At 68.3% G+C, this 452854-nt stretch carries 416 protein-coding genes, 5 tRNA genes, 2 other RNA genes, 6 pseudogenes and 4 riboswitches (2 of these 433 only partly in view); of the genes and pseudogenes, 228 read left to right on the plus strand and 201 right to left on the minus strand.

Going from position 1 to position 452854, the window contains the following annotated elements; all coding sequences use genetic code 11:
* The 16 genes from Tchl_RS04295 to Tchl_RS04370 form a co-directional block, all read left to right on the plus strand.
* Nucleotides 1–881 carry the 3' portion of a UDP-N-acetylmuramoyl-tripeptide--D-alanyl-D-alanine ligase gene (locus tag Tchl_RS04295; RefSeq protein ID WP_075147307.1) on the plus strand. Its footprint begins 520 nt before the window's first position, so 881 of the gene's 1401 nt are visible here — the last part of the coding sequence; its start codon lies off the left edge, out of view; it ends in the stop codon at nt 879–881.
* Between the two features lie 15 nt (nt 882–896).
* Nucleotides 897–1985, plus strand: a complete 1089-nt coding sequence (mraY, locus tag Tchl_RS04300) for a phospho-N-acetylmuramoyl-pentapeptide-transferase (protein ID WP_075147308.1) — start codon at nt 897–899, stop codon at nt 1983–1985.
* Nucleotides 1982–3379: a UDP-N-acetylmuramoyl-L-alanine--D-glutamate ligase gene (murD, locus tag Tchl_RS04305; RefSeq protein WP_075147309.1), complete on the plus strand. Its 1398-nt coding sequence runs from the start codon at nt 1982–1984 to the stop codon at nt 3377–3379. Before mraY ends, murD begins: the two co-directional genes overlap by 4 nt.
* On the plus strand, nt 3376–4611 hold the full coding sequence (ftsW, locus tag Tchl_RS04310) for a putative lipid II flippase FtsW (protein WP_075147310.1): 1236 nt from the start codon (nt 3376–3378) through the stop codon (nt 4609–4611). The genes murD and ftsW overlap by 4 nt, the downstream gene beginning before the upstream one ends.
* Nucleotides 4608–5678 (plus strand): undecaprenyldiphospho-muramoylpentapeptide beta-N-acetylglucosaminyltransferase, encoded by a 1071-nt coding sequence (murG, locus tag Tchl_RS04315; protein WP_075147311.1) that lies wholly within the window; start codon nt 4608–4610, stop codon nt 5676–5678. The genes ftsW and murG overlap by 4 nt, the downstream gene beginning before the upstream one ends.
* Nucleotides 5675–7090, plus strand: a complete 1416-nt coding sequence (gene murC, locus Tchl_RS04320) for a UDP-N-acetylmuramate--L-alanine ligase (protein WP_075147312.1) — start codon at nt 5675–5677, stop codon at nt 7088–7090. Before murG ends, murC begins: the two co-directional genes overlap by 4 nt.
* Complete coding sequence (locus Tchl_RS04325; protein ID WP_075147313.1) at nt 7087–8001, plus strand: D-alanine--D-alanine ligase; 915 nt, start codon at nt 7087–7089, stop codon at nt 7999–8001. The genes murC and Tchl_RS04325 overlap by 4 nt, the downstream gene beginning before the upstream one ends.
* Nucleotides 7994–8851, plus strand: coding sequence for a cell division protein FtsQ/DivIB (locus Tchl_RS04330; protein WP_075147314.1), 858 nt, complete (start codon nt 7994–7996; stop codon nt 8849–8851). The genes Tchl_RS04325 and Tchl_RS04330 overlap by 8 nt, the downstream gene beginning before the upstream one ends.
* On the plus strand, nt 8848–10077 hold the full coding sequence (gene ftsA / locus Tchl_RS04335; protein WP_075147315.1) for a cell division protein FtsA: 1230 nt from the start codon (nt 8848–8850) through the stop codon (nt 10075–10077). Before Tchl_RS04330 ends, ftsA begins: the two co-directional genes overlap by 4 nt.
* 123 nt (nt 10078–10200) lie before the next feature.
* Complete coding sequence (ftsZ, locus tag Tchl_RS04340) at nt 10201–11346, plus strand: cell division protein FtsZ (protein WP_075147316.1); 1146 nt, start codon at nt 10201–10203, stop codon at nt 11344–11346.
* Nucleotides 11347–11567: 221 nt separating this feature from the next.
* On the plus strand, nt 11568–12491 hold the full coding sequence (gene lpxC, locus Tchl_RS04345) for a UDP-3-O-acyl-N-acetylglucosamine deacetylase (protein ID WP_075147317.1): 924 nt from the start codon (nt 11568–11570) through the stop codon (nt 12489–12491).
* A gap of 97 nt (nt 12492–12588) precedes the next feature.
* Nucleotides 12589–12777, plus strand: coding sequence for a hypothetical protein (locus Tchl_RS04350; RefSeq protein ID WP_075147318.1), 189 nt, complete (start codon nt 12589–12591; stop codon nt 12775–12777).
* Between the two features lie 87 nt (nt 12778–12864).
* Nucleotides 12865–14799, plus strand: coding sequence for a glycosyltransferase (locus tag Tchl_RS04355; RefSeq protein WP_232311653.1), 1935 nt, complete (start codon nt 12865–12867; stop codon nt 14797–14799).
* Nucleotides 14796–15134 carry a DUF2304 domain-containing protein gene (locus tag Tchl_RS04360; protein ID WP_075147320.1) on the plus strand — a complete coding sequence of 113 codons (339 nt, stop codon included), beginning with the start codon at nt 14796–14798 and terminating at the stop codon, nt 15132–15134. The genes Tchl_RS04355 and Tchl_RS04360 overlap by 4 nt, the downstream gene beginning before the upstream one ends.
* 43 nt (nt 15135–15177) lie before the next feature.
* Complete coding sequence (locus Tchl_RS04365) at nt 15178–16632, plus strand: mannose-1-phosphate guanylyltransferase/mannose-6-phosphate isomerase (protein ID WP_075149569.1); 1455 nt, start codon at nt 15178–15180, stop codon at nt 16630–16632.
* An 18-nt stretch (nt 16633–16650) separates the two neighbouring features.
* Entirely contained in the window at nt 16651–17397 is a 747-nt protein-coding gene (locus Tchl_RS04370; protein WP_075147321.1) for a YdcF family protein, read from the plus strand.
* 43 nt (nt 17398–17440) lie between these two features.
* Here the strand turns inward: Tchl_RS04370 and Tchl_RS04375 are convergent, their stop codons facing one another.
* The 32 genes from Tchl_RS04375 to Tchl_RS04525 form a co-directional block, all read right to left on the minus strand.
* The gene (locus Tchl_RS04375) at nt 17441–18868 is read right to left on the minus strand and encodes an undecaprenyl-phosphate glucose phosphotransferase (protein ID WP_075147322.1); all 1428 of its coding nucleotides are present in this window, start codon (nt 18866–18868) and stop codon (nt 17441–17443) included.
* Between the two features lie 119 nt (nt 18869–18987).
* The gene (locus Tchl_RS04380) at nt 18988–20088 is read right to left on the minus strand and encodes a glycosyltransferase (protein ID WP_075147323.1); all 1101 of its coding nucleotides are present in this window, start codon (nt 20086–20088) and stop codon (nt 18988–18990) included.
* Nucleotides 20081–21508: a hypothetical protein gene (locus Tchl_RS04385; protein ID WP_075147324.1), complete on the minus strand. Its 1428-nt coding sequence runs from the start codon at nt 21506–21508 to the stop codon at nt 20081–20083. The genes Tchl_RS04380 and Tchl_RS04385 overlap by 8 nt, the downstream gene beginning before the upstream one ends.
* Nucleotides 21509–21624: 116 nt before the next feature.
* Nucleotides 21625–22032: a type II toxin-antitoxin system VapC family toxin gene (locus Tchl_RS04390; protein ID WP_075147325.1), complete on the minus strand. Its 408-nt coding sequence runs from the start codon at nt 22030–22032 to the stop codon at nt 21625–21627.
* An 18-nt stretch (nt 22033–22050) separates the two neighbouring features.
* Nucleotides 22051–22302 carry an antitoxin gene (locus Tchl_RS04395; protein ID WP_075147326.1) on the minus strand — a complete coding sequence of 84 codons (252 nt, stop codon included), beginning with the start codon at nt 22300–22302 and terminating at the stop codon, nt 22051–22053.
* A 161-nt stretch (nt 22303–22463) separates the two neighbouring features.
* Nucleotides 22464–22958 (minus strand): GNAT family N-acetyltransferase, encoded by a 495-nt coding sequence (locus tag Tchl_RS04400; RefSeq protein ID WP_075147327.1) that lies wholly within the window; start codon nt 22956–22958, stop codon nt 22464–22466.
* Nucleotides 22955–23227, minus strand: coding sequence for a type II toxin-antitoxin system TacA family antitoxin (locus Tchl_RS04405; protein ID WP_075147328.1), 273 nt, complete (start codon nt 23225–23227; stop codon nt 22955–22957). Before Tchl_RS04405 ends, Tchl_RS04400 begins: the two co-directional genes overlap by 4 nt.
* 148 nt (nt 23228–23375) lie before the next feature.
* A complete protein-coding gene (gene fcl, locus Tchl_RS04410; protein WP_075147329.1) occupies nt 23376–24347 on the minus strand; it encodes a GDP-L-fucose synthase in 972 nt (323 codons plus the stop codon).
* 46 nt (nt 24348–24393) lie between these two features.
* The gene (locus Tchl_RS04415) at nt 24394–24687 is read right to left on the minus strand and encodes a type II toxin-antitoxin system RelE/ParE family toxin (RefSeq protein ID WP_075147330.1); all 294 of its coding nucleotides are present in this window, start codon (nt 24685–24687) and stop codon (nt 24394–24396) included.
* Nucleotides 24688–24921, minus strand: a complete 234-nt coding sequence (locus Tchl_RS04420; protein ID WP_075147331.1) for an addiction module protein — start codon at nt 24919–24921, stop codon at nt 24688–24690.
* Nucleotides 24922–24953: 32 nt separating this feature from the next.
* The gene (gene gmd, locus Tchl_RS04425; RefSeq protein WP_075147332.1) at nt 24954–26078 is read right to left on the minus strand and encodes a GDP-mannose 4,6-dehydratase; all 1125 of its coding nucleotides are present in this window, start codon (nt 26076–26078) and stop codon (nt 24954–24956) included.
* 50 nt (nt 26079–26128) lie between these two features.
* The gene (locus Tchl_RS04430; RefSeq protein WP_075149571.1) at nt 26129–26854 is read right to left on the minus strand and encodes a WecB/TagA/CpsF family glycosyltransferase; all 726 of its coding nucleotides are present in this window, start codon (nt 26852–26854) and stop codon (nt 26129–26131) included.
* Nucleotides 26855–26888: 34 nt separating this feature from the next.
* Complete coding sequence (locus Tchl_RS04435; RefSeq protein WP_198158985.1) at nt 26889–28085, minus strand: glycosyltransferase family 4 protein; 1197 nt, start codon at nt 28083–28085, stop codon at nt 26889–26891.
* Entirely contained in the window at nt 28060–29259 is a 1200-nt protein-coding gene (locus tag Tchl_RS04440; RefSeq protein ID WP_146060747.1) for an O-antigen ligase family protein, read from the minus strand. The genes Tchl_RS04435 and Tchl_RS04440 overlap by 26 nt, the downstream gene beginning before the upstream one ends.
* 27 nt (nt 29260–29286) lie before the next feature.
* Nucleotides 29287–30174: a polysialyltransferase family glycosyltransferase gene (locus Tchl_RS17680; protein ID WP_146060748.1), complete on the minus strand. Its 888-nt coding sequence runs from the start codon at nt 30172–30174 to the stop codon at nt 29287–29289.
* A 246-nt stretch (nt 30175–30420) separates the two neighbouring features.
* On the minus strand, nt 30421–30939 hold the full coding sequence (locus Tchl_RS04445) for a DUF6680 family protein (RefSeq protein WP_075147334.1): 519 nt from the start codon (nt 30937–30939) through the stop codon (nt 30421–30423).
* A gap of 74 nt (nt 30940–31013) precedes the next feature.
* Complete coding sequence (pseI, locus tag Tchl_RS04450) at nt 31014–32069, minus strand: pseudaminic acid synthase (protein WP_075147335.1); 1056 nt, start codon at nt 32067–32069, stop codon at nt 31014–31016.
* 11 nt (nt 32070–32080) lie between these two features.
* The gene (gene pseH, locus Tchl_RS04455; RefSeq protein WP_198158986.1) at nt 32081–32596 is read right to left on the minus strand and encodes a UDP-4-amino-4,6-dideoxy-N-acetyl-beta-L-altrosamine N-acetyltransferase; all 516 of its coding nucleotides are present in this window, start codon (nt 32594–32596) and stop codon (nt 32081–32083) included.
* The gene (gene pseG / locus Tchl_RS04460) at nt 32589–33713 is read right to left on the minus strand and encodes a UDP-2,4-diacetamido-2,4,6-trideoxy-beta-L-altropyranose hydrolase (protein ID WP_198158987.1); all 1125 of its coding nucleotides are present in this window, start codon (nt 33711–33713) and stop codon (nt 32589–32591) included. Before pseG ends, pseH begins: the two co-directional genes overlap by 8 nt.
* Nucleotides 33710–35395, minus strand: a complete 1686-nt coding sequence (locus Tchl_RS04465) for an AIPR family protein (RefSeq protein ID WP_075147337.1) — start codon at nt 35393–35395, stop codon at nt 33710–33712. The genes pseG and Tchl_RS04465 overlap by 4 nt, the downstream gene beginning before the upstream one ends.
* Nucleotides 35396–35549: 154 nt before the next feature.
* Nucleotides 35550–35801, minus strand: a complete 252-nt coding sequence (locus tag Tchl_RS04470; protein ID WP_075147338.1) for a UPF0175 family protein — start codon at nt 35799–35801, stop codon at nt 35550–35552.
* A gap of 13 nt (nt 35802–35814) precedes the next feature.
* Nucleotides 35815–36513: a pseudaminic acid cytidylyltransferase gene (gene pseF, locus Tchl_RS04475; protein WP_075147339.1), complete on the minus strand. Its 699-nt coding sequence runs from the start codon at nt 36511–36513 to the stop codon at nt 35815–35817.
* Between the two features lie 19 nt (nt 36514–36532).
* Nucleotides 36533–36892 (minus strand): HepT-like ribonuclease domain-containing protein, encoded by a 360-nt coding sequence (locus tag Tchl_RS04480; RefSeq protein WP_075147340.1) that lies wholly within the window; start codon nt 36890–36892, stop codon nt 36533–36535.
* A complete protein-coding gene (locus Tchl_RS04485; RefSeq protein WP_075147341.1) occupies nt 36889–37179 on the minus strand; it encodes a nucleotidyltransferase family protein in 291 nt (96 codons plus the stop codon). The genes Tchl_RS04480 and Tchl_RS04485 overlap by 4 nt, the downstream gene beginning before the upstream one ends.
* A gap of 32 nt (nt 37180–37211) precedes the next feature.
* Nucleotides 37212–38372 (minus strand): UDP-4-amino-4,6-dideoxy-N-acetyl-beta-L-altrosamine transaminase, encoded by a 1161-nt coding sequence (gene pseC / locus Tchl_RS04490; protein WP_075147342.1) that lies wholly within the window; start codon nt 38370–38372, stop codon nt 37212–37214.
* A 2-nt stretch (nt 38373–38374) separates the two neighbouring features.
* The gene (gene pseB / locus Tchl_RS04495; RefSeq protein ID WP_075147343.1) at nt 38375–39373 is read right to left on the minus strand and encodes a UDP-N-acetylglucosamine 4,6-dehydratase (inverting); all 999 of its coding nucleotides are present in this window, start codon (nt 39371–39373) and stop codon (nt 38375–38377) included.
* A gap of 31 nt (nt 39374–39404) precedes the next feature.
* Nucleotides 39405–40649 carry a lipopolysaccharide biosynthesis protein gene (locus Tchl_RS04500; protein WP_198158988.1) on the minus strand — a complete coding sequence of 415 codons (1245 nt, stop codon included), beginning with the start codon at nt 40647–40649 and terminating at the stop codon, nt 39405–39407.
* Nucleotides 40650–40771: 122 nt separating this feature from the next.
* Nucleotides 40772–42118: an ImmA/IrrE family metallo-endopeptidase gene (locus Tchl_RS04505; protein WP_041645738.1), complete on the minus strand. Its 1347-nt coding sequence runs from the start codon at nt 42116–42118 to the stop codon at nt 40772–40774.
* A complete protein-coding gene (locus Tchl_RS18105; RefSeq protein ID WP_232311654.1) occupies nt 42111–42266 on the minus strand; it encodes a hypothetical protein in 156 nt (51 codons plus the stop codon). The genes Tchl_RS04505 and Tchl_RS18105 overlap by 8 nt, the downstream gene beginning before the upstream one ends.
* A 346-nt stretch (nt 42267–42612) precedes the next feature.
* Nucleotides 42613–43812 (minus strand): ATP-binding protein, encoded by a 1200-nt coding sequence (locus Tchl_RS04515; RefSeq protein ID WP_075147345.1) that lies wholly within the window; start codon nt 43810–43812, stop codon nt 42613–42615.
* Nucleotides 43813–43839: 27 nt separating this feature from the next.
* A complete protein-coding gene (locus Tchl_RS04520) occupies nt 43840–45339 on the minus strand; it encodes an ATP-binding protein (protein WP_075147346.1) in 1500 nt (499 codons plus the stop codon).
* Between the two features lie 166 nt (nt 45340–45505).
* Nucleotides 45506–46696, minus strand: coding sequence for a Wzz/FepE/Etk N-terminal domain-containing protein (locus tag Tchl_RS04525; RefSeq protein ID WP_075147347.1), 1191 nt, complete (start codon nt 46694–46696; stop codon nt 45506–45508).
* 73 nt (nt 46697–46769) lie between these two features.
* On the opposite strand from Tchl_RS04525, the gene Tchl_RS04530 reads away from it, so the two are divergent.
* The 4 genes from Tchl_RS04530 to Tchl_RS04540 all read left to right on the plus strand — a co-directional run bounded on the left by Tchl_RS04530 (nt 46770) and on the right by Tchl_RS04540 (nt 49859).
* The gene (locus Tchl_RS04530; protein ID WP_075147348.1) at nt 46770–48032 is read left to right on the plus strand and encodes a lipopolysaccharide biosynthesis protein; all 1263 of its coding nucleotides are present in this window, start codon (nt 46770–46772) and stop codon (nt 48030–48032) included.
* A 40-nt stretch (nt 48033–48072) separates the two neighbouring features.
* A complete protein-coding gene (locus Tchl_RS17685; RefSeq protein WP_157110109.1) occupies nt 48073–48222 on the plus strand; it encodes a hypothetical protein in 150 nt (49 codons plus the stop codon).
* A gap of 153 nt (nt 48223–48375) precedes the next feature.
* Nucleotides 48376–48627 carry a helix-turn-helix domain-containing protein gene (locus Tchl_RS04535; protein WP_041645734.1) on the plus strand — a complete coding sequence of 84 codons (252 nt, stop codon included), beginning with the start codon at nt 48376–48378 and terminating at the stop codon, nt 48625–48627.
* A complete protein-coding gene (locus Tchl_RS04540; RefSeq protein ID WP_075147349.1) occupies nt 48627–49859 on the plus strand; it encodes a type II toxin-antitoxin system HipA family toxin in 1233 nt (410 codons plus the stop codon). Before Tchl_RS04535 ends, Tchl_RS04540 begins: the two co-directional genes overlap by 1 nt.
* Here the strand turns inward: Tchl_RS04540 and Tchl_RS04545 are convergent.
* From Tchl_RS04545 to Tchl_RS04555, 3 genes are all read right to left on the minus strand, one after another.
* Nucleotides 49856–50782, minus strand: a complete 927-nt coding sequence (locus Tchl_RS04545; RefSeq protein WP_075147350.1) for a VanZ family protein — start codon at nt 50780–50782, stop codon at nt 49856–49858. The two genes, Tchl_RS04540 and Tchl_RS04545, sit on opposite strands and share 4 nt — an antisense overlap.
* Nucleotides 50783–50869: 87 nt before the next feature.
* Nucleotides 50870–52840, minus strand: coding sequence for a hypothetical protein (locus tag Tchl_RS04550; RefSeq protein ID WP_146060750.1), 1971 nt, complete (start codon nt 52838–52840; stop codon nt 50870–50872).
* On the minus strand, nt 52837–53274 hold the full coding sequence (locus tag Tchl_RS04555; protein ID WP_075147352.1) for a DUF721 domain-containing protein: 438 nt from the start codon (nt 53272–53274) through the stop codon (nt 52837–52839). The genes Tchl_RS04550 and Tchl_RS04555 overlap by 4 nt, the downstream gene beginning before the upstream one ends.
* Before the next feature lie 89 nt (nt 53275–53363).
* Here Tchl_RS04555 and secA point away from each other — a divergent pair, with 89 nt between their 5' ends.
* The 7 genes from secA (at nt 53364) to Tchl_RS04590 (ending at nt 63879) form a co-directional block, all read left to right on the plus strand.
* On the plus strand, nt 53364–56090 hold the full coding sequence (gene secA, locus Tchl_RS04560; RefSeq protein WP_075147353.1) for a preprotein translocase subunit SecA: 2727 nt from the start codon (nt 53364–53366) through the stop codon (nt 56088–56090).
* A 108-nt stretch (nt 56091–56198) separates the two neighbouring features.
* Complete coding sequence (gene argJ / locus Tchl_RS04565) at nt 56199–57437, plus strand: bifunctional glutamate N-acetyltransferase/amino-acid acetyltransferase ArgJ (RefSeq protein WP_075147354.1); 1239 nt, start codon at nt 56199–56201, stop codon at nt 57435–57437.
* Between the two features lie 144 nt (nt 57438–57581).
* A complete protein-coding gene (locus Tchl_RS04570; RefSeq protein ID WP_075147355.1) occupies nt 57582–58499 on the plus strand; it encodes an ABC transporter substrate-binding protein in 918 nt (305 codons plus the stop codon).
* Between the two features lie 14 nt (nt 58500–58513).
* Complete coding sequence (locus tag Tchl_RS04575; RefSeq protein WP_232311655.1) at nt 58514–59797, plus strand: GGDEF domain-containing protein; 1284 nt, start codon at nt 58514–58516, stop codon at nt 59795–59797.
* Nucleotides 59798–59915: 118 nt separating this feature from the next.
* Nucleotides 59916–61991 carry a TonB-dependent receptor plug domain-containing protein gene (locus tag Tchl_RS04580; RefSeq protein ID WP_146060751.1) on the plus strand — a complete coding sequence of 692 codons (2076 nt, stop codon included), beginning with the start codon at nt 59916–59918 and terminating at the stop codon, nt 61989–61991.
* 106 nt (nt 61992–62097) lie between these two features.
* The gene (purB, locus tag Tchl_RS04585) at nt 62098–63474 is read left to right on the plus strand and encodes an adenylosuccinate lyase (RefSeq protein ID WP_075147358.1); all 1377 of its coding nucleotides are present in this window, start codon (nt 62098–62100) and stop codon (nt 63472–63474) included.
* Between the two features lie 87 nt (nt 63475–63561).
* Nucleotides 63562–63879: a DUF2322 family protein gene (locus tag Tchl_RS04590; protein ID WP_075147359.1), complete on the plus strand. Its 318-nt coding sequence runs from the start codon at nt 63562–63564 to the stop codon at nt 63877–63879.
* A gap of 353 nt (nt 63880–64232) precedes the next feature.
* Here the strand turns inward: Tchl_RS04590 and secF are convergent, their stop codons facing one another.
* The 5 genes from secF to queA form a co-directional block, all read right to left on the minus strand.
* Nucleotides 64233–65165: a protein translocase subunit SecF gene (gene secF, locus Tchl_RS04595; protein ID WP_075147360.1), complete on the minus strand. Its 933-nt coding sequence runs from the start codon at nt 65163–65165 to the stop codon at nt 64233–64235.
* 27 nt (nt 65166–65192) lie between these two features.
* Nucleotides 65193–67073 (minus strand): protein translocase subunit SecD, encoded by a 1881-nt coding sequence (gene secD, locus Tchl_RS04600; RefSeq protein WP_075147361.1) that lies wholly within the window; start codon nt 67071–67073, stop codon nt 65193–65195.
* Between the two features lie 108 nt (nt 67074–67181).
* Nucleotides 67182–67505 carry a preprotein translocase subunit YajC gene (gene yajC / locus Tchl_RS04605; protein WP_075147362.1) on the minus strand — a complete coding sequence of 108 codons (324 nt, stop codon included), beginning with the start codon at nt 67503–67505 and terminating at the stop codon, nt 67182–67184.
* A gap of 76 nt (nt 67506–67581) precedes the next feature.
* Entirely contained in the window at nt 67582–68706 is a 1125-nt protein-coding gene (gene tgt, locus Tchl_RS04610; protein ID WP_075147363.1) for a tRNA guanosine(34) transglycosylase Tgt, read from the minus strand.
* Entirely contained in the window at nt 68696–69760 is a 1065-nt protein-coding gene (gene queA / locus Tchl_RS04615) for a tRNA preQ1(34) S-adenosylmethionine ribosyltransferase-isomerase QueA (protein WP_075147364.1), read from the minus strand. Before queA ends, tgt begins: the two co-directional genes overlap by 11 nt.
* Nucleotides 69761–69869: 109 nt before the next feature.
* On the opposite strand from queA, the gene Tchl_RS04620 reads away from it, so the two are divergent.
* The 16 genes from Tchl_RS04620 (at nt 69870) to Tchl_RS17705 (ending at nt 79762) form a co-directional block, all read left to right on the plus strand.
* A tRNA-Leu gene (locus Tchl_RS04620) sits at nt 69870–69954 on the plus strand.
* Between the two features lie 153 nt (nt 69955–70107).
* A complete protein-coding gene (locus Tchl_RS04625) occupies nt 70108–71175 on the plus strand; it encodes a tyrosine-type recombinase/integrase (RefSeq protein WP_075147365.1) in 1068 nt (355 codons plus the stop codon).
* Between the two features lie 83 nt (nt 71176–71258).
* Nucleotides 71259–71975 (plus strand): hypothetical protein, encoded by a 717-nt coding sequence (locus Tchl_RS04630; RefSeq protein WP_075147366.1) that lies wholly within the window; start codon nt 71259–71261, stop codon nt 71973–71975.
* A 175-nt stretch (nt 71976–72150) separates the two neighbouring features.
* Nucleotides 72151–72654: a hypothetical protein gene (locus tag Tchl_RS04635; RefSeq protein ID WP_146060752.1), complete on the plus strand. Its 504-nt coding sequence runs from the start codon at nt 72151–72153 to the stop codon at nt 72652–72654.
* A gap of 84 nt (nt 72655–72738) precedes the next feature.
* Nucleotides 72739–73017, plus strand: coding sequence for a hypothetical protein (locus Tchl_RS04640; RefSeq protein ID WP_075147368.1), 279 nt, complete (start codon nt 72739–72741; stop codon nt 73015–73017).
* Between the two features lie 14 nt (nt 73018–73031).
* Nucleotides 73032–73373, plus strand: a complete 342-nt coding sequence (locus Tchl_RS04645) for a hypothetical protein (RefSeq protein WP_075147369.1) — start codon at nt 73032–73034, stop codon at nt 73371–73373.
* The gene (locus Tchl_RS17690; RefSeq protein WP_103893819.1) at nt 73370–73594 is read left to right on the plus strand and encodes a hypothetical protein; all 225 of its coding nucleotides are present in this window, start codon (nt 73370–73372) and stop codon (nt 73592–73594) included. Before Tchl_RS04645 ends, Tchl_RS17690 begins: the two co-directional genes overlap by 4 nt.
* On the plus strand, nt 73591–73764 hold the full coding sequence (locus Tchl_RS17695; protein WP_157110110.1) for a hypothetical protein: 174 nt from the start codon (nt 73591–73593) through the stop codon (nt 73762–73764). Before Tchl_RS17690 ends, Tchl_RS17695 begins: the two co-directional genes overlap by 4 nt.
* The gene (locus Tchl_RS17930; RefSeq protein WP_198158989.1) at nt 73761–76115 is read left to right on the plus strand and encodes a DNA primase family protein; all 2355 of its coding nucleotides are present in this window, start codon (nt 73761–73763) and stop codon (nt 76113–76115) included. Before Tchl_RS17695 ends, Tchl_RS17930 begins: the two co-directional genes overlap by 4 nt.
* Nucleotides 76112–76483: a hypothetical protein gene (locus tag Tchl_RS17700; RefSeq protein WP_146060753.1), complete on the plus strand. Its 372-nt coding sequence runs from the start codon at nt 76112–76114 to the stop codon at nt 76481–76483. Before Tchl_RS17930 ends, Tchl_RS17700 begins: the two co-directional genes overlap by 4 nt.
* Nucleotides 76480–76674, plus strand: coding sequence for a hypothetical protein (locus Tchl_RS04655; RefSeq protein ID WP_075147370.1), 195 nt, complete (start codon nt 76480–76482; stop codon nt 76672–76674). The genes Tchl_RS17700 and Tchl_RS04655 overlap by 4 nt, the downstream gene beginning before the upstream one ends.
* A gap of 184 nt (nt 76675–76858) precedes the next feature.
* Entirely contained in the window at nt 76859–77161 is a 303-nt protein-coding gene (locus Tchl_RS04665) for a hypothetical protein (protein WP_075147372.1), read from the plus strand.
* A 78-nt stretch (nt 77162–77239) separates the two neighbouring features.
* Nucleotides 77240–78376 carry a phage major capsid protein gene (locus Tchl_RS04670; protein WP_083945153.1) on the plus strand — a complete coding sequence of 379 codons (1137 nt, stop codon included), beginning with the start codon at nt 77240–77242 and terminating at the stop codon, nt 78374–78376.
* Between the two features lie 112 nt (nt 78377–78488).
* The gene (locus Tchl_RS04675) at nt 78489–78887 is read left to right on the plus strand and encodes a hypothetical protein (protein WP_075147373.1); all 399 of its coding nucleotides are present in this window, start codon (nt 78489–78491) and stop codon (nt 78885–78887) included.
* 26 nt (nt 78888–78913) lie between these two features.
* Nucleotides 78914–79276, plus strand: a complete 363-nt coding sequence (locus tag Tchl_RS04680) for an HNH endonuclease (protein ID WP_075147374.1) — start codon at nt 78914–78916, stop codon at nt 79274–79276.
* A gap of 99 nt (nt 79277–79375) precedes the next feature.
* On the plus strand, nt 79376–79762 hold the full coding sequence (locus tag Tchl_RS17705; protein ID WP_146060754.1) for a hypothetical protein: 387 nt from the start codon (nt 79376–79378) through the stop codon (nt 79760–79762).
* A gap of 242 nt (nt 79763–80004) precedes the next feature.
* On the opposite strand, the gene Tchl_RS04685 is transcribed toward Tchl_RS17705, so the two are convergent.
* Nucleotides 80005–80916, minus strand: a complete 912-nt coding sequence (locus Tchl_RS04685; RefSeq protein ID WP_075147375.1) for a LysR family transcriptional regulator — start codon at nt 80914–80916, stop codon at nt 80005–80007.
* 160 nt (nt 80917–81076) lie between these two features.
* On the opposite strand from Tchl_RS04685, the gene Tchl_RS04690 reads away from it, so the two are divergent.
* From Tchl_RS04690 to tilS, 4 genes are all read left to right on the plus strand, one after another.
* Nucleotides 81077–81412 (plus strand): HPF/RaiA family ribosome-associated protein, encoded by a 336-nt coding sequence (locus tag Tchl_RS04690; RefSeq protein WP_075147376.1) that lies wholly within the window; start codon nt 81077–81079, stop codon nt 81410–81412.
* Nucleotides 81413–81502: 90 nt separating this feature from the next.
* Entirely contained in the window at nt 81503–82168 is a 666-nt protein-coding gene (locus tag Tchl_RS04695) for a Bax inhibitor-1/YccA family protein (protein ID WP_075147377.1), read from the plus strand.
* 168 nt (nt 82169–82336) lie between these two features.
* Entirely contained in the window at nt 82337–83302 is a 966-nt protein-coding gene (locus Tchl_RS04700) for an acetyl-CoA carboxylase carboxyltransferase subunit alpha (RefSeq protein ID WP_075147378.1), read from the plus strand.
* A gap of 60 nt (nt 83303–83362) precedes the next feature.
* Nucleotides 83363–84721 carry a tRNA lysidine(34) synthetase TilS gene (gene tilS / locus Tchl_RS04705; RefSeq protein ID WP_075149574.1) on the plus strand — a complete coding sequence of 453 codons (1359 nt, stop codon included), beginning with the start codon at nt 83363–83365 and terminating at the stop codon, nt 84719–84721.
* Between the two features lie 44 nt (nt 84722–84765).
* On the opposite strand, the gene Tchl_RS04710 is transcribed toward tilS, so the two are convergent.
* Entirely contained in the window at nt 84766–85371 is a 606-nt protein-coding gene (locus tag Tchl_RS04710) for a response regulator transcription factor (protein ID WP_075147379.1), read from the minus strand.
* Nucleotides 85368–87350, minus strand: coding sequence for a sensor histidine kinase (locus Tchl_RS04715; RefSeq protein ID WP_075147380.1), 1983 nt, complete (start codon nt 87348–87350; stop codon nt 85368–85370). The genes Tchl_RS04710 and Tchl_RS04715 overlap by 4 nt, the downstream gene beginning before the upstream one ends.
* 185 nt (nt 87351–87535) lie before the next feature.
* Here Tchl_RS04715 and Tchl_RS04720 point away from each other — a divergent pair, with 185 nt between their 5' ends.
* The 19 genes from Tchl_RS04720 to Tchl_RS04810 all read left to right on the plus strand — a co-directional run bounded on the left by Tchl_RS04720 (nt 87536) and on the right by Tchl_RS04810 (nt 106544).
* Complete coding sequence (locus Tchl_RS04720; RefSeq protein WP_075147381.1) at nt 87536–88540, plus strand: TRAP transporter substrate-binding protein; 1005 nt, start codon at nt 87536–87538, stop codon at nt 88538–88540.
* A 76-nt stretch (nt 88541–88616) separates the two neighbouring features.
* Nucleotides 88617–89336, plus strand: coding sequence for a TRAP transporter small permease (locus Tchl_RS04725; RefSeq protein ID WP_075147382.1), 720 nt, complete (start codon nt 88617–88619; stop codon nt 89334–89336).
* Between the two features lie 15 nt (nt 89337–89351).
* Nucleotides 89352–90638 (plus strand): TRAP transporter large permease, encoded by a 1287-nt coding sequence (locus tag Tchl_RS04730; protein WP_075147383.1) that lies wholly within the window; start codon nt 89352–89354, stop codon nt 90636–90638.
* Between the two features lie 218 nt (nt 90639–90856).
* Nucleotides 90857–91282, plus strand: a complete 426-nt coding sequence (gene ndk / locus Tchl_RS04735) for a nucleoside-diphosphate kinase (RefSeq protein ID WP_075147384.1) — start codon at nt 90857–90859, stop codon at nt 91280–91282.
* 114 nt (nt 91283–91396) lie between these two features.
* Nucleotides 91397–92554 (plus strand): 23S rRNA (adenine(2503)-C(2))-methyltransferase RlmN, encoded by a 1158-nt coding sequence (gene rlmN / locus Tchl_RS04740; protein WP_075147385.1) that lies wholly within the window; start codon nt 91397–91399, stop codon nt 92552–92554.
* Nucleotides 92551–93351, plus strand: a complete 801-nt coding sequence (gene pilW, locus Tchl_RS04745; RefSeq protein ID WP_075147386.1) for a type IV pilus biogenesis/stability protein PilW — start codon at nt 92551–92553, stop codon at nt 93349–93351. Before rlmN ends, pilW begins: the two co-directional genes overlap by 4 nt.
* A complete protein-coding gene (locus Tchl_RS04750; RefSeq protein WP_075147387.1) occupies nt 93348–94343 on the plus strand; it encodes a RodZ domain-containing protein in 996 nt (331 codons plus the stop codon). Before pilW ends, Tchl_RS04750 begins: the two co-directional genes overlap by 4 nt.
* Nucleotides 94344–94352: 9 nt before the next feature.
* Complete coding sequence (gene ispG, locus Tchl_RS04755) at nt 94353–95612, plus strand: flavodoxin-dependent (E)-4-hydroxy-3-methylbut-2-enyl-diphosphate synthase (protein WP_075147388.1); 1260 nt, start codon at nt 94353–94355, stop codon at nt 95610–95612.
* Nucleotides 95613–95687: 75 nt separating this feature from the next.
* Nucleotides 95688–96983, plus strand: coding sequence for a histidine--tRNA ligase (hisS, locus tag Tchl_RS04760; RefSeq protein ID WP_075147389.1), 1296 nt, complete (start codon nt 95688–95690; stop codon nt 96981–96983).
* 2 nt (nt 96984–96985) lie between these two features.
* Nucleotides 96986–97630, plus strand: coding sequence for a tetratricopeptide repeat protein (locus tag Tchl_RS04765; RefSeq protein ID WP_198159014.1), 645 nt, complete (start codon nt 96986–96988; stop codon nt 97628–97630).
* 3 nt (nt 97631–97633) lie between these two features.
* Nucleotides 97634–98776, plus strand: a complete 1143-nt coding sequence (gene bamB, locus Tchl_RS04770) for an outer membrane protein assembly factor BamB (RefSeq protein WP_075147391.1) — start codon at nt 97634–97636, stop codon at nt 98774–98776.
* 13 nt (nt 98777–98789) lie between these two features.
* Nucleotides 98790–100118: a ribosome biogenesis GTPase Der gene (gene der, locus Tchl_RS04775; RefSeq protein ID WP_075147392.1), complete on the plus strand. Its 1329-nt coding sequence runs from the start codon at nt 98790–98792 to the stop codon at nt 100116–100118.
* Nucleotides 100119–100229: 111 nt separating this feature from the next.
* Entirely contained in the window at nt 100230–100466 is a 237-nt protein-coding gene (gene hfq / locus Tchl_RS04780) for an RNA chaperone Hfq (protein ID WP_002924769.1), read from the plus strand.
* A 51-nt stretch (nt 100467–100517) separates the two neighbouring features.
* Nucleotides 100518–101663, plus strand: coding sequence for a ribosome rescue GTPase HflX (hflX, locus tag Tchl_RS04785; protein WP_075147393.1), 1146 nt, complete (start codon nt 100518–100520; stop codon nt 101661–101663).
* Between the two features lie 14 nt (nt 101664–101677).
* Complete coding sequence (hflK, locus tag Tchl_RS04790; protein ID WP_075147394.1) at nt 101678–102979, plus strand: FtsH protease activity modulator HflK; 1302 nt, start codon at nt 101678–101680, stop codon at nt 102977–102979.
* Nucleotides 102979–103860, plus strand: a complete 882-nt coding sequence (gene hflC / locus Tchl_RS04795; RefSeq protein WP_075147395.1) for a protease modulator HflC — start codon at nt 102979–102981, stop codon at nt 103858–103860. Before hflK ends, hflC begins: the two co-directional genes overlap by 1 nt.
* Before the next feature lie 7 nt (nt 103861–103867).
* Nucleotides 103868–104053, plus strand: coding sequence for a DUF2065 domain-containing protein (locus Tchl_RS04800; RefSeq protein WP_075147396.1), 186 nt, complete (start codon nt 103868–103870; stop codon nt 104051–104053).
* Between the two features lie 18 nt (nt 104054–104071).
* Nucleotides 104072–105229, plus strand: a complete 1158-nt coding sequence (locus tag Tchl_RS04805; RefSeq protein ID WP_075147397.1) for an ATP phosphoribosyltransferase regulatory subunit — start codon at nt 104072–104074, stop codon at nt 105227–105229.
* A gap of 4 nt (nt 105230–105233) precedes the next feature.
* A complete protein-coding gene (locus tag Tchl_RS04810) occupies nt 105234–106544 on the plus strand; it encodes an adenylosuccinate synthase (protein ID WP_075147398.1) in 1311 nt (436 codons plus the stop codon).
* A 218-nt stretch (nt 106545–106762) separates the two neighbouring features.
* On the opposite strand, the gene Tchl_RS04815 is transcribed toward Tchl_RS04810, so the two are convergent.
* A tRNA-Leu gene (locus Tchl_RS04815) sits at nt 106763–106847 on the minus strand.
* A 173-nt stretch (nt 106848–107020) separates the two neighbouring features.
* Nucleotides 107021–107105 (minus strand) — tRNA-Leu (locus tag Tchl_RS04820).
* A gap of 39 nt (nt 107106–107144) precedes the next feature.
* Here Tchl_RS04820 and rnr point away from each other — a divergent pair.
* From rnr to Tchl_RS04900, 16 genes are all read left to right on the plus strand, one after another.
* A complete protein-coding gene (gene rnr / locus Tchl_RS04825) occupies nt 107145–110273 on the plus strand; it encodes a ribonuclease R (protein ID WP_232311656.1) in 3129 nt (1042 codons plus the stop codon).
* Nucleotides 110266–111018, plus strand: a complete 753-nt coding sequence (gene rlmB, locus Tchl_RS04830) for a 23S rRNA (guanosine(2251)-2'-O)-methyltransferase RlmB (protein ID WP_075147400.1) — start codon at nt 110266–110268, stop codon at nt 111016–111018. The genes rnr and rlmB overlap by 8 nt, the downstream gene beginning before the upstream one ends.
* 12 nt (nt 111019–111030) lie before the next feature.
* A riboswitch (cobalamin riboswitch) is annotated at nt 111031–111225 on the plus strand.
* Between the two features lie 49 nt (nt 111226–111274).
* Nucleotides 111275–112015: a 5,6-dimethylbenzimidazole synthase gene (bluB, locus tag Tchl_RS04835; RefSeq protein ID WP_075147401.1), complete on the plus strand. Its 741-nt coding sequence runs from the start codon at nt 111275–111277 to the stop codon at nt 112013–112015.
* A 284-nt stretch (nt 112016–112299) separates the two neighbouring features.
* Nucleotides 112300–114798, plus strand: coding sequence for a nitrite reductase large subunit NirB (gene nirB, locus Tchl_RS04840; RefSeq protein ID WP_075147402.1), 2499 nt, complete (start codon nt 112300–112302; stop codon nt 114796–114798).
* 10 nt (nt 114799–114808) lie between these two features.
* Nucleotides 114809–115162 carry a nitrite reductase small subunit NirD gene (nirD, locus tag Tchl_RS04845; protein ID WP_075147403.1) on the plus strand — a complete coding sequence of 118 codons (354 nt, stop codon included), beginning with the start codon at nt 114809–114811 and terminating at the stop codon, nt 115160–115162.
* Nucleotides 115163–115308: 146 nt separating this feature from the next.
* Nucleotides 115309–116523 carry a nitrate/nitrite transporter gene (locus Tchl_RS04850; RefSeq protein WP_075147404.1) on the plus strand — a complete coding sequence of 405 codons (1215 nt, stop codon included), beginning with the start codon at nt 115309–115311 and terminating at the stop codon, nt 116521–116523.
* A 7-nt stretch (nt 116524–116530) separates the two neighbouring features.
* Nucleotides 116531–118213 carry a bifunctional protein-serine/threonine kinase/phosphatase gene (locus tag Tchl_RS04855; RefSeq protein ID WP_075147405.1) on the plus strand — a complete coding sequence of 561 codons (1683 nt, stop codon included), beginning with the start codon at nt 116531–116533 and terminating at the stop codon, nt 118211–118213.
* Between the two features lie 53 nt (nt 118214–118266).
* Nucleotides 118267–121050, plus strand: a complete 2784-nt coding sequence (locus tag Tchl_RS04860) for a nitrate reductase (protein ID WP_075147406.1) — start codon at nt 118267–118269, stop codon at nt 121048–121050.
* A 110-nt stretch (nt 121051–121160) separates the two neighbouring features.
* Complete coding sequence (locus Tchl_RS04865; protein ID WP_075147407.1) at nt 121161–122843, plus strand: methyl-accepting chemotaxis protein; 1683 nt, start codon at nt 121161–121163, stop codon at nt 122841–122843.
* Nucleotides 122840–123913, plus strand: a complete 1074-nt coding sequence (gene cheB, locus Tchl_RS04870) for a chemotaxis-specific protein-glutamate methyltransferase CheB (protein WP_075147408.1) — start codon at nt 122840–122842, stop codon at nt 123911–123913. Before Tchl_RS04865 ends, cheB begins: the two co-directional genes overlap by 4 nt.
* A complete protein-coding gene (locus tag Tchl_RS04875; protein ID WP_075147409.1) occupies nt 123910–125457 on the plus strand; it encodes a CheR family methyltransferase in 1548 nt (515 codons plus the stop codon). The genes cheB and Tchl_RS04875 overlap by 4 nt, the downstream gene beginning before the upstream one ends.
* 5 nt (nt 125458–125462) lie before the next feature.
* Entirely contained in the window at nt 125463–127622 is a 2160-nt protein-coding gene (locus Tchl_RS04880; protein WP_075147410.1) for a hybrid sensor histidine kinase/response regulator, read from the plus strand.
* 24 nt (nt 127623–127646) lie between these two features.
* Nucleotides 127647–128012 (plus strand): response regulator, encoded by a 366-nt coding sequence (locus Tchl_RS04885; RefSeq protein ID WP_075147411.1) that lies wholly within the window; start codon nt 127647–127649, stop codon nt 128010–128012.
* A gap of 13 nt (nt 128013–128025) precedes the next feature.
* On the plus strand, nt 128026–129708 hold the full coding sequence (locus tag Tchl_RS04890) for a diguanylate cyclase (protein WP_075147412.1): 1683 nt from the start codon (nt 128026–128028) through the stop codon (nt 129706–129708).
* Complete coding sequence (locus Tchl_RS04895; RefSeq protein ID WP_075147413.1) at nt 129705–130220, plus strand: chemotaxis protein CheW; 516 nt, start codon at nt 129705–129707, stop codon at nt 130218–130220. Before Tchl_RS04890 ends, Tchl_RS04895 begins: the two co-directional genes overlap by 4 nt.
* A 1-nt stretch (nt 130221) precedes the next feature.
* Nucleotides 130222–130608, plus strand: coding sequence for a hypothetical protein (locus Tchl_RS04900; RefSeq protein ID WP_075147414.1), 387 nt, complete (start codon nt 130222–130224; stop codon nt 130606–130608).
* A gap of 129 nt (nt 130609–130737) precedes the next feature.
* On the opposite strand, the gene Tchl_RS04905 is transcribed toward Tchl_RS04900, so the two are convergent.
* From Tchl_RS04905 to Tchl_RS04920, 4 genes are all read right to left on the minus strand, one after another.
* Nucleotides 130738–133461, minus strand: a complete 2724-nt coding sequence (locus Tchl_RS04905) for a diguanylate cyclase (RefSeq protein WP_075147415.1) — start codon at nt 133459–133461, stop codon at nt 130738–130740.
* 186 nt (nt 133462–133647) lie between these two features.
* Complete coding sequence (dksA, locus tag Tchl_RS04910) at nt 133648–134082, minus strand: RNA polymerase-binding protein DksA (protein WP_075147416.1); 435 nt, start codon at nt 134080–134082, stop codon at nt 133648–133650.
* A 172-nt stretch (nt 134083–134254) separates the two neighbouring features.
* Nucleotides 134255–136114, minus strand: coding sequence for an SLC13 family permease (locus Tchl_RS04915; protein ID WP_075147417.1), 1860 nt, complete (start codon nt 136112–136114; stop codon nt 134255–134257).
* A 47-nt stretch (nt 136115–136161) separates the two neighbouring features.
* Nucleotides 136162–136977, minus strand: coding sequence for a nitroreductase family protein (locus Tchl_RS04920; protein ID WP_075147418.1), 816 nt, complete (start codon nt 136975–136977; stop codon nt 136162–136164).
* A gap of 99 nt (nt 136978–137076) precedes the next feature.
* Between Tchl_RS04920 and ffs the strand changes: the two genes are divergently transcribed.
* Nucleotides 137077–137175: signal recognition particle sRNA small type (ffs, locus tag Tchl_RS04925), an RNA gene on the plus strand.
* A gap of 114 nt (nt 137176–137289) precedes the next feature.
* Here the strand turns inward: ffs and cfa are convergent.
* A complete protein-coding gene (gene cfa, locus Tchl_RS04930) occupies nt 137290–138486 on the minus strand; it encodes a cyclopropane fatty acyl phospholipid synthase (RefSeq protein ID WP_083945156.1) in 1197 nt (398 codons plus the stop codon).
* 182 nt (nt 138487–138668) lie between these two features.
* Between cfa and dnaX the strand changes: the two genes are divergently transcribed.
* The 9 genes from dnaX (at nt 138669) to Tchl_RS04975 (ending at nt 146225) form a co-directional block, all read left to right on the plus strand.
* Complete coding sequence (gene dnaX, locus Tchl_RS04935) at nt 138669–140675, plus strand: DNA polymerase III subunit gamma/tau (protein WP_075147419.1); 2007 nt, start codon at nt 138669–138671, stop codon at nt 140673–140675.
* Between the two features lie 107 nt (nt 140676–140782).
* On the plus strand, nt 140783–141106 hold the full coding sequence (locus tag Tchl_RS04940) for a YbaB/EbfC family nucleoid-associated protein (protein WP_075149576.1): 324 nt from the start codon (nt 140783–140785) through the stop codon (nt 141104–141106).
* A 13-nt stretch (nt 141107–141119) separates the two neighbouring features.
* Nucleotides 141120–141713, plus strand: a complete 594-nt coding sequence (recR, locus tag Tchl_RS04945) for a recombination mediator RecR (RefSeq protein WP_075147420.1) — start codon at nt 141120–141122, stop codon at nt 141711–141713.
* Between the two features lie 189 nt (nt 141714–141902).
* Nucleotides 141903–142496, plus strand: a complete 594-nt coding sequence (gene petA, locus Tchl_RS04950) for a ubiquinol-cytochrome c reductase iron-sulfur subunit (RefSeq protein WP_075147421.1) — start codon at nt 141903–141905, stop codon at nt 142494–142496.
* A gap of 3 nt (nt 142497–142499) precedes the next feature.
* A complete protein-coding gene (locus Tchl_RS04955; RefSeq protein ID WP_075147422.1) occupies nt 142500–143768 on the plus strand; it encodes a cytochrome b in 1269 nt (422 codons plus the stop codon).
* The gene (locus Tchl_RS04960) at nt 143765–144520 is read left to right on the plus strand and encodes a cytochrome c1 (protein ID WP_075147423.1); all 756 of its coding nucleotides are present in this window, start codon (nt 143765–143767) and stop codon (nt 144518–144520) included. The genes Tchl_RS04955 and Tchl_RS04960 overlap by 4 nt, the downstream gene beginning before the upstream one ends.
* 107 nt (nt 144521–144627) lie before the next feature.
* On the plus strand, nt 144628–145224 hold the full coding sequence (locus tag Tchl_RS04965; RefSeq protein ID WP_075147424.1) for a glutathione S-transferase N-terminal domain-containing protein: 597 nt from the start codon (nt 144628–144630) through the stop codon (nt 145222–145224).
* A gap of 64 nt (nt 145225–145288) precedes the next feature.
* Entirely contained in the window at nt 145289–145732 is a 444-nt protein-coding gene (locus Tchl_RS04970) for a ClpXP protease specificity-enhancing factor (RefSeq protein ID WP_075147425.1), read from the plus strand.
* A gap of 10 nt (nt 145733–145742) precedes the next feature.
* Nucleotides 145743–146225, plus strand: coding sequence for a hemerythrin domain-containing protein (locus Tchl_RS04975; RefSeq protein WP_075147426.1), 483 nt, complete (start codon nt 145743–145745; stop codon nt 146223–146225).
* On the opposite strand, the gene Tchl_RS04980 is transcribed toward Tchl_RS04975, so the two are convergent.
* On the minus strand, nt 146197–147459 hold the full coding sequence (locus Tchl_RS04980; RefSeq protein WP_075147427.1) for a D-amino acid dehydrogenase: 1263 nt from the start codon (nt 147457–147459) through the stop codon (nt 146197–146199). The genes Tchl_RS04975 and Tchl_RS04980 overlap by 29 nt on opposite strands.
* A 250-nt stretch (nt 147460–147709) precedes the next feature.
* On the opposite strand from Tchl_RS04980, the gene Tchl_RS04985 reads away from it, so the two are divergent.
* The 3 genes from Tchl_RS04985 to Tchl_RS04995 all read left to right on the plus strand — a co-directional run bounded on the left by Tchl_RS04985 (nt 147710) and on the right by Tchl_RS04995 (nt 151973).
* Nucleotides 147710–148711, plus strand: a complete 1002-nt coding sequence (locus Tchl_RS04985; protein WP_075147428.1) for a class 1 fructose-bisphosphatase — start codon at nt 147710–147712, stop codon at nt 148709–148711.
* Nucleotides 148712–148731: 20 nt separating this feature from the next.
* Nucleotides 148732–150486 (plus strand): autotransporter assembly complex protein TamA, encoded by a 1755-nt coding sequence (locus Tchl_RS04990; protein ID WP_198158990.1) that lies wholly within the window; start codon nt 148732–148734, stop codon nt 150484–150486.
* Between the two features lie 164 nt (nt 150487–150650).
* Nucleotides 150651–151973, plus strand: coding sequence for an ISL3 family transposase (locus tag Tchl_RS04995; RefSeq protein ID WP_075147430.1), 1323 nt, complete (start codon nt 150651–150653; stop codon nt 151971–151973).
* Nucleotides 151974–152024: 51 nt separating this feature from the next.
* On the opposite strand, the gene Tchl_RS05000 is transcribed toward Tchl_RS04995, so the two are convergent.
* Together Tchl_RS05000 and Tchl_RS05005 are read right to left on the minus strand one after the other, a co-directional pair.
* On the minus strand, nt 152025–153371 hold the full coding sequence (locus tag Tchl_RS05000; protein ID WP_075147431.1) for a nicotinate phosphoribosyltransferase: 1347 nt from the start codon (nt 153369–153371) through the stop codon (nt 152025–152027).
* Nucleotides 153368–153997: a nicotinamidase gene (locus Tchl_RS05005; RefSeq protein WP_075149577.1), complete on the minus strand. Its 630-nt coding sequence runs from the start codon at nt 153995–153997 to the stop codon at nt 153368–153370. Before Tchl_RS05005 ends, Tchl_RS05000 begins: the two co-directional genes overlap by 4 nt.
* A gap of 167 nt (nt 153998–154164) precedes the next feature.
* On the opposite strand from Tchl_RS05005, the gene Tchl_RS05010 reads away from it, so the two are divergent.
* From Tchl_RS05010 to Tchl_RS05055, 10 genes are all read left to right on the plus strand, one after another.
* Nucleotides 154165–154731 carry a phosphoribosyltransferase domain-containing protein gene (locus Tchl_RS05010; protein WP_075147432.1) on the plus strand — a complete coding sequence of 189 codons (567 nt, stop codon included), beginning with the start codon at nt 154165–154167 and terminating at the stop codon, nt 154729–154731.
* 111 nt (nt 154732–154842) lie between these two features.
* Nucleotides 154843–155511: a phosphoribosyltransferase gene (locus tag Tchl_RS05015; RefSeq protein ID WP_075147433.1), complete on the plus strand. Its 669-nt coding sequence runs from the start codon at nt 154843–154845 to the stop codon at nt 155509–155511.
* 91 nt (nt 155512–155602) lie between these two features.
* Nucleotides 155603–157192 carry a chaperonin GroEL gene (gene groL / locus Tchl_RS05020; protein ID WP_075147434.1) on the plus strand — a complete coding sequence of 530 codons (1590 nt, stop codon included), beginning with the start codon at nt 155603–155605 and terminating at the stop codon, nt 157190–157192.
* A gap of 73 nt (nt 157193–157265) precedes the next feature.
* The gene (acsA, locus tag Tchl_RS05025; protein ID WP_075147435.1) at nt 157266–159041 is read left to right on the plus strand and encodes an acetate--CoA ligase; all 1776 of its coding nucleotides are present in this window, start codon (nt 157266–157268) and stop codon (nt 159039–159041) included.
* Nucleotides 159038–160057: a pyruvate dehydrogenase (acetyl-transferring) E1 component subunit alpha gene (gene pdhA, locus Tchl_RS05030; RefSeq protein ID WP_083945157.1), complete on the plus strand. Its 1020-nt coding sequence runs from the start codon at nt 159038–159040 to the stop codon at nt 160055–160057. The genes acsA and pdhA overlap by 4 nt, the downstream gene beginning before the upstream one ends.
* A complete protein-coding gene (locus Tchl_RS05035; RefSeq protein WP_075147436.1) occupies nt 160054–161028 on the plus strand; it encodes an alpha-ketoacid dehydrogenase subunit beta in 975 nt (324 codons plus the stop codon). Before pdhA ends, Tchl_RS05035 begins: the two co-directional genes overlap by 4 nt.
* Nucleotides 161021–162226, plus strand: a complete 1206-nt coding sequence (locus Tchl_RS05040) for a dihydrolipoamide acetyltransferase family protein (protein ID WP_075147437.1) — start codon at nt 161021–161023, stop codon at nt 162224–162226. Before Tchl_RS05035 ends, Tchl_RS05040 begins: the two co-directional genes overlap by 8 nt.
* Nucleotides 162226–162513 (plus strand): acyl carrier protein, encoded by a 288-nt coding sequence (locus Tchl_RS05045; protein ID WP_075147438.1) that lies wholly within the window; start codon nt 162226–162228, stop codon nt 162511–162513. The genes Tchl_RS05040 and Tchl_RS05045 overlap by 1 nt, the downstream gene beginning before the upstream one ends.
* Before the next feature lie 184 nt (nt 162514–162697).
* Entirely contained in the window at nt 162698–163807 is a 1110-nt protein-coding gene (locus Tchl_RS05050; RefSeq protein WP_075147439.1) for an alkene reductase, read from the plus strand.
* Nucleotides 163804–164484, plus strand: a complete 681-nt coding sequence (locus tag Tchl_RS05055) for a transglutaminase-like domain-containing protein (protein WP_075147440.1) — start codon at nt 163804–163806, stop codon at nt 164482–164484. Before Tchl_RS05050 ends, Tchl_RS05055 begins: the two co-directional genes overlap by 4 nt.
* A gap of 90 nt (nt 164485–164574) precedes the next feature.
* Here the strand turns inward: Tchl_RS05055 and Tchl_RS05060 are convergent, their stop codons facing one another.
* On the minus strand, nt 164575–167061 hold the full coding sequence (locus Tchl_RS05060) for a Lon protease family protein (protein ID WP_075147441.1): 2487 nt from the start codon (nt 167059–167061) through the stop codon (nt 164575–164577).
* Nucleotides 167062–167312: 251 nt separating this feature from the next.
* Between Tchl_RS05060 and groES the strand changes: the two genes are divergently transcribed.
* The 9 genes from groES to prmC all read left to right on the plus strand — a co-directional run bounded on the left by groES (nt 167313) and on the right by prmC (nt 176692).
* Nucleotides 167313–167603 (plus strand): co-chaperone GroES, encoded by a 291-nt coding sequence (gene groES / locus Tchl_RS05065; protein ID WP_002926786.1) that lies wholly within the window; start codon nt 167313–167315, stop codon nt 167601–167603.
* 81 nt (nt 167604–167684) lie between these two features.
* Nucleotides 167685–169328 (plus strand): chaperonin GroEL, encoded by a 1644-nt coding sequence (groL, locus tag Tchl_RS05070; protein ID WP_075147442.1) that lies wholly within the window; start codon nt 167685–167687, stop codon nt 169326–169328.
* 166 nt (nt 169329–169494) lie between these two features.
* On the plus strand, nt 169495–170181 hold the full coding sequence (locus tag Tchl_RS05075) for a response regulator transcription factor (RefSeq protein ID WP_075147443.1): 687 nt from the start codon (nt 169495–169497) through the stop codon (nt 170179–170181).
* Nucleotides 170156–171628: a sensor histidine kinase N-terminal domain-containing protein gene (locus tag Tchl_RS05080; RefSeq protein WP_075147444.1), complete on the plus strand. Its 1473-nt coding sequence runs from the start codon at nt 170156–170158 to the stop codon at nt 171626–171628. Before Tchl_RS05075 ends, Tchl_RS05080 begins: the two co-directional genes overlap by 26 nt.
* Nucleotides 171629–171767: 139 nt before the next feature.
* Nucleotides 171768–171843 (plus strand) — tRNA-Phe (locus Tchl_RS05085).
* A gap of 122 nt (nt 171844–171965) precedes the next feature.
* Nucleotides 171966–173174, plus strand: a complete 1209-nt coding sequence (locus Tchl_RS05090; RefSeq protein WP_075147445.1) for a Bcr/CflA family efflux MFS transporter — start codon at nt 171966–171968, stop codon at nt 173172–173174.
* Nucleotides 173175–173432: 258 nt separating this feature from the next.
* Nucleotides 173433–174686, plus strand: a complete 1254-nt coding sequence (hemA, locus tag Tchl_RS05095) for a glutamyl-tRNA reductase (protein WP_075147446.1) — start codon at nt 173433–173435, stop codon at nt 174684–174686.
* 60 nt (nt 174687–174746) lie between these two features.
* On the plus strand, nt 174747–175832 hold the full coding sequence (gene prfA / locus Tchl_RS05100) for a peptide chain release factor 1 (RefSeq protein ID WP_075147447.1): 1086 nt from the start codon (nt 174747–174749) through the stop codon (nt 175830–175832).
* A complete protein-coding gene (gene prmC / locus Tchl_RS05105) occupies nt 175829–176692 on the plus strand; it encodes a peptide chain release factor N(5)-glutamine methyltransferase (protein ID WP_075147448.1) in 864 nt (287 codons plus the stop codon). The genes prfA and prmC overlap by 4 nt, the downstream gene beginning before the upstream one ends.
* A 62-nt stretch (nt 176693–176754) precedes the next feature.
* On the opposite strand, the gene aspS is transcribed toward prmC, so the two are convergent.
* From aspS to Tchl_RS05145, 8 genes are all read right to left on the minus strand, one after another.
* On the minus strand, nt 176755–178566 hold the full coding sequence (aspS, locus tag Tchl_RS05110) for an aspartate--tRNA ligase (RefSeq protein ID WP_075147449.1): 1812 nt from the start codon (nt 178564–178566) through the stop codon (nt 176755–176757).
* Between the two features lie 101 nt (nt 178567–178667).
* A complete protein-coding gene (locus Tchl_RS05115; protein WP_075147450.1) occupies nt 178668–179294 on the minus strand; it encodes a DUF502 domain-containing protein in 627 nt (208 codons plus the stop codon).
* 49 nt (nt 179295–179343) lie between these two features.
* The gene (locus Tchl_RS05120) at nt 179344–179601 is read right to left on the minus strand and encodes an FmdB family zinc ribbon protein (protein WP_075147451.1); all 258 of its coding nucleotides are present in this window, start codon (nt 179599–179601) and stop codon (nt 179344–179346) included.
* A gap of 166 nt (nt 179602–179767) precedes the next feature.
* On the minus strand, nt 179768–180619 hold the full coding sequence (locus tag Tchl_RS05125) for a prepilin peptidase (protein WP_075147452.1): 852 nt from the start codon (nt 180617–180619) through the stop codon (nt 179768–179770).
* A 3-nt stretch (nt 180620–180622) separates the two neighbouring features.
* The gene (locus Tchl_RS05130) at nt 180623–181852 is read right to left on the minus strand and encodes a type II secretion system F family protein (RefSeq protein ID WP_075147453.1); all 1230 of its coding nucleotides are present in this window, start codon (nt 181850–181852) and stop codon (nt 180623–180625) included.
* Between the two features lie 14 nt (nt 181853–181866).
* The gene (gene pilB, locus Tchl_RS05135) at nt 181867–183582 is read right to left on the minus strand and encodes a type IV-A pilus assembly ATPase PilB (protein ID WP_075147454.1); all 1716 of its coding nucleotides are present in this window, start codon (nt 183580–183582) and stop codon (nt 181867–181869) included.
* Nucleotides 183583–183670: 88 nt separating this feature from the next.
* On the minus strand, nt 183671–184951 hold the full coding sequence (locus Tchl_RS05140) for an HlyC/CorC family transporter (RefSeq protein ID WP_075147455.1): 1281 nt from the start codon (nt 184949–184951) through the stop codon (nt 183671–183673).
* A 196-nt stretch (nt 184952–185147) separates the two neighbouring features.
* Nucleotides 185148–185978, minus strand: coding sequence for a cytochrome C assembly family protein (locus tag Tchl_RS05145; RefSeq protein WP_075147456.1), 831 nt, complete (start codon nt 185976–185978; stop codon nt 185148–185150).
* Nucleotides 185979–186027: 49 nt separating this feature from the next.
* On the opposite strand from Tchl_RS05145, the gene ffh reads away from it, so the two are divergent.
* The 5 genes from ffh to gloA are packed head-to-tail and all read left to right on the plus strand — an operon-like array spanning nt 186028 to nt 190140.
* Nucleotides 186028–187398: a signal recognition particle protein gene (gene ffh / locus Tchl_RS05150; RefSeq protein WP_075147457.1), complete on the plus strand. Its 1371-nt coding sequence runs from the start codon at nt 186028–186030 to the stop codon at nt 187396–187398.
* Nucleotides 187399–187414: 16 nt separating this feature from the next.
* The gene (locus tag Tchl_RS05155; RefSeq protein ID WP_075147458.1) at nt 187415–188191 is read left to right on the plus strand and encodes an EI24 domain-containing protein; all 777 of its coding nucleotides are present in this window, start codon (nt 187415–187417) and stop codon (nt 188189–188191) included.
* Nucleotides 188188–188937, plus strand: coding sequence for a competence/damage-inducible protein A (locus Tchl_RS05160; RefSeq protein WP_075147459.1), 750 nt, complete (start codon nt 188188–188190; stop codon nt 188935–188937). The genes Tchl_RS05155 and Tchl_RS05160 overlap by 4 nt, the downstream gene beginning before the upstream one ends.
* Before the next feature lie 47 nt (nt 188938–188984).
* Nucleotides 188985–189701, plus strand: coding sequence for a M48 family metallopeptidase (locus Tchl_RS05165; RefSeq protein ID WP_075149579.1), 717 nt, complete (start codon nt 188985–188987; stop codon nt 189699–189701).
* 52 nt (nt 189702–189753) lie between these two features.
* Nucleotides 189754–190140: a lactoylglutathione lyase gene (gloA, locus tag Tchl_RS05170; RefSeq protein WP_075147460.1), complete on the plus strand. Its 387-nt coding sequence runs from the start codon at nt 189754–189756 to the stop codon at nt 190138–190140.
* A gap of 24 nt (nt 190141–190164) precedes the next feature.
* Here gloA and Tchl_RS05175 read toward each other — a convergent pair whose 3' ends face one another.
* Complete coding sequence (locus Tchl_RS05175; RefSeq protein ID WP_075147461.1) at nt 190165–191241, minus strand: HD domain-containing phosphohydrolase; 1077 nt, start codon at nt 191239–191241, stop codon at nt 190165–190167.
* A gap of 118 nt (nt 191242–191359) precedes the next feature.
* On the minus strand, nt 191360–192604 hold the full coding sequence (locus Tchl_RS05180) for a nitronate monooxygenase (protein WP_075147462.1): 1245 nt from the start codon (nt 192602–192604) through the stop codon (nt 191360–191362).
* 210 nt (nt 192605–192814) lie between these two features.
* On the opposite strand from Tchl_RS05180, the gene ssrA reads away from it, so the two are divergent.
* The 3 genes from ssrA (at nt 192815) to Tchl_RS05195 (ending at nt 197419) form a co-directional block, all read left to right on the plus strand.
* Nucleotides 192815–193142, plus strand: a transfer-messenger RNA (tmRNA) gene (gene ssrA / locus Tchl_RS05185).
* Nucleotides 193143–193239: 97 nt separating this feature from the next.
* Nucleotides 193240–194328, plus strand: a complete 1089-nt coding sequence (locus Tchl_RS05190) for an efflux RND transporter periplasmic adaptor subunit (RefSeq protein WP_075147463.1) — start codon at nt 193240–193242, stop codon at nt 194326–194328.
* A 10-nt stretch (nt 194329–194338) separates the two neighbouring features.
* A complete protein-coding gene (locus tag Tchl_RS05195; RefSeq protein WP_075147464.1) occupies nt 194339–197419 on the plus strand; it encodes an efflux RND transporter permease subunit in 3081 nt (1026 codons plus the stop codon).
* A gap of 45 nt (nt 197420–197464) precedes the next feature.
* On the opposite strand, the gene Tchl_RS05200 is transcribed toward Tchl_RS05195, so the two are convergent.
* Complete coding sequence (locus Tchl_RS05200) at nt 197465–198010, minus strand: DUF1415 domain-containing protein (RefSeq protein WP_075147465.1); 546 nt, start codon at nt 198008–198010, stop codon at nt 197465–197467.
* Between the two features lie 44 nt (nt 198011–198054).
* Nucleotides 198055–199020, minus strand: coding sequence for a tRNA (adenosine(37)-N6)-dimethylallyltransferase MiaA (gene miaA, locus Tchl_RS05205; protein ID WP_232311659.1), 966 nt, complete (start codon nt 199018–199020; stop codon nt 198055–198057).
* A gap of 290 nt (nt 199021–199310) precedes the next feature.
* On the opposite strand from miaA, the gene Tchl_RS05210 reads away from it, so the two are divergent.
* On the plus strand, nt 199311–199895 hold the full coding sequence (locus Tchl_RS05210; protein WP_232311660.1) for a YqaA family protein: 585 nt from the start codon (nt 199311–199313) through the stop codon (nt 199893–199895).
* Nucleotides 199896–199933: 38 nt separating this feature from the next.
* Here Tchl_RS05210 and mutL read toward each other — a convergent pair whose 3' ends face one another.
* Nucleotides 199934–201823, minus strand: coding sequence for a DNA mismatch repair endonuclease MutL (mutL, locus tag Tchl_RS05215; protein WP_075147467.1), 1890 nt, complete (start codon nt 201821–201823; stop codon nt 199934–199936).
* A 152-nt stretch (nt 201824–201975) separates the two neighbouring features.
* Here mutL and purN point away from each other — a divergent pair, with 152 nt between their 5' ends.
* From purN to Tchl_RS05235, 4 genes are read left to right on the plus strand one after another with little or no spacing between them, the layout of a single operon-like run.
* A complete protein-coding gene (gene purN, locus Tchl_RS05220) occupies nt 201976–202632 on the plus strand; it encodes a phosphoribosylglycinamide formyltransferase (protein ID WP_075147468.1) in 657 nt (218 codons plus the stop codon).
* Nucleotides 202632–203393, plus strand: a complete 762-nt coding sequence (locus Tchl_RS05225; RefSeq protein ID WP_075147469.1) for a DUF3108 domain-containing protein — start codon at nt 202632–202634, stop codon at nt 203391–203393. The genes purN and Tchl_RS05225 overlap by 1 nt, the downstream gene beginning before the upstream one ends.
* Nucleotides 203394–203403: 10 nt before the next feature.
* Nucleotides 203404–204702 (plus strand): RsmB/NOP family class I SAM-dependent RNA methyltransferase, encoded by a 1299-nt coding sequence (locus tag Tchl_RS05230; protein ID WP_083945158.1) that lies wholly within the window; start codon nt 203404–203406, stop codon nt 204700–204702.
* Nucleotides 204695–205294, plus strand: a complete 600-nt coding sequence (locus Tchl_RS05235; RefSeq protein WP_408646119.1) for a phospholipase D family nuclease — start codon at nt 204695–204697, stop codon at nt 205292–205294. Before Tchl_RS05230 ends, Tchl_RS05235 begins: the two co-directional genes overlap by 8 nt.
* Nucleotides 205295–205358: 64 nt before the next feature.
* Here Tchl_RS05235 and queD read toward each other — a convergent pair whose 3' ends face one another.
* A complete protein-coding gene (gene queD / locus Tchl_RS05240; protein WP_075147470.1) occupies nt 205359–205802 on the minus strand; it encodes a 6-carboxytetrahydropterin synthase QueD in 444 nt (147 codons plus the stop codon).
* Nucleotides 205803–205889: 87 nt separating this feature from the next.
* On the opposite strand from queD, the gene Tchl_RS05245 reads away from it, so the two are divergent.
* Complete coding sequence (locus Tchl_RS05245; RefSeq protein WP_075147471.1) at nt 205890–206768, plus strand: radical SAM protein; 879 nt, start codon at nt 205890–205892, stop codon at nt 206766–206768.
* A 15-nt stretch (nt 206769–206783) separates the two neighbouring features.
* Here the strand turns inward: Tchl_RS05245 and Tchl_RS05250 are convergent, their stop codons facing one another.
* Complete coding sequence (locus Tchl_RS05250) at nt 206784–207077, minus strand: helix-turn-helix domain-containing protein (RefSeq protein WP_075149583.1); 294 nt, start codon at nt 207075–207077, stop codon at nt 206784–206786.
* Between the two features lie 259 nt (nt 207078–207336).
* Between Tchl_RS05250 and Tchl_RS05255 the strand changes: the two genes are divergently transcribed.
* The 3 genes from Tchl_RS05255 to Tchl_RS17560 all read left to right on the plus strand — a co-directional run bounded on the left by Tchl_RS05255 (nt 207337) and on the right by Tchl_RS17560 (nt 209238).
* Complete coding sequence (locus Tchl_RS05255; protein ID WP_075147472.1) at nt 207337–208563, plus strand: aspartate kinase; 1227 nt, start codon at nt 207337–207339, stop codon at nt 208561–208563.
* A gap of 62 nt (nt 208564–208625) precedes the next feature.
* A tRNA-Ser gene (locus tag Tchl_RS05260) sits at nt 208626–208719 on the plus strand.
* A 288-nt stretch (nt 208720–209007) separates the two neighbouring features.
* Nucleotides 209008–209238 carry a hypothetical protein gene (locus Tchl_RS17560; RefSeq protein ID WP_083945159.1) on the plus strand — a complete coding sequence of 77 codons (231 nt, stop codon included), beginning with the start codon at nt 209008–209010 and terminating at the stop codon, nt 209236–209238.
* 106 nt (nt 209239–209344) lie between these two features.
* On the opposite strand, the gene Tchl_RS05265 is transcribed toward Tchl_RS17560, so the two are convergent.
* Both Tchl_RS05265 and Tchl_RS05270 read right to left on the minus strand, forming a co-directional pair.
* Nucleotides 209345–210160 (minus strand): DODA-type extradiol aromatic ring-opening family dioxygenase, encoded by an 816-nt coding sequence (locus tag Tchl_RS05265; RefSeq protein ID WP_075147473.1) that lies wholly within the window; start codon nt 210158–210160, stop codon nt 209345–209347.
* A gap of 122 nt (nt 210161–210282) precedes the next feature.
* Nucleotides 210283–211182, minus strand: coding sequence for a LysR substrate-binding domain-containing protein (locus Tchl_RS05270; protein WP_075147474.1), 900 nt, complete (start codon nt 211180–211182; stop codon nt 210283–210285).
* 185 nt (nt 211183–211367) lie between these two features.
* Here Tchl_RS05270 and Tchl_RS05275 point away from each other — a divergent pair, with 185 nt between their 5' ends.
* The 12 genes from Tchl_RS05275 to Tchl_RS05330 all read left to right on the plus strand — a co-directional run bounded on the left by Tchl_RS05275 (nt 211368) and on the right by Tchl_RS05330 (nt 223209).
* Entirely contained in the window at nt 211368–212480 is a 1113-nt protein-coding gene (locus tag Tchl_RS05275) for a 4-oxalomesaconate tautomerase (RefSeq protein ID WP_232311661.1), read from the plus strand.
* Complete coding sequence (locus Tchl_RS05280) at nt 212477–213502, plus strand: amidohydrolase family protein (RefSeq protein WP_075147475.1); 1026 nt, start codon at nt 212477–212479, stop codon at nt 213500–213502. The genes Tchl_RS05275 and Tchl_RS05280 overlap by 4 nt, the downstream gene beginning before the upstream one ends.
* A gap of 14 nt (nt 213503–213516) precedes the next feature.
* Nucleotides 213517–214206 (plus strand): 4-carboxy-4-hydroxy-2-oxoadipate aldolase/oxaloacetate decarboxylase, encoded by a 690-nt coding sequence (gene ligK / locus Tchl_RS05285; protein WP_198158991.1) that lies wholly within the window; start codon nt 213517–213519, stop codon nt 214204–214206.
* A 109-nt stretch (nt 214207–214315) separates the two neighbouring features.
* On the plus strand, nt 214316–215230 hold the full coding sequence (locus tag Tchl_RS05290; RefSeq protein ID WP_075147476.1) for an amidohydrolase family protein: 915 nt from the start codon (nt 214316–214318) through the stop codon (nt 215228–215230).
* 2 nt (nt 215231–215232) lie between these two features.
* On the plus strand, nt 215233–215676 hold the full coding sequence (gene ligA, locus Tchl_RS05295; protein ID WP_075147477.1) for a protocatechuate 4,5-dioxygenase subunit alpha: 444 nt from the start codon (nt 215233–215235) through the stop codon (nt 215674–215676).
* Nucleotides 215677–215678: 2 nt separating this feature from the next.
* Entirely contained in the window at nt 215679–216533 is an 855-nt protein-coding gene (locus tag Tchl_RS05300) for a class III extradiol dioxygenase subunit beta (protein WP_075147478.1), read from the plus strand.
* Nucleotides 216533–217492: a Gfo/Idh/MocA family oxidoreductase gene (locus Tchl_RS05305; RefSeq protein ID WP_198158992.1), complete on the plus strand. Its 960-nt coding sequence runs from the start codon at nt 216533–216535 to the stop codon at nt 217490–217492. The genes Tchl_RS05300 and Tchl_RS05305 overlap by 1 nt, the downstream gene beginning before the upstream one ends.
* Before the next feature lie 117 nt (nt 217493–217609).
* Nucleotides 217610–218605, plus strand: coding sequence for an aldo/keto reductase (locus tag Tchl_RS05310; RefSeq protein ID WP_075147479.1), 996 nt, complete (start codon nt 217610–217612; stop codon nt 218603–218605).
* Nucleotides 218606–218753: 148 nt separating this feature from the next.
* Nucleotides 218754–219776: a TRAP transporter substrate-binding protein gene (locus tag Tchl_RS05315; RefSeq protein WP_075147480.1), complete on the plus strand. Its 1023-nt coding sequence runs from the start codon at nt 218754–218756 to the stop codon at nt 219774–219776.
* 486 nt (nt 219777–220262) lie between these two features.
* On the plus strand, nt 220263–221288 hold the full coding sequence (locus Tchl_RS05320) for a TRAP transporter substrate-binding protein (protein ID WP_075147481.1): 1026 nt from the start codon (nt 220263–220265) through the stop codon (nt 221286–221288).
* Between the two features lie 74 nt (nt 221289–221362).
* Nucleotides 221363–221887, plus strand: coding sequence for a TRAP transporter small permease (locus Tchl_RS05325; protein ID WP_075147482.1), 525 nt, complete (start codon nt 221363–221365; stop codon nt 221885–221887).
* Complete coding sequence (locus Tchl_RS05330) at nt 221884–223209, plus strand: TRAP transporter large permease (RefSeq protein WP_075147483.1); 1326 nt, start codon at nt 221884–221886, stop codon at nt 223207–223209. The genes Tchl_RS05325 and Tchl_RS05330 overlap by 4 nt, the downstream gene beginning before the upstream one ends.
* A gap of 106 nt (nt 223210–223315) precedes the next feature.
* Here the strand turns inward: Tchl_RS05330 and Tchl_RS05335 are convergent, their stop codons facing one another.
* From Tchl_RS05335 to Tchl_RS05375, 9 genes are all read right to left on the minus strand, one after another.
* Nucleotides 223316–224341, minus strand: coding sequence for a TRAP transporter substrate-binding protein (locus Tchl_RS05335; RefSeq protein WP_075147484.1), 1026 nt, complete (start codon nt 224339–224341; stop codon nt 223316–223318).
* A gap of 123 nt (nt 224342–224464) precedes the next feature.
* Complete coding sequence (locus Tchl_RS05340) at nt 224465–225010, minus strand: hemerythrin domain-containing protein (protein ID WP_075147485.1); 546 nt, start codon at nt 225008–225010, stop codon at nt 224465–224467.
* Nucleotides 225011–225064: 54 nt separating this feature from the next.
* Nucleotides 225065–226342, minus strand: coding sequence for a TRAP transporter large permease (locus tag Tchl_RS05345; protein ID WP_083945160.1), 1278 nt, complete (start codon nt 226340–226342; stop codon nt 225065–225067).
* Nucleotides 226339–226836 carry a TRAP transporter small permease gene (locus tag Tchl_RS05350; RefSeq protein ID WP_075147486.1) on the minus strand — a complete coding sequence of 166 codons (498 nt, stop codon included), beginning with the start codon at nt 226834–226836 and terminating at the stop codon, nt 226339–226341. The genes Tchl_RS05345 and Tchl_RS05350 overlap by 4 nt, the downstream gene beginning before the upstream one ends.
* An 80-nt stretch (nt 226837–226916) precedes the next feature.
* Nucleotides 226917–227900 (minus strand): TRAP transporter substrate-binding protein, encoded by a 984-nt coding sequence (locus tag Tchl_RS05355; RefSeq protein ID WP_075147487.1) that lies wholly within the window; start codon nt 227898–227900, stop codon nt 226917–226919.
* Nucleotides 227901–227957: 57 nt separating this feature from the next.
* Nucleotides 227958–228596: a maleylacetoacetate isomerase gene (gene maiA / locus Tchl_RS05360; protein ID WP_075147488.1), complete on the minus strand. Its 639-nt coding sequence runs from the start codon at nt 228594–228596 to the stop codon at nt 227958–227960.
* 14 nt (nt 228597–228610) lie between these two features.
* On the minus strand, nt 228611–229819 hold the full coding sequence (locus Tchl_RS05365) for a 3-hydroxybenzoate 6-monooxygenase (protein ID WP_075147489.1): 1209 nt from the start codon (nt 229817–229819) through the stop codon (nt 228611–228613).
* 26 nt (nt 229820–229845) lie between these two features.
* Nucleotides 229846–230556, minus strand: a complete 711-nt coding sequence (locus Tchl_RS05370) for a fumarylacetoacetate hydrolase family protein (protein ID WP_075147490.1) — start codon at nt 230554–230556, stop codon at nt 229846–229848.
* Nucleotides 230557–230603: 47 nt separating this feature from the next.
* Nucleotides 230604–231644, minus strand: a complete 1041-nt coding sequence (locus Tchl_RS05375) for a cupin domain-containing protein (RefSeq protein ID WP_075147491.1) — start codon at nt 231642–231644, stop codon at nt 230604–230606.
* Nucleotides 231645–231797: 153 nt separating this feature from the next.
* On the opposite strand from Tchl_RS05375, the gene Tchl_RS05380 reads away from it, so the two are divergent.
* Complete coding sequence (locus tag Tchl_RS05380) at nt 231798–232757, plus strand: LysR family transcriptional regulator (RefSeq protein WP_232311662.1); 960 nt, start codon at nt 231798–231800, stop codon at nt 232755–232757.
* Here the strand turns inward: Tchl_RS05380 and Tchl_RS05385 are convergent.
* Nucleotides 232754–233668 carry a TetR/AcrR family transcriptional regulator gene (locus tag Tchl_RS05385; protein WP_075147492.1) on the minus strand — a complete coding sequence of 305 codons (915 nt, stop codon included), beginning with the start codon at nt 233666–233668 and terminating at the stop codon, nt 232754–232756. The genes Tchl_RS05380 and Tchl_RS05385 overlap by 4 nt on opposite strands.
* Nucleotides 233669–234006: 338 nt before the next feature.
* Between Tchl_RS05385 and Tchl_RS05390 the strand changes: the two genes are divergently transcribed.
* The 9 genes and pseudogenes from Tchl_RS05390 to Tchl_RS05430 all read left to right on the plus strand — a co-directional run bounded on the left by Tchl_RS05390 (nt 234007) and on the right by Tchl_RS05430 (nt 246729).
* Nucleotides 234007–235143 (plus strand): ABC transporter substrate-binding protein, encoded by a 1137-nt coding sequence (locus Tchl_RS05390; protein WP_198159015.1) that lies wholly within the window; start codon nt 234007–234009, stop codon nt 235141–235143.
* A 29-nt stretch (nt 235144–235172) separates the two neighbouring features.
* Nucleotides 235173–237038 carry a feruloyl-CoA synthase gene (locus Tchl_RS05395; RefSeq protein ID WP_075147494.1) on the plus strand — a complete coding sequence of 622 codons (1866 nt, stop codon included), beginning with the start codon at nt 235173–235175 and terminating at the stop codon, nt 237036–237038.
* Nucleotides 237039–237061: 23 nt separating this feature from the next.
* Nucleotides 237062–237832, plus strand: a complete 771-nt coding sequence (locus tag Tchl_RS05400; RefSeq protein WP_075147495.1) for a crotonase/enoyl-CoA hydratase family protein — start codon at nt 237062–237064, stop codon at nt 237830–237832.
* On the plus strand, nt 237829–239088 hold the full coding sequence (locus Tchl_RS05405) for a thiolase family protein (RefSeq protein ID WP_075147496.1): 1260 nt from the start codon (nt 237829–237831) through the stop codon (nt 239086–239088). Before Tchl_RS05400 ends, Tchl_RS05405 begins: the two co-directional genes overlap by 4 nt.
* Before the next feature lie 21 nt (nt 239089–239109).
* A complete protein-coding gene (locus Tchl_RS05410; RefSeq protein ID WP_075147497.1) occupies nt 239110–239877 on the plus strand; it encodes an SDR family NAD(P)-dependent oxidoreductase in 768 nt (255 codons plus the stop codon).
* A 29-nt stretch (nt 239878–239906) separates the two neighbouring features.
* A pseudogene (locus Tchl_RS05415) lies at nt 239907–241714 on the plus strand (acyl-CoA dehydrogenase).
* A 185-nt stretch (nt 241715–241899) separates the two neighbouring features.
* The gene (locus Tchl_RS05420; protein WP_075147498.1) at nt 241900–243672 is read left to right on the plus strand and encodes an N-acetylglutaminylglutamine amidotransferase; all 1773 of its coding nucleotides are present in this window, start codon (nt 241900–241902) and stop codon (nt 243670–243672) included.
* Between the two features lie 10 nt (nt 243673–243682).
* A complete protein-coding gene (gene ngg, locus Tchl_RS05425; RefSeq protein ID WP_075147499.1) occupies nt 243683–245443 on the plus strand; it encodes an N-acetylglutaminylglutamine synthetase in 1761 nt (586 codons plus the stop codon).
* Nucleotides 245444–245508: 65 nt separating this feature from the next.
* On the plus strand, nt 245509–246729 hold the full coding sequence (locus Tchl_RS05430; protein WP_075147500.1) for an osmoprotectant NAGGN system M42 family peptidase: 1221 nt from the start codon (nt 245509–245511) through the stop codon (nt 246727–246729).
* Here Tchl_RS05430 and Tchl_RS05435 read toward each other — a convergent pair.
* On the minus strand, nt 246717–248045 hold the full coding sequence (locus Tchl_RS05435; RefSeq protein WP_160113133.1) for a porin: 1329 nt from the start codon (nt 248043–248045) through the stop codon (nt 246717–246719). The two genes, Tchl_RS05430 and Tchl_RS05435, sit on opposite strands and share 13 nt — an antisense overlap.
* A gap of 212 nt (nt 248046–248257) precedes the next feature.
* Nucleotides 248258–249289, minus strand: coding sequence for a TRAP transporter substrate-binding protein (locus Tchl_RS05440; protein ID WP_075147501.1), 1032 nt, complete (start codon nt 249287–249289; stop codon nt 248258–248260).
* 289 nt (nt 249290–249578) lie between these two features.
* Between Tchl_RS05440 and Tchl_RS05445 the strand changes: the two genes are divergently transcribed.
* The gene (locus tag Tchl_RS05445; RefSeq protein WP_075147502.1) at nt 249579–250127 is read left to right on the plus strand and encodes a MarR family winged helix-turn-helix transcriptional regulator; all 549 of its coding nucleotides are present in this window, start codon (nt 249579–249581) and stop codon (nt 250125–250127) included.
* 74 nt (nt 250128–250201) lie between these two features.
* Here Tchl_RS05445 and Tchl_RS05450 read toward each other — a convergent pair whose 3' ends face one another.
* The 3 genes from Tchl_RS05450 to Tchl_RS17715 all read right to left on the minus strand — a co-directional run bounded on the left by Tchl_RS05450 (nt 250202) and on the right by Tchl_RS17715 (nt 253549).
* Nucleotides 250202–251620, minus strand: a complete 1419-nt coding sequence (locus tag Tchl_RS05450; protein WP_075147503.1) for an FAD-binding oxidoreductase — start codon at nt 251618–251620, stop codon at nt 250202–250204.
* 133 nt (nt 251621–251753) lie between these two features.
* Complete coding sequence (locus Tchl_RS05455) at nt 251754–253397, minus strand: thiamine pyrophosphate-dependent enzyme (protein WP_075147504.1); 1644 nt, start codon at nt 253395–253397, stop codon at nt 251754–251756.
* Nucleotides 253394–253549, minus strand: a complete 156-nt coding sequence (locus Tchl_RS17715; protein ID WP_198158993.1) for a hypothetical protein — start codon at nt 253547–253549, stop codon at nt 253394–253396. The genes Tchl_RS05455 and Tchl_RS17715 overlap by 4 nt, the downstream gene beginning before the upstream one ends.
* Before the next feature lie 193 nt (nt 253550–253742).
* Here Tchl_RS17715 and Tchl_RS05460 point away from each other — a divergent pair, with 193 nt between their 5' ends.
* Nucleotides 253743–253967, plus strand: coding sequence for an NAD(P)-dependent oxidoreductase (locus Tchl_RS05460; RefSeq protein ID WP_232311663.1), 225 nt, complete (start codon nt 253743–253745; stop codon nt 253965–253967).
* Between the two features lie 122 nt (nt 253968–254089).
* Here Tchl_RS05460 and Tchl_RS05465 read toward each other — a convergent pair whose 3' ends face one another.
* The 6 genes from Tchl_RS05465 to Tchl_RS05495 all read right to left on the minus strand — a co-directional run bounded on the left by Tchl_RS05465 (nt 254090) and on the right by Tchl_RS05495 (nt 261234).
* Complete coding sequence (locus Tchl_RS05465) at nt 254090–256450, minus strand: TonB-dependent receptor (RefSeq protein WP_083945162.1); 2361 nt, start codon at nt 256448–256450, stop codon at nt 254090–254092.
* A 319-nt stretch (nt 256451–256769) separates the two neighbouring features.
* Nucleotides 256770–257759: a FecR domain-containing protein gene (locus Tchl_RS05475; RefSeq protein WP_075147505.1), complete on the minus strand. Its 990-nt coding sequence runs from the start codon at nt 257757–257759 to the stop codon at nt 256770–256772.
* Nucleotides 257756–258277 carry a sigma-70 family RNA polymerase sigma factor gene (locus Tchl_RS05480; RefSeq protein WP_075147506.1) on the minus strand — a complete coding sequence of 174 codons (522 nt, stop codon included), beginning with the start codon at nt 258275–258277 and terminating at the stop codon, nt 257756–257758. Before Tchl_RS05480 ends, Tchl_RS05475 begins: the two co-directional genes overlap by 4 nt.
* A gap of 176 nt (nt 258278–258453) precedes the next feature.
* On the minus strand, nt 258454–259461 hold the full coding sequence (locus Tchl_RS05485; RefSeq protein ID WP_075149591.1) for an AraC family transcriptional regulator: 1008 nt from the start codon (nt 259459–259461) through the stop codon (nt 258454–258456).
* A gap of 220 nt (nt 259462–259681) precedes the next feature.
* Nucleotides 259682–260290, minus strand: a complete 609-nt coding sequence (locus Tchl_RS05490) for a hemerythrin domain-containing protein (protein WP_075147507.1) — start codon at nt 260288–260290, stop codon at nt 259682–259684.
* Between the two features lie 32 nt (nt 260291–260322).
* Complete coding sequence (locus tag Tchl_RS05495; RefSeq protein WP_075147508.1) at nt 260323–261234, minus strand: helix-turn-helix transcriptional regulator; 912 nt, start codon at nt 261232–261234, stop codon at nt 260323–260325.
* Between the two features lie 287 nt (nt 261235–261521).
* Between Tchl_RS05495 and bclA the strand changes: the two genes are divergently transcribed.
* Nucleotides 261522–263105 (plus strand): benzoate--CoA ligase, encoded by a 1584-nt coding sequence (gene bclA / locus Tchl_RS05500; protein ID WP_075147509.1) that lies wholly within the window; start codon nt 261522–261524, stop codon nt 263103–263105.
* Between the two features lie 18 nt (nt 263106–263123).
* Here the strand turns inward: bclA and boxA are convergent, their stop codons facing one another.
* The 3 genes from boxA to boxC all read right to left on the minus strand — a co-directional run bounded on the left by boxA (nt 263124) and on the right by boxC (nt 267641).
* Nucleotides 263124–264374 carry a benzoyl-CoA 2,3-epoxidase subunit BoxA gene (gene boxA, locus Tchl_RS05505; RefSeq protein WP_075147510.1) on the minus strand — a complete coding sequence of 417 codons (1251 nt, stop codon included), beginning with the start codon at nt 264372–264374 and terminating at the stop codon, nt 263124–263126.
* Between the two features lie 109 nt (nt 264375–264483).
* Nucleotides 264484–265905, minus strand: a complete 1422-nt coding sequence (gene boxB / locus Tchl_RS05510) for a benzoyl-CoA 2,3-epoxidase subunit BoxB (RefSeq protein ID WP_075147511.1) — start codon at nt 265903–265905, stop codon at nt 264484–264486.
* Nucleotides 265906–265982: 77 nt separating this feature from the next.
* Nucleotides 265983–267641 (minus strand): 2,3-epoxybenzoyl-CoA dihydrolase, encoded by a 1659-nt coding sequence (gene boxC / locus Tchl_RS05515; protein WP_075147512.1) that lies wholly within the window; start codon nt 267639–267641, stop codon nt 265983–265985.
* 400 nt (nt 267642–268041) lie between these two features.
* On the opposite strand from boxC, the gene Tchl_RS05520 reads away from it, so the two are divergent.
* The 11 genes from Tchl_RS05520 (at nt 268042) to Tchl_RS05570 (ending at nt 279541) form a co-directional block, all read left to right on the plus strand.
* Entirely contained in the window at nt 268042–269619 is a 1578-nt protein-coding gene (locus tag Tchl_RS05520; protein WP_075147513.1) for a 3,4-dehydroadipyl-CoA semialdehyde dehydrogenase, read from the plus strand.
* Between the two features lie 30 nt (nt 269620–269649).
* On the plus strand, nt 269650–270117 hold the full coding sequence (locus Tchl_RS05525) for a DUF4863 family protein (protein ID WP_075147514.1): 468 nt from the start codon (nt 269650–269652) through the stop codon (nt 270115–270117).
* Nucleotides 270118–270357: 240 nt separating this feature from the next.
* A complete protein-coding gene (locus tag Tchl_RS05530) occupies nt 270358–271956 on the plus strand; it encodes a benzoate-CoA ligase family protein (RefSeq protein ID WP_075147515.1) in 1599 nt (532 codons plus the stop codon).
* Between the two features lie 163 nt (nt 271957–272119).
* Nucleotides 272120–273301, plus strand: a complete 1182-nt coding sequence (locus Tchl_RS05535) for an ABC transporter substrate-binding protein (protein WP_103893745.1) — start codon at nt 272120–272122, stop codon at nt 273299–273301.
* 117 nt (nt 273302–273418) lie between these two features.
* Entirely contained in the window at nt 273419–274285 is an 867-nt protein-coding gene (locus tag Tchl_RS05540; protein ID WP_075147516.1) for a branched-chain amino acid ABC transporter permease, read from the plus strand.
* A 3-nt stretch (nt 274286–274288) separates the two neighbouring features.
* Entirely contained in the window at nt 274289–275260 is a 972-nt protein-coding gene (locus tag Tchl_RS05545) for a branched-chain amino acid ABC transporter permease (RefSeq protein ID WP_075147517.1), read from the plus strand.
* The gene (locus Tchl_RS05550) at nt 275253–276008 is read left to right on the plus strand and encodes an ABC transporter ATP-binding protein (protein WP_075147518.1); all 756 of its coding nucleotides are present in this window, start codon (nt 275253–275255) and stop codon (nt 276006–276008) included. Before Tchl_RS05545 ends, Tchl_RS05550 begins: the two co-directional genes overlap by 8 nt.
* Complete coding sequence (locus Tchl_RS05555) at nt 276001–276714, plus strand: ABC transporter ATP-binding protein (protein ID WP_075147519.1); 714 nt, start codon at nt 276001–276003, stop codon at nt 276712–276714. The genes Tchl_RS05550 and Tchl_RS05555 overlap by 8 nt, the downstream gene beginning before the upstream one ends.
* A 350-nt stretch (nt 276715–277064) precedes the next feature.
* Nucleotides 277065–277409, plus strand: coding sequence for a PepSY domain-containing protein (locus Tchl_RS05560; RefSeq protein ID WP_075147520.1), 345 nt, complete (start codon nt 277065–277067; stop codon nt 277407–277409).
* Between the two features lie 48 nt (nt 277410–277457).
* Complete coding sequence (locus Tchl_RS05565) at nt 277458–278120, plus strand: response regulator transcription factor (RefSeq protein ID WP_075147521.1); 663 nt, start codon at nt 277458–277460, stop codon at nt 278118–278120.
* Nucleotides 278108–279541, plus strand: coding sequence for a sensor histidine kinase (locus tag Tchl_RS05570; RefSeq protein WP_075147522.1), 1434 nt, complete (start codon nt 278108–278110; stop codon nt 279539–279541). Before Tchl_RS05565 ends, Tchl_RS05570 begins: the two co-directional genes overlap by 13 nt.
* A 67-nt stretch (nt 279542–279608) precedes the next feature.
* Here the strand turns inward: Tchl_RS05570 and Tchl_RS05575 are convergent, their stop codons facing one another.
* Nucleotides 279609–280601, minus strand: coding sequence for a radical SAM protein (locus Tchl_RS05575; protein ID WP_075147523.1), 993 nt, complete (start codon nt 280599–280601; stop codon nt 279609–279611).
* Nucleotides 280598–281092, minus strand: a complete 495-nt coding sequence (locus Tchl_RS05580; RefSeq protein ID WP_103893764.1) for a pyridoxamine 5'-phosphate oxidase family protein — start codon at nt 281090–281092, stop codon at nt 280598–280600. Before Tchl_RS05580 ends, Tchl_RS05575 begins: the two co-directional genes overlap by 4 nt.
* 296 nt (nt 281093–281388) lie before the next feature.
* Between Tchl_RS05580 and Tchl_RS05585 the strand changes: the two genes are divergently transcribed.
* The 11 genes from Tchl_RS05585 to Tchl_RS05635 all read left to right on the plus strand — a co-directional run bounded on the left by Tchl_RS05585 (nt 281389) and on the right by Tchl_RS05635 (nt 293142).
* Nucleotides 281389–282093, plus strand: coding sequence for a thermostable hemolysin (locus tag Tchl_RS05585; RefSeq protein ID WP_075147525.1), 705 nt, complete (start codon nt 281389–281391; stop codon nt 282091–282093).
* A complete protein-coding gene (locus Tchl_RS05590) occupies nt 282077–283549 on the plus strand; it encodes an AMP-binding protein (RefSeq protein ID WP_075147526.1) in 1473 nt (490 codons plus the stop codon). The genes Tchl_RS05585 and Tchl_RS05590 overlap by 17 nt, the downstream gene beginning before the upstream one ends.
* Nucleotides 283546–284199: a TenA family transcriptional regulator gene (locus Tchl_RS05595; RefSeq protein ID WP_075147527.1), complete on the plus strand. Its 654-nt coding sequence runs from the start codon at nt 283546–283548 to the stop codon at nt 284197–284199. Before Tchl_RS05590 ends, Tchl_RS05595 begins: the two co-directional genes overlap by 4 nt.
* 10 nt (nt 284200–284209) lie before the next feature.
* A complete protein-coding gene (locus Tchl_RS05600; protein WP_075147528.1) occupies nt 284210–285031 on the plus strand; it encodes an SDR family oxidoreductase in 822 nt (273 codons plus the stop codon).
* A gap of 11 nt (nt 285032–285042) precedes the next feature.
* Entirely contained in the window at nt 285043–285693 is a 651-nt protein-coding gene (locus tag Tchl_RS05605) for a tetratricopeptide repeat protein (RefSeq protein WP_075147529.1), read from the plus strand.
* 123 nt (nt 285694–285816) lie between these two features.
* Nucleotides 285817–286476, plus strand: a complete 660-nt coding sequence (locus tag Tchl_RS05610; RefSeq protein ID WP_075147530.1) for a response regulator — start codon at nt 285817–285819, stop codon at nt 286474–286476.
* On the plus strand, nt 286476–287954 hold the full coding sequence (locus tag Tchl_RS05615) for an ATP-binding protein (protein ID WP_075147531.1): 1479 nt from the start codon (nt 286476–286478) through the stop codon (nt 287952–287954). The genes Tchl_RS05610 and Tchl_RS05615 overlap by 1 nt, the downstream gene beginning before the upstream one ends.
* 264 nt (nt 287955–288218) lie before the next feature.
* Complete coding sequence (locus Tchl_RS05620) at nt 288219–289907, plus strand: ATP-binding protein (RefSeq protein ID WP_075147532.1); 1689 nt, start codon at nt 288219–288221, stop codon at nt 289905–289907.
* A 228-nt stretch (nt 289908–290135) separates the two neighbouring features.
* The gene (locus Tchl_RS05625) at nt 290136–290738 is read left to right on the plus strand and encodes a TetR/AcrR family transcriptional regulator (protein WP_075147533.1); all 603 of its coding nucleotides are present in this window, start codon (nt 290136–290138) and stop codon (nt 290736–290738) included.
* Entirely contained in the window at nt 290735–291934 is a 1200-nt protein-coding gene (locus Tchl_RS05630) for an efflux RND transporter periplasmic adaptor subunit (RefSeq protein ID WP_075147534.1), read from the plus strand. Before Tchl_RS05625 ends, Tchl_RS05630 begins: the two co-directional genes overlap by 4 nt.
* Nucleotides 291931–293142, plus strand: coding sequence for an ABC transporter permease (locus Tchl_RS05635; RefSeq protein ID WP_075147535.1), 1212 nt, complete (start codon nt 291931–291933; stop codon nt 293140–293142). The genes Tchl_RS05630 and Tchl_RS05635 overlap by 4 nt, the downstream gene beginning before the upstream one ends.
* Nucleotides 293143–293325: 183 nt before the next feature.
* Here the strand turns inward: Tchl_RS05635 and Tchl_RS05640 are convergent, their stop codons facing one another.
* Both Tchl_RS05640 and Tchl_RS05645 read right to left on the minus strand, forming a co-directional pair.
* A complete protein-coding gene (locus tag Tchl_RS05640) occupies nt 293326–293553 on the minus strand; it encodes a ribbon-helix-helix protein, CopG family (protein WP_075147536.1) in 228 nt (75 codons plus the stop codon).
* Entirely contained in the window at nt 293550–293816 is a 267-nt protein-coding gene (locus Tchl_RS05645; protein WP_075147537.1) for a PIN domain-containing protein, read from the minus strand. The genes Tchl_RS05640 and Tchl_RS05645 overlap by 4 nt, the downstream gene beginning before the upstream one ends.
* Before the next feature lie 104 nt (nt 293817–293920).
* Here Tchl_RS05645 and Tchl_RS05650 point away from each other — a divergent pair, with 104 nt between their 5' ends.
* The gene (locus Tchl_RS05650) at nt 293921–294625 is read left to right on the plus strand and encodes an ABC transporter ATP-binding protein (protein WP_075147538.1); all 705 of its coding nucleotides are present in this window, start codon (nt 293921–293923) and stop codon (nt 294623–294625) included.
* 12 nt (nt 294626–294637) lie between these two features.
* Here Tchl_RS05650 and Tchl_RS05655 read toward each other — a convergent pair whose 3' ends face one another.
* Entirely contained in the window at nt 294638–295360 is a 723-nt protein-coding gene (locus tag Tchl_RS05655) for a uracil-DNA glycosylase family protein (protein ID WP_075147539.1), read from the minus strand.
* 137 nt (nt 295361–295497) lie between these two features.
* Entirely contained in the window at nt 295498–296853 is a 1356-nt protein-coding gene (locus tag Tchl_RS05660) for an AmpG family muropeptide MFS transporter (RefSeq protein ID WP_327359736.1), read from the minus strand.
* Between the two features lie 120 nt (nt 296854–296973).
* Between Tchl_RS05660 and Tchl_RS05665 the strand changes: the two genes are divergently transcribed.
* On the plus strand, nt 296974–297291 hold the full coding sequence (locus Tchl_RS05665; RefSeq protein ID WP_075147541.1) for a hypothetical protein: 318 nt from the start codon (nt 296974–296976) through the stop codon (nt 297289–297291).
* Between the two features lie 102 nt (nt 297292–297393).
* Here Tchl_RS05665 and metW read toward each other — a convergent pair whose 3' ends face one another.
* Both metW and metX read right to left on the minus strand, forming a co-directional pair.
* Complete coding sequence (gene metW / locus Tchl_RS05670) at nt 297394–297984, minus strand: methionine biosynthesis protein MetW (RefSeq protein ID WP_075147542.1); 591 nt, start codon at nt 297982–297984, stop codon at nt 297394–297396.
* Nucleotides 297985–298067: 83 nt separating this feature from the next.
* On the minus strand, nt 298068–299195 hold the full coding sequence (metX, locus tag Tchl_RS05675; protein WP_075147543.1) for a homoserine O-succinyltransferase MetX: 1128 nt from the start codon (nt 299193–299195) through the stop codon (nt 298068–298070).
* Between the two features lie 198 nt (nt 299196–299393).
* On the opposite strand from metX, the gene thiS reads away from it, so the two are divergent.
* From thiS to Tchl_RS05700, 5 genes are all read left to right on the plus strand, one after another.
* Nucleotides 299394–299597, plus strand: a complete 204-nt coding sequence (thiS, locus tag Tchl_RS05680; protein ID WP_075147544.1) for a sulfur carrier protein ThiS — start codon at nt 299394–299396, stop codon at nt 299595–299597.
* A 108-nt stretch (nt 299598–299705) separates the two neighbouring features.
* Nucleotides 299706–300491 (plus strand): thiazole synthase, encoded by a 786-nt coding sequence (locus Tchl_RS05685; protein ID WP_075147545.1) that lies wholly within the window; start codon nt 299706–299708, stop codon nt 300489–300491.
* Between the two features lie 5 nt (nt 300492–300496).
* On the plus strand, nt 300497–301237 hold the full coding sequence (gene trmB / locus Tchl_RS05690) for a tRNA (guanosine(46)-N7)-methyltransferase TrmB (protein ID WP_075149593.1): 741 nt from the start codon (nt 300497–300499) through the stop codon (nt 301235–301237).
* Between the two features lie 28 nt (nt 301238–301265).
* Nucleotides 301266–303113, plus strand: a complete 1848-nt coding sequence (sppA, locus tag Tchl_RS05695; RefSeq protein ID WP_075147546.1) for a signal peptide peptidase SppA — start codon at nt 301266–301268, stop codon at nt 303111–303113.
* A 106-nt stretch (nt 303114–303219) separates the two neighbouring features.
* The gene (locus tag Tchl_RS05700) at nt 303220–303849 is read left to right on the plus strand and encodes a YbhB/YbcL family Raf kinase inhibitor-like protein (RefSeq protein ID WP_075147547.1); all 630 of its coding nucleotides are present in this window, start codon (nt 303220–303222) and stop codon (nt 303847–303849) included.
* Between the two features lie 67 nt (nt 303850–303916).
* On the opposite strand, the gene ppk2 is transcribed toward Tchl_RS05700, so the two are convergent.
* The 12 genes and pseudogenes from ppk2 to Tchl_RS05760 form a co-directional block, all read right to left on the minus strand.
* A complete protein-coding gene (ppk2, locus tag Tchl_RS05705; RefSeq protein ID WP_083945165.1) occupies nt 303917–305098 on the minus strand; it encodes a polyphosphate kinase 2 in 1182 nt (393 codons plus the stop codon).
* Nucleotides 305099–305291: 193 nt separating this feature from the next.
* Nucleotides 305292–305585: a DUF3325 domain-containing protein gene (locus Tchl_RS05710; RefSeq protein ID WP_146060733.1), complete on the minus strand. Its 294-nt coding sequence runs from the start codon at nt 305583–305585 to the stop codon at nt 305292–305294.
* Nucleotides 305582–307096, minus strand: a complete 1515-nt coding sequence (locus tag Tchl_RS05715; RefSeq protein ID WP_075147549.1) for a PepSY-associated TM helix domain-containing protein — start codon at nt 307094–307096, stop codon at nt 305582–305584. Before Tchl_RS05715 ends, Tchl_RS05710 begins: the two co-directional genes overlap by 4 nt.
* A complete protein-coding gene (locus Tchl_RS05720; RefSeq protein ID WP_075147550.1) occupies nt 307093–307389 on the minus strand; it encodes a hypothetical protein in 297 nt (98 codons plus the stop codon). The genes Tchl_RS05715 and Tchl_RS05720 overlap by 4 nt, the downstream gene beginning before the upstream one ends.
* Nucleotides 307390–307456: 67 nt before the next feature.
* Complete coding sequence (locus Tchl_RS05725; RefSeq protein WP_075147551.1) at nt 307457–309829, minus strand: TonB-dependent receptor; 2373 nt, start codon at nt 309827–309829, stop codon at nt 307457–307459.
* Between the two features lie 297 nt (nt 309830–310126).
* A complete protein-coding gene (locus Tchl_RS05730; protein WP_075147552.1) occupies nt 310127–311149 on the minus strand; it encodes a FecR domain-containing protein in 1023 nt (340 codons plus the stop codon).
* 27 nt (nt 311150–311176) lie between these two features.
* Entirely contained in the window at nt 311177–311719 is a 543-nt protein-coding gene (locus tag Tchl_RS05735; RefSeq protein ID WP_083945166.1) for a sigma-70 family RNA polymerase sigma factor, read from the minus strand.
* 112 nt (nt 311720–311831) lie between these two features.
* A pseudogene (locus tag Tchl_RS05740) lies at nt 311832–312097 on the minus strand (ATP-binding protein); the annotation flags it as partial.
* A 77-nt stretch (nt 312098–312174) separates the two neighbouring features.
* Nucleotides 312175–313392, minus strand: a complete 1218-nt coding sequence (gene hemW / locus Tchl_RS05745; RefSeq protein WP_075147554.1) for a radical SAM family heme chaperone HemW — start codon at nt 313390–313392, stop codon at nt 312175–312177.
* Nucleotides 313393–313474: 82 nt separating this feature from the next.
* Nucleotides 313475–314080, minus strand: a complete 606-nt coding sequence (gene rdgB, locus Tchl_RS05750; RefSeq protein ID WP_075147555.1) for an RdgB/HAM1 family non-canonical purine NTP pyrophosphatase — start codon at nt 314078–314080, stop codon at nt 313475–313477.
* A gap of 97 nt (nt 314081–314177) precedes the next feature.
* Nucleotides 314178–314897: a ribonuclease PH gene (gene rph / locus Tchl_RS05755; RefSeq protein ID WP_075147556.1), complete on the minus strand. Its 720-nt coding sequence runs from the start codon at nt 314895–314897 to the stop codon at nt 314178–314180.
* Between the two features lie 107 nt (nt 314898–315004).
* On the minus strand, nt 315005–315976 hold the full coding sequence (locus tag Tchl_RS05760; protein ID WP_232311664.1) for a serine/threonine-protein kinase: 972 nt from the start codon (nt 315974–315976) through the stop codon (nt 315005–315007).
* A gap of 62 nt (nt 315977–316038) precedes the next feature.
* On the opposite strand from Tchl_RS05760, the gene Tchl_RS05765 reads away from it, so the two are divergent.
* The 5 genes from Tchl_RS05765 to Tchl_RS05785 all read left to right on the plus strand — a co-directional run bounded on the left by Tchl_RS05765 (nt 316039) and on the right by Tchl_RS05785 (nt 321583).
* Nucleotides 316039–316905 carry a YicC/YloC family endoribonuclease gene (locus Tchl_RS05765; protein WP_075147557.1) on the plus strand — a complete coding sequence of 289 codons (867 nt, stop codon included), beginning with the start codon at nt 316039–316041 and terminating at the stop codon, nt 316903–316905.
* A 97-nt stretch (nt 316906–317002) separates the two neighbouring features.
* On the plus strand, nt 317003–317383 hold the full coding sequence (locus Tchl_RS05770) for a DUF2946 domain-containing protein (RefSeq protein ID WP_075147558.1): 381 nt from the start codon (nt 317003–317005) through the stop codon (nt 317381–317383).
* Nucleotides 317384–317554: 171 nt separating this feature from the next.
* Entirely contained in the window at nt 317555–319687 is a 2133-nt protein-coding gene (locus Tchl_RS05775) for a TonB-dependent receptor (RefSeq protein WP_075147559.1), read from the plus strand.
* A 31-nt stretch (nt 319688–319718) separates the two neighbouring features.
* Nucleotides 319719–320951 (plus strand): exo-alpha-sialidase, encoded by a 1233-nt coding sequence (locus Tchl_RS05780; protein WP_232311665.1) that lies wholly within the window; start codon nt 319719–319721, stop codon nt 320949–320951.
* Entirely contained in the window at nt 320948–321583 is a 636-nt protein-coding gene (locus Tchl_RS05785) for a TlpA family protein disulfide reductase (protein WP_232311666.1), read from the plus strand. Before Tchl_RS05780 ends, Tchl_RS05785 begins: the two co-directional genes overlap by 4 nt.
* Here the strand turns inward: Tchl_RS05785 and Tchl_RS05790 are convergent.
* The 4 genes from Tchl_RS05790 to Tchl_RS05805 all read right to left on the minus strand — a co-directional run bounded on the left by Tchl_RS05790 (nt 321514) and on the right by Tchl_RS05805 (nt 325400).
* Complete coding sequence (locus tag Tchl_RS05790; RefSeq protein WP_075147561.1) at nt 321514–322332, minus strand: EcsC family protein; 819 nt, start codon at nt 322330–322332, stop codon at nt 321514–321516. The two genes, Tchl_RS05785 and Tchl_RS05790, sit on opposite strands and share 70 nt — an antisense overlap.
* A gap of 157 nt (nt 322333–322489) precedes the next feature.
* On the minus strand, nt 322490–323158 hold the full coding sequence (locus tag Tchl_RS05795) for a DsbA family oxidoreductase (protein ID WP_075147562.1): 669 nt from the start codon (nt 323156–323158) through the stop codon (nt 322490–322492).
* A 72-nt stretch (nt 323159–323230) separates the two neighbouring features.
* Complete coding sequence (gene trhP, locus Tchl_RS05800) at nt 323231–324637, minus strand: prephenate-dependent tRNA uridine(34) hydroxylase TrhP (protein WP_075147563.1); 1407 nt, start codon at nt 324635–324637, stop codon at nt 323231–323233.
* Nucleotides 324638–324827: 190 nt separating this feature from the next.
* The gene (locus Tchl_RS05805) at nt 324828–325400 is read right to left on the minus strand and encodes an NADPH-dependent FMN reductase (RefSeq protein WP_075147564.1); all 573 of its coding nucleotides are present in this window, start codon (nt 325398–325400) and stop codon (nt 324828–324830) included.
* A 307-nt stretch (nt 325401–325707) separates the two neighbouring features.
* Between Tchl_RS05805 and Tchl_RS05810 the strand changes: the two genes are divergently transcribed.
* Complete coding sequence (locus tag Tchl_RS05810; protein WP_075147565.1) at nt 325708–326910, plus strand: ammonium transporter; 1203 nt, start codon at nt 325708–325710, stop codon at nt 326908–326910.
* 23 nt (nt 326911–326933) lie between these two features.
* Here the strand turns inward: Tchl_RS05810 and Tchl_RS05815 are convergent, their stop codons facing one another.
* Nucleotides 326934–327833, minus strand: coding sequence for a LysR family transcriptional regulator (locus Tchl_RS05815; protein ID WP_075147566.1), 900 nt, complete (start codon nt 327831–327833; stop codon nt 326934–326936).
* Between the two features lie 101 nt (nt 327834–327934).
* On the opposite strand from Tchl_RS05815, the gene Tchl_RS05820 reads away from it, so the two are divergent.
* Nucleotides 327935–329179, plus strand: coding sequence for an MFS transporter (locus tag Tchl_RS05820; protein ID WP_408646120.1), 1245 nt, complete (start codon nt 327935–327937; stop codon nt 329177–329179).
* A gap of 101 nt (nt 329180–329280) precedes the next feature.
* On the opposite strand, the gene Tchl_RS05825 is transcribed toward Tchl_RS05820, so the two are convergent.
* On the minus strand, nt 329281–330567 hold the full coding sequence (locus Tchl_RS05825; protein ID WP_075147567.1) for a TIGR03862 family flavoprotein: 1287 nt from the start codon (nt 330565–330567) through the stop codon (nt 329281–329283).
* Nucleotides 330568–330658: 91 nt separating this feature from the next.
* Complete coding sequence (locus Tchl_RS05830) at nt 330659–331087, minus strand: acyl-CoA thioesterase (RefSeq protein ID WP_075147568.1); 429 nt, start codon at nt 331085–331087, stop codon at nt 330659–330661.
* Nucleotides 331088–331359: 272 nt separating this feature from the next.
* On the opposite strand from Tchl_RS05830, the gene gdhA reads away from it, so the two are divergent.
* The 3 genes from gdhA to Tchl_RS05845 all read left to right on the plus strand — a co-directional run bounded on the left by gdhA (nt 331360) and on the right by Tchl_RS05845 (nt 335749).
* A complete protein-coding gene (gene gdhA / locus Tchl_RS05835; RefSeq protein WP_075147569.1) occupies nt 331360–332703 on the plus strand; it encodes an NADP-specific glutamate dehydrogenase in 1344 nt (447 codons plus the stop codon).
* A 148-nt stretch (nt 332704–332851) separates the two neighbouring features.
* The gene (locus tag Tchl_RS05840; RefSeq protein WP_075147570.1) at nt 332852–333496 is read left to right on the plus strand and encodes an MBL fold metallo-hydrolase; all 645 of its coding nucleotides are present in this window, start codon (nt 332852–332854) and stop codon (nt 333494–333496) included.
* 84 nt (nt 333497–333580) lie between these two features.
* Nucleotides 333581–335749 carry a hypothetical protein gene (locus Tchl_RS05845; protein WP_408646121.1) on the plus strand — a complete coding sequence of 723 codons (2169 nt, stop codon included), beginning with the start codon at nt 333581–333583 and terminating at the stop codon, nt 335747–335749.
* Nucleotides 335750–335788: 39 nt separating this feature from the next.
* Here the strand turns inward: Tchl_RS05845 and Tchl_RS05850 are convergent, their stop codons facing one another.
* Nucleotides 335789–336421: a trimeric intracellular cation channel family protein gene (locus Tchl_RS05850; protein WP_232311667.1), complete on the minus strand. Its 633-nt coding sequence runs from the start codon at nt 336419–336421 to the stop codon at nt 335789–335791.
* Nucleotides 336422–336568: 147 nt separating this feature from the next.
* Between Tchl_RS05850 and Tchl_RS05855 the strand changes: the two genes are divergently transcribed.
* The gene (locus Tchl_RS05855) at nt 336569–337543 is read left to right on the plus strand and encodes an NAD(P)H-dependent flavin oxidoreductase (protein ID WP_075147571.1); all 975 of its coding nucleotides are present in this window, start codon (nt 336569–336571) and stop codon (nt 337541–337543) included.
* Nucleotides 337544–337547: 4 nt separating this feature from the next.
* Here the strand turns inward: Tchl_RS05855 and Tchl_RS05860 are convergent, their stop codons facing one another.
* Complete coding sequence (locus Tchl_RS05860; protein WP_075147572.1) at nt 337548–339437, minus strand: sigma-54-dependent Fis family transcriptional regulator; 1890 nt, start codon at nt 339435–339437, stop codon at nt 337548–337550.
* 263 nt (nt 339438–339700) lie between these two features.
* Between Tchl_RS05860 and adh the strand changes: the two genes are divergently transcribed.
* The 3 genes from adh to Tchl_RS05875 all read left to right on the plus strand — a co-directional run bounded on the left by adh (nt 339701) and on the right by Tchl_RS05875 (nt 342918).
* Nucleotides 339701–341215, plus strand: a complete 1515-nt coding sequence (gene adh / locus Tchl_RS05865) for an aldehyde dehydrogenase (protein ID WP_198159017.1) — start codon at nt 339701–339703, stop codon at nt 341213–341215.
* A 138-nt stretch (nt 341216–341353) separates the two neighbouring features.
* Nucleotides 341354–342505, plus strand: coding sequence for an L-threonine dehydrogenase (gene yiaY / locus Tchl_RS05870; RefSeq protein WP_075147573.1), 1152 nt, complete (start codon nt 341354–341356; stop codon nt 342503–342505).
* Between the two features lie 188 nt (nt 342506–342693).
* The gene (locus tag Tchl_RS05875; RefSeq protein WP_075147574.1) at nt 342694–342918 is read left to right on the plus strand and encodes a hypothetical protein; all 225 of its coding nucleotides are present in this window, start codon (nt 342694–342696) and stop codon (nt 342916–342918) included.
* 20 nt (nt 342919–342938) lie between these two features.
* Here Tchl_RS05875 and mutY read toward each other — a convergent pair whose 3' ends face one another.
* A complete protein-coding gene (gene mutY, locus Tchl_RS05880) occupies nt 342939–344027 on the minus strand; it encodes an A/G-specific adenine glycosylase (RefSeq protein ID WP_075147575.1) in 1089 nt (362 codons plus the stop codon).
* 182 nt (nt 344028–344209) lie between these two features.
* Here mutY and Tchl_RS05885 point away from each other — a divergent pair, with 182 nt between their 5' ends.
* On the plus strand, nt 344210–344707 hold the full coding sequence (locus Tchl_RS05885; protein ID WP_075147576.1) for a flavin reductase family protein: 498 nt from the start codon (nt 344210–344212) through the stop codon (nt 344705–344707).
* Here Tchl_RS05885 and Tchl_RS05890 read toward each other — a convergent pair.
* Complete coding sequence (locus tag Tchl_RS05890) at nt 344676–345878, minus strand: hypothetical protein (RefSeq protein WP_075147577.1); 1203 nt, start codon at nt 345876–345878, stop codon at nt 344676–344678. The two genes, Tchl_RS05885 and Tchl_RS05890, sit on opposite strands and share 32 nt — an antisense overlap.
* Before the next feature lie 210 nt (nt 345879–346088).
* Between Tchl_RS05890 and Tchl_RS05895 the strand changes: the two genes are divergently transcribed.
* Both Tchl_RS05895 and Tchl_RS05900 read left to right on the plus strand, forming a co-directional pair.
* Entirely contained in the window at nt 346089–346397 is a 309-nt protein-coding gene (locus Tchl_RS05895; RefSeq protein WP_268810514.1) for an HU family DNA-binding protein, read from the plus strand.
* A 501-nt stretch (nt 346398–346898) separates the two neighbouring features.
* Nucleotides 346899–348236, plus strand: coding sequence for a DEAD/DEAH box helicase (locus Tchl_RS05900; RefSeq protein WP_075147579.1), 1338 nt, complete (start codon nt 346899–346901; stop codon nt 348234–348236).
* Between the two features lie 71 nt (nt 348237–348307).
* On the opposite strand, the gene cbpB is transcribed toward Tchl_RS05900, so the two are convergent.
* Nucleotides 348308–349696, minus strand: a complete 1389-nt coding sequence (cbpB, locus tag Tchl_RS05905; protein WP_075147580.1) for a peptide-modifying radical SAM enzyme CbpB — start codon at nt 349694–349696, stop codon at nt 348308–348310.
* A complete protein-coding gene (gene cbpA, locus Tchl_RS18110) occupies nt 349693–349857 on the minus strand; it encodes a modified peptide precursor CbpA (protein WP_232311668.1) in 165 nt (54 codons plus the stop codon). The genes cbpB and cbpA overlap by 4 nt, the downstream gene beginning before the upstream one ends.
* Nucleotides 349858–349939: 82 nt before the next feature.
* Nucleotides 349940–350128: riboswitch (cobalamin riboswitch) on the minus strand.
* Between the two features lie 152 nt (nt 350129–350280).
* Here cbpA and amaB point away from each other — a divergent pair.
* Nucleotides 350281–351798 (plus strand): L-piperidine-6-carboxylate dehydrogenase, encoded by a 1518-nt coding sequence (amaB, locus tag Tchl_RS05915; RefSeq protein WP_075147582.1) that lies wholly within the window; start codon nt 350281–350283, stop codon nt 351796–351798.
* A gap of 220 nt (nt 351799–352018) precedes the next feature.
* Here the strand turns inward: amaB and Tchl_RS05920 are convergent, their stop codons facing one another.
* The 14 genes and pseudogenes from Tchl_RS05920 to cutA all read right to left on the minus strand — a co-directional run bounded on the left by Tchl_RS05920 (nt 352019) and on the right by cutA (nt 363464).
* Entirely contained in the window at nt 352019–352705 is a 687-nt protein-coding gene (locus Tchl_RS05920) for a YXWGXW repeat-containing protein (protein ID WP_075147583.1), read from the minus strand.
* Nucleotides 352706–352765: 60 nt separating this feature from the next.
* On the minus strand, nt 352766–353062 hold the full coding sequence (locus tag Tchl_RS05925; protein ID WP_075147584.1) for a hypothetical protein: 297 nt from the start codon (nt 353060–353062) through the stop codon (nt 352766–352768).
* 151 nt (nt 353063–353213) lie between these two features.
* Nucleotides 353214–354275 carry a hydrogenase expression/formation protein HypE gene (hypE, locus tag Tchl_RS05930; protein ID WP_075147585.1) on the minus strand — a complete coding sequence of 354 codons (1062 nt, stop codon included), beginning with the start codon at nt 354273–354275 and terminating at the stop codon, nt 353214–353216.
* Nucleotides 354276–354360: 85 nt separating this feature from the next.
* Complete coding sequence (gene hypD, locus Tchl_RS05935) at nt 354361–355503, minus strand: hydrogenase formation protein HypD (RefSeq protein WP_075147586.1); 1143 nt, start codon at nt 355501–355503, stop codon at nt 354361–354363.
* Nucleotides 355500–355766 carry a HypC/HybG/HupF family hydrogenase formation chaperone gene (locus tag Tchl_RS05940; protein ID WP_075147587.1) on the minus strand — a complete coding sequence of 89 codons (267 nt, stop codon included), beginning with the start codon at nt 355764–355766 and terminating at the stop codon, nt 355500–355502. Before Tchl_RS05940 ends, hypD begins: the two co-directional genes overlap by 4 nt.
* 2 nt (nt 355767–355768) lie before the next feature.
* Nucleotides 355769–357070, minus strand: a complete 1302-nt coding sequence (locus Tchl_RS05945) for a Kae1-like domain-containing protein (RefSeq protein WP_075147588.1) — start codon at nt 357068–357070, stop codon at nt 355769–355771.
* Nucleotides 357067–357990: a hydrogenase nickel incorporation protein HypB gene (hypB, locus tag Tchl_RS05950; RefSeq protein WP_075147589.1), complete on the minus strand. Its 924-nt coding sequence runs from the start codon at nt 357988–357990 to the stop codon at nt 357067–357069. Before hypB ends, Tchl_RS05945 begins: the two co-directional genes overlap by 4 nt.
* 24 nt (nt 357991–358014) lie before the next feature.
* The gene (locus tag Tchl_RS05955) at nt 358015–358356 is read right to left on the minus strand and encodes a hydrogenase maturation nickel metallochaperone HypA/HybF (protein ID WP_075147590.1); all 342 of its coding nucleotides are present in this window, start codon (nt 358354–358356) and stop codon (nt 358015–358017) included.
* 46 nt (nt 358357–358402) lie between these two features.
* The gene (gene nusB / locus Tchl_RS05960) at nt 358403–358906 is read right to left on the minus strand and encodes a transcription antitermination factor NusB (RefSeq protein ID WP_075147591.1); all 504 of its coding nucleotides are present in this window, start codon (nt 358904–358906) and stop codon (nt 358403–358405) included.
* Nucleotides 358903–359406 (minus strand): 6,7-dimethyl-8-ribityllumazine synthase, encoded by a 504-nt coding sequence (ribH, locus tag Tchl_RS05965; RefSeq protein WP_075147592.1) that lies wholly within the window; start codon nt 359404–359406, stop codon nt 358903–358905. Before ribH ends, nusB begins: the two co-directional genes overlap by 4 nt.
* 21 nt (nt 359407–359427) lie before the next feature.
* Nucleotides 359428–360519 (minus strand): bifunctional 3,4-dihydroxy-2-butanone-4-phosphate synthase/GTP cyclohydrolase II, encoded by a 1092-nt coding sequence (gene ribBA, locus Tchl_RS05970; RefSeq protein ID WP_075149600.1) that lies wholly within the window; start codon nt 360517–360519, stop codon nt 359428–359430.
* Between the two features lie 45 nt (nt 360520–360564).
* Complete coding sequence (locus Tchl_RS05975; protein WP_075147593.1) at nt 360565–361179, minus strand: riboflavin synthase; 615 nt, start codon at nt 361177–361179, stop codon at nt 360565–360567.
* 55 nt (nt 361180–361234) lie between these two features.
* Nucleotides 361235–363069: pseudogene (dsbD, locus tag Tchl_RS05980) on the minus strand (protein-disulfide reductase DsbD).
* Nucleotides 363070–363089: 20 nt separating this feature from the next.
* A complete protein-coding gene (gene cutA, locus Tchl_RS05985) occupies nt 363090–363464 on the minus strand; it encodes a divalent-cation tolerance protein CutA (protein WP_075147594.1) in 375 nt (124 codons plus the stop codon).
* A 178-nt stretch (nt 363465–363642) separates the two neighbouring features.
* On the opposite strand from cutA, the gene rfaE2 reads away from it, so the two are divergent.
* The gene (gene rfaE2, locus Tchl_RS05990; RefSeq protein ID WP_075147595.1) at nt 363643–364695 is read left to right on the plus strand and encodes a D-glycero-beta-D-manno-heptose 1-phosphate adenylyltransferase; all 1053 of its coding nucleotides are present in this window, start codon (nt 363643–363645) and stop codon (nt 364693–364695) included.
* Nucleotides 364696–364720: 25 nt separating this feature from the next.
* On the opposite strand, the gene Tchl_RS05995 is transcribed toward rfaE2, so the two are convergent.
* The 4 genes from Tchl_RS05995 to Tchl_RS06010 all read right to left on the minus strand — a co-directional run bounded on the left by Tchl_RS05995 (nt 364721) and on the right by Tchl_RS06010 (nt 370688).
* Nucleotides 364721–366649, minus strand: a complete 1929-nt coding sequence (locus tag Tchl_RS05995; protein ID WP_075147596.1) for a polysaccharide biosynthesis protein — start codon at nt 366647–366649, stop codon at nt 364721–364723.
* Between the two features lie 111 nt (nt 366650–366760).
* Nucleotides 366761–367786 carry an MraY family glycosyltransferase gene (locus tag Tchl_RS06000; RefSeq protein WP_075147597.1) on the minus strand — a complete coding sequence of 342 codons (1026 nt, stop codon included), beginning with the start codon at nt 367784–367786 and terminating at the stop codon, nt 366761–366763.
* On the minus strand, nt 367787–368734 hold the full coding sequence (locus tag Tchl_RS06005; RefSeq protein WP_075147598.1) for a UDP-glucose 4-epimerase family protein: 948 nt from the start codon (nt 368732–368734) through the stop codon (nt 367787–367789). It lies immediately after the preceding gene.
* Between the two features lie 13 nt (nt 368735–368747).
* Nucleotides 368748–370688, minus strand: a complete 1941-nt coding sequence (locus tag Tchl_RS06010) for an acyltransferase family protein (protein ID WP_075147599.1) — start codon at nt 370686–370688, stop codon at nt 368748–368750.
* 225 nt (nt 370689–370913) lie between these two features.
* Between Tchl_RS06010 and Tchl_RS06015 the strand changes: the two genes are divergently transcribed.
* On the plus strand, nt 370914–372665 hold the full coding sequence (locus Tchl_RS06015; RefSeq protein ID WP_075147600.1) for a carbamoyltransferase family protein: 1752 nt from the start codon (nt 370914–370916) through the stop codon (nt 372663–372665).
* Nucleotides 372652–374160 carry a hypothetical protein gene (locus Tchl_RS06020; protein ID WP_075147601.1) on the plus strand — a complete coding sequence of 503 codons (1509 nt, stop codon included), beginning with the start codon at nt 372652–372654 and terminating at the stop codon, nt 374158–374160. The genes Tchl_RS06015 and Tchl_RS06020 overlap by 14 nt, the downstream gene beginning before the upstream one ends.
* 42 nt (nt 374161–374202) lie before the next feature.
* Here the strand turns inward: Tchl_RS06020 and Tchl_RS06025 are convergent, their stop codons facing one another.
* From Tchl_RS06025 to Tchl_RS06040, 4 genes are read right to left on the minus strand one after another with little or no spacing between them, the layout of a single operon-like run.
* Entirely contained in the window at nt 374203–375177 is a 975-nt protein-coding gene (locus tag Tchl_RS06025; RefSeq protein WP_075147602.1) for a glycosyltransferase family 4 protein, read from the minus strand.
* On the minus strand, nt 375174–375788 hold the full coding sequence (locus tag Tchl_RS18260) for a CatB-related O-acetyltransferase (RefSeq protein WP_269745443.1): 615 nt from the start codon (nt 375786–375788) through the stop codon (nt 375174–375176). Before Tchl_RS18260 ends, Tchl_RS06025 begins: the two co-directional genes overlap by 4 nt.
* 11 nt (nt 375789–375799) lie before the next feature.
* Nucleotides 375800–376813: a class I SAM-dependent methyltransferase gene (locus tag Tchl_RS06035; protein ID WP_075147603.1), complete on the minus strand. Its 1014-nt coding sequence runs from the start codon at nt 376811–376813 to the stop codon at nt 375800–375802.
* Between the two features lie 21 nt (nt 376814–376834).
* The gene (locus Tchl_RS06040; RefSeq protein ID WP_075147604.1) at nt 376835–377470 is read right to left on the minus strand and encodes a BUD32 family EKC/KEOPS complex subunit; all 636 of its coding nucleotides are present in this window, start codon (nt 377468–377470) and stop codon (nt 376835–376837) included.
* Nucleotides 377471–377575: 105 nt separating this feature from the next.
* Between Tchl_RS06040 and msbA the strand changes: the two genes are divergently transcribed.
* Nucleotides 377576–379369 (plus strand): lipid A export permease/ATP-binding protein MsbA, encoded by a 1794-nt coding sequence (msbA, locus tag Tchl_RS06045; RefSeq protein WP_075147605.1) that lies wholly within the window; start codon nt 377576–377578, stop codon nt 379367–379369.
* Between the two features lie 27 nt (nt 379370–379396).
* On the opposite strand, the gene Tchl_RS06050 is transcribed toward msbA, so the two are convergent.
* The 8 genes from Tchl_RS06050 to Tchl_RS06085 all read right to left on the minus strand — a co-directional run bounded on the left by Tchl_RS06050 (nt 379397) and on the right by Tchl_RS06085 (nt 388194).
* Nucleotides 379397–380077 carry a lipopolysaccharide kinase InaA family protein gene (locus Tchl_RS06050; protein ID WP_075147606.1) on the minus strand — a complete coding sequence of 227 codons (681 nt, stop codon included), beginning with the start codon at nt 380075–380077 and terminating at the stop codon, nt 379397–379399.
* Entirely contained in the window at nt 380068–380772 is a 705-nt protein-coding gene (locus tag Tchl_RS06055; RefSeq protein ID WP_075147607.1) for a class I SAM-dependent methyltransferase, read from the minus strand. The genes Tchl_RS06050 and Tchl_RS06055 overlap by 10 nt, the downstream gene beginning before the upstream one ends.
* A 148-nt stretch (nt 380773–380920) precedes the next feature.
* Nucleotides 380921–383011, minus strand: coding sequence for an LTA synthase family protein (locus Tchl_RS06060; RefSeq protein ID WP_075147608.1), 2091 nt, complete (start codon nt 383009–383011; stop codon nt 380921–380923).
* Nucleotides 383008–383736 (minus strand): phosphatase PAP2 family protein, encoded by a 729-nt coding sequence (locus Tchl_RS06065; RefSeq protein ID WP_075147609.1) that lies wholly within the window; start codon nt 383734–383736, stop codon nt 383008–383010. Before Tchl_RS06065 ends, Tchl_RS06060 begins: the two co-directional genes overlap by 4 nt.
* A 31-nt stretch (nt 383737–383767) precedes the next feature.
* Nucleotides 383768–385516 carry a phosphoethanolamine transferase gene (locus Tchl_RS06070; protein WP_075147610.1) on the minus strand — a complete coding sequence of 583 codons (1749 nt, stop codon included), beginning with the start codon at nt 385514–385516 and terminating at the stop codon, nt 383768–383770.
* Between the two features lie 112 nt (nt 385517–385628).
* A complete protein-coding gene (locus Tchl_RS06075) occupies nt 385629–386948 on the minus strand; it encodes a sensor histidine kinase (RefSeq protein WP_232311669.1) in 1320 nt (439 codons plus the stop codon).
* Nucleotides 386917–387585: a response regulator transcription factor gene (locus Tchl_RS06080; RefSeq protein WP_075147612.1), complete on the minus strand. Its 669-nt coding sequence runs from the start codon at nt 387583–387585 to the stop codon at nt 386917–386919. The genes Tchl_RS06075 and Tchl_RS06080 overlap by 32 nt, the downstream gene beginning before the upstream one ends.
* A 156-nt stretch (nt 387586–387741) precedes the next feature.
* Nucleotides 387742–388194 carry a hypothetical protein gene (locus Tchl_RS06085; protein WP_075147613.1) on the minus strand — a complete coding sequence of 151 codons (453 nt, stop codon included), beginning with the start codon at nt 388192–388194 and terminating at the stop codon, nt 387742–387744.
* Here Tchl_RS06085 and Tchl_RS18120 point away from each other — a divergent pair.
* From Tchl_RS18120 to Tchl_RS06100, 3 genes are read left to right on the plus strand one after another with little or no spacing between them, the layout of a single operon-like run.
* The gene (locus Tchl_RS18120; protein ID WP_232311670.1) at nt 388193–388834 is read left to right on the plus strand and encodes a DUF1924 domain-containing protein; all 642 of its coding nucleotides are present in this window, start codon (nt 388193–388195) and stop codon (nt 388832–388834) included. The genes Tchl_RS06085 and Tchl_RS18120 overlap by 2 nt on opposite strands.
* 23 nt (nt 388835–388857) lie before the next feature.
* Nucleotides 388858–389349: a diheme cytochrome c gene (locus tag Tchl_RS06095; protein WP_075147615.1), complete on the plus strand. Its 492-nt coding sequence runs from the start codon at nt 388858–388860 to the stop codon at nt 389347–389349.
* An 11-nt stretch (nt 389350–389360) separates the two neighbouring features.
* The gene (locus tag Tchl_RS06100; RefSeq protein ID WP_075147616.1) at nt 389361–390704 is read left to right on the plus strand and encodes a ferredoxin reductase family protein; all 1344 of its coding nucleotides are present in this window, start codon (nt 389361–389363) and stop codon (nt 390702–390704) included.
* Between the two features lie 51 nt (nt 390705–390755).
* Here the strand turns inward: Tchl_RS06100 and Tchl_RS06105 are convergent, their stop codons facing one another.
* From Tchl_RS06105 to cobC, 8 genes are all read right to left on the minus strand, one after another.
* A complete protein-coding gene (locus tag Tchl_RS06105) occupies nt 390756–392204 on the minus strand; it encodes a lipopolysaccharide kinase InaA family protein (protein ID WP_083945167.1) in 1449 nt (482 codons plus the stop codon).
* Nucleotides 392201–393055 carry a lipopolysaccharide core heptose(I) kinase RfaP gene (gene rfaP / locus Tchl_RS06110; RefSeq protein ID WP_075147617.1) on the minus strand — a complete coding sequence of 285 codons (855 nt, stop codon included), beginning with the start codon at nt 393053–393055 and terminating at the stop codon, nt 392201–392203. The genes Tchl_RS06105 and rfaP overlap by 4 nt, the downstream gene beginning before the upstream one ends.
* Nucleotides 393052–394191: a glycosyltransferase family 4 protein gene (locus tag Tchl_RS06115; RefSeq protein ID WP_075147618.1), complete on the minus strand. Its 1140-nt coding sequence runs from the start codon at nt 394189–394191 to the stop codon at nt 393052–393054. Before Tchl_RS06115 ends, rfaP begins: the two co-directional genes overlap by 4 nt.
* Nucleotides 394191–395279, minus strand: coding sequence for a lipopolysaccharide heptosyltransferase I (waaC, locus tag Tchl_RS06120; protein WP_075147619.1), 1089 nt, complete (start codon nt 395277–395279; stop codon nt 394191–394193). Before waaC ends, Tchl_RS06115 begins: the two co-directional genes overlap by 1 nt.
* Before the next feature lie 7 nt (nt 395280–395286).
* On the minus strand, nt 395287–396396 hold the full coding sequence (gene waaF, locus Tchl_RS06125; protein ID WP_075147620.1) for a lipopolysaccharide heptosyltransferase II: 1110 nt from the start codon (nt 396394–396396) through the stop codon (nt 395287–395289).
* A 36-nt stretch (nt 396397–396432) separates the two neighbouring features.
* On the minus strand, nt 396433–397395 hold the full coding sequence (gene rfaD / locus Tchl_RS06130; protein WP_075147621.1) for an ADP-glyceromanno-heptose 6-epimerase: 963 nt from the start codon (nt 397393–397395) through the stop codon (nt 396433–396435).
* An 18-nt stretch (nt 397396–397413) separates the two neighbouring features.
* Complete coding sequence (rfaE1, locus tag Tchl_RS06135) at nt 397414–398382, minus strand: D-glycero-beta-D-manno-heptose-7-phosphate kinase (protein ID WP_075149603.1); 969 nt, start codon at nt 398380–398382, stop codon at nt 397414–397416.
* Between the two features lie 121 nt (nt 398383–398503).
* On the minus strand, nt 398504–399055 hold the full coding sequence (cobC, locus tag Tchl_RS06140) for an alpha-ribazole phosphatase family protein (RefSeq protein ID WP_075147622.1): 552 nt from the start codon (nt 399053–399055) through the stop codon (nt 398504–398506).
* Nucleotides 399056–399319: 264 nt separating this feature from the next.
* Here cobC and Tchl_RS06145 point away from each other — a divergent pair, with 264 nt between their 5' ends.
* The 3 genes and pseudogenes from Tchl_RS06145 to Tchl_RS06150 form a co-directional block, all read left to right on the plus strand.
* Nucleotides 399320–400723, plus strand: a complete 1404-nt coding sequence (locus Tchl_RS06145) for a Fic family protein (protein ID WP_075147623.1) — start codon at nt 399320–399322, stop codon at nt 400721–400723.
* Nucleotides 400724–400762: 39 nt separating this feature from the next.
* Nucleotides 400763–400888 (plus strand): annotated as a pseudogene (locus tag Tchl_RS17720) (IS91 family transposase); the annotation flags it as partial.
* Between the two features lie 20 nt (nt 400889–400908).
* Nucleotides 400909–401470, plus strand: a pseudogene (locus Tchl_RS06150) (IS3 family transposase); the annotation flags it as partial.
* 89 nt (nt 401471–401559) lie between these two features.
* On the opposite strand, the gene vapC reads toward Tchl_RS06150, so the two are convergent.
* The 7 genes from vapC to cobU all read right to left on the minus strand — a co-directional run bounded on the left by vapC (nt 401560) and on the right by cobU (nt 407410).
* The gene (gene vapC / locus Tchl_RS06155; RefSeq protein ID WP_075147624.1) at nt 401560–401961 is read right to left on the minus strand and encodes a type II toxin-antitoxin system VapC family toxin; all 402 of its coding nucleotides are present in this window, start codon (nt 401959–401961) and stop codon (nt 401560–401562) included.
* Entirely contained in the window at nt 401958–402152 is a 195-nt protein-coding gene (locus tag Tchl_RS06160) for a type II toxin-antitoxin system VapB family antitoxin (protein ID WP_075147625.1), read from the minus strand. The genes vapC and Tchl_RS06160 overlap by 4 nt, the downstream gene beginning before the upstream one ends.
* Before the next feature lie 275 nt (nt 402153–402427).
* A complete protein-coding gene (locus Tchl_RS06165; RefSeq protein WP_075149604.1) occupies nt 402428–403207 on the minus strand; it encodes an adenosylcobinamide-GDP ribazoletransferase in 780 nt (259 codons plus the stop codon).
* A 220-nt stretch (nt 403208–403427) separates the two neighbouring features.
* A complete protein-coding gene (locus Tchl_RS06170; RefSeq protein WP_198158994.1) occupies nt 403428–405152 on the minus strand; it encodes an RNA-binding domain-containing protein in 1725 nt (574 codons plus the stop codon).
* Nucleotides 405153–405191: 39 nt separating this feature from the next.
* Nucleotides 405192–406238 (minus strand): nicotinate-nucleotide--dimethylbenzimidazole phosphoribosyltransferase, encoded by a 1047-nt coding sequence (cobT, locus tag Tchl_RS06175; protein ID WP_075147626.1) that lies wholly within the window; start codon nt 406236–406238, stop codon nt 405192–405194.
* Nucleotides 406235–406828, minus strand: coding sequence for a Uma2 family endonuclease (locus Tchl_RS06180; protein WP_075147627.1), 594 nt, complete (start codon nt 406826–406828; stop codon nt 406235–406237). The genes cobT and Tchl_RS06180 overlap by 4 nt, the downstream gene beginning before the upstream one ends.
* 33 nt (nt 406829–406861) lie before the next feature.
* Nucleotides 406862–407410 carry a bifunctional adenosylcobinamide kinase/adenosylcobinamide-phosphate guanylyltransferase gene (cobU, locus tag Tchl_RS06185; RefSeq protein WP_075147628.1) on the minus strand — a complete coding sequence of 183 codons (549 nt, stop codon included), beginning with the start codon at nt 407408–407410 and terminating at the stop codon, nt 406862–406864.
* A 143-nt stretch (nt 407411–407553) separates the two neighbouring features.
* Nucleotides 407554–407782, plus strand: a riboswitch (cobalamin riboswitch).
* Between the two features lie 133 nt (nt 407783–407915).
* Between cobU and Tchl_RS06190 the strand changes: the two genes are divergently transcribed.
* From Tchl_RS06190 to Tchl_RS06215, 6 genes are all read left to right on the plus strand, one after another.
* Complete coding sequence (locus Tchl_RS06190; protein ID WP_075147629.1) at nt 407916–409745, plus strand: TonB-dependent receptor domain-containing protein; 1830 nt, start codon at nt 407916–407918, stop codon at nt 409743–409745.
* Between the two features lie 72 nt (nt 409746–409817).
* On the plus strand, nt 409818–410768 hold the full coding sequence (locus Tchl_RS06195) for a FecCD family ABC transporter permease (RefSeq protein ID WP_408646130.1): 951 nt from the start codon (nt 409818–409820) through the stop codon (nt 410766–410768).
* On the plus strand, nt 410765–411568 hold the full coding sequence (locus Tchl_RS06200; RefSeq protein ID WP_075147630.1) for an ABC transporter ATP-binding protein: 804 nt from the start codon (nt 410765–410767) through the stop codon (nt 411566–411568). The genes Tchl_RS06195 and Tchl_RS06200 overlap by 4 nt, the downstream gene beginning before the upstream one ends.
* A gap of 77 nt (nt 411569–411645) precedes the next feature.
* Nucleotides 411646–412254 (plus strand): cob(I)yrinic acid a,c-diamide adenosyltransferase, encoded by a 609-nt coding sequence (gene cobO / locus Tchl_RS06205; protein ID WP_075147631.1) that lies wholly within the window; start codon nt 411646–411648, stop codon nt 412252–412254.
* A 2-nt stretch (nt 412255–412256) separates the two neighbouring features.
* Nucleotides 412257–413105: a uroporphyrinogen-III C-methyltransferase gene (gene cobA / locus Tchl_RS06210; protein WP_075147632.1), complete on the plus strand. Its 849-nt coding sequence runs from the start codon at nt 412257–412259 to the stop codon at nt 413103–413105.
* Nucleotides 413106–413110: 5 nt separating this feature from the next.
* The gene (locus Tchl_RS06215) at nt 413111–414505 is read left to right on the plus strand and encodes a cobyrinate a,c-diamide synthase (protein ID WP_232311713.1); all 1395 of its coding nucleotides are present in this window, start codon (nt 413111–413113) and stop codon (nt 414503–414505) included.
* On the opposite strand, the gene cobJ is transcribed toward Tchl_RS06215, so the two are convergent.
* From cobJ to metK, 12 genes and pseudogenes are all read right to left on the minus strand, one after another.
* Nucleotides 414457–415443: a precorrin-3B C(17)-methyltransferase gene (cobJ, locus tag Tchl_RS06220; protein WP_075147633.1), complete on the minus strand. Its 987-nt coding sequence runs from the start codon at nt 415441–415443 to the stop codon at nt 414457–414459. The two genes, Tchl_RS06215 and cobJ, sit on opposite strands and share 49 nt — an antisense overlap.
* Nucleotides 415444–415567: 124 nt before the next feature.
* A pseudogene (locus Tchl_RS06225) lies at nt 415568–415990 on the minus strand (cobalamin biosynthesis protein); the annotation flags it as partial.
* Nucleotides 415900–416676: a cobalamin biosynthesis central domain-containing protein gene (locus Tchl_RS06230; RefSeq protein WP_075147634.1), complete on the minus strand. Its 777-nt coding sequence runs from the start codon at nt 416674–416676 to the stop codon at nt 415900–415902. The gene Tchl_RS06230 and the pseudogene Tchl_RS06225, both read right to left, overlap by 91 nt.
* A gap of 29 nt (nt 416677–416705) precedes the next feature.
* The gene (gene cobI, locus Tchl_RS06235; RefSeq protein WP_075147635.1) at nt 416706–417530 is read right to left on the minus strand and encodes a precorrin-2 C(20)-methyltransferase; all 825 of its coding nucleotides are present in this window, start codon (nt 417528–417530) and stop codon (nt 416706–416708) included.
* On the minus strand, nt 417527–418909 hold the full coding sequence (gene cbiE, locus Tchl_RS06240; RefSeq protein ID WP_075147636.1) for a precorrin-6y C5,15-methyltransferase (decarboxylating) subunit CbiE: 1383 nt from the start codon (nt 418907–418909) through the stop codon (nt 417527–417529). Before cbiE ends, cobI begins: the two co-directional genes overlap by 4 nt.
* An 80-nt stretch (nt 418910–418989) precedes the next feature.
* Nucleotides 418990–420150 carry a cobalt-precorrin-5B (C(1))-methyltransferase gene (locus Tchl_RS06245; RefSeq protein WP_075147637.1) on the minus strand — a complete coding sequence of 387 codons (1161 nt, stop codon included), beginning with the start codon at nt 420148–420150 and terminating at the stop codon, nt 418990–418992.
* A gap of 59 nt (nt 420151–420209) precedes the next feature.
* Nucleotides 420210–420905: a precorrin-8X methylmutase gene (locus Tchl_RS06250; RefSeq protein WP_075147638.1), complete on the minus strand. Its 696-nt coding sequence runs from the start codon at nt 420903–420905 to the stop codon at nt 420210–420212.
* Between the two features lie 18 nt (nt 420906–420923).
* Nucleotides 420924–421874, minus strand: a complete 951-nt coding sequence (locus Tchl_RS06255) for a sirohydrochlorin chelatase (RefSeq protein ID WP_075147639.1) — start codon at nt 421872–421874, stop codon at nt 420924–420926.
* The gene (cobM, locus tag Tchl_RS06260; protein WP_075147640.1) at nt 421871–422695 is read right to left on the minus strand and encodes a precorrin-4 C(11)-methyltransferase; all 825 of its coding nucleotides are present in this window, start codon (nt 422693–422695) and stop codon (nt 421871–421873) included. The genes Tchl_RS06255 and cobM overlap by 4 nt, the downstream gene beginning before the upstream one ends.
* Nucleotides 422695–423333 (minus strand): energy-coupling factor ABC transporter permease, encoded by a 639-nt coding sequence (locus Tchl_RS06265; RefSeq protein ID WP_075147641.1) that lies wholly within the window; start codon nt 423331–423333, stop codon nt 422695–422697. The genes cobM and Tchl_RS06265 overlap by 1 nt, the downstream gene beginning before the upstream one ends.
* A 181-nt stretch (nt 423334–423514) precedes the next feature.
* Nucleotides 423515–423736: riboswitch (cobalamin riboswitch) on the minus strand.
* A gap of 78 nt (nt 423737–423814) precedes the next feature.
* Nucleotides 423815–424888, minus strand: a complete 1074-nt coding sequence (locus Tchl_RS06270; RefSeq protein ID WP_075147642.1) for a calcium/sodium antiporter — start codon at nt 424886–424888, stop codon at nt 423815–423817.
* 129 nt (nt 424889–425017) lie between these two features.
* Complete coding sequence (gene metK / locus Tchl_RS06275; RefSeq protein WP_075147643.1) at nt 425018–426181, minus strand: methionine adenosyltransferase; 1164 nt, start codon at nt 426179–426181, stop codon at nt 425018–425020.
* 233 nt (nt 426182–426414) lie between these two features.
* Here metK and Tchl_RS06280 point away from each other — a divergent pair, with 233 nt between their 5' ends.
* The 5 genes from Tchl_RS06280 to Tchl_RS06300 all read left to right on the plus strand — a co-directional run bounded on the left by Tchl_RS06280 (nt 426415) and on the right by Tchl_RS06300 (nt 430887).
* Nucleotides 426415–427299 carry a lysophospholipid acyltransferase family protein gene (locus Tchl_RS06280; protein WP_075147644.1) on the plus strand — a complete coding sequence of 295 codons (885 nt, stop codon included), beginning with the start codon at nt 426415–426417 and terminating at the stop codon, nt 427297–427299.
* Complete coding sequence (locus Tchl_RS06285) at nt 427296–428168, plus strand: lysophospholipid acyltransferase family protein (protein WP_075147645.1); 873 nt, start codon at nt 427296–427298, stop codon at nt 428166–428168. Before Tchl_RS06280 ends, Tchl_RS06285 begins: the two co-directional genes overlap by 4 nt.
* Nucleotides 428169–428206: 38 nt before the next feature.
* Nucleotides 428207–429040 carry a diaminopimelate epimerase gene (dapF, locus tag Tchl_RS06290; RefSeq protein ID WP_075147646.1) on the plus strand — a complete coding sequence of 278 codons (834 nt, stop codon included), beginning with the start codon at nt 428207–428209 and terminating at the stop codon, nt 429038–429040.
* Between the two features lie 172 nt (nt 429041–429212).
* On the plus strand, nt 429213–429854 hold the full coding sequence (locus tag Tchl_RS06295; protein ID WP_075147647.1) for a DUF484 family protein: 642 nt from the start codon (nt 429213–429215) through the stop codon (nt 429852–429854).
* A gap of 67 nt (nt 429855–429921) precedes the next feature.
* On the plus strand, nt 429922–430887 hold the full coding sequence (locus tag Tchl_RS06300) for a tyrosine recombinase XerC (RefSeq protein WP_075147648.1): 966 nt from the start codon (nt 429922–429924) through the stop codon (nt 430885–430887).
* Nucleotides 430888–430955: 68 nt separating this feature from the next.
* On the opposite strand, the gene ruvB is transcribed toward Tchl_RS06300, so the two are convergent.
* The 15 genes from ruvB to Tchl_RS06375 form a co-directional block, all read right to left on the minus strand.
* Complete coding sequence (gene ruvB / locus Tchl_RS06305) at nt 430956–432017, minus strand: Holliday junction branch migration DNA helicase RuvB (RefSeq protein ID WP_075147649.1); 1062 nt, start codon at nt 432015–432017, stop codon at nt 430956–430958.
* A gap of 55 nt (nt 432018–432072) precedes the next feature.
* Nucleotides 432073–432672 (minus strand): Holliday junction branch migration protein RuvA, encoded by a 600-nt coding sequence (gene ruvA / locus Tchl_RS06310; RefSeq protein ID WP_075147650.1) that lies wholly within the window; start codon nt 432670–432672, stop codon nt 432073–432075.
* A gap of 68 nt (nt 432673–432740) precedes the next feature.
* Nucleotides 432741–433691, minus strand: coding sequence for a prenyltransferase (locus Tchl_RS06315; protein ID WP_075147651.1), 951 nt, complete (start codon nt 433689–433691; stop codon nt 432741–432743).
* Nucleotides 433692–433815: 124 nt separating this feature from the next.
* Nucleotides 433816–435594: a methyl-accepting chemotaxis protein gene (locus Tchl_RS06320; RefSeq protein WP_083945169.1), complete on the minus strand. Its 1779-nt coding sequence runs from the start codon at nt 435592–435594 to the stop codon at nt 433816–433818.
* 250 nt (nt 435595–435844) lie between these two features.
* Nucleotides 435845–437299, minus strand: a complete 1455-nt coding sequence (gene rng, locus Tchl_RS06325; RefSeq protein WP_075147652.1) for a ribonuclease G — start codon at nt 437297–437299, stop codon at nt 435845–435847.
* A 68-nt stretch (nt 437300–437367) separates the two neighbouring features.
* Nucleotides 437368–438006: a Maf family protein gene (locus Tchl_RS06330; protein ID WP_075147653.1), complete on the minus strand. Its 639-nt coding sequence runs from the start codon at nt 438004–438006 to the stop codon at nt 437368–437370.
* Between the two features lie 10 nt (nt 438007–438016).
* Complete coding sequence (gene rlmH / locus Tchl_RS06335; RefSeq protein WP_075147654.1) at nt 438017–438487, minus strand: 23S rRNA (pseudouridine(1915)-N(3))-methyltransferase RlmH; 471 nt, start codon at nt 438485–438487, stop codon at nt 438017–438019.
* 1 nt (nt 438488) lies between these two features.
* Entirely contained in the window at nt 438489–438845 is a 357-nt protein-coding gene (rsfS, locus tag Tchl_RS06340; RefSeq protein WP_075147655.1) for a ribosome silencing factor, read from the minus strand.
* Between the two features lie 138 nt (nt 438846–438983).
* Nucleotides 438984–439673 (minus strand): nicotinate-nucleotide adenylyltransferase, encoded by a 690-nt coding sequence (gene nadD / locus Tchl_RS06345; RefSeq protein ID WP_075147656.1) that lies wholly within the window; start codon nt 439671–439673, stop codon nt 438984–438986.
* Nucleotides 439663–440466, minus strand: a complete 804-nt coding sequence (locus Tchl_RS06350; RefSeq protein WP_232311671.1) for a BPSS1780 family membrane protein — start codon at nt 440464–440466, stop codon at nt 439663–439665. Before Tchl_RS06350 ends, nadD begins: the two co-directional genes overlap by 11 nt.
* An 8-nt stretch (nt 440467–440474) precedes the next feature.
* Complete coding sequence (locus Tchl_RS06355) at nt 440475–441278, minus strand: BPSS1780 family membrane protein (protein ID WP_075147657.1); 804 nt, start codon at nt 441276–441278, stop codon at nt 440475–440477.
* Complete coding sequence (locus tag Tchl_RS06360) at nt 441275–442231, minus strand: homoserine kinase (RefSeq protein ID WP_075147658.1); 957 nt, start codon at nt 442229–442231, stop codon at nt 441275–441277. Before Tchl_RS06360 ends, Tchl_RS06355 begins: the two co-directional genes overlap by 4 nt.
* Before the next feature lie 28 nt (nt 442232–442259).
* Nucleotides 442260–442832, minus strand: a complete 573-nt coding sequence (locus tag Tchl_RS06365) for a DNA-deoxyinosine glycosylase (RefSeq protein ID WP_075147659.1) — start codon at nt 442830–442832, stop codon at nt 442260–442262.
* Nucleotides 442833–442879: 47 nt separating this feature from the next.
* Nucleotides 442880–443203: a DUF2782 domain-containing protein gene (locus tag Tchl_RS06370; protein WP_075147660.1), complete on the minus strand. Its 324-nt coding sequence runs from the start codon at nt 443201–443203 to the stop codon at nt 442880–442882.
* Nucleotides 443204–443307: 104 nt separating this feature from the next.
* Complete coding sequence (locus Tchl_RS06375) at nt 443308–444033, minus strand: LOG family protein (protein WP_075147661.1); 726 nt, start codon at nt 444031–444033, stop codon at nt 443308–443310.
* Nucleotides 444034–444209: 176 nt separating this feature from the next.
* On the opposite strand from Tchl_RS06375, the gene polA reads away from it, so the two are divergent.
* Nucleotides 444210–446999 (plus strand): DNA polymerase I, encoded by a 2790-nt coding sequence (gene polA, locus Tchl_RS06380; protein WP_075147662.1) that lies wholly within the window; start codon nt 444210–444212, stop codon nt 446997–446999.
* A gap of 97 nt (nt 447000–447096) precedes the next feature.
* Here polA and Tchl_RS06385 read toward each other — a convergent pair whose 3' ends face one another.
* Nucleotides 447097–447714, minus strand: a complete 618-nt coding sequence (locus tag Tchl_RS06385) for a TetR/AcrR family transcriptional regulator (protein WP_075147663.1) — start codon at nt 447712–447714, stop codon at nt 447097–447099.
* A gap of 164 nt (nt 447715–447878) precedes the next feature.
* Between Tchl_RS06385 and Tchl_RS06390 the strand changes: the two genes are divergently transcribed.
* The 3 genes from Tchl_RS06390 to adeC form a co-directional block, all read left to right on the plus strand.
* A complete protein-coding gene (locus Tchl_RS06390; RefSeq protein ID WP_075147664.1) occupies nt 447879–449057 on the plus strand; it encodes an efflux RND transporter periplasmic adaptor subunit in 1179 nt (392 codons plus the stop codon).
* Between the two features lie 10 nt (nt 449058–449067).
* Nucleotides 449068–452223, plus strand: coding sequence for an efflux RND transporter permease subunit (locus Tchl_RS06395; protein WP_075147665.1), 3156 nt, complete (start codon nt 449068–449070; stop codon nt 452221–452223).
* Nucleotides 452224–452323: 100 nt separating this feature from the next.
* On the plus strand, nt 452324–452854 hold the beginning of the coding sequence (adeC, locus tag Tchl_RS06400) for an AdeC/AdeK/OprM family multidrug efflux complex outer membrane factor (protein ID WP_232311715.1). The gene runs 828 nt beyond the window's last position; 531 of the gene's 1359 nt are visible here — the first part of the coding sequence; its start codon is at nt 452324–452326; the stop codon falls past the right edge of the window.

The raw sequence follows: 452854 nt of genomic DNA on the forward strand, positions 1-452854 counted from the left end.
TGAACCGTCCCGGCGAAATCGCCTACCTGAGTACGCTCGCGCAGCCCACCGTGGCGATCGTCACCAACGCCCAGCGTGCCCACCTGCAGGGCCTTGGCTCGGTCGAGGAGGTCGCCCGCGAAAAGGGGGCGATCTATCAGGGCCTGGGGGCGACCGGGGTCGCCGTAATCAACGCCGACGACCCGCACGCCGGCGAGTGGGGCGCGGTCAACGCCGGGCGCCGGATTGTGACATTCGGTATCGAGCAGGCGGCCGATGTGCGCGGGCAGTGTACCCTGCGCGGCCTCGGCTCCAGCCTCGAACTCGACACCCCCGCCGGGCGGCTCGGTTTCGCCCTGCAGGTGCCGGGCGTGCATAACGCGCGCAACGCTGTCGGGGCGGCCGCCGTCTGCCTCGCCGCGGGCGTTTCGCCCGAAGCGGTGGCCGACGGGCTGGCCGGGTTCACCGGCGCGCGCGGTCGCCTGCAGCAGCGCAGTGGCCCGTGCGGCGCCCTGATCCTGGACGACACCTACAACGCCAACCCGGATTCGGTGCGTGCCGCCATCGACGTCCTCGCGTCGCTTCCCGGCCATACCTGGCTGGTGCTCGGCGACATGGGGGAAGTCGGTGGGATCAGCGCCCAGGTGCATGACGAGATCGGCGGCTACGCCAAGAGCAAGGGCGTCGACGGCCTGTTCGCGCTGGGCGAGATGAGCGCGATCGCGGTGCGCAATTTCGGCGACGGCGGGCATCACTTCGCCTCTGCCGAAGCGCTCGTCAAGGCGCTCGTTGCGCGCCTCGACGCAGATTCGGTGGTACTGGTGAAAGGCTCGAGGTTCATGCGCATGGAAAGAGTGGCGGATGCGCTTGCGGCAATGCACAATTCCGCCCCTTCAACGTAACCGGCTCCTGACTATATGTTGTTGGAACTCGCTCTCTGGCTCGGCCAGGACATCCGCGGCTTCAACGTCTTCGGCTACATCACGCTGCGGACGGTGCTGGCCGCGCTGACCGCGCTGGCGATCTCGCTCGTCGCCGGCCCGGGCGTGATCCGCTGGCTCGCAGCGAAGAAGATCGGCCAGGCGGTGCGCGACGACGGCCCCAAGTCGCACCTCACCAAGGCCGGCACGCCGACCATGGGCGGGGCGCTGATCCTGATCGCGATCGGCGTCACCATGCTGCTGTGGGGCGACCTCGCGAACGACTACCTCTGGGTCACTCTGCTGGTGACGCTCGGCTTCGGTGCGGTGGGCTGGGTCGACGACTGGCGCAAGGTCGTGCACCGCGATCCGAAGGGGCTGGCGAGCCGCTGGAAATACCTGTGGACTTCGGCCATCGCCCTGGCGGCGGCGCTGTACCTCGGTGCGACCGCGAACACGCCGGCCGAAACCGAGCTGATCGTGCCGTTCTTCAAGGCCATCGCCTATCCGCTGGGGATCGTCGGCTTCGTCGCCCTGAGCTATTTCGTGATCAACGGCACCAGCCACGCGGTCAACCTCACCGACGGCCTCGACGGCCTCGCGATCATGCCCACGGTGATGGTGGCCGGGGCACTGGCGATCTTCGCCTACGTCGCCGGCCATGCCGGCTTCGCCAAATACCTGGGCGTGCCCTACGTCGCCGGCGCTGGCGAACTGGCGGTGTTCTGCGGCGCGATCTGCGGCGCCGGCCTCGGTTTCCTGTGGTTCAACGCCTATCCGGCGGAAGTCTTCATGGGCGACGTCGGCGCGCTCGCGCTCGGCGCTGCGCTCGGCACGATCGCGGTCATCGTGCGTCAGGAGATCGTGCTCTTCATCATGGGCGGGCTGTTCGTCGCCGAAACCCTGTCGGTGATGCTGCAGGTGCTGTACTTCAAGGCCACCGGCGGCAAGCGCATCTTCCGCATGGCGCCGCTGCACCACCATTACGAGCTCGGCGGCTGGAAGGAAACCCAGGTCGTGGTCCGCTTCTGGATCATCACCATCATGCTGGTGCTGTTCGGTCTGTCGACGCTGAAACTCAGATGAGCATCCTCACCGGAAAACACGTTCTCGTCCTCGGACTCGGCGAATCGGGCCTGGCGATGGCGCGCTGGTGCGCACTGCGCGGCGCGCGCCTGCGCGTGGCGGACAGCCGCGTGGCGCCGCCGGGGCTGGAGGCGCTGCGCGCCGAGGCGCCGCTGGCCGAGCTCGTCACCGGCGCGTTCGGCGAGGAAGTGCTCGACGGCATCGACCTGGTGGCGCTGAGCCCCGGGCTCGACCCGCGCGCCGGCGTCGCCGCCGCCGCGCGCCGCCGCGGCCTGCCGCTGACCGGCGAGATGAGCCTGCTGGCGCAGGCCCTGGACGAACTCGGCGTGCGCGCGCAGACCCGCGTCCTCGCCGTCACCGGGACCAACGGCAAGACCACCACCACCGCGCTCACCGCAGCGCTGGCGCAGTCTGTGGGCATCGATGCGGTGGCGGCCGGCAACATCAGCCCGGCTGCGCTCGATGTGCTGATGGAACGGCTGGAAGCCGGCGCGGCGCTGCCGCAGTGCTGGGTGCTGGAACTGTCGAGCTTCCAGCTCGAGACGATGCGCGGCCTCGACCCGGACGCGGCGACGGTGCTCAATGTCAGCGACGACCACCTCGACCGTTACCCCGGGATCGCAGAGTACGCCGCGACCAAGGCGGCGATCTTCCAGGGCGCCGGCGTGCAGGTGCTCAACCGCGACGATGCGCGGGTGGCGGCGATGGCCCTGCCCGGCCGCCGCGTGATCCGCTTCGGCTCCACGGCCGCAGCGGGGGACGACTACGGCATCGCTGCGGGCGCGGGCGGTGACGGGCTGGTGCGCGGCGGCGAGCGCCTGCTCGCGCTCGCCGATCTGGCGCTCGCCGGGCGCCACAACGCCGCCAACGCGCTCGCCGCGCTGGCGCTGTGCGAAGGCGGGCTGGGGGTCGCGCCGCAGCGCCTGCTCCCGGGGCTGATCGCCTTCCGCGGCCTGCCGCACCGGGTCGAGCTGGTCGCCGAGCGCGCCGACGGCGTGCGCTTCTACGACGACTCCAAGGGCACCAACGTCGGCGCCACGGTGGCGGCGCTCGAAGGCATGGGCCGCCCGGTGGTGCTGATCGCCGGGGGCGACGGCAAGGGCCAGGACTTCGCTCCGCTGGGGCCGGCGCTGGCGCGCCGCGCGCGCGCCGCGGTGCTCTTCGGTCGTGATGCCGGGCGCATCGCCGGGGCGGTCGCCGGGTGCGCCGTCGCGCTCGAGCACGCGTCCGACCTCGATGCTGCCGTGCTGCGTGCCGCGGCGCTGGCGCAGGCCGGCGATGCGGTGCTGCTGTCGCCGGCCTGCGCCAGCCTCGACATGTTCCGCAACTACGCCCACCGCGCCGAAGTCTTCGTCGCCGCGGTGCGCCGGCTGCCGGGGGTGGGCGCACGATGAAGTTCGCCGGCAGGCTCCCCGGGCGTCTTTCCGGCGCGACCAGGCGCACCGGAGCCGATGCCCGCGCACGCCCGGGCGCCCGTTTCGCACCGGGCGGGACGCCGGCGCAGGAACTCGACCTGCTGCTGATCTGGTCGGCGCTCGGCCTGCTCCTGATCGGGCTGGTGATGGTCTATTCGGCCTCGATCGCCACCGCCGAGGGCAGCCGTTTCACCGGCTACCAGTCGCATTACTTCCTCATGCGCCACGCCGTGTTCCTGGCGATCGGCATCGGCCTCGGCCTGGTCAGCTTCCGCCTGCCGATGGCGCGCTGGCAGCAGCTCGCGCCGGCGCTGTTCGTGGCCGGGGTGGTGCTGCTGATCGTGGTCCTGATTCCGGGGGTGGGGCGCGAGGTCAACGGCGCGCAGCGCTGGCTGTCGCTCGGCCCGGTCAACCTGCAGCCGTCCGAGCTGATGAAGATCTTCGCCGCGCTCTACGCCGCCGACTACACCGTGCGCAAGCTCGACGTGATGGGCAGCTTCATCCGCGGCTTCCTGCCGATGATGGTGGTGATCCTGTTCGTCGGCTTCCTGCTGCTGAGCGAACCCGACTTCGGCGCCTTTGTCGTCATTACCGTGGTTGCCTTCGGTGTGCTCTTTCTTGGCGGGGTCAATGTCAAGGTGTTCGTGCTGCTGGCGGTGGCGGCGGTGATCGGCTTCATGATCCTGATCTGGACCTCGCCCTACCGGCGCGACCGCATCTTCGGCTTCATGGATCCGTGGCAGGACGCGTTCGGCAAGGGCTACCAGCTGTCCCATTCGCTGATCGCCTTCGGCCGCGGCGAATGGTTCGGCGTCGGCCTCGGCGGCAGCGTGGAGAAGCTGTTCTACCTGCCCGAGGCGCATACCGACTTCCTCCTCGCAGTGATCGCCGAGGAGCTCGGCTTCGTCGGGGTGATGGTGGTGGTGGCGCTGTTCGCCGTGCTCGTCCATCGCGCCTTCATCGTCGGGCGCGAGGCGATCCGGCTCGAGCACTATTTTTCCGGACTGGTCGCGCAGGGCATCGGCCTGTGGATCGGCGTCCAGTCCTTCATCAACATGGGGGTCAACATGGGCTTGTTGCCCACCAAAGGCCTCACCTTGCCGCTGATGAGCTTCGGCGGCTCGGGCATCGTCGCCAACTGCGTCGGGCTCGGCATCCTGCTGCGGGTCGACTGGGAAAACCGGCAACTCATGCGCGGGGGACGGGGATGAAGACGCTGCTGGTCATGGCCGGTGGCACCGGCGGCCACATCTTTCCCGGCATCGCCGTCGCCGAGGCGCTGCGCGCCCGCGGCTGGCGCATCGTCTGGCTGGGCAACCCGGACGGGATGGAAGCGCGGATCGTGCCGGCGCACGGCTACGAGACCGTGTGGGTGCGCTTCGGCGCGCTGCGCGGGAAGGGCCTGGTGCGCAAGCTGATGCTGCCGGTGAACCTGCTGTCCGGGTTCTGGCAGGCCGTGCGCGCGCTGCGCCGGGTGAGGCCCGACGTCGTCCTCGGGATGGGCGGCTACATTACCTTCCCCGGCGGCATGATGGCGGCGCTGCTCGGCCGGCCGCTGGTGCTGCACGAGCAGAACTCGGTCGCCGGGCTGGCCAACCGCGTCCTCGCGCGCGTCGCCGACCGCGTGCTGAGCGGCTTTCCCGCGGTGCTCGAGCGGGCGGAGTGGATCGGCAATCCGGTGCGCGCCGACATCGCTGCGCTGCCGGAGCCGGCCGAGCGCTATGCCGGGCGCAGCGGCCCGCTGCGGGTGCTGGTGGTGGGCGGCAGCCTGGGGGCGGCGGCACTTAACGCCGCGGTGCCGCAGGCGCTTGCCCGCCTTGCCCCGGAGCAGCGCCCGGTGGTGGTCCATCAGGCCGGCGAGCGCCAGCTCGACGCCTTGCGCGAAGCGTACGCGAAGGCCGGGGTGGAGGCCGAGCAGCGCGCCTTCATCGACGACATGGCCGCCGCCTATGGCGCGGCCGATCTGGTGATCTGCCGTGCCGGGGCGTTGACCGTGGCCGAGCTCGCCGCGGCCGGCGTGGCCAGCCTGCTGGTGCCCTTCCCGCATGCGGTGGACGACCACCAGACCGGCAACGCGCGCTTTCTCGCCGCGCGCGGCGCAGCCTACCTGCTGCCGCAGACCGAACTCACCCCCGAACGCCTGGCCGGCATCCTCGCCAGCCTCGACCGCGGCCGCCTGCTGCAGATGGCCGGGCATGCGCGCGCGCTGGCGCGGCCGCAGGCCGCGGCGCAGGCCGCGGAGGTCTGCGTGGCGCTGGCTGGGGGAGACCGGACATGAAGCACAAAGTCAGGAACATCCATTTCGTCGGCATCGGCGGTGCGGGCATGAGCGGCATCGCCGAAGTGCTGGTCAACCAGGGGTTTCGCGTCAGCGGCTCCGACCTCGGCGACAACGCCGCCACCCGCAGGCTGCAGAGCATGGGCGCGCGCGTCGTCCGCGGCCACGATGCGGCCAACGTCGCCGATGCCGACGTGCTGGTGGTGTCGACCGCGGTGAAGGACGACAACCCGGAAGTCGCCGCCGCGCGCGCGCGGCGCATCCCGGTGGTGCCGCGCGCGCAGATGCTCGCCGAGCTGATGCGGTTCAAGAGCGGCATCGCCATCGCCGGCACCCACGGCAAGACCACCACCACCTCGCTGGTGGCGAGCATCCTCGCCGAAGGCGGCATCGACCCGACCTTCGTCATCGGCGGCCGGCTCAATGCCGCCGGGGCCAACGCGCGCCTGGGCAAGGGCGACTTCCTGGTGGCCGAGGCCGACGAGTCGGACGCCTCCTTCCTGCTGCTCAACCCGGTGCTCTCGGTGGTCACCAACATCGACGCCGATCACATGGACACCTACGGCCACGACTTCGGCCGGGTCAAGCAGGCCTTCGTCGATTTCCTCCAGCGCCTGCCGTTCTACGGTGTCGCGGTGCTGTGCGAGGACGATCCCAACGTGCGCGAGATCATCCCCCGGGTGTCGAAGCAGATCGTGCGCTACGGCCTGTCGCCGGGCGCCAACATCCGCGCCGAGAACGTCCGCGCCGACGGCGGACGGATGCTGTTCGACTGCGTGCGGGTGAACGGCACGACCTCACGCCTGGCGATCGAGCTCAACCTGCCGGGCCTGCACAACGTGCTCAACGCGCTGGCGGCGATCGCGGTGGCGACCGAGGTGCAGGTGCCCGATGCCGCGATCGTCAAGGCGCTGGCCGAGTTCAACGGCGTCGGCCGGCGCTTCCAGCGCTACGGTGAAGTGCCGCTGGCGGGCGCGGACGGCGCCGAGGCCGGCAGCTTCACCCTGATCGACGACTACGGCCACCACCCGGTGGAGATGGCGGCGACGATCGCCGCCGCGCGCGGCGCGTTTCCCGGGCGTCGCCTGATGCTGGCCTTCCAGCCGCATCGCTTCAGCCGCACCCGCGACTGCTTCGACGACTTCGTCAAGGTCTTGTCGACGGCTGACGCGCTGCTGCTGGCCGAAGTCTATGCCGCCGGCGAGGCGCCGATCGTCGCCGCCGACAGCCGCGCGCTGGCACGCGCGCTGCGGGTGGCGGGGGCGGTCGAGCCGGTGTTCGTCGAGGACATCGCCGACCTGCCGAAAATGATTCTTTCTGCCGCGCGCGCGGGCGACGTGGTGATCACCATGGGGGCAGGTAGCATCGGCACGGTGCCGGGCAAGCTCGCCCGAATCGAGGACGCAGTGTGAACAAGGGCTTGGGCAAGGTTGCGGTGTTGTTCGGCGGCGACTCCGCCGAGCGCGAGGTGTCGCTGATGTCGGGGCGGGCGGTGCTGGCCGCGCTGCAGGGGGCCGGCGTCGATGCCCACGGCTTCGATCCCGCCGAGCGCGATCTGCACATCCTGAAGGAAGAGGGCTTCGCGCGCGTGTTCATCGCGCTGCACGGCCGCGGTGGCGAGGACGGCACGGTGCAGGGCGCGCTCGAGCTGATGGGCATCCCCTACACCGGCAGCGGGGTGATGGCCTCGGCGTTGTCGATGGACAAGTGGCGCACCAAGATGGTGTGGCTGGCGAGCGGACTGCCCACGCCGCGCTACGCGATCCTCGACGCCGACACCGACTGGGCGGCGGTGGTCGCCGAGCTGGGCCTGCCGATCTTCGTCAAGCCGGTGCACGAAGGTTCGAGCATGGGCGCGACCAAGGTGACCGCGCCGGGCGAGCTGAAGGCGGCGTGGGAACTGGCCGCACGCTACGACCGCCTGGTGATCGCCGAGGAGTTCATTACCGGCGAGGAGCTCACCGCGCCCTTCCTCGAAGACCGCGCACTGCCGCTGGTGCGCATCGTCGCCCCCGGCGGCAACTACGACTACCAGCACAAGTATTTCGCCGACGATACCCGCTACGACTGCCCCTGCGGCCTGCCCGCGGACGAGGAGGCGGCGCTGCAGGCGCTGGTGATGAAATCGGCACGCGTGCTCGGCTGCCGCGGCTGGGGCCGGGCGGACCTGATCCTGACCGCCGACGGCCGGCCCTATCTGCTCGAGATGAACACTTCGCCGGGGATGACCGGACACTCGCTGGTGCCGATGTCGGCTCGCGTCGCCGGGCTGGAGTTCGCCGCGCTGTGCCTGAAGATCCTGGAGGGGGCCCGCCTTGGCTGAAGCGCGCGCCCATCCCGCGGCGATCCGTTCCGCCCGCCAGCGCGGCGCGGGCGCGCGACCGAGTGCCGAGAAAGGCGTGTGGCACCGGCCGGCGCTGCTCGATCTGTTCTCCGATCTGCTCACCCTGGGCGCGGCCGTGGCGCTGGGCTGGGCGCTGGTGGCCTGGTTCGTGTCGCGTCCGTTGTTCCCGCTGCGCGAACTGGTGGTGCTGACGCCGCCCGCCCACGTCACCGAGGCCCAGCTCGGATATGCGGCGCGTCTGGCGGTGCAGGGCAATTTTTTCATGGTCGACCTCGACGCCGTCCGCGCCACGTTCGAGAAGCTGCCCTGGGTGCGCAAGGCGGAAGTGCGCCGGCGCTGGCCCGATGCGCTCGAACTGCGGATCGAGGAGCACGAGGCGGTGGCCTACTGGACCGTGTCCGAAAGTGGCGATGCGCGCCTGGTGAACCGCCATGGCGAAGTGTTCACCGCGGCGAGCAATGCCGATCTGCCCCAGTTCGACGGTCCGCAAGGTTCCGCCCGTGCGCTCCTGACGCGTTACGCCGAGTTCGCCGCGCTGCTCCAGCCGCTGGGGCTGCGCCTGGTCGGCCTCGCCCTGTCGGCGCGCCAGGCATGGCAGCTTCACCTCGACAACGGGATGACCGTGATCGTCGGGCGTGACCAGGACAAATCCCCGCTCGTCGAGCGGCTGCAGCGCTTCATCGCGGTGTGGCCCCGGGTGCAGGACACTATCGAGATCGACATCAAGGTCGCGGACCTGCGCTATCCAGGCGGTTTCGCGCTGACGCCGGCGGACGCTTCGGTGCTGTCGCCAGCCGCGTCGCCTGCTGGCAGAAAGGGCAAGAAATGAACAAGGACTACAAGGAACTGGTCGTCGGCCTGGACATCGGCACGGCCAAGGTCACCTGCCTGGTGGCGGAAGTGAGGCCGGACGGACGCCTCAACGTGGTCGGCCTGGGCACGCAGCCGGCGAGCGGGCTCAAGCGCGGCGTGGTGGTCAATATCGAAGCCACGGTGGATGCGATCTCGCGGGTGGTGCAGGAGGTCGAGCTGATGGCCGAGTGCAAGGTCTACGAGGTCTATACCGGCATCGCCGGCAGCCACATCAAGAGCTTCAATTCCAACGGCACGGTGGCGATCAAGGAAAAGGAAGTGTCGCCGCTCGATGTCGAGCGCGTCATCGAAGTCGCGCGTGCGATGCCGATCCCGGCCGAGCAGCAGATCCTGCACACCCTGACCCAGGAGTTCATCATCGACGGCCAGGGCGGCGTGCGCGAACCGATCGGGATGAGCGGGGTGCGCCTCGAGGTGAAGGTGCATATCGTCACCGGTGCGGTGTCGGCGGCGCAGAACGTGATCAAGTGCGTGCGCCGCTGCGGCCTCGAAGTCCTCGACCTGAGCCTGCAGCCGCTCGCCTCCAGCCACGCGGTGCTGACCGAGGACGAGAAGGAACTCGGCGTGTGCATGATCGACATCGGCGGCGGCACTACCGACATCGCCGTGTTCACCCAGGGCGCGATCCGCCATACCGCGGTGATCCCGGTCGCCGGCGACCAGGTCACCAACGATATCGCGATGGCGCTGCGCACCCCGACCGCGGAGGCCGAGGAGATCAAGATCCGCCACGGCGTGGCGATGCATCAGCTCGCCGACCCCGAGGACATGATCGAGGTGCCCGGGGTGGGCGACCGGCCGCCGCGCAAGCTGTCGTGCCAAGCCCTTGCCGACGTCATCGAGCCGCGCGTGTCCGAGCTGTTCGAGCTGGTCCAGGCCGAGCTGCGGCGCAGCGGCTACGAGGAGCTGCTGTCTTCCGGAATCGTGCTCACCGGCGGTTCGGCGGTGATGCGCGGCATGGTCGAGCTCGGCGAAGAGGTGTTCCACATGCCGGTGAGGGTCGGTGCGCCGCAGTACGACGGCGGCCTGGCCGACGTGGTGTGTCAGCCGCGCTATGCGACCGCGATGGGGCTGGTGATGGAAGGGATGGCCCAGCGCCGCCGCGGCCTGCAGACGCGCGACACGCGCAGTGTCAGGCAGGTGTTCGGGCGGATGAAGGCGTGGTTCGAACGGAATTTTTGACCGGGTTACAGATCCCGGCCGGGTTGCATGGGTCTATTTAGTAGTAGACTGAAAAAGACATACTAAATAGAAGCCGGCCGGGTTTGGTGTCGAGCAGGATCGTCAATTCAGGAGGCGAGGCAAATGTTTGAAATCGTTGAGAAGGAACCGTGCGGTACCGTCATCAAGGTCATCGGTGTCGGTGGCGCGGGCGGCAACGCGGTCGATCACATGCTGCGCGAGGGCGTCAAGGGCGTGCACTTCATCTCGGCCAACACCGATGCGCAGGCGCTCAAGCGCTGCCTCGCGCCGGTCAAGCTGCAGCTCGGCAAAAGCGGCCTGGGGGCCGGCTCCAAGCCCGAGGCCGGCCGCGCCGCCGCGCAGGAGTCGCGCGACGAGGTTGCCGCCGCGCTCGAAGGCGCGCACATGGTGTTCATCACCGGCGGCATGGGCGGTGGCACCGGCACCGGCGCGGCGCCGGTGGTGGCCGAGATCGCCAAGGAAATGGGCATCCTGACCGTCGCCGTGGTGACCAAGCCGTTCGATTTCGAGAACCGCATCCGCGTCGCCGAAAGTGGCGTCGAAGAACTCACCCGCCACGTCGATTCGCTGATCGTGGTGCTCAACGACAAGCTGCTCGACGTCTTCGGAGACGATGCCGGCTTCGAGGAGTGCTTCCGCTCGGCCGACAACGTCCTGCGCTCGGCGGTCGGCGGCATCGCCGAGATCATCAACGTCCCTGGGCTGGTGAACGTCGACTTCCAGGACGTGCGCACCGCGATGGCGGAAATGGGCCGCGCGATGATGGGCTCGGCCGAAGCGGCCGGCATGGACCGCGCGCGCATCGCCGCCGAGCAGGCCGCGGTGTCGCCGCTGCTCGAAGGCACCGAGCTTTCCGGCGCGCGCTGCGTGCTGATCAACATCACCGCGAGCAAGTCGCTGAAGATGTCCGAAGTGCGCGACGCAGTGAAGACGGTGCAGGCTTTTGCCGCACCCGAAGCCTTCGTCAAGTACGGCACGGTGTTCGACGACGCGATGGAGGACCGCATCCGCATCACCGTGGTCGCCACCGGCCTGGGGGCACCGCGCACTGCGCGCCAGCCGGTGATGCAGGTGGTGCAGGGCACCGGCACTTACGGCCCGGCGATGAGCGGCACCGCAGGAGACATGAACGGTCTCGATGTGCCGGCGGTGATGCGCAGCGGCCGCCGCACCACGGTCGAAGCGATGAGCACCAGCGGCGTCGGCACTTACGACATTCCCGCCTTCCTGCGTCGCCAGGCCGACTGACGCGTTGCCGGCGGCCGCTTCCTGCGCCGCCCCTCCTGCTTGCCGCCGCCTGCGGACAGCGGGTGCGAGCCGCCGCCTCCGGTTCGTGACCGCTGCCTTTGCCATGCGGCGGCGTGCGTCTGCAACATCCGCTTGCGCAACGGCCTGGCGCGCGCGGCGCAGGGGTCCGGGCGGCAACGGGGGCACATGCTAAAATTCATGATCGAAAAAGGAAAACGGTCATGATCAGGCAGCGCACCCTCAAATCCGTCGTCAAGGCCACCGGCGTCGGTCTGCATGGCGGGCGCAAGGTGACCCTGGTCCTGCGTCCGGCCGCGCCTGACACCGGCGTCGTCTTCCACCGCGTCGATCTCGATCCGCCGCTGGCCCTGCCCGCCGACCCTTATGCGGTGTGCGACACGCGCATGTGTTCCGGCCTGGAAAAGGACGGGCACAAGGTCGGCACCGTCGAGCACCTGATGTCGGCGCTCGCCGGGCTGGGCATCGACAACCTCCATGTTGACGTCGATGCGCCGGAAATGCCGATCCTCGACGGCAGCTCCGCGCCCTTCGTGTTCCTGCTCCAGTCCGCGGGCATCGAAGAGCAGCCGGCGGCGAAGAAATTCCTCCGCGTCAGGAAAACGGTGGAGTACATCGAAGGCGACAAGTGGGTCCGCCTCGAGCCCTACGACGGCTTCCGCCTGAGCTTTTCGATCGTGTTCAACCACCCTGCGATCGACAGCACCTCGACCCAGGTCACGATCGACTTCGCCGAGCAGTCCTATGTGCGCGACGTCGCCCGCGCGCGCACCTTCGGCTTCATGCAGGACGTCGAGTTCATGCGTGCCAACGGCCTCGCCCTCGGCGGCAGCCTGGAAAACGCGATCGTGATGGACGAGTACCGCGTGCTCAACGCCGAGGGCCTGCGCTACGCCGACGAGTTCGTCAAGCACAAGGTGCTCGATGCGATCGGCGACCTCTACCTGTGCGGCCATCCGCTGCTCGCCGCCTATTCCGCGCACAAGGCCGGGCATGCGCTCAACAACCAGATCCTGCGCGTGCTGCTGGAAGACCGCGAAGCCTGGGAAATCGTCAGCTTCGACCAGAGCGCAGCCACCCCGCCCGCGGTCGCGCATCAGTTCGCCCCCTTCCCGGCTTTCGCCTGACGCACGTGAACCGCCCCGGCTTCGCACCCGCCGTGTTCCCCGCCCCTCCCCGGCAGCCTGCGCCGCCCGGGCTCCGCCTGCCGGGGAGGGCCGCCGCGTGCTGATCATGCGTTTCCTGCTGCTGCTGGCGGTGCTCGCCATCGGCGGATCGGTGATCCTGTGGCTGCTGACCGGCAACCCGCGCTACAAGTCCTGGGCATGGAAGGCGTTCCGTGGCGCAGTGGTCGTGCTGTTCGTGTTCCTTGCCTTGTTCGCGATCGAGCGCGTGCTGACACCGCTGGGCTGAGGACACCTCCACTGGCGCGCTATTTGCCCGGTCGAAAAGATATCTTTTGCCTTTTCTCAAAGGGTTCGAAGCGGCGGATCAATCGATGTGCATATTGCGTTGCATTGCCCGAAAAGTGTCTCGCGGTTAAACTCTCCGCCTTTGCGGCACCCCTTGTCCATCACCCGACCGGTGCTTTTCGCGCCAGGCACTGCGAGCATGCGCATACTGCACATCGGCAAATACTTCCCGCCCGACCACGGCGGCATGGAAAGCTTTCTCGCCGATCTCGTTGCAGCGCAACGTGCACAGGGGCTGGAGGTGGCGGCACTGGTGCATGGCGAACCGCGTGGCGACGACCCCGATTGGCTGGTGCGCGTGCCGGTGGCGGCGACGCTGATTTATGCCCCGCTCGCGTCCGGCTTTCGCGCCGCGCTGGCATGCCTCATCCGCCGCTTCCGGCCGGATGTGCTGCATCTTCACTTGCCCAACAATTCCGCCTTGTGGGCGCTTACATTGGGCGCCGCACGCGACATTCCATGGGTCGTGCACTGGCATGCGGACGTCGTCGTTTCGCAGATCCGCGGTGCCGTGGCACTGGCCTACCGGCTGTACCGCCCGTTCGAGCAGGCCGTGCTCGAACGGGCCGAGCGCATTGTCGTCACCTCGCCGGACTATCTCGGCGCCTCCGAGCCGCTGTCGCGCTGGCACGACAAGTGCGCGGTGATTCCCCTCGGCCTGAATATCGCTGCCCAGTCGGGCACGGTTCCTGCAAGCGACGCTTGGCCACCGGGGGTTACCCGCCTGCTGTCGATCGGTCGTCTGGCCTATTACAAGGGTTTCGACACCTTGATCCGGGCGGTGGCGGAGCAGCCCCATGCCCATCTCGTGATCATCGGTAGCGGCGAGCTGCGCGACGAACTCGCCCGCCTCGTCGCCCGCCTGACTCCCGCTGGCAGCCCGCCGCGCGTCACCCTGGCCGGTGCGGTCGATGATGCGCGCAAGCACGCACTGCTTGCCGCCTGCGACGCTTTCTGCCTGGCCTCCTGCGAGCGTACCGAAGCCTTTGGTGTCGCTGTCATGGAGGCGATGCAGCATGCCAAGCCCTGCCTGGTCAGTGAACTGCCCGGCTCCGGTCTGCCCTGGCTGGTGCGTAGCAGTGGGGCCGGGCGCACGCTGGCGGTGGGCGACGTTGGCGCCTGGCAGGGCGCCATCGGCGAACTACGTGCCGATCCCGCGCAAGCCGCAGGCTGGGGCAGGGCGGGGCGAACCGCATTGCTCGAGCGATTCGACATCCAGGCCTGCAGCCACGCCATTCGCGGTGTGTATGACGAAATCGTGACGCCGCCGGTGTTTCCTGCGCAGCAGCCGCTGATCGTGATCCCAGCCCGCGACGAAGCCGCCACCATCGCCGCCGTCATTGTCGCCTTGCGCGCGCAGGGATGGACGGACATCGTCGTGGTCAATGACCAGAGCACCGACGACACCGCTACCGTCGCCCGCACCGCCGGCGCCACTGTGCTCAATCCGGTGCTGCCGCTCGGCGCCTGGGGGGCGATGCAGACCGGTATCCGCTATGCCCTTCGCCATGGCCACCAACAGGTCGTCACCATCGATGCCGATGGTCAGCACGAGCCGGCGTACATCCCCGCATTGCTCGACGCCGCTCGTCATAGCGATGTCGTGATCGGCGCCTATACCGAGCGCGGCAGCCCGACACGCCGGTTTGCCTGGCGTTATTTCCGCCTCATCACCGGCTTTGCCATCGAGGACCTGACGTCCGGATTCCGTTGTTATAACCGTGCCGCCTGCGAAATCCTCGCCGATGAAGAGGCCACCCTGCTTGATTACCAGGATCTGGGGGTGCTGCTGCTGTTGCGGCGCGCAGGGTTGAGCATCTCCGAAGTGCCGGTGGAAATGTATCCGCGCCTCACCGGTCCTTCGCGCATTTTCGCCAGTTGGTCGCGCGTGGCGCGCTACATGCTCGAAAGCACCCTGCTGTGCCTCGCGCGCTGGAACCCCAAACACCACTTTCGCCGATGACCTCATTTACGCTCACCACCGCATTGTTGGGCCTCGGCCTGGCTACCATCATCCTTGTCCTGGTACGGCGCGGCCACCTGCACCTGAGGCACGGCGTGTTCTGGATCATCGTTGCTGCCCTGGCCGCGTTGTTCGGTGCCTGGCCGATGCTGATCGACCGTATCGGCGCCATCAGCGGCATCCGCTACCCACCCGCGCTGCTGCTGCTCGCCGCGGTCGTCGTGTTGCTGATCAAATCCCTACTTGCCGACATGGCCAACTCCCGTCTCGAACGCCAGGTTCGCCGTCTGAACCAGCGCCTGGCCATGTTCGAGGCCGATCATGAACGACAATGACCGATTTCCGCTGCAATCCGATACCGGTATGAACCCTACTGCGATAACGCTGCTCCCGATCATCCTTTCCGGCGGCTCCGGCACCCGGCTATGGCCGCTGTCGCGCGAAACCTACCCCAAGCAGTTGCTGGCTTTGACCGGCACGGCAACCCTGCTACAGGAAACCGCCTTGCGCCTGGGTGGGCTCGAGGGGGCGCTGCAGGTCAGCAGCCCCGGGGTTGTCTGCAATGTTGAATGCCGCTTCATTACCGCCGAGCAGCTTCAGACTGTAGGCAAGCCGGCCTCCTTCATTCTGCTCGAACCGTTCGGGCGCAATACCGCGCCGGCGCTCACGCTCGCCGCCCTGCAGGCACACCGGGACGGAAGCGACCCGGTCATGCTGGTGATGCCGGCCGATCACGTCATCGGCGACGTACCGGCCTTCCATGCCGCGGTGCAACGCGGGCTTGCCGCTGCCGCAGACGGGGCGATGCTCACCTTCGGCATCGTCCCAACCCGGGCGGAAACCGGCTATGGCTACCTGCGTTACGGCGATGAACAAGCCGACGGCAGCCGCCAGCTGGCCGCCTTCGTCGAAAAACCCGACCTTGAAACCGCTCGACGCTACCTCGACAGCGGCGAATATCTGTGGAACAGCGGCCTGTTCATGATGCGCGCCTCGGTTTGGCTGAAAGCCATTGCCCATTTCGACCCCGCGATGGCCACCGCTTGCACCGCCGCTTTTGAAGCTGCCAGTCGTGATATCGATTTCATTCGCATCGACCCCATCGCCTTTGCCGCCTGCCCGTCCGATTCGATCGACTATGCGGTCATGGAAAAACTTGCCGCCGCGCCGGAACTCGGCATTCCGGCGCGTATCGTGCCGCTCGATGCCAACTGGTCCGATGTCGGCGCATGGGATGCGTTGTGGGACGTGCTCGACAAAGACGCCGCCGGCAATGCCACTCGCGGTCACACCCTGCTCGAGGGTTCCACCGGCTCCCTCGTTTTTGCCGGCAGCCGCTTGGTCGCTGGCGTCGGGCTGGACAACATCATCGTCGTCGAAACTGCCGACGCCGTGCTCGTCGCCGACAAGAGCCGTACCCAGGATGTCAAGAAAATCGTCGCCCGCCTGAAGGCCGAAGGTCATACCCTGACCGATACCCACCGCAAGGTGCATCGCCCCTGGGGCTGGTACGACTCGATCGATGCCGGTGATCGCTTCCAGGTCAAGCGCATCGTCGTCAAGCCCGGTGCCAGCCTCAGCCTGCAGATGCATCACCACCGGGCCGAGCATTGGGTCGTCGTCAGCGGTACCGCCGAAATCACTAATGGCGACAAGGTGCTGCTATTGTCGGAAAACGAATCCACCTATATCCCGCTCGGCCACGTCCATCGCCTCTCCAACCCCGGAAAGATGCCGCTGGAAATCATCGAAGTCCAGTCCGGCAGCTACCTGGGCGAAGACGACATCGTGCGCTTCGAAGACACCTACGGCCGTGCTCCTGCGGACGGATGACGAGCCAGTGCTTGTAGCATGGACCATTTAATCATTCGCATCATCAGCGAACTGCTCCTGCCGCCCTTTAGCCCTTTTGGCCTGTTATTGCTGGGCTTTGTGTTGTACGCCAAAAACTGGAAACGGACTGGTTCCAGCCTGGCTGTCGTTGCCTGCGGTGGGATGATCGCGTTTTCTTTGGTCGGGTTTGACAATTTCGCGCGCTCGCCCTGGCCACAAGTTCCCGAACGGATTGCGCTTCCGTATCCGCAGGCGGAAGCCATTGTGGTGCTGGGTGCGGGGCGATATCTTCAGGCGCCTGAATATGACGGAGATACCGCCGCCGCAGGCTCGCTCGAACGTGTGCGCTATGCGGCCAAGCTCTATCGCGAGACCGGTCTTCCCATTTTGGTCAGTGGAGGTCGCCCAGGTGACATCGGCACGCGCTCCGAAGCCGAGATCATGCAGGATATCCTTGAGCAGGAATTCCACGTCCCCGTGCGCTGGGTCGAACCTGATTCCGAGGATACACAGCAGAACGCTGAACGCTCGGCCGCGCTATTGCGCGCTGAGGGCGTAACGTGCATCTACCTTGTCACCCATGGCTTCCATATCGATCGTGCCGCGGCAGAGTTCCACAAGCACGGGCTGGAGGTGGTGCCGATGGCCACGGGCTTCGTCCGGCCGCAGCCGGACACCGTGCTGTCCTGGTTGCCCAGCTTCGAAGGCGTGGCCCGTAACCGTGGCTGGATCTACGAGACGCTTGCCGGACTCAAGCCTTTCTGAAAGTCGCCGAGCCTGGCGGTAAGCGCCGTAGACAGACCGCACATCAGTACGCACTGCGGTCGAAGAACATTTTCAATGCGGTCTGCGCGATGATGCGCAGGTCGAACCATACCGACCAGTGTTCGATGTAGTACAGGTCGTACTCAACGCGGGCGCGCATTTTGTCCAGCGTGTCGGTCTCCCCGCGAAGGCCGTTGACCTGCGCCCAACCTGTGATGCCGGGTTTCATCCGGTGGCGTTGTAAGTAATGTGGAATCAGCTGCTTGTATTGCTCATTATGCGCAACCGCATGCGGACGGGGGCCCACGATGGACATCCGCCCTTGCAGCACATTGAAGAACTGCGGCAACTCGTCAAGACTGGTCTTGCGCAAGAATGCACCGAGACGCGTGATTCGATTATCGCCCCGCTTTGCCTGCGTAACCTGGCCGAGTGCCTCATCGTGCGTTTTCATGCTACGAAATTTCCACACCTCGATCCTGCGCCCATCCCATCCATGGCGCACTTGCTTGAACAATACTGGTCCCGGGCTGGATAATTTTACGCCGATGGCAACTATCAGCAGGATCGGACTGATCATCGCCAGGATCAGGCTGGCGAGCACTTTATCTTCAACTTCCTTGACGAGCCAGTTGATACCTGAAATCGGTGTTACCGATAAATCGAGCATCGGCATCCCCGCCAGCTCGGTCACGCCATGGTTAATCAGGCGGAACGAGAAAATATCCGGTATCCAGCGGATGTTCACCACGCTGTCGCTTAGCAACTGGGTGGCCGTGCGAATGTGCGCCTCTTCTCGCATGGGCCAGGTCAGCCAGATCTCATCGATACGTTGCGCTTCGACGGATGCTGACAAGGTTTTAAGATCGGGTACATGGGGGAGTGCCCCTGAATTATCCACGTCGGGAACTGAATCGGGCGTACAGAGCGCCACCACCTGAAAGCCGACCCACGGCAAGCTCGATACTCGCTGCCTTACCGACTCGACCGCATCGGCGGGCCCCACGATTGCAACGCGCCGCACGCCCAGTCCGTATTGGTGCAGCGCTTGAAGCAAGGTGCGGCCTAGCAGGCGAACCGCAACCAGGCCGACCAAGCCGATTCCTGCCCAGTAAGCGAACCAGAGCCGCGAAAAATCTTCCCCCGTCTTGCTCAGGTAGCTGATTGATGCAAGCACTCCGAGCACAACCCCCCAGCCCAGGAACAAGCGGCCATACATGGCACTGCGGGAACCCGCACGCCAGGTCCGATACACGCCGAGCTCGGAAAACACCGCCAGAGTCAGCAAAACGCCGGCCAGCATGGCGTAGAGGTAGCGTGTCGGCCCCAGCACCTCTGTGCCGCCAAAGCGCAGCATATGAGCCAGGGTGCCCGCGGTACCCACAACCAGGACATCAGCTGCCTTTAACCCATATACGGAGAGCGCATGCCCATCCCGTAGCAGGCTTCGATTTGGATTCTGTCGATTCATGTGCTCAACCGCCTGTGTTGAGCCAGGGGCTCAGGGGAAAAGCGGCTTCCAAGCCGAGAGCGATAGGGTGCAGAAGAAAACATCTGTGTTGGGGATCATGCAAACGGGAAAGAGGCATTTTAACCGCAGTGCAGCACAGCCCCGATTTCTTTCAGGAATCGCGTGCTTGAAAAGCGTTCTGCCCGATGTATGCATGCAGCTCTCATCGAAGCTGCGCGGTTTGAGTCCAGCGCCAATACGGCCGCGACGACGTCTTCCTCGCCGAACTGCGGAGACAGCAGGATGCCGGTCTCCCCATCTGCCACCGTCTCGAGCAGACCGCCTTCGGCGACGCCGATCACCGGCTTACCGGCGGCCATGGATTCGACCGGCGACATGCCAAAGTCCTCGTCCACCGGCACGTAGATGGAGGCCCGGGCGCGGCCCATGAGCGCCCTCAGTTGCGCGTCATCGAGCCAGCCCGAGAACTGGATGTTCGGCGCATCCGCGGCCAGCGCCTTGAGCCTGGCCAGTTCGCTGCCGCCCGAGCTGACCACCAGCCGTTTCGACGGCATGCGTTTAAAGGCGCGGACCAGCATGTCCACGCGTTTGAGCGGTTCGAGTCGCGCCGTGGACAAGAAGTAGCCGTCATCCGCCAGCCACCGGAAACGGTCGGTGTCCACCGGCGGATAGACAACGCGTGACGCCACCCCAAGGTAGTCCTGCAGCCGACGCTGCACGTTGCGTGAGTTGGCGAGCACCACGTCCATGCCACGCACTGCCGCCTCGTAGCGGGGCTGCAGCCAACGGCGCAGTGCCGCCAGCAGGGGCCGCTGCCAGGGGGGAAAGCGCGTCTGGTAGTGGTCGCGCAGGTCGTACAGGAATCGCGGTGGGGTGTGGCAGTAGTAGATCGAGCGCCCATAACCGATGCCACGGTTTGCAAGCGGGGCGTAGCTCCCCGAGAAGATTCGCGTTTGGTATGACGCGGCCACGCGGGCGCCGCGCCCATTGAAGGCATGCAGCACGCGGGCAATGGCCAGCGCCGGAAGCTTGCTGCCCGCACCGAGGTCGATCAGGTCATCGGTGGCAAACAGTTTGCCGAATGACGCCTCCTCCACAAAACCCACGCAAACCGGTGCCGCTAAATGGGCATGCAAACAGTGCAGCACACGCTCCGCCCCTCCGCACGTCTGCAGAAAGTCGTAGAGCAGCAGCAGGTTTCTCCGTGTGGCTTCAGCCATGCGAATGGGCGTTCGGCGCAGGGGCAGGGCGCACCGCCGGCGGACAGAACAGGAACGCCAGGAAGATGAAGATCCAATACACCGGCAGGTTCAGGTCGGGGATGGCGAGGCCCATGGCCAGCGTGGCGGTGGCGAGCGCGACGGCCACGAAACGCTGCGCGTCGGAGAGCACCGTTGCACGCGCATACCGCAAAAGCAGGCTCGCCAGCATCGCCACGAAGAGCAGGGCGCCCGGTATGCCCGTGTTACTGACCAGGCTGGCGAAGAAGCTCGATGCGCGGTTGCTGCCGAGGCCGACGCCCAATCCGCGGGTAGCTTCTACGACCTGCAGGGCATGGTCGTTCGATCGATTGCGAACTCTCGCGCTGCCGCCGTCCAGCTTCTTCAGCAACAAGTTATCCACGACCTTTGCAGCCTGCGGCGCAGCGGGCGAGGCTTTCCAGACCCATGTGCAGGTGGCCCCGATCAGCAAGACAGCCATCCACGCGGAAATCGCGCGAGGACGCAAGCGTGGCGCTGCGGAGCCACGCATGGCGGAGGCGCTCAGCCAGAGCACGATTGCCGCACAGCTGACCCCCGCAGCTGCCCAGCCGGTGGAGCCGAGCGTGTTGATCAGCACCAGGGCCAAAAGGAGTGTGCTCACGAGCATCGCGCCCCAATGGGGTGCAGATCGACGTGGGCCGAAAAACATCACGGCGAGCAGGCCGGTCATCAGCGCTGCGACAAATGTGCTGGCGTACGACGCTTCGGACATCGGCGCCGCAATGCGGAGGAAGCCGGCGATTTTCGCCCCGTGGTACTGCACGTAACCGGGGTTGTTCATCCAGAACTTCACCGCCGAGGGCCAGCCGTACAGCGGGGCCAGCCGTTCATACACCCCGATCCCCAGCATCAATGCGGCTGCCAGGGCAAGCGCCCAAAGCAGTCTCGAGCCCCGCCAGTCACTACGTGCTGCCGCCTGCAGCAGAAACAGCAGGACCACCGCATGCACGCACAGGTTAACGGCCTGCACCGCATTAGCGAGCGTGAAGGCCAGCGGCACCGGCGCACGATCCATGCCGTGGCGCTCGATCAGGAGGTTGACCAGCGTGCCATCGAAGAGGTGCGGCAGCAGCAGCGCGCCGACGAGCGCGATCACCACATAGCCCGTGAGCGATACCGAGGCGATGCGTGGCGCCGAGCGCAGGAAGCTCAGCGATCGCTCGCGCATGAGGCGGGCCAACAGCACGATCCCCGCCAGCAATGCGACAAGGTTGTAGGGCGAGACGCCAAAGGCGCCCTTGCCCACCGGGACGTCGAGCACCGAGGTCGCCTGAAACACCGCCGAGAACACCACCAGCGCCGGTAGCCAGGCACGGGCGAACAGTGCCACGAACAGCGCAAGCGGAACAAAGCCCAAGCCAAAGATCGTCAACTGCATCGTGCGTGAATGGGCTTAGCCCGCATCGATGAGGAACTCGTCCTGCAGCGCTTCGATCTGCGCCATCAATTCGACATAGGTCGGCATGTGGTTCCCTTTAAAAATTTACCAGGCTATTACGGCGATTCGATCGCCCATTCTTCCACTGCAAGCCCAGGCACGCGGAGGAACTCACGGGCGTTGTTCGTGATGACAACGCTATCCTCCGCCATCGCGTGCGCCGCAATCATCAGATCCATGCCGCCGATGGGTTTGCCGGCACGTTCCAACCGGGATCGGATATCTGCGTAATGGTGCGTCGCGTCGAGCGGCCAGGGTCGTACGTCAAAACCGGCCAGCCAGGCCTCCACCGCAGCCTTGAATCGGGGTGCCGCCAGCTTGGCCGCTCCAAAACGCAGCTCGGCCGCCACAATTGCCGAGAGCCACAGGTCGTCGCGGTTCAGACTCGTGAAGCGTTCGATCATGTTCGCCGGGTGGCGACGCAGGATGTAGCTGCAGATGTTGGTATCCAGGGTGCGCAACATGCTTGGCGTTCGCCTCGGTCAGGTCCAGTCACGTTCCTGGGGCGGCAGATCAATCCGTTCGCCCAGAAAGTCAGCGGGCAAGGACTCATTGTTTGCGTAGAACTGCTGCAGCCAAAGACCCATGTCCTGCTCGGGCGGCGTTTCGGGATGCAGCCACAGATCGTTGCCAATCTGCTCGACGCGGACGGTTTTTGCCTGCAGGCGCAGCTTTGCGGGCAGCCGCAATGCCTGGCTACGGCCGTTCATGAAGACGCGTGCGATGATGCTCATGGTGTTTCTCTGGCGTGGTCATACTGCGCTGTAGTATCACCCCTCGGGGCTGACCTGTCACGCAAGTTCACGCAACTTCGCGTTCTTCCAGATCGAGCGCCAGCACGGGATCCGGTTGGGAAGAACGTTGCTGTCTTGTTCCGGCTGCCTTCCGTGCCGCATCAAACCTTGGCGGCGTTCAGGCGCAGCATCAATGTCATGGGATGCTGCGGGGACGCCTGAAAGCCGTAATGCTCGTAAAACTGTTTGGCACGGTCGTGAAGAGCATGGACGAGCAAGGCTCGGACGCCGGCGTTCTGCGACACGGCTACAGCCCGATTGACAGCGTCTTGAAGCAGGGCGGCGCCGAGTTTGATTCCCTGGGCACGGTGGTCAACGGCGAGTCTGGCCAGAACCATCACCGGCACCGGGTCGGGCATATTGCGTAGCACCCTGCTGGTTGCCGCTTGGTGTGCAACCGCACCTGCGGCCATTGCGTAGTAACCATGGACACGACCGTCCTGATCCGTGACGACAAAGGTGCGGCTCGCGCCGCTAACCTGGTTGGTCCGTGCCCGGCGCTTGAGCCATTCATCGAGGCTGGCTTCCCCACAAGTGAATTCGTCCAGGATGTGACTGGCAGCGAGTGGTTGCGGTACGCTCAGATGCAAGCTCATGCTGCATCGGTGCGCCAGGGGGCCTTGACGGCCATGAGGCGTTCAAGCCCAAGATTAGGACAGGGGGGCGCATCGAGCATGGCAGTGAACTGCTTGAACTTGTCACCGTCCAGGCTGAAAAAGACCTGATCCAACACCACAGCCTGAGCGCGCTCGCATGCCGCTTCGAGCATGAAGTCCGAACGGTTTTTGCCGAGCAGGCTGGCGGCGTGATCGATCAGGTCGCGCTGTTCGGGCAGGGCCCGCAGATTGATGGCGGCGTCGCGCATCGGTCTCTCCTACTTGTGCATACACAAAAGATATACAGACTGTCGCTGGATGTATAGCATTTGTCAACTGGATCGCACGACAGGATCAGCAAGAAATGGCAGCATGAAGACGACCGATTGGAAGACGGAAAACGTAGGGCACCTCAGATCAACCCGCGCGAACTCCTTCGACGTTCTGGATGTACCAGCGATAAGTGTCTATCAGTCCGCTTTCGAGGCCAGTGCTAGCGGTCCAGCCGAGCCGCGCCAGCCGGCTCACATCCATCAGCTTGCGCGGTGTGCCGTCCGGCTTGGTCGTGTCGAAGACGAGTTTGCCCTCATAGCCAATGACCTGGACCAGCGCCTCGGCCAGCGTGCGAATGGTCACATCGGTGCCAGTGCCGACGTTGATGTGCGAGCGCATCGGCTCGGTCTCGCGGGCGTAGCGTTCCTGCGGGAGGTTCTGCAGATGCACCACTGCCTCGGCGAGGTCGTCCACATGCAGGAACTCGCGCATCGGTGTGCCGCTGCCCCAGATCACCACCTCGGGCGCATGCGCCAGCTTGGCCTCGTGGATGCGCCGCATCAGCGCGGGGATGACGTGGCTGTTTTCGGGGTGGAAATTGTCGCCCGGACCGTAGAGGTTGGTGGGCATGGCGCTGCGGTAGTCGCGGCCGTACTGGCGGTTGTAGCTCTCGCACAGCTTGATGCCGGCGATCTTGGCGATGGCGTAGGGCTCGTTGGTGGGCTCGAGCAGGCCGGTGAGCAGCGCCTCCTCTTTCATCGGCTGCTCGGCGAGCTTGGGGTAGATGCAGGATGAGCCGAGGAACATCAGCTTGTGCACGCCGTGGGTGTGGGCGGCGTGAATGATGTTGGCCTCGATCATCAGGTTCTGGTGGATGAACTCGGCCGGATAGGTGTTGTTGGCATGGATGCCGCCGACCTTGGCTGCCGCCAGATAGACCTGGTCGATGCGATGGGTGGCGAAGAAGGCGTTGACGGCATGCTGGTCTGTGAGATCGAGCGCGGCGCGATCGGCGGTGACGATGTTGCTGCAGCCCAGCGCCTGCAGCCGGCGCACGATGGCCGAGCCGACCATGCCGCGATGGCCGGCGACGAAGATGGTGTCGGTGAGGTTCATGAGCGTTATCGATATGAGGGTTTCAAGCGATGGCGGCTGACGCGGCTTAATTACGTTGCTTCCACATCGCAGGGCTGCGCGCGGTGTGGAAGACAGCGAGCACCACAACGGCATCGCCGCGCAGCTTGAAATAGATGCAGTAGGGAAAGCGCCTCAGTGCGGCCTTGCGGATGTCACGGTAAACCGCTGGGTAGAGGAGCGGGTTGGTTGCGATCCGCGAGAGTTGTTCGTCGACGGCCTCGAGGAAGTTACCGCCGAGACCGGGCCGCTCTCGTTCGTACCACTCGCCCGCGGCTTCAAACTCGTCGCGCGCTTGCGGCCGGAAGAGAACTCGACGCATTCAGTTCTGCGACCATCTTTTCTGAACTGCGGACCGAATCTGCTGCCAGTCGATTGCGACCTCCGGGGCATTAAGGTCTTCCGCCAATCGGCGGTCGAGCTCGACAGCTTCGTCAGCGCTGGGGGTGCTGCGCTGAACCGTGTCGGCGATCGAGTCCCAGATCTCCTGCGCCAGTGCAATTCTGTCGGCTACGCTGAGGCGGTCGATGCCGAGTTCCTGAATGGAGCGGTGCATGTGCTTTCTCCTCTAATTGCCCGAATCTTAGTTCAGTTCTCCGTAGCGACCGGGACGTCGTGCCCGTGCGCCCTCAGTAACGCATGTCGCTGCGCCACCTTTAGGTCCTCGGCGACCATCTCGGCGCACATCTCCTGCACGGTGATCTCCGGCGTCCAGCCGAGCTTCTCCTTGGCTTTGGTCGGATCGCCCAGCAGGGTCTCGACCTCGGCGGGGCGGAAGTAGCGCGGATCGACGCGCACGATGACATCGCCCACCTTCAGCGCGGGAGCGTTTTCCCCCTCGATGTGCTCGACCACCGCGTGCTCTTCCACACCCGTGCCCTCGAAGCGCAACGTGATGCCCACCTCCGCCGCCGACCAGCGGATGAACTCGCGCACTGAATACTGCACCCCGGTCGCGATCACGAAGTCTTCCGGCTGGTCCTGCTGCAGCATCATCCACTGCATGCGCACGTAGTCTTTGGCGTGGCCCCAGTCGCGCAGCGCGTCCATGTTGCCCATGTACAGGCAGGCTTCCAGCCCCTGCGCCATATTGGCGAGGCCGCGGGTGATCTTGCGGGTGACGAAGGTTTCGCCGCGGCGGGGGCTCTCGTGGTTGAAGAGGATGCCATTGCAGGCGTACATGCCGTAGGCCTCGCGGTAGTTCACCGTGATCCAGTAGGCGTAGAGCTTGGCCACCGCATAGGGGCTGCGCGGGTAGAAGGGGGTGGTTTCCTTCTGCGGGATCTCCTGCACTAGGCCGTAGAGCTCGGAGGTGGAGGCTTGGTAGAAGCGCGTCTTCTTGTCCAGGCCGAGCAGGCGGATGGCCTCGAGCAGGCGCAGCGTGCCCATGGCGTCAACGTCGGCGGTGTATTCGGGCGACTCGAAGCTCACCGCCACGTGCGACTGCGCGCCGAGGTTATAGACCTCGTCGGGCTGTACCTGTTGCAGGATGCGGGTGAGGTTGGACGAGTCGGTAAGGTCGCCGTAGTGCAGAACCATGCGCGGGTTGGGTGTGTGCGGGTCCTGGTAGATGTGGTCGATGCGCTGGGTGTTGAAACTCGAGGCGCGGCGCTTGATGCCGTGGACTTCGTAGCCTTTGGCGAGCAGGAATTCGGCGAGGTAGGAGCCGTCCTGGCCCGTGATGCCGGTGATGAGGGCTTTCTTGTTTTTCATCGATAGGTACTCGTTCAATCAGTAAGTATTAAGGGCAATAGGCTCAGGGGCTACTTTGAAAACAATTGCCGCCCGGCGTAATAAATGAATAGGGTATTGGTGACCAGATAACGCTTCCACAGGCGGCGCGGCTCGCTACATAGGCGGTGCAGCCACTCCAGTCCGTTGCGCTGCATCCAGCGTGGCGCACGCTGGATAGTGCCGGCGTGGTAATCGAAGGCCGCCCCGACCCCGATCATCACTGCGTTGATTCGACCGCGATGCTCGGCCATCCATTTCTCCTGCTTCGGGCAGCCCAGACTGACCCAGACGGTTCCTGCGCCCGAGGCATTGATAGCTTCTACGACCGCAGTGTCCTCTTCAGGCGCTAGGGCGCGGAAGGGCGGCGAATATGCGCCCGCGATCTTCAGCCCCGGAAAATGGGCCAAGAGTGTGCGCTGAAGGATATCCAGGGTGCTCTGCTGGCCGCCGTAAAGATAGATCGATTCATCGCGCCGGGCGGCCTCGGCGCAGTAGCGCCACATCAGATCAGGTCCGTTGATCCGCTCTTGACCGAGGCTGCCGAGTCGGCGCATGAGCCAAGCCACTGGTGCGCCGTCTGGAGTGGCCATATCGGCTTCACGGATCACCTTGGCAAATACTCCATCCTGGCGAGCGGTGACCACCGAATGCACATTGCAGATGCACACATAGCGGCTTTGTCCCGCTGCAGCCCAGCCTGAAAGACGCTCCAGTGCTTGCGACCAAGTTACTGTGTCGATCGGCGAACCGATCACTTCGCGCAATGTCCGCGGCCCGGTTTGACTTTGTCTATCCACTGCGAGAAACCTCGATAGCCTTTTGATAAATCTCGATCAACGCCGCGTAGTTTGCTTCTTCGGTGTACTTGGTCTCGAACTCAGTGCGCGCCCCTCGGCCTAGACGCTCAAGCAGTCCTGGCGTCTCCCAGGCGGCCCGTACTTCCCGCAGCATCGATTCGGGATTCGCGGGCTGGAAGACAATGCCGCTTTTCCCATCCTGCACGATGGAGGGCAGTGGGCCAAGATCCGAGACCGCAGCAGGTGTGCCGAATGCAAAAGCCTCACGCACCACCATGGGGAAACCTTCAAAGCACTCCGAGGGGAGGATCTGCAGGCGTGCATTGGCGATCTCGGCTTGCGCTTGGTCCGCAGGGAGCTGACCAAGGAAGCGAACGGGGATGCCCGCAGCCATGCGCTCCAACTCCGCGCGCAATTCGCCATCGCCCACGAGGCGCAATTCAGGAGCGTCTGTTCCCCACGCCTGCCAACAACGCAACAAGCTGACGACCCCCTTCTCTCCTGACAGACGCCCTGCAAATACCACGTAGGGCTTGCGTTCGCTCCACGTGACAACGGAAGGCCTACCCGGATAGAAGTTGGGTTTGACGTGCACCTTCTCTCGGGGGAGCCCCGCATCCACCATGAGCTCACGCTGAAATTCCGAAAGGCAAATGAATGCGTCCACGTGCTTTGTCCAGGTTCCAATGGCGCGATGTAGCCCCACGCTGATGGCCAGCGGCAAGGTGGCCGCTCTGCTGGCGCGATAACACCCGTGAATCATGGCTGGTACGGGGGACTGTTGATCCAGACACTCCGTACAAACCTCGCCGCTTCGCATCGGGATGGCTGCCGGACAGTACAGCCGATAGTTGTGCAGGGTGAGCACCCGCGCCGCCTGTCGGCCCACCGCCCAGAAAACTGCTGGCGAAAGGAGCGGGAAGGTGTTGTGCACGTGAACCACGTCCGGGTGGCTTGTCGCAAGCTTTTGGCGGATTGCCTTGGCTGCCAACGGGTTCCACGGCGTACCGAGCGCAGCCTGGATCACACCGAGCTTCCCTCGCCGCGCGATCTCGTCACTGTTGCGGAGGAAGGTCTCTACCGAGTGCCCCCGTGCTGCCAGTAACCGCTGTTCGGCTTCAAGAACGGCATTTTCGCCGGATGGAGCGTCTGACCGGTAAAGATTATGAGTGAGTAGAACTTTCAACACGACGTAAGATTGCCATTTTCTTGAGGGTCAAGTTTCGCTGAACGACAATTCCTGCCAAGTAGAAAACCAAAGCCATAAGCTGCGCCCGAATGATAATCTCGGTAGTCAGGGAGGTCCAAAGAAAAATCAGAATCAGGGTGGCGAATAAAATCCCTGCAATCATCGATTGTCTGTCGCCGTGTAGTATTAGGGCGGGCACTCGGCGGAAGATGGAAATTAAAAGGCTTGCAAACAGGGCGCTGCCAAGAATTCCCGTACAGATTAATAAGTAGAGGTAACTGTTATGGGCTCGAACTCCTTCAAGCTGTGCGCTTGCTGAGTACATCGAGGTTGCCGCCGCATCTGCACCCAAACCGAGGCCAATAAGCTTTCTTAGCGGATCTGCCTGTAAGTAGGCCTCCAGAAGGGCCGCCCAGATCACCGTGCGACCTTGAGTGTTGGCCGCAGAAAATGGGTCTGAAAAATCAAAAGGCAGTAACCCGAGAGCGCGAAAATCAATCAGCATGAAGAGGCTCATGCCGATGCCAGCGATCAAGCAGAAGTAGCCAAGTGCCTTGGCGTTGAGCCTCTGAATGTATCCAGAGCGCACCAATATTGCGAAAGCTGGAATGGCTATGGTAAGGGGAAGGGCAATGCGTGCGTTGGTTTTGAAAACGATGTAGGTGGCAAAAAAAGCTGCGATAATTGCTGCGAGGCGAGATGTCAGTGTTGAGGAAACAATCGCGAGCAGGATCAAGGCGGATATCGCCATGTCGGTCTTGAAGAAGTAACCGCCGGAAAACGTTGCTACGCTGCCCCAGTATTGGTATCCGATATCCGCGAACGCGGCTGCGGAAAAGGCAGCGAGGGCAGTGAGGCAGATGAAGCCAAGGCCATTGGGCTTATGGAAATTTGTAGGGCCGATGCGGCCGGCGAGATAAATAAAAAAATAAGCTATAAACTTCATTAACTCAACCATCGAGCTATTGGTTGGGTTTGTGATTTCTGCAGTTAGTGCTACAAGAAGGAATGAGGCGAATAGCAGGTCTGTGCCGACAGGTCTAAATTTATTGTTCTTATATGTAAAAAAAACGAGTGCAGTGGCAATAAAGATGACTGCGCTTGCGGCCCCGATCGCCTTGGACTCCCAGAAATAGTCTGAAATTAGGCGAATCGTAATTAGTGTTTCTATCAATTTAAGTTCTCTGCGATTGATGACGTTCTATTTTTTTATTTCAATCATGTTGGCCAGGTTTTTCATGTAATGAACTGCAGAGCTGTTGTTGTGGTTGATGATTACGTGGTTGTATATTTTTGAAAGTAGCTCGATGATTATTTCGGCGGGAATGCTTCCTGGTACCCAGTGCATATCAGGAGAGTTTTTGGTGCGCATTTCTATTTCATCTTTTGAAATATGTGGATGTGGCTTGATGAAAATATCGCAGTTTATAGGGGGGTGTGAAGGGGGGGATAGTTTCCAGTCACTCAGATAAATGTATGCATCGTCATTCTCCTTTTCGGGAAAGGAGAAGCCGGGGGAAAATAAATTTAAAAGATCTGTTTGATGTCGTCGTATGAAGTTGCTGAGCGGATTTTCTATTGTTCTGACTTTTCTTTGAAGATGAGGATTGCTTTCTAGGTAAGCTTCCTTTGAAAAAACAAATATTTTGTCAGTAAGGACTGATTCTCCGAAGCGGCACGCTGTTCCGGTGGCTCTGTATATCGCTTTTTTTAGTTTTGATTTTATGAGATCTGTTCGATAGGTTCCGATGCCTTCTTCATAGACAAAGATGCTGCAAGTTGGAGCCCTAAGTTTTAGGTGGGCGAGGGCGAGTTGTGTCTTTAGTCCGATGTCTGAGTCTATAAAAATTGATCTAGGATTAGCGTGGCGTGCCGCTTTTATGGCGTCGGCTCGAGTTAAAAAATGTTTGGTTAGGGTGAAGTATTTGCGAAGCTCGGTAGATTTAGAAATTTCTAATGAATCGCTAAAGCTTTCAACTATAAAAAGCTGTGCGGGACTGAATTCCGACGAAAGGATCATCGCAACTAATATCTGCAATGGTTTTGTGCATACAAAAACGTTTGGAGTGCTGGGTAAGGGGGGGGGCATGATAATGGCTCAGAAGATGCACTCTTCATCGCTCGGCGATTATTTGTTCAAGTTACGGTTGAGGAGGCTGATGGTTTGAGTTGCAGGCGGGGTCGCAAGTGAGATAGGGCGAACACATAGCCGGTCTTTTCTTTTTGTCAAAATTTCGACCGTAGATTATTAAATTAGAATGAAATTTAGGGCTCGTTATGCCATAAAATTGAAAGAAAAAATGGGTTTGCGCCCAAAGCCTGGATGATTGCTTCTTTATTTTTTGTCTGCATGCGTGAGGTTGGCAACCCAGACCGGTAGGGGGTGCTGACCTGTCAGAATTTCGCGAAGGGCGTGACGAATTACTTCCTGCTCGCTCTCGACCGTCCCGTAACCCTCCGGGTAGTAACACTGATTTTTAATATGCGTCTTGTCGAAATCCAGCCCGAGATGCGTTGCCATTGCATAGAGCAACTCGACGAGTAGCTCTACGCGGCGCGATCCCCAAAGTTCCTTGGGGTAGCTTTTGTCGCTGAGATGATCCAGATAGTGTTTCCAGTGTCGTCGAATCTCCACCTGTGGCTTCGAGTCGGCGTGGAAAACGACGTCGATCATGTTCAGAGCTTCAACGTGCCTCGGGTCAAGGTTGGCGGCACGGGTTGCCATTAGTGTCTTGAATATACTCAGTTGATCTTGTCTGTCCTGCCGCTTGCGGTCGAGGAATCTGGTGGCTTGGACAGCAAACAGGGGCGCAACTAAAGTGGAAAGGACAAATAGCCAGTCTTTTATTTCCATCAACTTTCAGTTGTAAGCCCCTAATTTGAGGCGGTGAGTGTTTTTCATTGCAATAGCGGTCTGCGAGATCTGAGTCACAGTAGGAAGCTTTGGCTCACTGGTGTGTTGCGGGGAATATCGATCGAAACCCGCTTTCCAACCACGGCCTCCAGATACTTCGGCGCCACCCCAAACCCCGGCCTCACGCTCCTCACAGCATCGGCCGTAATCACATCCCCCGCCTTCAAATCCTTCACAAAGTACAGCGACCGCCGGAATTTCACGTTCCCATGTTCACTCGACTTGCGCCCGTAATCAACCTGCCCAAGCGCCGCCCACGCCGTCTTGCTGTCGCGACACAGCGCGGCCAATTCCGCCGGTTCCAGCGAGAAGCTGTCATCCGGCCCGCCGCCGCTGCGGTCGAGGGTGAAGTGCTTCTCGATGATCGAGGCGCCCATGACGACGCTGGCGATCGCGGTGGTGTTGTCGAGGGTGTGGTCGGACAGTCCGGTGACCAGGCCAAAGCGCTCGATCATGTCGGGGATGGTGCGCAGGTTGTAGTCCTCCGCCGGCGCGGGGTAGCCGCTGACGCAGTGGAGGATGGCGAGCTCCTTGCAGCCGCCTTCGCGCGCGGCGTCGATGGCCTCCTGGATCTCCTCGGCGTCGGCCATGCCGGTGGAGATGATCATCGGCTTGCCGGTGCCGGCGACGTACTTGATCAGCGGCAGGTCGACCGCCTCGAAGGAGGCGATCTTGTAGGTCGGGGCGTTGAGGTCTTCGAGCAGGTCGACGGCGGTGTTGTCGAAGGGCGAGCTGAAGATGGTGATGCCGAGCTTGCGGGCGTGCTCGAACAGCGGTTTGTGCCACTCCCAGGGCATGTGCGCTTCCTGGTAGAGCTGGTAGAGCGTCTTGCCGTCCCACAGGCCGCCGTGGATCTGGAACTCTTCGGCGTCGCTGTTCAGGGTGATCGTGTCGGCGGTGTAGGTCTGGAGCTTGACCGCGTCGGCGCCAGCCTTCTTGGCTTCCTCGATGATCTTCATCGCGATGTCGAGCTTGCCATTGTGATTGGCGGAGAGTTCGGCGATGACGTAGGGCGGCGCATCTGCGGCGATCCGACGCCCGGCGATGGAAATAGCTGGAATGTTCGACATCCGTTTCTCTCTCAATTTGCGTGGTGCCATTCGTTGGCGAGTAGGCCAAAGCACACCACGTCGTGGTATTGCCGGCCATCGAAGTGTTGGTGACGCAGAACACCTTCGCGCTGGAAACCCAGGTTCAGATGGAAGCGGATGGAGCGCTCGTTGAAGGCCAATGCCTGGCCACACAGTTTGTGCAGCCCCGCCGGCTCGAAGGCATACCGTAAAGCGGCCTGTCCAAGTGCATGACCCGTTCCCTTGGGCGCATCCGGCGCGGCGTAGAACCCCCAGTCGGCGATACCGCCACTCGCGATCTGATGGATGTTGATGAAGCCCAGCGGCGTGGTGTCGATCTCGAACACGAGGAGATGCCTTTCCGGATCCTGCGACGCCCGGGCAAACCAACGGGCGTGCTCGTCGATCGAGATCTCATGCTGTGTGTACATGTAGCGGCGAACTTCAGGATGGTTCCGCCAGGACAGAACCCGCTCAAGATCGCCTTCGTTCATTGGCCGGACGCCGGCTACGGTAGCTTCACTCATCGTGGACCTCCATTTGCCGCATGACAGCATTCACACCTGATCCATCGACGACGCTCGCGGCGCAGTCACTCATGTTCAGAAGTTGCGCGGGATCGTCGATCACTGGAAGAAGCAGTTCCCTGAGCTGTCTCGTTGCGCTTTGGCCAAGGTTGATGAGCTTTGCCGCGCCCCACTGTTCGAGACCCTGCGCAACCTTGCGTTGATTGTCGGCTAAGACAAGCATGATCGTGGGCATGCCTAGGCAGCACCGCTCCCACGATGTCGCCCCCGCCGCCCCGATAGCAATATCGCTGTCGGCCATCAGTTGCGCCATGTCGCTGACGCCCACCAGCACGCGGGTTGGCCAAGGCATGCCCTGCGCCTGCGTGCGGACCTCTTCCAGCCACGGCGCCGTCGCGCCCATGACCACGGTGATCCGGCAGTCCGCAGGCAATGGGCAGGTGCGCAGCGCCTGCAGCACCTGACCGGTCGCGTTGTCCTTGTCGACGCCGCCCATGGTGATCAGCAACTCGCGCAAGGCCGGTTGGGCGCGGCGCTGCAGGCTGTAGGGGCGCAGGGCGGCGAACTCGGGGCGCAGCAGGGCGTATTGCGAGCCGCACAGCAGGCGGCAGTCGGCTGGCACGTGGGGGCGGTAGTCCGCCGCCTCGCGGCCGAAGGTTTGGTCGAGGAGCAGGTCGCAGGCGTGAGGCCGGTCCGCGAGGTCGTCGATGACCATCAGCTTGCAGTAGTGCGGCGCCAGGGCGCGCTCCCAACGGGCGTCGAGCGCGTAGTGGTCGACGATCAACCAGTCGGGGCGGTGTGCGGCCAGGATGGGGGCGCAGGCCTCGGCGTCCTGTGCTTGCGTGGCGCCGAGCCAGTGGGCGTGGGCGAGGTCGAGGGTGGATGCCGCGGGGCCGGGCGCGGTCGAGGCTACGCTTGCCTCGTGGGGAATGGGTAATGCGTGGGCGACGTAGCCCTTGCTGCGGATGAACTCGATCAGGTTGCCTTCGTGTGCGCCGCAGATGAACTGGCAGTCCGCGCCGCGGGCCGCGAGCGCGTCGGCCAGCGTCAGGCAGCGCATGACGTGGCCGGTGCCGATTTGCAGCGAGGCATCGGTGCGGAAGGCGACTTTCATCATGACTGGATATTTTCTTCGAGCACTTCCAGCAGGTCACCCCGACGGAAGGTGGCCGACAACTGCTGCAGGGAGATGTCGCGTTCGCCATACAGGGCAGTTAGCGCGTTGTCGATTCGTTTGATGGCGTCTGCCAAGTAAGTCGTCCCGTGCGTATGCAGTTGCGTCTGTAGCGCCTGATAGCGGGTGTGGGTGACCTCATCGAGGCGCAGGCCCGACTCCTGCAACAAACGCGCACCGATCAACATGGCGGCATAGTGTGCCGAATACGGCAAGAAGGGGTGTTCGACATTGCCCGGTGAGCGTTTGCGGGCGTTCTCAACCAAGCGGAAAATCTGTACGGCTAGCAGGGTCTGGGCGGCGTTTACGGTGGCGAAGATATCGTAGTACAGCTTGCCGAAGTGTTCGCGGCGCATGAATTTGGCCTGGTGCGGCTTGCGACGCCAGATGGCCAGGACGGCTTCGGCGGCAACGCTGCTGGCGATCACCTGACTGCCGCTGCTGCCTTCCTCGCGCTGTCGCTTGTAGGTGTAGCCGAAGCCGGCCAGGGCGGTTTCGAGTTGGCGCTGGTAGTCGTCGTTGGAGCGCAGGTCGCGCAGGTCCACGGGGTTCTGACTGTTGGTGGCGTAGGTGATTTCGCGCACGAAGTCGCGGTCGTCGTCGGCCAGTTCATACAGGCGGATCAACACATAGGTGTCTGCGGCCTGGCTATCCAGCTCGCCATGGCTGTTGAAGGTCTGCTCGATGGTCTTGCAGGTCTGCCCACCGTTGATGATCTGGATGTTTTCCAGGCGCAACTGATAGTTGTCGCCCTGCAGCGCGTTGTGAGCGAACTTGCGGCAGATCATGGTGATGCCGTTATTGTAGAAATAGAAGTTCTGGCGTTTGTGCGGGTCGAGCAGGGTGTCATGGATGGCGCTGTTGACTCGGTTGGCGTGCATGCCCAGGTAACGGCGGATGTTGCGCTCCAGCAGCAGGTCACCGTGGCGATTGAACAGCTCGGCGATTTCGCGCACGGAAACCTTGCCAATCAACACTCGACGGTAGTTGAATTCTTCGATGACCGCCTTGCCGTGCAGTTGGAGACGATCATCGACAGCCTTGCGGCGCTGTAGCACGGCCACGATGTTGTCGTGGTTGTAGTGAATCCATTGCACCTGGTCGCCACTCAGGCCGGATTGTTCGATCCAGTCCTGTGCCTGCCCATTCCAGCGAGTGCCGTTGTTGCAAAGCAGCAGTCGCACGCTGGGGATGTAGCCGTCACGGATGAGTGAACGGACTTCCTCGATTCTCGGTTCGAGTCGCGGGTTCAGCGCGACCTTCTTGCCGGGGTCGAACAGAGTGGCGAGCATGTTGAGCGCATTCTTCACACCGTTTTCCGGGAAGTGTGCAGTGCCGTTCAGGTCCTTGTGCTTGTACTTGCCTTGGAACAGGGTGACGGTGAATTCGCCGTCGTCCACCTCGCCCAGATGCAGGGCATCGACGCCAGCATCGTTGCCGCCTTCCGTCAGCAACTCTGCGGCCTCCTCCATCTCCAACTCCAGTGCGGTACTGGCGCACAGCAGCACAAAGGCCAGACTGCGCTGCTTCTCGGGATTGTTGCTGACGATAGGCGTCAGCAACTCGGCATGCTCGGAGAGAATGCCTTGCAGACGCTGATCAACGATGCTGGCGTTGAGGTTCATTGGGGGCATCTGGAATGACACGAAGGTTTGATATCTCTTCCCTCAAATAGGCTTGCTGCTGCTGAAAGTAGCGAAGCGTCGGCGCGGAAAATGACTTTCATGGGAGCAGTTCTCGAAGAGCGCCCGATCAGGGCGGAGGCATCTGCGATGAGAATCATGCCTTCCCGAGCCCTTCGAGCTCTGCCGTCAGTTCGTCACGGCTCATGTCGATGACGGGGATCTGATTGCTTTTGCACAAGCTCATGAATTCATAGAGCGATACTCCGGCGACTTCCGCAGCCTTTGCGAGGGTGACGCGCTCGCGTTGGAAGAGCCACAACGCGTAGGACGTCCGCAACTCCTGACGGGTGTCTGCGGCACCTTGAAAGGCAACGAGGTCGCTGGGCAGGTCGATGGCAATTTGCATGGTGTGTCTCCGCTTAGCTGTTGTCCTGTTGACGCATTACAGCAAACATCAGTTGCGCGCGCTCCCAGTCTTCGGCGGTGTCGATGTCCTGCACCCGGTGGCGCGGCAGCTGCACGGGGGCGGCATCGTGCGAGAACAACGGCTTACCGGCCAGCCAGGCGGCGGCGTGGCCCCAGTAGAACTGGCCGGCGTCGTGGAAGGCTTCTTCAAGGTCTTGCGAACGGGTGGTGAAGTGTTCGGGGTTGAACATCTCTACCCGCTGGTCGGCGGTGATGCGGATGGCACGCTGAATGGGGAAGGCGTAGCTGGTGACGGAGAAGGCGTAATCGGCGCCGGTTTCCTGCAGCAGGTCGAAGCCGCGGCGCAGGTCTTCGGCCAGAATGAAGGGCGCGGTGGCGTAGAGGCAGCAGGCGAAGTCGACCGTGCCGGCGTTGCGGTTCATCCAGTCGATGGCGTGGGCGATGACCGGGATGGTGCCGGTGTGGTCGTCCGACAGCTCAGGCGGGCGCATGAAGGGTACTTCAGCGCCGTACGCCCGGGCGACGTCGGCGATTTCGGCATCGTCGGTCGAGACGATGATGCGGTCGAAACAGTTGGACAGGCGCGCGGCCTCGATGGACCACGCGATCATCGGCTTGCCGCAGAACGGCTTGATGTTCTTGCGCGGGATGCGCTTGCTGCCGCCGCGGGCGGGGATGATAGCGAGTTTCATTGCGTTGATGTGGGGGTGCTCATTCGTTGGGTGGGTCGAGCTGATCAAGCTGCCCTTTGAGCGCGGGCAGGTCGCGCTGAATGACCCGCCAGACGACAGCGAGATCTATGGTCCAGTACCCGTGGCTCAAGCGGTTGCGCATGGCGTACAGCGCGCCCCAGGGAATCTGGGCGTTCTCGCGGGCGAAGTCCTGTGCGTGTAGGCTGATGTTTCGGGCAGCTTCACCGATGATCTCGATATTGCGGACGACTGCGTCCTGCAGTTGCTCATCCGCGGCGAAATCGTCCTGCGACTTGGCAGCCGTATAGCGCTGCACGCGGTCGACCGCGTCCCGCATGTGTTGCAGGTAGTCGCCAACGCGCAGAGCCTTCTTGCTCATACGGCTCGCGCCTCCCTGAGAACTTGAGTGCGAAATTTGGCTGGCAGGGCGCCTGGTGTAAGCACGTCCACCGAAACGCCGAGACTTGTCTCGAGTTCGACCTGGATGTGGGCGATGTCGAGTAGGGATGCGTCGGGCGCCGGGTCGACGAGGATGTCCAGGTCGCTTTGATCGGAGTCCTCGCCGTGCAATACAGAGCCGAAGACTCTCGGATTGCTTGCCCGATGAGCCGATACGATGCGCCGGATGAGCTCGCGGTTTGCTTCGAGTGCGGTTGAGGGCTTCATGAAGGATCTCCTCGTCTGCTTAAGAGCATTGCTTAGAGCTTAAGTGTGCCACTCAGCGCCGCAATCACCTGATCCTGCTGCGCTTCGCTCATGGTCTGGAACATCGGCAGGCTGATCGCCTCGGCGTAGTAGTGCTCCGCCTCGGGGAAGTCGCCCGCCTTGAAGCCCATCTGCTGATAGTAGGGCTGGGTGTGCACCGGGATGTAGTGCAGGTTCACTCCGATGCCGCGTTCGCGCAGCGAGTCGAACACTTGGCGGTGCGTCTTGCCGATCTGCCCGAGTTGCAGGCGGATGACGTAGAGGTGCAGGCCGGAGTAGCTGTCTGGATGTTGCCAGGGGCGGACGACCGGGAGGTCTGCGAGCAGCGCGTCGTAGCGTGCGGCCAGTTCGTGGCGCCGGGCGACGTACTCATCCAGGCGGGCCATCTGGCTGACGCCGAGCGCGGCCTGCAGCTCTGTCATGCGGTAGTTGAAGCCGAGGTCGACCTGCTGGTAATACCAGGGGCCGTCCGGGGTGTGCGTCATCTGCGCCGTATCGCGGGTGATGCCGTGGCTGCGCAGCAGGGCCATCTTGTTGGCGAGTTCGGGGTTGTTGGTCAGCGCCATGCCGCCTTCGGCGGTGGTGATGATCTTGACCGGGTGGAAGCTGAAAACAGTGATGTCGCTGAAGTGCCCGCTGCCGATGAACTCGCCCTTGTACTTGCCGCCGATGGCGTGCGAGGCGTCTTCGATGATCTTGAAGCCAAAGCGCTGGCCCAGCGCATGGATGGCGGCCATGTCGCAGGGCTGGCCGCACAGGTGCACCGCGACGACCACCTTGGGCAGGCGACCGGCTGCCTGTGCGGTGATGAGCTTGCGCTCCAGCGCCTGCGGGCAGAGGTTGTAGGTGCGCGGGTCGATGTCGACGAAGTCGACCTGCGCGCCGCAATACAGGCCGCAGTTTGCTGAGGCGACGAAGGTGATCGGTGTGGTCCACAGCCAGTCATTCGGGCCAAGCCCCAGCGCCAGGCAGGCGATGTGCAGTGCGGAGGTGGCGCTATTGACCGCCAGGGCGTGGCGGGCGCCGACGTGTTCTGCGACCGTCTTCTCGAACAAGGGCACCTGCGGGCCCTGGGTGAGGAAGTCGGACTGCAACACGCCCACCACCGCATCGATATCGGCCTGGGTGATGTCCTGGCGACCGTAGGGGATCATGCTCAGATGCTCCCGATCTTTTCGCGGTTGGCGTCGATCCAGGCCTGGAGTTCGGCCGGCTGCATCCATTCGGTGTTGTTGTCGCTGGTGTAGCTGAAGCCCTCAGAAACACGCTTGCCGTCCTTGATGCGCTTCGGGCAGGTGTCCCAGCCGTTGATGGCGGGCAGGATCTTGAAGTGCTCGGGATATTCGTAGGTGTAGAAGGCGTCTTCGACGCCGATCATCTGCTCGTGCAGCTTTTCGCCGGGGCGGATGCCGACGACCTCCTGGCACGCCTCGGGGGCGACGACGGTGGCGAGGTCGGTGACCTTCATGGAGGGGATCTTCTTGACGTAGATCTCGCCGCCTTCCATGTCGTCGAAGGCGTGCCAGACGAGCTCGACGCCTTGTTCCAGCGAGATCATGAAGCGGGTCATGCGCGCGTCGGTGATCGGCAGCACGCCCTTGTCCTTGATCGACATGAAGAAGGGGATGACCGAGCCGCGCGAGCCCATGACGTTGCCGTAGCGCACGACGGCGAAGCGGGTGTCATGCCCGCCGGCGTAGGAGTTGCCGGCTACGAAGACTTTGTCCGAGGCGAGCTTGGTGGCGCCATACAGGTTGATCGGGCTGCTGGCCTTGTCGGTGGACAGCGCCACCACGCGCTTGACGCCCTTGTCGATGCAGGCGTCGATGAGGTTCATCGCGCCGTTGATGTTGGTCTTGATGCACTCAAAGGGGTTGTATTCGGCGGTGGGCACGATCTTGGTGGCTGCGGCGTGGACCACGTAGTCGACGCCGTCGAGCGCGCGGTACAAGCGGTGCTTGTCGCGCACGTCGCCGATGAAGAAGCGCACGCGCGAGTCACCCTGGAACAGCTTGGCCATCTCCCACTGCTTCATCTCGTCGCGCGAGAAGATGATGATCTTCTTGGGGTTGTACTTGGCCAGCGTCATCGGGACGAAGGTGTGGCCGAAGGAGCCGGTGCCGCCGGTGACGAGGATGGTCTGGTTGGTGAGCATGGGAGATGTCCGTAAAGCGATAAAAAGGAGGTCAAACAGGGGCCACTAGAGGACCGCAGCGTTTGAAGGCAAAGAGTTTGGCGAGCAGCAGGAACAGAAACGCCAAAGCCATTGCCGCAGGCACGGCAGCGATGCCGAGCAGCGGGATCAACGAAAGGCTTGCAACAAAGAAAATTGGCAGCGAAGCGAGATGGGCCAAGATGATAGGCCGATCGTTGCGGCGTGCGTAGAGCCCATAGTGGGGAATCATGCTGATCCCGGACAGCGCGGCGGCCAGGACGGTCCAGTACAGCAGGCCGAAGTGCTGGGTGTAGCTGGGGCGGTCCAGCCAGTCGATGAGCGGGCCCGCACACAAGATGGCGGCGATCGACAGGCCAAGGGTGACTGCCAGCGTGTGCTGCCCCAGGCGGCGCATCTGGCGGTCGAAGGCAGCGCGATCACCTTTGCCTGCGGAGGCGATCAAGGCCGGGTAGGCGAAGGTGAAGACCGCGGCATCGAGGAAGCTCATGATGGCGTTGGCGATGCCGACGAAGAGCACATAGGCGGCGAGCTGCTCGAGCCCGCCGAGGGCTTCGATCCAGTAGCGGTCGACGGTGTAGAGGCCGCGTAGTGACAGCGTGGCGATAACGAAAGGGAAGGCGACGCGGATGCCCTTGCGGATCCAGGGCCAGTCGATTGCGCGTTGCAGGGAGGCGCGATCGAAGCCGCGCAGGCGTGAGGCGCCGAGTAGGCAGGCAATGAGCACGCCGAGCGTCCACGCGGCGAGCACGAAGCCGAGCGTACGTTGTGCGGGATCGAGCCACATCCACAGGGCAGCGATGACCGCCCAGGCGCCCGAACGCACGAACAGGACGATGCTCGCCCAAAGCGGTTCGGAGATGGCGACCAGCAGACGGTTAAGCTCCTGCGCCAGGTGTTCGAGCGCCAGCAGCGGGAAGAACCAGATCGCCAACTGCCAAGGCAGGAAACCCAGCCAGAACAGTAGCAGGCAGAGCGGCAGCAGCGCCGTATAGGTGATGCCGTAGAACACCCCCTGGTCGCGCAGCTTGCTCGCCCAGGCGTGTCGATCTGTGACGATGAGTTCGCGGGTGGCGAAGGTGTAAAAATCGAAGCCGAGCGCCATCAGCACGTAGAAAACGGTTGCGGACAGCAGCCCGTAGAGGCCGACTTCCGCCGGCTCCAGAAACTTAGCCAGCACGAAGATGAGCGCGAACTTGCTCACCAGCGTGGCGGCACGCAGGGAGAGGTTGAGGAGGCGCTTGGTGGGGGAGGGCACTATGGGGCTGCGGGGGCGTTGGTTGAATCAGGGCTTGGTGTGGTAGCCGCCTGTCTTGGGAAGGGAAATTGGGGTCAGACCCCGGTTTTCCCCGAACTCCTTGGCCTCGATTTTCGCATTCCTCATGTGTCGAGCCTCTGGAATGCCTGTGTCTGCACGCGATATGGCAGGCGTGCGCTTTCGGCGATCGGCAGGCATGCATTGTTGGCCAGTAGCGCGGCGATGGTGGTCTCGCTGACCTCGAAGTGGTCGGCAGCGTCTTCCTGGGCGGACTCGGAGTAGTCGCCGTCCAGAAACTCGACCAAGGCGTCGATCGGGCACAGCAGTTCGGCGGCGAAGGCACGCTGGCGTTTTTGCGTGGCGGTGGCGAGGTCGGATTCGACCAGCCAGTCGGACTCTGCGCCCGTCCGCATCATGTATTCGCCAACCAGGCGGGCAAGCTCGAAGCGTTTGCCGATGGGGTGCCGCTTTCGCGGCAGGAAGTCGATCAAGCCTCGGGCAGTCGGCTTGGCAATCCCGACGGGGTGTTTTTGCTGAGGCTGCCAGGCAGCCTCCTGGCTTTGGGTGATGCCGAGCAGGTCGAGCAGTTGAGCGTTGTTGATCGGGGCGCCGCAGTTGCCGAGCTGTTTGCGCAAAGCGCGGGCTGCGGTCATGCCCCGCTGCCACGGGGGGGTGGTGGGGCTTGGCGTGTGGGGGCTGGGTGTGATCTGCGGCGCGCCCATCAGACCGCGCGCGTCCTTGAGCGCTTCAAGCTGGTCGAGCGCCGTGCCGTGACGGCTTTTGCCGAAAATAGGGGCGAGTTCGGACATCGCGCTGGTGCCGGTTGCCTCTTGCAGGCGCAAGGCGTGGGTGATGTGTTCGGCGGGGCATTCTTCGGGCTCGAAGCCCAGTTCGGCTTCGAGGGTGCGGCGCGCGCGGGCGCGCTCGTCGCTCATGTCTTCGCGCACCGCTGCCCACAGGGCAGCGAGGTCTGTGCTCCGATGGTCGCACGCCTCGGCGCGGTAGATGACGTCTTCGATGAACCGGGTGACGCCAAGCTGGAAGTCGGCAAGCAGCACAGCGCGGGGGGCATCGAGATTGCAGAGATAGTTTGCGGACTGTTTCGGATTGTCGGCTTGATGCGCCCAGACGTTGATCGACTGGCCGTCTGCCGCAAAGACGACTCGCGGCCACACGTAGCCGTGGTTGGCCGCGCCGAGCTCGTGGGCCATGCGCCAATCGACGTCTGGCTGGGGGCCGGGCGCCGGAAGGGGCTCGAAACTGAGCCGCCACCAGGACGCGGCGAGCCACATCGCCAGCGGGTATGCGGAGACCAGGATGTTGTCGCGCACGGTTCTGGACCAGGTGTCCAGATTACGCGTGAGACAGGCGTCGCCAAGGCGAATCGCCAGCCACGCCGACCTGTCACGCAGGAGCGGGTCTGCGTCGCCGGTGGCTTGCCAGTCGAGGTCGAGACGAAACTCAGTCATGCATGCTCCACCGTGAGAGGACTTCGGCGGCGAGCGGGTCGCTTTCGGGCATAGGGTAGCCGTGATAGACCCCTTTGGCCGCGTTCTCGAGCTGGGCTTCGAGCGGAATGCCGCTCGAGAGGTCACCGACCACACGTTCTTGGGGCATTCGCCTTCGTGGCGATCGCTGATCAAGCCTTTGCGAACGCCGGCTTGCAACACGTGTAGCGCCTCGCTTCTGCGGAACAGCGCTGCGGTATCGCACAGCGACTTGCCCGGGCGAGGATCAGCGGGTGGCGTCAGGCCAAAATCACCGGGGTTCCGCTTGTGCTCCGGATTGCCGCCGTAGCGCACACGCTGCGCGAGCGCGTCCAACGCCACCTGCGACGCATGGCCCGAAGAGGCGATGCGTCGCTTGGGGTTGAACTGCTTGTAGCGTGTTTTCATAGGCGTTAATTGGTGGGCGTTAATTGGGGTCAGACCCCGGTTTTCCCAAGCGCGAGTGATGAAAGGACTCATGTGCGCTTGCCTTCCGCATGCACAAGCAATTCTCGACCCATCTGCGTAAGGCGGTAGCGCTGCAGGCGGCTGTTGGGTTTGTCGGGCATCGTCATTTCGATCAGGCCCAGATCGAGGAGACGGCGGATCTGTTTGTGCAGCTCTCCGGACACGGTGGTGTGACCCAGCGCTCTCGCCAGTTCGGCCTTGCCGGACGGCTGGGTGCCGAGTTGCAGGACGGTCTTGGCCGCGAGTTTCGACTCTAGCCGTGACTCTAGCCGTGACTCTAGCCGTGACTCTAGCCGTGACAGGCTGGCTCGATCATCGTTTGTATCTTGGTGGGTGTCTGACGGCGGCAACTCCGGCGCATGTTGCTGCGCCAAGCGAATGCGCAGTCGTAAGCCAGTGGCGATCTCCTCGATGACCGGTTCGGGCAGCGCCTGCCGGCTCGCTTCATCGAAAATGCGCCGGATGCCGCTGCCCCATTGCTCAATCAGTCCGAGTTCGCGGAACACGCGGGCGATGACAGGGTTGCGGATGCGGGAGACACCGCTTTTCATGTCCTCGATGGTCATTCCCGGCAGCAACAGGCCTGGGCTTTCGATGTCGATGCGATCGTCAAAGAAGGCCACGCGGATCGGCGTGCCGCGCTGGGCGTAGTCGCTGTGAACCAGGGCGTTGACGATGGCCTCGCGCAGCATGGTCAGCGGGATGCTCCAGACGTCTTCGCGCCGCATGGCACCGAAGCGTGCGGTTTTGAAGGCGTGCTTCTTCAGGAACAGCTCGATCTCTTCGACGGCGTCGGGCAGATGGGCGTGCGCTTCGTGCTGGTCGAAGATGTCCGCCTTGTCGAGCCCACGGAAGCGTCCGCACTGTATCCAGGCGTCGGGAAAGTGCTGGTCCCGCGTCTTGCCGAACAGCAGGACAGCGCCGCGTGTGGGGACGAGGCGGCCTTGTTCGGTGCGCAGCAGCTTCAGGGTCTGCAGGGATTTTTCCTCCAGCGTCCGTGTTGGGCCGAAAACACGTGCCATGGCGGTCGTATCGAGGTCGTCCAGGCCGAGCTCGGGCATGGGCTGCTCGTCGAAGACCTCACCTGCGACTGTACCCTTGTGCGCGACGAGCGTCTTGAGCACGTTGCGCGGCGACGAAAGGTCGCGCTTGAACTCAAGCGTCTTGCCTTCGGGCTGCTGCAGGAGGTGGTCGATTGGGTGGGGCATGAAGGGGGCGGTGGGGGTCGAAGGGCGTTAATTGGGGTCAGACCCCGGTTTTCCCGCGTGGCCTTGGGGTGTGGGCAGCAGCGGCTGCCAAAGATCCGTCAGTGACTGCGAGATCACCCCTTCGGCGGCGAGCTTGTCCTCAAGCGCAGGCGAGATCCGTGGCGCGATCGCGCAGTATTCGATCGTCCAGTTCTCATACTGCGTGTGATGTCTTATGAAGGCGTCAGCGTTGCTGCGCAGATTGGCGAGACTAGGGAATAGTTTGTCGGGGTTACGTTTGCAGGTGCCGAAGCGGATGCGGCGTGTGCTTTCACTGACGGCAACAAGGTCGATCTCGATGCCGGCGCGATCCCAGTAGCCCTTGATGCGCTCGGATAATGGGAAGTCACTCAGCCCTTTGCGGCTGGTCTCTTCGTAAAGCCGACCTGCCAACTCTTCCAGAGCCGAGCCCTCTGCTTCTGCCAGCAGTTGATCCGCCTGGGCGATGAGCTGTGCTTCCGGGCTGAAATGCACTGCCGAAACCGGTCGTTGCAGGGCGGTCAGCCAACTTCTGAGGAAGTTGTCGCGGATGTAGTAGCGACCGCTGCGCGCCTTGGGTTTGGCAAAGATGGGCAGGCGGCGCTCGATCATGGCGTAACGCTCGCTCAGCACTTTGAGATAGCCACCGACCTGCTTCCCTTCTTGAGGGGATACGTTGGTGATCGCGGCTTCGATATCAGCGTTGGTGCATCCGGGGTGCCGCGCGATGTGCTGGAGCAGCATGTCGTAGCGCCCCCTGAATTCGCGCAGAAACCAGTTGTCTGCCTCTCCCTTGAGCGGCGACGAGCTGCTGAAGAACAGCGCGCGGAGCAAAGCCGGGCGGTCGGCGTTGAGCACGCCTTGCTCGTAGGCGTCCCGATAGAACTTAGGCACGCCCTCGAACAGGTTCCACAGAAAGAGCAGGCGCTCGGGCTCGCAGTCGGCGTGGATATCGAGCATCTCGAGCAGGGATGCGACATCCAGGTGGTCCAGCATCAACTTGTCGGTGCTGCGGTTGAAAAGCGGGGCCGCACGGTCTTCGAGCAAGGCGGCCATTTCGGCGTGCAGGGAGCCAAGAACGATGAGCCCTCCTTTGACGCGGTCGGCGCGCGCCGAAAGGGCATCGATCTCGGCCTGTAGCAGCGAGCAAAAGTCGAACAGGGGCTTACGGCTGAAGTACTGAAACTCGTCCAAGGCGATGACATAGCCTTGTTCGGCAAGCTTTGCGATCAGCTGAGCGAGTTCGCCAAGGCTGCGGACACGGTCGTTGATGCCAAAGGTTTCAAGGTAGTCGTTGCAGGCGACTAATACGCCCGTGGGGTCCGAGTCCGGGATCTGTATGTAGAGCCGCTTTTGGCGCCCGGCCTGGTTGAGCGCTTGCTGGATGAGTGAGGTCTTTCCGATGCGCCGCCGCCCCGACACCTGCACGAAAAACCAGCGCCCACGCTCAAGAATTGCGCGCAGGTCTGCAAGTTCGCGTTGTCGACCGTAAAAGCCCCAAGGTTGCATGGTTGGATTGTATTTACGTTACTAATGTAAAGAGTTTTACGTTAGTTTGATGTTTTGTTTAAGTATTTGTTTATAAATAACAAAGTGAAAATTTTTTGATTTATTTCGTCGTTTTTTCAGGACTCGAATGTCGCGATCGTGGAGTGGGAAGTTGGGGAAATTGGAGTCAGACCCCGGTTTTCTCGCCTTTCTCGCCTCCGTCCCCGCGCCACCACGCCCGCACCAGCGCGCCGAACACCCCAAGCATGCCGCCCAGCAGCCCGCCGAGCACCAGGCCGAGCGCCAGGCCCGGCTTGCGTTCCTTGACCTCGGTGCCTTCGGGTGAGGCGACGAAGCGCATGGACTGCAGGTAGGTGTTGGTCCAGGTTGCACGCTCGACGTCGAGTTCGTTCCAGGTCTGCTCGATGATGTCGACCGACTTGTCCTGGCCCTGGAAGGCAGCGGCCTGGATGTTCGGCAGGCCCTGAAGGAAGGCGGGGCCGGTGGTGGGCTGCTGCAGCGCCTGCTGGGCCTGGCAGTAGTAGTCGCGCTTGAGCGCGCTGGCGGTGCGCTCGCGCTCGCGGCGCACTTCGGCGAGCTTCATGTCGGCGATCTGGATCTCGGACGCGACGAGTTGCGCGGCGGGGGAGAGGAAGCGCTCGCTGCCTTTTTCCAGCGAGACGATCTGGCGGTTGTCGCTGACGGCAGCTTCGGGGTTGCGGGCGATGATCTCGCGCAGGGTGGCGGCGCGGCGCTCTTCCTGGGTGATGGCGAAGTCGTTGCTGAGCTGGGCGTTGCGTAACTCCTGTTCGCGGGTGCGGAAGTCGGCGCAGAGGGTAAGCAAAATGTCCTCGAAATTCGCCCGGATCACGGTGTCGCGCACGTATTCGGCGAGCAGGATGATGGGGGTGCCGCCGGTGGGCTCCTTGTGCGAGAACTGGATGCGCACGCCGATCATGGCGCCCGGTTCTTCGTCAGCAGCGACCCTGACACCGAAGGCCTTCTGGTCCTTGTCGGTGAAGGCGAACTCGGGCCTGAGGGTTTCGACGAGCCTGTCCTGATTTTCCGCGAGACCGAAGAGCAGCGCTCCGTCGCGCGTCGCCAGCACCCCGGTGTCCTGCAGGTATTGCTGCAGGCGGGGGCCGTTGGAGAATACGCTGACAAAGCGCTTGTAGTTGGTCGCAGAGACTCCAGGGGTGAGGAAGAGGCCCTCGGCGGCGTACTTGGTTGAGAGCAGGCTCGCGCCCACGCCCAAGCCCGCGCAGAGGACGCCTGCGCCCACGATGAGCAGCTTCTGCTTCCACAGTACCGAGACCAGTTGGCGCAGGTCGATTTCGTCGTCTTCGTAGGCGGGCGGGTTGTTGGGCGTGGATTGCATGGAGGCGTCTGGTTTTGCGGAAAAGGCGGAATTATCTCACCATATCCGCCGATCAGTTGAGGTAAGGGAGCACATGAGCTTCGGTTTGCTACGCGCGGTGGGGTGGCAGGCGCTGGGGGCGGGGCTTTGCGCCGGGGTGTCGTTCGGCTTGCTGCTGCTGCTGGGGCGGGTGCTGGGCACCGAGGCCTTCGGCGTTTACGTGCTCTTGCTCAATCTGGGCACGCTGGGCCTGGTTTTGATCGAGGCGGGCTGGCCGACCCTGCTGTATCGCGCCGGCGTGCGGGGTGGCGCGGCGGGCCGCGAGCTGCGTGGGCTGATGGCGAATGCGCTGCTGCATGTCCTGGTGGTGGCCGCGGGGCTGGCGGTGGCGGCGTTCGTGCTTGGCGGCGGTCGCGGTGCGGCCTTGTCCGCAGCGCTGGCCTGCATGGGTGGCGTCGCAGTGATGAACTTGGTTTCGGGCCGGATGCGTGCGGCGGGCTCGTTCGGGGTGGAGGCCGCGTGGCAGAGCGCGGGGCGCCTGGTGTCCGCGGGCCTGATCGTGCTGGTTGTGTCGGGCCTGGCGTGGCGGGAACTGGGCTGGATCTTCGCGGCCTGGGCGCTGGGCTTGGTGGTGGTGATCGCGCTGTGGGGGCGCGCGTGGCTGGTGTGGCCGTCGGCTGCGGGTGCGAGCGCGGCGTATCGCCGGGTGTGGCCCTTCCTGCTGATGGGCGGGCTGGCGATGTGGCTACTGAAGGGGGATGTGGTGCTGCTGGGTGGCTGGCGCGGCGGCCTCGTCGATGCGCAGGACCTGTCGTTCTACGCTGCGGGTACCCGTCTGACCGAGGCCTGCCTGCTGCTCGCCGCGCCCTTGGGCAATGTGCTGCTGGGGCGGTTCAGCCAGTTGGGGAGCATGGGCGCGATGGGCGAAGGTGGCAGCATGGCGGGCCGGGGGCAGCTGCGGAGGCTGTCCGGTTGGCTGACGGTGGGGCTTTTCGCGATGGGGGCGGTGGTGGTGGCGATCACGGCAGCGAGCGGCGAATGGCTGATGACCCGGATGTTTGGCGAGGCTTTTGCTTCGGCGGGCGCGCTGTTGCCCTGGGTGCTCGGGATGCTGCCCTTCGCCTTGGGTAACGTCGTGCTGGTGCCCTTGTTGAACAGCCTGGAGTGCGAGCGCGGGCTGGCGGTGTGCATGGCGGCCGGGGGGGCGGTGTTGTTGCTGGCCATGCCGTGGATGGCGATGGCCTGGGGCGTGCGGGGCGGTGCGCTGGGGGTGATGTTGGCGCACGCGGTGGTTTTTGTTACGGGTTGGGGGCTGGCCTGGGAGGCGATGGCGGCAGATGCGGGAAAAAAGGCCTGAAAATCGGTTCATCTTGCCGGAAGACGTGAAGGAGGCGCGAATGCGGCAACTGCGCGAGCGCTTCGCGGCTGCCAACCCGGTGCGGCCGAAATCGGATCTTCCGCGCCGGCCGTGGTCTGGCTTGCGGGCATGGCAGTGGGCGGTCCTTATCCTGCTGGTGCTGGCGCTGCTGCTAGGCCTCCGGGGTTGAGGGTGTGGAGTTGCCCCTGAAAAACGGACACCATGAAGTGATGTTCCAAAACTTCATGGTGTCCGGTGCCAAGCGCACCGATCGAGCTGGAGTTCGTGTTCGCTCTATTAAACAAAATATGCTTGGATTCACATATTGTTTAATATTCCGAACATGGATGTGATCAAAATCGGCTCAACAGTGCGAGAGATGCGACAGGCGCGGGGGCTCACGCAGCAAGAGGTGGCGCGTCTTGCAGGCGTGGGGCGCACCAGTCTGTCCCAACTGGAGAACGGCCGTATCGGCGACATCGGCATTCGCAAGCTGCTCCGCGTCTGCGCAGTGCTGGGGCTCGAGCTGCAGGCGGTGCCCGAGAGCCGTCTGCCGACGCTGGACGATCTGCTGGCGGCACGCGGGAGGCGTTGATGCTGAAAGTGTGGGCGGACAAGGTCTTGAGCGGTCGACTCGATCGTGCGGCGGCGGATTCTGCTGGCTGTGTTTTCGCCTACGATCCGGGTGCGGGTCCGCGCGAGGCCGTTTCGCTGACCATGCCGCTCAAGCTTGGTGGTTACGAGTATCCGGATGGACTCCATCCTGTGTTCCAGATGAACCTTCCGGAAGGGCGGCTGCGTGAAGTGCTGGAGCGGCGCTTTCGCAAGGTTATGCCCGGGTTTCAGGATCTCTCCTTGCTCCAGATCGTGGGTCCGGCGCAGATCGGTCGCCTGCGATACGGCGAGCCTGGAGACCTTGCCGAGGGTGGGCAGGCCACGCAAAGCGTGGCGGAGATTTTGGCCTATGAGGGCTCTGAAGACCTGTTCGCCGACCTTGTCGAGCGCTTCGCCGCGTCGAGCGGCATCTCTGGTGTCCAGCCCAAAGTGCTGGTGCGTGATGAGCGCGCGTGGTCGTTGTCGGGTGACGGGCGGCGCAGCCTGACCGTACGCGGCGCCACCCATATCATCAAGACCTGGGATGAAGACGAGTTTCCCGAGCTGGCCGCAAACGAGTTCTATTGTCTGCAGGTGGCGGCGCGGGCCGGCTTGGCGGTGCCCGGACATGCCTTGTCTGAAAACGGACGATTCCTGGTGGTCGAGCGTTTCGATCTCGATGCCGATGGGCAGTACCTCGGCTTCGAGGATACCTGTGTTTTGCAAGGGTTGCCGGTCAAGGCAAAGTACGATGGCAGTTACGAGGGGCTCGCAAAAACGCTTGCCTGCTTCGTGACCCCGACCGCGCGTGTGCAGACGCTCGAATTCCTGTTCCGTCTGCTTGCGGTGTGCTGTGCGGTGCGCAATGGCGATGCGCACCTGAAGAATTTCGGGGTGGTGTATGCCGCGCCCGGCATGCCCGTAACCTGTGCCCCCGCCTACGATATCGTCACCACACAGGTTTATTTGCCGCGGGATGTGATGGCGCTGATGCTGGATGGCCGTAAATCCTGGCCGAGTGCGAAGGTGCTGACGCGGTTTGCTCAAGGCCACTGCGGGCTCGACCCCACGCGTGCGCGTGAGATCCTGTGCGAGGTGGCAGATGCAGTGGCGGATATCGGTGCCGGAATGCTGGCCGAGGCGAAACAGCGCGAAGGGTTTGCTCCGGTTGCAAGGGAAATGCGACGGATCTGGGACCAGGGTGTGAAGCGCAGTCTGGTACAAGAAGCCTAGTCTGGACGGATCTGGATGGCTTGGCGTACGAGTACGCCGAACAGGACGCCACCGAGCAGCGTCAGTGCAATACCGCTTGCCGGGTCGAGAATCCAGTATTGGCCACGGTAGGGGCTCTGGTTGTAGCTGGCGTAGCGGGGCGGTACTGTGCGCTGAAGATAGAAGCGCAGCGTGGCGGCCTCCCCTTTGTCGCGCACGAAGCCGCCGGCAGGCACCTTGACTTTCGGGGTGGTGATGACGCGTTCGGTGTGAACGCTGAGCATGATGATGCTGGACAGCACGAGTGCAGTGAACAGTTCCAGGCGGGGCGGGCGTGAGGCGGGGAGCTGATGCGGACGGCTGAACCCATAGTAAATAAGCACGCCCGCTGCACCTCCCAGCATGTTCACCAGGATGTCGTTGAAGTCCAGGTATTCGCTGTAGCTGATGGTGATCCAGAGGTATTGGATCAGCTCGTCGATGGCGCCCAGCAGCGTTGTCCAGAACAGGATCCGGCCGGGAATGTGTCGTGAGCGTGTCGGGTCCAGCGCGCGCGCGAGCAGCCATGCGAGCAAGGCGAATTGCGGGTAGTGCGCGTACTCCGGGGCCGAAAAGGTGAGGAACCGGTCTACCAGGCCGACGCCGAGGCCCAGCAGCAGCCAGAGTGCCAACTCGGGCCATGCCCGTGGCGTCTTCCAGGCTTTGAATGCGAGCCAGCCGAGCAGCAGTGCGGCACCAGCGAGCGCAGCCTCGGGCATGAAGTCCTTGATCGCGAAGTCGCCGCTGGCGCCGCTGCGTTTCTTGACGATCCACAGCGAAATCTGCAGATGCGCCAGGGTGGCCACGCCGAAGTAGATGAGTGCGGCCGCAAGCCAGCCGGGGCTGAGTCCGGTGTGGGTGAGGTGGGTGTGTTCGGCATGGCGCCAAGGATGACGGGGAAGCATGATGAATGGATCTGTGCGGCCTCTGTGAGTTGATAAGCCGGTCAAGGAGCGGGCGCTGCCGCGTTAAGGCGGCGGTCACTGGAGTTTTCAGTACGTCAGCGGCGCAGTGAAAAACGGGTTGGGGTATTCGCCATCGATGCCCGCCCCGCGTTCGCTGGGGAGGTTCAGTGCCGGATGCTGCCGGGGCCACATCCAAGCGAGGTCATTGCCTGTGCGTGGGCAGGTGGCCGGGTAGTGGTCCGTGCCGCCGAGGTCGAAGAACAGACCTTGCGACGGCATGATTTCGCGCGGATCGCCCCAGCCCGACATGGGAGCGGCGCCGAAGGCGCGGCAGTCGGTAGCGCCCAGGCCATAGCGGTCGTTGCCGCCGGTGTCTATGAAGACTGCGTGGCTGTTGTCGTGGGCGGCGCCAAAGCCGAGGGTGCCGAGCTGATAGAGGTCGTTGCCGCCTTCGTCGATGAAGAGAGCGGTTGAAAAATCGTGCCCGGCCCCGAGTGCGGTCGAGTGACTGGCCTGGTAGTGGTCGTCGCCATCGCCATGTGCGAGCAATACGCCTGCGGCACCATGGGCAGCTGCGCCCATGGCGTACCACGCGGCGTCGAAGTGGTCGCTGCCGCCGGCGTCGATCAGCAGGCCTGCGGACTGGAAGTAGCCAGCGCCTTGCGCGAAGACCCCGGCCTCGTAATGATCGTCGCCCGACAAGTCGATGAGTGCGCCCAGTCCACCGGGCAGCGAGCGGCCGTCGCTGGCGCGTACGCCCATGGCTGCGCCCTGGCCCATCGACAGGTTGCGCTCGGGCAGTTGCGACGACGGAAACAGCAAGGGCAGGGGGGCGAGGGTATAGCGGTCGCCGCCGTCGGCGTCGATCAGCAGCGCGACACCGACCGGGCCGGCCGAGCCCTGGGCGTGGGCGAGGGCGTGGTGGTGGTCGTTGCCCTGGCGGTCGATCAGCAGCGCACTGCCGCCCAGTGCCCAGCCCTGGGCGTGGCTGCGGGCGTTGTAGCGATCGTCGCCGGCTTCGTCGATGAGCAGCGCATTGCCGAACAGGGCTGCGGCCTGGCTGAAGCTGTGTCCGGTGCTGTCGTAGCGGTCGTTCCCCTGGCTGTCCCAGAGCAGGGCATAGCCGAGGGCTGCGGCCGCGGGGCCGCTGGCGGGTGCGGTCGATATGTAGCGGTCGTCGCCGTGCTGATCGAAGATCAACTGAATGGGATGCCCCTCGGCGATTGGGGCGAAGCGGTATTCATCGCTGCCGCCGGTGTCGACCAGTAGCAGGACGTTTTTCACATCATGAGTGTCGTCCTTGCCGGTGGTGTCGATGAGGATACGACCTAGACCAGTGTCCGCCTGCCAGCGCATGGGGGGCAGGGGCGGGGTGGTGCGCAGGAATTGCTGGAAGCGCTGACTGGCGGTTACGAGGTCGAAGAAGCCTGCGGCCAGCGCGGCGTGATCGACTTCGCCCAGCAGCGGGCGATAGTCGGCATCGTCGAAGGGATGGTGGGGGCCGAGGCCGACCTGGCGAAGCAGGGTTTCGCGGGTGAGTGCTGCCGGCAGGCGGGCGAATGCTTGCCGACGCAAGCGATCGGCCTGGGCGATGGCGGTGAGGAGGCGGGTGAGTTCGTCGCGCAGCGGGGCGTGCTCTAGCGCGGCGCCATGATGGGGGAGCGGGTCCTTGCGGGCGTCGAGAGGGGCTGTGCTGCGCCACAGATCGTGGCCGCCCAGTTGGGCCGCGATCAGCGTGAGGGTGGCGGGGGCCTCGAGGGTGTCGCGGATTGCGAGTTCGATCTGGCCGACATGGTAGGCCGCGTGGAGTGGGTCCTTGGTCAGGCGCTCGAGGAGCGGCGGCGGGGCGGGTTGTCGGGCTGGGCGGGCGGGCCAGTCCCGGTGCGGGAGGGCGGGCAGAGCCGGCGGGCCGAGCAGGCGATTGGCGTGTTCGAGCGCGCTGGAAGAGGTCTCGGTCTGGGCGAGCGCGCTGGCCGGTGAGAGCGCGCCGAGCAGGCCGATGGCGCCGAGCAGCCACCTCCGCACGCCAGCCAGTGGCGATCGTATTGGGTGCTTCATTGTGTCCTGGCGCGCCGGGCGAGGTGCTCGATCGATTTGCGCAGCTCGGAGTCGGCTGGCAGCGAGGCGGCGAAATCGGTGAGATGGTCGCGGGCGGTGACGGACAGGTTGCGCACTGCGGCCGGGTGGTCGTGGCCGGACGCAGTGTCGGGGCTGAGGATCTTGACCCTGATGCTGCGGATGGCGTGACCGGCCATGCGCAGCTGCTCGATGACGCTCGGGACCATCTGCTTGAGGCGCACTGCGGCCGCGCCCGACTGGGCGAAGACCACAAGTTCGTCGCCGATGAGGTTTCCGACGCGGTACTGCGACGCCAGCTGGACGGGCAGTGCTGACTCGAGAGCCCCTTGCAAGCGGCGCAGCCGGCCGGCGTGATCCTGCAGTTTTGCAAGGGCATCGCCGCTGCTTAGAAAACGTCGGAGAGGTTGGCTCATGCGTGTGGGTCTTGTGGTCAACCGTGATGGGGGGCCGGGATCGTCATGATAAACTCGCGCCTTTGCCGAATCGACGTCGACCCAAAAACATGCTCTCCGGCCTGCTCAAGAAAATCTTCGGTAGTCGCAATGACCGCCTCGTCCGCCAGTACGCTCAGACCGTGCGCAAGATCAATGCGCTCGAGGCGGAGATTTCCGCCCTCTCCGATGAGGCGCTGCGCGGCAAGACCGCGGAGTTCAAGCAGCGCGTGGCCAATGGCGAGACGCTCGAGGCGCTCCTCCCCGAAGCCTTCGCGGTGGTGCGCGAAGCCGGCAAGCGGGTGCATGGCATGCGCCACTTCGACGTCCAGCTCGTCGGCGGCATGGTGCTGCACAACGGCAAGATCGCCGAAATGCGCACCGGCGAGGGCAAGACCCTGGTCGCGACCTTGCCCGCCTATCTGAACGCGCTGGCGGGCAAGGGCGTGCATGTGATCACGGTGAACGACTACCTCGCCAGCCGCGACGCCGAGTGGATGGGGCGGATCTATGGCTTTCTCGGGCTGACCACCGGCTGCAACCTGTCGCGCATGTCGCATGCCGAGAAGCAGGCGGCCTATGCGGCGGACATCACCTACGGGACCAACAACGAATTCGGCTTCGACTACCTGCGCGACAACATGGTGTATGCCGTGAATGAGCGCGTGCAGCGCAAGCTGAACTTCGCCATCGTCGACGAGGTGGACTCGATCCTGATCGACGAGGCGCGCACGCCGCTGATCATTTCCGGCCAGGCCGAGGACCACACCGAGCTCTACCTGAAGATGAACCAGGTCGCGCCGCTGCTGAAAAAGCAGGAAGGCGGACTCGACGACAAGGACGAGGTCACCGAGCCGGGCGACTACACGGTGGATCTGAAGGCCCACCAGGTGCTGCTGACCGAGCAGGGTCACGAGAGCGCCGAGCAGATCCTGGTGCGGATGGGGCTGCTGACCGAAGGCGGCGGCCTGTACGATCCGGCCAATATCCTGCTGGTGCACCACCTGTATGCCGCGCTGCGTGCCCAGGCGCTGTACCACAAGGACCAGCACTACGTGGTGCAGAACGGCGAGGTCGTCATCGTCGACGAATTCACCGGCCGCCTGATGCCCGGCCGGCGCTGGTCCGACGGTCTGCACCAGGCGGTCGAGGCGAAGGAAGGGGTGCGCATCCAGGCCGAGAACCAGACCCTGGCCTCGATCACCTTCCAGAACTACTTCCGCATGTACGGCAAGCTCGCCGGGATGACCGGCACCGCCGACACCGAGGCCTTCGAGTTCCATTCGATCTATGGCCTCGAGACGGTGGTCATTCCCACCAACAAGCCGACCCAGCGCAAGGACGAGAACGACAAGGTCTATCGCACCGCGAAGGAGAAGTGGGACGCGGTGATCGAGGACATCCGCGCCTGCGTCGAGCGCGGCCAGCCGGTGCTGGTGGGCACGACCTCGATCGAGACCAACGAGTTTCTTTCCGAGGTGCTGAAGAAGGCGAAGGTCGAGCATCAGGTGCTCAACGCCAAGCAGCACGACAGCGAAGCGCAGATCGTCGCCCAGGCCGGCCGCCCGGGCGTGGTCACGATCGCCACCAACATGGCGGGCCGCGGCACCGACATCGTGCTCGGCGGCAACATCGAGAAGCCGGTTTCGCTCATGCGCGAGGACACGTCGCTATCGCCGGAAGAAAAGGAAGCGAAGGCCGTGGCGATGCGTGCCGAATGGGCCGGGGTGCACGCGCAGGTGATTGCCGCCGGCGGCCTCCACATCATCGGCACCGAGCGCCACGAGTCGCGCCGCATCGACAACCAGCTGCGCGGGCGTTCCGGGCGCCAAGGCGACCCCGGCTCCAGCCGCTTCTACCTGTCGCTGGAAGATCCGCTGATGAAGATCTTCGCCGGCGAGCGCCTGAACGCGATCATGGTGCGGCTGAAGATGCCCGAAGGCGAGGCGATCGAGCACGCGATGGTGACCCGTTCGCTGGAGTCGGCGCAGCGCAAGGTCGAGCAGCGCAACTTCGACATCCGCAAGCAGCTCCTCGAGTACGACGACGTCGCCAACGATCAGCGCAAGGTCATCTACCAGCAGCGCAACGAACTGCTCGAAAGCGAAGACATCTCCGAGACCATCCGCGCGATGCGCCAGGGCGTGGTGCACGACCTCTTCCGCCGCTACGTGCCCGCCGACAGCGTCGAGGAGCAATGGGAGATCGCCGCGCTGGAGCAGGCCCTGCAAGCCGACTGCCAGCTCAGGGTGGCGGTGGGCGAATGGATCAAGGCCGAGCCCAGCCTCGATGACGAAGCCCTTCTCGAACGCATCCTCCAGGCCGGCGAGGAAGCCTACGCCGCCAAGGTGGCGATCGTCGATCCGGCGGCGTGGCACCAGTTCGAACGCAACGTCATGCTGCAGAGCCTGGATTCGCATTGGCGCGAGCACCTCGCCGCGCTCGACCACCTGCGCCAGGGCATCCACCTGCGCGGCTATGCACAGAAGAACCCGAAGCAGGAATACAAGCGTGAGGCCTTCGAGCTGTTCGAAGCTCTGCTCGACACCGTACGCGTCGACGTCACCCGGATCCTGATGACGGTGCAGATCCGCACCGAAGCCCAGCTCGAAGCGGCCGAAGCGCCGCCGCAGGTCGAGAACGTGCAGTACCGGCATGCCGACTACGACGAGGCGCTGGGCAACGCCGAGGGTGGCACGCAGCCGCCGGCCAGCGCCGGACCCAAGGTCGGCCGCAACGACCCTTGCCCCTGCGGCTCGGGCAAGAAGTACAAGCACTGCCACGGCAAGCTGAGCTGATCCGTTTGCCGCAAGGCGCAGCACCCGACGGGTCGGCAGACGGCCCGGGGCCTGCGCCTCGGGTCACGTCGAAGCAATCGAACACAATCATCGAGGGGCAATGACTCCATGGCCGTCAATCTCGTCACGCCGCACCCTGCCGACCTGAAACCCGTTGCCGGCGTGCGCCTGGGCGTCGCCGAGGCCGGCATCCGCAAGGCCGGTCGCCGCGATCTCACCGTGATCGAGCTTGCCGCGGGCAGCCGGGTCGCCGGCGTGTTCACAAAAAACCGCTTCTGCGCCGCGCCGGTGCAGGTGTGCAAGGCGCATCTGCCCGGTGGCGCGGTCCGCGCGCTGGTGATCAACACCGGCGTGGCCAACGCCGGCACCGGCGAGCCGGGCCTCGCCCATGCGCGCGCGACCTGTGCCGCGCTGGCGCGGCAGATCGGGGTCGAGGCCGGGCAGGTGCTGCCGTTTTCGACCGGCGTGATCCTCGAGCCGCTGCCGGTCGAGCGTCTGGTCGCCGGTCTGCCGGGGGCGGTTGCCGATCTGCGCGCCGACGGCTGGTTCGATGCCGCGCACGCGATCATGACCACCGACACCCTCGCCAAGGCGGTGTCGAAGCAGGTGTCGATCGGCGGGCGCACGGTGACGCTGACCGGAATCAGCAAGGGCGCGGGCATGATCCGGCCGAACATGGCGACCATGCTCGGCTTTCTCGCCTGCGACGCCGCGGTGTCGCAGGCGCTGCTCGATGCGCTGGTGAAGGAGGCGGCCGAGCTGTCCTTCAACAGCATCACCGTCGATGGCGACACCTCGACCAACGACTCCTTCATCCTGATCGCCACCGGCGCGGCCGGCAATGCCGAGATCGCCGATGCCGGCAGCGCCGACTACCGCGCCCTGCGCGATGCCGTGGTCGAGGTCTCGATCGCGCTCGCGCAGGCCATCGTGCGCGACGGCGAGGGTGCGACCAAGTTCATGACGATCGCGGTCGAAAGCGGCCGCGACCGCGACGAATGCCGCAAGGTCGCCTACGCGGTGGCGCATTCGCCGCTGGTGAAGACCGCCTTCTTCGCCTCCGACCCCAACCTCGGGCGCATCCTGGCGGCGATCGGCTACGCCGGCATCGACGACCTCGACGTGTCGGCACTGCGCGTGTGGCTGGGCAACCCGGACGAGTCGGTGCTGGTCGCCGAACACGGCGGGCGCGCCGCGTCCTACGTGGAAGAGGCGGGCGCGCGGATCATGCAGCACGCCGAACTGACCGTGCGCATCGCCCTCGGCCGCGGTGGCGCCGCGGCGACGGTGTGGACCTGCGACTTCTCCTACGACTACGTCAAGATCAACGCCGACTACCGGAGCTGAGGCGGGCCGAACGCGATCGCCCGGTTTCGCGCCGGTGAGTCGCGATCGGCCTGCGCTCTTCGTGACCTTGCGGATCGGATGCCGAGGATGAAGCCAGCGGGATACGGATCGGAGGGGGGGCCGCGGCAGCGTGCCTTCCGCTGCATGCTCGTCGCCTCGCTGCTGCTCGCGGTGGTGCTGGGGTCGCCGCCCGCGGCGGCGCTGGAGATCGCCTTGCTGCTGTCGGCGCAGAAAGGGCCCGAGCAGCAGTTCGCCGAGGCCTTCCATGCCGCGCTCAAGCCCGGCATGCATCGTGTGGTCCATGCCGGCGCGGTGCCGGAAGACGTGCGCCCGGAGGTGGTCGGGGCGGCTGACCTGGTGCTGGCCGCCGGTGCGGGCGCGGCCGAGGCCGCGTTGCGCGAGACCGACCGGCCGATCCTGATGGTGCTGGCCGGCTTGCGCGAGGTCAGGCGTCTTCAGGCGGCCTACCCGAACCGCCGCCTCGGGGCGATCGTGCTGGATCAGCCGCCCGAGCGGCATCTGCGCCTCGTGCGGGCGATCCTGCCGCAGGAGGCGCGCGTCGCCGTGCTGGTCGGACCGGAGAGCCGGTTTTTCGCGCCTGCGCTGACGCGTGCGGCAGGGGATGAGGGCTTTGTCGTCGAGTTCGCCGAGGTTGCCGATCCGAAGGAACTGGTGAGTGTGCTGCAACCGGTTCTGGACAAGGCCGGGGCACTGCTGCCATTGCCCGACAGCCTGGTTTCGAGTCCGGGCGCGGCGCGTACGATCCTGTTGACCAGTTACCGCTACCGGCGCCCGATCTTCGCTTTTTCGTCCGCATACGTGACTGCCGGGGCGTTGGCCGCGATCTTCAGCACTCCCGAACAGGTCGCGGGCGATGTCGCTGAACTGCTGAACGCGAAGTCCGCCGCAACGCAGGGGCTGGACCCGCTGCTTGGGGAAATCCGCTACCCCGAGCGCTACGACATTGCCGTGAATCGCATGGTGGCGCGTGCGCTCGGCATTGCCGTGCCCGGCGAGCAGGCTCTGCGCGAGCAGGTTGCGGGTGGAGGGCGTGCGCGATGAAACGGTTCCGCAGCATGCCCCTCGGGCGCAGGATGGTGCTGGTATTGCTGCTGCCCGGACTCGTGTTCGCGCTCGTCCTCGGTGCGCTCTTTCTCCATCAGAGCAACCGCGACCTCGATCGGTCGACGCTGGCGCGGGGCCAGGCGATCGTCAGCTTTCTCGGCCCCGCCGCCGAGTACGTGCTGGTCTCGGGCAATCCGGTCGCGCTCGAGGGGCTGATGGCCCGCGCCCTCGAACAGGCCGATGTGGCGGCGGTCGCCTTCTACGATGCCGGGGGCGCGCTGCTCGGGCGCGCTGGCCGCGGAGCGGCGGACCTGCCCGCCACGGCGTGGAAGGCGGAAGGCGACGGGATTGTCGTGGTCGCGCACGAGGGGCGGCTGCAGTTCGTTTCCGCAGTGCTCGGTCTCGCACCGGAGGTCGAGGATTACCCCTCCGCGGTCGATGGCGGGCGTGCCGAGCGTCTGGGTTGGGTCCAGATCGACCTCGATACCACGGCCCGGGACGCGGAAAAGAACCGGGTCCTGCTGAGCGTGAGCGCTCTGGTACTGCTCGTGCTGTCTGCCGCGGTGGGAATGGCGCTGCGCCTGGCGCGGGCGGTCGGCGGGCCGGTGGCTGCGCTGGCGCAGGCGGTCGACCGCATGGCCGGGGGCGACCTGGAGGTGCGGGTGCGGGTGCAGTCGAGCAGCGAGGAATTGCGCGCGCTCGAGTCCGGCTTCAATGTGATGGCGGGGTCGATCGCCGAACATCAGCGGACCCTGCAGGCCCGCATCGATGAGGCGACCGCGCAACTCGCCCATCAGGCCCGGCACGACCCGCTGACCGGGCTGCCCAACCGGCGTGCCTTCGAGGAGTCGATCGAGCATGCGGCATCGACCTATCGCCGCGCGGGGGATGTGGCGACGCTGCTGTATCTCGACCTCGACCGCTTCAAACCGATCAATGATACTTGTGGCCACGCCGCTGGCGACCGCTTGCTGTGCGAACTGGCCGGGGTGTTGCGAGGCCGCTTGCGTGCCGGGGACCAGGTCTTCCGCATCGGGGGCGATGAGTTCGCGGTGATCCTGTACGGTTGCGACCGTGAAAGCGCCCATCGGATCGCGTCCGCGCTCTGCGAAGCGGTGAGCAGTTTTGGTTTCGTGCACTCCGGACGGACCTTCACGGTGGGCGCAAGCATCGGCATGGCGCGCATGGAGGGGGAGAACCACGACGTATCTGCGGTCATGCAGGCGGCCGATCAGGCTTGTTACGAAGCGAAGCGCGAGGGGCGTGGGCGTGTCATCGAATATCAGCAACCATAACAAGGCTGGGGCGAAGCCGAAGCGGGGGACGGCGGGGGGCGATGCCCGGCGGCAAGATGACTCGGAGCTTGCGGCGCATCGCTTCAGATCAGCTGCCGCGTGTCGCGCGAATGAGGCCGTGAACCCGCCGGCGAGTGCCCCGGGATGGCGTCCCGCCGTCCGGATACGTGCGCTGGGCCGCGTCGCGGCACTTGCGCTCGTCATGCTTTCGGGGACGCTGCGGGCGGGAGACGAGGTCTTCTTCAGCGATCTGCCGGTCGTGGCTTCGGTCAGCCGGCTGCCGCAGCGCCTTGCCGATGCGCCGGGGTCGGTCACGGTCATCGACCGTGCGATGATCCGGGCGTCGGGCGCGCGCACGCTGCACGAGGTTTTCCGCCTGGTGCCCGGCTTCCAGACCTTCACCCCGAGCGACAAGCCGGCACGGGTCAATTATCACGGTGTCACCGACGACACGGATTATTCACCGCGGGTACAGGTGCTGATCGATGGGCGTTCCCTGCATTCCCCGCTGTTTCGCGGCGGCATGAACTGGGAGCTGGTGCCGGTCGCACTGGACGACATCGAGCGCATCGAGGTGGTACGGGGCTCGAATACGACTTCTTACGGAACCAACGCCTTCCTCGGCGTGATCAACATCGTCACGGTGGATCCCGCCCTTGCGCAGGGGGTGTCGGTCGACACCCGCCAGGGCAGCGAGGGGATTCGCGACTACACCGTGCGCGGAGGTGGGCGCCTGGGGGAGCGTGGCCATTTCCGGCTGACGGCCCAGGAGCGTGCGGACGATGGGCTCGATCACCGGTCCGTTGCGCCCGAGGAGCAGAATTGGCGCGACCGGAACCGTGCTCGCCTGTTCGAATTCCGCTCCGGCTTCCAGCTTGATCCACTCACCCTGCTGGAGCTGCAGTTCGGCCGGGTCGAATCGCGCCAGCTCGTCGGGCGGCTCGATCTCGCCGACGATGGCACGGTCCTCGGCACCGAGAGCAAGGACCCGCTGCGCCCGTCGGATCAGTCCTCGAGCTGGTTGCAGCTGCGCTGGTTGCGTGCGTTGTCCGAGCGGGCCGATCTTTCCCTGCGTTACACCTACAACGTCGACCGGCTCGACGCCGGATTCGACGATCCGGACCGGCCCGAACTCGGCCGCATCAACCCCAATGGGGGCCGTGGCGCACGCCACGAAGTGGAGACGCTGCATACCTTCCTGCCTTCGGACAGCACCCGCATGGTCTGGGGGGGCGGCTGGCGCCGCGACGTGCTCGACTCCGGCACCATGCTCGACGGCATCGGGCGGGTCAGCCGCGATGTGGGCCGGGTGTTCGCCAATGCTGAATGGAAGCCGCGGGCCTGGTTCACCGGCAATTTCGGCGTCTCCCACGAATACGATTCGCTGGCCGGCAGCCATCTCGCGCCGCGCGCCAGCGCCAGCTTCCACCTCGATGAGCGGAATACCTTTCGTGTCGGCTACGCGAAGGCATGGCGTACGCCCGGTACGCTGGATTTCACTGCGAACCAGCGCAAAAGCCTGGCGCGCATGGAGTGGGTGGGGAACCCCGACTTGCCGGCGGAAGCCCTCGACAGCTGGGAACTTGCCTATCTTGGGGACTGGCGCGACTGGAGGATGAGCCTGGATGTGCGCATTTTCCGCGAGCGCATTGCCGACCGGCAGATCCACCGCATCAGAACCGCCACAGGCGGGCCGGACACGGTCCAGGCGGTTCATGACCTCGAGATTCGCGGGCAGGAACTGCAATGGAAGTGGCAGCCCGTCGATTCGACCCGCATCGCGGTGGGGCACGCGCATGTCGGCATCGATGCCGGGTTGACGGCGGACGGGAGGGCGTTGAGCAACGTGCCCGGGAGCAGTCTTGCCGGCCCCGAGCGGAGCGCACTCTACTTTGCCCTGTCGGAGCATTCCGCGCCGCGGCGATCGACGTCCCTGCTGTGGATGCAGCGCTTGCCGGCGGGCCTGGAAATGTCGATCGCCCGCTATTGGGTGCACGACATCAAGTGGACCCGCAATACGGACACCGAAAGCTACCGCCGGACCGACCTGCGCCTCGCCTACCCCTTCGCCCGCGTCGCCAGGGGCGGCGAGATCGCGTACACCGTGCAGTCGCTCGAAGGGGCGCATGCCGAAGAGCGCATGGAGCGCATCGTCGAGCGCCGGCACTGGGTGTCCCTCCGGCTGGATTTCTAGGCCGCCCCGCCGGTCGGTCCGGGGCCGGCCTCGCCTGCCGTCTTTTGTTTTCTGTCGCGAAGGAGGGCAGGCGTTAAAATACCCGCTTTTTCCGGAAGTCCCCGCCATGCCGAATGCCGTCCCGTCCCCGCTGACCGCCCTGTCCCCGCTCGATGGCCGTTACCACGGCAAGGTCGCGGGTCTGCGCGACCATTTTTCCGAGCACGGCCTGATCCGCAACCGGGTGAAGGTGGAAGTCGAATGGCTCAAGGCGCTCGCTGCCGAGCCGGCGCTGGCCGAGATCGCGCCGTTCTCGGCGGCGACCATCGCCGAACTGGATGCGGTCGTGGATGCGTTCTCGACCGCGGATGGCGAGGCGGTGAAAGCGATCGAGGCCACCACCAACCACGACGTCAAGGCCATGGAGTACTGGCTCAAGCAGCGCCTCGGCCACAACGCCGAAGTGATGAAGGTGTCCGAGTTCATCCACTTCGCGTGCACCTCGGAAGACATCAACAACACCTCGCACGCGCTGATGCTGCGCGAGGGCCGCGACGCGGTGCTGCTGCCCGCGCTCGATGCGGTGATCGCGCGCTTCCGCGCGCTCGCCCATGCGCTGGCCGAGCTGCCGATGCTGTCGCGCACCCACGGCCAGCCCGCCAGCCCGACCACGCTCGGCAAGGAGATGGCGAACATCGCCGCGCGCCTGATGCGTGCCCGCGCGGCGGTCGCGGCGGTGGCGCTCACCGCCAAGTTCAACGGTGCGGTGGGCAACTACAACGCCCACCTGTCGGCCTGGCCGGCGTTCGACTGGGAGGGCTTCAACCGCCGCTTCATCGAATCCCTGGGGCTGAGCTTCAACGACTACACCATCCAGATCGAGCCGCACGACGCCATGGCCGAGCTGTTCGACGCCATCGCGCGCGCCAACACCATGCTGATCGATGCCTGCCGCGATCTCTGGATGTACATCTCGCTCGGCTACTTCAAGCAGAAGCTGAAGGAAGGCGAGGTTGGCTCGTCGACGATGCCGCACAAGGTCAACCCGATCGACTTCGAGAACGCCGAGGGCAATTTCGGCATCGCCAACGCGGTGCTCAGGCACTTCTCCGAAAAGCTGCCGATCTCGCGCATGCAGCGCGACCTCACCGACTCCACCGTGCTGCGCAACATGGGCGTCGGCTTCGGCCACAGCGTGCTGGCGCTGGACAGCTGCCTGCGCGGCCTCGCCAAGCTGGAGGCCGATCCGGCGCGCCTCGCCGCCGACCTCGACGAGTGCTGGGAAGTGCTCGCCGAGCCGGTGCAGACGGTGATGCGCCGCTACGGCATCGCCAACCCCTACGAGCAGCTGAAGGCGATGACCCGCGGCAAGGGCATCACCCGCGCGGCGCTGCAGGACTTCATCCGCACGCTGGCGATCCCCGCCGAGGCGCGCGAGCACCTGCTGGCGATGACGCCGGCGAGCTACGTCGGCAAGGCGGCGGAACTCGCCCGTCGCATCTGATCACGGCGTGGCCGCGGCCCGGCTGGGCCGTTGGCCGCATCCGTTGCGCGCCACCTGCGGGTGGCGTTTTCAATCCAGGAGAACCCGATGGCCTTCGCCGACAACCTGAAAACCCTGCCCGGCGTGTCGCATCTCGCCGCGCTGAACCTGCTCGATGCCGCCGACGCGGTCGTCGCCAGCATCGAGAACAAACCCGGCCAGGCCGGCTCGCTCGCGGTGTACAACCACCTTGCCCAGCTCTACGGCGCAATCTCGCCCGAGGCGGCGAGGAAAGGGCTGGAACTGTACGCCGAGCACACCGAGGATGCCCGTACCCATCCCGGCAAGCACCCCAACATCGATCGCCTGACCGGTCTGATCGAGCGCGGCGAGACGCTGCGGGTGAAGCAGGTGTTTGCGGTCTGAGGTTCCGTGCGGCGTGAGTCTTGTGCGGCTCTGATCCGGCCGCGGGGCCGGGGCGGCGGTCGCCGCCTGCACTCGCGGCCCTTCGCTTCGCTCCGGGCTGCCCTCGATGGAGGACGCCGCGGGGGCGGCGACGCAAACTCGTCGCTGCGCTCCTCAGACATGCGTCGCCTTGTTTCCCCCGCGACGCCCTCCATCTCGTCGCTCCTGAAGTTGGCGCCCGCCGCCCCGGCCCCGCGGCCTAGCGCTTGGGCGGGCTTTGGAGGCCGGTGTTGGAGACTTGTGTTGCGCTCACGTGGACGGACGCATTGCCGAAGCCGCATCGGCGCCTTTGTCGCCCCCGGAAGCGCGCAGCCTCAGACCACCGCCTCTTCCTTCTCCTTTTTCGGCTTCACGAACTGCTCGCGCGACACCCCCAGCCACATCACCAGCGGGCTGGCGACGAGCACCGAGGAATAGATGCCGAACAGGATGCCGATGGTCAGCGCCAGGGCGAAGTAATACAGCGTCTCGCCGCCGAAGATCAGCATCGACAGCACCATGATCTGGGTGCTGCCGTGGGTGATCACGGTGCGCGAGATCGTGCTCGTGATCGCGTGGTCCAGCACTGCCGGCGTGTCCATGGCGCGCTTCTTCCGGAACGTCTCGCGCACGCGGTCGAACACCACCACCGATTCGTTCACCGAATAGCCCAGCACCGCCAGCACCGCGGCCAGCACCGGCAGCGAGAACTCCCACTGGAAGAAGGCGAAGAAGCCCAGGATGATGATCACGTCGTGCATGTTGGCGATGATCGCCGACACCGCGAAGCGCCATTCGAAGCGCAGCGCGAGGTAGATCATGATCCCGAGCACCACCAGCAGAAGGGCCATCGCCCCGTCGGTGGCGAGCTCCTTGCCCACCTGCGGGCCGACGAACTCGACGCGGCGCAGTTCCGGTGCGTTGCCCGCCACGGATTTCAGCGTCGCCATCACGGTTTCCGACACCCGCGAGGTGTCCAGGTCGTCGCGATTGGGCAGGCGGATCAGCAGGTCGCGGGCACTGCCGAAGTTCTGCACCTGGGCGTCGGGATAGCCGCTGGCGGCGAGCGCCTGGCGGACTGGCTCGAGCTGCGGCGCCTCGGCGTAGCTGACCTCGACCAGGGTGCCGCCGGTGAACTCCACCGACAGGTGCAGGCCGCGGGTGGCGAGGAAGAACACCGCCAGCACGAAGGTGATCAACGAGATGACGTTGAACACCAGCGCGTGGTGCATGAAGGGGATGTCTTTCTTGATGCGGAAGAATTCCATGATCCGGTTCCCTGTCCTTTCGCCCGCTCAGCGCTTGGCGGCGGTGTCGGCCGCCGGCTTCCAGACCGTGCCGATCGACAGGCCGTCGATCTTGCGGCGGCGGCCGTAGATGAAGTTGATCAGCATCCGCGACACCAGGATCGCGCTGAACATCGAGGTCAGGATGCCCAGGCAGTGCACCACCGCGAAGCCGCGCACCGGGCCGGAGCCGAACACCAGCAGGGCGATGCCGGCGATCAGGGTGGTGATGTTGGAGTCGAGGATGGTGTCGAAGGCGCGGTCGTAGCCGGCGGCGATCGCCGCCTGCGGGCTGGCGCCGTTGCGCAGCTCTTCGCGGATGCGCTCGTTGATCAGCACGTTGGCGTCGATCGCCATGCCCAGGGTGAGCGCCATCGCGGCGATGCCGGGCAGGGTCAGGGTAGCCTGCAGCAGCGACAGCAGCGCTACCAGCAGCAGCAGGTTGGCGGCGAGTGCGACCGACGACACCAGGCCGAACAGCAGGTAGTAGGCGCACATGAAGGCGACGATCGCGAGGAAGCCCCACAGCGTCGAGTTGAAGCCCTTGGCGATGTTCTCCGCGCCCAGGCTGGGGCCGACGGTGCGCTCCTCGATGATTTCCATCGGCGCGGCGAGCGAGCCGGCGCGCAGCAGCAGGGCGACGTCGTTGGCTTCGGCGGTGGTCATGCGCCCGGAGATCTGCACCCGGCCGCCGCCGATCTCGCTGCGGATCACCGGCGCGGTGACGACTTCGCCTTTGCCCTTTTCGATCAGCAGGATCGCCATCCGCTTGCCCACGCTCTCGCGCGTGACGTCGCGGAAGATGCGCGCGCCGGCGGCGTCCAGCGTGAGGTGCACGGCGGGTTCGTTGGTCTGGCCGTCGAAGCCGGGCTGGGCATCGGTGAGGCGGTCGCCGGTGAGCACGACCTGCTTCTTGACCAGCAACGGCGAGCCGCCGCGCTCGGTGTACAGCTCGGTGCCGAAGGGGATGCTGCCGGCGAGCGCCTGCTCGATCGCGCCCGGGGTGTCATCGACCATGCGCACTTCGAGGGTCGCGGTGCGGCCGAGGATGTCCTTCGCCTTGGCCACGTCCTGCACGCCGGGCAGTTGCACGACGATGCGTTCGGCGCCCTGCTGCTGGATCACCGGCTCGGCGACGCCGAGCTCGTTGATGCGGTTGTGCAAGGTGGTGATGTTCTGCTTGATGGCGAAGTCGCGCATCGTCTGCTGCGCCTGCGGGGTCAGCGTGGCGACGAGCTTGAGATCGTCGGTGGCATCGTCGCGCTCGGCGAGTTGGAGGTCGGCGGTGGTGTCCTGGATCGCGCGGCGGCCGGCTTCGCGCTGCGCCGCATCGCGGAAGCGGATCACCACGGTGCTGCCTTCGCGGCTGATGCCGGCATGGCGCACGCTCTTGTCGCGCATCAGCGTGCGCAGGTCGCCGGTGGTGGCGTCCAGGCGCTTGGTCAGTGCGCCCGGCATGTCCACTTCGAGGAGGAAATGCACGCCGCCGCGCAGGTCGAGGCCGAGGTACATCGGCAGGGCGTGGATCGAGGTGAGCCAGTTCGGCGATGCCGACAGCAGGTTCAGGGCGACGACATAGGACGGGTCGGCGGGGTCGGGGTTGAACGCCCGCTCGATGGCGTCCTTGGCGCGCAGCTGGAACTCGGTGTCGGCGAAGCGTGCGCGCACGCTGCCGGGGTCGGCAAAAATGCCGGTATGGTCGATGCCGGCGGCGCGCAGGGCGCTGCCGATGCGTTCGGTGACCGCTACGGGATCGAGCTTGAGGGTGGCCTTGGCGCTCGACACCTGCACGGCCGGCACTTCACCGTAGAAATTGGGCAGGGTATAGATCAGGCCCCAGAGCAGCACGAGGCCGATGAGGATGTTCTTCCAGAGAGGGTAGCGGTTCATCGTCGGCGGGAAAGTGGTGGAGCGAAGCGGGAAGGCGCGGCGCGGGGGGCGCGGCGCAGGGCGGTGGAACGCGCCGGTGGGCGGAGCCCGCCGGCGTGCCGGCAGGCCTTACAGCGACTTCAGCGTACCCTTGGGCAGCACGGTGGCCACCGCCTGCTTTTGCACGGCGACCACGGCGTTGGCCGCGATCTCGACGTGCACGAAGCTGTCGCCGACTTCGGTGACGCGCCCGGCAATGCCGCCGCCGGTGACCACTTCGTCGCCCTTGGCGAGCGCTGCGACCATGGCCTTGTGCTCCTTCGCGCGCTTCATCTGCGGGCGGATCATCAGGAACCACAACACCACGAACATCAGGATCAGCGGCAGCAGGCCCATCAGGCCGCCGCTGGGGTCGGCGCCCGCAGCCTGGGCGTAAGCATTGGAAATCAGCACGTCGATTACTCCGGGTTGGCGAAAACGCTGGATTATAGCCTAGCCGGGGAAAGCCCCGGCCGGGAGTGCGCCGGATTCACCGGGTGCCGGTGGCGCGTTCGGCGCGGAAGTCGTGCACCCGGGCAGTGAAGCGCCCGGTGACGATGGCTTCGCGCAACTCATGGGTCAGGGTCTGGTAGTAGCGCAGGTTGTGCACCGTGTTGAGCATGCTGCCGAGGATCTCGCCGCTGCGGTGAAGGTGGTGGAGGTAGGCACGGCTGAAGTTGCGGCAGGTGTAGCAGTCGCACGACGGATCGAGCGGACGGGGGTCGGCCTTGTGGACGGCGTTCTTGATCTTGATGTCGCCGTAGCGGGTGAACAGCCAGCCGTTCCTCGCGTTGCGGGTGGGCATCACGCAGTCGAACATGTCGATCCCGGCGGCCACTCCGGCGACGATGTCCTCGGGCGTGCCCACTCCCATCAGGTAGCGCGGCTTGGCCGCGGGCAGGCGCGGTGCGGTGTGGGCGAGGATGCGGGCCATGTCTTCTTTCGGCTCGCCCACCGAGAGGCCGCCGATGGCGAAGCCGTCGAAGCCGATCGCCTCCAGCGCAGCCTGCGATTCGTCGCGCAGGTCCTCGTACATCCCGCCCTGGACGATGCCGAACAGCGCGTTGGGGTTCTCCAGGCGGTCGCTGAGTTTGTCGAACTCGTCGCGCGAGCGCTTCGCCCAGCGCTGCGACAGCAGCATCGACTGCGCCGCCTCGTCGCGGCTGGCGGGGTAGGGCGTGCATTCGTCGAAGATCATCACGATGTCCGAGTTCAGCACGTGCTGGATCTGCATCGAGATCTCGGGGGTCAGGAACAGCTTCGCGCCGTCGATCGGGCTGGCGAACTTCACCCCTTCCTCGCTGATCTTGCGCAGCGCGCCGAGGCTGAACACCTGGAAGCCGCCCGAGTCGGTGAGGATGGGCTTGTCCCAGGCCATGAAGCGGTGCAGGCCGCCGTGCGCGGCGATGATCTCCAGCCCCGGGCGCAGCCACAGGTGGAAGGTGTTGCCCAGGCAGATCTGCGCGCCGATGTCGGCGAGCATCGAAGGCGTCATCGCCTTCACCGTGCCGTAGGTGCCGACCGGCATGAACACCGGGGTTTCGACCACCCCGTGGGCGAGCGTCAGGCGGCCGCGGCGGGCGCCGCAGTCGGTGGCGAGGAGTTCAAATCGCATCGTCTTCGGTGTCTTTCTTGCGGGTCAGGAACATCGCGTCGCCGTAGCTGAAGAAGCGGTAGCGGCGGGCGATGGCGTGGGCGTAGGCGTGGCGGATGGTGTCCATGCCGGCGAAGGCCGACACCAGCATCAGCAAGGTGGATTTGGGCAGGTGGAAGTTGGTGATCAGCGCATCGACGACCTGGAAGCGGAAGCCGGGGAGGATGAAGATTTCCGTCTCGCTGCTGCCTGCTTCCAGCGTGCCGTCCTGGGCGGCGGCTTCGAGCGCGCGCATGCTGGTGGTGCCGACCGCGATCACGCGTCCGCCGGCGGCGCGGGTGGCGGCGATCGCGTCCACGGTTTCCTGCGGGATCACGTAGCGCTCGCGGTGCATGCGGTGCTCGCCGAGGTCATCCACCCGCACCGGCTGGAAGGTGCCGGCGCCGACGTGGAGCGTGAGCCAGGCGCAGTTCGCGCCGCGCTCGGCGAGGCGGGCGAGGAGGGCTTCGTCGAAGTGCAGGCCGGCGGTCGGGGCGGCGACCGAGCCGGGGTCGCGCGCATACACCGTCTGATAGCGGCTTTCGTCGGCGTCCCCGGCGGCGCGCTGGATGTAGGGCGGCAGCGGCAGCCTGCCGTGGCGTTCGAGGAGGGCGAACAGATTTTCGCCGGCGGGAAAGTGCAGGTGGTAGAACTCGCCGACGCGGCCGAGCACTTCGACGTCGAAGGCGTCGGCCAGGCGCAGCCGGCTGCCGGTCTTCGGCGACTTGCTCGCGCGCACCTGGGCGAGGGCTTCGTGCGGGCCGACCGCGCGTTCGATCAGGACTTCGACCTGGCCGCCGCTGTCCTTGACGCCGTGCAGGCGGGCATGGATCACGCGGGTGTCGTTGAACACGAGGAGGTCGCCGGGGCGCACCAGCGCGGGCAGATCGGCAATACTCGCATCGGCGAGCAGCGGGCTGGTGCCGCAGGCGGGGGTGACCACCAGCAGGCGGCTGGCGCTGCGCTCGGCGAGCGGCGCCTGGGCGATCAGTTCGGGCGGCAGCAGGTAGTCGAAATCGTCGAGGGTCAGGGACATTGCGGTGAAGGTAAGGGTGAAAGGGCGAGCCGCTGGGCGCGACGGGCGGGAAAGATATCCCCCCGCGCTTGCTGCAATGACGCTTGTTCGGGGATAATGCGCCTCCCCTGCCGGGATGGCGGAATCGGTAGACGCAGCGGATTCAAAATCCGCCGCCGCAAGGTGTGTGGGTTCGAGTCCCACTCTCGGCACCAGCAAGCACAGCAAGGGTTTCAGGGCTGTTGCAAGTAAGTCGCAATAATCAAAAAGAATAAACGCGGCACACTTCTGGCACATCCGCCCCGCTTGTTTGGCGAATGCTGCCCGCTACGGTACTGTTTTGTCCAGAGATTCACGAGGGCAAAACTGTGGCAACGATCACCAAGCGCACCGGCAAGAACGGCACCAGCTACAAGGTGCAGATTCGCCTGAAAGGCCACCCCGCCGAAACGGCGAGCTTCGACCGTCTGACGGATGCGAAGCGATGGGCAGCCGAGACCGAGACCGCGATCCGCCAAGGCCGGCACTTCGGCATTGCGCGGCGGCGCACCTTCACCGAGCTGGCTGACAAGTATCAGGCCGCGATCCGCGAACACCTGAAGTCCGCCGACGATCGCAAGCCGCATTTCGCGTACTGGTGTGACGAGTTCGATGGCCTCAGTCTTGAGGACGTGACCCCGGCCCTTGTGGCGACCGCTTACGCCAAGCTGCACCAGGACGGCAAGCGCACCACCGCGACCGCAAACCGCTACCTCGCCAGCCTGTCGGCGTGCCTCTCGTTCGCGGTCAAGGAGCTTGGATGGATCGAGCGCAACCCTTGCCCCCGCGTGCGCAAGGGCAAGGAGTCGGCAGGCCGCGTGCGCTACCTCAGCGACGACGAGCGCACCCGCCTGATTGCTGCCTGCAAGGAGTCGCGCAACGCGCTGCTCTACCCCTGCTTCGTGGTCGCGCTCTCGACCGGCGCACGTCAAGCCGAGGTGATGAACCTGCGCTGGAACCAAGTCGACTTTGGACGCTGCACCATCGTGCTCAGGGATGGCGAGACGAAGAACGGGGCAGGGCGCGTGCTGCCCCTGACGGGTGAAGCCCTCGACCTGCTGCGCGACCGCGCCAAGGTCCGCGATCTACACGACGACCGTGTTTTCCCCGTCCCGGCTACGACCGACGCATTCGGCTCGCTGCGTACCGCGTGGAAGGCCGCACTCGCGCGCGCTGATGTCCCGGATTTTCACTGGCACGACCTTCGCCACACCGCCGCGAGCTATCTGACGATGGCCGGCATCGGTTCAATGGAAGTCGCCAAGGTGCTCGGCCACAAAACTTTGCAGATGACCGCGCGCTATTCGCACCTGTCGCCTGAACGCACCGTGGAGCTTGGCGACGTGCTGGCGCAGCGCTTGGGGCTGGCGAGCAAGAAGAGCAACACCGCCGCTTGATCGGTTATCAGGCAAGCGGGCCGGCGTGGTCTCTCACCACCGCGCCGACCCTGACCACAACCCGATCCTATGGAGATCGAATCATGGCTACCTTGCATATTACCCGGCAACAGTACAGGGAGTTTGCCGAGCTGACGAAAGCCGCCGGAATGGCACTCAATCTGTCCACCTACAAGCGCATGGGCAACTGCTGGGGGAGCTATTCGCCTTGGGGGTTACTCGTATGCAGAGACGTGACATCCTCAGAGCCACAATGGGACGAAAGAGCCCTGATAACGCTGTCGTCGACGATCAATGCAGACAAGCTGCGCGCCGCAGGCCCTTCGCGGCCAGAGCTTGATTGGAGCCAGTTGGAAGACCACGAGTTGTTCCCGTTCATCGTTTGGCATGAAATCGGACACCGCATGGACAACTTTGACCACATGGGGATCATGTGCATGAAGGATCTAGACGTCCGCGACGAGTGCCACAAGCGTGTGCGCGTCGTGAATGAAGTTCTGGCGGATCGCTTTGCATGGCAGAAGGTAAGGCCCGGCGAGCCAATTCCGCTTAGCGAGAAGGGCCAGATTGCACAGGAGCAGATCCATGAGGCAATCGAGTATTCGAACGCACATGCTCCGCGCTTGCCGGGCGTCGTTCGTCCCCTATCACCGTGCCAGTATCAAGACGTTCCGGACTACATGCTCGCGTCTCATGATCGAGCGGCGTTCGTTGGTCCTCGTGTCTCCCCTTCACTACTGCATGACCGGATCAATTATCACCGCCTGTACGCTGAGCGAAACGGGCAAACTTTGTACTGACCACCAGCCCGGCCGCGCGCCGGGCTGTGCATGGGCGAATGACATGAGACCAAAGGCCTTCCCCAAGATTGCGCCTGCCGCAGGCTGGACTGGCGAATACGTGAAGCGCGGCCCCCGGCGTGCAGATCGAACAGTGTGCACCTACCGTTACCAGCGCAGGCGCGGGCCGAGCGAGTTGGCACTGATGCTGCGGCGCTTTCGCGCCCTGCTGTGGTCGGTCGACGACAACCCGAAGAGTGCAGATGTGCGAGAGACGCTATGCCGTATCGCCGCAATGACGCCCGATGAGGCCGCGGCGTGCTGGACTGATCTGGACGACACCACCGAGGCCGAGATCGAGCGCGCGCAATGGGAAGTGCTCGGAAGGATCGGCCCACCGCTGGCGATCGCGCTGCCTGAACTGGCGCGTCATGCGCTCGACACGATGGCACCGAACCAGGGCGGCCGGCCACCAGTTGCAGGACTGGCGGTCATGCTGGCCGCCGCGCTCGCCGCCCACTGGTGGCGACTCACCGGCACGCCGCCGACAGTGCGCATTGTCGATTTCAAGCCGACGCGCTTCATGGCGTGGGCAAAACTGATGTTCAAGCGCACGGGATACCCGACTGGCGACCTTTACAAGCACCTGCGGGACGGGTTGCGGGCTGCTCGTGCAGACGAGAGAGTGCCGCCAAGATAGCGCGCGGGGAGGTTTTCCCCTTTCGGCACCGCTTGTGCCGATCTATGTAATCCATTCCGTCACAACCCGCAAGGAAAGACGGAAATGGAAACGCAAGCACAACAAAACACAGGCACCGTAGCAATTCAACCCCGCCGCCGCGTGGCGACCGTCGCGCAGGTCGCCGCCGCCTATCCCGTTTTCTCTCAGGCCGCGATCAGGGATTTGGTCTTCAAGGCCGCCGACCGGCAGAACTCCCGCGGTGACCGCATCCCCGGCAATGGCCTCGCCGAAGCCGGCGCAATTCTGCGCATCGGACGCAAGGTGCTGTTCGACCTCGACGCCTTCGAGGCATGGCTCGATTCCCGCGCCTCGTCGCACTGAGGGGGGCGCCGGCTATGACCGAACAAGAAAAGAGCGCGTTCCCTTTCGAGAGCGCGCCCACAAGCGAAACTACCGATTCGAATTATACCGCCGACACCTCGCGTGAAACAAACCGCGGATTGTTCCACGCCCTGACCTGGCGCGGCACCGCAGAACCGCAGCAGAAGCCCGCCGACCCGCTGCTCGGCTGGCACGCGCTGGCAGCCCCCGCGAAGCTGCGCGGCAAGGCCAAGCGCAACGCCCGCCGCGGTGCGGTCAACGCCAAGCGTCACCAGGGAGGCATTCAGGCCGATCTACTCGCGCTACTGGTGCTGGCAACGGTCGCCGGGCTGCTGTTGGTGGGGAAGCTGCGATGAGCGCCAAGATTCACGCCTTCCCGACCCGAGCCTCTGACGAGCACCTGTTGTTCGAACACCCTGACGGTATGGGCGCTATCGAGTACGGCGGCGGAATTCTGATCGTCACCAACGACCTCGATGCGACCGCAACCCGCGTCCTGATCGGGCCTGCTGGCCTGCGCGATCTGGCGGCACGGCTGCGTGTCCTGGCCGACCTGATCGACGGAGGCGCACGATGAGCGACTTCGAAGTCATCCTCCCCACCGACGAGCAGCGCGAAATTCAGGAGTTGTTCGAGTACTGGATCCACCGCGCCTTCTCACGCGAGGCCGGCGCCGTGCTGGCGGTCGCGGAGGTGCTGTTGCGCCTGACGCGCGCAATCGAGCAAACGCGGGAGGGCGACCGATGAATGCGCCGCCGCTTGCAATCTCGCATTTCACCAACAAATCCGGCGCCGGCCTCGTTGAGCGTAACGGCACCTGGCCGGAGTTCTGCGCGTGGGTTGAAAACCTCCCCCCGCAGCCAGTCAAGGACCAAGCCCCGCTAATCAAGTTTGCACGCTTCGGCTCGGACCGGACGACCAAGGGTTCGTTGCGGCACGACGATAACGTCATCGAAGTCACCGGCATCGAGGGCGACTACGACGACGAGGTGATCCCCCCCGACGAGGCGATCGCACGGCTAGAGCGCGCGGGCATCCGGGCATTGGTTGTCACGACCCATTCGCACACGCCCGAAAAACCACGCTGGCGCGTTTTCGCGCCGCTGAGCGCAGCGGTAGCCCCTGCCGAGCGGATGAGGCTCACCGGCCGCCTGAATGGCGCCCTGTACGGGTGCCTGGCGCGCGAGAGCTTCACCCTTTCGCAGAGCTTTTTTGTCGGCGGAAAGCCTGGCGGAGAATACCGCGTGCTGACCACCTTCGACGATCCAGAGGACGGCGAGTTTGTCGACCTGATCGACACCCTCGACGCGCTCGCAAAGTTCCCCGCCGACACCCCCGCCGGCAAAGGCGGCAAGGGCAGCGCCGGCCCGCGAAAGTCTGATGATGTGCTGCTGGCCGAGCTGCTGACCGGCGATGCCGTGCACCCCAACGCCTGCGTCATCGTCGCGCGCATGGTCGCCGATGGCATCAACGATGCTGCGATTCGTGCAGTGTTCGCGGTATTGGCCGACCAGGTGGAGGCAGCACGCGGTAAGGAGCGCGCCGACACACTGCGCGGTAAGGAGCTCGACGACCTGATCGCCGGCGCACACCAGAAAGGTTTCGCCCCCGTCGATCCGCAAGCCGCTTATCTCGCGCTGCAAGAGCGTATCGACCAGGCGGACGAGACCGAGCTCGACGCCCTCGCCGTGGCGATCGCAGAAGCCCGTCTGAGCCGCACGCGCGAGGAACTGCTGCTCAAGCGCATGGGCAAGCGGTTCGGCCTGACGCTGCGCGCGCTGCGCGCGGACCTGATGAGCGAGAAGTACACGAAATCGGAGGACGGGAAAGACCACCTGATGTGGGCGCGGGAGGTCATCAAGCACCTGGGCGAAGGCGATGCGCTTTTTGCACAGGCGACGTTCTGGCGCTGGGATGCATCCGGCGTATGGGTGCGCGCCGACGACCGCGAGGTGAAGCAGGCCGCGCACACCACCATCGGCGAAGGCGACGCCGTTACCAGGGCGCTTGTCGACGGGATTACCGACATCGTGAAAACCGAGCTGTTCGCAGCGGTCTCGCCCTTCGATCGAGAGGACTGGGCGCGTGTGAACGTGGCGAACGGCACCTTGCGTCTGATCGGCGGCGCGTGGCAACTCGACCCGCACAACCGCGCAGACTACCTCACCACGCAGCTACCCGTTCCGTATGACCCGCAGGCGCAGTGCCCGCGCTTCGCGCAGTTTCTGCAAGAGATCTTCGAGGGCGATCACGACGCCCGTGAAAAAGCCCGCTGCGTGCTCGAGGCGATCGGTTACACCCTGCTGACGACGTGCCGGTTCGAGAAATTTTTCCTGCTGATCGGCAGCGGGGCGAACGGGAAAAGCGTCCTGCTTGGCGTGCTCGAGGCGCTGATCGGCCCGCGCTACGTCTGCGCGGTGCAGCCGTCGCAGTTCGACAACCGCTTTCAACGCGCGCACCTACATGGGCGCCTTGCAAACATCGTTACGGAGATCGCAGAGGGCGCGGAGATCGCCGACGCGCAACTGAAAGCCCTTGTATCGGGTGAGCTGACGACGGCAGAGCACAAGATGAAACCGCCGTTCGACTTTCGCCCGTTCGCAACGTGCTGGTTCGGCACCAACCACATGCCGCATACGCGCGACTTCTCCGATGCGCTCTTTCGTCGCGCGATCGTGCTGACCTTCAACCGCAAGTTCTACGGCAAGGACCGAGATCCGCACCTGAAAGACAAGCTGCTGGCAGAGCTTCCCGGCATCCTCGCCGTGAGTCTGCGCGCGATCGCAGGCGTGATGCAGCGCGGTGAATTCACGATCCCTGCTTCGAGCATGGAGGCGGCGCGGGAGTGGCGCACCGAAGCCGACCAGGTTGCGCAATTCGTGGAGGAAGCCTGTGTCGTCGGAGCCGGCCTCAAGGTGCCTTCGAGCGAGGTGTACAGCGCCTACCAGGCGTGGGCGCTGTCGAGTGGCATCCGTCGCACGCTCAACCGCAAGAACTTCACGCAGCGGCTAGAGCGCCTGGGGATGCAGGCCGGCAGGACTGGTGCGATGCGCATCATCCACGGCGTAGCGGTGCGGGCCATGGAGGCGTACGCATGAGCGCCCCTATCGAACGAGTGACGGAAGTGACGCGAGTGACGCGTGATTTCTACATTACCCCGTATGGCTCAAATCTTTTTTTAGATGAAGTTCTCGCATCACAGGGTGAAAAGAGTGCGCACCGTATACAGGGCGATGTAGGGATTTCGCGTCACTCGCGTCACGCCCCCGCGCAACATTGGCTCGATTCACTACTCGACGACGCCCCGGCGATCACCCCCGCCGCCCCACCGACGACGCACACGACGGGAGCGCGCGCATTCCGAGTCCGCGTACCCGACCGGCCTGCTTTCGGCGTGATCTGCCCGCAGGGCATCGAGGCCGTGCGGGCGCAGTGGCCGGGTGCAGAAGTGGAGGCAATCCGATGAAGCGCACGACCCCCACCCCCGCCGCAGTCCGCGCGGCACCGTCGGCGCAATCGCTGCGCTTGTCCCGCCGCTGGCGCGTGCACTGGCAGCACCACGAGCCCACGATCGCCCGCTATCAGGCGCCCGTGAGCCTGGCGCGCGTCCTGTCCGAACACCATGCAGCAGTCGCTGCGGAACCGATGGAGCGATGACCATGACCCTAGAGCTTTTCCGCGCCGTGGAGGCCGCCCGCGAACTGCTGGCCGAAGGGCACCCGTTACAGCGAGCCGCAACGGTAGCCGCCGCTGAGTTTTGCGTGAGCCCCGAGGACGTGGCCCGCCTTGCCGACGAAGCGCACCGCGCATGCAGTGCCGCCCGGACGAAGGGGGGTGCGCGATGACCGATGACGAAGCCCGCTTGATCGAGATCGGGCGCAAGTTCCGCGAACAGCAGCGCGGCCGCCGCCCCGGCGTGCTGAGCTGCTATGTGCGCGAGCTGGTGGCCGGGCTGGAAGAGCGCACCTTCGATGCGCTTGTGCTGGAACTGGAATTCAAATGCCACGCATCGCGCCTGACCGGCCAGCCCTGCCCCGTCGTTGAGGTGCGCCGCGACTTCGAGTTCGTCCGCTACGTCGAGAAGGGCACAGAGAAAGAGGCGAGCTTCAAGCGCATCCGAAATATTGCGCAGCTCAGGAAATAGTGCTTTCCCGCAATGGCTTAACGCGGGAGAGCGATTGGCTAGACTGGCCGCACCACACCCAAAAAGGATGACGAACAAATGGACCTCTCCGAAATCAAAAGCGCCATCGTGGCGCAGGGCAACCAGATCGCCGAATGGCAGAAGAAACAGGACGCGCGCTTCGCCGAGCTGGAAAATGAAGTTGACGAGGTGCTGAAGAAGGCCGGCCGCCCGGCCAACCCGGCAGCCGGCGGCACTCAAGCCGGCGACCAGGGCAAGCTGGCCGGCGCACTGCGCAAAGCATTCCAAGGCGACGACGCCGAAATCAAAGCGATGTCGGTGGGCTCCGATCCGGACGGCGGCTATCTCGTCGTGCCGCAGATGGACACGGTAGTTCGCCAGCTCCGCGAGCAAGTGAGCCCTATGTCCGGCCTGTGCCGCGAGATCATCGTCGACCGAGGTGACGCGGCCGTGCTGCCGTTCATTCGCGGAACCCTCGCCTCGGCGTGGGTGGGCGAAACCGACGCCCGACCCGACACCGACACGCTGCCCGTTGGCGAGAACCGCATTCCGCTGAACGAGCACTACACCTGCCCCGCCGTGTCGCAAAAACTACTCGACACCGCGAGCTATGAGGTAGGCAGCATCATCGTTGAGCAGATCGCGCACGGCCTGGCAGTGTCCGAAGCTGCCGCCATCGTGACTGGCAACGGGGTGGGCAAGCCGCGCGGCATCGCAACCTATGCGACCGCAGCGACCGCCGACTCGGCGCGTGCGTGGGGCACCATCCAGCACATTGCGACGGGCGCATCCGGCGCATGGCATACCACGAAGTTCGATCCGCTGTGCGACGCCATCGCCGCACTGCAACCGGCCTACCGCCAGAATGCGGTCTGGATGATGTCACGCGGCACGCTGGCGAGCCTTCGCAAGCTGAAGGAGGCCAGCACCGACCGTTACCTGCTCGAGCCTTCGTTGCAGGCCGGCGAGCCCTGGCGCCTGATGGGCTTCCCGGTCGTCATCAACGACGGCACCCCGGCGATTGCAGCGGACAGCCTCTCGGTCTGGCTCGGCGACTTCAAGCAGGCATACGCCGTCGTCCGCCAGCCGGGCATCAAGCTGCTGCGCGACCCCTACACCGCGAAGGGCCAAGTGAAGTTCTACGCCTATGCCCGCGTGGGTGGCGACCTCATCAACTCCGAGGCGATCAAGGCGGTCAAGTTCGCTGCGGCCTGATCCACACCCCCGAGCCGGGCGGGCCGCTAGTGCGGAAAGCCCGGACAGGCTTTAGTCGGACAGTGGCCTGTTTCCAAACCAACCCCGACAGCCGGCGGCACACCAGTTGCTCATGATGGCGCTCCAGAGTGCGCGGCCGGCAAACAACAGCACGCCTGGGCTTTCGAGCCTGGGCGTTTTCATGTGTGAGGTGAGCCATATGCAGCCGCTAGAGCGAGTCGTAAGCCTTGAGGATATCGGCCCCGAGCTAAGCCTATGGCTAGCGGTCGTCGGGCAACTGATCGAGGACGCCATCGACTTCGCAAAGCATGGCGACGACCGGCACGGCTACAGGCTAGAGGCGCATCTCGAACTGAACCGACCTGGGCCGATGCTGCAACGCTTGACCGGGCTGGCCGGCGTGGATCGTGACACGGTGCTGGCAGCCTACCGGCGCAGGCTGAAGGGGTACGCGGTCGCTAAGTCACCGACCTGCGGACCGGAAACCGGCCGGTTAAGTCCGCATCCATAAACGTACATTTTTCCCGGAAAGCGCACATGAAGCTGACGATGCTGAAACCCCGCGTGGCAACGCTCAAGGCATCGCCTGTGCGCACGATCACCCCCGGCTCATGGCGTGGCGACAAGACCAGCACAGGGCGCGGTTATGGGTACAAGTGGCAGCAGGCTAGAGCGCGGTTCCTGAAGGCGCACCCGCTGTGCAGCTACTGCCAGCGCGAAGGGCGTATCACCCTGGCGACCGTTGTCGACCACATCGAGCCGCATCGAGGAGATGAGCGGCTGTTCTGGGATCAAGGCAACTGGATGGCGCTGTGTGCGTCGTGTCACTCCAGCGTCAAGCAGCGCGAGGAGGCGAAAGGGGAAGGGGGCATCGCATCTCCAGGCAGGCCGACTTTCTAGACCGCTCGGCATCGCACGCGCAGAAAAAACCCCCCGTTTTGAAAACAATCAAATTGCCCGTTTCCGATACGCCCCGCCTATCACGCTAGGAAGCCCGCCATGACCGCCGAAGCCCTGCACCATACCGATGCATCATCCCGGCCTGCTGCGCCCGCTGTGGCCCGTTCTAGGCGGTCTGCGACTGAACCCGAGAGCTGCGAGCCTGAACTCGCGCTGTGGTCGGCGGCACTGGTCCTGCTGCTCGAGGATGCGACCGACTACCTGCGCCGCGGTGACGACAAGCGCGGCATTCGAGGCGCGGCTTACCGTGACGTGATGCAGGCCGGCCCGATGCTGCTGCACGTGTGCGGCATGGCTCGCGTTGATCCGCACCTGGCGCGCGAGTGGTGGCAGCGCAGAGCGCGGTGCATTTTTGGCACACTTGACAGCAGAAAAGCGCAATACAGGGCAACATTACACAACGTTACAAGTTCTCCAAGTCACTGAATCTATTGCGCTAGTTTGTTGTGTTCTGTTGCGCTTGTTGCATGACACTCGGATTCAAAATCCGCCGCCGCAAGGTGTAAGGGTTCGAGTCCCTTTCCCGGCACCAGGGGCTTCGCGTGCGTGCCGGACCGCGCGCAGCCTGTCTCCCGCCTTGCACTCCCGTATTCCTGCATATACCCGCCCGGTTTTCCGGTGCGCCTCGGCGTCGAGGCCCGCGATTCTGGATCGCCTGCCGGCGAAAATCAAATCTCCTCCGCTTGTCCCCGCTGCGCCGGTGCCGTCGCCGCGTCGCTGATCGCACGTACCGCCGGGTGGGTCAGCCTGCGCTCGACCGAGATCGCGTAGTAGGTTTCGATCACGCCGCCGGCGTCCCCCAGATGCACCAGCCCCGCCTGCCGGCACAACTGCTCGCCGACCCGCGCCGCGCTCGGGAAAACGCCCGCCCCGGCCTCGGCGAAGGCGCGCATCAGGGCGCTGTCATCGAACTCGCCGACGATGCGTGGATGCAGGTGGGCGGCCTCGATCCAGCGCAGCAGCGGGCCGCGGACGCTGGCTTCGGCGCCGGGCAGCAGCAGCGGGGCACCGTCCAGGCATTCGGGGAAACCCTTTTTCAGCGTCGCTACCAGCGCCGGCGTGGCGAAAAAGGCGATCGTCGAGTCGCCGAGGGCGTGGCTGTAGCCGCGCACGTCCATGTTCTGCGGCAGGGGACGGTCGGCCAGCACGACGTCGAGCTTGTGGATCGCGAGTTCACCGAGCAAGGTGTCGAACTTGCCTTCCCGGCAGACGATGCGCATCGGCTCGGGAAGGTCCAGCGACGGTGCCAGCAGCAGCCAGGCGATCGTTTTCGGCACCACGTCGGCGACGCCGACGCGAAACGGCACCGCGCGTCCGGTGGCACGGCTGCGCAGGGCCTCTTCCAGCTCGTTGCCGAGGTGAAAAATCTCTTCCGCGTAGTCGAGCACCATGCGTCCGGTCTCGGTCAGGACCAGGCCGCGGCCCTGGCGCTTGAACAGGTTGACCCCGAGTGCGGTCTCGAACGTAGCGATCTGCCCGGAAAGGGTCTGGGGCGCGAGTCCGGAACGTTCCGCCGCGCGCACGATCCCACCGGCGCGGGCAACGATCCAGAAGTGATGGAGCTGCTTGTAGTTCAGCATGGTCTGGCCTCGATCGGATGGGCTTGTCACTTTTCTGAAGCTTCGTAAAAACAGGATAAATATTCTGTTGAACCGAGATTTTATCGAAGTGTCTGAGCCTTAACATGCGTCGAGGCGCTGGGCCCGACGGTGATTGCGCGACAACAACAGGAGACTCGAGATGCGTATCGACCTGCAGTGTGACGGGGTGAAGGCGACGCCCGGCCTGGATGACTACGTGAGCCGGCGGATGCGCGGTGCGATCGGCCGCTTTCGCGATCACATCCAGTGGGCACGGGTGAAAGTGGCCGATGGCGACGGCGCGGACAAGCGTTGCGTGGTACAACTGCGGCTGCGCAATCTGCCGGACGTGGTGTTTGCGATCAAGCAGCTCGATGTGCGCGCTGCGGTCGACGCTGCGGCGGAGCGGGTGGCGCGGGTTCTGGCCCAGCGCGTGCGCCGCCAGCACAAGCCGGGCCGCGCAGCGGCCGCCCCGATTGCGGCGCTGCCCGCCTGAAGTCCGGCCAGCCTTGTCCTGAAAGCCTGTCTCCAAGGGCCGTTTTCCCCGGCCCCGAAGACCATTCATCCTTCTGGAGGAACCCCTGCAATGGAAAACCGCATCACGACAATGCGCCGCACCGAAGCTTCGGTGCTGTCGACCAACAAGGTCATCCGCAACACTTACATGCTGCTGTCGCTGACGCTGGCCTTCTCGGCGCTGACTGCCGGGCTGTCGGTGGCGATGGGTCTGCCGCACCCGGGTCTGATCCTGACCCTGGTGGGCTACTTCGGTCTGTTGTTCCTGACCACCAAGTTCCGCAACAGCGGCCTGGGCATCGTGTTCGTGTTCGCGCTCACCGGCTTCATGGGCTTCACCCTCGGCCCGATCATCTCCGCCTACCTGTCGCTGCCCAACGGCGGCAGCATCGTGATGCAGGCGATGGCCGGCACGGCGGCGATCTTCCTTGGCCTGTCGGCCTACGCGGTGACCACCAGGAAGGATTTTTCCTTCATGGGCGGCTTCCTCATGGTCGGCATCCTGGTGGCCTTCCTCGCCGGCCTGGGCGCGGTCTTCTTCTCGATTCCGGCGCTGTCGCTGACCGTGTCGGCCGCCTTCGTGCTGCTGATGTCGGGTCTGATCCTGTATGAGACCAGCAACATCATCCACGGCGGCGAAACCAACTACGTGATGGCCACGGTGACGCTGTTCGTGTCGATCTTCAACCTCTTCACCAGCCTGCTGCACCTGCTCGGCTTCGCCAGCAACGACTGATCCGCAGCGCCTCTGGCGGTGCGCAGCGCAATGAGCGGGGCGGTCGCCGGAGGGCGGCCGCCCCGCGTCGTCTGGCGACGCGCCGCGTGTGGCAGTGCAGCGTGGACAGGCCACGCCGTGGTCCGCCTGGCGTTACAATGGCGCACATTTTTGACTGGGAACGGCTGGATGAAGACCACCTTTCTGGATTTCGAAACGGCGATCGCCGAACTTGAAGCGAAGATCGACCAACTGCGGTTCGTGCAGGACGACCCGGCGGTCGACATCTCCCAGGAGATCGCGCGCCTGGAGGCCAAGAGCCAGTCGCTGACCAAGGAACTCTACGCCAAGCTCACGCCGTGGCAGATCGCCCAGGTCGCGCGCCACCCGCAGCGCCCCTATACGCTCGACTACGCCGGGCTGATGTTCACCGACTTCGAGGAGCTGCACGGCGACCGTAGCTATGCCGACGACAAGGCGATCGTCGGCGGCCTGGCGCGCTTCAACGGCCAGAGCTGCGTGGTGATCGGCCACCAGAAGGGGCGCGACACCAAGGAGAAGATCGCGCGCAACTTCGGCATGCCCCGCCCCGAGGGCTATCGCAAGGCGATGCGGCTGATGAAGCTCGCTGAGAAGTTCGGCCTGCCGGTGTTCACCTTCGTCGACACCCCGGGTGCCTACCCCGGCATCGGCGCCGAGGAGCGCGGCCAGTCCGAGGCGATCGGCCACAGCATCTACCTGATGGCCGAGCTCAAGGTGCCGGTGGTCAGCACCATCATCGGCGAAGGCGGCTCGGGTGGCGCGCTGGCGATTGCGGTCGCCGACCAGGTGCTGATGCTGCAGTACTCGACCTACTCGGTGATCTCGCCCGAAGGCTGCGCCTCCATCCTGTGGAAGAGCGCGGAGAAGGCCGCCGATGCGGCCGAGACCATGGGCATCACCGCGGCGCGGCTGAAGTCGCTGAACCTGATCGACAAGGTGGTCACCGAGCCGGTCGGCGGGGCGCATCGCGACGCGCGCGCGATGGCGGCCACGCTCAAGCGCGCGCTCACCGACGCGCTGCGCGAACTGGAAGCGCTGACCCCTTCGGAACTTGTCGCCCAGCGCTACGACAAGCTGATGAGTTACGGGCGCTACAAGGAAAAGGCGGCCTGAGCGGGGCCTGCGCCGCAGCGGCGGCGTGATCCCGCGGCATGGCGGCCGGGCACCATGGGCATGGTCGTGCACGATGACCTGCGCGTCGAAGTTGGCCGCGTGCTCGCCGCCGCCGGCGTAGGGGCGCAGAGTCGGTTGTGCTGTGCGCTGTCGGGCGGGGTGGACTCGGTGTCCTTGTTTACCCTGCTGTGCACCCTGCAGGCGGATTTCGGCTATGCGTTGTCGGCCGCGCACGTCCATCACCGCCTCAGCCCGAACGCCGACGCCTGGGCGGCGGCCTGCGCCGGGCGTTGCGCTCAGGTCGGGATTCCTTTCCGGCTGTTGCGCGTGACGGTGGCGCGGGACCATCCCGGCGGCCTCGAGGCGGCGGCGCGCGAAGCCCGCCATGCAGCCCTCGACAGCCTCGATTGCGACTGGCTGGTGTTCGGCCATCATCAGGACGATCAGGCTGAAACCGTGCTGTTCCGCCTGCTGCGCGGCGCCGGCGTGCATGGCGCGGCGGCGATGGCGGCGTTCGATCGCTGCCGGCCGGCGGTGCGCCCGGGACGCCTGCGCCCGCTGCTCGGTGTGCGCCGGGCGCAGATTCTCGCCTGGGCGCGCGCGGCCGGCCTGCACTGGGGCGAGGACGAGAGCAACGCCGACACCCGCTACACGCGCAATGCCCTGCGTCACCAGCTGCTGCCGGTCGCCGAACGCATCTTCCCCGCCGCGGTGCCCGCGCTGGCGCGTGCCGCGGAAAACTTTCGCGAAGCCGACGCCCTGCTCGACGAGCTTGCCGCGCTCGACGCCGCCGCCTGCGGCGGCGGCCCCTGGTCCCGTTCGGCCGTGCTGGCGCTCGGCGCGGCACGGCTGGGGAACCTGTTGCGCTGGCAGCTGCGCCGCGGCGGGGCGCTGGCGCCGTCGCGCGCGCGCCTGGTCGAGGCGGTGCGTCAGCTCCACGTCGCAGACGCGGACACGCCGCTGCGCCTGGTGCTCGGTACCTGGGCCTGCTGCGCGTATCGCGATGCGCTGTGGCTCGAGCCGGATGAAGCGGCCGCTGCGCCCGCGGCGCGGGACTGGCGGGGGGAGGCGACGCTGCCGTGGGGCGCGGGGGAGGTCGTGTTCGAGCCGACGCTGGGGGCCGGGCTGAGCCGTGCACGCTTGTCCGGGGCGGGCGCGGTGAGGCTGGAGGCGCGCCGGCAGGGGATGAAGCTGCGCCTCGATTGGCGCCGCCCGCGGCGCAGTTTCAAGAACCTGTGCCAGGAGGCGGCGGTTCCGGCCTGGTTGCGTGCGCGCCTGCCGGTGCTGTGGGTGGAGGGGGAACCGGTCTGGGTAGCGGGGATCGGGGTGGCGGCGGAGTTCGCCTGCGCCGCCGGCGAACCGGGGGTGATCCCGCGCTGGCGCTTGTCCGGCGCGGATCCCGCCCGCGGGAGCGGCTGAGCCTGGAGCGGTTTCCTCTCCTGGCGCGCCGCCGGTCCGGTTGTTCAGTCGCGCAGTATGGTCAGTTGCTGCGCCAGTTCCACCGCCGAGCGCACCTCCATCTTGTCGAAGATGCGCGAGCGGTGGGCTTCGACGGTGCGCATCGAAATCGACAGCTCGTCGGCGATGACCTTGTTGTACTTGCCTTCCAGGATCAGGTTCATGACTTCCCGTTCGCGGCTGGTCAGCGGCGCCAGCCGGGCTTCGATCGTTTCACGGCTGGCGGCGGCGCGCTGGTGTTCGGCATCGGCGGCAAGCGCTTTCTCCACCAGATCGACGAGGTCGTGGTCGTTGAACGGTTTTTCGATGAAATGGAACGCGCCTTTCTTCAGCGCCGATACCGCCATCGGCACGTCGCCGTGGCCGGTGATGAAGATCACCGGCAGGGTGCAGCCGCGCGCGAGCAGGGTGTCGAAGCATTCCAGTCCGCTCATTCCCGCCATGCGGATGTCGAGCACGATGCAGCCGCGCCAGCCGGGCTGCCAGGCGTCGACGAAAGCTTCGCCACCGGGCCAGGCGCGGCAGGCGACGCCGCGGGTCTTGAACAGCCATTGGAGGGCGTCGCGGATGGCTTCGTCGTCGTCGATGATGTGGGTGCAGGCAGGGATCATGCGGAGTCGAGGTCAACGGGGAGCGACAAGGTGAAAAGGGTACCGCCATCGGGGCGGGCTGCGAAGCCCAGGCGGCCATGGTGCAGCTCGGCGATCGAGCGGCAGATGTTCAGCCCCATACCCATGCCTTCGGGTTTGGTGGTGAAAAACGGCTCGAACAGGCGGGCGCTGATCTCGTCGGCGATCCCGCTGCCGCGGTCGGCCACGGTGACGGTGACGAAGCGGTCGTCGCCCGCGGTGGCGATCTCGACCCGGCGCCGGCTGGCCGGAGTGTCGCGCATCGAGTCGATCGCGTTGCGCACCAGGTTGACCACGATCTGTTCGATCATCACCGCGTCGACCGCCACCGGCGGCAAGGCCGGGGCGAGATCGGCGAGGATGCTCACCCGGCGTTTGCGCGCGTCGGCCTCGATCAGGCCGACGGCGTCGCGGATCACCGCGTTGAGGTCGAGCACTTCGCGGCGGGGTTCGGCGCGGCGCACGAAGTCGTGCACCCGGCGGATGATCTCGCCCGCGCGCCGGGCCTGGCGGGCAATGCGCTGGTGGATGTCGAGCAGTTCGGCGGGGTCGAGCTCGTCGCCCTGCAGGCGGTTGATGCAGCCCGAGTTGTAGCTGGTGATCGCCGCCAGCGGCTGGTTGAGCTCGTGGGCGAGGGTGGAGGCCATTTCGCCCATCGTGATCAGGCGCGAGCTCTGCTGCAGGCGCTCTTCCTGCTGGCGAGCCTGCTCGCGCGCGCGCTTCTGCTCGGTGATGTCGAGCACCGAACCCATCCAGCCGGCATGGCGGCCGTGGGCGTCGATCAGCGGCGCTTCGAACACCAGCACGTCGAGCGCTTCGCCGTTCTTGCGCCGCAGGCGGACTTCGGTGCCTTCGGCGGTGCTTTCGCCGGCCATGATTTCGCGGTGCACTTCGAAGGTCTGCTCGAGCCGCTCCGGGTCCCAGTAGGGCATCGGCGGCTTGAGCCCGATCAGTTCCTCCGCAGCGAAGCCGGTCATGCGGCAGAACGCCGAGTTGACGTAGGTCAGCCGGCCGTCGAGGTCGCGGGCGCGCATTCCGGTGCGCATCGAATCCTCCATCGCCTTGCGGAACGCGGATTCGGTGCGCAGCGCGGTTTCGGCCTGCTGGCGGCGGGAGAGCTGGCGGCGCAGCTGGACCACGCTCCAGACGATGATCCCGCCCAGGAGCACGATCGAGGCACCCAGCAGCAGCGGAATCCAGCGCGTTTCGGACTTGTAGGCGGTGATCTGCAGGGTCAGGCCGTGCCCCGGCGGATCGAACGACATCGAGTAGGCGAGCCGCGGGGAAAGGGGGGCGACCTTGGATTTGGCGGCGATTTCCCGGCCGTCGGCGTCGAGCACCGCGACCCGGTAGCGCTCCGAGAACCACCACGGCAGCTCACGCACGACCAGGTCCGACAGCGAATACACGCCCACCACGACGCCGAGCAGGGATTCGTCGGACCACAGCGGGACGTGGACTTCGAAGTGGTGGGCGTTGCCGGTGGCGGGATAGGCTGGGCCATACACCGGGCGGCCGACGCTGCGTGCCAGTTCGAACGTGGCCGGAGTCGGCGCGCGGTTTCCGCCCGCGGCCTCCGCCGGGCGCGGCGGCAGGGCGCCGGCGAGGCGGCCGTCGGGTGCGAGCCACAGGATCTGCACCAGTCCGCGCTCGGGGTTGAGCAGATGGGCGAGGCTGGCTTCGGTCTGCGGCGACAGCGAGGTGCCGGCGAACAGCTCGGCGCCGAGCTGTTGCAGGTGGATCTCGTTGCGATCGAGCTGAAAGCGCAGGTTCTGTTCCATCCACAGCACGTCGTTGAGCAGCGTGGTGCGCTGTTCGTCGGCGTCGTACTCGCGCGTCAGCCATACCAGGGCGGCAATCGCGCCGAGGAACAGGGCCAGGCTCAGGAAGGGCAGGCGCTGAACCCAGCGGTTGCGGGCACCCGGAGGCGGCAGGGTCGTCGAGGGGGGAAGAGGGCTCATGGACTCGGGCGGGGGGGCGGAGCCGTTGTGGTTTTCCCTTCTGTGGTATTCCACAATAGCGATCGGGCGGAACCCAAACGATACTGATCTGCAGCACAGCCGAATTTATCGCCGTGCTCCGGCCCCGGGAAGCGCCGCGGGCCGAAAAAATTCATCGATGTCGTTGATGCGGAGGAGAGAGTCTCATGAAAATGCGCGCACTTCTGGTCGGTCTGGTTGCGGTCGGCTTGTCTGCCGCTGCGGTCGCGGCGGAGCCGATCGTGATCAAGTTCAGCCACGTTGTCGCCCAGGACACGCCCAAGGGCAAGGCGGCGGACAAGTTCAAGGAACTTGCCGAGCAATACACCCAGGGCGCGGTGAAGGTCGAAGTCTATCCGAACAGCACGCTGTACAAGGACAAGGAAGAGATGGAAGCGCTGCAGCTCGGCGCGGTCCAGCTGCTGGCGCCGTCGCTGGCCAAGTTCGGCCCGCTCGGCGTGCGCGAGTTCGAAGTGTTCGACCTGCCCTACATCTTCGACGGCTACGAAGCGCTGAACAAGGTCACCCAGGGGGCGGTCGGCGCCCAGCTGCTGGCCAAGCTCGAGCCCAAGGGCATCCGCGGCCTGGCGTACTGGGACAACGGCTTCAAGTCCTTCTCGGCGAACTCGCCGATCAACAAGCCCGAAGACCTGCGCGGCAAGAAGATGCGCATCCAGTCGTCGAAGGTGCTCGAAGAGCAGATGCGCGAAATCAAGGCGCTGCCGCAGGTGATGGCCTTCTCCGAGGTCTATCAGGCGCTGCAGACCGGGGTGGTCGACGGTACCGAGAACCCGCACTCCAACCTCTACACCCAGAAGATGCATGAAGTGCAGAAGCACATGACGCTGACCGACCACGGTTACCTGGGCTATGCGGTGATCACCAACAAGAAGTTCTGGGACGGACTGCCGGCCGAGGTGCGCACCCAGCTCGACAAGGCGATGAAGGAATCGACCCTCTACGCCAACCAGATCGCCAAGGAAGAGAACGACAAGGCACTGGCGGCGGTGAAGGCGTCGGGCAAGACCGAAGTCCACACCCCGACTGCGGAAGAGAAGGCGGCGTTCAAGAAGGCCCTGGTGCCGGTGCACAAGAAGATGGAGTCGCGCATCGGTAAGGATCTGATCCAGTCGATCTACACCGAAACCGGCTTCGATCCGGCCAAGCTCTGATCCGTCCGCACCCAGACCCAGGCACGCCCGTCAGGCTCCTTCCGAGCGACGGGCGTTTTTTCGGGGGAAAACAATCATGAACAAGCTTCTCGACCGCCTCGAGGAAATCATCATCGCCAGCCTGATGGCCGTGGCGACGATCGTGATCTTCGTCTCGGTGGTGCATCGCTATGCCTCGGGCTACGAGATTCCCGTGGTGCAGGACTGGCTGCTCGACATGAACGTCGGCTGGGCCCAGGAGTTCTGCATCATCCTCTTCGTGTGGATGGCCAAGTTCGGCGCCGCCTACGGCGTGCGTACCGGCATCCACGTCGGTGTCGACATCCTGATCAACAAGCTCTCCGGCACGCCGCGCGCCGCGCTGATCCAGCTCGGCCTGGTGTGCGGGGTGGTGTTTACCGCGCTGATCGGGCTTTTCGGTTCCCTCTTCGTATGGGAGAACGGGATGGCCTACGAAACGCTCAGCCTGCTCGGGCGCGACATCGGCGACTACTACGAAGGCCCGACCACGCCCGACCTCGAATGGCCGACCTGGATCGTGTATTCGGCGGTGCCGCTCGGTTCCTTCCTGATGTGCTACCGCTTCCTGCAGGTGATGGTGAGCTTCGCCCGCAGCGGCGAGCTGCCCACCCACGACCACGGCCACGTCGAAGGACTCGACGAGGCGCAGGACCCGAACGTGCTGCTCGAAGGCGAGTCGATCACGCTCGGCGAGGATGTCGAGCACGGGCATGCCGGCATGAGCGACGAAGAGTGGGCGAAGACCCATCCGAAGCGCCCCGGCGGCAAGAACTGAGGCGAGGACGCAGACATGACCAACACCCTTGCAATCTTCGGCCTGCTCGTCGTCCTGATGGCGATCGGCATGCCGGTCGGCGTGGCGCTCGGCCTCACCGTGCTGAGCTTCATGTTCATCTTCACCGACGTCCCGCTCGAATCCGTGGCGCTGAAGATGTTCACCGGGATCGAGAAGTTCGAGATCATGGCGATCCCGTTCTTCATCCTCGCCGGCAACTTCCTCACCCACGGCGGGGTGGCGCGGCGCATGATCAACTTCGCCACCGCGATGGTCGGGCACTTGCGCGGCGGCCTGGGCATGAGCGCGGTGCTCGCCTGCGCCCTGTTCGCGGCGGTGTCGGGCTCGAGCCCGGCGACGGTGGTGGCGATCGGCTCGATCCTGATCCCGGCGATGATCAAGCAGGGCTACCCGGTGCGCTTCGGTGCCGGCGTGGTGGCCTCGGCCGGCGGCCTGGGCATCCTCATTCCGCCCTCGATCGTGATGGTGATGTACGCGGTGACGACCAACTCCTCGGTCGGCGCGCTGTTCATGGCGGGGGTGATCCCGGGGATCCTGCTCGCCTTCATGCTCGGCCTGTGCACCTGGTACGTGGCGCGCAAGCACAACTATCCGACCATGCCGGCGGTGGGCTGGGGCGAGCGCATCAAGCACTTCCGCAAGGCGTTCTGGGGCCTGATGCTGATCGTGGTGGTGATGGGCGGCATCTACTCGGGGATGTTCACCCCGACCGAGGCGGCGGCGATGAGCGCGGTGTACGCCTTCTTCATCGCGGTGTTCGTGTACAAGGACCTGAGCTTCAGGCAGATCCCGCGCGTGCTGCTCGATTCGGCCAACATGAGCGCGATGCTGCTGTTCATCATCGCCAGCGCGGTGCTGTTCTCCTTCATCCTCACCAGCGAGCAGATCCCGCAGCGCATGGCCGATGCGATCGTCGCCAGCGGCATGGGGCCGATCGGCTTCCTGATCGTGGTGAACCTGCTGCTGCTGGTGGCCGGGGCGCTGATGGAGCCGTCCTCGATCATCCTGATCCTGGCGCCGATCCTGTTCCCGGTGGCGGTCGCCCTGGGGATCGACCCGATCCACTTCGGGGTGATGATCGTGGTCAACATGGAGATCGGCATGATCACCCCGCCGGTAGGGCTGAATCTGTTCGTCGCCAGCGGTGTGACCAAGGCCGGCCTCACCGAGATGAGCAAGGCGGTGATGCCCTGGCTGTACACGATGCTGGTGTTCCTGATGATGATCACCTACATCCCGAGTATCTCCACTTTCCTGCCCCGGGCGCTGGGCATGATGTAAGCGCCGCGGCCCGGCCGTACTGCGCGACCCGGCCGGGCCGCGCGCTGCAATCCCCGCAAGGCGGAGACGCCCGGCGGGGATTGTTTTTTTGCCCCCATGCTTGCGCCGGGATACATTCGTGTGCCCGGCGGGCGCATCGGCGTCACGCGAAACCTGTTAAAATTTCGCGCTTTTTTCTAAACCTCACGCTTTTCCAAGCGCAGTTCCGGAGTTTTTCCATGGCAATCGAACGCACCCTGTCCATCATCAAGCCCGACGCCGTCGCCAAGAACGTGATCGGCCAGATCTACGCCCGCTTCGAAGGCGCTGGCCTGAAGATCATCGCCGCGAAGATGGTGCACCTGTCCGAGCAGGAAGCCGGGCAGTTCTACGCGGTGCACAAGGAGCGTCCCTTCTTCAAGGATCTGGTGTCGTTCATGACCTCCGGCCCGGTGATGATCCAGGCGCTGGAAGGCGACAACGCGATCGCCAAGAACCGCGAGCTGATGGGCGCCACCGACCCGAAGAAGGCCGACAAGGGCACCATCCGCGCCGACTTCGCCGACAGCATCGACGCCAACGCGGTGCATGGTTCGGATGCGCCGGAGACGGCCGCGGTCGAAGTGGCTTTCTTCTTCCCCGGGATGAACGTTTACTCGCGCTGAACGGTCCATTCGGACGGCCCTCACGCTGGTTTCGCGGTGCCTCCCGCACCGCGTCCGGCGCGCCCGGGCCGTTTCCATTTGGCCTCAACCGTTCTCTGGAGTGAAGTTTCAGGCATGAGCATTTCCGCCCCGGCCGCCCCGGTCAATCTGCTCGATTTCGACGTCGACGGCCTCGTCACCTGGTTCGCCGGGCTGGGCGAGAAGCCGTTCCGCGCCCGCCAGGTGATGCGCTGGATGCATCGCGAGGGCTGTGACGACTTCGACGCGATGACCGACGTCGCCAAGTCGCTGCGCGCGAAGCTGAAGGAGGTCGCGACGATCCGCCCGCCACTGCCGGTGCGCGACGCGATCTCGGCCGACGGCACGCGCAAGTGGCTGCTCGACGTGGGCAACGCCAACGCGGTCGAGACCGTGTTCATCCCCGAAACCCATCGCGGCACCCTGTGCGTGTCTTCGCAGGCGGGCTGCGCGCTCGATTGCGCGTTCTGCTCGACCGGCAAGCAGGGCTTCAACCGCAATCTGTCGGCGGCCGAGATCATCGGCCAGCTGTGGCTGGCGAACACGCTGCTGGGCGCGGCGCGAGTCGACACGACCGAGCAGGCGCAGGATCTGGAAGCGGGCGAGCAGGACAACGGCCGCATCATCAGCAACGTCGTGATGATGGGGATGGGCGAGCCGCTCGCCAACTTCGACAACGTCGTCACCGCGCTGCGCCTGATGCTCGACGACCACGCCTACGGCCTGTCGCGCCGCCGTGTCACGGTGTCGACTTCGGGCATCGTGCCGGCGATCGACCGTCTCCGCGACGAATGTCCGGTGGCGCTGGCGGTGTCGCTGCACGCCTCCAACGACGCGCTGCGCGACCGCCTCGTGCCGATCAACCGGAAGTACCCGCTGCGCGAACTGATGGCCGCCTGCCAGCGCTACCTCGAGCGCGCACCGCGCGACTTCGTCACTTTCGAGTACGTGATGCTCGATGGCGTGAACGACAGCGATGCCCATGCGCGCGAACTCGTCGCCCTGGTGCGCGACACCCCGTGCAAGTTCAACCTGATTCCGTTCAACCCCTTCCCGCGCTCGGGGTTCGAGCGTTCGCCGGCGGATCGCATCCGCCGCTTCGCCGCGATCCTGCTCGAGGCCGGGATCGTCACCACCACGCGCAAGACGCGCGGGGACGACGTCGATGCGGCCTGCGGCCAGCTCGCCGGCCAGGTGCAGGACAAGACCCGGCGCAGCGTGCGCCTGCAGCGCGTGGGGGAGGCGCACAGATGAGGCGCGCGGCGCTGGCGATGGTAGCGGTGGCAGTGCTGGCGAGCGGCTGCGCCACGTCGCCGGGGGGCACGGTGGGGCCGTCGGTGAGCGCCAGCCGGCCCCTGTCGGACATCACTCCGGCCACTCCGGCGCAGGCGCGGGCACGCGTGCATGTGGACCTGGGCATGGCTTATTTCGAAATCGGGCGCTACGATGTCGCGCTCGACGAAGCGAAGATCGCGCTCGACGACAGCCCGAACTACGCCCCGGCCCTCCACCTGCTGGGCCTGGCCTACATGCTGATCGAGGAAAATGGCGCGGCCGGGGAGAACTTCGAGCGCGCGCTGCGTTTCGCGCCTGGCGACCCCGATTTCAACAACAGCTACGGCTGGTTCCTGTGCACCCAGGGGCGCGAGGTCGAAGGCCTGGAGCGGCTGGCGGTGGCGGCGCGCAACCCGTACTACCGCCATCCGGCCCGGCCGCTGACCAACGCCGGGCTGTGTCACCTGCGGCTGGCCGACGATGGCGCCGCGGAAGCGCAGTTCCAGCGTGCGCTGCAGGCCGATCCGGACAATGGCCAGGCGCTGTACCAGCTTGCTGCCATCGCCTACCGTGGCGGGCGTCTGGAGCAGGCGCGCACCTACCTGGTCCGGCTCCACCAGCGCCTCGGGCCGAACCCGGCTTCGGCCTGGCTCGGCCTGCGTACCGAGCGCCGCCTCGGCAACCACGATGCCGAGGCGAGCTACGCGGCACAGTTGCGCAGCCGTTTTGCGCAATCGGAAGAATATCAACTGATGACCCGAGGGAAGTTCGAGTGAGCAGCATCGAGAGCGAAAACCTTCCTGCCATGGCCGGTGAGTCCGCCGTGCCGTCGCCGGGCGCGCAGTTGCGGCGTGCACGCGAGGCGCGCGGCGAAGCAGTGGCGGAAGTCGCGTTTGCGCTCAAGCTCAACCCGCGCCAGATCGACGCCCTCGAGCGCGACGATTTCGCCGCCTTGCCCGGGATGGCCTTCGTGCGCGGCTTCCTGCGCAACTATGCGCGCTACCTGGGGCTCGACGCCGCGCCGCTGCTCGACGGCGTGCAGCGCCTGGCAGGGTCGGCAGCCCCCGACCTGTCGCCGATCCGCAATGCCGACGGCGACCTCCCCAGCCACGGCGGGCGGCGCCGGGGCGCGTTCCCCGCCGGGATGCTGGTGCTGGTGCTGGTGCTGATGGTCGCTGCGGGCTGGTATTTCGATGGGTTCCGGACCGAGCCGGTCGAGCCGGCGGAGAGCACCCCGGCCGCGCTCCTGGCGGCGCCGGTGGGGGCGATGGAGAGCGATGACAGCGGGCAGGCCCCGGCGGCGGGAGCGGCGCTGGTGGCGGGCAACCCGCTGCAGCCAGAGCCGCCCGCGAGCGCCGACACCGCGCCCGGGGCCGAGATCCCCGTCAAGCCCGGGACGCTGGCTGCTGCAGAGGGGGGCGTGCCGCCCGCGCCCGTCGCGCCGGTGCCGCCGGCTCGAGTTGCGGAAGACGGGGGCGGCGCGGGGAGTCCGTCGCCCGCCGCGCCCGAGGCGCAGGCCGGCGGGAGCGGCGGCCGGCTGGTGTTGCGCTTTGGCACAGACTCCTGGGTCGAGGTGCGCGACGCCGCGGGCGCCATCCTCCATTCCGGGCTCAACCGTGCGGGCACGGCCCGCACCGTGCAGGGCGCGCCCCCGTTCGCACTGGTGGTGGGCAATGCGGCGGGCGTGGCGGTCGAGTTCGACGGCCGGACGGTCGATCTCGCTGCCCATGCGCGCGGCTCGGTTGCCCGCCTGACTTTAGGTGAATAGTTGGAAGCGATGAACCAGGACAAGGATTTCCCCCCTCTCAGCGCCGCTCCCTGGCGCCGCCAGCGCACGCGGCAGGTCGCGATCGGCAAGGTCAGGGTCGGGGGCGAGGCGCCGGTCGTCGTCCAGTCGATGACCAACACCGACACCGCCGACGTGCTCGGCACCGCGATGCAGGTCGCCGAACTCGCCCGCGCGGGCTCGGAACTGGTGCGGCTGACGGTCAATAACGAAGCCGCGGCGAAAGCCGTGCCGCACATCCGCGACCGTCTGCTGGCGCTCGGCGTGGAGGTGCCGCTGATCGGCGATTTCCACTACAACGGCCACAAGCTGCTGAGCGATTTTCCCGCCTGCGCCGAAGCGCTCGCCAAGTTCCGCATCAATCCGGGCAATGTCGGTGCCGGTGCGAAGCGCGACCCGCAGTTTGCCGCGATCGTCGACCTCGCCTGCCGCTACCACAAGCCGGTGCGCATCGGAGTGAACTGGGGCAGCCTCGATCCGTCGGTGCTCGCCCGCATCATGGACGAGAATGCCCACCGCGCGACGCCGCGCGACGCGGGTGCGGTGATGCGCGAGGCGCTGGTGGTGTCGGCGCTCGAATCCGCGGCCAAGGCCGAGGAGTACGGGCTGGCCGCGGACCGCATCGTGCTGTCGGCGAAAGTGTCGAGCGTGCAGGATCTGATCGCGGTGTACCGCGATCTCGCCCGGCGCAGCGACTATGCCCTGCACCTGGGGCTGACCGAGGCCGGGATGGGGAGCAAGGGCATCGTCGCCTCGACTGCCGCACTCGCGGTGCTGCTGCAGGAAGGCATCGGCGACACCATCCGCGTCTCGCTGACGCCCGAGCCGGGCGGCAGCCGCAGCCAGGAAGTCGTGGTTGCGCAGGAGATCCTGCAGACCATGGGCCTGCGCGCGTTCACGCCGATGGTCACCGCCTGCCCGGGCTGCGGGCGCACCACCAGCACGGTGTTCCAGGAACTCGCCGCCGGCATCCAGGACTACGTCCGTGCCCAGATGCCGGTGTGGCGCGAGCAGTACGACGGCGTCGAGAACCTGACCCTGGCGGTGATGGGCTGCGTGGTCAATGGGCCGGGCGAGTCCAGGCATGCGAACATCGGCATCTCGCTGCCGGGGACCGGCGAATCGCCGGCGGCCCCGGTCTATGTCGATGGGGAAAAAGTCGCCACCTTGCGCGGCGACGGCATCGCTGCCGAGTTCACGGCCATCGTCGATCGCTACGTGGCGACGCGCTATGCAAGAAAGGCCGGCTGAGTCCGGCTCCAGGGACATGAACAAGGACGAGGGTGCGATCCACGCATCCCGCAACACGACAAGACGAACACAGCAATGAGCCAGACCTTGCAGGCGGTGCGCGGGATGAACGACATCCTGCCCGACGACGCCGAAACCTGGGAATACTTCGAAGACATCGTGCGCGACTGGCTGCAGAGCTACGGCTACCGCCCGATCCGGATGCCGCTGGTGGAGCCGACGCCGCTGTTCAAGCGCGCGATCGGCGAAGTCACCGACATCGTCGAGAAGGAGATGTATTCGTTCGAGGACGCCTTGAACGGCGAGCACCTGACGCTGCGCCCGGAAGGCACCGCCTCCTGCGTGCGGGCGGTGATCCAGCACAGCCTGATCCCGTCCGGCGGGCCGCAGCGCCTGTATTACTACGGGCCGATGTTCCGCCACGAGCGCCCGCAGAAGGGCCGCTACCGCCAGTTCCACCAGATCGGCGTGGAGGCGCTCGGTTTTGCCGGCCCCGAGACCGATGCCGAGCTGATCCTGATGTGCGCGCGGCTGTGGGACGACCTCGGGCTCGAGGATGTCGCGCTCGAGATCAACTCGCTCGGCTCGCCCGAGGAACGCGCGCAGCACCGCGCCGCCCTGATCGCCTACCTCGAGCTGCACCAGGAGCAACTCGACGAGGACGGCAGGCGCCGCCTCCACACCAACCCGCTGCGCATCCTCGACACCAAGAACCCGGCGCTGCAGGCGATCGTCGACGCTGCGCCGCGGCTCGCCGACTATCTCGGTGACGAATCGAAGGCCCACTTCGACGCGGTGCAGGTCTTCCTCAAGGATGCCGGGATTCCCTACCGGATCAACCATCGCCTGGTGCGCGGCCTGGACTACTACAACCGCACCGTGTTCGAGTGGGTCACGACGCGCCTCGGCGCGCAGGGTACGATCTGCGCCGGCGGGCGTTACGACGGCCTCTTCGAGCAGCTCGGCGGCAAGCCGCAGCCGGCCGCCGGCTTTGCCATCGGCATCGAGCGCCTGCTGCTGCTGTGGCAGGCCTGCGGTGGCGAGAGCGAGCGCATGGCGCCTGACGCCTACGTGGTCAGTGTCGGCGCCGCCGCCCAGCGCCTCGCCTTCCGTGCCGCCGAGGCGCTGCGCGAGCACGGCTTTGCGGTGCTGATGCACTGCGGCGGCGGCAGCTTCAAGTCGCAGATGAAAAAAGCCGACGCCAGCGCGGCCGCGGTCGCGGTGGTGATTGGCGAAGACGAGGCCGCGGCCGCTGAGGTCGGGCTCAAGCCCTTGCGCGGCGGCGGCGCGCAGCAGCGCGTCGCGCTCGAGACCCTGCCCGAGGCACTGGCAGGCTTGCTGTATCCTGAAGAATCCGTACAAGAGGATTGATGATGGCGGTCTACGATCTGGAAGAGCAGGAACAGATTTCCGAACTCAAGGCGTGGTGGGCGCAGTACGGCAACCTGGTGGTCGGCCTGGCGCTCGCCGCCGCGGTCGCCGCGGTCGGCTGGCAGGGGTGGCAGTGGTACCAGAACCGCAACGCCGCCGAGGCCGGGGCGCTCTACTACGCGGTGCAGCAGGCCGCTGAAAGCCAGGATGCGCAGAAGGCGCGCGAGGCCGCAGGGCGCTTGATCGGCGAGCACGGCGGCAGTGCCAGCGCCCAGCTCGGCGCGCTGCTGGCGGCGGCGGTCCAGTTCGAGGCCGACGACCTGAGCAATGCGCGGGCCCAGCTCGAATGGGCGGCAGACAAGGGCGCGGACGCGGCGCTGCGCGACCTCGCCCGGCTGCGCCTGGCGGCGGTGATGCTCGAGCAGGGCGAACTCGATGCGGCGCTGGCGCGGCTGCAGGGGGCACCGGGCGCAGCCTACCAGAGCCGCTACGACGACCTGCGCGGCGACGTCCTCGCCGAGCTGGGCCGGGCCGACGAAGCGCGGGCCGCCTACCGGGCCGCGATCGACGGCCTCGCCGCCGAAGGCGAGGACGCCACGACCCTGCGCGAACTCGTGCGGGTGAAACTCGAATCCCTGGGAGCCTGACCGATGAAGTCGCTTTCGCTGCGTTTCGTTGCGCTTGCCGCCGCCGCTGCGCTTGCCGCCGGCTGCTCGTCGCTGAACCCTTTTTCGCGCTCGCCTTCGGCGCCGGCGGCACTGACCGAACTGAAGCCGAGTGCGGAGCTGGTCAGGCGCTGGCAGGCCGACATCGGCGAAGCCGGGGGCTACCGCTTCCAGCCGGCGGTGTCGGGCGAGGCGGTGTATGCGGCCTCGCATCGCGGCGACGTCGGCCGCTTCGAAGACGGCCGCGCGGTGTGGCAGGTGCGCGCGGACAAGCGCCTGTCCGCCGGGGTTGGTGCCGATGGCCGGCTCGCGGTGGTGGTTGCCACCGACGGTACGGTGATTGCCTATGATGCGGCCAGCGGCAGCGAGCGCTGGCGTTCGCCGCTCGGCGCCGAAGTGCTGGCGCCGCCTGCGCTCGGCCCGGACTTCGTCGTCGTACGGGCTTCGGACAATCGCCTGGTCGCGCTCGATGCGCGCGACGGCAGCCGGCGCTGGGTGTACCAGCGCAGCAATCCGCCGCTGGCGCTGCGCACTTTTGCCGGCGTGCTGATCGAGGGCAATGTCGTGCTCGCCGGTTTCCCCGGCGGCAAGCTGGCGGTGATCAACCTCGCCAACGGCGGCGCGATCACCGAGCTCGGCGTCGCCCTGCCGCGCGGCGCCACCGAGCTTGAACGGGTGGCCGATGTCGTCGGCACGCCGGTGGTCGGGCGGCGTGAAGTGTGCGCGGTGAGCTACCAGGGGCGCGCGGCCTGCTTCGACACCACCAACGGTAACGCGCTGTGGGCGCGTGATTTTTCCAGCAGCGTCGGCATGGCCCGCGATGCGCGCTTTGCGTTGGTCGTCGATGAAGGCGATGCGGTGCATGCGCTCGACGCCTACAGCGGAGCGAGCGTGTGGAAGCAGGCTGAGCTCGCGCGGCGCCAGCTGTCGCGGCCGCTGATCGTCGGTGATCACGTCGTGGTCGGCGATGGCGAAGGCCATATCCATCTCCTCGATCGTGAAACCGGTTCCCTGGCCGCCCGCGGACGCGCCGGCAAGGGGGCGATCGCCGCCGATCCGGTCGCGTTCGGGCGCGGCTTCGTCGTTCAGGGCAGTGACGGCGACATTACCGCGTACGAAGTGCGCTGAGGCAAGTCAGGAAGTGAAACCTACCATCGTTCTGGTCGGTCGGCCCAACGTCGGCAAATCGACCCTGTTCAACCGCCTCACCCGCACCCGCGACGCCCTCGTCGCCGATCAGCCCGGGCTGACGCGCGACCGCCACTACGGCATCGGCCGGGTCGGCGATCGCGATTATCTGGTTGTCGATACCGCCGGCTTCGACCCCGTCGCCAAGGACGGCATCATGCACGAGATGGCGCGCCAGGCCGAGCAGGCGATCGCCGAGGCCGACGTGCTGCTGTTCCTGGTCGACGGCCGCGCCGGGCGCACGCCGCACGACGAGAACATCGCCGCCCGCCTGCGCCGCGCCGGCCGCCCGGTCCATGTCGTGGTGAACAAGGCCGAAGGGCTCGAGCGGGCGATGGTCGCGGCCGATTTCCACGCCCTCGGCCTGGGCGATCCGCTGGCGGTGTCGGCGGCCCACGGCGACGGCGTCAAGCAGCTCGTCGAGCTGGTGCTGGCGCCCTTCCCGGCGGAGGAAGAGCGTGTGCCGGCGGTCGATGAAGGGCCGAAGGTGGCGATCGTCGGCCGTCCGAACGTGGGCAAGTCGACCCTGGTGAACACCTTGCTCGGCGAGGAGCGGGTGATCGCTTTCGACCTGCCCGGTACCACCCGTGACGCGATCTCGATCCCCTTCGAGCGCGGCGGCCGCCATTACACCCTGATCGACACCGCCGGCCTGCGCCGTCGCGGCAAGGTCTTCGAGGCGGTGGAAAAGTTCTCCGTGATCAAGACCTTGCAGGCGGTGCAGGAGTCGAACGTGGTCGTCCTCGTGCTCGATGCGGCGCAGGATATCTCCGACCAGGACGCCCATATCGCCGGCTTCGCACTGGAGGCCGGGCGCGCGCTGGTGGTGGCGATCAACAAGTGGGATGCGGTCGACGACTACCGCCGCGACCGCCTCAAGGCCGATATCGCGCGCAAGCTGGCCTTCCTCGGTTTCGCCCGTTTCCACCAGATTTCCGCGCTCAAGTCCGAGGGCATCGGCGGACTGCTCAAGTCGGTCGATGCCGCCTATGCTGCGGCGATGGCGAACCTGGCCACCCCGCGGCTGACGCGGACGCTGCAGCAGGCGGTCGCCCGCCAGGCCCCGCCGCGCCATGGCATGGCACGGCCGAAAATGCGTTATGCCCACCAGGGCGGGATGAATCCGCCGGTGATCGTCATCCACGGCAATGCCCTCGAAGACATTCCCGCGTCTTATGTCCGCTACCTTGAGCGCTGCTTTACCGAAGCGTTCAAGCTGCAGGGCACGCCCTTGCGCATCCAGTTCCGCACCACGCACAATCCGTTCGCGGTGCGGGGCTGAATTTTCCCGCGCAGAATCTGTTTCCACACCCGGGTTTCGTTGCATACTCCGATGCGGCAGTGCAGCAGCAGACCCGACATTCGTATAAACACAATATAAAGAGGTTCAGCAATGAGCAACAAAGGGCAACTTCTACAAGACCCCTTCCTCAACACCCTGCGCCGCGAGCATATTCCGGTGTCGATTTACCTGGTCAATGGCATCAAGCTGCAGGGCCAGGTCGAGTCGTTCGACCAGTACGTCGTCCTGTTGAAGAACACCGTTACCCAGATGGTGTACAAGCACGCGATTTCGACCGTGGTTCCGGCCCGTCCCGTGGTCATCCAGCAGGACGAGGGCAGCAACTGAGGCCCGCAGCGATGGGGCGCGACCGGTGTTTGCCGGTTGCGGGAGGCACGCATGTTTGAGCGCCCCGCCTCCGGAGAACGTGCTGTCCTGGTTCAGCTCGACCTCGGCCAGGGGGCGATCGACGAGCGCCTGTCCGAGCTGAAGCTGCTCGCCGGCAGCGCCGGCGCCAGTGTCGAGGCGGTGGTCGAGGGACGGCGCGCGGCGCCCGATCCGAAGCTTTTCGCCGGCAGCGGCAAGGTCCAGGAAATCGCCGAAGCCCTCCGCGCCAATGCCGCCGACATCGTGATCTTCAATCACGCGCTGTCGCCGGGGCAGCAGCGCAACCTCGAGCGCGAGCTCCAGTGCATGGTCATCGACCGCACCGCGCTGATCCTCGACATCTTCGCCCAGCGCGCGCGCAGCCACGAAGGCAAGCTGCAGGTCGAGCTCGCCCAGCTCGAGCATCTGGCCACCCGGCTGGTGCGCGGGTGGACCCACCTCGAGCGCCAGAAAGGCGGCATCGGCCTGCGCGGCCCAGGCGAGAAGCAGCTCGAAACCGACCGCCGCCTGCTCGGCAACCGGGTCAAGATGCTGAAATCCCGTCTCGCCCAGATCGAGAAGCAGCGCAAGGTCCGGCGCCGGGCCCGGGAACGTCGTGACGTCCTGTCGGTCTCTCTGGTCGGCTACACCAATGCGGGCAAGTCGACGCTGTTCAATGCGCTGACCAAGGCCGGGGCGTATGCGGCCGACCAGTTGTTCGCCACCCTTGACACCACTTCGCGCCGTCTTTATGTCGGTGGCGCCAGCGTCGTGCTGTCGGACACCGTCGGCTTCATCCGCGACCTGCCGCATGCGCTGGTTGCGGCGTTCCAGGCGACGCTGGAGGAAACCGCGCAGGCCGATCTGCTGCTGCACGTGGTCGATTCGGCGAGCGAGGACCGTGACGCCCAGATCGAGGCGGTGAATCTGGTCCTCACCGAGATCGGCGCCGCCGACGTGCCGCAGATCCTGGTCTGGAACAAGATCGACCTGACCCATGCCGTACCGGCGGTCGAGCGGGGGGACTGTGATAAAATCAGGCGCATTTTTCTGAGCGCAAGAACGGGCGAAGGCCTCGGCCTGCTTCGCAACGCGCTAGCCGAAGTGGCGCAGCAAACCTTTGGTGACGATGCCGACCGGATCGCCGGTACGGTGGACGAACGATCAGAACAATCGTGATAACGGGCATTCTCATGTCACTCAACGACCCACGCTGGGGCAGCCAGAGCGGTAACGATGGCGACCGCAACGACGGCAGCCGCGGCGAAGACGGCCGCGACGGCGACAACCGCGGTGATCGCAACCGCGGCAACAACCAGGGCCCTCCCGATCTCGAGGAGGTCTGGCGCGATTTCAACCAGCGCCTGAGCGGCATGTTCGGCAACAAGCGTGCCGGTCGTGGTGGCGGTGGTGGGGGAGGGGGCGGCGGTTCGCCGCAATTGCCCAGCTTCTCCTTCAAGCAGTTCGGCGGCGGCATCGGCGTGCTGCTGGTGCTGGTCGCCGTAGTCTGGCTGGCGAGCGGCTTCTACACGGTCGACGCCAACCAGCGCGGGGTGGTGCTGCGCCTGGGCAAGTACGTGCAGACCACCGAGCCCGGCCTGCGCTGGCGCCTGCCGGCGCCGTTCGAGTCGCACGAGATCGTCGACCTCACCGGCGTGCGCACGGTCGAAGTCGGCTATCGCGGCTCGGAGCGCAACAAGATGCTGCGCGAGTCGCTGATGCTCACCGACGACGAGAACATCATCAACATCCAGTTCGCAGTGCAGTACGTGCTCAACAGCCCGGAAAACTACGTCTTCAACAACCGCTTCCCCGATGAAGCGGTCGGCCAGGCGGCGGAAACCGCGATGCGCGAGATCGTCGGCAAGAGCCGGATGGACTTCGTGCTGTACGAGGGGCGCGAGGAAATCGCCGCTACCGCGCACGAGCTGATGCAGCGTATTCTCGATCGCTACCAAACCGGCATCCAGATCAGCCGCGTCACGATGCAGAACGCCCAGCCGCCGGAGCAGGTGCAGGCCGCGTTCGACGATGCGGTGAAGGCCGGCCAGGACCGCGAGCGGCAGAAGAACGAAGGCGAGGCCTATGCCAACGATGTCGTGCCGCGTGCCCGCGGTACCGCCTCGCGCCTGGTCGAGGAGGCGAACGCCTACCGCGAGCGCGTGGTCGCCAACGCCGAGGGCGAGGCCAGCCGCTTCAGCCAGGTCTTCGCCGAATACACCCGGGCGCCGCAGGTGACCCGCGAGCGCCTGTACATCGAGACCATGCAGCAGGTGATGTCGAACACCTCGAAGGTGATGATCGATGCCAAGGGCAACGGCAACCTGCTCTTCCTGCCGCTCGACAAGCTGATGCAGCAGGCCGGCGGCAAGCCGGCGTCGGCGTCCCTGCCCGATTCCCAGTCGGCGGCCGGATTGAGCGCGAATGCGCCGATGCCGTCCCTCGATCCGCGCAATCGGGAACTGATGAGAAGCCGTGAGCGGGGAGAGCGCTGATGCGTGACAAGATGTCTCTGATTGGCGGCAGCCTGCTGCTCGCCGTGGTGATCGCCTCGATGTCGCTGTTTACCGTCGATCAGCGCCAGTATGCGATCGTGTTCCAGCTCGGCGAAGTCAGGGAGGTGATTTCCGAGCCCGGGCTGAACGTCAAGCTGCCGTTCATCCAGAACGTGCGCTACTTCGACAAGCGCATCCTGACCATGGATACGCCGGAGCCGGAGCGCTTCATTACCTCCGAGAAGAAAAACGTGCTGGTCGACCACTTCGTCAAGTGGCGGATCATCGATCCGCGCCTGTACTACGAGTCGGTCGCCGGCGACGAGGCCCGTGCCCGCACCCGCCTGACCCAGACGGTCAACGCCGGCCTGCGCGAGGAGTTCGGCCGCCGTACCGTGCATGATGTGGTCTCCGGCGAGCGCGACCGGATCATGGAGCAGATGCGCGAACGTGCCGACCGCGACGCGCGCACCATCGGTGCGCAGATCGTCGATGTGCGCCTGAAGCGGGTCGATCTGCCCAACGAGGTGTCCGAGTCGGTGTATCGGCGGATGGAAGCCGAGCGCAAGCGTGTCGCCAACGAGCTGCGCTCGCTCGGTGCCGCCGAAGCCGAGCGCATCCGTGCCGATGCCGACCGCCAGCGCGAGGTCATCATCGCCGAAGCCTACCGTTCCGCCCAGGAAGCCATGGGTGAGGGCGATGCCAAGGCGACCGCGATCTACGCCGAAGCCTACGGCAAGAGCCCGGATTTCTACGCCTTCTACCGCAGTCTCGAAGCCTATCGTTCGAGCTTTTCCGGCAAGGACGACGTGATGGTGGTCGACCCGAGCTCGGACTTCTTCCGCTTCATGAAGGATGCCCGGGGCGCGCAGCGCAACTGATCCCTTCATGGGCAGCTCGCTACTGACCGCCTTCGCCCTGATGCTGATCATCGAAGGTCTTCTTCCCTTCATCGCGCCAGCGGCCTGGCGCGAAACTTTTTTGCGCCTGGCGAGCATGGCCGACGGCCAGATCCGTTTCATCGGACTGACGTCCATGATCGCCGGCCTCGTCCTGCTGTTCATTTTCATCTGACACTCATCTGACACTCTCATGCGCTGGGTTCTGCCCGATTACATCCAGGATGCCCTGCCGTCCGATGCCCACCAGCTCGAGGCGCTCCGGCGCCGGCTGCTCGACGCCTTCCGGGTGCGTGGCTACCAGCTGGTGATGCCGCCGCTGCTCGAATACCTCGATTCGCTCACCACCGGTGCCGGCCGGGACCTCGAACTGCGCACCTTCAAGCTCGTGGACCAGCTCTCCGGGCGCACGATGGGGGTACGCGCCGACATGACCCCGCAGGTCACCCGCATCGATGCCCACCTGCTCAATCGCCGCGGCGTGTCGCGGCTGTGTTACTGCGGCAGCGTGCTGCACACCCTGCCGTCGACCCTGACCGCGACCCGTGAGCCGCTCCAGCTCGGCGCCGAGCTCTACGGCCATGCCGGGATCGAGGCCGACGTCGAGATCCTGCACCTGCTCGCCGAAGTGCTGCGCCTGGCCGAAGTGCCGGCGTCGCGCATCGACATCGGCCACGTCGGCCTGTTCCATGCGCTGGCGGCGCGCGCCGGGCTGGTGCCGGGGCGCGAGGAAGAATTGTTCGACCTGCTCCAGGCCAAGGACGTGCCGGCGCTGCACGATGCGCTTGCCGGCGTGGCCGAGCCGGTGCGCGGTGCGCTGCTTGCGCTGCCCGAGCTTTATGGCGGGCCCGAGGTGCTCGAGGTCGCGGCCGCCCGCCTGCCGCAGGACGCGGAAATTACCGCCTTGCTGGACGAGCTGCGCCAGCTCGCCGCCGCCCTGGCCGATCTGCCGATCAGCTTCGATCTGGCCGACCTGCGCGGCTACCACTATCACAGCGGCGTCGTGTTCGCCGCGTACGGCGCCGATTCGCCGGCCGCGCTCGCGCTCGGCGGGCGCTACGACCGGGTCGGCGAGGCCTTTGGTCGCGCCCGTCCGGCGACCGGGTTCAGCCTCGATCTGCGCGAGCTGGCCTGGCATCTGCCGTCTTTGCCGGCGGGCGCGGGCGCGGTGCTCGCGCCGCTCGCCGAAGACCCGGAGCTGACGGACGAAGTGGCGGCCCTGCGCGCGTGCGGCGAGACGGTCGTCATCGCCCTGCCCGGGCACGAGGGAACTTGGAACGAGGCCGGTTGCGACCGGCAACTGGTGAAACGGGACGGGCATTGGACGCTCGTGTCGTTACAGGGAGAGTAAGGAAATGGCAAAGAACGTCGTCGTCGTCGGCACCCAGTGGGGGGACGAAGGCAAGGGCAAGATCGTCGATTGGCTCACCGACCATGCCAAGGGCGTGGTGCGCTTCCAGGGCGGGCACAACGCCGGCCACACGCTGGTCATCGGCCACAACGAATACAAGCTCAATCTGGTGCCTTCGGGCATCGTGCGCGAGGGGGTGGCCTGCTTCATCGGCAACGGCGTGGTGCTCGACGTCCACCATCTGCTGTCCGAGATCCGCACCCTCGAAGCCGGCGGCATCAAGGTGCGCGAGCGCCTGCGCGTGAGCCCCGGCTGCCCGCTGATCCTCGGCTACCACAGCGCGCTCGACCGCGCGCGCGAAGCCGCCAAATCGGCCGGTGACAAGATCGGCACCACCGGCAAGGGCATCGGCCCGACCTACGAGGACAAGGTCGCGCGCCGCGCGCTGCGCGTCTACGACCTGTTCGACCGCGAGCGCTTCGCCGCCAAGCTGAAGGCCAATCTCGAATATCACAATTTCGTCCTGACCCGGCACCTCGGTGCCGAGCCAGTCGAATTCCAGACGGTGTTCGACCAGGCCATGGCCGACGCCGCCGAACTGCTGCCGATGGTGGCCGACGTCTCCGCCGAGCTCTATGCGATCAACAAGGCGGGCGGCTCGCTGCTGTTCGAGGGCGCGCAGGGCACGCTGCTCGACATCGACCACGGCACCTATCCGTTCGTCACTTCCAGCAACTGCGTCGCCGGCCAGGCCGCGGCCGGCTCCGGCGTCGGCCCCAGCCGCCTGCACTACGTGCTGGGGATCACCAAGGCCTACTGCACGCGGGTCGGCGGCGGTCCGTTCCCGACCGAGCTCGACATCGAGACCAAGGGGGTGCCGGGCGAGCAGATGTCGACCAAGGGGCGCGAGTTCGGCACCGTCACCGGGCGCAAGCGCCGCTGCGGCTGGCTCGATCTGGCCGCGCTGAAGCGCTCGATCATCATCAATGGCGTCACCGGTCTGTGCATCACCAAGCTCGACGTGCTCGACGGCCTCGAAGAGCTCAAGCTGTGTACCGGCTACATGCTGGACGGCAAGCGCATCGACCTGCTGCCGATGGGCTCGGAAGAGGTCACCCGCTGCGAGCCGATCTACGAGACGATGGCGGGCTGGAGCGGGACGACCTTCGGTGCGCAGAGCTGGGACGCGCTGCCGCAGGAGGCGCGCGCCTACCTGCATCGCATCGAGGAAATCTGCGAGATTCCGATCGACGTGATCTCCACCGGTCCCGAGCGCGACGAGACCATTCTGCGTCGTCATCCGTTTGGCGCCTGAGCGCGGCGGGGTGGAGCCGGGCGGGTCGCGCGTGCGCTCGTCCGCTGCTCCGATGGGCGCGGTGCGTTGTCTACGCGTGAAGGCCGATGGTGTCGGTGCGGCCGACGGTGCCACGCTTGCGGGCGCTGCGGCCCGCGCCATGGCCGGATCGGTATCCGGCGCGGGCGGCGGCCGGGTAAACGGGAAAAGCCGGCTTTTGGCCGGCTTTTCCCTGCAACTGGTGCCCAGAAGAGGACTCGAACCTCCACGCCTCGCAGCGCTAGTACCTGAAACTAGTGCGTCTACCAATTCCGCCATCTGGGCAGGGACGCGCATAATAGCAAAGGCTTTCATCTGCGTGAAGCGCTGCGCGCGTTTTTTTGCGCGCCGGCCGTCGATGACGGCGATCCGCGCACGTGATGCAGCGGCGTCATCGTCCCGCGTGGGGGGGATGAACAACAAAAAAGCCGCTCCGAAGAGCGGCTTTCCCGTGAAACTGGTGCCCAGAAGAGGACTCGAACCTCCACGCCTCGCGGCGCTAGTACCTGAAACTAGTGCGTCTACCAATTCCGCCATCTGGGCAAGAAGACGCGCATTATAAGCACCGAAAGAAGATTGTCAATGACTCGTAAAACGAAAAAGAACACCTCCAAACGCGGCGCCCCCCAGGCCGGTGACGCCGTGCATGCCAACTCATCCAGCAGCGGCGAGAAGGCGCGCAGGCGCGCCGATGACGTCAGCCGCTCCGTTTCGGTGGCACCTGCGGGGGCAACGGGCGGCGCAAAGAATGCAGTGAAGGGCCCCGGCCGCAGCCGTGCCGCACGCAAGGCCGCGGCCGCGCAGGCGAGCGCCATCCGCCTCGCCGATCCGCATTACGCACGTGAATCGCAGCAGTACGAACATCCCTTGCCGAGCCGCGAATACGTGCTCCAGGTGCTCGCCGAGCGTGGCGTGCCGATGCCGTTTTCGGAACTCGTCGGCGCCCTTGACATCGCGCCCCATGAGCTCGAGCACTTCGACCGCCGCCTGCGCGCGATGGAGCGCGACGGCCAGGTCATCCGCAACCGCCGCGACGCCTACCTGCTGCCGGCCAAGGCCGACCTGATCAAGGGCCGGGTCGAAGGCCACCCCGATGGCTTCGGCTTCCTGCGCCGCGACGACGGCGGGCCCGATATCTTCCTCGGCCCCAAGGAGATGCGCGAGGTGCTGCACGGCGATCGCGTGATCGTGCGCATCGCCGGCACCGACCGCCGCGGCCGTCCCGAAGGCAAGCTGGTCGAGGTCCTCGAACGCGCCAATACCCGCGTCGTCGGCCGCGTCATCAACGAACACGGGGTGATGATCGTGGTGCCCGAGAACCGCCGCCTGGCGCAGGACATCCTGGTCGCGCCGGGTGGGCGCAAGAAGCCCGAACCCGGCCAGATCGTCACCGTCGAGCTGGTCGAGCAGCCGACCAAGTTCGCCCAGCCGATCGGGCGCATCGTCGAGGTGCTCGGCAACTACGCCGACCCCGGAATGGAGATCGAGATCGCGCTCAGGAAGCACGACCTGCCCTTCGAATTCTCTGCCGAGGCCAAGGCGCAGACGCGCAAGCTGCCCGACAAGGTGCGCAAGAAGGACTGGGCCGGCCGCGAGGATCTCACCGCCCTGCCGCTGGTCACCATCGATGGCGAAACCGCGAGGGATTTCGACGATGCGGTGTATTGCGAGCGCCAGGGCAAGGGCTACCGCCTGATCGTCGCCATCGCCGATGTGTCGCACTACGTCGATGCCGCCAGCGCGCTCGACCAGGACGCCTTCGATCGCGGCAACTCGGTGTACTTCCCGCGCCGCGTCATCCCGATGCTGCCGGAGAAGCTGTCCAACGGGCTGTGCTCGCTGAATCCGCAGGTCGAGCGCCTGGCGATGGTCGCCGACATGAACATCACCGCCACCGGCGAGATCAAGACCTACCGCTTCTACCCGGCGGTGATCTGGTCGCACGCACGCCTGACCTACACCCAGGTGGCCGCGGCGCTGTACGCGCAGGACCCGGCGCTGCGCGCGGAGCTCGCCGCGCTGCTGCCGCACCTCGAGAACCTCGACAAGCTTTTCCGCGTGCTGCTCAAGGCCCGCGCCAAGCGCGGCGCGATCGACTTCGAGACCACCGAGACACGGATGATCTTCGACGACAACGGCAAGATCGCGCAGATCGTGCCCGAGGTGCGCAACGACGCCCACCGCCTGATCGAGGAATGCATGCTCGCCGCCAACGTGTGCGCGTCGGGCTTCCTCGCCGGCCGCGAACACCCGGCGCTGTACCGCATCCACGACTCGCCCTCCGAGGACAAGCTTGCCAAGCTGCGCGAGTTCCTCAAGGAGTTCGGCCTCGGCCTGGGCGGCGGCGACGAGCCGCGCGCGAGCGACTTCGCCAGGCTGCTCGAACAGGTCAAGGACCGCCCCGACGCCCAGCTGCTGCAGACAGTGATGCTGCGCTCGCTCAAGCAGGCGATGTACAGCCCGGACAACGTCGGCCACTTCGGGCTGGCCTACGAGTCCTACACCCACTTCACCTCGCCGATCCGGCGCTACCCCGACCTGCTGATCCACCGCGGCATCAAGGCCGCGCTCGCCGGCGAGCAGTACCGCCCCGGCGACTGGGAGCAGATTGGCCTGCACTGCTCGATGACCGAGCGCCGCGCCGACGACGCCACTCGCGACGTGGTCGCGTTCCTCAAGTGCTACTTCATGCAGGACCGCGTCGGCGAGGAGTTCATCGGCAGCGTCTCGGCGGTGGTGCCGTTCGGCCTGTTCGTCGCCCTCGACGACATCTTCATCGAAGGGCTGCTGCACATCTCGGATCTGGGCAGCGACTACTTCCACTACGACGAGACCCGTCATGCATTGATGGGCGAACGCACCGCCAAGCAGTTCCGCCTCTCCGACCGGCTCAAGGTGCAGCTGGTGCGGGTGGACATGGCGACCAACAAGATCGATTTCCGCCTGATCGAGGGGCCACTGCCGGCCGAGCTCAAGGCGTCCGCGAAGGCCGCGGAGACCGAGCCTGCCGCGATCCAGCCCGAGGCTGGCAAGAAGGCACCCAAGCCGCGCACCAGAAAAGTCGTTGCGGAGCCGGTGGTCGAGGTTGTGCCGGCGCCGGCCGTGCCGGCGCCGCTCGCCGCCCCGGTCGCTTCGGAAACGTCCGCCTCGAAGCCGGGCAAGACCCGCGCAAAGAAGGCGACGGTCAAGGCGGTGGCGGTGGTCGAGTCCGCGCCCGCAGCCGCCGTGGAAGTCCCGGTAGCGGCCCCGGCTACCGCTGCCGAGGTGGCCGAGCCCAAAACCCGGAGCAAGCGTGCGAAGAAGGCAGCCGTCGAAGCGGTCGCCACGGCGGCGCCTGCCCCGGTCGTCGCCACCCCGGTTGCCGCCCCGGAGGCTGCCGGGCCGAGGCCACGCACCAAGCGCACGACGAAGCCTGCAGCCGCGCCGGCCGTTGAGCTTGCCGCCGCCGCCCCGGTGGTCACCGAGGCGAAAGCCCGCAAGGCGCGTGCAAAGAAGGCCGCAGCCGAGCCGGCCGCCGCGCCCGCGCCCGTGGTCGAGGCCCCGGTCGCAGCCCCCGAGGTCGCCGCGCCCAGGCCCCGCAGGACGCGTGCGAAGAAGGCCGCCGCCGCGCCGGTCGCTGAAGCGCTAGAATCCGCGACCCCGACTCCGACCGCCGCGCCGGCCCGACGTGCCGGGCGCAAGACTTCCGCAAAGGGCACCGACCGTGGCTAAAGCACCCGAGAACGCACCCACCCGCCTGATCTACGGCTTTCATGCCGTCTCCGCCAAGCTGCGTCATGCACCCGATTCGGTGCTGGAAATCCATCTCTGCGCTGACCGCAAGGACGCCCGGGTGAAGAAGTTCATCGCCCAGGCCGAGGCCGCCGGGGCGCGCATCACCCAGAGCGAAGGCGACAAGCTCGACGGCCTGGTCGGCACCCGCCGCCACCAGGGCGTGGTCGCCAAGGTCGACGCCACCCGGCGCGAGATCAAGCTCGCCGACGTGCTCGACGGCCTCGACGAGAACGCCCTGATCCTCGTCCTCGACGGCGTGCAGGACCCGCACAACCTCGGCGCCTGCCTGCGCGTGGCCGATGCCGCCGGCGCGCACGCGGTGGTCGCGCCCAAGGACCGCGCCGTCGGCCTCAACGCCACCGCGGTCAAGGTCGCCAGCGGCGCCGCCGACATCGTGCCCTACGTCACCGTCACCAACCTCGCGCGCGCGCTGCGCGAAATGCAGGAGGCCGGCGTGTGGGTGATCGGTGCCGCCAGCGAGGCCGACAAGACGCTCTACGACATCGACCAGAAGGGGCCGGTCGCCTGGGTGCTCGGCGCCGAAGGCGACGGCCTGCGCCGGCTCACCCGCGACACCTGCGATGCGCTCGCCCGCATCCCGATGCACGGCAGCGTCGACAGCCTGAACGTGTCGGTGGCGAGCGGCATCTGCCTGTTCGAGGCCCGCCGCCAGCGCGCCTGAGCGGCTGTTAAACTGCACGCTCTGCTTCGAGGTGCCCGCGTCGTGTGCGGGAGAATCGGGAAGGCGGTTCGAATCCGCCGCGCGCCCAGCGCCGTAACGGGGATTGTCCGGGCAAGGCCATGTCCAGCCACTGGTCCGCGAGGACCGGGAAGGCGCCCGGACGAGACGATCCGCAGCCGGAAGACCGGCCCCGAAGCGTTTTATGCAGCCGCCTGGTCGGCGGCTGGCCACTGCTCGACGACAAGGGGAATACTTCATGAGCAGCCCTGCACAATCCATCCAGACCAATCCGCAATTCAGCGCCGAGGAACGCGCCGCGGTGTACCGCGCGATCCACACCCGGCGCGACGTGCGCGGCCAGTTCCTGCCCGATCCGGTGCCCGACGAGGTCCTCGCCCGGGTGCTCACCGCCGCCCATCACGCGCCTTCGGTGGGCTTCATGCAGCCGTGGGACTTCATCGTCGTGCGTGCGCCCGAGGTCAAGCAGAAGGTGAACCAGGCCTTTCGCCTCGCCCACGCCGAAGCCGAGCTGATGTTCGAGGAAGGCAAGCGCGCCACCTACCGCAAGCTCAAGCTCGAAGGCATCCTCGAAGCCCCGATCAACCTGTGCGTCACCTGCGACCGCCGCCGCAACGGCCCGGTCGTGGTCGGGCGCACCCACATCGCCGCGATGGACCTCTACAGCTCGGTGTGTGCGGTGCAGAACCTGTGGCTGGCGGCGCGCGCCGAAGGGCTGGGGGTGGGCTGGGTCAGCATCTTCCACCAGCAGGCGCTGCGCGACGCGCTCGGGATCCCGCGCGAGATCATCCCGGTGGCCTACCTGTGCATCGGCTACGTCAGCCACTTCTACGACCGCCCCGAACTCGAGGCCGCCGGCTGGCTGCCGCGCCTGGCGCTCGGCGAGCTGCTCCATTTCGATCGCTGGCAGGGTGAGGCCGACGCCGCCGGCACCGCGCTGCTCGCCCGTCTCGACGACGCCGACCCTGCCCGCGGCTGATCCGCCGCCCCTGCAGGGCCGCCCGAGCGCCACGGAGGGCCGCGCCAGCGGGCCCCTCCGGCCGTCTTTGCGGCGCTGCACAAGTACAGTGCGCGGGCCGTTTTTGCTGCACTGCCGCTGTGCGCCGCCCGGCGCACAGGCCTTGAAATTTTCTCCCTGAATCCCCGGAAGCCGCTGGATCGTCCGCTTTCGGGAAGTTGGCACGTTTGATGCTGTGGAACAGCCGAGGACATTGTCCGGCTTGCTGCGCCAGCGTCCATCGTTCCAGCCCTGCGGAGAAAATCATGAAAAAGCTCAACCTCGTCCTCGTCGGCAATGGCATGGCCGGCGTGCGCACCCTCGAAGAGCTGCTCAAGCTCGCGCCCGACCTGTACGACATCACCGTGTTCGGCGCCGAACCGCACGGCAACTACAACCGCATCCTGCTGTCGCCGGTGCTCGCCGGCGAGATGACCCTGCCCGAGATCATGCTCAACGACCTGGCCTGGTACCGCGAGCACGGCATCACCCTGCATGCGGGCAGGACGGTGACGAAAATCGACCGTGTGCGCCGCCGTGTCATCGCCGAGGCCGCCGACGGCAGCGTCACCGAGGCCGGCTACGACCGCCTGCTGCTGGCCACCGGCTCCACCCCCTTCATTCCGCCGATCCCCGGCAACGAGCTGCCCGGGGTGCTCGGCTACCGCGACATCGCCGACACCGAGGCGATGATCGAGGCCGCCGCCAGGTACCGTCACGCGGTGGTGATCGGCGCCGGGCTGCTCGGCCTCGAAGCGGCCAACGGCCTCATGCTGCGCGGCATGGATGTCTCCGTGGTGCACCTCGGCGAGTGGATCATGGAGCGCCAGCTCGACCGTGCCGCAGCCGACATGCTGCAGTCCTCGCTCGAAGCGAAGGGCATGAAGTTCCTCCTCGCCCGCCACACCGAGGCGCTGCTCCCTGCCCGCGGCGAGGGCGTGGAGACCCCCGCGCGCGTCGGCGCGGTGCGCTTCAAGGACGGCATGGAGATTCCCGCCGACCTGGTGGTGGTCGCGGCCGGCATCCGCCCCAACTACGCCCTCGCCGAAGCGGCCGGGCTGTACTGCGGCAGCGGGCGGGTGCGCGGGATCCACGTCTCGGACACGCTGCAGACCGTCACCGACCCGCGCATCTACGCGGTCGGCGAATGCGTCGCCCACCGCGGCGTGGCCTACGGCCTGGTGGCGCCGCTGTTCGAGCAGGGCAAGGTGTGCGCCAACCACCTCGCCAATTTCGGCATCGGCCAGTACCGCGGCTCGGTGACCTCGACCAAGCTCAAGGTCACCGGCATCGACGTGTTTTCCGCCGGCGAGTTCGCCGGCGGCCCGGGCACCGAGGAGATCGTGCTCCACGACAAGCAGGGCGGGGTGTACAAGCGCGTCGTGCTCAGGGACGACCGCATCGTCGGTTCGGTGCTGTACGGCGATACCGCCGACGGCTCGTGGTACTTCCAGCTGATGAAGGACGGCCAGGACATCCATGCCATTCGCGACCAGCTGATGTTCGGCCACTCATTTGGCAGCACTCAGCTCGGCGACACCGGGCACAAGGGCGAGAACCGCGCCGCGAGCATGCCCGACAGCGCCGAGGTGTGCGGCTGCAACGGCGTGTGCAAGGGCACGATCGTCAAGGCGATCAAGGAAAAGGGCCTGTTCACCCTCGACGAGGTCAAGCAGCACACCAAGGCGGCATCGAGCTGCGGTTCGTGCACCGGCCTGGTCGAGCAGATCCTCGCCTCCACCGTCGGCGGCGCCTACCAGGCGGTCAGTGCGCACGACAAGGCGGTGTGCGCCTGCACCGAGCTGTCGCACGGCCAGGTGCGGCGCGCGATCCGCGAGCACAAGCTGCTGACGATTGCGGACGCGACCGCCTTCATGGAGTGGAAGACGCCCGACGGCTGTGCGACCTGCCGCCCGGCGCTCAACTACTACCTGGTGTCGACCTGGCCGCATGAGGCCAAGGACGATCCGCAGAGCCGCTTCATCAACGAGCGCGCCCACGCCAACATCCAGAAGGACGGCACCTTCTCGGTGGTGCCGCGCATGCTCGGCGGCATCACCACCCCCGACGAGCTGCGCCGCATCGCCGACGTCGCCGAAAAGTACCGGATTCCGACGGTGAAGGTGACCGGCGGCCAGCGCATCGACCTGCTCGGGGTCAGGCGCGAGGACCTGCCCAAGGTGTGGAAGGATCTCGGCATGGCTTCCGGCCACGCCTACGGCAAGAGCATCCGCACGGTGAAGACCTGCGTCGGTGCCGAGCACTGCCGTTTCGGCACCCAGCGCTCGATGGCGATGGGCGTCGACCTGGAGAAGATGCTGTTCGGCATGTGGAGCCCGCACAAGGTCAAGCTCGCGGTCTCCGGCTGCCCACGCAACTGCGCCGAGGCCGGGATCAAGGACATCGGCGTGATCGGGGTCGATTCCGGCTGGGAGCTGTATGTCGCCGGCAACGGCGGGATCAAGACCGAAGTCGCCCAGTTCCTGTGCAAGGTCGCCACGCCCGAAGAGGTCATGGAGTATTCGGCGGCCTTCCTCCAGCTCTACCGTGAGGAGGGCTTCTATCTCGAGCGCACCGTGCACTACGTGCACCGCGTGGGCCTCGAGCATGTCAAAAAGCGCGTCGTCGAGGACGCCGAAAACCGCCGTGCGCTGCATCAGCGCCTGCTGTACGCGGTGCAGGACTACGCCGATCCGTGGGCCGCGCGCGCCGCCGACGACGCCGAGGCCGCGCTGAAGACCCCGTTCGAAACCCTCCACGCCTGAAGGACCCGTGATGACGCTCGACACCCCCCTGGACACGCCGCGCGCCGCCGCCACCGAAGGCGAATGGAAGGCGATCTGCGCGCTCACCGACATCCCGCGCCTGGGCGCCCGCGTGGTCGCCTCCCGTCACGGCGACATCGCCATCTTCCGTACCGCCGCGGACGAAGTCTTCGCCATCCACGACAAGTGCCCGCACAAGGGCGGGCCGCTGTCGCAGGGCATCGTCCACGGCCGCGAAGTCACCTGCCCGCTGCACGGCTGGAAGCTCGCCCTCGACAGCGGCGAAGCGCTCGCGCCCGACGTCGGCTGCAGCAAGCCCTTCGCGGTGAAATTGGTCGCGGGGCAGGTCCTGCTCAGGAGCTGAATCCCGCTGCCGGGAACGCACGCCGCGCCGCGGGCCGTTCCCCTTTTCCCGTTTCCCCATCCACACAGGCCATGCCGCTCGCCGGCACGGCACGGCGGCGTGCTGCCTGCAGTCCTGCTGCGCAATCCAACTCCGGGAGTTTTCTCATGGACCGAAAAGCCTTCCTCCACGCCGGCCACCCGCCCACCCTGCTGGCGGCCTTCCTCTACTTCGATCTGGCCTTCATGGTGTGGGTGCTGCTCGGCCCGCTCGGGGTGCAGATCGCCGCCGACCTCGGCCTCGACCACGCGCAAAAAGGCTTCATGGTGGCGCTGCCGGTGCTCGCCGGCGCGATCCTGCGTTTCGTCATGGGGGTGCTGGTCGATCACCTCGGGCCCAAGCGCAGCGGCGCCGTCGGCCAGCTGATCGTCATCGGCGCGCTCGCCGCGGCGTGGTGGTTCGGGATCACGAGCTACCACCAGGTGCTGCTGCTGGGCTTCTTCCTCGGCTTTGCCGGCGCCTCGTTCGCGGTCGCCCTGCCGCTCGCCTCGCGCTGGTATCCGCCGGAGCACCAGGGCACCGCGCTGGGCATCGCCGGTGCGGGCAACTCCGGCACCGCGCTCGCCGCGCTGTTCGCCCCCGGGCTGGCGCTTGCCTTCGGCTGGAACAACGTCTTCGGCCTGGCGCTGATTCCGCTGGTGCTGGTGTTCGTGTTCTACCTCGTGGTCGCCCGCGATGCCCCCGAGTGCCCGCCGCCGAAGCCGCTCGCCGACTATTTCAAGGTGCTCAAGGACCGCGACGCGTGGTGGTTCATGTTCTTCTACGCGGTCACCTTCGGCGGCTTCGTCGGTCTCGCCTCCTCGCTGACGATCTACTTCAACACCCAATACGGGCTGGACGCGAAGACCGCGGGCTACTTCACCGCGGCCTGCGTGTTCGCCGGCTCGGTGGTACGCCCGATCGGCGGCGCGGTGGCCGACCGCATCGGTGGTATCCGTACCCTGAGCGCGATGTACCTGATCGCCGCGACCTTCCTCGCCCTGGTCAGCTTCGCGCCGGCGGCGGCGTGGATGGCGCTCGCCGGCTTCGTCGCCGCGATGCTGGCGCTGGGCATGGGCAATGGCGCGGTGTTCCAGCTCGTGCCGCAGCGCTTCCGGCGCGAGATCGGGGTGATGACCGGGCTGGTCGGCATGGCCGGCGGCATCGGCGGCTTCTACCTGGCGTCCTCGCTCGGCTACGCCCGCCAGGCGAGCGGCAGCTACCAGGCCGGCTTCCTGGTCTTCGCCGCGCTCGCCGTGTTCGCGCTGCTCGGGCTGACCCTGGTGAAGGCACGCTGGCGCACCACCTGGGGCGCTGCGCACCTGACGTCGGCAAGGATCTGAGTCCATCATGCCCGAGGTCCGCCTTGGCCACGCCACCCACGCCGGGCCGCGGCCGCACAACGAGGATTTCGTTGCCGCGGCGGCACCCGAGGGGGCCGAGCGCGAGCACAAGGGCGTGCTGCTGGCGATCGCCGACGGTGTCGGCGGCCATGCCCACGGCCGCGAGGCCGCGGAATACACCGTGCGCGGCCTGCTCGCCGACTACTTTTCCACCCCCGACACCTGGAGCGTGGAGAAGTCGCTCGCCGCCGTGCTCGCCGCCGCCAACCGCTGGCTGCTGGCGCAGGCGGCGCGCACCGCCGAATATGCCGGAATGGCGACCACGCTCACCGCGCTGGTGCTGCGCGGGCGGCGTTTCCACCTCGCCCACGTCGGCGATGCGCGCGCCTACCTGTGGCGCGACCAGACCCTGCTGCGCCTGACCGAAGACCACACCTGGCCGCACCCCGAGCTGAGCAACGTGCTGCGCCGCGCGCTCGGCCTGGAGAAGCACCTGCTGGTCGACTTCGACGACGGCGAGCTGGCCGCCGGCGACCGCTTCGTGCTCGTCACCGACGGGGTGTGGAATGCGCTCGGCGACGGCGGAATCGTGGCCGTGCTGCGGCGCGTTGGCGACCCCCAGGCGGTGGCCGATGCGCTGGTCGCGGAGGCGCTGCGCGCCGCCACCAGCGACAACGCCAGCGCGCTGGTGGCGGAGGTCGCCGCGCTGCCCGCGGCCAGCCTGCGCGACCGCTTCGCCGATGGCCGCCGCCGGGCGCTGCCGCCACGGCTGAAAGCGGGCGAGGTAATCGATGGCCTGCGGGTCGAGTCCCTGCTCCACGCCTCGCGCCTGAGCCTGCTCTACCGCGTGCGCCGGGAGGCGGATGACGCGCTGCTGGTACTGAAGACCCTGCTGCCCGAGTTCGACCGCGACGAGGAGGCTCGCCGCGCCCTGGTGCACGAGGAGTGGCTGGCGCGGCGGGCGCCGGAGCAGGGCTTTCCGCAGGTCGTGGACCATGCCGCGCGCGCACACCTGTATTACCTGATGCGCTGGCACGCGGGCGAGACGCTGCAGGCGGCGCTGGCGCGTGGCCACCGTTACCGGGTGGCGGAAGTGGTCGATCTCGGCTGCACCCTGTTGCGCCATCTTGGTGCGCTGCACCGCCTCGGCATCGTGCATCGCGACCTCAAGCCCGACAACCTGCACGTGGACCGTGACGGCCGGCTGCGCCTGCTCGATCTGGGGGTAGCCGCCGCCGACGGCGAGGAACTGTGCGAGACCGGCACCCCCGGCACGCCGTCCTACATGGCGCCGGAGCTGTTCGCCGGGCAGGTCGCGGACGAGGCTTCCGACCTCTATGCCTGCGGCGTCGTGCTCTACGAACTGCTGACACGGCACTACCCCTACGGCGAGATCGAGCCCTTCCAGCATCCGCGCTTCGGCGATCCGCTGCTGCCCACCCGTTACCGTCCGGACACGCCGGCCTGGCTCGAGGCGGTGCTGCTGAAAGCCTGCGCGCGCGCGCCGGGGCAGCGCTTCGAGACCGCCGGGGAGTTCCGCCTGGCGCTCGAGCGCGGTGCCCAGCACCCGCTCGCGACCCCGCGGCGGACGCCGCTGGTGGCGCGCAATCCCGGACTGGCATTGAAACTGCTTCTAGTGGCTTCGCTGCTGCTCGACATCGTCTTGCTCTACCTGTTGAGCCGCGCATGAACCCTCCCCGTGCGGGGGCGGATAGACCTTGACGACCATCAACGAGGCGGACCATGACCCCAGCAAACCCGGAGACATCCGGCCGCGACGCCGTTGCGGACACGCCGGCGCTTGCGCCGCCGCGCCATGAAACCCGTGCCACCTGTGCCTACTGCGGGGTGGGCTGTGGCGTGATGATCGAGCACGACGGCACACGCATCACCGCGGTGCGCGGCGATCCCGCGCATCCTGCCAACTTCGGCCAGCTGTGCACCAAGGGCGCGAGCCTGCATCTGAGCGCCGGCCTCGACACCCGCCTGCTGTACCCGGAGTACCGCGCCACGCGCACCGAGCCGCGCCGGCGCATCCGCTGGGACGCGGCGATCGATGCCGCCGCCCGGCGCTTCGCCGGGATCATCGCCGCCCACGGCCCGGATGCGGTCGCGTTCTACATCTCCGGCCAGCTCCTCACCGAGGACTACTACGTCTTCAACAAGGCGATGAAAGGGCTGATCGGCAGCAACAACATCGACACCAACTCGCGCCTGTGCATGTCGAGCGCGGTCGCCGCCTACAAGGCCACCCTGGGTGCGGATGCGCCGCCGTGCTGCTACGAGGACTTCGACCATGCCGACACCATCCTGATCGCCGGCGCCAACCCGTCCTATGCCCACCCGGTGGCCTTTCGCCGCATCGAGGAAGCGAAGGCGCGGCGCCCGCAGATGAGGCTGATCGTCGTCGACCCGCGCCGCACCGACACCGCGGCGGCGGCCGACCTGCACCTGGCGGTGCTGCCCGGCACCGACATCCGGCTGTTCGAGGCGATGCTCCATGTGCTGCTGCGGGAGGGCATGCTCGATGAGGCCTGGATCGCCGCCCATACCGAGGGCTTCGAAGCCTTGCGCGCCCATGTGGCCGAGCTCAGCCCCGCGGTCGCCGCCGAAGTGTGCGGCGTCGGGGCGGACGACATCGTCACCGCGGCGCGCTGGTGGGGGCAGGCGCCGGCGGCGCTGTCGCTGTGGTGTCAGGGGTTGAACCAGTCGATCCACGGCACCGACAATGGCACGGCGCTGATCGCACTGTCGCTCGCCACCGGCAAGATCGGCCGTCCGGGCTGCGGCCCGTTCTCGCTCACCGGCCAGCCCAACGCGATGGGCGGGCGCGAAGTCGGCGGCCTGGCCAACCTGCTGCCGGCCCACCGCGACCTCGCCAACCCCGCGCACCGCGCCGAAGTGGCGCGCCTGTGGGGCATCGACCGCGTGCCCGACACGCCCGGCCTGAGCGCGGTGGAACTGTTCGAGGCGGTGCGGGCGGGCAAGGTGAAGGCGGTGTGGATCGCGTGCACCAACCCGGCGCAGTCGCTGCCGGAGCAGGCGCGGGTGCGCGAGGCGCTCGCCGCCTGCGAGTTCGTCGTCCTCCAGGAGGCGTTCCGCAGCACCGAGACCGCCCCGTTCGCCGACCTGATGCTGCCGGCGACGACCTGGGGCGAGAAGGACGGCACGGTGACCAACTCCGAGCGCCGCATCAGCCGCGTGCGCCCGGCGCTGCCGGCGCCGGGCGAGGCGCGCGCCGACTGGCGCATCGCGCGCGACTTCGCGCGCGCGCTCGGGCCGCGCATCGGCAAGCCGCAGGCCGCGCGCCTGTTCGCCTACGAGCGTGCGGAAGAAGTCTTCGCCGAACATGCCGCCACCACCGCCGGGCGCGATCTTGACATCACCGGCCTGAGCTACGCCCTGCTCGATGCCGCGGGGCCGCAGCAATGGCCGTTTCCGGCCGGAGCGCGGGTCGAGGAGGACGCCGCGCGCGTGCGCCTGTACGCCGACGGCTGCTTTCCCACGGCGAACGGCCGCGCCCGCTTCGTCGTCCCCGGCCGCGCGCTGACCGCGGAAAAGATCGATGCGCGCTATCCGCTGCACCTGACCACCGGGCGCCTGCGCGACCAGTGGCACGGCATGAGCCGCAGCGGCAAGGTTGCCCGCCTGTACGGCCATGTCGACGAGGCCCGCATCGAGCTCCATGCCGACGACCTTGCGGTGCGCGGGCTGCACGACGGCGAACTGGTCCGGGTCGCCAGCCGCCGCGGCGAGCTGGTGCTGCGCGCGGTGGTCTCGCCCGACATGCGCAAGGGCCAGGCCTTTGTCGCCATGCACTGGGGACGCAAGGTGCTCGGCTCGGCCGGCGTCAACCTGCTCCTCGGTGCCGATCTCGATCCATTGTCGAAACAGCCCGAGCTCAAGCATGCGGCGATCCGCATCGACAAGGCGGTGCTGCCGTTCCGGGCGCTGCTGATGCGTGCCGAGCGCCCCGGGCGCACCGCGGCGGAGGACGCCGAGGCGCTGTCGCCGTGGCTGGAGCGCTTCGCCTACGCCTCGCTCGCGCTCGCCGGGCGCGAGCATCCGGCGGTGGTGATGCGCATCGCCCACGACCGGCCGATTCCGCCCGCCTGGCTTGGCGAACTGGATGCGCTGCTCGGGCTCGGGAGCGATGACGCCCTGTCCTATGCCGATGTCCGGCGCGGCATCAGCAAACGTGTGCTGATCGAGGGCGACCGCCTGGTCGGGCTGCGTCTGGTGGGCGAGAGCGCTGCCGCTGCGTGGCTGAGTGAGCTGATCGTCGAGCGCCGGCCCGCCGCCGAGCTGCGGCGCTGGCTGCTGGCGCCGCTGGCAGCACCGCCAGCGCAGGCGAAGCTGCGCGGGCGCATCGTATGCAACTGCCTGGATGTCGCCGAGGCCGACATCGCCGCGGCGATCGCCGGTGGCGATGACTTTCAGGCGCTGCAGCAAAAGCTCCGCTGCGGCAGCTCCTGCGGCTCCTGCGTGGCCGAGATCCGCAGGATGCTTCGGGCATCGGGACGGTAGCCCCGGCGGGCGGCGCGTGCTTCCGCTCCATCCCAGAGACATGACGAAAACGTGTACGATTGGCGCCCGGCCGGGACGCCGACAAAACAACGATTTCGCCTGGAGACGCGATGCTTTCGAAGATGAGGGTGGCCACCAAACTGACGATTGGGTTCGGACTGGTGATCGTGCTGCTGCTCGCGGTATCGGCGATCAGCCTGCTGCGCATGAGCGAGCTGAACGGCCAGTTGCACGTCGTCGGCGGGCAGTTGTGGCCGCGGGTGGCGATGCTGGGGGAAGTCCGCCACGAATCGAACACGATCGCGATCGCCCTGCGCAGCATGATGCTGGCCGAAAACGGGGCCGATCGGGCACGCAGCCGCGAGGTGGTGATGGCCGGGCGGCAGTCGATCAATGAAAATCTCGAGCGCCTGGACCAGCTCGCGACCCATCCGCGCGACCGGGAACTGCTCGAGGCGATCCGGCGCGAGCGTGCGCGTTACATCGTCGGGCAGGATCAACTGATCGAGCTCATTTCGAACGAGCACCTGCCCGAGGCGCGCGCCTACCTGAACAACGCGCTGCGGCCGCAGCTGGCCGACTACCAGAGCGCGATCGCGGCGGCGGCGGAGTTCCAGAGCCAGTCGCTGCATGCCGGCATCGACCAGGCCGCCACCGCCACCGAGGCGGCGCGGCTGCAGGTGCTCGTTTCCGCCGGGGCGGCCCTGGTCGTGGCCCTGCTCGCCGGCTTCCTGATCATGCGCAGCCTGGCACGCGAGATGGGGGGCGAGCCGGGCTATGCGGCCAAGGTCGCGCACCGGGTCGCGGAAGGCGACTTTACCGCGAAGGTGGTGTTGCGCTCCGGAGACCGCACGAGCCTGCTCGCGGCGATGAAGGAGATGGTCGGCAAGCTGTCGATGGCATTCGGCGAGATCCATGCCGCCGGTGGCGCGCTCGTTGCCGCCTCGGAGGAAGTGGGCACGTCCGTGCAGCAGCAGGCGGCGATGTCGAGCCAGATGTCTTCGGCGGTGGCCGAAATCACCTCGACGATGGAGGAATTTTCCGCCTCCTCGTCGGAGATCGCCCAGAACGCCGCGGTGGTGGTCGACATGGCGCAACAGACCCTGGCCAACAGCCGCAAGGGGGCAGAAGGCGTGCGCATGGTGCTCGAGCGCATGGAGGACATCCGCAACGACAACGAGCACAACCTGCGCGAGATCATGGCCCTGGGCGCGCGCTCGAAGGAAATCGGCCGGATCATGGAGATCATCAACGCGGTCGCGGACCAGACCCGGTTGATCGCGTTCAACGCCGCGCTCGAAGCGTCCAGCGCCGGCGAGGCCGGCCGGCGCTTTTCCGTGGTGGCGGCGGAGATCCGCCGTCTGGCCGACAGCGTCGCCGACTCCTCGGAAGATGTCGCGGCCAAGGTCGGCGAGATCCAGGACTCGATCAACCGCCTGGTCGTCACCTCCGAGAAGAGCGCGAGCGTGATCGTGGCCGGCACCGAAGCCAGCGACGAGGCGGCGCACAACCTCGACGAGATCCTCGAAACCGCAGCCGGCACCGACAGCGCGGCGCAGCAGATTTCGCTCGCCACCCAGCAGCAGAAGACCGCGAGCACCCAGGTCGTGGTGGCGCTGCGCGAGATCGTCGGCGCCAACCGCCACGGCGCCCAATCCACCGAGCGCGTCGTCCAGGTGGGCAAGGAGCTGAAGCGGCTGGCGGCGGACCTGTTCGAAACCACCCGCCGCTTCAGGTACGGAGACGATGACGGCGGGGGCCGCCGTGCCGACGCGGCGGCGCCCGGGGCATGAATCCTGCCGCCCTCCAGCGGCCGCTGCGCGTGCTCGTGGCCGACGACAGTGCGGTGGCGCGCGGCGTCATCCGCGCCTGCCTCGAGCGTGACCGGAGCATCGAGATCGTCGCCGAGGCCGGCAACGGCTTGCAGGCGGTGGAGCTGGCGCAGACGCTGCGCCCGGACCTGGTGACGATGGACCTCGACATGCCGGTGCTGGGCGGGCTCGATGCGATCGAGCGGATCATGGCGCATCGCGCCGTGCCGATCCTGGTGATCACCAGCGCCGACGCCGCCGCGATTGCCGGCGAGGCGATCCAGCGCGGAGCGCTCGAAGTCGTCCGCAAGCCCCGCTGCAGCGAAGAGGGAGCGCGCGATCTCGTCGCCCGCATCCGCCTGCTCGCCGGCGTGCCGGTGATCACCCGGCGCTTCCGCATCGACCCGGAGCCGTCCGCGCCGCCACCCGGTTTCGCGCCGCACCGGCCCGTTCCGGCGCCGGCGGGGGAGGGCGCGAAGGGGCGCATCGTCGCCATCGCCGCCTCGACCGGTGGCCCCCAGGCGCTGGCCCGCATCCTGCCCCGGCTGCCGTCCACTTTCCGCGCCCCGGTGGTGATCGCCCAGCACATCTCCGAGGGCTTCGCCGAGGGGATGGTGGGGTGGCTGGCGGGACTGTGCGCGCTGCCGGTCGTGCTCGCCTGCGACGGCCAGCGGCTCGAGGCCGGGCACGTCTATGTTTCGCCGCCCGAGCGCAATCTGGTGGTCACCGCTGCCCGCCGCCTGGCGCTGGTCGAGCCCTCGGCGACCGATGTCCACCACCCGAGCTGTGATGTTCTGCTGTATTCGGTGGCCAAGGTGTTCGGTGCCGGTGCGATCGGCGTGATCCTGTCGGGCATGGGGCGCGATGGTGCCCGCGGCCTGGGCGCGCTGCGCGCGGCCGGTGGGGTCACGATCGCCCAGGATGAAGCCTCGTCGGTAGTGTTCGGGATGAACCGGATGGCGATCGAGCAGGGGGCGGTGGAGCGCGTGCTGCCTGTGGACCGGATCGGCGACGAGATCCTGGCGCTGCTTGCAGACCGGAGACGGCGATGAGCCAGGCGCCGCTCGATGCCATCGGCGAGCTGATCGCCGCGCGTTTCGGACTCGTGTTCGAGGGGGCGGCGGGACGACGCCTGGCGAGCGCGGTGGCGGCCCGCATCGAGGCCCGCCAGCTGGCCGGCGCGGCCCGCTATCTGGCCCTGCTCGAGGACGATGAGGACGAGCAGCGAACGCTGGCCGAGCAGCTGACCGTGCATGAAACCTATTTCTTCCGGGAGGCGGAACAGATCCGTTTTGTCGCGGATACCCTCGTTCCGCGCCTGCTGGCGACAGGAAAGGACGGCATGCCGCTGCGCATCCTCAGCGCCGGCTGCTCTTCGGGGGAGGAGCCGTATTCGCTGGCGATCGCGCTGTTCGAGCGGTACCGCGAGCGTACCCCCGAGCTGTTTTCGATCACCGCCGGTGATCTCTCCCGGCCCATGTTGGCGCGGGCGCGTCAGGCGCAGTACTCGGAGTTTTCCTTTCGCGGGGTCGATGCGGAGCTCCGTGCGCGCTATTTCGACTTCGCCGGCGGCCACTACCGGCTGCGGCCCTTCGTGCGGGCGGTGGTCGGCTTTTGCGAGCTCAACCTGATCGAGCCCGCTTTCCCCGAAGGGACAGCGCCCTTCGACATCGTGTTCATGCGCAACGTCAGCATCTATTTCGAGAAGGCGGTCCGGCGCCGGATTCTCGAGGCCCTCGCCGGCTGGATGCGGCCCGGTGCGCTGCTGGTCACCGGGGTCGCGGAGACGCTCGCCAACGACCTCGGCGTGTTCGAGCTCGTCGAGGAAGCGGGGCTGTTCCATTTTTCCCGTCCGTCGGCGCCGTCCGCCGGGGGGCGCATTGCCTCCGCCGGGCGGGAGGGCGTGCGCACACCGGATGGCAGGGGGCGGATGCCTCCTTTCGTGCGTACGCCGACCAGCGCGCCGCCGCGTCCGCCCCTGAAACCCGGGTTGCGGCCGGCAATCGCGGCCCGGCCGGCGCGCACCGGGCCGGTTTTGCGCGCGCGCGCCGCTCCTCCCGTGGGGGGCGCTGCGCCGCTCGACCTGGGCGAATTGATCGGGCTGGTGCACGACGAACGCTATGAGCAGGCCTGGCCGCTGGTATCGGTGCGCCTGCAGGCCGACCCCGAGGATCATGCGGCACTGCTGCTCGGGGCCTACATCAGCCTCAACCGGCAACGTTTCGACGAAGCGAGGGCGGCGGCCCTGGGGGCGCTCGCACGCGATGCGTGGTCGGTGGAGGCGCATTACCTGCTCGGGCTGATCGACAAGTGGCGTGGCGAGCTGACGGCTGCGGCGGAATGGTTCAAGAAGGCGGTTTATCTGAACCGGCACTGCTGGCCGGCCCATTTCCACCTCGGCAGCCTCTATGCACAGCAGGGCGAAGTCACTGCCGCGCGGCGCGCCTGGCGGGCGGTGCTGCAGCTGCTCGACGCCGCAGGTGGGGGCGGCCCGGGTATCGCCATCCTCCCCGTCGGCCTGCGCCCGGCGGAAGTGCGCTTTCTCTGCGAGCGCCGTCTGGGCGGTGAATTGCAGCTGTCCGGAAGCGGAGGCTGAGGGCGGTGGCGATCGACATCGGCCGCTTCATGGATCGTTTCGTCGAGGAGGCGAGGGAGCACCTCGGCCGCCTCGGGGCAGGCGTGGCTGCCCTGGAAGCCGGCCACGCCGATGCCGAGCTGATCAATGCCCTGTTCCGCTCCGCGCATACGGTGAAGGGCTCGTCGCGGATGCTCAAGCTGACGCCGGTCACCGAGACGGCCCATCTTCTGGAGGATGTGCTCGGCGCCTTGCGCGAAGGCCGGGTGCGCTTCGATCGCCGTCTTGCGGGCGCGCTTTATCAAGGCGTCGATGCGATCGCGGCGCAGGTCGACAGCCTGGCCGCCACCCGCGACGCGACCGCCTTGCCGGCGCCCGCTGCGGCGCTGTGCGCCGCCCTGGCGGCTGCGGCGGCGCCCGATTCCGCATCCGACCCCGGAAATCCGCTGCAGCAGCCAGCCGGGGACGCCGCGGATGCGCCCGGCCAGGCCGGCGACGGCGGCAACGCGGAGGCCGCGCGCGGACGCCAGGCCGGGATCGATACGGTACGGATCCGGGTGGACAAGCTCGACGAGCTCATCGGCCTGATGGGCGAATTCGCTTCCTCGCAGGCGCGGGTGCGGGAGTGGGCGGCGCAGGCGCATGCGCTCGAACGCGAACTGGAACGCGGCATCGCCGATGCTTCCCGCCTGCCTGCGGTGCACGAGCGCATGCGCGCTTTTGGCCGGACGCTGCGCGACGGCGTCCGCACCCAGGACATGATGATCGGCGCCCTCCACGAGCGCACGCTGGTGATGCGCATGCTGCCGCTGGGGGTCATCTTCGATTCGATGGGGCGGATGATGCGCGATTTCGCCCGCTCGCTCGGCAAGGACGTGGAGTTCGTCGTCCGCGGCAGTGAAATCGAGCTCGACCGCCAGGTCATCGACAAGCTCTCCGATCCGCTCGTCCATCTGCTGCGCAACGCCGTCGATCACGGGTTGGAGCCGCCCGCGGCGCGGCGGCGCAGCGGCAAGGCGGAGCGGGGGCGGGTCGAACTCGTCGCGCGCCAGGACGGGGCGCATGCGGTGATCGAAGTCGCCGACGACGGTGCCGGTATCGACCTCGACGCGGTGCGCGACAAGGCGCTGGCGCGCGGGCTGATCGACGCCGGCGAGGCCGCGGCCCTGTCGGAAAAGGCGGTGATCGACCTGTTGTTCCTTCCCGGCTTTTCCACCGCCGGAATCATCACCGACGTCTCCGGGCGGGGGGTCGGGCTCGATGTGGTCAGGCAGACCCTGGCCGAGGAGCTCTCCGGCGAGATCGGGGTGCATTCCCGTCCCGGACAGGGTATGCGCTTCGTGCTGCGCCTGCCGCTGAGCCTGGCCCGGCTGCGGATGCTGCTGGTCGAGGTCGCGGGTCATCCGTTCGGCATTCCCGCGCATGGCGTGAGCGAGATCGTCCGCCGGCCGGCGGAGGCCTTGCTGAAGGTGGCCGAGCGCAGTGCGGTGATCGTGCGCAACGAGTTCGTTCCGGTCGTGGCGCTGGATGCGCTGCTCGGCTTGCCGCCGCGGCCGGCGAGCGGTGGCGGAGCGCTGCTGCTGGTGCTGAGCGTGCGTGGCGACAAGATCGCGCTGCGGGTCGATGCCCTGCTCGACGAGCGCGACATGGTGATCAAGCCGCTTCCGGCGATGCTCGCGCCGGCCCGCTTCGTCACCGGCGTGGTCGAGACCGGCAGCGGGGCACTGGCCTGCGTGCTCCATGCGCCGGCGTTGTTCGTGCATGCGCGCCATGCCGGCGCCGACGCGCCGCGCCGGGCGCCGGGCGGCGCTGCGGGGAACGCCCGCCGCCTGCTGGTGGTGGATGATTCGCTCAATACCCGTGAGCTCGAAAAGGAAGTGCTCGAAGCCCATGGCTACCTGGTCACGCTCGCCGAGGACGGGGTCGATGGCCTGGCCAAGGCGCTGGCCGAAGACTTCGACGCGGTGCTGACCGACGTCGAGATGCCGCGGATGGACGGTTTCTCGCTGACCGCGCGGCTGCGGGAGGAAGAGCGCTACCGGCACCGGCCGATCCTGATCATCACTTCCCGCGAGCGCGACGAAGACAAGCGGCGCGGCATGCAGGTCGGCGCCGACGCCTACATCGTCAAGGGCGACTTCGATCAGCGCAGCCTGGTCGAAACCCTGAAAACCCTGCTGGCCTGAACGGCCGGCGCCTGGAGATCAACCGTGCGGATCCTGATCGTGGATGACGACCCTTTTGCCGGCCAGGTGGCGGCGGCGATCCTGGAAGAACTGGGTCATGACACCATGCTGTGCGAGAATGCGCCCGATGCCGTTGGACAACTGGGAGAGGGCGGAAACGTCGACCTGATCGTGTGCGACATGAACATGCCCCTGATCAGCGGGATCGAGCTGTTCCGTGAACTACGCGCCCAGGATTGCCGCATTCCCTTCGTCCTCCTCAGCGGAGACGATCCGGCCGGCCTGCTTGCCGCCGAGCCCGGGCTCGACGCCTGCGTGCTGAAGGATGGCGATCTCGACAACAACCTTGCCCGCGCCGTCGAGCGCATCGCCCGAGCGCGGGCGGCATGACCCGAGAACACGGATGAACGCACCCACTTCCGCCGCCAAGCCGGCCGAGCGCCTGAAAAAGCTGCGCGACGATTTCGTTTCCCATCTGCCCGGGCGGATCGGGCGCATGCGCGAAGTGCTCGGCGAGAGCGCGGTGCACGGCTGCGACTGCTGCAGGAATGAAGAGCTGCAGCGCCTGTTCCACAACCTCAAGGGCTCGGCTGCGGTGTTCGGCTTCGACGGCCTGCGCGAGATCGCGCTCGAAGGCGAGATCCTGGCCAACGGCTGCGACGACAGCACGCGCTGCCGCCAGGCGCTGGGCTTTGCGGTGGACCGCCTGGAGCGGGCGGCGCTCGAGATCGCGGGGGCGCCCGCGGCGGCCGAGGGCGGGGAGTTCCTCGGCTTCAACCTCGACAATGCGGGCCTGCCTGCGGCCGTCGATGCCTGCGGCCGGCTGATCTACGTATGTGACGACGATGCCGCATCGCTCGACCAGCTGGTGACCCAGGTGGGCTGCTTCGGCTACGAAGTCCGGGGCTTTCTCGACACCGGCGCGCTCGAGCGTGCGATCGATGGCCGCCGCCCGGATTGCGTGGTGATGGATATCCACTTTCCCGACAACCGCAATTCGGGCACCGAGTTCATGGCCGCCGTCAACCGGCGCTTCGACCCGCCGCTGAACACGGTCTTCATCTCCGCGCGCGACGACTTCGAGGCCCGCCTGCATGCGGTGCGGGCCGGCGGCACGTCCTACTTCCTGAAACCGGTGCGCTCGGCCGACCTTGCCGCGGTGCTCGACGAGATCACCCACGTCCAGCCGGTCGAGCCCTACCGCATCCTGGTGATCGACGATGAGCGGGAAGTGGCGGCCTACCACTGCATGATCCTCGAGGAAGCCGGGATGATGACGACGCGCGTCTCCGACCCGCTGCGGGCGCTGGAGGTGCTGGAGGCGTTCCGCCCCGACATGGTGCTGATGGACATGTACATGCCGGGGTGCTCGGGGACCGAGCTGGCGCAGGTGATCCGCCAGGTGCCGAGCCATTTCTCGCTGCCGATCCTGTTCTTCTCCAGCGAGTCGGACCAGCGCAAGCAGCGTGCGGCGATGCGCATCGGCGCCGACGGCTTCATGGTCAAGCCGATCGACCCGGTGGCGCTGGTGTCGGAAGTCGCGATCCGCGCCGAGCGCACCCGCGCCTTGCGCGCGCTGATCGTGCGCGACAGCCTGACCGGGCTGTTCAACCATTCGACGACGCTGTACATGCTCGAGAACGCGATCGCCGCCAGCGACCGCAACCGCACCGGGCTGTGTTTCGCGCTGATCGACATCGACCACTTCAAGCGCATCAACGACAGCTACGGCCACCGCGCCGGCGACCAGGTGATCGCTTCCCTGGCGCGGATGCTGAAGCAGCACTTCCGCAACTCGGACGTGATCGGCCGCCATGGTGGCGAAGAGTTCGCGGTGATCATGCCCTATGCCGCGCTCGACATGGCGGTGGCGCGCATCGACCAGCTCCGGACCCTGTTCGAGCGTGTCGAGTTTGCCGACGGCGCCCAGGCGTTCACCTGCACCTTCAGCGCCGGGGTGGCGCAGCACGTGGCCGGCAGCAGCCTCGCGAGCCTGTTCGGCGTGGCCGACCGGGCCTTGTACGGGGCCAAGCAGGGGGGGCGCAACCGCGTCCTCGCCTCGGTGAGCGAAGCGGTGGCGGCGTGAACACGGCGACGCTCGAGCAGGTGCTCGCGCTGCGCGGGTCGGTCGCGGCGCAGATCGTCGAAGTGGACGAGCCGATGGCCAAGCTGGTGGTGTTCGAGCTCGGCGGCGACCGCTTCGCCCTGCGCGGGGAATGCGTGCGCGAGATCCTTGCCGGGATGCCGGTGTTCTTCGTCCCCGGCTGCCCGGCGCAGATCGAAGGGGTGATCAACCTGCGCGGCAGCGTGGAGTCGGTGCTGCGCATCGACGATGCGCTCGGGTTTGCGCCGGAAAAGGGCGAAGGCGCCCGGGCGATGCTGCTGGTCGAGGCCGCGGGCATCCGCAGCGCGATCCGCGTCGAGCGTGTCGTCGACGTCCGCGACGTCCTCGAAAGCGCGATCGAGCCGCCGCCCGGAGCGCTTGCCGAAGCGCTGCAAGGCGTGGTCTGCGGGATTGTCGGCGCGGCGGATGGGCCGGCGCTGCTGCTCGATCCGGCGCTCCTGTTCGCTCGCCATGGCGGCAGCGCGGAGCGCTGAGGTGGGGCCCGGGGTGCCCGGCGCCGTGCTCGACGTCGTCCTGTTCCGTTCCGGGGTGGCGCTGTGCGGCATCGAGGCCCGCCATGTGGGGGCATCACGCCACCGTGGTGCCGATGGCGACGCGCCCGCCACCATCGAGTCCGTCCTCGGCCTGGCACCGGCCCGTCCGCGCGCGCCGGTGCGTCTGGTGCTGCGCGCTGCGGGCGGGATGCGGGAAGTGCTGGCGGACGGCCCGCTCGAGCTGCTCCGCGTCGAGGTGGCCGACATCGTGCCGTTGCCGCCCCTGATCGAGGCGATGAAGCGAAGCGCCACCCTGAAGGGGCTTGCCGTCGTCGGCGACCGGGTGCTGGCCTTGTTCGGACCGGCGGACGGCGGCGCCGGGTTTTGAGTGCCCCAGGCAGCGGCTTTGCCCTTTCCGCCCCCCGCAGGGGGCCGGAAAACCTGGGGCGGCCTGGCGTTTTCTTGCGCTGCGTCACCGGTCGGTCCGACGGTGACGTTCCCGGTCGCCGGCCGGCGTTCAGGCCGGGCCGGCGGGGACCAGCTGCGGATTGCCGGTCTCGGCGTTAACCCGGTTGCGCCCGCCCGCCTTGGCGCGGTAGAGCGCCTCGTCGGCACGGCGCAGCAGGGTTTCCGGCGCCACTTCCGGCGTCGGCACCGTTGCGGCGACGCCGATGCTGACGGTCACCCTGCCGTGGGGCGACAGCACGTGCGGCAGCGCCTGTGCGGCGACAGCATGGCACAGGATGTCGGCGAGCGCGGTGGCCTTTTCGAGATCCGACTCGGCACAGATCACCGCGAATTCTTCCCCACCGTAGCGCGCGACGAGGTCTCCGGCACGCTTGACGCAGGACTGGATCGCGTGGGCGACGCGGGTCAGGCACTCGTCACCGGCCTGATGGCCGTAGTGGTCGTTGTATTTCTTGAACAGGTCGATGTCGACCATCAGGATCGCCAGCGGCTGCGCCGTGCGCAGTGCCCGGGCCCATTCGCTGTGCAGCATTTCGTCGAAGTGGCGGCGGTTGGAAATGCCGGTCAGGCCGTCGGTGAGGGACAGCATGGCGAGCTTGTGGTTGGCCGCTTCGAGCTCTTCGGTGCGCTCCCTGACCTTGTGTTCGAGGGTTTCGGTATGACGCTTGAGCTGAGCCGCCACGCAGTCCATGGCATGGAACAGGGTGGCGACTTCGCGGATCGGGCCGGGTTCGCCCGACGTCCGCTGCCAGTTGCCGCGGGCGAGCCTGGAAGAGGCTCGGCTCAAGGCTCCCAGGGGGCGTGCCACCCAGTCGGCGGCGACCAGGCCGATCATCAGGCTGAGGATCATCACCGCCAGTGCCAGGTAGAGGATGTTGCGCAGCGTGTCGCTGGCCATGGCTTCGAAGTGTGAGGTCGGCAGGATCAGGCCGATGGTCAGGGTCGGCCCCTGCGCCAGCGCGAAGCTGTGCCATTCGAAGAGGAAATTCCCGCCGTCGATCGGAATGGATGCGCTGCCTTCGGGGTGCGCGGATGCCGTGAGGGTTCGGGCGGCGGCACGGATGAGCGGGCTGTCGCTTTCCGCGAGGGGGATGCGGACGGCCTCTTCGCCGTCGAGGCGGTAGATCGGAGCCAGCGCGGAGTTCGCCAGCAACAGGCCATTGGCTTCGGCAATGAAGGCGGTCGCGCGGGTGCCGGCGGTCAGCTCGCGCAGGAACTCGCTGAGCTGGGATAGCGCCACATCGGCGGTGGCGACGCCGATGAAGCTGCCGTGCGGGTCGAACAGCGGGGCGGACATGCCGATGCCCATGGTGTCGTAGGCCCCTTCGGCGTCGTTGATCGCATAGCGGTAGGCCGGGTACCAGGCCAGACTGCCCGAATCCAGGGCGGCTTCGAACCAGGGGCGGCGCCTGGCATCGAACCGGCCCTTGCCGGTAGACATCAGGCTTGTGCTCCGGCCCGTCTGATCGGTACGGAAAATGTGCATCACGTAGTCGTCGGAGATGCGTGAGTGGAGCATCCGCAAGGCCTTGTCGGCACCGTGCGGCGGGCGGCTGGCGGCGTAGTATTCGCCGTCCGCCATGCCCATCGAAACGAAGGTGAGCAGCGGCTGTTGACGGATCTGGGAAAGGAAGCCGCGCATCAGGTCTTCGGGTTTTTCGTGCCGCAGCAGGCCGGCCCGAGCCTGCTCGATGTTGAAAGCGACGAAATGCCGCGGCACTTCGAAAAAGGCGGCTACGCGATCGTGCAGGCGGTCGCCGATTTCCCGCGCCAGCGCCTGGCTGAAGCGCTCGGTCGATTGCTGGGCAGTGCGGTAGGACACCCACCCGCCGATCGCGAGGATGGGCAGGAGCGCCAGCAGCGACGCTCCCGTCAGGAAGGCGCGGATGCCGATCCGGGTCCTTGCCGGAAGAAACGGCGGCGCCGGGTTAGCACTGCGGCCGCGCCCGAAAGCTCCGCTGCGGTATAGCAGCAGGAGCGCCAGGGTGAGGCTGATCGCGCTGCCGCCGGCATAGATACGGGTGCGGCGTGCTGCGGCCTCGGTATCGTCCGCTGGCGGGGCCGCGGCCAGTCGCCATCGGCCGCCCGCCGGCAGCGCGACGTCTACTGCGACATGGGGGCGTCGGAACAGGTCGGGGTCGCCGTGGAAGGGAGGGCCTTGTGCGCCGCTGCCCTCGCGGCCGCGGATTGCCAGGGTCAAAGGCAAGGCGGGAGAGGACAGGCCCGCGTCCTCGAGGATGCCTTCCAACTCGACGACGGAAGATACCATCCCCCAGAGCTCTCCCGGCTCGCCAGCGGTGGCGGGGTGGAAGACGGGGGTGCGTACGATCAGCCCGGGGCGCCCGCTCTGCACCAGCGACAGGGGGCCAGCAATCACGGTGGTGCGCCGCTCGATCGCGCGCCGCACCCCTTCCATCTGTTCCGGGCGCGAGTCGAAATGCATCCCCAGCACGGCTTCGTTGCCCTCGAGCGGGTGGACGAACACAACCTCCAGGCCGCGCGACACGGCGACGTTGATGATCCGCCGGTGGTCGTTGATGAGCTTTTCGGCGAGGGGTCGCAGCTTTTCTGCGGTGACGGTGCGTTCGGGGAGGATGGCTGCGGCCACATCGTGGTTCAGCTGCACCAGTGCGGACAGCGTGCGTTCAAGCTGGAATGCCGCGGCCTGGAGGCGGACTTCGATCCGGCTCGACTGCGACCGCTCGCCCAGCCGGCGGTCGTATTGTGCGATGGCTACGGTCAGCGCCGTGCCCAGGCAAAGGACCAGGAGCACGCTCGCCCATACCCTCACTCCGAGGTGACGAAAGCCCGGCACGGATCGAATCCTGTCATGTGATGACGTCCAGCATATCAGCCACCGTAGATGGAGTGAATGCGGATCGGCATCGCATGATCGCGCCCGGAATGGTGGCGCTGGGTGATCGGGGTGGAGCCGGGAGCGGTTGCCGGTCCGGAGAGCCTAGCTGGCGCGCATCCGGCGTTTGGCTTCGTGGTAAGCCTGGGCCTCGATGCTGAGGGTGGCCGTGGGGCGGGCGAGCAGGCGGGCGATGCCGATCGGTTCGCCGCTGTCCTCGCACCAGCCGTAGGTCCGGTTGTCGATCCGCTCGAGGCAGCGGTCGATCTTGTGCAGCAGCTTGCGCTCGCGGTCGCGCACGCGCAGTTCGAGCGTGTGGTCTTCCTCGAGGGAGGCGCGGTCGGAGGGGTCCGGCGTGGTTTCGAACTCCTGCAGGTGCAGGGTGGTTTCGTGCGCCGAAGCGAGCAGCGCGTCGCGCTCGCGGATCAGCAATGCGCGAAAGAACGCCAGCTGACGGTCGGACATGTAATCCGACTCGGGAGCGGCGAGCAACTCGGCCGCGCTCGGCAGCGTCTCGGGAGCGCTCATAGTCTCGTTCATGATGTTTTTCCTCGGGCGTGCGCCGTGGTCGATGGGCTGCCTTGTGGGCCGGAAGGCCGCGACCCGTTCGCCCACGATACACGGCAATGCCGACGGCCAGTGATGAATCTTCCGTGCCGCCCGTCGATCCGCCCGGACCCGAAGCGGATCGGGTTTGGGGGCCGGGCGCCGCTCACAAGGGCCAGGCCAGCAATAGCAGCGGGATCGTGACGGCGAGCACCAGCAGGTCGAGCGGTAGCCCCATGCGCCAGTAGTCGCCGAAGCGAAAGCCGCCCGGGCCCAGGATCAGCGTGTTGTTCTGGTGCCCGATCGGGGTCAGGAAGGCGCAGGAGGCGCCGATTGCGACTGCCATCAGGAAGGTGTCGGGGTTGACCCCGAGCTGGGTTGCCGCACCGAGCCCGATCGGGGCCATGACCGCAGCGGTGGCGGCGTTGTTCATCAGGTCGGTGAGCAGCATCGTGGTGACGAGGATCAGGGCGAGGCCGATCACGGCATCGCCCCGGGCCAGGCCGTCGAGCAGCAGGCGGGCGAGGAGGTCGGCGGCGCCGCTGCTCTGCATCGCGCCGGCGACCGGCAGCAGGGCGGCCAGCAGCACGACCACCGGCCAGTCCACCGCCTCGTACACCGCACGCGGGGGCACCGTGCGCAGCGCCATCGAAGCCAGTACCCCGGCGGTGAAGGACAGCGCCGCCGGCAGCAGGCCGAGGGCTGCGGTGGCCACCGCCACCACCATGATGGCGGTGGCGGTGAACGCCTTGCGCTTGTCCGGGATGCGCAGCTCGCGTCCGGCCAGCGGCACGCAGCCGAAGTCGGTGGCGAATTCGCTCAGGGTGTCGGCGTCCCCCTGCATCAGCAGCAGGTCGCCGGGGCGGATCTTCAGCGTGCGCAGCCGCGCTCTGGCGCGTGCGCCGTCGCGCGACACCGCGAGCAGGTTCAGGCCGTAGCGCGAACGCAGCAGGATGTCGCTGGCCGAGCGCCCGGCGAGGGCCGATTCGGGGCGCACGACGAGCTCCATCAGCATCAGCTCGTCGCTGCGCTCGGGGTCCTTGCCGGCTCCGGGCAGGGGGTCCGGCCGGGTGCCGCGCGCGGATGGCGGGGCGGTTTCGTCGGCGCCCTCCTGCCCCTCCTCCACGTTCGGCGGATGAGCTTCCGCGAGCTCCAGCCCGAGCTGGCTGAGCACGCCGGGCAGGGTTTCGACTTCGGCTTCGATGACGAGGATGTCGCCGGCGCGGACGATTCGTCCACCGCTCGGTGCGATCATCCGCACCTCGTTGCGTACCAGGCCGACCACCTGTACACCGGCCTCGTCGAGCTCGGCCTCGACTTCGCGCAGGCGCATCCCGGCAGCCTTGCTGCTTTCGGGCACGCGCGCCTCGGTAAGGTAGGCACCGGTATCGAAGCCGGCCGCACCGGGCTGCGCTCGCGCCGGTACCAGCCGCCAGCCGGGCAGGGCGATGAAGGCGAGCCCGGCGAGGGCGAGCGGCAGGCCGACGGCGGTGAAGTCGAACATCGCGAAGCCGCCCGCCCCGGTCTGGCTTGCCCGGAAACCGGAGACGATGAGGTTGGGCGGGGTGCCGATCAGGGTCGTGGTGCCGCCGAGGATGGAGGCGAAGGCGAGCGGCATCAACACCTTGCCGGGCGGCAGCCCGAGGCGGCCGGCGAGCTGGATCGCCACCGGCATCAGCAGGGCCAGCGCGCCGACATTGTTCATGAAGCCCGAGAGCACGGCGGCGAGCACGCTCAGCGCGGCGATGCTCGCGGTCGGTCCGCCATGGGCGGGCAGCGCACTGCGGGTGAGGACGTCGATCGCGCCCGAATTCTGCAGGCCGCGGCTCAGCACCAGCACGCAGGCGACGGTGACCACTGCCGGATGGCCGAAGCCGGCGAAGGCTACGGCCGGTTCGACCAGGCCCGCCAGGACGCAGGCCAGCAGCGCACCCGCAGCCACCATGTCGTGGCGCCAGCGCCCCCACAGGAACAGGGCGACGGTGGCGCAAAGGATCGCCAGGATCAGGAGCTGGTCGTGCGTCATCGCATCGTTCCCCGGAGTGGCCGCGGGGCCGGGGAAGGTGCCTGCGCCTATTTGAGCCCGAAGCCGAGGGTGTGCAGGGCCTCGACGAGGCGGTCGCGGCCGGACAGGGTTTCCGGGCCGGCAATGCGCTTGACCGAGTGCACCGCCCAGCTGCCATGCACTTTCATCTGCTGTGCCTCGTAGAACTGCGCCATCGTGCGGTTGTAGGTTTCGACGCCGTCGTCCTGGACGGGCTGCGAGTAGGTCTCGTGGTGCACCACCACCGACTGTGGCGGGCGCGGCTTGACCGCGGCGGGCCGCGCCGGGTCGGGGGTGCCGACGCACATGCCGAACACCGCGAACACTTCGGGCGGCAGCTCGAGCAGGCGGGCGACTTCTTCCGGGTGGTTGCGCATGCCGCCGATATAGACCATGCCGAGGTCGAGCGATTCGGCAGCGACGGCGGCGTTTTGTGCGGCAAGCGCGGCGTCGATGACGCCGGTGAGGAACATCTCCAGGTAGTCGAGGCCGGCGGACGGGCGTTCGAGGGCGGTGGCGACCCGGCGCAGGCGGGCGAGGTCAGCGAGCCACACCAGCTGCAGCGGTGCTTCGCGGACGTGAGCCTGGCCGCCGGCGAGCTCGGCCAGCTTTTCACGTCGGGCCGCGTCGCGCACGGCGACGACGCTCCAGACGTTGAGGTTGGACGAGCTGGCGGCCGACTGGGCGGCGGCGATGATCGCGGCGAGCTGGGCGTCGGAGACCGGGTCGGGAAGGAAGGAGCGTACCGAACGATGCTCGAGCAGGTGCTCGATGAACGGGTTGAGGGTGTCGGTGGCAGGGGCGGATTCGCTGCCGTAGCGGGCAAGCAGGCGTTGCGGAGTCATGGCAGGGCGTGTCCGGAGGTGGGGAATCCGCAGTATATCGGTTGCGCCGCGCGATCCGGCATCCCGCGGCGGCAGCGGTGCTGCTACAATGCCGGCCGTGGCGGGTCTCCCCGCATTGCAGCGCGGTGAACCTGGTCAGGGCCGGAAGGCAGCAGCCACAGCCGCTCCCTGCAAGTGCCGGGGGTCGGGCTCGCCACCCTGGACATCGAAGCCGAAGGGCACCCTCTCGCGGGTGCCCTTCGGCTTTTTTGCCCACGAACAGCATCGCGTCCTGGGCGCCGGGCGGGTAGGGTCGTTGCCCGGTGCGGGCGCTCACCCGGGGCGGCGATAGCCTCCCGCGACGCCGCGCGGCGACATGACGATCTGCCACAGCTGGTTGCTGCGCGCGCGGAACGTGCCGGCGCAGGCGAGCAGGTAGTAACGCCACATGCGGCGGAAGCGCTCGCCGTAACGCGCGGCGAACTGCGGCCAGGCGGCTTCGAAGCGCGCGTACCAGGCCATCAGGGTGCGGTCGTAGTCGGCGCCGAAGTTATGCACGTCTTCGATGATGAAGCCGTCCTCGGAGACGTCGGCGATCTGCCCGAGCGAGGGCAGGTCGCCGTTGGGGAAGATATAGCGGTCGATCCAGGGGTCGGTCGGGGTGCGGCGCAGGTTCTTGCCGATGGTGTGGAGCAGGAACAGACCGTCCTCGTTCAGGCTGCGCCGCGCCATCTCGAAGAATGCGCCGTGGTTCTTGGCGCCGACGTGCTCGAACATGCCGACCGAGGCGATACGGTCGAAGCGTTCGCTGCCGCCGCGGTTGAACTGGCGGTAGTCCTGCAGGCGGAAGGCGACCGGCAGCCCGGCGCAGCGGCCTTGGCCGTGCTCGGCCTGCTCGCGCGAGATGGTGAGGCCGACGCATTCGGCGCCGTAGTGCTCGGCGGCGAATTTCATCAGGCTGCCCCAGCCGCAGCCGATGTCGAGCAGGCGCATGCCGGGCGCGAGGCCGAGCTTGCGACAGATCAGGTCGAGCTTGGCGGTCTGCGCCTCTTCCAGCGTGCCAGCCTGCGCCCAGTAGCCGCAGGTGTAGGCGAGGTGGCCGTCGAGCATGGCTTCGAAGAAGTCGTTGCCCAGATCGTAGTGCAGTTCGCCGACCTGCCAGCTGCGGCGCAGGCTCTGCAAATTGAACAGGCGGGCGCGAATGCCTTGCACCCGCAGCGCGCTGGTGCCGACTTTCTCGTCGAGACGGGCGAACAGCACGCGGGCGATGAACTCGTCCAGGCGGGCGCAGTCCCACCAGCCTTCCATGTAGCTTTCGCCCAGGCCGAGGCTGCCGCGGGCGAGGATGCGCTCGGCAGTCTGCGGATGGTGGATCACCATGTCCCAGGGGCGTTCGCCGCCGAGTTCGATGTCGGCTTCGGCGAGCAGGTCGGCGATTGCGCGCTGGGCCGCGTTTTCCGCCGTCAGCCGCCCCGTTGCCGGGGCATGATGGCTGCCGGAAGAGGGCATGTCCTTGCGGGTCTGTTCCATCCTGGCCTCCCTGCCTTGTCATCGCGTTGGCCTGCACGGCGGGCCGGAAGTTCCCTGCCGACGAGTCAACAATAGGTATTGGTTTGTGATATAGCCACTGGATTGCCGGGGGCATGGGGCGCAAAGGGCTGTCGGGCGATTGGCCGCGGCCGATGCCCGCTGCTCTGCTAGAATCGCCCGCCATGAGCTATCAGGTCCTCGCGCGCAAGTGGCGGCCGAAATCCTTCGCCACGCTGGTCGGTCAGGAGCACGTCGTGCGCGCGCTGTCGCATGCGCTCGCCACCGGGCGGCTGCATCACGCCTGGCTGTTTACCGGCACCCGCGGGGTGGGCAAGACCACGATCAGCCGCATCCTCGCCAAGGCGCTCAACTGCGAGACCGGCGTCACCGCCGAGCCCTGCGGCGTGTGCGACGCCTGCCGCGCGATCGACGCCGACCGCTTCCCCGACTACGTCGAGATGGACGCCGCCTCCAACCGCGGCGTCGACGACATGGCGGCGTTGCTCGACAAGGCCGTCTATGCGCCGGTGCAGGGGCGCTACAAGGTCTACATGATCGACGAAGTGCACATGCTCACCGGGCATGCCTTCAACGCCATGCTGAAGACGCTGGAGGAGCCGCCCGAGCACGTCAAGTTCATCCTCGCCACCACCGATCCGCAGAAGATCCCGGTGACGGTGCTGAGCCGCTGCCTGCAGTTCAACCTCAAGCAGATGCCGCCGGGACACATCGTCGATCACCTGGGCCGCATCCTCGAGGCCGAGGCGGTGCCGTTCGAGCCGGGCGCGCTGCGCCATCTGGCGAAGGCGGCGGCGGGCTCGATGCGCGATGCGCTCTCCTTGCTCGACCAGGCGATTGCGCACGGTGCTGGCAAGGTCGGGGAAGAGCAGGTCACCCACATGCTCGGCACGGTGGGCGACGACCACCTGTACGCGGTGCTTGATGCGCTCGCCGCCGCCGACGTGCCCGCGCTGCTCGCGGTCGCCGACGGCATGGAAGCGCGCAGCCTGTCTTTCGATGCCGCGTTGCAGACTCTGGCGACGCTGCTGCATCGCATCGCTCTTGCCCAGTTCGCTCCCGAGGCGATCGCCGACGAGGCCGAGCGGGTCCGGATCGCGGGCCATGCCGCCGCATTCGACGCCGAATACCTCCAGCTCGGCTACCAGATCGCGATCCACGGTCGCGACGAACTGGCGCTGGCGCCGGACGAGTACACCGGCTTCACGATGACGCTGTTGCGCCTGCACGCGTTCCGGCCGGAGCAGCCGGAGGCGCTCGGCGGGCCCGGCCTCGCCCCCGGCGGCAGCGGCCGCGCCCGGACGGCGCCCACGCCCGCTTCTGGAGCGCCGCAGCCTGCGGCGCCAGCCCCGGTGCTGCCCCGGGGCGAGGGGCAGGGGCTTGGCCGGAACGGCCCGCCTGCTGCGGCAATGCCTGCCGCTCCGCGTTCGCCCGCAGCGGCGCCGCTCGGGCAGGAAGCGGCGGGTGATGGGCCTGCTCCTGCAGGCCTGCCCGCGCCGGCCTCGACGCATGACGTGCCGCCATGGGAGGACCTTCCGCCCGAGGCTTACGCTGTCGACAGCGGAAGCGGAAGCGGAAGCGGAAGCGGAAGCGGAAGCGGAAGCGGAAGCGGAAGCGGAAGCGGAAGCGGAAGCGGAAGCGGAAGCCGCGAGCCGGCCTGGCCCGGCGCCTCCTCCCCGCCGTTAGCGGAAGCTTCGCCGCCCCCGCTCGAGCCGGCCGCCGCCGTTGCCCCCCGCCCGGTGCCCGCCGTGCAAACGCCGCTGCCGGGCGAAGCTGCCGCGCTGCTGGCGCAGGGCGACTGGCGCGGACTGATCCGGACGCTTGAGCTCAGCGGCCTGGTGCGCGAACTGGCGCAGCATTGCGAGTGGGTCCGCAGTGATGCGAACAGTCTCGATCTGCGTCTGGCGGTCGGTCATCGTCACCTGCTGGACATGAACCGCGGTGCCCTCGACCGCCTCCAGGACCAGCTCTCGGGGGCTCTTGGGCACAGCCTGAAGCTCAGGATCGACATTGGCGACATCGCTGGTGAGACGCCCGCGCAGCGCGACGCGATCGAACGCCGGGCGCGTCATGCCGAGGCCGTTGCGGCGCTTGAGGCCGATCCCCTGGTGCGCGACTTGATCGAACGTTTCGACGCCACGCTCGTCGAGAGTACGGTGAAGCCCCTGTGAGCCCCCGTTGCCGCGGGCTGCCCGGTGAAGGGGCAGGGAAGGACGCCGGATTGTCGTCATTTCCTTTTCGATCCACTCATTCCGACTGACTCAACGGAGAATGCATGATGATGAAAGGTGGTATCGCCGGCCTGATGAAGCAGGCCCAGCAGATGCAGGAAAACATGAAGAAGATGCAGGACCAGCTGGCTTCGATCGAAGTCGAGGGCCAGGCCGGCGCCGGCATGGTCAAGGTCCAGATGACCTGCAAGCACGATGTGCGCCGGGTGTCGATCGACGATTCGGTGATGGACGACAAGGAAATGCTCGAAGACCTCGTCGCCGCCGCACTCAATGATGCGGTGCGCAAGGCCGAGGCCGCCACCCAGGAGAAAATGGCCAGCGTCACCGCCGGGCTGAACCTGCCGCCGGGCATGAAGCTGCCGTTCTGAGCGGAGGCGCGGCATGATGCCTTCCAGCCTCGATGAGCTCATCGAGGCGCTGCGCTGCCTGCCGGGAGTGGGGCCGAAGTCCGCCCAGCGCATGGCCTACCACCTGCTGCAGCGCGACCAGCGCGGCGCGGCGCGGCTCGGGCAGGCGCTCACCCGCGCGCTTGAAGTGCTGCGCCACTGCGAGCGCTGCAACAGCTTCACCGAGGAGGCGGTGTGCCCGCGCTGCGCCAATCCGCGACGGGATGGCGCGCTGCTGTGCGTGGTCGAAATGCCCGCCGATCTGGCGATGATCGAGCAGACCCAGGCGTACCGCGGCCTTTATTACGTGCTGATGGGGCGCCTGTCTCCGCTCGATGGCATCGGTCCGCGCGAATTACGCCTCGACAAGCTGATCGCGCGCGCGACCGAGGACGGTGTGCGCGAGGTGATCCTGGCGACCAACTTCACCAACGAAGGCGAAGCCACCGCGCACACCGTCGGTGCGCTGCTGTCGGCACGCGGGGTGGCGGTGACCCGGCTGTCGCGCGGCGTTCCGGTGGGCGGTGAGCTCGAGCATACCGACACCGGCACCATCGCCCAGGCCCTGGCCGAGCGCAGAACACTCTGAGTGCGGGGTGCTGCAGTGCAGAAAAACCGTGCCCGCAGGAGGGCTGTTTTGGCGCGGTCTTGGCCCGGAAAGCCTTGTTCCTGCAGGTAATCCCGGCTTTGCGCTTTCTCTGCTGCAGCGTCTTCGCTATAATCCGCCGATTATTTTCGTATCCGAGTCTTTCGAGGTTTCCTTTCTGGGAAGAGGGTCATGAGCGTTGATCAAAAGATGGACAGCAGTCGCCGCACCCTGCTGCTGGCGACGTCCGCCGCGGGCGGCGTCGCTGCGGTGGCGACCGCGGTGCCGTTTGTCGCCAGCCTGACGCCGTCCGAGCGCGCCAAGGCAGCCGGGGCACCGGTCGAAGTGGACGTGAGCAAGCTCGCGCCGGGCGAGATGATGACGGTGGAGTGGCGCGGGAAGCCGGTCTGGATCCTGCGGCGCACGCCCGAGATGCTGGCTTCGCTGGAGCAGACCGAGGGCCGGGTCAGCGACCCGGATTCGGCCAAGCCGATGCAGCCGGCCTACGCGCAGAACAAGCACCGCTCGATCAAGCCCGAATACCTGATCGCGGTCGGCATCTGCACCCACTTGGGCTGTTCGCCGTCGGAGAAATTCAAGATGGGCGCCGAAAGCGGCATGGGCGCCGACTGGCCGGGCGGCTTCCTGTGTCCCTGTCATGGCTCGATCTTCGATCTCGCCGGCCGCGTCTATAGCAGCATGCCGGCGCCGGACAACCTCGAAATCCCGCCGCACCACTACCTCGCGGACACCACCATTCTTGTTGGCGAAGACGGGAAGGCATAAGCGATGACAACCAAATCCCAAGCCGTGCTCGACTGGATCGACGAGCGTTTTCCGCTCACCTCGACCTGGAAGGCGCATCTGTCCGAGTACTACGCGCCGAAGAACTTCAACTTCTGGTATTTCTTCGGCTCGCTCGCCCTGCTGGTGCTGGTGATCCAGATCCTCACCGGCATCTTCCTGGTGATGCACTACAAGCCGGACGCCTCGCTCAACGCTTCCGGTGTGCCGGTGGCCTTTGCCAGCGTCGAATACATCATGCGTGAAGTGCCCGGCGGCTGGCTGATCCGCTACCTGCATTCGACCGGGGCGTCGGCGTTCTTCATCGTCGTCTACCTGCACATGTTCCGCGGCCTGCTCTACGGTTCCTACCGCAAGCCGCGCGAGCTGATCTGGATCTTCGGCACGCTGATCTTCCTCGTGCTGATGGCCGAGGCCTTCATGGGCTACCTGCTGCCATGGGGGCAGATGTCGTTCTGGGGGGCCCAGGTCATCGTGAACCTGTTCTCGGCGATCCCGGTGATCGGTCCCGACCTGTCGCTGGTGATCCGCGGCGACTACGTCGTCTCCGACGCCACCCTGAACCGTTTCTTCTCCTTCCACGTCATCGCCGTGCCGCTGGTGCTGATCGGTCTCGTCGTCGCCCACATCGTGGCGCTGCACGAAGTCGGTTCGAACAACCCGGACGGGGTCGAGATCAAGAAGAAGAAGGACGCCAACGGCATCCCGCTCGACGGCATCCCGTTCCACCCGTACTACACGGTGAAGGACATCGTCGGCGTCGTCGCCTTCCTGTTCTTCTTCAGCGCGGTGGTGTTCTTCGCTCCTGAAGCCGGCGGCTACTTCCTCGAGTTCAACAACTTCCTCCCTGCCGACCCGCTGACGACGCCGCCGCACATCGCGCCGGTGTGGTACTTCACCCCGTTCTACTCGATCCTGCGCGCGGTCACCTATCCGCTGTTCGGGCTGGATGCGAAGTTCTGGGGCGTGGTGGCGATGGGGGCGTCGGTGGTGATCATCGCCTTCCTGCCCTGGCTCGACCGCAGCCCGGTGAAGTCGATCCGCTACAAGGGGCCGATCTTCAAGCTTGCCGTGGCCGTCTTCGTGGTGTGCTTCTTCATCCTGGGTTACCTCGGCGTGCTGCCCCCGACTCCGGGTCGCACCCTGGTGTCGCAGATCTGCTCGGTGCTGTATTTCGCTTTCTTCCTGCTGATGCCGTGGTACAGCAAGCTCGACAAGTGCAAGGCCGAACCGGAAAGGGTGACTTTCAAATGAAGATGCGTCTACTGAACCTGATCAAGCGCGCCGCGGCGGCACTGCTGTTCGCTCCGGCCCTCGCGCTGGCTGCCGGCGCAGTCCTGCACCTCGACAAGGCGCCGGTGAGCAACGATCCGGCCGCGCTGCAGCACGGCGCCAAGCTGTTCGTCAATTACTGCCTGAACTGCCATAGCGCCAGCTTCACACGCTACAACCAGCTTCAGGACATCGGCCTGTCCGAGCAGGCGATCCGCGACAACCTGATGTTCACCGGCGAGCGCATCGGCGACCTGATGAAGATCGCGATGCGCCCGGCCGAATCCAAGGCCTGGTTCGGCAAGGCACCGCCCGACCTGACCCTGGTGGCGCGCGCGCGCGCCTCCGAGTTCGGCAGCGGCGCGGACTGGCTGTATACCTACCTGCGCCAGTTCTACCGCGACCCGGAGCGGCCGAGCGGCTGGAACAACGTCGTCTTCGAAAACGTCGGCATGCCGCACGTGTTCTGGCAGCTGCAGGGCGAACAGGCGGCAACGGTCACCGAAAATGCCGACGGCAGCAAGAAGGTCGACCTCTCGCTTGCCAAGCCGGGCCTGCTCGCGCCTGCCGAATACGACAAGGCAGTGGCCGATCTGGTGTCCTTCCTGGTCTGGATGGGGGAGCCGGTGGCAGAAAAGCGCAAGTCGATCGGTGCCGTGGTGCTGATTTTCCTCGCCGGCTTGTTCGTGCTCAGCTATGCGCTGAAGAAGAACTACTGGAAGGACATTCATTGATCCTTTTCGCGGCGGGCCGCAAGGCCGTCTAGCGCGGCCCGACCTCAGACGCACCACGCGAAGCCGCGTGGTGCGCTTTTGCTTTTGAATTCCGGAGTGGCAACATCATGATGAACCTGTATTCCGGCACGACCGATCCATTCAGTCACCGCTGCCGGATCGTGCTGTTCGAAAAGGGGATGGACTTCGAGGTCATCGACGTCGATCTCTACAACAAACCTGAAGACATCGCCGTCATCAACCCCTACAACCGGGTGCCGGTGCTGGTCGATCGCGACCTCGTGCTGTACGAGTCCAACATCATCAACGAGTACATCGACGAGCGCTTCCCGCATCCGCAGCTGATGCCGCCCGACCCGATCATGCGCGCGCGCGCACGCCAGCTGCTGCACACGTTCGAGCAGGAGCTGTTCACCCATCTCGAGGCGCTCGAGGCGGCGCAGAAAGGCGTCGACAAGGTGAGGGTCCACGTGCGCGACCACCTGACCCAGCTCGCGCCGGTGTTCGCCAAGCAGAAGTACATGCTGGGCGACGAATTTTCCATGCTCGACGTCGCGATCGCGCCGTTGCTGTGGCGCCTCGAGCACTACGGCATCGAGCTGCCGAAAGCCGCCGCGCCGCTCATGAAGTACGCCGAACGCATTTTCAGCCGGCAGGGTTTCATCGATGCGCTGACGCCGTCCGAAAAGGTCATGCGCCGTTGAGGGGCCGACCTGGAGCGGGGAGGGCGGGGGCCCGGGCGTGCCCCGCCTCCTCAATGGAGATCCGATGACGACTGTTTCGACCAAGCCTTATCTGCTGCGCGCCATCTGGGAGTGGTGCGTCGACCAGGGGTTCACGCCCTACCTCGCGATCAGGGTGGATGCGCACACGCGGGTTCCCCCCGGTTACGCGCGCGACGGGCAGCTGGTGCTGAACCTCTCGCCCGATGCGACCTCCCAGCTGCAGATGGACAACGACACCATCTCCTTCCAGGCGCGCTTCGGCGGCGCCGCCCATTCGCTGCTGATCCCGGTGGCGAACGTGATCGCCATCTATGCGCGCGAAAACGGCCAGGGCATGGCGTTCGAGCCCGAGGAGGGCGAGGCTGGTGGGGCGCCGGCCGAAGACATGGCCGAGGTCAGCGCCGAACTGGCGCAGGAGCGCAGTGAAACGCCGTCGCCCGAAGCTCCGCGCCCCGCGCGCGGGAGTCATCTGAAGGTCGTGAAGTAAGGAGAGGCACATGCCGGACCTGGTGTGGAGCGACGAACTCGAGAACGATCTTGCGCCGATGGACGACACCCATCGCGAATTCGTCGCCAGTTACAACGCGCTCCTCGCGGCCGCGCCGGAAGACCTGCTGGCGCGGTTCGACACGCTGGTCGCGCAGGCGAAGGCGCATTTCGACCTCGAAAACGGCTGGATGGAGGCGGTCGATTTCCCCGGCTGCCACCGCGCCGAGCACGATCGCGTGCTGGCGGTGATGCAGGACGTGCGCCAGCGCATGGCGCGCGGCGACCTGTTCTTCGCCCGGCGCCTGATCGAAGAGTTGCCGGTGTGGTTCCGCAATCATGTCAATGGCATGGACGCGGCGCTCGCCTTCCACCTCGCGAGCATCGGTTTCGACGTCGCCAGCGGGACCTGCACGCCACCGCTCGATGCGGCGGGCGGCGCACGCGGCTGCGCCTGCGCCGTGCTCAGCGCGGAAGGCGAAACGGAAAGCTGACCGGTGCCGGGCGTCCGCGCATCAGCTCGGCGAGCGCCGCCGCCGAGCCGCAGGCCAGGGTCCACCCCAGGGTGCCGTGCCCGGTGTTGAACCACAGGTTCGGCGCCCGCCCGCGGCCGATCACCGGAAGGTTGCCCGGGGTGGCCGGGCGCAGCCCGGCCCAGGGCTCGACCTGGTGCTCGTCGATCGCGCCCGGAAAGCGGCTCTTTACCCATTCCAGAATGGGACGGATGCGCTCGTTGCGGATGCGGGTGTCGAAGCCGTTCAGCTCTGCGGTGCCGGCGACGCGCAGGCGATCTCCCAGGCGCGAGCACACGATGCGGCGCGATTCGTCGGTGAGGCTGACGCTCGGTGCCCGCGCAGCATCGAGCAGCGGAGCGGTGATCGAATAGCCCTTGACCGGATAAATCGGCAGGCGCTCGCCCAGCGGCGCGACCAAGCGCGGGCCGTAGCTCCCCAGGCAGATGACGTAGGCATCGGCGCGGAGGGTCCGCTGGCGTCCTTCTGCATCGCACACCTCAACGCCCTCGAGGCGCGTGCCAGAGCCGCCCGTCAGGCGGCGGATATCGCATTCCCAGTGCAGGTCGGCGCCGTTTTCGCGTACGCGCGCAGCGAGCTCCCGGGTGAAGCGAAAGGCGTCGCCCGACTCGTCGCCGGGAGCGAACAGGCCGCCGGCAAGCGTTCCCGCCCCGGCCGTGAGCGCCGGTTCGATGGCAAGGCACTCAGTGCGGCTGCAGACGCGGGCCTCGATGCCGAGCAGCTCCAGCTGACGGGCGCGTGCCGGCGCCTGGGCGAACTCGTGCGGAGAGTGGAACAGATGCAGGATGCCGCGTTCGAGTTGATCGTATTGCAGCCCGGTGCGCGCGCGCAGTTCGTGCAGGCGCGCGCTGCTCCAGCGCGCCAGCGCGGCGATCGCCGCGGTGTTGCGGTGGGCGCGGGTGGGCAGGCACTCGAGCAGGAAACGCGCGCCCCACCACCACTGTGCGGGGTCGGTGGTGGGACGGAACTTGAGCGGGGCGTCGTCGCGCCCCAGCCAGCGCAGCACCTGCAGCGGTGCCCCCGGGTTGGCCCACGGCTCGGGGTGGCTGATCGAGATCTGCCCGCCGTTGGCGAAGCTGGTTTCGAGCGCCGGCCCGGGCTGGCGGTCGACAATGCTGACGCCGAAACCGGCCTGCTGCAGATACCAGGCGGTCGTGACCCCGGACAGGCCGGCGCCGAGAACCATGACGTGCATGTAAGGTCGGGGTGCGGTGGGTTGGGAAGCCGGGTTGGGAACGGACGGTGGCTGCGCGTGCGGGGTGAGCGGCCGGCGGATGCTGGCGCAGCCCGGAGCCGGATCTTGCCGCAGCGGTGCGACGCAGGCGTCGATGATAACCGCTCGTCGCCCGCGGTGAAACCGCAGGCTGTCTTAAAGCCGTGCGCTCGCGGCGCGGAACCGCGATAATTCGCCCCTGTCCGTAAAGTCCGCCTTCCGGGAGTTTCTCATGCGCAGTGTCACCCTTACCCAGTTCCTCATCGAGCAGCAGCGTGCCGGCCGCATCACCGCTGACTTGCGCCTGCTGATCGAGGTCGTCGCACGTGCGGTGAAGGCGATCAGCGTCAATATCTCGAAGGGTGCACTCGCCGGCGTGCTCGGCGAAGCCGGTACCGACAACGTTCAGGGCGAGGCGCAAAAGAAGCTCGATGTGATCGCCAACGAGATCCTGCTGCAGGCCAACGAATGGGGCGGCCATCTCGCCGCGATGGCCTCCGAAGAGGTCGAGACCGTGCACCAGATCCCCTTCGACTATCCGAAGGGGGGCTTCCTGCTGCTGTTCGATCCGCTCGACGGCTCATCGAACATCGACGTCAATATTTCGGTCGGCACCATCTTCTCGGTGCTGCGCAATCCGCCGGGCGAGGCCGAGCCCACCGAGGGCAGCTTCCTCCAGCCGGGGCGCGAGCAGGTCGCTGCCGGCTACGCGGTGTACGGCCCCTCGACCCAGTTCGTCCTGACCGTAGGCAAGGGCGTGCATGCGTTCACGCTCGACCGCGAGATGGGCAGCTTCATCTACACCCAGCCCTACATGACGATTCCGGCCGACACCCACGAGTTCGCGATCAACACTTCGAACGCGCGCTTCTGGGAGGCTCCGCTCAAGCGCTACGTCGACGAGATGGTGCAGGGCAAGGCCGGCCCGCTGGGCAAGGACTACAACATGCGCTGGGTGGCGTCGATGGTGGCCGACGTGCACCGCATCCTCACCCGCGGCGGCGTGTTCATGTATCCGATGGACGAGAAGTGCCGCCACCAGGGCGGCAAGCTGCGCCTGATGTACGAAGCCAATCCGATGGCGATGCTGGTTGAGCAGGCCGGGGGGGCGGCCACCACCGGGCGCGAGCGCATCCTCGATGTCCAGCCGGTGAGGCTGCACCAGCGCGTGCCGGTGATCCTCGGCTCGAAGAACGAGGTCGAGCGGGTGAGCGGATACCACCGCGAGCCCTGAGCGAGGGGCGGACAGTGGCCGTGTCCGTACCGTGCCGATGGCTGCGTGCGCTGGCGCTGGCGCTGTCCGTGGCCGCGGCTGGCGTGGGGGGGGCGGTCCAGGCGCAGCAGGCGCTGGCGGTCAGGCTCGATGCCCCGGACGGGGTGAGGCCGCTGCTCGAGCGTCACGTGCGCCTGCTCGACCGCGCAGGACTGATCCTCCCCGACGAAGCGGCCGATCGCGCGGCGATGATCCGCCGTGCCCGGCGTGAAATTGCCGATCTGCTCGCGACTGAAGGCCATTTCAGCCCCCGCATCCGCATCGACCGCAGCGAAGCGGCGCGCTGGGTGGTCGAGGTCGAGCCGGGGCCGCGCACCGAAGTCGCCGCGGTGGACATCGCGTTCGAGGGCGAGATCGTCACCGCCGACGGCGCGGGGCAGGAACAACTCGACGCCTTGCGCGCGCGCTGGAGCCTGCCGGTGGGGGCGCCTTTCCGCCAGGCGGACTGGGACGGTGCCAAGCAGGGCCTGCTCGATGCCGTCAGCACGCGCCGCTACGCGGTCGCCCGCATCGCCCGCAGCCGCGCCGAGATCGACCCCGACAGCGCGCGTGCGCGGCTGACGCTGACGGTGGACAGCGGCCCGGCGTTCTACCTCGGGGAGTTGGTGGTCGAAGGCCTGCAGCATCTGCCCGCCGACCTGGTGGCGCGCTACAGCCTGCTGCGCAAGGGTGCGCCGTACGACCGCGAGCAGCTGCTGGCCTTCCAGACCGGGCTGCAGAACACGCCGCATTTCGGTTCGGTGATCGTCGATATCGAGCGTGACCCGGCGCAGGCCGCGGCGGCGCCGGTGCGGGTCCAGGTGACCGAGGCGCTGCCGAAGCATTTCGGCGTCGGCGCCGGCTATTCGACCAATACCGGGGCGCGGGTCGAAGCGTCCTATCGCGATGTCAACCTGCGCCGGCGTGGCTGGGAATTGTCCACCGGCCTGCGCCTGGAGCAGCGCCGCCACGCCCTCTACGCCGACATTTTCCTGCCGCCGCAGGGCCGCCATCGCGACAGCTTCGGCGCCCTGTTCGAGGGCAGCGATCTCGAAGGGCTGAAGGTGACTTCACAGGCGCTGGGGGCGGCGCGGATCGAAACCCGTGGCGACATCGAGACCCGGCTCGCGCTGCGCCTGCAGCATGAAAAGATCGAACCGGACGGAGCACTGGCGCAGTCGAGCAACACCCTGACCGCCAACTGGACGTGGACGAAGCGGGCCGTCGACCAGCTCCTCGACCCCACCCGTGGCTATGTGCTCGAGTTCCAGGTCGGCGGCGGCACGGCAATCGCCCTTGCCGAACAGGACTTCGTCCGCCTGTATTCGCGCTTCGTGCGTTATTGGCCGGTACGCGGCAGCGATGTCTTCATCCTGCGCGCCGAAGGGGGCGTCACCCTCGCCGACAGCCGCGAAGGCATTCCGCAGGACTTCCTCTTTCGGGCCGGCGGCGCCCAGTCGGTGCGCGGCTACGACTACCAGAGCCTGGGCGTCCGCGAAGGCGGGGCCACGGTCGGCGGGCGCTATCTGGGCACGCTCAGTGCCGAGTATGTGCACTGGTTCGAGCCGCAATGGGGGGCAGCCTTCTTCGTCGATGCCGGCGATGCCGCCGACTCGCGCACGGACTTCGACCTGCATGCCGGCTACGGCATCGGCGCGCGCTGGCGCAGTCCGGCCGGACCGCTGGCGATCGACCTCGCATGGGGGCAGCGGGAGCGCAGGCTGCGGTTGCACTTCGGCGTGGCGATCGCGTTCTGAGCATCCCCACCGCCGCACGTGGCGGAAGGCGTCCGGAAAGGGGGCGATCGGTCGAAATACGCGCCTTTTAGCGGCTCTATGCCGTTTCCAGTGGAAATTGACTTCTCAACAAACATGATCTTCGGTGGTCCAACCGCCCGACACTGACGCCGACCTCGCACCCGATGAACAACCAGATCGAAGCCCTCTTCACCACCGCACTTGGCCTGCAGCCGCCCTGGCAAGTCGCCAAGGTCGAGCTCAACACGGCCAAGCGGCGCATCGACTTCGAGGTCGAGCACACCGGCAAACGTGCGACCTGCCCGGCATGCGGGGTCGAGCAGCAGTTGATCCATGATCGCGTGCGCCGCAGTTGGCGACACCTGGACTTCTTCCAGTTCGAAGCCTGGCTCCATGCCGAGGTGCCGCGCGTGCAGTGCTCGGGCTGCGGCAAGACCACGCAGTTGCCGGTGCCGTGGGCACGCGAGGGCAGTGGCTTCACCTTGCTGTTCGAGGCGCTGGGCCTGTCGCTGTGCCGGGAATTGCCCGTGCGCCAGGCCGCCAATCAGATGCGGGTTGCACCAAAGCGGCTGTGGCGGCGGGTTCGCCACTACGTCGAGGTGGCGCGAGCCAAGGACGACATGTCGGGCGTGCGCCACGTGGGCATCGACGAGACCAGCGTCAAGCGTGGGCACCAGTACATCACCGTGGTGCATGACCTGGCGGCCAAGCGTTTGCTGTTCGCCTGCCCCGGTCGTGACCATCAAACCCTGGGGGCCTTTTCGGAGGACATGCGCGCGCATGGCGGCGATCCGGTCACCATCGAACACGCCTGCATCGACATGAGCGCGGCGTACGCCAAGGGGATCAGTCAGTCGCTGCCCAACGCCCAGATCAGCTACGACCGCTTTCACGTCGTGGCGCTTGCCAACGCGGCGATGGATGAGGTGCGACGCGAAGAGATGCGCAGCTCGGCCGCCGCCGTCCGCGAGGCGGTGGGCGTGCATAGCAAGAAGACCCTTCGCCAACTGCTGTGGGGCATGCGCAAGGACTCGGCGAGCTGGACTCGGGCGCAGTTCGAGGCGATGCACTGGCTGCAGCGCTCGAACCTGAAGAGCGCACGGGCCTGGCGACTCAAGCAGGCCCTGCGGCTGGTCTACCGCGAGGCGCGGGACAGCAACAGCGAAGAGCTCGCCCTGGGCGCATTGACGAAGTGGATGAGCTGGGCTCGACGCTCGCGGCTCGAGCCGTTCAAGCGCTTGGCGGCCACGTTGAAAGAGCATCTCGGCGGTGTCGTGCACGGCATGCTCGACGGGCGCAGCAACGCCTACGTCGAGGCGATGAACGGCCTGCTTCAGAAAGCGAAGACCGCCGCCCGAGGCTTCCGGGATCCCGAGAACTTCATCGCGATCGCCTACCTGCGAATGTCCAAGCTCGAGCATCTACCGAAGAACCCTCTGGTGCCGGCCATCCCCCGCGACTACGGGCGCTACCGTCATGTTTGTTGAGAAGTCAATTTCCACTGGAAACGGCATAGAGCCCTTTTAGCGCGCGTCCGCTCAGTGTGGCCGGCGGTCTACTTCTGCGGCCAATGCCTGCAGCGCCGGCGAGATATGCACCGGATAGGACTCGCCCGCCGCGGCCGCTTCCAGCCGGCGCAAGGCATCCGGCAGGCGGGCGAGGTTGTCGGCGGCATGCCCGCGCAGGGCGTCGAGCGTCGGGGACGGGGCCAGGCGCGCGCCGCCGCGCAGCACCGGCTGGAGCAGCGCGACGCACCCGGCGGGCGGTGGCTCCCCGAGGAGGGTGACATGGTCGCACAGGAGCGAACCGTCGGCCGCGAAGCGGCGATACACCTGCTTCGCGCCGGGCCAGGTGGCCTTGCCTTCGGAGCGCTTGCGCCGCGGCACGCCGGCATAGCTTTGGAGCTTGTAGGCCGAGTCGAGCGCGGGGGCGTCGGCCGAGGTGGTGAGCTGGGTGCCGATGCCGAAACCGTCGATCGGCGCCCCCGCGGCGAGCAGCGCAGCGATGCGGTGCTCGTCGAGGTTGCCGCTGGCGAAGATGCCGACCTCGGCAAGGCCGCCGCCATCGAAGATGGCGCGTACCCGGTGCGCATGGGCAGCGAGGTCGCCGCTGTCGATCCGCACCGCGACCAGCTGGGCGCCGCGCGCCTGCAGCGCCGGAGCGAGGGCAACGACCCTGGCTGCGGCGGCTTCGGTGTCGTAGGTGTCGATCAGCAGTGTCACGCGGCTCGGCTGCGATGCCGAAAACTGCATGAAGGCCTCGGTTTCGAGCTCATGCGCCTCGATGTAGGCGTGCGCCATGGTGCCGAACACCGGGACGCCGAAGCGCTGGCCGGCGAGCACCGTGGCGCTGCCGGCAAACCCGGCGAGGTAGCTGGCGCGGGCCGCGAGTACCCCCGCTTCGGCGCCGTGGGCACGGCGCAGGCCGAAGTCGACGAGCAGCTTGCCGGGGGCGGCGAGCACGCAGCGCGCGGCCTTGGTTGCGATCAGGGTGGAAAAGTTGAGCAGGTTGAGGAGCCGGCTCTCGACGAACTGCGCTTCGCCGATCGGCGCCTCGACGCGCAGGATCGGCTCGTCGGCGAAGAACACCGTGCCCTCGCCCATCGCATCGACGTCGCCGCTGAAGCGGAAGCCGCGCAGCCAGTCGAGGAAGGCGGGCTTGAAGCGCCCGCTGGCGCTCAGCCAGGCCAGTTCGTCGGCAGTGAAGTGCAGCTGCTCGAGGTAATCGAGCGCCTGCTCGAGGCCGGCGGCGACCAGGAAGTTGCGCTGCGGCGGCAAGGCGCGCACGAACAGTTCGAACACCGCGCGCGCGCCCATGCCTTCGTCGAAATAGGCCTGCAGCATGGTCAGTTCGTAGAGATCGGTGACCAGCGCGCTGTCGTTCATGGCCGTGCCCCGCGCCGCCGCTCGAACGACAGCGGCCGCGCACCGGCGGCGGCCATCTCCTGCTCGGCGCGCTTGCCGTCGCCGGGATGGACGTCGACGGCGCGGACCGCATCGGCCAGCAGCACCGTGGAAAAACCGGCCGCGAGCGCGTCCAGCACCGTGGCGCGGACGCAGTAGTCGGTGGCCAGGCCGCCGACGAACAGGCGCCGGCAGCCCAGGCCGTGGAGCAGCGCTTCGAGGCCGGTGCCCTGGAAGCCGGAGTAGGCGTCGGCCTCGGGCGTGGCGGCCTTGGAGACGATATGGGCGGCGGCCGGGACTGCGAGCCCGGGGGCGAACGCGGCGCCCGCGCTGCCGGCGATGCAGTGCGGCGGCCAGGGCCCGCCGGCTTGGCGGAACGAGCAGTGGTCGGGCGGATGCCAGTCGCGGGTGAAGATCACCGGCAGTCCGCATTCGTCGAAGCGTGCGATGTAGCGGTTCAGGCGCGGGACGACCCGGTCTCCGCCCGGAACGCCGAGGGCGCCGCCGGGGAGAAAATCGCGCTGCACATCGACGACGATGAGGGCATCGCCGGGCTGGGGCGCGAACGTTGCGGAATCAGGCTGGAGGGCGGTGTGGCTGGCGGACATGTCATCCTCCCCGGGCGGGAGCCCGTCGATGCGGCGGCCGGTTGCCGGCGGGAGTGCCAACCCTGCCCGAAATGGAGTAATTTCCATCTGCACGCCGGCCGGCCTGTTGTCAGTTTAGTTGCTTCTGCCGGTGTCCTGATCAGTGATCACCTCCCGCGGAGGACAGCATGGATCGACCGCCCGGCCTGCGCACCTGTCTTTACGATACGGCCCGGCTCGAAGCCGTGATCGACGCCATGGCCCGTCAGGCCGCCGGCCTGTTCTCCGGTCGTGAGCCGCTCGCGGTGGTCGGCGTCCTGCGCCGGGGCGCGCCGCTGGCCGACCGCATCGGCGCTGCGATGGCGCGCCGTTACGGCATCCCTGCGCCGCTGCGCCTGGATCTGAAGATCAAGCGTTACGCCGACGATCTGCGCCTTCTTCACCCCGAAACCCTGCTCCGCGAAGACGCCTCCCAGGCTGCGCTCGATCTGCGCGGATACGGCCTGCTCGTCGTCGATGACGTGCTGTTTACCGGGCATTCCCTGCTGCGTGCCGTCGCCCACCTGGCGGAGCGGCAGCCTGCGGTCATCCGCGTCGCCGCCCTCGTCGATCGTGGCGCCGCGCAACTGCCGGTGCGCGCCGACGTGACCGGTGTCCGCCTCGACATCGCGCCGGCCGACATCATCGAATGCAACGTCCCGCCCTACGAGGCCGACTTCCGTATCGAACTGCTGCAGCCGGAGCGCGGACGCTGACCCTTGCCGCACCGGGGTTTTCTGCATTCCGCGCGCTGACTCGGGGCAATCGGCAGGCTATGGTGAAGCATCACAACCGATGCCGCTGCACTGGCGGCGAGGGGGGGCGGGATGCTGTTCCGCGATCGACTCGATGCTGCCGGCCGCCTCGCGGCGGCGCTGGCGCCCTATCGCGGGTGCAATCCGCTCGTGCTCGCGATTCCGCGCGGGGCGGTGCCGATCGGCGCGGCGCTGGCGCAGGCCCTGGACGGGGAGCTGGACGTGGTGCTGGTGCACAAGCTGAGCTCGCGCTGGAACCCCGAATATGCGATCGGCGCGATCGACGAGGGTGGCAGGGCGTTCGTCTCCGATCCGGAAGCGGACGATGCGGCTTGGCTGGCGGCGGAGAAGGCGCGCCGCCTCGACGAACTGCGGCGGCGGCGCGCGCTGTATTCGGGCGGCGCCGCGGGGGCCGATCCGCAGGGGCGGGTCGTCATCGTCGTCGATGACGGCCTCGCCACCGGGGCGACCATGCTCGCCGCGCTCCATGCCGTGCGCGCGCGGAGGCCGCAAAAACTGGTGTGCGCGGTGCCGGTTGCGGCCCCCTCCAGCCTGGAGAGGGTCCGCCCTTACGCCGATGAGCTCGTCTGCCTGCATGCGCCTGCGGATTTCCAGGCGGTGGGGCAGTTCTTTGCCCGCTTCGGGCAGGTCGAAGACGACGAGGTCGTCGATTGCCTGCGGCGCCATCGCGGACGGGACGGGGACGACGGGGCGTGCGGGCGCAAGCCCGTGCCGGGCTGAGCGTGCCTGCCCGCGGCCGGAGCGGAAGGGCGTGCGGCGACCGGGCCGGGGTGATCGGGGGCGTTGCCGATGAAGGGGAGGCGAGATCGCGATGACGGCGAAACAGCTGGTGTTCCGTGACGATGCGTATCGGCGCATCCTGCGCGGAGTGGATGTGCTGGCCAATGCAGTCAGGGAAACACTCGGCCCGTGTGCGCGGACCGTGCTCCTGGAACAGCCATCCGGGCCGCCGGTGGTGATCAACTCGGGCGTCGTCGTCGCGCGCGCGATCACTCTTCCCGACCCGTTCGAGAACATCGGGGTCGATCTGGTGCGCGAGGCCGCGGCGCGCACCTCCGAAGTGGCCGGTGACGGCACCACCACGGCGACCCTGCTGGCCGCGGCGATCGTGCGTGAAGGGGTGAAGTACGTGGCCGCCGGGGGCAACCCGATGGACCTCAAACGTGGCATCGACAGGGCGGTGGCCGCGCTGGTGCCGATGCTGCATGCGATTGCGCGGCCGTGCACGGCACGGCGGGAGATCGCCCAGGTGGCGGGAATCTCGGCGAACAACGACGAAGGGATCGGCACCCTGATCGCCGATGCGATGGCGCGCGTCGGCAACGAGGGGGCGATCACCGTCGAGGAGGGCTCCGGCCTGGAGAGCACGCTCACCGTGGTCGAGGGCATGCAGTTCGACCGCGGCTACCTGTCGCCCTACTTCATCAATGTCGAGGGCGGCACGCGTGTCGTGCTCGAGGATGCGGCGGTCCTGGTCTGTGCGCGCAAGCTGTCCGTCGTCACCGAGTTGCTGCCGGCGCTCGAGGTGGCGGCGGGCAAGGGCTGGCCGCTGCTGCTGATCGCCGAGGACATCGAGGGGGATGCGCTGGCCCTGCTCGTGATCAACACCTTGCGCGGCACCCTCAAGGCCTGCGCGGTGAAGGCGCCCGCCTTCGGCGAGCGGCAGCGCGCGATGCTCGAGGACATCGCGGTGCTGACGGCGGCGACGCTGGTCGATGCGCAATCCGGGATCGGGCTCGCCGGGCTGACGGCCGGGCAGTTCGGCCACGTGCGGCGGGTCGAGGTCGACAAGGACGCCTGCACCCTGATCGGCGGTTGCGGCACGCGGGAGCGGATCGACGCCCGCATCGGCCAGCTCCGCGCCGAGCGGGAGCGGGCCGGCGCGGACGATGCCCGCGAGGGGCTCGACCAGCGCCTCGCGTGCCTGGCGGGGGGCGTGGCGATGATCAAGGTGGGCGGGGCCAGCGAGGCCGAGATGAAGGAGCGCCGCGCCCGCGTCGAGGACGCGCTGCATGCGACCCGCGCCGCGGTGGCCGAAGGCATCCTCCCCGGCGGCGGCGTCGCGCTGCTGCGCGCCGGTGCCGTGCTTGAAACGCTGCACGGAGCCGGCCACGACGAGGACTGCGGCGTGCGCATCGTGCAGCGCGCGATCGAGGAGCCGTTGCGGCAACTGGTGGCCAACGCCGGCCTCGATGCCGCGGTGGTGATCGAGCGCGTGCTTGCCGGCGACGGCGCGTTCGGCTTCAACGCCGCAAGCGGTGAATACGGCGACCTGGTGGCAATGGGGGTGCTCGACCCGTGCAAGGTGACGCGCTGCGCGCTGCAAAACGCAGCTTCGGTGGCCGGACTGATCCTGACCATCGGTTGCATGGTGGCGCCGGCTCCTGCGGGCGGGGGATAGCGTGGCACGGGAAATGGCCGCGGCAGGGCTGTGCCGGCCGCAGCATGATGGAGACGAACGGAGGGCAGTGTCCATGCATCGTTCCGCGGTCATCCGCAAGCACGCCGCCGATCTGGCGGTGCCGCCCAATCTCGCCGACTACGCGGTGACCTGCGCCGGCTTTTTGTGGACGGCGGTGCGTGCCGAACTGGACGGTTTCCCGGGGGGCGGCCTGAACATCGCCCATGAGGCGGTCGAGCGCCATGCCCGCGGCGAGCGCTGCACGCGGGTGGCGTTCCGCTTTCTCGGTCAGGACGCGGTGCGCGAGCTCAGCTACGGCGAACTCGCCCGCCTCACCGCCCGTTTCGCCAACGTCCTGGCCGGCCTCGGCGTGTGCCGCGGCGAACGCGTGTTCGTGCTCGCCGGGCGCATTCCCGAGCTGTACGTCGCGGTGCTGGGCAGCCTGCGCTGCGGCTGCGTGGCGTCGCCGCTGTTTTCCGCTTTCGGCCCGGAGCCGATCGCGACCCGGATCGGGCTCGGCGAAGGTGCGGTGCTGGTCACCACCGACCTGCTCTATGCACGCAAGGTGGAGAAGATGCGTGCCCGGCTGCCGACGCTGCGCCACGTCCTGCTCGTCGGCGAGGGCGGCGGGGCGGTGGAGGCGGGCATGCTTGGCCCGGGAACGCACGACCTGGGAGCGCTGATGGCGGGCGCGGCCGACTCCTTCGTCACGGCCGAGACCCGGGCCGAGGATCCCGCCCTGCTGCACTTCACCAGCGGCACCACCGGGACCCCCAAGGGGGCGCTGCACGTGCACGCTGCGGTCCTGACCCACTGGGCGAGCGGACGTTATGCGCTCGATCTGCACGACGACGACGTCTTCTGGTGCACCGCCGATCCGGGCTGGGTCACCGGGACTTCGTACGGCATCGTCGCGCCCCTGGTGCACGGGGTGAGCTCGATCGTGGACGAGGCCGAGTTCGATGCCGGGCGCTGGTACCGGATCCTCGCCGACGAGCGGGTCAGCGTGTGGTACACCGCGCCGACCGCGATCCGCATGCTGATGAAGGCCGGTGCGGAACTGGCGCACCAGCAGGCCTTCCCGCGCCTGCGCCTGGTCGCCAGCGTCGGCGAACCGCTCAACCCCGAGGCCGTGTGGTGGGGCAAGGAAGTGCTCGGCCATCCGATCCACGACAACTGGTGGCAGACCGAGACCGGCGGCATCATGATCGCCAACCTGCCGGCGCTCGACATCAAGCCCGGCTCGATGGGCAGGCCGCTGCCCGGAGTCGAGGCGGCGGTCGTGCGCCGGCGCGAGGACGGCAGTGTCGAGCGGGTGACGACGCCCGGCGAGGAAGGCGAGCTCGCGCTCAAGCGTGGCTGGCCGTCGATGTTGCGCGGTTACCTGAACGACGAGGCGCGCTACCGCAAGTGCTTCGCCGGCGACTGGTACCTGAGCGGCGACCTGGTGCGCTGCGACGCCGACGGTTACTTCTGGTTCGTTGGTCGCAGCGACGACGTGATCAAGTCCGCCGGCCACCTGATCGGCCCGTTCGAGGTCGAGAGCGCGCTGATGGAACACCCGGCGGTGGCTGAGGCGGGGGTGATCGGCAAGCCCGACGAGATTGCCGGCGAGGTGGTGAAGGCCTTCGTCTCGCTGAAAAAAGGGTTCGAGCCCGGCGAGGCGCTGCGCATGGAGCTCCTCGGCCATGCGCGTCGGCGGCTGGGGGCGGCGGTGGCGCCGAAGGAAATCGATTTCCTCGCCGTGCTGCCGCGAACGCGCAGCGGCAAGATCATGCGCCGGCTGCTGAAGGCGCGGGAGCTGGGGCTGCCGGAGGGCGACACGTCGACGCTGGAGGCCGGAGCATGAACAGCGGACGCGATGCTTCTGCAGGGCAGGCCCGGGCTGCGCCGGACCCCGCGCCGGTCCCGGCGCTGCGCCTGCTCGCCGACATGCTGCGCATCCGCCGCATGGAGGAAAAGTGCGCCGAGCTTTACGGCACGGGCCGGATCCGCGGCTTCCTCCACCTCTATATCGGCGAGGAGGCCTGCGCCACCGGCACGATCCATGCGCTGGAGGCCGGGGACAACGTCGTTGCCACCTACCGCGAGCACGGCCATGCGCTGCTGCGCGGGGTCGGCATGGAGGCGATCATGGCCGAGATGTTCGGCAAGGCGACGGGCTGCTCGCGCGGTCGTGGTGGCTCGATGCACCTGTTCGATGTCGCACACCGCTTCTATGGCGGTAATGCGATTGTCGGTGGGGGACTGCCGCTCGCGGTCGGCCTGGCGCTGGCGGACCGGCTGCAGGGCCGGCCCGGCGTGACGGCCTGCATTTTCGGCGAGGGGGCGGTCGCCGAAGGCGCTTTCCACGAGTCGATGAACCTGGCCGCGCTGTGGCGGCTGCCGGTGCTGTTCTGCTGCGAGAACAACTTGTACGCGATGGGTACCGCGCTCGCACGCTCCGAATCGCAGACCGATCTGTGTGCCAAGGCAGCGGGCTACGCGGTGCCTGCTGCCCGTGCCGACGGCATGGACGTGGGTGCGGTTTGCGCCGCGGTGCGGGCGGCGGCGCAAGCGGTGCGGGCGGATGGCGGCCCCTTCTTCGTCGAGCTGCAGACCTACCGTTTTCGCGCCCATTCGATGTTCGATCCCGAGCTGTACCGCGACAAGGCCGAAGTCGCGCGCTGGAAGGCGCGCGATCCGATCGAGGTTTGTGTTGCTGCCCTGAAGGCGGAGGGCGTGCTCACCGAGGCCGCCTTCTCCGCCCTCGACGCGGCGGCTCAGGCCGAAGTGGAGGCGGCGGTTGCGTCTGCCGAAGCGGCCGCGCCGGAAGCCGTGGCGGATCTGCTGAAGGACGTCCATTCTCCCGGAGCCGGAGCATGAGGAGCAGCTACCGTGAAGCCCTGCGCGCGGCGCTGCGCGAAGCCCTGGTGAAGGATCCACGGGTGTTCCTGATGGGCGAGGACGTCGGCTGCTACGGCGGCACGTATGCGGTCTCGAAGGGCTTGCTCGAAGAATTCGGCCCCGAGCGCATCCGCGATACGCCGCTGTCCGAACTCGGGTTCGTCGGTGCCGGCGTGGGCGCCGCGCTGGGCGGGATGCGGCCGATCGTCGAGGTGATGACGGTCAATTTCAGCCTGCTGGCGCTCGATCAGATCGTCAACAGCGCCGCGTTGCTGCGCCACATGTCCGGCGGGCAGCTGTCGGTGCCGCTGGTGCTGCGCATGGCGACCGGCGCCGGCCGCCAGCTCGCGGCCCAGCATTCTCACAGTCTGGAAAACTGGTACGCCCATATTCCCGGCATCCGGGTGCTGGCGCCGGGTACCGTGGCCGATGCGCGCGGGATGCTCGCGGCGGCGCTTGCGGACCCGGACCCGGTGGTGATCTTCGAGCACGTGCAGCTCTACGGCCTCGAAGACGAACTGCCTGAAGCGATCGATGCGTGCGACATCACCCGCGCCGCGGTGCGTCGGCCCGGTACCCGGGCGAGCGTGTTCGCCTGGGGCGGCTGCCTGCCCAAGGCGCTGCAGGCGGCACAGCAGCTGGCCGAGGGCGGGATCGATGTCGAAGTGGTCGACCTGCGGGTGCTGCGCCCGCTGGACTGGGAAACGATCGCCGCCTCGGTGCGCCGGACCCATCGTGCGGTGGTGGTCGATGAAGGCTGGAAGAGCGGCAGCCTGGCGGCGGAAGTGGTTGCCGGGCTCGTCGAGCGCTGCTTCTACGATCTGGACGCGCCGCCGCAGCGGGTGTGCAGCGCGGAAGTGCCGATCCCGTATGCGAAACAGTTGGAAGAGGCGGCGCTGCCGCAGCCGGAAAAGATTATCGCCGCGGTCGGGGAGGTGCTCGGTGTTTGAATTCAGGTTGCCTGCGCTTGGCGCCGACATGGATGAAGGGACGCTGCTGGAATGGTGCGTCCAGCCCGGCGACACGGTGAAGAAAGGCCAGGTGGTGGCGGTGGTCGATACGTCGAAGGCCGCCGTGGATGTGGAAATCTGGCAGGCGGGCACGGTGCACGAACTGCTTGCCGTGCCGGGCACCCGGATCCGGGTCGGCACGGTGATGGCGAGCCTGCTGGCGGAGGGCGAGGCACCTCCGGCGGCAGCGCCGCGCCTGCGCATCTCGCCGGCGGCGCGCCGGCGGGCCGCTGAGCTCGGGGTGGATCCGGCCACGGTGCACGGCACCGGCGCAGGCGGCGCGCTCACCCTGGCCGACGTCGAGCAGGCCGCGGCGCAGGGGGAAGGCCCGGCCCCGGGCGCAGAAACAGGGGGCGCGGGAGGGCGGGACCTCACCGTCCCCGCTGCGCGGGTGCCGCCGCTCGTTCCGGCTCAGCGTGAGGCCGAAACCCGACGCACGATCGCGGCAGCGATGAGCCGCGCGAAACGCGAGATTCCGCACTACTACCTGCTCGAGACCATCCCGCTGGCGCGTGCGGGCGCCTGGCTGGCGCAAGCCAATGCCGGGCGGCCGATCACCGGGCGGCTGCTGATGGCGGTGCTGCTGCTGAAAGCGGTGGCGCTGGCGTTGGGGAAGTTCCCGGCCTTGAACGGCTTCTACCGCGACGGCCGCTTCGAGCCGTCGGCAGCGATAAACCTCGGTGTCGCGATCTCGCTGCGCCAGGGGGGGCTGATCGCTCCTGCGCTGCACGATGCCGGGCATAAGCCGGTCGAGGTGCTGATGCAGGAACTCACCGATCTGGTGCGGCGGGCGCGCGCGGGCTCGCTGCGCAGTTCGGAAATGAGCGATCCGACGGTGACCGTGACCAACCTCGGCGAGCAGGGCGCAGAGGCGGTGGTGGGCGTGATCTACCCGCCACAGGTGGCGCTGGTCGGCTTCGGCCGGATCGACGTGCGGCCCTGGGTGCACGAAGACGGCAGCCTCGGGACCTGCCCGGCGGTGGTCGCCAGCCTGGCGGCCGATCACCGGGTTTCGGACGGCCATTACGGTGCGCGCTTCCTGGCCGAGTTGCGCGCGTTGCTGCAGCACCCGCAGGCCTTGCAGGCGGCGCAACCGGCCCCGGGGGCGGCGTGTGAAGCGGATGGGGAGGTGCGGTGATGAGCGGTGGAGAATTGAGCAGTGACGAACTGGGCAGTGACGAATTGCGGGCGATCGTGATCGAGACCCTGAAGACGGTTGCACCCGAACTGGACGAGGAGGCGCTGCGCTCCGACCGGCCTCTGCGCCGGCAGGTCGACCTGGATTCGATGGACTGGCTCAACTTCCTGGTCGGCCTGGCCGGGCGGCTGCAGGTCGAGATCGCCGAGGCCGACTACGGGAAATTGAACACGATCGACGACCTCGTCGCCCATCTGCGTACCCGGCTCGCCGCGCGCGGGGACTGAATCCGTCGCCTGGCGCAGGCGAAGGGACGGTGAACGGGGGCGTTTTCCGGCGGTACGCACTTCCCCGGCCCGGTCGCCGCGGGGGGCGCCGGTCCTCCGAGGTGGACGATCCGCTCCGGGCAGGGAACAATGCGGGCTCGGCCCCGGCCAGGGCCGGCTTCCATGCAACCGAAGGAGCGCATGCATGACTTCCCTGTTCGACCCCATCCGGGTCGGCGACCTCGACCTTGCCAACCGCATCGTCATGGCGCCGCTGACGCGCAACCGCGCCACCGCCGGCGAGCTGGCGGGACCGATGACCGTGGAGTACTACCGGCAGCGCGCCAGCGCCGGCCTGATCATCGCCGAAGGCAGCCAGATCAGCGCGATGGCGCAGGGCTACCTCGACACGCCGGGCATCTACACGCCGGAGCAGGTCGCGGCCTGGCGTAGGGTCACCGATGCCGTGCATGCCGCGGGCGGACGCATCGTGATCCAGCTCTGGCATGTCGGGCGCATTTCGCACGTGTCGCTGCTGCCGGGAGGGGCGGCGCCGGTGTCGTCCACCGCCCGGCGTGCGCCGACCCAGACCTTCACTCGCGACGGCTTCGTCGATGTTTCCACGCCGCGCGCGCTGCGCGACGACGAGTTGCCCGGGCTGGTCGCCGACTACCGCCACGCCGCGCGCTGCGCACGCGAAGCCGGCTTCGACGGTGTCGAAGTGCATGCCGCCAACACCTACCTGCTCGAGCAGTTCCTGCGCGACAGCGTCAACGACCGCAGCGGCCCTTACGGCGGCAGCATCGCCAACCGCGCCCGCCTGCTGCTGGAAGTGATGCAGGCCGTCAGTGCGGAGATCGGCGCCGGCCGTTGCGGCGTGCGCCTGAGCCCGATGATGACCTTCGGCGGCAGCACGCCGCGCGACAGCGACCCGCAGGCGCTCTACGGCTACGTCGTGGAGCAGCTCGCGCGGCTTGGCCTGGCCTACCTCCACGTCATCGAAGGCGAGACCGGCGGTGCCCGCCATCCGGCCGGCGCCCCCGTTTTCGACTACGACGCGCTGCGCCGCCGCTTTCCCGGCGCGTGGATGGTGAACAACGGCTATCGCCGTGCCGAGGCGATCGAGGCGGTCGCCGGCGGCCGGGCCGATCTGGTGGCGTTCGGCCGCCCCTTCATCTGCAACCCTGACCTCGTGCGCCGGCTGCGCGAGGACGCGCCGCTCAACCCGCTGCGCACCGACAAGCTCTACGGCGGCGGCGCCGAGGGCTATATCGACTACCCGACGCTGGAAGAAAGTAAAGAGGAGCAGGAATGAGCAGTAACAACGATATGCAGGCGTATCTGGCCCCGAGCGATTTTTTCGATTTCCACCATCCGCGCGTGCGCGACTTCATTGACGAGGCCGTCGGCGCTGCCGCCGATCCGGTGGAGCGCGCGGTGCGCCTGTATTACGCGGTGCGCGACGGCGTGCGCTACGACCCCTACCGCTTTTACATGAGAAGGGAATATTTCATCGCCAGCCGCACGGTCGCCGAGGGGGCCGCGTATTGCGTGCCGAAGGCCATCCTGCTGGCCGCGGCGGCGCGCGGCGCGGGCATCCCGGCGCGGGTGGGCTTCGCCGATGTGCGCAACCACCTCAGCACCGAGCGCCTGCGCGAGCTCGTCGGCGGCGACCTGTACCGCTGGCACGGCTACGTTGCGCTCCATCTGGAGGGGCGCTGGGTCAAGGCCACGCCGGCGTTCAACCTGCAGATGTGCGAGCGCTTCGACGTCAAGCCGCTCGAATTCAACGGCCGCGACGATTCGCTGATGCATCCTTACAACGCGCGCGACGAGCGCCACATGGAGTATGTGAACGAGCGCGGGGTGTTCGACGATTTTCCGTTCGAGGAACTCGTCGACGACATGCGGACCTTCCACCCGCGCCTGGTGGATGCGGCCGAAGCGAGCTTGAGAGGCGACTTCGAGCACGAGGCGATGGTCGATCGCTGAGCGATACGGCGCCCCCGGCCGCTCAGCGGGCGCTTGCGCGCTCGTGACCGAGGGCAGGGGCGGCCGGCGATGCGCGGGCGCCGGCCCGGTTCAGCCGGCGGGGTCTTTGCCGGCGCTGTTTTCCGGGCTGTCCTCGGGCGCGCGGGCTTCGCCTTCCCGCCGCGCCGCGCCGCTGGCGCCGCCCGCCCGGCGACCGGCCTCGCGCCGCATCCGGGCGAGCTTTTGCAGGCCGGAGAGGGCGCGCTGCCCGACCGACCCTTCCGCCATGGTTCCGTCCTCGCCGGGCGCGCCGGCCGGCAGGCCGGTGAGCAACTCGAGCGCCTCGTCGATGTCGGCGACCGCCCACACGTGGAACTGCCCGGCGCGCACGGCCTCGACCACGTCGGCATGGAGCATCAGGTTGCAGACGTTGGCGCGGGGAATCAGCACCCCCTGCGCGCCGTCGAGCCCGCGCGCCGTGCACAGGGCGAAGAAGCCTTCGATCTTTTCGTTGATGCCCCCCACCGGCTGGACCGCGCCGTACTGGTTCACCGAGCCGGTGACTGCGATCGACTGGCGCAGCGGCGTGCGCGCGAGCGCCGACAGCAGCGCGGCGAGTTCGGCGAGCGAGGCGCTGTCGCCCTCAACGCCGCCGTAGGACTGCTCGAAGACCAGACTCGCCTTCAGCGATAGCGGCATCATCCAGCCGAAGCGGGCGGCGAGGAAGGACGACAGGATCAGCACGCCCTTGGAATGGATCGGTCCGGCCAGGTGCACCTCGCGCTCGATGTCGACGATCTCGCCTTCGCCCACGCGCACGGTGGCGGTGATGCGCACCGGATGGGCGAAGCTGCTCTCGCCCAGTTGGACGACGGCGAGGCCGTTGACCTGGCCGATGTGGCTGCCGCTGGTGTCGACCAGCATCTGGCCGCGCAGGATCGCATCCAGGTACTGGCGGCCGATGCGCTCGTTGCGGCGGTGGTGGGCCTCGAGTGCAGCCTCGACGTGTTCGCGCTCGATCAGCGCAGAGCCGGCGGCAGCGGCGAAATGGGCGGCTTCGTGCATGCGGTCGTCCAGCGGCCGGATCCGCGTGCTCAGCCGTTCGGCATCGCCGGCGAGGCGGGCGGCGTGTTCGATGAGGCGCGCCAGGGCCGCCGCCGACAGCGGGCGCAGGCCCTGGCGCCGTGCCAGGGTGGCGATCAGGCGGGCATAGCGGGCGCTGCTCTCGGCGGTGCGCTCGATCTCGCTGTCGAGGTCGGCGTTGATCTTGAACAACGCCGGGAACTCCGGATCGAGCTGTGACAGCAGGTAGTAGAGCATGCGCTCGCCGACCAGCACGATCTTCAGTTCGAGTGGCACCGGTTCGGGTTCGAGCTGCACCGTGCCGGTGACCCCGACCAGTTCGGCGAGTGATTCGATGCGCACCTTGTCGGCCATCAGTGCGCGCTTGAGCCCCTCCCAGGCGTAGGGCTGGGACAGCAGCTTGAGTGCGTCCAGCACCAGGAAGCCGCCGTTGGCGCGGTGCAGGGCGCCGGCGCGGATCAGGGTGAAGTTGCTGACCAGGGTGCCCATGTGCACGACGTGGTCGATGCGTCCGACCAGGTTCTGCAGCGTCGGATGGTCCTCATAGACCAGCGGGCGGGCGCCGGTGGCGGGGTTTTCGACCAGCAGGTTGACCTGGTAGCGCTGCACCGAGATCGTGCCCGAATAGGTCACGCCCTCGCTGTCTTCGTCGGCATGCGGAGCGGCGCGCAGGGATTCGCCGCTGGCGATGACGTCGCGGTGTACCGCGTCGAGGTGTTCGAGTACCGCCGGAAGGTCGGCATGCCGCGCCTTGAGCTCGTCGATCATGTGGCCGACGGTGGTGCCGAGCGCGTCCTGGCCGGCCTCGCGCACCTGCTTCTGCAGCTCCCGGCGCCAGCGCGGGAATTCGCTCATCAGCTGCTGCATCCGATCGCGCAGCACCTTGATGTGCTCGCCCAGCTCCTGCTGGCGGGCTTCGGGCAGCTGGTCAAATTCCTCCTTGCTGAGGGTGTCGTCCTCGCCTTTCATCGGCATGAAGGCGAAGCCGTGCGGAGTGCGCAGCAGCGCCACGCCGAGCCGCCGGGCCTCGTCACCGAGGGCGCGCAGTGCCTCCTCCTCGCGCTGCTTGGCCTCTTCCTGCAGTGCGCCGATGCGGGCGCGGTAGTCGTCGCTTTCGAACACCGCGCCGATCGCCGGGATCAGCTCTTCGACGAAACGCTGCATGTGATCGCGGAAACCCGCTCCGCGCCCGCAGGGCAGGCGCAGGATGGATGGTCGCGAGGGGTGGCTGAAGTTCCACACGTAGCACCAGTCGGCCGCGGCTGGACCGTGCCCGCGCTCGGCGGCGAGGAGGTGGCTGATCAGCGCGTGGCGCCCGCTGCCGGCCTCGCCGAGGACGAAGAGGTTGTAACCGCCATCCCGGATGTCGAGGGCAAGGCGGACCGCCTCGACGGCGCGCGGATGCAGCTGGCTGGTATCGGTGTCGCTCAGCTCGGCGGTGCTGGCAACGCCGAAGGTGGAAGGGTCGCAGGCGGTGTGAAGGCGCTCGGACGGTAGCGCGGGCACTGGGCTCATCGGCGTAACCTCCGCAGTTCGTTGCCCGCAGCATAACGCCTGGGGCTAGTGCGGGCCAGTCCGGTGGCCGATGTGGGTGAATCGTAGGCAGCCCCTTGAAATCCCCCGGGGGCGTCCCTATTATTAGCACTCGTTGGCAGTGAGTGCTAACAGTGCTGGCTGTATGCGCTGCACGCCGGCTGCGAAAGTTTCATGCGGGAGAAAATCCCGCACTTAATCACATGATTGAATCCGAACAAGGAGAGAACTCGATGAAAATTCGTCCCCTGCACGATCGCGTGATCGTCAAGCGTCTGGAAGCCGAACGCAAGACCGCCAGCGGTATCGTGATCCCCGATTCCGCCGGCGAAAAACCCGACCAGGGCGAAGTGCTGGCGGTCGGCAACGGCAAGATCCTCGACGACGGCAAGGTCCGTCCGATGGCCGTCAAGGTGGGCGACAAGGTGCTGTTCGGCAAGTACGCCGGCCAGACCGTGAAGGTCGAGGGTGAAGAGCTCCTCGTCATGCGCGAAGAGGACATCATGGGTGTGGTCGAGGCCTGAACCTCCCGCATTCGGTTCGCCCCGGTAGCGCATCGGCGCCCAGGCGCAGATGCACAGGAAATATTTTAGGAGTTCTGAAGAATGGCAGCTAAAGAAGTCAAGTTTGGTGATTCCGCCCGCGAACGCATGGTCGCCGGTGTCAACATCCTCGCCAACGCGGTCAAGGTGACCCTCGGCCCGAAGGGCCGCAACGTCGTGCTCGAGCGCTCCTTCGGCGGCCCGACCGTGACCAAGGACGGTGTCTCCGTCGCCAAGGAAATCGAACTCAAGGACAAGTTCGAGAACATGGGCGCGCAGATGGTCAAGGAAGTCGCCTCCAAGACCTCTGACATCGCCGGTGACGGTACCACCACCGCGACCGTGCTGGCCCAGTCGATCGTGCGTGAAGGCATGAAGTTCGTCGCCGCCGGGATGAACCCGATGGATCTGAAGCGCGGCATCGACAAGGCCGTGATCGCCACCATCGAAGAGCTGAAGAATCTGTCCAAGCCCTGCTCGACGAACAAGGAAATCGCCCAGGTCGGCTCGATCTCGGCCAACTCCGACGCCGACATCGGCGACATCATCGCCAACGCGATGGACAAGGTCGGCAAGGAAGGCGTGATCACCGTCGAAGACGGCAAGTCGCTGAACAATGAGCTCGACGTCGTCGAAGGCATGCAGTTCGACCGCGGCTACCTGTCGCCCTACTTCATCAACAACCCGGACAAGCAGGTCGCGATCCTCGAGAACCCGTTCGTCCTGTTGTTCGACAAGAAGATCTCGAACATCCGCGATCTGCTGCCGGTGCTCGAGCAAGTCGCCAAGTCCGGCCGTCCGCTGCTGATCATCGCCGAGGACGTCGACGGCGAAGCGCTCGCCACCCTGGTGGTGAACAACATCCGCGGCATCCTCAAGACCTGCGCGGTCAAGGCCCCGGGCTTTGGCGACCGCCGCAAGGCCATGCTCGAAGACATCGCCATCCTCACCGGCGGCCAGGTCATCGCCGAAGAAGTCGGCCTGACCCTGGAAAAGGCCACCCTGGAAGACCTGGGCCAGGCCAAGCGCATCGAGATCGGCAAGGAAAACACCATCATCATCGACGGCGCCGGCGAAGCCGAGCGTATCGAGGCGCGGGTCAAGCAGATCCGGGTGCAGATCGAGGAAGTGACTTCCGACTACGACCGCGAGAAGCTGCAGGAGCGCGTGGCCAAGCTCGCCGGCGGCGTGGCGGTGATCAAGGTCGGTGCTGCGACCGAAGTCGAAATGAAGGAGAAGAAGGCCCGCGTCGAGGACGCCCTGCACGCCACCCGTGCCGCGGTGGAAGAAGGCATTGTCCCCGGCGGCGGCGTCGCCCTGCTGCGTGCCCGCGCCAACCTCGCCGGCCTCAAGGGCGACAACCACGACCAGGACGCCGGGATCAAGATCGTGCTGCGCGCGATGGAGCAGCCGCTGCGCGAGATCGTTGCCAACGCCGGTGACGAAGCTTCAGTGGTGGTCAACAAGGTTGTCGAAGGCTCGGGCAACTACGGCTACAACGCCGCCACCGGCGAGTACGGCGACATGGTCGAGATGGGCGTGCTGGACCCGACCAAGGTCACCCGCACCGCGCTGCAGAACGCCGCCTCGGTCGCCGGCCTGATGCTCACCACCGACTGCATGGTCGGCGAGCTGGCCGAAGACAAGCCCATGATGCCCCCGATGGGCGGCATGGGTGGCATGGGCGACATGGGCATGGGCATGTAAAACCCCACCCGCTTCCCGGCTCCGGCCGGGAGCCTGCTGCAAAGGCGAAAGCCCCGCTTCGGCGGGGCTTTCGCCTTTTTGGTGCGCTCCACACGGCGTGCGCCGCGGATGCCTCTCTGTAGCGAAGCATGGGATAATCCGGCCTTTCTGGGATAGGTCCTGATCTATGCGCATCTTGTTGGCAGAGGACGATCCGGTCATCGCCGACGGCATCTGCCGTGCGTTGCGGCGGGGCGGCTGTGCCGTCGATCACGTGGGCGACGGGCTCGATGCGGATGCGGCAGTCAGCTCGCAGGCCTACGATCTGCTGATCCTCGATCTGGGCCTGCCGCGGCTGAACGGTATCGAAGTGCTCAAGCGCCTGCGCGCACGCAAGTCGGTTCAGCCGGTGCTGATCCTGACGGCCCAGGATGGCGTCGATGACCGCGTGCGCGGACTCGATGCGGGCGCCGACGACTACCTGACCAAGCCTTTCGCGCTGCCCGAGCTGGAGGCGCGGGTGCGCGCGCTGAGCCGCCGGGGCACGGGGCAGCCGCGCTGCATCGAGGTCGGCCGGCTGAGCTACGACCAGGCCGACCGTGTGGTCAAGATCGACGGCCAGGTGGTGGACCTGTCGGCACGCGAGATCGGCCTGCTCGAAGTCTTTTTGCTGCGGGTAGGACGGCTGGTGAGCAAGGACCAGCTCGTCGACCACTTGTGTGGCTGGGGCGAGGAAGTGTCGAGCAACGCGATCGAAGTCTATGTCCATCGCTTGCGCAAGAAGCTCGAGGACAGCGGGATCCGGATCGTCACCGTGCGCGGCCTGGGCTACTGCCTGGAAAACCCCGATGCTGGCGCGGCGGCGAAAGCCTGAACGCGTTGCCGGCGGCGGGCGCAAGAGGACAGCGCCGAACTCGCTGTTCGGCGAGATCCTCGACTGGATGCTCGCGCCGCTGCTGTTCCTGTGGCCGATCTCGATCATCGTCACCCACAACGTCGCCGACAACATCGCCAATCAGCCCTATGACCTCGCCCTGGCCGACAGCGTGCGTGCGCTGGCGCGGCTGGTGGTTGTCGAGAACGGTGAACTGGCGGTCCATTTTCCGGCGCCGCCGCGGGCGCTGTTCCGCGCCGACCAGGACGACGCGGTGTATTACCAGGTCGCCAGCCACGGCGGCTCGATCCTTACCGGCGACGTCGAAATCGGCCGCCCGCCCTTGCCGGAAACGCTCTACGGCGAAGAAGTCCTGTTCCGCGATGAGGTGATCCACGGCGAGGAAGCGCGGGTTGCCTACCGCTTCCTGCGCCCCGAGCCGGACGAGCGCGACCTGCTGGTGCTGGTGCAGGTTGCGGAAACCCGCAACAAGCGCACCGATCTCGCCTCGAAGGTGGTGACCGGCGTGCTCCTGCCCCAGTTCGCCATCATTCCGCTCGCGGTCGTGCTGGTGTGGGTCGGGCTCACGCGCGGCATCGCGCCCCTGAGCCGCCTGCAGAGCATGATCCGGCGCCGGCGCCCGACCGACCTGTCGCCGATCGCGCCGGCCAGCGTGCCCGAGGAGGTCCGCCCGCTGATCATCGCCTTCAACGACATGATGGCCCGCCTGGAAGAGAACCTGCAGGCCCAGCAGCGTTTCATCGCCGACGCCGCACACCAGATGCGCACCCCCCTGACCGGGCTGAAGATGCAGACTGATCTGGCGCTGCACGAAACCGATCCGGAACAGCTGCACCAGTCGCTCGAGCATATCGCCGAAAGCACTGACCGCGCCGCCCACCTGATCAACCAGCTCCTGTCCCTGGCGCGTGCCGAGGCCAGTTTCGAGAAGCTGTATGCGGTCGAGCCGGTCGACCTGGAAGCCGTGGTGCGCACGGTGGCGCTCGAGCTCTACCCGCGCGCGCGCGCCAAGCAGATCGACCTCGGCGTCGAAGGGGGACAGCACCTGCTGGTCGAAGGCAACCAAGTCCTGCTGCGGGAAATGGTCAAGAACCTGGTCGACAACGCGATCAAGTACACCCCGCGCGGCGGCCGCGTGACCGCGCGCACGCGCTTCGCGGGAGCGCCCATCCTCGAAGTCGAGGACTCCGGGGTCGGGATTGCGGAGGCGGACCGCGAGCGCGTGTTCGAGCGCTTCTACCGGGTGCTCGGCAGCGGCGAGGACGGCTCGGGCCTGGGGCTGCCGATCGTGCAGGAAATTGCCGAGCTGCACCGTGCGGTGGTGACCCTCGACGCCAGCCCCGGCGGGCGGGGCACGCTTGCGCGGGTCGTCTTCCCGCGCAGCCAGTTGCAGCCGCCACCGCCGGTGCATGGCGATTTCGCGTGATTCAGGGCTGTTGCCCCAATGCCGCCGGCGTGGTCGCTGCACAGCGGGCCTGCCGCCCGGCTATCCCATTCGGGAGATCGAAAAAACTGGCATGAATGTTTGACCTTCGCGCGGAATTCGCTATAATGCGCGCTCCTCAGGCCAGTTAGCTCAGTTGGTAGAGCAGCGGATTGAAAATCCGCGTGTCCGTGGTTCGATTCCGCGACTGGCCACCACCGTATTCCAAGCAAAAACGCCGATCCACATGGTCGGCGTTTTTGCTTTGTATTTCGGGACGATCCGCGTGCCAGTCGGGGGCTGCATTGCGCGGCATTTCGAATGGCTATAAATTCCGCCTATGATGAACGCCGCTTCGACGCAACGTGCCCGCACCCTGTTGATCGCCAATTTGTTGGGACAGATGGCTTTCGGCCTGCTGGCGATGACGATTTCCATCCCCTCGATGCAGGAGTGGGGGGCGATCTTCGGGTCGAGCCAGTCGAATGTCCAGCTTACCTTCAGCGCGTACCTCCTCGCTTTCGGCGGCCTGCAGCTGGTCTATGGGCCGCTGTCGGACCAGTTGGGGCGCAAAAGAATGCTGTTGGCGGGGTTGTCGCTGGCGGGCGTCGGTTCGGTCCTGGCTGCCCTGGCACCTGACCTGGCAACCCTGACTGCGGCACGCGTGCTGCAGGGCGCGGGCAGTGCGGCAGGAATGGTGGTGGGCAGGGCGATGGTCCAGGATCTGTTCCACGGGCCGGAGCGCACCCGGGTGATGGCCTACGTCGGCATGGTGATGGGCCTGTGCCCGCCGCTGGCCACCATCGTCGGCGGGCAACTCCATGTGCGTCTGGGCTGGCAGGCCAATTTCGTGCTCATCGCCGCTCTTGCCGCGGTCCTGCTGTTGGCGGCCTGGCGCGGCCTGCCCGCTCCGCACAAGCCTGTTGCGGGCCGCCCGCACTGGTTCGCGAATATGCTTTCATCGTACTCACGCCTGCTCCGGGAGCCGGTCTTCCTGCTCTATGTGGCGATCCTGTCGATGACTACCGCTACTTTCTATGCATTTCTCGGCGGCGCACCGATCGTCCTCGGCAGCTACGGTGTCGGGCCCGAAGGCATCGGTTACTACATCATGTGCATACCGGCGGCGTACATCGTCGGCAATTACCTGACCACTCATCTGGTGCATCGGGCGAGGGAGGGGCTGATCATGGCGCTCGGCCAGATGTTCACGGTGGGCGGCATCGGCCTGATGCTCGCGCTCGGGCTGGCCGGGCTGAATACGCCGCTGGCCCTCGCCCTGCCGCTGCTGCTGCTGGGCCTGGGGCATGGCTTTCTGATGCCGTCGACGCTCGCCGGCACGGTTGGCGTGCTGCCGGCGCTGGCCGGTTCGGCCGCGGCCGTGGCCGGTGTGCTGCAGCAGCTGATGGGGGCGGTGGGCAGCTATGCGGTGGGGCTGTTCCCGCATCACGGAGTGGTGAATCTGGGGGTGCTGATGATGGCCTTTACCCTGTGCGCGGCGGCGGCGCAGGTGCTGATGCACCGCCGTCCGGCAAGCGCAACCGGATAGGGGCCGCTCCGCATGTTCGAGCGGGCTGCGCGCTTGGTGCCGGGCTCGCGGGGTGCGTACGGGCTTGGGCGTGCGCGTGGATTCGCCCGCGGGTTTGTTGCTATACTGGCGTCCGATTTCACCGGACGGGCCGACAGAGTGTCGGCCCGTTTTCGTTCGTGCCCCCGCTTTTCAGGTTGAAGTTGCTGATTTTGCTCAAGTTTTTTGCACTTTCCGCAGTGTTATAATGCGTCGGCTGTCGACGAGGCCGTTTTCTGCATGCAACTCTACGCTCTGGGTCTGAATCATCACACGGCGCCGCTCGCGATCCGCGAACGGGTCGCGTTTCAGCCTGAGCATCTGCAGCAGGCCCTGCACGGCCTCGCCCATGCCGACTCGGTGCGCGAAGCGGCGATCCTGTCGACCTGTAACCGCACCGAGCTTTACTTCGCCGCCGAGCAGCCCCAGCACGCCGCCGACTGGCTGGCGCACTTTCACCGCGTCTCGCTGAACGACGTCTCGCCCTACCTGTATGCCTACCCGCAGCGCGACGCGATTCGCCACGTCTTCCGCGTCGCCAGCGGGCTCGATTCGATGGTCATCGGCGAGCCGCAGATCCTGGGCCAGGTCAAGGATGCGGCGCGCTTCGCGGAACAGGCCGGCACTCTGGGGGTGCTGCTGCACAAGCTGTTCCAGAGCACGTTCGCGGTCGCCAAGGAAGTGCGCTCGACGACCGCGATCGGCGCCAATACGGTGTCGATGGCGGCGGCGGCGGTGCACCTGACCGAGCGTATCTTCGGCCGCGTCTCCGACCAGCACGTGCTGTTCATCGGTGCGGGCGAGATGATCGAGCTTTGTGCGGCGCACTTCGGCGGTGCCTGTCCGAAATCGATGACCGTCGCCAATCGCACCGAGGAGCGCGCCCAGGTCCTGGCTTCGCGCTTCGGCGCGCGCACCTTGCGCATCGACCAGATCGGCGAGGCGCTGGCGCGCTTCGACGTGGTCGTGTCCTGTACCGCCGCGCCCCTCCCGCTGGTCGGCCTGGGGATGGTCGAGCGTGCGGTGAAGGCACGCCGCCACCGGCCGATGGTGATGGTCGACCTGGCCGTGCCGCGCGACATCGAGCCCGAGATCGCCGAGCTCGACGACGTCTTCCTGTACACCGTGGACGATCTCGCGCAGGTCGTCGAGGCGGGTATGGAGTCGCGCCAGCAGGCGGTGGTCGAGGCCGAGCAGATCATCGACTCGCGGGTCGACGGCTTCCTGCACTGGATGGCGGCGCGCGGTAGTGTGCCGACCATCCGCGCGCTGCGCGAACACGCCGAAGCCCTGCGCCAGGCCGAGCTCGAGCGCGCCCTGCGCCTGCTGGCGAAAGGCGAGGAGCCGCAGCGCGTGCTCGACGCCCTGTCGCACGGCCTCACCAACAAGCTGATGCACGGCCCCACGCGCTTCCTGAACCAGGCCGACGAGACCGGCAAGGCCGAGGCCGGGCGGCTCGTCGAGCGGCTGTTCAACCTGCCGTCCCACGGCTAGGGCGCCACTCCGCCGATTCCTTACCGCCTGCGCCCGGCGCAGGCTCTCCGGGCTGACTCCATGAAGCAACGCATCCGCGACAAACTCGAACACCTCGTCCGCCGCCTGGACGAACTCGATCGCACGCTCGCGGCCGGGGATACGGCGAACGACATGAAGCGCTTCCGTGAACTGTCGTGCGAGCGTGCCGAGGTCGAGCCGGTGGTGGCGCTGTACCAGGCTTATGCGCAGGCGGAGGCCGACTGCGCGACGGCGCGCGAGCTGCTGGACGACGCCGAGATGCGCGAGCTCGGCGAGCAGGAGCTGGCCGCCGGCGAAACGCGCATCACTGAGCTGGAGGCCGCGCTGCAGCGCGCGCTGCTGCCGCGCGACCCGAACGACGAGCGCAACCTCTTCCTCGAGATCCGGGCCGGCACCGGTGGCGACGAGGCGGCGCTGTTCGCCGGCGACCTGCTGCGCATGTACAGCCGCTACGCCGAGCGTCAGCGCTGGAAGGTGGAGATCGTGGCGGCGAGCGAGTCCGACCTCGGCGGCTACAAGGAAGTGATCGCCCGCATCGCCGGCGCCGGTGCCTATTCGAAGCTGAAGTTCGAGTCCGGCGGCCACCGGGTCCAGCGCGTGCCGGTGACCGAGACCCAGGGCCGCATCCACACTTCGGCGTGCACGGTGGCGGTGCTGCCCGAGGCGGACGAAGTCGAGGCGGTGAACATCAACCCGGCGGAGCTGCGCATCGACACCTTCCGCGCTTCGGGCGCCGGCGGCCAGCACATCAACAAGACCGACTCGGCGGTGCGCATCACCCACCTTCCGAGCGGCCTCGTCGTCGAGTGTCAGGACGACCGTTCGCAGCACCGCAACAAGGCGCAGGCGCTGGCGGTGCTGGCCGCACGCCTGCACGATGCCGAAGTGCGCGCCCGGCAGAGCGCCGAAGCGGCGCAGCGCAAGAGCCTGGTCGGCAGCGGCGACCGCTCCGAGCGCATCCGCACCTACAACTTCCCCCAGGGCCGGGTCACCGATCATCGCATCAACCTGACCTTGTACAAGCTCGATGCGGTGATGCAGGGCGAACTCGACGAACTCGTCGATGCCCTGAGCTTGGAGCACCAGGCCGAGCTGCTGGCGGCGCTGGCGGAGGACGGTGCATGAGACACCCTTCATCCGGCCCCGGCCTGCCGGCGGTGCCCGACATCGCCGCGGCGCTGGCCTGGGCGCGCACCCACATTGAACTGATCGATGCCCGCGTGCTGCTGCGCCATGTGCTGCAGTGCACGGGGGCACGCCTGGTGGCCTATCCCGAGCAGCGCCTGGCCGACGCCGAGTGGGCGGCTTACCGCGCTCTGGTCGAGCGTCGCGCGGCGGGAGAGCCGGTGGCTTACCTGACCGGCACGCGCGAGTTTTACGGGCGGGAATTCCTCGTCACGCCCGCGGTGCTGATTCCGCGTCCCGAGACCGAACTGCTGGTCGAACTCGCCCTTGCCCATTGCGCGGCGCGGCGCGGCGTGCGCGTGCTCGACCTGGGGACGGGCAGCGGGGCACTGGCGGTGACGCTTGCGCTCGAACTCGATGCCCCCGACGTGGTGGCCGTCGACCGTTCGCGCGAGGCGCTCCAGGTGGCGATGGCCAATGCCGCGCGGCTCGGCGCCAGCGTCTGCCTGGTCCTCAGCGACTGGTTCGCGGCGCTGGGCGAGGAGCGCTTCGGGCTGATCGTCGCCAATCCGCCCTACGTTGCGGCGGGTGATCCGCACCTGGCGCAGGGTGATGTGCGCTTCGAGCCGGTGACGGCGCTCGCCGCCGGGCCGGCGGGGCTGGACGATCTGGCCGCGATCGTGGGCGCCGCGCCACGCTGGCTGGAGGCCGGTGGCTGGCTGTTCCTCGAGCATGGCTACGATCAGGCGGCGGCAGTGCGCAGCCTGCTGCTCGATGCCGGCTTTGCCGCGATCGCCTCGTGGAAGGATCTGGCCGGCCTCGAGCGCGTCTCGGGCGGGCGCTGGCCCGGGCGCAAATGAAAAACCGCCGCCTGTCCGCCGTGGGGCGGGCAGGTGGCGGTCTGGCGGCCGCTTTGTCGGGCTCAGCCGCGGCCGACTTCGACCTGGGTCTCGACCTTCTGGCGTAGGCGGATGTGCAGCTCGCGCAGCTGCTTGTCGTCGACGTCGCCCGGCGCATCGGTCAGCAGGCACTGGGCGCGCTGGGTCTTGGGGAAGGCGATGACGTCGCGGATCGACTCGGCGCCGGTCATCATGGTGACGATGCGGTCGAGGCCGAAGGCCAGGCCGCCGTGGGGCGGGGCGCCGTACTTGAGCGCATCGAGGAGGAAGCCGAACTTGGCCTGCTGCTCCTCGGGGCCGATGTTCAGTGCCTCGAACACGCGCGCCTGCACGTCGGCGCGGTGGATACGCACCGAGCCGCCGCCGATCTCCCAGCCGTTCAACGCGAGGTCGTAGGCCTTGGCGAGGCACTCGCCCGGGTTGGATTCGAGCAGGTCGATGTGCTCGTCCTTGGGGCTGGTGAAGGGGTGGTGGCAGGCGGTCCAGCGCTTGTCGTCCTCGTCGTACTCGAACATCGGGAAGTCGACTACCCACAGCGGGCGCCAGGCCTCGCCGGTGAGGCAACCAAACTGAGAACCCTTCTCGTGGCCGATTTTCAGACGCAGCGCGCCCATGGCGTCGTTGACCACCTTGGTCTTGTCGGCGCCGAAGAAGATCAGGTCGCCCGACTGCGCGCCGGTGCGCTCGAGGATGGTGGCGAGCGCCTTCTCGTGCAGGTTCTTGACGATCGGTGACTGCAGGCCCTGCTCGTTGGGCTGGCTGACGTCGTTGACCTTGATGTAGGCGAGGCCGCGGGCGCCGTAGATGGCGACGAACTTGGTGTACTCGTCGATCTCGCCGCGGGTCAGGCTGTTGCCGCCGGGTACGCGCATCGCGGCGACGCGCCCGCCCGAGGTGGCGGGGCCGCTGAAGACCTTGAAGGCGACGTCCTGCACCGCGTCGGTGACATCGGTCAGTTCCAGCGTGACGCGCAGGTCGGGCTTGTCCGAGCCGTAGCGGCGCATCGCCTCAGCGTAGCTCATGCGTGGGAAGGGCGCGGGCAGCTCGACCGCCATCGCCTCCTTGAACACGTAGCGGATCATGTCCTCGACCAGGGCGGTGATTTCGTGCTCGTTCATGAACGAGGTCTCGAGGTCGACCTGGGTGAATTCGGGCTGGCGGTCGGCGCGCAGGTCTTCGTCACGGAAGCACTTGACGATCTGGTAGTAGCGGTCGTAGCCGGCGACCATCAAGAGCTGCTTGAACAGCTGGGGTGACTGCGGCAGGGCGAAGAACTGGCCCGGATGCACGCGCGAGGGCACGAGGTAGTCGCGCGCGCCTTCGGGCGTGCTCTTGGTCAGCATCGGGGTCTCGACGTCGATGAAACCGGCGCCATCGAGGAAGCGGCGGAAGGCCATCGTGGTCTTGTAGCGCAGCATCAGGTTCTTCTGCATCTGCGGGCGGCGCAGGTCGATGACACGGTGGGTCAGGCGCACGGTCTCGGACAGGTTGTCGTCGTCGAGCTGGAACGGCGGCGTGGCGGCGGCGTTGAGGATCTCGATGTCGTGGCACAGGACCTCGATCTCGCCCGAGGTGAGGTTGGGGTTCTCGGTGCCGGCGGGGCGGCGGCGGACCTTGCCGCTCATCCTGAGGACGAACTCGCTACGCACCGATTCGGCGATCCTGAACATCTCGGCGCGATCGGGGTCGCATACCACCTGGACCAGGCCCTCACGGTCGCGCAGGTCGATGAAGATGACGCCGCCGTGGTCGCGGCGGCGATGCACCCAGCCGCACAGGGTGACGATCTGGTCGAGGTCGGCGGCGGTGACTTTTCCGCAGTAATGGGTTCGCATAAACAGGAGTTCCGGCTGATCGACGGCAGCGTGCCGTCGGGATTCAAGGAAGCGGGGAAAACGGTGGCCTCGTTGGCGATGGCGTGGTCCGTCGGGAAGCGTCATTCGTTGAGCAGGGCCGCCCGGCTCGCCGGCCGGCGCAGCGGGGGCGCGACCACCCCCATGGAGATGATGTACTTGAGCGCTTCATCGACGCTCATCTCCAGTTCGATGACGTCCGCCCGCGGCATCATCAAAAAGAAGCCCGAAGTCGGGTTGGGCGTGGTCGGCACATAGACGCTGACGTAGTCGCCCTGCAGGTGATGCGCCGCATCGCCGCCTGGCTGGCCGGTGAGAAAGGCGATCGTCCATGCCCCCTGGCGCGGGTACTGCACCAGCAGGGCCTTGCGAAAAGCCTGGCCGGTGCTGGAAAAAACGGTGTCGGAGACTTGCTTGACGCTGTAGTAGATCGACTTCACCACCGGGATCCGGGACAGCAGCGCCTCCCACAGCTGGACCAGCTTCTGGCCGAGCACGTTGGCTGCGACCAGGCCGGTGAAGAACACGATCAGCAGGCTCGCCAGCACGCCGACGCCGGGAATGTCGAGGCCGATGAAGTCGCGCGGGTGGAAACCGTTCGGCAGCCACAGCAGGATCGCGTCGAGCGTGCCGACGATCCAGGCCAGCACCATGAAGGTGATCGCCAGCGGAATCCAGATCAGCAGGCCGGTGATGAAGTATTTCTTCAATTGAGCGTCTCGGGCCCGCTGCGCGGGCCGTTCGGGGGAGGGTGGCCGGTCAGTGGCAGGCGCATGCGCCGCTGCCGCCGGCGCAGGGGGGCGCCGCCGCCGGGGCGGGCGTGCTGGGTGCGGCGCCGCCCTTGAAATCGGTGGCGTACCAGCCGCTGCCCTTGAGCTGGAAGCCGGCGGCCGACAGGAGTTTGGTGTACCCCGCGGTACCGCAGGACGGGCACGAGGACAGCGGCGCGTCGCTCATTTTTTGCAGATGTTCCTTCTGGAAACCACAGCTTGGGCAACGATATTCATAAATGGGCATGACGAGCTCCCGAAGACAAGTGCGCAAGTCTAACGCAATGCAGCATAAGGAAAAAGCGAAGCCCGTGAACGCCGGGCGCGCAAGCAAAATGGGGGTGGCGCCGCCGGGTTTCAAGGAGGGGCGGGCGTTGCGCCGGGGGGCGTTGCGCCGGGGGGCGGTGCGGGGTCTAGAACAGGCCCAGGTAGCGCGCGGTCAGGGTCTCGCCCCACAGCAGGGCGATCAGGCCGGCGGCGCCGAGATAAGGGCCGAACGGAATCGGCACGTTGCGGCCGTGGCGCGCGAAGGCGATCAGGGCGATGCCGGCGATCGCTCCTACCAGCGAGGACAGCAAGATCGTGAGCGGCAACACCTGCCAGCCGAGCCAGGCGCCGATCGCCGCCAGCAGCTTGAAGTCGCCATACCCCATGCCTTCCTTGCCGGTGGCGAGCCGGAACAGCCAGTACACCGTCCACAGCGCGAGATAGCCGGCGATGGCGCCGATGACCGCGCTGTGCAGGTCGGTGAATACGCCGCCGGTGTTGAACGCGAGGCCCAGCCACAGCAGGGGCAGGGTGATGCTGTCGGGCAGCAGCTGGGTGTCGAGATCGATGAAGCTCAGCGCCACCAGCGCCCAGATGAACAGCAGCGCGCCGAGCGTGGCGGCGCTGGCGCCGAAATGCCAGGCGGCCACGCCGGAGAGGGCGGCGGTGGATATTTCGACCACCGGATAGCGCTTGCTGATGCGGGCGCCGCAGTGCCTGCAGCGCCCGCGCAGGAGGACGAAGCTGAGCACCGGGATGTTTTCCAGCGCGGACAGGCGGTGGCCGCAGTGCGGGCAGCGCGAGCGTGGCGTGGCGAGGTTGAAGTGCGGGGCTTCGGGCGCCGGCTCGCCGCGCAGTTCGGCGGCCTGGGCGTGCCAGTCGCGCTCCATCATCTTCGGCAGGCGATGGATGACGACGTTGAGGAAGCTGCCGACGAAAAGCCCGAGCAGGCTCAGCAGCGGAACGAGAACGAGCGGTTCGTGGAGGAGTTCAGCCATGGGTCACACGACCGAGCCGAGCTTGAAGATCGGCAGGTACATCGCGACCACCAGGCCGCCGATGATGGTGCCGAGGAAGACCATGATCAACGGTTCGAGCAGCTGCGACAGGCCGGCGACGGCGTCGTCGACTTCCTGCTCGAAGAAGTCCGCGACCTTGCCGAGCATGGAGTCGAGCTGGCCGGACTCCTCGCCGATCGAAACCATCTGCACCACCATGGACGGGAACACCGTTGCGTTCTGCATCGCAATGGTGAGGCTGGTGCCGGTGCTCACTTCGCCCTGGATCTGCCGGGTCGCGGTCAGGTAGACGTGGTTGCCCGAGGCGCCGCCCACCGAGTCGAGGGCTTCGACCAATGGCACGCCGGCGGCGAACATCGTCGATAGCGTGCGCGTCCACCGGGCCACGGTCGCCTTGCGGATGATCGGGCCGATCACCGGCAGGCGCAGCACGGCGCGGTCGACGGCGATCTGCATTGTGCTCGAGCGCTTGTAGCTCCAGGCGATCGCGAGCACGACCGCGAGCAGTGCGCCGAACATCAGGTACCAGTAGGCGACGAAGAAGTCGGACATCGCGATCACCATCAGCGTGGGGGTGGGCAGATCGGCGCCGAAGCTGGAGAACACGTTCTTGAACTCGGGAATCACGAACAGCATCATCACCGAAATCACCAGGCCGGCGACCACGACCACGGCTGCGGGGTAGAACAGGGCCGACTTGATCTTGCTCTTGATCGCGAGGATTTTTTCCTTGTAGGTGGCGATGCGGTCGAGGAGATTGTCGAGGATCCCGGCCTGCTCGCCGGCGGCGACGAGGTTGGTGAACAGCTTGTCGAAGTGCCTGGGATATTTGGCGAACGCCTGGGACAGGCTGGAGCCGGTCTCGACGTCGTTGCGGATCTCGTTGAGCAGGCGCGACAGCGCCGGATTGCCCGACCCTTTCATGGCGATGTCGAAGGCCTGGAGCAGGGGAACGCCGGATTTCATCATGGTGGCGAGCTGGCGGGTGAACAAGGCGATTTCCTTGTCGCCGATGCGTCCGCCGCGCGACAGCTTCTGCTTGCGCACCTTGCTCACCCGGATGCCCTGGCGGCGCAGCATGGCCTGGACCATGGCGTCGCCGCTGGCGCGCATCTCGCCACGGACCAGCTTGCCCGCCTTGTCCTTGCCTTCCCAGCTGTAGAGATCTTCCTTCGGGCCTGTGCCGCGCACCGCCCGGCTTGCTGTCGCCATGAGTCGAACGTCCTTTATTCGTTGGTCGAGGCCAGCACTTCGGCGAGCGAAGTGATGCCTTGCTTCACCTTCAGCAGTCCCGACTGGCGCAGGTCGCGAACGCCCTCGCGCGCGGCCTGTGCGGCGATGTCGATCGAGTTGCCGCCGGTCATGATGATGTGGGCGATTGCGTCGCTGACCGGCATCACCTGGTAGATCCCGACCCGGCCCTTGTAGCCGCTACCCTTGCAGCGTTCGCAGCCGACCGGCCCATAGGGCTGCCAGCTGCCGTCCAGTTCCATGGCGCTGAATCCGGCCTCGCGCAGTGCCTCCTCCGGGATGTCGGCGGGTTTCTTGCAGGCGCACAGGCGGCGGGCAAGGCGCTGGGCGGTGATCAGGATCACCGAAGAGGCGATATTGAACGGCGCGACCCCCATGTTCTTGAGGCGCTCGAGGGTGGTCGGGGCATCGTTGGTGTGCACCGTGGACATCACGAGATGGCCGGTCTGTGCCGCCTTGACCGAGATCTCGGCGGTTTCGAGGTCGCGGATCTCGCCCACCATGATGATGTCCGGATCCTGGCGGAGGAAGGCGCGCAGCGCTGTGGAAAAGCCGAGGCCGGCCTTTTCGTTGATGTTGACCTGGTTGATGCCGGGGAGGTTGATTTCGGCCGGATCTTCCGCGGTCGAGATATTGACTCCGGGCTTGTTGAGCAGGTTGAGGCAGGTATAGAGCGACACCGTCTTGCCCGAACCGGTGGGGCCGGTGACCAGGATCATGCCGTAAGGGCGATCGATGGCTGCGAGCAGGGCCTCCTTCTGGTCGGGATCGTAGCCGAGGGCATCGATGCCGAGCATCGCCGAGCCGGGATCGAGGATCCGCATCACGATCTTTTCCCCGTACAGGGTCGGCAGGGTGGAGACGCGGAAGTCGATCGCCTTGTTCTTCGACAGCGCCAGCTTCATCCGCCCGTCCTGGGGGACGCGTTTTTCCGAGATGTCGAGGCGCGAAATGACCTTGATGCGGGCGGCGATCTTGTCCTTGAGCAGCAGCGGAGGCTGGGCGATGTCGCGCAGGATGCCATCGGTGCGCACGCGGATGCGGTAGTACTTCTCGTAGGGCTCGAAGTGGACGTCGGAGGCGCCCTCGTTGATCGCGTCGATCAGCACTTTCTGGATGAAGCGCACCACCGGCGCGTCGTCGACTTCCGACGCTTCATCCTCGTCGCGCTGGTGCTGGGCGCTTTCCTGGTGCAGCAGATCCATGTCGAAGGCTTCGCCGGTGAGCTCCTTGAGCGTTTCGGCGGCGCTCTCCAGCAGCGCGTCGACGGTGTGCCTGAGCTTGTCGGCCTCGGCGATCACGAGGTCGAGCTGGAGACCGGTCTGGAAGCGGATCTCGTCGAGTGCACGGATGTTCGATGGATCGGCGATCGCCAGGGTGATGCGGTTCTGGCGCCGCGCCAGGGGCACGACTTGGTGCTTCTGCATCAGCTTGCGGTCGACGGCTTCGCGGGCGAGGGCCGAGCCGTCGAAGGTCGTGATGTCGAGCAGGGGGTAGCCGAAGGTTTCGGCGGCGAAGGCGGCCATCGCCGCGCTGCTCATCAGCCCGCGCTGGGCGACTTCGTGGATGAAGGCATTGCTGCCTTCGCCGCCATGTGCGGAGCAGGCGAGGGCATCGGCTTCCTGCAGATGCCCGTGCTGGATGAGGGCCCTGGCGAAACCGCTCAGGGACGGTTTGGAGCTTGCCGCCATGCCGTGCTCTGGACTTGATAGCGGGCGATGTTGCACGCCGTCTCCGGGCTTGTAAAGGCCTCTGCAGGCGCGAAGGGAACGGCTGGCCTCATCGTCCGGCGCCGCCTTCGAGCGGGCGGAACAGGCGTGCCGTGCGCACCCGGCGATCCTGGGTCTGCACGACTTCGATCGGCGTCTCGGCGATCTTCATCGATACCCCGGTCTCCGGGATGTCCTGCAGATGTTCGAGGATCAGGCCGTTGAGCGTCTTCGGTCCGTCGGTCGGCAGGGTGAGGCCGAGCCTGCGGTTGAGTTCGCGCAGGTTGGTGGCCCCGTCGACCAGCACGCAGCCCTCCTCGTTCCAGGCCAGGCGGCCGCCGGCGGCGGGCATGCTGGTGGTGAATTTTCCGATCAGCTCTTCGATGATGTCTTCCAGGGTGATCAGGCCGAGGATTTCGCCGTATTCGTCTACGACGAAGGCGAGGCGCTGCTGGTTTTCCTGGAAGAACTGGATCTGCGAATACAGCGGAGTGTCTGCCGGCACGTAGTAAGGCTTGGCCAGCAGGCCGCGGATGCGTTCGACCGAGAACCCTTCCTCGAGCGTATCGTTGAGCAGGCGGCGCTGGTGCAGCACACCGATCAGCTGTTCGCTGTCGCCGTCGTGCACGGCGAGGCGGGTGTGGAAGCTGGTGGCGATCTGGCGCCGCAGTTCGGTTTCGGTGGCCGAGAGGTCGATCGCCTCGATCGCGCCGCGCGGCGTCATCACGTCCTCGACCGTTATGCTTTCCAGGTCGAAAAGGTTGACCAGGATGCTGCGGTGCTTGTGCGGAATGAACTGGCCCGACTCGAGCACCATCGCACGCAGCTCTTCGACCGACAGCGCGGTACTGCTGTCTTCCCGGGGCTGCAGCCGAAGCAGCCACAACAGGCTGCGCGAAAACAGGTTGACGAACCAGACCGCGAAGTAGAACACCCGCAGCAGGGCGGTGAGCGGAAAGGCGAAGATCGGGGCGAGACGGTCGGCGTGAGTGGCGCCGATCACTTTCGGGGTGATCTCGGCGAACACCAGGATGGCGAAGGTGACGAGCAGGGTGGCGATGCCCAGGACCCAGCGCTCGTCACCGAAAATCTCCAGTGTGATGACGCTGACCAGGGTTGCTGCGGCGGTATTGACCAGGTTGTTGAACAGCAGGACCACGCCCAGCAGGCGGTCGGTCTTGCCCAGCAGTTCGATCGCGAGGCGGGCGCCCCGGTTGCCCTGGCCGGCGAGCGAACGCAAGCGGTAGCGGTTCGCCGCCATCATCACCGTCTCGGACATGGAAAAACCGCCCGAGAGCACGAGCAGTATGGCGAGGGTGATGAATTGGGCCGTCAGGCTGATGTCCGGCACGAGAGGCGGGGAAAGTCGAGGGGCTCCGAGTATTGGGGCGCGTCAGGGCGCTGTCAACAAAGCCGGGCCCGCACGCTGCAGCGGCTTCCGGGAGCGTTCGTCGCAGGGGGCGCGCGCTCAGGAAGGGGCCGGGCCGCCCCATGTCTTCTTTGGTCTCCCTCGGGGGCGAAACGGCAAAGCCGTTTCCCGCGGGCACTCAGTAAGCGCGCTCGAGCACGACCTCGATGACGAAACGGCTGCCCAGATAGGCCAGCACGAGGGCGATGAAGCCGGCCAGCGTCCACCGCAGCGCCACCCGACCGCGCCACCCCCAGCGCCAGCGGCCGAGCAGCAGCACGCCGAAGAGCAGCCACGAGACGAAAGCGAAGACGGTCTTGTGGTCGACCCGGAAAGGCTGGCCGAAAAGCGTTTCGGAGAACAGTACGCCGCTGGCTAGGGTGAGGGTGAGCAGGACGAAGGCGATTCCGATCAGGCGGAACAGCAGCGCTTCCATTGTCAGCAAGGGCGGAAGGCCGGCGAGCAGGCGGCTGAAGCGGGCGTTGTGGAGCTGGCGCCCGGCGATCGACATCAGCATCGCATGCAGGGCCGCCAGCGTGAACAGGCTGTAGGCCAGCATCGCCACCACGAAGTGGGCGCGAAAGGCGGGCGAGGCCGCATTGATGAGGACGTGCTCGCCAGGAAAGATCAAGGGCACCAGGCTGGCCAGTGCGCCCGCGGGCATGGCTGCGGCGTGGAGGCCGTCGAGCCGGGTATAGAGCGTTTCCACCCAGTAGAAGCAGATCGCCAGCCACACCATCAGCGATACCGCAACGCCGAAGCCGAAGCGCATTTCGCTGCCGGGAAAGATCGCCTCACGCAGGACATAGCCATGGGCAAGGAGGGCGACGAGCAACACCAGGCGCTCCCGTCCCGACATGCACTCCTGTGCCGCTGCCGGCGGGGCGCCGAGCAGGCATCTGCGCCAGAACAGCACTCCCAGTCCGGCGTAAAGCGAGGCGGGAACCAGATGAAGTAGAATTGTCCGCATATGTAGCCGCAGTTTACTCTAAGTCATCGCGCCAAAGGCCCTTCCGAACATGCTCGACAATCTCACCCAGCGCCTGTCCAAAGTCGTCAAAACCCTCCGCGGCCAGGCGCGCCTGACGGAAGAAAACATCCAGGAGGCGATGCGCGAGGTGCGCATGGCGCTGCTCGAGGCCGACGTCGCGCTGCCGGTGGTCAAGGACTTCGTCGCCCGGGTCAAGGAAAAGGCGGTCGGCCAGGAAGTCGCCGGTTCGCTGACGCCCGGTCAGGCCCTGGTCGGCGTGGTGCACGACGAACTGAAGGCGCTGATGGGCGGCGCCCACGAAGGCCTCGATCTGACCACCCAGCCTCCGGCGGTGGTGCTGATGGCGGGTTTGCAGGGCGCGGGCAAGACCACCACCACCGGCAAGCTCGCCAAGCTGTTGCACGAGCAGCAGAAGAAAAAAGTGCTGGTGGTGTCGGTCGACGTCTATCGCCCGGCGGCGATCGAACAGCTGAAGACGGTGGCGGCGCAGGCGGGCGTCGGTTTCTTCCCGTCGAGCGCCGAACAGAAGCCGGTGGCCATCGCCCTCGGCGCACTCGACTACGCGCGCAAGCACCACGTCGACGTGCTGCTCGTCGACACCGCCGGCCGTCTCGCGGTGGACGAGGCGATGATGGCCGAGATCAAGGATCTGCACGCCGCGCTCAAGCCGATCGAAACCCTGTTCGTGGTCGATGCGATGCTCGGCCAGGACGCGGTCAATACCGCGCGCGCCTTCAACGAGGCGCTGCCGCTGACCGGCGTGGTGCTGACCAAGCTCGACGGCGACTCGCGCGGCGGTGCGGCGCTGTCGGTGCGCCACGTTACCGGCAAGCCGTTGAAGTTCGCCGGCGTCGGCGAGAAGCTTTCCGGGCTCGAACCTTTCCATCCCGACCGCATGGCCAGCCGCATCCTCGGGATGGGCGACATTCTCGGCCTGGTCGAAGAGGCGCGCCGCGGCGTGGACGAGGAGAAGGCCAAGGCCTTCGCGCAGAAGCTGAAGACCGGCAAGGGCTTCGATCTCAACGATTTCAAGGAGCAGATCGCCCAGATGCGCAAGATGGGCGGGCTGGCCTCGATGATGGACAAGTTGCCGGCACAGTTCGCGCAGGCTGCCGGCAAGCTCCAGGGGGGCGCCGAGGAAAAGGCCGTCTCCCGCATCGAAGGCATCATCAACTCGATGACGCCGCTCGAGCGCACCAAGCCCGAAGTGCTCAAGGCCAGCCGCAAGCGCCGCATCGCCGCCGGCGCCGGGGTCACGGTGCAGGAAGTCAATCGCCTGCTCAACCAGTTCGAGCAGACGCAGAAGGTGATGAAGCAATTCTCCAAGGGCGGCATGCACAAGATGATGCGGGCGATGAAGGGCATGATTCCGGGCGGTCTGCCGGGCATGCCCCGCTGATGGGAGGGGGTGAGCGGTGAAGGACATCCTGGTTGCCTTCGGTCGCGCCAGCCGCAGTCTGCTGCGCCGCGACATCTTCTGGCACCTGCTGTGGCCGGGGGTGGTTGCGATGCTGGCATGGACCGTGGTCGCAGTGCTGGTGTGGACGCCGCTCACCGAGGGCCTGTTCGCCTGGGTCACCGGCTGGTCCTTCGTCGGCAGCTGGCTGTCGGCTTCGGATGCGGCGGCGGTGGTGATGCTGGTGCTGATCAAGATCGCCGTCGCCTTGCTGGTGGTGCCCTTGGTCTATGTGACCGCGGCGCTGCTGGTGGCGACCATCGCCCTGCCGCTGATGCTGGAGCGGATCGGGCGTACCGACTACGCCGAGCTCGAGCAGCGCCGTGGCGGCTCCAACTTCGGCAGCGCGTTGAATTCGGCCGTTGCCGGCCTGCTGTTCCTGCTCGCGCTGCTCCTGTCGCTGCCGTTCTGGCTGATTCCCGGCGTCGGCCTGCTCGCCTCGGTGGTACTCACCGGCTGGCTCAACCAGCGTGCGTTCGGCTACGACGCGCTGATGCTGCACGCCGACAAGGCTGAACTCCAGCGCCTGCGCGGCGACCGCAGGCCGCAGATGCTGCTGCTCGGCGGCGGCTCCGCGCTGCTGGCCTACGTTCCCTTCGTCAACCTGGTGGCACCGGCCTACGCCGGTCTCGCCTTCGTGCATTACCTGCTCGAAGCCCTGCGCCGCCACCGTCTGCAGCACGGCGTCAGCGTGCTCGATGCCGCTCCCGACTCCTTCCCGCGGAAAATTTCATGAACTTCGGTGCCCTGATCATCGGCGACGAGATCCTCTCCGGCCGCCGCAGCGACAAGCATCTGACCCGCCTCATCGAACTGCTCGCCGCGCGCGGGCTGAAGCTGGCGTGGGCGCGCTATGTCGGCGACGACCCCGTCCGCCTGTGCGAGACCTTGCGCCAGACTTTCGCCAGCGGCGACGCGGTGTTCAGCTTCGGCGGCATTGGCGCGACCCCGGACGATCGTACACGCGCGGCGGCGGCGGCTGCGCTCGGCCTGGAGCTGGCCCTCCATCCCGAGGCCGAGGCCGAGATTCGTGCCCGTTTCGGCGACGAGACCACTCCCGAGCGCCTGCAAATGGGGGTGTATCCGGTGGGCAGCGACATCATTCCCAACGGCTACAACCGCATCCCCGGCTTTTCCATCCGGCAGCACTATTTCGTGCCCGGCTTTCCCGTCATGGCCTGGCCGATGGTGGAATGGGTGCTGGACTCGAAGTATGCCCATCTGCATCACGCGGAAGACTATGTCGAGCGGGCGCTGACGGTGTGGGACACCTACGAGGGCCAGCTCATCGACCTGATGCGCGAGGTCAGCGACGACTTTCCCGAGGCGACCCTGTTCAGCCTGCCGACGCTCGCCGAAGAAGGGCGGCGGCGTTCGCTGGAGCTGGGCATGAAAGGGCCGGCGGAGCGCGTCGCCGCGGCGATGGCGCGGATCCGGGCGACGCTTTCGGCGCGCGGGCTGGAGTGGCAGGACAAGGCTTGAACGTGCGTCGGCATGGGAGCGGCAAGGTGGTGGAGCAGGCGCATGCGATGGTGATCGACGGCACGCCGGTCGACCTGGTTCTGCGTCGTTCGGCGCGCCGCTCCTTCGCCCTGCAGATCGACCACCGTGGCGCGCGTGTGGCGGTACCGCTACGGACGTCGTTGGGCGAGATCGAGCGCTTCGTCCATAGTCACGGGCGCTGGCTGCTCGATCGGCTGAAGGCGAGCGCGGAAGCGGCACGAGTGCCGGTGCTCGAGGTCGCGGACGGGGTACAGTTGCCGCTGTTCGGGCGGCCGCTCAGCCTGCGCCTGCACGAAGGCGGGAGAACGCAGTGGCGGGCGGCAGTCGACGGCGGAGAGGAGCTCGTGCTCCCTCTCGACGGGGACCCCTCGCGCGCGCTGCTGCGGGCGCTCCAGGCTCGGGCGCTGCCCTGGTATCGCGGGCGGGTGGAGGAGTACTGCCATCGCCTTGGCCTGAAGCAGCCGTCGGTGCGGCTGTCGAATGCGGTGACGCGCTGGGGCAGCTGCAGCAGCCGCTCCGGGATACGGCTGCACTGGCGGTTGATCCACCTGCAGCCGGGCCTGATCGATTACGTGGTGGCGCACGAAGTGGCGCATCTGATCGAGATGAACCATTCCCCGCGCTTCTGGGCCGTGGTGGAGCACATTTATCCCGACTGGCGTGCGGCGCGCTCCGCGTTGCGTGCGGCTGCGCCGACCCTGCCGGTGATCGGGGCGTCGGGCCATGGCGCCGCGGCACGCTGAACAGCTGATCGCCCTTCCTCCCTCTTCCAATTCACTGACGAAGGAAAATTCGATGCGGATTCTTCATACGATGCTGCGCGTCGGCGAGCTGGAGCGTTCCCTCGCCTTCTATACCGAAGTGTTGGGCATGCGCCTGCTGCGTCGCCAGGACTATCCAGACGGCAAGTTCACGCTGGCTTTCGTCGGCTACCAGGACGAGGAGGAAGGCGCGGTGCTCGAGCTGACGTACAACTGGGGGGTGGATGCTTATGAGCCGGGCAACGCCTATGGCCATATCGCGCTCGAAGTGCCCGACGCGAAGAAGGCCTGCGACGAGATCCGTGCCCGTGGCGGCAAGGTGGTGCGCGAGGCCGGGCCGATGAAGCATGGTTCGACCGTGATCGCTTTCGTCGAAGACCCCGATGGCTACAAGGTGGAGCTGATCGAGCGCCGCCTCTGAGGCCCGGTCCCCGCTGCCCTGCTGTCACATCGGCGTGGCGGTCTCCGGCACGGCCCCGCTCCGTGCCGGGGGGTCGCGAAAGCGCGCGTGGATCGCGAGTACGTCGCTCCAGCGGTGCAGGAAGGCGTCCACGCAGCGGGGGTCGAAGTGGCTGCCGCGGCCGGTGCGCAGGAGCGCGACGGCGCGGGAAAACCGCCATGCCGGTTTGTACGGGCGTACCGAGGTGAGCGCATCGAAGACGTCGGCCACTGCGACGATCCGCCCGGCGAGCGGAATCGCCTCGCCGGCGAGCCCTTGCGGGTAGCCGCTGCCGTCGAGCTTTTCGTGGTGCGACAAGGCAATGGTGGCCCCCAGGCGCAGAATGCTGGAGGAGGAGTCCTTCAGGATGTCGTAGCCGATGCGCGGATGACGCTGCATGACGGCGAATTCATCCGCGCTGAGCTTGCCGGCCTTGAGCAGGATGTCATCCGGGATGCCGAGCTTGCCGACGTCGTGCATCGGCGCGGCCATCAGGATGGCTTCGGCGAACTCTTCGGGGTAGCCCAGTGCGCGCGCGATCAGTGCCGAGTAGTGCGACATGCGCTGGATGTGGGCGCCGGTTTCGGGGTCGCGGAATTCGGCTGCACGCGCCAGCCGGGTGATCGTTTCACGCTCGCGCTCGAGGATTGCGGCGGTGGCGCGGCGGACTTCGGCCGCCAGGCTGGCTGCACGCTGGCGGGTTGCGAGGTGGGCGTCGCGCAGCTTCAGCATGTTGCGCACCCGCGGCTCGAATTCGTGGGTGTCGAAGGGTTTGGTCAGGAAATCGTTGGCGCCGTACTCGAGCGCCTCGTAGCGCACCCGGCGGTCGTCGCTGGCGGTCACCATCAGGATCGGCAGGTCGTCGCGGTCGCGGCGGGCACGGAGCTGGCGGATGAATTCCAGGCCATCCATGCCGGGCATCCTGTAATCCACGATGACCAGGTCGGGATCGCTGGTGTCGCACCAGGCCAGCCCCTCGAGAGCGCTGTCGAACGGCACCGGAATGGCACCCGGCAGCCGGCCGATGAGCTTGGTCATCAGCGTGAGGTTGAGCGGCGTGTCATCGACAATGACGACGTTCATCTGCTGGCCGGGCGGGATCGGAACGTTGCCATGGTCGCCACGGCGGATGCCCGGGGCGAGGAAATAAGTCGCAGGCCGGAAAAGAAAAACGGCGCCGTCTTGCGCCGCCGCGGGGTGCTCAGTCGGGCAGTGCGACCTTGTTGTCGGTGCTGAACTGGTAATCGCGGAAGACGTGCTCGGCGCTCAGGATGCGGTAGTCGCCGTTGTCGTCGCGACGTGAAGTGTCCTTCAGGCGGTAGGTGTAATGGCCGCAGGTCCAGCAGTCGAAGTTGCGCATGTGGGTGCACAGGCAGGTTTTGTCCCGCACCTTGATTTTCTTTGCATCCGGGTGCGCCGCCACTTCGCGGTTGTAGGCGTCGATGTACTGGCAGTTGCCGTGTGAGTCGAGCAGGTAGCCGTAGGCCTCGCAGTTGGGGCGGATTCCGCTGCCGATCGCCGGGCTGCTCTTGAGCATCCGCATCGGATAGCCGGTGGGGGAGATCTGGTTGACCTCGATCTCGCTTTCGCTGGCCTTGAAATAGTGCTGCTTGACGTCGTCGGGCAGGCCGCATTCCCGGGTGACGGTGAAACGCGTCGCCACCTGCACCGCAGCGGCGCCGGCCTCGAGGAAAGCGACCGCATCGGTCCCGGTGAAGATGCCGCCGGCCGGAATCAGCGGGATGTCGAGCTGCTGTTCGCGCATCCAGTCGCGGATCTCGGCGACGATGGTGGCCAGGTCGTACTGCGCCCAGTCCATGCCGAAACCGAGATGGCCGCCGGCAAGCGGACCTTCGATCACCACGTAGTCGGGCAGGCGGCCGGTGCGCGCGCTTTTCTTCAGGAACAGCTGCAACGCGCGCAGCGAGGAGACGATGATGCCGAGCTTGACGTCATGGAAGCGGGGATGGTCCTCGATCAGCGCGAACGAGCCGAGGTGCAGGCCGGCCGCCAGGGTGATGCCGTCGATACCGTGGTCCATCGCGGTCCGCAGGCGTACCCGGAGGGTGTCCCGCGGACTGTTCATCGTCAGCTTTTCCATGCAGTTGATGAACACCAGGCCCGATCCACGCTTGGCTTCCATCGTGCGCCCGACATGGGTCGCGGTGGCCTCGGCGATCAGGCCGAGGTCGAACTGCACCACCGATTTGTCGGTGTTGGCAACGTTGAACTTGTACTGCTGGAGCTTGTTCTTGACGTACTTGGTGTTGTAGCGGCGGTCCGAAACCGTGGGCAGCATCGCGTCGGAGATGTGGCCGACCCCGCCCAGGCGGGCGGTTGCCAGGGCAAGATCGGCGGTCGAGATGTCGACTCCCATCCCCCCTACCATGATCGGTACCAGTTCCTGCGAGCCCAGTCGCAGGCGAAAATCATCCACGCGCTTCATCGATTCAGTGTCCGTTGTATCGGCAGTCCGACATTATCACCCGAGTAAGGGCTGCGGCCCAGCCCCGCAGCAGCCCCGCAGCACATCGGGCACGTTCAGCGTGGCATTGGCCCCGCTTGCGGGCGCCCCTGGCGGGGCTGTCGGGACGCTGGCGCGAGTGCTTTCAACCCCGTCGGCGAGAACATTGCTTACAACTGGGCCGGTACTGCGCGCCGCATAAGTGTTGAATGCCAGCGCATGCCTGCGTACCATAGCCCCCATGGTTGTAATCCCGGCAATCTGGAGGCGTTCTGGACAGGGGTTCGATTCCCCTCACCTCCACCCAAGCGCATTCGGGAGTGTGTTTGGGTGGGGGTGTACCGGTTTCGACAGGGCGGGCAAAAGTGAGCAGGCAACCCGAGAGGCGACGGACGTAATCCGCGCAAAACCATAAACGCCAACGATGAGCGTTTCGCACTGGCCGCTTAAGGCCTATGCCGAGGCTGCTTGAGCCTTGTTACCAAAGAAAAGCCGGTGGGGACTTCGGTCCCCATCGTCACGTCTACGTCACGTTTCCGCGCCCTGGCGGCGCGGCGGGGGGCGGTGTTGTGTGACAATCGGGCAGTCGCCCGTCACCGGCCCGCGCCGCCCGCCCCATGCCCATACGCCGCCCCTTCGTCATCGTCGTCAGCCTGATCGGCCTCGCACTGCTGGCGGGCTATGCCTGGCATGCGAGCCGCGACGCCGGGGGCGTGCCGCAGCCCGATTCGGATGTAGTGGCGCCGGTCGCCGTCGAGACGCACGCGGTGCGGGCGCTGGCGCTGGCCGACGACGTCAGCGCGGTCGGCTCGCTGGTGTCCAACGAATCGGTGGTGCTGCGTCCCGAGGTGGCCGGGCGGATCGCCGCGATCGGCTTTCGCGATGGCCGCGCGGTGCGCCGCGGGGAGGTGCTGGTCGAGCTGGATGCGGCGGTGCAGCGTGCCGAGCTGCAGCAGGCGCGCGCCGACCTGACCCTGGCCGGATCCAACTTCGACCGTACCCGGGATCTGTTCGCACGCAAGTTCGTCAGCCAGAGCAGCCTCGACAGCGCCCGTGCCCAGCTCGAGGTGGCGCGTGCCGGCGTCGCGCTGGCGCAGGCGCGGCTGGCGCGCATGCAGATCCGTGCGCCCTTCGACGGTGTGGTCGGTATCCGCAGCGTGAGTCCGGGCGACTTCGTCAAGGATGGCGATGCGCTGGTCAACGTCGAGGACATCGCCACCCTGAAAGTCGATTTCCGCCTGCCCGAGCAGTATCTGGACCGGGTGCGGGCGGGGCAGACGCTGTCGCTCGTCAGCGACGCGCTGCCGGGGGAGCGCTTCGCCGCCACTGTCGATGCGGTCGATCCGCTGGTCGATGCCCAGGGACGGGCGCTGCGCCTGCGCGCCCGGCTGGAAAATCCGGGGATGCGGCTGCGTCCGGGGGGCTTCGTGCGCGTGCGCTTGATCCTGGCCGAGCGCGGCGACGTGGTGATGGTGCCCGAGGCGGCCCTGGTGCCGGCGCCCGGCAACGTGCAGTTCGTCTACCGGGTCGAGGAGGGCAAGGCGCAGCGGGTGGTGGTCGGCACCGGCGTGCGCCGCGAGGCGATGGTCGAAATCGTCGACGGCCTGCAGGCGGGCGACCAGGTGGTGACCGCGGGACAGCTGAAACTGCGCGACGGCGCCCCGGTGCAGGTGATCGCCGGCGGCAGCGCGGCGCCGGCGGACTGAGAGGCGGGCGATGGTTGTCTCCGAGATCTGCATCCGCCGCCCGGTGTTCGCCACCGTGCTCTCCCTGCTGGTGCTGCTGGTCGGGCTGATGTCGTATTCGCGCCTTGCCGTGCGCGAGTACCCCAACATCGACGAGCCGGTGGTTACCGTCGACACCACCTACCGCGGCGCCAGCGCCGAGATCGTCGAGTCCCAGGTGACGAAGCCGCTGGAGGACTCGCTTGCCGGGATCGAGGGGGTGGACGTGCTGTCCTCGATCAGCCGCCAGGAGCGGAGCCAGATCACCGTGCGCTTCCGCGTCGAGCGCGCCGCCGACAGTGCCGCCGCCGACGTGCGCGACCGCGTCTCGCGGGTGCGCCGACGCCTGCCCGACGACATCGACGAGCCGGTGATCGCCAAGGTCGAGGCCGACGCCAATCCGATCATCTGGGTGGCGTTCTCGTCCGACCGCCACTCGGCGCTGGAGATGAGCGACTTCGCCAGCCGCATCATCAAGCCGCGCCTGCAGACCCTGCCCGGTGCGGCCGACGCCCGCGTGTACGGCGAACGCCGCTACGCGATGCGGATCTGGCTCGACCGCGAGCGCCTGGCCGCGTTCGGCCTCACCGTGCAGGACGTCGAGGACGCCATCCGGCGCCAGAACGTGGAACTCCCGGCTGGGCGCATCGAGAGCCGTGAACGCGAGTTCGCCGTCGTCGCGCAGACCGATCTGGCCGAGCCGGCCCAGTTCGCCGCCGTCGTCGTGCGCCCGCCGGCCACGCCCGACGCCTATACGGTGCGCATCGGCGATGTCGGCCGGGTGGAGCTGGCGCCCGAGAGCGAGCGCACTTCGGTGCGCTTCCTGGGGCGGCCGTCGATCTCGATCGGCCTGATCAAGCAGGCCATCGCCAACCCGCTCGATCTCAAGCGCGGCCTGGTCGAGATGCTGCCGCGGCTCGAGGCCGAACTGCCGGCCGGAATGTCGATGACGATCGCCAACGACACCACGGTGTTCATCGAGCGCTCGATCGAGGCGGTGTTCACCACGATCTGGGAGGCGGTGCTGCTGGTCGCCGCGGTGTGCTTCTTCTTCCTGCGCAACTGGCGGGCGATGCTGGTGCCGCTGGTGACGATCCCGGTGTCGCTGGTGGGGGCGTTCACGCTGATGCTCGCCTTCGGCTTCTCGATCAACACCCTGACCCTGCTCGCCCTGGTGCTGGCGATCGGCCTCGTCGTCGACGACGCGATCGTGGTCCTGGAGAACATCTACCGCCACATCGAGGACGGCATGGCCCCGCTCGCCGCAGCCTTCCGCGGGGCGAAGGAGATCGGCTTCGCGATCGTGGCGATGACGATCACGCTCGCCGCGGTGTATGCCCCGGTGGCGTTCATGAGCGGGCGCACCGGCAAGCTGTTTACCGAGTTCGCGCTCACCCTGGCCGGTGCGGTGCTGGTGTCGGGCTTCGTCGCGCTCACCCTGTCGCCGATGATGTGCGCCCGGCTGCTGCGCCATGAGCGGCGCCATGGTGCGGTGTATAACGCCATCGAAGGCTTTCTCGGGGCGCTGACCGCGGGCTACCGCCGGACGCTGGCGGCGGCGCTGGCGCGGCGCGGAGTGGTGATGCTGGTGTTCGCGGTGGTGGCCGGCAGCGCGGTGGTGCTGCTCGGGCAGCTGAAGACCGAGCTCGCACCGCAGGAGGACCGCGGCCGCGTGATCGGGATCTTCTCCGGCCCGGAAGGCGCTTCCCTTGAGTACATGGCGCGTTACGCGCGCGAGATCGAGGACGTCTATGCCGGGTTGCCCGAAGTCGACCGCTACCTGGTGATCGCCGGCAACCCGACCGTGTCCCAGGGCATCTCCTTCGTCGGCTTCACCGACTGGGCCGAGCGCACACGCTCGGCGGCGCAGATCGGCGCCGAGCTGCAGCCGAAACTGCGCGCCATCCCCGGCGTCAATGCGTTCCCGGTGCAGCCCGCCTCGTTCGGCCAGAGTCCGCGCTCGCGCCCGGTCGGCTTCGTGGTTTCGACTTCGGAGAGTTACGACGAACTCGCCCGCGTCGCCGACGCCCTGCTCGAGGCGATGCGCGCCAACCCCGGCTTCGTGTCGCCCGACACCGACCTCAAGCTGACCCTCCCCGAGCTCGCGGTGGACGTCGACCGCGACCGCGCCGCCGACCTCGGGGTCGCGGTCGATGTGATCGGGCGCACCCTGGAGACCATGCTCGGCGGCCGCCCGGTCACCCGCTTCAAGCGCGATGCCGAGCAGTACGACGTGATCGTGCAGGTCGAGGCCGGCAGCCGCGCCGACCCGCGCGATATCCGCGACCTCTTCGTGCGCGCCCGCGACGGCGGGATGGTGCCGCTGTCGAGCGTGGTGGCGGTGAGCGAGCGGGTGGCGCCGCGCGAGCTCAACCACTTCGGCCAGCGCCGCTCGGTGACGATCTCCGCCAACCTGGCGCCGGACTACGCCCTCGGCGAGGCGCTGCAGTGGCTGGAGGACACCGCCGCGCGCACCCTGCCGCCGGGCTACGGCACCGACTATGACGGCCAGTCGCGCGAGTTCAAGACCAGCTCGGCGAGCCTGGCACTGGTGTTCGTGCTCGCGCTCGCCTTCATCTACCTGGTGCTGGCGGCGCAGTTCGAGAGCTTCCGCGATCCCTTCATCATCATGCTGACGGTGCCGCTGTCGATGGCCGGTGCGCTCGGCGCGCTGTGGCTTGCCGGCGGCACGCTCAACGTCTACAGCCAGATCGGGCTGGTGACCCTGGTCGGCCTGATCACCAAGCACGGCATCCTGATCGTCGAGTTCGCCAACCAGCTGCGCGGGCCGGGGCTGGAACGGGAGCGGACGGTCGACGAGGCGGTGCTGGAGGCGGCGGTGCTGCGCCTGCGGCCGATCCTGATGACCACCGGAGCGATGGTGCTGGGGGCGATTCCGCTTGCGCTCGCCACCGGAGCCGGGGCCGAGAGCCGCCAGCAGATCGGCTGGGTGATCGTCGGCGGGCTGCTGATCGGCACCGTGTTCACCCTGTTCGTGGTGCCGACGGTGTACACGCTGCTGGCGCCGCGCGTGCGCGAGGCGGTGGCGGCGCCGGGGGGCGCTGCGGGCTGAAACGCGGAGCGCGGGGACGGCTGTGCCCGCCGTGCCCGCCGAATGTCATCCGAAGAGGTGGGGGAAGAGCCTGCGCTTGTCTTCCGTGCTGAGTCCTTCCATGCGCCGGATGTTGCGTTCGGGGATGGTGTCGATGTCGGGGTAATGGGCGAGGACGTGCTCCAGGCTGTCCTCGCGCAGCAGATGCAGCAGCGGCCACGGCGAACGGTTGGTGAGGTTGCCCGGATCGTCGGGTGCGGTGTCGGCGAACTGGTAGCGGGGGTGGAAGCTCGCCACCTGCAGCTCGCCCTCCCAGCCGAACTGCTCGACCCAGAGGTCGACCGCGTCGAGGAAGTCGTTGTAGTCGGCGAAGTCCTCGAGCATGGCGGGGATCGCCAGCAGGGTGGTCTCGAGCTCGGCCGCCGGGGTGTCGGACAGGCGCTCGAGCTCGGCCTGCAGGTCGTTGAGCAGGGTTTCCTCGTCGGTGGCGTGGCTGACCGCGATGCGCACGCGCTTTTCCCGGCGCGGCTTGGCGGCGAAGGGGCAGAGGTCGAGGCCGATGACGACTTCGTCCAGCCAGTGTTCGATGTCGGCGATGATCTGTTCGTCCATGGGAGTCTCGGAAGGTGAGTGGGCGGAAGCGGGCGGGAGAAGGGTCAGGCGTCGAGCAGGCGGCGTGCGGCGTCGAGCACCGCGGCGGGCAGGTCGGGGCGCAGGCAGTCGAGTTCGATCAGACCCGGCCAGCGCTCGCGGAACTGGCGCTGCCAGGTGAGCTGGCGCTTGGCGAGCTGGCGGGTAGCGGCGATGCCCTTGAAGCGCAGCGTCTCGGCATCGATTGCGCCGTCGAGGCATTCCCAGGCCTGGCGGTAGCCGACGCAGCGCATCGACGGTAGCGTCGGCTCGAGGCGATATTTCGTCCGCAGCCGGCGCACTTCGTCGACGAAGCCGGCGGCGAGCATGGCGTCGAAGCGCGTGGCGATGCGGGCGTGGAGCACGGCGCGGTTCGAAGGCGCGAGTGCGATCGGCAGCAGCCGGCAGGGCAGGGGGGCGTCTTCGGCCTGGGCGTAGCTGGCGGCGAGCGGGCGGCCGGTGAGGCGCACGATCTCCAGGGCGCGCTGGATGCGCTGGGCGTCGGTGGGCGCGAGGCGGGCGGCGGCCGCGGGGTCGAGGGCGGCGAGCTCGGCGTGCAGTGCCGGCCAGCCATGCGCGGCCGCCGCTTCGTCGATCGCCCGGCGCAGGCTGGGGTCGGCCGGCGGCAGGTCGGAGAGCCCGTCGCGCAGCGCCTTGAAGTACAGCATCGTGCCGCCGGCGAGGAGCGGAATCCGCCCGCGTGCGCCGATCGCCCGCATCAGCGCGATGGCATCGTCACGAAAGCGCGCGGCGCCGTAGCTTTCTTCCGGCGAGATGAGGTCGATCAGGTGGTGCGGGCACGCCGCGCGCTCTTCCGCGCTCGGCTTGGCGGTGCCGATGTCCATGTCGCGATACACCAGCGCCGAATCGACGCTGACGATTTCCACCGGCAGATGCCGGGCGAGGGCGAGCGCGCTCGCGGTCTTGCCACTGGCGGTGGGGCCGAGCAGCAGCAGCGCGGGGGGAAGGTCGGAACGAGTGTCGGGGGGCACGCGGGCAGGGCGCATCGGGGCGCAAGGGACGGTGGCGGAAACTAGCAGAAAATCTGGAGCGGCTCAATTCGGGTCGCGGCAAGCGCGAGCGAAAGCGCCGTCCGGCGCGATTGCACAAAAATGCGGCAATGGCGGAATCCCCTGGCGGGGCAAAGGCTTGTGCGGTTTATCCACAGCTTATCCCGCACCCTGCCCACGGCGCTTGTGGGGAAAACGCCGCGGCGCCGGGCAGCGGTTATCATTATGGGTTGCCGGCGAGCGGACTGCTCTTGCCTGGCGTGTCCGGGAGCATGTCCTTGAAGATTTTTTCACCGCTGTATGCGCGCGCGATGAGCTGGTCGCGGCACCGGCGCGCGCCATGGTTGCTGGGCGGGTTGAGCTTTGCCGAGTCGTCCTTCTTCCCGATTCCACCGGACGTGATGCTGGCGCCGATGAGCCTGGCGAACCCGCGCCGGGCATGGTGGTTTGCGCTGCTGACAACGCTGGCCTCGGTCGCCGGCGGGCTGTTCGGCTACCTGATCGGCTACTACGCCTTCGATGCGATCGAGCCCTGGCTGCGCGCGAGCCGTTACTGGGGCGCCTACGAGCAGGCGGTGGCGTGGTTCGAGGCCTGGGGATTCTGGGCGATCTTCGTCGCCGGGTTCTCGCCGATTCCGTACAAGGTGTTCACGATCGCCGCCGGGGTGGCCTCGATGGCACTGGCGCCGTTCGCGCTGGCGTCGCTGATCGGGCGCGGGGCGCGGTTCTTTCTGGTCGCGGGGCTGATGGCCTGGGGCGGGGCGCGGATGGAGGCGGTGCTGCACAGGTACGTCGATCGCCTGGGCTGGGCGGCGGTCGGGGCGGTGCTGATCGGGGTGCTGATCTACCGGGCCTGAGCCGGCCCGGGGGCTGGCGGGGCAGCGGCGGTTTTTGCTTACTGGCCGCGCATGAAGAAGCGGTCGAGCTCGGCCATGCTCAGCTGGGTCCAGGTCGGGCGGCCGTGGTTGCACTGGTCGGCGCGCTCGGTCGCTTCCATGTCGCGCAGCAGGGCGTTCATCTCGGGGAGCGTGAGCTGGCGGTTGGCGCGCACCGCGCCGTGGCAGGCCATCGTCGCGAGGAGCTCGTTGCGGCGCGCGGTGACCACTTCGGTGCTGGGGTATTCGCGCAATTCCTGCAGCAGCTGGCGCATCAGTTCGGCCACCGGGGCCGAGGCGAGCAAGGCCGGGACGCTGCGTACCGCCAGTTCCTGCGGGCCGGCGGCGGCGACATCGAAGCCCATTGCGGTGAGCACTTCGCTGCACTCCTCGGCGGCAGCGATGTCCTTCGCGCTCACCGAGAACACCGCCGGGATCAGCAGGCGCTGCACCGCCGGGCGGCCGTCGAGCACGGTCTTGAGCTTTTCGTAGAGGATGCGTTCGTGGGCGGCGTGCATGTCCACCAGGACCAGGCCGGCGGCATTCTGGGCGAGGATGTAGATGCCGTGCAGCTGGGCGAGGGCGAAGCCGAGCGGAGGCGGACCGTCGGCCGCAGGCAACGGGGCGGCCGACAGTGCGGTGCCGGCGGCGTGTCGTTCGCCAGCCCGCTGGTTTTCCGATGTGCGGCCCCCTTCGCCGCTTCCATCGGCGGCGGCCGGCATGCCGGCTGCTGCCGTGGCGCTGTGGTCGGGGCCGGCCAGCGGCGCGGGGCGGGCGCTGGCGGCAAAGTCGAAGTATGCGCGGCTGGCTGGTTCCATCGCCAGCCGGCCCTGCTGCACCGCGGCCGTCGGCCAGCCGCGCAGCGCCGGGCGGTGGTCTGCCGGCAGGGCATCGGCCGCGGCGCGGTCTTGCGCGGGAGTGGCGCGCGCGGCACCGGACTCGGCCAGGGTGCGCTTGAGTGCGTGGTAGATGAACTGGTGCACCGCGCGTGCTTCGCGAAAGCGCACCTCGATCTTCGCCGGGTGCACGTTCACATCGACCCCGGCCGGGTCGATGGCGAGGAACAGCACGTAGGCCGGGTGGCGGCTGCCGTGCACGATGTCGGCGTAGGCTTCGCGCACGGCGTGGGTCAGCAGCTTGTCGCGCACGTAGCGGCCATTGACGAAGAAGTACTGGGCGTCGCGGCTGGCACGCGAGTACGCCGGCAACGAGACGAAGCCGGTCAGGCGCAGGGGGCCGGCGTCGGCCGCCACTTCGCGCGCATGCTGAAGGAAGTCGTCGCCCATCAGTGCCGCCACCCGCGCCGCGACCGGGCCGGGCGGCAGGCGGTGGATGACGCGGCCGTTGTGCGACAGCTGCAGGCCGATGTCGGGCCGCGCCAGGGCGACGCGGCGGAACATGTCGTCGCAATGGGCGTATTCGGTGGCTTCGCGCTTGAGGAACTTGCGCCGTGCCGGGGTGTTGTAATACAGGTCGGCGACGTCCACCACGGTGCCCTGGTTGAGCGCCGCCGGTGCCAGGCTGCGCTCGTCGCCATCGATGCGCCAGGCGTGGGCGGCGCCATCGGCGCGGCTGCTGAGGGTGGTGCGCGCCACTGCGGCGATCGCGGCCAGCGCCTCGCCGCGAAACCCCATGGTGGCGACGTGTTCGAGGTCGTCGAGGCTGGCGATCTTGCTGGTGGCGTGGCGTTCGAGGGCGAGGGCGAGGTCGTCGCGCTCGATGCCGCAGCCGTCGTCGGTGACGCGGATGCGGCGCACGCCGCCCTGCTCGAGCTGGACCTCGATCGCGCGCGCGCCGGCATCGACGGCGTTCTCCAGCACCTCCTTGAGCACCGATGCCGGGCGGTCGACGACCTCGCCGGCGGCGATCTGGTTGATCAGCTGGTCGGGCAGGGGGTGGATGCGGGACATGGAGCGGGGCCGGAGGCGGAACGGTGCATTATACAAGGGGCCGGAAACCGGCCCGCGTTCCGCGCCTGCGGTGAACTTTTTCCGATGCGCGCCGGTCCGCCGTCTACAATGCGCCCCGGGCCTGTTCCGCCCTTTTCCCTCCTCGCCTTCCCATGAAATCCATCGTCATCCTCATCTCCGGCCGCGGCAGCAACATGGAAGCGATCGTGCGCGCCAGGATCCCCGGCGCCCGCATCGCCGCGGTGATCAGCAACCGGCCCGCGGCCGGCGGGCTGGCCTTCGCCCATGCGCATGGCATCGCCACCGCGGTGGTCGATCACACCGCCCATGCCGAGCGCACGGACTTCGATGCCGCGCTGGCGGCCTGCATCGACAGCCATGCGCCCGACCTGGTGGTGCTCGCCGGCTTCATGCGCCTGCTGAGCCCGGCTTTCGTGCAGCGCTACGAGGGGCGCCTGCTCAACATTCACCCTTCGCTGCTGCCCGCCTTCCCGGGCCTGCATACCCACCGCCAGGCGATCGAAACCGGCGTGCGCGTGCATGGCGCCACCGTGCATTTCGTCACCGCCGCGCTCGACAGCGGCCCGATCGTCATCCAGGCGGCGGTGCCGGTGCTGCCGGCCGACGACGAGGCGACGCTGGCGGCGCGCGTGCTGGCACAGGAGCACCGGATCTACCCGCAGGCGGTGCGCTGGTTCATCGACGGCCGGCTGGTGATCGACGACCGGGGCCGGGTCCGGGTGCGCGGTGTGCGCCTCGATGAGGCCGGGTGCACGGTGCCGCCGCTCGAGACCGGGGAGGCAGACTGATGCGGTGGCGTGCGCTGGCGGGCCTGCTGCTGATCGGCGCGGCGGTGCTGGCGATGCCGGTGCGGGCCGCAGCTGCCGAACCGCCCGCGGCAGGCAGCATCGGTTTCGATGTGCATTACGGTGAACGCGGCTTCAAGGTGGGCGAGGCGCTGCATCAGTGGCACATCGGCGAGACCGGCTACGAACTGCGGCTGAACCTGGAGGCGAGCGGGCTGGCGGGCTTGTTCGGGATCCAGTACGAGCAGCGCAGCATCGGCGCCATCGACCGCCACGGCCTGCGCCCCGAGCGCTTCAGCGTCGAGCAGCGCGGGCGCAAACCTGAAAGCGCCCATTTCGACTGGGCCGGGGGGCGGGTCAGCATCCGCCGTGGCGACACCGAGCGGCGCTCGGGCGAGATCCGCCCCGGCGACCAGGATGTGCTCAGCCTGTGGCACCAGGCGCGGCGCGTCGCGCGCTCCGGCAAGACCGCCACTGTGGCGGTGGCGACGAGCAAGAGCCTCAAGCAGGCGACGCTGGAAGTGCTCGGCGAGGAAGTGCTGGAACTGCCGATCGGTCGCCTCGAGACCGTGCGCATGAGAGCCTACGCCGCGGATGGCGAGCTCGACATCGGCATCTGGTTGTCGCTGGAGCACGGGCTGCTGCCGGTGCGCATCCGCATCGAGGATGAAAAGGGCGCGGTGCTCGACCAGCGCGCGGCACGGATCGAGCTCGGTCCCGCTGGCGAGGCTGCCGGGGCAGGCAAGAATTCGAACAAGAACTGAGCACACGGATATGAACCGACCGACCAAGACCAAGGCGCCCGAAGGCGCCGTTTCCCGCCCGCTGTTCATCCACGCCACCCAGGCGCTGGGTGCGGTGCTGGCCTTCGATCACCCGGCCGATGCGGTGCTGTCGCGCCACTTTCGCGACAACCGCGAACTCGGCCATCGCGACCGCGGCTTCATCGCCGAGTCGGTCTACGGCGTGCTGCGCCGGCTGCGCTGGCTGCGTCGGCTGGCGGGCGACGAGGCGACGCCGCGGATGCTGCTGCTGGCCTGGCTGGCGCGCGGCGAAGGCTGGCCGATGCGTAACTTCGAAGGCCTGGCGAGCGCGACCGAGCGCGACTGGGTGGCGACGCTGAAAGCGGCCGAGGCGGGCGCGATGTCACTCGCCGAGCGCGCCGATCTGCCCGACTGGCTGACCGAGCGCCTGCTCGCGCAGATGAGCGAGGACGAGCTGCTGGCGCTCGCCCATGGGCTCAACCGCCCGGCGCCGCTCGACCTGCGGGTGAACCAGCTCAAGGCCGAGCGCGACGCGGTGCTCGCCCGTTTCCAGGCCGATGGTATCGGGGCGAGCGCGGGGCGGCTGTCGCCGCAGGCGATCCGCCTGGCCGGCAAGCCGGCGCTGCAAAAGCACCCCCTGTTCGTCGACGGCAGCTTCGAGGTGCAGGACGAAGGCAGCCAGCTGCTCGGCCTGCTGGTGCAGCCGCGGCGCGGTGAGCTGGTGGTCGATTTCTGCGCCGGCGCCGGCGGCAAGACCTTGCAGCTGGGGGCGATGATGCGCTCGAGCGGGCGGCTGTACGCCTTCGATGTGTCCGACAAGCGCCTCGCCAAGCTCAAGCCGCGGATGGCGCGCGCCGGCCTGTCGAACGTGCATCCGGTGCTGATCGCGCACGAGAACGACGCCAAGGTCAAGCGTCTGGCGGGCAAGGCCGACCGCGTGCTGGTCGATGCGCCGTGCACCGGGCTGGGCACGCTGCGGCGCAATCCCGACCTGAAGTGGCGCCAGTCGCCCGCCGCGGTCGCCGAAATGACCGCCAAGCAAGGCGCCATCCTCGCTGCCGCCGCGCGCCTGGTGCGTCCCGGCGGGCGCCTGGTGTATGCGACCTGCAGCCTGCTCGCGGAAGAAAACGACGGCGTGGTCGACGCCTTCCTCGCCGCCCATCCGGAGTTTCGCGCGTGCTCGGCGCAGGACATCCTGTCCAGGCAGGGGGTCGCACTCGATACCGGCGAGCGTCTGCGCCTGCTGCCGCAGATCCATGACACCGACGGCTTTTACGCCGCGGTGATGGAGCGCACTGGCGGTGCCTGAGGCGCGCGGCGCACGCATCGCCGGGCGGGCACTGGCGGTGCGGGGGTTGTGCGCACTGCTGGCGGTGGCGGCCAGCGCCGGCCTTCAGGCGAGTCAGCGCTTTGCCGCGCGGGGGGAGGTCGAACTCGCGTTCGTCCCCGGTGACGACGCCGAGAAGCTTGTGCTCGATGTCATCCGCCGCGCCCGGCGCAGCCTCGAGGTGCAGGCCTACGTGTTCACCAGCCAGCCGATCGCCGACGCCATGGTTGCGGCCCATCGCCGCGGAGTGAAGGTTGAGGTGCTGGCCGATGCGAAGATGAACCGGCAGGGCAAGGGCAAGGCGATTCCGCGCCTGCTCGCCGCCGGGGTGCCGGTGGCGTTCGAGACCCAGTACGCCGCCGCCCACAACAAGGTGCTGATCGCCGATGCGGAAGGGCCGGGGTGCGCGGTGCTGACCGGCTCCTACAACTTCACCTGGTCGGCGCGCGAGCGCAATGCCGAAAACCTGCTGGTGCTGCGCGATCATTGTGCACTCGCGCGCGCCTACCGCGACAACTGGCGGCGCCACCGTGCCGAGGCGACGCCGGTGAAGTCGCTGCCGTGGCGGCGCTGACGACGCGCAGAACTGGCAGTGACCCGCGTGCGCTGCTGGCCGGCGGGGCGGGGTCGCGCCGGATTCAGCCGTGGAGGGCGTCGGCCCAGCAGTTCGGCGTTTCGTACAGGCGCACGCGTTCGAGGCGCAGATGGTTGCCGTAGCTGTCGCGGTATGCGGGGTCGAGGATGCGGAAGGCTTCGGCTGCCAGGTTCTCCGCGGTGGGGACGACGTCGAGCACCACGGTCTTGTGCCCGGGAAGCGAGGCGAGGAAGTCGAGGACCTTGCGGTCCTGGCGGTAGACGAGGAAGGCGTGGTCCCAGCGCTCGACCACCAGTGCGTTGGCGATGCGCTTGACGTCGGCGAAGTCCATTACCATGCCGTTGACCGGCAGGCCGTCGGCATCGATGATTTCGCCCGAGAGGGTGATTTCGAGCGCATAGCGGTGGCCGTGCAGGTGGCGGCACTGGCTGGCATGGTCGGGAATCCGGTGTCCGGCGTCGAATTCGAGGCGGCGGGTGATGCGCATGGCGACTCTCGTGAACTGGGCGGCGGATTATATCACCGGCGGTTTCCGGCCGGGCCTGGAGCGGTTTTGCAAGTCTTTGAGCGAGCGATGAATTCTTCTGTTTCCGGAGAGGGGGCGAGGGCCGCCAGGCTCAGCGTCCGCAACCATGACCGCGATCTTGCCGGGCTGACCTACGTCTATCCGGTATTGTCGCGGCGGGCTGGCGGGGTCTCGATCGGGATCAACCTGAATCCGAACAATGCCTGCAACTGGCACTGCGCTTACTGCCAGGTGCCCGGACTGGTGCGCGGCAAGGCTCCAGCGATCGATCTGGCCAGGCTGGAAGACGAACTGCACGGTTTCGTCGATGACCTGCTCCATGGCGACTGGATGGAGCGCTTCGTTCCCGAAGGCGCGCGGGTGATCCGCGACATCGCCTTTTCCGGCAATGGCGAGCCGACCAGCGCGGTGGAGTTTCCGGAGGCGGTGGACCGGGTGGCGCGCGTGCGCGAGGCGTTCGGCCTCGCCAGTGCGGCGGTGCCGTTGCGGCTGATCACCAACGGCAGCCTGATGGCGCAGGCCCGAGTGCAGGAGGGCGTGCGTCGGCTCGCGCAGGCAGGGGGTGAGGTGTGGTTCAAGGTCGATGGCGGCAGCGCTGCGGTGATCAAGCGTATCAACGGGGTGCGGCTGGAGCCGGCTGCGGTCGCGCGCAACCTGGCGTGCTGTGCGCAGCTGTGCCCTACCTGGGTGCAAACCTGCATGTTCCGCTGGAACGGCGCAGCCCCCACGACCGGGGAGATCGACGCCTACCTCGCGCTGCTCGAGGCGGCTGGTATCGACAGGCTGGAGGGTGTGCTGCTGTATGGCATCGCCCGCCCGTCGATGCAGCCGGAAGCGGTGCATCTGGCGCCGCTGAGTGCGGTCGAACTGGAAGCGATCGGGGATCGGATCGAAAAAAAGGGGCTGACGGTTCGCGTCAGCCCCTGATGAGCCGGCATGTGCTCAGCGCTCCTTGCGCTTGCTGCGCGCTTCCTTCTTTAGCGTCTTGTACAGCTCCGGGTTCGTCGTCTTGAGATACTCTGCAACTTCGACATCGTCGCGCTTGACCTTGTTGATGTCGATCTGCTCGACGTGGACCAGGCGGAGCAGCGCCTGCACCGGGCGGGGGATGTTGCGGCCGCTTTCGTAGCGGGACCCGCCGCTCTGGGTGACGCCGATCTTCGACCAGAACTGGGACTGATTCAGGCCCAGCTTCCGGCGGATTTCGCGGACGTCCAGTTTTTCGGTAGCTTTCATCATCGTTTCCTCATGTTTGCGCCGGCGATGCCTTGGGGAATGAGGCGCCATCCGCACAGCCGCTACGTTTTTCCTATGACTTAAGTCATAGGGCGTATGAAGTATAGATCACTATTCGCTCAACATACAATATCGATTTTGGCGGTTTTAATGAAACTTGCAAAAAATAACGAAGGCAAGCGTAGTTTCCGAGGTCGAGCAAAAGTTTCCGCCTTTCGCTAGAATTCCCTGCTTTATCCACTGGCACTTGGATACGACAATGGCACTGATAGTTCAGAAGTACGGCGGCACCTCGGTGGGTAACCCCGAGCGCATCAGGAACGTCGCGCGCAAGATCGCGAAGTTCCGCGCAGAAGGGCACCAGGTGGTGGTGGTGGTGTCGGCGATGAGCGGTGAAACGAACCGCCTGATCGCGCTCACCAAGGAGGTGGCGTCCAATCCCAGCCCGCGCGAACTGGACGTCGTGGTGTCTACCGGCGAGCAGGTCACGATCGGCCTGCTGTGCATGGCGCTCGAGGACATCGGGGTGGCGGCGAAGAGCTATACCGGCGCCCAGGTGAAGATCCTGACCGATTCGCTGCACACCAAGGCGCGCATCCTGAACATCGAGGATGCGCCGATGCGCAAGGACCTGGATGGCGGCAAGGTCGTCGTCGTCGCCGGTTTCCAGGGCGTGGATGAGCACGGCAGCATCACCACCCTCGGCCGTGGCGGCTCGGACACCACCGGGGTGGCACTGGCCGCTGCGCTGAAAGCCGACGAGTGCCAGATCTATACCGATGTGGACGGTGTCTACACCACGGATCCGCGCATCGTCCCCGAAGCCCGCAAGCTCGACACCATCACCTTCGAGGAAATGCTGGAAATGGCCAGCCTCGGCTCGAAGGTCCTGCAGATCCGCTCGGTGGAATTCGCCGGCAAGTACAAGGTCAAGCTGCGCGTCCTCTCCAGTTTCGAAGATCGAGGCGAGGGCACGCTCATCACCGTTGAGGAAGACAAGAACATGGAACAGCCCGTCATCTCCGGCATCGCCTTCTCCCGTGACGAAGCCAAGCTCACCGTGACCGGCGTGCCCGACAAGCCGGGCATCGCCTACCAGATCCTGGGGCCGGTCGCCGACGCCAACATCGACGTCGACATGATCATCCAGAACGTCGGCCACGACGGCACCACCGACTTTTCCTTCACCGTCGCGCGCGGCGATCTGGCCAAGGCGCAAAAGGTGCTCGAAGGCGTCAAGGCGCATATCGGCGCGCGCGCGATCGAGAGCGACAGCACGATGTGCAAGGTGTCGATCGTCGGCGTCGGCATGCGCTCCCATCCGGGCGTGGCCTCGCAGATGTTCCGTACCTTGGCCGAGGAAGGCATCAACATCCAGATGATTTCGACCTCCGAAATCAAGATCTCGGTGGCGATCGAAGAGAAATACCTGGAGCTCGCCGTGCGCGTGCTGCACAAGGCTTTCGGCCTCGATACCGCAGCCTGATAAACGCACTCAATCCTGTTTGACCGGAAGGCACGAACTCGCTATGATCGCGCCTTCCTGATGGAGACGTGGCCGAGAGGTCGAAGGCACTCCCCTGCTAAGGGAGCATGCGGGCTAAAACTCGCATCGAGGGTTCGAATCCCTCCGTCTCCGCCAGAATAAACGCTGAAACCCGCACTGCCATTGGCTTTGCGGGTTTTCGTTTCTGGCGGCTCACCCGCGGAGTAGCCACCCTGGAACCAGCGCCTTTCAGCTTGGAGGATGGGAGGCTCGATGCCAAGGCGAGTTTGTAGCGGCATGGTTCCTGCCGTTCATGTCGAGGCTCGCTGCGACATTGCGATCGCGCCCGTCCGTCCACACGGAGCACGATCTGCGACACTACCTGCCTGGAAGCGGGTAGCCGTACGACGCGGTAAACAACGAGATCGACGAACGAGGTTCTACATGAAATACGTGGCGGCAGTGTTGGCCGGTTCTTGTATGTGCCTTTCGAGTGCTGCGGCCATCGCCGCAACCCCTCAAGAGGGCACTCGAGCGTCAATGCTCTCCATCATTCTGGTTGCGGGCGTGATGATCGTGGCGGTCAAGCTCGCCATCGCTTTCGCCAAAAGGAAGATGGAAGCGGACATCAAAGCCGCTCAAGAAAAGCCGGGCTCTGATAGATCAAGGCCATGATCAGGCCGATACCGACCCCGAAGGTGAGCGAGCAGAAAGCGCGCGACGGCAAGATCGGGGCCGATGGCGGGCCTCGGTTCGAGGTGAGACCATTCCCCCTGGGAAGTCAGTCGAATCGAAAGGCCGACAACGTGGTTTCCATCACCCGGCCGCTGAAGACGCATTGACCGCCCGCCTCGCCCGCCGCGCCGGCCACCACCATCAGTGGCAGCAGATGCTCCTCGGCGCGCGGCGGGTGGCACAGGCGGGCCGACGGCGCCTGTTCCCAGGCGGCCAGGGCGTGCTCGCGCGGCGGCGCTGCGGACGCGACCGTCTGCACCAGCCAGCGGTCGAACGCGTCGGAGACCGGCCCGAAACGCGGGTCGCCATAGCCGCGCATGTTGTGAAAGCTCATGCCGCTGCCGATGATCAGTACGCCTTCGTCGCGCAGCGCGGCCAGCGCGCGCCCGGCATCGAGGTGTGCCTGCGGGTCCAGGTCATGGCGCAGCGACAATTGCACCACCGGGATGCCGGCGTCGGGGAACATCAGCTTCAGCGGAATGAACATGCCGTGATCGAAGCCGCGTGCGCCATCCTGTCGTGCCGGCAGCTGCGCCTGGCCGAGCAGGGCGGCGATGCGCGCCGCCAGCTGCGGCGCACCGGGTGCCGGATAGCGCAGCTCGTAGGTGTGCGGCGGAAAGCCGTGGTAGTCGTAGATCAGCTCCGGGTGCGCGCCGCTGGTGACGCTGAAGCCGGGTTCGATCCAGTGGGCCGACACCATCACGATCGCCGAGGGACGCGTGGGCAGGGTGCTCGCCACGTTCTTGAGGAAATCCGCCATGGCGTTCCACGCGTCGGGCGGGTTCCAGTCCATGAAGAAGCAGGGGCCCGCGCCATGGGGCACGAACAGGGTGGGCATACGGGCTTGGCCGGGGGCGGTCATGGTCGGGCTCCGCTGGGTCAAATTGGGTGGAGACAGTATCGCCTGGATCGTTTCGAAGGAGACTCCGTCGAATACGGCTTTCACTTCCTGGCCGGCGGGCGGGCGCTTCGGGGAGGGCTCGCTCAGCGCGTTGTCAGCAACTGCGGGACGAGCTCTTCGAGCAGGTTCAGCATCGCCCGCTGCGTGCCGGTGCTGGGACGGCGGGAGCTGAGCGCGAGGGACAGCCTGGATTGCAGTTGCGGTGAAACGATCGGGCGGGTGGCGAACAGGGACGGGTTGGCGGCGGTGAGGACCGCATTCCGGGTCAGCACGGCACGGCCGGCACCATCGGCGACCAGGTCCAGGATGGTGGGCACGCCGTCGATCTCGAGCGTGATCTCCGGGTGGAGGCCGAGTTTGCCCAGCTCGGTCTCGACCAGCATCCGGATCGAATTGGGGCGGCTGGGAATCACGAGCGGCTGGCGGGCGAGATCCTTGAGCGCGATCGGCTCGCCGGCGGCGGGATCGTCGCTGCGCTGAATCAGGAACAGCGCTTCGTCGAGCAGGGGAACCAGGTCGATATCGGGGGAGGGCGTTGCGTTATAGACCAGCGCGATGTCGAGGCGGCCGGAAACCAGGGATTCCTGCATGGTCACCGAGAGCCCCTCGATGATCGACAGCGCCGCGTCGGGCATGCGGCTGCGAAATGCGCGCGTGACCGGCACCGCGACCCGCTTCGACAGGCTGGGCGGCATGCCGACGGCAACCCGGCCCGATAGCGCGCCGCGCACCCGGGACAACTCTTCGCGCAGGCGTTCGATCTGATGCAGCACGCCGCGGCTGTGTTCGAGCAGCACGCTGCCGGCTTCGGTGAGGGTGACGCCGCGGCCGTTGCGAACCAGCAAGTTCTGGTGCAGCTCGACTTCGAGCAGGCGCACCTGGCGGCTGAGCGCGGGCTGGGCGATGTCGAGCGCGATCGAGGCGCGGGTGAAGCTGCCGAGCTCGGCTACCCGGACGAAATAAGCGAGCTGTTTCAGGTCCATGAAGTTAGGGGGTAGGATTATTCGATGCCTGCCTTGCCGGCGGCCGGGCGGAGTCGCGGCGCGGCAGCTGCCGAGGCTGCGCTCGGGAGGGGGAGCGCTAGGCTTGAAGTGAGATATGTTCCGTTCTGTTATAGCATGATTCGATAGCTGTTAGATGCTTGGCGTCCTATTGCGAGGAGCAGCGGATGAACAGAATGCAAGCCATGCAGACCCCGATCCCCACCCTCTTCATGCGCGGCGGCACCTCCCGCGGGCCGTTCTTCCTCGAATCCGACCTGCCGGCAGACCAGGCGACGCGCGACCACGTGCTGCTTGCGGTGATGGGCTCACCCGACCGGCGCCAGATCGACGGCCTTGGCGGCGCCCATCCGCTCACCAGCAAGGTCGGCATCGTGCGCAAGAGCGCGGTGCCCGGGGTCGATCTCGACTTCCTCTTCGCCCAGCTGCAGCCCGACCAGGACACGGTCGACACCACGCCCAACTGCGGCAACATGCTCGCCGCGGTCGCGCCCTTCGCCCTCGAGACCGGCCTCGCCCAGGCGCAGGGCGACACGACGACGCTGCGCGTGCTCACGCTCAACACCGACATGCAGTGCGATATCACCGTGCACACCCCCGGCGGCCAGGTCGCCTACGACGGTGACGCGCGCATCGACGGCGTGCCCGGCACCTCGGCGCCGATCAAGATCAACTTCCTCGACACCGCGGGCTCGGTGTGTTCCGGCCTGCTGCCGACCGGCAAGGTCAAGGACGTCATCGACGGCGTCGAAGTCACCTGCATCGACAACGGCATGCCGCTGGTGATCTTGCGCGCTGCCGACGTCGGCCGCACGGGCTACGAGAGCGTCGCCGAGCTCAACGCCGACACCGAGCTGAAGGCGCGCATCGAGCGCCTGCGCCTCGCCTGCGGCCAGGCGATGGGGCTGGGCGACGTCAGCGCGAAGAACTACCCGAAGATGACGCTGATTGCCCCCGCCCGGCACGGCGGTAGCCTTGCCACGCGCAGCTTCATCCCGCACGTCTGCCACGACGCCATCGGCGTGCTCGCCGCGGTCACCGTCGCCACCGCCTGCGTGCTGAAAGGCTCGGTCGCCGAAGGCCTCGCCGTCGTGCCCGCAGGCAGCGTCAAGTCGGTGTCGGTCGAACACCCCACGGGCGAATTCTCGGTCGAGCTCGAGCTCGACCCCGCCGACCCGCAGAACGTCATCCGCGCCGCCCTGCTGCGCACCGCGCGCCTGATCATGCGCGGCGAAGTCATGGTACCCACCTCGGTCTGGAACAAAGGAGACAAGGCATGATCATCGACATCCACGGTCACTACACGACCGCGCCGAAGGCGCTCGAAGACTGGCGCAACCGACAGATCGCGGGCCTCAAGGACCCGGCGGTTGCGCCCAAGGTCGCCGACCTCAGGATCAGCGATGACGAGCTGCGCGAAACGATCGAGAACAACCAGCTGCGCCTGATGAAGGAGCGCGGCTCCGACCTGACGATCTTCTCGCCGCGCGCCAGCTTCATGGCGCACCACATCGGCGACTTCAACACCAGCGCGACCTGGGCGGCGATCTGCAACGAGCTGTGCTACCGCGTCAGCCAGCTCTTCCCGGACCACTTCATCGGCGCCGCGATGCTGCCGCAGTCGCCGGGCGTGAGCCCTTCGAGCTGCCTGCCCGAGATCGAGAAGTGCGTGAAGGAATACGGCTTCGTCGGCATCAACCTGAACCCGGACCCGTCCGGCGGCCACTGGAAGGAGCCGCCGCTGTCCGACCGGCACTGGTACCCGATCTACGAGAAGATGGTCGAGCTCGACATCCCGGCGATGATCCACGTCAGCACGAGCTGCAACGCCTGCTTCCACACCACTGGCGCGCACTACCTGAATGCGGACACCACCGCCTTCATGCAGTGCCTGACCAGCGAGCTGTTCAAGGACTTCCCGACGCTGCGCTTCGTGATCCCGCACGGCGGCGGCGCCGCGCCCTATCACTGGGGACGCTTCCGCGGCCTCGCGCAGGAGCTGAAGAAGCCGCTGCTGACCGAACACCTGCTCAACAACATCTTCTTCGACACCTGCGTCTATCACCAGCCCGGCATCGACCTGCTGACCAAGGTCATCCCGGTCGACAACGTGCTCTTCGCCTCCGAGATGATCGGCGCGGTGCGCGGCATCGACCCCGAGACCGGCCACTACTACGACGACACCAAGCGCTACATCGAAGGCGCCAAGCTCACCGCCGAAGAGCGCCACCAGATCTACGAAGGCAACGCCCGCCGCGTCTATCCGCGGCTGGATGCGGCATTGAAGGCCAAGGGCCGGTAAGGGGAGGAATCGACATGTCCATCAACAATCTCGGCATCGTCAAGCGCAACATCGAGCGCACCGGCGCAGACACCGTGGCACGCCTGGCGCAGTTCGGCGTCGCCACCCTCCACGAGGCGTTCGGCCGTGCGGGCCTGATGAAGCCCTACATGCGGCCGATCTACACCGGCGCCCATCTGTGCGGCACCGCCGTCACCGTGCTGCTGCAGCCGGGCGACAACTGGATGCTGCACGTCGCCGCCGAGCAGATCCAGCCCGGCGACGTGGTGGTGGCCGGCTGCATCACCGACAGCACCGATGGCTTCTTCGGCGATCTGCTCGCCACCTCTTATCGGGCGCGCGGGGCCAAGGGGCTCGTCATCGATGGCGGCGTGCGCGACGTCAAGGATCTCACCGCGATGGGTTTTCCGGTGTTCAGCCGGGCGATTCACGCCAAGGGCTGCACCCGCGCCACCCTGGGCTCGGTGAACGTGCCGGTGGTGTGTGCCGGGGCGCTGGTCGAGCCGGGCGATGTGGTGATCGCCGACGACGATGGCGTGGTGGTGGTGCCGCGTGCGGTCGCTGCCCAGGTTGCCGATGCCGCGGCCGCGCGCGAAGCCAACGAGGCCGCCAAGCGCGCCCGTTTTGCTGCGGGCGAGCTGGGCCTCGATATGTATTCGCTGCGCGAGCCGCTCGCCAAGGCCGGCCTGAAGTACATCGACTGAAATACAAGAAGGGAGGGCCGGGCCGAAGCCGGCAGCCGCCGCACGCCGGCGGCAGGCCTCACCCCCAGCCGCAGCAGAGAGAACACCAGAAGAACACCAGAGGACACCCATGCAATTCGAAAAGACCCCCGGCTGGCTCGACTGGCATGCCGCCCCGAGCAAGCCCCGCTTCCGGCTGCCGGCGGGCGCGGTGGACGCCCACTGCCATGTGTTCGGCCCCGGCGCTGAATTCCCCTATGCCCCCGAGCGCAAGTACACCCCCTGCGATGCGGGCAAGGCCGAGCTCTTCGCCCTGCGCGATCAGCTCGGCTTCGCCCGCAACGTGATCGTGCAGGCGACCTGCCACGGCGCCGACAACCGTGCGATGGTGGATGCGCTGATCCACTCCGGCGGCAAGGCCCGCGGCGTCGCCACCGTGCGCCGCAGCATCACCGACCAGGAACTGCAGGACCTGCACGCTGCCGGCGTGCGCGGCGTGCGCTTCAACTTCGTCAAGCGCCTGGTCGACTTCACCCCGAGGGACGAGCTGCTCGAGATCGCCGCCCGCATCGCGCCGCTGGGCTGGCACGTGGTGATCTACTTCGAGGCCGCCGACCTGCCCGAGCTGTGGGATTTCTTCACCGCGCTGCCGACGCCCGTCGTGGTCGACCACATGGGCCGCCCGGACGTCGCCAAGCCGGTCGACGGCCCGGAGTTCGAGCTGTTCGTGAAGTTCATGCGCGACAACCCGAACGTCTGGTCCAAGGTCAGCTGCCCCGAGCGCCTGTCGCTGACCGGGCCGAAGGCGCTCGATGGCGAACAGAATGCCTACCGCGACGTCGTCCCCTTCGCCCGCCGCATCGTCGAGACCTTTCCCGAGCGCGTGCTGTGGGGCACCGACTGGCCCCACCCCAACCTGAAGGATCACATGCCCGACGACGGCCTGCTGGTGGATTTCATCCCCCACATCGCTCCCACCGCGGAGCTGCAGAAAAAGCTGCTCGTCGATAACCCGATGCGTCTCTACTGGCCCGAGGAGTGTTGATCATGGCTCTCGACAAACCCTACAAGGATATTCCCGGCACCATCATTTTCGATGCCGAGCAGTCGCGCAAAGGCTACTGGCTCAACCAGTTCTGCATGTCGCTGATGAAGGCCGAGAACCGCGCCCGCTTCAAGGCCGACGAGCGCGCCTATCTCGACGAGTGGCCGATGACCGAGGAGCAGAAGCAGGCCGTGCTCGCGCGCGACCTCAACTGGTGCATGCGCACCGGTGGCAACATCTACTTCCTCGCCAAGATCGGCGCCACCGACGGCCTGAGCTTCCAGCAGATGGCCGGCAGCATGACCGGCATGACCGAACAGGAATACCGCGACATGATGATCAAGGGCGGGCGCTCGCCCGAAGGCAACCGCTACCTCGGTGAGGACGGCGACGCCCAGCCCCAGCACCAGCCCCAGGGCGCCGCCGGCAACAACAAGGGAGCCTGACCATGGCCAGAATCACTGCATCCGTCTACACCTCGCACGTGCCCGCGATCGGCGCCGCGATCGACCTCAAGAAGACCGGCGAGGCCTACTGGCAGCCGCTGTTCAAAGGCTACGAATATTCCAAGCAGTGGATGAAGGAGAACACCCCCGACGTGATCTTCCTCGTCTACAACGACCACGCCACCGCCTTCAGCCTGGACATGATCCCGACCTTTGCGATCGGCACCGCGGCTGAATTCGCCCCCGCGGACGAGGGCTGGGGGCCGCGCCCGGTGCCGAAGGTGATCGGCCACCCGGAGCTCGCCTCGCACATCGCCCAGAGCGTGATCCAGGACGACTTCGACCTCACCATCGTCAACAAGATGGACGTCGACCACGGCCTCACCGTGCCGCTGTCGCTGATGTGCGGCGAACCGCAGGCGTGGCCGTGCGCGGTGATTCCGTTCGCGGTCAACGTCGTGCAGTATCCGGTGCCCTCGGGGCGGCGCTGCTTCCAACTCGGCCAGGCGATCCGGCGCGCGGTCGCGTCCTACGATGACGACCTCAAGGTGCAGATCTGGGGCACCGGCGGCATGAGCCACCAGCTGCAGGGCGCGCGCGCCGGCCTGATCAATGCCGAGTGGGACAACCGCTTCCTCGATCGCCTGATCGACGACCCCGCCGGCTTGTCGGAGGTGCCGCACATCGAGTACGTGCGCGAAGCCGGCTCCGAAGGCATCGAACTGGTGATGTGGCTGATCGCACGCGGCGCGATGGCCGATATCGACGGCGGCCCCAGGCCCACCGTCAAGCACCGCTTCTTCCACGTCCCGGCGTCGAACACCGCCGTGGGCCACCTGATCCTGGAGAACAACTGATGGACAAGACGATCAAGGTCGCGCTGGTGGGTGCCGGCGCCTTCGGCATCAAGCACCTGGACGGCATCAAGAACATCGACGGCGTCGAAGTCGTCTCGGTCATCGGCCGCGACCTGGACAAGACCCGCGAAGTCGCCAAACAGTACGGCATCGCCCACGCCGGCACCGAGCTCGCCGACAGCCTGGCGCGGCCTGAAGTCGATGCCGTGATCCTGTGCACGCCGACGCAGATGCACGCCGACCAGACCCTCGCCTGCCTGCAGGCGGGCAAGCACGTGCAGGTCGAGATCCCGCTCGCCGACACCCTGAAGGGCGCCGAGGACGTCGCCCGCCTGCAGCAGGAGACCGGCCGGGTGGCGATGGTCGGCCATACCCGCCGCTTCAACCCCAGCCACCAGTGGGTGCACAACAAGGTCAAGGCGGGCGAATTCAACATCCAGCAGATGGATGTGCAGACCTACTTCTTCCGCCGCACCAACATGAACGCGCTCGGCCAGCCGCGCAGCTGGACCGACCACCTGCTGTGGCACCACGCTGCGCACACCGTCGACCTGTTCGCCTACCAGGCCGGCAGCCCGATCGTCCAGGCCAACGCCCTCCAGGGCCCGATCCACCCCACCCTGGGCATCGCGATGGACATGTCGATCCAGTTGAAGGCCGCCAACGGCGCGATCTGCACGCTGTCGCTGTCGTTCAACAACGACGGTCCGCTGGGCACCTTCTTCCGCTACATCGGCGACACCGGCACCTACATTGCGCGCTACGACGATCTGTTCAACGGCAAGGAAGAGAAGATCGACGTCTCCAGGGTGGCGGTGTCGATGAACGGCATCGAGCTGCAGGACCGCGAGTTCTTCGCCGCGATCCGCGAAGGCCGCGAGCCCAACTCCAGCGTCGCCAAGGTGCTGCCCTGCTACCGGGTGCTGCACCAGCTCGAGCAGCAGCTCAACGCGGCCTGAGCGATAGCCTGCCGGCCGCAGCGCAGACGGTGGAGGCGCGCGCCGCCGCCTGCGTGCTGCCGGCGCCATCCGTGCGGCGGATCGTCCGCGCCCGTCTTTCCGTACCGGAGTCTCCTCATGCAACAACGCACCCTCGGCCCCTTCCAGGTCGGCGCGATCGGCCTGGGCTGCATGAACCTGTCCCACGCCTACGGCGTGCCGCCCGCGCCTGAGCAGGCGGAAGCGCTGCTGCGGCGCGCACTGGACCTGGGCGTCACCCACTTCGACACCGCCGCGCTGTACGGCTTCGGCGCCAACGAGACGCTGCTCGGCCGGGTGCTGGCGCCGTATCGGTCGCGCTTCACGCTGGCGAGCAAGTGCGGGATGACCGGTGTCGATGGCAAGCGCGTCATCGACGGCCGCCCGCAGACCCTCAAGCGCACCTGCGAGGAGGCGCTGCGCCGCCTGCAGACCGAGGTCATCGACCTCTACTACCTGCACCGCTGGGACAGGCAGGTACCGATCGAGGACAGTGTCGGCGCGCTCGCCGAACTGGTAAGCGAGGGCAAGATCCGCGCCATCGGCCTGTCGGAAGTCTCGGCGGCGACGCTGCGCCGCGCCCACGCGGTGCATCCGGTCGTCGCGGTGCAGACCGAGTATTCGCTGTGGACGCGCAACGCCGAGATCGCGGTGCTCGAGGCCTGCCGTGAACTGGGCGTCGCCTTCGTCGCCTTCAGCCCGGTGGGGCGCGGCTTTCTCGCCGGCGCGCTGACTACGCCCGCGCAGGTCGCCGCCTTCGATGCCAGGGACATCCGCCGGGCGATGCCGCGCTTCGCGGGCGAGGCCTTCGCCGCCAACCTGCGCCTGCTCGAAGGCTACCTCGCCCTCGCCCGCGAAGCCGGGTGCACGCCGGCCCAGCTCGCCCTCGCCTGGCTGCTGCAGCGGGGCGAGCACATCCTGCCGATTCCGGGCACGACCCGCATCGACCACCTCGAGGAAAACCTGCAGGCCGGCGAAATCCGTCTCGATGGTGATCTGGTGGCGCGCCTCGATACCCTGATCAACCGCCACACCGTGAGCGGGCCGCGCTATGCGGCGGCGACCCAGGCGGAAATCGACACCGAGGAATTCTGACCGCCGGGACTCGTGCAGCGGCCTCGCTTCGCGCGTGCTTGCGGGAGGAGGAGGGGTGCGTATAATCGATGAACCGTCGGCAATGAACCATCGTTCATGCAAAGCCGGCGGCCGTATTATCCAAATATAATTAGAGGAGACTTCGGTGATGCTTCGTAAACTCGCTCTCGGGCTGGCCGCCACGGCCGTGATGTCCTCCGCACAGGCGCAGGAGGTGGTGCTGAAGGTGGCGCACTTCCTGCCGCCGATGTCGAACATGCATGCTGGCTTTATCGTGCCATGGTGCGACAAGATCGAAGCCGAATCGAAAGGGCGGATGAAGTGCCAGATCTATCCGGCGATGCAGCTCGGCGGCACCCCGCCGCAACTGCTCAACCAGGTGCGCGACGGCGTTGCCGACATCGTGTGGACGATTCCCGGCTACACCCCCGGGCGTTTCCCGGTCTCCGAAGTGTTCGAACTGCCGTTCGTCACCACCACGCACGAGGCGACGGCGCGGGCGGTGTGGGACTTCATCGACGAAAACGCCGCCAGCGAATTCGAGGGGCTCAAGCGCATCGCGAACTGGGTCGTCGGCCCCTACGTGATCCACCTGCGCGACAAGGAGCTGAAGACCCTCGACGATTTCCGCGGCATGAAGATCCGCGCCCCGTCGCGGCTGGGCAACCGCATGCTGACCGTGCTCGGCGCCACCCCGGTGGGGATGCCGGTGCCGCAGATCGCCGAGTCGCTGTCGCGTGGCGTCATCGATGCGGCGATCGTGCCTTGGGAAGTCGTTCCGGCGACCAAGACCCATGAGCTGACCAAGTACCATGCCGAAGTCAGCGGCGGTTATTCGCTGACCACGGCGACCTCGATCTACGTGATGAACCAGAAGAAGTACGACAGCCTGCCGGCCGATCTGAAAAAGATCATCGACGACAACAGCGGGCGTGAAGCCTCGGCCCTGGCCGCGACGGCGTTCAGGAAGGGCGACGAAGGCGGGCGTGCGGCGGCGAGCAACCGCGGCAACCAGATCAACCAGATCCCGCCCGAGGAAGTCGAGCGCTGGAAGAAGGCCGTGCAGCCGGTGACCGATGAGTGGATCGCGGACGTCACGAGCAAGGGCTACGACGGTCGGAAGCTGTACGACCGCGCAACCGAGCTGGTGAAACAGTACTCCAAGGACTGAGCGCCGCATCTGGCGGAAACCGGCCGGGGCCTGTGGGGCCCCGGCCGGTTTTTTTGGTCTGCTCTTCGTAGTCCGACGGTGAGGGGGAGGCGATCCCAGGGGGCCGCAGGGCTGGCGGAAACCGGCCCACCGATCCGCAGCCGGAGCCAGGGCGTGCCTGCGTGGTGAGCGTTCCGGCGCCGCCCGGCTCGATGTGGAACGCGCTTGCGACAAGGGACGTGATGCGTATAATGAATGAATGGTCGTTCAATGTTTGATGTCGAACATTCGCTGTCCGCACCCATCGGAAAAGGGGCTGCGCTCTGCGTCAGGCGGTGAGCGCGGGCTGGTGGGATGGCGCGATATGATCGAATCGGCTATTCATTTTCTGTATACCAGATAGTGCCCAAGCCGGCTGTTGGCGCTCGGCCTCAGGCGGGAGACTCGCCGCACTCCAGAACGCACCCTGGGATCCATTCACCAAACGAAGATGACGAGGAGATTTTCATGAAGGTTCGCAGACTGGCTCTCGGTTTCGCTACGGCCGCGCTCATCCCTGCTGCCGTCCAGGCCGAGGAAGTGCTGCTGAGGGTTGCGCATTTCCTGCCGCCGGTTTCTCCCGCGCATACCAAATTCATCGCGCCGTGGTGCGACAAGATCGCCGCCGAATCGCAAGGCCGGATGAAGTGCCAGATCTACCCGGCGATGCAGCTCGGTGGCACGCCGCCGCAGCTGCTCAATCAGGTGCGTGACGGGGTCGCCGACATCGTGTGGACGCTGCCGGGGTATACCGCCGGCCGTTTCCCGGTGTCCGAAGTGTTCGAACTGCCGTTCTTCACCACCGAGCGTGAACCGTCGTCGCGTGCGCTGTGGGATTTCGTCCAGGGCCATGCGATGCGCGAATTCGCCGGCCTCAAGCCGCTCGCCACCTGGGTCACCGGGCCGTATGTGCTGCATTTCCGCGATAAGGAAGTGAACACGCTCGAAGACATGAAGGGGCTCAAGGTGCGTGCACCTTCGCGCCTGGGCACCAAGCTGCTGGCTTCACTGGGCGCCACGCCGGTCGGTATGCCGGTGCCGCAGATGGCCGAGAGCCTGTCCAAGGGCGTCATCGACGGTGCGCTGGTGCCGTGGGAAGTGGTGCCGGCGACCAAGGCCCATGAGCTGACGAAATTCCATGCCGAGGCCGGTGGCAATCATCCGCTGATTGCGGCGACGATGATCTTCGTGATGAACCAGAAGAAGTACGACAGCCTGCCCGCCGAGCTGAAGCAGGTCATCGACGCCAACAGCGGACGGGAGACTTCGGCGTGGGTGTCGGCACAGTTCATCGAACCGGACGAGGCAGGGCGCAAGGCCGCCGAGGCACAAGGCAACACCGTCAGCCGGATCCCGGTGGAGGACATCGCGAAATGGCAGGCCGCGGCGAAGCCGGTGGCCGAGGAGTGGATCAAGGAAATCTCGGCGAAGGGCCTGGACGGGCAGAAGCTGCATGACGAAGCCGTCGCGCTCGTCGACAAGTATTCAAAATAAGGCAGTCTCGGCGTCGGCGCCTGCGCCAAGCGGCGCCGGCGCCATGTTCGCAGCGAAAACTGGAGGAGGATGGCATGGCTGAATCCGTGATCGAGTCGGTTCACCGACCCTGCGGGGTGATCGGCAGGAGTATCGAGCTGGCCTGTACCGTGCTGGCGTTGCTTGCCGGCCTGATGTTCTGCATCGAGGCGGTAATGTCGGTGGTCAGTGTGGTGGGGCGGGCCGCGTTCAATCTGCCGGTGCCTGGCGACTACGAGCTGGTGCAGATGTTGTCGGCGATGGGAATCGCGATGTGCCTGCCCTACTGCCAGCTCAAAGGCGGGCATGTGTTCGTGGACTTCTTCACCCTGTGGGCCTCGCCCTGGCTGAAGCGGATGCTGGATTCGATGGCCGCGCTGCTGATGGCGTTCTGCGCCTTCGTGCTGGCCTGGAGGATCTGGGCGGGCATGATCGAAATGCGCGAATACGGTGAGACGTCGATGGTGATCTCCCTGCCGATCTGGTGGGGCTATGTGCCGGTGGTGCCTTCTTTCGTACTGCTGGGAATCACCGCGCTGTACACCTTCACCCAGGAATTCTGCAGGGAGAGCAAACGATGAGCGGCAGTCTAGTCGGCCTGACGATGGGCGCGATCATGATGGGGATGCTGGCACTGCGCGTGCAGATCGGCGTCGCCATGTTCCTGACCGGGGCCATCGGTTACATCTGGGTGTCGGGACTCGACCCCTTGCTCGCCTATCTGAAGAACGCCCCTTACGGGCGCTTTTCGCTGTACGACCTCTCGGTGGTGCCGCTGTTTCTGCTGATGGGGCAGTTCGCCACCCATGGCGGGCTGTCGCGGGCCTTGTTCAAGGCCGGCAACGCCTTCATCGGTCACTGGAAAGGCGGAATGGCGATGGCGGGGGTCACCTCGTGCGCCGGCTTCGGCGCGATCTGCGGGTCCTCGCTGGCCACTGCGGCGACGATGTCCCACGTCGTGCTGCCCGAACTCAAGCACCACCAGTACAAGCCGGCGCTGGCGGCCGGTTCGGTCGCCGCCGGCGGCACGCTGGGGATCCTGATCCCGCCCTCGGTGCCGCTGGTGATCTACGCCATCATGGCCGAGCAGAACATCGCCAAGCTGTTCATGGCCGCGTTCCTGCCGGGCATCCTGGCGGCAATCGGCTACATGGTGGTGATCGGCATCGTCTGCCGCGTCGATCCGGCCGCGGGCGGGCCGGGGACGCCGCGGCACTCGTGGGCGGAGCGTCTGAGCACGGTGATCGAGACCTGGCCGGTGTTGCTGATCTTCCTGGTGGTGATCGGCGGCATCTACGGCGGGCTGTTCACGCCGACCGAGGCGGCCTCGATCGGCGCGCTCGCCACCGGCGTCGCGGCCTGGCGCTCGGGCGGGCTGAAAGGTGCGGGGTTGATGGAGTGCCTGTACGGCACTGCCAAAGGAACCGGCATGATGTTCCTGATCCTGCTCGGTGCCGACACGCTGAATTCCTTCATGGCGCTGTCGCAACTGCCGGCGGAGGCGGCGGCCTGGGTGCAGGAAATGGGCTTCGGTCCGTTCACCGTATTGTTCTCCATCATCCTCATCTACCTGCTGCTGGGCTGTGTGATGGACAGCCTGTCGATGATCCTGCTGACGGTGCCGATCTTCCTGCCGATCGTCCTCGGCATGGAGTACTGGGGCCTGGGACTGGAAGAAAAGGCGATCTGGTTCGGGATGGTGGCGCTGGTGGTGATGGAGGTCGGCCTGATCACGCCGCCGGTGGGGATGAACGTCTACATCATCAACGGCGTGGCCAAGGACATTCCGATGGCGACGATCTTCCGCGGCGTGCTGCCTTTCCTCGCCTCGGACATCCTGCGCATTTTCCTGCTCGTGTTCTTCCCCAGCATTTCGCTGGTGGCATTGTGGGTCTTTAACTAGCGCTCCGGCCGGGCGGGCGGATGAGTCGCTCGCCCGGAGGACTGCGAAAAAAACCGCCGCCGGAACATCCGGCGGCGGTTTTTTGCCGATTGAGTGCGGTCCGTCTTTACTCGGAGTACTTTTTCACCAGGGCGACGGCGTCGTCGTACAGCTTCTGGCCGTCTCCGCCCCGGGCGCTGCTTTCCTTGATCCACTCGGCGGTCACCGGCAGGGCGGCGGTCTCCCAGCGGGCCATCTCAGCGGCCGGAATTGAATAGATGGTGTTGCCGTTGGCGGTGGTCTTCTCCCGCCCTACGGCGTCCGCAGCGACGTGCTGGGCGGCGACCCAGGCGGAGAATTCGCGCCCGCTGTTGTTGTCGATGACCTGCTTCAGCTCGGCAGGCAGGCTGTCGTACCTTTTCTGGTTCATCACGTAGATCATCGTCGCCGTGGTCATCGCCCGCTCCGCGCCGGACTCCGCATGGAACCTGGTCAGTTCCTGGGTCTTGGTCGCCGGCACCACTTCCCACGGGATCAGCGCGCCTTCGATGACGCCCTTGGACAGACTCTCGGCCATCTGCGGCACCGGCATCCCCACCGGGGTGGCGCCGAGCGAAGCCAGCAGCTTGTTGCCCAGGCGTGAAGGCGCACGCACCTTCATGCCCTTCAGGTCTTCCAGGTTCTGGACCTGCTTGTCGCGGAAATGCAGCACGTTGGGGCCGTTGACCCACACCGCGAGCGGTTTGATGCCGGCGAACTCGCTCATCGCGTGGGTCTGGACGAAATCCCACATTGCACGCGCGGACGGCTCGTGCGTGGTGGTGACGAAGGGCAGCTCGAACACTTCCGATACGGGGAAGCGGCCGGGCGTATACCCCGGCAGGGTCCATACCACGTCGGCGACGCCATCGCGCACCTGGTTGAGCAGTTGCGGCGGGGTGCCGCCGAGTTGCATCGCCGGATAGATCTGGCACTTCATCTTGCCCTGCGATTCGGCGGCGATCTTGTCGCACCAGGGCGCGATCACCTTGGCATGCATCGGCGTGGTCGGCGGCAGGAAGTGGGCGACCCTCAGTACGACTTCTTCGGCCTGCGCCGCAGCCGGCAGCAGCAGGGTGGAGATGAGGCCAAGTGCGGTGTTGCGGACTTTCATCGTGCGTCTCCTCCGGGAAAATCTCGTGACCGAAACTGAATGAACGGTTATTCAGTATAGCGGAAGAGTTTTGATCGTCCAGCGTTATCTATGCGGGTTATCTATGCGGGCTGGACGCCGGGTTCAGATGTAGGTCGCCGGCCGCTTCGGCGCGTGGCGCATGTGCAGCGACAGCCCGAGCGCGGCGAGGTGGCTGGCGTTGCGCCCCAGGATCGCCTGCGACAAAGGCAGGTATTCGGTTTCCTCGAATTCGGCGTGGGCGCGATAACGGCGGACCAGGTCCTCGATGTCGGTCACGTCGAGTTCGCTGTCCTGGCCTTTCGCCACCCGCTTCAGTCCCGGCTCCAGGCGCTTCCAGGCGGCTTCGAGCTCGCGGTGCTCGTCGGTCAGGCGGCGGGCGAGGGCCTGCACCCGCTCCGACTCCGCGCCTTCCTCGGCGCTGGCGAGGACGGCGGGGAACAGCTCGCGCTCTTCGTCGAGGTGGTGCTCGAAGATCGCTTCGCGGAAAAATTCGAGGGCGCTGGCGGCGATGATCCGGGCCCGGGTGGCGGGCTCCAGCAGCGCAGGCAGCTGGCTCAGCATGTCGAGCTTGCCGAGGATGCCGGCATGGCACTGGGAGAAGTCCTGGAGTGGCGCGTTCTTGTCCGTCGTCGGGGCAGAGGGGGTCATGGGAATGTCCGTCCGGTTGTGCAAAAAGGGAGCTGTACCGTGCGCGGCCGCCGTTCAGTGGGCGCTCATCAGGGCGGGCAGCCAGGTCGACAGGGCCGGAACCGCGGCCAGTAGCAGCAGCACCAGCAGCACGACCGCGAGGAAGGGCGCGGTGGCGGAGAACAGCGGGCCCATGCGGATGTCGGCCTGGACCATGGCGATGTAGAGCCCGGGTCCCACGGGCGGAGTCACCAGGCCGATCACGGTGGCCATCGTGCAGATCACGCCGAAGTGGATCGGGTCGATGCCCAGGCTGGTGACGACCGGCATCAGCAGCGGCACGACGACGATCAGCACGCTGATGCTCTCGAGGAACATGCCCAGGGTCAGCATCATCACGATCACCAGCACGAGGAAGACGAAGGGCGAGTCGGTGAGGCCCTGCATGTATTCGACCACGAGGTCGGGCACGCCCTGGAAGGCGAGCACCCAGCTCAGCACCGAGGCGGCTGCGATCAGGCCGGTGATGGTGGCGGTGTTGATGCCCACTTCGAGCAGGATCCTGCCCAGGTCGCGCGGCCCGATTTCCCGATAGGCAAAGCCCAGCATGAGGGAGATGATCGATGCCACCGCACCGGACTCGGTCGGCGTCATCACTCCGGCCATGATCCCGGTGATCACCACGACCGGGATCAGCGCGGGCACCAGGCCTTCGAGCAGGACCTTGAGCGAGGCCTTGCGTGCGCTGCGGCTGCCGGCGGGCAGGCCGGGGCCGAACACGCCGAACAAAAAGATGACCAGGGCGAGCGCGGATACGATCAGGATGCCGGGCACGATGCCGGCGATGAACAGCGGTGCGATCGGCTGCACGGCGACGACGCCGTAGATGATCATCAGCATCGAAGGCGGAATGATCGGCCCGAGCAGGCCGGCGGAAACGGTGACCGCCCCCGAGAAGGCGCGGGGGTAGCCCATGCGCTCCATGGCCGGGATCATGACCTTGCTCATCACCCCGATCTGCGCCACCGCCGAGCCCAGAATCGAGGCCGCCATCGCGTTGGTGAATAGGTTGGCATAGGCGAGGCCGCCCTTGATGCCGCCGACCAGGACTTCGGCGACCGCGATCAGGCGCTGGGTGAGGCCGGCCCTGTTCATGATCTCGCCCACCAGCAGGAACAGCGGAATGGCCAGCAGGCTGTTGATTTCGAGCGCGCCGTAGAGCTGGATCGGGATCGAGTCGTAGAGCACCGCGAGCTCGCTGGTGGCCATGAACACGACGGCCGCGGCGAGGATGCTGCCGATGATCGGCAGGCCCGCGAACAGCAGGCCGAAGAACACGAGCAGGGTGATCATTGCGCCGCTCCGCGCAGGGCGCGCACTTCGCGCACGATGGCGGCGAGCTGGTGCCAGGCCATCACCGTCAGGGCCAGCGGCAGCACCGTGTAGTTGTACCAGCGCGGCAGCTGGGTGGTGGCGCCGAGCTCGAGGCGAACGTCGGGGCGGGCGACCCATTCCCAGCCGAGCCAGGCGACGAACGCGAGCAGCGCCAGCATCACGCCCCCCAGCACCGCGAGCAGGGCGTGGCGGCGGCGCCCGGACAGGGCGCGGGGGAGGAAGTCGATGCTCACCAGCATGCCGTGGTGGACGAGCAGGGACAGCCCGAACAGGGTCGCGAACACCAGCATCTGCACCGAGATTTCCTCCGCCCAGAAGATCGGGGCGGAGAAGAAGTAGCGCATCACCACCTGGCTCATCATGATGCCGGCGATCGCGCCGGTCAGGCCGATGACCAGGCCGCGCTCGATCCGGGCCAGGCCGTGGTCGATCCCTTGGATGAACTTGAACATCTGCGTCGATTCCTTCGCTGAATGCGTGCGGGCAGACGCCGCCCGCTGCGCGGCGTCGCCTGCCTTTTCCCAGGGGGCGCTCAGAGATCCTTGGCCTGGTTGTAGAACTCGGCGATCAGCGGGTTCTTCGCGGTGTACTGATCGCGCACCTTGCTGCCGACTGCGCGGAAGGAATCGATGTCGGCGTCGACCACCGTGACGCCGTCGGCCTTGGCCTTGGCGAGATTGTCGCGGTCTGCCGCGATCGCGGCCTGGAAGCCCCATTGCTCGGCTTCGGCGACGACCTTGGCGATCAGCGCGCGCTCTTCCGGGGAGCGGCTCTGCCACCACTTCTTGGAGGCGACGATCGCCGCCGGGAAGGCCATGTGGTTGGTCAGCGTCAGGTAGGGGGCCTGCTGGTGAAATTTGAGACCGACGAGGGCGTCGAGGTCGACATCCACCGCGTCGAGCAGCTTGGTGGTGAGCGACGGCGCGACTTCGGACAGCGGCATCGCGGTCGGCGCGGCGCCGTTGGCGTTCCACCAGTCGTTGTACACCGGGCTGGGGAAGGAGCGCACCTTCTTGTTGGCCAGATCCTTGGCCGCAGTCACCGGCTGCAGCGACAGCACGTGGCGCATTCCGGCGAAGGCGTAGCCCAGCCCGACCAGGCCGTGCTGGTCGAGGCGGGCGAGCATTTCCCGCGCCGCCGCAGTGGTGGCGGCGCGCGAAGCGTGGGCGACGTCCTGGAACACGTAGGGCAGCGACCAGCCGAGGAAGGACTCCTCGCGGTTGGAGAGGCCGCCGACGGTAAATACGCCGAGGTGCTGGGCGCCGACCTGCATCAGGTTGATCATCTGCGCTTCGTTGCCCAGCTTCTGCAGCGGACTGACCGCCACTTTCATCTTGCCCTGGGTGGCCTTTTCCAGCTCGGTGGCGATTTTTTCCGACACCTGGTGCCAGACGTGGGTGGGCGGGGTGATATGGCCGAGCTTCAGGGTCTGGGCGTGGGAGGTGAACGCGAGGGTGGACAGGGCGAGGGCGGCGAGGGTGGCGCGCGCGGCACGGGCAGCGTCGATCAGTTTCATGGGTATGTTCTCTGTGGGGTGGGGTGGGGGCGGGGCAAGGTATTCAGCGCACGGGCTTCAGCGCGCATCGGGCTGTGCGCCCGGAGCGGCGCGCCGGAACGCGTCGAGCTCGGCGCAGGCGGCATCGATGGCGACGATACTCGGGTAGGGGGCGAGGTCCACCTTGAAGCGGCGCGCGCTGTCGACCTGCGGCACCAGATAGACGTCGGCCAGACCGGGCGTGTCGCCGAAGCAGAAGCGCCCGCGCCGCCGGTCGGCGGCGAGCATCGCTTCGAGCGCCTCGAAGCCGGCGCTGATCCAGGTGCCGCACCAGGCGTTGACCGCGTCCTCGCCGGTGCCGAGCTGCTGGCGCAGGTATTCGAGGATGCGGCGGTTGTTGATCGGGTGGATGTCGCAGCCGACGATCGCCGCCATCGCCCGCACCCGGGCGCGGTCCTCGGTGTTCGCCGGCAGCAGCGGCGGGGTGGGGTGGCGCTCCTCGAGCCATTCGATCACCGCCGGCGACTGGATCAGGGTCAGCTCGCCGTCGACCAGCGCCGGCACCAGCTGCTGCGGGTTGACCGCCCTGAACGCGGCGCCGAGATGCTCCTCGGTGCGCAGATCGACCGGCACGTAGTCGTAGGCGATGCCCTTCAGGTTGAGCGCGATGCGCAGGCGGTGCGAGCTGCCGCTGCGGAAGAAGTTGTACAGCTTCATCGGCCCGCCCTCGCTCAGTCCCGCGCCAGGCAGTTGGTGACGTTCCAGCCGTAGAGCCATTCCATGGCGTCGTAGAAGCGTTCCGGCGTGCGCCCCTTCCACAGCTCGTTGCGCACCAGGCGCTCGACCCCCTTGGCGTGGTAGATGCGGCCCATCTCGCGCGAGGACAGCACGATGCGCGCGGTGCGGGCGACGCGCGAGCGCTGGTAGAGGTCGAAGGCCTTGGTGAAGTCGTTGTCGTTCACGCGCAGCGCCTCGCCCAGCGTGACCGCGTCCTCCAGCGCCATGCACGCACCCTGGGCCATGTACTGGGTGGTTGGGTGGGCGGCGTCGCCGAGCAGGGTGACGCGGCCGTACGTCCATTGGCCGATCGGCTCGCGGTCGGCGGTGGCCCAGCGCTTCCAGCTCTGGGGCAGGTCGATGAGCTGGCGCGCTTTCGCGCAGATGCCCTGGAAGTAGCTCTGCACCTCTTCCTTGCTGCCTTCGGTGACGCCCCATTCTTCCTGGTTGCGCGAGTGGAAGGTGACGACCACGTTGTACTGCTCGCCGCCGCGCAGCGGGTAATGCACGAGGTGGCAGTTGGGGCCGACCCAGATGCTGGCGGCGTTCCACTGGAGGTTCTCGGGGAAGTCCTTCTTGTCGATCACGGCGCGGTAGACGACGTGGCCGGTGACCCGTGCCGGGTCGCCGACGTATTGCTGGCGCACCACCGATTTCACCCCGTCGGCGCCGATCAGGGCGATGCCCTGGTGGGCGGTGCCGTGCTGGTCGTACACGGTGACGCTCTGTTCGTCCTGCTCGATGCGCTCGACCCGGGTCGAGGTCAGGAACTCGACGCGGCCGGTTTCCTGCGCGCCTTCGAGCAGCGACAGGTGCACGTCGACGCGGTGGATCACCGCGTAGGGGTTGCCGAAGCGCTCGATGAAGGCCTTGCCGGTGGGAATCTTGCCGACCTGGTACTCGTCGAGGGCGTCGTGCATCACCATGTAGTCGGTATAGACCGCGCGGCCGCGCGCCTTGTCGCCGATGCCGAGGGCGTCGAAGGCGTGGAAGGCGTTGGGGCCGAGCTGGATGCCGGCGCCGATCTCGCCGATCTCGGCGGCCTGTTCGAGGACCTTCACCCGGAAGCCCTGGCGCACCAGGGCGAGAGCGGCGGCGAGGCCGCCGATGCCGCCGCCGGCGACGAGCACGGGAAGCGGCTGCGGGGTTGCTTGCTGGGTCATGGATGTCTCCTCCGTCAGGGGCGGGTTTATTCGGCCTGGCCGATGTTCAGGACGATGTCGCCGACCCCGTCGACGTGGCCGGTAATGTGGTCGCCCGGCTTCACCGCGCCGACGCCTTCCGGCGTGCCGGTGTAGATCAGGTCGCCCGGTTCGAGGTGATAGAACTTCGACAGGTCGGCGATGATTTCGCGGATGTTCCAGATCAGCATCGACAGGTCGGCGCGTTGCTTGGTCTCGCCGTTGACCTCCAGGTGGATCGCGCCCTTGTCGAGCACGGCCTGGCCGGCAGCGGGGACGATCTCGGTGCAGACGGCCGACTTCTCGAAGTTCTTGCCCAGGTCCCAGGGCCGGCCCTGCTCGCGGGCGACGAGCTGCAGGTCGCGGCGGGTCATGTCGAGACCGGCGGCATAGCCGTAGATCAGCTCATCGGCCTCGGCTTCGGCGACGCGGAAACCGGCCTTGCCGATCGCGACCACCAGTTCCATTTCGAAGTGGTAGTTCGAGGTGCCGGCCGGGTAGGGCACGGTGGCGCCGGAGTCGACCACGGTGGAGGCGTCCTTCAGGAAATAGAAGGGGCTCATCGTCGCCTTGTCCACCGGGCGCCCCATCTCCACCGCGTGGGCGTGGTAGTTACGGCCGACGCAGAAAATGCGCCGCACCGGGAAGCGCACCCCGGTGCCGCGCACGGGCAGGGAATAGACCGGCGACGGGGCCCACAGGTATTGGATTTCGCTCATGTTCTCGCACTCTCGGATAGGAAATGGGAATCGGGATAGTGCGCCGTTCAGGGGCGCACTTCATAGACGCCGAGCTTCTTGTGCAGCGGGCTTTCGTCGGCGATGAAGAGGAAGGCGGGCTCGCTCGTCGAGCGGTTCTTCAGGCTCACCGGGGTGTAGCCCGGTGCGCAGCAGGTGTCGGCCGGCGCGAGGGCGAAGGGGGCGCCGTCGATGGCGACTTCGGCGCTGCCCTCGATCAGGTGGAACACCATCGCCGGCGAGCGCACCGGCAGGTTCAGGGTTTCGCCCGGACGCAGCATCAGCGCCGAGTAGCCGAGGATGTTCTGGCAGTCGGCGCCGGTCTCGGGGTTCACGTAGGCAACCTGCACCGCCTCGAGCTGCGGCTGCGACTCGGCCAGGCTCAGCAGCGCGGCGCGGGCCTCCGCCCAGGGGTAGCGCAGCATCGGGTACTGGTGCGCGCTGCCGCGGCTAAACACCGGCGAGGGGACGATGCCGCCGTGCGCGTAGCTGCGCTCGGTGAGGGTGGCGCGCACCTCCTGTGCCCGGCCCTCGACGTGGTAGGAGGTCTCGGTGTAATACACCAGCGGCAGGTCGAGCACGTCGAGCCAGATCACCGGCTCGCTGCCGTCGTGGCCGTGTTCGTGCCACAGCCCGGTGGGGGTCAGGATCAGGTCGCCGCGGCGCATCGGACACTTTTCACCGTCGACGGTGGTGTACGCCCCTTCGCCTTCGACGATCATGCGGACCGCATTGGGGGTGTGCTTGTGCGCGGGCGCCCACTCGCCCGGCAGCAGCAGCTGCATGCCGAGGTAGATGCTCGAGCTGGCCTGCATCTTCTCCAGGCCGTGGCCGGGGTTGGCGAGCACCAGCACGCGGCGTTCGGCCTTCTCGATCGGGGTCAGCTCGCCGGCCTGCAGCAGCAGCGGACGCAGCGCGGCGTAGGACCAGCAGGTGGGGCGGGTGCGCAGCGCCGGCTTGCCGGGGGGCAGCACCGCGCGCAGGCTGGGCCACAGCGGGACGAGGTTTTGTGCGCTCAGCGCTTCGCGGTATTCGAGGGGCAGGTCTTCGAGGGTGCCGAGTTGCTGCATGGTGAGCTGTCTCCGGGGGCAGGAAAAACCGACGTATCGGAATTTCTTTAATATGGATCAAAATAATTTCTACGGCTCGCACTGTAGCGGCGGAGCAGAATTCAATCCATGCACGGAATCGAATAAGATCGATTCTAAAACGCAATAGAGGGCATGGCCATGCTGAATATCGACACCCGCTTGCTCCAGGTCTTCGACGAAATCTACAAGACGCGCAGCGTCAGCCTGGCGGCCGAACAACTGGGACTGGGACAGCCGGCGGTCAGCATCGCGCTGGGCAAGCTGCGCCAGCACTTCGACGATCCGCTGTTCGTGCGCACCTCGACCGGGATGGACCCGACGCCGCTCGGCGAGGAGCTGGTGCAGCCGATCCGCGCCGCGATCGATGCCCTCGATGTGGCGCTGGGATATCGCAGCAGCTTCGATCCGGCCAGCGTCGAGCGCAGCTTTCGCATCGCCATGACCGACATCTCGCAGCTCGTGCTGCTGCCCGGGCTGTGGGCACGCCTGCGCGCGCAGGCCCCGGGGGTGCGCATCGAGGTGATCCATCTGGCGGCCGACACCCCCGCCCGCCTGGAGACGGGCGACATCGATCTGGCGCTCGGCTTCATGCCCCAGCTCGAGGCCGGCTTCTATCAGCAGGCCTTGTTCCGCCAGCACTATGTCTGCCTGGCGAGCGCCGACCACCCGCGCATCCGGGGCAGTCTCGATCTGGCGCAGTTCGAGGCCGAGGAGCACGCCGTGGTGACGACTTCAGGCACCGGCCACCATTACCTGGACCGTGAGCTGGCACGGCAGAACATCACCCGGCGGGTGGCGCTGCAGGTGCCGAACTTCATCGGCGTCGCCTTCGTCGTCGAGCACACCGAGCTGATCGTGACCATTCCCACCCGCCTCGGTGAAATGCTGCGGGGGCGCGGGCGCTTCTGCACCTACCCGGTGCCGTTTCCGCTCCCGGACTATGACATCAAGCAGCATTGGCACGAGCGCTTCCACCACGACCCGGGCAACCGCTGGCTGCGCGGGCTGATCCGCGAACTGCTCGGCGAGCCGGTGGGGGAGGAGCGGAAAGGGACGCTGCCCGCGGGCACGGCGCGGGCGGGTGAGCGTTAGGACTGGACGCCGCGGCGGACGATGTCGACGATGCCCGCGGCAATCTCTGCCGGGCTGCGCCGGCCTTCGCGGTACCAGATGAACACCCAGTTCAGCGCACCCAGCAGCACCAGGCGCAGCAGGGTGCGGTCCGCGCCCCGCGCCAGGGGGAGGGCGTCGATCAGATCCCGGTAAATCTTTTCGAACGCCTCGCGGTCGTCGCGGGTCATCGCCAGCAGGTTCTGATGGCCGGTGAACGCGAGGCTGCGCCCGGTGATGCGATCGATCGGCGAATCCCCGACCATGCCCGAGACGTGTACTTCGCAGGCGCGCCGCAGGCTGTCCCAGGGGTCGCTGCCGGCGGCGGCGGCGGCTTTCGCCCGTTCCTGCACGCGCTTGAAACCTTCCCGGTGCACGGCGAGATAGAGCGCCTCCTTGGAGGCGAAGTGGTGATAGACCGAACCTGGCAGCAGGCCGACTTCGCCGGCGATGTCGCGGATCGAGGTGCGGTCATAGCCTTGCTGGGCAAACAGCCGCGCCGCCGCGTGCAGGATCAGCTGGCGGCGGTCGAGCGCCATGCCCCCGCCATCGCCGCCTTTCCCGTGCTCCTCGCTGGCGTGGGCGTCGCGTGCCAGCCGGGTGCTGAGCGTGCCGCGCTCGAGCAGATGGCGCTGGCTCTCACTCAGCGCGTCGACCCCTTCGGGCGCCGCGTCGGCGAGCGCCTGGAGGCGCTTCACCGCGGTTTCGAGGCCGTGTTTCTGCCAGATGTAGCGCACCCCGGAGGCGGAGATCCGCAGCCCGTCGAGGCGCAGGCGCTCGGCGACGGCGGCCTGGCCGAGCTTCGGCTCGCTGCGGGCGAGGTCGAGGATGGCCGATTCGATCTCGTCGCCAGGGGTGGAAGTGAGGGCGGAAGGGGGGCTGTCCTGTGTCATCGGCGATAGGGCGGGACGGCGGTTCCGGAAGTGGGAGGCGAATTCTAGCTCGGTCGTCCGGCTTCGGCTCGGGCCTTCGCTGCAGGCGACTTCCATCATAGGATAATTATTTGAACAATGGTTTGACAAGTTAGTTTGTCCGGGTTAGTTTTGCATCGCCGTCGCAGCGCCCTTCCCTAGTCGTCGATCAATGCACCGGGGGACGTCCGGGCGATGCGCATGCGCCATACAGCAAGAGGGAGGTTCCGCGAAGCGGCCGAGCCCCGGTTTCACCCAGTCAAGACCTTCGGGCCCGAGCGGGCCCGGAATCACAATCCGGAGGAGCGAAGATGATCAAGATGAAGAAACTCGCAGTGCTGTGTTCGGCCCTCGGCCTGCTCGCCGGCCAGTCCGCACTGGCCGAGGTGGTGGTCGGTATTTCGGTGTCGACGACCGGCCCCGGGGCCTCGCTCGGGATTCCCGAGAAGAACGCGTTCGCCCTGCTGCCGGGCGAGATCGGCGGCGAGAAGGTGCGCTACATCGTGCTCGACGACGGCTCCGATCCGTCGAATGCGACCAAGAATGCGCGCAAGCTGGTCACCGAAGAAAAGGTCGATGTGCTGGTGGGCTCGGCGGTGACGCCGGCCAGTGCCGCGATTGCCCAGGTCGCGTTCGAGACCAAGACGCCGCACGTCGCCCTGTCGCCGGTCAGCCTGCCGGCCGACCGGGGCCACTGGGCGTTCCGCACCCCGCAGCACAACAGCGTGATGGCCGGGGCGCTGGTCGAGCACATGAAGTCCGCCGGGGTCAAGACGCTGGGCTTTATCGGCTTTTCCGATGCCTACGGCGATGAGTGGCTGGCCGCGCTCAATCCCCTGCTCGAACAGGCCGGGATCAAGCTCGGGGTGGTCGAACGCTATGCACGCAACGACACTTCGGTGACCGGCCAGGTGCTCAAGCTGGTCGCGGCACAGCCCGATGCGATCATCGTCGTCGGCTCCGGCAGCCCTGCCGCCCTGCCCCAGACCACCCTGGTCGAGCGCGGCTACAAGGGGCAGGTCTACCAGACCCACGCGGTCGCCAACCAGGCTTTCCTCAGCGTTGCCGGCAAGGCGGCCGACGGCGTGATCCTGCCGGTCGGGCCGGTGGTGGTGGTCAACCAGATCGCCGGCGATCACCCCTCGAAGCGCATCGGTGCCGCCTTCGTCCACCAGTACGAAGAAAAGTACGGTGCCGGCAGCTTCTCGTCCTTCGCCGGCCACGCCTACGACGCCTACCGCCTGCTCGAGGCGGCGGTTCCGGTCGCGCTCAAGAGCGCCCGCCCGGGTACGCCGGAGTTTCGCCAGGCGATGCGTGACGCCCTCGAGACCAACAAGGATGTGGTCGGGGTGCACGGGGTCTACAACATGAGTCCCGACGACCACTTCGGTCTCGACCAGCGCGGTCGCGTGCTGGTGCGCATCGACCAGGGCCGCTACACCCTGATCGGGCAGTGAGCGGCGGCGGAACAGGCGAGAGGAACATCATGAGCGTCGATACCCAGGAAATGGAGCGCATGTTCTCCCTGCCGGTGGTCAGCGTAGACCGGCGGCCGGACGGAACGCAGCTGTTGCGCTCCGGCATTCCCTTTCCCGATACCTACACCCGTTGCGTGGGCGACTGGTTCGAGCACTGGGCGAAGGCGGCGCCCGATCGCCTGTTCCTCGCCGAGCGCGACCGTGCCGGCGCGTGGGTGCGGCTGAGCTACGGCGAGGCCCGCCGCCGCGTGCTGGCGATCGCGACCTGGCTGCTCGGACAGAAGCTGTCGGCCGAGCGCCCGGTGGTGATCCTGTCCGACAACTCGATCGAGCACGCCCTGCTGATGCTGGCGGCGATGCACATCGGTGTCCCTTCGAGCGCGATCTCGCCGGGCAACTCGCTGATGTCGAAGGACTTCGTCAAGCTCAAGGGCAACATCGAGCTGCTCCGCCCCGGGCTCATCTATGCCGACCCGGTGGAGCGCTTCGCCCCCGCGCTGGCGGCGATCGGCGAGCTCCACGACGGCGTCGTGGTCGCCGGCGGCAACAGCGCGCCGACCGCCGGCACCCTGCCGTTCGCGATGCTCGAGCGCGATGCCGACGAGGCCGCGGTGATGGCGGCCTTCGCCCGCATCACCCCCGACACCATCGGCAAGTTCCTGTTCACTTCGGGCTCGGTGGGCACGCCGAAGGCGGTGATCAACACCCAGCGCATGATGTGCTCGAACCAGACGGCGAAGGCGCTGATGTGGCCTTTCCTCGCCGGCGAGCCGCCGGTGCTGGTCGAATGGCTGCCGTGGAGCCACACCTTCGGCAGCAATCACAACATGAACATGGTGCTGCGCTGGGGCGGGTCGGTGTACATCGACGACGGCAAGCCGACGCCGGCGCTGCTCGAGCGCACGGTGAACAACCTCAAGGAAGTGTCGCCGACGATGTACTTCAACGTCCCGCGCGCCTACGACATGCTGGTGCCGCTGCTGCGCGAGGACGCCGCCCTGCGCGAGAGCTTCTTCCGCCGGCTGAAGTTCATCTTCTACGCCGGCGCGGCGCTGCCGCACCACCTGTGGTCGGCGCTCGAGGAATTGTCCGAGGCCACCACCGGCAGGAAAGTGATGATCGTGTCCTCGTGGGGCTCGACCGAGACCGCACCGATGGCCACCGACTGCCATTTCGATGCGATCCGCTCGGGAGTGATCGGGGTGCCGATTCCGGGCACCACGCTCAAGCTCGTGCCTTCGGCGGACAAGCTCGAAGTGCGGGTGAAGGGGCCGAACGTGTTCCCCGGCTACTGGAAGCAGCCCGAGATCACGGCGAAATCCTTCGACGAGGAAGGCTTCTACATGATCGGCGACGCGGTCGAGTTCGTCGATCCCGCACGCCCCGAGCTCGGCCTGCTGTTCGACGGCCGCATCGGCGAGGACTTCAAGCTGCTCACCGGCACCTGGGTCCATGTCGGTTCGCTGCGGGTGGCCGGCATCGATGCGATGAAGCCGATCGCCCAGGACATCGTCGTCACCGGCCACGACCGCGACGAGATCGGCTTCCTGGTCTTCCCCAACATTCCGGAATGCCGCCGCCTGTGCCCGGGCCTGGCGCCGGACGCTTCCCTGGTCGACGTGCTGATGAACCCCGAGATCCGCAGCCGCATCCGCCACGGCATGGCGATGATGAAAGGCAAGGGCGGCGGCACCTCGACCTACCCCACCCGTGCCCTGCTGATGGCCGAGCCGCCTTCGGTGGAGGCCGGCGAGATCACCGACAAGGGTTACATCAACCAGCGCATCGCGCTCAGCCGCCGTGCCGACCTGGTCGAGTTTCTCCATGCCGACCTGCCGGACAAGACCGTGATCACGGTGCACGCCGCAATCTGAACTACCGGAACAAAACAATGACAATGAGCGAACGACTGGTCCGGACCTCGACCGAAGACCACATCTATACCGTCACCCTGGCGCGGCCGGAAAAGCGCAACGCGATCAGCGACCGCCTGCTCGAAGCACTCGAGCAGGCCCTGATCGCGACCCCGGTCGGCACGCGGGCGATCATCCTCGCCGGCGACGGCGAGCACTTCTGTGCCGGGCTCGACCTGTCCGAACACCAGCACCGCGAGCCTTTCGGGGTGATGCTGCACTCGCGCGGCTGGCACCGCATCTTCGACCGCCTCCAGAACGGCGGCATTCCGGTGGTGAGCGCGCTGCAGGGGGCGGTGATCGGCGGCGGGCTGGAGCTGGCGATGTCCACCCACGTGCGGGTGGCCGAGCCGGACACGATCTACCAGCTGCCTGAAGGCCGCCACGGCATCTTCGTCGGCGGCGGCGGCTCGGTGCGGGTGGCGCGCATCATCGGCGCCGGGCGGATGTGCGAAATGATGCTCACCGGGCGCATCCTCGACGCCGAAGACGGCCAGCGCCTGGGCCTGTCGCACTATCTGGTCGGTGCCGGTGAGAGCCTGGCGAAGGCGCAGCAGCTGGCCCGGCGCATCGCCGAGAACGCGCCGATGGCGAACTGGGCGATGGTGTCGGCGATCTCGCGCATCGACAACATGGCGAGCGAGGACGGCCTGTTCGTCGAGTCGCTGACCGCCGCCCTGACCCAGACCAGCCCCGAAGTCGCCGAGCGCATCGGCCATTTCCTCAACCGCAAAGGCAAGGGACCGCAGCAATGAGCAACCCGTACTCCGCATCCGAAGCGTCGGCGCTGAGCAGCGCCTACGACGACATCTGGCTGGTCGCCGGCCAGCGCACCCCGTTCGCCGACTACAACGGCGTGCTGCGCGACGTTTCGCCCACCGACCTGGGCATCTTTGCCGCGCGCGCGCTGTTCGAGAAGAGCGGCATCCCCGCCACCGAAGTCGGCGCCATCGTCGCCGGCAACATGGCGCAGGCGAGCTTCGACGCCTATTTCCTGCCGCGCCACGTCGGCCTCTATTCCGGCGTCGATCCGAACGTGCCGGCGGTGCTGGTGCAGCGCCTGTGCGGCACCGGCTTCGAGACCATCCTCAGCGCCGCCGACCAGATCACCCTGGGCAAGGCGCAGGTGGTGCTGTGCGTGGGCGCCGAGTCGATGTCGCGCAACCCGGTGGCGGCCTACACCCACCGCGCCGGGTTTCGCATGGGGCAGGTCGATTTCCGCGACTTCCTGTGGGAAGCGACCAAGGACACCGCGCCCGCGGCAAGCATGGGCGACACTGCCGAGAACCTCGCCCGGCGCTACGGCATCGGCCGCGAGGAGGTCGACCGCTTCGCCGAGCAGAGCTTCGAGCGCGCGCTCGCCGGTTGGGAAAGCGGCTACTTCGATGGCGAGGTGTGCCCGGTGACCAACGCCACGTGGACGCTCGACGGCTACCAGCCGCGCAGCCTCAAGCTCGCCGACCGCGCCGTGTGCTGCGAACGCGACGGCCACGTGCGCCCGACCCCCTTCGAGACCCTGCAAAAGCTCAAGCCCGCCTTCGGCGGCGTGCAGACCGGCGGCAACAGCTCGGCGATCGTCGATGGCGCGGCGGCGGTGATCGTCGCCCGCGGCGACTGGGTGCGCGCCCACGGCCTGACCCCGCTGGCGCGCATCGTCGCCGGGGCGGTGGTGGCGGTGCCGCCGGAGATCATGGGCATCGGCCCGGCCCCGGCGATCCGCGCCGCGGCGCGCACCGCCGGGCTCGGCGTCGGCGACTTCGGCCGCATCGAGATCAACGAGGCCTTCGGTGCGCAGTACCTCGCCTGCGAGCGCGAGCTCGGGCTCGACCGCGACAAGGTCAACGTCCATGGCGGCGCGATCGCGATCGGCCATCCGCTGGGCACTTCGGGCGTGCGCCTGACCACCACGGTGGCGCGCGAGCTGAAGGAAGCCGGCCTGCAGCACGGCGTGTCGTCGGCGTGCTGCGGCGGCGGCCAGGGGGTGGCGATCGTGCTCGAGAATGCAGGCTGACACAGGACCGGAGAACGCATCATGAAACTCGCAGGCAATACCTTCATCGTCACCGGCGGCGCGTCCGGCCTCGGTGAGGCGACCGTGCGCGCCCTCCACGGCGGCGGCGCGCAGGTGCTGATCGCCGACCTCAACGTCGAGGCCGGGGAAGGCCTCGCCGCCGCCCTCGGCGCACGCGCCGCGTTCGCTCGCACCAACGTCGCCGACGAGGGCGACGCGCAGGCTGCGGTCGAACTGGCGCAAGCGCGCTTCGGCGGCGTGCACGGGCTGGTCAATTGCGCCGGCATCGGCAACGCCGGCAAGGTGCTGGGCAAGAACGGCCCGCTGGCGCTGGCCGAGTTCACGCGCTCGATCCAGGTGAACCTGATCGGCACCTTCAACATGATCCGCCTCGCCGCGGCGGCGATGGCGCAGGGGGCGGAGCAGGCCGACGGCGAGCGCGGGGTGATCATCAACACCGCCTCGATCGCCGCCTTCGAAGGCCAGATCGGCCAGGCCGCCTACGCCGCCTCGAAGGGGGGCATCGTGTCGATGACCCTGCCGATCGCGCGCGAGCTGGCGAAAAGCGGGATCCGCGTCGTCACCATCGCCCCCGGCCTGTTCCTGACCCCGATGATGCATACCCTGCCGCCCGAGATCCAGGCTTCGCTGGCGGCCTCGGTGCCCTTCCCGCCGCGCCTCGGCCAGCCTGCCGAGTACGCCCGGCTGGTGTGCAGCATCGTCGACAACGTCATGATCAACGGCGAGACCATCCGTCTCGACGGCGCGATCCGGCTGGCGCCGCGCTGAACCGCCGGGCAACGAGGAGAGCGCCGAACATGGTCGATTACAACGCGCCGCTGCGCGACATGCAGTTCATCCTGGACGAGCTCGCCGGGCTCGACGAGATCGCCGCCCTGCCCGGTTGCGAGGAGGCTTCGCCCGAGCTGGTGGCGGCGGTGCTCGAAGAGGCCGGCCGCTTCGCCGCCGGCGTGCTGGCGCCGATCAACTATCCGGGCGACGTCGAGGGCTGCCGCCTGGACGGCGACGGGCGGGTGCACGTGCCCGCAGGTTGGCAGCAGGCTTACGCGCGCTTCGCCGAAGCGGGCTGGATCGGGCTGTCGCTGCCGCAGGCGTGGGGCGGCCAGGGCCTGCCGCGGATCCTGTCCACCGCGGTGTGGGAGATGTGGTTCTCCACCAACATGGCGTTTACCATGCTGCCCCAGCTCAACGTCAGCCAGGCCGAGGCGCTGCTGATCGCCGCCAGCGAGGCGCAGAAGGAGACCTGGCTGCGCAAGGTGGTGAGCGGCGAGTGGGGGAGCACGATGAACCTCACCGAGCCGCAGGCCGGCTCCGACCTCGCCGCCACCCGCGCCCGCGCCGAGCCGCAGGCCGACGGCAGCTACCGCCTGTTCGGGCAGAAGATCTTCATTTCCTACGGCGAGCACGAGCTCACCGCCAACATCGTCCATCTGGTGCTCGCGCGCCTGCCCGATGCGCCCGCGGGGGTGAAGGGGCTGTCGCTGTTCATCGTCCCCAAGTACCTGCTCGACGCCGACGGCGAGCCGGCGGCGAAGAACGACGTGCGCTGTATCTCGATCGAGCACAAGCTCGGCATCCACGGCAGCCCGACGTGCACGATGAGCTACGGCGATGGTGGTGGTGCGGTGGGCTACCTGCTCGGCGCCCCCAACCGTGGCCTGGAGACGATGTTCATCATGATGAACGAGGCCCGCTTCGGCGTCGGCGTCCAGGGCGTGGGGCTGGGCGAGCGCGCCTACCAGTTCGCCCTCGCCCATGCGCGCGAGCGCGTGCAGGGGCGCGATGCGCTCAGCGGCGCGAGCGGGCGGCCGATCCTGTGCCACCCCGACGTCAAGCGCATGCTGCTGTCGATGCGGGCGCGGCTGATGGCGATGCGCGCGCTGCTGTACACCGCCGCGGGCTGGTTCGACCGCGCCCGCCACCACCCCGACCCCGAGGTCGCCGGCCGCTGCCAGCGCTACGTCGACCTGCTGATGCCGGTGGCCAAGGGCTGGTGCACCGAAGTCGGCAACGAGATCTGCGACGACGCCATCCAGGTTTTCGGCGGCATGGGCTTCGTCGAGGAGACCGGCATCGCCCAGTTCTTCCGCGACGCCCGCATCACCACCATCTACGAAGGCACCACCGGCATCCAGGGCAACGACCTCGTCGGGCGCAAGATCCTGCGCGAGAACGGCGAGACCCTGCGCGAGCTCCTCGCCGAGTTGCGCGCGACCCTGGAGGCGCTGCGTGCGGACGGCAGCCTGGGCGAAATCGCCGACGGTTTCGCCGACAACATCGACGCCCTCGAGGGGGCGGCGGACTGGATCCTCGCCAACGGCCGCGACCAGCCCGCCGACGTGCTCGCCGGCGCGGTGCCTTTCCTGATGCTGCTCGGCACGGTGTGCGGCGGCTGGCAGCTGGCGCGGGTCGCGCTCGCGGCGCAGCGACGGCTGGCGGGGGGGGCGAGGGGCAGGGCGAGGCGGGCGATCCGGTCTATCTGCACAGCCTGATCGAACTCACCCGCTTCTACTTTGCCACCATCGGCCCCCAGGCCGCGGCCCACGCCGCCACCGTGCGCGAGGCGGGTGGCGCGCTGTCGCGCTTCCCGGAAAGCGCGTTCTGAGAGCCCCCAGGAAACGGCCTCGCCGTTTCCGCCCGCCGGGGGCAACAAAAGCCGCCCTGCGCTTTTCCGGGTGAGGCTGGCGGAGAGGCCCACGGATCGCCCGGTCCATGGGCCTTTTCACGCATAAAAGTTTGAGCAAAACTAATTTGTTAGAATGGAGGCCTTGAAGACAGACAGGAAGTTCAATGTGTGGCATTGCAGGTGAGTTGAGATTCGACGGCCAGGCCCCCGATCTGGCCGTGCTGGCGCGGATGAACGCGCAGCAGACCCGGCGCGGGCCGGACGGCGGTGGAGTGCATGCGCAGGGCAGCCAGGCCTGGGGGCATCGCCGGCTGAAGATCATGGATCTGTCCGAGTCGGCGCAGCAGCCGATGTTCGACCCCGCGTTGGGGCTGGGGATCGTGTTCAACGGTGCGATCTACAACCATCCCGAACTGCGCCGCGAGCTCGAGGGCAAGGGCTATTCGTTCTATTCGCATGGCGACACCGAAGTGCTGCTCAAGGCCTACCACGCCTGGGGCGAGGACTTCGTCCGCCGCGTAAACGGCATGTTCGCGTTCGCCCTCTGGGAGCGCGACAGCGGTCGTGTGCTGCTCGGCCGCGACCGCCTCGGGATCAAGCCGCTGTATTACGCGCCGATCGACGGCGGGCTGCGCTTCGCCTCCGCGCTGCCGGCGCTGCTCGCCGCGGGGGGCGTGGACACCGCGATCGACCCGGCGGCGCTCAACTACTACCTGTCCTTCCACGCCGTGGTGCCTGCGCCCCACACCCTGCTCGCCGGCGTGCGCAAGCTCGCGCCCGGCACCTTGATGCGCATCGAGGCCGACGGCCGGCGCAGCGAGCGCCGCTTCTGGTCGCTGGAGTACGCCCGCGACGCCGCCGACGAGGGGTGCAGCTTCGAGGAGTGGACCGAGATCCTGCTCGAGGCCCTGCGCGCCGCGGTCAGGCGCCGCCTGGTGGCGGATGTGCCGGTGGGGGCGCTCCTGTCGGGCGGCGTCGACTCCAGCCTGATCGTCGGCCTGATGGCTGAAGCCGGGGTCAAGGAACTGCGCACCTACAACGTCGGCTTCGCCGACGTCGGCGGCGAGAAGGGCAACGAATTCGAATATGCCGACATCGTCGCGCGTGCGTTCGGCACGGTGCATGAGCGGATCTTCGTGCCCGAGGGCGAGCTGCTCACCCGCCTGCCCGAGGCGGTGGCGGCGATGAACGAGCCGATGGTGAGCCACGACTGCATCGGCTTCTACCTGCTCGCCGAGGCGGTGAGCCGCCACACCAAGGTGGTGCAGAGCGGGCAGGGTGCGGACGAGGTCTTCGGCGGCTACCACTGGTATCCGAAGCTCGCCGCCAGCGCCGATCCGGTGGCCGACTATCTTGCCGCCTTCCGCGACCGCGATTTCGCCGAGTATTCGCGCGTGGTCGGTCCGCAGTGGCAGGGCGTCGATGCGAGTGCGGCCTACGTTGCCGCCAGCTTCGGTGCGCCGGGGGCGGACGATCCGGTGGAGAAGGCGCTGCGCCTGGACACCACGGTGATGCTCGTCGACGACCCGGTGAAGCGCGTCGATAACATGACGATGGCTTTCGGTCTGGAGGCGCGCGTGCCTTTCCTCGACCACGAGCTGGTCGAGCTCGCCGCGCGCATCCCGGTGCGCCACAAGCTCGCCCACGGCGGCAAGGGGGTGCTCAAGGAGGCCGCGCGCAAGCTGATCCCGGCGGCGGTGATCGACCGCCCGAAAGGCTACTTCCCGGTGCCGGCGCTGAAGTACCTGCAGGGGCCGGTGCTCGAGCGCGTGCGCGATGCGCTGTCGAGCCGCGCCGCGCGCGAGCGCGGGCTGTTCCGCCAGGACTATGTCGACCTGCTGCTCGCCGACCCGTCCGCCCACATCACCCCGCTGCGCGGCTCCAAGCTGTGGCAGCTGGGCCTGCTCGAGTGGTGGCTGCAGACCCATCTCGGCTGAGGATGCGCTCATGATCCGCAAGCACATCGCCCGCGCGCTGCGCGCCGGGCACCGGCCCTCGCACCTGCCCCTGCTGCTGCCCGCCGGCCAGCCCGAGGCGGCCGGGATGCCCGCCAACGTCGTCGTCGACTGCGGCTGGGGGCGGCTGCTGCCGGCCCAGACCTGGCGCGATCCGGCCGCACTCGCCCACGCCCTGCTCGCGGAGCGCGCCGGCCAGCGCGACATCGCGTTCTACGTCGAGAAGCCGCAGGTGGTGGTGGCGAGCGCGCCGCAGCAGCTGTTCCTCGATCCGTCCGACGCCTTCCGCCTCAACCTCACCGCCTATCATCCGCAGTCGGCCGGACGGCGCGGCTTCACCCTGCGCCGTCTGCGCACGCGGGCCGACGTCGCCGCGATCAACGTCCTCTACCGCGCGCGGCGCATGGTGGCGGTGGATGCGCCGGCGGTATGGAAGGCGCGTGCCAGCCGCTCGGTCAGCTATGCGCTCGCCGAGGACCGTGCGAGCGGCGAGGTGATCGGGGTGGCGATGGGGCTGGATCACGTCGAAGCGTTCGCCGATCCGCAGCACGGCGCCAGCCTGTGGGCGCTGGCGGTGGCGCCGCAGGCGGCCCATCCGGGGGTGGGCGAAGCGCTGGTGCGCTATCTGGCCGAGCACTTCATGGCGCGCGGGCGCGAGTGGATGGACGTCTCGGTGCTGCACGACAACGAGCAGGCGATCGCGCTCTACGAGAAGCTTGGCTTCCAGCGCATCCCGGCGTTCGCGGTGAAGCGGCGCAACGCGATCAACGAGCCGCTGTTCACCGGCGGCGGCGAGGGCCTGCAGGCGCTCAACCCCTACGCCCGCCTGCTCGTGGATGAAGCGGTGCGGCGCGGCATCCATGCCGAGGCGATCGATGCCGAGAACGGCTACTTCCGCCTCACCCTGGGTGGGCGCAGCATCGTCTGCCGCGAGTCGCTGTCCGAACTGACCAGCGCGGTGGCGATGAGCCGCTGCCAGGACAAGCGGGTCACGCTGAAGCTGCTCGCCGCCGCCGGGCTGGCGGTGCCGCGCCAGGCCAGCGTCGATGGGGACGGCGCCGCCGCCGATGAACGCTGGCCGGCCCTGCTCGCCGAGTGCGGCGCGGTGGTGGTGAAGCCGGTCGAGGGCGAGCAGGGCAAGGGGATCAGCGTCGACCTGCGTCGCGCCGACGAAGTGCGCGCGGCGATCGCGCGCGCGCAGCGCTTCTGCGACCGGGTGATCGTCGAGGAATGCTGCCGCGGCGAGGATCTGCGCATCGTCGTCATCGACGGCAAGGTGGTGGCGGCCGCGGTGCGGCGCCCCCCGGTGGTGGTGGGCGATGGGGTGAGCACCGTCGCCGAGCTCATCGCGCGCCAGAGCCGGCGCCGCGCCGCCGCCACCGGCGGTGAAGCGCGCATCCCGCTCGACGACGAAACCGTGCGCTGCATCGGCGTCCAGGGGCATCGGCTGGAGACGGTGCTCGACGTCGACGTGCGCCTGCAGGTGCGCAACACCGCCAACCTGCACACCGGCGGCACCATCCACGACGTCACCGCCGAGCTCCACCCGGCGCTGCGCACGGCGGCCGAACGCGCCGCGCGCACGCTCGACATCCCGGTCACCGGGCTGGACTTCCTGGTGCCGGCGATCGATGGCCCCGACTACGTGATCATCGAAGCCAACGAGCGCCCCGGCCTCGCCAACCACGAGCCCCAGCCGACCGCGGAGCGCTTCATCGATTTGCTGTTCCCGCGCACGCGCGCGCTGGAATGAGCGTCCGGGGCGGGCTGCGGGTGGGGCCCGCCGGGCCCGCCACCCCGCAAAGGAGAGACGACGACATGAACGACCCCGGCAGCCATCTGGCCCTTCCCGCGATCGACTACGCCTACCTCGAGGAAACCCTGCTCCAGCTGCTCGCCATTCCCAGCCCGGTTGGCCTCACCGATGCCGCGGTGCGCTACACCGCGGGCCGCCTCGAGGCGCTCGGCATTCCCTACGAGATCACCCGCCGCGGCGCGATCCGCGCCACCCTGCGCGGCCAGGCCTCGCAGCCGGCACGCGCGGTGGTCGCCCACCTCGACACCCTGGGGGCGATGGTGCGCGCGCTCAAGCCCAACGGCCGCCTCGAGATCGTGCCGATCGGCCACTGGTCGGCGCGCTTTGCCGAAGGCGGGCGGCTGACGGTGTTCACCGACCACGGCCAGGTGCGCGGCACCTGCCTGCCGCTGAAGACCTCCGGTCACGCCTTCGGCGACGAGGTCGACGCCCAGCCGGTAGGGTGGGAGCAGGTCGAGGTGCGCGTCGACCTGCCCGCGACCTGCCGCGAGGATCTGCTTGCCGCCGGGCTCGAGGTCGGCGACTGGATCGCCTTCGATCCCCAGCCCGAGATCCAGCCCGGCGGCTACATCAACGCGCGCTACCTCGACGACAAGGCCGCGGTGGCGGCGCTGCTGACCGCGTGCAAGGCGGTGCGCGACCACCGCCTGGTGCTGCCGGTCGATGTCCATCCGCTGCTGACCATCACCGAGGAAATCGGCTCCGGCGCCTCGGCCGCGCTGCATGGCGAGATTGCCGAGATGGTGAGCCTGGACATCTCGATCGCTGCCGAAGGTCAGAACACTTCCGAGCACGCGGCGACGATCTGCATGCAGGACATGTCCGGCCCGTTCGACTACCACCTCACCCACAAGCTGATCGCGCTCGCCCACGCCCACGGCATTCCCCACCGGCGCGACATCTTCCGCTACTACCGCTCGGACTCGGCGGCCGCGGTCGAGGCCGGCAACGATATCCGCACCGCGCTGATCGGCTTCGGCGGCGACGCTTCCCATGCCCAGGAGCGCACCCACCGCGACGCCCTCGAGGCGCTCACCCGGCTGGTGGTGGCCTACATGACGAGCGAACCGGTGGCGCGCCGCGATTGCCGCTCGATGGGCTCGCTCGACGGCTTCACCGAGCAGCTCTGCCCCGGCGACATGGCGGTGCCGAACACGCCGCTGCCGGTGCCGGAAAGCTTTCTCGGCGATCCGGCACCGCACGGCGAGGCTCAGAAGCGGTAGCGGATGCCCACCATGGCCGCGGTCTGCGAGCCGCCGGCCGGCGGTGCGATGCCGGCGCCCACGGAGGCCGCGTACTGCGCCTTCGAACTGTTGTTGATGCGGGCGATCTGGGCGTAGGGCGAGAAGTCCTTGTCGACGAAGTAGAAGCCGCGCAGGACGTAGAGTTCGGCGTCGCGGTCCTGGTCGTCGTTGGTGATGCGGTGGTAGCCGCCGTCGAGCATCCACTTCGCGCCGAAGTTCCACGCCCCTTCGACGAAGTAGGTATCGGAGGAAACATCGGTGCCGGCGGTGTCGAGGTCCCGTCCGAGCCAGCCGATGCCCACCTTGCCGCCGCTGCCGATTTTCATGTGCGCACCGAGATGGATGCGGCGGTCGCTGTCGCTCGAATTGGCGAAGGCGATCGGGGCGGTGCCGTTGAAGAAGAAGGCAGTGGCGCCCTTGCCGCCGCGTTGCTCGTCGATCGCGGCGGAGATGCCGAAGCGCTCGTCGGTGTACTTCAGCATCGCCGACCAGCCCCGGCAGCTGTTGCTGTCGGCCGCCGCGCTTTCACCCGCACAGGTTCCGGAGGCCGGCGCACCGCCGGAGGTGTCGCGCGCCAGGCTGTAGGTGGCACCGAGCGAAACCTTGCCGAATTTGCCGCGCCAGGCCAGGGAATTGTCGTAGCGTGCGTTGGGCAGGTAGGCATCGAGCGAGCCCATGGCGTAGATGTTGGGGCCGAGCAGGTCGGCATCCATGGCGTAGATCAGCATCGAATACTGGCGGCCGATCGAGAAGGTGCCGTAGGGCGTTTCGAGGCCGGCGAAGAGCTGACGGCCGAAGAGGCGCCCTCCCTGGCCCAGGGTGCCGCTGTCGAGGTTGAAACCGGTCTCGAGGGTGGCGATGGCATTGACGTCCGGCGTGATCGCCTTGCTGAAGCGAAAGCCGAGGCGCGAGGCGATGGTGCCGGTGATGCCCGGCACGCGTGTCAGGCTGCCGGTCTTGGCGCCGTCCTGGATGTTGGTGATGCGTTCCACACCACCGTCGAGGATGCCGTAGATCGAGAGTCCCTTGGGCAGTCCGGGCATCGCCGAGGCCGGGGCGGCAGCCGGTGCGCTGGCCACTTTCTGTTCGATCCGGGTGACGGCCTTGTCCTGGCTTTCCTGCTGGGCGAGCAGGCGCTGGATCAATGCGCGCTGTTCGGCCAGCTCGCGCTTTAGGGCCTCGATTTCGCTCTCGGCCTGGGCCGGCAGACTGGCGCCAATGCCCAGGGCTGCGGCCAGGGCGAGGACCAGCGGCTTTGCGGTGACGCGGTGCTTGTGCGGAAAGTCGATTCTCATTGCATCTCCTCGGATATTTTTATGATGATTGAGCGCGGACGAAGCCGTGCCCCTGCTCCCGTGGCCGGGAACATGCGTCGGCGCACCACCGCCGGATGCGGTGGTGCCGGTCGTGCTGGAAAGGTGTCCGGTCCCGGCGCGGATGCTTCCCGCCCCGGCGCCGGCCATTGACGGGCGGACGCCGGCGCCATCGCCGGGTGGCGGGTTCGGGCTTACTTGCGCCCGGAGTGGTGCTGGACGAGGGCGACCGCATCCTCGTACAGCTTCCGGCCGTCGGCACCCTTGGCGGAGACTTCCTCGATCCACTCTTCGATGACCGGGCGCGTCGCCTGCTGCCACTTGGCCATTTCTTCGGCAGGAAGCCGGTGGACCGTGTTGCCGCGATCGATCACGGTTTGCAGGCCGGCGGCATCGGCGGTTTTCAACTGCGCGGAAATCCAGGCGGAAGTTTCGCGGCCGCTGTTGTCGTCGATGACCTTCTTCAGCTCCGGCGGCAGGCTGTCGTATTTTTTCCGGTTCATCACGAACATCTGGACCGTGGTCGACATCGTGTGCTCGCCGCCGAATTCGACCGAGTACTTGGTGAGTTCATGAACCTTGGTCGAGGGGACGACCTCCCACGGCAGCATGGTGGCTTCGATGATGCCTTTCGAGAGGCTCTCCGCCATCTGCGTCATCGGCATGCCGACCGGGCGCGCACCCAATGAGGCGAGCAGGCGGGTGGTCAGCCGGGAGGAGCCGCGAATCTTGAGGTCCTTCAGGTCCGCGAGCGATTTCAGCTCCTTGTCGCGAAGGTGCATGGCGAAGCTGCCGGGGACCCAGACGGCGATCGGCTTCAGACCGGCGAATTCGCCCATCGTGTGCTTTTCGACGAAATCCCATACCGCGCGCGAACTGCTCTCCTGGTCCGTGCAGATGAACGGCAGCTCGAACACTTCGGTCAGCGGCAGCCTGCCCGGGGTATAGCCCGGCAGCGTCCAGACGACGTCGGCGACGCCGTCCCGGACCTGGCTCAGCAACTGCGGAGCGGTACCGCCCAGCATCATCGCCGGATAGTGCTGGCACTGGATCCGGCCCGCCGATTCGGCTGCGACCTTGTCGCACCACGGGACAACGAATTTGACATGGCCTGGAGAGGTCGGCGGCGCGAAATGCGCGACCTTTAGGATGACCTCCTGGGCGTGGGTGATCGTGGGAACGAGCGCAGCGAACATGAGGCCACGCGCCAATTTGCCGAGTTTCATGCCTTCCTCCTCCTGGTGTGCCGAACGGCTTCTTCTTCGGGGGGACTCCCCCGCTGACTCTGTGCTTGCGAAAACTGCAAATCAGTGTCAAATCGTTTTTATGATTATTTATTATCAGGCAACCTGATAATATCGATGATAAGGAGTGTCCATGAAAAAGCAAGGGTTTTATTCGCTGGGAGTGCTTTGGACGAAAGTTGCAAAGCCTCCGGCGGAGGTGGGTAAAATGATCGGTCGATATCGGCAGGGTTGACGAGCTTCAGCGACATGAACACATCGAGGACATTGCATGAACTCCGACGATGACGGCGCCTTGCCCGTCAGCGCAGATCGCCCGGCGGGCGTCTGCTACCTGATCGGGCGGCTCCACCATGCGCTGGGCCGCCGCATGCGCGATGCGCTGGCACCGCTCGGGTTGAGCGTCGCCCAATACACGGTGCTGTCCTTCCTCGAGGGGCAGGTGCAGATCAGCAACGCGCAGCTTGCCGAACGCGCCCTGGTTTCGCCGCAATCGGCCAATGAAATGGTGAAGACCATGGAAGCCAGAGGCTGGGTGTCACGTCAGCCCGACCCCGGGCACGGGCGGGTCGTCCGCCTCGGGCTGACCGCTGCCGGACGTGCCCAGCTGGCGGAGGCTCACGTGCGGATCTCCAGGCTTGAGGCGCATATGCTGGGCAGGTTGAGCGAGACCCAGCGCGGGGCGCTGCCGAAGACGCTGCGCGAAGTCCTGCACGCGCTGAGCGCGATGATCATCGACCCGGTGCTGGCCGCGGAAGTGTCCGGTGACGAGCCCTTCTCCGGGCGCAAGAAGACCGGAAAGTCCGCCCGGAAGGTGTGAGCGCAGGCTGGCGGGAAGAGGGGCAAGGTTATCGATGAGTTTGCCTGACCCTTGCGTTTGTATCGAAGCCGGCCCTAGGCCTCGAGCACGCGGCCGCGGTTGAGGATGCCCTGCGGATCGAGGCAGTTCCTGAGACGCGCCATGAGGGCCAGCTCCCCGGCATTGCGCGACATCGGCAAGTAGGCTTTCTTCAGCCGGCCCACGCCGTGTTCGGCCGAGATGCTCCCCCTGTAGCGCCCTACGCGCGCATAGACCAGCTTCTCCACCGCTTCCCGGTCTTCAGGTGCTGCATACGGGCCGCTGATCAGATGCAGGTTGCCGTCTCCCAGGTGTCCGAAGAACAGGTGAGCGATGTGGGGGAAGCGCGCTTCCAGATCGGATCGCAACTCTTCCACCAGATCGTTCATCTTCACCAGGGCCACGCTGACGTCGAACGCTACGCATGGCTTGAGATGAGCCAGTAATTCCGCGATCCCTTCCCGGAACCCCCAAAGCCCTGCCGCCTGCTCGATGGAGCTGGCAATGACCGCGTCTTCCACGCACCCATCCTCGAGTGCGTTTGCGAGGAACTCCTGCATGGCGGAGTCGCAGACCGGCGCGGCATGTCCCTGGCTTTCCAGCAGTACGTACAACGGAAAGTGGCCGTCAAGCGGAGGACGCCGCCCCTGCGCCTGGGCGCTGGCGCGAAAAAAACCATCCCACATCAACTCGTAGGCCGTCAGGCCGGGCAGCATCTCCTTGGCCAGGCGCAGCAGCCGCGTGGCGGCCTGGAAGCTGCGGACTCCGCACAGTGCAGTGCTGCTGGCGCGGCGGGCAGGCTCCAGTTTCAGTGACAAGCGGGTGATGACCCCGAGCGTTCCCTCGCTTCCGATGAACAATTGCTTGAGGTCGAAGCCGGCATTGTTTTTGATCACCCGGTCCAGCATGTCGACCAGTGTTCCATCGGCCATCGCCACTTCCAGCCCGAGCACGTTCTGGCGCATCATTCCGTGGCGCAGCACGCGGTTGCCCCCGGCATTGGTCGCGGCATTGCCGCCGAGCTGGCATGAGCCTCTGGCTCCCAGGTCCAGCGGGAAACTCCACCCTTCGGTGCCGACGTGCTCTTGCAGCTGCTGCAGCGTCACGCCCGCCTGGGCAATGACCGTGCCCCCCACCGCGTCGAAGTTTTCGATGGCGTTCAGTCGCGCCAGCGACAATGCGATTTCACCCGGAGCCGGATTGGCTCCTCCCGCCAGCCCGGTCAGGCCGCCCTGGACGACGACGGGAGCCCGGTGGGCATGGCACAGGCGCAGCGCCGCCGCCACCTCCTGCGGGCTGCGGGGCAGCAGCAGGGCCAGCGGCTGTGCCGAGGGCTCTTCGCTCCAGTCACGGCATGGGCGATCGCGCAATTCGTCGCCGCTCAACACGCGGTCGCAGCCCAGGGCTTCAATCAGCGCCGTGACCGCCGGAATGCGGGAATTCAAGGGGTTGTCTGTGGATGTAGTCGATGGCATGGGTATGTCCGGCATAAGCAGGGGAAAATGGCGATCAGCACCGGGGCCGCGCCAGCGCCGACCGATCCGGAGGGTGTGTATGTGCAGCAGGCCGGTGGCAACGCGGCGATACGCTACGAGGCGAGCCTTCGCCTCACGCTTTCTGGGCGCGCTGCGACGGGGGCATCAGAAACTCCCACGGCGATACCTCGGCGGCGCGCTCCACCTCGACTTCGATCAGCGCCGGGCCGTCGTCGGCCAGCGCGCGCTCGAGAACCTGCCGCAACCGGGCCGGCGTGCCCACCCGATAACCCGGCATGCCGAAGCTTTCCGCGAGCTTGACGAAATCCGGATTGGACAGCTCGGCACCGATGCTGCGGCCATCGAAGCGTTGCTGCTGATCGCGCAGCACGTTGCCGAAGGCGCCGTTGTTGAACACGATGCTGACGACGTTGAGGCGGTGCTGCACGGCGGTTGCCAGCTCCTGGACACCGAACATGAAGCCGCCATCGCCCGAGATCGACACCACCGCCTTGTCCGGATTGCCCGCCTTGACGCCGAGCGAGGTCGAGTAGCCGAAGCCGAGCGTGCCCTGGTGGCCGCAGGTCACGAAGCTGCGGGGGGTGTGGACCGGAAAGCCGAAATAGGAGGTGAAACCGGCCTGGCAGATCTCTTCGACGAAGAAGCCGTCGCGCGGCAGCACCTGCCGGATCGCCTGCAGATAGCCGAGGTGTGGCTGGATCCTGGTGATCGCGGCATCCACCCGGGTCTTGATCTCCTCGAATTCGAGGCGGCGCGAGGCGCGTGGCGTGCCATCGTTCAGCACTGCGGCGATCAGGCCGCGCGTGGCGGCCTGCGCGTCGCCGACGACCGGCACCGCCGGCTTGATGCGCGACATCTGGGTCGGATCGATATCGATGTTGACGATCTTTAGATTCGCTGGCGGATCGGGCCACCGGAACCACTGCAGTTCGAGCCGCGAGCCGATGCCGATCAGCACGTCGGTGTGCGCCCAGCGCTGAAAGCCGGCCGCGCAGGTGAAGCCGAGGTAGTGGTCGTCCGGCACGATGCCGCGTCCGCCACGCCACGACACGACCGGCGCCTGCAGCAGCTCGGCCAGCGCGCGCACCTCCTCATGGGCGTGCTGCGCGCCGCTGCCGACCATGATCATCGGGTTGCGGGCGTGTTTGAGCAGGCGCGCGGCTTGCTCGAGCTGGTCGGGATCAGGCGCGATCTGCGCGTATGCGGCCGGGGTGCCGGGCGTCTCGACCGGGGCCGCCATGCCGAACACTTCCCACGGCATCTCGACCGCGACCGGCCGCGGCCGGCCGGTGGACATCTGGCGGAACGCCTCGGCCATGACGCCCGGCGCCTCGGCCGGATGGTCGATGCGTGCCGCCCACTTCGTGATCGAGCGCATCGTCGCGAGCTGGTCGGGCAGTTCGTGCAGATGGCCCTTGCCCGAGCCGATGAAATCGGACGGCACCTGGCCGGTCACGCACAGCACGGGCGCGCTCGCGCCATACGCCGAGCAGACCGCCGCCGACGCATTGAGCACGCCGGGCCCGGGCACCACCGAGAACACGCCGTGCCGTCCGGTGGATTTCGCATAGCCGAAGGCCATGTAGGCGGTCGCCTGTTCGTGGCGCGGGTGGATGAGCCTGATCTGGTCGCGCACGGCGTGCAGTGCATCGAAAAAGCCGTACGTCTGCACCCCCGGGATGCCGAATACCGTGTCGACGCCGTGCACCAGCAGGGACTGGACGATCGCCTCGCCGCCCGTCATTTTTTCGGTCATGTGGTCCTCCAGCGAAATGGCGCCTCGAATCCGCCTTGTGGCGCAACCCGTAGCGCGGCGAGCGCGGTGCCGGGTTTGACGACCGATAGCGGGTGGCCGGCGGCGGCGATGCGGGCGCCGACCGCACCGGCCCCGTACAGACAGATTTTCATGCTCGTGCTCCCCGGGTCGTGTTGCGAACGAGGACTGATGTTGCGCCGCATGCGGCCTCGGGTCTGTCCGTTTCCGGCACGGACTGTACGGATCCGGCGGATTTCCGCCGCGGTCATGCAGCGTCGGCGTGACCACGCCCGATCGAGCGACGTGGGGCTGGAGAAGGGTACGGCTGAAGGCGCGCGCGACGCCATGAACCTCCTGCGTGCCGAGGATGCACTCGAGTGGACCATGCTGAGCCCGTCGGCCCACATCGAGCGGGGGGAACGCACCGGCAGGTTCCGCCTCGGCCGCGACCAGCTCCTGGTCGACGCCGAGGGCAACAGCCGCATCTCGGTCGAGGACTACGCGCTGGCGATGCTCGACGAGGCGGAAAAGCCGCGGCATCGCCGCTGCCGGTTCACGGTTGGATACTGAAGAGTCTGCCCAGGGGCGGCGCGCGCGAGCGGGGGTTTCAGGGCGGAGCGCGGAGTTTTTTGGAGCCAGCCCCTGGCGGTAGGATCGTGTCCCGTGGCGTGCGCCGGCAGGAGATAGGATGCTCAGAAATCGAGCTCGTATCCTACGGTAAACGTTCGGCCGCGGCCGGAGAAGAACTGGTCATTGCCGTCCCGCGTGGTCTGCGAATACCAGGTGATGTACTTCTCGTCGAGCAGATTCTCGATGCCGAAGCTGGCCCTGCCTGCTGGCAGGCGATAGCTCAGGGATGCATCCACCAGATGATAACCGTCGAAACGACGCAGGTTCGGATTGGTCTGGTCATGGAAGATCTTGTCGAAGTACCGGGTGGCCTGTACGAAGCTGGACAGGCGCTCGTTCCAGTTCGCCTGCCATTGCAGGGTCAGGCGCTGCGGCGCGATGTTGGCACCGTCGAGTTCGGTGTCGACCCTGCCATCGCCGTCGGTATCGGACTTCCCCTCGTTGAAGGCATAGATCAGGCCCAGGGTGTGTGCATCGTTCAGGCGCAGGTTGCCGCTGACATCGACCCCGCGGATCTCCACCTTCTCGCGCTGACCGGTGAAGTGCACGCCCTCCTGGACCAGCCGCTCGCCAAGATCGGAGTTGGATTCGTAGTAGCTGATCTCGAACTTGTATCGGTTTCCGCTCAGCCGGAGGCCGAGTTCCCGGTTGTCGGTGACGATGGGCTTCAGCTGGATCAGGCTATCCACATCCTGGCCCGGGGTACTGATGCTGCGCAGCACACGGCCGACGTCGGGGATGCCGAAGCCTTCGGAATAGTTCGCAAATACCTGCACCCGGCCGGTGAAACGATAGATGGCGCCGGCCTTGACCAGGGTCTCGGAGAAATGCGGGCTGCCGCCGCCGACCTCGACCTTGTCCTGGTTCACGTTCTTGCGATCGAGGGTGTGATAGGTATCGACATCGATCCTGGCACGCTCGTAGCGCACGCCGGGGTGCAGCGACAGCGCGTCGGTGACCTTGATGTCGCCCTGCAGAAAGGCCGCCGCGTTGCGCAATACCGATTCGGGCACATAGGTGCGTCCGGTCTGCACCAGCACCTGCTGCGTGCTGTCCTGCACCAGGTCGATGCCGGTGGTGAGCTTGAGGTGGCCATTGAACAGCCCCTCGCGGCTCAGGGTGAATTTTCCGCCGACCTTGTCCGACTCGGTGCGGGAGTGGTCGAGTCGCTTGTTGCCGGCGGCGTCGAAATAGGGAAAAGCCGTCGGATGGGTGCCGAACTGGCCCCGATAGCGCTGGTGGTAGAGTTGCGTGTCGAGCTGGTTGCCCCACCAGTCGCCATGCACGTAAGAGAGATTGACGGTGGTGGCATTGTTGAAAGGTGGATCGTTCGGCGGATCTCCCCTGCGCGATGTGGCCGGGATGCCCTCGGCCCGGTCGCCGGGCACGTTGGCATAGTCGTGGTTGCTCTCGAGCTCGAAGCGATTGACCGAGAATCCTAGGTACTGATTGTCGCCCAGCCAGTAGCCCAGTTTGCCGAACAGGTCGTAACTGGTCGAATCCTGGATGTCGCCCGAGCCGAACGGGTCGACACCGATGGTGCGGCCGGCACCGTCGAAGAAGATGCCGCGCTCGTGTAGCGTCGCTCCGGCCAGATAGTCCCAGTCGCCGCGCCGGCCGCTGACCTGATAGTCCAGCTTGTAGCCCAGGCCTTCGGAGTGCAGACCGTCATCGGCGCTCATGTGCACGGCGGCACGCTGGTTGAACTCGCCGGCCCTGGCCTGTTTGGTCACGTAGTTGATGATGCCGCCGGTCGCCCCCAGGCCATGTTCGGCACTGGCGCCGTGGATCACCTCGATGCGTTCGACCATGCTCAGATCGATCGTGTAGCCGTCGCGTGAGTCATCGCGCAGCGGGGTGGACTGAGGCACCCCGTCGACCATGAACAGCACTTTGCGGCCACGGAAGGTCTCGCCGGAATTAACGAGTTTCTGGCGGCTCGGCGTATAGCCCGGTATCAGATTGCCGAGGACCTGGCCGCGGTCCGCAGTTATCTGCAACTGGCGCTCGATTTCCTCGCGATCGATGACGGTGACTTTTTGTGGTGTTGCGCCCGCGACGCTGCCGCCGCGGGTGGCGCTGACGGTCACGGCCTCGAGCTTGGTCATGTCCTCGGGCGGCGTCGCCTTCGCCGCGGAAGCCTGCGCTTGCGGTGCCTTCACCAGCGTGTAGCCGCCATCACTGCTTGGTTGCACGGTCAGCCCGCTGCCCCGGAGCAGCAGGCGCAGCCCTTCCTCGCCGGTGTAGGCGCCGTTGATGCCGCCGCTCCTGCGGTTAGCGACCAGGGCCGGGTCGAAGGAGAACGGAATGCCGGCGGCGGCGGCGAAATGCGTGAGCACATCTTCGAGCGTGCCGGGGGCGATGGTGTAGTTCCTGGCGGCAGAGGCCGGCGGGTCTTCGGCCAGCGCCGGCGCGGCGGGCATCGTCAGGGCCAGCAGCAGCGCCAGGATGAAACGACCCCCACGCTTACTTCGTTCGTGGAGGGCCGGCTTTGCACAACCGGCCCGTTCCGCGGGCGCGGAGCAGTGCTCCGCGAATTCCCCGCTCCACCCCCCCGAGGAGGTGCTGGCCTCCCTTGGGGCGGCCCGGCGGGAGGCCGGTGCCCTCGGCCGGCCGGGAGCGTGGGCGAAAGTGCGTGGCGAGCGGTTGCGGGACGAGGGATGGGACACCGGGAGTTCTCCTTTCGTGTGCGTGGGTTCAGTGGGATTTCACTGGACACGACGGACGAAACGGAAAAAGGTATCAACCCTCATTGGATTCCAGCGTGGCCCAGTAGCGGGTGCGGTAGCGCAAGCGCAAAGGGAAGGTGTCCGTCAGCAGGCGCAGGCTGCGTTCGGGGTCGAGCAGCGGGAAAGCGCCGGAGATGCGCAGATCCGCCACGCCGGGATGGCAGCGCAGCAGGCCGGGGCGGTAGCGGTCGAGCTCGGCGGCCAGGTCGGCGAGACGGATCTGTCGCGCGATGAGCATGCCGCTGGCCCAGGCGCCGTCCACGGCTTCGCTGGCCGGGGCCGCAGGGCCGATGGCGGTGGTCGTGAATTCGGCCTGCCGGCCGCGGTCAAGGACGAGGTGCCGGCCGCCGGCGCTGATCCCCACCGCGCCCTCGAAGACGACGACCCGGCTGCGCTCCGTTCCCGTCCCTTGCAGCCGGCGGACGGTGAAGCGGGTGCCCAGGGCGCGGGCTGTGCCTTCCACCGTCTGCACCAGGAACGGCCGGGGCTGCGAGGGGGTGAGCGGCGCCGGGTCTGTGGCAGTGGCGATCAGGACTTCTCCCTCGATCAGCCGGATCAGGCGCTGCTGCGACGAATAGCGTATGTCCACGGCTGTGGAGGTGTTGAGCGTAAGAAGCGTGCCGTCGGCCAGGGTGACCTGGCGCTGCTCGCCGGTGGCGGTGCGCAACTCGGCCAGCATTGCGGGCCAGGCATGGCGCCAGCCCAGCCAGGCGGCGGTGGGTGCCAGGGGCAGCCACACCAGCCGGGCAAGGGCGCGGCGGCGGGCCGGCGGCCGATCGAGGGCCGTCTTGGCGACCTCGGCGGGCATGCGCCGCAAGTCGGCGAGGAAGGCTTCGGCGCGCTGCCAAGCCAGCCGGTGCTGGGAGCTCTGGGCCTGCCAACGTGCCAGCGCCTCGTGCTCGGCCGCGCCGGCCTCCCCGGACGTGAGGCGCATCATCCATTCCGCTGCTTCCTGGAGAATGGCCGGGTCGATGTCGCGGGGCAGGCTTGCGGGGGCGTTCATGCTGCTTGAAGGCAGGCCAGGAACGCCCGGCTCATGTGGCGCTTGACGGTAGCGAGTGACAGTTCCATTTCGGTGGCGATGTCGGCGTAGATCAGGCCATCCAGCTGCGAGCGCAGGAAGATGCGCCGGGTGACAGCAGGCAGGGCGGCGAGGCACTTGTCGATGCGCAGCAGGGATTCGAGGATCAGCAGGCGGGTTTCCGGTGAGGGCGCCTCCGGCTCTGGTAGCAGGGCGATGGCTGCCAGGTAGGCTCGCTCCAGCTCCTGCCTGCGCCAGTGGTCCACCACCAGGTTCCTGGCGACCGTGGTCAGATAAGCGTGGGATTCCGCCCAGCAGGCCGTGTCACTGGACTGCGCCCGGCTGCCCATGACCCGGACGAAGGTGTCCTGGGCGATGTCCGCTGCCTGGTGTGAGCAGCCCAGCTTCTTGCGCAGCCAAGTGTGCAGCCACCCGTGGTGGTCGCGGTAGAGCGCTGCAATGGGATCAGATGCGGGGTCGAGAGAAAGCGCGGTGCGCACGGGCAGCCTCCGGTGGGGAACGAGCGTCTGGTGGCTGGCTTGCCCGGCGGGTCGGCTGGCTATCGAGAATCGTTCTTATTGTCCTATCCGATTGGGACTGCCGTCAAACGCGTAGCGCATTGCTCTAGATTCCACGTCAGCTTGATGAGGGTGCGAAACTGCTGGCGCTGTACGGCTCAGCCAGCCTGGCGCAGGGTTTTCGCCGGCGCTTCGCCGAAGCGACGGCGATAATCGGCGGCGAACCGGCCGAGGTTGCCGAAGCCCCAGCGCAGGGCGATGTCGGTCACCGTGCTGCCCGGTCCGGCCGCTTCGAGGGCGGCGCGCACCCGGAGCAGACGCTGTTCGCGCAGGAAAGCCATCGGCGTGGTCTGGCGGGTCCGGCGAAAACCTTCGGCCAGGGCACGGGTGCTGACGCCGGCCGCCGCGGCGATGTCGCCCAGCGTGAGCGCTTCCGCTGCATGTGCGCAGATGAATTCCTCCGCCCGCTTCACATGGCGTGGTGCAATCGCGGGCGGCGAGCCCGCAAGCAACGCACTGCGGCTGTGCGGAACTTCGGTAAGCAGCAATAGCGCCGCCATGTCCTCGAGCTGCTCGAAAAGCAGCGGACTGCTGCCCTGTTCGGCAGGTTTGGCACAGGCCAGCACCATATGGAGCAGTGCCAGCCAGCGTGCCTGGGTCGGCGAGCCGGGTTCCAGGACACGCCGGAAAACGAGTGCCGCGCGCACCTCGCGACCGAGCAGTTGCGAGCATTTCGCTTCCAGCCGGAGCTGATCGAGGCGTATGTGGAGCCGGCAGCTATCCGGCGAGAAGCGTTTCACGGCCGGTGCGTCGGCCGAGTCGATCACGACCATGCCGGGGCCGCCGAGGCACATCTGGCTGCCGTCGGCGATTTCGGAGCGGCCGGCCAATTGGGTGGTGACCAGGGTGAAACGCCGCAGCGGCCGCTGATCGAGTTCGACGCTGGCGCCAAAGCTCAGCCGTGCGATCTCGAGCGGTCCGGCGCTGGCCACCTGGAGGCGCATGTCGAAGGCCTCACGCCGGCCACGGAGGTCCAGCCGGTGCCGACCGTACAAGCGTGCCAGCCGCTGTGAGGCGTCCTCGGGATCGCAGCTGGCCACGAACACCCCCGGCGCCGGACCGCCGTCGCCGAACATACGGTCGGCATCACGGCGCAGGGCACGCATCGCATCATCCACATTCACGGCGCTACCTCCAGCGAAGCCGGATCACCGCGAGGCGTGGTGGTGGTGCGCTCTCGAAGCGCCCCGGATCCGGGTCGAAACCCGCTTCGTCAGGGGTTTCTCATGGTTCGAACTGCGCATAACACTACACCATGCAGGGTTTTGCCGTGGGTAAAGCCTGCGTTCGTCGCGCAATCCGCCTGGTCAGGAGGGGGGCGGAGTGTTACGGGCGGCTGGCCGAAGAAGAGGAGGGTGTGGCCGGGCCGAAGCCGATCGGCGCCGGGGCGAGGCGGAGGATGGTCTGGTACAGCGCCTGGGCTTCCTCGCCCGGTTTGATGCCGAACAGAGGGTTGTCGTGGGTGCGGAAGGCGGCTTCGATGGTGGTCCAGTCTTCCGCCTTGAGGACGCGCTCGGCCAGCGGCAGGAGCAGGTCTTCTTCGGCGTGGAGGTGGGCCCATTCGAAGCCGACGTAGCGTTCGGCGAGTTCGAAAAAGGCTTCGGCCGCACCTTCGTCGCCGTTGCGGAAGGCGACGAGCTTCTCCTTCAGGTGCTCGATCATCGGGTAGCCGAGCTTGTGTTCGCGTTCGAGCCGGGCGATCAGGGCGTCGGCCTCGTGCGTGCGGCGCTTGACCGCGGCGAAGAGGTATTCGTCCTCCTTCGGATGGTGCCAGCGGTCCGGGTAGGACACGATGTAGTCGAGGATCGCCTTCAGCAGGGTGAAGTCCGGCGTTGCGCCGGCGCGCATCTCGCGCACCAGGTAGCGCAGGGTGTAGAGCACGGCGCTGATCGCGAGGTGTTCGTCCTTGATGATCTGGATGACTTCGGCTTTCAAGATGGGGCTTCCTTTTCCGGAGACGGCCGGGGTCAGCCGCTGACGATTTCCCGTAGTTTCAGGAAGCACGCGTCGACCGTCAGGCCCGAAGTGTCGAGCACGGTGTCGGCGCGGGCATAAAGCGGCTCGCGCGCGTTGAGGATGCGCTTGAGGTCTTCCATGGCTTCGTCGTTGCCCGCCATCGGGCGTAGGTCGCCCTGGGCCATGACCCGCGACATGTGCTCTTCGGGCTGGGCCTTGAGCCAGATCGTCAGGCAGTTGGACAGCAGCATGTCGTAGGTTTCCGGTTGTGACACGACGCCGCCGCCCGACGAGATCACCGCCCGGTCGTGGGCGCGGATCACGCGCTCGAGCGTGCGTTGCTCGATGCGACGGTAGCCGGTCTGGCCGTAGAGGGCGAAGAGTTCGCTCGATGGCATGCCGGTGTCTTTTTCGATCTCGCCGTCGAGTTCGATAAAGGGCACGCCCTGGGCGGCGGCCAGGCGCTTGCCGAGGGTGGTCTTGCCGGCGCCGCGCAGGCCGATCAGGGCGATGCGCTTGCGCCGCACCGCTTCTTCGTGACCGAAGTCGCGCATCAGCCGGAACACCACTTCTTCGAGGCGATGCCGCGGCAGGCGTTCGAGGAAACGGCGGATCAGGCGGCGTTCGACGGTATCCTCGGTCTCCACCGCGAGCAGCTCGACCAGCGGTACATCCAGCGCGCGGCTGATGTGGCGCAGCAGGACGATGGAGACGTTGCCTTCGCCGGCTTCCAGGTGCGCGAGATGGCGTTCCGAGACGCTGGCCTCGCGCGCGACCAGTTTGCGGGTCATGCCACGGCGGTCGCGGACTTCGCGCACGCGCTTGCCGAGCGCGCCGAGGAATTCGGCGTCGCTGCGGGTATCGACCTGGGCGTCGCCGTCATTGGGCGGCGCGTTCAGGCCGTCGTCGATCTGCGTGCTCATGCTTGCATCCTTGGTGCACCTTGGTTCATTTCGTCGATGAACAATAGTGCTTAAAAAAAACGACTGTCAATATAAATTGTATTTTAGTGCAGGACTAAGGTAGGCCGGAAGTCGGCATGTCAGCCTTGTTTGGTCGCGCATGCAATATATGGCATGGATTGTTGGGCTTCAACCCTTTTGGAAGCAAGGGACTTGCTTGACAGTGCTTCATCTGAGTGTATTCTGCTGCATATTTTGCTGGTTATCATGCATTTTATTGCATTTTGTAAATCGTCAAGGAGAGCAGCATGTACACTCTGAGTGTGGCCGATCACAGCACCACGCCGCCCGTCATCAAGATCCCGGAGCGCTACAACGCCGCCGACGATCTGATCGGGCGCAACCTGCTTGCAGGGCGCGGAGGAAAGACGGCCTACATCGACGATGCCGGCTCCTACACTTACGACGAACTGGCGCTGCGCGTGAATCGCTGCGCCAGCGCGCTGCGTACGACGCTGGGTCTGCAGCCGAAGGACCGCGTGCTGATGTGCGTCCTCGACGGCATCGACTTTCCCACCGCCTTCCTCGGTGCGATCAAGGGCGGGGTCGTGCCGATCGCGATCAATACCCTGCTCACCGAAAGCGATTACGAATACATGCTGACCGACAGCGCGGCGCGCGTCGCCGTGGTGTCGAAGGAACTGCTGCCGCTGTTCGCGCCGATGCTCGGCAAGGTGCCGACGCTCGAGCGTCTCGTGGTCGCCGGCGGCGCGGGCGAAGACAGCCTGGCGGCCCTGCTCGCCACCGGCTCCGAGCAGTTCGAGGCGGCGCCGACGCGGCCCGGCGACCACTGCTTCTGGCTCTACTCTTCGGGGTCCACCGGTGCGCCCAAGGGCACGGTCCATATCCATTCCGACCTGATCCATACCGCCGAGCTCTATGCGCGCCCGATTCTGGGCATCCGCGAGGGGGACGTGGTGTTTTCGGCGGCGAAGCTGTTCTTCGCCTATGGCCTGGGCAACGGCCTGATCTTCCCGCTGGCGGTAGGCGCCACCGCGGTGCTGATGGCCGAGCGCCCGACGCCGGCGGCGGTGTTCGAGCGCCTGCGCCGCCGCCAGCCGGACATTTTCTACGGCGTGCCCACGCTCTATGCCAGCATGCTGGCGAACCCGGACTGTCCGAAAGAAGGCGAGCTGCGCCTGCGCGCCTGCACTTCGGCCGGCGAGGCCCTGCCCGAAGATGTCGGCCGGCGCTGGCAGGCGCGTTTCGGCGTGGACATCCTCGACGGCATCGGCTCCACCGAGATGCTGCACATCTTCCTGTCGAACCGGGCCGGTGACGTGCATTACGGCACCAGCGGCAAGCCGGTGCCGGGGTATCGGCTGCGGCTGATCGACGAGGAAGGGGCCGAGATCACCACGGCCGGGGTCGCGGGCGAGCTGCAGATCAGCGGCCCGAGTTCGGCGGTGATGTACTGGAACAACCCGGAAAAGACCGCCGCCACCTTCACCGGCGAATGGACGCGCAGCGGCGACAAGTACCTCGTCAATGAAGAGGGGTATTACGTCTATGCCGGGCGCAGCGACGACATGCTCAAGGTGAGCGGGATCTACGTGTCGCCGATCGAAGTCGAGTCGGCGCTGATCGCGCACGAAGCGGTGCTCGAGGCGGCGGTGGTGGGCTGGGAGGATGAAGATCACCTGATCAAGCCGAAGGCCTTCGTCGTGCTCAAGCCCGGCTACGGTGCGGGCGAGGCACTGCGTACCGACCTCAAGGCTCACGTCAAGAACCTGCTGGCGCCGTACAAGTACCCGCGCTGGATCGAGTTCGTCGACGACCTGCCCAAGACCGCCACCGGCAAGATCCAGCGCTTCAAGCTGCGCAGCGCCTGAGCGCGGCTCCCGGCGCGCTCAGTAGGTCTCGACGTGGAAACGGCCCTTCGCCAGCAGTTCCGGGCGCAGGGCTTCCCAGTCCGCGCCGTGGGCGCGGCAGATGTCGCGGAAGGCTTCGAGGACGCCGGCTTCCATGCCCTTCAGGCCGCAGATGTAGATGAACGCGTTGTCGTCGGTGAGCATGCGGAACACCTTGTCGGCACGCTCGCGGATGCGGTCCTGGACGTAGCGCTTGGGTTCGTCGGGGACGCGCGAGAAGGCGAAATTGATGTCGATGAAGTCTTCCGGGAGTTTTTTCAGCGGGCCGAAGTAGGGTAGTTCGCCGGGCGAGCGCGCGCCGAAGAACAGCATCAGCTCGCCGCCTTCTTTCTGGTCCATGCGCCGGCGGCGGCGTTCGGTCATCGCCCGCATCGGCGCCGAGCCGGTGCCGGTGCAGATCATCATGATCGATGCGCCGGGGTGGTTGGGCATCAGGAAGGTCGAGCCGTAGGGACCGGTGACCTGGACCTTGTCGCCCTTCTTCAGGTCGCACACGTAGTTCGAGGCGATGCCGCGGGCGGGATGGCCGTCGTGATCCTCGGTGACGCGCTTGACCGTCAGCGACAGGTTGTTGTGGTGCGGGCGCTCGCCTTCACGCGGGCTGGCCACCGAGTACATGCGCAGCAGGTGGGGCTTGCCGTTGGCGTCGGTGCCCGGCGGGATGATGCCGATCGACTGGCCTTCGAGCACCGGGAAGGGCGTCGCACCGAAATCGAGGACGATGTGGTGGATGTCGCTGGAGGCGTCGTCCGCGGTCAGCCGGTAGTTGCCGGAGACCGTGGCGGTGACCGGACGGGCGGGCGTGTACAGATTGACATAGGGGTGGGATGCCGACCACGGTGCCAGTGCCGGTCCGCCCTGGCCGGCGGTGGCGAGGTCGGTGATCTGCTGGACTTCGGGCGGCGTTTCCTCGCCGCTGAGGGCGCCCAGGGTGGCCTCGAAATTGTCGAACTCGGTGGTGTCGGGCAGCGCGTCCCAGGAAAGCTGCTCTTCGATCGTGTACGGGCGGGTGCCGTCGACATTGCGCCAGGAGTCGATCGCGCCGGTCGGACAGGGCGAGATGCAGGCCAGGCAGCCCTTGCAGACGTCGAACTTGACCACGTAGTTGCGGGCGTCGTGCGTGATCGCGTTGATCGGGCACATTTCCTCGCAGGTGTTGCAGCGAATGCAGACCTCGGGGTCGATCAGGTGCTGACGGGCGATGGTGGCGTGCTCTGCGGGCGCGTTCATGGCGGGTCTCTTCCTTGACGGGTGGAGCGGCAGCGAAGGCGGTGCCGCGGGCGTGTCGGTCGTTTCGGCGCGAAGCGGGGCCGCCGCGCGAGGGCGGCCCCGGTCGTGCTCAGTTGAAGCGGACGTAGTCGAAGTCGACCGGCTTGTTGTTGATGCCGCGCGCCGGGGGGGCGATCCAGTTGGCGAACTTGCCCGGCTCCAGGCAGCGGCCCATCAGCGAATGCACATACAGGCGGTCCTCGTCGCTGGGCAGCCAGTTCAGGTGCTGGTGGGTCCATTCGGCTTCGGACAGCAGGCGGCCGTCGGGGCTGACATGGACGTCGGCGAACATGCCGATGGCGCGGTGGAAGCCCTTGTGCGGCAGGGTGAAGCGGAAGTCGAAACCGAACTTCGCCGGGATCCGGTTCCAGCGGTCGACGCCGGCCTGGACGTCGGTGATCCAGTCGTCACGCAGGCGCTCGTTGAGTGCCGACAGCGCGCCGACGTGGCGGGTCAGGATCTTGTCGCCGGCGACATCCATGACTTCGTACTCGGCGCTGAGCAGCTTGTGGTCGTCGGCGATCTTGGTTTCCTCGAAGCGCCCCTTCAGCCCGGTGGTGTAGTAGGTGGCGGCGTTCGACGACACCTCGTTGCCGTACAGGTCGCTGGTGACGCTGAAGTGGAAGTTCAGGTACTTCTGCAGCGTCGGCAGGTCGATGACGCCGGCGGCGCGCAGCTTGTCCTTGTCATCGGTCTTGAGTTGCTGCATCACTTCGCAGGTGCGCTGGATGATGCGGGCGATGCCGGATTCGCCGACGAACAGGTGGTGCGCTTCCTCGGTGAGCATGAACTTGCAGGTGCGCGCCAGCGGATCGAAGGCCGATTCGGCGAGCGAGGCGAGCTGGTACTTGCCGTCGCGGTCGGTGATGAAGGTGAACATGAAGAACGACAGCCAGTCGGGGGTCTTCTCGTTGAACGCGGTGAGGATGCGCGGGTTGTCCTCGTCGCCCGAGCGGCGCTCGAGCAGGGCCTCGCCTTCCTCGCGGCCGTCGCGGCCGAAGTGGGCGTGCAGCAGATAGACCATCGCCCACAGGTGGCGGCCTTCCTCGACGTTCACCTGGAACAGGTTCCTCAGGTCGTACAGCGACGGCGCGGTGAGGCCGAGGTGGCGCTGCTGCTCGACCGAGGCCGGCTCGGTGTCACCCTGGGTGACGATGATGCGGCGCAGGGTCGAGCGGTATTCGCCCGGCACTTCCTGCCACACGTCCTCGCCCTTGTGGTCACCGAAAGTGATCTTCTTGTCCTGCTCCTGCGGGGCGAGGAAGATGCCCCAGCGGTAATCGGGCATCTTGACGTGGTCGAAGTGCGCCCAGCCGGTGGGATCGACGCTGACCGCAGTGCGCAGATAGACGTCGTAATTGGTCGAGTTGTCCGGACCCATGTCCTCCCACCACTGCAGGAAGGCCGGCTGCCAGTGCTCCAGGGCGCGCTGCAGGGTCTTGTTTTCGGACAGGTTGACGTTGTTCGGGATGCGTTCACTGTAGTTGATCATGTCTCTACTCCTCAATTTGGAATGTGCCGGCCGCGCTGGATGGTGGCCGTGGCCGGCATGGGGGGCGTTCTGCTCGCTTACACTCGCTTCCAGTCGAACTGGGCCTTCTTGCCCGAACCGAACAGCTTCAGTGCACCGTTCTCGCCGACTGCGTTGGGGCGGATGAAGATCCAGTTCTGCCATGCCGACAGGCGACCGAAGATGCGCGTGTTCATGGTCTCGGTGATGCCGAAGCGCAGGTTGGCTTCCAGCCCGGTGAGCGCGTCGGGCGACAGGCTGGTGCGTTCCTCGCAGGCGATGCGCACTTCGTCGGCCCAGTCGAGGTCGTCCGGGATCGCCGTCACCAGGCCCAGCTCCATCGCCTCGGCCGCGCTCAGCAGCTCGCCCTTGCGCGCCTTCACCGCGGCCACCGGGCCTTCTTCCTGGTAGAAGCGGGAGGCGATGCGCGACAGGCCGTTGACCATCGGCAGGGGGCCGAAATTCATCGCCGTGAGGCCGATGCGGTTGGCGCCGCCCTCGTCGTCGCGCAGGTAGCTGCGGTCGGCGGCAAGGGCGATCTCGAGCAGGGTGCCGGCAAAGCACGAGCCCGGCTCGATCAACGCGTAGAGGCTGCGCGAGGACACGTCCAGGCGCGCCAGGGTGCGGCGCAGCATGCCGAGGGTCTCGCGCACGAACCAGTGCGCCTGGTGGGCGACGAGGGTGGCATCGATGTCCATCACGACCTCGGCATCACCCTCGGTGCGCAGCTGCCACAGGCCGATGTCGAGGTGGTTGGTGCGCAGGTTGAGAATCGCGTCGTCGAGTTCGCGTGCCATCTTCAGCGGCCACCAGTTGGCGCCCTGGGCTTCGATTTCGGCAACCGTGGTCGCGGTGACGGCGGCCGGGGCGCGCACGGTCAGGGTCGCGCTGCGGGCGGCGGCGTCGATCGCGACATCGACGAACTCATAGTGGTAGCCGGCGGCATCGACGCTGCGCTCGAGGCCCGGCAAGGCCACCCCCCTGGCGCCGGCGGGGCGGTCGGAGCCGGCGGCGAGCGCCTTCGCACGCTCGGCGATGTGCTCGGCGAACTGCTGCTGCTTGACCACGGCGTCGACCAGGCGCCATTCCACCGCGCGCTTGCCGCGCACCCCTTCGGAGATGGTGCAGAAGATGTCGGCATGGTCGCGGCGGACCTTGCGCTTGTCGGTGACCCGGGTCAGTCCGCCGGTGCCCGGGAGCACGCCGAGCAGGGGTACTTCGGGCAGCGACACCGCCGAGTTACGATCGTCGACGAGAACGATCTCGTCGCAGGCGAGCGCCAGCTCGTAACCGCCGCCGGCGGTGGTGCCGTTGCACGCGGCGATGAACTTGAGGCCGGAGTACTGGCTGGCGTCCTCGATGCCGTTGCGGGTCTCGTTGGTGAACTTGCAGAAGTTCACCTTCCAGGCGTGAGTCGATACGCCCAGCATGTAGATGTTGGCGCCGGAGCAGAAGATCTTCGGCTTGCCCGAGGTGAACACCACGCTGCGGACCGACGGATGCTCGAAGCGGATGCGCTGCAGCGCGTCGTGCAGTTCGATGTCGACGCCGAGGTCGTAGGAGTTCAGCTTGAGCTTGTAGCCCGGGCGGATGCCGCCGTCTTCGTCAATGTTCAGGGTCAGCGTCGCCACCTCGCCATCGACCGCGAGCGACCAATGCTTGTAGCGCGAGGGCTCGGTGCGGTAATCCACGGCGTCGTGCTTGATTGCTGTATCCACTTTCGTCTCCTCCTCAAAGGGGTGCGGCCGTGTCGGGGCCGTTTCAGTCCTGGGAACACCCAGTCGCCTTCTGCCAGCGATGGCGATGCTGTTGTCCGTATGCATCAAACTGCATGCCATGGCTGAACAATATTGCACATTTTTTTGTTCGTCAATACATAAAGTGCACTTTATGTTCGTGATTTGCGTCATCCAATGCTGTGTACCTCATGTTGCAGCCGAATTAGAGCTTGATAGCGCTGGTGGAGTTCTTCTTCTACGTGATTTTGCGTGGCGAATGTGCAAGATAATTCTTGACTCGTTGGTGAATGGATGTACTCTATGGCTTCATCAGGTGGCCTTTTTGCCCGTCTGCGGCAGACTGCAGGCCAAGGGTGTCAAGTACACAATAGGAGACGGCATGAAGCTGGCAAACCATATATGCGGGCAGTGGCTGGAGGGGCGCGGTGAGGGGCTGCCGCTGCACGACCCGGTGAGCGGCGAGCAACTGGTCACGGTTTCCTCCGACGGGCTGGACCTGGCTGCGGCGCTCGAATTCTCGCGCCGGGAAGGTGGCGCGGCACTGCGGGCGATGACTTACGCGGCGCGGGCGGCGATGCTCGGTGGCGTTGCCGAAGTCCTGCAGGCGAAGCGGGCGGACTATTTCGACATCTCGCTGCGCAACTCCGGTGCCACCGAGGCGGATGCCGGTTTCGATGTCGATGGCGCGATCTTCACGCTGAAGAGCTATGCGCGTGCCGGCAAGGTTCTCGGCGCCGCGCGCTGCCTGCGCGAAGGCGGCCGCGTGGCGCTGGCGAAGACCGACGTGTTCCAGGGGCAGCACTTCCTCGTGCCGTTGAGCGGCGTTGCCATATTCATCAACGCATTCAATTTCCCCGCCTGGGGGCTGTGGGAAAAGGCCGCGCCGGCCCTGCTCGCCGGCGTGCCGGTATTCGTCAAGCCGGCCACCCCCACGGCCTGGCTGGCGCAGCGCATGGTTGCCGACGTGGTTGAGGCCGGGGTGTTGCCGACGGGGGCAATCAGCATCGTATGCGGCTCGGCGCGAGAGCTGCTCGACCATGTCGGGGAATGCGATGTGGTGTCGTTCACCGGTTCGGCCGATACCGCCGCTCGCATCCGCAACCATCCGGCTGTGGTTGCGCGCTCGGTGCGCGTCAATATTGAGGCCGACAGCGTCAATAGCGCGATCCTGGGGCCCGATGCGGTGCCCGGCAGTGCCGAATTCGACCTGGCGGTAAAGGAAGTGGTGCGCGAGCTCACGGTCAAGGCCGGGCAGAAGTGCACCGCGATCCGCCGCGTGCTGGTGCCGGCCCCGGTTGCACGGGACCTGGCCGCGGCTGTCGCCGCCCGCCTGGCGGGCATGCCGGTGGGCAACCCGCGCACTGCGGGGGTGCGCGTCGGCCCCCTGGTGAGCAAGGCGCAGCAGGCGGCGGCCCTCGAGGGGCTGGCCAGGCTGCGCGAGGATGCGGAAGTCGTGTATGGGGCCGATCCTGGCTTCATGCCGGTCGATGCCGACCCGCAGCAGGCTGCCTTCGTCCAGCCTACACTGCTATTCTGTGACAAGGGGCTGGCGGCGCGGCAGGTGCACGACGTCGAGGTGTTCGGCCCGGTGGCGACCGTGTTGCCGTACGGCGACGTCGCCGAAGCGGTGGCGTTCGCGCGTCGCGGCGGCGGTTCGCTGGTGGCTTCGGTGTATTCCGCCGATCCGGCTTTCGTCGGTGCGCTGGTGCCGGCGATTGCCGATCTCCACGGCCGCATCATGGTGGTCGACGCCAGCGTCGGCGCCAACCACACCGGACACGGCAACGTGATGCCGACCTGCCTGCATGGCGGGCCGGGGCGTGCCGGCGGCGGCGAGGAGCTCGGTGGCCTGCGGGCGCTGGCGATGTACCACCGCCGCCACGTGGTCCAGGGCAGTGCCGCCGTGCTCGATCTGCTGTCGCGAGAGGCGGCCGATGCCGCTCTGCTCGGCGCCTGAACCTGCTCGATTTGGTAGAGGAGTGTCCACATGACCCCGGAACATTTTCAGCATCTGATCGCAGACGTTACCGCTGCGATCGAAGGCCGGACGCTCGATGCCGGTCTCGCCGATTTCCTGAACCAGCGCTTTCCTGCCGACGGTCCCGAGTTCCGCGCCATCGCCGACGCCTGCGTGGCGGCGGTGAAGGCAGGCTGGATGTGCGATCGCGAACACGGCGGCATCCGCTTCGGCCGCGTCATCAAGCCCTGTCCGGAGCTGGCCGGCTTCAGCGTGGATGTGGTGGAAATGGCCGATGTGGCCGGTCCCCATCACGTCCATCCGCAGGGCGAGATCGACATGATCATGCCGCTCGACGGAGATGCGAAGTTCGACGGCCATGGCGCCGGCTGGTTCGTCTATGGTCCAGGCAGTGCGCACTGCCCGACCGTCAGCGGTGGTCGCGCCCATGTGCTGTACCTGCTGCCCCAGGGTGCGATCGAATTTACCCGTGCGTAGCGCGCCGGGCCACCGTCGCTGACGCCCATCCTCACCCCCAGGTTTCGCCCCAACACCGACCCCGACCCCAACCCCACCCTCAACCCCACCCTCAACCCCACCCTCAACCCCGACCCGGGTTCGCCGGCGGAGGCCGACATCGAGATCGGCTGCGGCGGACGCGCCGGCCCTGAAAAGAGACCACCTCGAGGTGGCACCCATGTCAGGGCTTTGTCCAGGTCAACTACGGAGGAGACCTCCATGCCTACACTGAGCGCGGCGGATCACACCACGAATCCGCCGGAGATCAAGATCCCGCGCCACTACAATGCCGCTGACGACCTCGTCGGGCGCAATCTCGTTGCCGGCCGCGGCGCCAAGATCGCCTATATCGACGACGCCGGGCGCTATAGCTACGACGAGCTGGCGCGCCGGGTCAATCGCTGTGGCAGTGCCCTCGGCGATGTGCTCGGCCTGCGCCAGGAAGAGCGGGTGCTGATGTGCGTCCACGACACCATCGACTTCCCGACCGCATTCCTCGGTGCGATCCGGGCCGGCATCGTGCCGATCGCGGTCAATACCCTGCTCACCGCGAGCGACTATGAATACATGCTGACCGACAGCCGTGCCCGCGTCGCGATCGTGTCCGAGCCGCTGATGCCGGTGTTCGCTCCGCTGCTCGGCAAGGTGCCGACGCTCGAGCGGATCATCGTTGCCGATGCCGCCGAGCTTGCGCCGGATACCCTGGCCGGACTGCTCGAGCACGGCCGGGAAGATTTTCCTGCCGCCCCGACGCTCGCCGACGACGCCTGTTTCTGGCTCTATTCGTCGGGCTCGACGGGCGCGCCGAAAGGCACCGTGCATATCCATTCGAGCCTGATCCATACCGCCGAACTGTACGCGCGCTCGATCCTGGGCATCCGCGAGGATGATGTGGTGTTTTCGGCGGCGAAGCTGTTCTTCGCCTATGGTCTGGGTAATGGCCTCACCTTCCCGCTGGCGGCGGGGGCCACCGCGGTGCTGATGGGCGAGCGCCCGACCCCGGCGGCGGTGTTCGAGCGCCTGCGCCGCCATCGCCCGACGATCTTCTACGGCGTGCCCACGCTGTACGCGTCGATGCTGGCCAGCCCGGACTGCCCGGCGCGCGGCGAGCTGAACCTGCGTGCGTGCACTTCGGCCGGTGAGGCCCTGCCCGAGGAGATCGGCCGGCGGTGGACGGAGCGTTACGGGCTGGACATCCTCGACGGCATCGGCTCGACCGAGATGCTGCACATCTTCCTGTCGAACCGGCCCGGCCAGGTGCGCTACGGCACCAGCGGCAAGCCGGTGCCCGGCTACCGGGTGCGCCTGATCGACGATGCCGGAAACGAGATCACCGTGCCGGGCGAGCCTGGCGAACTGCAGATCAGCGGCCCGACTTCGGCCGTCTATTACTGGAACAACCGCGAAAAGAGCCGCAGCACCTTCCTCGGTGAATGGACGCGCAGCGGCGACAAGTACCTGCTCGACGGCGATGGCTACTACGTCTATGCCGGGCGCAGCGACGACATGCTCAAGGTGAGCGGGATCTACGTCTCGCCGATCGAGGTCGAATCCGCACTGATCGGACATGAGGCGGTGCTCGAGGCGGCAGTGGTGGGCTGCGAGGACGAGGACCACCTGATCAAGCCCAAGGCCTTCATCGTCCTCAAGCCCGGGCTGGAGGCCGACGACGCCTTGCGCGAGGCGCTGAAGAACCACGTCAAGAGCGTCCTGGCGCCCTACAAATATCCGCGCTGGATGGAATTCGTCGAGGATCTGCCGAAGACCGCCACCGGCAAGATCCAGCGCTTCAAGCTGCGCGGGGTGGCGCCGCGCTGAGCGCGGAAAAGAGGAGGGAGATGCGGGAAAATGCTAATGATGCGATCAAAAAATGTAATAGAATTCGATCCTGAACTGATGTTCAGCGCCGATCCGAAGTTGTCCGAGAGATGGCGGGCGACTGCGTCCGCCGAGTAATTCCATGAGCACGGAGGAGACAAATATGAGCAAGCACAAACTGATGCAGCGCATGGCCGGTGTTGCGGGGGTGGGGTTGATGGCCCTGCTGCCGATGGGCGGCGCCTACGCCGCGGACAAGGTCAAGGTCGGCCTGATGCTGCCCTACACCGGGACCTACGCCTCGCTGGGCAATGCAATCACCAACGGGTTCAAGCAGTACGTGGCCGAGCAGGGCGGCAAGCTGGGCGGGCGCGAGGTCGAATACTTCGTCGTCGATGACGAGTCCGACGCCGCCAAGGCCACCGAGAACGCCAACAAGCTGGTCAAGCGCGACGAAGTCGATGTGCTCGTCGGCACGGTGCACTCGGGCGTGGCGCTGGCAATGGCCAAGGTCGCGCGCGACACCAAGACCCTGATGATCATCCCCAACGCCGGGGCCGACGAGCTGACCGGGCCGCTGTGCGCGCCCAACGTGTTCCGCGTGTCGTTCTCGGCCTGGCAGCCGGCCTACGCAATGGGCAAGGTGGTGGCCGAGCGCGGGCACAAGAACGTGGTCACGGTGACCTGGAAGTACTCGTTCGGTGAGCAGTCGGTGGCCGGCTTCAAGGAGGCCTTCGAACAGGCCGGCGGCAAGATCGCCAAGGAGCTCTACCTGCCCTTCCCGAACGTCGAGTTCCAGCCCTTCCTGACCGAGATCGCCGGCCTCAAGCCCGATGCGGTGTTCGTGTTCTTTGCCGGCGGCGGCGCGGCCAAGTTCGTCAAGGACTACGATGCGGCGGGGCTCATGAACAGCATCCCGCTGTACGGCTCGGGCTTCCTCACCGACGGTACGCTGGAGGCGATGGGCGGTGCGGGCGAGGGCGTGATGACCACCCTGCACTACGCCGACGGCCTCGATACCGAGAAGGACAAGGCGTTCCGCACCGGCTACGCCAGCGCCTACAAGGCACAGCCCGACGTCTATGCGGTGCAGGGCTATGACGCCGCCCAGCTCCTCGGCGCCGGCCTGGCCAAGGCGCCGGCGGGCAAGTTCGACAAGGATGCGGTGATGAAGGCGATGAGCGCGGCGACGGTCGACAGCCCGCGCGGTGCGTTCTCCCTGTCGAAGGCCAACAACCCGGTGCAGGACATCTACCTGCGCAAGGTCGAGGGCAAGGAGAACAAGGTCGTCGGCGTCGCCGCGCCCAAGCTCGCCGATCCGGCCCGCGGCTGCCGCATGAACTGATCGCTGCGCCGATCGCACCGCCTGCGCCGGCCGGGCCGGCGCAGGGTTTTCCTTCCACGCACTTTCATCCACCGTATCCCGCCGCCCTGGGCGAGTCCGGGAGGGGGAGGCCCAAGCATGGATTTCGTTTCCTTCCTGATCCAGATCCTGAATTCGCTGCAGTACGGACTGCTGCTGTTTCTGGTGGCCAGCGGGCTGACGCTGGTGTTCGGGATCATGGGCATCATCAACCTGGCGCACGGCAGCTTCTACATGATCGGCGCCTACATGGCGTTCGCCCTCACCAGCGCCACCGGCAACCTGATGCTGGCGATCGTGCTCGGCATACCGCTGGCGTTCGCCTTCGGGGCGCTGCTCGAGAAGCTGCTGTTCGTACATCTGTACAAACGCGACCACCTGCAGCAGGTGCTGCTCACCTACGGGCTGATCCTGATCTTCGAGGAACTGCGCAGCCTGACCATGGGCGACGACGTGCACGGGGTGGACATCCCGGCGCTGTTCTCGGCCTCGATCCAGCTTTCGGACACCCTGTCCTACCCGGTCTACCGGATCGTGATCTCGGTGGTGTGCGTGGCCCTGGCCGCCGGACTGTGGTGGCTGATGCAGCGCACCCGGCTGGGGATGATGATCCGCGCCGGCTCGCACAACCGCGAAATGGTGCAGGCGCTCGGCGTCAACATCGACCTGCTGTACCGCAACGTGTTCGCCCTCGGCGTGGCGCTGGCCGCGCTCGCCGGCATGCTCGCCGCGCCGGTGTCCTCGGTGTATCCGGGGATGGGCGGCAACGTGCTGATCATCTCCTTCGTGGTGGTGGTGATCGGCGGCATCGGTTCGGTGTGGGGGGCGCTGGTGGCGGCGCTGCTGGTGGGCTTTACCGACACCTTCGGCAAGGTGCTGGTGCCCGAGTTCGCCGGACTGGGGGTGTACCTGGTGATGGCGGTGGTGCTGCTGTGGCGCCCCGAAGGCATCTTCAAGAAAGGCTAGGCGATGAATTCCAGACTCCCGCTGTTTCTACAACTGCTCGCGCTGCTCGTGCTGATCGCCTATCCGCTGTACGGCTCGAGCTTCTACGTCGAGATGCTGGCCAAGACCCTGGTGATGGCGATCTTCGCCATGAGCCTGGCGTTGCTGGTCGGCTTCACCGGGCTGGTGAGCCTCGGGCACGCGGCATATTTCGGCATCGCCGCCTACGTTGTGGCGCTGGTGACGCCCAAGTACGACCCGGCCAGCTTCTGGTTCGCCTTCCCGGCCTCGGTGCTGGCCGCGGCGCTGGCCGCGCTCGTGATCGGGCTGTTCGTGCTGCGCACCAAGGGCATCTACTTCATCATGGTGACGCTGGCCTTCGCCCAGATGGCCTACTACATCTTCCACGACACCCCGCTGGGCGGAGGCTCGGACGGGATCTACCTGAACTTCAAGCCCGATGCGGCGATTGGTGGCTGGGTGCCGTTCGACCTGAACGAGCCGCTGCAGATGTACTACTTCATCCTCGCGGCGATGGTGGCGGTGTTCGTGCTCCTGAAGCTGGTGCTGCGTTCGCCGTTCGGGCGCGTGTTGGCGGGCATCCACAGCAACGAGCACCGCATGCAGTCGCTGGGCTACGCCACCTTCCGCTACAAACTGGCCGCGTTCACGCTGGCCGGCGCGCTGGCCGGGGTGGCGGGCTTCCTGTACGCGGTGCTGTTCGGCTTCGTCACTCCCGAGTACCTGTCCTGGCACCAGTCGGGCAACGTGCTGATGATGGTGATCCTGGGCGGCATGGGCAGCCTGGCGGGGGCGGCGGCCGGGGCGTTCGCCTTCATCGGCCTGCAGGAGCTGTTTACCGACCTGAGCAAGCACTGGCAGCTGCTGATGGGCAGCGTGATCGTGCTGGCGGTGCTGTTCATGCCGGACGGGTTGGCCGGGCTGCCCAAGCGGGTGATCCGCATGATCAACTGGGGAGAGGACAAGAATGGCTGAGGCAATGCTCGTGGCCGACCGTCTGACCCGCCACTTCGGCGGGCTGACGGCGAACGAAGAAGTGTGCATCACGCTCGAGCGCGGCACGCTGCACGCCTTGCTCGGCCCCAACGGCGCGGGCAAGTCGACCTGCATCAACATGCTCTCGGGCGATCTGCCGCCCTCGTCCGGGCGCATCCTGCTCGGCGGCAAGGACATCACCCGGCTGTCGGCGGCGGCGCGCTCGCACCTGGGGATCGGGCGCAGCTACCAGCGCACCAACATCTTCCCGCAGTTCACCGTGCTCGAGAACTGCCGCCTGGCGGCGCAGTCGCGCCGGCCGCGGCCGTGGAAGATCTTCACCGACGCCCAGCGCCTGGGCGACACCGTCGAGCGCGCGCGCGCGGCGGTCGCCGAAGCCGGGCTGGGCGGGCGCGAGGCGCGGGTGGCGGGCACGCTGTCGCACGGCGAGCAGCGCCAGCTCGAGATCGCGATGGTGCTGGCGACCGACGCCAAGGTGCTGCTGCTCGATGAGCCGCTGGCAGGAATGGGCTCGGAGGAGTCGGCGAAGATGGTCGAGCTGCTCCGGGGGCTCAAGGACGGGCGCGCGATCCTGCTCGTCGAGCACGACATGGACGCGGTGTTCGCGGTCGCCGACACGATCACGGTGATGGTCAACGGTGCGGTGCTCGAATCGGGCCCGCCGGCGCAGATCCGCAACAGCGCCGAGGTGCAGGCCGCGTACCTGGGAGAGGACGAACATGTCTGAGACGCTGCTCGAAGCGCACGACCTGCATACCTACTACGGTTCAAGCCACATCCTGCACGGAGTCGATTTCCACATCGCCAAGGGCGAGGCGCTCGGCCTGATGGGGCGCAACGGCATGGGCAAGACCACGCTGATCCGCTCGATGCTCGGGCTGGTGCGTCCGCGTCACGGCACGGTCAAGGTCAATGGCGACGACATGACCGGGGCGAGCACGCACCGCATCGCCCTGCGCGGCATCGCCTACGTGCCCGAGGGGCGGGGAATCTTCCCCAACCTGAGCGTGCGCGAGAACCTGATCATGGCCGCGCGCGCCGGCGTCGACGGCCAGCGCACGTGGACCTTCGAGCGCGTGATGGAGACCTTCCCGCGCCTGGGCGAGCGCCTGTCGAACGGCGGCGGGCAGCTCTCGGGGGGCGAGCAGCAGATGCTCACCATCGGCCGCGCGCTGATGACCAACCCCGACCTGCTGATCCTGGACGAAGCCACCGAGGGCCTGGCGCCGCTGATGGTGAAGGAGATCTGGAACGTGGTCCGCACCATCCGCGAAACCGGCATCGCCACCGTGATCGTGGACAAGAACCACGCCGCGGTGACCGCGCTCACCGACCGCTCGATGATCCTGGTCAAGGGCCAGGTCGTCTTCGACGGCCCGAGCGCGGCGGTGCGCAATGATCCGGAATTGATCCAGAAGCATCTCGGCGTCTGAGGACGCAGATTTATTCGAAATCATGGGGGCGTCGAGCGCAGGCCACTATATTGAGCCTGCCGATCAAATACCGCGCGGGCCGCGCCTGTCGACTCCGGTCGATGTCGACGTCCTTCGATGCGCATCGGGCTGCGTTCAGCTGCGGTTCAGCCGGTGGCGTGCACACTCGATGGCGATCATCCACCCGGAGCCTGCCGCCCTGCCTTGAGCGGAGCATGTCCGGCGGAAAGAGGGGTGGAGGATCTGGCGCTGTACGGCGCTTCGTTCGATCATCCGGGCTGGGAGGCGCTGCCGGTGCCGCACTGAGGGTGTCCGCCGGGGGCGGCCAGGCTGGGGCAAGGAGGTTTCCGATGACAAACCGTTCGTTACCGGCCGTGGCCCGGCTCCTTGCCGGGCTCGCGTTCGCCGCCTCCTTCGCGGCCGTGGCCGGCGGAGGCGATCACGAGCGTGCGCGCCGGGCGCTCGAAGCGGGCGAAGTGCTGCCGCTGCGCGCCGTGCTCGAACGGGTCGAGCGCGACTATCCGGGGCAGGTCGTCGAAGTCGAGCTCGAACGCGAGGACGGCACCTGGCTCTACGAGATCAAGCTGATCCGCCCCGGCGGCAGCGTGGTCAAGCTCCGGCTCGATGCGCGCGACGGGACCTTGTACGCTGCCGAGGGACGCGAGCTGCATCCGGGCGGCCGGCGCGCAGACTGAGGACGCCGGCGGCGGGAACGGAAAGGCCGGGAAGGAAAGGACGAAGCGATGCGGATTCTGGTGGTGGAAGACGAACCCACGCTGGCGGCGCAGCTGCGCCAGGCGCTGGCGGCGGCGGGCTATGCGGTCGATCTCGCCCATGACGGGCGCGAGGCCTGCTTCCTCGGTGAGGAAGAGGCCTTCGATGCGGTCGTGCTCGACCTCGGCCTGCCGCTGATGGACGGCCTCAGCGTGCTCAAGCGCTGGCGCGGCGGCGGGCGGGCGATGCCGGTGCTGATCCTGACCGCGCGCGGTGACTGGCACGAGAAGGTGGCCGGCATCGACGCCGGCGCCGACGACTATCTGACCAAGCCTTTCCACATGGAAGAGCTGCTCGCCCGCGTGCGCGCGCTGATCCGCCGCGCGGCCGGGCAGGCGAGCGCGGAGCTCGTCTGCGGTGCGGTCGTGCTCGACACCCGTGGCGGGCGGGTCACCGTCGACGGCCAGGCGCTGGCGCTGACCAGCCACGAATTCCGCGTGCTGTCCTACCTGATGCACCACGCCGGCGAGGTGGTGTCGCGCACCGACCTCACCGAGCACATCTATGCCCAGGACTACGACCGCGACTCGAACACGATCGAGGTCTTCGTCGCCCGCCTGCGCAAGAAGCTGCCGCCCGGCCTGATCGAGACCGTGCGCGGCCTCGGCTACCGCCTCGCATGTCCGCGCTGAAGCCGGTCGCCGCGCTTGCCGGCGGGCGCGGTTCGCTGCGCCTGCGCCTGCTCGTCGGCACCCTGGTGTGGATCGTGCTTGCAATCGCCGCTACCGGCTGGGGGCTGGGCGCGCTGTTCAGCCGCCACGTGGCGCAGCAGTTCCACGTCGAACTGCGCACCCATCTCGACCAGCTCGCCGCCAACCTCGTGTTCGATGCCGACGGGCAGGCCGTGCTCACGGCGCCGCTCAGCGATCCCCGCTTCGCCCGGCCGTATTCCGGGCTGTACTGGCAGGTGGACCGGATCGACGGGGCGGTGCCGGCGATCGGCGTGCTGCGCGCGCGTTCGCTGTGGGATGTGGCGCTGGCGGTGCCGGCCGATGCGCTCGCCGACGGCGAGCAGCACGCCCACCGTGTCGATGGCCCGGACGGCGCACCGCTGCGCATGATCGAGCAGGTGCTGCGCCCGGCCGAACAGCCGCAGGCGGCGCTGCGCCTGATCGTCGCCGCCGACGAAGGACTGATCGGCGAGCCGGTGGCGCGCTTCACCCGCCTGCTGGCGCTCGGCCTCGGCCTCCTTGGCGCCGGCCTGGTGGCGGCGGCGCTGGTCCAGGTGCGGATCGGCCTGCGCCCGCTGGCGCGCCTGCGCGAGGGGCTGGCCGCAGTGCACGAAGGCCGCCGGCGGGCGATCGAAGGCGCCTTCCCGTCCGAGATCCAGCCCCTGGTCGATGAATTCAACGCCGTGCTCGTGCGCAACGCCGAGATCGTCGAGCGCGCCCGTACCCAGGCCGGCAACCTCGCGCACGCGCTGAAGACGCCGCTCACCGTGCTCGCCAATGCCGCCGCGCAGCCGGAAGGGGGGCAGCCGGGAGAGCCGGCGGGAGGGGGGGAGGGCGGCGCGCTCGCCCGCCTCGTCGCCGAGCAGGTCGGCCTCGCCCGCACCCAGATCGATTACCACCTGGCGCGCGCGCGCGCCGCCGCCGCGGCCGGCATTCCCGGCCAGCGCACGCCGCTGCGTCCGGCGCTCGACGGCCTGTTGCGGCTGATGGCCAAGGTCCATGCGGGGCGGGGGCTGGAAATCGGGCCAGCCGGCGGCGCGGACGCGCTCGTATTCCGCGGCGAGGCCCAGGATCTGCAGGAGATGCTCGGCAACCTGCTCGACAACGCCTGCAAGTGGGCCGCGCACCGCGTCCGCGTCGAGGCGCGGGCGGTGGAGGGTGGGCGGCTCGAAGTGGCGATCGACGACGACGGCCCCGGCCTGCCGCCGGCGGTGCGCGAAGCGGTGTTCGGGCGCGGCGTGCGCGCCGACGAGAACACCCCCGGTTCCGGCCTCGGGCTGGCGATCGTGCGCGACCTCGCCCGCCTGTATGGCGGCGACATCGCCCTCGAGACGTCGGCGCTGGGTGGTCTGCGCGCGGTGCTGACGCTGCCCGCGGCGTGAGCGGGGCGAGGCGCCCGGGTGCTCCGGCGGCAGGCGCGGGAGGCTCCGTGCGGCGTCGGCGCCGGCGTCAGGTGCCGCGTGCGGCGGCGAGCCGGCTCCGGGCGAAGGCGGCCCCGGTCTTCAGCACTTCGCGCACGCCGTAACGCCGGCGCATGTTGCAGCCGTCGCACAGCGCGGGGATCGGCGCCATGCGCTCGCGCTCGGCGAGGACGGTGTCGATGCTGTGCGTCGCCACGTTGCCGAGGACGTGGCGGTGGCCGATGTCGTTGTAGCAGTAGAGGTATTCCCCCGCGGAGGAAATGAACACATCGACGTTGCGCGCGATGCAGCGGAAGCGGTTGCTGCGCCACTGGCGGTAGAGGTCGCGGATGCTCGGGATGAAGTCGAACTCCTGCGAGCGCAGGCGATGGCGGCGGATCGTGGCGCGCAGCGTTTCCGTCCCGGCGGCCGGCGCTTCGGCGTGCAGGCCGCCGCCGCGGTTGTACAGCGTCGGCGACATCGTCAGCGTGGCGACGCCCTGGGCGCGCAGCCAGTCGATGGTGGCCGGCAGCGAGGGCAGGCATTCGGGCAGCGGGGTGAGGCTGATCGCGAGCCGGGTGTGGCGCAGCAGCTTCTGCGCGGCCTGGATGTTGGCCATCACGCGGGTGTGGTCGAGGTTGACGTGAACGCGGCGATAGACGGCGGGGTCGATGCTGGAAAAGGACACCATCAGCAGATCGATGGCGCCGTCGAGGTGGCGCAGCTTGTCGGCGTCGAGCAGATGGCCGTTGCTGACCAGGTCGAAGCGCACCGGGTGGCCACGGAGGTCGTCGACGAAGTCGAAGAAGTGCTTGTGCGTGGTCGCCTCGCCGTAGCCGGCGATGACGGTGCGGAACACCTGCTCCGGCGTCAGGCGCGCGAGCGTCTGCTGCCAGGTCTGCCGGCTCATCCGCTGCGGGTGCTCGATCAACTCGCGCGGGCACATCGGGCACAGCGCGTTGCACTTGCTCGTCCATTCGGCGTTGACGGCGATACGGTAGCGCGCATTCGCGGCCGGTTGCTGGAGGGGGGACGGTTTCATGACGCGGACACCAGGTGGGGAATGTGCTTGGGGCAGTTGGGCACGACCTGCTCGACGCTCACCTCCACCACCCGGGTGTGGCCCGGGAAGAGGGCGAGCATTTCGCCGGCGTCGACGATGCGGGCCTTGCCGTTGACGCGCAGGCGGGCGCCGTCGGTGAAGTCGATGAACAGGCAGCCGACATGGGGATTGGCGAGAAGGTTGCCGAGACTCATGAAGGCGCCGTTGCCGTCGAAATCGGCGAAGGCGAAGCGTTTGGCATCGAGGATGCGCACCACACCCGGCCCGCCGCCCTTGAACGAGCAGTCGCAGCGCCCGTCGGCGGCGCTGGTGGCGAGGAAGAAGAACGGCGCGCTTTCCAGGCGGGCGTGGAATTCGCCCGGGATGTGGTCCCACAGCAGGCGCATGCGGCGGGCCTCGTCCCACCAGGACGCGGTGTTCCAACGCTGCTGGGCAGCCTGCTCGCCGGGATGGAAGGGGGGCATGTTCATCGGCAGTGACGGGCTCCGGGGAGGTCGGACGTGGCGACAAGCGGTGTGTGCGGGGTCGGTCGCCGGGCGGTATTCATGACGGCGCAGTGTTCGCCGGCAACATTAAGTTCGCCTTAAGCGGTTCCACCGGCCTCCGTGGCAGGTGGGGCGCGGCCCGGAAAAGGGTGCGCGCGGGGCTGTGGGGCGCGCGCGGGTCTGTGGGCCGATGCGGGGCGGGCACCCCGGCCCGCAGCGCTTAAGCTCGGCTTAATCCTCGGCGCTCAGGATCGGCCCCGGTTCCCTCATCGAGATCGCTCATGGAATGGCCGCACGCCTATCCCGCACTGCCTCCGCTGCCGGCGCCGCTGGCGCACCACGGCGCCGCCCTGCCGCGCCGCCTGGCCCTGGTTCCGGTGCGCACCGACGCGCAGCGCAGCGCGGTCGAAGCCTTCATCCGCGCCCGTTTCGCCGCGCACTATGACGCCCGGGTGCGCCACTTCATGCCCTGCCTGTACGGGCTCGAGAGTGACGACGGCCGCCTGTACGGTGCGCTCGGCACGCGCGCCGCGGATGCCGAAGCGCTGTTCCTCGAGCGCTACCTCGAGCGGCCGGTCGAGCAGATCCTCCGCGATCGATGCGGCGTCGCCGCGGCCCGCAGCGACATCGTCGAAGTCGGCAACCTCGCCGCCCGCGGGGTGGGCGCAGCCCGGCTGCTGATCCTCGCCCTGAGCGGGATGCTGGCGGCGCAGGGTTTTCGCTGGGTGGTATTCACCGCGACGCCGGCGCTGCGCAACAGCTTCCAGCGCCTCGGCCTGGCGCTGCGGACGCTGGGTCCGGCCGATCCCGCCTGCATGGGCGAGGAGGCGCGGGAGTGGGGCAGCTACTACGAGCGCTGCCCGCAGGTGATGGCCGGCGAGATCGCGCAGGGGGCGGCGCACCCGCTACGCGCCGGCGCCGCCCTGGCGCCGGGCTGCCGGTTCCTGCCCTGCGGGGGGGAGGGGGCGCATGTCGCCGGGCGTTGACGCCCTGCGGCGGGCGATCGCCGCTTACGGTGAGCGCCCGGCGCTGCAGTGCGGCGCGCACACGCTGCGCTACGCCGGCGTCGACCAAGCCGTCGCCCAGCGCAGCGCCGAGCTCGCCGGGCTGGGCGCCGCACGGGTCGCCCTGAGCCTGGACAACGGCATCGACTGGGTGCTGTGGGAGCTGGCGCTGCTGTTCGGCGGGCGGATCTGCGTGCCCGTGCCGGGCTTCTTTTCTCCCGCCCAGCAGCGCCACGTCATCGACAGCGCCGCCATCGACACCTGGATCGGCCCGCCGCCGGCGTGGCTCGCCGACGCCGGCTTCGGCGAACGGCAGCCGGGGGTGTTCCAGCGCCGCCCGCCCGTGGCGGTGGAGGTGCCGCGCGGTACGGTCAAGATCACCTACACTTCCGGCACCACCGGCCAGCCCAAGGGCGTGTGCCTGGACGGCGAGGCGCAGCTCGCGGTGGCGCACAGCGTGAGCGGGCTCGCCCAGGCGTGCGGGGTGCAGCGCCATCTGTGCGTGTTGCCGCTGGCGACCCTGCTGGAGAACATCGCCGGCGTCTACGCGCCGCTCCTGGCCGGTGCCTGCGTGGTGCTTGCGCCCCTCGCCGAAATCGGCATCCACGGCGCCAGCGGGCTCGATCCGGCGCGCCTGCTCGGCAGTCTCGATGCGGTCCGCCCGCACAGTCTGATCCTGCTCCCCCAGCTGCTCCAGGTCCTGGTGGGTGCGGCCGAGCGCGGCCGGGCGCTGCCCGACAGCCTGCGCTTCATCGCCGTCGGCGGCGGCCGGGTGGCACCGCAGCTGTTGCGCCGCGCCGAGGCCCTGGGGTTGCCGGTGTTCGAGGGCTACGGCCTGTCCGAATGCGCTTCGGTGGTGTGCCTGAATACGCCCCAGGGGCGGCGTATCGGCTCCGTCGGCCGGCCCCTGGCGCATGTCCGGCTGCGTCTCGGCGAAGATGGCGAAATCCTGGTGCGCGGGGCGCGCATGCTCGGCTACCTGGGCGAAGCGCCAGGCGCCGGCGAGTGGCAGGCGACCGGTGATCTGGGCCACATCGAGGACGGTTTCCTGGTCGTCCACGGGCGCAAGAAGCACCAGTTCATCACCGCCTTCGGGCGCAACGTCAACCCGGAGTGGGTCGAGGCCGAGCTCGCCCAGCAGCCCGCGGTCACCCAGGCCTGGGTCCATGGCGAGGCCCTCGCGCAGAACGTCGCCGTCCTCGTGCCCCGCTCCGCCGACTGCACCGACGCCGAACTCGAGGCGGCCGTCCGTGCGGCCAATGCCGCCCTCCCCGACTACGCCCGCGCCCACCGCTGGCTGCGCGCCGCCGCTCCGTTCGGCGCCGCCAACGGGCTTGCCACCGCCAACGGCCGCCTGCGCCGCGATGCGCTGCTGCAACACTACCGGGCGGCGATCGCCGCCCTCCTGTCCGTCCCCGCCGATGAGGTCCGTGCATGAACTTCTTTGACCAGCTGCAACGACAGACCGCCGCCGAGCGCGAATACCTGTTTGATGCGCCGATCATCCGCCAGGCGCTTGCCGGCACGGTCGGCCGCGACCGCTATGTCGCCTTCCTGACCGAGGCCTACCACCACGTCAAGCATACCGTGCCCCTGCTGATGGCCTGCGGCGCGCGCCTGCCCGAGCGCCTGGAGTGGCTGCGCGAAGCGGTCGCCGAATACATCGGCGAGGAGACCGGCCACCAGGAATGGATCCTCGCCGACATCGCCGCCTGCGGCGCCGATGCCGACGCCGTGCGCCACGGCCAGCCGGCGCTGGCCACCGAGCTGATGGTCGCCTACGTCTACGACCGCATCGCGCGCCACAACCCGGTGAGCTTCTTCGGCATGGTCAACGTCCTCGAAGGCACCAGCATCGCGCTCGCGACCCGGGCCGCGGGCACGCTGCAGCGCAGCCTGCAGCTGCCCGCCCAGGCATTCACCTACCTGAACTCCCACGGCAGCCTGGACCAGGAACACATCCGCTTCTTCGAGCGGCTGATGAACCGCCTCGACTGCGCCGACGACCAGGCCGCGGTGGTCCATACCGCGAAAGTGGTCTACCGCCTGTACGCGGACCTGTTCCGCACCCTGGCGCAGTCCGCCTGAGGAGGCCGTGATGCGACTTTCCGAATGTCGTGCCCTGCTCACCGGCGCGAGCGGAGGGATCGGCCAGGCGCTGGCCGAGCAGTTGTGCGCCGGTGGCGCCCGGGTGCTGCTGGCCGGGCGCGAGACCGAGGCTTTCGCCGCGCTCGAACAGCGCTACCCCGGCCAGGTCGATTGCGTCCGCGCCGATCTGTGCGAGCGCGCCGGGCGTGACGCGGTGCTGGCCGCCGCGCGCCGCTGCGATGGCCTGAACTGCCTGATCAATGCCGCGGGGATCAACCGCTTCGGCTTGCTCGAAAGCCAGGACGAAGAGGCGATCGCCCACCTGATCGGACTCAACGTCACCGCCACCGTGCAGCTCACCCAGCGTCTGCTGCCGGTGCTGCGCCAGGCGCCGCGTGCCGTGCTGGTCAACCTCGGCTCCACCTTCGGCTCGATCGGCTATCCGGGCTTCGCCGCCTATTGCGCGAGCAAGTTCGCCGTGCGCGGCTTCTCCGAAGCGCTGCGCCGCGAACTGGCCGACAGTCGGGTGAAGGTGCTCTACGTCGCTCCGCGCGCGACCCGCACGGCGATGAACGCCGCGCCCGTGGTGGCGATGAACACGCAGCTCGGGGTCGCGATGGACGATCCGGACGCGGTTGCCGCGCGCATCGTCGAGGCGATCCGCCGCGAGCGCGAAGAGCTCTATCTGGGCTGGCCGGAAAAATTCTTCGTCCGTCTCAACACCGTGCTGCCGCGCATCGTCGATCGCGCGCTGCGTCGCCAGCTGGCGGTGGTCAAGCAGTTTGCCCGCCCCGCCGGTGCGCACTCCCGTTCCACTCCGCCTCCGCGTTGAAGGAAAAACCGATGAAACCCCTCTACCGCCTGTTCCCGCTCCTGTTCGCCTGCGCCAGCCTGCCCGCCTTCGCCCTCGGCGAAGCCGGCCAGGCCAGGCTCCACCAGCTGCAGGAACGCTGGGCCGAAATTCACTACCAGCTGCCGGAAAAACAGCGCGAGACCGCCTTCGCCGCACTCGCCGGGGAGGCCGGGAAGGCGCTCGCCGATGAACCGCAGGCTGCCGAGCTGCACATCTGGCGCGGCATCATCCTCAGCACCTGGGCGGGAGCCAAGGGCGGGCTCGGTGCGCTCGATCTGGTCAAGCAGGCCAAAGCCGAGCTCGAGCAGGCGCTCGCGCTCGACCCCGCAGCGCTCGACGGCTCCGCCTACACCAGCCTGGGCAGCCTCTACTATCAGGTTCCGGGCTGGCCGCTGGGTTTCGGCGACGATGCGCAGGCCGAGCTCCTGCTGAAGAAGGCGCTCGCCCTCAACCCGGACGGGATCGACCCGAATTATTTCTACGGCGACTTCCTGCGCCGGCAGAAGCGCTACCCCGAAGCGCGCGCCGCCCTCGAAAAGGCGCTCGCCGCGCCCGATCGTCCCGACCGCGCCAGTGCCGATGCCGGCCGCCGCGCCGAAATCCGCCGCCTGCTCGCCGAAGTACAGGAAAAGATGGAATGAAGGGGGCGCTGCGGGGCTGGCGGGAAGGGTGGGGTGAGCGGGAGCGCTGGAGGCACGCGTCCCGCCCGTCCCGGCGCGAACGGGAATAAAGTGGCTGGATGCGGCAAGCGGACAGGAAGGAAGATGCGGATATTGCTGGTCGAAGATGACGCCGCCCTCGGGCAGGGGATTCGGGTGGCGCTCAAGCCCGAAGCCTACACCGTGGACTGGGTGCAGGACGGCGACAGCGCCCTCCACGCGCTGCGCCACGAGAGTTTCGATCTCGCCATTCTCGACCTCGGCCTGCCCCGCGTGGACGGGCTGGAAGTGCTGCGCCGCCTGCGCGCTGCGGCCAACCCGGTGCCGGTGCTGGTGCTGACCGCGCGCGACGCCACCGCCGACCGCATCGCCGGGCTGGATGCGGGGGCGGACGACTACCTGGTCAAGCCGTTCGATGTCGATGAGCTGAAGGCGCGCCTGCGTGCCCTGCTGCGGCGCAGCTTCAATCGCCCGCAGCCCGTGCTCGAATACCGCGGCATCCACCTCGACCCGGTCAACCAGCAGGTCAGCTACCGCGGCCAGGCGGTGGCGCTGCAGCGCAAGGAGTTCCTGCTGCTGCATGAACTGCTCGCCCAGCCCGGCCGCGTGCTGACCCGCGACCGCCTGCAGCAGGTGCTCTATGGCTGGGATGAAGAAGCGGAAAGCAACGCGCTCGAAGTGCACATCCACCATCTGCGCAGGAAGCTCTTCCCGGAGCTGATCCGTACCGTGCGCGGCGTCGGCTATCTGGTGGACAAGGCCTGATGCGCTCGATCCGCAGCCGTACCCTGCTGCTCGTGCTCGGCCTGCTCAGCCTGACGCTGACGTTGATTTCCTATAAGAGCTACCGCGATGCCCGCCATGAAGTCGAGGAAGTGTTCGACGCCGGCCTGGTGCAGACCGCGCGCCTGCTCGCCGGCATGGTCGGCGGCGAGTTGCCGGCGTCGATGCGGCAGGCGATGCAGGCGGCGCTGGACGAAGCGATGGCGCAGAACGGGGTGGCGGGCCAGGGCGATGTACCGGCTGGAGCGGTGGGGCACGAATACGAGAGCAAGCTCGGCTTCGTCATCTACGATGAGCACGGCCAGGCCCTGCTGCAGTCGGCGAGCGCGCCGGCCGCGGCGCTCGATGCGCTCGACGCGCTCGTGCAACGTCGGCCGCCGGCCGCGGCCGATGCCGCGACCGCGGACCGGGCTGCCGCCCCCCTTCCCGAAGCGCTCGCCGGCTACCACGAGGTGCGCGTGGACGGGCACCGCTGGCGGCTGTTCATGCTCCACGATGTACGCGACCGGCAGTGGGTGCTGGTCGGCGAGCGCGAGGACGTGCGCGGCGAACTGGCGGCCAAGATCGCGCTGCGCAGCCTGCTCCCGGACCTGATCGGCCTGCCGCTGCTCGCGGTGCTGGTGTGGCTGGCGGTGGGCTGGGGGCTGCGCCCGCTGGCGCGGATGGTGCGCCTGCTGAAGGCGCGCGACCCCGGCAACCTGTCGCCGCTGGTGCTCGCCCCTCTGCCGCAGGAGCTGGAGCCGGTGGTGGCGTCGCTGAACCGCCTGCTCGGCCAGCTCACCGCGCTGCTCGAACGCGAGAAGCGCTTCCTCGCCGATGCCGCGCACGAGCTGCGCACGCCGCTGGCGGTGCTGCGCATCCATGCCCAGAACGCGCTCCAGGCGCCCGACCCCGGCGATCGCGAGGAGGCCTTGAAGCAGCTGGTCGGCGGCGTCGAGCGCGCCACCCGGGTGGTGACCCAGCTGCTGACCCTCGCCCGCCTCGAACCCGGCGCGGCGAAGGCGGGGATGGCCCCGCTCGAGCTCGCCACCTTCGTCCGCGGTGCGCTCGCCGGGATCATCCCGCTGGCGCTCGAGCGCGGCCAGGAACTGAGCTTCGAGTGCGCCGAAGGCGGCGATTTCAGCGTCCCCGCCGACGCCCCGAGCCTCGAAATCCTGCTCCAGAACCTGGTCGCCAATGCGCTCCAGCACAGCCCGGAAGGGGGCCTGGTCCGGGTCGAGCTGCGCCCGTCCGACGGCGTCGTCGAGCTGAGCGTGCACGACAGCGGCCCCGGCGTGCCGCCGGCGCTGCGGGCCCAGGTGTTCGAGCGCTTCTTCCGCCACGGCCCGGGCCAGGGCGCGGGGCTGGGGCTGTCCATCGTCACCCGGATCGCCGAGCTCCATGGCGGCAGCATCGAACTGGGCGACAGCCCGCTGGGCGGTCTCGAGTTCACCGTCCGGCTGCCGCGATCCGCGAGATGACGGTGCCGTGTGCGCCGAACGGGGCTTGTCCGGGGGCGGAAACGGCTGTCTCGAAGGGCATCGACCGGTTAGACTCCCCGCTGACTTTTGCCCAGTCGGCACATCCCGGCCGGCCGGATCGCGCTCCGCTGCCAAGTCTCACGCACGATCATGCACAACGCGGTGTCCCATGGCCCTGCGTCGTTCGTCGCCGCACAGCGGGGTCCAGGCGGAAAGCCATCCTGTCGGCAAGAAGCCAGCGAAGAACGCCACATGGAGGAAGGCATGAGCGACGAAGCGCAAGCTGCACCTACGCTGCCACTCGCGGAAACCTTGACCGTCGAGTTCAAGAGCGACCGCAAGCGCCTGCCCGACGATGAGCTGGTCGAGTCGCTGGTGTGCATGGCCAATACCGACGGCGGTGAGCTGTGGCTGGGCGTGGAGGACGACGGTACGCCCACCGGCCTGCACCAGGCGCATCAGAACTTGTTCGGCTTGCCGGGGTTGGTTGCAGCGCGGACCTCGCCGTCGCTGGCCGTTCGCGTCGAACCGGTAGAGCTTGCCGGCGTACGCGTGGCGCGCATCACCGTCCCCAAATCCTCCGGCGAGGTGGCAACCACGGCGGGCGTGTACCTGCGCCGCCGCATCAAGCAGGACGGCACACCGGAATGCGTGGCGCTGCTGCCGCACGAACGCAGCAGCCGGGCAAGCCGGTTTGGTCTGGTGGATGTTTCGGCGCAAGCGGTGGCCGGCGCCACGTTGGCCGACTTCGACCCGCTGGAGCGCGAGCGTCTGCGCCAGACCGTGCGGCAATATGGCGGCGACCGCGTGCTGCTGGAACTGGATGACGAAGCCATGGACGGCGCGCTGGGCTTCACCACCCGCGACGAGGCCGGCCAGCGCGTGCCGACGCTGACCGGGCTGCTGCTCATCGGCCGCGAAACCGCCTTGCGTGACAAGGTACCCACGCATGAATTCGCCTTTCAGGTACTGGCGCGCGAGGCCGTGGCGTTCAACGAGTTCCGCCGCTTCCCACTGTTGAAGGCGCTGGATTGGCTGGAGACCAATTTCCGCCCCTACAACCCCGAACGCGAGATTCAGGTGGGGCTGTTCCGCGTCCCGGTGCCCAAGGTGGACATGGGGGCATTTCGCGAGGCCGTTGCCAATGCGCTGGTGCATCGTGATTACCACCGCCTGAGCGCGGTGCATGTGCGACTGGACGATGACGGCCTGACCATCAGCAACCCCGGCGGCCTGGTGGAGGGCGTGACCCTGGACAACCTGCTGATCACCGAGCCACGTCCGCGCAACCGCACGCTGGCCGATGCGATGAAGCGGGTCGGCATCGTCGAGCGTTCGGGCCGAGGTGTGGATACGATCTACCGTGGCATGCTGCGCTTTGGCCGCCCCGAGCCGGACTACAGCCGCACCGACAGCAACAGCGTCGTCCTGCAACTGGACACGGCGTCGGCGGACGAAGTTTTTCTAAAACTGGTGGTGGAACAGGAAGGCCGCCAGGGCGGCGCGCCGCTGCCGATCGACAGCCTGATCGCGCTGGCCGCCTTGCGCGAGCACAAGCGGTTGAGTGCCGAAGGGCTGGCATCCCACATCCAGCGTGACGCGGTGCGCGCCAGGCGCACGCTGGAGCGTTTGGTCGAGGCGGGTCTGGTAGAGGCGCATGGGAATGTGCGTAGCCGCAGCTATACCTTGTCGGCGGATATGTATCGGGCCAAGGGTGAACAGGTGGCGTACACGCGGCAAGCGGGTTTCAGCAGCCTGCAGCATGAGCAACTGGTACTGGGCCATGTTCGGCATCACGGACGCATCCAGCGCAGCGAGGCCATGGAGTTGTGCCGCTTGAGCGGGGATCAGGCGCAGAAATTGTTGAAGCGGCTGACGGCGGATGGCCGACTGGTGAAGCAGGGAGAGAAGCGGTGGACGTTCTACACGCTTGGCGATAGCGAGTGTGCGTAATCGTTACCCGCACTATCCGCCACTATCCGCCGCTATCCGCCGCTATCCGCCGCTATCCGCCGCTATCCGCCGCCCCGTCCCGTTTGTATCTCTTGCCGGGCATGGCGGATGTGAACAAGGAGCTGCGATGCGCACCGATTGCGCGTTTGCCGGGCGGCGGTGGCTTGCTTCCATCGGATAAAAGTGAGTAAATACTTACTCCCTGAGTCCAGATGGTCGAATCCTCCTATGAGCTCCCGACACCTTCCCGCCGACGAGCGCCGCGCCGTCACTGTCGAAACCGTGGTGGCGCTGGCCGGAGAGCAGAATCCGAGCGAGATCACCACCGCCACCATCGCCGAGCGCATGCAGCTCAGCCACGGTGCGCTGTTCCGCCACTTCCCGACCAAGGAGGCGCTGTGGGGCGCGGTGATGGAATGGGTCGCCGAGCGTCTGATGGCGCGCATCGAGCGTGCGGTGCAGGCCGAAGCCAGCCCGCTCGCGGCGCTCGAGGCGATGTTCATGACCCACATCGATTTCATCGCCGATCACCCCGGGGTGCCGCGGATGATGTTCGGCGAGCTGCAGCGCGCCGAGCTCACCGCGCCCAAGCGCATGGCGCAAACCCTGCTGCGGCGCTACGGCGAGCGCGTGCGGGCCTTGCTCGAAGCCGGCCGGGCGGCAGGCGAGATCGACCCTGCGCTCGACATCGCCGCCGCGGCCACCTTGTTCGTCGGCACCGTCCAGGGGCTGGTGGTGCAGTCCCTGCTCGCCGGCGACGTCGGCCGCCTCCGCGGTGAGGCGCCGGCGGTGCTCCGCATCTACCTGCGCGGCATCCGGAGGCAGGCATGAAGCGATGGCTTTCCGCCAACGGCCGCCGCCTGGCGCTGGCCGCGGTGGTGCTGCTCCTGGCCGGCCTGCTGATCTTCGTCGCCCTGCGCGCGGGGCCGCTGGCGCGCGTGCAGGTGACGGTGGCGACGGTCGAGGCGCAGGCGCTGACGCCGGCGCTGTACGGCATCGGCACCGTGGAGGCGCGCTACAGCCACCGCATCGGTCCGACCTTCGCCGGGCGGGTGCTGAACGTGGCGGTGCAGCCGGGCGAGCGGGTCCATGCTGGGCAGGTGGTGGGCGAGATGGACCCGGTCGATCTCGACGAGCGCCTCGCGGCGCAGGAGGCGGCGCGCCGGCGCGCCGAGGCGAACGTGCTGAGCGCCGAGGCGCAGATCCGCGAGGCCGGTGCGCGCCAGCGTTTCGCCGCGGCGCAGGCGCAGCGCTACGCGCGCCTGCTCGAAACCCACAGCGTCAGCGCCGAGGCCGCGGCCGCGAAGCAGCAGGACGCCCAGGCCACCGCCGCCGCGCTGCAGGCGGCGCGCGCCGGTCTGGAAGCGGCGCGTCAGGAGTTCATCCGCCTGCGTGCGGAGCATGACGCGCTGCGCCTGCAGCGCGCCAACCTGCGCCTGATCGCGCCGGTCGATGGCCTGGTCACGCGCCGCGACGCCGACCCCGGCACCACTGTGGTCGCCGGCCAGGCGGTGGTCGAGATCGTCGAGCCGGCGAGCGTGTGGATCCATGCGCGCTTCGATCAGCAGCGTGCGAGCGGGCTGCAGGCCGCGCTGCCGGCGCAGATCGTGCTCCGCTCGGCGGCCGGCAGCGCGCTCGCCGGGCGGGTGGCGCGCATCGAGCCGCTGGCCGATGCGGTCACCGAGGAAGTGCTGGCGAAGATCGACTTCGCCGCCCTCCCCGCCCCCCTGCCGCCGCTCGGCGAGCTGGCCGAAGTCACCGTCGAGCTGCCGGCCCTGCCGGCGCGGCCGGTGCTGGCCAGCGCCAGCGTGCACCGCCTCGGCGGCCGCCTCGGCGCCTGGGTGGTGGAAGACGACGGCGCGCTGCGCTTTGCGCCGCTGCGCCTGGGCACGGCCGACCTCGACGGCCGCGTGCAGGTGCTCGAGGGCCTGCACGGCGGCGAGCGCGTGGTGGTCTACAGCCAGAAGGCGCTCGCCGCCGGCAGCCGCATCGAGGTCGTCGACCGCCTGGTCGGCGCGGCGCCATGATCAGCCTGGCCGGGCGCGACATCCTCCACGCCTGGGGCAAGTTCGTGTTCACCGGGCTCGGCCTCGGGCTGCTGATCGGGGTCACCCTGACCATGGCCGGGGTCTATCGCGGCATGGTGGACGACGCCAAGGTGCTGCTCGACAACAGCGGCGCCGACCTGTGGGTGGTGCAGCAGGACACCCTGGGGCCGTACGCGGAGTCGTCCAGCGTGTACGACGACACCTGGCGCAGTATCGCCGGTATCGAAGGGGTGGCGCGCGCGGCCAACGTCACCTACCTGACCATGCAGGTGCGCCAGGCCGGCGCGGTGGCGCGCGATGTGCGCGCGATGGTGGTCGGCGTCACGCCCGACGGCCCCGGCCATCCCGGGCAGCCGGTGCATCTGCTCGCCGGCCGCCACCTGAGCCGCGGCCACTACGAGGCAGTGGCCGACATCGCCACCGGCTTCGCCCTCGGCGAGCGCATCCGCATCCGCCGCAACGACTACACCGTGGTCGGGCTGACCCGGCGGATGGTGTCCTCGGGTGGCGACCCGATGGTCTTCATTCCGCTGAAGGACGCGCAGGAGGCGCAGTTCCTCAAGGACAGCGACGCCATCGTCCGCCAGCGCGCACGCACCGCGCAGAATCCGGCGTTGAACCGCCCCGGCCAGCCCGGTGTGCTCGATGCGGTGCTCGCCACGCAGAGCACCAACCCCTATGTGAACGCGGTGCTGGTGCAACTCGCCCCCGGCTACGACGCCGAGCAGGTGGCCGAGCCGATCCGGCGCTGGCTGCGGCTCACCGCCTACACCCGGGCACAGATGGAGGAAATCCTGGTGTCCCGGCTGATCGCCACCTCGGCGCGCCAGATCGCGATGTTCCTGGTCATCCTCGCCGTGGTCAGCGCGGCGATCGTCGCCTTCATCATCTACACCCTGACCCTGGGCAAGATCCGCGAGATCGCGGTGCTCAAGCTGATCGGCACGCGCAACCGCACGATCGCGGCGATGATCCTGCAGCAGGCGGTCGGCCTCGGCCTGATCGGTTTCGCCGTGGGCAAGGTGGCGGCGACCTTCTGGGCGCCGATCTTCCCCAAATACGTGCTGCTCGAGACCGGCGACGCGGTGCGCGGCCTGCTCGCGGTGGTGGCGATCTGCGTGCTCGCCAGCGTGCTCGCGATCCGCGCCGCGCTGAAGGTCGATCCGGCGGAGGCGATCGGTGGCTGAATTGAAACAACCCCCACGCTCACTGCGTTCGCGGAGGGTCGGCTTTACACAGCCGACCCGTTCGGCAGGCACGGCGCGGTACGCCGCGAAATCCCTGCCTCACCCCCCCGAGGGGGCGTCAGTGCGCTTGAGGCGGCTCGGCGCATACTGCGAAGGCATCCGCATCGAAGGCCTGCGCAAGCGCTACGGCAGCGGCGGGGAAGACGCCTTCTCCAGCAGCGCCAGTCCTTCCGCTTCGCGCCCCCGGCCGCGCTGGGCACGCATGACAAAACGGGTTTCCGTATCGAATTCAGCCAGCATCAGGGTGGCCATCTCATCGACCAGTCGATTGACGCTCATGCCCCTCGCCTGGGCGAGCGCCTTGAGCCGCCGATACTTGTCGTCAGGCAGGCGCACAGTCAGTGCCGTCATGATTGCAGTTCCTCCACAAAGGTCTCGGGTGAACAGATACGCAAGTGCGGGAAATTCAGCTCCATCTGGCGAAAGTCCTTCAGATTGCGCGTTACGATCATGTCCGCGCTGCCAGCGACAGCCAATTCAACGAGGTGATTATCGCCCTCGTCACGCAGATTGGGTCGCCAGGCGTAATAGATCCGTACCCACTCGCATCGGGCCAGGAAGATATCCAGGAGCGCCTTGCGCTCGGCGATGTTCAGGCGACTGCGCTCGAACAATTGAAAAAGGGGGCAGGTTCAAAAAATGGGTGCACTGAGTTCGCTGCTTTCGTTGCTCTCCGCCCCCAAGGGGTTTCGCTCCGCCTGGCGCGGGGCATGCTGACATGGAAGGCATCCGCATCGAAGGCCTGCGCAAGCGCTACGGCAGCGGCGACACCGCGGTCGACGCGCTCAAGGGCGTGGACATGGCGGTGGCGCCCGGCGAAGTGGTCGGCCTGATCGGCCCTTCCGGCTCGGGCAAGAGCACGCTGCTCAAATGCCTGGGGGCGGTGATCGAACCCAGCGCCGGGCGCATGACCCTGGGCGGGGAGGCGATCTACGACGAGGGCTGGAAGATCCGCGACCTGCGCGCGCTGCGCCGCGACCGGATCGGCTTCGTGTTCCAGGCGCCCTACCTGATCCCGTTCCTCGACGTCACCGACAACGTCGCCCTGCTGCCGATGCTCGCCGGGCGGCCGAACGCGGAGGCGAGAAAGCGCGCCCGCGAACTGCTCGAAGCGCTCGACGTCGGCCACCGCGCGCGGGCGATGCCTTCCCAGCTCTCCGGCGGCGAACAGCAGCGGGTGGCGATCGCGCGCGCCCTGGTCAGCCGCCCGCCGGTGATCCTCGCCGACGAACCGACCGCGCCGCTCGACAGCGAACGGGCGCTGGGCGTCATCCGCATCCTCGACCGCATGGCGCAGGAGTACGACACCGCGATCATCGTCGTCACCCACGACGAGAAGATCATTCCCACCTTCCGCCGCCTCTACCACATCCGCGACGGCCGCACCTACGAGGAGGCCGGTGAGGGGCGGGCGCTGGGCTGAAGCGGGTCGGGCTCAGTCCTGCCATACGCCCAGTTCGACGAGCTGCCGCGTCGCTGCCTCGGCCCAGCCGCGGTTGGCCGCGGGGCTGGCCGGGCTCGGATGCAGGATGCGGCCGAAGCGCAGGCCGGGCAGGTCGGCGAGCGCCTCGGTGGCGCGCTTTTCCGCCCAGTTGCCGATGCCGATCACCCATTCCGGCCGGAGGGTGGCGACCAGGGTGCGCAGGTGGGCGTCGCAGGCCGCCAGCAGCGGGCGCTGTTCGGCGGTGGCGAGCTTGTCGGGAGTGAGGTTGCGGCCGCCCTCGAAGAACGCGAGGGGGCAGTAGTTGGCGACGAAGTGTGCGGCGAAGAAGGCTTCCGGGGTGCCGAAGCGGGTGCGGAACAGGCCCCACAGGCGCTGGCCGCTGACTTCCGAGCGGGGGCACGCGAAGCCTTCCACCGGGCGCTTGGGGTTGGGCTGCGCGGGCTGGCCGACAGCCCCTTCCAGGCCCAGCCAGTCGCGCGCGCTGGCGATCTCGCCGAACGGCACGCCGATCTGCGCCATGCCGAAGGGGCCGGGGTTCATGCCGACGAAGATGACGCGCTTGCGCCCTTCGCCGAAGCGCTCGAGATAGCGGTGGTGGATCGCCCAGGCGTAGTCGAGCGGGTTGTAGACGTGGGTCACCGGAGCGCCGAAGCGCATCGCGTCGACGGCTGCGGACAGGGTGCGGGCGGCGGTGATGAGGGTGGGAGCGGTCATGGTCGGCGCAGGTTCGGGGACGGGCATCGGCGAATGGGAGGGGGCGGGCATCGGCGAATGGAAGGGGGCGGGCATCGGCGAATGGAAGGGCGCGCGGGGACGTGCAGGTGCGCAAAAGGAGGGCGGCCGGCGGGCGCTCAGGCTCCGGTGGCGGCGGGGGTGGCGGCGCGGTCACCGTTCCACGGCGCCACTTTGAGCAGCAGTACCATGCCGGGCACGGCGAGGAGGAAGCACAGCCAGAAGAAGTGGGTCCACCCCAGCGCTTCGACCAGCCAGCCGGCGGTGGCGTTGATGAAGGTGCGCGGCACCGCCATCAGGCTGGTAAACAGCGCGAGCTGGGTCGCGGTGTACGCCGGGTGGGTGGCGCGCGCCATGAAGGCGACGAAGGCGGTGGTCCCTAGCCCGGCGCCGACCGCTTCGCCGGCGATCACGGTGGCGAGCACCACCAGCCGCGCCGGGGTGGAGTCGCCCGGACCCAGCCAGGCCATCCACACGAAGCCGAGGATGGTGACGAACTGGACCACGCCGAAGATCCACAGCGCGCGGTTGATGCCGAGCTTGAGCATCCAGATGCCGCCGAGGATGCCGCCGATCACCATCGGCCACAGCCCGGCGTTCTTGGCGATGACGCCGATTTCGGTCTTGCTGTAGCCCATGTCGAGGTAGAAGGGGGTGGCGAGCGCGGTGCACAGCGAGTCGCCGAGCTTGTAGAAGAACAGGAAGGCGAGCACGAGCAAGGCCGAGCGCACGCCGTGGCGGCCGAAGAATTCGCGGAAGGGTTCGACCACCGCGTCGCGCAGGGTGCGCGGGGTGCCGGCGGCGGCGCGCGGCTCCTTCACCAGCAGGGTCATCGCCAGGCCGGGGAGCATGAAGGCGGCGGTGACCAGGAACACCTGCGTCCACGGCAGGTGGTCGGCGAGGATCAGCGACAGTGAGCCCGGCACCAGCCCGGCGATGCGGTAGGCGTTGACGTGGATCGCGTTGCCGAGGCCGAGCTCATCGTCGGGCAGGATCTCGCGGCGGAAGGCGTCGAGCGCGATGTCCTGGGTGGCCGACAGCAGCGCGATCGCCGCGGTGAGGCCGATCACCAGCGTCAGCTGCTCCACCGGCGACACCTGGCCGAGCCAGGCGATCGCGGCGAGCAGGCCGAGCTGGGAGACGAACATCCAGCTGCGCCGCCGCCCGAGCCAGGGCAGGATGCCGTAGCGGTCGAGCAGCGGCGCCCACAGGAACTTCCAGGTGTAGGGAAACTGGATCAGGGCGAAGGCGCCGATCGCCTTCAGCGACAGGCCCTCGGTCTTCAGCCACGCCGGCACCAGGTTGAGCAGCAGGTAGAGCGGCAGGCCGGAGGCGAAGCCGGTGAAGATGCACACCAGCATCCGGCGGTTGAGCAGGGCGGCAAGCCAGGCGGGGGCCCGGGAGGGCGATGCCGGAGAGGGCGATGCGGGGGAGGGCAAGGTGCGATTGATCTGTAGCAATGCGGGGCGGGCCATTATCGCAGATCATCGCCTTCCGGCCGCTTGATACAATCCGATACCAAGCTTGCGTCTGGCGCCATCTGCGCCAACAATGCGCGCAAGCGGAAATTCCCCGCTTCGAGGAGGTAGCTTTAGATGCCCTATTCAGTGACCGTGGTCTTCGGTGGTGAGCGCGAATATCGGTTCACGCCGCAGGATGCGGAAGTGGCGGCGATGACCAAGGATCAGGCCCGGGTCTGGCTGACGCAGGAGTTCGAAGATCTCGGGTGCACGCCGACCAACCCGATGGGCAAAGTGCTGATGCTCGACATGATCCTCAGCGTCGCCAAGAACGGCGGCGAGTCGCGCTTCGAGCAGCGCAGCGAATGGGCGAAAAAGTATGCCGTCGTGGCTGCCGCGGCGCTCGAACGGCCGCTCGTGCGCGTCGATGTCTCGTCCTTCGTGGTCGGCTGAAGGCGCCGTCCGCCGGTTTCCGGGCGCGCGCCCAGTTGCCGCCCTCGTTGGTCCACGCGCTTCAGCCCTGGCGGGCGGCGGTTTTCCGCCGCCCGCTTGCTTTCAGGCGCCGCGTCCGAGCCGGTAAACCGCCACGCTGGCGAGGAAGTTGGGTTCGTCGAGGACCAGCTTGCCCTCGTCGAAGGCCAGGCGCTCGCGCACCTCGATGGCGTTCAGCTCGCACAGGGCGTCGAAGTCGGCGATGGTGAAGAAGCGCACGTTGGGCGTGTTGTACCACTGGTGCGGCAGGCTCTCGGAGACCGGCATGCGGCCGTTGATGATGCTCTGGCGGTGGCGCCAGTAGCCGAAGTTGGGAAAGCTCACCACCGCTTCGCGGCCCACCCGCAGCATCTCGGCGAGGATGCCCTGGGTATTGTGCATGGCCTGCAGCGACAGACTCATGATCACATGGTCGAAGAAGCCGTCCTCCAGCCCCACCAGGCCTTTTTCCAGGTCCATCTGGATCACGTTGACGCCGTTCCGCACGCTCGCCAGGAGCTTGTCGGGGTCGTTTTCCACCCCATAGCCCTGGACCTGGCGCACGTCCATCAGGTGGCGCAGCAGCGCGCCGTCGCCGCAGCCCAGGTCGAGCACCTTCTCGCCGGGCTCGATCCATTGCGTGATCACTTCGTAGTCGTAGCGGTAGGAGGTCATATCAGTATGCGCCGAGCCGTCTCAAGCGTACTGACGCCCCCCTGGGGGGCAGCGAACGCAGTGAGCGTGGGGGTTGTATCAATTTAGACCTCGATGCGGTCGAACCAGGCCGACAGCAGCGCGTGGTAGTGCGGCTCGTCGAGCAGGAAGGAGTCGTGGCCGGCCGGGCAGTCGACTTCGGCGTAGCTGACGTTGCGCCGGTTGTGCAGCAGCGCATAGACGATCTCGCGCGAGCGCTCGGGCGAGAAGCGCCAGTCGGTGGTGAACGACACCACCAGGAAGTCCGCGCTCGCGCGTGCCAGCGCCGCAGACAGGTTGCCGGCATAGTCGAAGGCGGGGTCGAAGTAGTCGAGCGCCTTGGTCGTCAGCAAATAGGTGTTGGCGTCGAAGTAGCCGGCGAACTTGTCGCCCTGGTAGCGCAGGTAGGACTCGATCTCGAACTCGACGTCGTAGCTGTAGGTGTTGCGGCCGTGGCGCAGGCTGCGGCCGAATTTCTCCGCCATCGAGTCGTCGGACAGGTAGGTGATGTGGCCGACCATGCGTGCCAGCTTCAGTCCGCGCGCGGGGACCATGCCGTGCTCGTAGTAGTGGCCGCCGTGGAAGTCGGGGTCGCTGAGGATGGCCTGGCGGGCGACTTCGTTGAAGGCGATGTTCTGCGCGGTGAGCTTGGGTGCGGCGGCGATCACCGCGACCTTGCGCACGCGCTCGGGAAACTGCAGCGCCCACGACAGCGCCTGCATGCCGCCGAGGCTGCCGCCGACGATCGCGGCGAAACGCTCGATGCCGAGCTGGTCGGCGAGGCGCGCCTGCGATTCGACCCAGTCTTCGACGGTGACGAAGGGAAAGTCCGCCCCCCACGGCTTGCCGCTGGCCGGGTTCGGCTGGTTGGGGCCGGATGAGCCGTAGCAGCCGCCGAGGTTGTTCACGCCGATGACGAAGAACTTGCGCGTGTCGAGCGGCTTGCCCGGGCCGACCAGGTTGTCCCACCAGCCGACGTTGTGCGGGGCGTCGGCATAGGTGCCGGCGACGTGGTGCGAGCCCGACAGGGCGTGGCACACCAGCACCGCGTTGTCGCGTGCGGCGTTGAGTGTGCCGTAGGTTTCATAGACGAGATGGTAGCGCTCGAGCGTGCCGCCGCTGCGCAGCGCCAGCGGCTGCGAAAACTCGGCCCGCTGCGGCGCGACCACGCCGACCGATCGGGGTTGGATCATTTTCGTCATGTGCAAAACAAAAAACCCAGTCGGCTGCAAACGCGGACTGGGTGCCCTCGCTTTAGCCGTATTTGTTGAGCGCCCGCAAGCTGGTGGTCAAATCGGCGCAAGGTGGCGGGAAGTTAGCGCCCGGTGCGGGAAAAGTCAAACGGCGCGGCATGTTAAGATTTTCCCCCGCACTTCATCGCATGCACCGACATGATCCAGGTTTTCATCAACGGCGAATCCGAAACCCTGCCGCCCGATCTCACCGTCTCCGCCCTGCTCGAAGCCCGCGGCCTTGCCGGCAAGCGCCTGGCGGTCGAGCGCAACGGTGAGATCGTGCCTAAGGCGCGCCACGGTGCAGTCACCCTCGCCGAGGGCGACCGGCTCGAAGTCGTCGTCGCCGTCGGTGGCGGCTGAGTCCGGCGCGGCCGCCGCCGGCGGCCTGAAGAGGGCGCTTTCCCGGCAGCTTTTGATCCGCCGCCCGGACCGTTTTCAAATTCATCCAGAACCACACAGGCCCACATCATGAACGACTCCCTGGTCATCGCCGGCAAGGCCTACGCCTCGCGCCTGCTGGTCGGCACCGGCAAGTACAAGGACTTCGCCGAGACCCGCGAAGCGATCGACGCCAGCGGCGCCGAGATCGTCACCGTCGCCATCCGCCGCACCAACATCGGCCAGAACCCGGACGAGCCCAACCTGCTCGACGTCCTGCCGCCGGAAAAATTCACCCTCCTGCCCAACACCGCCGGCTGCTACAGCGCCGACGATGCGGTGCGCACGCTGCGCCTGGCGCGCGAGCTGCTCGATGGCCATGCCCTGGTCAAGCTCGAAGTGCTGGGTGACCCGAAGACCCTGTTCCCGAACATGCCGGAGACACTGAAGGCGGCCGAAACCCTGGTCCGGGACGGCTTCGAGGTCATGGTGTACTGCGCCGACGACCCCATCCAGGCGAAGATGCTCGAAGACATCGGCTGCGTCGCGGTGATGCCGCTGGCGTCGCTGATCGGCTCCGGCATGGGCATCCTCAACCCCTGGAACCTGCGCTTGATCATCGACAACGCCAAGGTGCCGGTGCTGGTCGATGCCGGCGTGGGCACCGCCTCGGACGCGGCGATCGCGATGGAGCTGGGCTGTGACGGCGTGCTGATGAACACCGCGATCGCCGCCGCCGGCGAGCCGGTGCGGATGGCGGGGGCGATGCGGAAGGCGGTCGAAGCCGGGCGCGACGCCTTCCTCGCCGGGCGTATGCCGCGCAAGTTCTACTCGGCCGACCCAAGCTCGCCGACGCAGGGGCTGATCGGTTCATGACGGGCATGCAAGACACGCAGCAAGCGGTCGCCGGGGTCGAGATCATCGGCCGCGACAGCCCCGAACACCGCTTCTCCAGCCGCAGCATCCGCAGCTTCGTGCTGCGCCAGGGGCGCATGTCCGAAGCCCAGCAGCGCTACCTCGACGACATGTTGCCGAAGATCGGCATCGACTATCGCGCCGCGCCGCTCGACCTGGACGAAGCTTTCGACCGCCGCGCGCCGAAGATCCTCGAGATCGGCTTCGGCATGGGCGAGACCACGGCGAAGATCGCCGCGGCGATGCCCGGCCACGACTTCCTCGGCATCGAGGTGCACACTCCCGGTGTCGGCGCGCTATGCAAGCTCGTCGCCGAAGGCGGCCTCGCCAACCTGCGCATCATCCAGCACGACGCGGTCGAGGTGATGCGCGACATGATCGCCGACGGTGCACTCGCCGGCGTGCATGTGTTCTTCCCCGACCCCTGGCGCAAGAAGCGCCACTTCAAGCGCCGCCTCATCCAGCCCGACTTCGTCGCCCTGGTTGCGCAGAAGCTCGCCCCCGGCGGCTACCTGCATTGCGCCACCGACTGGGAGGACTACGCCCACTGGATGCTCGAGGTGCTGTCGGCCGAGCCGGCGCTGGCCAATGCCGCGGAGGGCTTCGCGCCGCGGCCCGAGCACCGTCCGCTGACCAAGTTCGAAAACCGCGGCCTGCGCCTCGGCCACGGCGTGTGGGACCTCGTGTTCCGCCGCCGCGCCGGCTGAGCGGGCCGCCCACCGAGGACCGCCCGCCGTGCTGCGCGCCCTGTTCCGCTTCCTGTTTACCGCGCTGCGCACCTTCGTGCGCATGCTCGACCTGCTGCTGCGGGGCGCCTTCTATGCGCTGCTGATCTTCGCCATCGGCGCCGTGCTCGCCCTCTTCTTCCGTCCCGGTCCCGCGCTGGCGCCAGGCTCGGCGCTGGTGCTGCGCCCGGTGGGGACGATCGTCGAGCAGGCGGTGCTGGAGCCGCCGCTGGTGCTGCTGCGCGCCGGCGGCGCGCCGGCCGGGCAGGTGGCGCTCGCCGACCTGCTCGAGGCGGTGCGCAGTGCGCGTGACGACGAGCGCATCACCGCGCTGGTGATCGAGACCGACGAACTGCTCGGCGGCGGACTGTCCAAGCTCGCCGAACTGCGTGCCGCGATCCTCGACTTCAAGGCCTCGGGCAAGCCGGTGCTGGCGCGCGGCGAACGCTTCACCCAGGCGCAGTACTACCTCGCCTCGGCTGCCGACGAAGTGCACCTGGCGGCCGACGGTTTCGTCCTGCTGCGCGGGCTGGCGCGCTACGGCACCTACTTCAAGGGCGCGCTCGATACCCTCGGGATCAAGGTCCACGTGTTCCGCGTCGGCGAGTACAAGTCCTTCTCCGAGCCCTTCACCCGCAGCGACATGTCCGACGAGGACCGCGAATCCACCCGCGACCTGCTCGGCGGCCTGTGGCAGGTGATGCGCGACGACATCGCCGCCGGGCGCAAGCTCGCCCCCGAGGCGGTCGATGCCCACGTGCACGGCCTGCGCGCCGCGCTCGCCGCCAGCGGCGGCGATGCGGCACAGGCGGCGCTCGCCGCCGGCCTGGTCGATCGCTTCAGCAGCCGCGACGAATGGCGCGTGCGCCTGGTCGAAGCGGTGGGCACGGCGCCCGGCGGCAAGGAGGCGCGCAGCATCGACGCCGGCGACTACCTCGCCCTCATCGACCGGAAGGGCGCGGATGCCCGGGTCGCGGTGATCGTCGCCCAGGGCACCATCGTCGACGGCATGGAAGCCGGCGGCGTGGTCGCCGGCGACACCTTCGCCCGCCTGATCCGCGACGCGCGCGAGGACGAGCGGGTGAAGGCGGTGGTGCTGCGCATCGACAGCCCCGGCGGCAGCGCCTGGGCCTCCGAGCTGATCCGCCGCGAGCTCGAACTCACCCGCCGCGCAGGCAAGCCGGTGGTCGCCTCGATGAGCTCGGTGGCCGCTTCCGGCGGCTACTGGATCGCCACTGGCGCCGACGAGATCTGGGCGGCGCCGGCCACGGTCACCGGCTCGATCGGCATCTTCGGCCTGTTCCCGGAGTTTTCCGAACCTCTGCGCCGGCTCGGCATCGGTGTCGACGGGGTGGCCACCGCGCCGCTCGCCGGCGCGCTCGACCCGCGCCGCCCGCTCGACCCCGACGCCGCCGCGGCGATGCAGCTCGGCATCGAGCACGGCTACCGGCGCTTCCTGGAGACGGTGGCGAAGGCGCGCGACATGCGCGTCGCCGAAGTCGACGAAGTCGCCCGCGGCCGGGTGTGGACCGGCGCCGCGGCGGCCGAGCTGGGGCTCGTCGATCACCTCGGCGGGCTCACCGCGGCGGTTGCCGCCGCCGCCCGGCGCGCCGGCCTGGAGGACTACGAGCTGGTCTGGCCCGCTGCCGGTGAATCCATCGAGCAGCGCCTGCTGCGCCGGCTGATGCGCGCGGGCGAGCCGTTCGGCATCGATCTCGGTCGCGGCCTCGGCGGCCACGCCGCGAATCCGGGCGCATTCGCCCTGCTGTTCGGCCAGCTCCAGGCGTCGGCCGCCGGGCTGGCGCGCTGGAACGACCCGCAGCACCTGTACCTGCACTGCCTGTGCGAGGCGCCCTAGGCGGCCCGGTGCTGCGGCCCCGGCATCCCCTGCCGGGGATGGCGCGCGCAAGCGGATGCCGCCCCCGCATGAGGCAGTGAAGCTTTCAATTCGTGAGGAGAATGCCTTGAAACTGACCAGCCAGAGCTTCACCGACGGCGCCCCGATCCCGGGCGAATTCGCCTTCTGCATTCCGGCCGCAGAAGGCCGGGTGTGCCTCGGCGGCAACCGCAACCCCCACCTCGCCTGGTCCGACGTGCCCGCGGGGACGAAGTCCTTCGCCCTGATCTGCCACGACCCCGACGTCCCCAGCCGCGGCGACGACGTCAACCAGGAAGGGCGGACCATTCCCGCCAGCCTGGCGCGGGTGGACTTCCACCACTGGCTCCTCGTCGACCTCCCGGCCGAGCTGCGCGAAATCGCCGCCGGCCAGTTTTCCGACGACGTCACCCCCGGCGGCAAGCCCGGCCCGGCCGCCGCCCTCGGCGCGCGCCAGGGCGTCAACGACTTCACCCCCTGGTTCGCCGCCGACGAGACGATGAAAGGCGACTACCACGGCTACGACGGCCCCTGCCCGCCGTGGAACGACGAACGGCTCCACCACTACGTGTTCACCCTGTACGCCCTCGATGTGCCGCGCTGCCCGGTCGAAGGTCGCTTCACCGGCGCCGGGCTGCGCGCGGCGATCGCCGGCCACGTGCTCGCCGAGGCGAAGCTCACCGCCACCTACACGCTCAACTCGGCACTGGGCGGCTGAGCGCGGCGCGGCCGCGCCGGGGTGGATGTTGCTTGCGAGCCCGGCCGCTGCCCCCGGGCGGGCCGGCTCAAAGCAGCGCGGTCGCTTCCTTCTCGCCGCGCTCGTACACCACGTTGGCGCGTCCGACCAGCAGCGGGTCGAGGGGGCCGATGGCTTCGCTGTCCTTGTTGGCGTAGGGCAGCTTGTGCAGCACGTAGCGCATCGCGTTGAGCCGTGCGCGCTTCTTGCAGTCGGACTTGACCACGGTCCACGGCGCGTCGGCGGTGTCGGTGTAGAAGAACATCGCCTCTTTGGCCTTGGTGTAGTCGTCCCACTTGTTCAGCGAGGCGAGGTCGATCGGCGACAGCTTCCACTGCTTGAGCGGGTGCTTCTCGCGTTCCTTGAAACGCCGGCGCTGCTCCTCGCGGCTCACCGAGAACCAGAACTTGATCAGGTGGATGCCGCTGCGCACCAAGGTGCGCTCGAATTCCGGCGCCTGGCGCATGAACTCGTTGTATTCGTCGTTGCTGCAGAAGCCCATCACCCGTTCGACGCCGGCGCGGTTGTACCAGGAGCGGTCGAACAGGATGATTTCACCGGCGCTGGGCAGGTGCTGGATGTAGCGCTGGAAGTACCACTGGCCGCGTTCGGTTTCGGTCGGTTTCTCCAGCGCCACGACCTGCGCGCCGCGCGGGTTGAGATGCTCCATGAAGCGCTTGATGGTGCCGCCCTTGCCCGCCGCGTCGCGGCCCTCGAAGACGATCACCACCTTCTGCCCGGTTTCCTTGACCCAGGCCTGCAGCTTCAGCAGCTCGACCTGGAGGTGGTATTTGTGCTTCTCGTAGTTCTTGCGCGACATCAGGTTCTTGTACGGATAGCCGCCCACCCGCCAGTCGGGGGTGAGCTGGTCGTCCGGTGCTACCGGCATTTTCGGCGGCGGCTCCTCGCCGCGCAGGAGGGCCTCGCGCAGCACCGCGGCGTCGTCCGGCGAGGCGCCCGCGAGGATCGCCGCCAGCGTCTGGGTCAGGGAGTCGATGCCTTCGCTCGCGACACGGCGGACGATGTCGGACACCGCCACCGTCTTGGCGTCGCGCGCCGCGCCGACGGCCTGCTCGATCTCGAACCCGGCAATGCCTGCTGCGCTGTGTGCGGGGGCGATGTCGCCGGCGCGCGCAGGCCGGGTGGTTTCGGCCTCGCCGGCGTGGTTGCTGCGCACCGTTCGCTTGCGCGGGGCCGGGACGGCGGCGTCCTTCTTGTGCTCGGTCTGCATCGGGTCATCCTCCGTGGCGGTTATTTTTGTGTAGTGTCGCGCAAAAATGACAAAAGCACGATACCGGGGCGGCCCCAGGGCCATGCTCAGATCCGGCTGAGCCGAACCGTACCGAAGAGCCGATCAACACAACACGGAGGCCGATTGCCAGGGCAATCTAAACTTGATGGCACCCACAGGGTGAGTGAAAGGCTTAGGCCCGATGCCGCGTGCCGAGCAGCGCAAGCGTCCCGGCGACTGCGAGTACGCCCACTGTCAGCAGCCCGACCCACAGCACAAAGCCGATCGACCCGCCCCAGCCGGCGGCGCAGGGCGGCAGCGCGGCGCCGAGCAACACCCAGCCGGCAACGCGCGCGCAGTGGCGGGTGGTATCGTTCGGCGGCCTGCGGCCGAGCCGTTCATGGTGCTGTGGCATGGCCCAGGCGATGCCAGCCATGCCGGTCACGACGAGTGCCGTTGCCATAGCGAAGAGTGCGAGCCCGATCACGATTCCGCTCCCGCAAGTACCGGCTGCGCCGGGATGGCCGCCGGAAAGAAGCGCACGCAGACGAGTAGCAGCCCGCCACCGGCCAGCGCCGTCAGGTCAACGCCGAGGCGCAGGGCATCGATCGGTTGCAGTGCGGTTACGAAGTCGAGCGCAGGCAGCGCCAGCGCCAGCGCGGCGGCGAGAAGGAGTTGTTCGCGCCAGGTGCGGGCCGGGCCGTGGCCGCCGGACGCCGCGCCGCGCCACAGCGCGTGCAGCAGCGTCGCCGCCCAGACGACGAGAAAGCAGAGCACCTCGCGCCCGGCGCGTGCCTCCAGTTCCGCCGGCAGCAGCCGCGCCGCCCACAGGTAGGCGAGCAGCGCGACGCAGCCGCCGGCGACGCTGGCGACGCCGAGGGCCTCGATCAGCCGCTGCCCGCGCGCGTCGCCGACGCGCTGCCGGCGCTTGCGCTCGAAGAGGACGATGCCGGCGGCCATCATCGCCGCGCCGAGCAGGCCGGAGACGAAGTACAGCCAGCGCAGCGCCGGCCCGCCGTAATGGACGACGTGCAGGCCGACCTGGGCGCGGTAGGCGTAGGCCATCGCATTCCACTCGGTCTGCTGGCCGAAGACCTCGCCGGTAGCGGCGTCGAAGGTGACGTGGTCGGCCACCGCCGACAGCCGGTCGTCGACATGGCGCAGCGCCTGCACCAGTCCGCCGCGGTCGTCCGGGTGGCGCACCAGCAGGTTGCTGACCGTGCCGGTGCCGAGCAAGGCCTCGGCCGCCGCGAAATGGTCGACGAGCGGCTTCATCGCCGCGGCTTCCCCCGCCGGCTTGCGCGCGAAGGACTTCACCACCTCGGCGCGGTTGGCGCGCGCCTTGCCGTCGTAGAGCACATGGGTCGCCGCCGGCATGAAGGTCTCGGCGAGGATGACGACGCCGGTCCAGGTAATCATCAGCAGGAAGGGCAGCGTCGCCACGCCGGCCAGGTTGTGCGCGTCGAGCCAGGCGCGGCGGCGACCGGCCCACGGGCGGAAGGTGAAGAAGTCGCGCAGTATGCGGTGGTGTACGAGCACGCCGGAGACGATGGCGGCGAGCATGACGATGCCGACGGCGCCGACCAACCACTTGCCGGCCGTGCCGGCCATCAGCTCGGCATGGAACTCGTTGAAGAAGTGGCCGCCGTGCGTCGCGCGCGGGTTGAGCGGCCGGCCGCTGGCCGCGTCCAGCGTCTCCTCCGCGAGCTGGCGCGGGTCGCTGCCCCAGCCGATGCCGACGGTCGGCTCGCGTCCGTTCGGCAGGCGCACGCGCCACACCGCGGCGTCGGCCGCTACCTCGCGCAGGCGCGCTTCCGCACGCGCCACGGCCTCGCCGCGCGAGAACTGCGGCGCTGTCAGCTCCGGCTGCATCCAGTGGCTGACCTCGGGTTCGAAGACGGCGATGCTGCCGGCGACGAAGATCGGCACCAGCAGCCAGCCGAAGACGAGGCCGCCCCAGGCGTGCAGGCCGAGCAGGGCCTTGCCGATTGTGCTCATCGCCAGATTCCGGTGAAGGCGATGCCCGTGCACAGCACCGCCAGCCCGAATGGCCAGGCCAGCGCCCGCTGCGGCGTGTGCGCGACGAAGGCCCACAGCAGCGCGCCGAGGAAGGGCAGCGGCGCGATCTGGCCGGTGAAGTACCAGACCGTCGCCTTCGAGAACGGCAGCCAGGCACCGAGGGCAACGAACATCGCCCAGCACAGTGCGTACCCGCCGCCGGCGGCGGCTACGAGGCGGAGCGGCAGGTCGAGCCGCGCGAGGCGGCGGGCGGATGATGAAGCGGCGGTCACGGTTTCCTCCGTCAATGGAAAAGGGCGGCGCCTCGGCGCGCGGCCGATGGCGCTGCCAATGGGGAGGTTAGAATTTCCAGCTCAGGTCGAGGCGCACGTCGCGGCCCGGCTCGGCATAGCCGAGGATCGGTCCGTTGGGCACCTGTGCGCCATAGGTGGCCTGGTCGTAGAAGAACTTGTCGAACAGGTTGCGCACGCCGAGGGTCAGGCGCACCCGGTCCTTGCCCCATGGTTGCCAGTTGGCGTAGACGTCGTGCACCGTGTAGCCGTCCTTCCTCACATCGGTGGCGGCGTTGGACGGGCGGTAGCTGACGCTCTCGACGTGGCGCACATTCCAGCCGAGGTCGAGGTTCCACCCGGCGAAGGTGTAGCCGGTGCTGACCAGCCAGGTGCGGCCGAGTGTCGTGCCGAGGCTGAAGTCGCCGTCGCCGAGCTCGAAGCCGTTGAGCTCGGGCTTGGCGTCGGCAACCGACAGGCCGACGCGGGCGGTGCCGTTGCTCCAGCCGCCGCCCAGCTCGTAGCCGTGCGACCTGACCTTGCCAACGTTCTCGCGCGTGGCGGTGGCCGGCGGGCCAGCGCGGTAGACGAGGTTGATGTAGTCGTCGATGGTCATGCGGAAGACCGAGCCCTTGAACGACCACGGCCCCTGCGCGTAATTGAAGCCGAGCTCGACGTTGTTCGCCGTCTCCCCCTTGAGGCTGCCGACGTTGCGGTAGATCAGCGGGCCGGGGCCGTTGTCGATCATGAAGGCTTCCTTCAGCCCGGCACCACGCACGGTGCGCGAGGCACCGAGGCGGAAGCTGAGCGCGTCGGTGGCCTGTAGCGTCAGGCTGGCGTTCGGCGAGAAGCCGCTGCTGTCGAAGTCCTGGTCGTGGTTGTCCTCGTACGAGTACCAGTCGTAGCGGCCGCCGAGGCCGAACAGGAACATCGAGCCGAGCGGTATGCTTCCCTCGGCGAAGAGGCCGGTGACATCGCTCTCCTCCTTGCCGCTATTGCCGTTCATGCCCTTCTTGGCCGGGTTGATCGCCTCCAGGTCGCGGCGGTGGTGGTTGAGGCCGTAGCGCAGGTTGGCCGCACCGAGTTTCGAGTTCAGCGTCAGGTTCACGCCGGTGGCGTCGATGCGCTCGCCGTAGCGGTAGCCGATCGGCTTGCCGAAGACGGCGGTGGTGTTGGTGCGCTTGTTCGTCGTCTCGTCGGAGAAGAACGACAGCTCGGCTTGCGGCAGGCCGTTGCCGCCGGCGAAGCGGTAGCCCGCGGTGACCGTCTGCTGCTCCAGCTTCTGAGGCGTCGCCGGGCCGTTCACGATGCCCGGCATGTGCGGTCGCAGGAAGCGGACGCCCTCGTCCTCCAGCCACTGGTAGCTGGCGAACAGCTTATGTCCCGGCGTCAGCTCATAGCTCAGCTTGGCCAGCTGGGTGTCCTGCGTCGAGCCGCTGTTTCTCTGTGTGTGGCCGCGGCCGTCCTCGTAGTCATCGGTCCGGGTGCGCTTGCCGTGCACGAGAAAGTCGAGGCCACCGCCCGGCGCGCCATAGACCGTCAGGCCGCCGCGCCAGCCATCGTTTGACGAGGCGCCGCCGCTCAGCATGGTGCCGAAGGACTGGCCCGGACGCAGCAGGTCGGCCGCGTCCTTGGTCGTCATCCGCACCGAGCCGGCGAGGCCGCCGGGGCTGACGCTGGAAACCGTGCCGCCCTTGTCGAGCTCGATGCGCTTGAGCAGCTCCGGCTCGATCAGCACCCGTCCCTGGTGGTGGAAAATGTTGCCGCCTTGCGGCACGCCGTCGAGGGTGACGGTGAGCAGCGTGTCCTCGATCTCACGCACGTAGATCTTCTGCGCGACCGTCGCGCCGCCGCCGCCGACGGCGACCCCGGTCTCGTTCTGCAGCGCCTCTCGCGTGTCACGCGGCGCACGGGCGGCGATGTCCTCGGCCGACACGGTGGAGGTGGTGTCGCTGTAGGCCTGCTCGCCGATGACCGTGACGATACCCAAGGCAATTGGCGTTGGCCCAGCGGCGCCGCCCGACACCTCCCGCAGTACGAACTGCCCCTGCGCGTTCGGCACCGCCTGCAACCCGGTGCCGGCCAGCAAGGCATCCAGCGCCGCCTGGGTGCCGAAGGTGCCGTGCGCGCCGGGGCTGGTCCTGCCCTGCACCTGTTCCGGCGTGGCGGCGAGCAAAGCGCCGGATTCCCTGGCGAAGCGCGCCAGCGCCTCGCCGAGCGGGCCGGACGGGATGTCGTAGGCGCGCCTCTCCTGTGTCGGCTGGGCTCGTTCCGCCGCGGGCGTGGTGCTCTGCGCCAGGGCGGCGGGCTGCCAGGCGGCCAGCAGGCCGCCGAGCAGGGCCGCCGCGATGCGCGTTGGGCGCGGACTGTGGCTCGCGCGAGCGCTCGGGTTGGGTGCTTCGGATGCGGTCGCGCGGGCGGCATGGGATGGACAACGGGGCATGGTGGACGCTCTTCCTCGGACAAGTGGGTTGACGAACTCGGTCACACCGTCTCGCCCGCCGGACCGGACCGGAGCGTCCAGCGGCTGGCGCGGACAGGGAATGGTTGCGGACGAGGTCGTGACCTCTCACCCCCTTAATCGAATAAGCGGCAAAAACGATGAACCGCTTTTCGGAAGAAGTACGAGAAGTTTTCTCAAGAGGCCGGGAGCGCGCCGCTCGGCCACGCGCGAGTGAGCGGCGTCAGCGGGCGGGCGCGGCGAAGCGTGGCGGTTCACCTGCGGGCGGCGCGACCGCGTTCAGCGGCCGGTGGCGGCCTGACCCTTGGGCTCGATGCTGATCCACCACGGCAGCGGGCGGCGTACCTGGATGGGCATGACGGTTGCCAGCATGGCCAGCGCCTGCGCGGGGTCGTTGGCCGGGTAGCTGCCAAACACACGCAGCGCGGCCAGCTCGGGGGCGAGGCCCAGGTGGCCTGGGTGATGCCGGCGCAGTTCCGCTACCACCTCGGCCAGCGGGATGTTTTGGGCGATGAGCACGCCACGGGTCCAGGCCTCGCGGGCGGGGTCGGCCGGCCCAGTGGCGGAGATGCCGTCGACGGTAAAGCGCACCTGCTCCCCGGCCCCGACGATGGTGGTGGCACCAGTGCGGGGTTGCACCTCCACTGCTTCCTCATGCACGGTGAGGGTGGTTTGCGCATCGTCCTCCAGGCGCACGGTAAAGCGCGTGCCGAGTGCACGCAGCCTGCCCTGGGCCGTCTCGATATGGAAGGGGCGTTGCAGTGGGTCGCTGCCGGTGTGAATGAGGATTTCGCCGCGCACCAGATGCAGCAGGCGCTGGCCCGGCTGGTAGTCCTGGTTGAAGGCGCTGACGGCGTTGAGCCAGATGCGGGTGCCGTCGGCCAGCGTGATCTCGCGCACCTCGCCGGTGCCGGTGCGGTAGTCGGCCATCCACGCCAGGGTGATGCCGGGTAGCGCAGTGTGGCGCCAGGTGGCCCAGCCGAGCAGGCCCGTACTGGCCAGCGTGGCGATGCCCACCAGCACCTGCCGGCGCTGCCCCCGGGGGTTGCTGGCCTGCTGGTAGGCGCAGGCCGCGAGGCGCGGCTCAGGGCTGGACTTGATGGGTGAGAGGCGGCGGCTGAGGGTTTCGACGTAGCCCCAGGCCTGGCGGTGCTCGTCCGACGCAGAGAGCCAGTCTTCCCAGAGGCGGCGGTCGGCGGCGGTGGCCTCGCCCGACAACAGCAGGGCGAACCATTCGGCGGCCTGCTCCAGCACCCGATGCGAGGGCCCGGGCGGAAGCGGCTTGAGGGGTGCGGTGGTCACGATGGGGCCAGGGCGCGGACCGTGTCGTCAGGCAACGACGGGAATGGGCGTCGCATCGCACGGCGCGAATCCGCCGTGGGGCAGCGCTTCCACTGCCTGCTGTGCTTCGAGGCGCAGGCAGTGCAGCGTGGCCTTGGCCACATACTTGGCCACCATGCGCACCGAAACGCCCAGCTCCAGGGCGACTTCCCTGTACGTCATGTCGCAGGCCACGGCCATCACGAAGGCCTGGGCGGCCCTGGGAGGCAGGCTGCGCAGCAGGGTGTCGATCTCGTAGAGGGTTTCGAGCACGATGGACTGGTGCTCGGCCGAGGGCGCCACGGCCTCGGGCTGGGCGGCGAGCGTGTCGAGCCAGGCCTGTTCGATGCTGCGGCGGCGCCAGAGGTCGATGCACAGGCCGTTGGCCATGCTGCGCAGATAGCCGCGGGCCTCCGGCGCGCTGTCGAAGCGGCGCGGCTTGTCGATCAAACGGATGAAAGCGTCGTGCGCGAGGTCCGCCGCGTCGGCGGCGTTGCCTAAACGGCGGCCGAGCCACGCCTGCAGCCAGGTATGGTGGTCGATGTAGAGCATTGCGATGGTGGGAGAGGACGCAGAGTCCGGTGCGTTCACAGCCAGCCCTCAATCTGCACGATGGCCAAAGTCACTACATGCAGGCTAGGATGTCAATGGGAATCATTCGCGATTATCCGCGATTCTGCCTGCCGGGGCAACGGTGATGGAACACCCGGGTTGAGCCGGTGGTCGGCACGATGTGTGCGTGATGCAGCAATCGATCCAGTCGCGCCGCCGTGAGCGTCGCGTCCTGGGCGAAGGCACTATCCCACTGCCCGAACCAGACTGCTGGTCACGATCAGGCTACCCCGCTCGTAGCGCGACGCAATCACCTGAGAGGAACAGATTGGCCCGCTCGTGCACCATCGGCGGGTAGCCGATCTTGTCGACGATCAGAGGCGGTAGGGGTTGATCGCCCGCTGCATCATGTTTTTGAGCTGGTTCTGCTCATTTTTGGGATATTTCACAAACTCTCAGCCCCGCAGGAACTCCTGCAACAACTCGTTCAGGAAGCGCTGCCCCTGCACGGTCGGGCGCAAGCGGCCATCGGTGGTGTCGAGCAGCCCGCGCTCGCGGGCACGCACCAGCTCCTCGGCGATCCCCTCCAGCGCCAGCCCGGTGCGCGCGGCGAACAGCTGCGCCGGCACGCCTTCGCTGAGGCGCAGTGCGTTCATCATGAATTCGAACGGCAGCTCGGCCGTCGTCACTTTGCGCGCCTCCTGGATGAAGTCGCCGCGTGCGGCGCCTTCGAGGTAGCGCGCGGGGTGCTTGTGACGCATCTCGCGGCGGATGCCTTCGTGGCTGGAGAGCTTGCCGTGGGCGCCGGGGCCGAGGCCGAGGTAGTCGCCGAAGGTCCAGTAGTTGAGGTTGTGCCGGCTGTGCTCGTGGGGGCGGGCGAAGGCGGAGGTCTCATAGTGCTCGAACCCGGCGGCGGCGAGGCGCGCTTCGATCGCTTCCTGCATGTCGGCGGCGCTGTCGTCGTCGGGCAGCGGCGGCGGGTGGCGGGCGAAGGGGGTGTTGGGTTCGAGGGTGAGGTGGTAGCAGGACAGGTGGTGCACGCCGCAAGCGATCGCGGTCTCGAGGTCGGCGAGCGCCATGCCCGGGGTCTGCCCGGGGAGGGCGTACATCAGGTCGAGATTGACGCGCTCGAAGTGGCTGGTGGCGGCATCGATCGCGCGCCGCGCCTCGCTGCCGTCGTGGATGCGGCCGATGCGGGCGAGCAGGGCGTCGTCGAAGCTCTGGATGCCGAGCGACAGGCGATTGACGCCGGCGGCGCGGTAGTCGCGGAAGCGGGCGGCTTCGACGGTGCCGGGGTTGGCTTCGAGGGTGATCTCGGCGAGGGGGTCGAGCGGCAGCAGCATGCGGATGCCGCCGAGCAGGGCGTCGAGCGTGGCCGCCGACATCAGGCTGGGGGTACCGCCGCCGATGAACACGCTCAGCACCCGCCGCCCCCACACCTGCGGCAGCGCCGCCTGCAGGTCGGCGAGCACCGCGTCGAGCCAGGCGCGCTCGGGAATGCCGCCGCTGCGCGGGGTGTGCGAGTTGAAGTCGCAATAGGGGCACTTCTTCACGCACCAGGGGAAATGCACGTACAGCGCCAGCGGCGGCGGAGCCGTGAGCTGCGCGCGCGCAGGGAGGGACGTGGCGGGCGTGGCGGCGGGGGCGAGGGGAATGATGCGGCGGGTGGTCACGGTGGCGGAGGCGGGACGAAAAGCGTGGGGGGCGGAGCTGGGGCCGGGTGGGGCCGGGTGGGGCCGGCGCGGCGGACGGCGCTTACAGCGGGTGGCTGCGCAGGCGATCGAGGAGGTGGCGCATCGCCGCGCCGCGGTGGCTGAGGGTGTTCTTCAGCGCGGCGTCGAGTTCGGCGGCGGTCTGTTCCAGTTCGGGCAGCCAGAACAGCGGATCGTAGCCGAAGCCGCCGTCGCCGCGCGCGGCCGGGAGGATCTGGCCGTGCCATTCGCCGTCGGCGATCAGCGGGCGCGGGTCGTCGGCGTGGCGCACCAGCACCACCGCGGAATAGAAGTAGGCGCGGCGCTGCTCCGGCGCGGGGAAGGCGGCGAGGCGTTCGAGCAGGAGGGCGTTGTTGCGCGCGTCGGACTTGGGGTCGCCGGCAAAGCGTGCCGAGTGCACGCCGGGCGCGCCGCCGAGCGCTTCGACGCACAGCCCGGAGTCGTCGGCGACCGCCGCCAGGCCGGTGGCGGCGGCGGCGTGGCGGGCCTTGGCGAGCGCGTTTTCGACGAAGGTGGGGTGCGGCTCTTCCGCTTCGCCGACGCCGAACACCGATTGCGGGATGACTTCGATGCCGAGGGGGGCGAGCAGGGCCCGCATTTCGGCGGCCTTCTTGGCATTGTTGCTGGCGAGGACGAGGCGGGTGGGCATGGCGGGGCTCCGGTGCGGCACCCGGTGCGGAGGCCGGGCGCGGGTTGGGCGTGAATGGCGATGCGGTCGGGTGGGACCGGGTGCGACGGTGGCAGGTTCAGCCGCCGTGCACGGCGGCGCGCTGCAGTTCGAACAGGTGGCGGCCGCCGAGTTCGGCCAGATCGAGCAGGGCGTCGAGCTCGGCGCGCGAAAACGCCGCGCCTTCGGCGGTGCCCTGCACTTCGATGAGGCCGCCGCCCTCGGTCATCACCACGTTCATGTCGGTGTCGCAGGCCGAGTCTTCGGCGTAGTCGAGGTCGAGCACCGGCACGCCGTCGTGGATGCCGACCGACACCGCGGCGACGAATTCACGCATCGGGTTGCGCGCGAGCTTGCCGGCGGCGACGAGGCCGACGAGGGCGTCATGCACCGCGACGCAGGCGCCGGTGATGGCGGCGGTGCGGGTGCCGCCGTCGGCCTGGAGGACGTCGCAGTCGATGACGATCTGGCGTTCGCCGAGCGCGGCGAGGTCGACCACCGCGCGCAGGCTGCGCCCGATCAGGCGCTGGATTTCCTGGGTGCGGCCGCTCTGCTTGCCCTTGGCGGCCTCGCGCGCGCTGCGGGTATGGGTGGCGCGCGGCAGCATGCCGTACTCGGCGGTGAGCCAGCCCTGGCCCTTGCCGCGGAGGAAGGCGGGCACGCTGTCCTCGACGCTGGCGGTGCACAGCACGCGGGTGGCGCCGAATTCGACCAGCACCGAGCCTTCGGCGTGGCAGGTGAAGCCGCGGGTGAGGCGGACGGGGCGGAGTTCGTCGGGCTGGCGCTGGCTGGGTCGCATGAAGGTTCCTGTGCTGAGAGGGGGATGGAGGGGGAGCGATGAGATCGGCCGGGGCCGTTGCTGGCCGGTCTGGTATTTCCGGCAAGGTGGGGCATGGCCGGTCCCGGTCAGTGGTGGCGGGGCCGGGCCTTGAGGAGCCCGCGCAGCACACCGGGCCAGGATGCGCGCGCCGGCGCAGCGGGCGGGGGGCGCAGTGCCTTTTGCAGCGCAGGGACGCTTTGCGGGCGGGCCAGGGGGTCGAGCTGCAGGCAGTGGTCCACGAGCTCGAGCAGGTCGGCGCTGTAGCCGCCGGCCCGGGTCCGCGCCAGCGGCACGAGGGAATCCGTCCGGCGGCGCTCGTCGGCGCGCGGCGGAACGGCGCCGGCGAGCGTGGCGTAGAGGCTCGCGCCGACGCCGTAGATGTCGGTCCAGGGGCCTAGGGGCGCGCCGCGGTGGTGCTGTTCGGGGGCGGCGAAGCCGGGGGTGAAGATCGGTTCGAGCACGGCCTGGTCGGCGTGCAGGATCCGGCGCGCGGCGCCGAAATCGAGCAGCACCGGGGTGCCGTCGGTGCGCAGGTGGATGTTCGTCGGCTTGAGGTCGAGATGCAGCAGCCGGTGCGCATGGACTTCGCGCAGGCCGTTGAGCAGGCGTGCGAACAGCGTGCGGACGAAGGCTTCGGGCAGGGCGCCGCGGTGGTGGCGACTGGTGTCGTGCAGGGTGCGGCCGTGCTCGAAGCGCATCACCATATAAACGGTGCCGTTGGCGCGGAAGAAGTTGAGCACCCGGGTCACGTTGGGATGGTCGAGCCGGGCCAGTGCGCGCCCTTCCTCGAAAAAGCACTTCATGCCGCGGAAGAAGACCGCGCGCTGGGCGTCCGTCACCCGTGGCTCGATCTCGCCGGCGTCGCGCTGCACCAGCGCGCCCGGCAGGTATTCCTTGACTGCGACCGGGGTGCCGGTCTCGTCGTGGGCCAGGTAGACGGTCGAAAAGCCGCCCCGCGACAGCGGGCGTTCGATGCGGTAGCGCTCGAGCGCGAAGCCCGCCGGCAGCGGGCTGGCTTGAGACGGGGTCTTCGGGGGCGCTAGAATCGCGGTCTTCACAGCTTCCTTCCTGAATCGGACCCCAGTGTAAACGATCACGCCGGGTTCCCGGAGACCCCCCGATGATCCACAGCATGACCGGCTTCGCGGTGCAGAACCGCGACCTGGGCAGCGTCAGCCTCCACCTCGAGCTGCGCAGCGTCAATTCCCGCTACCTCGATCTCGGCTTTCGCATCGTCGACGACCTGCGCCAGGCCGAGCCGGCGATCCGCGAGCGCCTGGCCGCGCGCCTCGGCCGGGGCAAGGTGGAGTGCCGGCTGAACCTGCAGGCTGGGCACGGTACCGCGCGCGGGCTGGCGCTCAACACCGCCCTCCTCGACCAGCTCGCCGAGGCAGAGGCCGGCTTGCGCACGCGCTTTGCCGATGCCGCGCCGCTGTCGGTGCATGAGCTGCTGCGCTGGCCGGGCATGCTCGCCGACGACAGCCTCGGCTTCGACGAGATGCTGCCGGCGATCGTCGCCCTCACCGAGGCCGCGCTCGACGAACTGGTCGCCAGCCGCCGCCGCGAAGGCGACAAGCTCGCCGCCATGATCCGCGAGCGCGTCGTGCGGATGCGCGAGCTGGTCGCCGTCGCCACCCCGCGCATGCCGGCGGTGGTGCTCGAATACCAGGAGCGCCTCACCGCCAAGCTGCGCGACGCGGTCGCCAGCCTGGACGAGGACCGCATCCGTCAGGAAGTCGCGCTCTACGCCCAGCGCATCGACGTCGCCGAAGAGCTCTCCCGCCTCGTCACCCATCTCGACGAGGTCGAACGCATCCTCAAGGCTGGCGGTGCCGCCGGCAAACGCCTCGACTTCCTGATGCAGGAACTCAACCGCGAGGCCAACACCCTGGCCTCGAAGTCCCCCGCCACCGACATCACCGCGATTGCGATGGAAATGAAGGTGCTGATCGAGCAGATGCGCGAGCAGGTGCAGAACATCGAGTGATGTTTCTCCGCCGCGCTTTTCATTTCCCTTCCCGTTGCGACACGAAGCATTGCCATTTCCCTTCCCGTTGCGACACGAAGCATTGCGTGGCCGTCCAATGATGACCGCCTCCGCCCGCACGCTCACCGCCTGGATCGCGACCTTCGCGATGCTGGTCGCCACGCTCGCGCCGGCGTTGTCGCAAGCGGCCTATCGCGCCTCGGGCGACGCGATGTGGCTGGAGATCTGCACTGCCTACGGCATCGAGCACGTCGCCGGCGCAGGCGGTGCGCAGGATCCGGCCGACGATGCGGAGCGCCCGGTCAAGCCCTGCGTCTTCTGCAGCCTGTTCGCCAGCGCGCTGCCCGCGCCCTGGGGCGCGGCGGGCGTGCCGGCGGCGCAGGGCGGGGACGTCGTCGCCGCGTTCACCCTCCACGCGCCACGGCCCCGTCTGCCGTGGGCCGCCTCCCGTCCACGCGCACCGCCCGCGTACGCCTGAGTCTCTGGCTACAGCCGTGCCCACGGCTGCCGCGGGGGCTCCTCCATTCATCGGTTAACCCGAGTCGATCGACCCGGCGGGCGCGCGCGCCCGCCCCCCGATGTCGATGCGCAGACGCTGCCGGCGGCGTGGCCCCGGTGCGTGCCCGCGCATCCAGGAAAGGAGTACAGCGTGAAATACCAGCAGCTTGCCGCCCTGAGCGCGGCCCTCGGCGCCGCGTTCGCCGCCGCCGCCGAAACCCTGCCCGTGCTGGGCGAAGTCAGCGTCACCGCGACGCGCGAGGCGCGCCCGCTCGGCGAGACCCCGGCCACGGTGTCTGCAGTGAAGGAGCAGACCCTCGCCGCGACCCGCCCGGCGCACCCGAAGGAAGTGCTCAACCAGGTTCCCGGAGTGTGGATCAGCAACCTGTCGGGCGAAGGCCACTCCACCGCGATCCGCCAGCCGCTGACCACCGCCGCGGTCTATCTCTATCTGGAAGACGGCATTCCGACGCGCTCGACCGGCTTCTTCAACCACAACGCGCTGTACGAGATCAACGTGCCGCAGTCGGGCGGGCTGGAAGTCTCCAAAGGCCCGGGCAGCGCGCTGTACGGTTCGGACGCGATCGGCGGCACGATCAACGTGCTCACGCGCACGCCGCCTTCCGGGCCCGAGTTCGAGCTCGGCGGCGAGGCCGGCGCGCACGGCTGGGGCCGGGTGCTGGCGAGCGGCGGCGACGCCGATGCGGACGACGCCTGGCGCGCCAGCCTGAACCTGACCCACAGCGATGGCTGGCAGCGCGACGCCGGCTACGACCGCCGCGCCGGCACCCTGCGCTGGGACCGCGCGCTGGCCGACGACGCGCTGCTGAAGACCGTGCTGTCCTTTTCCAGCGTCGACCAGCAGCACGTCGGCAGCCTGAACCGGGCCGAGTTCCACCACGCGCCGCGCAGCAACAACATTCCGTTCTCCTTCCGCGAAGTCGAGGCCTTCCGCCTGTCGACCGCCTTCGAGCGTGAGACTGCCACCACCCTGCTGTCGGTGACGCCGTACTTCCGCGACAACCGGATGAAGATCATCCCGAGCTGGACGGTCAGCTACGACCCCAACCGTTACCTGACCGAGAACCAGTCCTTCGGCTTCCTGAGCAAGTACCGGATGGATTTCGCGCCGCTGCGCGCGCGCCTCATCGCCGGCTTCGATGTCGACTACAGCCCCGGCTCGCGCGACGAGGATTCGATCGCCCTGACGCGCACGACCAACGCCTTCGGCGGCACCTCCTACCGCCTCGACCGTGCCGTGGCGGCGGTGCAGATCTATCGCTACGACGTCACTTTCCGCGCCCTCTCGCCTTATCTCCACGGCGAAATCTCGCCCCTCGAGCGTCTGCGCGTCACTGCCGGAGTGCGTTACGACGACATGCAATATGACTACACGAACAAGTTCAACGGCGGTGCGGCCGGCGCCACCCAGGGGGTGGCGGGACCTTTCCCGGGGAACGGCTGGTACGGCCACGCCGCCAGCACCAAGGTCGGCTACCACCACCTCAGCCCGAAGCTGGGCGCCACCTGGGCGTTCACCGAGCAGCTGAGCGGCTTCGTGTCCTACAGCAACGCCTTCCGTGCGCCCTCCGAAAGCCAGGTCTTCCGCGGCAGCCGCGAGTCCAGCGCGGCGCGCGCGCAGGCCCAGGCCGAATCGCTGCTGAAGCTCAAACCGGTCGTCGTCGATAGTTTCGAGACCGGCTTGCGCGGCCATGCGGGCGGCCTCAGCTACGAACTGTCCCTTTATCACATGACCAAGAAGGACGACATCGTCAGCTTCCAGGACCCGCTCACCAACCAGCGCACCGCGGTCAATGCCGGCGAGACCCTGCACCGCGGTGTTGAGGCCGGCCTCGGCCTGGCGCTGGCGCGCGACTGGCGGCTCGACGCCAGCCTGTCCTACGCCAAGCATACGTACGAAACCTGGGTCGTGTCGGGCACGGCCGATTTCAGCGGCAAGGAGATGGAAACCGCCCCGCGCCTGCTCGCCAACACCCGCCTGAGCTACGCGCCGGCGGCAATGAACGGCGGGCGCGTGCAGCTCGAATGGTTCCGCCTCGGCAGCTACTGGCGCGACGCCGCCAACACCAGCAAGTACGACGGCCACGACCTCTTCAACCTGCGCGCGAGCGTCCCCTTCGCCAAGGGCTTCGAGGCCTACGCCAGCGTCACCAACCTGTTCGACCGTCGCCACGCCGAGACTTCGGGCCTGTCGAGCGGTGCAGCCAGTTACACCGCCGGCCTGCCGCGCACCGTCTATGCCGGCCTGCAGGCGAAATGGTGAGGATGGAAATGGCGATTTATCAGGAGCAAGGATGATGAAAAGGATGTTGTGGTCATGGGGGCGCCGGGTGTGCGGCGCCGTGCTTGCGTTGGGCATCGTGGGCGCCGCCGCCGCGCATGGCGGGCATGTGGCAACGGACAAGCCGGTAATGGAAAAAGCGGTGGCGGACAAGCCGGCGAAGGCGGCGCGGCCCGAACTCGGCACCAGCGCCGCGATCGCGCCCGACGGCAGCTGGTACGCGGTCGCCAGCCGCGACGGCCATGTCGTGCTCCACCGCAGCACCGACGCCGGCCAGCACTGGGTCGAAGCGGCGGTGGTCAACCGCGTCCCGGAGGCGATCGCGGCCGACGGTGAGAACCGGCCGCAGCTCGCCTTCGCCGCCGACGGCGCGGTGCTGGTGTCGTGGGCGCGCCGTTTCGAGGAGCGTTTCACCGGCGACGTCCGCTTCGCGCGCGCTGCCGACGGCCTGCACTTCGACGAGCCGGTGACCGTGCATCGTGACCGCAGCATCGTCGGCCACAGCTTCAATGCGATGCGGGTGATGAGCGACGGCCAGGTGGTGCTTGCCTGGATCGACGGCCGTGACGGTGCCGCAGCCAGGCGCGAGGGCGGCGACTACCGCGGCTCGGCGATCTATGCCGCGCTGTCCGATGACGGCGGACGCAGCTTCCGGCCCGAAGTGAAGCTCGTCGACCACAGCTGCCAGTGCTGCCGGCTGGCGCTGACCGAGGACGTCGACGGCGCGCCGCTGCTGCTGTGGCGCCACGTTTTCGCGCCCAACGAGCGTGATCACGCGCTCGCCCGTGTCGACGCCGACGGCGCTGCGGCGCCGCTTGTGCGCGCAACCTTCGACCGCTGGCAGATCGATGCCTGCCCGCACCATGGCCCGGCGCTGGCGGTCGCCGCCGACGGCAGCCGCCATGCAGTGTGGTTCAACCAGCGCGCGGGCGCGGGGCGGGTGTTCTACGGCCGCCTCAGCGCCGGCGCGGTCGAAGGCCAGCGCGCGGTCGGCGGGCCGCGCGCCGCGCATGCCGACATCGCCCTTGCCGGTGTGCGCCTTGCCATCGTGTGGAAGGAATTCGACGGCGAGCGCACCCGGCTTTTCGCCGAACTCTCCGACGATGGCGGGCGCAGCTTCCGCAGCCAGGAACTGGCCGCCACCGCGGGTGCGTCCGACCAGCCGCGCCTGTTGCGCCGGGGCGAGACCCTGTTCGCGTTCTGGCGCACCGCCGATGAAGGCATGAAGGGGTATGCACTGCGATGAAGACGAACCACCTGAGGAAAAATGCGGTAGCCGTGCTGGCTGCCGTGTTCGCCGCCGTGCTGCTGGGCTGGGCGACGCCGGCCGCGGCGGACACGATGACGGCGAGCGTGCCCGCCGCGGCGGGTGCCGCTGCGATGCCTCCCACCGCACCGGCTTTCGTCAGCCTCGATGCGGCCGGCGCGCGCCGCCTCGTCGCCCCCGCCGCCCACCGCGCGCCGACCATCCTGGCGCTGTGGTCGGCCGAGTGCGTGCATTGCAAGAAGAACCTCGCCCTGTTCGCGGCGATGGCGCAGGCCGAGCCCGGCCTGCGCCTGATCACGCTCGCCGTGGAACCGGCCGAGCCGCAGCTGGGCGCGATCCTCGAGCGTTTCGGCGTGCCCGGCGAGCGTTTTGCCTATGGCGATGAGGCCCCTGAGCGCCTGGCCTTCGCCATCGATCCCGACTGGCGCGGCGAACTGCCGCGCACGCTGTTCTTCGACGGTCGCGGTGGGGCAGTGGCGGTATCGGGCGTGCTCGGCGAGGCGCGGGTGCGCGAGCTGCTCGGCCTGGGCGCGGCGGGGCCTCAGGGCCGCGGTGCGCCCCTGCCTGCATCCAGCGCCCGCCACGCGGCGCGCACCGCGTCCGCACCGTAGCGGCGTTCGAGCCGGCGCACGGTGAAGTGGCCGCGGCTGACGTCCTGGAAGTGGTTCATGAACATCAGGTTGATCGCCGCGCCCGCGGCGGCGCCGATGCCCGGCACCAGCATGCCGGCGGCCTTCTGCGTGAGCTGGACCTTGTAGCGCGCGGCGACGAGGGTGATCAGGCGCACCAGCGCGGGCGCGCCCTCGGCGCTCAGGCCCTTTTCGGCGAGATGGCGGGCGGCCTCGCTGACGCCGGTGGCGAGCGCTGCGCGCACCGCGTAGTAGCCGGCATCGGCGGCGTCGTCGCTGCGCGCGGGGCCGCCGAGGGCGAACACTTCGAGCGCCGCCAGGCGTGCGCCGGGGGCGGTGATGTCCTCGCCCTCGGCGCGCGCGATGTCGAGGATGGCGCGCATGATCAGCACCGTCGACAGCGGAATTTCCACCGTCAGCCCGGCGAGGCCGAAGGCGCCGCCGGCGCCGCCGCTGACCGAGCCGAGCAGCTTGTGCAGGCGCGGCGAGGCGCTGTCCGCTTCCGCCTTCAGCGTTTTTGCCGCCGTGGCGAGCGCGCGCAGCAGGGCGTCATGGGCGAGCGCGCCGACGCGGGCGCGCCAGGCCTGCGGCAGGCGGGCGAGGCCGCGTTCGAGCGGGCTGCCGATGAAGCCGCTCAGGCGCGCGGCGAGGCTGGGGTTGTCCAGCAGCCAGCGCGCCCGGGCGAGGGCTTCGAGGTCGTCGGCAGTGAGCATGGGCGGAGTGGCGTTCATCCTGGACCGGGGGAAGGCACGGCGGCGATTGCGGCTTCCGGTGATTTTTTAGCGGGGCTTTCGCGCGGATCGCGGTGGCGGAGCCGAACAGGCGGTCCCGCTCGCCTGTGTTCAGACGCGGGTTCGGGGGCCGGTGTTCCCACCCCCGGCGGCAGGCTCAGGACGGCTTGCCCGTCTGCAGCGACTGCAGGATCGCCGCCCCCAGCACCGCCGCCGATTGTGCGCCGGACAGCGCCAGTTTGCGGTTGAGGATGAAAAAGGGCACGCCGTCGATGCCCTGCCGGCGCACGCCCTCGGCCATGCGCCCGACCTTGTCGATGTCCGCCTTGCCGACGAGGTAGGCGGCCACTGCGTCGCGGCGGTCGCCGCAGGCGGCGGCAAGGTCGGCCAGCGTGTCCGCATCGCCGATGTCCCGCCCTTCCTGGAAATGGGCGGCGAACAAGGCCTGGGCCAGCGCCTGGATGTGGGCCGGCTTGCGCCCCGCGGCCTGCGCCCGGTACATCAGGCGGTGGGCGTCGAGGGTGTTGGGGCGGGTCTGGATGCGCTCGAAGGCGTAGTGCAAGCCGTCCATCGCGGCGGCCTCGCGCACGCTGTCGAGCACCGCCTCGGCCTTGATCGGGCCGCCGAACTTGGCGTCGAGGAAGGCGCGGTAGGGCTCGCCCGCCGCCGGCGTGTCCGGGTTGAGGAAAAAGGGCAGCCAGTTCACCCGGACTTCGAGGTCGGGGCGGCTGGCGCGGAGTTCGGCGAGGGCATGGTCGAGGCGGGTCTTGCCGAGGAAGCACCAGGGGCAGACGAAGTCGGAAACGAGGTCGATGTCGAGGATCATGGCGAAGGTCGGGAGGCGGGAGGGGGCGGCTACCGTGCGGGAAGGTGGTGCACCCGCGGGCGGCGGGCCGGGTCAGAGGTAGCGGGCGATGAAGCAGGGTTGCGCCGGGTCGCTGCCTGCGGGCAGCGCCAGCCACACCCGCCGGCCGCTGCCGGGGACGCGCGCGAGCGCACTGCCGTCGGCGGCGAGGACCTGCGCCGGGACGCCGTCGCGGTTGCCGCCAGGTTGCACGAATTCGAGCCGGTCACCGGGGGCGAAGCCGTTCTTGACTTCGACTTCGGCCAGTCCGCGGGCGGCATCGTAGCCCACCACTTCGCCCACCAGCAGGCTGCGCCCGGACTCGGAATGGCCGCGCAGGTAGTTCTGCTGTTCGGGGGTGTGGTGGCGCTGGTAGAAGCCGTCGGTGTAGCCGCGGCTCGCCAGCCCTTCGAGTTCGCCGAGCAGGCGGGGGTCGAAGGGGCGGCCGGCGAGGGCGTCGTCGATCGCGCGGCGGTAGCCCTGGGCGGCGCGGGCGACGTAGTACGGGCTCTTGGTGCGGCCTTCGATCTTCAGCGAATCGACGCCGATCTCGACCAGGCGGTGCACGTGCTCGATCGCGCGCAGATCCTTCGAGTTGAGGATGTAGGTGCCGTGCTCGTCCTCTTCGATCGGCATCAGCTCGCCGGGGCGGGTGCCTTCTTCGAGCAGCCACGGCTTGCTGCCGCCGAGGTGGCGCGGGCCGCCGCCGAGCGTCAGCTCGCGCCGGCTGCGGGTGGCGGTGCCGACCGCACCGGCGTCTTTCGGGGTGCCGATGGGCGGGCCGCCGTCGGTGTGGACGTTGCCGCTGGCGTCCTCGCCCGCTGCGTGCAGGCTGTAATCCCAGCGGCAGGCGTTGGTGCAGCTGCCCTGGTTGGGGTCGCGGTGGTTGAAGTAGCCCGACAGCAGGCAGCGTCCGGAGTAGGCGATGCACAGCGCGCCGTGGACGAAGACTTCGAGCTCGATGTCCGGGCAGGCGTCGCGGATCTCGGCGATCTCGTCGAGCGACAGTTCGCGCGACAGGATGATGCGCTTGACCCCGACCGACTGCCAGAAGCGCACCGACGCGTAGTTGGTGGTATTGGCCTGCACCGAGAGGTGGAGGTCCGTCTCCGGCCAGCGCTCGCGCACCAGCATCATCAGCCCGGGGTCGGCCATGATCAGGGCATCGGGGCGGAGCGCGATCACCGGCGCCATGTCGGCCTCGAAGCTGCGCACCTTGGCGTTGTGCGGGGTGATGTTGGCGACCAGGTAGAACAGCTTGCCGGCGGCGTGGGCGGCGTCGATGCCGGCGGCGAGCGTATCGAGCTGGCCGAAGCTGTTGTTGCGCACGCGCAGCGAATAGCGCGGCTGGCCGGCATAGACCGCGTCCGCGCCGTAGGCGAAGGCGGTATGCATCATCTCCAGGGTGCCGGCGGGGGCGAGCAGTTCGGGGCGGCGGGCGGCGGCAGGGGGGGCGGGCATCGGCGGCGAGGGGCGGTCAAAAGCGCATTTTACGCTGCGGCGAGAAAACAGCCCAAAGGCGGCTCCCCGGGGGCAGCGACCCGAAGGCGCTGCGGTCCCTCTCCGGACGGGCCGGCCGCGCCGCGCGCCGCACCACGGCCGGAACGGAATGGGGCGTCCAGTCGGTCGTGGTGGGTTCGGGTTCGATCGATCAGGGGGTGCGCGGCAGCACGGTCAGCACGCGCACGATGAAGGCGTGGAACTCGTTCATGTAGTTGCGCAGGAAGTCGGCCGTCGACGGGTCGGTGACCTGGCCGTCTTCGGTGATCAGTCCGGGCTTGAACTGGAGGTAGGCCTCGACCGTATTCATCAGGGGAGCGTTGCAGAAGCACAGCACGCCGCGCAGGCTCTGCTGCGCGAGCGCGGTGCCGATCGAGCCGGGGGAGGCACCGATCACGCCCGCGGGCTTGCGGGCAAGGGAGTTCTTGCCCCAGGGGCGGCTCGCCCAGTCGATCGCGTTCTTCAGCCCGCCGGGAATCGAGCGGTTGAATTCGGGGGTGACGAAGAGGATGGCATCGACCTCGGCAATGTTCTTCTTGAGGGCGCGTGCGACCGGCGGGAAGTCGGCATCGTAGTCCTGGCTGTACAGCGGCAGGTCCTTGATCGGGATTTCGCTCAGTTCCAGTTCGGGCGGCGCCAGGCGCACCAGCGCTTTCGCCAGCAGGCGGTTGATCGACGTGCTCGACAGGCTGCCGACGAAGTAGCCAACCTTGTACTTGCTCATGGGGGTCTCCTTGCGGGGCGGTGCGCCGGGGGCGGCCTGCTCCCGGTGTGTGGGCTGCGCGTGGCCGCGAACGCCGTTGGCGGGAATCGTTTTCATATGCCGGCCACGCTTCACCATAGGTGAGCCGCATCGCGGCGGCAACTCGCTCCGGCCGGCGCCGGACGCACCAGGTTGGAGGGTGGCGCGTGCAGAGCGCACGCTGGTGGTGCGCAGGAATGCCCGGTAATGGTGGCAACGGCGTGTTCCGGTGCGGTTTGTCGCACTGGAACAGTGCTTGCTTCAAAAGGACGTCCGATATGGAGGTCTTATGGAAGCGGTCAATTCGAGCAACGACGTATTGTTCATCCTGCTGGGCGCGATCATGGTGCTCGCGATGCATGCCGGCTTCGCCTTTCTCGAGCTCGGCACGGTGCGCAAGAAGAACCAGGTCAATGCCCTGGTCAAGATCCTGTCCGATTTCGCGGTGTCGACGCTGGCGTATTTCTTCATCGGCTACGGCATCGCCTACGGCGTGCATTTTTTCAGTGGCGCCCAGGTTCTGGTCGAAAGAAGCGGCTACGAACTGACCCGCTTCTTCTTCCTGCTGACTTTCGCCGCGGCGATCCCGGCGATCATCTCCGGCGGCATCGCCGAGCGCGCGCGCTTCCAGCCCCAGCTGGCGGCGACTTTCGTGCTCGTCGGCTTCGTCTATCCGTTGTTCGAAGGCATCGCCTGGAACCAGGCCTTCGGCATCCAGGCCTGGCTGAAGGCGAGCTTCGGCGCCGAGTTCCACGATTTCGCCGGCTCCGTGGTGGTGCATGCGATGGGCGGCTGGATCGCGCTGCCGGCGGTACTGCTGCTGGGCGCGCGGCGCGGACGTTATTCGCGCAGTGGCGCGATCGCCGCCCACCCGCCGTCGTCGATCCCCTTTCTCGCCCTCGGCGCGTGGATCCTGATCGTGGGCTGGTTCGGCTTCAACGTGATGTCGGCGCAGAAGCTCGACAGCATTTCCGGCCTGGTCGCGATCAACTCGCTGATGGCGATGGTCGGCGGCACGGTGGCGGCGCTCGCGGCCGGGCGCAACGACCCCGGCTTCGTCCATAACGGCCCGCTCGCCGGCCTGGTCGCGGTGTGCGCCGGCTCGGACGTGATGCACCCGCTCGGGGCGCTGGTGGTGGGCGCGGTTGCCGGCGCGCTGTTCGTGCTGATGTTCACCCTGACCCAGAACCGCTGGAAGATCGACGACGTGCTCGGGGTGTGGCCGCTGCACGGGCTGTGCGGGGCGTGGGGCGGGCTGGCGGCGGGGGTGTTCGGCAGCGCAGCGCTCGGCGGCCTGGGCGGCGTGGCGTTCCTGCCGCAGTTGATCATGACTGCGCTCGGCATCGCCGTCGCGCTCGTCGGCGGCGGGCTCGTCTATGGGGCGCTGAAGGCGGTGGTCGGCCTGCGCCTGGAGCAGGAGGAGGAGTTCAACGGCGCCGACTTGTCGATCCACCGCATCAGCGCGACCCCGGAGCGCGAGTCGAACTGGTGAGTCGTTCACCGCTTGCGGGGCTCTCAGCCGGCGTGCGGGCGCAGCTGCTCCAGTACTTCGAGAAAGCCCGCCAGCAGGGGGCGGGTATCGGTTTCGCGGACGGCGACGGAGAGGGCGAAATGGGCGCCCTCGTCGTCGATCGGCAGGTAGCGGACGCGGGGAATGTGCACGCATTCGAGCGGGGCGGGGAGCAGGGCCAGGCCCAGGCCGGCGGCGACGAGGCCGATCTGGGTGGTGGCCTCGCGTGCGGTCTGCACGATCCGGGGCTCGAAGCCGGCGCGCCGGCTGAGCTGCGCGAGCAGGGCCGGCAGTCCGGTTCCGGCGCCCGGTGGAAAGGTGATGAAGGCTTCGTCGGCGAGCTCGGCGAAGCGGATCGAGCTCCGCCCGGCGAGGCGGTGGGCGACGTTGATCACCAGGCGCAGGGGGTCGCGGCCGATTTCCCGCACCTTGACCCCTGCCGCGACGGGGCCACCGACATAGCGCACCAGGCCCACATCCAGCCGGCCCCTGGCCAGGGCGGCCAATTGCGCGTCGGTGAACATTTCGGTGAGCTGCAGTTCCACTTCAGGATAGCGCTGGCGGTAGGCGTAGAGCAGGTCGGGCAGGGTGGTGGAGTAGGGCAGGGACGAGGTGAAGCCGATCCGCAGCCGGCCCAGCTCGCCGCGGGCGGCGCGCCGGGCTTCTTCGGTCGCCGCCGCGGCATCGTCGAGGATCGCCCGGGCGCGCACCAGAAAGCGTTCTCCGGCCTCGGTCAGCGCCACCCGGCGCTTGCTGCGTTCGAACAGGGCCACGCCCAGCTCCGCTTCCAGATCGCGGATCTGCATCGACAAAGGCGGCTGGCCGATGTGCAGGCGTTCGGCGGCCCGGGTGAAGTGCAGCTCTTCGGCCACGGTGACGAAGTAGCGCAGGTGGCGCAGTTCCATTGATCTGTTTTTTAGATTATTTGATGCTATTGAATATATTGGACTGCGTGTAAACGGGCAACTACGATTCCCCGAACTCCCTCCTCCGAACGCCTGCGCCCATGTCCACCGCCGCCCACGAACCCAGCCACCTCGCCGCCGGCACGGCCGCGTACCGGCGGGCCAATTTCGCCATGTTCGTCGGCGGCTTTGCCACGTTCTGCCTGCTGTACGGCCCCCAGCCCCTGCTCCCCCTGTTTTCCGCGTATTTCGGCGTGGCGCCGGCCAGCGCCAGCCTGTCGGTTTCGGTCGCCACCGCGGCGCTCGCGCTGATGCTGGTCCCCGCCAGCCTGCTGTCGGACCGCTTCGGCCGGGCGCGGTTGATGAAATGCTCGCTTGCCGGCTCGGCCTTCTTCTCCCTGCTGATGCCGCTGGTGGCGGATTTCCAGCAGCTGCTGGTCCTGCGCACCCTGCTCGGCATTTCCATCGCCGGGCTGCCGGCGGCGGCGATGGCCTGGCTGGGAGAGGAGATCGCCCCCGACGCCAGAGGCCGGGCGATGGGGCTCTACATCGCCGGCAACGCCCTGGGGGGGATGAGCGGGCGCTTCATCGCCGCGCTGGTCACCGAGTGGAGCGACTGGCAGAGCGCCTTCCTGGTCCTCGGTCTGATCGGGCTTGCGGCCGCCCTGCTGTTCTGGAAATGCGTCCCCGCATCGCGCCATTTCGAGCCGCGCAGCATGGCGCCCGCCGCCCTCGCCGCTGATCTGGGACGCATCTTCCGCGACCCCGGCCTGCCCGTCCTGTTCCTGTCCTCCTTCCTGCTGATGGGGGCATTCGTCGGGCTCTACAATTACCTCGGCTTCCGCCTCGAGGCCGTGCCTTTCGAATTGGGGCAGAGCGCGATCGGGGCCATTTTCCTGCTCTACGTGCTGGGCACCTGGGCTTCGGCGTGGTCGGGGCGGCTGGTCGATCGGATCGGGCGCAGGCAGGTGTTATGGATCATGGTGGCGGTGATGGGGCTCGGCCTGGGGCTGACCCTGCCCGAATCGCTTCCCGCGGTGATCGGCGGCGTAGCCTTGTTCACCTTCGGTTTTTTCGGCGCTCATGCCACCGCCAGCGGCTGGGTCGGCGCGCGCGCGAGCGAGCGGCGGGCGCTGGCCGCGGCACTGTACCTCACCGGCTATTACCTGGGGGCCAGCATCCCGGGCTCCCTCGTCGGCCTGGCTTGGAGCGGGGGGCGCTGGCCCGGAGTGAGCCTGGCCGTCGGTGGGTGCGTGCTCGCCGTGTTCGGCCTGGCCCTGTATTTGCGCCGCCTCGAGGCGGTGGTCGTGGCCCGGGAGCGCGGATGCTCTTCCGACCCGCGGTGACGGGGCCGGCCCGGCTGCCCGGGCCCGGGTGAGACCGCCCGGCTTTGTTCGTCCGGTCCTGTTCGCCCGCTCCGTTCAGCGATCCCTTGCCGTGATCTCCTTCATCCACCGGCCGCCGGGCGCGAGGTGCGAGCCTGCAGCCACGTCCGCACGCCGCGCCCGGCGGCCGCGCCGCTGGCGAAGCAGGCGGTGAGCAGGTAGCCGCCGGTGGGCGCTTCCCAGTCGAGCATTTCGCCGGCGCAGAACACGCCGGGGACCGCCTGCAGCATCAGGTTCGGATCCAGCGCCTCGAAGCGCACGCCGCCGGCGCTGCTGATCGCCTCGTCGAGCGGGCGTGGCGCGGCCAGGCGCAGCGGCAGCGCCTTGATCCCGGCGGCGAGGCGTGCGGGATCGTCGAAATCGGCTTTCCCCAGGCATTCGTGCAGCAGCCCGGCCTTGACCCCCTTGATCCCGGCCTGGCCCTGCAGGTGGCTGGCCAGCGAGCGGCGCCCGCGCGGACGGGAAAGCTCCGCAGTCAGGCGCTCCAGGCTACGCCCGGGGGCGAGGTCGAGATAGAAGGTGACGCTGCCCTGGGCGCGCAGGGTGTCGCGCAGCACCGCCGACAAGGCGTAGATCAGCCCGCCTTCGATGCCGGTGGCGGAGATCAGGGCTTCGCCGGCACGCTGGTGCACGCGGCCGCCGGCGTCGGTGACGCGGGCGGCGACCGATTTCAGCGGCTGGCCGCGGAAGCGCTCGGCGAAGTGCGCGCTCCAGCCGATGTCGAAGCCGCAGTTGGCCGGCTGCAGCGCGGCGACGTCGACGCCGGCGGCGCGCAGCAGCGCCACCCAGGCGCCGTCCGAGCCCAGCCTGGCCCAGCTGCCGCCGCCCAGCGCGAGCACCACGGCGTCGGCCGTGACCGTGCGTTCTCCGCCCGGGGCGGCAAAGCGCAGCGCCGTGCCGTTCCCGGCCCAGCCCAGCCAGCGGTGGCGCACGGCGAAGTGCACGCCGGCCGCGCGCAGCCGCGCCAGCCAGGCGCGCAGCAGCGGCGCCGCCTTCATTTCGCGCGGAAACACACGCCCGGAACTGCCGATGAAGGTCTCCACCCCGAGGCCGTGCGCCCATTCGCGCAGCGCCTGCGGGCCGAAGGCGGCGAGCATCGGCGCGAGGGCGCCGCGGCGCTCGCCGTAGCGGGCGAGGAAGGTGTCGGCCGCTTCGCTGTGGGTGAGGTTGAGCCCGCCGCGCCCGGCGAGCAGGAACTTGCGCCCGACCGAGGGCATGGCGTCGAACACGGTGACGTCCACGCCGCCGTTGGCCAGGGTTTCGGCCGCCATCAGGCCGGCCGGACCGCCGCCGATCACGGCAACGCGGGGGCGTGGGGAGGGCTGCTCCGGATGGGCTGCACTGTGCATGGCGGGGAAGCGTCGCGGGTCGGGGGCGCCTGGCGGGGTGCGGTGCCGGGGGCGCGGGGAGCGGAGTGCAACGGGGTGCGCCGGCAGTGCTTCAGGAGGCGGTGAAGCGCTGCCGGAAGCGCTCCGGAACGGGTGCCTTTTGCCGCGCGCCGTAGTCGAAGAACATGATCCCGGTCTTGCCGCGCGCCACTTCGCGCCCGCTCGCCTGGTCCGACATCCGCCATGCAAGGTCGCAGCCGTGTTCGTGGAAGTCGGCGGCGGTCATGTCGACGGTCATGGTTTCGCCGTGGAAGGCTTCGGCGCGGTACTGGACGGCGGCGTCGGCGACGATGATGCCGCAGCCGTCGACGTCGAGTTCGGTGTAGCCCATCGATTTCAGGAAACGCACCCGCGCCTCGGAGACCACGCCGAGCAGTTGGGCGTTGTCGAGATGGTTGCCGTAATTGATGTGCGAGATCAGTAGCGGGACGTCGGTCCGGAAGGCGAAGGCGGCGGGGAGTTCGATTCGGATGCGGGCCATGGCGGGAGGGAGTGGGGCGGGAGGAAAGGATAAGGGGCGGAGCGGGAAGGTGCAATCACGCCGGCGGGATCGCATCGCGCCGCCGCTTTTCGCACTGCCATGGTGCATGAAGGGGCGGAAAGAAAAATTTTCAACCCGCGACGCACCAATGTGGGGATTTTGATGCACAATATTGGGGTGCGCACGCGATGATTTCGGGTAAAACCGAGATCATCGCGTGCGCGTGTCTGTCCGCTCCATTTTCAATTCACCCTACCTACAGGCTCAATACCATGAAATATCAGTCTCTCGAGGAGTTCCTGGCTTACGTTGAACAGCGCAACCCCGGCCAGCCCGAATACCTGCAGGCGGTCAGTGAAGTCATGGAGAGCCTGTGGCCCTTCATTTCCGCGAATCAACGTTATGCCGAGCATTCCCTCCTCGACCGGCTGATCGAGCCCGAGCGCGTGATCATGTTCCGCGTCTCCTGGGTGGACGACCGCGGCGAGGTGCAGGTCAATCGCGGCTACCGCATCCAGCACAGCTCGGCGATCGGCCCCTACAAGGGCGGCCTGCGCTTCCACCCCTCGGTGAACCTGTCGATCCTGAAGTTCCTCGCCTTCGAGCAGACCTTCAAGAACGCGCTCACCACGCTGCCGATGGGCGGCGGCAAGGGCGGTTCCGACTTCGATCCCAAAGGCCGCAGCCCCGGTGAAGTGATGCGCTTCTGCCAGGCTTTCATCAGCGAGCTGTACCGCCACATCGGCTCCGACACCGACGTGCCGGCGGGCGACATCGGCGTCGGCGGGCGTGAAGTCGGCTTCATGACGGGGATGATGAAGAAGCTGTCGAACGACGCCGCGTGCGTGTTCACCGGCAAGGGCCTCGCGTTCGGCGGCTCGCTGATCCGTCCGGAATCGACCGGCTATGGCACGGTGTATTTCGCTCAGGCCATGCTCGAGCATGCCGGGCGCGACTTCGCCGGGATGCGCGTGTCGGTGTCGGGTTCGGGCAACGTCGCCCAGTACGCCATCGAGAAGCTGCTCCAGCTCGGCGCGAAGCCGATCACCTGCTCGGATTCGAGCGGCACGGTGATCGACGAGGAAGGCTTCACCCACGAGAAGCTGGCCGTCCTCATGGAAATCAAGAACCACTACTACGGCCGTGTCGCCGAGTACGCCGAGCGTGTCGGCGCCCGCTTCGAGCCGGGCGTGCGGCCGTGGCACGTGCCGGTCGAAGTTGCGCTGCCGTGCGCGACCCAGAACGAGCTCGACGCCAATGACGCTGCGACCCTGGTCAAGAACGGCGTGATCGCCGTGGCCGAAGGTGCCAACATGCCCAGCACCGCCGAAGCGGTGAAGGTGTTCGAGCACAACGGCGTGCTCTACGCCCCGGGCAAGGCGAGCAACGCCGGTGGCGTCGCCACCTCCGGCCTGGAGATGAGCCAGAACGCGATGCGCATGTCGTGGACGCGCGACGAGGTCGACGGCCGCCTGCAGGAGATCATGCTCGGCATCCACGCCGCCTGCCTGAAGTACGGCCAGCGCGAGGACGGCACGGTGAGCTACGCCGACGGCGCCAACGTCGCCGGCTTCGTCAAGGTCGCCGACGCGATGCTCGCCCAGGGTGTGATCTGACCGCGTCCGGCTGCGGCCGGAGGCGCTTGCGCCGACCCTTCGCCCGCCCCGCGGCAGTTGTCGCCGGGCGGGTTTTTCACCTCTGCGGCGGCACAAGGCCGATCGGTTAAACTGCCGCCCGTGCCAACGAATTCAGGAGTGTCTTCCCATGATCCAGGTCAGCATCGTCCCGGTCACCCCCTTTGAGCAGAACTGCAGCATCCTGTGGTGCGACCGCAGCAAGAAGGCGGCGGTGGTGGACCCCGGCGGCGACCTCGACCGCATCCTCGCCGCGGTGCGCGAGCTGGGGGTGACGGTGGAGCGGATCCTCGTCACCCACGGCCACATCGACCATGCCGGCGGCACCGCGAAGCTCGCCCGCGAGCTGGGCGTGCCGATCGAAGGCCCGCAGGAAGAAGACCGCTTCTGGATCGAAGGGATGCCGGAGCAGAGCCGTACATTCGGTTTTCCCGGCGTCGAGGCCTTCGAGCCCGACCGCTGGCTGCACGACGGCGATACCGTCACCGTCGGCGAGGAGACCTTGCAGGTCATTCATGCGCCCGGCCATACCCCCGGCCATGTCGTGTTCGTTCATCCCGGCGCGCGCCTGGCGATCGTCGGCGACGTCCTGTTCGCCGGCTCGATCGGGCGCACCGACTTTCCCCGCGGCGACCATCAGACTCTGATCCACTCGATCCGCGACAAGCTCTTTCCGCTCGGCGACGACATCACCTTCATCCCCGGCCACGGTCCCACGTCCACGTTCGGCGAAGAGCGCGAGAGCAATCCCTTCGTCGGCGGGCGCTACCGCTGAGCCGCGCGCCCCGTCCGGTTGCCGCCCGCTCGATTCCAGCGCAATATTTCCTCCATGCCGGCGGGGCCGGTGCCGAACGGGGGGATGAAAGTGAGCACTGAGCGCGACGACAACCGCCATGCCTGGCGTTTTTTCCGCTCCGGCGGGTTCGACCAGGTCCGCATCGATACGGTGGACGACCTGCGTCATCTCGGCGAGCTCGACCAGAAGCTGTGGTCGGTGCTCGCCTGCCCGACCTCCGGGCTGGAGTTCGACAGCCGCACGCTGCAGCTGCTCGACACCGATGGCGACGGCCGCATCCGCGCCCCCGAAGTGATCGCCGCCGCGCGCTGGGTGTGTGCGGTGCTGAAGGATCCGGACGGGCTGTTCCGCAGCGCCGATGCGCTGCCGCTGGCCGCGATCGACAGCGCCCATCCCGAAGGTGGAAAGCTGCTGGCGACGGCGAAAAAGGCGCTGGCCTATCTCGGTAAACCCGAGGCCAGCGCAATCGCGGTGGCCGATCTTGCCGACACCACCCGCCTGTTCGCACCGGGGCACTTCAACGGCGACGGCATCGTCCCGGCCGAGCTTGCTGCCGCAACCACGTCCGATCCTGCACTGGTGAAGGCGGTCGGCCTCATCGTCGACACCCTGGGGAGGGTGGATGACCGCAGCGGGCAGCCGGGCGTCGACCAGGACCGCGCCGACGCCTTCTTCGCCGCGGCGCAGGCGGTGTCCGACTGGCATGCCCAGGCCGAAGCCGAGCCGCAGACCGTGCTGCCGCTGGGGGAGGCCACCGCCGAAGCTGCGGCGGTGTTCGAGGCGGTGCGTGCCAAGGTCGAGGACTACTTCACCCGCTGTCGCCTTGCCGCGTTCGATGGACGTGCCGCGACCGCGCTGAATCCGGCCGACGCGGTGTATGCGGAGCTATCCGTGCAGACCTTGGGGACCGATGCCGCGGGGGTTGCCGCGCTGGCGCTGGCGCGAGCCGCTCCGGGGCGGGCCCTGCCGCTGGGAGAGGGCCTCAACCCGGCCTGGGAGGGCCCGGTTGCCGCGCTGCAGGCGCGCGTGATCGAGCCCATCCTCGGTGCCCGTGCCGAGCTGTCGCAGGCCGAATGGCAGGACCTCGGCGCGCGCTTTGCCGCCTATCGCGCCTGGCAGGCGGCGAAGCCGGCCTCGCCGGTCGCCGCGATCGCTGCGGCCGAGCTGCGCGCGCTGCTCGAGGCGGGCGTGCATGCCCGGCTGAGCGCGCTGATCGCGCAGGACCGCGCCGCCGAGACGGCAGCGGCGCAGATCGACGCCCTCGAGCGCCTGGTGCGCTACCACCGCGACCTCGTCACCCTGCTGCGCAACTTCGTCACCCTCAGCGACTTCTACAACGCCGGCAACAAGGCCATTTTCCAGGCCGGCACGCTGTACCTCGACCAGCGCAGCTGCGAGCTGTGCCTGCGCGTCGCCGACATGGGGCGGCATGCCGCGCTGGCGCCGCTGTCGGGTGCCTACCTGGTGTATTGCCAGTGCGTGCGCCAGGACGAGGCGCCGATCACCATCGTCGCCGCGATGACCGGCGGCGATGCCGACGAGATGATGGTGCCCGGGCGCAACGGCGTGTTCTACGACCGCCTGGGGCGCGACTGGAACGCCAGCGTGGTCAAGGTGGTGGAAGCGCCGATCAGCGTGCGTCAGGCGTTCTGGTCGCCGTACAAGCGCGTCGGCCGCATGATTGGCGAGCAGCTCCAGAAGTTCGCCGCTTCGCGCGACAAGGCGGTCGAGGCGCGCGCCGCGGCCGGCGTCGCCGAAGCCGGGACGAAGGCCGAAGCTCCGGCGGCGGCGCAGGCCTTCGACATCGCCAAGTTCGCCGGCATCTTCGCCGCGATCGGGCTGGCGCTGGGGGCGATCGGCACCGCACTGGCGGCGGTCGCCACCGGCGTCCTGTCGCTGCCGGCGTGGCAGATGCCGCTGGTCGCGGTCGGCGTGCTGCTGCTGATCTCGGGGCCGTCGATGCTGCTCGCCTGGCTCAAGTTGCGCCAGCGCAACCTCGGTCCGCTGCTCGACGCCAACGGCTGGGCGGTGAATACCCGGGCGCGGATCAACATCCCGTTCGGCGCCGCGCTCACCGGAGTGGCGACGCTGCCGCCCGGAGCCTCGCGCGCGCTCGCCGATCCCTATGCCGAGCGGCAGCGCCCGTGGGGCACCTGGATGTTCCTGCTGATCGTCGTCGCGATCGCGCTTGCGCTGTGGCAGCAGGGCGTCTACGGCCACCTGCCGGGGTGACACTGCGCCGGCGGCCCGCAGCGGTTCGGGCCGCCGGCGTCAGCTTCGCGCCTTGAACATCGGCAGGCGCCAGCCGAAGCGGATCGCGCACAGCCGCAGCGCCAGGGTCAGCGAACCGCCGGCGAGCGCGGCCTGGCCGGGGCTGGTGCCGTGGGCCATCAGCCCGAGCAGGAGGAGGGCGCCGGCCCACGAGGCGGTGGCGTAGAGCTCGCCGGTGAACACCAGCGGCAGCTCGTTGCACAGCACGTCGCGGACGATGCCGCCAAACACTCCGGTGATCACCCCCATCAGGCTCGCCACCAGCCAGGGCGCACCCAGCGCCAGCGCGGCCTGGGTGCCGGAGACGGTAAACAGCGCCAGGCCGAGCGCGTCTGGCAGCAGGAACAGGCGGGCGGGTAGGCGCACCAGGCGCACCAGGGCGAAGGTCGCCAGGCCGGCGGCCATCGCCCCGATCAGGTAGCGCTGGTCGGCGATCCAGAACACCGCGCGGTCGAGCAGCAGGTCGCGCAGCGTGCCGCCGCCGAGCGCGGCGGCGAGGGCGACGACGACGATGCCGAACAGGTCGAAGGGCTTGCGCCCGGCGTCGAGCACGCCGGCCGCCGCCTGGGCGGCGACGCCGGCGATGCCGATGCCGTAGACGAGGGATTCGATGCCTTCCATGGTGCGCAGCATGATACCGCCGTTCCTCGCTGGCGGTGCCCGCAGCGGGCCGCCCGGGACGGATCGGGAGTGCTCGGTGCCCGGCCGGCAGCCGATGCCGGTCATGCTAGAGTCCGCTTTTCCCGGGCGTTCGCCCGGATGCTCGACCGAGGACAACGCATGCCGATTCCCGCCTCCTTCCGCGGCCGCTTCCGCGTGCCAGCGATCGCCGCGCCGATGTTCCTGGTTTCCGGCCCGGAGCTGGTGATCGGTGCCTGCCGGGCTGGAGTGGCGGGCACCTTTCCCGCCCTCAACGCCCGTCCCGCCGCCGAACTCGACGGCTGGCTCGCGCGCATCGGCGCCGAACTCGCCGCCCACGACCGCGACCATCCCGGGGCGCCGAGCGCGCCCTACGGCATCAACCTGATCCTGCATCGGTCCAATCCGCGCCTGGCAGAGGACCTGGCGACCATCGTGCGCCACCGGGTGCCGCTGGTGATCACCAGCCTCGGCCATCCCGGCGAAGTGGTGAACGCCGTGCACCGCTACGGCGGGGTGGTGTTTTCCGACGTCATCCATGCCGAGCATGCGCGCAAGGCGATCGAGGCCGGCGTCGACGGCATCATCGCGGTGTCGGCCGGTGCCGGCGGTCATGCCGGCACGCAGAGCCTGGTGAGCCTGGTCCGCGAGATCCGTGCCTTCTGGGACGGGACCCTGGTCGCCGCCGGCAGCATCGCGGACGGTGCCGCGATCCGTGCCGCCGAAGTGCTGGGGGCGGATTTCGCCTACATGGGCACCCGCTTCATCGCCACCCGCGAGGCGCTCGCCCCGGAGGCCTACAAGCAGATGCTGGTCGAGTGCGGGGCATCCGCCATCGTTTATACCGACGCCATTTCCGGGACCAACGCCAACTACCTGTGGCCGAGCCTGGAGCAGGCCGGCTTCGCGCGCGAGGCGCTGGTCGCCGGGACGGCCAAGGGTACGCTCCACGATCTCGGCAGCGAGGCCCGGGCATGGCGTGACGTGTGGAGTGCGGGGCAGGGCGTGGCCAGCATCGACGACGTTGTGCCGGTCGCCGCGCTGGTGGAGCGGCTCGCCGCCGAGTACCAGCGCGCCTGTGCCCTGCCGCCCAGCGCGGCGCTGCGCGGGCGCTGAGCGTTCAGCTCCGCCCCAGGCGGCGGTACAGCGTGCTGCGGCTGATGCCAAGCGCGCGCGCGGCGGCGCTGGCGTTGCCGCCGTGGCGCGCGAGCGCGGCATGCACCGCGTCGTCGCGCCCGGCCGACGGGGCGGCGTCGCGCAGGGTGGCGGGGAGGTGCTCCGCGGTCAGCAGGGTGCCGTCATCGACCAGCGCGAGCAGGGTGCGCAGCAGGTTGTCGAGCTGGCGCAGGTTGCCCGGCCACGGGTAAGCGCGGATGAAGGCGGCGAGCGCCGGCGACAGCGTGATGGCGCGCGGCGCGGCGCCGTGCGCGGCGAGCAGCGCGGCGGCGATCTGCGCCACGTCGCCGCGCTCGCGCAGCGGCGGCAGACGCAGCGGGTAATGGCCGAGGCGGTAATAGAGATCGGCACGGAAGCGCCCGGCGGCGACTTCCTGGGCGAGGTCGCGATGGGTCGCGGCGACGATGCGCACGTCCACCCGCTGGCCCGCGCCGCCGCCCAGCGGCTGCACCACGCGCTCCTGCAGCACCCGCAGCAGGCGGGCCTGCAGGCTTGCCGGCATGTCGCCGATCTCGTCGAGGAACAGCACGCCGCCGTCGGCCTCGCGCAGGCGGCCCTTGCTGCCCTGGCGGCGGGCGCCGGTGAACGCGCCTTCCTCGTAGCCGAACAGTTCCGACTCGATCAGCCCTTCCGGGATCGCCGCGCAGTTCACCGCCACCAGCGGCTGGCGGTGGCGGCTGCCGGCGGCGTGCAGCGCCTGCACGAAGCGCTCCTTGCCGACCCCGGTCTCGCCCAGCAGCAGCACCGGAATGTCGGCTTCGAGCAGGCGGCGCGCGGTGTCGAGCAGGCCCGCGGGGAGGCCGACGTCGGCCACCGCCGTTGCTCCTGCCAAGGCGGCGGGCCGGCGCGGCGGCTCTGGCCGCATCGCCGTGGCCGCGGCGGCAGTAGGTGGCGGGGGCGGATGCGCCGCCTCGCGCGGGAGCGGGTCGAGGCCGGTGCGGACGGGCAGCAGTTGCGCCGAGAACAGCTCGCCGCCGTGGCGCAGCGAGGCGACATGGATGCCGTGGCGGCTGAGCCAGTGTTCCAGGCTCTGTTCGCACAACTGCGCGAAGCGCAGCCGCCCCAGCGCCGTCCAGTCGAGCCCGAGCGCAGCGAGGGCCGCGCGGCTGGCTGCGCGCAGCACGCCGTCGTCGTCGAAGCCGAGCCGGCCGCAGCGCGGGGTGGCGAGCAGCGCCGGGTCGGCGGCGAGGCGCAGTTCGTGGAGGCGGGCGGCGTGGCGGTCGAACAGGCCGTGCTCGATCCGGCGCACCGCGGCCTCGACCTGCAGGCGGTGGGCGTCGTGCAGCCGCCGTGGCTGGCCGGAGACGTCGATCACGCCGAGCAGATGCCCCTGCGCGTCGTGGATCGCCTGTGCGGTGCACGACAGCTGCCGGTTGCGTTCGAGGAAGTGCTCGGCGCCGCGCACGGTGGCCGCGCCGAGCACGAGCGCGGTGCCGATCGCGTTGGTGCCGCGCACGTCCTCGCGCCAGTCCATGCCCGGCGCCAGCGCGACCCGTTCGGCGCGGTCGAGAAAGTCCGGATGGCCCATGCGCTCGAGGATCAGCCCGCCGTGGTCGGCGACGATGACGACGTGGCCGTCGTCGAGCACGCCGTCGAACAGGGCGTCGATCGCCGGGCGTGCCCGCTGCAGCCAGTCGGCGTTCTCCTCGCGGCGGGCGGCGAGCTCGGTTTCGGCGAGCCGTGACGGCGGCCGCCAGCGCCCGACGTCCAGTCCCAGCCCCTGGCAGCGGCGCCACGAATGCAGGATCGGCTCGGGCACGCTGCGCGCCGACACGTCGTCACCGTCGAGAAAACGGCGGCGGGCTTCGGCAAGGGGGAGGGGCGGGGGCGTCATCGGTGCTGCTCCGGGTGTCGCGCGACAGGTGTCGCGGGCCGCGACACCTGCGGGAAGGTCGTCGGCCCGATTATGCGCCGCCGCCCGTCCGAGTGCGGCGGCGGAAATAAGGCAGTTTTTCTGCGGCGCAATAATTTTCTCCAGACAAATCCGACGGTAAAGGCGTACAGCGATGTTGCGCTGCAGGAGGCTGGGCGGCTGGCACGGTCCATGCATTGTCTTGTCTACATCCGCAGGGATGCAATAACCACAGGAGGAAGATGATGGACATGCTCGATCCCGCCCGCGCCGGGCTGAATTTGAAGACCCGCTACGGCAACTACATCGGTGGCCAGTGGCGGCCGCCGGTCGCCGGGCGCTACTTCGACAACATCACCCCGATCACCGGGCGGCCGATCTGCGAGATCCCGCGCTCGGACGAGGAGGACGTCGAGTGCGCGCTCGACGCCGCGCACCAGGCCAAGGCTGCCTGGGGGCGGACCAGCGCCGCCGAGCGCGCCGCGGTGCTCAACCGCATCGCCGAACGCATGGAGGCCAATCTCGAGCGGCTGGCCCAGGTCGAGACCTGGGACAACGGCAAGCCGATCCGCGAGACGCGCGCCGCCGACATCCCGCTTGCGATCGACCACTTCCGCTATTTCGCCGCCTGCGTGCGGGCGCAGGAAGGCAGCCTCGGCGAGATCGACCACGCCACCGTCGCCTATCATTTCCACGAGCCGCTCGGCGTCGTCGGCCAGATCATCCCGTGGAACTTCCCGCTGCTGATGGCGGCGTGGAAGCTCGCCCCGGCGCTCGCCGCCGGCAACTGCGTGGTGCTCAAGCCCGCCGAGCAGACCCCGCTGTCGATCCTGGTATTCGCCGAACTGGTCGGCGACCTGCTGCCGCCGGGCGTGCTCAACATCGTCAACGGTTTCGGCGTCGAGGCCGGCAAGCCGCTCGCCTCGAGCAAGCGCATCGCCAAGATCGCGTTCACCGGCGAGACCGGCACCGGGCGGCTGATCATGGGCTACGCCAGCCAGAACCTGATCCCGGTCACGCTCGAGCTCGGCGGCAAGTCGCCGAACATCTTCTTCGAGGATGTCGCGGCGCAGGACGATACCTTCTTCGACAAGGCGATCGAGGGCTTCGTGATGTTCGCGCTGAACCAGGGCGAGGTGTGCACCTGCCCGAGCCGCGCGCTGATCCAGGAGTCGATCTACGAGCGCTTCATCGAGCGCGCCTTGCAGCGTGTTGCCGAGATCCGCCAGGGCAACCCGCTCGATCCGGCGACGATGATTGGCGCCCAGGCGTCACGCGAGCAGAGGGACAAGATCGAACGCTACCTGGCGATCGGCCGCGACGAGGGCGCCGAAGTGCTCGCCGGCGGCGAGCGCGCCTGCCTCGGCGGCGAGCTGGCCGGCGGCTTCTACATCCGGCCGACGGTGTTCAAGGGCCACAACAAGATGCGCGTCTTCCAGGAGGAGATATTCGGCCCGGTGGTGTCGGTGACGACCTTCCGCGACCGCGAGGAGGCGCTCGCGATCGCCAACGATACCCCGTTCGGGCTCGGTGCCGGGGTGTGGACGCGCAACATCAACACCGCCTTCCACCTCGGCCGCCGGCTCGAGGCCGGCCGCGTGTGGACGAACTGCTACCACGCCTACCCGGCGCATGCGGCGTTCGGCGGCTACAAGCAGTCGGGCATCGGCCGCGAGACCCACAAGATGATGCTCGAACACTATCAGCAGACCAAGAACCTGCTGGTGAGCTACAGCGAGGACAAGCTCGGCTTCTTCTGAACGTCGCGCCCCGCCTTTCCCCGTCGGTGGCGCCCGGCATCTGCCGGTCGCGGGCGCCGGCTGCAGGGCGGGGGCACGATCCCGCTGCATTCCCGACACCAGACTGCTGTCCAGATCCCATCCAAAGGAAACCCGATCATGAGCACGACCACTTTCTTCATTCCCCCCGTCAACCTGATGGGCGCCGGCTGCCTCGCCGAGGCGGTGAGCGCAATCCGCGGCTACGGCTTTCGCCACGCCCTGATCGTCACCGATGCCGGCCTCGCCCGCGCCGGCGTCGCCGCCAAGGTCGCGGGCCTGCTCGCCGCGCACGACATCCAGGCGACGGTGTTCGACGGTGCGCAGCCGAACCCGACCGTCGCCAACGTCGACGCCGGGCTCGCGCTGCTGCGCGCCAAGGGCTGCGACTGCGTGATCTCGCTCGGCGGCGGCTCGCCGCACGACTGCGCCAAGGGCATCGCGCTGGTGGCGGCCAACGGCGGGCGGATCGGCGACTACGAGGGTGTCGACAAGTCGGCCAGGCCCCAGCTGGCGCTGATCGCGATCAACACCACCGCCGGCACCGCGAGCGAGATGACGCGCTTTTGCATCATCACCGACGAGGCGCGCCACATCAAGATGGCGATCGTCGACCGCAACGTCACCCCGATCCTGTCGGTCAACGACCCCTCGCTGATGCTCGCCAAGCCGGCGGCGCTGACCGCCGCCACCGGCATGGACGCGCTCACCCACGCGGTCGAGGCCTACGTGTCCACCGCGGCGACGCCGATCACCGACGCCTGCGCGCTGAAGGCGGTGGCCCTGATCGCGGCCAACCTGCGCCGCGCCGTGGCCGACGGCCAGGACCTCGAAGCGCGCGAACAGATGGCCTACGCCCAGTTCCTCGCCGGGATGGCGTTCAACAACGCCTCGCTCGGCTACGTCCATGCAATGGCGCACCAACTCGGCGGCTTCTACGATCTGCCGCACGGAGTGTGCAACGCGGTGCTGCTGCCCCACGTCGAGGCGTTCAACGCTCCCGTCGCTGCCGCCCGCCTGGCCGAGGTCGCGCGCGCGATGGGGGCCGAGCTCGGCGGGCTCGACGAGGCCGCCGGTGCCGAGCGCTGCCTTGCCGAGATCCGCCGGCTTGCCGCCGACGTCGGCATTCCGGCCGGGCTCACCCAGCTCGGGGTCAAGGCCGGGGACATCCCGACCCTTGCCGCCAACGCGCTCAAGGACGCCTGCGGGCTGACCAACCCGCGCCCGGCGAGCCAGGCCGAGATCGAAGCGATCTTCCGCGGCGCGCTGTAACGAAGCAACCGGTCCTGGGCGCTCTGCCGCCGCCCAGGACCGGCCTGGGGCTGGGCGTTCTCCTTGCCGGTAGGGGAGCGGGCGCAGCGGCGGTTGCGTGGTCTTCGCGCTTGCTTCTGGTGCGCGGGCGGCCGATAGTACGGGCTTGGGAGTGTTTTTCCCGTCGTTTTTCGGAGCTTGTCCCACCCATGAGTGCCTGGAGCTGTCCTCACGATCTGAACGGTATCTGCCAGCGCGTGCGCGGCGCGATCTGCTCGCCCGGCATGCGCGGTTGCGAACTCGAAGGCAAGGTGCGTTTTGCCCGCGACGAGATGAATCAGCCACGCAAGCCGGTGAAGGCGTCAGCGGTCGAGCCCGAGCCGGTGCGCAAGGCCAACGCCTCCGCCGCACCCCGCCGCCGCCTGCCGTTCTGAAGCGGAATTCCGCTGCGCCGTCAGCGCGGCGATGAGACTGCGCTGCTTGCGCAACACAGCTCGATGCCGGCGACGGCATCGAGGATCTTGCGCACCGCGGCCGGCAGCGCCGCCTGTTCAAGGGTTGCGAACGCCTGCCAGTGCAGGGCGTCATCGTCGGCTGCTGCCACCGCAGCGAGGGAGGTCGCGCGCAGCAGCACCGGCTGGATGTCGAGTGTGAAATGGGTGAACGTATGGGTCAGCGGCGCCAGCGGGTCGCCCTCGACGCAGGCGAGGCCGGTGCGTCCACGCACCCAGGTGGCGGGATCTGCCGCATCCGCGGGAATTTCCGGCAGGGCGAGCAGGCCGCCCCAGATGCCGGCCGGCGGTCGCCGCTCGAGCAGGACTTCGCCGCCGCAGACCAGTACCGCGAAGCGCGCACTGCGCCGCGGCACCGCCTTTTTCGGCCGGGCGGCGGGCAGCTCGGCGGTGCGTCCGCTGCGCCGGGCGATGCAGTCGTCGTGGAATGGGCAGCGCGTGCAGGCCGGCCGGGTGCGGGTGCATACGGTGGCGCCGAGGTCCATCTGGGCCTGGATGTAGCGCCCGGGCTCGGGTTCCGGGAGCAGCGACTCGGCCAGCACCCATAGGCGGCTTTCCACCGCCTTGTCGCCGGGAAAACCCTCGATGCCGAAGAGCCGGCACAGCACGCGCTTGACGTTGCCATCGAGGATCGCGCCACGCTCGCCGTAGGCAAAGGCGGCGATCGCCGCCGCGGTCGAGCGGCCGACGCCGGGCAGGGTGGCGATCGCCGCCGCAGTGCGCGGGAAAACACCGCCGTGCTCCGTCATCACCACCTGTGCGGCGCGGTGCAGATTGCGTGCGCGGGCGTAGTAGCCGAGGCCGCTCCACAGCGCCATGACGTCTTCGACCGGCGCCGCTGCGAGACTGGCGAGGTCGGGGAGGCGCGCGAGGAAACGCTGGTAGTAGGGAATCACGGTGTCGACCCGGGTCTGCTGCAGCATGATCTCCGACAGCCAGATGCGGTAGGGGTCATGCCCGCCCTGCCAGGGCAGGTCGTGGCGGCCGTGTTTGCGCTGCCAGGCGAGGAGGCGGGGGGCGAATTCGCTCATGTTGCGGTTTTCCCAGTATTTTTCTGCGCGGCGGGAGACGCCTCCGAGGCCGGCGGGTGATGCTCGAAGGATTCGACCCTGGGGGTGTGCCGGGTGACCTCGACGTCCGGGGGACGGCCGGTGATAATCGACGCCTCGATCGCACAACCCTGAAGCGCGGACCGACCGCGACCGTTTCTCATATGACCCAGCAGACTTTTTCCGACGAAGATGCGGCGCGCCGCTTCCGCAACGCGCTCGGCATGTTCGCCACCGGCATCACGGTGGTGACCGCGCGCACCCCCGCCGGTGAACCGATCGGCCTTACGGTGAACTCCTTCAACTCGGTGTCGCTCGATCCGCCGCTGATCGTCTGGAGCCTGTCCAACGATCTGCCCAGCCGGCCGCTGTTCGAAGCCTGCGAATATTACGCGATCAACGTCCTTGCCGAAGACCAGGCCGAGCTTTCGCAGCGCTTCGCCAGCCGTACCGGCGACCGCTTCAGCGGCCTCGAGTACGAGCAGGGCGTCGGTGGCGTGCCGCTGTTCAAGGGCTGCTGCGCGCGCTTCGAGTGCCGCAATACCGTGCGCCATGCCGGCGGTGATCACGTCGTGTTCATCAGTGAAGTGGTCGGCTTCGACCGCGAGGAGCGCTTGCCGCTGCTGTATTTCAGCGGCGCCTACCGGCGCCTGGGGGGCTGAGCGCGGCAGGCGCACCCGGTTCGCCGGAGGCATCCTCGACCACCTCGATCACGTGCGGCAGCGATGGGTCGAGCGCGAGCGCCAGCACCGACAGGCGCTGCTGCGCCGCGGCGTGGTCCTCCGGCCGGGCGCTGCGGCTCATCGCCTCGCGGTAGAAAACACCTCCCGGGTGCAGGTTCCAGGCGCCCGCGGGGATGATCGCGCAGTCGGCGATCACGCCTGCGGCCAGGCGCACCCAGCACAGCAGCACGCCGCGCGCGGTTTCCACCCGGGCCACGCCCGTGTGCGGCCCCGCCGCGGCGGTGTCGAGCAGCGGGGGCACGTCGTCGGTGAAGGGGTAGCGCATCCGGCTGGCGCAGTCGGCGACTTCGATCGCCTTGGCGAACAGCCGGGCGGAGACGCGGTGACCGCGGTCGAGCAGCAGGCGTACCAGGGGGGACGCTGCGTGGCGTGCCAGCGGCCCGGTTTCGGCGGGCTCGCCGGCATAGGTCGGGCGGGCGATGAACTGCGTCCCCGGCCAGCCGCCGACGGTCGTGGCCCAGGCTGCGGCGCTCAGGGTGCCAAGCAAGGGCGTGGCGCCGCCGCAGGGCGGTCCGCTGGCGCCGAGTGCGATCAGCTCCGCCATGATCGAACCGAGGCTGCCGCCGGCGTTCACCCGCTCGATGAATTCACCGATGCCGTGGGGCATGCGGATCTGGTTGAAGAAGCCGGCGAGCAACTCGCGCGCGACCAGGTCGAGGACTTCGCCGCCGAGCGTGAATGCGGATTCCGCGCTGTGGGCGCCGCTCAGGCGGCGGTGGAATTCGGCGAAACGGCTGTGGCGGGCGTCGAAACCGAACTGCTGCGGCCAGTCGATCAGCAGGCGGCGCAGGTGGGTGTCGGCGGCTTCGGCCGCCAGTTCGCGCTCGATCGCGAACCGGATGTCGCGGGATGGTGCCGGTTCGCCTGCCGCAGCCTGGCAAGCGAAGCCGAGCGCGCGGGTATGTGCCCGTGGGCTGTGGCTGGCCTGTTCCCCGAGCTGGCGCAGCGCGGTGGCCGGCTCCAGGCCGATCACCGTGCCGCCCATCCAGCCGCGCGCAGGCAGCGACATTTCGATGCGGGTGATGTGTCCGCCGTCGCGATGGGCAATGATGTGGATCGGGGTTTGATCCGTCGTTGGGGTGTCGGGCATGCTCGAATTCGGCCGGTGTCCAGTGCGTGATGCAAGGATAGCGCGTGTCGCCACTCGGCGAGGTGTGGCGCGTAGTGCAAAAATGCGGTGCGATCGTGCATTCGCGCCTGACTTGCGTTAGGGTTGCCCCCTGCCATACTTTGCACAGCAGGAAGCGTCCCGGATTCGGCCACGGTGCTAGAATCCGCGCACGCCGGACCATCCCGGAAAATCCGAACCCACTCACACCAATCGAGGAAAAGCATGAATAAAGGTGAATTCGTCGAAGCCCTGGCCGACCGCCTGGATGTTTCCCGCGCTCAGGCCGACCGTGCGCTGTCGGCCGTGCTCGACATCATCGCCGAGCAGCTCGCCGAGGGCGGGAAGGTCGCCTTCACCGGCTTCGGCTCTTTCGAGGTTTCCGAACGCGCCGCCCGCACCGGCCGCAACCCGCAGACGGGTGCCACGATCGAAATCGCCGCTTCCAGCGTGCCCAAGTTCACCGCCGGCGCCACGCTGAAAGCCGCGGTCAACAAGTAATTTCCGGGAAGGCCTCTTTCCGCTGCGGGCCGGCACTCGATGTGCTTGCCCGCTTTTTGTTGTGTTCAGGCCCTTTGATGTGTTTTTTCGGCGACAGTGGCGTGGAAAGGGGTTATACTGCGCGCCGTTGTGCAATGCAGCAGAAGGGCCATCGCGGTTTTTGCCGCGGACCGGAGCGTCCGCCATCTCCGCATATCCGGCCCGAGGGACTGTAACCACAGCCCCATCGCCTCCGACCCCCCGTCGAATTCCCATTCGTTCTTCCGATCGTCTGGCTCGTGACAACCGGTTGGTGCCGATGCGCGGTCTTTCCGGCCCGGTCTTTGCGACCGGTGCTGGCCAGACCGGCCACGCCCATCGCGCGTTCGTCGCCTTTGCGATTCCACGTAGCGCACCGGCCTTTGCCGGTTCGCCGCGGCGCGATGCCATTGCGGCCCGCATCCCGGATGCGCGCCGAACCCGGTCGCCGCTGCAGTGGCGGCCAGAATGACAGGAAGAACCATGACGTTCCAGAACCTCGGCCTTGCCGCAGAACTCCTCAAGGCCATCGAGCAGAGCGGCTACACCACGCCTACTCCGGTGCAGCAGCAGGCCATTCCCGCCGCCCTCGCCGGGCGCGACCTGCTCGTCTCCAGCCATACCGGCAGCGGCAAGACCGCCGCGTTCACGCTGCCGGCGCTGAACAAGCTCGTCGACCGCCGTCCGGCGCCGGGCGCCGGGCCGCGCGTGCTGGTGCTGACCCCCACCCGCGAACTCGCCCAGCAGGTCGAAAAGGCGGTCCAGACCTACGGCAAGGGGTTGCGCTGGCTCAACACCGCCTGCCTCGTCGGCGGCGCGCCGATGTTCGCCCAGGTCAAGCAGCTGCAGCGCCAGTGCGACGTTGTCGTCGCCACGCCCGGCCGTCTGCTCGATCACCTCAACCGGCGCAAGCTCAGGCTGTCCGACGTCGAAGTGCTGATCCTCGACGAAGCCGACCGCATGCTCGACATGGGCTTTGCCGAAGACATCGACGCCATCGTCGCCGCCACCCCGGGCAAGCGCCAGACCCTGCTGTTCTCCGCCACCCTCGACGGTGTGGTCGGCAGCATGGCAGCGCGCATGACCCGCGACGCCGAGCGCATCGAGATCGAGGTCGCCCAGCAGGACCGCGGCCAGATCGAGCAGCGCCTGATGTTCGCCGACGACCTCGGCCACAAGAACCGCCTGCTCGAGGCCCTGCTCGGTGAAAACGGCATGAACCAGGCGGTGGTGTTCACCGCCACCAAGCGCAGTGCCGACGAGCTGTCGCTATCGCTCCAGGAAAAGGGCATCGCCGCTGCCGCGCTGCATGGCGACATGCACCAGACCCAGCGCAACCGCACCCTCGACCGCCTGCGCCAGGGCCGCATCGGCGTGCTCGTGGCGACCGACGTCGCCGCGCGCGGCATCGACGTTGCCGGCATCAGCCACGTCATCAACTTCGATCCGCCGCGCCAGGCCGAGGACTACGTGCACCGCATCGGCCGCACCGGTCGCGCCGGTCGCGACGGGATCGCGATCACCCTGTCCGGCCCGCGCGAGACCGGCCTGATCCGTGCCATCGAGCGCTTCACCGGCGACCGCCTCGCGGTGCATACCATTCCCGGCATGGAACCTTCGCCGCGCAAGCCGTCTGCGCCGCGCCCGGCCGGCAACGGCGGTCGGCGCTTCGGCAGCGGTGCCAAGCCGGGGGGCGGTTATGGTCGTCCTGGCGGCGGCGACGGCCGGCGCAGCGGTGGGGGCTTCGGCCGCGATGGCCAGCCTTCCGGCCGCGGCGATCGCGGCTTCGGCGACCGGCGCGAGCGCGGTTCGCGCGGCTGACACCCGCCCTGCGCCCACAGAAAAAAATCCCGCGTAATGCTGGATTTTTTTCGTCTTCTGCCCGCGCGACCCTACTGCAGCTGGAAAGTGGTCTGCGTGCCCTCGTCCCAGCCGTCCCACAGGAAATCGTCGGCCTTGCCGTCGGCGATCAGGCGCAGGGCGTAACGGACCTGCTCCTTGTAGAACTCGCAGAATGCGCCGGTACGGCCCATGCCGCCATTCATCTCGTGCGCCTCGGCCGGACAGGGCGAACCGCAGAAATGGCGGATCGCGCACTCGGCGCAGGGGCTGAAGCGGTCCACGTCGCGCTCGATCACCGGGCGGAACGCCGGCGAGACGAGGGCTGCTTCGACGCCGCCATCGAGCAGCTTGCCGCCGTTGAAGCGCGGCAGGCCGATGAACTCGCTGCACGGGTAGAGGCCGCCGTCGGCGGCAAGCGCGAAGAAGGCGCGCCCGCCGCCGCAGGGTGAGATGTCGCACATCAGGCGGCGTGCGCTCGGCGCCAGGATCGCGAGCACGATGTTGGCGAAGTTCGCCACCACCAGCTTGCGCCCGCTGTCCCGGTAGAGCGCGTGGCTGCGGTCGAGCGCGGCGAAGAAGGCGCGCCCCATGTCGGCATCGGCCGGCTTCACCCCGCGCGCGCCGGGCAGCGTGCAGCGCACGGTGTTGAGCATGCAGGTCGGCACTTCGTGGGCGTGGAAGAGCTCGATCATCTCGCTCAGCCACGGCAGGTTCTCCCCGGTGCAGGTGGTGATCACGCTCCACGAGCCGTAGCCGCGCAGTTTTTCCATCGCCGCCAGTACCTTGCCGTGCACGCTGTGGCCTCCCCAGGTGCGCCGGGTGGCATCGGTGATCGCGGCGGCCGGGCCGTCGAGCGACAGCCCGATGCTGACGTTGCGCGCGGTGAGGAAGGCGATCGCCGCGTCGTCGAGGAGGGTGCCGTTGGTCTGCACGCCGAAGGCGAAGTCGTCGCCGAAGGCGTCGATCGCGGCGAACACCGCGTCCTTGTTCATCAGCGGCTCGGCGCCGTGGAAGATCGCGCGCGGCTTGCGCCCGCTGTCGCCCATCGTCGACGCGAAGTAGTCCTTCAGCGCCTGCAGCGAGTCGAGCAGGGTCTGCGCCGGCATGTGGCTGCCGCCGCTGCGCTGCTCGCCGGGCAGGTAGCAGTAGCGGCAGTCGAGGTTGCAGCGCTCGGTCGGGTTCAGATACACGCCGGAAGGCTTGAGGCCGAAGCGCAGCGCATGCAGTTCGCGGGCGAACTCGTCGAAATGGGCGCGGTAGCCGTCGAGCAGCGGGCCGCCGGCGAGCTCGGCATCGACCCGGGTCTTGTCCACCAGCGCCCAGAATGCGGTCGCCGGATCGGTGAGGGCGGCGTAGACCGGGTGGCCGATGTCGACCGGGATCAGCCGCGGGCCCGGCGGCGGGAGTGGGGCGCTCCCCGGGAGTGGGGCGGCCCTCATTTTGCCGCCTTCCGGTCCATCAGCACGTAGTGCGACAGGCCGATGCCGTCGGGGTTGCAGCTCTTGCGCACGGCGAGGGTGGGCGCGGGTGCGGCCACGCCGGTGGCGGCAGGGGCGGGCGAGCAGGGTGCTACGGCAGGGAGAGTGTGGGTCGGTTTCATGATCGGATCCTCGAATCGGAAAAACAAAAAGGGCTCCGGCCGAGGGCACGCTTGCGCATGCGCTCGGCCGGAGCCCTTGCCTGGACTCCTCCGCGGTTCGACACGTCTTCTGGCTCCCGGATCAGCCGTAGCGCTGCGCCTTCCCGGCGGGGTGGTCCCCGCCAGTGGCCGGTCTGTCGACCTTGCAGCGCCCGTCCCCGGATACAGCGGCGGGCCCGCCACGGATTTGCACCGTGTTCCGTTTCGTCGAACCGAAAGGAGGTCCGATTGTCCGTGAGGGCCGTGCTCGGGGTCAAGCGCCATCCATCCCCATCCACCGCCGTCCGGCACCATCGCCGCGCGGGCCGGTCCGACGCTGCAGGAGCGTGCCGGCGCTGCAGCGCCGCGGTGCGCGCAGCCTGCACATGCAGCGGAGGACACGACATGGATGCAAGGACTCTTTGTGCCCGTCTGGGCCTCGACCCCGGCATGCTCGCGAGGGGCGGGCAGACGGTGATCTCGCCGATCGATGGCAGCGTGCTGGCGCGGATCGCATTCGCTTCCCCGGCCGGGGCCGAGGACCGCATTGCCCGGGCCGCCGCTGCCTTTGCCGCCTGGCGGCAGGTGCCGGCGCCGCGCCGCGGCGAGCTGGTGCGCCGCTTCGGCGCGCTGCTGCGCGAGCACAAGGCGAGCCTCGGCGCGCTCGTCACCCTCGAGTGCGGCAAGGTCCGCAGTGAAGGTGAAGGCGAGGTGCAGGAGATGATCGACATCTGCGACTTCGCCGTCGGCCTGTCGCGCCAGCTCCACGGTCTCACCATCGCCTCCGAACGCCCGGGCCATGCGCTGCGCGAGAGCTGGCACCCGCTCGGGGTGATCGGCATCGTCACCGCGTTCAACTTTCCGGTCGCGGTGTGGGCGTGGAACGCGGCGCTGGCGCTGGTGTGCGGCGATGCGATCGTGTGGAAGCCGTCGGAGCGGACGCCGCTGTGCGCGCTGGCCTGCCAGCACCTGCTGGAGCAGGCCGCCGCCGGCATGGACGACGTGCCTGCGGGCCTGTCCGCGGTGCTGCCGGGCGGCCCCGAGCTCGCCCTGCTGCTGGCCGACGACCGCCGCCTGGCGCTGGTCAGCGCGACCGGCAGCTGCGCGATGGGGCGCGTGCTGGCACCGCGCATCGCGCAGCGCTTCGGGCGCAGCATCCTCGAACTGGGCGGCAACAATGCGGTGATCGTCACCCCCAGCGCCGATCTCGAACTGGTCTTGCGCGCGATCGTGTTCGGCGCCGTCGGCACCGCCGGCCAGCGCTGCACCAGCACGCGGCGGCTGTTCGTCCATGCGCGGGTGCGTGCGGCGCTGCTGTCGCGCCTGCGCGCGGCCTACGCACGGATCGTGGTCGGTGATCCGCGCGAAGCCGCCACCCTGGTCGGCCCGCTGATCGATCGCGGCGCTTTCGAGCGGATGCAGGCGGCGCTCGCCGCGGCGCGCGCGCAGGGGGCGTCGGTGTGGGGTGGGGAACGGGTGCTGGCCGAGCGCTTCCCCCGTGCCTGGTACGTGCGCCCGGCGCTGGTCGAGCACGGGCCGGCGGTGCGCAACAGCAGCGAGGAAGTGTTCGCCCCCGTGCTCCACTGCTTCGACTACGAAGATCTCGACGAGGCGATCGCGCGCCACAATGCCGTGCCCCAGGGCCTGTCGTCGGCGATCTTCACCAACGAGCTGCGCGAGGCCGAGCGCTTCCTGGCGGCGGCGGGGAGCGATTGCGGCATCGCCAACGTCAATGCCGGCACCAGCGGTGCCGAGATCGGTGGCGCCTTCGGCGGCGAGAAGGATACTGGCGGCGGGCGCGAGGCCGGTTCGGACGCCTGGCGCGCCTACATGCGGCGCTCGACGGCGACGATCAACTATTCCGCCGCGCTCCCCTTGGCGCAGGGGGTGAGCTTCGAAGTGGACGTCGCCGCTCCGCGCTGATCGGCGCTGTGCGCCTTGCCGGCCGCCGCCTTTCGGCCTGGAAACAGCCGTTGCGCCGCTAACAAGCGGCTCATCCTTCGACGGGCCTGCCCTGAGCTTGCCGAAGGGCTCGGGGTGAACGGATTTTTACCGCCTCATCCATTGGCTGGCACCCCCGTTCGCCCTGAGCAGCCCGCGCAGCGGGCGTGTCAAAGGGCATTTCGATGCGACAACTGCGGTTTCAAGGTTCAGTCGGTCGGCGGCGGGGGTGTTCCTGCCACTCGGGAGGGGGCGGTCGGTCAGCGTCCGCGGCATCGCGTCCGTCATTTTCGCCGGCCCGCCGCCGTGTCGGCGGCGGATCGTCCCGGGTGCGGTGTGCAGCGGAGTCGCCATGCGAGCCGGGGCGGCGACCGGTGCGCTCGGTGGGTCGCGGTGGCGTTCGCCGCTCTGCATCGCGTGCGCTGCGCGGTGGTTCGAGCGCCTGTCGATCGCGCCCGGGGGCGATGGCGCTGCGCCGATCGTGCGCCGGTTCCCGCAGCCGTTCGTGCCTGCGCTCCGGGTCGTCGAAACGGTCGCGTCGTTCGTCTCGTTCGTGGCGTTGATGCCCTTGTTCGGCCTGGTGGCGGGGCGGTGCGCGATGCGCTCGGGGGTGGACATGCCCGCCGGGCGCTGCCCAGTAGCCGGGAACCCAATGCTGGCGGGTACCGATCCGGCTCCAGTAGCCGTCGATCCAGAGGTAGCCGGGGGCGTAGCCGCGGTATTCGACCCGTGGCGGGGGCGAGAGGATGATCGTTTCTTCGGTGTAATAACCGTGGCCGCGGTAACTGCGGTAGCCGTAATCGTCGTCGTACACGGGCACGGCGACGCAGCCGCCGAGGGCGAAGGCGGCGGCGAGCAGGAGTGGCCAGTGCTGGCGTGCGGTGTTCATGATCCTGGGGCGGACCGGGTGGGGATGCCCGGACGGGGCCCGGGCATCTGCCGACTCAGCTTATTGGCGGCCCTTGGCCTTGCCCGGGTTGCCTTCCGGCCTGTGTTCGAGCTGCGCTTCGCCCGACTTCGAGTGCTCGAGGCCGCTTTCGCTCATCCGCTCCTGGGCGCGTTCGAGGCCGCTGCTGCGGGTAGCCGCATTCGGGCCGTTGGTGTTGCCCAGGCCTTTCTCGCTCATGTGGGTCGCGGCGCTGCCGCCTTTCACCGCCTTGCCCGCGCCCTCCTGCTTGGCGAGAACCGAGCCGCTGCCGGCGGCGAGGAGAAGGGCGGTGGCGAGGATGGAAATGCGCTTGTTCATTTGTCGAGCTCCTGGTGAGGGTGTCCGGCGTGGAGCCGTCGCGCACTGCGCTTGCCGTCTCCACGGTGGAAACACGATAGGAGAATTCGGCGCCGCCAGGTGTATCCGCCGGTAATCAGTTGTAATGGCGGATTACCGCTGTCGCAGGCGGTCAGCAGATCCGCGGCAGCTGCTCGCCGGCGAGCCAGTCCACCATGCGCCGTCCGCCGAAGCCGGTGCGGATCTGGACGAAGCGCTGCGGGTCGGCGGTGACGGCGCCGATGCAGGCCGCCTGTGCGCCCAGCGGGTGGGCGCGCAGCGCCGCGAGCAGGGCGTCGGCGGCCTCTGCGGTGCACACCGCGACCAGCTTGCCTTCGTTGGCGACGTAGAGCGGATCGAGGCCGAGCAGCTCGCATGCCGCGCGCACCGGCGCCGCCACCGGAATCGTCCCTTCCTCCAGCTCGATCCCCACCCCCGACTGGGCGGCGATCTCGTTGAGGGTGGTCGCCAGTCCGCCGCGGGTGGGGTCGCGCAGCACGCGGATCGCCGCCGCCGGCACCGCGCCATAGAGCGCCTCGACCAGGCCGTTGAGCGGTGCGCTGTCGGAGACGATCGTCGACTCGAAGGCGAGCGCCTCGCGCTGGGCCAGGATCGCCATGCCGTGCTCGCCGATGCCGCCCGACACCAGCACTGCGTCGCCGGGGCGGGCGCGGGCGCCGCCCGGGTCGCGCCCGGCGGGCAGGGCGCCGACGCCGGCGGTGGTGATGAACACGCCGTCGCCCTTGCCCCGTTCGACGACCTTGGTGTCGCCGGCCACCACCAGCACGCCGGCAGTACGCGCGGCCGCCGCCATCGAGTCGACGATGCGGGCGAGCTCGGCGAGGGGGAAGCCTTCCTCGAGGATGAAGCCCGCCGTCAGGTACAGCGGACGGGCGCCCATCACTGCGAGGTCGTTGACCGTGCCGTGCACCGACAGGCTGCCGATGTCGCCGCCGGGGAAGAACAGCGGGCTGACGACGTGGCCGTCGGTGCTCACCACCAGGCGCTCGCCGGGAGCGGGCGCGGGCAGCACCGCGCCGTCGTCGCCGCGGGCGAGGTAGTCGTTGGCGAAGGCGCGTGCGAACAGTTCGGCGACGAGTTGGGCCATCGCCCGTCCGCCGGCGCCGAAGCCCAGGTCGACGCGGCCGTGGTGCAGATCGAGCGCTCGGGTGAAGGTGGCGTGGAGGGTGTTCATCGTAAAGCGGGCTCCGGGTTCAAATTCGGGAGGGGACGCAAACCGTTCCTCATCCATTCGGTGCGACAGGCCCGAAGGCCGGGCACTAATCCGTGCGCTGCGCCGCAGCGCGGAAGCGCCCGTAGGTGTAGTGCGCGGCGCAGGCGCCTTCCGAGGACACCATGCACGCGCCCATCGGCGTTTCCGGCGTGCATGCTGTGGCGAACAGCTTGCAGTCGGTGGGGGTGCGCACGCCGCGCAGGATCGCGCCGCAGGCGCAGGCCTTGTGGTCGGGCACCGGGCGATCGTCGAGGGCGAACTTCCGCTCGGCGTCCCAGCGCGCGAAGGCCGGGCGGAGGCGCAGCGCCGAATCGGCCACGGCGCCGAGGCCGCGCCATTCGAAGCTGGGCCGCGACTCGAAGGTGTCGGCGACGAGCGCCTGGGCCTTGCGGTTGCCGTCGCGGGTGACGGCGCGGGTGAATTCGTTCTCGACTTCGGCGCGGCCGTCGTTGACCTGGCGGATCAGCATGCGGATCGCCTGGATCACGTCGAGCGGCTCGAACCCGGCGATCACCACCGGCTTGCGGTGCGCGGCGGCGAAGCGCTCGTAGGGGCGGCTGCCGATCACCGTCGACACGTGGGCGGGGCCGACGAAGCCGTCCAGCGCCACCGTGCCGAGCTCGCGCACTTCGGGCGATTCGAGGATCGCGGCGATCGCCGCCGGCGTCAGCACGTGGTTGCAGAGCACGCTGAAGTTGTCCAGCCGCTGGGCCGCGGCGGCGTGCAACACGAGCGCAGTGGGCGGCGTGGTGGTCTCGAAGCCGATGGCGAAGAACACCACTTCGCGCGCCGGTTCGCGCACCGCGAGGGCGAGCGCGTCGGCCGGCGAATACACCATGCGCACGTCGGCGCCGCGCGCCCTCGCCTTCAGCAGCGACAGGCCGCCGGAGGCGGGCACGCGCAGGCAGTCGCCGTAGGTGCAGACGATGACGTCGGGGCGCGCCAGGGCGAGCCGGATCGCCATGTCGATGCGCCCGATCGGCAGCACGCACACCGGGCAGCCGGGGCCGTGGATCATGCGCACCGTGGGCGGCAGCAGGTCGGTGACGGCGTAGCGCGCGATCGCATGGGTGTGGCCGCCGCAAAATTCCATGAAGGCGTAGTCGCGGCCGGGCGCGGCCTCGCGTGCGATCGCCCGCGCCAGCCCGGCGGCGAGGCGGCCGTCGCGGAATTCGTCGATGTACTTCATGTACTGCTCCCACGCTGCGCATCAGGGTGATCGCGGGCGGCGGCGGGGTCGAGGCCGGCCTCGGCGAACAGCGCCAGGGTGCGCTCGGCTTCGGCCGGATCGAGCCGGGTCAGGGCGTAGCCGACGTGCACGATGACGTAATCGCCGAGCGCAGCGCCGTCGACGAGGGCGAGCGAGATTTCCTTGCGCACGCCGCCCAGTTCGACACGGCACAGCTCGCCGTCGAGCAGCTCGACGATGCGGGCGGGAAGGGCGAGGCACATGCTCAGGACTCCTGTGCGGCGAGACGGTGGTGGGCGACCCAGGCCTGGCCGAGGGCGAGGCCGGCATCGCCGGGTGACAGCCGCTGGGCGCCGAGCACGGTCAGGCCGTGCGCGCCGAGGGCGGATTCGAGCGCAGCCGAGAGCAGGCGGTTGTGCAGGCAGCCGCCGCAGAGCACGATGGTGTCGCAGCCGCTCGGCGTGCGTGCGTGCTCCACCCAGTCCACCAGCGCGGCCGCCACGGTGGCCTGGAAGCGCGCCGCACCGCGCGCGGCGTCGGTCTCGTCGGCGAGGCGCAGCAGCAGGGGGTGGAGGTCGAGCTCGAGCAGAGGGGCGGCAGGGGGCGATGAAGCGGCCGCGCCGGCACCGACCGCGGACCGACCGGTGCCGTCCGCGGTCGGTGCCGGCGTCGCCGGGTGGGCGAGGATGCGCCAGTCGCCGGGCGTTACCTCCGGCGCGGCGCTGTGCGCGGCGAGCGCTTCGAGGGCGAGCGCGGCCTCCGCTTCCGCTTCCATCACCTCGCAGATGCCCAGCAGACCGGCGGCGGCGTCGAAGTGGCGGCCGAGGCTGGTGGTTGGCGGGCACAGCGCTGGGCGGGCGAGCACCTGGGCGAGCTGCGCCGCCGCCGGCTGGCGGGCGAAGCGGCGGGCGATCTCGGCGCCGCGGCCGCTGGCGTGGAGCAGTGCGGCGGCCATGCGCCAGGGTTCGCGCGCGGCGCGGTCGCCACCGGGCAGACGCAGCGGGCGCAGGTGGCCGAGGCGGACGAACTGCGCTCCCGAAACCCACAGCAGCTCGCCGCCCCAGGCGCCGCCGTCGCTGCCCAGGCCGACACCGTCGAGGGCGAGGGCGAGCACCGGGCGGGTGTCGAAGCGGCCGTGCTCGGCGAGCACCGCGCCGGCGTGGGCGTGGTGGTGCTGCACCCCGAACGCCGGTAGCCCCAGGCGCGCGGCGGTGGCGAGGGCAACGCGGGTGGAGTGGAAATCGGGATGGAGGTCGTGGGCAACGGCGCGTGGCGGGCGCCCGGAGGCGGCAAGCAGGGCGGCGACCGCGGGCGCGACGCCGCGGCAGGCTTCGGCGTTGTCGAGATCGCCCAGGTTGGGGCCGAAGCGCGCGCGGCCGTCCTCGAGCAGACAGGCGGCGTGCTTGAACCAGGCGCCGAGGGCGAGGATAGGCTGCGCGTCGGTGCGCTCAGCTGCGCCGATCGAGGGCAGCGCCAGCGCCTCGCCGTGCACCAAGCCAGCGGGCGTGGACGAGCCGTTTGCGCCCGTCCCCGCGGCCGTCGACGCAAGGTCGGCGGCGGCGTTCATGCGCTCGCGCCGCGCCCGGCGCGTGCCGCCGCCAGCCCGGCCTCGATCCAGTCGATCCATTCGCCCACGCCCGCGCCGGTGGTGGCCGAGGTCTGGATCACGCGCAGGCGCGGGTTGACCCGCAGCGCGTAGTCGATCGCACGCCGCGCATCGAAGACGAGGTAGGGCAGCAGGTCGACCTTGTTGAGCAGCAGCAGGTCGGCGGCGGCGAACATGTCGGGATACTTGAGCGGCTTGTCCTCGCCCTCGGTGACCGACAGGATCGCCACCTTGTGCGCTTCGCCGAGGTCGAATGCGGCCGGGCAGACGAGATTGCCGACGTTCTCGATCAGCAGCAGGCTGCCCGCGGCGAGGTCCATCCGCGCCAGCGCGCGCGCGATCATGCCGGCATCGAGATGGCAGCCCTTGCCGGTGTTGATCTGCAGCGCCGGCACGCCGGTGGCACGGATGCGTTCGGCGTCGAATTCGGTCTGCTGGTCGCCTTCGATCACCGCCGCCGGGATGCGGCCGGCGAGCGCCTGGAGCATGCGCACGAGGAGCGAGGTCTTGCCCGAGCCGGGGCTGGAGACCAGGTTCAGGGCGAAGATGCCGCGCGCGGCGAAGGCGGCACGGTTGGCGGCGGCGAGGGCGTCGTTCCTGGCGAGGAGGTCGCGCTCGATCTCCAGCATTCGCGTGGGCGTCGGCGCGGCGACATGCGCGGGGTCGGCGGCCGGTGGTCGATGAGCGGGCGGGTGGCCGTACGTGTCGGCGGTGGGGAGGGGGCGGGCGTTTCCGGGCGCAGGCGGGTCGGCGCTCAATGCGCGCCAGCGGTGGGGGCGCTCGGCCGGCGCTCGTTGATGCGCCGCGCGCGCCTCCTTGCGGCCGCCGAAGACGGCGCCGATCCTCGCTTCCCCCCCACCGCATCCGCATGTCGTGCACATCCTGTCCTCCCGCGTCCGTCCTGCTCACACGACTTCGAGCGCCCGCACCCGCATTCCGGTGCCGGCGCAGGGGGCGATGCCGAAGCCGCCGCATTCCGGGCAGGGGGCGTAGCGTTCGCGGATCGCCACCGTCCGCCCGCAGCCGGGGCAGCGCCCGGCGCCGGCAAGCGTTTCCACCTGGATCGCCGCGCCTTCGGCGATCGTGCCGCGCAGCACGATCTCGAGGCAGAACTGCAGGGACTCGGCCTCGACCGCGGCCAGTTCGCCGATTTCGAGGACGATCGTGCGCACGTGGCGGAAGCGCTGCGCCGCCGCGGCCTCGTCGATGATTTCCCGGACCCCTTCGGCGAGGGACAGTTCATGCATGCGCCGCTCCGGCCGGTGGCGTCGTGGCCGCCGCCGTTGCTGGGCGTCAGCCCTTCGCCGCGCGCGCGGCGTCGACCTCTTGCGGGCGCAGGCGGGCGGCGAGTTTGTCGAGGACGCCGTTGACGAACTTGTGGCCGTCGGTGCCGCCGTAGCCCTTGGCGAGCTCGATCGCCTCGTTGATCACCACCCGGTAGGGGGTGTCGAGGTTGTGGCGCAGCTCGTGGGTGCCGAGCAGCAGGATGGCGTGTTCGATCGGCGACAGCTCGCTCACCGGGCGGCTCAGCAGAGGCGTGAACACCGCGCGCAACTCGTCCGCGCTACCGATCGCGCCGCGCAGCAGGCTGACGAACAGCTCGCGGTCGATGCGGTCGAGGCGCTCGGTTTCCGATTCCAGGTGGCGCTGCACGGTGGCCATCGTGTTGCCCGACAGCAGCCATTGGTAGACGCCCTGCAGGGCCAGCTCACGGGCCCGGCGGCGGGCCATCTTGCTCGTCGGATTGGGGCTGGCGGCGCCTTCGGGGGCCGGGTTCGGCGGGGTCGGATCGGTCATCGCAGCACCTTCAGCAGGCGGGCCATTTCGACCGCGGCACGGGCACAGTCGGCGCCCTTTTCGCTCATGCGGACCAGCGCCTGGTCCTCGTCTTCGGTGGTGAGCACACCGTTGGCGATCGGCAGGCCGGTGTCGAGGCCGACGCGGGTGACGCCGGCGCCCATCTCATTCGACACCAGTTCGAAGTGGTAGGTCTCGCCGCGGATCACCGCGCCGAGCGCGACCAGCGCATCGAAGCGGCCGCTGTTGGCCATCGTCTGCAGCACCAGGGGAATTTCCAGTGCGCCGGGCACGGTGGCGATGCGGATGTCGGCGCGCGCCACGCCCAGGCGCAACAGCTCGTCGGTGCAGGCCGACAGCAGGCCTTCGCAGATGTCGAGGTTGAAGCGGGCCATGACCACGCCGACGCGCAGGCCGGTGCCGTCGAAGTCGGGGTCGATTTCGGCGATGCCGTCGTAGCGCGACTGCTTGCGGGGAGTTTCGGGTTGGGTGCGTTGCATGTTTTTATCTTCGCGAGGGGTTCAGTTCTTTTCGACGAAACCGGTGATCTCGAGGCCGAAGCCGGTCATGCTCGGAATCTTCAGCGGGTTGGCGAGCAGGCGCATCTTGCCGACGTTGAGCGCGCGCAGGATCTGGGCGCCGACGCCGAACAGGCGCGCGTCCCAGCGCGGGATCGGGCGTTCGCGGTTGTCGTCGAGGCCGGCGAGCAGCTCGCGGCCCGACATCGGGCGATAGAGGAGCACGATCACGCCGGTTTCCGCGGCGGCGAGGGCGGCGAGCGCCTGGTTGACGGGAAAGCTGTGCTTGCCGCTGCCGGAGTCGAGGAAGTCGAGCACCGAGATCGGCTCGTGGACCCGCACCAGGGTTTCGCGCTCGGGAGTGATGTCGCCGCGCGACAGGGCGAAATGCACGTCGCCCGAGGTTTTTTCCTCGAAGGCGGTGAGGCGGAAGTGGCCGTGGGCGGTGCCGACTTCCTTCTCCATCACCTTTTCCACCAGGTGCTCGGTGGCGGCGCGGTATTCGATCAGGTCGCGGATGGCGCCGATCTTGAGGCCGTGCTCCTTGCCGAACTCGACGAGGTCGGGCAGGCGGGCCATGGTGCCGTCGTCCTTGAGGATCTCGCAGATCACCGAGGCCGGTTCCAGCCCGGCGAGCTGGGCGAGGTCGCAGCCGGCTTCGGTGTGGCCGGCGCGGATCAGCACGCCGCCCTTCTGTGCGGTGAGCGGGAAGATGTGGCCGGGCATCACGATGTCGTCGGCCTTGGCGTGGCGGGCGACGGCGACCTGCACGGTGCGCGCGCGGTCGTGCGCCGAGATGCCGGTGGTGACGCCGGTGGCGGCCTCGATCGAGACCGTGAACGCGGTGCCGTGCGGGGTGCGGTTGTCGCGCACCATCTGCTGCAGGCCGAGCTGGCGGCAGCGCTCGTCGGTGAGCGTCAGGCAGATCAGGCCGCGGCCGTATCTGGCCATGAAGTTGATCGCTTCCGGGGTGACGAATTCGGCCGCCATGACGAGGTCGCCCTCGTTCTCGCGGTCTTCCTCGTCGACCAGGATGACCATTTTCCCGGCCTTGATGTCGGCGATGATGTCGGTGATCGGCGCGAGTGCGCTCATGCTGTTTCCTTTGTGGGCGTTGCGGCGGCGCTTGGCGGGCGGCATTCAGGCTGCGGAGCCGTTTTCCTCGCTGCGCCAGGCGAGCATGCGCTCGACGTAGCGGGCGATGAGGTCGATTTCGAGATTGACCCGGCTGCCGGTGGCCAGATGCTTGAGGTTGGTGACCGCGACCGTGTGCGGGATCAGGTTGATCGAGAAGTCGCGCCCTTCGACGCGATTGACGGTGAGACTGACGCCGTTGACGGTGATCGAGCCCTTCTTCGCGATGTAGCCGGCGATCGCCGCCGGGGCGCGGATCACGAGCTCGTGGCTCTCGCCCACCGGTTCGAACTTGAGCACTTCGCCGACCCCGTCGACGTGGCCGGTGACCAGGTGCCCGCCGAGGCGATCGGCCAGGCTCAGCGCCTTTTCCAGGTTGACTTCGGCGCCGGCGACATCGAGGCCGACGGTGCAGTCGAGGGTCTCGCGCGAGACGTCGAACTTCACCTTTGCGCCGTCGCGCGCGATCACGGTGAGGCACACGCCGCTGTTGGCAATGCTGTCGCCGACGATGACGTCGGCCAGATCGAGGCCGCAGGTGTCGACGGTCAGGCGCACGCCTTCGGCGAGCGGCTCGATGTGTTCGATGCGGCCGACCGCCGCGATGATGCCGGAAAACATGGGAAGGGACTGAACCGAAAGGGAGAAAGCGGGGATTGTAGGGGAAAACGGCGCGCTACAGGGCGCGCTCCAGCACGGTGGCGAAGGGCCCGGCCTTCATGAAGCCGACCACGCGCAGGCCCTGGCGCTCCTGGCCGCGGGCGTCGAAGAAGAGGATTCCGGGCGGGCCGAACAGGCCGAAGCGCTTGAGCAGGGCCTTGTGCTCGTCGTTGTTGGTGGTGACGTCGGCCTTCAGCAGCAGCATCCGGCTCATGTGCGCGGCAACCTGCGGATCGCTGAAGGTGAAGCGTTCCATCTCCTTGCACGACACGCACCAGTCGGCATAGAAATCGAGCATCACCGGGCGGTCGGTGGCGGCCAGGCGGGCGTCGAGCTCGGCGATCGAACCGATTTTTTCGAACTGCGGCAGGGGCGCCGCGACGGCGGCCTGGGTGCGCAGCACGGCGAGCGGCTGGAGCGGGTCGCGCGAGCCGGCGAGCGCCCCCACCAGCACCGCCGCGCCGGCGATTGCCAGCGCCACCCCTACCCCCTTGGCGAAGCGCATCCAGCCTTTGGCATGGGTAGGCAGGGGGTCGAGCGCATGCAGGAAGATGCCGGAAAACAGCAGCAGCGCGGCCCATCCCAGCATCACCGCGAGCGCCGGGATCACCGGGCTCAGCATCCACAGCGCCACCGCCAGCAGGAGCACGCCGAAGGTCTTCTTCACCCCTTCCATCCACGGCCCCACTTTGGGCAGCAGCGAGCGCGACGCCACGCCTACCGCGAGCAGCGGCGCGCCCATCCCCAGGCCCATCGCGAACAGCGCCCAGCCGCCGAGCACGGCGTCGCCGGTCCGGGCGATGTAGAGCAGGGCGCCGGCCAGCGGCGCGGCCACGCAGGGGCCGACGATCAGCGCCGAGAGCACGCCCATCGCGGTCACCCCGCCCAGGCTGCCGCCCTTGCTGTGGCTGGCGCTGTCGGCGAGCCGGCTTTGCAGCGCGGAGGGCAGCTGCAGCTCGTAGAAGCCGAACATCGACAGCGACAGCAGCACGAACACCAGGGCGAAGGCGGTCAGCACCCATACGTTCTGCAGCGCCGCGGTCAGCATCGTGCCGGTGACGCCGGCGGCGACGCCGGCCAGGGCGTAGGTGGCCGCCATCCCCAGGACGTAGGCCAGCGACAGCGCGAAGGCGCGCATGTGCGAGACCTTGTGTCCCTGGCCGACGATGATCCCGGACAGGATCGGAATCATCGGGAAGGTGCACGGCGTGAACGCCAGCAGCAGGCCGAAGCCGAAGAAGCTGGCGAGGATCAGCGGCACGCTGGCGCCGGCGAGGAGGCGGGCGACGTCGCCGCTTTCATCGCCGGAGACCGCGTCCGGCGGCGTCGCGCTGGCGTCGGGGAGGGCCGCCAGGGTGGCGGCCGGGGCTGTCGCGGCGGTGTCGCTGCCGAGCAGTTTGCCGAGGACGCCGCTTGCGGCCGGTTTCGGGGGGCGGCGAGGTCGATTGCCGCGCTCTGCGTGGTGGGTGGGTAGCAGATGCCGCCGTCCCAGCAGCCCTGGCTGGTGGCGATCAGCTCGAAGCGGGTGAGGCCCGCTGGCGCCTGCACCGGCAGCAGGATGCGCAACTCGCCGCGGTGGGTTTCGACTTCGCCGAAGAACTCGTCCCGGTGGCGTTCGCCGGCGGGTTTCTCGGGCGTGCCGAAGACGACCGTGGCGGGTTCGGCCTCGAAGCGGAACTTGTCGCCGTAAAGGTAGTAGTCCTTGGTCACCTCGAACACGACTTCCACCGTCTGCGCATCGAGCGCCTGCGCGCGCAGCGCGAAAGCCTTTTCGGGTGCGATCGGGTTGGCGTGCGCGGCGGAGGCGAACAGGCTCGCGAGCATGGCAAGCAGCCACAGGGTGCGATGCAGGAGGAGGTGGGGCATGAACGTCATTCGGCTGAAGGGTCGGATCGGGCTGGAGGCGGCAGGGGCGGTGCGGCGTTCGTGCGCACCCAGTCGAGGTAGGCGGGCAGGCCCCGCTCCACAGGGACCGCCACGATTTCGGGAAGTTCGTAGGGGTGGCGGGTGCGGATCTCCGCCTCGAGGGCGGCGTAGGCGGCGCGGGTGGTCTTGATCAGCAGCGGCACTTCGGCAGCGGTTTCCAGCCTGCCCTGCCAGCGGTACACCGAGGTGCAGGGGGCGAGCACATTCACGCACGCCGCCAGCCCGCCCTCGACCAGCGCCGCCGCCAGCGCCTGCGCCGAGGCCGGGTCGGGGAGGGTGGTGAGGACAATCAGGGGGGCGGTGGCGGTCGGTTCGGTCATTGTCGGGGCCGGTCGACGGCCTGGAGCGTTGCGGCGGCAGCCGCGATGGCCGTGTCGCTGGGGATGGAGGTGCGGGCAGGGTGCCCGGAATGCGCCTCATGTTAACATCGCGCTTCAGCCGATGCCTTTTCCCGCATCAAGTCTTTCCCGGCCCGCGATCCGCACCACGAGTCCCGCCATGACCTTCATCGCCCAGTACATCGACAAGCATCTTGCCGCCGTGGCCGCGCTGCGCGCCGTCGCGCCGGCGGTGGCCGCCGCCGCGCAGTGCATCAGCGCGGCGATCAACCGCGGCAACAAGCTTCTGCTGTGCGGTAACGGTGGCAGCGCGGCCGACGCGCAGCACATCGCCGCCGAGCTGGTCGGGCGCTTCGTCGCCGAGCGCCGCGGACTGCCGGGGATCGCGCTGAGCACCGACACCTCGATCCTCACCGCGGTCGGCAACGACTATGGCTTCGACAGCGTCTTCGCCCGCCAGGTCGAGGCCCTCGCCCAGCCCGGCGACGTGCTGGTGGGAATCTCCACCAGCGGCAACAGCGGCAACGTCATCGCCGCGGTCGGCGCCGCCCGCCAGCGCGGCTGCGCAGTGATCGGACTGCTCGGCCGCGACGGCGGCAAGCTGCGCGATCTGGTGGACGTGGCGGTGACCATCGGTGTCGCCGAAACCGCGCACATCCAGGAATGCCACATCATGGTCGGCCACATCTGGTGCGCGCAGATCGATGCGGACCTGGCCGAATCGATCCCGGCGCGCGGCGACAGCCGCAGCGGCGTGCTCGACGAAGCCGAGGCCATCGCCGCGGTGCGCGCCGCGCGCCAGGCCGGTGAGCGGGTGGTGATGACCAACGGCTGCTTCGACATCCTCCACCCCGGCCATATCGAATACCTGGAGCAGGCGCGCGCGCTCGGCGACCGCCTCGTCGTCGCGGTCAACGACGACGATTCGGTGCGCCGCCTGAAGGGCGCGCGCCGGCCGGTCAATGCACTGGACCACCGCCTGCGCATGCTTGCCGCGCTCGGCTGCGTGGACTGGGTCGTGCCCTTTGCCGAAGACACGCCCGAGCGCCTGATCTGCGCGGTGCTGCCCGACGTGCTGGTCAAGGGCGGCGACTACACCCCCGAGCAGATCGCCGGTGGCGACTGCGTGCGCCGGGCCGGCGGTGCAGTCAAAGTGCTCGGCTTCGTCGAAGGGCACTCGACCAGCGGGCTGATCGAGAAGATCCGCCGCTGAGTTGCAGGCGCGGTCGCGGCCGCGCCTATGACACGCCGTCGGAGGGAAGCGGTGCCGTTGCGGCGAGCACGGCGGGAGCGGTGGCCGGTAGCGCAATCGCCCTGTCGGCCGCCGCTGCCCGATGCGGCGCCGGGCGGTATTCTGGCACCCAGCGCTGCAGCCCGGTGCGCACCTCCTCGTCGCTCACCGGGCCCGGCTGCGACAGCCAGTCGCCCAGTTCCTCCAGGAACGCCCCATTCACGGCTCGCGAGCGCGCGATGCGCAGCTTGGGGTGGGGCGTTTCGCGGGTCTTCTCGGCGTCGGCGAGCAGCTCTTCGTACAGTTTCTCGCCCGGGCGCAGGCCGGTGAATTCGATGCGGATCTCGCTTTCGCTGTAGCCCGACAGCCGGATCATGTTGCGCGCGAGGTCGACGATCCTCACCGGCGCGCCCATGTCGAGGACGAAGATCTCGCCGCCCTGGCCCATCGCCGCGGCCTGCAGCACCAGCTGCGCGGCCTCGGGGATGGACATGAAGTAGCGGTTGATTTCCGGGTGGGTCACCGTCACCGGGCCGCCGCGGGCGATCTGCTCGGCGAACTTGGGAATCACGCTGCCGGTGCTGCCGAGCACGTTGCCGAAGCGCACCATCTCGAACTGGGTGGTGCTGCCGCTGGCCCGGCTCAGCGCTTCGCACACCATCTCGGCCAGGCGCTTGGTCGCGCCCATCACGTTGGTGGGGTTGACCGCCTTGTCGGTGGAAATCAGCACGAAGCGCTCGGCGCCGCGGCGCTGCGCCTGCATTGCCACCTGCAGGGTGCCGAGCACGTTGTTGCGCGCCGCCTGCCAGGCGTTGCCCACTTCCATCAGCGGCACGTGCTTGTAGGCGGCGGCGTGGAACACCAGTTGCGGCTTCCAGGCGGCGAAGATCTCGTCCACCCGGGCGGCGTCCTTGACGTCGCCGGCGAGCGCCACCACGTCCACGTCGGGGCGGTGTTCGCGGAACCACTGCTCGATGCCGTACAGCGCGAATTCGCTCGCTTCCATCAGCACCAGCCGCGCCGGGGCGAAGCGGGCGAGCTGGCGGCAGAGTTCGCTGCCGATCGAGCCGCCGGCGCCGGTGACCAGCGCGGTCTTGCCGGCGATCATCGCCTGCACGTGCGCGGAATCGATGTGCACCGGCTCGCGGCCGAGGAGGTCCTCGATGTCGACCGGGCGCATCGCGTTGATGGCGACGTGGCCGTTCATCAGGTCGTCCAGGCCGGGCACGGTGAACACGTGGGCGCCGGCGTGCACCGCGATGTCGGTCGCGCGTTTCAGTGCGGCTCCGGCCGCCGAGGGCATGGCCAGGATCACGTGGCCCACCTTGTAGTCCTGCAGGACCCGCGGCAACTGTTCGATCGAGCCGACCACCGGCTGGCCGTAAAGCTCCCGTCCCCACTTCGAGCGGTCGTCGTCCACCAGGGCGACCACCCGCCAGTCCGGGCTGCGCGTCAGCTCGCGCACCAGCATCGCGCCTCCGGTGCCGGCGCCGACCACCACCACCGGCTTGCCGGCGCCGATCAGGCCACCGTACAGGCGATGCTCCTTCCACATCCGCCACGCCGCCCGGCCGCCGCCCATCACCATCAGCAGCAGCATCGGATAGAGCACGATCATCGTGCGCGGCAGGGCCGGGGGGCCGCGGTCGACGGCGATCACGACCGCCATCGCCACGGCGGAGACGCCGACCGCCTTCAGGACCCGGCGCAGGTCGGGCAGGCTGGCGAACACCCACATCCCGCGATACAGCCCGGCCCAGCGGCAGGCGATGGCGTGGACGAGCAGCAGCACCGCTCCGGCGGCGAGCAGCTTGTCGGCGTAGTGTGCGGGGAGGTCGAAGTTGAAGCGCAGCGCCACGCCCCCCACCCACGCCACGAGCATGGCCAGGAGGTCAAAGAGAAAAACGATGGCAGAGCGCGTAGTGGTCTTGAACATGGGGTTGCGTTGAACCGGCGGTTTCGGCCGGCTGACAGGCGGTCGCGATTCTAACCGCTTGTCCGGGCAGGGATGCTGCAGCGTATCGATTTGTGCCACTTCTTCACAAATTCATCCCGCTTCGGCGGCGCCGGCCCGAAAGCGAAAAGCCAGCAGCAACAGCGGAGCATAGGCGATCGGTACGCCCGCGATGGCCGCCATCTTCCCCGTCCCCACCCACAGCGCGAGCGGCAGCAGCCACAGCAGGTTGATCGCCGCCACCGCCAGCGTCACCGGCCGATGGCCGCCGAAGTGCCGGGCCGCGTGCTGATAGGCATGGCTGCGGTGAGCCTGGTAGAGTTTTTCGCCCCGCAGCAGGCGGCGCAGCAGGGTCATGGTCGCGTCGGTCACGAATACCCCGAGCAGGATCACCCAGGCCCAGAACAGCTGCGGCGACACCCAGCCGGCCTGCAGCGACAGCACTCCCAGGGTGATGCCGAGGAAGCCGCTGCCCGCATCGCCCATGAAAATCTTCGCCGGCGGGAAATTCCAGCACAGGAAGCCCGCGACTGCGGCGGCCAGCACCAGCGGCAGGAGCGACAGCGCCGGATGTCCGGACAGCAGGTAGAGTGCGGCGCCGCCGAGACAGGCGCAGACCGCTTCGACGCCGGCGATGCCGTCGATGCCGTCCATGAAGTTGTACAGGTTGAGCATCCAGACCAGGTACAGCGCGCCGAAAACGGCACCGACCCAGCCCGGCATCTGCAGGGCGGTGAAGAACGGCACGGGGGGCAGGCCGCCGAGCCAGGCCAGCGCCCAGACGGCGGCGCTGAAATGGGCCAGCAGCCGCCAGCGTGCCGCGATGTGCCCGTGGTCGTCGGCGAATCCGACCACCGCCACCGCCCCCCCCGCACCGAGCAGGGCCCACAGCTGCGCCGGCGCGATCACTTCCGCGGCCCACAGCGCGGGCAGCGCGAGCGCGGTGCCGAGCACGATCGCGACGCCGCCGCCGCGCGGCGTCGGCAGGGCGTGCGAACTGCGCGCGTTGGGCACGTCGATGATGCCGCGCGCCAGCGCATAGCGGCGCAGCAGGCCGGTCAGGGCGGCGGAAAGGGTGCCGACGGCGAAGATCAGGCCGAGTTGCGCAAGCACGCCCATTCATCCTCCTCCGGCGCCGGCGGCCATACGCCGCAGGCCTTCATCGACGCCGATGGGTGGCGTCCAGCCGAGCGCTGCGCAGGTCGGCGCGATGTCCACCTGCAGGTTGCCGCACAGGCGCCGGACCATCGCCTGCCGTCCGCTCAGCGCCCCGCCCAGCGTCAGCAGCCACGGCGGTACCGGCAGCAGCCGGGCCGGCACGGCCATCGCCGCGGCCAGGCGCAGCAGCAGCGCGGTCGTGGACAGGTCCTCGCCGTCGGAAACCATGAAGGTCCGGTTTGCTGCGGCGGGGTGGTCGATGCAGGTCGTGATCAGGTCCACCAGGTTGTCCACCCCCACCAGCGAGCGCCGGTTGTGCCGGATGGCGCCGAGCGGCAGGGGCAGGCCGCGCGCGAGCCAGTGCATCAGGGTCTGCAGGTTGGCCCTGACGCCGGGGCCGTGGACCAGCGGCGGACGGATGACGGTGACGTCCATGCCGGTGCGGGCGGACAGGGCGAGCAGGCCCTGTTCGGCCTCGTGCTTGGAGAGAGCGTAGGGGTCGCCGGGCGCGGGGCGGTCGTGCGCGCAAAAGGGGCGGCCCGGCGGCGAGCATTCGCCATTGACCTTGACCGAGCTGATGAAGATGAAGCGCCGCACGCCCGCGCGGGCCGCCTGCCGGGCCAGTTGCAGGGTGCCGTCGACGTTGACGCGGCGGAATTCGGCGAGCGGATCGGCGGCGCCGTCGTTCATGACGTGGACGCGGGCCGCGGCATGGACGACCACCTCGCGCCCGCCAAGCAGTTCGCGCCAGTCGGCGTCGGGACCGAGGGCGGGGCCGGGCTGCAGCCCGCTGCCCGGCGGCGGCCGGCGGGCGGTGCCCACCGCGTGCCGGCCCTCCGCCTGCAGCCGGCGCAGGAGGGGGCGCCCGATGAAGCCGCTCGCGCCGGTGACCAGAAGTGAGGTGCTCATCGATCTGCGGGCTTCATGTGCCGCCTTTGTCCGAGGCGAGGGAGTGTTGAAACAGCGGGATCAGCAGGGAAGCACCTTCTTGCGAGAGATGGTGCGCATCGCGATACAGCGGCTTGCCGGCGCGGAGGGCGCGGCAGCGGTCATCGTCGCAAAATGCGCGGCCCGGGTCGAGCAGCTCGAAACCGGAGGGCTCCACGGTGGCCTCGGCGATGCCGAGAATCGCCCGCAGCGCACCTTGCTGGCGGCGGTACTCGGCGGCGGGAAGGTCGTCCGCCGGAGGCCAGCCGAACCACGCCGCGCGCGCGGCCAGGGAGGGAATGTCGCCCGACATTTCGGGGACCTGCTCGACCACCACGACGCGGATGCCGCGTGCGCGAAGCCGCTCCACCAGCGCTTCGAGGGCATCGGCAAAGCGCCGCCGGTCCTCGTCGGATTGCGCAATCGACAGGTAGTACGACCAGCGGGCGACGAGGAACACCGTGCGCAGCGACGGCTCGCGGTCGATGTATTCGAGCACCGCGTGATTGAATCCGGTGCAGCTCGTTTTCGAGCGCTTGAACTCGAGCGTGCCGAGCAGTGGCGGGCAGGCGGATTTTCCCGCAAAGCGCCCGCCGAGCCCTTCCTGCGCGGCCGCGCGGTCGACGGCGGGGGCCAGCGACAGCGCATGGGAGTCTCCCCAGAGGAGGAATCCGGCTGCACCGTTTTTGCCCAAAGTGCATAACCCGCCATCGCGGACGGCGTCGAGCCCGAGGCCCGAACAGGCTTCGCGAAAAGGGATCGGCTCTTCGCCGACGGCTGCGGTCGCAGCTACGGCTGCGGGGAGACGCCCGGGCAAGCCGCCGCTCAGGCGCACGCCGACTCCCGCCAGGGTGGCGAGGCCGACGGTCAGTGCGGTGGCGCGGAACAGGGTGCGGCGCGTCAGTCGGCGGCTTTTCCCTCTCAGCGGGCGCTCGACGTAACGCCACGAAAGCACCGCCAGCACCAGGGTGAGGGCGACCAGCCACAGCAGTTCGAGTCCCGCCGGGGCGCGTCCGAGGCGATAGTGGGCGAAAACGAAGAGCGGCCAGTGCCAGAGATAGAGCGAATACGACAGCAGGCCGGTGAGAACGAGCGGCCTTGCGCCGAGGACGTGGTTGCACCGCGCTCCGCCGGCGCTGCCGGCGGTGATGACCATCGCCGTGCCGAGGACCGGAATCAGCGCACTGAGTCCGGGGAACAGGGTGGCCGCGTCGAAGGTGAACACGGCAAGGCCGATCAGCGCCAGGCCGGCGATCGCCAGCGCATCGCGCAGGGCGGCGGTCTGCGGCGGGGGGATCACCCGAAGCGCGAGCAGGGCACCGGCGAGCAGCTCCCATGCGCGCAGATGCGGCAGATAGAAGGCGGCCTCCGGCGCATGTCCGACGACCGCTGCCGCCGCCAGCAGGGAGAGCAGTGCGCAGCCGGCGATGATTGTTCGGACATGGCCGGGAAACCAGCGCAGCGCCGCCAGCAGCAGGCAGGGAAAGACGATGTAGAACTGTTCCTCTACGGCCAGCGACCAGGTATGAAGAAGGGGTTTGTCGATCGCTTCGGCATCGAAATAGTCGGTTTTCTTCCAGAAATACAGGTTGGCAGCGAAGAACCATGCTGCGACCAGGCTGGATGAGAGCGCTTCCAGATCGGCCGGCAGGAACCCGATGCAGCCGGCGAGGAAGCTCGCCCCGGTGACCACCGCGAACGCCGGCAGCAGGCGCCGGATCCGGCGCTCGTAGAAGGCGGCGAAGGAAAATTCGCCCATCCTCATCTCGCGGTGGAGGATCGACGTGATCAGATACCCGGAAATGACGAAGAACACATCGACGCCGACGTAACCGCCTTCGAATCCGGAAAGCCCATAATGGAACAGGATGACGGGAACGATCGCGACCGCCCGCAGGCCGTCGATATCAGGTCGGTAGGTGGGGTGAAGGCTCAAGGGGGGCGCTCAAGGCTGTTCGCGGCAAACGTGCACGAGGGCGGCAATCATGCAGTGCACGGGGGCTCGGTGCAAGGCTGTGCTGAATGCGCGAAACCGCCTGCAAGATGCTGTAACTTGTGCCCCCCGGCATGCCGGGCGTCGTTCCCGGGCAGCGTATAATTCGCCCCCTCGAAGCCGGCATCCGCGATGCCGTCCGCTCCCTGTTCACCCGGAGGCTCGCCCTTGTCCCTCACCATCCTCGGCCTTTCCGGCGCGCTCACCCACGATCCTTCCGCCGCCCTCTACATCGACGGCCGACTCGTCGCCGCGGCGGAAGAAGAGCGCTTTGTCCGCGACAAGCACGCCAAGAACCGCATGCCTTACGAGGCGGCGAAGTTCTGCCTCGCGTTCGCCGGCATCCGGCCCAGGGACGTCGATGTCGTCGCCATCCCCTTCGCCCCGATCGCCATCACCGAAAAGGCGCGCTGGCACTATGCGAAGCGCTACTGGTACGCCCCCGACCGCGGCCTCGACGCGATCGTGCTGGGCAACCGCCGCTTCCACCGCTACAAGAAGCGCATCGAATGGTGCCTGGCGCAGCTCGGCTTCGACCTCAGGAAGGTGCGCATCGAAGCGGTCGAGCACCACCTCGCCCATGCTTCCAGCGCCTACCACTGCTCGGGCTTCACCGAGAAGACGGCGATCATGGGCATCGACGGCAAGGGCGAGTACGCCACCACCTTCTTCGGCTACGGCGAGAACGGCCGCATCCACAAGATCAAGGAGTTCTACGACCCGGATTCGCTCGGCGGGCTGTACGGTGCGATCACCGAATACCTCGGCTTCGAGATGCTCGACGGCGAATACAAGGTGATGGGCATGGCGCCCTATGGCGACCCGAGCCGCTACGATTTCTCGCGCCTGGCGAAGTTCGAGCACGGCGAGCTCGTCATCAACACCGACTACGCCAACGTGATCGGCTTGCGGCGCTACAAGGAACAGGGCAAGGGCTACTACTTCTCGCCCAAGCTGATCGACTGGCTGGGGCCGATGCGCCACGGCGACATCGCCGACGACCCCTATATCCACTACGCGGCGAGCATGCAGAAGCTGTTCGAGGACCTCGCCCTGCAGATGATGGACTACTACCTCGGCGACATCCTGCGCGAGACCGGGCGGCTCGCCTTCGCCGGCGGCGGCGCGCTCAACGTCAAGCTCAACCAGAAGATCATCGCCCGCCCGGAAGTGAAGGAGCTGTTCGTGCAGCCGGCCTCGGGCGATTCCGGCACCGCGGTGGGGGCGGCGTCCTACGTCTCGGTGCAGCGCGGGGTGGCGGTGGAGAAGATGGAACACGTCTATCTCGGCCCGCGCTACACCAATGAGGACGTCATCGCCGCCTGCACCAGGCACCCGGCGCGGCCGCAGTGGCAGCGCCTCGAGGACGGCGATGCCGCGGTGCCGCGGCGCATCGCCAAAATCCTCGCCGACGGCCACCCGGTGGCCTGGTTCCAGGGCCGCATGGAGTTCGGCCCGCGTGCGCTCGGCGGCCGCTCCATCCTCGGCTGCCCGAGCGCGCCCGGGGTGGCCGACCGGATCAACGAGCAGATCAAGTTCCGCGAGCGCTGGCGCCCCTTCTGCCCCAGCATGCTCGACACCGTCGGCCCGCAGATGCTGCAGACCGACCATCCGGCGCCGTTCATGACCTTCACCTTCGAGGTCGCGGAAGAGTGGAAGACGCGCGTGCCCGAAGTGGTGCACGAGGACGGCACTTCGCGCGCCCAGGTGCTGCGGCGCGAATTCAACCCGCGCTATTACGACCTGATGAAGGAGCTGGAAACGCTCACCGGCAACGGCGTGGTCCTCAATACTTCGCTCAACCGCCGCGGCGAGCCGATGATCTGCTCGCCGACCGACGCGCTCGACATGTTCTTCGGCTCGGATCTGCAGTACCTGGTGATGGAAGATGTGCTGGTGACAAAAGATGACGTTGGCTGAAGCGGCGCGGCGCACGCGGCTGGCCACCGGGCCGGCGCGGCAGTGGCTGACCGGCCTCGGCCCGGCGTGGCTGGCGTTCATCGGCAGCCTGTTGCTGTCGACGGTCGCGATCTACGGCAGCGCGGGGCCGAATCGGGATGGCATGCTTTACCTCGATACCGCCCGGCTGTTTCTCGACCATGGCTTCGCCGCGGCGAAGGCCAACTTCGACTGGCCCTACCTGGCGATCGGGATCGGGCTGCTTTCCAGGCTGACCGGATTCGGCGTTGAAACTACCGGCTACGCCCTGTGTGCGCTGCTGCTGGCGGGCGTGTGTGCCGTGCTGGTGCTGATCACTCGCCGGCAGTTTCCCGATGCCGCCTGGGCGGCCTGTCTGGTGGTACTGGCGCTACCAGCTTTCAATGCCTATCGCGATCATCTGATCCGTGAGTTCGGCTTCTGGCTGTTTTCCCTCCTGGCATTGCTGCTCGCCCTGCGCTGGTCTGAGCGCTTGCGATGGGCGTCGGCTCTCGCTGTGCTCGGAGCGATTGCCATGGCGTGCCTGTTCCGTCTCGAGGCCGCGATGCTGCTGCCGGCGCTGCTGCTGTGGCAGGCCTTCGCTGCCGGCGGCAGTGAGCGCTGGCGCCGTCTCGTCATGCTGGGCGGCGTGCCGGCAGCGGCGCTGGCGACTGCGGCGGTGCTGGTCGCCAGTGGCACCATCGGCGTTGACGGGCGGATCGAATACTACCTGTCGGCGTCCGATCCGCTGGCCATGCTCGAGCGGTTCGGGGCTGCCGCCGAGCGCATGGCCGGCGCCGTTCTCAACAAGTATTCCGCCGACGAGGCTGGATCGATCCTGTTCTTCGGCCTGTTGTCCACCGTTCCGGCGAAATTTATGGACATGAGCGGGGTGCTGCTGGTGCCGCTGCTGTTCGCCGGACGCTGCCTGCCGCCGGGAACGTTGCTGGGGCGATGGCAGCCGCTGGGGTGGAGTTTCGCCGTCTATGCGGGTGTGCTGGTCGTGTTCCTCATGCACCAGTTCTTTCTTACCAGCCGCTACGTCGGTTTTCTCGCCATCCTGGCGGTGCCGCTGATCGCGTGCGGGCTGGCTTGTCTGCTGCGCCGCCATCGACGGTGGCGGGTGCCGGTGGTGGCGGTCATCGTCTTCTCCGCGCTGGTTGGGGTGATGCCTCCTACATCGGCAAACAACCAGTATCGGCAAGCCGGCGCCTGGCTTGCCGCCAACGTTGCTGATCGCTCGCGGGTCTACAGCGGCAGTCCGCGCACGGCTTACCATGCCGGCTGGCCGTACAGAGAGAGCGTCGACGGCATGATGAGCATGGACGACCTGGCTGCCGCCGTTGCCGCCGGGCGCTATGATCTCGCCGTGCTGGAAAGCGGTCGCGGCGGTGCCGTATCGGAGGAATGGCTACGGTCGGTCGGTGTCGTCGAGATCAAGCGCTTTACCAATGCCAAGGGTACTGCTGCCGTTGTCGTCCTTGCGCGACGCCGGTAGCCGCGACGGTACGTCTCGCACTGGACGTTGCCGTAGTCTCCGTCACAGGCTGGCGAGGGCGGCGGCGATGCGGTTGAAAACCGCGTCGATCGAGTATCGTTCGGCGACCAGCCGTTGTCCGGCCATGCCCAGGCGCTGGCGCAGGCCAGGGTCCGCCGCCAGCCGGGCAATCGCCTGCGCCCATTCTTCGGCGCTGTCGACGAGGAAACCGTTGTTGCCGGGGTGGACGACTTCGGCATTGACGCCGGCATTCGACGACACCACCGGCAGACCCGCGCCCATGTATTGCAATACTTTCAGCGCGCATTTGCCGCGGCTCCAGTCATCGTTGCGCATTGGCGCGATGCCGATGTGGGCGGAGGCCAGTTCGGCGGCTTCGGTGGCCGCCTGCCAGCGCACCGGGAGAATGGCGATGCCAGCCGTCGGCAGATCGAAGTCAGCGATGATCTTGAGCCGCAGCGCGGCGACCCGGCTGGCGGCAAGGCGCAGGGCGGGGAGCGCTTCCTCAAGGTAATTGCGCGTCGAACTGCTGCCGATCCACACCAGGTCCACCGTTGCGGTCGGCTTGTCCACCCTTGTCAGGTACTTGCCGGCGTCGATGCAGGTCGGGATCAGGCTCACCGCCGGGTTGAAGCGTGCGGCGGTGGCAGCGAGGAAGGCGTTGCCGGCGAGGATGTGGTCGCAGGTGCGTGCCATCGCGGCGAAGCGCTTCATCCGTGTTGGTGACGGTGTGCCGTCGCTGTTGCAGAAAATGGCGTCGTCGAAGTCGAATACCAGGCGGCGGGCGCTGCGGCGCAACAGCCACAGCAGCGCGGTAGGGAAGACTTTGCGCTGGACGACGACGATGTCGGCGTGCCGTGCCGCATGCAGCGCCTGCAGGTATGCGGCGGCGCTGCCGGCGATGACGAGGTGGTGGGGGCTGAACCCGGCCTGCTCGAAACGGCTGAAGAACTGGAGTGCCCGGTAGCGGGTGGAAGATGCGTCCTCGCCCTTCGACAGGAAAAGAATTTCTTTCATGCGCGCTCGCCTCCGGGAGTGTCCGCCTCGGCCGCGTCGAGGAAGCGCGTGGGATCGTCCGACAGCAGCAGCGGCAGGTAGGTGCGGATGCGGTCGTCGCTCCAGTGCCACCAGCGCGCCCGGAGCAGGCGCGCGATGATGACCGGATCGAAGCGGTAGCGCACGATGCGTGCCGGGTTGCCGGCGACGATCGCGTAGGGAGGCACATCACGGGTGACGACCGCGCGCGCGCCGACGACCGCGCCGTCGCCGATGGTGACGCCCGACATGATCATGGCCTCGGTGCCCAGCCAGACATCGTTGCCGATGACGACGTCGCCGCGGCTGCGTGGATGGCCGGTGATGTGACCAGCATCGGCGGGCCAGATTGCCGGGAAGGGGAAGGTGGTGACCCAGTCTGCGCGGTGCTCGCCGCCGAGGAAAACCTTTACGCCGGCAGCGATCGAACAATAGGCGCCGATCGTCAGCGTCGTGCCTTCCTTCCAACTGCGCACGGTGAGATCGCCGTAGGAGCCGCGGCCGATCGCGTACTGGGGAAAGCGCTCCTGCAGGGAGCGCTTTTGGCGCCGCCATCTGCGGCGGAATCGATCGAGCAGCCGGACCATGCGCATGCGGTGTCCAGTCAACATCCCGCCGCGCAGTTCAGGGCGGCGGCCGGCGTCGGTTTGCGGCATTCGGCGTGAATGACGTCACCACGCCCGCTGCGCTGTGCGAGCCAGACGTAGGCGCGGGCCAGGGTGCGCCGCCAGCGGATTTTCTTCGACGGCTTGCTGCGGTTGCGCAGGATGTAGTCGAGGCTGTTGAGGAAAATCTTCGGAGTCGTGCCGAGGCGGAGGCGGTCGGGGACGAGGCCGTGGCATGCCAGCAGCAATTCGAGGTTGCGCGGATTGTAGAGGAACAGGTGGCGAGGGATTTCGTTGGCGAACCAGTTCGCGCTCAGCCAGGCGCGGCCGAGGGCGTCGCTGTTCGGCGTTTCCATGATCAGCCGGCCGCCTGGCTTGAGGATGCGGGTGATCTCGGCGACGAAGGCTTGCGGCTCCGGGATGTGCTCGATCACGTGCCGCACGGTAATGACGTCGAAACGGTCGTCGGCGAAGCGCGCCGAGGGGAGATCGCCGTGATGGACCGGCAGTGCGGCCTTGTGGCACGCGCGCACGCCGTCGGGGCTGAACTCGACGCCCTGCACCGTCCACCCGAGTGCGCGCATGGCAGCAAGAAAGCGGCCGTTGCCGCAGCCGACGTCGAGCAGCTGTCCGCCGGGAATGAAGGGCGGCGGATCGAGATCGACGAATGGCGCCGCCAGCCGTGCCAGCAGCGCATCGACCGGCCCGCCTGCCAGGTGGCGGTAGCCGAAGCGATGACTGAGCACCGCCTTCTTCACCCGGCTGGGCGGGCGGGACGCCTTTTCTTCCTCGTAGATGTCGTAGTGGGGCGGATAGAAGCCCGCGATCGTGGCCGCATCCGGCATCGGCTGCTGGAAGATGCAGTCACAGGCGACACAGCGGCAGTAATCGTGACGGCGATGGAGGTCGAACATCAGGTCGCGGCCGCTGAAGTCGTAGCGTGCGGCACCGCTGCAGATCGGGCAGGTAGCGGCCGGTGCGGGATCGGCGAGGTCGTCGTGTGTTGGGTTCATGCAGGCGTGGAGCGGTCGTGGTCAGGTCGGGACAACGGCGTCGGCGATGCGGGTGTCGCCTGCGCCCTCGGCGTAGCCGGCACGGAAGGCGGCGGTGCCGTCGGCAGTGAGCCAGGCGCGGTCGGCTTCGATGCGGAGCAGGTGCTTCATATTGCGCCGCCGGCGGTGGTGGTGCAGGGGCCGGCGGGTGATCCGCAGGTCAGCGACATCGATGAGGCCCAGCTCACCCGCCGGGGTGAGGACGATGTTGCCCAGGTGCAGCGAGCGGAAGTACACGCCGAGTTGGTGCAAGCGGGCGACGAAGCGGCCCAGGCGGTATCGCAGGTCGGCCGGTCCGGCACCGGCGGCAACCAGTTGGCGCAGCGTACTGCCCGCCAGCGGCCGGTAACGTACCGCGTCCCGGGCGATCGACCGGATACGGTACACCGCGACCGGCTCCGGCGAGCGGATACCCAGCGCTGCCAGCCCGCGGGCATTGTCGGCGAAGCGGTTGGCGTAGGGATGCCAGGCCGCCGACGACAACAGCCGCTTGCGGCGGAACAGTTTGAGGAAGCTGCCGTCGCCCAGCGCCAATACCTTGTCGCCGAAGAGATCGGCTTCGATTACCTGGGCATGGGCGCGGATCGCGAGATAGTCGGAGTGGCTGAGCCGGATCACCGTCGGGCCTGTGTATCGAAAGGGCGGATTCTACCGGCCAGGATAGTGGGGGTGTGGCTGGCAGCGCATGGTAACATCGCCCGTTCCTCCAGCGCAGCACCCGCCATGTCCACAACCGGCGCGGAAACCAAAACCGCATCCAGCCTCAAGATCTACCTCCGCCTGCTGGGCTATGTGCGGCCCTATATCGGCACCTTCGCCGTCAGCATTCTGGGCTTCATCATTTTCGCCTCGTCGCAGCCGATGCTGGCCGCGGTGATGAAGTATTTCGTCGACGGCCTCACCGACCCGGCGGCGGCGCTGGACGTGGGCGTGGCGCTGGTCGATGGGGTGGCGTTGATGAAGGCGGTGCCGCTGATGATCGTGCTGATCGCGCTGTGGCAGGGGCTGGGGTCCTATCTCGGCAACTACTTTCTGGCCAAGGTGTCGCTGGGCCTGGTGCACGATCTGCGTGTCCGCCTGTTCGACAGCCTGCTCCGGCTGCCCAACCGCTACTACGACGCGCACAACACCGGCCACCTGATCTCGCGCATCACCTTCAACGTGACCATGGTGACGGGGGCGGCGACCGATGCGATCAAGATCGTGTTCCGCGAGGGGCTGACGGCGATCTTTCTCGTCATCTACCTGCTGTGGATGAACGCGAAGCTTACGCTGGTGATGGTGGCGGTGCTGCCGGTGATCGGCGTGCTGGTGAACATCGCCAGCCGCAAGTTCCGCAAGCAGGCGAAGAAGATCCAGGTGGCGATGGGCGACGTCACCCATGTGGCCTCGGAAACCATCCAGGGCTATCGGGTGGTGCGCAGCTTCGGCGGTGAAGCCTACGAGTCGGGACGCTTCGCCGCGGCGAGCGCAAACAACACCCGCAAACAGCTGCGGATGGTGAGGACCAACGCGATCTTCACCCCGAGCCTGCAGCTGGTGACCTACGCGGCGATGGCGGTGGTGCTGTTCCTGGTGCTGCTGCTGCGCGGCGATTCGAGTGCCGGCGATCTCGTCGCCTACATTACCGCGGCCGGCCTGCTGCCCAAGCCGATCCGCCAGCTCTCCGAAGTAAGCTCGACGATCCAGCGCGGAGTGGCGGGAGCGGAGAGCATTTTCGAGCAACTCGATGAGGTGCCGGAAGTCGACGACGGCACCGTCGAACGCGAGCGGGTGGAGGGGCGGATCAAGGTCCGCGGGCTGGCCTTCCGCTACCCGGGTGCGGAGCGTCCCGTGCTGCACGACATCGCCTTCGACGTCGCGCCCGGGCAGATGGTGGCGCTGGTGGGGCGCTCGGGCAGCGGAAAAACCACGCTGGCGAACCTGATCCCGCGTTTCTACCACTACGAGGACGGCCAGATCCTGATCGACGGGGTCGAGGCGCGCGCCTACCGCCTGCGCAACCTGCGCCGCCACATCGCGCTCGTGACCCAGCAGGTCACCCTGTTCAACGACACCGTGGCGAACAACATCGCCTATGGCGATCTGGCCGGGGCGCCACGCGCGGCGATCGAGGCTGCGGCCGAAGCGGCCTATGCGAAGGAGTTCATCGATCGCCTGCCGCAGGGCTTCGACACCGAAATCGGCGAGAACGGCGTGACCCTCTCCGGCGGCCAGCGTCAGCGCCTGGCGATCGCCCGCGCGCTGCTCAAGGACGCACCGATCCTGATCCTCGACGAGGCCACCTCGGCACTCGACACCGAATCCGAGCGCCATATCCAGGGCGCGCTCGACCATGCCACCGCGGGGCGTACCACGCTGGTCATCGCCCACCGCCTGTCGACGATCGAGAAGGCCGACCTGATCCTGGTAATGGATCAGGGCAGGATCGTCGAACGCGGCACCCACGCCGGGCTGCTGGCGGCGGGCGGAGCGTATGCCCGCCTGCACGCAATGCAGTTCCGCGACGAAGGCTGAGCGCGCTTCAGACCGCCGCCAGGGTGGTCATGGCGGGGACGGCGCAGCCAGGGCGCGCTGGTAATGACAGAGGAGATCCCGCCAGTCGGTGTCGGGCATCGGGCTGCGGTGGCGGTCGAGCTGAGCGAGGTCGCGGCGCGATGCCAGCCGCGGCAGGAGCCGGCGGCGGGCCTTTTCCAGATCGAGCAGGGCGACATCCACCGCGGCGCTGTTTTCGGTGCTGCGCACGAAAATGTGCTTGGGATAGAGGCAGCCGTGCTGCCAGTGGCCGCGATGCATCCGGGCGAGCGTCCGCGCGAGTTCGCGTAACATCGCCGCCCGGGTGGCGGGGTCGTGAGGCTGGTGGTACCAGGCGTCCAGGTTCAGGTAGCCCTCGAGCGCCTCGGTGACGAGGATCGCCTGCCACTGGCCGTCCTGGCTGCGGGCGCCGCAGTAGGTCAGCGTCGGTACATGCACTTCGAGGGCGGCGAGGGCGCGCAGGGCTTCCGCCTCGCGCAGCACCGTGGGGCGGCCGAAAGGATGCCGCAGGGAACGGTGAACATGGCCCGTTTGCCGCTTCACGTACAGCATCGATCCTGTTTCGCCGCGCAGCAACTGCACTCCGCTGTTGCCTCCGCGGCGAACATTCGGCGCCTCGACCCACTCGCCCCGCGTGTTCCACCAGTGGATGAAAGGTTGGGCAGGGTCGGTGCCGGCGCTTAGCGGCATGACGGGGCCGCCCTGCGCAAGACATAGACCCGCCACATCGCATAGCCGGGGAGGAAATCGTGGCGACCGACGATGCCGAAACCGGCACGGACGAATTCATCCTCGATCACGCTGCGGGAGACGACGAAGCGGTTGGCATTGCTGCCGGTTTTGCCCGCCGCGGCGCGGCGCCGTTCGAGGCGGGCACGCTTCCAGGCCTTGTAGTTGCCATCGACCCAGAGCGAGAGGATCACGGTGTCGCGGGTGACCCGGTGGAACTCCTTCAGCATGGTCAGGCGGTGTGCGCTGTCGCTGATGTGATGCAGCAGGCGCATGCAGAAGATGCAGTCGACGGCGCCGTCGGGGAGGTCGATGGCGAAGGCCGAGGTGCGAAAGGCTTGCACGCGGCGGACGATGTCGGCCGGCTGGTTGGCGAGCGCCGTTTCCAGCATCGATTCGGAGTTGTCGGCGGCAAGGATTTCGCGATCCGGACGCTCGGCCAGTAGCGGCCAGAAGCGGCCGGCGCCGCAGGGCAGATCGAGCACCCGCTGCGGATGGCCGGCCTGGGCGAGCGCGCGGCGCGCGAGCTGGACGTCGCGCAGGTGGGAGATACGCCGGGTGAGGCCGTCCTGGTGCTTGGCAAGATACTGAGCCGCGTGGGCGCGGTCGTATTTATGCGAGAACGCCAGGTCGACCGGTGCGTGCTTCATCGGCATTCGTTGTTCCTCTCCATGTCGGGGTGGGGGTGGGCGTGATCGGATTCGGTCCGGACCAGCATGCACGTCCGAGTTTAGGAAAAGCTTAACAAACCGGGTGTCCGCGCGCCATGGACTCTTTGGCCGGGCCCGAGTGCGCACGGTGTCGTCATTGGTCGCCAGCAGCTGGCCGGCGAGGTGCGTTGGCCGCGGCCGTCGTGTGCGTCGTGGTTACTCCGGCCGTGTTTTCGAGCAGGCTGCGGGTTGCCGCGTGGAGGAAGGCTTCCAGCCGGTGCGCCATCGTTTGCTCCCGTGCGGCATCCTCGAACGCGTCCGCTGCGGCAGTCGCGCCGACGCGGTAGCGATAAAGCCTGCCCCGGCGGTTTTCGGACAGCACCAGAGCGGTGTCGCCTTCGAGGATGGCGACGTTCTGGCTGCTGCCGGAGGGCTTGATGACGCCGAAGCCGGGGTCGCCCGCAGGCAGTGCGAGCAGGTCGCGGCCCCAGCATTGGTGGGTGGTCGCGCCGCCGAGCCGGCCCATGATCGTCGGCACGACGTCGACCTGGGTGCCGACGACGTCGCGCGTGGCGCCGAACTTCTCCTGGATGCCGGGGGCGATCAGCAGCAGCGGCACGTGGAAGCGCAGCAGGTCGATGTCGGTGAGCTGTTCCACGCCGCCGAAGCCATGGTCGCCGACGATCACGAACAGCGTGTCCTTGAACGAGGGCAGTTGCCGCGCCTGCTCGAAAAAGCGGCCCAGCGCCCAGTCCGAATAGCGCATCGCGGTCAGGTGCTGGTCGTAGGCACCGTGGCCCGTCACCGGTTCGACCGGCAGCGGATCGGGCAGCGCATAGGGGCTGTGGTTGGATAGCGACTGCAGCAAGGCGTAGAAGGGCTTGTCGCCGCGCGCGCGCAGTTCGGCGATGGCGCGGTCGAACATGTCCTGGTCGGAAACGCCCCAGGTCGGGTCCGAGAACACCGGGTTCACGAAGTCCCTGCGGCCGATGAAGGTCGTCATGCCCTGGTTGCTGAAGAAGCCGGCCTGGTTGTCCCAGGCGAAATCGCCGTTGTAGACGTAGAGGTCGTCGAAGCCGCGGGCGCCGAGCAGCTGCGGCAGGCCGGAAAATTTCTGCGCGCCCTCGGGCGTCTGCATCAGGTACTCGAAGCCGGGCAGGTTGGGAAAGCAGGCCATGGTGGCGAACATGCCTTGGTGAGTGTGCGTGCCGTTCGAGAACATCCGGGTAAACAGCAGGCCTTCGCGTGCCAGGCGGTCGAACTGCGGCGTGATGCGGCTGTTGTCGCCGAGGGCGCCGACGTAACGTCCCGCGAAGCTCTCCAGCAGGATCACGACGACGTTGCGCACCGGCAGGGCAGTGGCCGCGGGTGGCACGTAAGTGCGGCGCACGGCGGCCTGCCCGGCGTCGACCAGCGTGTCGTTCGCTGTCAGCAGCTGTTCGCGGATGACGTGGGCCGCTTCGCCGTCGGCCATTGCGTCCTGCCAGGCGAGCTTGCGCTGGTCCGACCGCGCGTGCTTGGCGGCGTCGTACAGCGTCAGGGCCCCATTGAGACCGAGATGGTTGGCGAACATCGAGTCGGTCGTGAACGCATCGCCCCAGCGTAGCGGCGGCCCCTGGCGAAGTGTGCCGCGTGCGGCTGCCACCGATACCACTACGCACAGCAGCAGTGCCAGCCAGCGCCAGCCCGGGTGTCCCGCGGCCTTTATCGCGTGCGCGGGAGCGGGGTGCGTGGAGCGGTCGAGGCGGTGGAACAGCCAGGCCAGCAGGGCGCTTGCCGCCAGCCAGGCGAGCATGTAGCGGGCTACCGGGAAGCCATGCCAGACCATGCTCAGGACGGTACCTGGATCTTCCTTGAAATATTGGAAGAACAACTTGTTCAGGCGCTGGTGGAATTCGCGGTAGAAGTCGAGCTCGATGACGCCGAGCAGCAGGGCGAGGCTGGCGCAGGCGGTCAGCCACAACCGGTGGGCGCCGCGTGCGGCCATCGCGCGCGTGCTCGCGAGCGACAGCACCAGGGGCAGGCAGATGAACGACACCAGCCGCAGATCGAAGCGCAGGCCATTGAAAAAGGCTTCGGCCAGGATGGCAGGCGCGATGCCGTCGATCAGTTCCCGGTTGTGCACCAGCAGCGCCAGGCGCAGCAGGAAGAACATCGACAGCAGCAGGGCGGCACTGCCGAGGAGGAAGCCGAAGTGGGCGCGCAGGCTGATCGGCGCTGCCGCGTGCGGGGTGGGGCGGTTCATGGGTAGGCCGTAGTCGGGGGCGTGTTAAGACGGATGTCGGCGCGGACAACGATGGCGAGGGTGGTGCTCAGCATCCACGCCAGCCACAGCGTCCACAGCGTGTGAGACAGGAAGTGCGCCCCCTGCAGCATGCGTGCCGTGCCAAGGGTCCCTCCCGCGAGCAGCGCGGCCAGGAGCGCACGGCGTACTGCATGCCGTCCGGTAGGTCTGAGCGCCACGGCCCATACGATCCACAGGAAACCCGTGGATGCATGGCCAGCCGGGAAGCACTGACCGGCCTTGATGCCCTGGGGGGCGGCCTCGAACAGGCGGAGATAGGGCGCATAGCCGCCGAAATCGATGATGTCCCACGGGCAGTAACGCGCCGTCATCAGCTTGATGGTCGCGGTCGCGGCCGGAATCGCCACCATGCCAATCGCCGCGAGCAGGGCATTGCGCGGCGGCAGCCAGCTCAGCCGGCCCTTCCAGCCCTGCCAGCACAGCCAGAGGCTTGCCGCCACCAGGACGTAGGTGGCCTGCTTGGCTGCCCTGTGCATCACGGCCTCGAGAAACCATGCCCGCCGCAACGGGAAGACGCCGAGCTCGGGGTCGAAGAAGGTCCGCGCAAGCCGGCGGTCGAGGTCGGTGCCTTCGAATGCCCAGAACAGCAGCAGTGCGCTCAACGCGAGGAGCGCGTACTGCGACAGCAGCCATCTGCGTGCTGAATCGAATCCTGGCGCGGACATGGTGGCAGCAAGCCCTTTCGTCGGCACGTCGTCAGCTCCGGCAGGGTGCGGTGAGATCCAGCGTCTGGTCATGCACCGAGGTGTTCACATCGAGCAGGCCGAGGACGGTGTGGAAGAGGTTGTCGTGTGAGGTGGGCCTGGTGGCCTGCGCGCGCAGGCAGACCGGGGCGACCCGGTTGCGGGCGGCGAAGCCGGACGACAGCCACATCACCATCGGCACGCGGGTCTGTTCCGCGGGGGCGATCGAGTACGGCAGGCCGTGCAGGTAGAGGCCTTTTTCGCCGAGCGACTCGCCGTGGTCCGAGACGTAGAGCAGCGCGGTGTCGTAGCGCGGGGTCAGCTCCTGCAACAGGTCGATGGTGCGCGCGAGCACATGATCGGTGTACAGCAGGGCGTTGTCGTAGCTGTTGGCGATCTGTTCGCGGCTGCATTGCGACAGGTCCTCGTCGTCGCAGGTGGGCATGAAGCGGCGGAAGGCGTCCGGGTAGCGGCGAAAGTAGGCGGGACCGTGGTTGCCGAGCTGATGCAGGACCAGCACGAGGTTGCCGTCGGCATCGCGCAGCAGGCTGCGACTGCTTTCAAGCAGGGCTGCATCGAGGCAGCGCTCGCCCTGGCACAGCTCCGGCAGGCTGGCCGGCTCCGGACGCATGCTCTCCACGCCTGCGCACACGCCCTTGCAGCCAGACTGGTTGTCGATCCATACCACCCGCAGGCCGGCGTGCCGCAGGGTGTCGAGCAGGGATTCGCTGCTGTGGATGGCGTCCTCGTCGTAGTGTCGCCGTCCCTGCACCGAGAACATGCAGGGGACCGACACCTCGGTGTTGGTGCCGCAACTGGTCACGTCCGGAAAATTGACGACCTGGCGCTCGGCAAGCTCGGGCGTAGTGTCGTGGGCCGGAGACTGCCCGGCCCCGCGGTTCAGCCCCCAGTTGGCCGCGCGCGCGGTCTCGCCGACCACGATCACGAACAGGACCGGCTTTTTTGCCGCGGCCCAACTCGCCCCCAGGCGGGCATCCGCGCCGACCGGCCGGCGCGGCACGCTGGCCGCGTGCGCGTCCCGGGTCAGCACGCGTGCCAGCGACCAGAGCGGAGCGGCCGGCGTGATCAGGTAGCGCAGTTCCTTGTGGTTGCGCATTTCCCCCGAGAAATCCTTGAATACGCTGCCGAGCGCTCCTGCGGTCACGCTCAGTGCGAGCACGACGGATGCGCTGCGGATCGCCAGCGCTCGCCGCAGTGGACGCTGGCGCAGGCGGGCGCGCTGCAGGATGAAGAGCGCTGGCAGGGCCAGCGCGGCGACCTGCAGGAAGAAACCGGCTGTGAGCAGTTCGCGCGCTTCGGCGACATCGGTGCGCAGCGCGTTGCGCAGCATGCTCGGGTCGAAATACACCCCGAAGTGGTCGGCGTAGTAGTGCGTGACGGCGGCCACGAAGATCAGTGCGCCCAGCAGCGGCTTCGCCGTCCAGCGGTTGAGCAGGGGCGCGAGGAGCAGGAAGTTCAGCGCCGTCAGGGCCACCCCGACCGCGAGTGCGTAGGCAGGGGCTTCGCCGCCGCTGCCGTGGCTCGCCAGCAAGGCGTGCCAGAAAGGCCTGTTGCAGGCGAGCGAGAAGTACAGGCTGATGCCGAGCAGCAGGCCTTCGATGGAGACTTCGGGACGCCAGCGCGTTGCGGCCGTCCAGACGGATGAGAATGCGGAAACACCGTACGCGCGAGTCTTCGCGCCGGTCGGAGTGCCGCTGGGTGCGGTGAGGGAGGAAACGAGGGGCTGATGCCGTTCGGGCATGGTCGCGCGGAGCCGGAGAGGATCCGCGCAATCTACGGAAGCGCCCGTGAGGAAAGCGTGATGCGGGTGTGAGGAAAGTGTGAGCGCTGCCCGCCTGCGCCTGCGCCTGCACCTACGCCGACGTCGGGCCTGCGCCGAAGTCGATCGTCAGGCAGGCGCCGCCGTCGGGCCGGTTCGCGGCGTGGACGCTCCAGCCGCAGGCCGTGCAGATGTGCCGGACCAGCGCCAGGCCGAGGCCGTGTCCCGGTTTGCTCCCGCCGCGCCGGAAGCGCTCGAAGCAGCGCATCGGATCTTCCGTCCCGAAGCCCGCGCCGCGGTCGCGCACCTCGAGCCGGCGCCCTTCCAGCACCACCTCGATCGCGTGCCCTTCGCCGTGGCGGAGTGCGTTCTCCAGCAGGTTGTGCAGCACCAGCGCCAGCAGGTTGGGGTCGGTCGCGACTTCGGCCTGGGGGTCGATGCGGATCGTCAGCGCCTCGGCCCCGGCGGGGTGCAGGCGGCTCCATGCGCTGTGTACCGCGGCGCCCAGGTTGACCGGCTCGACGACTTGCGGCCGGGCCTCGCGGGCGAGCAGCAGCAGGCTGTGGGCGAGTGTGGTCGTGCGGTCGGTGGTGGCGATGATGCGCTCGGCACGGCGACGGGCCTTGTCGGACAGGGTGCGGTCGGTGAGCAGCATTTCGGCGTCGCTGCGGATGCCGGCCAGGGGGGTGCGCAGCTCATGCGACAGGTTGGCGCTGAAGTCGCGCTCGCGCGCGAGCACGGCCGCCTGCCGGGCCTCGGCCCGGTCCAGGGCGCGGGCCACGGCAAGGAGTTCGGCGTCGAGACTTTCCTCGGCGAAAGGGGTGCCGTCGCGCTCGCCCTCGACGCGTTCGGCGAGCGTCTCCAGGCCGCGCGTCATCCGGCCCGCGATCGCGTAGGCGAGCACGAAGGACAAGGCGACCAGCATCAGGCCGCCGATCACGACCGCGGTGGTCACCGCGGACTCGCGCGCGCGATGCTCGGATTCGTCATAGACGAGGACGTAGCGCTGGCTGTCGGCCTCGCGGACGGCGACGTGCAGTTCGCGCCCGGAGGACCAGTCCTCGTGGTTGCCGAGCGGAAGCCCGGCCAGTTCCGGGCTCAGCCCTTGCGGCAGTTCCGCCCCCGGGGTGAAACGGTACAGAGCCATGTGCGGCGTCTGCGGCCCGATCAGGATGCCGAGCTGGCGGCTGTGCTCGATGCTGTACTGCAGTTGCTCGTCGAGCGTGCCGTCGATGAACTCTTCTTCCATCTCCTCGTAGAGTCCCACCAGGGCGAGCGACTGCGCGACGATGAGGACGAGCAGCATGGCCGTGACCGACACCGCGATCCGGATGCGCATGCCGCCCGACAGCCAGCGCCGTCCGCCGTGGTGTGCGGCGCTCTCAGCGGTTGACGAGTTTGTAGCCGAGGCCATGGACATTCACCACCTGGGTGGGGGCGTCGTCGCCGAAGGCTCGACGCAGGGTGTGCAGCACGCTGCGCAGATTGTCACTGTTGTCCTGCTCGTGGCCCCAGACCGCGATCTCCAGCTCGCGCCGGGAGAACACGCGCTCGGGCTGCGAGAGCAGTTCGGCGACCAGACGCAGGGCCTTCGGGGGCAGCGCGAGGAGACGGCCCTGCAGCCGTACTTCCTGTGTTGCGGCCTTGAACTCCAGTTCGCCGTGGCGCAGCACCGGATCGGCCGGGCGGGCGGTGCTGCGCCGCGCCAGCGCCAGCAGGCGCACCTCGAGCTCCTGCAGGGCGAAGGGCTTTACCAGGTAATCGTCGCTGCCGGCCTCGAAGCCGAGGAGCTTGTCTTCCAGCGCGTCGCGCGCGGTCAGCACCAGGATCGGGGTCGCGCGGCCCTCGGCCCGCAGCCGGCGGGCGAGCGCGAGGCCGTCGCCGTCGGGGAGGTTGCGGTCGAGGACCAGCGCATCGAACGGGGAGCGTGCGAGCAAGGCCGATGCCGTCGCGATCGAGTCGGCGTAATCGCACTGGTGGCCGCGTGCCTCCAGGTACTCGTAGATGTTCTCGGCGATCGTGCGGTCGTCTTCGATGATGAGCAGGTGCATCGGGGCTCGATGGAATCGGGTGGATGGGGGCGATGCGCGGACCGGGTCCGCTTCGGTGCTTCGGGCGCCGGGTCGAGCGCCGCATCCATTCTCCGCCCCCGCGCAGGATGTTGCGAGAACCGCAGTGCCTGGCGCGGGGTGAGGGCTTTCATCGATTCAGAGGTCTGTCGGTCGGGGGGCGGCGCATCCCAGGGTCTTCAGCAGCACATTGTAAAGACGATGATCCTCTTCCAACCGCCGGACGGCGAGTCGGCGGGCATCGACGTGGGTGGCGTTGCGCATCAGCGACAAGGCATCGCGCATGTCGCTCAGCAGCAGGCTGGCTTGCGCCCGTTGCGTCCGCTGCGCGGGCAGATTCGCCCGCAAGGCGTCGAGGTGCGCGCCGAGTTCGAGGGCCAGCTGCGCTTCGTCAGCGGATGCTACCGCTTGTCCGGCCGGATCGGCCTGCGCCGCCCGCAGATGAGCGCTCACGGCATCGGTCTCGTGGCGAACCGATGTGCAGGTTTCCTGCGGAAGAGATGACGGTTCGTCCGGTGCGGCGTGCGCTTGAAGGACGCTGCCGGCAATCAGCACGGACAGCAGCGAGGAGCGTAAAAAGGCGGTCTTCATGGGAAAGGCTCCGTGGTCAGGAAAGGCGGGAGCGTGGCCCATTCATCCTGAACTGGAGCTGAACCGCGGCTTCCGCCCCTCGCCGCCGCGCGCCCGTCGTGCGTTCAGCTTCGATTCATTCGCGCCCTTGCACACTGGGCACCCGATTCCGGACGAATGGCGGACGAATGGCATCCAGCCTGCCCGTCCGGTCGAGTTTCCGACCCGGATCAAGGAGCGAACCATGAACTGCAAATTCCGCACGATCGCATTGTCGTGCTGCATCGGCGCGAGTGCCGGGGTGCTGGCGGCCCCGCCCGCCGATCTGATCGCCCGCTATGCGGCCGAGGCGCGTGTCGCCGACCCCGCTTTTGCGGGCTTCTCGGCCGCTCGTGGCGAAACCCTGCATCGCACCCCCCACGCCGGTGGCAAGCCCGATACCCCGGCATGTACGTCATGTCACGGCGATGATGCGCGCGCACCCGGCCGGACCCGCACCGGCAAGGCCATCGAGCCGATGGCGGCGTCGGTGGCGGCAACGCGCTACACCGATCCGGCGAAAGTCGAGAAATGGTTCAAGCGCAACTGCACCGAGGTCCTGGGCCGCGAGTGCAGCGCTCGCGAGAAGGGCGACTGGCTCGCCTGGGTGGCAACGCAGTAAGCACCGATCACGGAGATTCCCCCATGAAAACCGTTCCCTTCCGTCCGCTCGCCCTCGGTGTCGCCGTGCTCGCCGTGACCGTACTGCTTTTCGGCCGCGCCCGCGCCGGAGACCAGGATTACTACCCGCCGGTGACCGACAAGATCACGCTGCAGGAGTGTGGCAGCTGTCATATCGCCTTTCCCCCATCGATGCTGCCGGCAGCATCGTGGAAACGCATGATGGGTGAGCTGGCGAACCATTTCGGCGACGACGCCAGCGTCGATGCCGACACCGCCGCCGCGATCACCCGCTACCTGACCGGTCAGGCGGGCGATGCCTCGGGCCGGCCCGGCAAGCTGCTGCGCGGTCTGCGCCCGGGCGAAGCGCCGCTTCGCATCACCGAGTTGCCGAAGTGGGTGCACGAGCACGACGAGGTGCCGAAAGCCGACTGGACGCGCAAGGATGTGGGGAGCAAGGCCAACTGCGGCGCGTGCCACCTCGACGCCCAGCAAGGCTATTTCGAGGACGATTGAGGGGCGGGGCCGTGAAACGCTGGTTGTCTGCCTTCCTCGCCCTGGTGACGCTGGCATGGGGCTGGACGCTGCTGTCGGCGCCGGGGTCCGCCGGCGCGGGTCCGGGCAATCCGTGGGCGGTGCGCGAACATGCGCTGACGCTCACCGGGCTGTGGTCCTTTGCCCTGATGTCCCTGGTGATGGTGCTCGCCACTCGGCCGGTCTGGCTGGAGCGCCCTTTTGGCGGCATGGACCGTATCTACCGTGTCCACAAATGGGCGGGCATCCTGGCGATCGGCTTTGCCGCGCTGCACTGGCTGGTCGAGCTGTCGGCCGGCGTGATCAAGGCGGTCTTCGGCCGTGAAGGCCGCCTGCCCAAGGATCGCGGCGGCGACTTCCTGGAAGCGATGCGCGACGTTGCCGAGGAACTCGGCGAGTTCGCGGTCTATGCGCTGCTGGCGATGCTGGTGCTGACGCTATGGAAGCGCTTCCCGTTCAGGGCCTGGCGTTACCTGCATAAAGCGATGCCGGCGCTGTACCTGGTGCTGGCCTTTCATGCCGCCTTCCTGGCGCCGCTCGATTACTGGGGGCAGCCGGCCGGCGTCCTGCTTGCGCTGCTGATCGCCGCCGGATCGGTTGCCAGCGTGCTGGCCCTGGCGGGCTGGATCGGCCGCCGCCGTCGCGTCGGCGGGGTGGTGGAGTCGGTGCGCGAATCCGGCCCCGGCCTCACCCAGGTCACCTGTCTCCTGGACGAGGGCTGGCGCGGGCATCGCCCTGGGCAATTCGCCTTTGCCACCTTCGACCGCTTCGAGGGCGCCCATCCGTTCACGATCGCCGGCGCCGATCGTGGCGACCGCCGCGTCACCTTCGAGATCAAGGCGCTGGGCGACTACACCCGGGGCTTGGCCCGGCGGCTCGAGGCGGGCCGGGCGGTGGAGGTCGAGGGGCCTTATGGCTGCTTCGAGCTGCCGCGCGGACGAGGCCGGCGGGGCCAGGCGTGGGTCGCCGGCGGGATCGGCGTGACCCCGTTCCTCGCCTGGCTGGAAGCGTTGCAGGCGACGCCGGAGCAGGCCCCCGACGTGGACTTCTATTATTGCGTGCGCGACCGTGCCGCGGACCCATTCGTCGCCCGGCTCGAAATCTTGTGCGCGGCGCTTCCGGCGGTGCGGCTGCACGTCATCAGCAGCATCCACAACGAAAGCTTGAGTGCGGAAGTTCTGGGCACGGAAGTCCTGGGCGATCGCATGGGGAAAAAGGAGGTGCTCGAAGTCTGGTTCTGCGGCCCGCAAGGCCTCGCCGAGCGGCTGCGCCAGGGGTTCCGTGACATGGGCGCGGCCGGCATCCGCTTCCATCAGGAGGTGTTCGAAATGCGCTGAACGCCCGGCGGCGGGCGCGCGCGCCCGCGGCTGAGCGGCGCGGCCCCGGCGTCAGGCGGCGGGCAGTTCGGTGTCCAGCCAGCGGTGCAGGGCGCTGCCCGCCGGCCAGTTGCGCAGCAGACGGGCGCGGTCGCGCCGCCAGGCGCGGGCATGGGCCGCGGCGCTGCGGTGCTGGCGCAGGGCGTCGAGGTCGATGACGACGATGCGGCCTTCGTGCCACAGCAGGTTGGTGGCCTTGAGGTCGCCGTGGGAGATGCGCTCGCGGTGCAGGGTGGCGAACAGCTGGCGCAGGGCCTCGGCTTCGGCCGCGGGTGGACCGCGGTCGACATGCGGGGCGAGATGTTCGAGCAGGTTCCGCCCCGGACACCAGGCATTGACCAGCCAGGCGCGCCGGCGCAGTGGGCCGAAGCGCTCTTCGACCAGGGCCAGCGGTGCCGGCGTGGCGATGCCGAGAAAGGCGAGGCGGTGGCCGGCGACCCAGGAATGGGCGGCGCGGCTCGCACGCCAGGCGCGCGACAGCGCGTGGCCGGCGTTCTTGATGTTGTAGCGCTTGATCACCAGCGCCTGGCCGGCGATTTCGGTGCGCGCCACCGTGCATGTGCCGCCGTCCTTGAGCAGCTGGCCGGCGGCGAGGGCGCGGTCGGGGTCGGCGAGCAGGGGGGCGAGCGCTTCGGCCTGGTCGCGCACTACGGCGCTGAAGCGGTCGAGGCGCTGTTCCACCCGGAACAGGGTGCAGTCGCGCAGGACCTTGCCGAGAAAGGCCTGCAGGCGGGCGCTGCGGGTGGCAGCGATGCGGGCGCGCAGGGCGGGAACGTCGAGTGCGGGCAGGGCATCGTCGGCGCTGCGCCAGGCCTCGATCAGGAGCGGGAGCCGGGCATCCCACCCTGCCGGCAGCTGCGCGGCGAGGATGGCGAAGTTGGCCGCGGCCTGGGCGGCATCGAGCGGCCGTTCGGGGCGGAGGGCGCGCACCGCATCGCCGTCGATCACCAGCAAGCGGTCGCCGTGGACCAGGAAATTGCCCAGATGAAGGTCGTCCTGCACCAGGCCGCAGGCGTGGAGCCGGCCGAGCAGGGTGAACGCGGGGGCGAGCACGGCGAGGGCGCGCGCGCTGCCGGCCGCTTCGGCGGCCTCCGCCTCCCAGCGTGCGGCGAGGCTGTCGGCGCCGTCGAGAAAGGCGGTGAGCAGGGCGTGGCCGCCGTTTTGCAGGGGAGCCGCGGCGAGCAGCGCCGGAGTGGGGATGGCGGCGGCGGCGAGGGCCTCGATGCCGCTGCGTTCGCGCTGCCAGTGGCGGGCGCTGGCGGGGGCGATGAAGAGCTTGGCGAGCACGCGGCGGCCTTCGAACTCGGCCTCGCCGACCAGGCGCTTGCCCGGCAGCACACGCAGCAGGCGGTGCAGCGTGAGGCTGCGGCCGTCGGCCAGCTGCGCGCGCAGCGGCAGGGCCGGGTGGCGGCCTGCCGCACGCAGCGCCGCGGCCGTCTGCAGCGGGGCCGGCGTGCTCACTCGCGTGCCTCCGGCGCGTACTTGCGCAGGTAACGTGCGTGCAGCTTGTCCGCGCGCCGTGCCAGGCTGCGCAGCAGCGCCGCCTCGCGGCGCAGGGTGGCGCGCAGCGGCCCCGGGAAGTAGGCGCGCAGAAAGCGCAGCAGGTCGCGCCGGGTGAGGCCGATCTCGAGCGCGGAGAAGTACAGCCCGGCCAGATCCTTGTCGCGCCAGCGCCGCGGCGTGCGGCGGCGGACCTGGCTGCGGTGGAGGTCGATCAGCGACAGGCGTAAGGCATCGGGAGCGGGCGGCGGCGCGGTGTGGAGGAGAAAATGGCAGAGGTAGAAGTCGCGGTGGTTCATGCCGCCTTCGTGCATGCGCCGGGCCATCTCGGCGACGCGCCCGATCAGGGCGCGCTTGAGCGCGGGCGGCGGTGGGTGGGCGGGCCAGTCGCGGCAGTAGTCTTCCAGGCTCACCGTCGGTGCGAGCGCCTCGGTGATGATGAACGAGTGCTGGCGGGCGGGGTTGCGGCCGCGCTCGCCGAAGGCCACGGCGCGCATCGTGGCGACGCCGACTTCGCCCAGGCGGGCGATGGCGCGCCATTCGTTGCGCGCGCCGAGCACCGGCAGGCGCAGCGAGAACAGGTTCTTGAAGATCTCGCCCCAGCCCACGCCGCGGTGGATCTTGACGAAGTAGGCGCGGTCGCCGACTTCGGTGCGCAGCGTGCGCCGGCCTTCGAGTTCGCGGAACACCTCGCCCTGCAGCGCCTCGACCGCGGCGAACGGGTCGCGCCCCTGCCACAGGCTGCGGAAGGGCTCGTCGACGAAGAGGGTGGTGGTCGCGGCGCGGGCCGTGGCGGAGGCGGGCGGTGTCATCGTTGGGCGGTGGCGTCGGCCGCAGGCTGCAGGATCCGGTCGGCGGCGCGCTCGGGCAGGCTGTAGAGGTCGGCGCGGGCGGCGAAGGCGAGGCCGTTGGCCTGCCAGCGGCGGCGGTCGTCGTCGGCAGAGAGCATTTCGGCGAGGCGGATGTCGAGTGCCCCCTGCTCGAACGGGCTGGGAACGACGCGGCCGGCATCGGCGTCGGTGATGTAGTGGGCGTAGCCGCAGACCGCGGTGGTGAGTACCGGCAGACCGGCGACGATGGCTTCGAGCAGCACGGTGCCGGTGTTCTCGTTGTAGGCGGGGTGGATCAACAGATCGGCGCCGAGCAAAAAGCGCGGCACGTCGCTGCGGCCCTTCAGGAACTGCACATGCTCGGCCAGGCCCAGGGCGATGGCCTGCAGCTTGAACGGCTTGGGATCGTCCTGGCCGATCACCATCAGCCGGGTGCGCCGGCGCAGGGCCTCGGGCAGCGCGGCGAGCGCCTTCAGGCTGCGATCCAGCCCCTTGGTCTTGAACCCGGAGCCGATCTGCACCAGCAGCAGGTCGTCGGTGCCAAGGCCGAACTCCTGGCGGAAGGCGGCGCGGATCTCGCCCGCGTTCGCCGGCGCGCGTCGATCCGGCGCAATGCCGGGCGGCAGCAGATGGAAGCGCCGCTCCGGCGTGCCGTAGTGGTGCACGAACAGCGGCTGCTGCACGGCGGAGATCATCAGGATCTCCGTTCGGCTGTCGGCGCCGAACACCGCGCGCTCGTAGGCGGCGAAGTGGCGGTAGCGCCCGCCGAGGCGGTAGAGCGGGTTGCGCAGGGTCTGCGCCTTGTCCTCGAAGCAGGGGTCGGCGGCGTAATAGACGTCCAGCCCCGGCATCTTGTTGAAGCCGATCACGCGCCCGGCGGGGCGGCGGGCGAGGTCGGCGCGCACCCAGTCGGTGTACTTGCGGTAGCGGAGGTGATTGAACAGTGCGCGCACCGGCACGTGCACGACCTCGAAGGCGGGCGGCACTTCGCCCTGCCATTCGAGCACATAGACCCGGATCGCGTGGCCGCGCGCCTGGCAGGCCTGGGCGATGCGCAGGAAGTCGCGCTGCATGCCGCCGAAGGGGAAGTACTTGTACAGGCAGAAGGCGAGCTGCATCAGGGGGCCTCGCTGCGGTCAAGTACGGCGGCGAGTTCGGCCCACACGCGTTCCGGCGCGACGCGGGTGAAGCACAGCGGCTGTTCTCGGGCGAAATCGGGGCGGGCGCGGTCGACCGCGCTCGGCGTGTAGCGGCAGCGTTTCTGCAGGCAGGGCGCGCAGGGGAAGTCGGACGCCAGGTGGCGCTGGCCGGCACCCCAGGTGCCGGTGAAGCCGGGGTTGGTCGGGCCGTAGACCGAGACCGTGGGCACCGCGAGCGCCGCCGCGAGGTGGCCCAGCCCGGTGTCCACCGCGACGCAGGCGCGCGCGCCGGCGAGCTCGGCGGCGACGCCGGCGAGCGTCAGCCGCGGCAGCACGCAGGCGCCAGCAAGCCCTTCGGCCAGGCGCTCGGCGCGGGCGCGCTCGGTGTCGTTGCCCCAGGGCAGGCGCACCTGCCAGCCTGCGGCGCAGGCGCGCTCGGCGAGGCGGCGCCAGTACAGTTCGGGCCAGTGCTTGGTCGCCCAGGTGGTGCCGTGGAGGAAGAGGAGATAGGGCGCGCTGGCGCCGGCCGCCTGCGCGGCGCCAGCGAGCACACGGGCGCGGTCGAGGCCGTAAGGGTCGGCCGCTGCGGCGGGCCCGTCGGGCAGGGCGTAGCCGAGCGCGGCGGCGAACAGCTCGCGCACGCGCAGCACCGCGTGCCGGCCCCAGGCGACGGCGTGGCGATGGCGGTAGAACAGGCTGGCGAGCGGCTCGCGCGCCGAGCGGCGGTCGAGGCCGTGCACCGGGCCGTGGGCGTGGCGGGCGAGCCAGGCGCTCTTGAGCAGGCCCTGGGCGTCGATCACCGCGTCGTAGCGCCGGGCGCCGATCGCCGCCGTGAACGCGCGCCACTCGCCGCTGCGCCAGGCCCGCAGCGGATGCTTGCGCCAGCGCCGCAGCGCGACCGGGATGACCCGGTCGACCGCCGGGTGCCAGCGCGGGATCTCGGCGAAGCCTTCCTCCACCACCCAGTCGAAGCGGATGTCGGGCAGCACGCGCGCGGCGTCGGTGAGCGCCGGCAGGGTGTGGATGACGTCGCCGAGCGAGGACGTCTTGACGATCAGCACATGCATCGCCGCGTCAGGCCCGCCCGGTGAAATGGACGGTTTCCGCCCCGCTCCGGCCGCCGGCGTGCTCGAGCCCGGCGAGGCCGAGGCCGCCGAGCGCGGCGAGGATGCGCTCGGGGGCGATGTCGGTGAGGCAGCGGGTGTGGCCGAGCGGGCAGGTGCGCTGGAAGCAGGGCGAACATTCCAGGCGCAGGGTCTGGATGGCGATGCGCTCCGACAGCGGCGGCGTGTGCTCCGGGCTGGACGAGCCGTAGATCGCCACCAGCGGCAGTTCGAGCGCGGCGGCGACGTGCATCAGGCCGGAGTCGTTGCTCACCGCGGCGGCGCACATCGCCAGCAGGTCGACGGCGTCGCCGAGGGCGGTGAGGCCGGCGAGGTTGGTCACCGCCGGGTTGCCCGCGGCGATTGCTTCGCCGGCGGCGCGGTCCTTGTTCGAGCCCAGCACCCAGACCTGGTAGCCGCGCGCGCCCAGCGCACGCGCGAGCGTGGCGAAGTGCGGGATCGGCCACTGCTTGGCGGGGCCGTATTCGGCGCCGGGCATGAAGGCCACCGCAGGCCGTTCGGCGGGCAGCTCGAACCGTGCGCGCAGCACCGGCTGGTTGGCGGCCTGGGCCACCAGACGCGGCAGCGGCAGGGGGTCGGGCAGCGGCGTGGCGGCCGGTGCGGCCAGCGCGACGAAGCGCTGCACCGTCATCGGCAGCGCGGCCTTGTCGAGGCGGCGCAGGTCGTTGAGCAGCAGGTAGCGCATCTCGCCGCGAAAGCCGGTGCGCTGCGGAATGCGGGCGAAAAAGGGCACCAGCGCGGACTTCAGCGAGCCGGGGAGCACGATCGCCTGGTCGTAGCCTTCGCCGGCGAGCGAGCGGCCCAGCGCACGGCGCGTGCCGAGACCGAACTCGCCGTGGCCGAGCGGCATCACGATGCCGCGGCGCACTTCGGGCATGCGTTCGAGGATCGGCAGCGACCAGCCCGGCGCGAGCACGTCGATGGCGCATGCGCCGCGCTGTTTGAGCGCCTTGAACAGGCTCTGCGCCATCACCATGTCGCCGACCCAGGACGGGCCGACGACGAGGATGCGGCGGGCGCGGGCCTGGCCGGGGTGGGCCGGCGTGGTGGGCGAGGTCATCGGTTTCGGTTCAGGGCGTCGGTCCGCGGCGGCGCCTCAGCCGTGCGCCGCCAGCCAGTCGAGGTAAGCGGGCACGCCGCTCTCCACGTCCATGAACGGGCGCGCGTAGCCGGCGGCGCGCAGGGCGCCGATGTCGGCCTCGGTGAAGCTCTGGTAGCGGCCCTTGAGGTGCTCGGGGAAGGGGATGTAGTCGATGCCGCCGCCTTCCTCGCCGCGGGCGCGCATCCAGCGCAGCGCGGCGTGGGCGACGTCGTTGAAGCTTTGCGCGCGCCCGGTGCCGAGGTTGAAGATGCCCGACACCTGCGGGTTGTCGAGCAGCCACAGGTTCACCGCGACGATGTCGTCGACGTGGATGAAGTCGCGCCGCTGCTCGCCCGGGCCGTAGCCATCCGAGCCCTCGAACAGGCGCACCCGGCCGGATTCCTTCAGCTGGTTGTGGAAGTGGAAGGCGACGCTCGCCATCCCGCCCTTGTGCTGCTCGCGCGGGCCGTAGACGTTGAAGTAGCGCAGGCCCACGACCTGGCTGTCGAGGCCGGCGAGTTGCGGGCGCAGGTGGCAGTCGAACAGGAACTTGGAGTAGGCGTACATGTTCAGCGGATGCTCGAACTCGCGCCCCTCGCGGAACACCGGCCCCATGCCGTACACCGAGGCCGACGAGGCATAGATCAGCGGCGTCCGGCGCGCGACGCACCAGGCGAGCAAGGCCTTGGTGTATTCGTAATTCACCTTCATGACGAAGCGGCCGTCCCACTCGGTGGTCGAGGAGCAGGCGCCTTCGTGGAACACCGCGTCCACCTGGCCGAAGCCTTCGTCGGCCCGGATGCGGGCGAGGAAGTCATCCTTGTCCACATAGTCGAGGATGTCGGCGTCGGCGAGGTTGAGGCACTTGCGCCCGTCGCTGAGATCGTCGACGACGAGGATGTCGCGGATGTCGCGGGCGTTGAGGCCGTGGACGATGTTGCTGCCGATGAAGCCGGCGCCGCCGGTGACGATGATCATGGTGCGTTCCTCATGGTTTCAGGCGGCGGCGCCGGGCTCTACCGCGCGCTGGAGCGCCTCGGCGAGCTCGTCCGCGCCGACGGTGGCGGTGCCGAGCTTGCCGACGACGATGCCGGCGGCGACGTTGGCCACCGCGGTGGCCTCGGCCAGCGCCAGCCCGCAGGCCAGCCCGGCGCCGAGTACGGCGACCACGGTGTCGCCCGCGCCGGTGACGTCGAACACGTCGCGCGCGCGGGTGGGCAGGTCGAGCGGAGCCCGGCCCTTTTGCAGCAGGGTCATGCCGCGCTCGGAGCGGGTGATCAGCACCGCTTCGAGTTCGAGCGCCTCGCGCAGGGCCTCGCCGCGGCTGCGCAGGGTCGGCTCGTCGGCGCAGTGGCCGACCACGGCCTCGAATTCGCTCAGGTTGGGAGTGATCACGGTGGCGCCGCAGTAGCGGCCGAAGTCCGTGCCCTTCGGGTCGACCACCACCGGCACGCCGGCCTCGCGGGCGACGCGGATCAGGCTGCCGACCTGGGCCAGGGTGCCCTTGCCGTAGTCGGACAGCACCACCGCGCCGGCGCCGGGCAGGGCGTCTTCGAAGGCGCGCTCGATGCCGGCCGACTCGAGCACGGCGAAGTTGTCCTCGAAGTCGAGCCGGATCAGCTGCTGGTGGCGGCTGATGATGCGCAGCTTGGTGATCGTCGGGTGCTGCGGCGCTTCGAGCAGGCGGCACACCACCCGGCCGGCCTCCAGGCGCTGGCGCAGGCGCGCGGCGGCCTCGTCGCGGCCGACGAGCGCCACCAGTTCGGTGCGCGCGCCCAGCTCGGCGGCATTGAGGGCGACGTTGCCGGCGCCGCCGGCGCGGACCTCGTCGGCCTCCACCTTCACCACCGGCACCGGCGCCTCGGGCGAGATGCGGGTGGTCGAGCCGTGCCAATAGCGGTCGAGCATCACGTCGCCGACGATGACGAGGCGGCCGCGGGAGAATTCGGGCAGGGAAAGCGACATGATGTGGGTGGGCACGGACGGTCAGTCGCGGATTATCCCATGAAGCCGGGCGCGGCTGGGAGCGGTGGCGCACCGCGCGCGGGATGCGCCCGGGCGGTGCGCGCCGGCGCGGCGACGGCGCTCAGCGATTGAACCAGCGCAGGGTCGTGCCCCAGCTTTCGAGGTCGAGCCGGGTGGCCTGGCCGCACTGGAAGTCCAGCCCCAGCCAGCGCTCGGCGGGCAGGCCGAGGAGATGGCCGGCGAGCACGCGCAGCGGGCCGCCGTGGGCGACGACCACGACCGGCTGCGCCGGCGCGGCCTGCTGCAGCGCCGCGAGCCAGTCGAGCACGCGCGCCGCCATCTCGCGCGCCGACTCGCCGCCGGGGGCGCGAAAGCCGAGCGGGTCGGTCGCCCAGGCGTCGATCGCGGGGCCGATGGAAGCGAAGCTGCGCCCTTCCCAGTCGCCGAAATGCATTTCCTTCAGGCGGGCGTCGAGCGTCGGCGCGCCGAGCTCCTCGGCGAGCAGGCGGGCGCGGGCGAGCGGGCTGGCGTACAGCGCGTAATCCGGCGGCAGCAGCGGACGCAGGCGGGTGGCGACCGCGGCGGCGGATTCGGCGAGGCCGACATCGTGCTGGCCGTAGCAAATGCCGGGCTCGACCGCGGGGCGCGGGTGGCGGATCAGGTGGAGTTCCATGGGCTTCGGCGGGTGGGGGGTGATGCCTGGGGTGGGTTGATGGTTCGTGGTGCCGGCGGTTCGTGCCGCTCGATCTGTGTCTGTGGTACGGATCTTAGATAAAACGTTCGATCTGCAAAATCACGCCGAGGACGGCGCTTTCTGCGCGCTGCCGGCTTCCGGCATGGCAAGCCTCATTTCGCCGCATCTTTGTGGCGCGATTCGGCGTTGCGCGCCAAATAAAATGGCGTGATACTGAGTTATCGCGCCAAATAAAGTCGATTCATGCCAAAAAAAATCCGCACCGAGGCATTTCAACCCATCCTCGACGTGATCGCCCGACATCCGGGAGGCATCGGCGTCGACGGCCTGCTGCAGCAAATCGGCCCCGGCCTGTCCCGCCGCACCCTGCAGCGCCGCCTGTCCGCACTGATTGCGCAGCAACGGGTCCGCGCCGAAGGCGAAGGCCGCGCGCTCAAATACCGGCTGTCGCCGGTCACCGCCACGTCGAATGTCCTGCTGCCGGGCGTCGATGCCACCGGCAGCGGCGAAACCTACGTTCCCCTGTCGGCCGAAGGCGCTGCTGTCAGAGCCTACGTCCGCCAGCCGTACCAGCAGCGCCGACCGGTCGGCTACAACATCGAATTTCTCGAGCGCTACTATCCGAACCAGACCGCCTACCTGCCCGCCGACTTGCGCGCGCAGCTGCACAGCATCGGCCGCTCGCCAGCCGAACAGGCCGCCGCCGGAACCTTCGCGCGCGACATCCTGAACCGCCTGCTGATCGATCTCTCCTGGGCCTCGTCGCGCCTCGAAGGCAACACCTACAGCCGCCTCGACACCGAACGTCTGATCGAGTTCGGCCAGGCCGCCGAAGGCAAGGATGCGCTCGAAACCCAGATGATCCTGAACCACAAGGCGGCGATCGAATACCTGGTCCGCGAGGCCGGGCAGGACAAATCCGCGCCCTTGCCGGAAACGATCATCGCGCTGCACGCCTTCCTCTCCGACGGCCTGCTGCCCGACCCCCTCGGCTGTGGCCGCCTGCGCGCGTATCCGGTCGAGATCGGCGGCAGTGTCTATCTTCCGGTCGCGCTGCCACAGCGCCTCGCAGAGCTGTTCGGCATCGTGCTCGAGATCGCCGGTGAAATCGACGACCCCTTCGAGCAGGCCTTCTTCCTGATGGTGCACCTGCCTTACCTGCAACCCTTCGAAGACGTGAATAAACGTGTTTCGCGCCTCGCCGCCAACATTCCGCTGGTCCGCCACAATCTCTGCCCGCTGTCCTTCATCGACGCGCCGGCACAGGCTTACGTCGATGCGATGCTGGGGGTGTATGAACTCAATGACGTCGCCCTGCTGCGCGACGTATTCGTCTGGGCCTACGAGCGTTCGTGCCAGCAATACGTCGCCGTGCAGCAGCAGCTCGTGCCGCCCGATACGTTCCGCCTGCGCTACCGCAACGAACTCGCCGAAGCCGTCGCTGCCATCGTGCGCGGCGGACAAGCCGCCGACGAAGCAGCGATCCGCGCCGTGTTGCCGGTAACGGTGGCCGAGGAGGACCGGGTACGTTTCGTGACCTTGACGCTGGCCGAATTCAAGACGCTTCACCCCGGCAATGCGATCCGCTTCGGGCTCAGGCCGCTGGAGTTTTCGGCGTGGTTGGAGCGGGAGGCTGGGCGTGATTGAGGCTGGAAAAATGCCAATGCGAAGGCATGGATCCAGGAGAGCGGGGAGGACCCGCGATGCTGCCCGCACTGCGGGGTCGGGCGTTGGCTCACGGTCGAGATCGTCATGGCTCGCCGGTACGATCCGCCCGCGCCTGCGCCGCGCTGTCGGGATGGGCCGGCATGAACACTCACGCGATCCGGCCTCGCTTGTCGGTGGCCGCGAATGTGCTGGATCGCCGCTTCGCGCCCGACGCCCCGAATCGCGTGTGGACGGGCGACATCACCTACATCGCCACCGCCGGGCTGGCTGTATCTGGCAGTCGTGATCGATCTGTTCAACCGTGAGGTGATCGGCTGGTCGATCAAGCCGAGGATGACGACTGACCTGGTCCTCGATGCGCTGTTGATGGCGTGGTTCCGCCGTCGGCCGGAACCCGGGATGCTGTTTCATTCTGACCGGGGAAGCCAATACGCCAGTCATGCTTACCAGGCCCGCCTGGCCAAATACGACATGCGCGGATCGATGTCGCGCAAGGGCAACTGTTGGGACAACGCCCCGACCGAGAGCTTCTTCAACAGCCTCAAGAACGAGCGGGTTCATGGCGTGCGCTACGCGACCCGCAACGAGGCGACGAGCGATCTGTTCCAATACATCGCCGTGTTCTACAACCGGAGCCGCCGCCACTCCACCTTGGGATATCTGTCCCCGACCACGTTCCTGCAGAACTGGATTGAACGACAGGATCAGCAAGAAATGGCAGCATGAGGACGACCGGCTGGAAGGCGGAAAACGTAGGGCACCTCAGCTCCCTCTGCGCTACGAGCTACGCGTTCCGGTACCGCTGATTTCCAACGTCAGGTTTCGGTGAGCGCGGATCGGAGGCCAAGGTGCTCTACAAACGGATCAAAATCCCTGTCGCTGTATAGCAGAGCCAGTCCGCTTTCTATGCATCGAGTCGCAATCACGGTATCGATGGTCTTTCGCACGGTCACGCCCAACGCCCGCAGCGAACGAAAATTCCTGGCAGCCTGAATGGCTATCTCTTGTCCGCCCAGATCAATCATGACCAACGAGGTCATCAGTTTCTTGGCTTGGTTGAAGTCGCGCTCACTCGAAAAGCCCTGCAGCACCTCGGCCAAAATCAGATCGCCCGTTGCAACGGGTTCTACTCCAAGCAGGGAGTCCAGCTTTTCAGCCTGTGGCGTTACGGTTCCTCGGAAATAGTCGATCCAAACGCTGGAATCGACCAAAATCATTTGTCAGTCCTCATCTCCTCGAGGTCGCCCTGCCAGTCGAGCTTGCCGCGAAACTGACGAATTTCTTCCTGCTGCCGAAGGCGAAGTAGTGTCTTAAGACCGAGTTCTACCGCCTCACGCTTGGTCTTCAATCCGGTCGCCCGGAGCGCTTCGTTCATGAGGTTGTCGTCAATCACAATGTTGGTGCGCACGATGTGTATCCTTTGTTTTCATCATACACATCATAGTCTTTGGCGACCAGGCGCGCAACCTTGCGGTCAACCGGCACTGCGCCAAAAAGCGGCGCAGTGCCTGTTACCTTGAACGTTGAACGACAGCTATTCCTAATAGCTCAACAGCGGCAATGGGTCGGCAGAAGACGGTGAGCCGCTCAATGACCGACCCCTCGCGCTCGCGCGCAGCCGTCTTGGTCACGACGCGATCGCGATGCGCGCAGCGTGGATGAGGACCTTGCCGGTGCGTGCTGCTACAGGGCGGTCATCCGCGCGCCTGCGAGCAGGCCGACATAGCAGGCGAGTTCCGCCGCCTGCTGCAGCGCGCCGAGCAGGTCGCCGGTGTAGCCGCCGAGGCGGCGCACGAACATGCGCGCGGCCCAGGCGGTGACGCCGGCCACCGCGGCCAGCACGGCGAGGGCCTGGGCCGGCGCCAGCCAGGCCAGCGGGAGCAGGCCGAAGACGGCGGCGATGGCGAGCTCGGCCGGAGTCAGGCGCTTGGCGAGCGGCTTCGACTTGGCGGTTTCGTCCTCGCGTACGTAGGGCAGCAGGTGGATCAGGCTGGTCGAGGCGAGGCGCGACAGCGGGTGGGCGACGAAGAGCGCGAGCGCCACCGCGGGCCCGCCGCCGGCCGCCGCCAGTTCGAGCAGGGCCGCGGCCTTGGCGAGCAGCATCAGCACGATGCCGACGGTGCCGTAGCTGCCGATGCGCGAGTCCTTCATGATCGTCAGCACCTGCGCCTTGTCCCAGCCCCCGCCCAGCCCGTCGCAGGCGTCGGCGAAGCCGTCCTCGTGGAAGGCGCCGGTGGCGCGGATGGTCACCGCCATCGACAGGATCACGGCGAGCGCGGGCGGCAGCGCGAGGGCGAAGACGAGGTAGCTGACCGCGCCGAGCGCGCCCACCACCCAGCCCACGAGCGGGAAGTAGCGCGCGGCGTGGTTCAGGCGCTCGGTCGACCACGGCACCCAGGCCGGCACCGGCAGGCGGGTGAAGAAGCCGAGCGCGGTGAAGAAGAGTTCGAGCTGGTAGCGCATCAGGGTGTGTATCGGCGGGCCACCCATGGGCGGCGTATGCTGCGCATTGCAGGTGCGCATGGTTTATGGGGGAGTGTCATGTTGAATCAGGGTCTGTCGCCGGGCTTGAGCGTCATGCAGCGGCCTCTTTCTCTTTGATCCTCTTTGATGCTTTCAGCTTCAAAGAGGATCATATTGTTGATTTCAAACAGATATGCTTGACAGCCTCTTTGCTGGCTCTCTATTTCTCTGCCAGCTTCCAGCAAGATGCGGTGTCGGAGCCGACGTTCACAATGGTCCCCTTGCGCCGGAGCTTGGTAAGCAACGAGCTTATCTTGATGGCCTTCTGCTTTTCACTAAGCGCTTCGCTGAGTTTATCCAGTAGCAACTTGTTGAGATCGGCCCGGGATGCCCCGTCCTTCATCGCCAGATAGTCGGTAATCAGCTTGAGATAGAAGGCGTCATCCTGCCCGCGAGTTCGGAGGTAATCCTCCAGGCTTGCCGTGGCCTTGGCGATCGAGGCTGAGACGAAAAGGTTCGGCTTCCGCCCCTCGATCAGACCGGCCTTGCGCAATCGGGCGGCTGCCGTGTCCGGCACCGGCAGCTTCTTCTGCACGCGATCCAGAGCCAGCACATCGACCAGCGGCAGCTCGGTCTTCTGGATCAGCAAGCGGCTGTAGGCAGGGTCCACCACGCTGCCATAGATGGTCAGCCTGACTACCCCGGCCTCGCTCAGGTCATAGTCGGGCATGGGGAAATAGCGCCGCGCCTGGCGTGCGTGCATGTCGTGAATGCCGTAGCCCATGGTGTCGATCATGTTCAGCTCGGCCATGGCCTGCGCCAGGAACGGGTTGCGGTAGCGCCGGGGTACCTTGTTGCCTTCCAGGTAATCCTCGGGCTGGCCTTCGAAAAAGCTCCCTTCGCTTTCGAAGATCAGCTTGTCCGGCTGCTCGATCACTACCACCCGGCCGTTTCGGGTGTAATCCTGGTGCGCGATGCAGTTGTGCAGTGCCTCCAGCACGATCTTCTGGTCGTACTTCGACACCTCCACCGGCAACAACTCGTCCTGCGGCAACAGACGGAGCTGGATGTTGCGGATGCGTCGGTAGAGCTGGGTCGTACTCAACAGGAACGGTGGCCCGAAGTGCTCATAGGCCCGCTCCGGACCGTCCAGTTTCCAGGTCAGCTGCGCGGGGTGCGGCGATAAGCGCCAGGCGGACTCAGGCTTGCCGAGCAGCAACAAGGTGGTGCGCGTGATCGCACCATTCTGGGTCGCATGGGCGCGGTCCAGAAACGTGGCCAGCGGCCAGTTCATCACCTCTGTGGCATCGAAACGGTTGGCGTACTTCTTGGCAAATGACTCCCGCGCCTTGCCCAGTGCCGTTTCATCTAGATCGGCAAGGCTGGCGTCGGCAATGATCTGCGCGCTCCAATCCGCCTGCAGCGTTTGCTGGCGGATCTCATCGAGCTTGTCCAGCCCTAGTGGAGCGCGGCTTTCTCCCGCACGCGCGTAGTAATGCCCCTTCCAGGCGATCGGAATGCCGCGCGGTGCAGGCGGGACCTCGAACAAGATCACCCGTCCGGCCGGATGCTTCAGGACATGGATCTCGCGAAAGGTGATGCTCGGTTCGGTGCTCTGGGCAATCTGGCCCTTCAGGCCTTGTAGGCGTTCAGGCTCCGGACGGTAGTCCGAACCCGCCACGGTGCGGGACTTGTTGTGCACGCCGAACACCAGCCAGGCTCGGTCCGCCCCGCGCAGGTTGGCTTCGTTGCTCAGTGCCGAGAAATACTCCCCGATCTTGTCGGTGTCGTAGTCGTTGCCTGCCTGCTTGAACTCCACCACCTCGTTTTCCCAGGTGACCATCAGTCCATCGAGCAAGGTAGAAAGCGCCGCCTGATTCATGCCCACCCCCTTGATGCACTTCACTTCAGTGGACGACGAGAGCGGTTTGAAGATCTGCTCCACGTTGATCTTGACCGCGCTGTTCTTGAATCCGGTTCCGCCTCAGCCCTTCTCGCTGACCCCGGCCGACTCGAAGCTCGCCATCTCGTTGAGGAAGTTCACCGCCGCCTGGACGAGGGGGTAGGCGAGTGCGGCGCCGGTGCCTTCGCCCAGGCGCAGGTCGAGCTCCATCAGCGGTTCGGCGCCGAGGAAGGCGAGCTGCACGCGGTGGCCGGGCTCCTGCGAGCGGTGGGCGAACACGCAGTAGGGCAGGATGGCGGGGGCGAGGGCGTGGGCGACGAGCAGGGCCGAGGTGACGATGAAGCCGTCGATCAGTAGCACCATGCGCTTTTCCGCGGCGCCGAGCATGGCGCCGGCCATCATCGCGATCTCCAGCCCGCCGTATTCGGCGAGCGCTTCGAGGGCGTCGGTCGGGTAGCCGCCGCGCGCCAGCGCCTGGCGCAGCAGGGCGCGCTTGCGCGCCAGGCCGGCGTCGTCCAGGCCGGTGCCGCGGCCGGTGACGGTGTCGAGGTCGGCGTCGCGCTCGGCGCCGATCAGGCAGTGGGTCAGCAGCGAGGCGGCGGCGGTGTTGCCGATGCCCATCTCGCCGAAGCCGATGCAGTTGCAGCCGTTGTCCGCCAGCGCGTGGGCGAGGCGGCGCCCGCGCGCGAGCGCGGCGTCGCGCTGTTCGGCGCTCATCGCCGGGCGTTCGAGGTAGTTGGCCGTGCCCGCGGCGATCTTGGCGTCGATCAGCGCGGGGCGGGGGGCGAACGCGTGATTGACGCCGGCATCGACGACGCTGAGGTTGAGGCCGAGCTGACGGCTGAAGACGTTGATCGCGGCGCCGCCGGCGAGGAAGTTCTCCACCATCTGCCAGGTCACGTCCTGGGGAAAGGCCGACACGCCGGCGCGCGCCGCGCCGTGGTCGGCGGCGAAGACGGCGAGGTGGGGCTGGCGCAGTGCGGGGGTCAGCGTCTGCTGGATCAGGCCGATCTGCAGCGCGAGCGCTTCCAGCCGGCCGAGCGCGCCGGGGGGCTTGGTCTTCTGGTCGATCTTGTGCTGGAGGGCAGGGGCGAGAGCGGAGTCGGGCGCGGCGATGTCGAAGTTCATGAGGGGGTGTCGGTGGTGGCGGAGTCGTCGGGAAGGTCGCGGTAGAGTTCGGCCAGCGCCAGCTCGAAGCCGAGCGCCGGAAGGTTGAGGGCAGCGCGGCCGCCGCTGGCTTCGCTCAGCAGCCAGCCGCCGTCGTCGCGGCGCGTGTAGCACTCGACGTGGGCGTGGTCCTGCGACAGGAAGAGCACCGTGCGCAGGCCGGGAAAACGGCGGTAGGCCTCGAACTTGCGGCCGCGGTCGTAGGCTTCGGTGGACGGCGACAGCACTTCGGCGATCAGCGCCGGGTCTTCCTTGACCTGGCGGCGGGCGCGGTCGGCATCCGCGCAGCTGACGAAGACGTCGGGGTAGAACAGGCTGTCGTCCGCGGCCAGGCGTAGGCGCACGTCGGTCATGAACACGCTGCAGCGGGTGCCGGCCAATGCGTTGCGCAGAGCGAAGGCCGTGTTCAGGCAGATCGTGTTGTGCACGTCGGTGCCGCCGGCCATGGCGAAGGCCTCGCCGTCGACGAATTCCCAGCGCTCGGGCTGTTGCCCCTCCCAGGCGAGGAATTCGTCCAGGTTCATGGCGCGCTTTGCGGCGGGCAGGCTCAAGTCGTGCTCCTCGGTTGGCGTCCAGGGCGCAGTTTAGCCCTGCTTGAGCACCAGCGGCAGGCCGGCGGCGACGAACACCACCTGGGCGCAGCACGCCGCCACCGCCTGGTTGAGCCGCCCGGCCTCGTCGCGGAACAGGCGCCCGAGCGGGGTTTCCGGCACCAGGCCGAGGCCGACCTCGTTCGCCACCAGGATCACCCGCCCGGGCAGGGTGGGGAGGACGGCAAGGAGCGCGCCGCGCTCGTCGCGAAAGCGCGGCAGGGCCTCGGCTTCGGCGCCGGGGGGCAGGGCCTCGGCACCGGCGAGGAGGTTGGCGAGCCACAGCGTCAGGCAGTCGACGACCAGGCAGCGTCCGGGTGCGGCCTCGCGGCGCAGCGTGGCGGCGAGCGCCAGCGGCGCTTCGACGGTGCGCCAGGCGGCGGGACGGTCGGCGCGGTGGCGGCGGATGCGCGCCGCCATCTCGTCGTCGAGCGCCTCGGCGGTGGCGATGACGGTGACGGCGAGGCCGGAGGCGGCGGCGCGGCGCTCGGCCTCGCCGCTCTTGCCCGAGCGCGCGCCGCCCAGGATCAGTTCGGCGCTCATCGGATCAAGGGCTTGGGTTGTGCTTGAGGTGTGGCCGTACGGCCTCGTTCGGTGGCATGTGCGGGTGGGCAGGTTCGATGGCTCTGCAGGATTGCGTCCGGGACGGTATCATCCATTCCCATTGCCCCGGAAGGGGCAACGCGTTATCGGTGCCCGCGGGCGGTTCTCGCCCCGGGTTAAACGGGAAACAGGTGCGCGGCCCATCGCTGGAACGATGGCCGCAATGCCTGTGCTGCCCCCGCAACGGTAAGTGCGCGCAAGGCGGATCACGCAGCCACTGGGACACCCTCCCGGGAAGGCGATCCGCTGCGACCGGCCCATCGGCCGGTACAGCGCCCGAGCCCGGAGACCGGCCGAACGCGATTTGGCGGATGTGCCGCGGGGTGGTGGCGACGGGCGCGGGTTTTCCTGCTCGGTTCGGTGCGCTCTCGCTCCCGGTACGTCCATGTGCAGCTGCCATGACGTGCGGGGACGCGCGGCATGGCGAATGGAGTCCCCCGTTCAAATGAAAACCCGCCTTTCCGCGCTCGTTTCGGCGTGCGCGCTCGCTTACCCGTTTGTCCCGGCCCAGGCCGACGACCCCCAGCTCGACCACGTCGTGGTCACCGCGACCCGCCAGGAAAGCAAGGTCGACGACTTGCTCGCCGACGTCACCGTGGTCACCCGTGAGCAGATCGAGCGCCTGGGCGACACCACCTTGGCGCAAGTGCTGTCCCGCACCGCCGGGGTGTTCGTCACCGACGGCGGCCTGCCGGGCAAATCCGCTTCGGTGCTGATCCGCGGTACCGACAGCGGGCACGCGTTGCTGCTCATCGACGGCATGCCGGTCACCTCGGCCACCCTCGGGCAGGCGCCGTTCGAGACCCTGAATGCGGCCGAAATCGAGCGCATCGAGATCCTGCGCGGCCCGGCCTCGTCGCTGTACGGCTCGGAGGCGATCGGCGGCGTGGTCCAGGTGTTCACCCGCCGCGGCCAGGGCCCGGCCCGGCCGCGGCTGGCGCTGCGCTACGGCAGCCACGACACGCGCGACCTGCAGGCCGGCGTTGCGGGTGGAACCGAGCAATGGTCATACGCGCTGTCGGCCAGCCGGCTCCAGACCGATGGCATCTCGGCGACGCGCGGCCCGAGCGCCAATCCCGACCGCGACGGCTACAAGAACAGCGCCGCTTCGGGCAGCCTGCAGTGGCGCCCGGCCGAGGGCCATGAGCTCGGCGTGCACGTGCTGCGCTCCGCCGACGAGAACCACACCGACGGCGACTTCGATTTCGACAACCACACCGACAACGACATCCTGAGCTGGAACGCCTACACGCGAAACCGGCTGGGCGAGCGGTGGACGTCCACGCTGCGGGTGGGGGCGATGGAATACGCTTCCGACAACTTCCGTCCCGGGGCCAAGGACCGCTTCGTCACCGATACCGGGCTCGTCTCCTGGCAGAACGACATCCGCACGGCGTGGGGCACCTGGCTCGCCGGCATCGAGCAGCAGCGCCAGGAGGTCGATACCAGCGGTGCCCTGGTGGTCGATTCGCGGACCACCGATTCGGCTTTCCTGGGCTGGACCGCCGCGTTCGGCGCGCACGGCGTGCAGGTCAACCTCCGCCACGACGACATCGAACGCTTCGGCAGCGAGAAGACCTGGTCGGCCGCCTACGGCTACCAGCTCACCGAGGCACTGCGCGCCTTCGCCTCGCTGGGGACGGCGTTCAAGGCGCCCAGTTTCAACGACCTGTACTATCCGGTGAGCTGCTTTTCCTTCGGCTGTTTCGGCGGCAATCCGGACCTCGCGCCGGAGTCGGCGCGCAACCGTGAGGTCGGCCTCGCCTGGGAGCGTGCCGGCGAGGAAGTGCGCGTGGTCTACTTCGACAACCGGATCTCCGACCTCATCGACTGGGGCTTCACCCCGGAGAACATCGGCAAGGCCAGGATCCGCGGCCTGACCGCCAGCTACCGCGGCCGCGCGCAGGCCTGGCAGTGGAACGTGGTGGCCGATCTCCTCGATCCGCGCGACGAGCAGACCGACAATGTGCTGCGCCGGCGCGCCCGCCAGCGCCTGCTCGCCGGAGTCGATTACAGCGTCGGTGCGTGGACCGTCGGCGGCCAGTGGACCGCGGTCGGTGCGCGCTACGAGGATTCCGCCAACGATCAACGGATGGGCGGCTATGGCCTGGTCGATCTGTTCGCCCGTTACCGCTTCGACAAGGAGTGGACGCTGGAAGCGCAGCTCAAGAATGCGGGCGACAAGGACTACGTGCTCGAGCGCGGCTACCAGAACACGGTGTTCGCGACCGAAGGGCGTACCGCCTTCGTCGGCCTGCGCTACACCCCGCGCTGAGCCCCGGTGGCCGTGTTCCGCCCGCCTTCAGTCCACGGCCCCGCGCTTGCCGGACGGCGGGCGCGGGTCGTCATCGCCGGGCTTGCGCTGTCGGCGGTGCTGGCCCTGCTGTGGGCCTTGTCGGCGGGTGAGCTCGACATTCCGGCGGGCACCGTGTTCGGCGCCCTGTTCGGCAGTGAGCAGGGCATGTCCGCCGCGATCATCCGCGAACTGCGCCTGCCGCGCGCGGTCGCCGCCTTCGTCTGCGGCGGCCTGCTCGCCACCGCCGGCGCGCTGATGCAGGTGCTGCTGCGCAATCCGCTCGCCGACCCCTACATCCTGGGCATTTCCGGCGGTGCGGCGGTGGGGGCGCTGGGCGCGATCACGCTCGGCGCGGCGAGCTTCTGGATCGATGCCTCGGCCTTCGCGGGCGCACTCACCGCGATGCTGCTGGTGTTCGGGCTGGCGCACGGCGACGGCAGCTGGACGCAGACCCGGCTGCTGCTGACCGGGGTCATCGTCGCCGCTGGCTGCGGCGCGGCGGTGTCGCTGATGCTCGCGCTGGCGTCCGATACGCGGGTGAAGTCGATGCTGTTCTGGTTGATGGGGGACGCCAGCGCGGCGGTGCGGCCGTGGCCGGCGCTGGTGGTGTTGGTGGGGGCGCTGGCGCTGGTGGCGCCCTGTGCGCGCGACCTCAACGTGCTCGCGCGCGGCGAGCTCGGCGCGCGCGCGCTCGGGGTGGCGGTGCCCCGCCTGCGCGTCGGCCTGTACGTGCTCGCTTCGCTGCTGACCGCGACCGCGGTGACGCTGGTGGGCTCGGTCGGCTTCGTCGGCCTGATCGTGCCTCACCTGGTGCGGCTGGCGCTGGGCAACGACCAGCGCGTGCTGATTCCGGCCGCGGCGCTCGCCGGCGGCACCTTGCTGACCCTGGCCGACACCGCGGCGCGCACGGTGATCGCGCCCCAGCAGCTGCCGGTGGGGGTGCTGACCGCGCTGATCGGCGTCCCGGTCTTTCTGTTCCTGCTCTCGCGCAGCCCGCGATGAACGCGCTCCACCGCCCCGCCGCCGACGCTCCCCTGCTCGAGGCCGAGCGCCTCGCGCTGCAGGTGGGCGAGCGCTGGCTGTGCTGCGAGTTCAGCCTGCGCCTGGCGGCGGGGGAGTGCCTGGTGCTGCTCGGCCCCAATGGCGCCGGCAAGACCACCTTGCTGCACACCCTGGCCGGACTGCGCCCCCCCACGGCGGGCGCGGTGCGGCTGGGCGGGCGGCCCTACGCGGCGTGGCCGACGCTGGAGGCGGCGCGTTTCCGCGGCCTGCTGGTGCAGCAGCAGCCGGACCATTTTGCCGCGAGCGTGCTCGAGACGGTGCTGATCGGCCGCCATCCCCACCTCGGCCGCTGGGGCTGGGAGGGCGCCGACGATGTCGCCATCGCCCGCCGGGCGCTGGCTGACGCCGGCCTCGCCGGGTTCGAGGGGCGCGACGTGCTGACCCTGTCCGGCGGCGAGCGCCAGCGCGTGGCGATCGCCGCCCTGCTCGCGCAGGCGCCGCGCCTGTTCCTGCTCGACGAGCCGCTGAACCACCTCGACCTGCACCACCAGATCGCCACCCTGGAGCTGTTCCGCCGCATCGCCCGCACCGATCCGGCCGGCCGCGGCGTGGTCATGGTGATGCACGACCTCAACCTCGCCGCGCGCTTTGCCGACCAGGTGATCCTGCTCGACGGCCGTGGCGGGGTGACCGCGGGCGAGCGCGATCAGGTGTTGCGCGCCGAGCTGTTGAGCGAGGCCTTCGGCCACCCGCTGCGGCGCTGCGAGCTCGACGGCAGGGTGATTTTCGTGCCGGACTGAACGCACGCCGGCAGATCGGGGACAATGAGCATCGTGCGCGCTGGCGTGCGCGATGCAGCTAATCGAGGAAGGACAGCATGACCGAAAGCGAGGAACGCGACGCCCGCCACAACGCGCGCATGGCGCACAAGAAGGCGGTGATCGACGAGCGGATCGCGCACGCCCAGGCCGAGCGCGGCGTGCTGCTGGTCAACACCGGCAACGGCAAGGGCAAGTCGAGCGCCGGCTTCGGCCTGGTAGCGCGCGCCCTCGGCCATGGCCTGCAGGTGGGCGTGGTGCAGTTCATCAAGGGCCGCGCCGACACCGGCGAGGAGGCCTTCTTCCGCGCCCAGCCCGGCGTGCGCTGGCTCGTGATGGGCGAAGGCTTCACCTGGGATACCCAGGACCGCGCGCGCGACGTCGCCCGCGCACAGGCGGCGTGGGCGCTGGCACGCGAGATGCTTCAGGATCCGGGCATCGGCCTGGTGGTGCTCGACGAGCTCAACATCGCGCTCAAGCACCGTTACCTCGAGGTGGACGCGGTGCTCGCCGACCTGCGCGCGCGTCCGCTGCGCCAACACGTGGTGGTCACCGGCCGCGGCGCGCCGTCCGCACTGCTTGAAGCCGCCGATACCGTCACCGACATGACGCCGGTCAAGCATGCCTTCGCCGCCGGGGTGAAGGCGATGCCCGGCATGGAGTGGTAAAGATGGCACTGCCCGATCTCGCGGTCTATCGCCCCGGCCCGCTGCCGGGACACGTCTACCTGGTGGGCGCCGGCCCCGGCGACCCGGAACTGTTCACCCTGCGCGGCGCCCGCCTGGTGGCGGGGGCGGATGTGGTCGTCCATGACAACCTCGTCAGCCCGGCGATCGTCGACCTCGCCCCGGCGGCGGCCGAGCGCATCTACGTCGGCAAGAAGGCCGCCGACCACACCCTGCCGCAGGACGAGATCAACCGCCTGCTGTTGCGCCTGGCGCAGGCCGGCAAGCGCGTGGTGCGGCTCAAGGGCGGCGACCCCTTCATCTTCGGCCGCGGCGGCGAGGAGATGGAGGTGCTGGTCGAGGCCGGGATCACCGTCGAGGTCGTCCCCGGCGTCACCGCCGCGGCCGGGGTGGCGGCCTATGCCGGCATTCCGCTCACCCACCGCGACCATGCGCAATCGGTGGTGTTCACCACCGGTTTCCTCAAGAACGGCGCGCTCGATCTGGACTGGGTGATGCTCGCCCGCCCGCAGCAGACGGTGGTGATCTACATGGGCATTTCGCGCCTGGCCGAGATCTGCCGCCAGTTCATCGCCCACGGCCTGGCGCCGGACACGCCGGCGGGGGTCATCGAGCGCGGCACCACCCATGCGCAGCGGGTGGTGGTGGCGGACCTGGCGACCCTCGCCGCGCGCGTCCATCAGGAAGGGGTGCGCCCGCCCTCGCTGACCGTGATCGGCAGCGTGGTCGGCCTCTACCCGAAGCTGTCGTGGTTCGAGCCCGCCGCCCAGCCCCAGGCTTCGCCGCTGCCGCACGCCGGCTGTGCGGTGGTGCATGAGGAGGGCCGGAAGTGAGCACCATTGTGGTACGCCATGCTGCGGCGATTTCCCCGGAGGCGCCCGCGGCGGTGCGCTGCCCGGCGCTGTTCGTCGCCGCACCGGCTTCGGGCCAGGGCAAGACCACGATCACCGCCGCGCTCGCCCGCCTCCACACCCGGCTCGGGCGCCGCGTGCGGGTGTTCAAGTGCGGGCCCGACTTCCTCGACCCGCAGATCCACGCGGTGGCCAGCGGCGCGCCGGTGGATAACGTCGATCTCGGCATGTGCGGCGAGGCCGACATCGCCTGGCGCCTGCACCGGGCGGCGGGCGAGGCCGATCTGATCCTGGTCGAAGGGGTGATGGGGCTGTACGACGGCGCCCCTTCGGGGGCCGATATCGCCCGCCGCTTCGGCATTCCGGTGATGGCGGTGATCGACGCGCGGGCGATGGCGCAGACCTTCGGCGCCGTCGCCCATGGCCTCGCCCACTACCGGCCCGGGCTGCCGTTTGCCGGCGTGCTCGCCAACCACGTCGGCAGCGCGCGCCACGCCGAGCTGCTGCGCGTATCGCTGCCCGCCGGCATGCGCTGGTTCGGCGCGGTGATGCGCGATGCGGCCGCGGCGCTGCCCGAACGCCATCTCGGCCTGTTGCAGGCGGCCGAGATCGAAGACCTCGACGCCCGCCTCGAGCGCCTCGCCGACCATCTGCAGCACACCGGTGCGGCGGCGTTGCCGCCGGCGGTTGAATTTCCCGCGGTGCCGGCGCCGGTGATTCCGCCCCTGCTCGCCGGGCGGCGGGTGGCGGTGGCGCGCGATGCGGCCTACGGCTTCATCTACCCGGCCAACCTCGACACCCTGCGCGCGCTCGGCGCCGAGCTGGTGTTCTTCTCCCCCCTCGCCGGCGAGCTCCTGCCGCCCGCCAGTGACGCGGTGTGGCTGCCCGGCGGCTACCCGGAACTCCATGCCGCCGCGCTCGCCGCCAACACCGGCCTGTGGTCGGCGCTGCGCGCCCACGTTGCCGCCGGCAAGCCGCTGCTGGCCGAATGCGGGGGGCTGATGAGCCTGCTCGAAACGGTGGTGGACCGCGACGGCGCGGCCCACGCCTTCGCCGGCCTGCTGCCCGGGTGCGCCGTGATGCAGAAACGCCTGGTGGCGCTCGGGATGCAGGAAGCAGCGCTGCCCGAGGGCCGGCTCAGCGGCCACACTTTCCATTATTCGAAGACCGAAACCGCGCTCGTGCCGGCGCTGCGCGCGCGCCGCCCCGACGGCGACGAGGGCGAGGCGATCTACCGCTGCGGCGCGCTCACCGCGTCCTACGTGCATTTCTGGTTTCCGTCGAACCCGGCGGCGGTCGCGGCCCTGTTCGGCGCCGCCGGCGGGTGCGCGGCTCAGCTGGGTGCGGCGCCCGGGGGGGGCGTCAGCGCGGCGGCGACGTAGTCTTCCGGCAGCCGGTATTCGGCGGCGAGCTCGGCGGCGCTGCGGCCGCTCGCACGGATCGTCTCCAGCCAGCCGGCAAGGCCGGTCGACAGCGAGCGCCCGGCCTGCTCGCCCCCCAGCGTGGCGCGCTCGCCGGCGGCGACCTCGTACTTGTTGGCGTAGCCGCGCGGCGTCACCATCAGACCGTCGCGCACGAAGGTGTTGGAGTTACCGATCAGCACCGTGCTCAGCATGCCGATGTCGGCCTCGGCCAGGTGTTCCAGGGTGGTGAACGCGATGTGTTGCTTGGGCCGGTAGGCCGACTTGACGATCGCCACCGGGGTGTCGGCGCGGCGGTGGCGCAGGAAGATGCGCTGGGCCTCGACGATCTGCTGGGCGCGGCGGCCGCTTTTGGGGTTGTACAGGGCGACGACGAAGTCGGCGTAGGCGACGGCGTCGAGCCGGCGCGCGATCGTCGGCCACGGGGTGAGCAGGTCGGACAGCGAGATTGCGCAGAAGTCGTGGGTCAGCGGCGCGCCGACCAGTGCGGCGCAGGTGTTGAGCGCCGAGGCGCCGGGCACGATCTCGACCTCGATCTCCGCATCCGGCGTCCACCCGGCCTGGAACAGAACCTCGAAAGTCGGCCCGGCCATGCCGTACACGCCGGCGTCGCCCGAGGAAATCAGCGCCACCTTGCGCCCCTGGCGGGCGCGCTCGAGCGCTTCGAGGGCGCGGTCGAGCTCCTCGGTCATCGACTTGCGGATGATCTCCTTGCCTTCGAGCAACTCGGCGACGAGGCGGATGTAGGTGACGTAGCCGATCACGGTGTCGGCTTCGGCGATCGCGGCGCGCGCGCGTGCGGTGAGGTGGGCCTGGCTGCCGGGGCCAAGGCCCACCAGCATGATCTTGCCGGCGGTGGGGGCGGGCGGGCTGGAAACGGGAATCGCGGCGCTCAGCATGAAGGGGGCTCCGAAGGGAAGGCCTGTCCTGGGGGCAGGCGGGGGGGATGGGCGGGGGCAGGCGGGCGATCGACACCGTGGCGTTGCGCCCGTCGGCGCCGCGCAGCTTGTGCTTCTCGACCAGCAGCGCACCGGGGTCGGTGGCGAGGTCGGTGCCGGCGGCGAGCAGCGCGGCGGCCTCGGACACCGAGGGTGTGCCGGTGTAGCGGCGCACGGTTTCCGATGGGTTGGGCACGGCGACGTCCGCGAGCACTTCAGGCGGGTGGAAGGCGATCCGCCAGCGGTGACGGCGGGCGAGCGCGAGCAGGCCGGGCTCGTCGGCCTTCAGCGCGATGCTGGCGACGGCGGCGACGTCTTCGAGGCGCACGCCGGCCTGCGCGAGCGCTTCGTCCACCGCGTGCGCGATCGTCGCCTCGGGCGTGCCGCGGTCGCAGCCGAGGCCGAGCGCGACCCGGCTCACGCTGCCTCCTGGGGCGGGCGGTAGATCACGCGCTTGCCGGCGAGGCGCGCCGCCCAGCCCGGGGGCAGCGCGCGGTGGCTGATCCACAGCACCGCACCGAAGCGCGCCGGGTCGATGTCCTCAAGGCGCGCGAAGCGCTGCAGGTTGGCCGGCAGCGGGCCGCTGCGGCCGTTGGCGTGGCCGGCCCACCAGTCGGGGCTGCCGGCTTCCTGCACGAGGGCGACCGGCTCGTCGTTTACCACTGCGGTGCTGGCGCGCACGATCTCGTCGTGGCTGGCCTCGAAGGTCCAGCCGAACTCGCGCCCGAGCAGGTCGATGGCGAGCGTCGCGCGCGCGTCGGAGGCGGTGGTCAGCACCGGGGTGGCACCCACCGCCTGCTGCAGCGCGGCGGCGATGGCGTTGGCGCCGCCGAGGTGGCCTGACAGCACCGGGATCGCCCAGCGCCCGGCCTCGTCGACGACGACGACGCCGGGGTCGGTCTCCTTGTTCTTCAGGTGGGGCGCGATCAGGCGCACGACGGCGCCGAGCGAGACGATCGCGACGATGCCGTCGAAGGCAGCGAACAGCGTCGGGATCTGGTCGCCGGTCTTGCCGGCGAAGCAGGCGCAGGCGCCGGGGGCGGCGGCCTCGGCCGTGGCGCGGAACTTCTCCGGCGCGAACAGCGTGGCGCCGGGCAGGGCGGTGAGCATGCGCCCGGCGAGGGCGATGCCGTGGCGGGTGATGGCGACGACGGCGAGGCGGCCGTTGGGGAAGGGGAGGTGTTGCCGGGGCATCGGATGCTGTTCTTGTCGGCGGGGGATGTTCAGGCGTCGATTGCGGCGGCGGGCGATCCGGCGGCTGGCGCAGCGCGCTCGCGGCAGCCGCGGCGCAGTTCGCCGCGGGCGCGTTTCGGGTTCTGCACCAGCAGCAGCGAGAGATAATTGACCTTCTCGCCGCGCAGGCGGGTGAGGTCGTGCACCACGCGCTCCTCGGGGGCACCGACCTTCTCGACGAAGCAGCTGGTGGCGGTGAGGCCGCGGCGCTCGAGCAGCTCGAGGATCTCGTCCACCAGCGGCTTCACCTTCATCAGCACCAGGGTGTCGAACTCGTCGAGCAGGCGGTCGATCACTTCCACGCCGTAGGCGGCGGGAATCACCGCCATCGTCTCGTCCTCCTCGGCGAGCGCGAGGTCGGCGACCGCGGCCGCGGCGGCGAAGGAGCTGACCCCGGCAATGGTGTCGACGGTGATCTCGGGCACGAGCTCGCGCACCGCACGCGCGAGGTGGCGGAAGGTGGAGTAGGTGGAGGCGTCGCCCTCGACGAGGAAGGCGAGGTCGCGCCCCTCGGCGAGCAGCTGCACGGTCTGCGCCGCGGCGCGCGCCCAGGCCCTGGCCAGGGCGACGGCGTCGCGCGTCATCGGGAACACCAGCTCGACGGCGTCGGCGGGAATCGCCAGGCCGCCGCGGCGGGCGATGTCGAGGGCGTAGGAGGATTCCTCCGCCTTCTTCACCGGGTAGGCCCAGCGCGCGCCCGAGTGCAGCGCGGCCCAGCCGCGGCGGGTGATCAGCTCGGGGTCGCCGGGGCCGAGGGAGACGCCGATCAGGCGGCCGAAGCGGGCGGGGGTGGGGGCGGCGGGGGGCGGGTTCATGGAGCTTCCTTGCGGGCGGTGACGATCCACACCGGGTTCTGCGCGGCGAGCCGGTGCAGGTCGAGGATGGGCTGGCTGCGCGCGGCCGACAGCATGGTGACTTCCCAGCCGGCACCGGCCGCGGCCAGTGCGGTGGTGGCGGTGGCGAGGTTTTCCAGGGTGACGAAGTTCATCACCAGGCGGCCGCCCGGCCTCAGGCGGCCGAGCACGAGGGCGATCAGCTCGGCGAGCTCGCCGCCCGAGCCGCCGATGAAGACGGCGTCGGGGGCCGGCCAGTGTTCCAGCCCGGCGGGAGCCTTGCCTTCGACCAGGCTGTAGTTGGTGGCGCGCAGCCGGCGGGCGTTGGCGCGGGCGTTGGCGGCGTCGGCGGCGTTCTTCTCGATCGCCCAGACGTGACCGTGGCGGGCGAGGCGGCTCGCCTCCAGCCCGACCGAGCCGGCGCCGGCGCCGATGTCCCAGACCACGCTGTCGGTGCGCAGCGCGAGCCTCGCCAGTGACAGCGCGCGCGCCTCGAGCTTGGTGATCAGGCCCTTTTCCGGTGTGCGCTGGACGTAGTCGAGGTCGTCGAAGCCGAACAGCGGCGCGCTGGCCGGCAGCGGGTGGGCGGCCGGCGCGGCGGCGACGTCGGCCGGGGCGTCGTGGGTGGAGGCCGGCAGGCGCTCGACGATGACGACGTTGGGCTCGGGGAAGCGGCGCTGCGCAGCTTCGGCAAGCGCCAGCCGGGGGAACACCGCTTCGTCGGCGAGGCACAGGCGGGCGACGACCGACAGGCGAACCTCCTCGCCGCTGCCGGCTTCGCCGTAGCCGGCCGCGAGCAGGGCGCGGGCGAGGCGGTCGGGGCCGTTGGCCGGGCTGGTGAAGGCGGCCACCAGCGGCTGCTCGGCCACCGCACGCACGATCCGGTACAGACCATGGGCGGGGCCGGGTGCCGGCTGCAGCGGGTCGGGCTGCCATTCGCCGGCGTCGGCGCCGTGGCAGGAGGCGAGGCGGGCGTCCTGCCATGGCAGGCGCAGGCGGGCGAAGGCCAGTTGCAGCGTCGACGGCGCGGGCAGGACCTCCACCGCGTGCGCGCCGAGCTTGTCGATCAGGGTGGTGGCGATGCCATGACAAAGCGGGTCGCCGGTGGCGAGCACGACGGCGCGGCCGCCGGCGGCCTGCGCCTCGGCGATCCAGCCCGGCAGGCGCGCGAAGGCGCCGTCGAGGGCGTGGCGGCGGGCGGCCGGGGGCAGGAAGTCGGCCACCAGCTCGAGCGTGCGGCCGGCGCCGATGACGCAGGCGGCACCGGCGAGGCGGGCGCGGGCGAGGTCGGGCAGACCCGGCCAGCCGTCGTCGAGGATGCCGACGATGGTGCAGGAAGGGAGTGCGCTCGGTGTCGTCATCGATCAGCTGCGGCAGGCATGCCGGTGCAAAAGCGGGAACAGGGGGCGGCTGGGCACGGGGGCGGAGGTGGCGTGTCGGCTCACGGCGTGTCCTCGTCGACGGTCACGATCGGCGCGCCCTCGAAGTTGCAGGCGAGCACGGTGAGGCGGTGCGGGCCGGGGTAGCGCTGGCGCAGGCTGCGCAGCGCACGCTCGGCCAGGGCGCGGTGGAAGGCGAGCGCGAGGCCCAGCTCGGCCAGGCGTTCGGCGGCGAAGCGGGCGGTCTCGGCGGCGCGGATCTCGGCCACCAGGGCTGGCGGAGCACCGACCTCGGCAGCGGCGCCGGCGATCAGCGCGCGATCGATCTCGCCGCGCCAGGCGTGGGTCACCGACAGGCCCTGGGCGATCTTGGTCAGCTTGCCGACCATCGCGCCGAGCACGATATGGCGCATGCCCAGCTTGACTGCGGTGGTGAACGCGGCCTTGACGAAGTCGCCGAACTCGACGAAGCAGGCCGGGTCGAGCTGGGGGAAGACGCGCATCGCGCCTTTCTCGGTGCGTCCGCCGGTGGTCAGCACCAGCGTGGTCTGCCCCTGCGCCGCGGCGACTTCGATCGCCTGCACCACGCTGGCACGCCAGGCTGCGGTGGAGAACGGGCGCACGATGCCGGTGGTGCCGAGGATGCTGATGCCGCCGAGGATGCCGAGACGGGCGTTGAGGGTCCTCTTCGCCATCTCCTCGCCACCGGGCACCGAGATCCTCACCGCCAGGCTGTCACCGGCCTGCAGGATGGCCGCGCCGGCGGCGGCGACGTTGGCGACGATGTTGCGCCGCGGCACCGGGTTGATCGCCGGCCCTCCCACCTCGAGGCCCAGCCCCGGCCGGGTCACGACGCCGACGCCAGGGCCGCCCTCGAGCACGACTTCGCCGCCCCCGCCGGGGATGCGGCGGACCTCCACGGTGATGTGCGCACCGTGGGTGGCGTCGGGGTCGTCGCCGCCATCCTTGATCGCCACTGCATGGGCGCAGTCGGTGGCGTCGATCCGTTCCACCCGACCGTCGAGGATGGCGAACTCGACCCGCATGCCGTTGGGCAGCGCGCACGCCACCCGCTCGGGCACTGTCCCGCGCACCAGCCCGAGCGTGGCCGCGGCGGCCGCGGCGGCGGCGGTGGCGCCGGTGGTGAAGCCGGTACGGTTGCCGCGCTGGCGACGACGGTCGCCTTTGCGGATCTTGTCGGGGGGCGCTGCGGTGGTGTCCATCGGGTAGGGCAGGAGGAGGTTGCGGGCGGTCGGATATCCGTGCGTGGTGGCATCCGGGCTTAGGCCCGCGAGGTTTGCAGCTGGCGGCTTTCGGCGAGGCCGAGCAACGCGTGGAGGGCGGCGACGACCAGGGTGGAGCCGCCCTTGCGGCCGCGGATCGTGATCCACGGCACCGCGTCCACCGCGGCGAGCAGCGCCTTGGACTCGGCCGCCGAGACGAAGCCGACCGGCATGCCGATGACCAGCGCCGGGCGCACGCCGTCGTCGCGGATCAGGCGCACGAGTTCGATCAGCGCGGTGGGTGCGTTGCCGATGCCGACGATGGCGCCGTCGAGCAGGCCGAGGCGCTGCGCCTTCTTCATCGCCTGCACCGCGCGCGTGGTGTCGGCGGTGCGCGCGGCCTCGATCACGTCGGGGTCGGAGATGAACTCGTGGGGGGTGAGGCCGAAATGCGCGAGCCGGCTCTTCGACAGCCCGACGCAGATCATCTCGACGTCGGCGACGATCGGCGTGCCGCCGGCAAGGATCGCCGCCAGCCCGGCCTCGACCGCATGCGGGTGGAATTCGGTGAGGCCGTTGAACTCGAAGTCGGCGTTGGCGTGGATCATGCGGCGCACGACCGGCCATTGCCCCGCGGTGTAGGCGTGCGCCCCGGCCTCGGCGTCGATGATGGAAAAGGAATCGTGCTCGATTGCACGGCCGGCGGCGGTGAGCTGCTCGGTGACGGTGTTGGCGTGCAGGTTGCTGGCGTGCATGGGCGAATGCCTCCGTGCTCAGGCGTGGGCGGAATGGGGATGAGGGTGGGCGTGCGCGTGAGGGGCGTGCCCGGCCGTGCAGCCAGGGTCGGCGTGCGGGTCGCCGTGATCGCAGGCGGTGTGGCGGTGGTCGTGCAGGTGCTCGTCCTCGGCGGCGAGGCGGTAGCGGCAGCCGTCGCACTCGAGCAGGCCGTGGCCGGCGCCCCCGCCGTCGGCGTCCGCGCAACCCTCGGCCACGCGCGCGTCGACCAGGGTGAAGATGCCCTCGTCGAAGCCGAAGTGGGTGCCGAGGGCGAAGGCGAGCTGCGGGTACTGGCGCTGCAGGCGCTCGACCTGGGCGCGGATGCGCTCCATCAGCACGCCGGTGAAGAGATACACCGGCACGATGCAGATCTGCGTCATGCCGAGCCGGGCCTGGCGCTGGACCACGGTTTCGAGCCGCGGCCAGGTCACGCCGGTGAAGGCGAGATCGACCAGCTCGTGGTCGCCGTCCTCGAACAGCCAGCGCGCCATCTTGGCGAGCTCGCCGTTGGCGCCGGCGTCCGAGGAGCCGCGGCCGAGCAGCACCACGCCGGTGGTGCGCGGGTCGGGCTGGTCGAGCCGGCGCATCAGGCGATCGAGCTGGCCGCGCAGCACGGCGAAGAGCTCGCGCCCCATGCCGAGGTGGCGGGTGCAGGCGAAGTCGACGCCGGGGTGGCGCGCGCGGGCGCGCTCGAGCGCGGCCGGCAGCTCCATCTTGACGTGGCCGGCGGCGTTGAGGATGAAGGGGATCGCGAGCACGCGGCGGGTGTCATGCGCGGCGCGGTCGAGGCCTTCGTCGAGCAGCACCTCGGCGTGCTCGATGAAGCAGGTCTCGATGCGCCAGCCGGGATGGCGTTCGCGCCATTGCGCGGCGAAGTGCAGGATCTCCTGGTTGCCCTCGCGCTTGCGCGAGCCGTGGCCGACGAGGAGCAGGGCGGTGTCGTTCATGCGGGATTTCCGGTGGGCGCGCTGGTCTCTGCGGCTGCGGCCGCCTTGCGGAAGCGGTGGCCGAAGCCGGGGTCGTAGAGCTTCGAGCGCGCGATGTCGGGCCACAGGCGCGCACCGAGCGCGGGGCTGGCGAGGATCATGGCCTGGCTGGCGATCTTCTCGTCCTGGCAGCGGCGCTTGATGTCGGCCAGCGTGCCGCGCACGATCTTCTCCGCGCCCGGCCAGCTCGCCTTGTGCACCACCACGATGGGCGCCTCCTCCGGCCAGCCGGCGGCGCGCAGCGCGCGCTGCACCTCGTGCAGCAGGGTGATCGACAAGAAGATGCACAGCGTCGTGCGGTGGGCGGCGAGCGCCTCCAGCTCCTCGCCCGCAGGCATCGGGGTGCGGCCGGCGACGCGGGTGAGGATGACGGTCTGGGTGAGCTCGGGCAGGGTCAGGGTCTCGCCGGCCGCCGCGGCCGCGGCCATCGCCGAGGACACGCCCGGCACCACCCGCCAGGGGATGCCGGCAGCGTCGAGCGGGCGGGTCATCTCGACCAGCGCGCCGTACAGGCCGGGGTCGCCAGTCTGCAGGCGCACCACGGTCTCGTGGCGGGCGCAGGCCTCGGCCAGCCAGGCGCTCATCTCTTCGAGCGTCATGTCTTTCGAGTCGCGGACCTCGCAGCCCGGCGGCGCGTACTGCGTGGCCGTGCGATCGACGAGCGAGCCGGCGAACAGAATTGCGCCCGCCTGCTCGAGCAGGCGGCGACCCTTCACCGTGATCAGGTCCGGGTCGCCGGGGCCGGCGCCGACGAACCAGACCGTGCCGGGCCGGCCGCTCATCAGCCGCGCGCCGGGACGGCGAAGCAGAGCTGGACCAGCGGACGGTGGGCCTGCGACTGCAGCAGCCTGACCACCGCCACCGTCAGCACCGGCTCGATCAGCACCACCGGCAGGTAGGCGGCGGCGAAGCTCATCCACGCCGCGAAGGGTGTGGCGGTTTCCCCCATCGCCAGCCAGAAGCCGACCATCAGCGCGACGCCGGCGTAGTAGCTGGCATCGAGCTTCAGCACCGAGCCGATCTCGGTGGCGGCGCCGGCGGCGAGCTTGCGGCCCAGCGTGGCGTGCAGCGCGAGCAGCGGCACGGCGAGCGACAGGAAGTTCACCCCCAGGTGGAGCAGGTCGGCGGGCTCGAAGATCACGCCCTGCAGCAGCAGGCCGAGGCCGAAGCCGAGCAGGGTGGGGACGAAGCCGAGGGCGAGGTAGATCGGCATCGCGCCGATGAAGTGCAGCTCCGACGCGCCCGCGGGCAGGTGGAAGCTCTGCATGAAGACGGAGAAGAACAGCGCCGCGAGCAGCGTGCGCAGGATGTGCTGCGGTTTCCTGAGCAGCTGCGGCGCCTGGGCGGCGATGAGTGAAGCGGCGGCGAGGTTGGCGGCGGCGATCTTGGCGCCGGAAAGGATGCCCGGTTCGATGTGCATGGTGACTCCCCACGAGTGCGTCGATAAGGATGCGGACACCGGTGTGGGGGTATGCGGACGGAACCGTGGCGCGGCAGGGTCGCGACCAGGCGGACAGCATGTACAGCGGATTCGGCTGGAAGCCGGACGCATGCGGCCGGCGGCAGACCAGTCGGATCGAACCCTCACCCCGGGGTCACACATCACGAAACTCGATCGGGCCGGTCTTCTGGCTTGCCTTCTTCCTCGTCCACCGGCCTTCCCGAGCGCAAGGCTCAGTGGCGTGTTGGCGGAGTCGTCAGGCTCACAGCAGCGGGGGCTGCGCCGGACTGGCTGAAACGCGCGGGTTTCAGCGTCACCGGACTTCCCGTTTCACTCCGTCCTGCGGCTGCAGGGCGGAGCACCCGGATCGAATGCGGATGCAGCTTAATCGAGAGGGGCGATGTTGCGCAAGCGGGGGCGCGGGCTTGCGCGGCGGCGGCGCGCTCCCCGGGGAGGCGGTTCAGTGCCTGCTGCCGTTGTGGCGCACCAGGCTGACCGCCAGGGTGATCACGGTGAGCGGCATCACGTAGCCGAGCATGATGCTGGAGAACGTGGGCAGGCTGTCGTGCTGCTGGGCCTGGAGTGCCAGCCAGGCGGTGTAGGCGGCGTAGTAGCCGAGGAAGACACCGCCTTCCCAGCGTGCGATCTCGCGCCCGGTGATCATGATCGGCAGGCAGGCGAAGGCGACTGCGAGCATCACCCACAGGTCGAAGTTGCGCGCCGCCTCCGAGACCGGCAGGCCGGCGCCCGAGGCGATGCCGGCGGCGCCGAGCACGGCGAGGATGTTGAAGACGTTGCTGCCGACGACGTTGCCCACGGCGATGTCGCGCTGGCCGCGCATCGCGGCGACGATCGAGGTGGCGATTTCGGGCATCGACGTGCCGACGGCGACGATGGTGAGGCCGATCACCAGGTCGCTGACGCCGAAGGCGCGGGCGAAGGCGACCGCGGCGTCGACCAGCCAGTCGGCGCCCACCACCAGCATCGCCAGGCCGATCGCGATCAGCGCCAGCTGCACGCTCCAGTGGCGGTCCCAGGTCGAGGTCGGAATCCCGGTTTCGAATTCGTCCTGGACGCCTTTCGAGGCACGCCGCGACTGCACCACCAGGAACAGGGTGTAGGCGAGCACGAGGCCGAAGAGGATGACCGATTCGAGCAGGCTCAGCCGGCCGTCGAGGGCCATCACCACGAGCAGCACCGAGACCCCGATCATGATCGGGATTTCCTGGCGGATGATCTGCTCGTCCACCAGCAGCGGCGTGATCAGCGCCGAAATGCCGAGGATCAGCAGGATGTTGGCGATGTTGCTGCCGACCACGTTGCCGATCGCCAGGTCGGGACTACCGGCCAGCGCCGATCCGACCGATACCGCCATTTCCGGTGCGCTGGTGCCGAACGCGACCACGGTCAGGCCCACCACCAGCGGTGACACGCCGAAGGATGTGGCCAGCCGCGAGGCGCCGCGCACCAGCAGTTCCGCGCCGGCGACGAGGACGACGAGACCGAGGATGAACATCAGGACTTGCTGGAGCATGGGCTGTACGAAAGAAGATCGATGAAGGTCTGGATGCAGCCGGCGGTGGCGATTCGCCGTGCCAGGGGCGGCCCCGGGCGCAGGCGATGTGCGGTCCCGCCTGCGCCCGGGGTCATGCGTGCGTGCAGCTTACAGCCCGGCGTCGGCGCGCAGCGCGGCGGCCTTGTCGGTCTGCTCCCAGGTGAACTCCGGCTCGTCGCGGCCGAAGTGGCCGTAGGCGGCGGTCTTGCCGTAGATCGGGCGCAGCAGGTCGAGGGTCTGGATGATCGCCTTCGGGCGCAGGTCGAAGTGCTTGCCGATCAGGGCGGCGATGCGGTCGTCGGCGATCCTGCCGGTGCCGAAGGTGTCGACCATCAGCGACACCGGGCGCGCCACGCCGATCGCGTAGGCGACCTGCACCTCGCACTTGTCGGCGAGCCCGGCGGCGACCACGTTCTTGGCCACGTAGCGGCCGGCGTAGGCGGCCGAGCGGTCGACCTTCGACGGGTCCTTGCCCGAGAACGCGCCGCCACCGTGGTGGGCGGCGCCGCCGTAGGTGTCGACGATGATCTTGCGCCCGGTGAGGCCGCAGTCGCCGTGCGGGCCGCCGATGACGAAGCGCCCGGTGGGGTTGATCAGGTAGCGGACGTCGCCGCCCATCAGCTCCTTCGGCAGCACCGGCTTGATGATCTCCTCGATCACCGCTTCGGAGATCTGCGCGTGCGACACGTCGGGGTGGTGCTGGGTCGATACCACCACGGTGTCGATCGCGACCGGCCTGCCGTCGACGTACTTCACCGTGAGCTGGCTCTTCGCGTCCGGGCGCAGCCACGGCAGGCGGCCGTCCTTACGCACTTCGGCCTGGCGCTGCATGATGCGGTGGGCGTAGTAGATCGGCAGCGGCATCAGGCTCGGGGTCTCGTTGCAGGCGTAGCCGAACATCAGCCCCTGGTCGCCGGCGCCCTGGTCGAGATCGAGGCCTTCGCCTTCGTTCACCCCCTGGGCGATGTCGGGCGACTGGCGGTTGATCGCCGCCAGCACCGCGCAGCTCTTGTAGTCGAAGCCGATGTCGGAGTTGTCGTAGCCGATGCGGCGGATGACTTCCTGCGCGATCTCGCGGTAGTTGGGGTGGGCGGTGGTGGTGATCTCGCCCGAGATCACGACGAGGCCGGTCGACACCAGGGTCTCGCAGGCCACGCGCGCCTTCGGGTCCTCGGCGAGGATGGCGTCGAGGACGCCGTCGGAGACCTGGTCGGCGACCTTGTCGGGATGGCCTTCGGAGACCGATTCGGAGGTAAACAGAAATTCAGCCATGGTGCCACTCCTTGAAAGCAAAAATCCCCGTGCTGTCGGCCTTGCGTCTGCGGCCAGCTCCGGGGATTTCGTCGAGCAGCCGACGCTTTAGCAGTATTTTTGCCGGCGGCCTGCGCCTGCCGTACCGCCCTGCAAGTTGTCGAGTTAACTCGGCGGTGGGGACGGATTATAGACCGGGATCGCCGGCTGTGTAAGCATGCGGGTCCTGCAACCCGCTCCCCCTGCCGCCGACCGTGCTGCTCGACCTTCTCTTCCGCCTGCTTTCCCGCCTGCCCCTGGCCGGGCTGCACCGCCTCGGCGGCTGGATGGGCTGGCTCGCCTACTGGGCGTCGCCGTCCTATGCCCGCCGCCTGCGCGCCAACCTGGCCAACGCCCTTGGCCGCGAGGACGAGGCGGTGCGCCGGGCGGCGATTGCCGAGGCCGGGCGCCAGGCGCTGGAGCTGCCCTTCATCTGGCTGCGCCCGGCGCAGGAAGTGGTGGCCGCTGCGGTGCGCACCGAAGGCTGGGAACTGGTCGAGCAGGCGCGCGCCGAAGGCGCCGGGATCCTGTTCATCACGCCCCACCTGGGTTGCTTCGAGATCACCGCGCAATGCATCGCGGCGCGGATCCCGATCACCGTGCTCTATCGACCGCCACGCAAGGCCGCGCTCCAGCCGCTGATGGAAGCCGGCCGCGCGCGTGGCCGCCTGCGCACCGCGCCGGCCGACGTGTCGGGCGTGCGCAGGCTGGTGAAGACCCTGCGCAGCCACGAGGCGGTGGGGATGCTGCCCGACCAGGTGCCGGGGGCCGGCGAAGGGGTGTGGGCGCCATTCTTCGGCAAACCGGCGTGGACCATGACGCTCGCCGCGCGCCTGGCCGCAGTCAAGGGGGTGCGGGTGATCTACACCTGGGCCGAGCGCCTGCCGCGCGGCGCAGGCTACGTGTTCCGCCTGCAGGCCCCCACCGAGCCGCTGTCGGGCGAGCTGGAGGCCGATGTGGCGACCATCAACCGCGAGGTCGAGCGCCTCGTCCTGCAGTGTCCGCAGCAGTACCTGTGGGGCTACAATCGCTACAAGCAGCCGCGCAAGGCGCGCGAAGACGCAGCGGACGCAGCGGCGCCGCGGGAGCCGCAGCAATGAGCCGCCTCGTGATCGCCGTGTTCTGGCTGCTGCACTGGCTGCCGCTGGCCGTGCTCGCGCCGCTCGGCCAGGCCTTCGGCCTGCTGCTGTACGTGCTCGTGGCGCCGCGGCGCAAGGTGGTGCTGACCAACCTGCGGCTGTGCTTTCCGGAGCTGTCCGAGGGCGAGCGCCGCACCCTCGCCCGGCGCAACTTCGCCATCACCGGGCGCAGCATGCTCGAGCGCGGCCTGGCGTGGTGGGCGGGCCCCGCGCGGCTGCGGGCGATGGTGCGCATCGAAGGGCTGGAGCGGCTGAATGCGCTGAAGGCCGCCGGTCGTCCGGTGATCCTGCTCGCACCGCACTTCGTCGGCCTCGACATGGCCGGCACCCGGCTGTCGATGGAGGGTGACTTCGTCAGCGTCTATGCGCGGCAGAAGGACCGGGTCTTCGACCGCTGGCTGTATCACGGCCGCAGCCGCTTCAACGACCAGCTGCTGCTGTCGCGCCACGACGGCGTGCGCGCGACGGTGAAGGCGATGAAGGCGGGGCGCCCGTTCTACTACCTGCCCGATCTCGACTACGGGCGCAAGGAATCGATCTTCGTGCCTTTCTTCGGCGTCCCCGCGGCGACCATCACCGGCCTGCCGCGCCTGGCGCGCCTGGCGGGGGCGGCGGTGGTGCCGTGCGTCACCCGCATCCTGCCCGGCGGCGCGGGTTACGTGCTGGAGCTGGGGGGGCCGTGGGCGGACTACCCGTCCGACGACGTCGAGGCCGACACCCGGCGCATGAACGCCTGGCTCGAAGAGGTGATCCGCACCATGCCCGAGCAGTATTATTGGGTCCATCGCCGGTTCAAGACGCGGCCCGAAGGCGAGCCGCGCATTTACTGACCGACTGCATTGACCGACCCCTGCCCCGGAACGAATCGATGAAACTGCGCTTCACCAAGATGCACGGCCTCGGCAACGATTTCGTCGTCATCGACGCCACCCGCGCGCCGGTCGAGCTCACCCCGGCGCGGGTGAAGGCGATCGCCGACCGCCATTTCGGCGTCGGCTGCGACCAGCTGCTGGTGGTCGAGCCGGCGCGCCGGGCGGACGCCGACTTCCGCTATCGCATCTTCAACGCCGACGGCGGCGAGGTCGAGCAGTGCGGCAACGGCGCGCGCTGCTTCGTGCGCTTCGTCCACGACCGGGGCCTCACCGCGAAGCGCGAGATCCGTGTCGAGACCCGATCCGGCCTCATCGTGCCGCGCCTGCGCGAGGACGGCCTGGTCACGGTGGATATGGGCGTGCCCGAGCTGGCGCCGGCGAAGATCCCCTTCGTCTCCGACGCCGATGCGGTGGTGCAGCCGCTGCAGGTGGGCGAGGCCACGCTGGCGATCACCGCGGTGTCGATGGGCAACCCCCATGCGGTGCAGGTGGTGGCCGACGTCGATGCCGCGCCGGTGGCCGCGCAGGGCGCGCTGATCGAGCGCCATGAGCGCTTTCCGGCGCGGGTCAATGCCGGCTTCCTGCAGGTGGTCGATACGCACCGCGCGCGCCTGCGGGTGTTCGAACGCGGTGCCGGCGAGACCCTGGCCTGCGGCACCGGCGCCTGCGCGGCAGTGGTGGCCGGCATCCTGCGCGGCCTGCTGGTATCGCCGGTGCGGGTCGAGACCCGCGGCGGCGAGCTCGAAATCGCCTGGGACGGCCCCGGTACGAGCGTGCGGATGACCGGGCCGGCCGTCACCGTGTTCGACGGCGAGATGACACTCGACTGAGGAGGGGCGCCCGCCCGGTCCGGGCGCGGCCCTCCGATTGCAAACCGGACGAAGGAGGATCAGCGGGAGCATGCGCCGCCGGCGCACGCTGCGGTTCCCGTCGCGGGAATGCCGCGGCCGGCACAACGGAACAGACTTCGGGCCGCCCGGCGGCCCCCCAGGAGTGGAAGCGATGAATGCCGAAGATCTCGCGCGCTACCTGCGCGAACACCCCGACTTCCTCTGTGAGCACGGCGAGGTGTTCGCCGGCCTGACCGTGCCACATCCGCAGCACGGCGGACAGGCGATCTCGCTCGCGGAGCGCCAGCTGCACACCCTGCGCGAGCGCATCCGCCAGCTCGAGCTCAAGCTCGCCGAGCTGATCCGGTTCGGTGCGGACAACGACGACATCAGTGCCAAGGTCCATCGCCTGTCGCTGGCGCTGCTCGAAGCCGGCAGCGCCGAAGGTGTGCGCCAGGCGCTGAGCGACAGCCTGCAGGGCGACTTCGCCGTGCCCTATGTCGCGCTCAAGCTGTGGGGGGGCGAGGCCGCGGCGGCGGACGAGGTCGGCGAGGCGCTGCGGTACCAGCTCGACGGCCTGCGCCAGCCCTACTGTGGCGCCCCGGAACATGCCGAAATGGCGGGCTGGTTCGGCGAATCCGGCAGCCACATCCGTTCCCTCGCGCTGATGGCGCTGCGCCGGCAGGGGGGCTGCTTCGGCCTGCTCGCGCTCGGCAGCGCCGAACCCGAGCGGTTCTACCCCGGGATGGGCACGCTGTACCTGGAGCGCATCGGCGAGCTGGTTGCCGCGGCGCTGGGGCGATGCCCGGCCTGAGCCCGCTGCCCGCTGTTCGCCGGTCTGCGGCGGCAGGCGCGGTCCCCGGCCGGGGAGGGGCGGCGCGATGAAGGCGTGCACACCGCTGGAGGCGGCGCTGCCGGCCGAAGTCGAGGCCTGGCTGGGGTGGCTGGCGACCCAGCGCCGCGTCGCGGCGCTGACGCTGAAGGCCTACCGCGCCGGCGCGCAGGCGCTGTTGCGTCTGGCCGGTGGGCGGGCGCTGTCCGCGCTCGACGTGCAGGACATCCGCCGCTTCGTCGCCCGCCTCCACGGCGAAGGCCTGGCCGGACGCTCGATCGCGCTCCACCTCGCGGCCTGGCGCGGGCTGTATCGCTGGCTGATCCGCCACCACGGAGTGCGTGCCAATCCGGCGCTCGGGGTGCGCCCGCCGAAATCGCCTGCGCTGCTGCCGCGCGCGCTGTCGCCCGATCAGGCCGCGGCGCTGCTCGATCCGGCGGCGGAAAGCGCGCTCGAAGTGCGCGATGTGGCGCTGTTCGAGCTGATCTATTCGTCCGGTCTGCGGGTCGCCGAAGCCGCGGCGCTCGACGTGGACCGCGGCATCGATTTTGCCGAGGCCATGCTTACCGTCACCGGCAAGCGCAATCGCACGCGCAGCGTGCCGGTGGGCGGCAAGGCGCTCGCCGCGCTCGCGCAGTGGCTGGCGGTGCGCGCGCAGTTCGCGCGGGCTGGCGAGCGCGCGCTGTTCGTCACCCGCCACGGCACCCGCCTGTCGCCGAGCGGCATCGCCAGCCGCCTGGCGCGGCGGGCACGGGCGCTGGGGCTGGGAGTCCATGTCCATCCGCACATGCTGCGCCACAGCTTCGCCAGCCACCTGCTGCAATCGAGCGGCGATCTGCGCGCGGTGCAGGAGCTGCTCGGCCACGCCAGCATCCGCAGCACCCAGGTCTACACCCACCTGGATTTCCAGCACCTGGCCAAAGTCTATGATCGCGCCCACCCGCGCGCGCGCAAGCCCGACCCGGCGCGCAAGGGCTCCCCGGCTGCGGGCGGGGATGGGGACAGCGAGGGCTGAAACCGGCCGGCGCAGGGCCGGCGCCCTGCGCCGTGCTGCGGCCGAGCCGCCCGGTGCCGGGGTTGCCCTTACGCGCCGAACAGGTCTCCGGCCTGCCCGCTGCGCGGCGGGGCGAGGCCGAAGTGCTGCCAGATCGAGTGCGTCGCCATGCGCCCGCGCGGGGTACGCTGCAGGTAGCCCTGCTGGATCAGGTAGGGCTCGATGACGTCCTCGATGGTGTCGGTCGATTCGCCGATCGCGGCGGCGAGGTTGTCCAGGCCAACCGGGCCGCCGCCGAACTTCTCCAGCATCGCGCCGAGCAGCTTGCGGTCCATCAGGTCGAGGCCGAGATGGTCGACGTCGAGCATCTTCAGCGCCGCGTCCGCCACCGCGGCGCTGATGTGGCCGCCGGCCTTCACTTCGGCGTAGTCGCGCACGCGGCGCAGCAGGCGGTTGGCGATGCGCGGGGTGCCGCGCGCGCGGCGGGCGATTTCGAGCGCGCCGGCGTCGTCGATGGCGACGTTCAACAGCCGTGCCGAGCGGCCGACGATGAAGGCGAGCTCGTCCGCGGTGTAGAACTCGAGCCGCGAGACGATGCCGAAGCGGTCACGCAGCGGATTGGTGAGCATGCCGGCGCGGGTGGTGGCGCCGACCAGGGTGAACGGCGGCAGGTCGAGCTTCACCGAGCGCGCCGCCGGGCCTTCGCCGATCATGATGTCGATCTGGAAGTCTTCGAGGGCCGGGTAGAGGATTTCCTCCACCACCGGCGACAGGCGGTGGATTTCGTCGATGAAGAGGACGTCGTGCGGCTCGAGGTTGGTCAAGAGCGCGGCGAGATCCCCGGCGCGCTCGAGCACCGGCCCCGAGGTCTGGCGCAGGTTCACCCCCATCTCGGCGGCGACGATGTGGGCGAGGGTGGTCTTGCCCAGGCCGGGGGGGCCGAACAGCAGCACGTGGTCGAGCGCCTCGCTGCGGTTGCGGGCGGCGGTGATGAAGATCTCGAGCTGCTCGCGGATCTTGGCCTGGCCGACGTATTCGGCCAGGCGCTTGGGGCGCAGCGCGCGCTCGACGGCGTCTTCCTGGCGGTCGGCGGGGCGCGGCGAGATCAGCCGTTCGGCGGGAGCGGCCTGCAGCTTGTCGGTTTCGATCATGGCGTGAGTGTAGCCGTTCCGGTGCGGCCCGGTGCGCTCCGGACTGTGGATTCGTTCAGGCCCTGGACAGCGCCTTCAGCGCCTGGCGGATGCCCTCGGAGACGCCCGTGTCCGCGGCCAGCCCCTTCATCGCGCCGAGCGCCTCGCGTTCGTTGTAGCCGAGCGCGAGGAGCGCGTTGAGGATGTCGCTCTTGGCATCGGGCGGTGTGCCGGGGGCGGCGGCGAGTTTGGCGCCAGCCAGGTTCGGCAGGGCTTTGCCGAGCTTGTCGCGCAGCTCGAGCAGGAGGCGCTCGGCGGTCTTCTTGCCGATGCCGGGAATCTTCACCAGGCGGCCGGCTTCCTGCAGCGCCACGGCCTGGGCGAGGTCGTTCACCGAAAGTCCCGACAGCACCGCGAGCGCCATGCGTGCGCCGACACCGGACACCTTCAGCAGCTGGCGGAAGGTGGTGCGCTCTTCCGCGGTGGCGAAACCGAACAGGAAGTGGCCGTCCTCGCGCACGACGAAGTGGGTGTGCAGGCTCACCGCCGCGCCGGTGGCCGGCAGGCCGTAGAACGTGCTCATCGGCACGTCGACTTCGTAGCCGACGCCATGGACGTCGATGAGGATCTGGGGAGGGGTCTTTTCCAGCAGGGTGCCGGTGAGGCGGCCGATCATCGGGAGGCGTCCGGGAGGTGAGACGCCGAGTGTACCAGCCTGGCCGCGGCAGGGCGGCATCGCCCCGGTCAGAACAACGCCAGCGCGGCGGCGAGGAGCAGGCCGTGGACCAGGGTGGCGGCGATGGTGCGCCGGATCGCGGGGGCGAGTTCGGCCGGGGTGGCGGCGTATTCGAGCAGGTCGCGCGCGGCGGGAAAGGAAATCGCCACCGTCAGCGCGGCGGCGGCGGTTTTCTGCGGCAGCTGGTGGGCGGTGACCATGGCGATCAACCAGGCATAGGCGGTGATCGCGATCAGCAGGTAGCCCCATTTTGCGACCTGCGGGCCGAGGCGCACGACCAGGGTGCGCTTGCCGGCGGCGGCATCGCCGTCATGGTCGGGGAACTGGTTGATGAACAGCAGGTTGGCCACCAGCAGGGCGTAGGACAGGCCGGCGGCGGCCGGCAGCATGGCGAAGGCGCCGCGCTGGACGTAGTCGGCGCCGACCACGACCAGCAGCCAGCAGGCGGTGATCACCACTTCGCCGCAGCCGCGATGGACCAGTTGCAGCGGCGGGGCGGAATACGCCCAGCCGAGGACGAGTCCGGCGGCGCCGACCAGCACCAGGCCGGGGCCGGCCTGGGCGGCGAGCCACAATCCCGCGGGGACTACCGCGGCGAGCAGGCCGTAGCCGAAGCGCGCGCTCTGGCGCGCACTGAGGACGCCGTTCTGGATGAAGCGGCTGCCTCCGGTGAACGGAAACAGGCGCCCGCGGTTGGCGTCGTCGGCCCCGTTGACGGCATCGTGGTAGTCGTTGATGACGTTGCCGCCGGCATGGGCGGCGAGGGTAGCGAGCAGGGTCGGCAGGGCCGTCCATGGGTCGATGGCGACGCCGCCGGCGTGGGCGCTGGCGAGGCCGATCAGGCAGGCGACCAGGGTGACGGCGAGGAAGGCCGGGCGGGTGGCGGCGAAATGGCGGGTGAGCGCGCTGCGGTAGCGTTCCGGGCGGGGTTCGGCGGGATGGGGCGGGGCGGCGTTCACGGGGCTGCAGGCGGGCGTTGCGTGCCGGGGGGAGCCGGCGCGTGGACGATCAGAGCCGGCAGGGTATCAGTGGCGGCCGGCGCATGCACGAAAATGCGCCGGCCGGCGCCCTCGTCCGCGGGGCTCAGCCGGCGGACAGGGCACGCCGGGGCGGCAGGGCGGCGCGCGGCGCAGCGCCGTCCAGGGTGTGGGGCAGCGCTCCCGGGGTGGAGACTGCGGGGTGCCCGGCCGCAGAGGTGGCGGCGTCCCCGAGCACGAAGGCGCGGATCAGGTGGTTCAGGTGCTCGGCATGGGCGCGCATGGTGCTGGCGGTGGCGGCGTTCTGTTCGACCATCGCGGCGTTCTGCTGGGTCATGGTGTCCATCTGGGTGACTGCGGTGTTGACTTCGCCGATGCCCACGCTTTGCTCGCGTGAGCCGGCGCTGATTTCGGCGATGGCGCTGGTCACTTCGGTGACGCGCTGCACGATCAGCTGCATCGTCCTGCCGGCCTGCTGGACGATTTCGGCGCCGCTCCGGGAGTGCTCGACGGACTCCCCGATCAGGGTCTTGATCTGCTTTGCCGCATCGGCCGAGCGCTGCGCCAGCATGCGGACTTCCTGGGCGACGACGGCGAAGCCGCGGCCGTGATCGCCGGCGCGGGCAGCCTCCACCGAGGCGTTGAGGGCGAGGATGTTGGTCTGGAAGGCGATCGCGTCGATCATCGAGAGGATGTCGCCGATCTGCGTCGACGAACGGCTGATGTCGGCCATGGTCTTCTCCACCTTCTCCATCGCCTCCCTGCCCTGGTGCGCCACCTGGGCGGCGGACTGGACGAGGCGGTCGGCCTCCTGGGCGTGTTCGGCGTTGTTGCCGACGGTGGAGGTGATCTGCTCCATCGCCGAGGAGGTCTGCTGCAGGCTGGCGGCGGCCTGGTCGGTGCGCGAGGCGAGTTCCTCGCTGCTCTGGGCGATCTCGGTGGAGGCCTGGTAGACGTCGGACGCGCTCTGGCGGACTTCGATCAGGGTCGCCTGGATGCGGGCCAGGAAACCGTTGAACTGGGTGGCGAGTTCGCCGATCTCGTCGCTGCTGGTGATGCGGAGGCGGCGGGTGAGGTCGCCCCTGCCGTCGGCCACCTCGTGGGCGATCTTTTCCATGGTGGTGGCGGTGTCGCGGATCTGGCGCACGATCCGGCGGGTGACGAGGACGGTGAGCACCGTGATGGCGAGCAGTAGCGCCGAGGAAATGAGGAAGAAGCGCAGCAGCGTCGCGCTCAGGTTTTCCTGCGCGACCTGCTCGATCGCGGTCATCGCGGCGTCGATGTCGGTGACATAGACGCCGGCGCCGATCACCCAGCCCCACTCCGGCAGGTTGGCGACGTAGGAGTATTTCGGCTCCTGCCTGCCGGTGCCCGGGTGGGGCCAGGCGTACTGATAGTGGCCGCCGCCGTTGCGGGCGACGTCGATCATGTCGCGGATCAGCGGCTTGCCGTTGGGGTCGGTGGCATCGATCATCCGGGTGCCTTCCTGGCGCGGCACGGCGGGCTGGACGAGCATGGTGCCCGCATGATCGAAGACGAACACGTAGTTGCCGTCGCCGAAGCGCATGTTGCGCAGCAAGGCCTTGGCGGTTTCCTTGGCGACTTCGGGGTCGGCCGTTCCGGTGGCGACCTGCTGCACCATCGACCTGGCCAGGGCCACGACGTCCTTGACCCCTTGCTGACGGGACTCGGTGAGCAGCGTGCGCTGCTGCGCGAGCTGGGTGCGCATGTCCTCGATCCGCGCCATGTTTTCCATGAGCACCAGGCTGGTGGAGGAGATCACGAGCGGGATCAGCACCAGCAGCAGGATCTTGTTCTGGAGGTTGAGCGAAAGGACGTTCCTCAGGGTGCGGGAAATACCTGCGGGCAAGTCGCGTTTTTGCATCGGTGCCTGTCTCCTGGATGGCGGACCCGGCCTCGGCCGGCTGTCATTACTGCGGATGCGTGCTCGTGGCGGAAGGCACGGTAGCGGTGCCGGCACCACCGCCGCGGCATCTTTTAACGCTACGGCATCCGGAGCTTACCTCGAGCGAATATCCACAAGCAGGGCACGCTATGCTGTTGTTGTTATCCTTTGATCTGGGTCAATGTTTGGGGCGGCCGGCAGAGTGCAGTTCGCTTGGGGCGCGGAGGGCTCACAGCAGGACGATGTCGAACTGCTCCTGGGTGTAGCTGCCCTCGGCGTGGAGTGAGACTTTCTTGTCGATGAAGTCCGACAGCATCGCCAGCGACTGGCTTTCCTCGTCGAGGAAGAGGTCGATGACGTTGGGCGCGGCGAGGACGCGGAACTCCCTGGCGTTGAACTGGCGCGCCTCGCGCAGCAGTTCGCGCAGGATCTCGTAGGCCACCGTGCGCGCGGTCTTGACTTCGCCGCGGCCGCTGCAGGTGGGGCAGGGCTCGCACAGCAGGTGGGCGAGCGATTCGCGGGTGCGCTTTCGCGTCATCTCCACCAGGCCGAGCGCGGTGAAGCCGTTGATGCTCATCTTGGTGTGGTCGCGCGCCAGGGCCTTGCGGAACTCGTCGAGCACCATCTCGCGGTGCTCGGCGTTTTCCATGTCGATGAAGTCGATGATGATGATGCCGCCGAGGTTCCTGAGGCGCAGCTGGCGGGCGATGGTCTGGGTCGCCTCGAGGTTGGTCTTGAAGATGGTGTCGTCGAAGTTGCGCGCGCCGACGAAGCCGCCGGTGTTGACGTCGACGGTGGTCATCGCTTCGGTCTGGTCGATGATCAGGTAGCCGCCGGACTTCAGGTCCACGCGGCGGGCGAGCGCCTTCTGGATTTCCTCTTCGACGTTGTAGAGCTCGAACAGCGGGCGTTCGCCACTGTAGTGCTCGAGCAGGGGCAGGACCTTGGGGGTGTATTCGGCGGCGAAGGCGGAAAGCTTCTGGAAGTTTTCCCGCGAATCGATGCGGATGCGGGTGGTCTCGTCGTTGGCCAGGTCGCGCAGGGTGCGCTGGCCCAGGCCGAGGTCCTCGTGCACCAGCTTGGGCGGGAACGCGCCGCGGGTGCTGCCGGAGACCTCGCTCCACAGCTTGCGCAGGTAGGCGATGTCGGCGGCGAGCTCGGCGTCGGAGGCGGATTCGGCCATCGTCCGGACGATGAAGCCGCCGGCTTCGTCCTCCGGCACCAGGGCGGCGAGGCGACCGCGCAGGGCTTCGCGCTCGGCCTCATCCTCGATCCGCTGTGAAATGCCGATGTGTTTTTCCTGAGGGAGGTAGACGAGCAGGCGCCCGGCGAGGCTGATCTGGGTGGACAGGCGCGCGCCCTTGGTCCCGATCGGGTCCTTGAGCACCTGCACCATCAGGCTCTGGCCTTCGGCGAGGATGCGCTCGATCGGGCGTGCCGGCTCGCCGTGGGGGCGGTCGGTCCAGATGTCGGCGACGTGGAGGAAGGCGGTGCGCTCGAGGCCGATGTCGATGAAGGCCGACTGCATGCCGGGCAGCACCCGCACCACCTTGCCGAGGTAGATGTTGCCGACGATGCCGCGACAGGTGGTGCGCTCGATGTGCAGTTCCTGCACCACGCCCTGCTCGACGATCGCCACCCGGGTTTCCTGCGGGGTGCAGTTGATGAGGAATTCGATGCTCATGATGTCGTTTCGAATGGGATCAGGTCTTGCTTCTGCGCTTCCGCGGACGGCGGCGGGGAGGCGCGAATTCAAGACCTGATCCCACTGCCGATGACGCCGCAGCCGAAGGCATCGAGCAGCTGCGCGGTCTCGAACAGCGGCAGCCCCATGATGCCCGAGTAGCTGCCGCGGATCTCCTCGACGAACACCGCGGCGCGCCCCTGGATGCCGTAGGCGCCGGCCTTGTCCATCGGTTCACCGCAGGCGATGTAGTGGCGGATGTCGTCTTCGCCGAGGGGGCGGAAGCGCACTTCGCTGACCGACAGCCGGCTGCGGATGCGCCGGCCGTCGCCGACCGCCACCGCGGTCAGCACCCGGTGGCTGCGCCCGGACAGGCGGGACAGGATGGCGTGGGCGTCGGCGGCGTCGACCGGCTTGCCGATGATGTCGCCGTCGACTTCGAGCGCGGTGTCGGCGGCGAGCACCGGGCGCTGCGGCAGCTTGCGCCACAGCACGCGGCGCACGCCGGCTTCGGCCTTGGCGAGGGCGAGGCGTTCGACGTAGCGCTCGACTGTCTCGCCGGGCAGCGGCGTCTCGTCGACGTCGGCGTCCTCGCCGCGCTCGCCGCTACGGAAGGCGAGGACGTCGAAGCCCACGCCGATCTGGCGCAGCAGTTCGCGGCGGCGCGGGCTGGTGGAGGCGAGATAGATGCGCGGACTGATGGGCATGGGCGAGGCCTCATTCGCGGTGATAGGGGTGCTTGCGCAGTACCGTCCAGGCGCGGTACAGCGCCTCGGCCAGCAGCGGGCGCACCAGCGCGTGCGGCAGGGTCAGGCTGGAGAGGCGGATCGCCTCGTCGGCGCCGGCCTTGAGCGCCGGCGCGAGGCCGTCGGGGCCGCCGACGATCAGGGCGATGTCGGTGCCGCCGGCCTGCCAGGCTTCGAGCCGGCGGGCGAGGGCCGGCGTCGTCAGGTCGGCGCCGTGCTCGTCGAGGATCACCCGCCGGCAGCGCGGCGGCAGCGCGGCTTCGATACGGGCGGCTTCGGCGGCCATCAGCGCATCGACGGTCTTGCCGCTGGTGCGCGGCTCGGCTTTCACTTCGACGAGCTGCAGCGGCAGCTCGCGCGGCATGCGGCGGGCGAATTCGTCGAAGCCGGCCTGCACCCAGCCGGGCATGCGGTGGCCGACGGCAACGATGGTGAGGCGCACGTCAGCGGTCGGCGGCGGCAGGGCGGCGGGCAGCCGGGGCGTGGCCCCACAGTTCCTCGAGCTTGTAGTAGCTGCGCACCGCGGGCTGCATGATGTGCACGACGATGCTGCCGAGGTCGACGAGGACCCATTCGCCGCTTTCCTCGCCTTCGGTGCTGAGCACTTCGCCGCCGGCGGATTTCACCTTGTCCTGGACGTTGTGGGCGAGGGCGCGAGTCTGGCGCCCGGAGTCGGCGCTGGCGATGACGATGCGGTCGAACAGCGGGGTGTGGCGGGCGGTGTCGATGACTTCGATGTCGCGCGCCTTGATGTCCTCGAGCGCTTGAACGACGATTTTCTGCAGGGCGGGGATGTCCATTCAGGTCCTGGTGGGGCTGGGTTCGGTTGGGGGCGGCCCGGTGCAAGCGGCTTGACCGGTGGTGCCGGGCTGCAGGGCCAGGCGATGGCCCGGATGGTCCGCGCCGGCGCATGCCGGGTGTGCCGCTGGCGGGCTCGGTCAGCGATACAGACGGTGCGCGGCAATATAGTCGAGAACCGGATCGGGCAGCAAATAGCGCACGCTATGGCCGTTCTTCACCAGGTCGCGGATCAGCGAGGCGGAAATCGCGAGCGGAGTCATGTCGAACGGAACGATCCGGCCGGCCGGGGCGGTGCGCAGGTCGGCCGGGTCGGCGCTGTGGCGGCCGCGGCAGGCGGCGTCGAGCGCCGGCGACAGGGTGGCGGGCCAGCGCCGGCCGTGCGGCGCGTAGCCGGGGCGGTTGGCGACGGCGATGTGGGCGAGCTCGAACAGCGCCTCCCAGCGATGCCAGGCCGGCAGGCCGGCGAAGGCGTCGGCGCCGAGGATCAGCACCAGCGGGCGCTGTGCGCCGAGCTCGGCGCGCAGGCGCTGGAGGGTGAGCACGGTGTAGCTCTTCTGTGCCGAGCGTACTTCGCCGTCGTCCACCGTGAGGGCGGGGTTGGCGGCGGTGGCCAGCCGCGCCATCGCCAGGCGGTCTTCCGCGGTGCTGTGCGGGGTGCCGCGATGTGGCGGCTGGCCGGCGGGAATCAGGCGCACACCGGCGAGGGCGAGCGCTTCGCGGGCCTCTTCGGCGAGGCGCAGGTGGCCGAGGTGGATCGGGTCGAAGGTGCCGCCGAGGACGCCGAGCGGGGTGTTCGCCCCGCCCCCGCTCCCGGCCTCAGCCGCCATCGCCGCCGTCCGCGGCGGTGTCGATCGCCGGCAGGGTGCTGCCGTCGGGCAGCCCGAAGACGTCGCGCGCGCAGGTGTAGAAGCTGGCGAAGATCACCGGCACGATCAGCAGCGGGATCGGCAGCGAGGCCAGGGTGCCGAGCGCGGGCGAGATCAGGCCGAGCACGCCGATGACGATGCCCGGCAGGATCGCGCCGAAGATCGCCAGGCCGATGGCGTAGGCGAGGAAGGGGCGCCAGTTGCGCAGGCAGGCATAAAAGCTGAAGAACAGCGCCTTCGGCGCGGACACCCGCCACCACGCCGCGAGCATCGGGGCGAACCAGTAGGCCATCATCACCGGGGTCGACAGCGCGACGGCGACGACCAGGGTGAAGCCGAGCGTCGAGTCGCCCGCCGTCTGCGGGTCGACTTCGCCGCCGCGCAGGATCTCGAACAGGGTGCCGTCGTCGACCGCGGTGAGGATCAGCAGCACCGCCATGGTGGCGATCAGGTAGAGGCCGCCGATCGCCACCAGCGCCTGGAGGTTGATCCTGAACCCCGAAAACAGCACGTCGGGGCCGGCCTTGCGGCGGGCGTCGATGGCGCGGCAGGCGTTGAGTACGCCCACCGACAGCGCCGGCATGATCAGCGAGGCGGCAAGCTGGCCGATCAGCGGTACCACGCTCAGCACCACCAGGGTCAGCAGGTAGCCGAAGGTGGCGAAGGTGATCAGCGCCGGGTTGCGGCGCCACAGCTGCACGCCGTCGCGCAGCCAGGCCCAGCCGCGCTGCATCGGGAGTTGGTTCGCTTGCATGGGTCTTTTCAGGGTCGAGGGGGTTCGGAGGGGGGTGGGGCGGGTTGCGAATCGCCGCCGGCAGGGCTCGTCGGCAGCCCGAGCAGGGGGGAGAAGGTTTCCTTCCACGCCGCGTACAGCGCCCCGGCGATCACCGGGATCAGGATCAGCATGCCGAGCCCGGCGGGCAGCATCGCCACCCACAGCAGCACGTACAGCAGCACCGCCAGCACGATGAAGGCGAGCAGGTTGTGGACGCAGGCGCGCGCCGACAGCTTCATCGCATCGAGCGGAGCCACGCCGTGCAGCATCACCAGCGCGGGGGCGAACCAGAGCGCCATCATCAGCAGCGCCCACAGCACGGTAAACACCAGCATCCCGAGCATCATCCCGCCGGCGGCCATGCCCATGCCGGCGAAGGCGCCGATCGCCGCGCCGGTGAGCATCGCGCTGCCGCCGCTGGCCGCCGCCACCATCGCCGCCAGCAGCAGGCCGAGCAGATGGAAGACGCCCACCAGCAGGAGGTTGCCGGGGTGGCGGCGGAGGCCCTCGAACAAGTGGTCGACGCGCAGCGCCTGGCCGCGGTCGAGCGCCTGTGCGCCCGCCAGCATCCCGGCCACCAGCACCGGCAGCGCGATCGGCGCCGCCGCCCAGCCGAGGACGGGGAGAAAGCCGAGGGCGGTGATGACGATGATGAAGATCAGCGCCTGCACCGCCCAGGTGCCGGGGGCCTGCATGAACAGGCGCCAGCCGGCGCTGATCCACTGCAGGGCGTGGCCGGGGGCGACATCGCCCGGTGCGGGCGGCGGCGGGAGGGGGCGGGGGGTGTTCATCGTGGCAGGGGGGGCACGTTGGCGATGCGCAGGCGCAGGATGTCGCGGTATTCGTCGGGGTTCTTCACCAGCACCAGCTCGCCGCTGCGCGGCAGGTGGAAGTCGGCGGCGCGCGACAGCCAGAAGCGCAGCGCGGCGGCGCGCAGCATCGCCGGCCAGGCGCCGGCTTCCTCCGCGGTGAATGGGCGCTCGGCGTGGTAGGCGGCGAGCAGGGCGGCGCTGCGGGCGGGGTCGAGGCGGCCGTCGGGGGTGGAGCACCAGTCGTTGACGGTGACGGCGACGTCGAACAGCAGGGCGTCGAAGCCGGCGAAGTAGAAGTCGATGACGCCGCCGATGTGCATTTCGCCGTCGTCACCCGCCTCCCACAGCACGTTGTCGCGGAAGAGGTCGGCGTGGATCGCGCCGGCAGGCAGGCGGGCGAGGTCCACCGTGGCCTGGAAGGCGATTTCGGCATCGAGCAGGCGGCGTTCGTCGGCGGGCAGGAAGTCGCGCACCGCGCGTGCGGTTTCGCTGCGCCAGGCCGGACCGCGCGGATTGTCCTGGCGGCGGCCGTAGGACTGGCCGGCCAGGTGCAGGCCGGCGAGCATGGCGCCGACCTTTGCGCAGTGGTTCGTGCCGGGCGCCATCTCGGAGGCGCCCGACAGGCGCATCACCAGCGCCGCGGGGCGCTCCTGCAAGGTGCCGAGGTATTCGTTGTGGCGGTTGGCGATCGGCCCCGGCACCGGCAGGCCGTGGCGCGACAGGTGGGCCATCAGGTGCAGGTAATAGGGCAGCTCGGCGCGGGTCATGCCTTCGAACAGGGTCAGCACGTAGCGCCCGAGCGTGGTGGTGACAAAGAAGTTGCTGTTCTGGACCCCGGCGGAAATGCCTTTCAGCACGACCAGGCGGCCGATGGCATAGTCCTTCAGCCACTCGGCGAGCGCGGGTTCGGGAACGGGGGTGAAAACGGACATGCGGGCTCCGGGGTGGGCGGCGGTCGGCTCAGGCGGCGAGGGCGCGTGCGGCCTTGGGCGAGGTGCCGCCGCGGGCCGGTGCGCGGGTCGGCGCCGGGTCATCGCCGGCCGCCGCGGCCCGCAGCGTCTGCCAGGCTTCGAGCTTGGCCTCGAAGCCGCGCGCGGCATGGGCCGGACTGGTCGACGGCAGGCGGGCAAGGCGCAGGGGTGGGGTGGCAGCAGCACGCTGGACGTGGCGGCGGAAAGCGGCCTCGGCGGCGGCGCCGTTGAAAAAGACCGCGCTGAGCTGCGGGCAGGCCGCGAACAGGGCGACGAAATCGTTGGGCACGACGCTGTCGGGGGCGATCGCGCTGTCGAGGCTGCCGGCACGCGCGCAGCTGCCGATCACATCCCACAGGGCGACCCCCGCGGCGACCAGCCGCTCCAGCCGGTCGGTGTAGGGCAGCTGCGGCCCGGCGCCGAACAGGGCGCCCATGATCGACCAGAAGGCATTGCGCGGGTGGGCATAGTACTGCGCCGCCGCCAGCGAGGCCGCGCCCGGCATGCTGCCGAGCACCAGGACCCGGGCGTCGGCGCGGAACACCGGGGCGAAGCTGCGCACGCGCCCTGCCTCCCCGCGGGGGACGGCGGCGGTGCGGGGGGACGTGCTCACCAGGACTTGACCACCCACATCGGCACCGCCAGCGTCGGCGCGCTGTCGTCGCGCACCATCTGGCCGTTGCCTTCCCTGTCGATCAGGTAGTAGGGCACGCCGTGCGGCGGCGTGACCTTGACCATGTAGAGCCTGCCGCGGATGCGGTATTCGGTGACGGTGTCCTCGCCGCGCTTGACGATGGTGACTTCGGGCTCGTCGATGGCTTCGCTGTCGGCCGGCATCGGCGGCGGTTCGGGAATCGGTTCGAGGGCCGGGGGCTGCTGGGCGAACGCGGGCAGGGCAGCGGCGAGCAGCAGGGCGGTCAGGGTGCGGCGCATGGTGTTCTCCTGGATATGGCTGGATTCTAGCCGTTTCGCGGGCGCTTTCGGCGCCCGGGGCCGCGTGCCGACGATTTGCCGGCCGCGCGCCGGTGCTGCGCCGCTCAAAGATTGAGCATCATCTCGTGCTCTGCCGGCAGGGGCTGGAAACCGCGGCGCTCGTAATGCTTGAAGATCGCCTCGACCACCTCTTCGGGTTTGTCGATGACCTGCACCAGGTCGAGGTCTTCGCGGTTGATCATGCCTTCGATGACGAGGCGGTCGCGCAGCCAGTCGAGCAGGCCTTTCCAGAACGGGCCGTGGACCAGGATGATCGGGATGCGCCGGCTCTTCTTGGTCTGGATCAGCGTCATCGCTTCGAGCAGCTCGTCGAGCGTGCCGAAACCGCCCGGCATCACCACGTAGGCCGCGGCGAACTTCACGAACATGAACTTGCGTGCGAAGAAGTGCTGGAAGGTCTGCGAGATGTCCTGGTAGGGGTTGGCGCCCTGCTCGAGCGGGAGCTGGATGTTGAGCCCCACCGAGGGGCTCTTGCCGAAGAAGGCGCCCTTGTTCGCCGCTTCCATGATCCCGGGGCCGCCGCCCGAGATCACCGCGAAGCCCGAGTCCGACAGCAGGCGGGCGATTTTCTCGGTGAGCATGTAGTACATGTGGTCCGGCGGCGTGCGTGCGCTGCCGAAGATCGATACCGCCGGGCGGATCGCCGACAGGCGTTCGGTGGCCTCGACGAACTCTGCCATAATTCCAAAGATTCGCCAGGACTCGCGCGCGTTGTAGCGCGGCGCGGTGCCGTCCGGCACGCTGCGGGGGAGTTTTTCTTTCGCGGTCATGTTGTTCTCGTGTGGTGGGGACTGGCTCTTCGCGCGTGCCCGCCGGATGCGCTGTCCGTGCGCCGATCAGCGCCGGCTGCGGGGTGCGGTCCGGGGCGGTGCGCCGATGTTCCGTGCCGCCTCACCCTGTTGACCCTGCTTCGATCGCCCGGTTTTCCCGCAAGGACTTTTCCAGCATGCCCACTTTGCTTCTTGTCGATGGTTCCAGCTACCTCTACCGCGCCTTCCATGCGCTGCCCGACCTGCGCAACTCGCAGGGCGAGCCGACGGGGGCGATCCGGGGCGTGCTGTCGATGCTACGTCGGCTCGAAAGCGACTACAAGGCCGAATTCCGCGCCTGCGTGTTCGATGCCAAGGGGAAGACCTTCCGCGACGACTGGTATCCCGACTACAAGGCGCACCGTCCGCCGATGCCCGACGACCTGCGCGCCCAGATCGAACCGCTGCACGCGGCGGTGCAGGCCGAGGGCTGGCCGCTGCTGGCGGTCGATGGGGTCGAGGCCGACGATGTCATCGGCACGCTGACCCGCCAGGCGCTCGAGCGCGGCTGGGAGGTGGTGATCTCGACCGGCGACAAGGACCTCACCCAGCTCGTGCGCCCGGGGGTGCGCTGGGTCAACACGATGAGCGAGGAAGTGCTCGACGAAGCCGGGGTCACCGCCAAGTTCGGCGTGCCGCCCGAGCGCATCGTCGACTATCTGGCGCTGGTCGGCGACACGGTGGACAACGTGCCCGGGGTCGAGAAGTGCGGGCCGAAGACGGCGGTGAAGTGGCTCACCGAGTACGGCAGCCTCGACGCCCTGGTGGCCAACGCCGCCAAGGTCGGCGGCAAGGTCGGCGACAACCTGCGCCGGCACCTGGATTTTCTGCCCCTGGGGCGGCGCCTGGTGACGGTGGCGACCGACGTCGCCCTGCCGCTGACGCTCGATGAGCTGCCTGCGCGCGACGACGACAAGGCGGCGTTGCGCGCGCTGTACGAGCGCTTCGAGTTCCGTGGCTGGCTGAAGGACCTCGATGGTGCAGTGGCGGGTGCGGCGAGCGTCGCCGACGCCAAGGCGGCGACCGAGGCGCGCCGCTTCGCCGCTGAGCCCGCTGAGCCCGCTGAGCCCGCTGAGCCCGCTGACGCGGCGGACGATCCGCCGTGCGCCCCCGGCGCCCACCGCAGCGGCTACGTCGCGATCCTCGACTGGCCCACGTTCGATGCCTGGCTGGCGAAGATCGGCGCCGCCGGGCTCACCGCCTTCGACACCGAGACCACCAGCCTCGACCCGATGGCGGCAAAGCTGGTCGGGATGTCGTTCGCGATCGCCCCGGGCGAGGCCGCCTACCTGCCGCTGGCGCATCGTGGCCAGGACGTGTCGGCGCAGCTGGTGCTCGCCGACGTGCTGGACAAGCTCCGGCCCTGGCTCGAGTCCGATGCGCACCCCAAGCTCGGCCAGAACCTGAAGTACGACGCCCACGTGCTCGCCAACCACGGCATCACCCTGCGCGGCATCGCCCACGACACCCTGCTTGAATCCTACGTGCTCGAAAGCGACAAGACCCACGACCTCGATTCGCTCGCCCGTCGCCACCTCGGCCTGACGGCGATTCCCTACACCGAGGTCTGCGGCAAGGGCGCCAAACAGATCGGCTTCGACGAGGTCGCGATCGAGCGCGCCACCGAGTACGCCGCCGAAGATGCCGACCTCACCCTGCGCCTGCACCGCAAGCTGTGGCCGCAGCTCGAGGCTGCGCCGCGGCTGGCCGCGCTGTATCGCGACCTCGAGCTGCCGGTGCTGTCGGTGCTGCTCGAGATGGAACGGACCGGGGTGCTGATCGACCCCTTCCTCCTCGCCCAACACGGCGAGGAGCTCGGCCGCCGCCTGCATGCGCTCGAACGCGAGGCGCACGCCCTCGCCGGCCAGCCCTTCAACCTCGGCTCGCCCAAGCAGCTCGGCGAGATCCTGTTCGCCAAGCTCGGCCTGCCGGTGGTGAAGAAGACCGCCACCGGCCAGCCGTCCACCGACGAGGACGTGCTCACCCAGCTCGCCGAGGACTACCCGCTGCCGAAGCTGCTGCTCGAACACCGCAGCTTGTCCAAGCTCAAGAGCACCTACGCCGACAAGCTGCCGCGCATGGTCGATCCGCACACCGGCCGCGTGCACACCAGCTTCTCGCAGGCCACCGCGGTCACCGGGCGGTTGTCGAGTTCCGAGCCCAACCTGCAGAACATCCCGATCCGCACGCCCGAGGGCCGCCGCATCCGCGCCGCCTTCATCGCCCCGCGCGAGCACCTGATCGTCTCCGCCGACTATTCGCAGATCGAGCTGCGGATCATGGCCCACCTGTCGGGCGACGCCCGCCTGCTCGAAGCCTTCGCCCACGGCGAGGACGTGCACCGCGCCACCGCCGCCGAGGTCTTCGGCTGCACCCCGGCCGAAGTCACGAGCGAGCAGCGCCGCTACGCCAAGGTGATCAACTTCGGCCTCATCTACGGCATGAGCGCGCACGGCCTGGCGAAGAACCTCGGCATCGAGCGCGCCGCCGCGCAGGGCTGGATCGACCGCTACTTCGCGCGCTACCCCGGGGTGGCCGACTACATGGAACGGATCAAGGCCGAGGCCAAGGCGCAGGGCTACGTCGAGACCGTGTTCGGCCGCCGGCTCTACCTGCCCGAGATCCGCGCCCAGCAGGCCGGCCGCCGCCAGGCCGCCGAGCGTGCGGCGATCAACGCGCCGATGCAGGGCACCGCGGCCGACCTGATCAAGAAGGCGATGATCGCGGTCAGCCGCTGGCTGGCGGGGTCGGCGCTGAAGTCGAAACTGGTTCTCCAGGTCCATGACGAACTGGTGCTGGAAGTGCCGAAGGCCGAGCTCGAGCTGGTCCGCGCCGAGCTGCCGCGGCTGATGGGCGAGGTTGCGGTGCTGGAGGTGCCGCTGCTGGTGGAGGTCGGTGCGGGGGAGAACTGGGACGAGGCGCATTGAGCCTGCCCCGGGCGGGAGAGGGGGCAGGCGCTGCTTGGTCTGTGTGCGAGTGGTTGGCTGATGCTGCGGGCGGCGTGGATGTTGGTCGATACGGGGATCACGAGGCCTGGTCGAGGAGGTCGTTGACCGCGGCCTGGATGCGGCGGATCACCTGCGCGTGGTCGATCCCGGGATTGCGGATGCTGCGTAGCAGCAGGCCTTCGAACAGCGTCGCCAGGACCTCGACCATGCTCGCGATCGCGGCCTCGTCGTCGGCGTGGCCGGCGGCGCGGCGGATGTCGCGGATGGTGTCGGCGAGCCCGCGCCGGCAGGCGATGTCGGCATCGCGCACGATCTGCGCCACGCGCGGGTTGCGTGCCGCTTCGGCGACGATTTCCAGCTTCAGCCCGGCGCGCAGCGGATCGAGCTGATCGAGCACGCCCTCGGCCACGCGCTCGATCATCGCTGCGCGCACGTTGCTGGCCGAACGAAGCTCTGCCGTCAGGGTCAGCAGATCTTCCAGATCCTGCGCCACGATCGCGGCGATGATCGCTTCCTTGTTCTCGAAGTAGTGATAGATATGGCCCGCGCTCATGCCCGCGGTCTTGGAAATCTGCGCGATGCTGGCGCCGTGGAAGCCGTGCTCGCGAAAGCACTGGGCGGCGGCGCACAGGATCTGCTGACGGCGCGCTTCGGCGCGTGGCTGCTCGGTGGCGGAATGGGGCGGGACGGGCATCGCGGGTTCTCCTGGGCGCGCGGCGGGCGCACGCGTATCTTGCATTACAGCAAAGGCTAACATAGAATGAGCGTTCAATCTAGAATGACCATTCGAGTGATCTGGTTTGTCGCTGCCGGTCCCGAGCCGGCAGCGTCGCCTGGTCCTCGTGCGGAGAGGCCCTTATGCAGACCCGTCGCACCCCGCTTCTCGATTCCCTTGCCGTCGCCGCGCTGAGCGCGACCCTGCTCGCCGCCTGCAGCGGCGGTGAACCCGGTGCCGCGGCCCGCTCGGCGCCGCCGCCGGCGCCGATGGTCACCGTCGTCACGGTGCAGGCCGAGGCCGTGCCGATGGTGGCGGAGCTTCCTGGCCGTACCGCGCCCTACCTGATCGCCGAACTGCGTCCCCAGGTCACCGGCATTGTCAAGGAGCGCCCGTTTACCGAGGGCAGCGAGGTCAAGGCCGGGCAGGTCTTGTACCAGATCGACCCCGCTCCCTACCAGGCCGCGCATGCCAGCGCCGCGGCCGACCTCGCCCGCGCCGAGGCCAACCTCCATGCCGCGCGCCTGAAGGCCGAGCGCTACGCCGAGCTGGTCAGGATCGAGGCCGTCAGCCGCCAGGCCAACGACGACGCTGCCGCCGCGCTCGGCCAGGCGCGCGCCGAGGTCGCGGCGGCGAAGGCGGCGCTGGAGAAGGCGAAGATCGATCTCGACTACACCCGGGTGAAGTCGCCGATCACGGGGCGCATCGGCCGCTCGGCGGTGACCCCGGGCGCGCTCGTCACCGCCAACCAGGACGCCGTGCTCGCCACCGTGCAGCAACTCGATCCGATCTACGTCGACCTCACCCAGTCGAGCGTTGAGCTGCTGCGCCTGCGCCGTGAAATCGCCGCCGGCCGCCTGCAGGCGGGGGCGAAGGGAGAGGTGCCGGTGAAGCTCATTCTCGAAGACGGCAGCGAGTACGCCGCCGAAGGCCGTCTCGCGGTGGCCGAAGTCACCGTCGACGAGGGCACCGGCAGCGTCACCTTGCGGGCGCGCTTTCCCAACCCGAAGGGCGAGCTGCTGCCCGGCATGTACGTGCGCGCACGCCTGCCGCAGGGCGTGCGCAGCGACGCGATCCTGGTGCCGCACGCGGCGCTGTCGCGCGATGCGCGCGGCACCGCGCTGGTGATGGTGGTCGATGGCGAAGGCAAGGCCGAGGCGCGCCCGGTGACGGTCGCGCAGTCGTTCGGCGAACGCTGGGTGATCACCGGCGGCCTCGCCGGCGGCGAGCGTGTCATCGTCGAAGGCCTGCAGAAGATCCGTCCCGGTGCGCCGGTGCAGGCCCAGGAAGCGGGGGCGGCGCCGGCCGCCCCGGCGCGGTGAGGTCGGCGCCATGGCCCGTTTCTTCATCGACCGACCCATCTTCGCCTGGGTCATCGCGATCGTCATCATGCTGGCGGGAGCGCTCTCGATCCAGCAGCTGCCGGTGTCCCAGTACCCGTCGATCGCGCCCCCGGCGATCGTCATCAACGCCAAGTACCCGGGCGCTTCGGCGAAGGCGGTGGAAGACTCGGTGACGCAGATCATCGAGCAGAAGCTGACCGGCCTCGACGGCCTGCTGTACATGAAGTCGACCAGCGACGCCTATGGCAACGCCTCGACCACGCTGACCTTCTCCGCCGACACCGACCCGGACATCGCCCAGGTCCAGGTGCAGAACAAGATCCAGACCGCGCTGCCGCTGCTGCCGCAGGCGGTGCAGCAGCAGGGGGTGACGGTCGCCAAGTCGGCGATGAACTTCCTCATGGTGGTCGGCTTCGTGTCGGAGGACAACACCCTGTCGGGCACCGACCTGTCGGACTTCCTCGTGTCCTCGGTGCAGGACCCGCTGTCGCGCGTCGACGGCGTCGGCGAAGTGACCGTGTTCGGCGCCCAGTACGCGATGCGGGTGTGGGTCGATCCGGCAAAACTGACCAACTACCGCCTCACTCCGGGTGATGTGCGCAGCGCGCTGCTGGCGCAGAACACCCAGGTGTCGGCGGGCCAGCTCGGCGGCACGCCGGCGCTTCCGGGCCAGGGCTTCACCGCCACGATCACCGCGCAGAGCCGGCTGCAGACCGCGGCCGAGTTCGAGGACATCCTGCTGCGCAGCAGCACGCAGGGCGGCGAAGTGCGCCTGAAGGACGTCGCCCGCGTCGAGATCGGCGCCGAGAACTACGGCACCGTGGCGCGCTTCAACGGCCAGCCCGCCGCCGGCGTCGGCATCCGCCTCGCGTCGGGGGCCAACGCGCTCGATACCGCGACCGCGGTGCGCACCCGCCTTGACGAGATGCAGCGCTACTTCCCCGCCGGGGTGAAGTACGTCGTGCCCTACGACACCACGCCCTTCGTCAAGATCTCGATCGAATCGGTGGTGATGACGCTGATCGAGGCGGTGGCGCTGGTGTTCCTGGTGATGTACCTGTTCCTGCAGAACTTCCGCGCCACGCTGATCCCGACGATGGCGATCCCGGTGGTGCTGCTCGGCACGTTCGGCCTGATGGCGGCGTTCGGCTTCTCGATCAACACCCTGACCATGTTCGGCATGGTGCTGGCGATCGGCCTGCTGGTGGATGACGCCATCGTCGTGGTCGAGAACGTCGAGCGGGTGATGAGCGAGGAGGGGCTGCCGCCCAAGGAGGCGACCAAGCGCTCGATGGACCAGATCACCAGCGCGCTGATCGGGATCGGCCTGGTGCTCTCCGCGGTGTTCGTGCCGATGGCCTTCTTCGGCGGCTCGACCGGCGTCATCTACCGCCAGTTCTCGATCACCATCGTCTCGGCGATGGCGCTGTCGGTGCTGGTGGCGATCGTGTTCACCCCGGCGCTGTGCGCGACCCTGCTGAAGGCGGTGGAAAAGGGCCACGAGCATGGCGAAGGCGGCCTGTTCGGCCGCTTCTTCCACTGGTTCAACGTCAAGTTCGAGCGCAGCACGCGGCGCTACGAATCCGCCGTCGGCGGCATCGTCAAGCGCAGCGTGCGCTTCCTCGCGATCTACGTCGCCATCGTCGCCGTGCTCGGCCTGCTGTTCGCCCGCATGCCGACCTCCTTCCTGCCCGAGGAGGACCAGGGGGTGATGTTCACCCAGGTGGTGCTGCCTGCCGGCGCTACCCAGGAGCGCACGCTGGACGTGCTGAAGAAGGTCGAACACCACTTCCTCGAGAACGAGAAGGACACCGTGCGCGCGCTGTTCACCGTCGCCGGCTTTTCCTTCGGCGGCAGCGGCCAGCACATGGGCATCGGCTTCGTGAACCTCAAGCACTGGGACGAGCGCCAGGCGCCGGGGCTGGACGTGAAGTCGGTCGCCGGGCGGGCGATGGGCGCGTTCGCGCAGATCCGCGAGGCGATGGTGTTCGCCTTCGTGCCGCCGGCGGTGATCGAGCTCGGCACCTCGGGCGGCTTCACCGTGCAGATGCAGGACCGCTCCGGCCTCGGCCACGACGCCCTGCTCGGCGCGCGCAACCAGTTCCTCGGCATGGCGGCGCAGGACCCGCGCCTGACCGGGGTGCGCCCCAACGGCCAGGAGGACATGCCCGAGCTCAAGCTCGACATCGACCACGCCAAGGCCGGCGCGCTCGGGCTGTCGATCGCCGACATCAACGACACCTTGTCGACCGCCTGGGGTGGCAGCTACATCAACGACTTCCTCGACCGCGGCCGGATCAAGAAGGTCTATCTGCAGGGCGACGCGCCGGCGCGGATGACCCCGGAGGATCTCGGCAAGTGGTACGTGCGCAACAAGGCCGGCGAGATGGTGCCGTTCTCGGCCTTCGCCACTTCGCACTGGACCTACGGCTCGCCGCGCCTGGAGCGCTTCAACGGTCAGCCGTCGCTGGAGATCCTCGGCCAGGCCGCGCCCGGACTGTCGTCCGGCGAGGCGATGGCGGCGGTGGAGGAGATCATGGCGAAGCTGCCCGCCGGCATCGGCTACGACTGGTCGGGCACCTCCTACGAGGAACGCCGCTCCGGCTCGCAGGCGCCGGCGCTGTACGCGCTGTCGCTGCTGGTGGTGTTCCTGTGCCTGGCGGCGCTGTACGAGAGCTGGTCGGTGCCGTTCGCGGTGATGCTGGTGGTGCCGCTCGGCGTGCTCGGCGCGCTGCTCGCCGCCAGCGGGCGCGGGCTGTCGAACGACATCTACTTCCAGGTCGGCCTGCTCGCCACCATCGGCCTGTCGTCGAAGAACGCGATCCTGATCGTCGAGTTCGCCAAGGCGCAGATGGAAGAAGGCAAGGACCTGGTCGCCGCCACCCTAGCCGCGGTGCGCATGCGCCTGCGCCCGATCCTGATGACTTCGCTCGCCTTCGGCTTCGGCGTGCTGCCGCTGGCGATCGCCACCGGCGCCGGCGCCGGCAGCCAGAACGCGATCGGCACCGGCGTGCTCGGCGGCACCATCGCCGCGACCGCGCTCGGGATCTTCTTCGTGCCGCTGTTCTACGTCGCGATCAAGCGCGTTTTCCCGGACAAGCCGAGGAAAGAGGCCGCCGCGCCGGCTGCCCAGGAGGAACGTTGAAATGAATGACTTCGCTGCACAAGCCACCGTGTCCGCGCCGCAGGCGTTGCGCGGTGCGCGCCGGGCGTTGCGCGGCGTGGGGCTGGCGCTCGCCGCCGCCATGCTCGGCGCCTGCTCGCTGATTCCCGCCTACGAGCGCCCGGCGGCGCCGGTGGCGGCGAGCTTCCCGCACGCGCCGGCCACCGCTCCTGCCGCGCCCGCGGTCGATGCCATCGCCTGGCGCGACTACTTCGCCGATCCGCGCCTGCGCGAGCTGATCGCGCTCGCGCTGGAGAACAACCGCGACCTGCGCGTCGCCGCGCTCGCCATCGAACGTGCCCGCGCCCAGTACGGCATCCAGCGCGCCGAGCTGTTCCCCTCGATCGCGCTGAGCGGCGGCCAGAACGCGCAGCGCGCGCCGGGCGCGTTCAGCGCCGGCGGCGAATCGACCGTGAGCCGCCAGTACAGCGCCAGCCTCGGCTTCGCCGCCTACGAGCTCGACTTCTTCGGCCGCGTGCGCAGCCTCGAGGAGCAGGCCTTGCAGACCTATCTCGGCACCGAGGAGGCGCGCCGCAGCGCGCACATCAGCCTCGTCGCCGAGGTCGCCGGCGCCTGGCTGCGCCTGGGGGCCGACCGCGAGCGCCTGGCGCTG

It is taken from the genome of Thauera chlorobenzoica, assembly GCF_001922305.1.
Lineage (GTDB): Bacteria > Pseudomonadota > Gammaproteobacteria > Burkholderiales > Rhodocyclaceae > Thauera > Thauera chlorobenzoica.

Bases quoted from the DNA above. Each gene is read 5' to 3' on its own strand.
- mraY (WP_075147308.1), top strand. From the start codon at position 897: ATGTTGTTGGAACTCGCTCTCTGGCTCGGCCAGGACATCCGCGGCTTC.
- murD (WP_075147309.1), top strand. From the start codon at position 1,982: ATGAGCATCCTCACCGGAAAACACGTTCTCGTCCTCGGACTCGGCGAA.
- ftsW (WP_075147310.1), top strand. From the start codon at position 3,376: ATGAAGTTCGCCGGCAGGCTCCCCGGGCGTCTTTCCGGCGCGACCAGG.
- murG (WP_075147311.1), top strand. From the start codon at position 4,608: ATGAAGACGCTGCTGGTCATGGCCGGTGGCACCGGCGGCCACATCTTT.
- murC (WP_075147312.1), top strand. From the start codon at position 5,675: ATGAAGCACAAAGTCAGGAACATCCATTTCGTCGGCATCGGCGGTGCG.
- ftsA (WP_075147315.1), top strand. From the start codon at position 8,848: ATGAACAAGGACTACAAGGAACTGGTCGTCGGCCTGGACATCGGCACG.
- ftsZ (WP_075147316.1), top strand. From the start codon at position 10,201: ATGTTTGAAATCGTTGAGAAGGAACCGTGCGGTACCGTCATCAAGGTC.
- lpxC (WP_075147317.1), top strand. From the start codon at position 11,568: ATGATCAGGCAGCGCACCCTCAAATCCGTCGTCAAGGCCACCGGCGTC.
- Tchl_RS04360 (WP_075147320.1), top strand. From the start codon at position 14,796: ATGACCTCATTTACGCTCACCACCGCATTGTTGGGCCTCGGCCTGGCT.
- Tchl_RS04370 (WP_075147321.1), top strand. From the start codon at position 16,651: ATGGACCATTTAATCATTCGCATCATCAGCGAACTGCTCCTGCCGCCC.
- Tchl_RS04375 (WP_075147322.1), bottom strand. From the start codon at position 18,868: ATGAATCGACAGAATCCAAATCGAAGCCTGCTACGGGATGGGCATGCG.
- Tchl_RS04380 (WP_075147323.1), bottom strand. From the start codon at position 20,088: ATGGCTGAAGCCACACGGAGAAACCTGCTGCTGCTCTACGACTTTCTG.
- Tchl_RS04385 (WP_075147324.1), bottom strand. From the start codon at position 21,508: ATGCAGTTGACGATCTTTGGCTTGGGCTTTGTTCCGCTTGCGCTGTTC.
- Tchl_RS04390 (WP_075147325.1), bottom strand. From the start codon at position 22,032: ATGTTGCGCACCCTGGATACCAACATCTGCAGCTACATCCTGCGTCGC.
- Tchl_RS04395 (WP_075147326.1), bottom strand. From the start codon at position 22,302: ATGAGCATCATCGCACGCGTCTTCATGAACGGCCGTAGCCAGGCATTG.
- Tchl_RS04400 (WP_075147327.1), bottom strand. From the start codon at position 22,958: ATGAGCTTGCATCTGAGCGTACCGCAACCACTCGCTGCCAGTCACATC.
- Tchl_RS04405 (WP_075147328.1), bottom strand. From the start codon at position 23,227: ATGCGCGACGCCGCCATCAATCTGCGGGCCCTGCCCGAACAGCGCGAC.
- fcl (WP_075147329.1), bottom strand. From the start codon at position 24,347: ATGAACCTCACCGACACCATCTTCGTCGCCGGCCATCGCGGCATGGTC.
- Tchl_RS04415 (WP_075147330.1), bottom strand. From the start codon at position 24,687: ATGCGTCGAGTTCTCTTCCGGCCGCAAGCGCGCGACGAGTTTGAAGCC.
- Tchl_RS04420 (WP_075147331.1), bottom strand. From the start codon at position 24,921: ATGCACCGCTCCATTCAGGAACTCGGCATCGACCGCCTCAGCGTAGCC.
- gmd (WP_075147332.1), bottom strand. From the start codon at position 26,078: ATGAAAAACAAGAAAGCCCTCATCACCGGCATCACGGGCCAGGACGGC.
- Tchl_RS17680 (WP_146060748.1), bottom strand. From the start codon at position 30,174: ATGCCCCCCCCCTTACCCAGCACTCCAAACGTTTTTGTATGCACAAAA.
- Tchl_RS04445 (WP_075147334.1), bottom strand. From the start codon at position 30,939: ATGGAAATAAAAGACTGGCTATTTGTCCTTTCCACTTTAGTTGCGCCC.
- pseI (WP_075147335.1), bottom strand. From the start codon at position 32,069: ATGTCGAACATTCCAGCTATTTCCATCGCCGGGCGTCGGATCGCCGCA.
- pseH (WP_198158986.1), bottom strand. From the start codon at position 32,596: ATGAGTGAAGCTACCGTAGCCGGCGTCCGGCCAATGAACGAAGGCGAT.
- pseG (WP_198158987.1), bottom strand. From the start codon at position 33,713: ATGATGAAAGTCGCCTTCCGCACCGATGCCTCGCTGCAAATCGGCACC.
- Tchl_RS04465 (WP_075147337.1), bottom strand. From the start codon at position 35,395: ATGAACCTCAACGCCAGCATCGTTGATCAGCGTCTGCAAGGCATTCTC.
- Tchl_RS04470 (WP_075147338.1), bottom strand. From the start codon at position 35,801: ATGCAAATTGCCATCGACCTGCCCAGCGACCTCGTTGCCTTTCAAGGT.
- pseF (WP_075147339.1), bottom strand. From the start codon at position 36,513: ATGAAACTCGCTATCATCCCCGCCCGCGGCGGCAGCAAGCGCATCCCG.
- Tchl_RS04480 (WP_075147340.1), bottom strand. From the start codon at position 36,892: ATGAGCAAGAAGGCTCTGCGCGTTGGCGACTACCTGCAACACATGCGG.
- Tchl_RS04485 (WP_075147341.1), bottom strand. From the start codon at position 37,179: ATGAAGCCCTCAACCGCACTCGAAGCAAACCGCGAGCTCATCCGGCGC.
- pseC (WP_075147342.1), bottom strand. From the start codon at position 38,372: ATGATCCCCTACGGTCGCCAGGACATCACCCAGGCCGATATCGATGCG.
- pseB (WP_075147343.1), bottom strand. From the start codon at position 39,373: ATGCTCACCAACCAGACCATCCTCGTCACCGGCGGCACCGGCTCCTTC.
- Tchl_RS04505 (WP_041645738.1), bottom strand. From the start codon at position 42,118: ATGACTGAGTTTCGTCTCGACCTCGACTGGCAAGCCACCGGCGACGCA.
- Tchl_RS18105 (WP_232311654.1), bottom strand. From the start codon at position 42,266: ATGCCCCAAGAACGTGTGGTCGGTGACCTCTCGAGCGGCATTCCGCTC.
- Tchl_RS04515 (WP_075147345.1), bottom strand. From the start codon at position 43,812: ATGCCCCACCCAATCGACCACCTCCTGCAGCAGCCCGAAGGCAAGACG.
- Tchl_RS04520 (WP_075147346.1), bottom strand. From the start codon at position 45,339: ATGCAACCTTGGGGCTTTTACGGTCGACAACGCGAACTTGCAGACCTG.
- Tchl_RS04525 (WP_075147347.1), bottom strand. From the start codon at position 46,696: ATGCAATCCACGCCCAACAACCCGCCCGCCTACGAAGACGACGAAATC.
- Tchl_RS04530 (WP_075147348.1), top strand. From the start codon at position 46,770: ATGAGCTTCGGTTTGCTACGCGCGGTGGGGTGGCAGGCGCTGGGGGCG.
- Tchl_RS17685 (WP_157110109.1), top strand. From the start codon at position 48,073: ATGCGGCAACTGCGCGAGCGCTTCGCGGCTGCCAACCCGGTGCGGCCG.
- Tchl_RS04535 (WP_041645734.1), top strand. From the start codon at position 48,376: ATGGATGTGATCAAAATCGGCTCAACAGTGCGAGAGATGCGACAGGCG.
- Tchl_RS04540 (WP_075147349.1), top strand. From the start codon at position 48,627: ATGCTGAAAGTGTGGGCGGACAAGGTCTTGAGCGGTCGACTCGATCGT.
- Tchl_RS04545 (WP_075147350.1), bottom strand. From the start codon at position 50,782: ATGCTTCCCCGTCATCCTTGGCGCCATGCCGAACACACCCACCTCACC.
- Tchl_RS04550 (WP_146060750.1), bottom strand. From the start codon at position 52,840: ATGAAGCACCCAATACGATCGCCACTGGCTGGCGTGCGGAGGTGGCTG.
- Tchl_RS04555 (WP_075147352.1), bottom strand. From the start codon at position 53,274: ATGAGCCAACCTCTCCGACGTTTTCTAAGCAGCGGCGATGCCCTTGCA.
- secA (WP_075147353.1), top strand. From the start codon at position 53,364: ATGCTCTCCGGCCTGCTCAAGAAAATCTTCGGTAGTCGCAATGACCGC.
- argJ (WP_075147354.1), top strand. From the start codon at position 56,199: ATGGCCGTCAATCTCGTCACGCCGCACCCTGCCGACCTGAAACCCGTT.
- Tchl_RS04570 (WP_075147355.1), top strand. From the start codon at position 57,582: ATGCTCGTCGCCTCGCTGCTGCTCGCGGTGGTGCTGGGGTCGCCGCCC.
- Tchl_RS04575 (WP_232311655.1), top strand. From the start codon at position 58,514: ATGCCCCTCGGGCGCAGGATGGTGCTGGTATTGCTGCTGCCCGGACTC.
- purB (WP_075147358.1), top strand. From the start codon at position 62,098: ATGCCGAATGCCGTCCCGTCCCCGCTGACCGCCCTGTCCCCGCTCGAT.
- Tchl_RS04590 (WP_075147359.1), top strand. From the start codon at position 63,562: ATGGCCTTCGCCGACAACCTGAAAACCCTGCCCGGCGTGTCGCATCTC.
- secF (WP_075147360.1), bottom strand. From the start codon at position 65,165: ATGGAATTCTTCCGCATCAAGAAAGACATCCCCTTCATGCACCACGCG.
- secD (WP_075147361.1), bottom strand. From the start codon at position 67,073: ATGAACCGCTACCCTCTCTGGAAGAACATCCTCATCGGCCTCGTGCTG.
- tgt (WP_075147363.1), bottom strand. From the start codon at position 68,706: ATGCGATTTGAACTCCTCGCCACCGACTGCGGCGCCCGCCGCGGCCGC.
- queA (WP_075147364.1), bottom strand. From the start codon at position 69,760: ATGTCCCTGACCCTCGACGATTTCGACTACCTGCTGCCGCCCGAACTG.
- Tchl_RS04630 (WP_075147366.1), top strand. From the start codon at position 71,259: ATGGCTACCTTGCATATTACCCGGCAACAGTACAGGGAGTTTGCCGAG.
- Tchl_RS04640 (WP_075147368.1), top strand. From the start codon at position 72,739: ATGGAAACGCAAGCACAACAAAACACAGGCACCGTAGCAATTCAACCC.
- Tchl_RS04645 (WP_075147369.1), top strand. From the start codon at position 73,032: ATGACCGAACAAGAAAAGAGCGCGTTCCCTTTCGAGAGCGCGCCCACA.
- Tchl_RS17690 (WP_103893819.1), top strand. From the start codon at position 73,370: ATGAGCGCCAAGATTCACGCCTTCCCGACCCGAGCCTCTGACGAGCAC.
- Tchl_RS17695 (WP_157110110.1), top strand. From the start codon at position 73,591: ATGAGCGACTTCGAAGTCATCCTCCCCACCGACGAGCAGCGCGAAATT.
- Tchl_RS17930 (WP_198158989.1), top strand. From the start codon at position 73,761: ATGAATGCGCCGCCGCTTGCAATCTCGCATTTCACCAACAAATCCGGC.
- Tchl_RS17700 (WP_146060753.1), top strand. From the start codon at position 76,112: ATGAGCGCCCCTATCGAACGAGTGACGGAAGTGACGCGAGTGACGCGT.
- Tchl_RS04655 (WP_075147370.1), top strand. From the start codon at position 76,480: ATGAAGCGCACGACCCCCACCCCCGCCGCAGTCCGCGCGGCACCGTCG.
- Tchl_RS04665 (WP_075147372.1), top strand. From the start codon at position 76,859: ATGACCGATGACGAAGCCCGCTTGATCGAGATCGGGCGCAAGTTCCGC.
- Tchl_RS04670 (WP_083945153.1), top strand. From the start codon at position 77,240: ATGGACCTCTCCGAAATCAAAAGCGCCATCGTGGCGCAGGGCAACCAG.
- Tchl_RS04675 (WP_075147373.1), top strand. From the start codon at position 78,489: ATGATGGCGCTCCAGAGTGCGCGGCCGGCAAACAACAGCACGCCTGGG.
- Tchl_RS04680 (WP_075147374.1), top strand. From the start codon at position 78,914: ATGAAGCTGACGATGCTGAAACCCCGCGTGGCAACGCTCAAGGCATCG.
- Tchl_RS17705 (WP_146060754.1), top strand. From the start codon at position 79,376: ATGACCGCCGAAGCCCTGCACCATACCGATGCATCATCCCGGCCTGCT.
- Tchl_RS04685 (WP_075147375.1), bottom strand. From the start codon at position 80,916: ATGCTGAACTACAAGCAGCTCCATCACTTCTGGATCGTTGCCCGCGCC.
- Tchl_RS04690 (WP_075147376.1), top strand. From the start codon at position 81,077: ATGCGTATCGACCTGCAGTGTGACGGGGTGAAGGCGACGCCCGGCCTG.
- Tchl_RS04695 (WP_075147377.1), top strand. From the start codon at position 81,503: ATGGAAAACCGCATCACGACAATGCGCCGCACCGAAGCTTCGGTGCTG.
- Tchl_RS04700 (WP_075147378.1), top strand. From the start codon at position 82,337: ATGAAGACCACCTTTCTGGATTTCGAAACGGCGATCGCCGAACTTGAA.
- tilS (WP_075149574.1), top strand. From the start codon at position 83,363: ATGGTCGTGCACGATGACCTGCGCGTCGAAGTTGGCCGCGTGCTCGCC.
- Tchl_RS04710 (WP_075147379.1), bottom strand. From the start codon at position 85,371: ATGATCCCTGCCTGCACCCACATCATCGACGACGACGAAGCCATCCGC.
- Tchl_RS04715 (WP_075147380.1), bottom strand. From the start codon at position 87,350: ATGAGCCCTCTTCCCCCCTCGACGACCCTGCCGCCTCCGGGTGCCCGC.
- Tchl_RS04720 (WP_075147381.1), top strand. From the start codon at position 87,536: ATGAAAATGCGCGCACTTCTGGTCGGTCTGGTTGCGGTCGGCTTGTCT.
- Tchl_RS04725 (WP_075147382.1), top strand. From the start codon at position 88,617: ATGAACAAGCTTCTCGACCGCCTCGAGGAAATCATCATCGCCAGCCTG.
- Tchl_RS04730 (WP_075147383.1), top strand. From the start codon at position 89,352: ATGACCAACACCCTTGCAATCTTCGGCCTGCTCGTCGTCCTGATGGCG.
- ndk (WP_075147384.1), top strand. From the start codon at position 90,857: ATGGCAATCGAACGCACCCTGTCCATCATCAAGCCCGACGCCGTCGCC.
- rlmN (WP_075147385.1), top strand. From the start codon at position 91,397: ATGAGCATTTCCGCCCCGGCCGCCCCGGTCAATCTGCTCGATTTCGAC.
- pilW (WP_075147386.1), top strand. From the start codon at position 92,551: ATGAGGCGCGCGGCGCTGGCGATGGTAGCGGTGGCAGTGCTGGCGAGC.
- ispG (WP_075147388.1), top strand. From the start codon at position 94,353: ATGAACCAGGACAAGGATTTCCCCCCTCTCAGCGCCGCTCCCTGGCGC.
- hisS (WP_075147389.1), top strand. From the start codon at position 95,688: ATGAGCCAGACCTTGCAGGCGGTGCGCGGGATGAACGACATCCTGCCC.
- Tchl_RS04765 (WP_198159014.1), top strand. From the start codon at position 96,986: ATGGCGGTCTACGATCTGGAAGAGCAGGAACAGATTTCCGAACTCAAG.
- bamB (WP_075147391.1), top strand. From the start codon at position 97,634: ATGAAGTCGCTTTCGCTGCGTTTCGTTGCGCTTGCCGCCGCCGCTGCG.
- hfq (WP_002924769.1), top strand. From the start codon at position 100,230: ATGAGCAACAAAGGGCAACTTCTACAAGACCCCTTCCTCAACACCCTG.
- hflX (WP_075147393.1), top strand. From the start codon at position 100,518: ATGTTTGAGCGCCCCGCCTCCGGAGAACGTGCTGTCCTGGTTCAGCTC.
- hflK (WP_075147394.1), top strand. From the start codon at position 101,678: ATGTCACTCAACGACCCACGCTGGGGCAGCCAGAGCGGTAACGATGGC.
- hflC (WP_075147395.1), top strand. From the start codon at position 102,979: ATGCGTGACAAGATGTCTCTGATTGGCGGCAGCCTGCTGCTCGCCGTG.
- Tchl_RS04800 (WP_075147396.1), top strand. From the start codon at position 103,868: ATGGGCAGCTCGCTACTGACCGCCTTCGCCCTGATGCTGATCATCGAA.
- Tchl_RS04805 (WP_075147397.1), top strand. From the start codon at position 104,072: ATGCGCTGGGTTCTGCCCGATTACATCCAGGATGCCCTGCCGTCCGAT.
- Tchl_RS04810 (WP_075147398.1), top strand. From the start codon at position 105,234: ATGGCAAAGAACGTCGTCGTCGTCGGCACCCAGTGGGGGGACGAAGGC.
- rnr (WP_232311656.1), top strand. From the start codon at position 107,145: ATGACTCGTAAAACGAAAAAGAACACCTCCAAACGCGGCGCCCCCCAG.
- bluB (WP_075147401.1), top strand. From the start codon at position 111,275: ATGAGCAGCCCTGCACAATCCATCCAGACCAATCCGCAATTCAGCGCC.
- nirB (WP_075147402.1), top strand. From the start codon at position 112,300: ATGAAAAAGCTCAACCTCGTCCTCGTCGGCAATGGCATGGCCGGCGTG.
- nirD (WP_075147403.1), top strand. From the start codon at position 114,809: ATGACGCTCGACACCCCCCTGGACACGCCGCGCGCCGCCGCCACCGAA.
- Tchl_RS04850 (WP_075147404.1), top strand. From the start codon at position 115,309: ATGGACCGAAAAGCCTTCCTCCACGCCGGCCACCCGCCCACCCTGCTG.
- Tchl_RS04855 (WP_075147405.1), top strand. From the start codon at position 116,531: ATGCCCGAGGTCCGCCTTGGCCACGCCACCCACGCCGGGCCGCGGCCG.
- Tchl_RS04860 (WP_075147406.1), top strand. From the start codon at position 118,267: ATGACCCCAGCAAACCCGGAGACATCCGGCCGCGACGCCGTTGCGGAC.
- Tchl_RS04865 (WP_075147407.1), top strand. From the start codon at position 121,161: ATGCTTTCGAAGATGAGGGTGGCCACCAAACTGACGATTGGGTTCGGA.
- cheB (WP_075147408.1), top strand. From the start codon at position 122,840: ATGAATCCTGCCGCCCTCCAGCGGCCGCTGCGCGTGCTCGTGGCCGAC.
- Tchl_RS04875 (WP_075147409.1), top strand. From the start codon at position 123,910: ATGAGCCAGGCGCCGCTCGATGCCATCGGCGAGCTGATCGCCGCGCGT.
- Tchl_RS04890 (WP_075147412.1), top strand. From the start codon at position 128,026: ATGAACGCACCCACTTCCGCCGCCAAGCCGGCCGAGCGCCTGAAAAAG.
- dksA (WP_075147416.1), bottom strand. From the start codon at position 134,082: ATGAACGAGACTATGAGCGCTCCCGAGACGCTGCCGAGCGCGGCCGAG.
- Tchl_RS04915 (WP_075147417.1), bottom strand. From the start codon at position 136,114: ATGACGCACGACCAGCTCCTGATCCTGGCGATCCTTTGCGCCACCGTC.
- Tchl_RS04920 (WP_075147418.1), bottom strand. From the start codon at position 136,977: ATGACTCCGCAACGCCTGCTTGCCCGCTACGGCAGCGAATCCGCCCCT.
- cfa (WP_083945156.1), bottom strand. From the start codon at position 138,486: ATGGAACAGACCCGCAAGGACATGCCCTCTTCCGGCAGCCATCATGCC.
- dnaX (WP_075147419.1), top strand. From the start codon at position 138,669: ATGAGCTATCAGGTCCTCGCGCGCAAGTGGCGGCCGAAATCCTTCGCC.
- Tchl_RS04940 (WP_075149576.1), top strand. From the start codon at position 140,783: ATGATGAAAGGTGGTATCGCCGGCCTGATGAAGCAGGCCCAGCAGATG.
- recR (WP_075147420.1), top strand. From the start codon at position 141,120: ATGATGCCTTCCAGCCTCGATGAGCTCATCGAGGCGCTGCGCTGCCTG.
- petA (WP_075147421.1), top strand. From the start codon at position 141,903: ATGAGCGTTGATCAAAAGATGGACAGCAGTCGCCGCACCCTGCTGCTG.
- Tchl_RS04955 (WP_075147422.1), top strand. From the start codon at position 142,500: ATGACAACCAAATCCCAAGCCGTGCTCGACTGGATCGACGAGCGTTTT.
- Tchl_RS04960 (WP_075147423.1), top strand. From the start codon at position 143,765: ATGAAGATGCGTCTACTGAACCTGATCAAGCGCGCCGCGGCGGCACTG.
- Tchl_RS04965 (WP_075147424.1), top strand. From the start codon at position 144,628: ATGATGAACCTGTATTCCGGCACGACCGATCCATTCAGTCACCGCTGC.
- Tchl_RS04970 (WP_075147425.1), top strand. From the start codon at position 145,289: ATGACGACTGTTTCGACCAAGCCTTATCTGCTGCGCGCCATCTGGGAG.
- Tchl_RS04975 (WP_075147426.1), top strand. From the start codon at position 145,743: ATGCCGGACCTGGTGTGGAGCGACGAACTCGAGAACGATCTTGCGCCG.
- Tchl_RS04980 (WP_075147427.1), bottom strand. From the start codon at position 147,459: ATGCACGTCATGGTTCTCGGCGCCGGCCTGTCCGGGGTCACGACCGCC.
- Tchl_RS04985 (WP_075147428.1), top strand. From the start codon at position 147,710: ATGCGCAGTGTCACCCTTACCCAGTTCCTCATCGAGCAGCAGCGTGCC.
- Tchl_RS04995 (WP_075147430.1), top strand. From the start codon at position 150,651: ATGAACAACCAGATCGAAGCCCTCTTCACCACCGCACTTGGCCTGCAG.
- Tchl_RS05000 (WP_075147431.1), bottom strand. From the start codon at position 153,371: ATGAACGACAGCGCGCTGGTCACCGATCTCTACGAACTGACCATGCTG.
- Tchl_RS05005 (WP_075149577.1), bottom strand. From the start codon at position 153,997: ATGTCCGCCAGCCACACCGCCCTCCAGCCTGATTCCGCAACGTTCGCG.
- Tchl_RS05010 (WP_075147432.1), top strand. From the start codon at position 154,165: ATGGATCGACCGCCCGGCCTGCGCACCTGTCTTTACGATACGGCCCGG.
- Tchl_RS05015 (WP_075147433.1), top strand. From the start codon at position 154,843: ATGCTGTTCCGCGATCGACTCGATGCTGCCGGCCGCCTCGCGGCGGCG.
- groL (WP_075147434.1), top strand. From the start codon at position 155,603: ATGACGGCGAAACAGCTGGTGTTCCGTGACGATGCGTATCGGCGCATC.
- acsA (WP_075147435.1), top strand. From the start codon at position 157,266: ATGCATCGTTCCGCGGTCATCCGCAAGCACGCCGCCGATCTGGCGGTG.
- pdhA (WP_083945157.1), top strand. From the start codon at position 159,038: ATGAACAGCGGACGCGATGCTTCTGCAGGGCAGGCCCGGGCTGCGCCG.
- Tchl_RS05035 (WP_075147436.1), top strand. From the start codon at position 160,054: ATGAGGAGCAGCTACCGTGAAGCCCTGCGCGCGGCGCTGCGCGAAGCC.
- Tchl_RS05045 (WP_075147438.1), top strand. From the start codon at position 162,226: ATGAGCGGTGGAGAATTGAGCAGTGACGAACTGGGCAGTGACGAATTG.
- Tchl_RS05050 (WP_075147439.1), top strand. From the start codon at position 162,698: ATGACTTCCCTGTTCGACCCCATCCGGGTCGGCGACCTCGACCTTGCC.
- Tchl_RS05055 (WP_075147440.1), top strand. From the start codon at position 163,804: ATGAGCAGTAACAACGATATGCAGGCGTATCTGGCCCCGAGCGATTTT.
- Tchl_RS05060 (WP_075147441.1), bottom strand. From the start codon at position 167,061: ATGAGCCCAGTGCCCGCGCTACCGTCCGAGCGCCTTCACACCGCCTGC.
- groES (WP_002926786.1), top strand. From the start codon at position 167,313: ATGAAAATTCGTCCCCTGCACGATCGCGTGATCGTCAAGCGTCTGGAA.
- groL (WP_075147442.1), top strand. From the start codon at position 167,685: ATGGCAGCTAAAGAAGTCAAGTTTGGTGATTCCGCCCGCGAACGCATG.
- Tchl_RS05075 (WP_075147443.1), top strand. From the start codon at position 169,495: ATGCGCATCTTGTTGGCAGAGGACGATCCGGTCATCGCCGACGGCATC.
- Tchl_RS05080 (WP_075147444.1), top strand. From the start codon at position 170,156: ATGCTGGCGCGGCGGCGAAAGCCTGAACGCGTTGCCGGCGGCGGGCGC.
- Tchl_RS05090 (WP_075147445.1), top strand. From the start codon at position 171,966: ATGATGAACGCCGCTTCGACGCAACGTGCCCGCACCCTGTTGATCGCC.
- hemA (WP_075147446.1), top strand. From the start codon at position 173,433: ATGCAACTCTACGCTCTGGGTCTGAATCATCACACGGCGCCGCTCGCG.
- prfA (WP_075147447.1), top strand. From the start codon at position 174,747: ATGAAGCAACGCATCCGCGACAAACTCGAACACCTCGTCCGCCGCCTG.
- prmC (WP_075147448.1), top strand. From the start codon at position 175,829: ATGAGACACCCTTCATCCGGCCCCGGCCTGCCGGCGGTGCCCGACATC.
- aspS (WP_075147449.1), bottom strand. From the start codon at position 178,566: ATGCGAACCCATTACTGCGGAAAAGTCACCGCCGCCGACCTCGACCAG.
- Tchl_RS05120 (WP_075147451.1), bottom strand. From the start codon at position 179,601: ATGCCCATTTATGAATATCGTTGCCCAAGCTGTGGTTTCCAGAAGGAA.
- Tchl_RS05125 (WP_075147452.1), bottom strand. From the start codon at position 180,619: ATGGCTGAACTCCTCCACGAACCGCTCGTTCTCGTTCCGCTGCTGAGC.
- Tchl_RS05130 (WP_075147453.1), bottom strand. From the start codon at position 181,852: ATGGCGACAGCAAGCCGGGCGGTGCGCGGCACAGGCCCGAAGGAAGAT.
- pilB (WP_075147454.1), bottom strand. From the start codon at position 183,582: ATGGCGGCAAGCTCCAAACCGTCCCTGAGCGGTTTCGCCAGGGCCCTC.
- Tchl_RS05145 (WP_075147456.1), bottom strand. From the start codon at position 185,978: ATGCGGACAATTCTACTTCATCTGGTTCCCGCCTCGCTTTACGCCGGA.
- ffh (WP_075147457.1), top strand. From the start codon at position 186,028: ATGCTCGACAATCTCACCCAGCGCCTGTCCAAAGTCGTCAAAACCCTC.
- Tchl_RS05160 (WP_075147459.1), top strand. From the start codon at position 188,188: ATGAACTTCGGTGCCCTGATCATCGGCGACGAGATCCTCTCCGGCCGC.
- Tchl_RS05165 (WP_075149579.1), top strand. From the start codon at position 188,985: ATGGTGATCGACGGCACGCCGGTCGACCTGGTTCTGCGTCGTTCGGCG.
- gloA (WP_075147460.1), top strand. From the start codon at position 189,754: ATGCGGATTCTTCATACGATGCTGCGCGTCGGCGAGCTGGAGCGTTCC.
- Tchl_RS05175 (WP_075147461.1), bottom strand. From the start codon at position 191,241: ATGAACGTCGTCATTGTCGATGACACGCCGCTCAACCTCACGCTGATG.
- Tchl_RS05180 (WP_075147462.1), bottom strand. From the start codon at position 192,604: ATGAAGCGCGTGGATGATTTTCGCCTGCGACTGGGCTCGCAGGAACTG.
- Tchl_RS05190 (WP_075147463.1), top strand. From the start codon at position 193,240: ATGCCCATACGCCGCCCCTTCGTCATCGTCGTCAGCCTGATCGGCCTC.
- Tchl_RS05195 (WP_075147464.1), top strand. From the start codon at position 194,339: ATGGTTGTCTCCGAGATCTGCATCCGCCGCCCGGTGTTCGCCACCGTG.
- Tchl_RS05200 (WP_075147465.1), bottom strand. From the start codon at position 198,010: ATGGACGAACAGATCATCGCCGACATCGAACACTGGCTGGACGAAGTC.
- Tchl_RS05210 (WP_232311660.1), top strand. From the start codon at position 199,311: ATGTCCTTGAAGATTTTTTCACCGCTGTATGCGCGCGCGATGAGCTGG.
- mutL (WP_075147467.1), bottom strand. From the start codon at position 201,823: ATGTCCCGCATCCACCCCCTGCCCGACCAGCTGATCAACCAGATCGCC.
- purN (WP_075147468.1), top strand. From the start codon at position 201,976: ATGAAATCCATCGTCATCCTCATCTCCGGCCGCGGCAGCAACATGGAA.
- Tchl_RS05225 (WP_075147469.1), top strand. From the start codon at position 202,632: ATGCGGTGGCGTGCGCTGGCGGGCCTGCTGCTGATCGGCGCGGCGGTG.
- Tchl_RS05230 (WP_083945158.1), top strand. From the start codon at position 203,404: ATGAACCGACCGACCAAGACCAAGGCGCCCGAAGGCGCCGTTTCCCGC.
- queD (WP_075147470.1), bottom strand. From the start codon at position 205,802: ATGCGCATCACCCGCCGCCTCGAATTCGACGCCGGACACCGGATTCCC.
- Tchl_RS05245 (WP_075147471.1), top strand. From the start codon at position 205,890: ATGAATTCTTCTGTTTCCGGAGAGGGGGCGAGGGCCGCCAGGCTCAGC.
- Tchl_RS05250 (WP_075149583.1), bottom strand. From the start codon at position 207,077: ATGAAAGCTACCGAAAAACTGGACGTCCGCGAAATCCGCCGGAAGCTG.
- Tchl_RS05255 (WP_075147472.1), top strand. From the start codon at position 207,337: ATGGCACTGATAGTTCAGAAGTACGGCGGCACCTCGGTGGGTAACCCC.
- Tchl_RS17560 (WP_083945159.1), top strand. From the start codon at position 209,008: ATGAAATACGTGGCGGCAGTGTTGGCCGGTTCTTGTATGTGCCTTTCG.
- Tchl_RS05265 (WP_075147473.1), bottom strand. From the start codon at position 210,160: ATGACCGCCCCCGGCCAAGCCCGTATGCCCACCCTGTTCGTGCCCCAT.
- Tchl_RS05270 (WP_075147474.1), bottom strand. From the start codon at position 211,182: ATGGACCTGAAACAGCTCGCTTATTTCGTCCGGGTAGCCGAGCTCGGC.
- Tchl_RS05275 (WP_232311661.1), top strand. From the start codon at position 211,368: ATGAACAGAATGCAAGCCATGCAGACCCCGATCCCCACCCTCTTCATG.
- Tchl_RS05280 (WP_075147475.1), top strand. From the start codon at position 212,477: ATGATCATCGACATCCACGGTCACTACACGACCGCGCCGAAGGCGCTC.
- ligK (WP_198158991.1), top strand. From the start codon at position 213,517: ATGTCCATCAACAATCTCGGCATCGTCAAGCGCAACATCGAGCGCACC.
- Tchl_RS05290 (WP_075147476.1), top strand. From the start codon at position 214,316: ATGCAATTCGAAAAGACCCCCGGCTGGCTCGACTGGCATGCCGCCCCG.
- ligA (WP_075147477.1), top strand. From the start codon at position 215,233: ATGGCTCTCGACAAACCCTACAAGGATATTCCCGGCACCATCATTTTC.
- Tchl_RS05300 (WP_075147478.1), top strand. From the start codon at position 215,679: ATGGCCAGAATCACTGCATCCGTCTACACCTCGCACGTGCCCGCGATC.
- Tchl_RS05305 (WP_198158992.1), top strand. From the start codon at position 216,533: ATGGACAAGACGATCAAGGTCGCGCTGGTGGGTGCCGGCGCCTTCGGC.
- Tchl_RS05310 (WP_075147479.1), top strand. From the start codon at position 217,610: ATGCAACAACGCACCCTCGGCCCCTTCCAGGTCGGCGCGATCGGCCTG.
- Tchl_RS05315 (WP_075147480.1), top strand. From the start codon at position 218,754: ATGCTTCGTAAACTCGCTCTCGGGCTGGCCGCCACGGCCGTGATGTCC.
- Tchl_RS05320 (WP_075147481.1), top strand. From the start codon at position 220,263: ATGAAGGTTCGCAGACTGGCTCTCGGTTTCGCTACGGCCGCGCTCATC.
- Tchl_RS05325 (WP_075147482.1), top strand. From the start codon at position 221,363: ATGGCTGAATCCGTGATCGAGTCGGTTCACCGACCCTGCGGGGTGATC.
- Tchl_RS05330 (WP_075147483.1), top strand. From the start codon at position 221,884: ATGAGCGGCAGTCTAGTCGGCCTGACGATGGGCGCGATCATGATGGGG.
- Tchl_RS05335 (WP_075147484.1), bottom strand. From the start codon at position 224,341: ATGAAAGTCCGCAACACCGCACTTGGCCTCATCTCCACCCTGCTGCTG.
- Tchl_RS05340 (WP_075147485.1), bottom strand. From the start codon at position 225,010: ATGACCCCCTCTGCCCCGACGACGGACAAGAACGCGCCACTCCAGGAC.
- Tchl_RS05345 (WP_083945160.1), bottom strand. From the start codon at position 226,342: ATGATCACCCTGCTCGTGTTCTTCGGCCTGCTGTTCGCGGGCCTGCCG.
- Tchl_RS05350 (WP_075147486.1), bottom strand. From the start codon at position 226,836: ATGTTCAAGTTCATCCAAGGGATCGACCACGGCCTGGCCCGGATCGAG.
- Tchl_RS05355 (WP_075147487.1), bottom strand. From the start codon at position 227,900: ATGAAACTGATCGACGCTGCCCGTGCCGCGCGCGCCACCCTCGCCGCC.
- maiA (WP_075147488.1), bottom strand. From the start codon at position 228,596: ATGAAGCTGTACAACTTCTTCCGCAGCGGCAGCTCGCACCGCCTGCGC.
- Tchl_RS05365 (WP_075147489.1), bottom strand. From the start codon at position 229,819: ATGACCCAGCAAGCAACCCCGCAGCCGCTTCCCGTGCTCGTCGCCGGC.
- Tchl_RS05370 (WP_075147490.1), bottom strand. From the start codon at position 230,556: ATGAGCGAAATCCAATACCTGTGGGCCCCGTCGCCGGTCTATTCCCTG.
- Tchl_RS05375 (WP_075147491.1), bottom strand. From the start codon at position 231,644: ATGCAGCAACTCGGCACCCTCGAAGACCTGCCCCTCGAATACCGCGAA.
- Tchl_RS05380 (WP_232311662.1), top strand. From the start codon at position 231,798: ATGGCCATGCTGAATATCGACACCCGCTTGCTCCAGGTCTTCGACGAA.
- Tchl_RS05385 (WP_075147492.1), bottom strand. From the start codon at position 233,668: ATGACACAGGACAGCCCCCCTTCCGCCCTCACTTCCACCCCTGGCGAC.
- Tchl_RS05390 (WP_198159015.1), top strand. From the start codon at position 234,007: ATGAAGAAACTCGCAGTGCTGTGTTCGGCCCTCGGCCTGCTCGCCGGC.
- Tchl_RS05395 (WP_075147494.1), top strand. From the start codon at position 235,173: ATGAGCGTCGATACCCAGGAAATGGAGCGCATGTTCTCCCTGCCGGTG.
- Tchl_RS05400 (WP_075147495.1), top strand. From the start codon at position 237,062: ATGAGCGAACGACTGGTCCGGACCTCGACCGAAGACCACATCTATACC.
- Tchl_RS05405 (WP_075147496.1), top strand. From the start codon at position 237,829: ATGAGCAACCCGTACTCCGCATCCGAAGCGTCGGCGCTGAGCAGCGCC.
- Tchl_RS05410 (WP_075147497.1), top strand. From the start codon at position 239,110: ATGAAACTCGCAGGCAATACCTTCATCGTCACCGGCGGCGCGTCCGGC.
- Tchl_RS05420 (WP_075147498.1), top strand. From the start codon at position 241,900: ATGTGTGGCATTGCAGGTGAGTTGAGATTCGACGGCCAGGCCCCCGAT.
- ngg (WP_075147499.1), top strand. From the start codon at position 243,683: ATGATCCGCAAGCACATCGCCCGCGCGCTGCGCGCCGGGCACCGGCCC.
- Tchl_RS05430 (WP_075147500.1), top strand. From the start codon at position 245,509: ATGAACGACCCCGGCAGCCATCTGGCCCTTCCCGCGATCGACTACGCC.
- Tchl_RS05435 (WP_160113133.1), bottom strand. From the start codon at position 248,045: ATGAGAATCGACTTTCCGCACAAGCACCGCGTCACCGCAAAGCCGCTG.
- Tchl_RS05440 (WP_075147501.1), bottom strand. From the start codon at position 249,289: ATGAAACTCGGCAAATTGGCGCGTGGCCTCATGTTCGCTGCGCTCGTT.
- Tchl_RS05445 (WP_075147502.1), top strand. From the start codon at position 249,579: ATGAACTCCGACGATGACGGCGCCTTGCCCGTCAGCGCAGATCGCCCG.
- Tchl_RS05450 (WP_075147503.1), bottom strand. From the start codon at position 251,620: ATGCCATCGACTACATCCACAGACAACCCCTTGAATTCCCGCATTCCG.
- Tchl_RS05455 (WP_075147504.1), bottom strand. From the start codon at position 253,397: ATGACCGAAAAAATGACGGGCGGCGAGGCGATCGTCCAGTCCCTGCTG.
- Tchl_RS17715 (WP_198158993.1), bottom strand. From the start codon at position 253,549: ATGAAAATCTGTCTGTACGGGGCCGGTGCGGTCGGCGCCCGCATCGCC.
- Tchl_RS05460 (WP_232311663.1), top strand. From the start codon at position 253,743: ATGAACCTCCTGCGTGCCGAGGATGCACTCGAGTGGACCATGCTGAGC.
- Tchl_RS05465 (WP_083945162.1), bottom strand. From the start codon at position 256,450: ATGCCCGCCGCGCCGGCGCTGGCCGAAGACCCGCCGGCCTCTGCCGCC.
- Tchl_RS05475 (WP_075147505.1), bottom strand. From the start codon at position 257,759: ATGAACGCCCCCGCAAGCCTGCCCCGCGACATCGACCCGGCCATTCTC.
- Tchl_RS05485 (WP_075149591.1), bottom strand. From the start codon at position 259,461: ATGCGTGCCCTGCGCCGTGATGCCGACCGTATGTTCGGCGACGGCGGT.
- Tchl_RS05495 (WP_075147508.1), bottom strand. From the start codon at position 261,234: ATGAGCACGCAGATCGACGACGGCCTGAACGCGCCGCCCAATGACGGC.
- bclA (WP_075147509.1), top strand. From the start codon at position 261,522: ATGTACACTCTGAGTGTGGCCGATCACAGCACCACGCCGCCCGTCATC.
- boxA (WP_075147510.1), bottom strand. From the start codon at position 264,374: ATGAACGCGCCCGCAGAGCACGCCACCATCGCCCGTCAGCACCTGATC.
- boxB (WP_075147511.1), bottom strand. From the start codon at position 265,905: ATGATCAACTACAGTGAACGCATCCCGAACAACGTCAACCTGTCCGAA.
- Tchl_RS05520 (WP_075147513.1), top strand. From the start codon at position 268,042: ATGAAGCTGGCAAACCATATATGCGGGCAGTGGCTGGAGGGGCGCGGT.
- Tchl_RS05525 (WP_075147514.1), top strand. From the start codon at position 269,650: ATGACCCCGGAACATTTTCAGCATCTGATCGCAGACGTTACCGCTGCG.
- Tchl_RS05530 (WP_075147515.1), top strand. From the start codon at position 270,358: ATGCCTACACTGAGCGCGGCGGATCACACCACGAATCCGCCGGAGATC.
- Tchl_RS05535 (WP_103893745.1), top strand. From the start codon at position 272,120: ATGAGCAAGCACAAACTGATGCAGCGCATGGCCGGTGTTGCGGGGGTG.
- Tchl_RS05540 (WP_075147516.1), top strand. From the start codon at position 273,419: ATGGATTTCGTTTCCTTCCTGATCCAGATCCTGAATTCGCTGCAGTAC.
- Tchl_RS05545 (WP_075147517.1), top strand. From the start codon at position 274,289: ATGAATTCCAGACTCCCGCTGTTTCTACAACTGCTCGCGCTGCTCGTG.
- Tchl_RS05550 (WP_075147518.1), top strand. From the start codon at position 275,253: ATGGCTGAGGCAATGCTCGTGGCCGACCGTCTGACCCGCCACTTCGGC.
- Tchl_RS05555 (WP_075147519.1), top strand. From the start codon at position 276,001: ATGTCTGAGACGCTGCTCGAAGCGCACGACCTGCATACCTACTACGGT.
- Tchl_RS05560 (WP_075147520.1), top strand. From the start codon at position 277,065: ATGACAAACCGTTCGTTACCGGCCGTGGCCCGGCTCCTTGCCGGGCTC.
- Tchl_RS05565 (WP_075147521.1), top strand. From the start codon at position 277,458: ATGCGGATTCTGGTGGTGGAAGACGAACCCACGCTGGCGGCGCAGCTG.
- Tchl_RS05570 (WP_075147522.1), top strand. From the start codon at position 278,108: ATGTCCGCGCTGAAGCCGGTCGCCGCGCTTGCCGGCGGGCGCGGTTCG.
- Tchl_RS05575 (WP_075147523.1), bottom strand. From the start codon at position 280,601: ATGAAACCGTCCCCCCTCCAGCAACCGGCCGCGAATGCGCGCTACCGT.
- Tchl_RS05580 (WP_103893764.1), bottom strand. From the start codon at position 281,092: ATGAACATGCCCCCCTTCCATCCCGGCGAGCAGGCTGCCCAGCAGCGT.
- Tchl_RS05585 (WP_075147525.1), top strand. From the start codon at position 281,389: ATGGAATGGCCGCACGCCTATCCCGCACTGCCTCCGCTGCCGGCGCCG.
- Tchl_RS05590 (WP_075147526.1), top strand. From the start codon at position 282,077: ATGTCGCCGGGCGTTGACGCCCTGCGGCGGGCGATCGCCGCTTACGGT.
- Tchl_RS05595 (WP_075147527.1), top strand. From the start codon at position 283,546: ATGAACTTCTTTGACCAGCTGCAACGACAGACCGCCGCCGAGCGCGAA.
- Tchl_RS05600 (WP_075147528.1), top strand. From the start codon at position 284,210: ATGCGACTTTCCGAATGTCGTGCCCTGCTCACCGGCGCGAGCGGAGGG.
- Tchl_RS05605 (WP_075147529.1), top strand. From the start codon at position 285,043: ATGAAACCCCTCTACCGCCTGTTCCCGCTCCTGTTCGCCTGCGCCAGC.
- Tchl_RS05610 (WP_075147530.1), top strand. From the start codon at position 285,817: ATGCGGATATTGCTGGTCGAAGATGACGCCGCCCTCGGGCAGGGGATT.
- Tchl_RS05615 (WP_075147531.1), top strand. From the start codon at position 286,476: ATGCGCTCGATCCGCAGCCGTACCCTGCTGCTCGTGCTCGGCCTGCTC.
- Tchl_RS05620 (WP_075147532.1), top strand. From the start codon at position 288,219: ATGAGCGACGAAGCGCAAGCTGCACCTACGCTGCCACTCGCGGAAACC.
- Tchl_RS05625 (WP_075147533.1), top strand. From the start codon at position 290,136: ATGAGCTCCCGACACCTTCCCGCCGACGAGCGCCGCGCCGTCACTGTC.
- Tchl_RS05630 (WP_075147534.1), top strand. From the start codon at position 290,735: ATGAAGCGATGGCTTTCCGCCAACGGCCGCCGCCTGGCGCTGGCCGCG.
- Tchl_RS05635 (WP_075147535.1), top strand. From the start codon at position 291,931: ATGATCAGCCTGGCCGGGCGCGACATCCTCCACGCCTGGGGCAAGTTC.
- Tchl_RS05640 (WP_075147536.1), bottom strand. From the start codon at position 293,553: ATGACGGCACTGACTGTGCGCCTGCCTGACGACAAGTATCGGCGGCTC.
- Tchl_RS05650 (WP_075147538.1), top strand. From the start codon at position 293,921: ATGGAAGGCATCCGCATCGAAGGCCTGCGCAAGCGCTACGGCAGCGGC.
- Tchl_RS05655 (WP_075147539.1), bottom strand. From the start codon at position 295,360: ATGACCGCTCCCACCCTCATCACCGCCGCCCGCACCCTGTCCGCAGCC.
- Tchl_RS05660 (WP_327359736.1), bottom strand. From the start codon at position 296,853: ATGGCCCGCCCCGCATTGCTACAGATCAATCGCACCTTGCCCTCCCCC.
- Tchl_RS05665 (WP_075147541.1), top strand. From the start codon at position 296,974: ATGCCCTATTCAGTGACCGTGGTCTTCGGTGGTGAGCGCGAATATCGG.
- metW (WP_075147542.1), bottom strand. From the start codon at position 297,984: ATGACCTCCTACCGCTACGACTACGAAGTGATCACGCAATGGATCGAG.
- metX (WP_075147543.1), bottom strand. From the start codon at position 299,195: ATGATCCAACCCCGATCGGTCGGCGTGGTCGCGCCGCAGCGGGCCGAG.
- thiS (WP_075147544.1), top strand. From the start codon at position 299,394: ATGATCCAGGTTTTCATCAACGGCGAATCCGAAACCCTGCCGCCCGAT.
- Tchl_RS05685 (WP_075147545.1), top strand. From the start codon at position 299,706: ATGAACGACTCCCTGGTCATCGCCGGCAAGGCCTACGCCTCGCGCCTG.
- trmB (WP_075149593.1), top strand. From the start codon at position 300,497: ATGCAAGACACGCAGCAAGCGGTCGCCGGGGTCGAGATCATCGGCCGC.
- ppk2 (WP_083945165.1), bottom strand. From the start codon at position 305,098: ATGCAGACCGAGCACAAGAAGGACGCCGCCGTCCCGGCCCCGCGCAAG.
- Tchl_RS05715 (WP_075147549.1), bottom strand. From the start codon at position 307,096: ATGAGCACAATCGGCAAGGCCCTGCTCGGCCTGCACGCCTGGGGCGGC.
- Tchl_RS05725 (WP_075147551.1), bottom strand. From the start codon at position 309,829: ATGCCCCGTTGTCCATCCCATGCCGCCCGCGCGACCGCATCCGAAGCA.
- Tchl_RS05735 (WP_083945166.1), bottom strand. From the start codon at position 311,719: ATGCTCTACATCGACCACCATACCTGGCTGCAGGCGTGGCTCGGCCGC.
- rdgB (WP_075147555.1), bottom strand. From the start codon at position 314,080: ATGCCCACCCGCCTCGTCCTCGCCAGCAACAATGCCAAGAAGGCCGCC.
- rph (WP_075147556.1), bottom strand. From the start codon at position 314,897: ATGCGACCCAGCCAGCGCCAGCCCGACGAACTCCGCCCCGTCCGCCTC.
- Tchl_RS05765 (WP_075147557.1), top strand. From the start codon at position 316,039: ATGATCCACAGCATGACCGGCTTCGCGGTGCAGAACCGCGACCTGGGC.
- Tchl_RS05770 (WP_075147558.1), top strand. From the start codon at position 317,003: ATGATGACCGCCTCCGCCCGCACGCTCACCGCCTGGATCGCGACCTTC.
- Tchl_RS05780 (WP_232311665.1), top strand. From the start codon at position 319,719: ATGATGAAAAGGATGTTGTGGTCATGGGGGCGCCGGGTGTGCGGCGCC.
- Tchl_RS05785 (WP_232311666.1), top strand. From the start codon at position 320,948: ATGAAGACGAACCACCTGAGGAAAAATGCGGTAGCCGTGCTGGCTGCC.
- Tchl_RS05790 (WP_075147561.1), bottom strand. From the start codon at position 322,332: ATGAACGCCACTCCGCCCATGCTCACTGCCGACGACCTCGAAGCCCTC.
- Tchl_RS05795 (WP_075147562.1), bottom strand. From the start codon at position 323,158: ATGATCCTCGACATCGACCTCGTTTCCGACTTCGTCTGCCCCTGGTGC.
- trhP (WP_075147563.1), bottom strand. From the start codon at position 324,637: ATGCCCGCCCCCCCTGCCGCCGCCCGCCGCCCCGAACTGCTCGCCCCC.
- Tchl_RS05805 (WP_075147564.1), bottom strand. From the start codon at position 325,400: ATGAGCAAGTACAAGGTTGGCTACTTCGTCGGCAGCCTGTCGAGCACG.
- Tchl_RS05810 (WP_075147565.1), top strand. From the start codon at position 325,708: ATGGAAGCGGTCAATTCGAGCAACGACGTATTGTTCATCCTGCTGGGC.
- Tchl_RS05815 (WP_075147566.1), bottom strand. From the start codon at position 327,833: ATGGAACTGCGCCACCTGCGCTACTTCGTCACCGTGGCCGAAGAGCTG.
- Tchl_RS05820 (WP_408646120.1), top strand. From the start codon at position 327,935: ATGTCCACCGCCGCCCACGAACCCAGCCACCTCGCCGCCGGCACGGCC.
- Tchl_RS05825 (WP_075147567.1), bottom strand. From the start codon at position 330,567: ATGCACAGTGCAGCCCATCCGGAGCAGCCCTCCCCACGCCCCCGCGTT.
- Tchl_RS05830 (WP_075147568.1), bottom strand. From the start codon at position 331,087: ATGGCCCGCATCCGAATCGAACTCCCCGCCGCCTTCGCCTTCCGGACC.
- gdhA (WP_075147569.1), top strand. From the start codon at position 331,360: ATGAAATATCAGTCTCTCGAGGAGTTCCTGGCTTACGTTGAACAGCGC.
- Tchl_RS05840 (WP_075147570.1), top strand. From the start codon at position 332,852: ATGATCCAGGTCAGCATCGTCCCGGTCACCCCCTTTGAGCAGAACTGC.
- Tchl_RS05845 (WP_408646121.1), top strand. From the start codon at position 333,581: ATGAAAGTGAGCACTGAGCGCGACGACAACCGCCATGCCTGGCGTTTT.
- Tchl_RS05850 (WP_232311667.1), bottom strand. From the start codon at position 336,421: ATGCTGCGCACCATGGAAGGCATCGAATCCCTCGTCTACGGCATCGGC.
- Tchl_RS05855 (WP_075147571.1), top strand. From the start codon at position 336,569: ATGCCGATTCCCGCCTCCTTCCGCGGCCGCTTCCGCGTGCCAGCGATC.
- Tchl_RS05860 (WP_075147572.1), bottom strand. From the start codon at position 339,437: ATGACGCCCCCGCCCCTCCCCCTTGCCGAAGCCCGCCGCCGTTTTCTC.
- adh (WP_198159017.1), top strand. From the start codon at position 339,701: ATGGACATGCTCGATCCCGCCCGCGCCGGGCTGAATTTGAAGACCCGC.
- yiaY (WP_075147573.1), top strand. From the start codon at position 341,354: ATGAGCACGACCACTTTCTTCATTCCCCCCGTCAACCTGATGGGCGCC.
- Tchl_RS05875 (WP_075147574.1), top strand. From the start codon at position 342,694: ATGAGTGCCTGGAGCTGTCCTCACGATCTGAACGGTATCTGCCAGCGC.
- mutY (WP_075147575.1), bottom strand. From the start codon at position 344,027: ATGAGCGAATTCGCCCCCCGCCTCCTCGCCTGGCAGCGCAAACACGGC.
- Tchl_RS05885 (WP_075147576.1), top strand. From the start codon at position 344,210: ATGACCCAGCAGACTTTTTCCGACGAAGATGCGGCGCGCCGCTTCCGC.
- Tchl_RS05890 (WP_075147577.1), bottom strand. From the start codon at position 345,878: ATGCCCGACACCCCAACGACGGATCAAACCCCGATCCACATCATTGCC.
- Tchl_RS05900 (WP_075147579.1), top strand. From the start codon at position 346,899: ATGACGTTCCAGAACCTCGGCCTTGCCGCAGAACTCCTCAAGGCCATC.
- cbpB (WP_075147580.1), bottom strand. From the start codon at position 349,696: ATGAGGGCCGCCCCACTCCCGGGGAGCGCCCCACTCCCGCCGCCGGGC.
- cbpA (WP_232311668.1), bottom strand. From the start codon at position 349,857: ATGAAACCGACCCACACTCTCCCTGCCGTAGCACCCTGCTCGCCCGCC.
- amaB (WP_075147582.1), top strand. From the start codon at position 350,281: ATGGATGCAAGGACTCTTTGTGCCCGTCTGGGCCTCGACCCCGGCATG.
- Tchl_RS05920 (WP_075147583.1), bottom strand. From the start codon at position 352,705: ATGAACACCGCACGCCAGCACTGGCCACTCCTGCTCGCCGCCGCCTTC.
- Tchl_RS05925 (WP_075147584.1), bottom strand. From the start codon at position 353,062: ATGAACAAGCGCATTTCCATCCTCGCCACCGCCCTTCTCCTCGCCGCC.
- hypE (WP_075147585.1), bottom strand. From the start codon at position 354,275: ATGAACACCCTCCACGCCACCTTCACCCGAGCGCTCGATCTGCACCAC.
- hypD (WP_075147586.1), bottom strand. From the start codon at position 355,503: ATGAAGTACATCGACGAATTCCGCGACGGCCGCCTCGCCGCCGGGCTG.
- Tchl_RS05940 (WP_075147587.1), bottom strand. From the start codon at position 355,766: ATGTGCCTCGCCCTTCCCGCCCGCATCGTCGAGCTGCTCGACGGCGAG.
- Tchl_RS05945 (WP_075147588.1), bottom strand. From the start codon at position 357,070: ATGAACGCCGCCGCCGACCTTGCGTCGACGGCCGCGGGGACGGGCGCA.
- hypB (WP_075147589.1), bottom strand. From the start codon at position 357,990: ATGTGCACGACATGCGGATGCGGTGGGGGGGAAGCGAGGATCGGCGCC.
- Tchl_RS05955 (WP_075147590.1), bottom strand. From the start codon at position 358,356: ATGCATGAACTGTCCCTCGCCGAAGGGGTCCGGGAAATCATCGACGAG.
- nusB (WP_075147591.1), bottom strand. From the start codon at position 358,906: ATGACCGATCCGACCCCGCCGAACCCGGCCCCCGAAGGCGCCGCCAGC.
- ribH (WP_075147592.1), bottom strand. From the start codon at position 359,406: ATGCAACGCACCCAACCCGAAACTCCCCGCAAGCAGTCGCGCTACGAC.
- ribBA (WP_075149600.1), bottom strand. From the start codon at position 360,519: ATGAGCGCACTCGCGCCGATCACCGACATCATCGCCGACATCAAGGCC.
- Tchl_RS05975 (WP_075147593.1), bottom strand. From the start codon at position 361,179: ATGTTTTCCGGCATCATCGCGGCGGTCGGCCGCATCGAACACATCGAG.
- cutA (WP_075147594.1), bottom strand. From the start codon at position 363,464: ATGACCGAACCGACCGCCACCGCCCCCCTGATTGTCCTCACCACCCTC.
- rfaE2 (WP_075147595.1), top strand. From the start codon at position 363,643: ATGACCTTCATCGCCCAGTACATCGACAAGCATCTTGCCGCCGTGGCC.
- Tchl_RS05995 (WP_075147596.1), bottom strand. From the start codon at position 366,649: ATGTTCAAGACCACTACGCGCTCTGCCATCGTTTTTCTCTTTGACCTC.
- Tchl_RS06000 (WP_075147597.1), bottom strand. From the start codon at position 367,786: ATGGGCGTGCTTGCGCAACTCGGCCTGATCTTCGCCGTCGGCACCCTT.
- Tchl_RS06005 (WP_075147598.1), bottom strand. From the start codon at position 368,734: ATGAGCACCTCACTTCTGGTCACCGGCGCGAGCGGCTTCATCGGGCGC.
- Tchl_RS06020 (WP_075147601.1), top strand. From the start codon at position 372,652: ATGACGTTGGCTGAAGCGGCGCGGCGCACGCGGCTGGCCACCGGGCCG.
- Tchl_RS06025 (WP_075147602.1), bottom strand. From the start codon at position 375,177: ATGAAAGAAATTCTTTTCCTGTCGAAGGGCGAGGACGCATCTTCCACC.
- Tchl_RS18260 (WP_269745443.1), bottom strand. From the start codon at position 375,788: ATGCGCATGGTCCGGCTGCTCGATCGATTCCGCCGCAGATGGCGGCGC.
- Tchl_RS06035 (WP_075147603.1), bottom strand. From the start codon at position 376,813: ATGAACCCAACACACGACGACCTCGCCGATCCCGCACCGGCCGCTACC.
- msbA (WP_075147605.1), top strand. From the start codon at position 377,576: ATGTCCACAACCGGCGCGGAAACCAAAACCGCATCCAGCCTCAAGATC.
- Tchl_RS06050 (WP_075147606.1), bottom strand. From the start codon at position 380,077: ATGCCGCTAAGCGCCGGCACCGACCCTGCCCAACCTTTCATCCACTGG.
- Tchl_RS06055 (WP_075147607.1), bottom strand. From the start codon at position 380,772: ATGCCGATGAAGCACGCACCGGTCGACCTGGCGTTCTCGCATAAATAC.
- Tchl_RS06060 (WP_075147608.1), bottom strand. From the start codon at position 383,011: ATGAACCGCCCCACCCCGCACGCGGCAGCGCCGATCAGCCTGCGCGCC.
- Tchl_RS06065 (WP_075147609.1), bottom strand. From the start codon at position 383,736: ATGTCCGCGCCAGGATTCGATTCAGCACGCAGATGGCTGCTGTCGCAG.
- Tchl_RS06070 (WP_075147610.1), bottom strand. From the start codon at position 385,516: ATGCCCGAACGGCATCAGCCCCTCGTTTCCTCCCTCACCGCACCCAGC.
- Tchl_RS06075 (WP_232311669.1), bottom strand. From the start codon at position 386,948: ATGGCCTCGGCTACAAACTCGTCAACCGCTGAGAGCGCCGCACACCAC.
- Tchl_RS06080 (WP_075147612.1), bottom strand. From the start codon at position 387,585: ATGCACCTGCTCATCATCGAAGACGACCGCACGATCGCCGAGAACATC.
- Tchl_RS18120 (WP_232311670.1), top strand. From the start codon at position 388,193: ATGGGAAAGGCTCCGTGGTCAGGAAAGGCGGGAGCGTGGCCCATTCAT.
- Tchl_RS06085 (WP_075147613.1), bottom strand. From the start codon at position 388,194: ATGAAGACCGCCTTTTTACGCTCCTCGCTGCTGTCCGTGCTGATTGCC.
- Tchl_RS06095 (WP_075147615.1), top strand. From the start codon at position 388,858: ATGAAAACCGTTCCCTTCCGTCCGCTCGCCCTCGGTGTCGCCGTGCTC.
- rfaP (WP_075147617.1), bottom strand. From the start codon at position 393,055: ATGACACCGCCCGCCTCCGCCACGGCCCGCGCCGCGACCACCACCCTC.
- Tchl_RS06115 (WP_075147618.1), bottom strand. From the start codon at position 394,191: ATGCAGCTCGCCTTCTGCCTGTACAAGTACTTCCCCTTCGGCGGCATG.
- waaC (WP_075147619.1), bottom strand. From the start codon at position 395,279: ATGCATGTGCTGATCGTCAAGACGTCCTCGCTCGGCGACGTCATCCAC.
- waaF (WP_075147620.1), bottom strand. From the start codon at position 396,396: ATGACCTCGCCCACCACGCCGGCCCACCCCGGCCAGGCCCGCGCCCGC.
- rfaD (WP_075147621.1), bottom strand. From the start codon at position 397,395: ATGATCATCGTCACCGGCGGCGCCGGCTTCATCGGCAGCAACATCGTC.
- rfaE1 (WP_075149603.1), bottom strand. From the start codon at position 398,382: ATGTCGCTTTCCCTGCCCGAATTCTCCCGCGGCCGCCTCGTCATCGTC.
- cobC (WP_075147622.1), bottom strand. From the start codon at position 399,055: ATGGAACTCCACCTGATCCGCCACCCGCGCCCCGCGGTCGAGCCCGGC.
- Tchl_RS06145 (WP_075147623.1), top strand. From the start codon at position 399,320: ATGCCAAAAAAAATCCGCACCGAGGCATTTCAACCCATCCTCGACGTG.
- vapC (WP_075147624.1), bottom strand. From the start codon at position 401,961: ATGATTTTGGTCGATTCCAGCGTTTGGATCGACTATTTCCGAGGAACC.
- Tchl_RS06165 (WP_075149604.1), bottom strand. From the start codon at position 403,207: ATGCGCTACCAGCTCGAACTCTTCTTCACCGCGCTCGGCTTCTTCACC.
- cobT (WP_075147626.1), bottom strand. From the start codon at position 406,238: ATGAACTTCGACATCGCCGCGCCCGACTCCGCTCTCGCCCCTGCCCTC.
- cobU (WP_075147628.1), bottom strand. From the start codon at position 407,410: ATGAGCGCCGAACTGATCCTGGGCGGCGCGCGCTCGGGCAAGAGCGGC.
- Tchl_RS06190 (WP_075147629.1), top strand. From the start codon at position 407,916: ATGAAAACCCGCCTTTCCGCGCTCGTTTCGGCGTGCGCGCTCGCTTAC.
- Tchl_RS06200 (WP_075147630.1), top strand. From the start codon at position 410,765: ATGAACGCGCTCCACCGCCCCGCCGCCGACGCTCCCCTGCTCGAGGCC.
- cobO (WP_075147631.1), top strand. From the start codon at position 411,646: ATGACCGAAAGCGAGGAACGCGACGCCCGCCACAACGCGCGCATGGCG.
- cobA (WP_075147632.1), top strand. From the start codon at position 412,257: ATGGCACTGCCCGATCTCGCGGTCTATCGCCCCGGCCCGCTGCCGGGA.
- cobJ (WP_075147633.1), bottom strand. From the start codon at position 415,443: ATGCTGAGCGCCGCGATTCCCGTTTCCAGCCCGCCCGCCCCCACCGCC.
- Tchl_RS06230 (WP_075147634.1), bottom strand. From the start codon at position 416,676: ATGCCCCGGCAACACCTCCCCTTCCCCAACGGCCGCCTCGCCGTCGTC.
- cobI (WP_075147635.1), bottom strand. From the start codon at position 417,530: ATGAACCCGCCCCCCGCCGCCCCCACCCCCGCCCGCTTCGGCCGCCTG.
- cbiE (WP_075147636.1), bottom strand. From the start codon at position 418,909: ATGACGACACCGAGCGCACTCCCTTCCTGCACCATCGTCGGCATCCTC.
- Tchl_RS06245 (WP_075147637.1), bottom strand. From the start codon at position 420,150: ATGGACACCACCGCAGCGCCCCCCGACAAGATCCGCAAAGGCGACCGT.
- Tchl_RS06250 (WP_075147638.1), bottom strand. From the start codon at position 420,905: ATGCACGCCAGCAACCTGCACGCCAACACCGTCACCGAGCAGCTCACC.
- Tchl_RS06255 (WP_075147639.1), bottom strand. From the start codon at position 421,874: ATGAACGACACCGCCCTGCTCCTCGTCGGCCACGGCTCGCGCAAGCGC.
- cobM (WP_075147640.1), bottom strand. From the start codon at position 422,695: ATGAGCGGCCGGCCCGGCACGGTCTGGTTCGTCGGCGCCGGCCCCGGC.
- Tchl_RS06265 (WP_075147641.1), bottom strand. From the start codon at position 423,333: ATGCACATCGAACCGGGCATCCTTTCCGGCGCCAAGATCGCCGCCGCC.
- Tchl_RS06270 (WP_075147642.1), bottom strand. From the start codon at position 424,888: ATGCTCCAGCAAGTCCTGATGTTCATCCTCGGTCTCGTCGTCCTCGTC.
- metK (WP_075147643.1), bottom strand. From the start codon at position 426,181: ATGGCTGAATTTCTGTTTACCTCCGAATCGGTCTCCGAAGGCCATCCC.
- Tchl_RS06285 (WP_075147645.1), top strand. From the start codon at position 427,296: ATGAGCCGCCTCGTGATCGCCGTGTTCTGGCTGCTGCACTGGCTGCCG.
- dapF (WP_075147646.1), top strand. From the start codon at position 428,207: ATGAAACTGCGCTTCACCAAGATGCACGGCCTCGGCAACGATTTCGTC.
- Tchl_RS06295 (WP_075147647.1), top strand. From the start codon at position 429,213: ATGAATGCCGAAGATCTCGCGCGCTACCTGCGCGAACACCCCGACTTC.
- Tchl_RS06300 (WP_075147648.1), top strand. From the start codon at position 429,922: ATGAAGGCGTGCACACCGCTGGAGGCGGCGCTGCCGGCCGAAGTCGAG.
- ruvB (WP_075147649.1), bottom strand. From the start codon at position 432,017: ATGATCGAAACCGACAAGCTGCAGGCCGCTCCCGCCGAACGGCTGATC.
- ruvA (WP_075147650.1), bottom strand. From the start codon at position 432,672: ATGATCGGCCGCCTCACCGGCACCCTGCTGGAAAAGACCCCTCCCCAG.
- Tchl_RS06320 (WP_083945169.1), bottom strand. From the start codon at position 435,594: ATGCAAAAACGCGACTTGCCCGCAGGTATTTCCCGCACCCTGAGGAAC.
- rng (WP_075147652.1), bottom strand. From the start codon at position 437,299: ATGAGCATCGAATTCCTCATCAACTGCACCCCGCAGGAAACCCGGGTG.
- Tchl_RS06330 (WP_075147653.1), bottom strand. From the start codon at position 438,006: ATGCCCATCAGTCCGCGCATCTATCTCGCCTCCACCAGCCCGCGCCGC.
- rsfS (WP_075147655.1), bottom strand. From the start codon at position 438,845: ATGGACATCCCCGCCCTGCAGAAAATCGTCGTTCAAGCGCTCGAGGAC.
- nadD (WP_075147656.1), bottom strand. From the start codon at position 439,673: ATGGCGGCTGAGGCCGGGAGCGGGGGCGGGGCGAACACCCCGCTCGGC.
- Tchl_RS06350 (WP_232311671.1), bottom strand. From the start codon at position 440,466: ATGCAAGCGAACCAACTCCCGATGCAGCGCGGCTGGGCCTGGCTGCGC.
- Tchl_RS06355 (WP_075147657.1), bottom strand. From the start codon at position 441,278: ATGAACACCCCCCGCCCCCTCCCGCCGCCGCCCGCACCGGGCGATGTC.
- Tchl_RS06360 (WP_075147658.1), bottom strand. From the start codon at position 442,231: ATGTCCGTTTTCACCCCCGTTCCCGAACCCGCGCTCGCCGAGTGGCTG.
- Tchl_RS06370 (WP_075147660.1), bottom strand. From the start codon at position 443,203: ATGCGCCGCACCCTGACCGCCCTGCTGCTCGCCGCTGCCCTGCCCGCG.
- Tchl_RS06375 (WP_075147661.1), bottom strand. From the start codon at position 444,033: ATGACCGCGAAAGAAAAACTCCCCCGCAGCGTGCCGGACGGCACCGCG.
- polA (WP_075147662.1), top strand. From the start codon at position 444,210: ATGCCCACTTTGCTTCTTGTCGATGGTTCCAGCTACCTCTACCGCGCC.
- Tchl_RS06385 (WP_075147663.1), bottom strand. From the start codon at position 447,714: ATGCCCGTCCCGCCCCATTCCGCCACCGAGCAGCCACGCGCCGAAGCG.
- Tchl_RS06390 (WP_075147664.1), top strand. From the start codon at position 447,879: ATGCAGACCCGTCGCACCCCGCTTCTCGATTCCCTTGCCGTCGCCGCG.
- Tchl_RS06395 (WP_075147665.1), top strand. From the start codon at position 449,068: ATGGCCCGTTTCTTCATCGACCGACCCATCTTCGCCTGGGTCATCGCG.